Here is a 430738-nt window from a genome sequence, read left to right on the forward strand (position 1 = left end):
AAAAGAAAAGCGATCAGGTAGCACGTATGCAGTTGTCTAACCTGGAGAATGCGCAGGTATACACCGTACTGCCTAAGGAGTTGCTGCAGGAGCAGCTGGTGACCGACTTCCGCGGAGCGCTGCAGACAGCCCCCGGCGTTACCAACGTCACCCAGGGCGTAGGCTCCGGTGGCATCGGCCTGTCTATCCGTATGCGTGGCTTCAGCGGTACAAACGCCGGCGGCGCTATCCGCAACGGCATGGCTACCAACTGGATGTCTATGTCCGATCCGGTCAACCTGGAATCTATTGAGGTCATCAAAGGCCCGTCCGGTACCCTGTTCGGTGGTGTCATGATTTCTTACGGCGGCCTGGTGAACCGTGTTACCAAAAAACCTTTCGATGAATACAGGGGCGAAGTGGGATATACCACCGGCAGTTTCGGCTTCAACCGCCTTACTGCTGATGTGAACACGCCGCTGAACAAAGAGAAGACCGTTTTAATGCGCCTGAATGCGGCCCTGGAAAAAAGCGGCAGCTTCCTCGACTATGGCAGATCCTCTACCATGGCTTTCGCCCCGGCATTTACCTTTAAACTGAACGATCGGCTGACGGTAGACCTGGACGTGGAAATGTTCCGCACCAAAAGAAATACAACCTATATCGGGCGTATAGCCGATACCGTGAAAGCCCGCAGCTTTGATCAGCTCTCTTTCGACTTCCAGCGTTCCTATACCAGCAATAACCTGCAGAGCGAAGCGAATATCCTCAACGCTTTTGCGAAGGCCACCTATAAAATTTCGGATACCTGGACCTCTACCACCAGCTACTCCTACGCCAATACGGAAAATAACGCCAACTACCTGTTCCTGCTGGTGAATTCAGATACGACCATGCAGCGCCAGCTCATGAATATTCCGAGCTCTTTCGGCGTAAACCAGCTGCAGCAGAACTTCAACGGCGATTTTAAAATCAGTGGGATGCGTAACCGCCTCCTCGTAGGACTCGATTATACGCAGGTAACTTCTAATGACCGCCGCACCGTTATCCCCGTATTCGATGTGGTAAAAATCAACCAGGACGCCGCCGATATCTCTATTGAAAAGTATCAGCAGCAGCTAGCCGATAAAAAACGCACGCCGAATAACCGCAACTACCAGACTTACAGCGCGTATGCCGCCGATGTGCTCAACCTCACACCTTCCCTGATGGTCATGCTCAGCGGCCGTATCGATCACTATAACAGTAAATTCGATAAGTTCAGTCAGACTGCCTTCTCCCCGAAAGCCGGCATCGTTTACCAGGTGTTGCGGGATAAAGTTTCCCTCTTTACCAACTACGCCTCCGGCTTCAGTAATCCGACACCTAAGCTGATTTATGCAGAAGATGAAAAAGAGAAAACGAACCTGAAACCGGAAATATCCCGGCAGTTTGAAGGAGGCGTGAAAGTGGAACTGCTCAGCGGTAAGCTCTCCGGTACTGTCAGCTACTACGATATTGAAGTGCAGAACATGACCCGCGAAGACCGCGAACATCCCAACTACTACCTGCAGGATGCCACCCAGCGCAGCAGCGGTATTGAAACAGACCTGATCGCCAATCCCTTCAGGGGCATGCATATGATCTTCGGCTACGGATATAACAACAGCAGGTATACCAAGGCGGATTCCACTGTACAGGGCCTGCGCGCTCCCTCCGCGCCACAACATGTGGCTAACTGGTGGATCAGCTACAAACTGCAGCATGGTATTGCAAAAGGCCTGGGCTTCGGCTTCGGCGGCAACTACCAGAGCGAGTCCTTCTTTATCAACAACAGGGTGAAATCAAAAGAGAAAGGCGGATATAATACGGAGGCAGTGACCTTTACGGCCCCTTCCTTTGTAAGACTGGATGCCACCATTTTTTACGATCAGCCCCGTTATCGTATAGGCGTCAAGGTTAATAACCTGGCGAACAGGGAATACTGGACCACCGACGCGTGGGCTACCCGTGAGCCTACGCGGCAGCTGGTAGTGAATATGAGCTACAAATTCTAAAGGCAACTTTTTCATCAATTAATAATAAAGCCCCGCAGCGTATGCTGTGGGGCATTTCCATGAAATTATGCAGACAGGAAGCAACCAACGGATTACACCTAAACAAAAGAAGAAACCTTCGTTATTCAGCCGCGTCAACGCCTGGCTGCATCTGTGGCTCGGCCTTTCCTCCGGCATCGTCATCTTCGTGGTTTGCCTCACCGGCACCATGTTCGTTTTCTGTGATGATATCATTGATCTCATCAGCCGGAAAGCCCTTACCGTGCAGGAAACCGGCGCAGTACAAAAGAAACCGGAAGAACTCATCGCTATCTTTAAACAGGAGCGCCCTGACTTTCACCCTTTCTATTTTGTCGCCTATAAAGATCCGGAGCGTAGCTTCAAAATTGCGTATGAAGATAAAGAGGATCATTTTCACTTCGCCTGGATGGATCCCTACACCGGTAAAATACTGGACTCCAACGGCGCCTACTATTTTTTCTATGTGGTAGCACATATCCACAGCCAGCTGCTGCTGCACGAGCCGGGAAATATTATCGTGGAAATTGCCACCTGGATATTCCTGCTCGAACTTATCGGCGGACTTATCCTCTGGTGGCCGAAAAAGTGGACGAAGGCCACCCGCGAACAGTCGTTCCGCATCAAATGGAACGGCAAATGGAAGCGGGTTAACTACGATCTGCATAACGTACTCGGCTTCTACAGCCTGCTGCCGGCGCTGATGCTCACCATCACCGGACTGATTATCGTAAACCATTTTGTAAATGGTAAAGTACATCAGGCCTTCAACGGGCAATCGGGTACCTACAAGGCCATGAGAAAGGCAGCTCCCGCATATGTAGCCGGCAGCAAGCCTTTTCCGCTGGACAGCATATTGCTCAGATACCTGCACCAGCCGGGCGTGGAACAGCTGCGCATGACCATCCCGGCTAAAGACAGCATGACTTCCTGCAATGTGGTTGCCGGTAAGGAAATAGGATTGAAAGGCTACAACGGCCGCATGTTTCTCGTGAACCGGTTCACCGGAGAAGAAGTGAAAATGGCTGACAGCTGGTATAACGGAGAAAAAGTAGAGAACATTAACATGAACCTGCACCTCGGATTCTGGTATGGTGCAGTAGGAAAGACGATCACCTTCATCATCGGACTTATCTGTACCTCCCTGCCCATCACCGGTTTTATGATATGGTGGAACAGGAAGAAGAAAAAATCTCCGGTGCGCATCTCTTCCAAACAAACAGTAACTGCCTGATAATATGTCTATGAAAAAAATATTTCTCCTGTTGCTGTCTGTCGCCATGATACAGCAGTTATCCGCACAGTCGTTGTTATCCGTGCATTCCGCCATACTGGGCGAAGACCGTCCCGTAACCATTATCCTGCCGGAGACATACCGCGATACCACTATTGCGCCTGCCAGCTATCCTGTACTGTATCTTTTCGACGGAGAGTGGAATACCACGCATGCTGCGGCCATTGTGCAACACCTGTCCAAAGGGATGTATGCCATGATACCTGAGATGATCGTGGTCGGCATTCACAATACCGCGAGAACGCGCGATCTTACACCTACGCATGCTCCTACCACACGTCCGGGAAAGAAAGGTACGCTGTACAGCGAAAGCGGGGGCGGAGAGAAATTTATCAGCTTCCTGCAGCAGGAACTGATACCGTACGTACGTAAAAACTACCGTACTTCCGGTTATCAGGTGCTCAGCGGCCACTCCTTCGGCGGACTGGCCACCATGAACATCATCATGCATCATACTGCATTGTTCAATGCCTGCATTGCTATTGACCCTTCCATGTGGTGGGAGGAAGAACGCTTCCTGGATGGCTTTCCGGCCGTGCTGCAGCAGCAGGATATGAAAGGACGTAAGCTTTTTGTAGCGGAAGCCAATAAGGTAGCCATCCCGCAGGATACTACCACCGATCATCCCAGGGCCATCAAACGGCTGGCGAATGAGATACTGCCATTATCTGCCGTATCAGGCTTGCAATGGAAACATAAATTTTACCTGGAAGAAGATCATGGTTCCATACCCCTGCCAGCCCTCTACGATGGATTGAAATTCGTTTTCAATGGTTACCAGACCCAGGTAAAACAGGTAGCTGATGATTATGAATTGTATCTCCGCAATTACGCGGCCATCAGTAAAAGCAATGGTTTTGTTTTCAAACCGGGCGAATCGCTGACATATGCCATCGGCCAATACGCCTTATCGCAACAGAAGCCCGCTGCCATCAATTTCCTGCTGCTGAATGTACAGCAATACCCATCCAGCATTCCTGCACACCTGGCGCTCGCCGCAGCTTACCTCAGACTGCAACAGCCGGCCGCAGCGCTGAACACCTATCGTAAGGCGTTGCAACTGGCGCCGGATAATGGTTTTGTGAAGGAGAAGATACGGGAATTGGGGAGATAGAATTGCGAATTACGAATTGCGAATTACGAATGTAGAAGCGAAGATTAAAACGAAGATTAAAGGTGATATTTATTAAACATCTCTATTAATCTTCATTTTAATCTTCGCTTCTACATTCGTAATTCGTAATTCGCAATTCGTAATTCGTAAGCCAAAGTCTATTGTCGCCCTGCCCAACCATCCATATACGTCTCCAGTACATCCAGCGGCATATCTCCGTATGCCAGGAGGGCATCGTGGAAGTGTTGCAGGTTGAACCGGCTGCCCAGTTGTGCGGCATATTTATCCCGTAGTTCCCTGATTTTTATTTCCCCGGTTTTATAGGAGAGTGCCTGTCCGGGCATGGCCATATAGCGTTCTATTTCTGCGGTGGCAATGGCTTCGGTGATGGACTGGTGCGCAATCATATAGGCGATGGCTTCTTCCCGGGTCATTTTGCCGGTGTGGATCCCGGCATCGGCTACCAGGCGGGTGGCACGCAGCATTTCATTATTGAGCCGGCCCATGCGCTGGTAGGGATCGGTATAGCAGTTCAATAGTTGTCCCAGTGATTCGGTGTACAGTGCCCATCCTTCGAAGTAGGCGCTGAAAGCGGGTTGCTTGCGGAAAGCGGGGATGTGCTGGTTTTCCTGCTGGAAGGAAATCTGGAAGTGATGTCCGGGAACACCTTCATGGATAAACGTAGCTTCCATGCCGTGGAAGGTGACATTGATTTTTCGTGCATCCGGTACCGGTACATAAAAGATGCCGGGCCGGTTTTCCGCTGCGTTGCCTTTCACATAGTAAGGTCCGCCCGTAGCACCTTCCAGGTAGGCTGGCATGCGCCGGATTTCAAATTTCGTCTGTGGCAGATGCGTGAAATATTTACCCAGCACCGGTGTAATCTTTTCGTAAATACGGCGATAGGCCGCCAGTACTTCTTCCGGAGAGGTAAATGGCATCAGTTTCGGATTGGTCCGCAGGTGGTGGAAAAATTCCTGCAGCGTGCCTTTAAATCCCAGCTCGTTTTTAACAGTTTCCATCTCTCCGGTGATGCGCGCTACTTCTTCCTGCCCTTTGCGGTAAACGCTTTCGCCGGTGAGGCCTGGTGTGGTGGTGAATACCCGGATGTAATACTGATAAATGCTGTCGCCCCCGGGAAGGGCGTGAAGTCCGGCCTGGTCCTGCGCTGCAGGCAGATAGGTGTTCTTCAGATAGGCTGCCAGTTTACCATATGCCGGTATCATTCCTGTGCTGATGACCTCATGGTATAAAGCGCCTATCTGCTGCTTTTCTGCTGCGCTGAACGCTGCCGGTATGTGTGACAGCGGTTTGTAAAAGATATTGCGGGCGCTGTCTGTTACAGCCAGCGCTTCCAGCTGAGGAATCATTTTAAGTACCAGCGCTTTGGGCAGTACTACACCTGCTTTGATGCCCCTGTTGAAATTGGCGATGGCGGTATCAGCCCAGGGACTGAAGGCGCGCATGCGCATGGCCCAGTTGCGGTAATCCCGGACAGTGCTGAAAGGTTGTGCGCCGCCACCTGCGCCCAGCTGTGCCAGTTCCAGCGGCGTGGATACAAACTGGTTCATGGGCATATATTCCAGGTGCAGGGTAATGGCTTCCTGCCCTGTCTGCAGGATATGCTGCAGGATGTCATAGGAAATCCTGTCTGCCTCCGTCAGCTGCTGCCGGTCAAATTTTTTTAATGCGTTCAGGTATTGCTGATAGAAGGCAGAAGTAGCCGCCAGCTGTGGTGCGGCGCCTTCGTTGGCCAGCTGGTCATCATAGCGGTGATCTCCGGCTGATGTAGCTTCCAGCGGGAAGAGTGCAGACCTTTCCTGGTAATACCTGTCAAAAAGCCTGTTGAGCTGCGCGTTGCGCTGCTGAGCGCCGGCACTGGCTGTGGTAAGAATGCCCGCCAGCAGCACCGTCCGGCGCAGCGCCTTTTTTATTGCCTTCATTATTGATATGGTTTATACTTCGCGGAGCATCCAGACGCTACAGCCGAAATGGCCTGACTGGCCCAGCGGTCCGGACAGATAGGTGAATCCCAGCTTTTCATACATGGGAATAGCAGAAGTCAGCTCCGGCATCGTTTCCAGGTATACCTGGCTGTAACCCAGCGATGGCGCTGCTTCCAGGCATTGCGTCATGAGCTTGCCGCCGATGCCTTTCCCTCTCGCTTCCGGCAGCAGATACAGCTTCACCAGTTCACAGCAGCCGTCGGGTAATCCCGCAGTAGGATACAATCCGCCACCGCCGATGATCTTACCGTCTTCTTCTGCTACCCAGTAGGCAGAAGCCGGTTCGGAGAATACCTGGTACAGCTCATAGAGACTGTCATCATAATAGGCAGTGCCGGGCTTATTGGCCTTGAATTCCTTCAGCACCTGCTGTATCAGCGCACCCAGCTGCTGGTTGTCTGTTTCCCTGATTGGTCGTATTTGCATCACTTTCACTGTTTACGGTAATGGATAATGCAAAGCTACAGGAGGGAAGAACGGAAAAATTGTACGTAATTAACCTTTGTGAAAAAAATCAGAGAGATTTATATGCTTTGGGGAGCATACCGGTAATATGACGGAAGGTTCTGGTGAAGTGCGCCTGGTCGGTAAAGCCGCATTCATAGGCAATGGCGGTAAGGCGCTGCTGTCCCGCTCTTATCAGGGGCAGGGCTTTTTCTATCTTGATCTTTCTTAAATAATCACCGGCAGAACAACCGAAATACCTGGCAAAAGAACGGGAGATGCTTACCGGGTGCAGATCCAGTTGCGCCGCCAGCATTTCCAGTGACAGGGGCTGGTTCCACTGGTCATGCAATACTTCCTTTATTCTTTCCGTCCATTCCGGAAAAACTCTTTCCTGCTGCTGATGTGCGGTTATCAGCTGCAGGCACAGCTGCTCCAGTGCAATGCCTGATTCGCTGTCATGCAGGTAATGCTCCCGCATGATCTGCAGCAGTCCCTGCGTATTCAGCGTATGTTGCTGCTCAAACATGAGCGCAGAAGAGGGCGCGCTGATACCGAAAGTACGGAAGAAATCATCTCCCAGCTCCAGGTTGAATATCCGCGTACCGGGCCGGTAATCCACGTTCTGATGTGCTACCCCCGGATGATAATACAAACCGGCTCCTGCACCCTGTACATCTGTGCACCGTGACCTGTTCTCCTTGCTGCCGCCGGAAAGTATATGCGAGAAATGCGGATTGGCATGATAGTGCCACTCAGACGACATGCCTTGTGTAAAGCAGGTCTCGCTGGTAATGATATGGCCGAAAGTATGTTCCTGCACTTTCTTTCCCACATACTTTCCTTGCTCAAACTGAACGGGTTGCTGGTGGCTCATGGTGTGAAGGTAAGGATCCAATTACTAATTGCGAATTACGAATTACGAATGGCGAATTACGAATGCAGAGGCGAAGAACTAAACGAAGATTAAAGGTGATATTAATACTTATTCTCTTTAATCTTCGTTTAGTTCTTCGCCTCTGCATTCGTAATTCGCCATTCGTAATTCGTAATTTATTTAAAACCCCAGGCTTTCATCGCTTTAAGATCTTCCTTTACACACGCTATCGGAGCGATGCCCTGATATGATTCCTGTTCAATGATGAAATATTGGGTGCCGCCGGATTTAATACCGAGGTCTATTACTTCTTTCACGGGGATGATTCCTTTACCAAGGATGGTGCTTTCGTAGCTGCCGCCCATTTCGCCTTTGGCGGATTTGATTTCATCTTTCACATGCATCAGTTCAAAGCGGCCCGGATATTTTTTGAGGATATCTACGGCGATACCGCCTGCGTGGTACATATTGCCAATGTCCAGCTGCTGCGCTACCAGAGAGGGATCCGTGTGCTGAAGTATCAGATCGAATAATTTTTCTCCGTTCAGGGTGGTGCTGAATTCAAAATCGTGGTTATGATAGCCGAACTTCATGCCCGATTTTTTGCAGAGTTCACCGCATTTGTTAAATACGTCCATGTAGGCTTTGAAGTCGTCGTAGGTTTTACGCAGGCTTTCATCCAGCCAGGGGCTGACAACGAAGCGCTGACCTGCGGTGGCGGCATCTTCTACGGTATATTTCCATTCATCGGTAAAATCTTTTGCGGCTGTGTCCCAGTGTTCCCGGCGCAATACCGTATGGCCGCTGGGCATCTGTAATCCCAGGTCTTTCAGCAGTTTTTTGAATTCGGCGGCGCTGTAACCATAGAATTTACGTTTCACATAGTTGGCATGTTCTACGTTTTTATATCCCATGGCGGCCAGTTGCTGCAAGGTGCCGGACGGATTCTTTTTCATGTCGTCGCGGATGGAGTATAGCTGTATACCCAATACCTGCGGCCCTTTCCATGCTGCCGTCAGTACGCCGGGAACCAGGGTGGCGCCGGCTGCTGCCAGTACGCCCTGCTTCAGGAAATTTCTTCTGGATGTGTTCATGCGTGTCGGTTATTAAGTCGTGGAATATTAAATGACCCCTTAAAGTACATATTATGACCGGTAAAAACAATGTAAACATTTCTGTTTGCAGGCAACTCATTTTTATGTTATATTACAATAGGAGCAAAAATTAGTTATGAAGAGATTATTCGATATGGCAGCGGCCCAGGCCACCGGACGACCCGATGGCGTTATGCTCGCCTCTAAAAAAAATGGCGAGTGGGTCCCCCTTACCTGTAAAGAAGTTAACCGGCACGCGGCAGATCTGGCCGCAGGATTATTACAACTGGGCCTGCACCAGGGAGAACTGGTTCCGGAAAAGCAGGACAAAATCGCACTCGTGTCACAGAACAGGCCGGAATGGCTCATCTGTGACCTGGCCGTACAACAGACCGGCGCTATCCTGACGCCTATCTATCCTACTATCAGTCCTGTGGAATTCGCCGTTATCCTCAACGAAGCGGAAGTACGTATCCTTTTTCTGGCCAGCAAAGAACTGTATGACAGATTCCAGCCCGCATTCAAAGATATTCCTACCCTTAAATACATCTATACTTTCGACGACGTTCCCGGCGTGGAGAACTGGTCTGCCCTGAAAGGCAATGCAGCAGGAGAGGCTTTGCGGAAGACAATGACCGAAAGGGTTTCAGAAGATACTATCGCTACCATCATCTATACTTCCGGCACCACCGGTGTGCCTAAAGGCGTGATGCTGTCGCATAAAAATATTGTCAGCAACGTGCTGTCTTCCATGCCGGCATTTTCCTTTGCCCGCAAGGACGACCGTTGTCTGAGCTTCCTGCCGCTGAATCACATCTTTGAAAAGATGGTGACCTATATCTATGTGCAGGCAGGCATAGGCATCTACTATGCGGAAAGCATGGATACTATCGGTGATAACCTCCGCGAAGTAAAGCCGATGGTGTTTACCAGCGTTCCACGCCTGCTGGAAAAGGTGTATGAAAGAATCATCAGCAAAGGGCTGGAGCTGAAAGGCATTAAACGCGCCCTGTTCTTCTGGGCGGTAAACCTGGGTAAACAGTACGATAATATCAGCCAGGGCAGCTTCTTCTACCGGCTGCAGCTGAAGCTGGCCAACAAACTGATCTTCAATAAATGGCGCGAAGCGCTCGGAGGCAGAGTGGTTGCTATCGTCAGCGGATCTGCAGCATTGCAGGAAAGACTGATACGCATCTTTTCTGCCGCCAATATTACCATTATGGAAGGCTACGGGCTGACGGAAACATCGCCGGTGATTTCTGTTAACCGCCTGGAAAGTGAAGACAGACGCATAGGTACCGTAGGCCCGCTGATCGATGGGGTGGAAGTGAAACTGGCGGAAGACGGAGAGATCATCTGCCGCGGCCCCAATATAATGGTAGGCTATTACAAGAAACCCGAACAGACAGCAGAAGTGCTGACGCCTGACGGCTGGTTCCATACCGGCGATATCGGTGTATGGGTAGAAAAACGTTTCCTGAAAATTACTGACCGTAAGAAAGAAGTATTCAAAACTTCCGGCGGCAAATACGTTGCGCCCCAGGCCATTGAAAATAAAATGCGCGAAAGTCCTTACATAGAACAGATGATGGTGGTAGGTCCGGGCCGCAAGTTTGTATCAGCGCTTATTGTTCCCAACTACGGACAGGTACGCAGCCGCCTTTCTGCACAGGGCATTCAGCCGCCCGCTTCCAATGAAGACCTGGTGGCGCTTGATGCAACAGTACAGCTGATACAGGAGCAGCTGGATAAATATAATCCGCTGTTCGGACATGTGGAGCAGGTGAAGAAATTCCTGCTGCTCCCGGCAGAATGGACCATAGATAATGGTATCCTGACGCCTAAACTGTCTATACGCAGAAAAGTAATAGAACAACGTTTTGAAAAGGAGATAGATTCCCTGTACGGAGGATCGTCAACCATAGAATAACGGTATGTACCTTATAGAGAAAAAGCCTTGCAGGTTGCTCCTGTCAAGGCTTTTCCTATTTTGTTATTTTGTTGTTTGAGATTTAATAAGTGGCGGTTGTACCTGTTATTGGCTACAGTTGCAGGGAGAGTACATTTCGGGCTACATCCTGGCCGGAAATTTTACCGTTTTCACTATCGAAATCATAGTGGATGCCGCCATAGATGCGGGATACCGCCGCTTCGTCGATCATGTCTGTAAACCGGGTGAAAGTACGGGCGGTAAAGCCGTCGGGCACTTTCTGCTGGTCGGTGAAGGTGAACTGTTGTCCGAACCTGGCTGCCAGTATATGTCCGGCGGCACTGCTGAAGGTAGCATGGCCGGAAGTATAGGAGGGGAACGGCGGTGTGCCGATCAGGGAATTCCAGCCCGGCTCAATCAGATTTCGTATATACGTTACCGGGCGAAGCAGGTTATACCGGTATTTATATTTCCAGCATACGATGCCGGCGTCGTTGAGCCCGATACCCACCTGTGCCAGCAGGGCAGCGGTTTCCTGCAGGTTCAGCTGCTGTTCATCCGCCAGTTGTACTGCAATACCGATCAGATGACCCGGCGGCGTAAAGGTACCGGTACCGTCGGCCCAGTAGAGGGCGATATTGGTTTCTGCCGGCGTCAGTGTTTTGGATTTCCGGTACAAAGACCAGGCGGATCTGCCAAAAGCGGAGGTGGAATCAGCAGAGTAGGGTGGATGCGGCAGGTAGGTCAGCGGACTGCAATTCCTGACCAGCAGGCGGTTGTTACCCCAATAGGGTAGCATGGCGCGCTGAAAGCCGGGAGGGGTAGGTATCCACAGGCCAGGCCCGACGGGAGGCACATAGGTGTCCGGGAAATTGTTGAGGTAGCCGTCTTTCCCGCCGTCTGTGGCAGACCATTGATATACGGCCGCAGCGATGGATTGCCCATAGGCCACGGAGCGGTTCACCACCTCCTGACTGACGCCGGGACGCAGCGTATCGAGGTTGGCGGCTTCCAGTTGTGTAATCAGGGCCGCATTCGTGGGCGAAGCGTTGGGAATCAGCTGCCGGATAATAGCTGCCAGCGCGCTGTTGGCCGCAATAGCCCAGTCATACTTTTTGTATCTCTCCGGTGCAGGAAGACGGGAAAACGCATCCAGCTGGCCTCCCAGGGAGTGGCCGTAGCGGTTGCCGTTTACTACGGCTTCATGGAGTGCAATGCCCGTGTAGGCAATAGCTCTCGCCGCCACCGGTGGCGTGAATCCGGCACTTTCCTTTATCAGCTTTAGTTCCAGCTTATACCAGGAAACGGGAACGGCCGCATTTTGTGTAACGGTAATACCGCCGGAAGCGTCAGCGTCAAGGGCGGAAAGCGTGGTGTCTGCAGGAGAGAGGGTCACATCTTTTTTACTACAGCTCAGTAACGTGGTAATCAGTACAATAAAGATACTGGCTGTACGTGCATGGTTTGTACGTATCATATTTCAGGGTTTTTCGTACAGCAATATAAGCGCTGTCGCAGGCAAGATGACCGCACCGTATTTTTCCCCTGTGGATGCAGGAATGCATTAATTTCTAAGATAAATATCTATCTTTACACGGTATGCCATTGCTACCCCAATAACTGTAATGCATATATGTCAACACCAACTTTTAGAGAAGATTGTTGTGCCACAATTTTAATTATCGCTACTATTCATAAAATCGAAGTATGAAATTAAGTAATCCCGCATCCAGAAGTGATTTGCATATTAAAAGAAAGGATAAAGTATTGGAAGTAGGCGGAGGAGATCATCCCCATCCCAGAGCCAATGTTGTGGTAGATAAGTATGTTGATTCCAATTTTCACCGGGGAGGTAATATCCGGGTATTACGTCACCAGGAATTTCTCAATGCTGACGGGGAAGCATTGCCGTTTGAAGATAAATCATTCGATTATGTCATCTGCAGTCACGTACTGGAACATGTTGACAATCCCATAAAATTTATGAGCGAGCAGATGCGGGTGGCGCCGGCTGGTTACCTGGAAACGCCTTCGGTTATCGGGGAGTGCCTGATGCCCAAAGCCTCGCACAGATGGGTATTACTGGAAATTGATGATAAAATTGTGATGTATGAAAAGGAAAAAATCGGTTTCCAGGCCTGGCAGGATCTGAGCTATGTATTCCAGCATTATCTGCCGGAAAATTCCATCGGATACAAGATTATGCAGCGTACACACGCTGATCTTACCATTGTGAACTACGAATGGTCTGAAAAAGTGGAACTGCTGATTAATCCTGACAGTACCTACTACTCCGACTATTTCACCCAACCCTGGGATGAGGCAGCCTGCAACAAATTCCTTACCCAGCGCAGCCTCGGCAAGGAATCTGTTTCCAGTGCCCGGGCCATGCTTGATATTATCAGGTCCGTATTCAGGAGCAGGGTGCTGAAAAGAGGATAAATGTAATTGTCTGCCTCACGCCACCAGCGGGGGCAGACATTGATCTCAAAATAACGTATAGCCCTTAACGTAATACCTCAAAATAAACCTGCAGGATATATCCGCGCAACAAAGCTACAGCCCGTTACCCGTAAGGGTAAGGATGTAACCGTTTCGCATACGGCACCTAAAAAGTCGTAATAGCCCCCCTTCCAGGCCATCCCAATTACCGAACTTTGATGCAGTAGTAAAGCAGTAGAAGTAAGCAGTAAAAGATAAGGTAAGCAGCACCGGTAAATGAACCCATCACCCAATTAAATAATCCGCTTTGATCTCCGCTCCTCATTCGCAATGCGTCATTCGTCATTCGCCATTAAAACCATTTATTATGTTCAATCATTCAAAAGCATTCAGCGGTTTTTCCGTTAATGATCTGCAAAAGGCTAAGGAATTTTACCAGCAGGTGCTGGAACTGGATGTAACGGAAGCATCGGAAGGGCTGGTGCTGCATCCGGACAAGGGCAGCCGGATATTTATTTATCCCAAGCCCAACCACCAGCCGGCTACTTTTACCATTCTGAATTTTCCGGTAGATAATATTGATGAGGCGGTAGCGCAGCTGGGCCGCAAGGGTGTGAAGTTTCTGCAGTACGGGGGCGACATACAGACGGACGAGAAAGGCGTATTCCGGGAACAGAATATTGCCTGGTTTGAAGACCCGGCGGGTAATATCCTTTCCGTACTGGAAGAGAAAAAATAGCAGCAGGCATTATCAGGGTAGCTGATCGAAAAGGTAGTATAGCGGGGATTCTTCCAGCACCTTCCTTTGAAAATCGCCATTTTTCCCGCTCCACTTGATGAGGCGGATGTAGCCGTCTGCAATTTCAATACCGGTGATGTCCCCGTCATTGAAGCAGCAGCAGCCGGTATTGAAGTAGGTGGGATGCGCCATGGTTTTCACCAGCTGCTTGCCGGCATATTCTGCCTGCCTGCGCTGCAGTTCCGCTTCTATGTGCCGGACTGTGGCTGTATCTCCGTAAGACACCGCTTTCTGCAACTGTTTGCTGAGCCGGTCTATATGATCCAGAGAAGCGAATACCGGCTTATGGGTATGCCCGGAGATAAAAAGGGTACGCGGGTAAAGAATGCTCCACTGGTACATGATAATATTATGGGCATCTACGAGGTCGAATGATTCGGCCAGCGTATCAGGATGTATGTCCAGCAGCCGTTGCAGCGGCGTCCAGATAGCAGCCACAAACCATTTGCTGAAGGCATTGCCGTCGCTTCTTTTATCTCCCTGGTGGCCGTGGGCCAGAAAAATCCTGTAGTCATTATCGTTATAGCGGGTCTGGAGAATCAGTCCTTCATATACTTTCAGCTTTTTCCCGAACAGTGGTTTCAGGAATTGTTGCCGGGGAATGAGGTAATGCCATTCCAGGTCGTGATTACCAAAGATGCGGTAGTAGCGTTTCTGTTGCAGGAACCTGGCTTCTTCCAGCAGGGGAGGGCGGTTTTTCTCTATCACCGTTCCCGGTGTATTTTCCCACAGTTCTTCGCAGTCGCCCAGGTTAATATAGGTAAAGCCTTCCTGGTAGTAATGGTCCAGCGCCGCCATGTAGGTATCGGCGGCTTTCATGAAATCATCTGCCGTATCGCGGCCGCCTTTATGCTGATCCGATAGAATGATGATACGGGCACTGGACTGATCTATGTGAACCACCGGACCCCGTTCCCGGTCGCCTTTGAGAATGGCATTGTGCAGCTGTGTCAGCGAAGCGAAAACCGCTTCCCTGTCAGGGCTGGAGGATAGTTTATCGGATAACCGGATGATGAACCGGGATAGCTGACGTTGAATGAAATTCGGCACAATGAATATATGTTGACGCCCTTAAATATAGGCCAAATTTCTGATGCCGCCACTGCAGCAGGTCGCGTGTAAAGTAAAAGGACGCCGGGTTTACCGGCGTCCTGCTGTTATGGAAGAGAACGGGTGGCGCTCGTCTGACGGAAGAAGAGGAAGCCATCGTACAATTCTCTGGGATCGGCAGTAACATAATATCCCGGTGCTTTTTCTTCATTGTAGCCGGCCAGCCGCTGCGGGAATTGCAGGACCGGGCCGGTGCCGGTATGCAGCGGCAGATAAAACTGTTCAGCCGGAACACCTGCCAGCAATGCTTCCCAGGACCCCGGGGCGGCCTGTGGCAGCACGGTGGTATACAGCCGGCAGCCGGGGTTGACAAACTGTTCCCGGATAACGCCCACTGTCCCGCCGGCGGTGCCGGTACCGATGCAGGCATAGTCCTTTCCGAAATGCCGTTGCAGGAAGGCGCCCATACCGCCGCCGTTGCTGTCATCTATCAGGCTTTTCCTGGCGATGTGCGCATTATGCGCCCACACAATAATTTTATTGCCAGGGTCCTGTTGGGCCAGCCGGGTTACCATCACTGCCATGCCGCTGTCGCGGGAGGCTTCCTGCTGCTGCTTTACCGGGCGGTAGATACCGTAGAAGGCGAGGGCACTGTTGAGCGTACCGGCCTGTAACGCCTGCCAGGCGACTGTTCCCAGCTGCTGCTGGTAATTATCCGCTTTACTGTCCAGTATATTACGTATAGCCGTTACCGTTTCATAGGCAGCTACGCCGTTATCCAGCCATTGCTGCCGGTTTATTTTACCCGGCATATTAAAGCTGTGGTATACTTCATCCTGGTATTGACTGTATTGCAGCAGCGCTATGGAAAGCCTCTGCAGCAGGGTATCTTGCAGCGGGGCCGTCAGTTCCCTGATCTGTGCGGCGGTTTGGCTGGTTTCAGAGAAATCCATGCCGGCAAATAATACCTTACGCGAATGCTGCTGGTTATATTGCCGCATCCATTGCAGCAGCGACTTTACTTCCCGCGTCTGCCAGATACCCAGCAGGCAGTGACGCATCAGAGAGTCCGGCTCTCCGCGTCCGTGCAGGATATAATCATTCAGTGCCTTGCTCCAGCCGTAACTGTTTTCAAAGCAGATGATATTGAATCCCTTCTCTGTTACCAGGTAGCGGATTATATTTACCCGCGCCTGCTGAAACTCGCTGCTGCCATGGGTGCCTTCACCCAGACCAATAATCCGCTGTGTGCCGGCGGCCTTTTGCAAAAAAGCCATGCTGCCCGCCTGATAGTCTCCTGTAATGCCGGCAATGCTTTTCCGGTGCGCGTTTACCCAACGGCGGGCGGCGGCCGTATCCGCCTGTTCCTGCGCTTTTCCGCCCATCTGTAAAAGCAGTAAGGTTACTGCTGTAAGGAATACTTTCTGAAACATCTGATTTCTTTTCAGCAAAAAAAATCTATCTTTTCCCCCTTTATCATGACAAAACGATGAAGGACGCGGATAATAGCTGAATATCCCCCCGTCTGATTTCATCGGAAAAAATAATGGTTTCATCGATCCGTGCTGGCAGGAAGCCGCTGTTATCCGGAATATTGGGAAAAGAAAATGATGCAGCACAAGCAGGCCGGCAGCGGAAAAAGCTGGTTCCCGGTAATATATGAGTGGGCAGTAATCATCCTGTATATCGGGATGTACAAGTACAGTGAGCTGATGGAACTTTACCGGTTCCCACCGGTCCCGCAAACTGATTTTCCCTACCTGGAACTGATTCCGTACTGTTTCGCCATCACGCTGTATGTCTGGGTGTACTACCGCTGGCTGATGCCCTGGCTGATGAAAACCCGGGGTTATATCTGGATATTACCGCTGTTGGTTGTCTGCTTCGGTTACCTCAGTAAAATTGATGCTTTGCTGACCAGTAAGTTGTTTGCCTGGTTCACAGGGGATCCGCTGCTCCGTCACTTCTATGAGTCTCAGGCGGCTCACCTGCTGTATCGTATCCGATGGCCATTCTTTGGAATACATATGGAATGGCTGTTTACGGACTTTATTGTGTTTTCTTCCATCCTGTTTGTGCGCGATGCCTACGAAAAAGAATATCACCGGCACCTGGTACAGGAGAATAACCTGCAGTTACAGCTGGATGCATTGAAAGGACAGCTCAATCCGCACTTTCTCTTTAATACGCTGAACAGCTTGTATGCCATGAGCCTGAAATATCCTGACAGAACGCCTGAGCAGATACTGAAGCTGGCAGAGATGATGCGGTATATCCTGTATGATACGCAGCACACGCATGTGCAGCTGGATAAGGAAATCGGTTTCCTGCAGCAGTTCACTGATATGGAACAGCAGAAATATCCTTCTGCCGGTATACGCCTGGAAGTAAAGGGCGACACTGCCGGGTATACTATTGCGCCATTACTGCTGCTGCCGTTGCTGGAAAATATTTTCAAGCATGGGGCGCTCTGCGTGGAAGATAACGGTTACGCCTATATTAATATTGAAATCCATGCCGGAATATTCACCTGTGTCATGCGCAATGACGTACTGCCGGGCATGCCCCTGCAACGCGGCGGTATTGGCCTTGATAACATGCGGCGCCGGCTGGAGGTGCATTACCCCGGCCGTCATTCGCTGGAGGTGAGCAGTACGCCGGACACCTACAGCATCACGTTGCAGATTCAATTAAGATAACTTTTAAACAGACAGATCATGATCCGTTGCCTGATTGTAGATGATGAGCCGATAGCGCATGAAGTACTGGAGCATTTTATTTTGCAGACACCGGGCCTGGTGCTTTCCGGCAAGGCGCGCAACCCGGTGGCCGCCTTTGCCGCCATGCACCAGTCGCCGGTAGACCTGCTGTTCCTGGATATCAATATGCCGCTGATGAACGGGCTGGACTTCCTGAAAAGCCTGAAGAACCCGCCGGCAGTGATTCTGACCACGGCTTATGCGGCCCATGCGCTGGAAGGTTTTGAGCTGGATGTGGCAGACTACCTGCTGAAACCCTTTTCCCTGGAGCGTTTTACACGCGCCGTAGAAAAGGCGAAGCGTTACCTGGCAGGGGAAGTGGCCCCGCAACCAGCTGCCGCCGCACCTGCGGCGGCACCGCACCTGCTGCTGAAAGGAAAAAACGGACTGGAGAAGATAGCATTCAGTGATATATGTTATGTGGAAGCCGCAGGCGATTACATGAAGATTTTTACAGGGCAGCAGCCTTTTCTTTCCCTGCTGACCATGAAAGAGCTGGAGCAAACCCTCCCGGCAGCTGGATTTGTGCGGATTCACCGTTCCTATCTGGTGGCTGTACAAGCCATTAAAATATTAGGTAATGCGCAGCTGACGCTGACAGACGGGACTGTGCTGCCTGTCAGCCAATCATACCGCCACCTGGTTTTGGCGGTATTCCGCGGCGCATAACTTTGGCTACTCCGCTGCACCTCAAATTCCGGAATCCGTAAATCTTTACCGGGTCAGGAGGCTATCCAGCATATTATAGAAGGCAGTCCGCTGCTCAAACATGGGGAAGTGCCCGGAAGCCTGTATCCAGTGCAGCTTTGCCGCCGGGTGGATAATTTTCAGCTCATAGGTATAGAATGCCAGCACATCCTGCCGGGCGGCGATGACATCGATAGGTCCCCGGTAACGGTACAGGGTTTTGCTGAGGTCGTAGCGGATGCGCCACAGATCGCCTATCATCAGCTGCTGCATATGTGTATTGGATTTTGCTACCTCTATCTTTTTCAGCATGCTGTCGATCATCAGCTTGTTATAGATATACGACATGCGCATGATACGGTTATAGGCGAGAAAAACCTCTCTGGGCGGTTCTTTATCTCCCATCAGCTTACTGAGGGAATCGAATTTTATCATGTCTTCCGGTCCCATTCTGGCCCGCACATTGTTGACATGAGTGGTATACAGGTCGGTAGACATTTTATAGTATCCGGGGCAGACCAGCAGCAGGCGTTTCACCTTCTGCGGGTAGTTAGCCGCAAAGTTCATGGCCAGCATAGCGCCCCAGGAATGGCCGTAAATCAGTATCTGCTTTACTTTCAGCCGGTCCATCAACCGGTTGATGTCTTCCATGGCCGCTTTCATATTGATGGTGGTGGAATCAAAAGGAGTGGGGATGGACAACCCGGTACCGCGCTGCTCCAGCAATACCGCCTTATATTTTCTGCCCAGTTCTGTCGCTACCTCCTCCTGCTGCATACAGGAATTGCCGGGGCCACCGGATAAGACAATGATGGGTTCACCATGGCCGTAGGTATGATAGTAAAGATAACCGTTGGCATACCTGATAGAGTCCGTTGTTTGCGCTTGGCCCTGCAGTAACGGCAGCAGCAGTACAGGCAGTAGGAATATTTTTCTCATAATACAGGAAGTTACGATAATCCCAAAAAAGTTATTATTTTCCGGAGTATGTTTTTTCCACGTTATCTCATTTAATGATACCATCATGACGATATTCCACACCCTGTATGATGAACTGACCGGCTTCCTGGGCATAGGCCCGTTACTGGAAATGTATAAATCCGGTAACTACAGCGCCCTGTTCACTTTCAACGGCATCCTTCAGGCTATTTCCCCGGTGATCCCGTTGCTGCTGCTGATAGAAATTATCCGTGCGGTGATCTATAAGCGTTTTAAAATAGAAGATTACAAGATACCTTTCCTGGTATACGTGCTCAATCGTTTTATTTCCCGCTTTGTTTCCATTGCGGCCGTATTGTTCTGTATAGGAATACTTGAAAAGTTTGCAGTGTTTAAAACCACCTTTACGTGGTACTGGTTTATTTATGGCTATGTGATCTGGGAGTTTGCCCATTTTGTATATCACTATCTTGGACATAAGGTCCGTTTATTCTGGTGCCTGCATTCCACGCATCATGCACCTACCGCCATGAATCTGTCTGTGACATATACGCACTTTTTCCTGGAAGCGCCTTACGCCGACGTCATCAGAACATCTATTTGTATACTGGCCGGCGTAAACCCGCCGTTGCTGTTCTTTATCATGTTTATTGACGGCACCTGGGGAGCTTTCATTCACGTAGGCGAAAATATCATGAAAGACGGGCGCATGGGCTTCCTCGGCAAAATTATCCTGACGCCTTCCTTTCACCGGGTACATCATGCCAAAAATCCACTCTACATGGATACCAACTTCTGCAATCTCCTGAACATCTGGGATAAAGTATTCCGCACCTACCAGCCGGAACAAAAGGAGCTGCAGATAGAATACGGCATTTCCAGGGAAATGAACCCCGGCAACATCTGGGACGTATACTTCGGTGAACTGTACTGCCTGTGGAAGGATATGATGGCAGCCCCCGGAATCCGCAATAAGCTGCTCTACATCGTTATGCCTCCCGGCTGGAGCCATACCGGCGATCATAAAACCGCGAAAATAGTAAAACAACACTACCTCTCCGGTAAAGCGTCAGCATAGAATTATCAGGGCAGAAATGGGAATGAAACATTATATTTGTTCTACACCAATGCTGATAACTATGTCCTTATTAAACAACAACAATAAGAAGAACGGTAAAAAAGATAACAAGCAAACCAAAAATGCTTTACCCGGCGCCAATAACGTTGCCAAACCCGGCGCATTGCCCTCCTCCTTTAACAGAAAACCAGTGAAGACAGGCGGAACGAGAGGAAGCTGATGGCTTTGAATTACGAATTGCGAATTACGAATTACGAATGAGGAGCGAAGATTTAAGCGAAGAAGTAAATTCTTTGTCCGCTTAAATCTTCGCTCCTCATTCGTAATTCGCAATTCGTAATTCGTAATTCTCATTTCATAATTTGTTTACCAAAAGAATTGCTCCGAAACCACCTTTCCATCCTGCACCACATATACACAAAGCTCAGACATCTGCGAGCGTTCGCGGCCTTTCATTTTAAGGTCCATGGTGAGGGTGAAGGCAAAGCTGTTACCGGCAACAAGTGGTGCTGAAACGGTGCTGCCATAGGAGGTTTCTACCATCCCCTGGAATTTTCTTCCTTTCTCCAGAATGTTCTGCAGACCATGGGTTTCTTTTTCAAAACCAGAGAGGGTGTCTGGTTCTATGCTGATGACATCTGCTGCATACAGCTCCTGTTGTGCTTGTTCATACTTTTCTGTACGGCAGTATTCCGCCAGTTTGATAGCAATTTCCTGGACAGTCATAGTGATATGATTTTAGGTTTCTGAATAAGATATCTTTAAAGTTACACAAAAAATATCTTCCTCCTGCTGCCATCTGATATGGTCAAAAAACGCAAATTTGTATCTGTTTTTGCTGGAAGATAAGTTGCATTTTTGTATGACTAAATCATCCACGCATGAATATTCGTTTTTTCCAGGTTGATGCCTTTACCGGCAAGCCCTTTAAAGGTAATCCTGCGGGTGTATGTATCCTGGATGCCCCGTTGCCCGATAGTACGCTGCAGTCCATTGCGGCGGAGAATAATCTTCCGGAAACCGCTTTTTTGTCGAAGGAATCAGACGGATACCGGCTCCGCTGGTTTACGCCCACTGTAGAAATGAAGCTGTGCGGACATGCCACACTGGCCAGCGCGCATGTTTTATGGGAGAATAACCTGGAAACACCGGATAAGGTGTTGCAATTTCATACCCTGAGCGGCCTGCTCACTGCCGCCAAAAGAGGACAGCGGATAGAGCTGGATTTCCCGGCCTCCGGCCAGGAGCCGGTAGTATTGCCGGTGGCATTGCGGCAGCTCTTCAAGGATAATTACGTGAATGCAACGTATAGTACTGACCGTTACATTGTGGAACTGCCTTCTGCAGAGGCGGTCACCGGTTTTATTCCTGATTTCCACCTGCTGGAACAATACCGCTGCGTTATTACGGCGAAAGGCGCCCCCGATTCGCCATATGACTTCATTTCCCGTTACTTTGCAGTCCCGCTGGGGGTAAATGAGGACCCTGTTACAGGCAGTGCGCATTGTTGCCTGGCTACTTACTGGGCGCCATTGTTGGGTAAGCAGGAATTTTTCGCTTACCAGGCATCGCCCAGAGGAGGGGAGATGAAGGTAATCCTGCAGGGCAGCCGCGTTCTGATGCAGGGAGAAGCCGTAACCGTTATCAGTGGCACTTATCATATCTGATACCTTAAAATTAAAACCTTGTTTATGTCTGCTTACGAAAAGTTCAAGGCATTGCACCATGCGGAAGAACCGCTGCTGCTCTGCAATGTATGGAATGCCGCCAGCGCAAAGATTATACAGGAAAAAGGATTCCCGGCGCTGGCTACCTCCAGCTCGGCAGTGGCTGATACGATGGGCTACACCGACGGAGAAAATATACCCTTCCCGGAACTGCTGCAGGTGACGGAAAGAATTGTAAAAAGTGTTGATGTGCCTGTTTCTGCAGATATTGAAACCGGGTATAGCAGCGACATTGATGGCCTGCTCCGGAATATTGACCAGCTGCTTCGTATTGGTGTGGTGGGTATTAACCTCGAAGATGCTGCAGTAGGCGAATCCCGTATACTGCCGCCTGCGGCGGATTTTGTGAAGAAGCTCAGCGCTATCAGGACACACCTGTCCGCTACCGGTAAGCAACTTTTCATTAATGCCAGAACAGATACGTTCCTGCTCAAACTCCCCAACGCACTGGAAGAAACGCTCATACGGGCACGTATATACGAAGAAGCCGGGGCCGACAGTCTCTTTGTTCCCTTCATTCATAACGAGGAAGACATCCGCCAGGTAGTAAATGCCACCAGTCTCCCGGTAAATGTACTGGCCATGCCGCAGCTGCCATCCTATGCCCGCCTGAAAGACCTCGGCGTAAAACGCATCAGCATGGGCGGCAGCATGTACTGGTCCCTCGGCGCCACCCTCCGCTCCCGCATCGACGCCATCCTTGCAGACGGCGACTTCCGCGCAGTGTTTATTTGATTATTTTGTTATTTGGTTATTTGAGATTTTGTAGCGCATAGAGAAGCCCCCTTAAAGGATTTGGGGATTTAGGAATTTTGAAATTTCGGAATTTGAATGCTGCGGATGATTACGCGAATATCTTTGCTGCATTAAAAAATTCCGAAATTTCAAAATTCCTAAATCCCCAAATCCTTTAAGGGGGCTTCTCTATGCGCTACAAAATCTCAAATAACCAAATAACAAAATAATCAAATAGTAATTTTTTGGGCGCCGGGATGCAGGGGATGCGTTTTTCCGTGCCAGATGAATGTTCCGCTGAGGCCGGGGGGGAGGGTGATGCTGGCCTGGATACCGTTGATACCTTTTCGTATAAGCGATACCGTTATTTCGCCGTTGGGGTGGGGCATGCTGCCGCTGGCCTGTTGTAGTTCGCCCATGGCGGGCTCAATCTTTACTGTGGCAAACCCGGGAGTGGCGGGCATAATACCGCAGATAGTGGCGAGGAAATCGTAGTTCGGGCTGGCGCTCCAGGCGTGGCAGTCGGAGCGTGTAGGCTCAGGATTTTCAGCAAAAGTGGTAAGCCCTATGTTGAGCATGTCCCTCCAGGGTTGTAATTGGCTGTAGTAGCGGTTACCGAGGCCGGCTTTCTTCAATGCCTGGTTCAGGTAGAAACGATAGTAGAAGGTAGCCTGGCTGAGCGTGGTATCGGTGAGTACGCGTTGCAGTACCGCCTGTTCCCGCTCTTTGGGAATGGCTGCGGCCAGCACGGCCATAATACCGGCATGCTGACTGAAGGTATTTCTGGCAGGTGTATTGGCCATACGGTTGCCGGCGGTATCGAAGCATTGTTTATAAACGCCCTGTGACAGGGCGTTGGCCAGGCGGGTGTATTGTTGTGCCTCTGCTGTTTTGCCGAAACCGGCGAACAGTGTGGCCGCCTGTCGTAATGTATAAATGTATTGCAGCGTGATGATGGCAGAATGCCCGTCATTTGCACCGTCCGGCGTACCGCCCGGAAAGGCGGTATTCCAGTCTGTAAAGCCCCACCAGTGCATAGGGCCCAGCATCATCCGCGGGCGGTCCGTATGTTTATCAAACCAGTCCAGCACGCCGCGTATGGCAGTAAAGTACTGGCTGACAAAAGCGTCATCTTTGCGGTGCATCCAGTAATCATAAATCATGCTCACCCAAAACAGGGAGAAGGGAGGTATCACCTGCAGGCGGCTGCTGGGATAGCGGCCCTGGGTAAGCCCTTCCGGCACGCGGGAACAGTAAAAGTCGTGGATGGCTTTGCGCATAAGGCGGTCGTCGCCGGCTACATACAGGGATATGAGCGACTGGATACGGGTGTCTCCTTCGTATTGCAGCTGTTCGTAGTACGGACAGTCGAAATAGGTTTCCCCGGCGCAGGCAAGGGCCGTACGCCAGCCGGTACGCCAGATGGCTGTCAGCGAGGTATCGTTGCAGCTGAACCGTGCTTTTTCCCGGAAGGGGTAGCCGGTATGTAATCCATACAGGTCATCAATCTGCAGCGGCTCGCTGCCGGTGGTTATATCCAGCTGCAGGTAGCGGTAGGTGCGGAACCAGAGGGGGCGGAAGGTCCTGCCCTTACCACCGTCGGGCGCAAAGATGTCGTAGTTCCCGATGATCTCCATGCCATCTACCTCATTGCGGTTGCCTTTCTGATGATTTTTAAACAACGCTTCGGCATAGGTCATTTTTATCGTACTGCCGTTACCGTTAGAAACGGTTAACTGCGGATAGGCGGTGGTGTTATAGGACTGATCTATCAGTATGCTGACGGTTTGGTTGGCGGGGATCGTCAGCGGATGCCGGCCATCCAGCCAGCTGGCGGTGGCAGGGATACCGGATGTGCGGCGTACCTGTGCCATCCGTTCCGGCACTTCCTCCATCAGCGGGATGGTGCGGGGAACGAGTGTCCACAGGTTATCGGACCCGAAGCCGGCAGGAGAGGGGTGCGCTATTTCTCTGGCTGCCGGCCATGCGGCGTCATCGAAGGCGGGCTGCTCCCATCCCCAGGGATAGGCGTGGCCATTTACCTGGTCGCCGGGGCCTGTGACCATATAGCTGTGCAGGCGTGCACCGTTATCCAGCGAGCAGGGCGTATAGGCGGTATCGTTATATACCTTCCAGCTGCTGTTGGTGTTGACAGCCTTTTCTGCTTCTGTATCTCCCTGCATCAGCCAGCCGGTCTGATTGGAAACCTGCGCTACCGGCGCATGTTCACCCATATTCCATACCAGGGCGGCGAGGGTATTGCTGCCTGTGCGCAGGTAGGGGGCAATATCCACCGTTTCGAAATTCCAGTTGTACAGGTCCCCGCGCGCCGGGCCGCTGCAAACCGGCGTGCCGTTCACAAACAGCCGGTAGCGGTTATCTGCGCTGAGATGTACTATATACCGGGCAGGCAGACCGGTTAACGTGATACTTTTCCGGAAATGATATACGCCATAAGCGCGTTGGGGAACGCCGGGGCAGCTGACCCAGACCGCCTGCCAGTGGCCGTTCATCAGGGCCGGGTTGACGGGCAGGCCCTGTGCGGCGGCCCTGGAAACGGACAAGGCCACCATCAGTAATAAAACGTGGAATTTCATAAGTCGAATGCTTTAGCTTTAAGTTAAAATATAATTTTTAAAGTTAAAAGCGTCCCTTACCATCATGAAAGTGCTTTCCCTGTTTGCGGTGTTGCTGCTATTAGCTGCGCCGGCTGCTGTAGCGCAGCAGCTTGGTCATACGGCCAGCCGTGCCAATCATTTTAATTCTCCTGATCTGCCGGACTCACCCGCCGTGAAATGGAAATTCCGTACAATGGGTAAAGTGGTTTCATCTCCCGTAATACATAAAAATATATTGCTGACCGGTAGCGCAGATTCCTGTATGTATGCACTGGATAAGCATTCCGGCAGACAATTATGGAAGTTCCGTAGCGGTGGAGAAATCACCTCTTCCGTTGCATGCGACAGCACGGCCTTGTATTTCCTCAGTACCGACGGCTACCTGTACGCCCTGGAAATCCAATCCGGCCGCGTGTTATGGAAATTCCGTACCCGCGGCGAACGCAGAACAGATGCCTGGGATTATTTTCTGTCTTCCCCCACCGTGCATAAAAGAGTGGTATATGTGGGCAGCAGCGACAGCTCCATTTACGCGGTAGATGCCCGTAATGGCAGGCTGCAATGGGAATACCGTACCGGAGGCCCGGTACATGCCTCCCCGGTAGTAGCTGATAATATGGTGCTGGCAGGCAGTTACGACGGATATTTTTATGCGCTGGGCACAGACGGCTCCCTGCGCTGGAAATTTGATACAATGGGTGGGCGGTATTTCCCCACCGGCGAAGTACAGTTCCATGCCGTTACCATAGACAGCACCGTATATTTCTGTTCCCGTGATTTCAACCTATATGCCTTGCATCTCCGCACAGGTAAAGGGCTGTGGGTATATCATGAGCCCGGCAGCTGGACCAGCGTTCCGGCTTTGTCAGGAGAGCAGTTACTGGTATCCACTTCCGATACGCACCGGGCCCTTTCATTCGATGAGAATGGCATATTACAATGGAAATCTGAAGTCAGACTCAACGCCTTCGGCGCAATCGCCAGCACCGGCCACTACGGCTACATGGGCAGCCTGGACGGGCGCATGCATAAAATAAATCTTCGTACAGGCCACACCGTTACCATATTTACCACCCTGGCCTCCCGGCTGCAGGGGCCCCGTTTTTTCGACAGCGCCACCGGCGCCCTCCACCGTGATCTGATGGCGCGCTACAACAATGACTTCATCAGAATGTACGGCGACTTCCTGGATATGGGCAGCATACTATCCAGCCCCTGGCTGGACAACGGAGTTTTGTATTTCGGCAGCACAGACGGATTTATATACGCATTGGAGTAAACAATTACGAATTACGAATTGCGAATTACGAATGGGGAGCGAAGACATAAGCGGAGAAGTAAATTTTGGTCTCCGCTTATGTCTTCGCTCCCCATTCGTAATTCGCAATTCGTAATTGTTAATTCTTAATTCTTTACCTTTGCGCTCTTTTATTAATCTTTCCAAGATGCATTTGGTTGTGAAGCATAGCAAATTTGTCCTTTTCCTTTCCCTGGGTCTTTGTGGCCGGGCCTTTGCACAGCAGCGCCCGGATACCGCCGCCATGGCTACACAAAGCCTGGATGAGGTGATCGTACAGGAGAACAGACTGGCAGCGCCGCTGAAGGCGTCTAACCGAAATATTACCATTATCAGCCGTCAGCAGATAGATGCGATGGCAGTTACGTCCATCAATGAGGTGTTGGCCTTTGTGCCTGGACTGGATGTGCGGCAGCGCGGCCCTGGCGGCATACAGGCAGATATCGGGATAGATGGCGGCACCTTTGATCAGACGCTGGTGTTGCTGAATGGTATTAAAATCACGGATGCGCAGACAGGGCATAACATGATGAACCTGCCGGTATCCTTATCGGATGTAGATCATATAGAAGTATTGAGGGGTGCGGCCGCACGTATTTATGGCATCAATGCGCTGAACGGCGCCATCAATATCATCACCCGCAAGGCCGCCACCACCGGCGCGGAAATCAATGCCAGCGCAGGTAGCAGCTTCAAAAGGAATGAAGATAATAAACTGTACAACGGTTTCAGTATCGGTGGTACCGGTGCTATTGTATCGGGGCATACCAACCAGTCGTTGTCTCTCAGCGCAAATGCCGGCAACGGCTACCGTTATAATACGGCGTATGACAACTACCGGGCCTTTTACCAGGGCAGCTTTCAGAAGGATAGTATGCAGCAGTACAATGTGCTGGCGGGATTTGTAAAGAATACATTCGGCGCCAACGGTTTCTACGCCGCTCCCGGCGATAAGGAATCAGAAGAAACCGTGCAGACCTTCATCGCGGCGGTGAGCAATACCACGCGCATCACCCGCCACTGGACGATGACGCCGCGCGTCAGCTACAGGTACACGGAAGACAGCTATCTGTATATCAAACAGAATAAGCAAAGTAATCTGCACAACAACCACATCGTGGACGCTGAGCTGAACAACAGCTTCGAAACAGCCATCGGGTATTTCGGAGCCGGACTGGAAGCCCGTTACGAATATATCAACAGCAATAACCTGGGTATTCATGACAGAACCAACCTGGGATTGTACGGAGAGTATAAAACACGTGCTGACCGCCGCCTGAACTTCACCATCGGTGGGTACCTGAATTATAATACTGCCTATGGCTGGCAGTTTTTTCCCGGAGCAGACGCCGGATTTCTCATTACGCCAACCCTGAAACTCTTTGCCAGTGCGGGTACTGCACAAAGGCTGCCTACCTATACTGACCTGTATTATAAGAGCGCCGCTATTATGGGCAATGACCAGCTGGGAGCAGAGAAAGCATTTTATACGGAGGCGGGATTACGCAAGACCAGCGGTCGGTTCACCTACGGCGGAAGCGTGTTTTACAGACAGATTTCCGATTTCATAGATTATGTGAAAGACAGTATCCGTCAGCCATGGCAGCCGCAGAACTTCCAGCGGGCAGATACAAAAGGGTTTACGCTGAATACCGGTTATAATACGGTATTGCGCCCCCACAGCGTGTTTAACAGCTTTGGCGCCAATGCCGGATATAACTATCTGTCGCCTTCTTTCCGTGGAAACGATAACCCGAAAATTTCCCGCTATGTGATAGAAAGTCTGCGCCATCAGTTTACCGCCAACGTACGGGCCACGCTGCTGGAACATTTCACGGTATCCGCCGCTGCGCGTTATTGCATGCGTATCAGTTATAAAGACTATACACTGCTGGATGCGCGCATTGCGTACAGGCGTTCCCGTTATCAGCTCTATGTCGATGCCAACAACCTGCTCGACATATCTTACGTAGAAGCCGGCGCCGTACCGATGCCGGGCAGATGGGCCACTCTGGGCGGCACCCTGAGATTCTAGCATTTTTTTATTTGGTTATTTGAGATTTAGTTATTTAGCTATAAAATCAAGATGCCTTCCGGACAATCCGGAAGGCATCTTGATTTTATACAAATCTCAAATAAAAAATAATAAAATAGTACTTACTTGGCGTTGGCAGTCAGTACCACATTGAGTTCGAATTCATCATAGATAGCTTTGTCGCCGATGCCTTCGAAGAAGCTTTTAGAGCCGTATTTGATGTTGTATTTGGTACGGTCTACTTTCAGATCTGCCTTACCGGTCAGTTTGCCGCCGTTAACAGTAACGGTAGCAGGGAAAGTGATCGGGTTGGTAATACCTTTGATAGTCAGGTTACCGGTGATGTCGTAGTTGCCGTTACCTTTGGCTGCTACCTTGGTGATAACCAGGGAAGCAGTAGCAAATTTGTCAACGGAAAAGAAATCATCCGCTTTCAGGTGACCCACCAGCTTGGCGTTACCATCAGCGTCTTTAATATCGGTTACAGCAATGCTGCGGGTATCCAGAGAAAAACTGCCGCCTTTTAATACGTTGTTTTCTACTTCCAGTTTGCCTTCTGCAATGTTGATAGTACCGCTATGCTGGCCGGTAACTTTTTTACCTACCCAGTTAACTTTACTTAATTGTTTATCAACTACGAAGGAAGTAGCTTTCGCAGATACAGTCTTTGCAGGTTTGTCGCCTTTAATAACAGTAGCAGGAGTGGTGAAAGACATCAGGATAACTGAGCCTCCGATAAAAAGCAATGAAGCTAATCTTTGCATATAAAATGTGTGTTTAAAATTTTGTTGTAAAGTAGTTTGATTTGGTGAAATAAATTTGCGCAAAACGGAAAAATACTGTTAAATTATTGAGATCCGTATGCGGATAGGGAACTACGGCGGGCAGTACGCTGCCGCCACTTCCGTATCAGCCATGCAGCTAACAGAAATATCATATCGCCTGATTTATAGGTATGCAGATGTGTTTTTTTCAGAGATGAAAAAGTCAACATCGGAACATTAAAGGCGATTGATTTTGCATACTACCGGTTTTAATAGGTTTAAGCGTTTGTCGGCATTTTAAATGATTGGTCTTCCAAAGATAGGGGCCGCTTTCTTAATTACCAAATAAAAGTCTATAAAAATTGTAGACTATTTGTGTTTGTCGCCCGATTCCCGCAATCCTGCTATCTTTCATTATTATGACCTAAATTTGCGGTTTAAATAACCTGTTTTGAATAATTCTGTTTTTTTAATAACACCGCCATTTACACAGCTGAATACACCTTATCCGGCAACGGCCTATCTGAAAGGATTTCTGAATACCAAAGGCATACCTTCCTTTCAGGCAGACCTGGGCATAGAGGTGACGCTGGCCTTATTTTCAAAACAGGGACTGCAGGATTTATTTGCGTATATCCGGACAGACATGCCGGAGGAAATATCAGAGAATGCTGCACGTATACTGGCACTGCAGGAAGATTACATCAACACCATTGACGGCGTGATTGCCTTCCTGCAGGGAAGGAACCCTACACTGGCGCATCTGATCAGCAAACGGGACTTCCTGCCGGAAGCATCGCGCTTTTCACAGCTGGACGATCTCCACTGGGCCTTCGGATCCATGGGTACGCAAGACAGGGCCAAGCACCTGGCTACCATGTATCTGGAAGACCTGTCAGACCTGATTATGGAATGCGTGGATCCGCATTTCGGCTTCAGCCGCTATGCCGAGAAGTTAAGCCGCTCCGCCAACAGCTTTGATGAACTGTATGACGCCCTGCACGAAGGATATACTTATATAGACGACATACTGACTACCATCCTGGCTGCCCGCATGGAATCGCTGCAGCCCGCGCTGGTAGCCATTTCAGTGCCTTTTCCCGGAAATCTGTACGCGGCATTCCGCTGCGGCCAGTGGGTCAAAAAACACTACCCCCACGTGAAAATAGCCATGGGTGGCGGTTTCCCGAATACCGAACTGCGCTCCCTCGCGGATCCGCGCGTGTTTGAGTTCGTGGACTTCATCACTCTCGACGACGGAGAAGCGCCGATAGAAAACCTGATACATTTCATCAACGGCACCAAAACAGCGGAAGAGCTGAAACGTACCTTCCTCGTGGAAAAGGGAGAGCTGCGCTATGTCAGCAACCCATCCTGCCGCGATTATAAGCAGTCGCAGACCGGTACGCCTGACTACAGCGACCTGCTGCTGGACCGCTACATCTCCGCTATTGAAGTGGTAAACCCCATGCACAGCCTCTGGAGCGACGGCCGCTGGAATAAACTCACCATGGCGCACGGATGCTACTGGGGCAAATGCACCTTCTGTGATATTTCGCTGGACTATATAAAAATCTATGAACCGGTGGCAGCCGCCCTGCTGTGCGACCGTATGGAAACCATCATCGCACAGACAGGTCAGAACGGTTTTCACTTTGTAGACGAAGCCGCGCCACCGGCGCTCATGCGCGCGCTGGCGCTGGAAATCATCCGCCGCAAACTCACCGTCAGCTGGTGGACCAACATCCGGTTTGAAAAGAGTTTTACCCGCGACCTGTGCCTGCTGCTGAAGGCTTCCGGCTGTATCGCCGTTTCCGGCGGACTGGAAGTAGCGTCGGACAGGCTGCTGGGGCTGATCCAGAAAGGTATTACCGTAGCGCAGGTGGCACGGGTTAACCGTCATTTCACGGAAGCAGGCATCATGGTGCACGCCTACCTGATGTATGGCTTCCCTACGCAGACAGCCCAGGAAACGATCGACTCCCTGGAGATGGTGCGGCAAATGTTCGCTGCCGGCATACTGCAATCCGCCTTCTGGCACCAGTTTACCATGACGGCACACAGCCCGGTAGGACTGGAGCCTGCAAAATTCGGCGTGGAAAAGGAATCTGACGTCAACGGCGCATTTGCCAACAATGATATACAGCATATAGACCCCACCGGAGCGGACCATGAGAGCTTCAGCTACGGACTGAAAAAATCACTGCTGAACTACATGCACGGCGCCTGCCTGGATTATCCATTATCTAAATGGTTTGACTTCAAGGTGCCTAAAACCTCCGTCCACCCTGATTTTATCACCAACGCACTGTCAGAAGAAGAAACAGGTACCGTGAAGCCCACCTCCAAGGTGGTATATCTGGGCAGACAGCCATCGATGGAGATCATCACCAAATCCAAGAAGGGTAGCAGCTGGGAGATGGCCTCCTTCACTTTCCAGAATAAGAAAGAAAAGCTCAGCATCAGCGTAGCGCCGGAGCAGGGCCGCTGGCTGGCAGACATGCTGCAGCACCTGGCCGTTCAACACCCGAAAACCTACACCTTACAGGAAGTAAAAGACAACTATGAAGCCGCGGGACTGGAAGATTTTGAACTGTTCTGGGACAACAAACCGGTGAATACGCTTTATAAGTCGGGGCTGCTTAAATTATAAAAGGATTAAATTATTTGAGATTTGGTTATTTGAGATTTTCTGCTCCATCCTGGCATACTTCCGGACCTATAAGCCCAGAGAAAACCAGGACGGGGCACAAAATCTCAAATAACCAAATCTCAAATAACCAAACTACTTCACGTATTTCCAATTCCTTATCTTCCCTTCCGCCATCCATGCAACCGCTGTATTCAGCCTTTCTTCCCGGGTGGTGGCGGTTTTGGCGCCGGTAACCCATTCTACATATTCTTTTTTGTTGGAGTAGCTGAAGGCATTGAATATGGCGAGCGCCTGCTTGTTTTTTTTCAGGGCAGCGAGGAAGTAGTCCGGTATTTCCAGTTCCCGTTTAGGCGTGGCCGTTATTTTTTCCTTATTGGCAGCTTTGGCGGGTGATTCATTCAGGATGGCGGCGGCTTTGATATATTTTCCCATGATTTTATCAGCGGGGAGGTCTTTCAGTTTTTCAATTTTCCCCAGGTGGCCCATGGCTTTCTCATCTTCCCCTCTTTTAAAAATGTTATCGGTATCTTCCATTTCCTTTCCTTTCCAGAAAATAAAGGCGCAATGTTGCTTAAAGGCGGCAAAGCTGCAGAGATTGGTTCCCTGGTAGGTAAAATAGGGCATACCCCATTTGATGGTTTCTGTTACCTCCGGGCAGTTTTTATGGATCAGTTCCCGCAGATGCGCCAGGATAGGCTGTGCAAAGGGGGCGGAGGTGCTGATATAGGCGTCAGTACGTGGATCGGTGTGCTTCATGACTCATACTTTAGATACCGGCCAAGATAAATAATTTAAAGAAGACAGGTGGAAAGTCACCCTGAGCATACCGGGAAAAACCCCGGTATAAGCATGAGGAAAAAGTTAAATATTTGCCAGAACTAAAACAAACCATAATGAGCGATTTAATGACACTTACCGGGTACACGGCGAATGCCCAGGGTTTTCTGGAAAATACCACTGTACCTATCGACGGCCACATGCCGTTCACCAATGCTCCGAGCACATCAGGTATGCCGGTTACTGTTTCCGGCTATTTTGGCATGCTCTATAATTTTTATAAATTACTGTTTGAGCATCCGGATCTGTCCAAATATTTCCAGGGTGTTTACTACGTGGAATTCAGTAAAGCGTCGCTGTTCCGTCTGCTGAGCCAGGAAGGCTGCGAGTTTGTACGTTTCCATTACGCTGTTCCTGATGCTGACCTGAAAATAACGCTGATGGCTGAAGGTGTTCGTATGGATGGCAAGTCAGTAGGTTATGAAACGTTACTGGCTAAGGCCACAGCGGGTAATCTGGCTACAGGCCCCGGCGATCCGGGAGTAGAAGAGAGAGGCAACGGTGGCGAATCCCATCAGCCGCACGTAGCGTTGTTTGAAGCGTTACAGCAGGCCAATCACTTATTTGGTTCTATTTTACCAACTGATCTGGTAACCAGTTGATCATTCAACATATAAAGATATTTCGCGCAAGATGAACGGATGGATATATGGATACTATGTAATGCTGGTAACCTGTTTCGCTATCAGCTTATTCAACCTGCAGTATAAACAGGTAAAATTGCTGGCGGTATTATTGGGTATATCCATTCTTTCTGAGATATTGGTGGAGCTGATAGGAAAGCGTGGATCTCACTTTTATATCGTATATCATTTCTTTGTGGTGCTGGAATATAGTCTGATAACGGTTATCCTGCGAATGGGAATACGGGATCCGCGCTGGCGGTTGCTGATGTGGATCTCCATATTTGTATTCGGAGCTATTTCCCTGGTGTACAGCTTTGGTTTTGGCGGATGGAGAAATTTTCCCGGGATTAACATTACCATAGAGAGCTTCCTGGTTATTTGCTGGTGCCTTTTATCCTTTTTTTCAATTACTCCAAACAGCGAAGCTTCTATATTCCGGCACCCTGATTTCTGGCTGACCCTTGCGTTCTTTTTTTATTTCGCCGGGTCCATGTGTGTAAACGGTTTTTATAACCTGTTACTGGCCAGCGATGCCGCCTCTGCGAAAAGGCTTTTCGCAATTTTAAACTCGTTATCCAATTACCTGTTGTATATTATGCTGATAAAAAGCATACTATGCTTCCGGTTACACAAGATTTCTTCGTAGCAGTCATACTACTGACCCTGTTATTTGCTATAATGGGGTTAGTGGTAGTGGCTGCCGTTATTAATTACAAGAAAAAGCAGCAGGCTTATCTTCATCAGCTTAAATTAATGAAAGAAGAGTATGAAAAGCAACTGATGTGGTCGCAGATTGAAATGCAGGAAGAAGCCTTTGCACATCTGGGGCAGGAGCTGCACGACGATATAGGCCAGTTATTAAGCAGCACCAAACTACTGATCAACGTAACGCAGCGCAGTCTGCCGGAAGCGCCGGATACCCTGCATACAGCCGAAGAAACCGTCAGCACTGCCATACATCGGTTGCGGGCGCTGTCAAAATCCTTCAGCCGTCAGTGGCTCGATCAGTTCAGTCTGATTGACAACCTGAACAGCGAAGTAGAACGTATTAATGTAAGCCGTGCCATTCAGGTGAAGTTTACCCATGAGCTGACGGTACTGCCGCTACAGGCAGAGCCGCAGATCATTCTTTTCCGCATCATACAGGAAGCCATGCAGAACTGCCTTAAACATGCCAGACCGCAGGTGATTGATATCAGTATGCGCATCGCCGACAAGGTGCTGTGGCTGATCATTGCCGACGACGGCGCCGGTTTTGATAAGGAGGGCATGTCTGCCACCGGTATGGGCATCAGGAACATGCAACACCGCACCCAACTGCTGGGAGGTACCATCAACTGGGAAAAAACAGTTGCCGGCGGTACTGCTGTGCTGATCAAATTACCCATTGAACCTAATTAGTTATGAACATCAAGATTGCCATTGCAGACGACCATCAGTTATTCCTCAAATCACTCAGCCTGCTGATTTCCAGCTTTCAGGGGCTGACCATCGTTGCCGAAGCGGTAAATGGAAAAGAGTTGCTGGAGAAAATAGCGCACCTGCCGATGCCGCCGGACCTGGTATTACTGGACGTAAACATGCCGGTAATGGACGGCCCCAAAGCTACTGCCGCATTGCAGAAAGCCTACCCCGGCATCAAACTGGTAGCGCTGTCCATGAAAGATAACGACGCTACTATCATTTCTATGCTGAAAGCAGGCTGTTGTGCCTACCTGCTGAAAGACATACATCCCGCCGACCTCGAAAAGGCTATCCGGGAAATTAATGAAACAGGCTATTATCATAACGACGCTTCCAACGTGAACTACCGCCGCTTAATCCTCCAGTCGGAACAATCCGAAACCATTACGGAAAGAGAAAAGGAATTTCTCAGCCTGGCCTGCAGCGACCTTACCTATAAGGCCATTGCACAGAAAATGAATGTCTCCGAAAGAACGGTAGACGGCTACCGGGAAATCCTTTTCCATAAACTGAATGTGCAGAGCCGCACCGGCATGGTGCTGGAAGCGCTGCGCCGGCAGCTGGTTTCGCTGTAATCCTTACTTTTTTATCAGCCATTTTATCCCTGTACCGCTATATCTGCCGCTTTCACCGCCTTTTCAGCGGGCTTTACCTATTTGTGCAGCAGGATGACGGCCTAAATTGTATTTTGCAGCCCGTCACACTCAATCAAAATCAGCAGATGATGAACAATTCACCCATTACTTCTTCTGTCCCTATCCTGGAAGTAAGCCAGCTGCATGTGTCCTATGGCACATTTCAGGCTGTGAAAGGGATTTCCTTCTCCGTCAGCTCCGGAGAAATTTTCGGCCTGCTGGGACCTAACGGCGCCGGCAAAACCAGCACCCTGAGCGCTATCGAAGGATTGATAAAACCGCAATCCGGACAAATCACCGTGGCAGGTTTCAGCGTACTGGAAAAACCTTTGTATGCGAAAGCCAATATGGGCGTACAGTTGCAGTCTACCAGCTTTCAGGCGGAATTAACGATCACAGAAATCATCCGGCTGTATTCCGGTATCTACGGCCATCCGCTGACAACGGCGGAAGTAAATGCAAAGCTGGAAGAAATCAATCTCGCGGACCACAGCAAGAAGAAATTCGGTGAGTTGTCCGGCGGCCAGCAGCAACGGGTTTCACTCGTGATTTCCACCATCCATGATCCGCAGCTGGTACTCCTGGATGAACCCACTACCGGCCTCGATCCGCAGTCTCGCCGGCAGCTCTGGGACCGCATCGATACCATCAAGGCGAAAGGACATGCCGTGCTGCTGACCACACACTCTATGGAAGAGGCGGAAGCTGTTTGCGACCGTATCGCTATTGTAGACCACGGCCAGCTCATTGCCATAGATACGCCGGAAGCATTGATAGCGCAGCATCGCAACGATCCGGATGTAATCAGCGTTTCCCGCCGCGGCAAAATCACGCTGGAAGATGTATTTATCGGACTAACCGGCCGCGCTGTCCGTTCATAACTAAAACACTGACACATGCAAACGAGAATACCACAAACATCCGCCGTTATATCAGCTTTGCTGCGCGCGGACTTTACCATATTATGGCGCAACCGCCGCTCCCTGCGGCTGGTATTGCTGGTGCCACTGGTGATTGTTATCTCCTGGAAAGGCCTGGTAGATAAACTGGGGGGAGAATACGTGCTGGCAGGTGGTATCACGATCGGATTAATCAGCATCGGCCTGCTGGGATATACCAACTCCATTGCCAGGGACCGCGATAAGGGCGTGTTTCAGCGCCTGCGGGTAGGGCCGGTTTCCGCCTGGACCATCATGGCCAGCCGCATCGCTGTACAGGTTTGTATGGTGATGATAATGACCCTGTCTGTATTTATTGTAGGCTATTGCGTGGATAAAATTGCGGTAAGCCCGCTGGGATATGTCACCAGCTTCCTGGCAGCAATACTGGGCGGTGCGCTCTACCTGAGCCTCGGACAACTGATTGTTGGGATGATAAAAAATCCTGAAACGGTGAACTCCACGACCAGGCTGGTTTACTTCGTTTTTATCATGGTGGGGATGTTCGGTGAGCTGGGCGTACTGGGAAAAGTGGTGGAAGACATCGTACACTGGTCGCCCTACGGTGTAGTGAATACCCTGATCGCCACCAGCCTGAAGCCGGAGAAATGGACGCAGCAGACCTCTATGGCATTGCTGGCGGCGCTGGGCTATATCGTTGTTTTTGCCGGTATCGGCATTAAGAAATTCAAATGGAACTGATCTAATCTTTCTTTGCGTTGATGAATTCCCATTCGCGTATATGTGCGTTGCGGTGTTCTTTCTTCACAATAGCATCAAATTCAGGCAGCATGTCCGCATGCTGCTGTGCAACGTCCACTGTCTCTCCGCGGTCTGTTTCCAGGTTGTAGAGCTGCCAGCGGGCGTTTTTATTTTTTTTCATATCTGTTTTAACGGCTTTCCATTTACCCATGCGGATAGCCACTGCACCGCCTTTTTCAGGATATTCGAAGTAGATATATTTACGCGCAGCCTGCTGCTGCGGCCGGCCTGTCATTTCCGGCAGCAGGGAGATACCGTCGTTGGCCGGTGGCCTGATACCCGCAATGGCGGCGAAGGTAGCCATCATATCATATTGTACCGCCACCATACCGGAGGTTTTCCCGGCAGGAATTTTCCCCGGCCAGCGTGCAATAAAAGGTTCACGGATACCGCCTTCATACAGATCCATTTTAAGCCCTTTCAGCCCGTCTACGCTGTTAAAAAATGAAGCGTTTACCCCACCGTTGAAAGTAGTACCGTTATCGGAAGAAAACATGATGATGGTGTTATCGTCCAGGCCGGCGCGGGCAATAAGATCCATGATAATACCGATCTGCGTATCGAGATAGGTAATCATGGCAGCGTAGGCCGACAGCGGATAGGCATGCGGGGCATAGCCCTGCTGACCATAGTAGGGCTTTTCATTGAACCGGCCCAAATATTGACGCAGCGCGGTATCCGGCACCTGTAAAGACGTATGGGGAATGGTATAGGGGAGATAGAGGAAGAAAGGTTGCTGCTGGTGCGCTTTGATAAAGCCGACGGCTTTTTTCGTCATTTCATCCACCGCGTAATCTGTTCCCTTATAGGCTTCGAAGTCCTGCGAAGTAGCAGTTTCAGGGGCAAGCTGGCGGTGAACGTCTATGAAGGGGTTACGCAGACTGTCCGCACGTCCGTTTTCCCAGAGGTGGGTAGGGTAGTAGTTGTGCGCCTGTTTCTGATCAAGGTAGCCGTAGAAATAATCGAAGCCCTGCCTGTTGGGGTCGCCGGTAGTTGTTTGCATCCCCAGGCCCCATTTGCCGATGGCGGCGGTGGTATAACCGGCGCTGCGGAGCATATGCCCGACGGTGACGGCACTCTCCGGCAATGGCATCTGCCCGCCTTCCAGCGAGTCGGGGAAGCCCCCCATTTCATAATTGCCGCGTATATAGGAATGGCCGCCATGACGGCCGGTCAGGAGCATACAACGTGCGGGAGCGCATACCGGCGTGCTGGTATAAAACTGGGTGAAGCGGATACCTTCCCGGGAAAGCCTGTCCAGGTGAGGCGTTTTAATCTTCTGCTGACCATACGATCCTGTTTCAGCATAACCCAGGTCATCTGCATAAATAAAAATGATGTTAGGCTTCCGGCTTTTTTTCGCCGGCGTTTGCGCCGGAGCGGCGAAGATGCCCTGCAGGCATAGCATCAGCAGGATGCTGGTCGGTTTCATCATAGCGTGCTCTTTTGTTTTAACATCAAAATAAGCACTGTCCTGCATTTATCCTCACGCAAGCGTTTGCGTATCCGGCTGTGGAATGCGGATGAGTACTTCATCAATCCGGTGGACATCCATCTTCCTGATCTCAAAAGTGATGTTGTTCAGCACTATTTTTTCTCCCTCATGTGGCACATGTTTGAGTTTATCGATGAGCAGGGCAGCAACGGTACTGTTATCTTTTTCAAATTCGCGCAGCCAGTCGAAATGCAGGGCCTCCCGGAGATAGCTGAGGCGGGTGAGGCCATTTGTCAGCCAGCTTTTATCCGTCTGCTGCTGCAGTAGCCGTTCTTTGGCGTTGTAACCCGGCAGGCTTCCCAGCAGTCCGGAAACAATATCATGGAACGTGATAATGCCCTCGCACTCGCCAAACTCGTTAATGACAATGCCCATCGCCGTATTTTCACGACGCAGCTGCAGGAAGATATCATAGATTTCCTGGTTGAGCGAAAGATACGAAACCGGTGCAACGATGTCCCGCAGCGGTTTCTCCGGCTCAAGGAAGAATGCCTTCAGCAGTAATATGCCAATCACCCGTTTATTTTCTCCCGTTACAGGAAAGGTGCGGTGCATACTTCGTTTAATCGTTTCCGTTATAGCTTCCCGGCTCATGGTTTCCTGAATGCCGGCAACAAGACTGGCTGGTGTCATGATATTTTCTGCGGTTAAATCATATGTGGCGGAAATATTTTTGTGCAGTGTAAATTCACCCTTGTCGATCAGTCCCTGCTTATAAGCGGTGATGAGCATGCCGCGCAGGTCGTTGTCCGTCAGTTTCTCTTCCCTGATGGTATTGATGGAAAACAGTCCCAGTATATATTTGGTGCTGGAGGTAAGCAGTTTGATAAAAGGGTAGGTGATTTTGGTGAAGATGATCATGGAAGGGGTGATGATGAAAGAAATTTTTTCCGGATCAAGGAGGGCAAGGGTTTTAGGAATCAGCTCTCCGAAAACGATGGTGAGGTAGGTGATGGTGCCTACGCCGATGATCAGCGCCGCGATGTGTGCGCCTGCGGCGCCGAAGTGCCAGGCATGGAATAACGGTTCCAGCCGCGCCGCCATGAGATCGCCGCCATACAGTCCTTCCAGGATGCCGATGAGGGTGATACCTACCTGTACGGCACTGAGGAATTCATCCGGATCGCTGACGAGCCGCAGTACGCTTTCAGCACGTTTGTTGCCGCTGTCGGCCTGAATCTGCAGCCTGGCTTTGTTGACGGATACCAGTCCTATTTCTGCCAGGGAGAAGTAGAAATTGAGTGCGATGAGCAGGAGGATGATGATGACGGAGAGCATAAGCAGCTTGGTTTTTCAGGTATGACAACTATAACAGGTATAACAGATTATTGTTTATGTAGCTGGTTTTCAGCTGCTTTAGCGGTGCTGTTTGTAAAAAATATTTCAGCAATTTTTTGGAAAGATGAAATGAGTACTTATCTTTGCCGTCCTGACACAATAATCAGTTGCCCAGATGGCGAAATTGGTAGACGCACTGTGTTCAGGTCGCAGCGCCTGCAAGGGTGTGCTGGTTCGAATCCAGTTCTGGGCACAAAAAAGGAAAGGTCGGAAGAAATTCTGACCTTTTCTTTTTTAAGTACGTCCGGATTCTTTACTGTCAAGGCAATTAGTCCTGGTATAAGGGTTAGATTCAATGGCTCGGTAATCATTTTCAAAAAATGTAGTTATCTGCTATTACCTAGAAATTAACCCGCCAATATCCAATTTATTGCTCTACCTTTAACAAGGTGGCATTAGGCTTTTTCTAATTGGTTTAGGCTGCTTTTTTCAGTAGTATGTGTATTTAATTAAAATTATATTCGTGAATATTTTTGTAGGTAACATAAGTGAGAGAACAACTGAAGATGAGATTTGGTCTTTATTTGACCCATTTGGAGTTGTATACAGTATTAACGTGGCTTATGATAAGTATAGCGGCCGTTCTAAAGGCTTTGCATTCGTTGAAATGCCAGACGATTCAAACGCGGTACAAGCCATTAAGGAGCTGAATAATTCAGTAGTGGCCGGGCAGACAATAGTAGTGTATGAGGCTCGTCCAAAACCTGAAAGACCAGAAAATAACCGTTTCTCCAGATCCGGCCCAAGGCCTGGATTTAGACCCAGATACTAATAGCCGGATGTTTTACAACATCGATTACCCTTATCTGTTAAGAGAGCAGAAAAGCAAAGCCGCAGCATACGCTAAGTAGCTTGTAGCTTTGCTTTTAGTTTTATATGTGCCGACGAAAATGTTATCCTGTTTCTGGTAGCAGAAGTGTTCTATTGGTTGCTAAAAGCCACCAAAGTCAATATGACGTTTAAGAGAACTTACCGGTTTAGTAAAAGCTGTCAGCTTCCCGCTGCTATTAAACGTAACAGTAGTTCCATCAGATTGCCCCCTGTAATATCATCCTGTTCTTCTTCAAGCCTGCGCATTTATAATTAATTCTCTCTACCCGCCCGATCCGCGCACGTAAAAACAGGATAGCACTGTAGAAGCAGTCATCATTTCTTTGCAGCGATGCGGATATTTGAATATACAGTTGAGTGAAGAATCCGTTTTTTTTGTTGCGCAAATATACAGGCGATGCTTAGTCGCTCCTGATACATTCCGGTGTGTCAGGTTTTTTCATTTGATATTGTTATTATTCGAAACACAAATCTGTCCACCGGAAATGATACACTTGTTTTTTCTGTGTTAGTATGCCTGTGTTCCTTTATAGTATTATATTTCAGCTGATTTTTCATGCTTCCGTACTGCAGTATTTATGCAGAATATTTCTCATTCATCACTCTTTTTATTGCCGAATCGTTTTGTCATTATCTGTTTAGGCCTTAACTTTGCGGCCTCATTATCAAAGATTAAGATTAGAACAGAAATGTGGGATCGATTTTACTTTAGAGTCATTGGCCTTTTCATTTTATTGAACGGAGCATTATTATTATTAAAGACCTGGATGTTGGACAATGGAGTACATCACAACGTGTTGCTTTTCGGAAACCTCGCACTGGCATCACTTTCAGCGTTTACGTACAACATGAGCCGCAAAGGCGTACAAGCAGAAAGCAGCAGCATATTTATGCTCCGCGTGTATGGCGCCATGATTACCAGGATGATGCTTTGCCTGGCAGGTATTACCATCTATGCCGTTGCCAACCGCGCAAATACCAGCAAATACACCATCTTCATGCTGATGTTCTTTTATGCAGTATATGCTGTTTGCGAGAACATAAGCCTGCAGAAGATTACCAGACAGCAGGGAAATAAAAGCTAACAGGCGGAAACAGGGGTGAACAGTTGCCGGCAGTAAGTGATTACTGTACCGGTCAGATCGCCGTGCATGTGTATCTGTAGCCTAATTGAATGACTGCCTGAATTGCAGCGGAGAAAGATTTGTCTTTGTCTTAAACAGTTTGCTGAATGACTGCGGATGTTCAAATCCCAGTTCATACGCGATTTCGCTTACAGATAAATCTGTGGCGGACAGTTTTTCCTTTGCCTTTTCAATGAGCTTCTCATGGATAAGTTGCTGGGTATTCTGTCCGGTCAGCGTCCGCAGCATGTCGCTCAGGTAGCGGGGGGAAAGATTAACGGTGGCGGCCAGGTATTCTACCGTAGGAAGCCCGTCGGTCAGGGATTTTCCATCTGTGAAAAATGTTTCCAGCGAATGTTCTATCCTGGCAAGTACATCATTGTTGATGGTCTTCCGGGTAATAAACTGCCGTTTATAAAAACGGTTGCTGTAGTTGAGCAGTACTTCGATGTAGGATACCAGTACATCCTGGCTCACTTCATCAATAGAAGTATTCAGCTCATCCTGAATGTTTTCGAATAACCCGAACATGATTTTCTTTTCTTTTTCAGAAAGATGCAGGGCCTCATTTGTGTCGTATGAAAAGAAGCCATATTTTTTAATGGTTCTCCCCAGCGGATAATGCGCTATAAAATCCGGATGAAATAAAACCGTGCGTCCGTGATATTCTTCTTTCGTATCTGCAAACAATAACTGATTAGGCGCGGTAAACATCATACCTCCTTCATTGAAGTCATAATAACCCTGCCCGTAACCCATTCGTCCGGTGGCGGAAGATTTATACGAAACCTTGTAGAAGTTGAAGATAAACGGACGATCGGTCAGCTCCGGGGCCGGAGCAATTTGGGAATTGTCGGTCAGACTGATCAGCGGATGCACTGGTTTCGGCAGCTGCAGCAGTGCGTGTAATTCAGATATCGAAGAAATCCGTATGGGTGATTTTTTTTCCATAGCATAAAAATATAAATGGGATGGCTGCACAGCCGCTATCATGAAACGATGCAGCCATCAGGATCAGTTACCCAGAAATTGTTTACCCACCCACTCCCTGAAAACTTCGTCTCCCTGTTCCAGGCGCTGCGCATACAAGGCTTTGGCATCTTCGCCTGCAACATACCGCAGTTGCTGCCTGCCATCTGTTGCCGCTTCGTATACCACTGCTGCAATCTGTTCCGGAGAAGAAGCGTTTTGGAGCATGCCTTCAAAGCCGTTCATCATCAGCTGAATCTCTGCATCATATGCCGGACTGCCCGTCAGGTCCATGGAGCGGCCGGCAAAATCTGTTAAAATGCCTCCGGGAGATACGGTTTTGATATTTACACCAAATCTGTTCAGCTCAAAAGCCATACTTTCACTCCATCCTTCCAGTGCCCATTTGGTAGCATGATAGGCTGATGCAAACGGCATGGCAATCAGCCCGCCGATGGAAGTGGTAGAGATGAAAAGACCTTTTTTCCTTTCTCTAAAATACGGGATAAAAGCTTTTGTAACGCGGATAACGCCCAGTAAATTGGTGTTAAGCTGCCTTACCAGTTGCTCATCAGTAATCGCTTCCAGCGGTCCGATCAGCCCGTAGCCGGCATTGTTGAAGACAACGTCTACTCCCATGGATATCGCAGTTTTAACAGTAGATTGAATTTGTGACGGATTGGTTACATCCAGCGGAAGCAGGGTTACATTTTCCAGCTGCGACAGTGTTGTTTCGTTTTCCGGATTCCGCATGGTAGCGATCACTTTCCATCCGTTGCGCTGAAACAGCTGCGCGGTTGCTTTTCCCAGGCCGGCCGAAGCGCCTGTAATGAAAATTGTCTGTTGCATTTTTTTGTTTTTAATTGACAATACAAAGTTGCAGCAGGGAAAATGACGGCAGGTTGCCGGATTGAGTTTAGTTGTAGCCAAAATGACGGACAGGCAGGAGAGGCTGCAGGAAGGGAACATAAGCCATTGAATGTAAAAAATGTAACTTTGTTGCAAATTTTAAAAGGTGCTTATGCAGGACGAATCAGGAAAACCGGAATTCTGGGAAGCCGCTTTTCACGAAAGGCAGGAGATGTGGGGCTTTGAGCCATCCCGCTCCGCTGTGCTGACCAGAGATTTTTTCGTTGAAAAAGGTGTTCAGCAGGTGCTGATTCCGGGTATAGGTTACGGCCGTAATGCCCGTATCTTCCGGGACAGCGGGATGACGGTAACCGGTATTGAGATTTCAGCGACAGCTATTGAGATGGCCCGTAAACATTACGGGGAAGACATGACTATTTATCATGGGTCTGTAACAGCGATGCCTTTTGATAACCGCCGGTACGACGGTATCTTCTGTTATGCGCTGATTCATTTACTGGACAGTGAGGAGAGAAGGAAACTGATCCGCGATTGCTATCATCAGCTGTCAGATAATGGATATATGATTTTTACCGTTATTTCAAAAGAAGCGGATACCTACGGAAAAGGCACCCTGATTGGTAAGGACCGTTACGCCATGTTTGGCGGCGTGAATATGTTTTTTTATGATGAAGCATCCATACATGAGGAGTTTGAAGCAGCGGGGCTGCTGAACATCTCCACGGTATCAGAGAGCTATCCTTTCTACCTGATTACATGCAGGAAGGAAACAGGAGCCGGTACATGAGCGTATACCCGGCTCAATCTGTCCGCAGACTGTTCACCGGATTCATTAAAGCGGCTCTGATACTCTGGAAACTGATTGTCAGCGCCGCTATCGTTATGGCAATAAGGCCGGCAGCAACGAATACGGTCCAGGACAGGGAAACCCGGTAGCTGAATTGTTCCAGCCATTGTCCGGTAGCATACCAGGCTATTGGTGTGGCAATAATCACTGCCAGCATGACCAGCTTCAGGAAGTCGCGCGATAATAAAGCGACAATACCGGAAACAGAAGCGCCTAAAACTTTCCGCACCCCGATTTCCCTGGTGCGCTGTTCTGCGGTGAAAGCTGCCAGTCCGAAAAGGCCCAGGCACGCGATAAAAATGGAAAGGGAAGTAAAAAGTGCGATCAGTTTTCCTGCTACCATTTCACTGTTGTAGATATGCCGGAAATCTTCATCCAGGAAGGAATAGGAAAACGGATATAAGGGATTCATTTTACGGGTAATGGCTTCTATACCGGCCAGGGCCTGCCGGGTGGCTCCGGGCTTTGTTCTGATGAGGATACTGCCATATGCCCACGATTCGTTGAGCCGGATGATGAGAGGTCTGATCGATACATGCAGGGAGTTGAAATGAAAATCTTTCAATACACCTGCGATGACGCCGGGTTTTTGTCCGAAGGTCAACGGCCGGCCAACCGGATCCGGATATCCCAGGCGTTTGGCTGCAGCTTCATTAATCAGGTAATTGGAAGAGTCTGACCGGAATGCAGGTGAAAAATCGCGGCCGCTGATAAGCTGTAACCCCATCGTACTCACAAAATCATAGCCTACGCTGGTATTGTTAAACTGAATAGCCTGCCCGGGGTCTTTCCCTTCCCATTGAACGCCGTCGGTGGTATTACCGTTATATAAAGGGGTAGTCTGCATATGCGTAACAGCACTGATGCCGGGCTGCTGCAACAGCTCCTGTTTAAATGCGCCGTACTTTCCCGGGATCTCGCCTTCAGCAGGAATGATGATAAGGTTTTCCCGGTTAAACCCGAGGTTTTTTGTCTGGATATATTTCAGCTGCTGATAAACAACGATAGTCCCCGCGATCATCAGCATAGAAAGCACAAACTGAAAAACGACCAGCCCACGGCGGAACAGCTGCGCCCCGCGGCCGGATCTCAGTATTCCTTTTAATACAGCCAGGGGCCTGATGCCGGACATAAAGAAAGCGGGGTAGCTACCTGAGAAGGCGGCTGTCACCACCAGTATTATCAGTAATAATCCCCAGAACGCCGGATCTCCGGCCGGCAGTACCAGTTGTTTTCCGGTTAACTGATTAAACAGCGGCAGGCATAGCATCACAATGGTAAGCGCAGCGATGGCTGCGAATATGGTCATCATCAGCGCTTCGTTCATAAACTGCCAGATCAGCGAAAGCCGTTGTGCGCCCACTACCTTGCGTACACCTACTTCCTTGGCGCGTTTCATCGCCTTTGCAGTAGCCAGGTTCATAAAGTTGATGGCGGCGATCAGCAGTATAAAGGCGGCGACTATAATGAAAAGACGTACATAGTCTATCCGCCCGCCATCACGGCGGCCGTTGGTAAAGCGGGAATACAGGTAAGCGTCTGCTTCGGGCTGCAGGAAGAGTTCAATGTTAAAGGTGGCGTTGATATCTTTATTACGACCTTTCAGGAAGGTTTTCAGTTTGGCGCTGACCTTCTGCGGGTCGGCGTTGGGTTTCAGCAGCACACGGGTACCCGGGCCGCCATTTTCCCATACACTCAGCCAGGGTTCGCGCTTCAGGTAGGTATCCCAGTTTAACAGGTAATCATACTTATCTGTGGAGCCGGCAGGGAGATCTTCAAAAACGGCGGTCACCTTTACATTACGCCAGTTGTCTATCTGTATGAGCTTTCCGGACGCACTGCCAGGATCGCCGAACAGCGAGGTAGCCAGGCTGCGTGAAACAGCAATGCCATCCGGCGCACTGAGCGCTGACTCCGGGTTGCCGGCCAGCAGCGGAATACTGTATATCCTGAACCAGTCTGCGCCTGCAAAGCATCCTTCCTGCCGGGAAATTTTTTCACCGGCACGTAATATATGATGTTCCTTGTTGGAAATGCCTGCGGCAAAAGCTATTTCAGGCAATTGCGCTTTCAGCTCTGCAGCCAGTATGCCAGGGGTATCTTCATCTGTTACAATACGGCCGTCCGCAATTTCATGCTCCATGATCCGGAACAGGCGGTCCAGATGCTGGTAATGCCTGCCGGTTTGCAGCTCATCCTGCACCCATAGCAGTAACAGCAGGCTTGTTGCAATACCTGAAGCCAGCCCCAGGATATTAATAACTGAAAAAGCCTTGTTACGGAAAATATTCCTGAAGGCAATTTTGAAGTAATTATGCAACATGTCATCCGGGTTTTAAATGGAGGGCGTCAATACTCATGCCATGCCGGTTGAGGTTGGGCCATAAGCTGTAAACAGGATGGCTGCTGCCTGGAATTGTTCGGTTACGGACAACAGGAGTCCGTTTCTGAACAGCGCGTATGCCGGAAGAGGAAGACGATATCAGGATGCCAGCCATTGCAGTTCCACATACTTTGTGCATTCCTGCTGAAAATCCTTGTATCCATCCAGCAGTATGGCTGCGCCTCCCTGCTGCACATGTTCTTTCACAATGGAAAACGTCTGTGGTGTGCCGACAGGACCCAGGCCGGCCAGGTCAAAAACAATGCAGGAGCTGCGGGACAGGGTAGCAGACAGGCTTACCAGTTTCCGGTCAGGAGCTTCCAGTGTGTTGATCCTCGTATTTTTCCGGATGTTGCTCCGCTCATATATCCGGTTGGCAGCCGGGCTGTCTGCAGACGCATGCTTTTTCATATAGGCGTCAACGGTAACAGGCCGGAAATGCCGTCTCCACCACGATTCAGTAAAGCGGGGTACATAGCTAAACGGCTGATGCAGGATGATATTTTCATGAGGGATGGCCCCCGTCAGTATTTTCGACAGGTAAGCCAATACAGGATAGAAATGGTAACCATGATACAGGTATACCTGTACTAATTCCCCGGCTCTGACATCAAAGGGGGGAATAAAATACTGATCAGTGAGGATGCTGTTGCAGGACAGTAATACCGGTTGATTCATACCTACGGATGCATGATGATGTTCAGCGAAGATACGTTACCGCCGGCGCTGCTGCAACGCAGGATGCTGACCGGTAAATAAACCCCGCAGGCGGCGAAAGCCTGCAAGGTGTTGGTAATGGTTATAATTAATCTGGGATCATAGAAAAAGAAATCATTGTCAGTAAAAGAACTGTTCCCGTATGATTTGCCCGTCCTTCACTTCATACAGCATAATCTGGTTACTTTGTAACCTTCCTATTCCGGCAACGGTAATTTCCATTTCCCTGCCTACAGCAAAGAAGTCGCCGCCGATAACAGGGGCTGTGGTAGCGCCGCGGTGAAAATCAGTTATCCGCTTTACCCAGTCTTCCGCTTTACGGCGTACGGCTGCCTTGCCGCTGGCACTTTGTAAATGTGTGGCAGTGGGAGGCTCTATGCTTTGTATATCTTCTGAAAAAAATTCATCCTGTATCTCAAACCATTTTTCCTGCTGCGCGAGTGCATGAAACCGTGCGGCTACTTCCTGTATGGTAGGAGTGGAGGCGGTAATAGACATAATCGGTATGTTTTGTTATGATACAAAGGTATTGTCTGATTACTACTTGGACGGGGGGCTAAATGGACTTTCCAACGGGTTGATCCGGACAATATGAATGTGTATCTTTAAGTAAAGAAAATCCGATGAAACATCTTACCATATTGGTGCCGGAGGGCGATAACAACCTGAGCAGCATTGTAGGCGCGTATAAAATATTCACAAGAGCCAACGAATACCGGAAGAAGGCCGGCGGCAGAGAATTATTTACCATTGAACTGGCGGGTATTTCTCCGGAAGTAGATTTCTTTGGCGGCCTGTTTTCCGCAAAACCGCACAAGCACTTTTTAGCAGTTACGCATACGGATCTAATCATCATTCCATCGGTGAATCACAATTATCATAAGGCTGTCAGCGGCAACCAGCAGCTGATTGACTGGGTGGAGCAGCAATATAAAAACGGGGCGGCGGTAGCCAGCATCTGTACTGGTGCTTTCCTGCTGGCGGCATCGGGCCTGCTGGATGGTAAAAGCTGTTCCACACACTGGGCTGCAGCAGATACATTCCGGAATATGTTCCCCAAAGTGAAACTGGAACCGGACAAACTCATTACCGACGAGCAGGGAATATATACTAACGGTGGCGCCTACTCGTTCCTGAACCTGATGATTTATCTCGTGGAAAAATATTATGACAGGCAGACGGCCATTTTCTGTGCCAAGGTTTTTCAGATTGAAATAGACCGGCAAAGTCAGTCGGCCTTTATCATCTTCACCGGACAGAAACAACATGACGACGATATGGTGAAAGAAGCGCAGGCCTACATCGAAAGCAAGGCGGATGAAAAAATATCCGTAGAAGAATTATCTGCCCGCTTTGCGGTGGGCCGCCGGAATTTCGACAGGAGATTTGTCCGCGCTACCGGTAACACGCCGGTTGAATATTCACAACGCGTGAAAATGGAACTGGCCAAAAAAGCATTTGAAACCACCCGCAAAACAGTCAACGAGGTCATGTATGAGGTAGGATATGCCGATGTAAAAGCCTTCCGCGAAGTATTCAGAAAAATCACCGGGATGTCGCCGCTGGCATACCGCGAGAAATACAATAAATCGGCCGTCTGTTGAACACACAGGCGAGAGCAGTACTGCGGCGGGAAGTGAATCGGAAAAGTATAAGTCTTTTAAAGGCAGTGCTATCTGCAGGCATCTGTCATATCAACTTTATTCATTTTTTCCCCGATCAAATTTTGTAACTAATAATAAAATTACTAATTTTCCAATCAGTTAGTAAGAAGTCTTATATACCTGGTTTGTAGATTTTTAGAAATATTTTTTGAAAAGTCTGACTTTAGAGAAGTCATTTCTTTGGCAGTATATTCCATAAAATTAGCTACAGCGCCTATAACCTTAGTTTTTAACGATAGAGGATCTTCTGACTGCAAATTTTATAGCGTTCTTTACAATTAGCAATATTCCGTTTTACCCTGCCATCCCGACAGGCCAGTCATACCGGTGAAATACCGGACGACGGTATGTCCGGAAAAAATATTCATTGAATTGTAGCACAGCCTTGTAGCAGGCAGGAGTAAAAATTGACTGTAGGTATTATCTGACATTATAAAATATAGAACCAAAATCTGGATGCTATGAAACTAACGTTGTTATTTTTCCCGGTTTCACTTATTTGATTGTAAACAATAGTCTGAATCTAAAACGTAATCCAAGTCTAAATCTGAACTGAGTCTGTATTTATATCCGTCAAGGCAGCGTGTACAATCAAATATCAGGCACATGACTGATGTTAACGTAATGCGCATTCCCTGTAACTGTTCAGCAGCAACGGCAGGATAATAGATACGGGCATTTGATGACCTATAAAACCAGAATCTGAAGATGGGTGGAAGAACGATGCCGTTTACTTTTCATACCTCTTAGTCAGCAGTATACATAAGTTAATTATGATGATGTGCGCCGGTAGCCATCAGTCATACTGTATGTAGCATTATCAGCAATCCTATTAACCGGAAATGAAACGATAGCAATCGTGCTGGACTCCCTATGCCCGCATAGATCCTATAATAACAATTAAAACTTTTTCTCTCACCAAAATCTAAATGCCGATGAAAAAAGCTTTATTATTCTTTCTTTCGGTCCTGATGTTTACTGGTCTTGCGGCACAGAACCGCACCGTAAGCGGGAAGGTCACCGATGCCACCGACAACTCTCCGATACCCGGAGTATCTGTAAATATCAAAGGCTCCAATGCCGGTACTGTTACAGGGCCGGATGGTTCCTTCAAATTACAGGTAGCTGAAAATGCCACACTAACTTTTTCATTTATCGGTTATGAATCGCAGGAACTGAAAGCCGGCGGCAGGCTGACAGTGGCATTGAAAAAGGATCTGAAAGCATTACAGGAAGTAGTGGTAACGGGTGTGGGTACTGCTACCGATAAAAGAAAAGTGGCCATTGCCGTAGAAGCCATCAGTGCAAAGGACCTGCCTAAAGTACCGGCTGGTTCTATTGACCAGGCTATCGTAGGTAAGGTGGCCGGAGCGCAGATTTCTTCCATATCCGGACAACCCGGTCAGCAGGCAGCGATCCTGCTGCGTGGTATCAACACGCTGGGAAGCACCCAGCCTATGATTATGGTGGATGGTATCCAGGTAAATGCCGGTGGTAACGTGAACGGTTCCGGCGGTAACCTGTCTTCCCGTTTGTCCGACCTGGACCTCAGCAACGTGGATAGGATTGAAGTGATTCAGGGTTCTGCCGCCGCTACCCTCTACGGTGCGCAGGGTGCCAATGGTGTTATCCAGATCTTCACCAAGAAAGGGGCTAAAAACAGCAGACCCAAAGTAACGGTTAACAGCAGGCTCAGTATTGACAACGCTATTGTCGGAGATCTCAGCAAAGCTAAAAATCACTTCTTCAATACTGATAACGAAGGTAATATCGTAGATGGCCGTGGTAAACGGCTGCAGATGACAGAAACCGGCGCATGGGCCCAGCCCGGCATTCCGGCCATCACCGGCGAACTGCTGAACAACAAGCCTTACAAGGAGCAGACCTATGACCAGGTGAAACAGGTGATGCGCAAAAATGTGCTGACTACCAACAACAACATCAGCATCACCGGTGGCGGCCCCAGTTCTGATTATCTCTTCTCTGCTTCCAACCTGAATCAGGAGAGCGTGATCACGGGCAGCTACAACCGTACCAACCTGACTGCCAACATCGGGGTGGAACTGTTTAAAAACTTCACTATCCGCAATGTAACACAGGTAGTATATTCCAACAACAGCACCGGTGGTATTACCGGCCGTAACAACATTTACAGCGGTCTGGCTTCTGCCATCACTTCCCGTCAGTTCTGGGATCTTACTTACAGGGATGCCGCAGGCAACTATGTAGCCAATCCGGAAGGCCAGAACTCTGTCAACCCTTTCTACACCTATCAGTTCAGGGATAACAATTCCAAAACCACCCGTGTGGTAGAGAACATCAACCTCAACTACAAATTTCCGAAATTTGTAGAGGTAGATTATAAATTTGGTATTGATAACTACAGATATGATTTCACCGACTTCATCAAGTATCAGCTGAGCGTGAAAACGCCGGGTCCTGGTCTTGATCCGAGAGCAGGCCAGCTTACATTCGACAGAGATAACGAAACGCTGACCAACTCACTGTTGTCTGTATATGTGAAAACAGATTTTCAGAAAGACTTCGGCTGGAAAATACCTATCCAGACATCCACACAGCTGGCATACGACTGGCGCAAGAGAGTATACCAGAATGTGCAGTCTATCGGTACCGGTTTCGCAGAATTCCCTCCGTACAGCCTGTCTACCGCCAATACCAGAACCGCCAGCCAGGATGAAACTCATTTCACCACTTACGGTTACATGATTAACCAGCGTATAGATTACGGATCACTGTTCGGTGTTTCCGGCGGTGTGCGTATTGACTATTCTTCTGCCTTCGGCGCAGGTTCTTCTGCTTTCGTATTCCCCCGCGGAGATGCTTATTTCAGGCTGGGAGAATTACTGAAAAGCGCGACAGTGTACGAACTGAAACTGAGAGGCGCCTACGGTCAGGCAGGTACACAGCCAGGCTCCTACGACAGAAGGATTACCTTTAACTCCGGTCAGATAGGTGATAATTCTTACCTCTCTGTTAAAACCACTGCTCAGAACCCGTTACTGAATGTACAGGTATCCAGGGAAACAGAAGCCGGTATGGACCTGGGTCTGGATCTGCATTCCAACAGCTGGCTGCAGCGCATTAACCTGAGCGCTACCTACTGGAAACGTACCAGCCAGGATGTAATCTACGACATCGATTTACAGCCGTCTATCGGTTCCGGAAATATCAAAACAAACGGTATCACCATCAAAGGTTCCGGCTTCCAGTTCTCTCTCGATGCTGATATGTACAGCTCCAGGAGCTTTGACTGGAAATTCGGGGTGCGTTTTGGTCAGCAGCGTTCTATTATAGACAATATCAGCAATCACAGCGACATCGCGATCGGTTCCGGTGGCAGTGGCCAGTTTGTATTGCGTGAAAAAGAAACCGTTGGCGCCTTCTTCGGTAAGAAAGCCTTATCCAGCGTGGATCAGTTAGGTCCTAACGGTAAGCCCTACATCCCCGATGCAGACCAGGGCAAATACACGGTGGTAAATGGTATGGTAGTTAATAAAACTACCAAGGCCGTACAGTTTACGACCGACCAGGTAGCTATCGGCGATCCTACACCTAAATTCAATATCACGTTTACCAACAGCTTCACGCTGTATAAAAATCTGAACCTCAGCTTCCAGGTTGACTGGGTATATGGTCATGATATCTACAACCAGACGAAACAGTGGATGTACAGGGATCTTATCCATAGCGACCTTGACAAGGAAATCACCGTTGACGGTAAAACAGGCGCTTTTGTGGGTTACTACAACTCCCTGTACAATACCAATACCACCAACAGCTTCTTCGTGGAAAAAGGTTCGTTTGCCCGTTTACGTGATCTTTCACTCTCCTACGATTTTGCCCGTGTGCTGCGCGGTAACCTGTTCAGCCAGCTGCAGCTGATCGTATCCGGCCGTAACCTGGTAACTATCAGCAACTACAGCGGTATGGATCCTGAATCTGCCGCCAACCTGAACGATCCTTTAAGAAGAGGTCTGGATCTGAACAACTTCCCGAACTTTAAATCAGTACAGGTAGGATTAACTGCAGGTTTCTAAACAGCAGGAGTTTGAAAAACTTAAATAGCAACAACATGAAAAGAACATTATATATACTTACTACATTAATATTGCTATCGGGCATAAATGCATGTAAGAAATCCAGCCTGGACTTACTGAACCCGAATGAGCCGGGTATGCTGGCATTGCAGACGGAAGAAGGTATGAAACGTGCCGGCCTGGGTGTTTACGATAAATTCGGCACCCGTTACTGGTGGTATGCGCTCACCTATCATGACGTAATGGGCGACTCTTACTTTGCGTCTGTAGGTAACTTCTCTTTCCGGTGGACCAACCAGGTAGCTACCATTACCCTGAGCAACGGTACTGTTTTAACACCGCCGCAGGGAGGTTCGCAGGTAACAGAACTGCGCAACAGGAACAGCCGCGCCTTCGGTACAGAAAATGTTTTCTATAACGAATGGCTGGCCATGTACCTGGTAAACAACCAGGCTAACCTGCTGCTGCAGGCCGTTGAAGACCCGGCGCTTAAACTGAGCGGTAATGTGGATGTCAAGAAAAATGTGTTCCGGGCATGGAGCTACTGGTGGAAAGGATTCGCCTACTCCAGGATCGGTTCCCTGTATGCGGCCGGTATCGTTACCGACGAATTTGCCAAATCAAATAATAATTACATTTCCCGTCAGAAGATGATCGAAGAAGCCAACAAAAACTTCGATAAAGCTATCGCGGCCCTGACAGCTATTCCAACAAGCGCCGGTTCCGATTATGACAATGTAATGAAAGCGGTGGTGCCTACCCTTGGCGTTGATAAGGGCGGCGTTATCACAGCACAGCAATGGATCCGTCATATGACTACTTACAAGGCCAGAAACCTGCTCGTGAATAAGACCGTGAGCGAAATGGGTGCGGCAGACTGGAACGCCCTGCTGACACTGACAGCCGGTGGTATCCAGGCAACAGACAGGAGTTTCGTGATGCGTTCTGCAGAGCAAAACGACCTGGTTGGCCAGACCGCCTGGCAGCCTTACCGTTCCCTGATTAAATGGACATTTATCAGCGAGCGCCTGGTGCAGGACTTTAAAGCAGGTGATCAGAGAAAGGAAAGGAACTTCTATGTATCCGCTTCTCCAACTATCAACAGCCAGGGCCGCGGGTTTCAGTACAGCACCCGTTATGAATTCATTCCTGTTGAAGATGGTGGAGATTACTCTTCCTACGAACCTGGAAGAGCGGTTATTGCCATAGCCTGCAGCTATGAAGAAAATATGCTGATGAAAGCAGAAGCACTTATCAAACTGGGGCAGCTCGATGAAGGACTGAAGAAGATAGATTCTGTCAGAACATATCAGAATGCAGAGCTGCCGGCAGTTGCAGGCACCAGCCTGACAGCTGAACAGGCGTATGAAGAGCTGCGCCGCGAAAGAAGAGTAGGGCTGCTCAACAAGAACGTATCCTTCTATGATGCCCGCAGATGGGGGGTAATTAAACCGCTCAGCCAGGGCGGCGGAAGAAAAGGCGCTGTGGTATTAGGTCCGGGCGGTGTGCTGGATACCAATGCCACACTGGACTACAACTATCTCAGCTATTGGGATGTTCCGCTGAATGAAATTGATTTCAACAACCCGGGCAGCGGTTCCGCGCCTGTGGTAGGCAACTGATCCGGCATTCATCTCTTGGATTATAACTCCAGAAGAAGAGCTGCTGCGCATAGCGCAGCAGCTCTTTTATTTTCAGCTGATCCTGCCCGGGACATGTGGTTGCGACGCTGTAATTAGGCAGGTATCCTCATAATCTTTATTTTTATGCTATACACGCGTAGCCCATGAATAATAAACCAGGTGAAATCCGTTTTATCCGTATTGTCAGGTTATTCCTGGAAAGAAGATTCAATCTGCATATAGAAAAAGCAGATGAGAAAGAAGTCATCACCTCCATCCGGAAGAATACGGAGTTTAAAGGCGCCAACCTGTGGACCCTCATCTTCGCCATCTTCATCGCGTCTATCGGGCTGAATGTAAACGCTACGGCGGTTATTATCGGCGCGATGCTGATATCTCCGCTGATGGGGCCTATTATGGGAATAGGGCTGGGGCTGGGCATCTTCGATATTGAGCTGCTGAAGAAGGGCGGCCGGAATTTACTGATCGCCACCGTTATTTCTATTGCCACGTCCACCCTGTATTTCTGGATTACCCCGTTACATGAGGCCCAGTCTGAACTGTTGGCCCGTACCACGCCTTCTGTGTGGGATGTGTTTATCGCCTTCTTCGGGGGCCTGGCGGGTATTGTGGCTACTACCCGGAAGGAAAAAAGTAATGTCATCCCCGGGGTAGCTATTGCCACGGCATTGATGCCGCCGTTATGCACAGCCGGTTTCGGGCTGGCTTCCGGCAATATTTTTTATTTTCTGGGCGCGTTATACCTCTATTTTATCAACAGTGTATTTATCTGCCTGGGTACCTTTCTGATTATCCGCCTGCTGCGGTTTAAGAAACATCAGTATGAAAATCCGCGGTATCGCAGGAAAGTAGTCCGTTATATCCTCCTCATTGTTTTCATTACTGTAGTGCCCAGCATTTACCTCACGTTGCGTATCGTTGAGAAAAGCATATTTGAAAACAATGCGCAGAAATTTGTCCGCGAGAATTTTGATTTCAGAAATACCCAGGTGGTCAACAGAAGTTTTTCCTATCAGCCCCGGAACAGCGTGATAGACCTGCTGCTGATCGGCGCTGAGCTGAGTGATTCAGCTGTACAGGCAATACAGGCGAAAATGCCGGCTTACCACCTGCCGTATACCCGACTGATAGTGCGGCAGGGATTGAATGCCAGACAGGAAATAGATTTCTCGCAGATCAAAGCCAGTATCCTGCAGGATGTGTTCCGGAATGACAGCGCCACCGCTTCTGCTAATGCGGCCAATGTACGGGAGACTGCCATGCCTGATATTACCGACGAATTAAAAGCACTGGTAGCCGGTTTCAGGTACTATGCGGCGTCGCCGATGCTGTTCCGGCAACCCGGTAAAACTATCCCGGATACCGTGATGGTAGTGATGCTGGGTACGGGCAGACCGCTGCCGGTTGCCGAAAAAATAAAACTGGAAAGCTGGATCAAAAGCAGGCTGGCAGCGGATTCTGTGAGCCTGGTGCTGCAGGTAAGAAAATAGCGCTTCACGCACTGATCAGTGCTGCATACATATTGCCCGATCTGTATCGGGAGGGTCTTTCTCCCAGTTTCTCCGCCTGTGTCCATCCTGCCTGGCGGAAAAGATGCTTCAGCGCCTCAAATCTGACCGGAAATGGTACCCACGGGTTAGCAGCACTGGTATCGTATTCCACGATGATAAACTGCCCGGAAGGTGGCAACAAACGCGTCAGCCGTTGTAACAGGGTGGCCTTGTCAGCCACGTAATGCAGGGAGTTGGCCATCATGATCCCCTGCAATCCTTTAATATCCGGGTCTTTTTTCTCTATGTCCAGCTGCTGTGTAATGATGGGTATCTGTTGCGGATCGGGGTGCGGGCCTAATATTACGGGCATTTTATCAATGGCGTAAATGCTGCTGCCGGCGGGCAGCAGATGAGCCAGTGCGAACGTAAACAACCCGCTGCCACAGCCAATATCTGCCCATGTTCCGGCAGATGGCCGGCAGGCCGGCTGCCCGCTGATAAGTGTGATCGCTTCCTGTAATTCCATATACGGTTAGTGCTGCAGTCCCTGCAGCCGGGATATTTCTCCGGAAAGTGTTTTCTTCTCTGCCGCGGATTTTGTGAGCCGGATAGCCCTGGTGTAATGCGCCACCGCTGCCGGAACATCTGTAGCGGCATACAGGTAGCCCAGCAGGGCATGATAGTAGCTGTTGCCCTCCAGCTGCAGCTGTGTGGCTTCTTCAATACCTGCCCTGTTCCCGTACACCCTGGCATAGGCGAAGGTCCTGTTCAGCGCGGTCATGGGTGAATATTCAATGAGAATAAGTTCATTGTACAGCTGCAGGATATGTTCCCACTTCTGCGGATCGGAGGGAACGGTGTGCCACCAGGCAATTCCGGCTTCCAGCTGGTATTTGGATAAGGTATCGCCGGAGCAGGCCTGCACGAGGTAATAGTTCCCCCTGGCAATCAGTTCCTTGTTCCACAGTTCCTGGTCCTGCTGCTCAAAGAGAATGGTATCGCCGGTAGCGGAGGAGCGTGCCTCGAACCTTGAACTCTGAAAGCACATCAGCGCCAGCAGGGCATGGGCCTGCGTAGTGGCGGTGAGCGGGTTTTCTGTCAGTATCAGCGCCAGCCGCATAGCTTCGGAACAGAGGTCTTTGCGGATGAGATGATTGCCTGACTGAGAATAGTAACCTTCGTTGAACAGCAGGTACAGCGTACGCAATACTGTGTCCAGCCTGGATTGTATGGTTGCCGCATCGGGTTGCTGTATCCGGAAGTTATCTTCCCGCAGCGTAGCTCTGGCGCGTTGCAGCCGTTTTTTGACCGTCTCTGTTTTCGCAAGAAAAGCATCCGCCATCTCTTCTACACTGAATCCGCAAAGGATCTGCAGGGCCAGGCATATCTGCGCTTCGGTTGAATTAGCCGGATTGCATACTGCAAAAATCATGGCCAGCTGGCTGTCAGCAATAGTCTGCTGTGAAAAATCAAATTCCTGTGCAGCCTGCGTTTCATCAGGAGCCACTGCATGCCTGATTTTTGTTTCAAAAAGATGATGTCTTTTGAGATAATCCTTAGCTTTATTTTTCGCCACCGTATACAGCCAGGCGGAAGGATTCTCCGGAACCCCGTTTGTATTCCAGGTTTCAGCTGCTTTCAGGAATGTTTCGCTGACAATATCTTCCGCTATCTCTATATGCTGAAGGCCAAAATGACGGAACAAAACGGCCGTCATTCTGGCGTATTCCAGCCTGAACAGGTGAGGCAGAAAGCCCGGATCGCTGGTGTTTATGGATGTCATGGACGATGATCCCCTTCTTCCGGACCCAGGATGGCTCTTACTTCAATATTACCTCCATCTTTCAGGATAGGATTATTCCTGGCCAGTTCTATCGCTTCTTCAATGGTGGCCGTTTTCACAATCATATATCCGCTGATATACTCCTTGATCTCGGTGTATGGCCCGTCTGTTACCACATTTCCCGGTCTGATGGTTTTCGCATTACCGGCAGACAACCGGTTGCCCTTATCCGCCAGCCTGTTGCGGGCTGCAATACCACCCATCCAGTTCATCCGCTCCTGCAGCTGCTCCTGCGAAGGATTATCATGCGGATTGGTACTGTTTCTGAAAATCAAAATGAACTCTTTCATGATATGTTGTTTTATTCTCCCCTATAACGATTGATTCTTTGTAAGGGGGACAGGCAGGACGGGAAATTCAGGGATTTTGATATTTACGGATTTACGAATTTATTAAATGCAGCGGAGATCATTACGTACATCTCCGCTGCATTTAATAAATTCGTAAATCGGTAAATATCAAAATCCCTAAATTTTATATTCCTTCGGAGGTACGCCTGTTTGTTTCTTAAAGAAGCGGGTAAAATACGCGGCATCTTCAAAGCCAAGACTGGCGCCGATTTCCTTTATACTGAGCTGGTTGTGGTAAAGTTCCCGTCTGGCTTCCAATAGTATTCTGTCTGCGATGACCTGTCCGGCGGTTTTGCCGGTATATTTTTTGGCGAGGGCATTGAGCGTTCTGACCTGGGTATGAAGCAGGGAGGCATAATACCGGATAGCGTGTTCCCGGCGGAAATTTTTTTCGACCGCCGCTTTATAGTCTCGGAACAGCCGCAGATGCAGGTCCTTACCGGTGAGCTCCATGGATTGCTGGTTTCTTTTCAGCCGGCTGATATGCGTAAGGAGTATTTTGAGATAGGAGAGCAGGATACGTTCTTTATCTTCTTCTGTTACATGAAATTCTGCTTCCATTTTTCTGAACAGTTCTTCAAAGACCTGGTGGGTGGCGGAAGTAACTGCTACCACGGGAGCTGCCTGGATGTTGTCAAAGAGCGGCAGCAGGTAATCCTCCTGGTCGCGGGCATCCGGGAAAAGGGCAGGCAGGAATTTGATCACATAGCCATCAGCTTTGTCTTCCGGCCGGATCTGGTGCATTTGTCCGGGTGAAAGCAGGAACAGCACAGCACCTGCATACGGATACTCCATCATGTCGATATGATGGATGCCCTTCCCTTTTTTCAGCCAGATGATTTCATAATACCCATGCCGGTGATTTTCTTCAAATTCGGCAATGGTACAGGCTTCCTCACTGAAAGCTGCGATCTTCATATGTTGTATCTCCTGATCCGCGCAATGCTGCCGGATGTCGAAAACCGGAACCACTTTACTATTCATACCTAAAAGTAAGGAAACATCCGCATTCCTTTTTTGCACAAAAGCGCATTTCTCCGGTACAAAAGGAAGGCTGTCTTTTTGTACCGGTAATCTGTGCTTTTATCTATTCTTTACCTGCGGAATCAGGTGGATTTTTGCATCAGCAAACGATCAGAGATATGCCATTTGTAAACATTCACATCACCCGCGACGGGGTGTCAAAAGAACAGAAACAGCAGCTGATATCCGGCGTTACCCGGCTGCTGGAAGAGGTGCTGCAGAAATCGCCTGCGCTCACTTATATCATCATTACAGAAACAGATACCGACAACTGGGGTGTTGGCGGAGAACAGGTAACGGAAATGCGTAAACGAAAATAAAACAGCCGTATGAAAAGTAAGACAGTAATTGTAACCGGTGCTTCTACCGGTATTGGTAAAGCGATCACACAGTTTTTCCTGGAAAAGGGCGCTCATGTTATTATGAATGCTTCCGGGCGTGAAATGCTGGAGGCTACTTTCCGGGAGCTGGGCCAGCCGGCGGCGGCCCGCATCATTCCCGGTGATGTGAGCCTGAAATCAACGGGTGAGGAGTTGGTTGCCACCGCCCTGGACGCGTTCGGGAGCCTGGATGTATTAATCAACAATGCCGGGGTGTTTGCGCCGAAACCCTTCCTGGAGGTACAGGAAAGTGACCTGGACAGGTTCCTCCGCGTTAACCTGAAAGGTACTTTTTTCACTACGCAGGCGGCCATAAAAGCTATGCTGAGCCGCGACGGCGGCGCTGTTATCAACATCGGTACGGTACTGGCGGATCATGCTATCGGGGGCTTCCCCGCTTCTGCACCGGTAGCCAGCAAGGGAGCCATTCATGCGCTCACCCGTCAGCTGGCGGCAGAATTCGGGAAACAACAGATCCGGGTAAACACCATAGCGCCGGGCATTATCCGTACACCCCTGCAGGCAAAAATCGGGGTGGAAAATGCAGATACGCTCGCCGGTCTGCACCTGCTGCACCGTATCGGAGAAGGTAACCATGTGGCAGAAACAGCCTGGATGCTGGCTAACAATACCTTTATCACCGGTGCTACCATTCCGGTTGACGGCGGACACACAGCGGGGCATCATTTTTAATACCTGACAAACAATCATTCTATGTTATCGGAATTACAACAGGTGCTGGAAGATTATCAGCAGGGCATCTTTCAGGGAGACACCAACCGGCTTAAAAATGCCTTTCATCCCCAGGCCCTGCTGGCAGGGGATATTAATGGCGCTGAATATTTTAAAACGGTAGCAGAATACCTGGAAATAGTCAGCAACCGTAAAAGCCCCCGGGAAAACGGAGAACCCTTCCGCATGAAGGTCATACACACCGAAATGCTGGGCAACAATGCCATCGTTAAACTGCATGTTCCGATACTGGGCTACAATTACACGGACTATCTTTCACTTGCTGTGATAGGAGGGAGGTGGCAGATAGTGAGTAAGGTTTTTGCACAATAACTATCGTGCAAAAATTAGGTATGTAGAAGATAAGATTGGTTATTTGAGATTTGGTTATTTGAGATTTTGTACCCAATCATAATATTCTTTTGTACCAATAAGTACAAGGGAGATAATGATTGGGTACAAAATCTCAAATAACCAAATCTCAAATAACCAATTTATGGCAGCGTATTAAGGTTCACCACCGGCGTTTGCCCGGTGGCCGTTCTGGTAAAATTGGTATTGTAGTTAACGTAGTTGGCGAAGAAACCGCCATTTTTCAGATAGAAGGCGCCGGTGGCGTCTATTCCGCCGGCATAGTCTCTGCGCTGGTCGGCGGTAGCGGTGGCATCTGCGGTGAACCGGCCTGCAGTCAGTTCGCTCCAGGTGCCGGTAGTGGATCTTATCCATTCGTTGTTAATCAGCACTTTTCTGCCGTAGTAGCCGTTGTTGTCATTGAAATTCTCCAGGAAGGAATAGGCGCCGGTGTAGTAACTGGTCGTGTTGGGTCTTTTCCAGGTGGCGATAAAACGCCATGTGCCTGTTTCGGGGGTATATATCCAGGAGGAGTAGTCTGTGCCGCCGCTGCCATCGGGAAGGATGTGTGTGAGGAACTTGTAGGTGGTGCCGGCGGCCCAGTTAAAGATCAGGTAGCTTTGTCCGCCGGTGCCTTCGCCGCCGAAGGCATTGTCGGTAACGCCAGGGCCTTTTCTTACCAGTGTGGTTTTGCCGGTAGCAGGGTCCCATACGGAGAACAATACCCTTCTTTCGGTGGCGCTGTTTACCTGGATGCCGAAGTAGCCGCCGTCGAAGCCGTTACTCATAAAGTAGGAGCCTATCTTATCTTCTCCGGCAGGAACGGTCAGCTCATTATAGAACCATTCTGCGGTAGTGCCGGAAGGGATAGGGTAGCTCATATGAACGGAAGGGCCGCGCCTGGACCAGTAATAGTTGGAGGCGTCGTTGGCATATACTACATTATTGGCGGTAGCTGCACCGCTGATGACAATATGCGATACATCCCCGAAGTAGCTGCCGGACTTGCTGACGCCCTGCAGGTCTACCTGGATATACCCGGCGCTGGTAACATTGACGGAGCCGATGCTGTACGTCGTATAGGCATTGCCGGTAACTGTTTTATTAAAGGTGGTGCCATTCACGGTTACCTTGATATTACTGGTGCCGGAAGGTACTTTCATCTTCACGGAAATGTTCAGGGTGCCGGTGAGCGCTACCCGGAAATACGTACTAGTAATGCTGGCGGCGCTGGTCCAGTTACCCAGGCCGTTGGAAGTGATGACCTCTGCGCCTCCGGGGGCTTTGGTGGTTACATAGGCATTGCCGCCCAGTGGTACGTCATAGCTGGCGGCTGCCGGTAATGATTCCGTGGAGGCTAAAGCGGAACGTCCTTCGATGGAATTGGCGGGTTGCTTGCTGCAGGAGAAAAACATAACAGCGGATAACAGCAACAGTCCCGCGTGTAGCGTGTGCTTTTTTTTCATTGTCGACTGATTTGATTGATGATGAAATAGGCTGCCTATAGACAAGCCCTGTTAACAATTTTCAGGTTCAGAATTTGGTCGTCGGATTTTCTTTATTCAAGATAAGAATTTTTATGAATAATTACGAATTGCGAATTACGAATGTAGAAGCGGAGAATAACACGAAGATTAAAAGGGACATTTAATAGTAAATCCCTTTTAATCTTCGTGTTATTCTCCGCTTCTACATTCGTAATTCGCAATTCGTAATTCGTAATTCCTTGATTATTGATTACGGTTGCTGCTGAAGGAATCCCGGAACATCTTCCATCCTTTCGCGGTTTTCTTCCAGAGGACCAGGAATTTTCCATCGTCGAATAATTTTCCATCCGCATCAAATGATTGCCAGCGGCCAATTTCCGTGACATATTCTTTCCCGTCACCGAAAACGTCTGTGGTAATAAATTTACCGTTACGCAGGCCGATGTCGTGGTAGGCTTTACGGAAGAATGTCAGCGGGGCATCCTTACCACATAGTGCCGGTGTGCCGGGCGCCATGATGCAGGCATCTTCCGCATACCGGTCTATGAATATGGAGGAGTCGCCTTTGGCGAAGGATTCAAAGTAAATGGCGTTGCTGGCGGCTATGGCCTGTCTGGCTTCAGCGAGGCTGTTATCTTCAGGGGCAGTGGTTTGCTGACAACTGAATAATGCGCTGATAAGTGTAATGGCAATGATCTTTTTCATGATGAGCAGTTTGATGATGTAAAATTACACCGGCTGTCATCAGCAGAATTGTATAAAACGGAACAATCTAGCGGAGATCTATTGTTTCCTGCAGGGGGGAAGATTTAGCGGCATAGGAGTGGGGGGCCAGGCCGGTGAAGGACTTGAACTCCCGGATAAAATGGGACTGGTCGAAGTAACCGGCTTCATAGCCTATTTCCGTGAGAGACAGTTCCTGTTGCTGTATCAGCGAAAGGCTTTGCCGGAACCGGTGCAGCCGGTCGAAATACTTGGGGGTGGCTCCGGTATATTGCATAAACAATTTATGCAGGTAGCGGGTGCTCAGGTTATGCTGGCGGGCAATATGTTCAATGCTGGTGTCTGCTGTGCCGGAGGTAGTTTTCAGCTGCTGCAGAATATTTCCTACAAGTGCCATCTGCTGCGGTTTTGCTTTGACCTGATCCAGCCGCGCTGCCAGGTATTTTTCTATCAGCGTGATCTGTTGCTGCAGTGATGCGCTTTCCAGCAGTTGCTGATGCAGCTCCTGTATATCTTTCCCTAAAATAGCCGTGGTGTCATTCACCTGGTTGTTAAGCTCGAAGATATCCAGCTGCAGGAAACGCGCCGCGGTATGCGGATAGAATTTGATTCCCAGCATTTTATTGTTGCTGCCAATGGTCCGGACGGCGAGGGGAGCGGTGATCTGACCCCATAGCTCTATTTTTGCGGTGTCTTTAAAAACCTTGTCGGGCGCTGTTTTCCAGGTAGCGTCGCCGAGGTTGAAGATAATTTCCAGATGCCCGCCGGGCAGTACAATATCATCCATTTCCAGTTGTTCGGCTGACTCAAACAGGTAATAATGCTGTACATATGGTTGCAGTAATGCTCCGGGTTGTATTTCCTGGTAATTCATCTGACATGAAATGTATTACAAATTATTACTTCTGCGGGAAATGTCCAATTCCGTTTTTTAGTTAATATGGTTGACGGCAATTGCTTCCGGGCCGCTGGTGTATTTTTCCGCTGAGCAGATATACCGGTCATCTGAACAGATCTGAGAATGTAATTTTAAGTACATTTAGAGCAATCTATGCATTTTATGAAATCCATTTTATTATCAACTTTATGTATCAGCTGTCTGCTCTCTTCAGCTGTTGCGCAGGATACGGATAGTATTGCTGCCAGTTTTAAAGAAACGTCAGCGGCTACACGAAAGAATAAGGCTATCTGGGGTACAGACCTGTACAATAATATTCTGCTGATAGATCCTGTTACGCGGCAGGTGTATGCCAACCGGCCCGACAGCGCCGGGCTGCTGCAGAAAAGCGGATCCGTTTACACCGGTACCTGGCCGGTATCACAGAATATTGCCAATACCTCTGTGGAATGGTCCGGCTACCACTGGGCAATGGTGCAGCTGCCGCTGCCGAAGAAAACCGGCGACCGACTGAACCTGCTGACGCATGAACTGTTTCACCGGGCGCAACCCGGACTGGGCTTTAATACCAGAGATGCGCTGAACAATCATCTGGATACCAGGGATGGCAGAATTTACCTGCAGCTGGAACTGGCCGCCCTCGGAAAGGCGCTGGAAGCTACCTCGCCGGCTATACGAAAAAAACACCTGACAGACGCTTTTACGTTCAGGCAATACCGTTATAGCCTTTTCCCCGGGGCAGACAAGACGGAAAACATGCTGGAACTCCACGAAGGGCTGGCGGAATACACCGGCGTTATGATGAGTGGCCGTACGAAGGCGGAAACGCTGCAGTCCATAGCATTCCAGAAGCAACGTTTCCTGGGCGCCGGTACTTTCATCAGGTCTTTCGCCTATCATACCGTTCCGGTGTATGGCTACCTGCTGGCACAGACCAACCCCTCCTGGACACGCGATATAAAAGATACCACCAGCCTGGAGGCCTACTTCAGAAAAGCCTGGCAGCTGACCATACCCGCCAACCTCGGCGCTGCCGTAACGGAAAGGGCTCCTGCATACGATGGCCCCGCCATTATAGCCGCGGAAACTGTCCGCGAGGAAAAACGCCTGGCCGTAGTAGCTGGCTATGTCAAAACACTGGTGACGGACCCGCATACGGAAATCCGCTTCGAAAAAATGAATATCTCCTTTAATCCCAGCAATATGTTACCGCTGGAAAAATACGGAACGGTATACATCACACTGAGAATTACCGATAAATGGGGGGTGCTGACCGCCCAGGAAGGTGCATTGGTAGGCGCCGGCTGGGAAAAGGTATCTGTTACCCTGCCGGAAAGAATCAATGGTAACACCATCACCGGCCGGGGCTGGGAGCTGCAGCTCAACGAGGGCTACCAGCTGGTGAAAGATGATGCCGGACAATACAAACTGCAACGCAAATAGGTTTTTCCCAATCTCGAAAATCGTTTTCCCGAATTCACAAACGATTACTGACAGCATACTGCATTTTTGCATACAGGTCATGTGGATGATGACCTGTATGCTTTAATACCTGTATGTCAATTATCAATTGCGCTGTTACCGCGGGCCTGAACAGCCCGGACAGGCGCGCTCGTAGGGGCGTGCAGGGCGATTGGTGCCATAAAGGTAAATACCCTGTACTCAATTTATTTTCCCGGAAGCCTTTCAGCCGGCGTGCAGATCAGGTAATTCAGGCGGACGTGCCTGTTCTGTCGCTCAGTTGCTGAATGGCTTCCGGGAATTTTTTTATGGAATAATACCACCATGTATGGCTGATGTAAAAAATGTAAAACGCTGGTTCAATGTACATAAATGGACAAGCCTGATATGTACGCTGTTTCTGCTGCTGCTTTGTCTGACAGGGCTGCCGCTGATTTTTCACGAAGAGATAGAAACGCTGGAAGGCAAGGCCCAGGCAGCGCCGCCCATGCCGGCCGGTACTCCCAGAACCAGCCTGGATAACATTGTGCGGGCAGGAATGCAGCAACGTCCGGGAGAAGTCATCCGCTATGTTTTCTGGGACGATGCGCAACCCAACCTGGTGATGCTGAGCATGGCCGACTCCCTGAATGCGCCGCCGGAAGCAGGTAACATTGTAGTACTGGATGAACGTACCGCGCAGGTATTGCAGGAGCCCAAAATTGATGAGGGCTTCATATATGTGATGTTCAAACTGCATGTAGACATGTTCGCCGGCATCCCTGGTAAGCTCTTCCTGGGCCTGATGGGTATCCTCTTCATCATCGCGATGGTATCCGGTATTATGCTCTACGGCCCGATTATGCGCCGTTTCGATTTTGGAATGATACGCCGCGATAAATCCACCCGCCTCAAATGGCTGGACATGCACAACATGCTGGGTATCGTAGTGCTGGCCTGGACGATGGTAGTGGGCGTCACCGGGGTTATCAATACCTTGTCTGATGTAGTGCTGGGATTATGGCAGCAGGGGCAGCTGGCTGAAATGGTAGCGCCCTATAAGGATAAGCCGGCAATATCCGGTCCGCTGGCTTCCCTGGAGCAGGCGGTGAGTATTTCAGAAAAGGCGGCCCCACATATGGAGCGCCGGCTGGTAGCCTTTCCGGGTACTATGTTCTCCAGCAAACACCATTATGCCGTATTCATGAGAGGCACCACACCGGTCACTTCCCGCCTGGTGCAGCCTGCCCTGATCGATGCGGAGAACGGTACGCTCACGGATATGCGTGAAATGCCCTGGTATGTCAATACACTCTTTATTTCAGAACCACTGCACTTCGGCGATTATGGCGGCATGCCGCTCAAAATCATCTGGGCGCTGTTCGATATAATTACCATTGTGGTGCTGATCAGCGGACTTTACCTCTGGATTGCACGCCGCAAGGCCAATGAAGCCCGGCTCAACCGGGTACTGCAAAGCGAAGCCGTATTACAAAGCACAACAAATTAAAACGGTATGAAAAAAAATGAATTCCTCCACCTGTGGGGTATGCCGGTATTGCTCGGAGTGCTGATTATGTTCGGCCTGCTGGCGGCATTAACCGGAACCGGCATTTGGCACCTGCTTTCCTGGATCGCACTGTGCGTGCCACTACTAACCATCGTATGGTCCGTCTTCAAAAAGAACTAACCATTTAATATGTAGTTATTTTTTTATTTGAGATTTTGTGCCCAATCATTGTATTCTCTTGTACTGAAAGGTCCAAAAGGATACAATGATTGGGCACAAAATCTCAAATAAAAAAATAAAAAAATAAAAAAATAACTATTGTCTGGAAGATTCCTCTTTCATCTGGAGGAGGCATTCATGGCAGAGGCAGTCCTGGTATTGCGAGGAAATAAACTGCCGTTCAGTTTCATTCAGCTGTACATCAGCACAGTGACAAAGTAGTATTGATCCTACCTTACATTCAAACAGGCCGCCGCAACGGGGGCATGATTTTGTTTCGTGTTCACACATAATGACAGATAGATCCGGGCAACCGTAATGTGGCTATAAAGCCAGGTTAACAACCGGGTACTACCAAATGTACTGAATATTTTTATCTGCCGCTTCGGCTCAGGTACCTGGCCAGCGTATAGGCAATCGGCTGCTGTGTATTGTTTTCAAAATAGGAGTAGCCGGGGCTGGGATTTACTTCAAAGCAACAGATGCTGCCATCAGGAGTAAACTTCAGGTCTATACCGGAAAAACTCAGCTGCAGATGCCGGGTAAGGTTGATGCACCGCTGTGCAATATCAGGTGGCAGGTCAAACGGCCGGAGTACTGCATTTTCGCCTGTCTGCCTGGCGGCGTACCGGTAGTCGGTGGCATCGCTGTCTATACAAGTGGCAATCACTTCTTCCCCGATCACATGTACGCGTACGTTAAAGCCGTCGATAAACTGCTGAAACTGTACCGGGCAGTTCCTGATCCTGGAAAGATTTTTTTCATCTTCTTTCGTCAGTACCTGTACAATAGAGCGTATACCGCTGATGGATTTGTAGATGATTTTTCCATGTTTCGCCTGGAATGCCAGCACTTCTTCCGGACAGTTGGTAATCAGCGTTTCCGGAACGGAAAAGCCGAATTCCCGTATAATCTGGCACTGGTAAGGCTTTGAGCTGTTGGAGGCCATGGCAAAGGAACGGTTCACCACTTTTGCCGGCGTGATTTCTATCCACTGATATAATTTATCATGCAGGTCCCGGCAGTGTTGCCGGGCAGCAGCAGCATCTTTTGCCTTTTTAATTTCCGGTAGCTGCTGCCAGTCAATCAGCCGCGTATAGATGCCGGTGAAGGAACTGAGATCGAATTCCTTCTCCTCATATTTTAATGTTCCGTTGATTTGTCCGCCGCTGAAATCAAAATCCAGGGAAGCGCTTTCAAACCTGCGCTGGTTAAGCATCAGATAGGGGATGCCGAGTATGTCCAGTTCATCCGACAGCTTTTCCACCGGCGATTCCGAGGGGATGCCGCATAGCAGTATCATGATGTTTAATTTAGAAAGGTGCTGTAAATATGTTTCAGTAAGGCATCGCCGCCTGCAGTGAGATCGGGGAAGGAGCTGGCGTTGTGAAACAGCCATTTCCCGTTTTCATCCTGCCGGAAGCTGAATGATAACAGTTCATGCCCGGTTTGCTGTGCCAGCTGTATGCAGGCAGTGTTGATCTGTTTACTGATAAACGGACCATACACTTTCTGCTGAAAAACGATCAGCTGCCGCTGGTAAGGAGTGGGTGTTTGCATATCCGGCATGTCCGGACTCACCGCCATACCAGCTTTCAGGGCTATATCCTTCCACTGCAGCGGCGTAAGGTAATTCCCGCTCAGGCCCATGGCAGACGGGCGGTTGAATACTTTACTGTTGAGCGAATACAACCAGCTCAGGTAAAAGGAGGTCAGTTCCTGGTGGGCGAATTCATTTTCCTGCAGCGGCGCTTTTTTCCAGAACGGATGTTCCAGCAGCTGCAGGCGGTTGAATATCCTGTTCACCTCGTAGAAGTCGATATGCAGGCCGTTTTGCAGGGTAACAGCGGTGCTCACCTTATCGGTGGATACCAGGTGCTGCCATTTTCTGGCCGTCAGCAGTTCTTCCGGCGTGATGATATAGAGGGAAGACAGGCCCCATCTGCGGAAGCGGTTGTATACATAGAGGGCGGAGGCGTCATAGTGATGACAGAGAAACAGATTCATAAAAAAGAATTGAAGGGGTAACAGATCGGATAAGACAGATTATAGCGGATGTGTGTATCCGCTATAATCTGTGAAGGATACAGATATCAGTAGTTATTGTCAGCTTCCCATTTCAGCTGGGAACTGTCTGCTGCTGATTTTTCGAGATCGTCCTGGTTCACGTCTTCTTCGCCGGACAGGCCGCCCTGTGACAGATCTGGCCTGTAGGCAGACGCGATGAAGGAAGACAACTGTTGCAGCGCTGCTTCTATATTGGCGAGGCGTTGTTCCAGCAGGCCGCTGCCGGCTCCGTGCGCAGCAGGGTTTTCGCGTGGATTGCCGCCGCCCGGAATTTCCGCCAGTTCCTTCGGGCTCTTATCCATAACAGGCTTATGCTCTATTTCCTTGAATTCCTTTACTTCCTTGAGGTCTTTGTCTTTTATTTCCTTGAAGATTTCTTTCTTTTCCTTGAGTTCCTTTTCTTTAAGTTCTTTTTCCTTTATTTCTTTGATTTCCTTCACTTCCGCTTTCTCCACTTTTTCCTTTTCTTTTACTTCTTTCACTATTTCCTTTTTGTCTTTCTCCTTCACTTCCTTTACTTCTTTCACTTCCTTCAGCTCTTTACTTTCGCCTTTATCCTTGATGACGGATTTAAGGGTGGAAGTACAGAGTTTGATGTTCAGTTCAGAGAGTACATAGTTGATAGGATTGATGAAAGTATAACCGGATTCATCGCCGGCAAAGAGCAATCCTATTACCTTGTTGGCCGCATCCACCACTACAGAACCGGAGTCGCCGTGGTCGCTGAATTTGGGATTGCGGGAAGTATCCGGGCGGATACCTATCTGGTTGCTGAGGGTTCTGACGCCGATGCCGTCGCCGTAATCTACCTTGATGGTAGCGCTGATAGCATCCACAAAACCGTAGGTGAGCAGGGTGGTACGTCCGCGTTTACGCACAGGCGCATTCAATACCGCGGTAGCGGTACCTTTCACCTTGCCGATATCAACGATTTCGCAGAGCGTGCTGCGGCCGCTAACGGTGCTGACGGCGCCGTCTACGTGTCCGCTGAGGACAGCGCGTTTCAGGGCGCCCACATTACTGGCGGACGTGCCGCCATCCACGCGGCTGGGCTGATCCATCTGATCGCCTACGTGCCAGCCGGTGTCAACGCACATTACATGGAAATTGCTGAGCAACAGGGTTTCGTTGGTGGTGGCATCTTTGACGATAGCGCCCAGCGTGCCGGTGTACACATAGCCGCTGATTACCCGGTCCGGACCTATGCTGATGCCGCCTTTGAGCGGAGTATAGGTGCCGGTATCCGCAAAAGCAGTGATGGCGGTATCTGCTACGGGTTCTGACAGCACCTGCGGATAATAGATGCCTTCAATCACATCTGTAGGAATACCTTCAATGGTTTTAGGTACTTTTTCCTTTGCAGGTACATCGGTTTTTTTCTTTGCCACGTGTACACGAATGGCAATTTCATCGGTGCGTTTACCGTCTTTGTACTTGTAGCCTACATCTACTGCGGTAACGCCGGGTTGGTGCAAAAAGGTGGCCTCTGCCTGCTGTTTTACCTGCAGGATCTCATTTAACTTTTTCATTTTCTGGGGTTGTTTGGGGTTAATGAATCATGGGCAAATTATAAGGGGGTTATCTTACGTACTTCAATAATGACTGGAACCTGCTCTTCAGTAGATTTAATACCCAGCGTATGTGGGGTGATACCCTCACGGCGTACATAAACTTTTACGCAGGGAGTGCCGTCGGGAGTGGTGCTTACCGCAACGCCGCTAACATCTTCATGATTGATAATCCGGGCTTCCACAGCATTTCTGGCCGCAGTTGCCTGTTCAATGGTGATACCCATAATGAAGCGTTTTTGGGAAAACAATACTAAAAAAATAATGATAACAATAATAAACGAAGCTGATGGTGCTTAGGCTGGTAAGGTGACAGTTTGCTTTGCTGATGAATATTCGGACCGGTTTATCTGGGGTAACTGGTACAAAGATAGGACATTTTAGCAAATACGCGCCAAACGTATTTATACGCAAAATTTATCAATCGGTTGCTATGAAACATTATTTAAGCAGATGGATGGCTTCCATGAATGGTTTCATATAGGCGTCACCGATAGGTATGTTATGGGCGCCGATAAAGATACGCTGCCGCTCTATGCTGTCAATTTTATCCGGCGCCGCCAGGTAGGATTTATGTACCCTGATAAAACCATGGGGAGCCAGCAGCTCTTCAAAACTGCGCAGGTTCTGGAGGGTAAGGATTTTATGTTTGGGCGTTTGTATGGCCACGTAATTCCGCAATGCTTCTACAAACAAAATATCTTTGATATCTAGCCGTATAATACGCTTGTCGGTACGCACAAAAATGTATTCCTGTTTCGCTGGTGCAGGCGTGGCGGCAGTAGCGGTTTTACGGTTAATGACGCGTTGCACGGCACGGGCAAATCTATCAAAGGCAACGGGTTTGAGGAGGTAATCCACCGCTTCCTGGTCGAAGCTGTCTACGGCATATTCATCGTAAGCTGACACAATAATGATGTCTGTGGCGCCGTTTGCCAGCTGCATAAACTCTATACCACTCAGTTCAGGCATCTGTATATCCAGGAATATCAGGTCCGGTTTTTCTTCCTTCATAAAGGCCAGCGCTTCCAGCGGATTGAGGAAGCTGCGCAGCAGCTGAAGGTCAGGCGTTTTCTTGATAAAGTTTACCAGCACCTGTACCGCCAGTGGTTCGTCATCTATCACTATACACTTTAATGCCATAACTTATAAGTTCACTGCCAAGGTACAACAATATTCGGTTTCTGTATCTGTAATCCGCAGCTGGTGCTGATCCGGATAAAGCAGCTGCAGCCGCTTGCGTACGTTCTCCAGGCCAATGCCGCCGGTTTTATCACGGTGATAGGTGGATTTGTAATTCCTCACACTGAAAACGAGTTGCCGGTCTTCATATGCCAGGGTAATGCGGACGGGCTTTTCCGGCTGGTTGGCGATACCGTGTTTGAAGGCATTTTCTACAAACGGTACCAGCAGCATCGGTGCAATGTGTTTATCCGGCAGCGTTTCCGGGATCCCAAATGCCACGCAGCTGTCGCAACCCGTGCGCAGCCGGTGCAGGCGCACAAAGTCGAGCAGGTAATTGATCTCCTCCCGGAGCGGGCTCCTGTAATCTACGTCTGTAGGCTGTTCTACCATATAAGCCAGCAGCTGCGTCAGGGTTTTATTGGCGGTAACCACTTCCGGAGAACCGGCCAGCGCCAGGGAATAAATGCTGTTCAGGCTGTTGATGAGAAAATGCGAGTTGAGCTGCATCTTCAGAAATCCTGACTCTGCCTGTAACTGCTGTTGCTGCAGTTGCGCACGGCGTTTATCTTCTTCCAACCACAGCAGGAAAAAATGTACGGCAAATGCTCCTGCCAGTATGATAACGTTGACCCAGAAATCGCTTTGGATAAATTCCCCGAAAGATTGATACAGCTCAATTCTTTTACGCTGTACAGGATCATACCGGTGACCCAGGTGTAATGTTTCTGCCAGAAAAATATACCTGGAAATAAAATATTTTATCAGCGTAAAACAGGTGAAAACAGCAGATGTCTTCAACAGCAGCAGCTGCCATCTTCTGCCGGTTAAAAAAGGAGGAATAATCCATCGGTAGAAAACATAACATTGCAGGAAGTTGAGTAACCCGAAAACGCCTGTGTTGACGTGCATCCTGCGCAGACCAGCCGGTGAGAAGTTAGCCGCCGTCGCCAGTGCGATGCCATATAACAGGAGCATCCACAATAACATCAGTAGTAAAAACTGCCGGGTTTTATGCATAGTACGGATATAGTTTTGCGGATAAAAGATGGCTGACAGCCGCAGCCGGGGCAGGGGCAGCGGACAGCGACACGGTATGGGAAGTAACCTGCACGGCAATGATGATAGTTCCTGCCACCGCCGGTAGTTGCTGCAGGTATTTTTCCATAGCGTCCTGCAGTTGCAGCGGCGTCACCAGCATATCCTGTTCTTCCCCGGTGATGCGCATCTCCAGCTTTTGCAGGGGATGCAGGTAACTGCGCAGCGTAAGGTATTGCTGAAAATAATACAGCTCTTTTTTCAAACTTACCTTTTCCTGTTCTACCGCCTTGTCATACAGCATATATCTTAACAGATCCGATAGTAACAATATTGCTTTTACGCCTTCTTCGCTGCGCGTAGCCTCGTTTGCCAGCACCGGTGTGAGCGCCTGCAACTGTTGCAGCAGCAGGGCAGACCCCTGGTGCATACGTTCAAAGCGGATATGTGCGCGCGCCACCGAATCCGTCAGCTGCTGATCCTGCTGATCACTATTGCGCCATTGCAGAAAAAGCCGGTAGGCGTATGCCAGCAAAGTAACACCCAGACCAGTTTTCATGGCTTTACGAAAGTATTCTCCGAAAGTATAATAATTAGGTTGTTGATTGATTAATGAAAATGTTTTGATAAGAATGATATCCCGGAAGAAGAGGTCGCCGATTAAATATTTCAAAAGCGAAAAAAAGACAATAGCGGCAACGGCATACAGCGCCACGCGCATATGCAGCCTGGATTGCACCGGACGAGGAAACAGCCCGAATGCCAGCAGATAAAAAAGCTGGAAGTTGATAAAGCCATACAATATCTGCGGAATGATCACATGTGGCAGAAAGGAGGGGTAACGCCAGCCGTTTCTCAGCTGAGGCAATGCATACAGCAACACCAGCGCCATGCAGATGCCCAGGTGTATCAGATACCGGTATGGTTCTTTGTATTTCATGATTAACAGCAATGAAGATAAGCTATGTGCCAGGAGAATGGCCGCCTGTATCCTGATTTTTTTTTCGTACCTGCCAATTCCCTGATTGTACATCCAGGCTTCCGGTATGTCCATATAATCTTTTACGGACGTGACTTCTGTGTAAATTGGCATTTTTCTGAGAGGGCAGTAATCATCAAAAATCAACCAACTTCACATGAGAAAAGTGATTTTATTAATTGTCATGTGTTTGCCGGGTATGCTGGCAATGGCACAACAGGTGCTGAAAGGTACCGTGATAGATTCTCTTACCAGGCAACCGGTTCCCGGCGCAACGGTGAAAGTGCTGGGTACAGCCAACGGCGCTACTACCAATGAAAAGGGAGAGTTTCAGCTGAGTGTGCCGGAAAATGCAAAACTGATCATTTCATCTATCGGTTTTGAGAATATGACCGTGCCGGTTACCTTAGTCAGACTGCAGCCGGTGCAGATGAGGGTAAAAGCTATTGCCCTCACAGACGCTGTAGTGGTGGGATATGGCTCCCAGCAACGGGCAAAGGTAACCAATGCCATATCCACGGTGAAGGCAGGCGCTTTGTCTGCCGAGAAAAATATTGCCGGCGATGTGGGAAAAGCATTGCAGGGGCGTGTGGCCGGCGTTTTTGTGGCCTCTACTTCGGGCGCTCCGGGTAACCCGCCGAACATACAGATCAGGGGCGCACAGTCTGTCAACGCAGTGGCCACCAATCCGCTGATTGTCGTGGATGGCCTGGTGCTGGAGGGTTCTACCGTTTCGCTGAACAGTATTAATCCGCAGGATATTGAATCCATCGATGTACTGAAAGATGCGGCATCTGCCGCTATCTATGGTGCGCGTGGCTCCAGCGGAGTAATCATCGTGACCACTAAGAAAGGTAGAGTTAACAGTAAACCGGTGCTGAATGTAAACATGTACACCGGCGTTAATAATGTGCCAGCTACCCGTCATCTCATGAATACTGCTGAATATGGTGCGCTGTTCCGCGAAGCCCGCAATAACAGGATAGCAGATATAGATCAGCAGCTGTCCAGCCCGTCAGGGCTTACACCTGCACAGATCAGCACCCTGCAGAAAGATAAACAGAACGCACAGTCGCAGCTGGATGGGCTGCAGCTGGCAGATAACAGCACCGACTGGCTGGATCGCATCCGGCATAGAAATGCGCCTGTCAGCAATATACAGGCCAGCATGAGTGGCGGCGGAGAAAGAAATAATTATTACATGTCGCTGGGCCGCTTTGCGGAAACAGCTTCTATGGGCACCGGCAGGTTTGAAAGGTACACCGGCCGTCTGGATGTTACCCAGCAGGTGAACAGCTGGCTGAAAGTTAATGGCAATATCAATATAACACAGTCCGTCAACCGGGAACTGTATAACCCTATAGGCCTGGCCCTCGCTGTACGCCCGGATACGCCGGAAGATCCGATACTCAATGCAGATGGTTCACTCGGATATTATGCGGGCCAGCAGCAGCATCCGCTGGGTGCTATGCGGGATAATAAAAGCAGGAATAAGGCCAATGTGTACCTGGGCGCTTTATCTGCGGAAGTAAAGCTGTTAAAGGACCTGCAGTTCCGTTCTGCTTTCAATGCCACTAAATATAATAGTCTGAACAGGGAATTTTATTCTCCCATGGGCTATATCGGGGCTTTCAACAAAGGGCAGTTCAAGACCAGCGGTGCAGATAATTTCTCCTGGAACTATGATAACTACTTTACCTACAACCAGCATTTCCGTCGGCTGGGAGTGAATGCCACATTGGGTTACACGTTTTATGACAATGAAATCAGTACTTTCGGTTTCCAGGTAAATAACTTTCCCAGAGTGGATGCTATCACCGGCGCAGGAGCAGGAGCGGAGTACGGCAGCCCGGCAGCGCTGGCGAATATGAATATTACCAACAGGGAAATATCAGATGCTTACTTTATGCGCGTGGGGCTTGACCTGGACGGGAAATACCTGTTCAACGCCTCCCTGCGCCGCGACGGCTCCTCCAAACTCCTGAAGGGTAACCGCTATAGCTGGTTTCCTGCTGTTTCTGCCGGCTGGGACCTGGCACGGGAACATTTCCTGGAAAAGAGTAAAATCATCAGTCAGCTGAAACTGCGCAGCAGCTACGGTATGAGCGGTAACATACGTCCGCTGGGTTATTTTGATGCGCAGCATATGCTGCAGGCAAAGGCTTACAACGGTTCTCCGGCATTGCAGATCAGCGGAGTGGTAGGTAATCCTGATATCCGCTGGGAACGCACCAGGCAGGTGGACGCCGGTATTGATATGGCCATGTTCAACAGCCGCTTTACCATGGCGGTGGATTACTACAATAAAACCACTGATGGTTTAATGACTGCAACAGACGTGTCCTGGATTTACGGCGCTGCCAGCATGCAGGATAATATCGGTAACATCCGTAACTACGGCGTGGACCTGGAACTGGCTTACAGCAGCCGTCCCGGCAGGTTCACCTGGAAGGTGGAAACCAATATGAATATTAACCGCAATGAAATCATATCGCTGAAAGATTCTCTGACGAACTATGGCGCCTTTACAATCGGAGGGCCGCGGACAAGAGCCAGGGTAGGCCAGTCCGTAGGTTCTGTGCAGGTATATGAGTCCCTGGGCGTAAACCCTGCTACCGGCGATATGATGTATAAAGATCAGAATAACGATGGGCAGTGGAATACGGATGATATGATTACCATTCCGGTAGCCATGCCGGCTTTCACAGGCGGTACTGCCATTACGCTGGGCTACCGGAACTTTACACTGGAAGCGCTGTTTAATTACGTGGCCGGTAATAAGGTCTATGATTTCAGTGAACAGACCCTCCGTAATTACAATGCAGATGCCACCGGCGTTATGCCCAACAAGTTCACCAACCTGAATGACCGCTGGAAGAAGCCGGGAGATATCACAGCTATACCACGCGCCGTCACCGGCCCGCACGGAGAGGGCAAAACTACAGACTGGAACTATCGTCCGTCTACACAGTTTGTATACAACGCTTCGTATATGCGTCTGCGTAATATAACGCTGTCCTATGCCATTCCTGCTGCCATGCTGCGGAAGGTGAAGATGTCCGGTTGCCGGGTATATACCTCTGCCCAGAATCTGCTTACGATAACTAAGTATCCCGGATTTGACCCGGAAGCTGCCGCTATCACCGGTGTTGTCAGCAATAACCTGCCTAATCCGCGGGCAATGGTAATCGGTATTGACCTGTCATTTTAATCCTGAACATCATGAGAAAAATAACCGTATATACATTAACGTTAGCAGGTATGATGTATCTGTCTGCCTGCAGTAAAAAACTGGACGATATTCAACCGGATACACAGATCACATTTGACCAGCTGAATAAGGAAAACCTGCCGCTGGTAGTCAACGGCGCTAAATTGTCCCTGTCCAACAACAATGCTTTTTACCTGTACTACGCTTTTCAGGATATGATGTCAGACGATGTGGAAACGCTGACCTATCCGTCGTTCGACAGAAACAATGTTTCTCCCAATGACGCGAATTTATCTCCGGCCTACCGGCAGCCATACCAGTGCATTGCCAACGCCAATATGGTGATCCGTTATGCGGAGTTGCATGCAGAAGACGCCTCGCTGAAAGCGTCCGCAGGGGAGGCTTATCTCCTGCGCGCCTATGCCTACCTGATGCTCACAGAGCAGTTTGGCAGCACGGCAATCATATATGGTACAGAAGATCCGAAAGGAAGGCCTGCCCGTAATCCGGAAGCGGAGGTCTATGCGCTGGCAGAAGCCGACCTGAAGAAAGCCATGGATAACCTGCCCGGCTATACGAATCCGGATGCCGGTTCCAGAGAGGCGGCTCAGCTGCTGCTGGCCAGGCTGTACCTGAATCGCGGCCGTCATGAGGAGGCGCTGACGATGGTCAACGCCGTCATCAGCTCCGGCAGGTTTACGCTGCAATCCGGTTTTGCAGACATTTTCAAATCAAAGGCAAACAGCCCGGAGGCCATGTACCGGATCACAGAAACTACCAGCAATAATGACATCAGATTGGGGTTACCCCAGATTTATGGCCCCGGAAAAAATGGCGGACCGGATAAAGCGGGTAACGGCAATACCTGGATAGATTCCATGCTCGTCAGATCCTATGAGTCAACGGATGTGCGCAAGGCGATGTTTATTTATGTCAAAGGAGCTTCTGTCATGGAAAACCTGTATTACCTGGTGAAATTTCCACAGGAAACAACGCCGTCGTATGTGCTTTGCCGTTATGCAGAAGCCTTTCTCATAAAGGCAGAAGCCACCGCCCGCAAAGGAGTGGTAGATGTAACTGCCTACAATCAGCTGCGTGCCGCCCGTAAGGCCAGCCTGCGCAACAACAGCGACTTCGCTACACCACAGGCTTTCCTTGATGAAATAGAACAGGAGCGGAGAAGAGAATTTGTTGGCGAGCGGATGCGCTGGAATGATATGCGCCGCTTCGGTAAGGCTGCCGCCTGGCTGCAGGCCATGCAGCAACCGGCTACACACGTGCTGCTGCCGGTGCCTTCCCGCGAAAATTTTATCAATCCGGCTCTCGGACAAAATCCTGATTACAGTAATTAATAAAAATTCATAGCTGATGAAGAAGATATTAAAAATGAGTATTCCGCTGGCTTTGCTGGCAGCGCCGGCCGTATTATCCGCGCAGCAGTCAGGCATTGTGAAAAACATGACCGTTAAGGGAAGCGTGGAATTTACAGATCCCAGACAGGAAGTAAATAAAGTATTCCTGCTGAAAGAAAATCTCTCCGGAAAGCCTAAGCCGGTAGACTCCTGTGTGGTAGGGAAAGACGGATCTTTCTCGTTTAAAATCAAACAGGACCACCAGGGTATATATACGCTGGATGCCTTCCACTGGGATCGCGCCACCTTCTGGAGCGACGGCGATGTACAGGTGAAAATGAGAGGATACGATACTGCCCGCGTAAAGATGAAGATCCCGCATTACAATTATGTGAATGGCTCCTATGATAACAACTACATCAACCTGGCAGTACTGAACAGCAATATGGGCTACCTTCGGATGGTGGATGAGGTAAACATGGAATACTTTGCAAAGAAAGCAACGGATACCACTTGGTTTGCCTATATGCGCGATCATAAGAAGTATAATCCCTCCCGGGAAGATAACAGGCTCCGGGACTCCGTGCTGCTGCTGGCCTACCAGGACCGCCCCGTGATTATTTATTCCATCCGCCGTATGGCCGGAACAGAGAGCGGAAAGGAATATGATGCCGCTATGGTGCTGCTGGAAAAGTTAATGGTGAAATACCCATGGCTGACAGAAGCAAAGGAATTGAAACAAACCATTATCGATAACCGTGCACAGGCCATGAAACTGAAAGCAGGTCAGCCTATGCCGGTAGTGCAATACCCCGATGCGGAAGGCAAACTGCAGGGCCTGGAGCAGTTTAAGGGTAAATACCTGCTGGTAGACTTCTGGGCAAGCTGGTGCGGTCCCTGCCGCCAGGCTATCCCGAAAGTAAAGGAGTTGCATAGTGAGTATAAGGAGAAAGGATTTGATGTGGTAAGCATCTCCATTGATACAGACAAAGCCGCCTGGCACAAGGCCATGAAAGATGAAAATATGCCATGGTTGCAGCTGCTCAGCGATAATAAGGAAAAAACCATGTCCGCCTTCCAGTTTTCCGGTATCCCCACTTTATACCTGATAGACCGTGAGGGCCGTATTATGGAACGTTTCACCGGGTATTCCGAAGAAGCGGAAGCAAAAGTGAAAAAGGCACTCGCCGGCGCTACATCCGCTCCTGCGGTAAAAGCTACCGGATCTGTGCCTATGTCCGGTTTCTAAAAATCATACACAATACCAACCATGAAGAAAACAATGATGACGGTAGCCGGCGGCTTATTGCTGGCAGCCCTGCAGCCGGTGATGGCGCAGCAGAAAAAAAATGAGATTACAGTGGAGATCAAGGGGCAGGGAGATAACAAACTGCTGCTCCTGCTGTATGATGACAGTAAAAGAATGGATAGCGCTATCCGGCGTAATGGTGACGTATTCACTTTTTCCACGGAAGGTATGCAGCTGCCGGTGGCTGCCACCCTGGTATCACATCATCCCGCTTCCCGTTTTGAATTCAGTAAGGGAGGAATGTTCATGCCCGCTCCGAAACTGGAATTCATTATAACGGATAAGCCTGTACGCATTACCGGTAATGCCGGTGAGCTGTTCCTGGCAACTGCAACAGGAGGGGCAGCCAATGAGGAGATGAATGCGCTGAAGAGAAAAACAATGCCGCTGGTGAAACAGATCTGGGAACTGCGTAAACAGAGCGCCGGATTGAGAAAGCCGGAGGACAGCACTGCACGTAAGGCTGTTATGAAACAGGTGGAAGAGCTGTCTGCTCAGGAAGTCCGCCTCAAAAAGGACTTTATAGCTACGCATCCCCGCTCCTTTGTCAGTATACTGCTGTTGTCCCAGCAAATGAAAAGCTACAGTACCGACGAATTAACCACAACATTCAGTAAACTGGCGGATACGTACAAAAACACCTTCCTGGGTAAGCACATTGCAAACACCATCAGCGGTACCAAAGCTACAGAGCTGGGCAATACCGCACCGGATTTCACTAAGATGGACCTGTCCGGTAAACCGTTTACCCTTTCCTCTCTCCGGGGTAAATTTGTGTTGGTGGATTTCTGGGGCAGCTGGTGCGGGCCGTGCAGGGCCAGCCACCCTCACCTGAAGGAAGTGTATGAGAAATACAAAAGCAAAGGACTGGAAATCGTAGGCATCGCCTGTGAAAAAGTAGCTACCGTTGATGAAGCTAAAAAGTCATGGCAGCAGGCGGTTCAGACCGATGGCATTTCCGCCTGGATCAACGTCCTGAATAATGACGGTAAGGAAAATGCGGATGTCAGCAAAAAGTATGCTGTAGACGGTTACCCTACCAAATTACTGCTGGATAAGAATGGTAAAATCATTTATAAGCTCGTAGGCAATGGCGGCGCTGAACTGGATGCCGCACTGAAAAAAGCACTGGGCGAGTAATCAATTCATTAGTGACTGGTTATTGTAAGAGGGTGGCAGCAATTTTCTGCCACCCTTTTTTATATTCCTGTTAAAATTAAAAACCGCAGTGCTCCCGTATTAAAAAAGGCCCTACATTCACGGCATGTTTTAAAAACCCGGATAAACCAGCTCCCGGTTAATTACAGATGGATACCCCCCTGAGGCCCGGCAGAAAGGAATTCATGCGTAATGGACTATGGACATTTAAAGTGCTATGCCATGAAGCAGGTATTGATTTTATCATTGTTAATCGTACTGGGAACGTCCTGCACTGCACCCCGGTATGCCAACGGAAGGGCCGTAAATTTTCTGCGTATCACCCTGGGGGATATCGATACTACCCGCGCGGGAAAAGAAAAAGTTGCCTTACATTTTACCATTGAGAATACCGGTGGAGAGCCTGTATTCCTCAGTGATCCTACCGCTGCGCGCAATACAGAAATTGTGCTGTACAGAGAATCTTCCCTGCAGACAGCCCGTAAATCAGCAATGCAGCCGGACAGCCTCCGGCAGACCCTACTGCAGCCCCATAAAGCTGTCAGCTTTGTTTTTGAGCAGCCGCTGAATAATGTCTACTCTGGCTTCCAGGCAAAGGATGCGTTGTGGAGCCTGCAGATATTTTACAGGGGCGCCGTATCCGATCCTGCAGGTATACAGCGGTACATCAATGAAAGTGTGAAAAGTGATATTGTCTACTTCAGGTACTGACCGTTACCTGTTTTGTTATTCATTTGCTGATTTACAGAAAGTTATTTACATTGGGGAACGTTTGATATATGTCATAGGAGCATATGGCAGCATCTGCACACCGCATCGCTGCCGGTATTATTGTCTGATAACCCCGGAATCCCGCTTTCAGTAATAGTTTCATAATTGCAGCCCTGTATGGGGCCTATATTCGCATATACGGTACTGTGATCTTTTTGGAGAAAATGCAGCGCGCATCTGCAGGCATATCATTTAAAACTGAAAAACCAGCAATCCATGATAGCCGTATGAGCCACCGTGTTTATGCGGCTTCATGTTGCTGTGAGGGTGGTATTAAACTCGCTGCCCCAGTGGTACATGGCTGTCAGCACCGTTTTCAGGGATGCGCCTTTTTCTGTCAGCGTATACTCCACTCTCATCGGTACTTTTCCATATTCAGCTCTGGCAATCAGTCCGTCCCGTTCCAGCTCTTTCAGCTGCATTGTCAGCATCCGTTCGGTAATGGGTGGAATGGATTTCCGTATTTCACTGTAACGTTGTATGCCATGCATCAGCCGGTCCAGTATCAGCGGCTTCCAGCGGCCGCCGATAACCGTTTGCGTGTAGGACAGCGGACATAGGGCAATAATCTTCCTGATATTTTCTGCGTTGGTGGATTGTTCTTTGCGCATGAAGGATGACGAACAATTTTGTTCGTTATTGCAAATCTAGGCATATGCATGGACTTTTGCATCGTATTCAAATGATCGTTATCTATGAAAAGTTACTATGTACAACCGGGAGCCGGAATCGATGCCATGACATTGCTGGAGGAAGAAATGCCGCAGCCGGGATACGGTGAAGTCCTGATCCGTGTGATGGCTTCCGCACTGAACTACCGCGAACTGATGATTATAAGGGACGGCGTATATGTGTTACCGTTAAAGCAGACCCTGATCCCTGTTGCTGATGGAGTGGGAGAAGTGATGGCAACCGGCAGCGGTACGCATCGCTTTACTACCGGCGACCGCGTGGCGGCAGTCGTATTTCCGGAATGGACCGACGGCCCCTTCACACCTGAATTTTCCGCCCAGCTGGGCGGCTCGCTGGACGGGATGCTCACTACCTATAAGGTGCTGCCGGAACGCAGCCTGGTTAAAATTCCGGACCACCTCAGCTGGGAAGAGGCAGCTGCCTTTCCCTGTGCAGGCGTTACCGCCTGGAATGCACTGACAGACGGCCGCCCGCTAAAGGCAGGTGAAAATGTACTGACACTTGGTACCGGCGGAGTGTCGCTGTTTGCCCTGCAGTTCGCGAAGCTGTCAGGCGCCAGGGTTATCGCTACCACTTCATCCGGAGAAAAGGCAGAGAAGTTGCTTGCCCTCGGTGCAGACGAAGTAATCAATTACCGCATCCATCCGGAATGGCACCGGGAAGTACGCCGCCTGACAGATGGCCATGGTGCGGACCATATCATAGAGGTAGGCGGCCCAGGTACCATGAATCAGTCGTTTCAATCCCTCCATCTCCACGGGGAGGTCAGCATTATCGGGGCAGTCGCTAATGACGGTACCCTCCCGGATATAAACCTGTTCAGTGCCGGTTGCGGCACTATGCGCCGGGTAGCGCTGGGCAGCCGCACGCATCATATGGCTATGCACCGCGCTGTCAGCGCCGGTAGGCTGAAACCTGTGATAGACCGTATTTTCCCTTTCAGAGAAGCCAGAGCAGCCATGCATTACTTCGAAACCGGCCAGGCATTCGGAAAGGTGATCATCAGCCATAGCTGAAAATAACGGAAATGATTACACGAAGATCATCTCTATTTGTCCAGTTACAGAAAAAGGAATGACAAGAGCGGAAATTTGATAAATTAACGGACAAAAGAAGATATGCGTTCCCGTTACCTCCTGTCACTGCTGCTATTCCTGCTGCCTGCCGCCGTTTTCTCCCAGTCGCTTCAGCGCCGTATTGATACGCTCCTGCAAGGTTACCACCGGCAGGGTCATTTCGATGGAGCCGCCCTGGTAGTGCATCATGGCAAAGTAGTTTACCAGGGTTACTTCGGGATGGCCAACCGGCAGTTTGCCATCCCGGTAAAAAGTGATACCCGCTTTCCCATCGCCTCTGTCACCAAACTGTTTACGGCTATCATGATCCTGCAGTTGCAGGAAGAAAAAAAACTGGATATAACGCAACCGCTGCGTGTATACCTGCCTGATATACTTCCGGTGCATAACGCAGACATTACCATCCGGCAACTACTGCTGCATACCTCCGGGCTGCCCAATGAAAAGATCGGGGACTACTATAACAAATCTACCCCCCGGCCGGCCGTCTTCATGAAAAGATATATCGGCGATACGCTTGTATTTACGCCAGGCAGTAAGTTCAATTATAACAACGTAGATTATATTCTGCTGGGAGCCGTCATAGAAAAAGTGAGCGGGAAAAAGTGGAGCGAAGTGTTGCAGGAGAAAATTATCAGCCCCCTGCAACTCAGCAATACCGGTGTTATCAGCCAGAAGATGGTGATCCCCCGGCTGGCCTATGGCTATCATAATTACAGCTTCGGTACCGGTTCTGCAAAAGATACCGTCTATAATGATGAATCGGTATTATTTGAAAACTATGCTACCGCCGGCGCTATCTATTCTACCATCCATGACCTGCAGCTGCTGGATGCGGCGCTGTACAGCAACCGGCTGCTGCAGCCATCTACCCGGGAGCTGATGTATACACCGGAGAAATCGCTGGGCAATAGCAGTTACAGCCGCGGCTACCCGACCCCCGGCAGCTACCGGAATATTACCACCACCGCAGTGCCCGGCCATACACTGGAAATACTCGAAAGAAGAGGAAATATCAACGGCTTTAACAGCGCCTTCCTGCGCGTAGAGAAAGATCATAATACCGTTATTCTCCTTTGTAATACCGACACGGGGAATATGGAGAAGATAGGGGATGCGTTGATGAAGGAGCTGTATTAGGCTTGGAATTACGAATTGCGAATTACGAATTACGAATGTAGCATCGAAGATCTAAACGAAGATTAAAGAAGATAAGTATCAGGTATCACCTTCAATCTTCGTTTAGATCTTCGATGCTACATTCGTAATTCGCAATTCGCAATTCGTAATTATATTTGCTAAACTATGCCAAACTTACCAAACTCCCTCTCCATCCTCCTTTCCATCTTCCTGATGGCCCTTTTCGGCTGCAGTAAAGAGTATTCCCGTGAAAACGGGCAGGCAGACGGCGGGCAGCGGGTAGCCGGTACGGCACTGTATTCTTTTGTTACCGGTTCGGGTGTATGCTCGGATGCTGCAGCCACCGGTATCTTCAAAACAGGTGTAAATGTTACCGGGACTGCCTTTTTGCGTGTAACCGTTAATGTTAGTCAGCCGGGAACCTGGACGATGACTACAGGAACGGTCAACGGGATAACTTTTTCCGGGACAGGCGTATTTACTTCGCCCGGCAGGCAGACCATTGTGCTGCCCGCTACAGGTACGCCCCGCAGGGATGGCGTCCATGTTTTTCCGCTGCGGTCCCCGCAGATGGAATGCAACGTGATGGTGGTAGTCAGCCCGGCGGCCGCTGTTGCTGATGACTATTACTACAGGATGACAGTAGCCGGAAAGCCATACGAACAGCATGTCCGGGAAGATAACAACTATATAGCATCCTCTGGTGTGGATGGGGTAGAGGAAGTGGTAGCCGGCGCAGGCATTGTCTATAACACCCGTGATGACGACCCTGTACCACCAGGCGTCACACAGCTGGTAATTACAAAAGCCCTGCTGTATGATTATTTCAATGTTACAGAAGCCGGCTTTACGGCTTTCTTTGCGAAAGGCGATTACCCTTATGCCACCAGGAAAGAGTTTGTATATACCAGCGGTATTACAATCCGGTGGCAGGATGAACAGGGGCAGATATGGGATACCATCAGCGGCGATCAGCCCGGCAGCAGCTTTAGTATTTTAAGTGCGGAGCCTTTCCGCGATGGGGGAGGCGCCTATTACGTGAAGGTAAAAATGCGCTTCAGCTGCAGGCTGTACAACCAGGAAACCGGGGCCATGAAACAGGTGACTGGCGGAGAGATGACCGGTAACTTTGGAAAAATATAATTCCATAGAAAAACTCTATCTGGTCCGATAGCGGATTGTTTTACATTTGCAGAGATACAGTATCTGTGCAGATACTGACACACGATCAGTGAAGGAAAAATTAATGCCATGGCCATCATCGCAACGCCAACGGGATATACCAGGAAACAGGAAATCGTAAACGGATTAATACATGCTATCGGAATAGTATTCGGTATCAGCGGCCTGCCGGTGCTCACCAGCATCGCCGCCACGCATGGCAATACAGCCGGTATCGTAGGAGCAGGTATCTACAGCTTCTGTTTTATTCTGTTGTTTACCTGTTCTACCATCTATCATATCTCCCAGGAACCTGCAGTAAAAAAAGTCTTTCTCATCTTCGATCATATCAGCATTTATTTCCTGATAGCCGGTACCTACACACCGTTTCTGCTGGTGTATATGAATAATATGTTTGGTATCACCCTGCTATCTGTGTTATGGTCGCTGACGCTGATCGGCGTCCTGTTTAAAACCTGGTTTACGGGAAAGTATGAGATCATCTCTACCATTATTTATCTGCTCATGGGATGGATGCTGGTAGTGGGCGGCCGCCGCTTTTTTACAGAGCTGCCATTGTCTGTGGTAATTATGCTCGTAATCGGCGGCGGACTATATTCCATCGGGGTATTCTTTTATATCTGGGATAAGTATAAATATACCCATGCGGTATGGCATCTGCTGGTGCTCTCTGCAGCCATCTGCCACTATGTAGCCATTCTGCTGTCCATGTAAATTTGACTATCTTTGGGGGATGGATTATTTCAAAGCGTTGCTGGATTTATTGAAGATTGAACGGGAAGAAGACCGGCAGTCATACCTGAAACTAACGGCCACCACTGCTGCAGCTGAGCGAAGGGCCAACGGGCTTACCTGGTACCCGGTAGCCATCAGGGGAACAGAGATGAGCCGGGGAGACTATCTGACAGTAGAAATAGAAAGGACGATGCATCAGGATCTGCCGCATCAGCTTCGCTTTGGTGCAGCTGCCATGCTGTTCTCCAATCATGATCCCAAAGAAAATAAAGCCGAAGGCGTCATCACCTGGCAAGGCGGCAACCGCCTGAAAATGACCCTGCGTACCGACGAGCTGCCCGAATGGGCCAGTGACGGCAAGCTGGGGGTAGATCTCCTCTTCGATGACAACAGCTATGACGAAATGCAGAACGCGCTCCGGCAGGCAGACGCACTCGCAGAGAAGCCAGAAGAAGGCCGCCTGGTAAGGATCCTCACCGGCAAAATAACACCCTCTTTTCAAACAGACCTGCCACCACTCAGCATACCCCGGCTGAATCCTGTACAGCAGGAAGCCGTCCATAAAATACTTGCTGCCAACGACCTGGCGATCGTGCACGGCCCTCCCGGCACCGGAAAAACAACCACGCTGGTACAGGCCATCAAAGCACTGATAGCACAGGAAAAGCAACAGGTACTGGTAGTAGCGCCCAGTAATACTGCGGTAGACCTGCTGAGCGAGAAACTCTCCGAAGAAGGACTGAATGTATTACGCGTAGGTAACCCTGCCAGGGTATCAGAAAGACTCAACGCACTCACCCTGGACAGTAAAATGTCGAAACACCCGGCTACCAAAGAGATCAAGCGTCTTAAAAAGCAGGCCGCCGAGTTTAAAAACATGGCGCATAAATACAAGCGCAATTTCGGTAAGGCAGAGCGGGAGCAACGCAAAGCCCTCTTCGATGAAGCGCATAAGATCATGAAGGAGGTGGATAAAACCGAACAATATATCACGGATGATCTTATCGCCAGAGCACAGGTAATCACTGCTACCCTCGTAGGTTCCAATCACTACACGGTAAGACAGGTGAAATATAAAACAGTGGTGATCGATGAAGCTGGCCAGGCCCTTGAGCCAGCCTGCTGGATACCCGCCATCAAAGGGCAGAAGCTGATACTGGCAGGAGATCACTGTCAGCTGCCGCCAACGATCAAGTCAAATGAAGCGGCCCGCAAAGGGCTCAGCAACACACTCCTGGAGAAATGTGCGGCCAGGTACCCGGAAGCAGTAGTGTTGCTGGAAGAACAGTACCGTATGCATGAAACCATCATGGGCTATTCTTCTGCCGTATTTTACCAGAACAAACTGAAAGCACATCATTCAGTAGCTCAGCATACCCTCTTTCCGGAAGACCTGCCGCTGGCATTCGTAGATACAGCCGGCTGCGGTTTTGATGAGAAAGCAGAAGGTGTCAGCACCACCAACCCGGAAGAAGCCGTTTTCCTCTTCCGGCACCTCACACAGATGCTTGCAACGTTCCAGGCATCGCACGCAGATAAGGAATTTCCGACCATCGCCGTCATCTCCCCATATAAACAACAGGTGGAACTGCTGCGCGAACAGCTGCAACATACGCCGTCATTGCAACCTCACCTGGACCGTATCGCCGTCAATACCATCGACAGCTTCCAGGGACAGGAGCGCGACATCGTATACATCAGCATGACCCGCAGTAACAGTGACGGCAATATCGGTTTCCTGTCCGATATACGCCGCATGAACGTAGCTATGACCCGCGCCCGCAAAAAACTCGTCATCATCGGTGACAGCGGAACCTTGTCACAGCTCCCGTTTTATGCAGACTTCATCACCTATGCCGAAAGTAAAGACGCCTACCGCAGCGCCTGGGAATTTATGGATATATAAGCTGTATTAATAACCTTCTGAAACTTTCTGAAATGACAGATACCACCCTGCAGCGATTAGACTGGCTTTGTCAGACAATCCCGCCACTACTGGAAGCCATCGGTGAAGAAGCCTTTGCCTTCAAACCGATGCCCTCCAAATGGAGCAAAAAAGAAATACTTGGCCATCTCATAGACAGCGCTACCAATAACCATCAGCGCTTCGTCAGAGCCCAGTTCGAAGATACGCCTGCCATCGGCTACAATCAGAACGACTGGAACAAATACAGCTACTACCACCAGATAGACAGCAAACAACTGATCCGCTTCTGGACCTCCTATAACATGCAGCTCCTGGCACTGCTCCGCCAGATGCCTCCTCACATGTTCGACCGCACCTGCTATGCCGGCAGCCCCGAACAGGTAACGCTTTCTTTCGTTGCAACCGACTACGTAGCCCATCTGGAACACCATTTGAGGCAACTGGTAGACTACTAAAGGGAAATTAAGAATTACAAATTACGAATTACGAATTGCGAATGAGGAGCGAAGATATAAGCGGATAAAGAATTTACTTCTCCGCTTTCATCTTCGCTCCTCATTCGTAATTCGTAATTCGCAATTCGCAATTCGTAATTTGTACTTCCCGGTATTCCTGCCCTAAACAAAAGGGACCCAAAAAAATGATCATTGGTTATTTTACGTGGTGAATGCACGCTATCATGTATAGTAATTAAGTAATTTAGACTGTCATACATGGAGGAATTTTTATCCGGAGCATTACGGGTGGGCAATACTAAATTGCCCCGGTTAAATTTATCAACCCTGCCATATATTGTGTACAAGAAAATTTAATTTTTAATCGCTTATGATGAAGACATCATTCGTCATCGGCGCGTGCCTGCTCGGACAGCAGGCTATCGCGCAGATAGACGCGGCCCTGTTCCGTTATCCGGATGTTTCCCAAACGCATATTGCGTTCTCTTATGCCAATGACATCTGGATTGTGCCCAAATCAGGAGGTAATGCTATCCGTTTATCTTCTCCTCCCGGTACGGAGACTTTCCCTAAATTTTCGCCGGATGGCAACAAGCTGGCGTTTACGGCTAACTATGACGGTAACCAGGACGTGTATGTAATGCCCGTGAGCGGCGGCGTGCCTTTCAGGCTTACTTCGCATGGCGGTTCTGACCGTATGGTAGACTGGACACCGGATGGTAAACAGGTGTTTTTTGCATCGAACAGGGAAAGTTCCAAAGACAGGTATAACCAGTTTTATACTATCGCGGAAACCGGCGGCCCGGCCACCAGAATGCCACTGGCCTATGCAGAATTCGGTTCCTTTTCTCCCGATGGCAAAAGCATTGCCGTAACCACCCACTCACAGGTATTCCGTACCTGGAAACGCTACCGGGGTGGTATGAAAGGCGAAATACACCTGTACAATTTTGATAAGCAGACTTCTGAAAATTTCTCTGCTAAAAGTGAAGCAGGTGATGAGCTGCCGATGTGGTATAAAAACTACATCTACTTCCTGTCGGACCGCGGCAAGGAAAAACGCATGAATCTGTGGCGATACAATACGGATAATAAATCCGTGGAGCAGATCACCAACTACACTGACTACGACGTACATTTCCCCTCGCTGGGCCCTTCCGAGATTGTGTATGAAGCTAACGGAAAGCTGTACCTGCTTTCACTGGCTACACAGCAGTCCAGCGAAGTGAAAGTAAGCGTTACCACCGATGTGGCTTCTCTGCGCCCGCAGCAGATCAAGGCCAGCAAGGATATTATGTATGCGGCCATCAGCCCTGATGGTAAACGCGCACTGGTAGGCGCACGCGGAGAAGTGTTCTCACTGCCCGCAGAAGATGGTTTTGTAAAGAATCTGACCCAAACCAGCGGCGTAGCAGAACGTTACCCTACGTGGTCGCCCGATGGTAAACAAATTGCCTACTGGAGTGATAAGTCAGGCGAATATGAACTCTGGCTGGCAGAAGCTGGCAAGGAGAATGCAGCCCGCCAGGTGACGCACCTCGGTCCGGGTTACCGCTATCGGATCTTCTGGTCGCCGGATGGCAAAAAAATTGTGTTCATCGATCAGGACATGAAAATCTACATGCTGGATATTGCTACCGGCAAAGCCACGCAGATGGACAAAGCACTGCATTATGAAGATGGCAGCCTGCGCGCCTTCTTCTGCAACTGGTCCCCTGACAGCCGTTGGGCAACGTATAGCCGTGACGGTGAGAACGGACATAGCATTACCTTCCTCTATGATACCAGGAACAATACCCGTCATCAGGTAACCAGCGGTTTCTATGACGTGTCAGGTCCGGTATTTGATCCGGAAGGCAAATACCTGTATGTAACTACCAACCGGTCATTCAAACCACTGTACAGTGATATCGACAATACCTTCATCTATGCTAATTCTACGAAGTTAGCTGCCATTAGTCTGCTGAAAGGCACGTCGCCATTACTGCCGGAGAAAAATGATGCTGTAGAAGTGAAGAAGGATGAAGCGGCAGACGCACCTGCAGAAAAGGATAAGGAAAAGGATAAGAAGAAAGGCGCTGCTCCTGCAAAGGAAAAATCTTCAAAAGATGTGGACATCGACCTGGATAATATGGAAGCGCGGCTGACAGTACTGCCGGTAGATAATGGTAATTTCGGCCGGCTGGCTGCCGTAAAAGGCAAAATTATCTTTGTCAGATATCCCAACACAGGCGAAGGCGAGGGTGAAACCACACTGAAATATTTTGATATAGAGAAGAGAGAAGAGAAAGATATCATCAAAAACCCGGGCCAGTACGCTGTTTCCACCGATGGCAATAAAATACTGGTTACCGGCAGCCGTATGGGTATCATCGACGTAGCCGCCGGACAGAAAATTGAGAAAGCGCTGCGGGTAGATGAAATGGTGATGACCGTAGACCCTGTGCAGGAATGGAAACAGTTGTTTAATGACGCATGGCGCATTGAACGCGATTACTTCTATGATCCGGGTATGCACGGCGTAAACTGGAATCAGGTGAAGGAAAAATATGCCCGCATCCTCGACGGCGCCCGCACCAGGGAAGAAGTCAGCTTTGTACTGGGTGAAATGATCGGTGAAATGAATGCTTCCCATACCTACAACAGCGGCGGTGACCTCGAAACAACCCGCAGCGGTAATGTAGGTTACCTGGGCATCGATTGGGAAGCGGCCGGCAAATTCTACAAAATCAAACGTATCATCCGCGGTGCTGCATGGGATGATGAAGCACGCTCCCCGCTGGACCTGCCCGGTAGTAAAATCAAGGACGGCGATTATATCCTGGCTGTTAACGGAGTACCCGTTACCACTGTGTCGGAGCCGTTTATCTTCTTCCAGGGGCTGGCAGGGAAAGCCATTGAGCTGACCTATAACAGCCAGCCTTCCTTCGATGGCGCTAAAACAGCCGTGATAAAACCGGTTGCCAGCGAATACCGCCTGCGTCACCTCGCATGGATAGAAAGCAACCGCAAACGCGTAGCGGATGCTACAGGCGGCAAAGTAGGCTACATCTTCGTACCCAGCACCGGCCTCGATGGCCAGGATGAACTGATCCGTCAGTTCAACGCACAATGGCACATGGATGGGCTGGTAATTGATGAACGCTTCAACAACGGCGGACAAATTCCCGACCGCTTCATCGAAATGCTGAACCGTAAACCACTGGCTTACTGGGCTACCCGCAGCGGTACCCCCACACAATGGCCCGGCTATGCGCACTTCGGCCCTAAAGTAATGCTGATTAACGGCTGGAGCGGATCCGGCGGTGATGCCTTCCCGGATTACTTCCGTAAAACAAACCTCGGCCCATTGATCGGTACCCGCACCTGGGGCGGCTTAATCGGTATCAGCGGCGCTCCCGAACTTATCGACGGCGGTGAAGTAACCGCCCCCAGCTTCCGTATGTACAACAACGACGGTACCTGGTTCGCTGAAGGTCACGGTGTTGATCCCGATATCTTCGTAGATGAAAACCTCGGAGATATGGCCAAAGGCACCGATCCGCAACTCGAAAGAGCCATCTCCGAAATCAAAAACTCCCTGCAGACAAAGGCGTATAAAGCGCCGGTGCAACCTGCGTATGAGAAAAGATAGATGAGGTAGTTAATTGCGAATTACGAATTGCGAATTACGAATGTAAAAGCGAAGATCTGAACGAAGATTAAAGGTGATACTTAATAGTTATCCGCTTTAATCTCCGTTCAGATCTTCGCTTTTACATTCGTAATTCGCAATTCGTAATTCGTAATTATTTTGTTTAAATTTAACCAAATTCCTCCTTTATGCCTCGCCGTATTGCCTCAATAGATATCCTCCGCGGGCTGATCATGATTGTGATGGCACTCGATCATACCAGGGACTATTTTCATATTACCGGCGTTACGGCAGATCCGCTGGATCCGGCTACCACTACGGTCGGATTGTATTTTACCCGTTGGATAACGCATTTCTGCGCACCGGGATTTGTTTTCCTTTCCGGATTGTCGGCGTTTCTGTCGGCACAGAAAAAGACCCGGCAGGAAGCGGCGGTGTTCCTGATTAAAAGAGGCGCCTGGCTGGTGGTGGCGGAACTCACCATCGTTAACCTCGGACTTACCTTCAATCCTTTTTTTACTTTTGTTATACTGCAGGTGATATGGGCAATAGGCTGGAGTATGATTATACTGGGCCTGCTCAGCCGGTACCCATTTACGCTTACGTTGGTAATAGGCCTGCTGCTGTTTTTCGGACATAACGCGGCCGACTATATTACTTTCCCGCAGCAGGGCCGGATGGTCGACCTGTGGCGGATATTGCTGACTGCCAGTGGTACCATCATCGTCCTGGATGAGCATCACCTGGTAGGAGCGTTCTATGCTATTCTGCCCTGGACAGGCATTATGCTGCTGGGTTATTGTACCGGTTACCTGTACCGCCATTCCTTTGTTGCTGTAAAAAGAAAGCAGCTGCTGCTGATGGCCGGCAGCAGCCTGATTGTATTGTTTGTGGTGCTGCGTTTAATAAATCACTACGGAGATCCTGTACCCTGGCAGCCACAGGCATCCGCTTTACGTCAGGTATTTGCCTTCCTGAATGCCAGCAAATACCCGCCATCACTGGATTACGCCTGTATGACGCTGGGGCCGTTACTTATAGCGCTGGCATTGCTGGAAGAAGTACAATCGCCCTGGACGCGGTTTGTTACCGTTTACGGTAATGTGCCGTTCTTTTACTATATCCTTCACTTTTATCTGCTGCACGCACTGCTGGTCATCTTCTTTTATCTCACCGGATATAACAACAGCCAGATTATCGATAACAATCCCTTTTTCTTCCGGCAGGCACATTTCGGATATACGTTACCGGTAGTATATGCGATATGGGCAGCTGTAGTACTCGCGCTGTATTATCCCTGCCGGTGGTTCGGACAGTATAAGCGCACCCACACGCAATGGTGGCTGCGGTACATCTGAAATACAGGCTGCCTCCGGAGAGGCAACCTGCGGGGCAACGGTAGCCTATTTTGAAGCAGGGGATGTCTGCTGACAATTCCACTGCAGCGAATAGCCGGATGTAGCACGCCCTTCCAGGTTATAGGATAATAGTTTATGGCTGCTGTCAATATGGAAGTTATCAAAGGATAAATTCATCAGCGGATAGCCGGAGGTAGCAGCAGTAGCGTTGCTGATGGCATGATGCGGCTGATAGGGAGCCAGACCGGCCATTTCCAGTATTGTCTGCGTTATCAGCTCCGGAAAGGTAAAGTACGTATAATAGCTGCCGGTGGCCGGTTTGGAGTAATCATACGCGTAACCGTAGCGGATATCATACCGGGAGGTTTGCCGGTACAGAACATTCTGATAGCTGTCATATCCAAACCGGATGGTATCCTGATAGGAAACTGAAGACGACTGTACCTGCCGGAAAATCTGCTTTACAGTACCATTGCTGTTATACTGGTATTGTGCACGTTCTGTAAATCCTCCGCTGAAATGAATATCCGCAGTATAACTCAGGAGTCTGCCGCCTGCGCCTGTAGTAAGTTTCATCAGCGTGTCCGTTGTGTTTGCCTGGCTGATGAGCCATGTTTTATTGCCGCCATATGCAATACGTACGTCAATAGTGTCATTGGAACTGTGACCTGGCAGACCGGAAAGACGGATTAGTTTGCCGCTGCTGTTGTAGGTACGCGTATAGCCGGTATTACCCAAACCACTTACATCATCTCCGGTAAAAAAATAGCGCTGCAGTCTGCAGGTATTGGCCGGAATGTCCGGAGCAGGCTCCCAGCGGCGGAGACAGCCGCTCAACAATAAAATGCCTGCTATACAGGCGCCGGTAAGCCTGATAAAAGCTATTGGTGGTTTGTGCATGATATAAGGATTTTGAAGATGAACAGAAGAGATTCATCAGCAGTTGTACCGGGTTAATATCACAGCAAATAAAACAGTTTAGGGGTAAACGTTATATCCCCATTTGGGGTGGCTATTCTTCTTTTTTATATTTCCCTTTAATCAGCTGATGACGACTGTTGACTTCCAGTTTTTTGTAGATATTTTTGATATGTGATTTTACAGTTTCCAGTGAAATATCCAGGCGGATAGCTACTTCCTTGTTGGTAAGCCCCTCTTCAATCGCCTGCAGTATCTGCGATTCCCGCGGCGTAATTTTCTCCTGCAGATTGTCGGCAGACCTGGGGTGGAAGTAGGCAACCACTTTACGGGCAATACCCGGAGACATAGGCGCACCGCCCTCATTCAGCGATAGCAACCCTTCCTTTATCTTCATCAGCGGCGTTTGTTTGTGCAGATAACCGTTGGCGCCGGCGCACAGCGCCTGGAAAATTTTCTCCGGATCATCATAGATGGTCAGCATCACCACCTGACAGCGGGGCGATTTCTTTTTAATCATCGTAATACCCTTGATGCCAGATTGCTCCGGTAATCCAATATCAGACAACACCATGTCTATCTGTTTGTCTGTTGTCCAATCTTCCATGAAACCCGCTACTGTACCCGCCGCAATTTCACAGATGAATCCCGGCTGACCGTTGAAGAATGTTGTCAGCGTACTACGTACCAGCGGATCGTCTTCTATAATTCCCAGATGTATCATAATGTGTAAAGATGATTGGTAAAATGAACATCCGCACTCCCTATTTTGGGGGAGCAACGGTTATAAAGGTACTGTCAGCCGTAACGTAAAGGTATCCTCCTCCTGAATAATATCCAGCCGGCCTTTCATGCGCGCGGTACGCAGCTGCATGTAATAGATGCCCTGGCCTCCCTGGTATTGCCTTATGCGGTCTGTATTGCCGGCGGCAGGGTTGCTTACTTCCAGTGTCATGTCGCCGGCAAAATGAATGTTCACGGTCATAGCCGGACTGCCCGCATGGCGGGCAGCATTGTTCACCGCCTCCTTGAATACCTGCAGAAAATTCTGCCGTATCATCTGACTTAACGGGCGGGCATGATGGTTACCTGTTATTTTAATAGAGCAGTCGATATCCAGCTCTTCTTCTGTTTTACGGAGAAAATCCTTGATACGCGATACCAGGTCAGCAGCTGTATCAAAGCGGGAGTCGATAGACCATACCATATCGCTCATAACACCGAGTGCTTCTTTACTGGAGTCGGCAATTTTCTGAATGGCATGTCTGTCGTCCGGCTTCATGCTGAGCATATCTGCCTGATAATAGATGCGGGTGAGGGTGCTGCCTATCTCATCATGCAGGTCGCCTGCTATTTGTGTTCGCAGCTGTTGTTCTTTCAGCAGCTGTGCCATGCGGTAACGGAAAAACAGCCAGATAAGTCCGCCGGTTGCCGCCAGCACGGCCAGTCTGAACCACCAGGTAACATAGAAGGCCGGCTGCACCGTCAGCGGAATTTGCAGCAGAGGCTGTATATTATTTTCTCCCGGCCGGCGCATGGCCACTTCTACGGTATAGTTGCCCGGTGAAATACCGGCGATGCTGATCTCGTGTTTCTGGCCTATTTCCTGCCAGGGAGTGGAGGCAGACAACCGGTAGTAATAATTCAGGAGCGCTGCATACTGATCTGCACTGCCAAAGCTGAGAGAGAAAAAATTAATGTCGGGGGTAACCGTCAGCGAAGGAGTGGAGCGGTAAGGCAACCGGTAATCATATTTCAATCCGTCCCTGTTGCCGGTGGCAAAGGACGTGAAGCATACCTGGGGCTGTATGGCTGATTGGCGGTACTGTTCCAGCTCAGGCATGGTAAACGTGGTAATACCGTTCAGCGTACCCATGTATAACCTGTCCGCATATACGAAAATAGCGGCATGATTGAATTCATCTGCCGGCAGGTTGTCTATCCGGGAGTAACTGCGGATTTCCCTGCGCTGTTCACTGATTACGCTCAAGCCCTGATCGGTACCGGCAATGATGGTCTGCCCCTGCGCTGCCAGCGTATACACGTTATTGCCGGCCAGTCCGTTACGGGTATTATATTCCCGTACTATCTGTCCTGCGCTGTCAATACAATAGAGGCCACGGCCATTGGTGCCGGCCCACAGTAATCCGTTTACCTGTTGCAGGCAGTTGAACACATCTGCCGGGGTTTCCGGGAGCAGGCGCCGGAGGAAGCCGGTAGCGGGAGTATAGACATAAAGTCCGCTGACGGTAGCAAAATAGCGCCGGTTGCCTGCTATCAGAATATCATTGACTTTACTGTCGCGTAGCTGCTGCGCCACAGGACCTATATCCGGCGTAGTAATGACGCCGGTACGGCTATGGTAAAGAAATGCGCCCTTATAGGTACCTGCCCATACCAGGGAATCATTTTCCCTTACGAGCGCAGTAGCGTAGTGCAATACACTGGTATCGCCGGCTGCCGGCTGCATACGCTGCGTGCCGGTATGAAACCATTGCAGTCCGCTGCCTTCGGTAGCGAGCAGCAGGCTGTCTTTTTTCCAGGGTAATATGCGGTATACAAAGGCGTTGCTGATAGGCGTTTTTTTTCCGTCCGGATCAAGCCGGAAAAATCCTTCCTTGTAGGAGCTGATATATAGTGAGCCTCCTGCTGCAGCATAGATGCTGCGTACGCTGTGGGAGGCTGTTTCATGCGATGCTGTTTGCAGCAGATTCCGGAACGGACTATGTTGCAGGGTTACTTCCGCAATGCCTTTATCGTAGGAAAAAAATATTTTTTGCCCCTGGTTACTCATGAAGGTAACATGGTTATGGCGGAAATTCTCTATCAGGTTGTCATCCGATGCGGTAAGGCGGCAGGTATTTATATCGTAGAGGAACAAAGCCTGTTCGTTGTAAAAGATGGCTATCTGTCCGGAAGGCAGCAGCAACAGTTTCGGACGGCCTTTTTTTTCATTGTCCGGTTGTACTGCTGCAGGCAGGGGCGTGGTGCGGCCCGTGGCAGGATCAAAAAGATAAATACCGCTTTGCGCCGCGTAAAAAACAATTTTTCCGGAAGGATGAAAGATCGTTTGCGGAGTAATATCACCGGCAATTTCCGGCATAGGATAACTGGCTTCTTTCGTATATCCGTTACCGTTTCTGCGTATTTTATGCAGCCTGCCGTTATGTAATACCCATATCTGGTCTTTTAAGGGCTCCGCAATCAGGGTGATGTTTTTGTCGCCGCGCGGCCAGACGGCTGCATTTTTGAAGTCCATGACTACTTGAAGGCGCTTCCCGGAAACGCGGTACAGCCGGGAATCTTCAGTGGCAAGGTAAATAGAGCTGTCACTGCCTGCGGAAATGGCCTTGATAACGGTATTGGCATACCTGTTCTTTTCTCCGGCGGCAGGCGAATACACGGTTGTCGCCCATTTTCTGGTGTCAAATTTCACCAGCCCTATGCGGGTGCCCATCCAGATATTATCCTGCCGGTCTATGACCAGCCGGTTGATGGAATTGTGATGAATAGAAGGCTTGCTGACCAGGTCGAAGGTCAGTACCTGGTTGCCGTCGTACCGGTGCAACCCTGTGGTGTTATAGAACCACAGCAGCCCGTGGCTGTCAGCAGTGGCTTCGTGTATGATGGTGTTTTGTACGTGGCCCGGAAGGCGGATAAACCGGAAGGTGAATCCGTCGGCTGCATAACCCGCTGCCGGCGGCATAATAAACAGGCATAACAGAAACCGGATGATAGACATAGGGCGCATGAAAGCTCTCCGTTTTACCGGGAAGATACTTTTTTTGCCGCATACCCCAGCAACAATAATTGCAGCAACAGCAGCAGGAGCAGGTATCCTACGGGCCGGTGGTGACTGATACCCTGCACCAGCCTGCAGCATCCGGTAGCAAGACAAACCGCTGCCATTGTGCGTCCGGCAGTCTGCATCATATTGCGCATCAGCAATATAGGCGTATTAATCAGCAACATCAGCAGGAGGAAGAAAGTGAGAAATTGCCTGCCGTTCAGGTAAAATGGGTTGCAGGTATGGAACTGCCCGTGAATATAAAGCAGTGGAACTGCCAGCAGGATGACAGCCAGGGCGTAGTGCCAGTGTGGTCTGATGTTTTTCATATACTGTTTTTTTAAGATCCGCATCCTCCGCCACCACATCCTCCGCATCCGCCTCCGCAACCTCCACCGCTACAACCGCTGCTGCATCCGCTGCTTCCACCACTGCAACTGCTTCCGTTACCAGTGGTATGACCATGTTCATCTTTTTTCCGGGAGGGATTATCTGCTGCCAGCTGAGCTATTATGCGGGAGATCATAAAGAAGCCAAAGAGGAAGGCCATGCTGGTCAGCGCCCCGCTGCGGCATCCGGTGAGCAGTATACTGGAAGCGGTCAGTAACAGAAAGCATGATAAAGGAAAGCCGGAGGAGAAGAATTTTTTCAGACGGGAAAGCCAGGTAGGTGTTGCAACAGGTGGGGATTCAGACCAGATAGCCTGCGGCGGACTTTCGCCGAATGTTTTCTCATAAAGCAGCAGGGTAGAGTTACGCCAGTGTCCGTGTTTTTCTGTTTCTGAAGGACCGCCCCGCGAAGGATGATGATGGATACTTCTTCCTAAAATTTTTCCGCAGAATTCCTCCCAGTAGTTAACAGTATATTGCAGATGTAAATGCCAGACCTGATCAATAATGTAGGAAGGAGAGGCGCCGGTGGGAGAGATGCAGCAGAGATAGATGAAGCGTTTGTATTCTGCTATGGCGCTGCCGGTGAAATCCCGGCTCCAGTTGTTTTCCCTGGCCAGCTTGCGGGAAAAGGGAAAGGCTGCGTCCGGGTCATCGATACAGAAATGATCTATCAGTTCCCACAGCCTGTCTGCTGTATGTGTCCCGCCTTCGCGCGGCCGGTGATTGTGGAGATGCATGTTTTTCATAATTATCTTTTTTGCTGATACTAAAGTAAAAATACCCGATAATACGCCTGTATTACAGGTATATTATTATATCTTATATTCGTCTTAAAATCGTATTATCATGAGTAGGGAAGAATTGCAGCATCTGGAACGGCTGATGAACTATATCACCTGGCATTTCCTCCGGAAGAAGGAATGGAAGGATGTGTCAAAGTCCGAATGGGCAAACATATCAGCAGAATTTAATACACTGCTGGAAAAGCAGCAGCGCCATAAAAGAATTAAAACAGCCGCTGCATTCTTCGGAGAAAACTACTTCTATGAACACCTGGTTATCAGGAAGCTCAAACCCTGGAAATCCCGTAAGCCGCTAAACGGTATCAGCAGCCCCAATTTCGCACGGCTGAACACCATTGTCAGCCTGCTCGGCTATACGAATTATATAGACTTCATCAATAATGCTACCGACAGCTTCAGCTTTCAGGAACTGAAGATAAATATACCGCTGGCGCCGGTAAATACAGCCCTGCTTGATAACCTGGTAGGATGCTGGTATTGCTATAACCGTAATCTGCCCTATCATGAAGATAAGCAGACAGAAGAGCGTATCTGGCGCTCTGCCATGGAGATATACAGGTCAGGTGATGAATACCTGGTAGAGCGCACCGGTAAAGGCAATCATATGTACTACGGAAAAATTACGTCGTACGCCAATTATGTGTTTATCATCATGAACAGTACTACGTTTATCCGTCAGCGTCATTTCGTAGGCCGCGTGAAAGATGTGGAAGACCGGCTGGCAAGGCCAGGCCACCTGATCAATGAGCTGAGCTTCATCAGCACCTGTGTGAGTTTTAATGAAGAACCGATTGCCCTTTATGAAATATTTGACCGCGTACCCAATGCAAAAACATTCCAGAAAGATTCCGTAGACCTGGCGCTGGATAGTCCGCTGCTGCCGGCGCATATCCTGAAACACCTGGCAAACACCCGTGAGAACAGGATTACAGATCACTGAGTACATTGTCCGATTACGAACAATATATGTATTGAAAACGTACATTAACAACGCAGAGATAAATGGTAATGTATTGACAGATAATGTGTTAAATTATGGCATTATTTTACAGGACAGCTGGTGTAACTGATAAAATCATCTGACAAATGCTGTTGAATTATTTCAGGATTGCCTGGAGAAATCTCTGGAGAAGCAAAGGCTATAGCGCTATCAATATTTTAGGACTGGCCATTGGTCTTGCTACCTGTTTGCTGATAACCCTGTTTGTTGCAGATGAGCTGAGTTACGACCGCCATCACCGGAATGCAGATCGTATCTTCCGTATCAATGCGGATTTCCTCGTCAACGGAAACGCTTTCCGTGAGCGGCAGACGCCCGCACCGCTGGCGGCCGTGCTGAAAAAGGATTACCCCGCCGTTGAAAATACTGCCCGTTTGCTTTCTTTCGGTGACCGGAAAATTCTGGTGAAGAAAGGCCGGGAAACATTAATGGAAGAAAATACTGTAGCCGCAGACGGTTCCATATTTGATGTATTCACCATTCCCCTCGTGAGCGGCGACGCTAAAACAGCATTGTCCAAACCATTTACCATGGCCATCTCCGAGAGTATGGCACTGAAATATTTTAACAGCACGGATATCATCGGCAAAACGCTGCAGACAGATAATGTCAACACCTACGAAGTGACGGCAGTGTTCAGGGATATGCCGGCTACGTCGCATCTGCATCTCAACTTCATCCGCTCGCTCGTGGGGAATCCCGAAGACAATGACAACTGGATGAGCGATAACTTCGATACCTATGTACTGGTCAGAAAGGGGATAGGCGAGAAGGAGCTGAACCAGTATATGAAGGAGATAACAAAGAATTATATGGAGACCAGTCTGAAAACGCTTACTGGTAGTGATATTGCTGATATTGAGCGCAGCGGCGGCCACTTCAGGTACGATGCCATTCCGCTGACCAAAATACACCTGCACTCCGATATTACCGCCGAAATAGAACCTTCCGGTAATATCCAGTACGTGTATATTTTCTGTGTAGCCGCCTTGTTTATACTGCTGATCGCCTGCGTGAATTTCATGAACCTTTCCACCGCGCGCTCTGCGGGCCGCGCAAAAGAAGTAGGTGTGCGCAAGGCATTAGGCTCCCATCGCAGCCACCTCATTGTTCAGTTCCTGGTAGAATCGGTGCTGACCAGCTGTATTGCGCTGGTGCTGGCATTGTGTCTTACCTTCCTCCTGCTGCCTTACCTGAATCAGTTGTCCGGAAAAGCCATTGGCGCAGGTATGCTCCTGAACCGCTGGCTGCTGCCGGCTCTGATCGGTGTTATCATCGTGGTAGGGCTACTGGCGGGCAGCTATCCGGCCTTCTTTCTCTCTTCCTTTGAACCGGTAAAGGTGTTGAAAGGTAAGCTGGCCAGTGGTTTCAGAGGTAGCTGGCTGAGAAACAGCCTGGTGGTATTTCAGTTCTCCACTGCTATCATCCTGATCATCGGTACACTGGTGATCTACAGTCAGCTGGGATATATCCGTAACCGTCAGCTGGGATATGACCGCGAACAGGTACTGGTGCTGAATAATACCGCCTCGTTGTGGATACATGCCAAAGCCTTCCGGGCAGAGGTACTGCAGCTGCCGGGAGTGAAATCAGGTACCATGACTGCCATGCTGCCAACTTCCCTGATGCAGAACACGGCCATCTATTCCAAAGATGCTGCACGCAGCGCCGGACAGGTAATGGGACTGGCAGAATGGAATGTAGATGCTGATTATATTCCTACCCTGGGGATGGAGATGGCGGCCGGCAGAAACTTTTCTCCCCGGTTCCCGACAGACACGAATACGATCATCGTCAACGAAACAGCTGCCAAGCTGCTGGGCTTTACAGACCTGAACAACCGCATACTGTATGCCGGCGGACAGCCTTTCAATGTGATCGGTATCGTAAAGGATTTCAATACCGGCTCCCTGCGCACTAAAATTCCGCCGGTGGTCATGCGGCTGGCCAGCCGCGCAGATTGTATGGCCTTCCGGGTGATGAGCAACGATTTTCCCGGACTGATCAGAAAGATAGAAAACCTGTATCATGCCACTCCCGGTATGACCGGACAGCCTTTCCGCCATGCTTTCCTGGATGAGGATTTCAACCGGCTGTATCTGGCAGAAGAGCGTACAGGCAAGATTTTCCTCACTTTCGCCGCTTTTGCTATTCTCATTTCCTGCCTGGGTTTATTTGGGCTGGTCACCTATGCAGCAGAACAACGTACCCGCGAAATCAGTATCCGCAAGGTGCTGGGAGCCAGTGCTACAGGTATTGTCAGACTATTATCCGGAGACTTCCTGAAACTGGTAGCAATAGCTATACTGGTATCGTCTCCGTTAGCCTGGCTGCTGATGAACCAGTGGTTGCAGGGATTTGCCTACCGCATTCATATCAGCTGGTGGATATTTGCGGCTACGGCGATACTGGCAGTGGTGATTACACTCGTTACCGTTTGTACGCAGGCCATCAGATCGGCGCTGGCAAATCCTGTTGAAAGCCTGCGTTAATACTTTTATCTTCCGCCATAACCTTACCTATAAAGCCTATCCCGTCAATCATTCGGAGGGGTGAATCCGTATCGCACCGGCTGAAGATGACGGATGCCTGTTACGCTGGCCGGATATGCCGCCCGGAATAATATAGTAAAGCAGTTAACCCCGGATGCTGAATTTTAATCCGTTTTTAATTTATAACTAAGTGAACATTCACTTATATTTGCATAGCTAAATTATTAAACTATGCCTGATGCGAACAAGGAATGCTGAGAAGGAAGAAATGGTGAAGAAGCTCGCTATTCAAATGATAGCAGCGGATGGTCTTGAGAATTTCAGTGTAAACAAGCTGGCCAAAGCATGTGATATTTCCGTAGCCACTCTTTATATCTATTACAAGGACAAAGATGATCTTATCTTCCGACTCGCCCTGGAAGAAGGACAACGACTCCATGATGTTGTCCATAAAGACTTTGATCCTGATGCACCGTTTGCAGAAGGCTTGCGCCTGCAATGGAAGAACAGGGCCCGGCACTTTATGGAATATCCGGATGCAGTAAATTTCTTCGAGAAACTGCGTTACTCTTCCTATCACAATAAGGCTTCCGAAGCGCTGTCAGATTCATTCAAAAAGATGATGCGTCAGTTTTTAGGGAATGCCATAAAGCGGAAAGAGATCAGCAGTATGTCTGAAGAGGTTTTCTGGTCAGTAGCCTTTGCACCGCTTTACGCGTTGTTGCGTTTTCATAAAGATGGCAGAAGTATCGGAGGTCGGCCATTTGCAATCAGCAACAAAATCATCTGGCAGACATTTGACCTTGTCCTCAGGGCGTTGAAGATTTAGCCATCATCCCTAATTATTATTAAACCAAAATGGAAAAGAATACCGCAAAAATACCCTTCTCGACCTATCAGAAACTGGTCGTTTTTATTTTGGCTATCACCCAGTTCACCGTCGTACTAGATTTTATGGTGATGTCGCCGCTTGGGGATCTGCTCATGAAATCCATGGACCTGACTCCTACACAATTCGGATGGGCCGTATCGGCCTATGCCTTCAGTGCCGGGGCTTCCGGACTGCTCACGGCAGGTTTCGCAGATCGTTTTGACCGTAAAAAACTGTTATTGTTTTTTTATGGTGGATTCATTCTCGGCACTATCTTCTGTGGTATGGCCAGCACTTATCCGCTGCTGATTGCAGCCCGTATTATCACCGGTTTGTTCGGCGGGGTGATCGGTTCCATTTCTATGGCTATCGTCACCGACCTGTTTGATATTCACCACCGCGGCCGCGTTATGGGCTTCCTTATGATGGGCTTTGGCGCCAGCCAGGTGTTAGGTATCCCGGTCAGCCTGAAAATAGCAGATCACCTCGGATGGCAATCGCCTTTCCTGATGGTGGCCGGCCTGGCATTTATCATCTTCCTGGTGATCCTGTTTTTGCTGAAACCACTGACCCAGCATCTTGCGCTGCAACAGCCTGTATCTGCCTTCAGTCACCTGATGAAAACCTTTGCCAAAAAGGATTACAGGATGGGCTTCCTGGCAACAATACTCCTGTCTGTCGGCGGTTTTATGATGATGCCTTTCGGTTCTGCCTTCGCCGTTAACAACCTGAAAGTTGATGAGAGCAAACTATGGGAATTATTCATGGTAGCAGGTATCAGCTCCCTGATCTTCATGCCCCTGGTAGGAAAGCTCAGTGACAGAATTGATAAATTCAAACTCTTCACGGCAGGCGTTATCTGGATGCTCATCGCGGCGCTTATTTATACCAACCTCGGTCCAACACCGTTACCCATTGTAATGGTCTTTAATATCCTGATGATGATTGGTATACTGGGCCGTATGATCCCGGCGAACGCACTGACCAGCGGTGTTCCCGCGATGGCGGACAGAGGCGCTTTCATGAGCATCAACTCTTCCCTGCAACAGATTGCAGGCGGTGTTGCCGCCGCAGTGGCAGGAAAAATTGTTATGCAGAAAGATAAACTCAGCCCGCTCGAACACTACGACATCGTCGGCTACGTTGTTGCCGTACTTTCCCTCATCAGTATCGTCATGATCTACCGCGTCAGCGTTATGATCAAACAGAGATCAGGCGAGAGTAAGATTTAGTTATTTGAGATTTGTTTATTTGAGATTCGTATCAGATACAGAAGCCCTCCGGACTGCCGGAGGGCTTCTGCTTTTAATATGCATACCATAAAAATAAGTTTCCTCCCCGCCGCTGAAAGCACATCCTGAACTGCAACCACATCTCAAATAACCACATCTCAAATAACCAAATATTAATAATCTGATAACACCTTGCCTGCTGTTTTCCCCGTTTGCATTTCTAGTTTTACAACCTGAAAAATTCTTGATTACCGGAATGTACACACTGCAATAATGTAGCAGTGTCAAAGCTGAACTTTATGCATATCGGCCTTTCAAATACTAGTCAAATCAATATCAATAAGTATCGTCATCAACCGGAAATGCCTTACAGAAGCACACATCCGACCATTTCTTTTATTGCCTAAAAGCAACATGTCACCAACGGATATGGGTATCCGTAATTATTCACTTTTTTTTTCAAAAAGCAGACTTTTATGAACAAAATCTATTTCAGTAGCCAGCTGCTGAATTTTTACGTAAAAGCACCGGTTGCTTTTATGTTGATCGTCATTTGCCTGTGCCTGCAGCTGCATCCCGCAATGGCGCAATCAAAATTCAGCATTCAGGGTAAAATTACAGATGACAGAAATCAACCGCTGCCTGGTGTCAGCATTTCAGAAAAAGGAACTAAAACAGGTGTTGTCACAAATATTGACGGCCTTTACAAACTGGAAGTAAGCAGCAGCAACGCCGTATTGCATATCGCCTTCCTGGGCTTCGACAGCAAGGACATCTCCATCAGCGGCGAACATACGATCAATGCTATCCTTACTCCTCAGCTGAAACAGCTGAATGATGTGGTGATCACCGGTTATGGTAAAACCAGTAAGAAGAATCTTGTGGGCGCTATCAGCTCGGTGAATGCCGGCGAGTTCACACAAGGTGTGGTAGGTAACCCTTCTATGCTGCTGCAGGGTAAAGTGCCCGGCCTGACCATCACCAAAAGCGGTAACCCCAACCAGACACCGACGGTTATCCTCAGAGGCCCTTCAACGCTGAGAAGCGGCGCACAGGAACCGTTCTATGTAATAGACGGTGTGCCCGGCGCTCCTATAGACATGGTGGCCCCCGATGATATTGCTTCTATCGATGTACTGAAAGATGGCGCTTCTACTGCTATCTACGGTGCGCGTGCAGCCAACGGCGTTATTATGGTAACTACCCGCCGCGCTAAAACGGATCAGTTCCGCATCGCCTATAATGCCTATGTAGGAGTAGAGAAAGTGGCAAAACGACTGGAAATGCTTACCGGCGACGAACTGCGTAAATATCTCGCGGATAACGGTCAGGTACTGGCGCCGCAGAACAATGATACCATACCAGGTACCGGCCAGCTGGTGAACACTGACTGGCAGAAAGAAGTACAGCGCACCCGCGTTTCCCAGAGCCATAACCTGTCGCTCCTGGGAAGCTCAAAAGCCACTACCTATGGCTTCAGCGTCAACTATTTCAATAACCCCGGTATCATCAAAGGCTCTGACCTGAACCGCCTGGGTATCCGCGCCAACGTAGGCCAGCGTGCATTCAATGATCGCCTCCGCCTGGACTTCTCCGTACTTAATACCACCACCAAACAGAATAATGTACCGGATGCTGTTTTGTATAACATGCTCAACTACCTGCCAACATTATCGGTGAAACGCCCTGATGGCAGCTATACGGAAGATTATGCCGGTAATATCCGCGGCAGCAGCAACCCCGCTGCGCTGATCGCGAACAATATTGACCTGACCAAATCATCCAAATTCCTCGCCACCGGCCTGGCGGAAGTGAAAATACTGGAAGGACTGACCTACACAGCCAGTCTCACTACACAAAGAGAACAATACACCCGCAACATTTACTACAATAGCTTGTCTACCCTCGCAAGAGGCAACAACGGTAAAGCCAACCGGGTAACGTGGGCGAATACACGAAATATTATTGAGTCTTACTTTAACTACGATAAAACTTTCGGTAAGCACAATATTAAATTACTGGGCGGCTACTCCTGGCAGGAAGACCGCAACGGCGACGGCTTTGGTGTAACCACGCAGGGCTTCGGCAGCGATGCGCTTTCCTACAATAACCTCTCACTCAGCAATCCACCTGCCGGTACTATCGTATTCGATAACACCGGTAATACCACACTGACCACCCTGCGGCTGATTTCCTACTATGCCAGGGCCAACTATCAGTACGCAGATAAGTACTATTTCCAGGCTTCCCTGCGTAACGACGGTTCCTCTGCTTTCGGTAAAAATAACCGCTGGGGCTATTTCCCCGCTGTATCCGCTGCATGGCGTATCAGCCAGGAGTCTTTCCTGAAAAACAACCGCACCTTCGATGACCTCAAACTGAGAGTGAGCTACGGTATCTCCGGAAACTCGCTCGGATTTGACCCGCTTACCGCACAGCTGCAATACAGCACAGTAGGCCGCTACTACGATAACGGACAACTGATCAATGCCATCGCGCCGGTGCAGAACGCCAACCCTGACCTGAAATGGGAACGCACTGCCATGCTCAACCTGGGTATCGATTTCAGTATCCTGAAAGGTCGTATCAGTGGTGCAATCGATGTATACGACAAGCAGACTTCAGACCTCATCTGGAATTACCCGGTATCTACCACCCAGTACATTACTACCACGCTGCTGGCCAACGTAGGCAAAGTCAGCAACCGGGGTATAGAACTGGTGTTGAATGCAGAACCGGTGTCCACAAAAAATTTCAGCTGGAAAACAACGGTGAACCTGGCGCATAATACCAACAAAATCAGCTCTCTGGCTAATGGTCAGTTTACGCTGAAAGATATTCCTACCGCCATCCTGGGAGGTAAGGGACAATCCGGCAACTGGAGTCAGAAAGTGCTGGAAGGTCAGCCTCTGGGTACTTTCACACTGTTCCACTATGTTGGGAAAGATAAGGACGGCATCTCTTCCTATCAGCGCGCAGACGGCACCATTACCACTTCTCCCAGTACGGCAGATCTGTTGCCCGCCGGAAATGCACAGCCTAAGCTGACATACGGATGGAGCAATAACCTGAGCTACAAAAATTTTGATCTCGCTTTATTCTTCCGTGGCGTTACCGGTAACAAAATACTGAATGCTACACTCGCAGCTGTGAATACGCCTACTGATGCGAAGATGACCAACATCGCAAAATATACATTGCAGGAATCTTATAACGATAAAAACTCTTTCCTCATCTCTGACAGATTCCTGGAAAACGGATCTTACCTGCGCCTGGAAAACCTGACAGTGGGATACAGTTTCAAAATAAACAATGTGCATATCAGCAAAATCAGGTTGTATATGAACGTGAACAATGTTTTCACGATCACGAAGTATACCGGCATAGATCCTGAAATCGACCTGGGAGGCCTCACACCGGGCATCGACGTAAGAAACTACTATCCTAAAACCCGGTCTTTCATCTTTGGCCTGAATGCTGCATTTTAATCGTTAACATCTTAACTCTTCTGACTGATATGAAACGTCATAAATTTCTTTGCACACTGGTACTGGCATTCACTACGCTGGCTGGATGCCGCAAGCTGGATGTGGATGTTGAATCAAGATATACACCCGGCAACTTTCCCACCAACGGCGCTTCCTATGCGGCCGCAGTGGGCGCCGTATACGCACAGCTGGCCAATACGAAATCCGGCGATGCTACCTACTTCATGAACAGCACCGGCTTCAGCTACGGCGTGGATTACTGGATGCTGCAGGAACTCTCCACGGATGAAGCCATCATCCCCGCACGGGACGGTAACTACGATGACGGTGGTAAATACCGTTTTCTGCACCTGCACACCTGGACCGGCAACCTCCCCTTTGTTATCAGCTCCTGGCAATGGGGCTTCGGAGGAATCAACATTGCCAACAACGCGCTGAACCTCGTAAATGCCCTGCCTGCCAGCGCTTCCAAAAACGCTACCATGGCGGAGCTGAAAACCATGCGCTCCCTGTTCTACTTTTTTATGATGGACTCTTTCGGAAATATCCCGATCGTAGATACCTATCCGGTGGCTTCACAACCAGCTACCAAACCGCGTAAGGAAGTATTTGCCTTTATTGAAAATACCCTGAAATCCGCTCTGCCAGACCTTCCTGCGAAAGTGGACGGTACTACCTACGGCCGCGCTACCAAATGGCTGGCTTTTGCACTGCTGGAAAAAATGTACCTCAACGCGGAATATTATACCGGCGTATCCCGCTACCCGGAAGCGGTAGCCATGGCAGACAGCATTCTGACCAATGCTCCCTACACACTGGATGGCGACTACTTCTCCGTTTTCAAACCTGATAACGGCCCGCAGATCAAAGAAACCATCTTCGCTATTCCTTACGATGCCAACCTGATTCCAGGCTGTCACTTTACCCGCTTCGGTCTGCATCCTTTCCTGAAAGCGAAATATGACCTGCCGGATGCATTTGGTCCCAGCGTAGCACTCAGCACCATCGCTGATTTTTACGCTTTCTTCACCCTCCCGAATGATATCCGTAACACCACCTGGCTCGCCGGTCCGCAAACCAATAAGGACGGCTCGCCTAATATCCAGCGGGTAAGCTCCAAAACACTGGACGCTTCTTCCACGGAACCGGATCATCAGATCGACTGGCAGGTGACCATCACACCGGAAATGAAACTGAAGGCCGGCGGCGAAGGCAAACTGGATGTAGGCAATGATCTGCTCGGACAACTCAAAGGTGCCCGCTCCATCAAATTCTATCCTGATAAAAATATCAATACCTCCACCCGTTTTCAGAATAATGACATGCCGGTATTTCGTTTAGCCGATGTTATGATGATGAAGGCAGAAGCTATTCTCCGCGGTGCTGCTCCCACTGCCGTAAAGGGAGAGATGCAGACGGCAGACGTGCTGGTCAGTAAAGTCCGTGGCCGCTCAGGTGCGCCTGCAGTAGCCGGTATCACCCTCGACAGCATGCTCGTGGAACGCGCACGGGAATTTGCCTGGGAAGGCTGGAGAAGAAATGACCTGATCCGCTTCGGTAAATTCGAAGGTAAATGGGGCTTCAAAAAGGCAGATAACGATGCCTTCAGAAGAATATTTCCCATCCCTGAAATAGAACTGGCCCTCAACCCCGGACTGGTGCGGAACCCCGGATATTAGAATCTGATTATTTGATTATTTGGTTATTTGAGATTTGATTATTTAAAAATGCAGCGGAGACCTGAGCAAATATTTTACGCTCAGGTCTCCGCTGCATTTTTAAATAATCAAATCTCAAATAATCAAATAATTAAATGGTCTTTTTCTTGCCGAGACCAATTTTGTATTTCTCCGGTGTGCCTGAAATGCTCAGGTGCATGAAGCGGCCTTTTTTGCCTCTGTCCAGGCTTTCAATGGCGTCTACCTGGTCAGGGTCTACGTCTTCGCGCTTTCTGCCGAAGAGTGCCTGAAATCCAACCTGGGTAACCATTTTCATGGGTACGCGCAGGTAATAGTTCATGCGGAGATCGAGAGACTGGTTGCCGGCTACTTCTATGTAGCCCAGTGAAGAGTTGATCTGCATTCTGGGAATATCCAGGGTGCCGTCTTTGAAGGTGAGTTTGTTGCGCAGCGTATCAAAGCGTACCATGCGCAGGTTTTTGTCCTTGAAGTAGGAAGACATGGCCTGCATAGGTCCGAAATCAATCAGTTCACCGTTATGGATTTCCACGTCCATTTTAGCCATTGTTTCGCTGAGTACCGGCGTCAGGTCGGGATGCAGGCGTACATGGCTTCTGATATGCCCGGTCAGCTTACCTTTCAGGTTCCTGTTAAGTACCATGTCCTGTCCGAAGTTGTCAAACTTCATCAGCATTTTGGTCATATCGATAGTATCCAGGCGGATGCCGCTTCTGAAATAGAGCTTCTTCGGGTCAGTAGCATTGAGGGTGCCGCGCATACCGATATGTCCGCCGGCCATGCGTACAGAGATGGTATCTATCTTTATCTGCCGGCTTTTCATCATATGCACATTGGCGACCACAGATTTCATCCACAGCTTGTGATATTTTATTTTGCCGATGTTTACCTGGGCGTCAAAATCAGAAAAATCCAGTTTGAAGATATTGAAGCCGGAGGCATGGATAGAATCATTCTCACGGACGGTGGTGACGCGGGCAGGAGTGGTGGCCGGCTGTTTGTCCGTGAAGTCATAATTCATCAGTTCATCCACATTCAGGAAGGCCGAATTAAAGCTGAAGAAGTTATTGCGTTTATTACCTTTTCTGTCAGGGCCGGCATAGAGTTTCAGATTCATATCAAAATCGGTGGTGCCTATCTTGCCGGTAAGCGTATCTACCACCAGGTATTTATTGGTACCGTACCGGATTCTTCCCTTGATATTTTCCAGTTGGATAGGATGCTGTTTGAGGGTGCCGGAGATATTGGCAATATGTGCATCCACCCTTTTGAAGGTGGTATCGTAGCGCATATTGAGTTTGGCGCGCAGCCACAGTTTGCCGGCTTCTTCGTACCAATAGCCTTCCGGGATGAACTTGCGTCCGCGGCTGCTGATGAGGTCATTCATCGCCAGGCGGTCTGATTTGAAGTCGAATGCAAATTCGGTACGTCCTTTCTTGATTTTATTAAACCACAGCGGATAATTATTCAGGCGCCCTTTGAAGACAAACCCGCTGCTGTCAATATTCCCGGAGAAATTGCGAACACGCAGGCTGGTATCATTCACGATGATGTCTGCTGCAAAATCGTGCAGGCGGTGCGGATACTGTTTGAAGCTGGCAGAGAGGCGCTGCAGTGTGAAAGTGCCGCGGGGCAATGGATTGGGATGCAGCAGCTCCTGTACGGATGTTTCAAAAGCCAGCCCGAGGTTAAAACCGGAAATGACTTCCTGCCGCAATATTTTATGCGAGGTGTCTGCCTGCATGAGTTCTCCCGGAAGTATCCTGTTGCTGGCAGCATGGAAGGTGACTGCCACGGGTTTTTGCTGCTTGTGGAATATAGCCGGGAGGTCGCTGATGGAGCCGCCGGCGGTAATATCGGAGCTGCCTATACGAAAAGCAACTGAGTCCAGCTGCAGCCTGCCCTGCGCCACCTGTGCGTGGAGGTTCATCTGTTGCACGGGCAGCGGGTAGCCGGGAATACGGAAGGAGAGGTTGCGGACTGTCAGTTCACTCTGCACGCCTTCCTTCAGCCGGGCCAGGCTCTGCTCCGGTACCTGCATGTCTACCAGTTCCCGGAAATTCATGTTGAGGATAATATCTCCCTGGATATGCTCCAGGTCTTTAATACCCAGGAATTCCCCGATGAAATGCAGGTCCAGTTCTGAGTACAGCTGCATAATGATCTGCGGGTCGGTGAAGTCTTTCATCACAAAATTGCCTTTGAATACGCCCTTGCCGGGTTTGGCATTTACATTGAGCAGATGCAACTCTGATGTTTTGAGGGAATGGCCGGGACCGTTGGTATAATAACCTTTGAATCCCAGGGAATCTATCTTCCGGTCTATCTGCCTGTTCTGGAACCACACGTTTTCACAGCCGAAATTCACTGTGATGGCAGGCATCTCTTCCTTGCCCAGTTTGCCTTTAATGGAACCGTCGAAGAATATACGGCCATCGCGGCGGTATTTATCCAGCATAACAGCTACATCGTTAGGCACCAGGGCAAACAACAGGTTGAGATCCGGGCGGTCGCCTTTCACTTTAATATCCACATAGGTATCCGGCCGGAAGGCGGCCAGTCCTTCCAGCTGCAGGTGCGCGTTCTCCAGCCGAACGCTGCTGGGAGCCAGCTGCAGCTGCTGTTTGTCAAGATCGTAGTTGCCGTTGATGGTAAGCTGGAGCAGGCGGTTGCGGAAAAGGGTAGTATCTGTTTTAGTAGTAACATCCACGCGCAGCTTACTTTCCAGCTGCATCGCCAGGTGGTCGCCCTCCATTTTGAAGGAGGTTTTCACCTTATCGATATGCGATACTACTTTCCAGCCGGTGCCGGCATCCTGGTAGGTGACATCAATATTTTTCAGGATAACTTTTTTCAGATCGAGGTGCAGCGCATCGCTGCTGTCGGTGGCTGCGGTGGTGGTATCGCTTTTAAAGGTATGCGCCCGGATGAGGTCCACCTCGCCGTTGGCCGCCCTGGCCACGTGCAGCCGGCCGTCGGACAATACCAGGATGCGCACGTTGTACTGCCCGCGCAGGATGTCCGGCAGACTGAAGCCGGCATATAATCTTTTAACCTCATACAAGGGAGCGCCTTTCAGCTGCTTGCTGGCATAGAATTTTACCTGGTGCAAGGCAATGGATACGTAGGGGAAGTTGCTGAAGGGGGATATGCTGCTGCTTTCCAGCACCAGCTCGCCGGCAAACTGTTTGTTCAGCTCCTTCACTGCCAGCTGCGTCAGCCGCTGCTGCTGACTGTATAAAATACCGCCGGCAATAACCAGTAGCAGCGTCAATGCTGCCAGGCAGATTAACACAACCCGGATGATTTTCTTTCCTGCATTCATAATAATGGCCCGTTCTGGCGGTAAAATTATTAAAAAATTAATATGTGTAGTTGCTGCCGGCGTTGCAGACTTGTTAAAGTTTTGATCTGCAGGCCAGCTATCCGCCTTGAAAATAGACGTTTGATATTACCATCAACCCCTATATGTTGTGGAAATTTCCTTATTGCGTAAATCATTTTCCCGATGCGATATGGTAGCAGGCAGGAAACAGCGCAATTTTGCAAAAATTTTATTATATGAGGAATAGAGGCGGCATTGTTATGTCGATGATTATTATACTTGGACTGTCACTGTTTACACCGTTTATCTCTTTTGCCATCACTCCCGATGAAGAAGCTACGGGTACTATCAGGGGAAAAGTCCTGACCTCCGACGGCCGCCCGGCTGCTGATGTGATTGTACTGCTGAAGGAAACCAATCAGACAACCGTTTCTGAGTCTGATGGCGCCTTTGCTTTCAGCCGCGTTACTCCTGGTAACCACGAAATCGTTATCTCCCTGATGGGGCATAACACTATTGTAGAACAGGTACAGGTAGCCGCCGGCAAAATATCCAGGGTTACCCTGAAACTGACCACCTCCAGCAAGGAACTGCAGGAAGTAGTGGTAGCGGGCAACCAGCAGAAATTAATCCGTACAACTACCTACGATGTAGCTAAAATACCATTGAAAAATATGGAGAATCCACAGGTATATACCACCATTACCAAGGAACTCCTGAAGCAACAGCTGGTTTTCAGCGTAGATGACGCTATGCAGAATGCCACCGGTATCACCAAAATGTGGGGCGCCACCGGCAGGGGCGGAGATGGAGGTTCCTTCTACGTTTCCCGTGGCTTCGTAGTACAGAGCCAGCTGCGTAACGGTATTGCAGGTAATGTAACTTCCCGTATCGATGCTGCCAACCTCGACAGAATAGAAGTCATCAAAGGCCCTTCTGCTACTTTATTCGGCAACGCCCTCACCAGCTACGGCGGTCTGATTAACCGCGTTACTAAAAAACCATACGACGTTACCGGCGGCGAAGTAGCCATCGCTGCAGGCAGCTTCGGCTTCAACCGCGTCAGCGCTGATATCAATACACCGCTGACCAAAGAAAAAGATGTATTACTCCGCGTGAATGCCGCCTATAACTATGAAGGCAGCTTCCAGGATTATGGCTTCAGCCGCGGCATTGCACTGGCTCCCAGCCTGACGTATAAAGCCAGCGACCGCCTGACTTTCAACTTCGATGCAGAATACTATGCAGGCCAGAACATTGGCGACCAGGTGTTCTTCTTTACCTATGGTATGCCAATTTCCCAGCTGGGTGCAGACAGGGCTGATAAACTTAAACTGGATTACAAACGCTCTTACCTGGGCGATAACAGCCTGTATCAGACATACCGCAATACCAACCTGTTCGGACAAATGAACTATCGCCTGTCCGACAAATGGAGAATGCAGACCAACGTAACTACTACCAACAGTTTCTCCAACGGTCCTTCTCCGTATTTCTACCTGCTGGCCAACGATTCTATCTCCCGTAACGATCAGTTCACCAATAACAGTACTGACAGGGTGGTGGAAATTCAGCAGAACTTCAATGGCGATTTCAACATCGGTGGCCTGCGTAACAGGTTTGTGGGCGGTCTGGACTTCTTCCACCGTAAATCAGACCAGGTGTTTGGCGGCGGTACATTCGACTCTATCCCGTCTACCGGCCGTATCCCTACCTACACAGATTTTAACCGGGTAAACCTGGACAAGATATATGGCATCAGAGGAACAGGGTTTCCTTATCTGATCAAAAATATGACGAACACCTACAGCGCCTATGTGTCAGATGTACTAAATATCACAGATAATTTCCTGGTGCAGGTAGGACTGAGAGCTGATTACTATGATTTCATCGGAAAATACAATGACACTACCGGTAAATACGATCAGGGCTATACGCAGTTTGCATTATCTCCCAAATTCGGTATCGTATATCAGCCGCTGAAAGATAAAATCTCCCTCTTTGCCAACTACCAGAACGGCTTTACCAACAAAACCGGTAATTCCTTTGATGGTAAGGTGTTTAAGCCTGAACAGGCCAACCAGATTGAGGGTGGTGTGAAAGTAGCATTGCTGGACGGTCGTTTAACCGGTACCGTTAGCTACTACGATATTAAGGTAAAAGATCTGGTACGTGCCGATCCTGCTCATCAGAATTTCTCTATTCAGGACGGAAACCAGCGCAGTAAAGGGGTAGAAGCTGAAATCGTGGCTAACCCGGTACGTGGCCTGGATATCGTGGCAGGCTATGCTTACAATGATTCTAAATTTGAGAAGGCCAATCCGGATGTGGAAGGCCTGCGTCCTACTACCGCCGGCGCTCCTACAACGGCTAACCTGTGGGTAAGCTACCGGTTAACCAGCGGTGCTGCAAAAGGCCTGGGTATTGGTTTTGGCGGTAACTACTCCAGCGAAATCAAAGTAGTAAATGATAACTTTGTTGGTACTTTCAGTCTGCCTTCCTATGTAGTACTGAATTCCAGCCTGTTCTACGAAGCTAAACGCCTTCGTTTCGGACTGAAGGTGAATAACCTGACCAACAAACAATATTATACCGGTTACACCACCATCAACCCGCAGCGGCTGCGTAACGTAAACGCCAGCATTGCGTATAAGTTTTAAGGAGTAAATCTTTATAATCAGGCTTTCAGTTGTCCGGAAAGAATCTCTTCTTTCTGGCCGGCTGAAAGCCTTCTTCTTTGTTGTACGAATACCACTGTAGCCGCTATCCCGACCAGTCCTGCAAAGAAAACAGTCAGCCTGGGCCCCATCAGGTGCGACATTAAACCGGTGAGCAGACTGCCAATAGGAATCATGCCCTGATAAGCCATGATGTAATAGCTGATAGCCCTTGCCCGCATCTGCGGAACAGCATGCGTTTGTATGTAGGTGTTGATGGCAGATGTCTGTGCCATCATACCCACCCCGGAGAGCATCATGAAGAAGAGCGCCACCGGCAGCCATCCGGAGTAGGAGAGCAATATCAGGCTCAATCCGAATATCAGGCTGGCGGTAATCATGATCTTCACCATATCCTTTCCGCCTTTCAGCTGTGCCATATAAACAGCAGAGAGGATAGAGCCGAGTCCGGCCGCACTCTCAAACCAGCTGAAGGTTTTGGCTGTGCCATGGAAAATGTCTTTTGCAAAAATGGGCATGAGCGTATTGAAAGGCATCACCAGCAGGCTGCTGGCGGCCAGCATCAGTAGGAGGGAAGAAAGGTCCTTGTCTCCCGAAATATAATCCCATCCTTCTTTTAACTCTTTCCATATACTGTGTTCTGACGGTTGTATCTCCGGTAATGTCATCTTCATCATCAGCAGGGAAATCAATACCGGTACATAACTGAGGAAGTTACCGACGAAGCAGATGTCTTCCCCGAAGGTGCTGAGTACAATGCCGGCCAGCGCGGGGCCGGCAATGCGTGCAAAGTTGGACATGGTAGAGTTCAGCGCAATGGCATTGGGCAGGTCTTCCTTGTTTTCCACCATTTCCACCATGAGCGACTGCCTGCAGGTGACGTCAAAAGCATTGATGATGCCCTGTACCAGCGATAGGGCTATGATGCCGGGAATATTGTAAAACCGCAGCAGTATCATGCCGGCCAGTGCGCCGGCCTGTATCATGGAGATCACCTGTGTGGCCATCATGATACGGTAGCGGTTATGACGGTCTATATAGCTGCCGGCATACGGGGATAACAGCAAGGAGGGGATGAGGCTTACAAAACTTACAACGCCCAGCAGCAAGGCAGAATCGGTTAACCGGTAAATCAGCCAGCATACAGCGGTTTTCTGCATCCAGGTGCCTATCAGGGAGACAGACTGGCCATAAAAGAAAAGCCGGAAGTTGCGGGACTTTAAAGAACGAAAAACATCCATTGAATCATCTGGTTTAGTCAGCGGGAATGAAGCGTGCTCATTCCTTTTAATAATGATGCAAATTTCGGCCGGAATGATATATTTGTAAAATAGATTGTTTTAATCGTATTCATTAGTAAAAACGATTGATTATGGAACTGAGGCAATTGGCTTATTTTGTGAAAGCAGCAGAAACAGCGCACTTTACAGCGTCGGCAGAAGCGCTGTATGTCACGCAGTCTACTTTATCGCAGCAGATCCGGCAGCTGGAAGAGGAGCTGGGGATGCCGCTGTTTGACAGGGTAGGCAGGCATGTACAGCTGACGGAAGCCGGTGGTGTATTTCTGCTGCATGCCCGGCAGATATTACTGGATGTAGAAAAGGGGCGTCAGGCGATTGAAGATTTACAGAACCTGTTAACCGGTGAGCTTCGTATAGGCGCTACGTATGCTTTTACCTCCGTGCTGCTGCCTGCTCTGTCGGCCTTTACCGCAAAGTATCCGGGTATCCGCATCTTTGTGGATTATGGTACTACGGAAGACCTGGAGCGGAAAGTGCGCACTTCCGAACTGGATTTTATCCTTGCTTTTCATCAGCATACCGCGCCGCTTGATTTTGAGAAGCAGGAGCTGTTTAATTCCAAAGTGGTGATGGCCGTGTCGAAGAAACATCCGCTGGCGCAGCTTTCCCGCATCAACCTGAAGCGGCTGCATGGCATGGAAATGATCCTGGCAACGAGAGGGTTCAGTTCCCGTGACCTGTTAAACGAAGTACTGGAGAAGCACAAGGTATATCCTGAAATAAGAATGGAGCTGAATGATGTGCATGCGTTGCTGTCGCTGCTGGAAAGCGGGCGATGGGCTACGCTGATTAATGAGCGGGCGCTGATAGGATGGAAGAACCTGGTGTCTGTTCCTATAGAAGGCCGCGAGCTGATACGCCGGGCTATGGTATTATGGCAGAAGGGTACCTACCGGAAAAAGGCGGCGGACCTGTTTATACAGGACCTGCTGAAAACTGCGGGCAGGCAATCATAGCAGTTATTCTGAGGGAAGAAGAAATTACTGCGCGTCCATTACCTGCAGTGCACCGCATTTATAATAGTGCTCGAAGGTATGCATGAAGGCGGTGTGCGAATGGAATCCTGTTTTCTCCATAACTCCGGAGATGGTCACAGACCGGGTGCTGAGCAGTTCGAATGCCAGCGCCATTTTTTCCTGCAGTACCAGTTCAGGGAGTGTTACATGAAATTCCTGTTCAAAGGGACGAAGCAGCAGTGCTTTTTCCACGTTGAACTGTTGTTGTATTTCCTGGTAGGTATGTGACAGGTGCAGGTTTTGCACGATGTAGGAAAAGATATCCTGCAGTAGGGTGTGTTGCAGCTGATTCATCATGATCGGCGCCGGTGCTGCGAGTCTGCGGCTGTAGTTACCAAAGAAATCCGCTGCATTGCGTCTGAAAAAATTATAGGCAGTGTCGCCGATATATTTCCCGTTTAATATCCTGTTGCGTATCCGGCGGCTGGTGGTATTCAGGAGGAAGGGACCTTTATGTAAAGGGCCTGGGATAGCGGAAACGGGTATGTCGGCCAGTGCTTTCATCGCCGGAAATTCGTTGGCGAGGTGTGGCACGGTTGCCGGCGCGATGTTGATGTGCAGGCGTAAGGTGCTGTTGGCTGCCGGCAGTGTGGTATGGCTGGTGGTCATCATGCTGGAGATGCCTACTTCCTGCTGTGGCGCTGTGCTGGTGGTTTGTTCGGCGGCATGTAGGGCGATTACCGGATGTTGCGCTACGGGCCGCAGTTCTATGCCGGGCCGCATGCTGATGTTGTGTACCCAGATAGAAAATTCGCTGGTGCGGATATGCTGATCCAGTATAGCGCCGTCTTCATCTTCATAATAATAGTACCGGGCATAGGGAATCAGCTGGTCATGATATACGGCAGGTATTTCATGGTGTTGTGCGGAATGTTGATTTTCCCTTTCAATGTACAGGATTTTGGAGGTCGGCTTCATGTGTGGTGCGGTTTAAAGATGTGTGACAACTTATTTGAAATGTAGTGTACTGTCCGCGGAGAAGTAAAAATCAACGGCGGAAGTTTCTTTCAGTACCAGTAAAAGGTCCATCAGTGGTATATCCCGGCTCATCCTGCCACTGAAGATGGTATTGGCGGCTTTGGGATTGTCTATCACAACTGTAACGCCGAACCAGCGGGGAATTACTTTACTGAGTTCGTCGAGGGATGCGTTGGAGAAATGATAGATGCCTTCCCGCCAGCTGAGTTCATCGTCTGCATCAAAGGGCCGGACGGTGACTGCTTCGGAGGTTTCTTTGTAAACGGCTTGCTGACCGGGTTTGAGCGGAATGGTTTTTTTGCCCAGCTGCATGTTTACTGCGCCGTTTACCAGTGATACCCTGATATGGTTTTTATCATAGCTGTTGAGGTTGAAGGAAGTGCCCAGCACTTGTATGGTGCTGCCGGGCAGATGAACAATAAATGGTTTTCCTGCCAGTGGGGCAATGGTAATAAAGGCTTCTCCCTGTATGGTAATTTCACGGGAGGCGCTGCTGAACGAGAACGGGAATTGCAGGGTGGAGGCGGAGTTGAGCCATACCACCGAGCCATCGGAAAGCGTGACCTTATAGTCTGACGCAATCGGTACGGTAATTCTGTTAATGCCGGCCGGCATATCCGGCGAGGCAGTATATGTGAGTGATTTATGCCTGGTATGTAGTTGATTGCTGCCGATGGATATTGCCTGCTGGCTGGTGGAAAGATCTATGGTGCGGCCATCTGCCAGTTGCAGCTGCGTGTTGCTGAGGTGATAGTTTTCTGCCGGAACAGGAAGCGAAGAGGTCGCAGTGGCAGCGGTGGCTATGGTGGCTGGCTGCCTGCCGGATCTGTGCCGCCAGGTCATCCAGGCGCCGATGCAGCCGGCAATCAGGAACAGGGCTGCGGCCACCCATTGCAGGGGAAGCCGGTATACTTTTTCGGGTTCGTCTGCAGTTGAATTAAAGGCAAAACTGCTGATGTCAAGCCAGGGTTTATTGTTCACCGGCTTCGGCGTCAGCCTTATTTCTTCCCATAAATCCCTTACCTGTTCGTCTTCTTCAATTAACTCATCCAGCAATGCTTCATCCGCTGCCGAAATAATGCCGGCCAGCTTTTCTGTCATTAACTGGTATACTTTTTCCATAACAATCTTTCTGTTATAAATAACAGCAATTCCGGAAGGACGGGGTATCTTAAAAACGGAATTTTTTTAAAGTAATGCGGAGTGACTTGAGGGCGTTGGCAATTTGTTTTTTAACGGTTTCTTCGCTGATCTCCATGGCAGCGGCAATTTCTTTCCTGGTTTTATGTTCCTGGTAAGCAAGGCGGAATACCTGTGACTGCCGCTCCGGCAGCAGGCTGATGGCGCCTTCCAGCTGTGCGGCCAGCTCCTGGCTCTCCAGCCGGCTTGCCGGCAGCACTACCGTGCCCGGCTGTAATATACGCTGCAGCCGCCTGCGCTGCGTATCATCCTTCGCCATCTGATTCAGACAACGGTTCTTGATCGTTACAAACAGGAAATTCTTCATGCTGGCAGTACTGCTCAGGTCTATCCGCAGATACAACGACTGCTGCCAGAAGTCAATAAAAAACTCCTGCACCAGCTCCCGCGCGGCTTCCTCATCTTTCAGAAAGGTCATCGCTGTAATCAGCAGCCACTCCCGGTAATGACCGTAGAACTGCTCAAAGGCCTGCAGGCAACCCGATTTCAGGTAGGCAAGTAACTCAATATCGTTCGAGATGGCATTCATGCAAGACTAGTCGGTTGATGACTGGCAGGCTGGTGTCGACCCGCATTTGGTTGTTTTCACCGGTAACACGTTGAAGGATGTCGCTCGAATGGCCCTGAGATATTTCCGGCGCACTCAGTGGATATATTCGATGAGGGGAAGATTATGGATTTAACAAACGATTATAAAGTTGTTAAGCAAATGTTATGCATGTGTTTATTTGAGATTTGGTTATTTGAGATTTGTATCCACAAAATGTGCCCCCTGGGGAATTTACGGATTTACGAATTTTGGGATTTTGGAATTTTGAGATTTATAAATGCAGCGAAAAAATGTAAGATCTTCGCTGCATTTATAAATCTCAAAATTCCAAAATCCCAAAATCAGTAAATCTTAATCAAATCTCAAATAACCAAATAAAAAAATAACCCAATAAACCTTATTTTCTTCTGGCTTTACGCTTCTTCGGTTTGCCGTATTTCAGCATCATCTTTTCTTTATGGCTGATTTTTTTATTGGTCTTCATATTTTTTGCCAGCTTCTGGTGAAAAGCAGGGCCGGCTTCTGTACGCTTCGGCGCCTTCACCAGCGTATTACGCATGTGTACCTTCGGCTTTTCATCTTCTGTCAGCACATCTGAAATGACTAGGTCTTCCGGCAGCGTCGCTACCGGTATACGGTAATCCATCAGTGCTTCGATGTTTTCCAGCTGTTCTGCTTCCAGCTCTTTGGTCAGCAGAATGGCAATCCCTTTCTTATCGGCTCTGCCCGTTCTTCCTATACGATGTATATAGTTCTCCGGGACATCAGGCGTGTCAAAGTTGATGACATGCGTTACTTCAGCGATATCAAGTCCGCGCGCAATAATATCAGTGGCTATCAGAAACCGGTACTGGCCGGACTGAAACTGGTTTACTGTATTGAAACGGTGGTTCTGTTCCTTGTTGGAATGTATCACGCCTACCTTTTCCGGGAAACGCTCCTGCAGCTGTTCGTAGAGATCGTCTGCCAGTTGCTTGGTGCCCGCAAAAATCAGCGTTTTGGTCATGCTGTCGTCCCGGGAAATAAGCAGCTCCAGCAGGTTTACTTTGGTATTGAAGTTAGGTACGCGGTATACTATCTGATCGATGTTTTCCAGCGGAGTGCCTGCAGGCGCGGCTTCTATACGAACGGGATTGTCGAAGTGCGTGTTTATCATCGCCTCCACTTCTTCGGTCATGGTAGCAGAGAACATCAGGTTCTGCCTTTTGGGAGGCAGCAGGTCCATGATGTTACGCAGCTGTGTACGGAAGCCCAGGTTCAGCATTTCATCTACTTCATCAATGATCAGCTTTTTGATGGACTTCACTTTCAGGGCGCCGCTCAGAATAACATCATACAGGCGGCCCGGTGTGGCTACCAGCACATCCAGTTTATTCTGCACGGCAGCCATCTGCGGATTCATGTTTACACCGCCGTAAATGCCCATCACTTCCACACTCATGTAAGGTGTCAGCTTCTTTACAGATTCCACTACCTGTACTACCAGCTCGCGGGTAGGCACCAGGATCAGTACCTGCGGATATTTTTCTTTTGAAAATTTAAATTGACGCAGCACCGGCAACAGATAGGCAAAGGTTTTACCTGTACCTGTCTGTGCTATACCACACACGTCCTGTCCGGACATGATTACTGAAAATGCCCGTTGCTGTATGGTGGTAGGTTTGCTGAGACCCAGTTCATCCAGCGCATTCAAAAGGGGCGTGTTCAGGTTTAAATCACGAAATGTCATGTTACTTCTAAATATGAACGGCGAAGGTAACTAATATTTTCCGGGTGCGTTTTCTGTTCCTTATTCTATACATTTATACGTATAAAAATATAACCATGCGCGATATACATATACAGGCCATCAGGGTGCATCAGTACGGAGGTCCCGGAGAACTGAAACTGGAAGAAGTACCGCCGCCCGTGGCAGGGCCCGGACAGGTGCTGATTAATATTACAGCCACCGGCGTGAATCCGGTGGACTGGAAAATGCGGGAAGGAATGCTGGCAAGGCCGCTGCCTTTTATTCCCGGTGTGGAGGCTTCCGGTGTGGTGATTGCCCTCGGGGAAGGTGTGACGCACCTGAAAGTGGGACAGGCCGTGTATGGCTCAGTAGACGGGTCTTATACAGCCTGTGCTGCCGCAGATGCCAGCCGGATATTTCCCAAACCTGCTCATCTCTCCTTTGAGCAGGCTGCTGCTGCGGGTGGGGCTAAAATCGCCTGGAGCGCGCTCTTTGAAGAGGGCAGGCTGACAAAAGGACAACGGGTACTCATACACGCAGGGGCAGGTGGAGTAGGGCACCTGGCGGTGCAGCTGGCCTATCATGCCGGCGCATACGTGATAGCTACTGCCGGAGAAGAAAATATTGATTTCGTGGCATCACTGGGAGCGGATGAAGTCATCGATTATAAGGCCGCGCCATTTGAAACACAGACAGGTCAGGCAGACCTGATACTGGACACCGTTGGCGGCGACACACTGGAGCGTTCCTATCAGCTGGTAAAATCCGGCGGCACACTGGTTTCCATCGCAGGAAAGCCCGATGAGGCAAAGGCTGCCGCTGCCGGTATCAGGGCGGTATGGAGCGGCGCAAAATCAGTACGCGCCATGCAGGAAGTGGCCCGGCTGCTGGACCGCGGGCTGATAACGCCCGCTGTCAGAAAAGTATTTGCGCCTTTGTCTGCCGCCGCTGCCGCACAGGAGTACAGCCGGCTGGGAGGGCCAGGAAGAGGCAAGGTAGTACTGCTGATTGAATAATCATTTTCCCAGAATAGTTTTCCGGTGCTGCTTACCCCATGTAAAAAGCGCGTCTATCACAGGATTCAGCGTGGCGGCATATGGGGTAAGCGTGTATTCCACCGTCACCGGCTGGCTGTCATACACCTGCCGCCGGATCAGTTTATGCGTTTCCAGGTCCTTCAGCTCCTTGGACAATACTTTGGAGGTGATCTTCGGAATGCTTCTCTCTATATCCCGGAATCGCTGATGCCCGTTGGAGATGGCAATGATAATCGGCAGCTTCCATTTGCCGTTGATGACATCCAGCGCATCCCTGACAGGCATAATCACTCCCAGGCAGTCCCGGTGCCCGTTCTCTTTAGCCGCTTCCTCGCAGCTTTTGGGCCTGGCTATCTTCCCTGATTTCAGTTCAGTTGTTTGCATATGATAATTATATCCTCTTCATCTTCGCACTTCCCCGTATGTTATAATAATAAAGCGCTTACCTATGGTATAGTGCTAACCTTTAGGTAACTGCTAACTTTTAGATAGCAAATATATTACTTTTGTGATGTTTCTTTCTAAAAAATGAAAAATATGAAAGTAGAAATATGGTCTGATATTATGTGCCCCTTCTGTTACATCGGTAAACGTAAGTTTGAAGCGGCACTGGAACAGTTTCCGGAAAAGGACAGCATTCAGGTGGAATGGAAAAGCTTCCAGCTGAACGCCGGCCTGAAACAGGAGCCGGGCAGGGATATTTATGATTACCTGGCGTCCATTAAGGGCGAGAGCCGCGAATGGGCAGCGCAGGCGCTGGCACAGATGACCGGCATGGCGAAAGAGTCAGGACTGGATTTTCATTTTGAAAAAGCCGTGGTAGCCAACAGCTTTGACGCACACCGCCTGATACAGTTTGCCAAACAGCACCAGCTGGGAGATGCGGTGGAAGAACAATTGTTTGCTGCCTATTTCACAGACGGGAAAGATGTCAGCAATCATGAAACGCTTGCTGACATCGGCGCTGCCATAGGACTGAACAGGGATGCGGTCGTAGCCATGCTCCGCTCTGATGACTTCTCCGGCGCAGTGAATACCGACGGCCTGGAAGCGCAGCAACTGGGGGCACGCGGTGTTCCCTTCTTTGTAATGGACCGCAAGCTGGGAGTGGCCGGCGCACAACCGGTAGAAGCATTCACCCAGGCGCTCACCCAGGCATTCGGCGAATGGAAGAAAGCACAACCGCTGACTACCCTGGAAAATATAGAAGGCCCGGTTTGCTCGCCAGACGGAACCTGTAACTGATAAATTAATGATGGCTTCAGACAGTGATGACAATATCTTGTTAGATTTGTTTTTCAAATCAGTCTGTCTATGTCGCTCCTCAAGAGGATCAACCCGTTTTCAAAACAAAATAACGACACCGGCTTCGGTACCAATCCAACAGCGTACGGAGGCCGGTTTATTAACCGCGACGGCACCTTCAATATCCGCCGCGAAGGGCGTCCCTTCCGGGAACGCTTTAACGTATACCATCTGATGCTGAATCTGCCGGTATGGAAATTTACCATTGTGGTATTGTTGTTTTACTTCTCCATCAACCTGCTTTTCTCCGGTATCTACTGGCTCATCGGTACAGACCAGTTTCAGGGTATTATCGGCTCCACGCCATGGATACGGTTTAAGGAAATATTTTTCTTCAGTACAGAAACCTTTACCACCGTAGGTTACGGTCGGGTAAACCCGGTGGGCGACGGCGCCAATATAGTAGCCGCCATTGAAGCCATGTCTGGTTTCATGTCTTTCGCTGTAGCGACAGGTCTTATCTACGGCCGTTTTTCGCGGCCCAAAGCTCACCTGGTATTCAGTGATGAAGCGCTGATAGGCACCTATCGCGAGGGCGCCAGAGGACTCATGTTCCGTTTCGCCTCCTATAAAGATAATCACACCCTCACCAATGTGGAAGTACTGGTCACTGTAGGCTTACAGGTGCAGGAGAACGGCGCACCGGTCTATAAATTCTATACATTGGAACTGGAAAGAGCCAGGATAGAATCTCTTTCCATGAACTGGACCGTTGTTCATCCTGTTAACGAAAACAGCCCGTTGCTGGGCTTTACCGCTGAGGACATGGAAAACGCCGACGTAGAAATTTATGTACTCGTGAAAGGTTTCAACGACGTATACGCCAACACGGTGCTGCAACGCACCTCGTATACCTTCCGGGAAATCCGCTTCAACCGCAAATTTGTTCCCATGTACCGCGAGAGCGGCACAACAACGATATTGGAGCTGCATAGGCTGAATCAATCCGTTGATACGGAGTAAATAATTACGAATTACGAATTGCGAATTACGAATGAGGAGCGGAGACATAAGCGGATAAAGAATTTACTTCTTCGCTTATGTCTTCGCTCCTCATTCGTAATTCGTAATTCGCAATTCGCAATTCGTAATTATTTACTCCTCGAAATTCCCAACAGCCCTATATACGTAAAAAGTCCGTTTATAATCAGCAGCTCCAGTCCAATCTGGAACTGGCCGAAAATAGCGCTCTGGTTTTTGTCTACTATATAGCAGAGCAGCGGGGCGGCAATACATATGAGTGGAACCAGCCGGTCGTTTACGGTACGCTTGGTAAAGATGCCGAAGGCGAAGAGGCCGAGCAGCGGGCCGTATGTGTAGGTAGCTACTTTCAGGATCACGCCGATCATGCTCTGGTTATTGATCCAGTGGAACAATAATACAAACAGCAGGAAAACGAAAGCCATCAGGAGGTGTATACGTTGCCGGTATTTTTTCTTTTGCGCTTCAGACCAGTCGTTTCTGCGTTGCATATCCAGGATGTCGATGCAGAAAGAGGAGGTGAGGGCTGTCATAGCCCCGTCGGCGCTGGGGAAGAGGGCAGAGATCAGCGCGATGATAAAGATGACGGAAATCACCGGCGGCATATGATGCAGGGCCAGTGCCGGGAAGAGGTTATCGCCTTCAGCGGTCACCTGCTGCTGTGCGCCATACAGGTGTAACAGACCGCCCAGGAACAGGAAGAGGCCAATCACCATCAGCATGATGAAGGCCAGGGATACCATGTTCTTTTTAGAATCTTTCAGTGTTTTTACAGAGATGTTTTTCTGCATCATTTCCTGGTCGAGGCCCGTCATGGTAATGGTGATGAAGGCGCCGGCCAGTATTTGCTTGACGAAAAACAGCTTACTGTTCGGATCAAAGACGAATATTTTCGTCAGCCCCCTGCTTTCCATGGCGGCAATGCTTTCCCCGAAGCTGAGGTTCATGGTATGCAGTATATAAAAGACACAGATGATCAAACCTGCAAGCATACAGGTAGTTTGTAACGTGTCCGTATATACGATGGTTTTTACACCGCCCTCATAGGTGTACACGAGGATCATGAAAAGAATGATCAGCGTGGTAACCCAGAAGGGTACGCCGAAGCTGGAGAGTATGGCATCCTGCAGTATCCTCACTACCAGGTAGAGGCGTGCGGTAGCGCCCAGCGTGCGGGAAAGAATAAAGAAGGAAGCGCCTGTTTTATAAGACCTGGGGCCGAAACGGGTACTCAGGTAATTATAGATAGAGGTGAGCTGCAGCCGGTAATACAGCGGAATCAATATATACGCGATGGTAATATAGCCGATGAAATAGCCCAGTGTAATCTGGAAATAGGTAAAGGCATCTTTACCTACGGCTCCCGGAACACTTACAAACGTTACCCCGCTCAGCGAGGTGCCTATCATCCCGAATGCAACCAGCATCCAGTTACTGTTACGGTTGCCGATGAAAAAGGAATCGTTATTGGAATTGCGCCCTGTATACCAGGCAACGATCAGCAGAATGACAAAGTAGGCAATGACAAAAGAGAATAATAATCCTGGCGACATAAATCAAATTTAATCAAGATACCACTTTCCTTCGAAGAAGCAATAGCGGCAGAACGCAAATATAATATCTTCAGCAGGTTATCTCCCCTGAAAATTACCCGGATATCTCCCGGAAAAAATATTTGCTTCAGTCAGATAATATATTTGACTTAGTCAAGTATTTGCGTAGATTTGTGTTGAAAAACAATTTGCTATGTCATCCGAATCATCACTGGTTGCTGAAATACGCCATTTTAACCGCTTTTATACAGGCGTCATCGGCCTGCTGGACCAGCATATCCTGGACAGTAACTTTTCCCTGTCGGAAGTAAGGGTATTATACGAAATTGCGCACACCGAAAAATGTACGGCCGGTCAGCTGACCAGCGCCATGCAGATCGACGGCGGATACCTGAGCCGGATCCTGAAGAAATTTGAAACCGCCGGTCTTATCTCCCGCCACCGGTCGCCGGCCGACGGGCGCACCTTTTACCTGCAGCTCTCTGCCAAAGGGAAGAAGCTGATGTCTTCCCTGGATGAAAAATCATCCGGAGAAATAGACCGCATCATCAGCCCGCTGACGGAAAAGCAGCAACAGCAGGTCGCCGGCGCCATGAAAACCATAGAAGGCGTATTATCAGACCCGGCATCCGCTCCCGTTTCGGATATACGTATCCGTTATAACCTCCAGCCCGGAGACGTTGGCTACCTCATTTACCTGCACGGGGAACTCTATGCCAGGGAAAGCGGCTATAACCTTGAGTTTGAAAGCTATGTCTGCAAAACATTCCATGACTTCCTTCCCACCTATAATACCAACAAGGACCGCGTATTCCTCGCCACCTGCGACAATAAAATAGTAGGCGCTGTGGCCATCATCGGCTCCTCCCGCCACCTGGCGCAGCTACGCTGGTTCATTGTTCATCCCGACTTCCGGGGAAAAGGACTGGGTAAAAAACTGCTGCAGGAAGCCATTGACTTCTGCCGGGAAAAACTATACCAGAAAGTATACCTCCTGACCACCGACATGCAGGCGACCGCCATCGATCTCTACAAAAGAAACGGCTTCCGCAAAACCGGCGAGAAACACCTGCAGCAATGGGGGCAGCAGCTGTATGAGCAACGGTTTGAGCTGGATGTGATGTAGTTATTTAAGATTTGGTTATTTAAGATTTGGTTATTTGAGATTTTGACACACCGACGTATATACCGTTGGTCTTTTAAGTCCAAAAGTATATACGTCGGTGTGTCAAAATCTCAAATAACCAAATCTTAAATAACTACATCTTTACTGGTATTTACGCAACAGCACAATCTGTCCCAGGTGATACGCATCATGCTCCGCGATGCCCTGGATATAATAAATAGCTACCTGGTCGGTGCCGGGGAAGGTATCAAATAATTCCTGCTCAGGGAATTTGCGGATGGTGGCTGCCATCTGTTCAAAGGAGTGTTGCAGGCGGCGCAGGGTGGCCTGCCAGTTTTCTTCTCCGTGGTTGTCCGGCATATAGAAATCGGGCAGGTCGCCGTCCTTTTCCGGAGGTTCATTATAAATATAACGCTGGGCCCTCTGGTGCCAGAAAATAATGTGGTTGACGATCTGCCAGATGCAGTTGGAGTCATTGATCCTGGCTGTTGCCTGCCGGGCGTCGATACGGGGGAGATGTTCTTCAAAGGTTACGCCCAGCCAGGGTTCACCGTTATAAAGTGCCTCAATGGAAGAAGCAAGGTGTTCTGTAAGCTGCATAATCATTAAATTACAAAATCAAGTTAACTCATTTGTGCCTATTTTTAAATAAAAACAACCCAAACGTTATGAATCAAGAGGAACTGGAATCAAACAAAAATGAAGATGCGATGAGAAGAACTATCAGTACTATGAAACAGCGCATGGGCCTGATAGAGCAGGGAGGAGGGAAGAAAAGTCTGGAGAAGGTACGGCAGCGTGGTAAGCTGACGGCCAGGGAACGTATCCAATACCTGATTGATAAGGATACTCCCTTTACAGAAATCGGCGCCTTTGCCGCCTGGGAAATGTACCCGGAATACGGCGGATGCCCGGCAGCCGGCACAGTAGGCGGTATTGGCTATGTCAGCGGCCGGCAGTGTATGATTGTAGCCAACGATATGACGGTAAAGGCAGGAGCCTGGTTTCCGATGACCGGTAAAAAGAATTTGCGGCTGCAGGAAATAGCGATGGAAAACCACCTGCCTGTTATCTACCTGGTAGACAGTGCAGGCGTATTTCTTCCCATGCAGGATGAAATATTTCCGGATAAGGAACATTTCGGCCGCATCTTCCGCAACAATGCACGGATGAGCGCTATGGGCATCACCCAGATCGCCGCTGTCATGGGCAGCTGCGTGGCCGGCGGCGCTTACCTTCCTATCATGAGCGACGAAGTGCTGATGGTAGAAGGCAACGGTTCCATTTTCCTGGCAGGACCTTATCTCGTGAAAGCCGCTATCGGGGAAGACGTAGATGCGGATACGTTAGGAGGCGCCGTTACACATACTGAAATATCCGGGATAGCCGACTATAAATTCAAAAATGATGAAGAATGCCTGGATCAGGTGAAAAGAATAGTGAGTAAGCTGGGACATACCCCCGGCGCGGGCTTTGACCGTATTGCCCCGGCGCCTCCGGCTATGCCGGAAGCAGAACTGGATAATATTCTGCCGGTAGACAGCAGCCGGCCCTACGACATGCTCGACATCATTCACCGCATCGTGGATGATTCTGCCTTTGATCAGTATAAACAGGACTACGGCAAAACCATCCTCTGCGGCTATGCCCGCATCGACGGATGGGCCGTTGGCATCGTAGCCAACCAACGCAAAATAGTAAAGAGCCGGAAAGGAGAAATGCAGATGGGCGGCGTTATCTATAACGACAGCGCCGACAAGGCCGCACGCTTCATCATGAACTGTAACCAGAAACGTATTCCCCTGGTATTCCTCCAGGATGTTACCGGCTTCATGGTTGGCAGCAGAAGTGAACATGCCGGCATCATCAAAGACGGCGCAAAGCTCGTCAACGCCGTAGCCAATTCCGTTGTTCCCAAAATCACGGTTATCATCGGTAACTCCTATGGCGCCGGCAACTACGCCATGTGTGGCAAAGCCTACGATCCCCGCTTTATCTTCGCCTGGCCCTCTGCTAAAATAGCCGTTATGGGCGGCGAACAGGCCGCAAAAACACTGCTGCAGATACAGGTGGCCTCTCTGAAAGCCAAAGGCCAGGAAATTACACCCGAAGACGAAACCCGGCTGCTCAACGAAATCACTGAAAAATATAACAGCCAGACAACACCCTACTATGCAGCCGCACGCCTGTGGGTAGATGATATCATCGATCCCCTGGATACCCGCCTGAAAATCGCAGAATCCCTCAAAGCCGCTAATAATGCACCGATAGGAGAAGCATTTAATGTAGGCGTTTTTCAGGTATAAAGCAATTGGGATTAATTATGAATTACGAATGATGAATTATGAGTTAAAGCGAGGATCCAAGCGGATGATATTTTACATATCCGCTTTAATCTTCGCTTTAACTCATAATTCATCATTCGTAATTCATAATTAATCCCAATTATTATCTTTGCGCCTTATGGCTCAATTACAAATATATACAGATGGTGCATCCCGGGGTAATCCGGGACCTGGAGGATATGGTGTTGTACTTATCTGGGGGAGTATCAGGAAGGAATTATCGCAGGGCTACCGCAAGACGACCAACAACAGGATGGAGCTGCTGGCGGTGATTACGGCGCTGGAGGCATTGAAGAAAGACGGACAGGAGCTGACAGTTTTTACTGACAGCAAGTATGTGGTAGATAGTATAGAGAAAGGCTGGATATGGGGTTGGGTGAAGACCGGTTTCAAAGACAAAAAGAATAAAGATCTGTGGCTGCGGTTTATTCCGTTGTACAGAAAACACAAAATAAAAATGCAGTGGGTAAAAGGGCATGCCAGCAATCCGCTCAACAACCGTTGCGATGAACTGGCCACACAGGCTGCCGATAGCGGCAACTGGCTGATAGATGAAGGTTTTGAAAGTGGAAATTAAAGCAGCAGCGCCGCGAACCAACTGATGCCCAGGATTGTAATATAAGCGGAAAATCCAATTTTCGTTTATGCTTACCTGGTTCATTCAAACACTGCAACAGTATCCGGAGATAGCCGTCATGTTAACCCTGCTTATAGGTTTTCTGATAGGCAAGATACGTATCAGGGGATTTACCCTGGGCACCGTTACCGGGGTGCTGCTGGTAGGTATTCTGATTGGCGGCTGGCATATTCATATTCCCGGTGCTACCAAATCCATCTTCTTCCTTTTTTTCCTTTTCTGTACAGGATATAGTATTGGTCCGCAGTTCTTCCAGGGACTGAAAAAGGACGGGGTGCCCATTGCCCTGTTTTCTTTTATGGTCTGCTGCAGCAGTGTGGTCTTCTGCCTGATTATTGCAAAAATACTGAACTTCGAAACCGGTACCACGGCAGGTTTCATGTCTGGCTCCAATACATGCTCCGCCATAATCGGGGTGGCTTCCAATACGATCAGTGAACTGAACATCGGCGATGATGAAAAGACAAGGCTGATTAATCAGATACCGGTAGCCTATGCGGTAACGTATATTTTTGGTACGGCGGGTACCAGCTGGTTTCTGTCGGTGGTAGGCCCGTGGTTTATGTCGGGCAGCCGGGAGAAGCTGATTGAAGAAACGAAGAAGCTGGAAGCTACGCTGGCAGAGAATGCTGCGGAGGGCGACGAAAACGTTACCATGGCATATGACCAGGTGGCATTCAGGGCTTACCTGGTGAACAGTGAGCTGACCGGAGATGGTAAAACAGTGCAGGAGATAGAGCAGATGCTGCTGCGCAAGAAGCGGTTGCTGTATATCCTGCGGGTGAGAAGGAATGGCGAAATGATGGCAACGCCGCCGGATTTTGTAATTCGTGCAGGAGATATTATTGCCGTAGGCGGGCAACGCAGCGCTGCTATTGCTTCAGAAGCTATGCTGGGCAAGGAAGTAGCCGATGCGGAACTGCTGGCATTTCCGGTACAGCGTGTGAATGTGATTATCAATAAAAAGAATGTGGTCAACAAGCCTATTAAAAAGCTGGTGCCGTTGCTGCATGGGGTAAGTGTGCGCAAGATTACCAGAACAGGTATAGAGATGCCGTTAAGTCCCAATACGGTACTGTCCAAAGGAGATATTGCAGAACTGGTGGGGCCGCAGGAAGAACTGGATGAAGCGGTACCTTTGCTGGGCTATAAGGAAAGGGTAGGAGTGGAAACAGATATTGTTTACCTCGCTGCCGGTATTGTGGTAGGTACGCTGGTGGGCGCTATGAGTGTGCGCATCGGCAATGTGCCGATAGAGCTGAGTACGAGTGGTGGTGCACTGATCGCCGGTTTGTTTTTTGGCTGGCTGCGCAGTGCTATTCCGCGTTTTGGCTATATACCGCCGGCATCGGAATGGGTGCTGTCAAAGCTGGGATTGCATGTTTTCATTGCCATCGTAGGTCTTTCTTCCAGCGAAGGTTTTTTACAGGGGTTGAAAGAAGAAGGGCTGACTTTATTCCTGGCTGGCGCAGTGCTGAGTTTACTGCCGATGGTGGTAGCGTTGTTTCTCTCCAAGTATGTGTTTAAGTTTCATCCGGCGATAGGGCTGGGAGCCTGTGCCGGCGCGCATGATGAATCAGCGCCGTTGCTGGCGGTACAGGATGCGCTTAACAGTAAGGTGCCTGCGCTGGGGTATACCGTAGCATATGCAGTAGCCAATATTACGTTAACTACTTCGGGTGTTATCATAGTATTGTTAACCCATAAAGGTGGTTAACCGCTGCTGTTTATTTTCTTTTATGATATAATAATTTCACCATTCATCACAAAAGAATATATTGAAATCCGCTCCAGTCGTGTATGTGACCTCCTGTGTTGAAATTTATTTTCAACTTTTTTAACATTTCTTTTGTTGATAAAAAGTAAAGGCATTAGCTTTGCATCCCATTAGTCTATAGGAATTGTAGAATAATGATTATTCAATGAAATTTTACATCAAAGGAAGCCGATTTATGGAAATGAAGAACCAGCCACTTTTCTGTCACAACATGTGCTGTTGTAGCTGTTAATAATCAACTGCATTATCTTCCGGGCAGATCCTCACTGCTCAAGGATGATAAACATTCCTGATTTAATTCAATAATGGGAAAGATCAATGCTATTGCCGTTTATTAACCGGCGGGGCTTTGTATTGTCTTATCAGTTCTCCTAACCAATCTAATATCAACATTTGCTTATGTTACAAAGATTGCTGATTATTTTACTGCTGCTGGGGCCACTGGCAGCATATTCGCAGGTACGCACGGTCACAGGTACCATTGTATCAGCCAAAGAAAAGGAGCCGTTGCCCGGCGCCACTATCGTCGTAAAGGGTAGTACAAAAGGTACGGTTAGCGGCCCTGATGGCAGCTTCCGTCTGGAAGTGACTGATCCGGCAGCTACCACACTGGTTATCAGCTATATCGGCATGGTACCACAGGAAGTGCCTGTCAGCACCACGCCATTGCGCATAGAGCTGCAGGCATCCGGGAAAAACCTGGATGAGTATGTAGTTATCGCCTATGGTACTGCCAAGAAAAGCTCCTATACCGGATCTGTATCACAGATCAAAAGTGATGAGCTGGTAGACCGTCAGGTATCCAGCGTATCCAAAGCCCTGCAGGGGCTGGCAGCGGGTGTGCAAAGCGCCTCCCAGAGCGGCCAGCCGGGTACAGATGCCTCTATCCGTATCCGCGGGGTTGGTTCCATCAACGCCTCTGCTGATCCGCTCTACGTTGTAGACGGAGTACCCTACGGCGGCAACCTGAGCGCCATCAATCCATTCGATATAGAATCCATCAGCGTCCTGAAAGATGCCGCCTCCAGCGCCCTGTACGGGTCCCGCGGCGCTAACGGCGTTATCATCATCACCACTAAAAAAGGAAAGGTCAAAGGAAGTCGTATAGACGCCCGCGTTAGTCAGGGTTTCTCCAAAAGAGCGGTGAAGAATTATGAAACCGTTGGTACAGACGATTACTTTCAGATGTACTGGCGTGCTATGTTCAACACACAGCTGGCCAACAACCGGGATTCACTGACTGCTGCCAGAAATGCCAGCGCTGGCCTGGTGGACGAACTGGGCATCAACCCCTATGGCAGCAAATATCCGCAGCCGGTAGGCACCGACGGCAAACTTGTTGCCGGCGCTGTTCCGCTGTGGAACGACGACTGGGATAAAGCCATGCAACGGACCGGTCACCGTACGGAAGCAAACCTGAGCATCAGCGGCGCTACCGACAATACCCGCTATTTCATCTCAGGCGGTTACCTCGATGACCAGGGTATTTATCTCGGCTCCGGCTTCAAACGCTATAACGTACGCAGCAACATCGATATAGATGCCCGCAAATGGCTGAAAGTAGGATTAAACCTCAGCGCAGCCCATTCCGATCAGCAGGCGCCTCCTTCTGAAGACAGCCGCAGCGATAACTATATCAACTACGGCCGCCTCATGGGGCCTATGTATCCCATCTACGTACGCGACCCCAATACCGGCGCGTATAAACTGGATGCCAATGGTAAAAGGGTTTTCGATTACGGCGATTACCGCCCGGATCCCGCTAACCCCAGAACCAACCTGGTACAGACTTCCGGTATAGACAGGCACGATACTATCCGTGATGATGTATCTGCCCGCGTATACGCTGAAGCAACCCTCTGGAAAGGACTGAAGTTTAAAACCAGCTACAGCGCGGACTATTCCAACCGCCAGGCACACGATTATACCAACCCTACGCTCGGATTTGATGCGGAAGTAGGCGGTACTGTCAGCAAAGGCAGCTTCAAGTATTTCAGCTGGACCTTCAATAATATCCTGACCTACGAAACTACTTTCAACGAAAAGCACCATCTGAACCTCCTGGCAGGTCAGGAAGCCTATAAATCCACCTATTCCTTTGAAGTAGGTAACAAATCCGGATTCTCTGTACCGGGACTGGACGAGCCCGCAGGCGCCGCGCTGATCAGCAACTTCGACGGGTACCGCGATTCGTATGCGCTTACCAGTTATCTCGGCCGCGCGGAATACGATTATCTGGGCAAATACTTCTTCTCCGCCTCTTTAAGAGGAGACAGGTCTTCCCGGTTCGCACCCGGTAAAAACCTCGGTACCTTCTGGTCGCTGGGCGCTTCCTGGAAAGCTACTGAAGAAGATTTCCTGAAGAACAGCTCCTGGCTTAACCTGCTGACGCTGCGCGCCAGCTACGGCGGACAAGGGAACGATAACCTCGGCGCTACCCGCTACTATAACTACCTGCCACTGTTTGTGGTGAACAGTAACCTCGGTCAGGGTGGTACCTACCGCAATGCACTCTATAATCCTGACCTGAAGTGGGAAACAAACCTGAATCTCAACGCAGGCGTGGACTTCTCCATGTTCGATAACCGTTTCGGTGGTACAGTGGAATTCTTTATCCGTAAGTCTAAAGATCTGCTGTTCTCCAGACCTAAACCACCTTCTATCGGATATCCTACTATAGATGAAAATATCGGCGCACTGAAAAATACCGGCGTGGAACTGACACTCAATGCAGTGCCGGTTAGAACAAAGGATTTCAGCTGGCAGGTGAGCCTGAACATGACGCATTACAAAAACAAAATCACCGAACTGCCACAGGCAGAAATCATCAGCGGCACCAAGAAATTAATGGTGGGCAGATCCATCTATGATTTCTATATCCGGGAATGGGCAGGCGTAGATCCTAAAACAGGTACGGCGCTCTGGCATTATACCAATAAAGACGGCAGTATCTCCGATACCAGCAACTACAGCGCTGCAACCCAGTATTATTCCGGTTCTTCCCTGCCCGATGTGTATGGCGGTTTAACCAATACCTTCAACTACAAGGGATTCTCCCTGTCGTTCCTCATCGTGTACAGCCTGGGTGGTAAAGTACTGGATAATGACTATACTTTCCTGATGGGTACCGGTAGCGCCGGAGGCCGTGCCTGGTCAAAAGAAATGCTGAACGCCTGGACTCCTTCCAACCGGAATACTGATGTGCCGCAGCTGACAACCGTTACCAACAACTTCACCGCCAACTCAACGCGCTTCCTGTACGATGCCAGCTATGCGCGGCTGAAAAGTGTGAACCTGAGCTATAACCTGCCTAAATCACTGATGGAAAAAGCTCATCTCAACAACATTACGGTGTATGTGCAGGGCGAAAACCTGTTCACTCTCTATAACCATAAGGGTATGGATCCTGAGCAGACAGTGGGAGGTACCACCTATTACCGTTATCCGGCGGTGAAATCCGTTTCTGCCGGTATTAATCTGAGCTTCTAAAAACAGTATCATGAAAAAGAACAGCCGCTTACTCTTCGCTATAATTACTACCGTTGCGCTGACAGCCTGCAGCAAGGATTTCGTGAATACCAGGCCCACCAATGCCGTACCGGACGATCAGGTATTTAATACCATAGATAATGCTGAAACAGCTATCAACGGTACCTGGGCCTATATGTTCGATACCTATTTCACCTTTGCCGTACCCGGTTATAAATCCATTCACCTGACCAGCGATGCGATGGGCAGTGATGTTGCACTGACTACCTCCTACGGCTTCCGGGATGCATACACCTTCATTGAAATGGTAGACAATACCAAGAACAGGGTAAGCGCTTACTGGACGCTGCTCTACAAGGTGATCGACAACTGCAACCTCTTCCTGTCTAAAATCGATAACGTTCCCGGTGATGACGCCAAACGTAAATACCTGAAAGGGCAGGCGCTGACACTCCGCGCCAACAGCTACCTGACGCTGGCCTCTTTCTACCAGTTTGGCGTAAACACCAATGGCAATACCAAAACAGCTCCCATTTACCTGGAGCCTTCCAATCCGGGGACACAGGGCAAAAGCAAATCCACGCTGATACAACTGTATCAGCAGACCATCAGCGACCTGGAAACTGCCATCCCGCTGCTGGGACAATACGACCGCCCCGCGACCATGAAGTATAAAATTGATGTACACGTAGCACAGGGCCTGCTCGCAAGAGCCTATCTCTACAGCGGCCAGTACGCAAAGGCTACCACTCCTGCAGTGGCTGCCCGCGACGGTTACCCGCTCATGGGGAGCGATGACTACAACAAAGGCTTCAATGATATCAGCAACCAGGAATGGATCTGGGGACAGGCACAAACTCCGACACAGAATGTAGCTGCCTCCAACTTCAACTTCCTCGATGTATCTACGCCGGTAGCCTATTACAAAAGCTTCAAGGCCGACCCCTGGTTCAGAGGTTACTTTGAATCTTCAGATGTGCGTACCCGTTTATTTGAGGTAAGCCATGCCGGTCATATGCTGTACAAAAAATTCCGTTTCCGTGACCCGGGCGCTATGGTGGCTGATCTGGTACTGATGCGTTCCGCAGAAATGTACCTGATCGAAGCGGAAGCATATGCCCGCTCCGGCAACGCAGGTAAAGCAAAGGATGCGCTGAATGCACTGCGTACTGCCCGCAATGCCAGCCCCTATAACGGCAACGGCTCCGTTACCGATACCATCCTGCTGGAAAGAAGAAAGGAATTATGGGGCGAAGGTTTCTCCCTGTCAGATATTCTTCGTACAGGCGGCACCGTAGTCAGGAAACCATTTGTGAACTTCCAGGGCAAAGACAGCATCATTCCTGTTCCCTTCCCGGACGGCACCATTGATTCCGTACACGTGATCGGCCACCGCACACTGGCATTACCTGACAAGAGTCCGTTTAAGCCGTTCAGCAACTACTACCTGTTCTCCATTCCACTCAGCGAACTGCAGAACAACCCAAACATCAATAATTAATTTTATTATTTTACTATTTGAGATTTTGTATCTAATCAGGAAGCCCTCCGGAATATTCCGGAGGGCTTCCTGATTAGATACAAAATCTCAAATAGTAAAATAATAAAATAGCCTTTATTTAGGGAGGTTGGAGAATTCGAATACGAATATGCGTTGGGAAGAATTGCCGCCGGATGTTTCTACAATAGTATCTGTTACCGGGAGCTGCGAGTTATTATATGACCTGGAATGCGTGGTCAGCGTAACATCAGGCTTAGCGCCACCCAGGTATTCATATTTCACGCTGATCAGTTCATTGGCTGATAAGGTTTCCGGTGAAGAGAGTTCTTCGGAGATCAGGAAGCTACCGTAGGGATAGCCATAACTGCGTTTGTCGTTGTAGGTAAAGGCTGTGCTGGAAGCCAGTTGCTGTGTTTTATCCGGCAACACTTCAAATTGCTCTGCCAGGGTGACGTTCTCGCCTGTCCAGGTATATTTGCGAACCATATACAGGTCTTTTTCTCCCTTGTATCTATTTACCTGCACAACATGTTGCTTATCATAAATAATAGTGTCCCAGCTGCTTACCACGCCCGGATTTCTCAACTCATAGTTAGAAACGCGCGTTACTTTTCCATCTTTAGTGAAAAAAGATTTTACCTGTTTCAGTTCGTCAGCAGGCTTTTGTTTTGCCAGTAATTTTACAGGGATGCCGGTGACATATTCCATTTTTATGGCAGAATAATAATTCACGGATCTGATATCATCCACAATGTTTTCTACCAGCATATCTGCATTGTAGGTAAAGGTAGTAAGATCATTGGCGCTGCTGATTTTAGTAAGCAGCCAGGGTACCGCCGGCGGATCTATTACAATCACATTATCAGTGGAGCTGTCCTTTTTACAGGACATGGCAAATAAAGTCAGTGCGATAATACCAGAAAACAGTTTTTTCATAGGCTACAGTAATGATGAGTAAAGTTGTTAACGCATCAATATAAAAAATAGCCGGCTGATTTATAGCAAGTGAGATCAGAAAATCCAGGGAATAATACGGCTGGTGCGTTTCATATAAGCACTATACTCTTCACCAAACTGGCTTAGCAGCATTTTTTCTTCTACCTGCATGCGATAGGCAAATGCAATGAAAACCGGTACAAATGTTATCAAGAGGCTCAGCCAGTTATTGAGGGACAGGCCGAAGCCGAGGAAAGACAAGAGGGAACCTGCATAGGAGGGATGACGGATAATGCCGTATAAACCATCTTTTTTAATGTGATGTCCTTCCCGTATAGTAACCACCACCGTAAATAATCTGCCCAGGGAGGCAATGGCCCAGTAGCGCAGTATCATACCCAGCAGTATCAGCGACAACCCGGTATAATTCATCAGCGGTCCGGGATAAATGGGGTAGCTGGTGTTAAAGGTAACGTATACGGATATATTGGTACAGATGATAATAATAATCCAGATATAGGCCAGGCTGCCGCGGTCCTGCTTCTTTTTATCTGTGTCCTTTCCGCCACGGAGAATACGGTGAAGTAATATTTCGGAGAGAAACCAGAAAAGGTAGATCAGGGAGGATAACAGGCTCATACCGGGAAACAATTAAAATGAAGTTATATATCTAATGTATGAAATATTCCCAAGTCTTTAAAAAATGCTATTTTGGCGGCAGACAAAAACGTGTGCTATGGAAAACCTGCAGGCTATTTTACAATCAGCTACTCCTGTGCTGATAGATTGTTTCGCTACATGGTGCGGCCCCTGTAAAATGGTGCCTCCGATTCTGAAGGAGGTAAAAGATAAGTTCGGGGAGAGCCTTCGGATCATCAAAATTGATATTGACCGGAATCAGCAGCTGTCGGCCCAGTGGCAGATCAGCAGCGTGCCCACACTGTTGTTGTTCCGTGAAGGCAGGCTGCTGTGGCGTCAGAGCGGGGTAGTGCCTGCACATCAGCTGATTCCTTTGCTGCAGCAGCAGTTATCCTGATCAGAGGCGGTAATAGAAGGAGCGGAGGTCCTGCTCCAGCTTATCATATATTGGCCGTGTCAGCTCAATGAAGAGATCCTGCGGCGGTGGCGGCGGCACATCGCGTCCTCCCAGAAGGCTTTTGTCTGCGTCGCTGAGGGCGCGTTCATCTCCTTTAAAGTAACCGAACTGGTTCACCCAGGTGTAGCTGCCGGGAACCCGGTCGGACCGTAACAAATTACCGTTATTGGTATCTGTGATACGATAATCCAGCACTCCGCTGGAATACACTGTTTTCTTTGTGAGAAACAGGGTAGCCGTTACCGTTTGATATATATTTTGCGATTTGCCGCTGGTATCTTTGGTGGTGCCGGTCACGATCTGTTTTGAAACATCCCGCTGGGAGCGGTCTACGTACGTCTGCCCCACCATGAAATCCAGGAATCGGAGTTCAATGTATTCATCCGGTCTGATATTTTCGTTGCGGGCTATCCGTTCATCGTAGAACTGTACGAAGCGGTTAATGTTGCGCTGCTGCAGGGTTCTGACAAGATAATCCCTGAACTGGTCGGCACTGAACTGAAAGTAGGTAGAGCGTACTTCCAACTCGCTGATGACAACATTTACCACGCCGGCCTGGAAGGCTTCGTCTTTACGTTGCCGGGCGTCGCGGTAGTTGCTGATGAGTTTAAGTGTTGCTGTAAATTCGTCGTAAGCCAGGCGTGCGCTGGCTTTGTCCCCTTTTTCCAGCAGTGCCATACCGCGGTCATAGCGCACTTCGGCGGCATTTTCCTGGGCGCCGGTAATGGCGTCGCGGTAATCTTTGGGCGTCACCACCTGCATGGCTGCGGGGGAGCCGTGTATGAGGTCATACAGGCGCTGCATGCTGCGGTATTCTGTCCGGACGGATTCCCATTTCAGCTGGTTATTGGAACGTAGAAAGGCGTTAACGCGGTCTTCATGCATTTTAGCTGCCTGCTGGTATGCCAGGGGTAATATTTTCAGGGCGGTAGCATCCTGCGGTTTCCGCTGCAGTTTCTTGACAAAGGCGGTCACGGCCTCATCGTAACGCCCCTTGTTATACATCTTTTCACCGGATTTACAGGAAAACAGCATCAGGGCGCACAACAAACCTGCTACTGCTACGCGTTGCACAGTACTAATAGATGAACCAATCATTTTCAAGGGATATGATGTTAGATAATGTAAGTACCTGTGTCGGGCCGGACTATTTGATCATACGGCGTAATTCCCTGTCAGACTCCCGCTGTTTGATGGTATCGCGTTTGTCATGCAGCTTTTTACCTTTACCAAGACCAATCTCCAGCTTAGCCAGGCTTTTATCTGTAATAAATATACGAAGGGGGACGATGGTGTAGCCTCTTTCCTTGATCTTGTTCTCCAGCTTTTTCAGTTCACGTCTGGTAAGCAGCAGTTTACGTTCTCTCAGCGGATCATGGTTAGCGGCGGTGCCGTGGGAATATTCGGCAATATGAAGACTTTTAACAAACAGTTCTCCTTTGGAAAAATAGCAAAAGGAATCATTAAAGCTAACCCTGTTGGCGCGGATGGATTTAATCTCTGTTCCGGTCAATACCATTCCCGCAATAAATTTTTCCTCTATTGCGTACTCAAAATATGCTGATCTGTTCTTTAATTCGGCCATGGGTGAAAGATTTGAGATTTGATTATTTGGTTATTTGAGATTTAATCTGGGCGCATACTACATTAGATATCCGCTCAGATTAACTCTCAAATAACCAAATAATCAAATCTCAAATGAGTATCTAGTTTTTAAACAGGCTCAGGGTGTTGGCCAGTTTTGTTTTTAATTCTTTGCGATCCATGATGAAATCCAGGAAGCCGTGTTCGAGCAGGAATTCGGCGCTCTGGAAGCCTTCAGGGAGGTCTTTTTTGATAGTTTCCTTGATGATCCTCGGACCGGCGAAGCCGATCAGTGCACCCGGCTCAGCGATGTTGAGATCGCCCAGCATGGCATAGGAGGCGGTAACGCCACCGGTGGTCGGATCCGTCATCAGGGAGATGTAAGGTAACCGGGCATCAGCCAGCTGCGTGAGCTTGGCGGATGTTTTGGCCATCTGCATCAGGGAGAAGGCGCTTTCCATCATACGGGCGCCGCCGGATTTGGAGATGATCATCAGGGCTTTCTTATGCAGAATGCAATAGTCGATGGAACGGGCGATTTTTTCCCCCACCACGGAACCCATGGACCCCCCGATAAAGTTGAAGTCCATACAGGCTACAACCAGATCGTAACCGTTTACCGTACCGGTACCCACTGTCATGGCATCTTTCAGGCCGGATTTTTTCTGTGCTTCCTTCAGCCTGTCCCCGTAAGGTTTCAGGTCTTTAAAGCCCAGGAAGTCAGTTGGGTAGATATTTGGAAACAGTTCCTCGAACTGATTGTTATCAAAGATAATCTCGAAATACTCGGCAGAGTTAATACGATTGTGATAGTTGCATTTATCACATACGTAAAAATGCTCCTTCAGATCCTTTACAGTGGTGGTTTTTTTACAGTTAGGACATTTATGCCACAACCCATCCGGCGCTTCTTTCTTTTCACTGGTGGAGGTGGAAATACCTTGTTTAATTCGCTTAAACCAGCTTGACATATTTTACTATTAGATTAGAAAATAGTGGTGCAAGATACGAATTAATGAATAAAACCAATAATCGTGTCGGAATTAAAGATACAAATATTATAAGGAACAATGCTGCTTTGTCTTTTAATAATAAAGCGGAAACAAAAGCAGTTTTTTTTATATAACCACTTTTGCCTCCGCTTTGAGCAGACAGGGCTGTTTTACAGCGCGTCCCTTAGTTTCTGTTGATGCAGTTCAGATCCCTGAACGCTTCTTCCAGGCGTTTTACAAAGGTATCTTCACCTTTGCGCAGCCATACGCGTGGATCATAGTATTTTTTGTTAGGTTTATCTGCGCCTTCAGGGTTGCCCAGCTGTGCCTGCAGATAATCTTTTTTAGCTTCGTAGTAGTCGTGTACGCCTTCCCAGAATGCCCACTGCATGTCGGTATCAATATTCATTTTGATAACGCCGTAACCCAGTGCTTCTGCGATCTGGTGCTTCGGAGAGCCGCTGCCGCCGTGGAATACGTAGTATACCGGCTTGGCTTTGGTGCCGAATTTCTGCTGGATATATTCCTGGCTGTTCTGCAGGATCACCGGACGCAGTTCTACGTTACCCGGGCTGTATACGCCATGTACGTTTCCGAAAGCGGCGGCTACAGTGAAGCGGCTGCCTACTTTAGACAGTACTTCATAAGCGTAGGCCACATCTTCAGGCTGGGTATATAACTTGGAGTTATCTACGCCGGAGTTGTCCACACCGTCTTCTTCTCCACCGGTTACGCCCAGCTCAATTTCGATGGACATACCCAGTTTATTCATTCTTTCAAAATATTTATGGGAGATTTCGATGTTCTCCTGGATAGGCTCTTCAGACAGATCCAGCATGTGAGAGCTGTACAAAGGCTGGCCATGCAGTTTGAAATATTCTTCACCGGCAGTCAGCAGACCGTCGATCCATGGCAACCATTTTTTAGCGGCGTGGTCAGTATGCAATACAACAGGAACGCCATAGTACTTAGCTACTTCATGCACGTGTTTAGCACCGGAGATACCGCCGGCGATGTTTGCCTGCAGCTTATCGTTAGGCATGCCTTTACCGGCATAAAACTGCGCACCCCCATTGGAAAACTGTATAATTACCGGTGAATTTACTTTCGCAGCTGTTTCCAGCACCGCATTCACGGAGTTGGTTCCCACAACATTCACGGCAGGCATAGCAAATCCGTTGTCTTTGGCATCGTTATACAGCGCATCCAGCTCTTCGCCGAATAATACGCCAGCTCTGTATTTTCCCATACTCTAAAAATGTATTTGTTTTTTAAGGAAAGCAAATATAAGCAGGAAAAAATAAGATTTATAGCGAAATGTATTTATTGCAGCGATAAAAGTAAAGAGATAAAAATGTATTTTACCCGGATATCCTCCATTATCATGTTACATAGAATTATTCTTTTCCTTGTTTGTCTGTTACTGCAAACCTTTGCTGCTAAGGCCTTTCAGCATACTGCAACCGATTCCGCCACTTACTTCCGCTCCTTCGATAATACGCGTATTCATTACACCAGTAAAGGAAACGGAGAGCCGGTTATCCTTGTGCATGGCTTCATAACAAACGGTAATTCCTGGCTGGCAACGCCGCTGTACGATTCGCTGCTGAAACATCATTTCCGGGTGATTACGCTGGACCTGCGCGGCAACGGCACTTCCGACCATCCGCACGACAGCCTGGCCTATCTGGATGATGCAGAAGCAAAAGATATTATGGCGCTTGCCACGCATCTGCAGCTGGGCGCCTACAGGATAGTAGGGTATTCCCGCGGAGCCATTATCGCAGCCCGGCTGCTGGTGCTGGACAAACAACGTGTGCGCTGCGGCGTGCTGGGAGGCGTAGGCACCGGGTTTACTGATCCGGCATGGCCCCGCCGCCTGCAGTTCTATGATGCCCTCTCCGGGAAAGATGTCCCAGAGCTGGCGGCCATGGTGAAAAACGTACAGGCGGCAGGGTTAGACCAGCGCGCGCTGGCGCTGATGCAGTTCGGGCAGCCCGCTACCACCGCCGCGGAATTTGCACTGGTACAACAGCCGGTACTGGTTATCGGAGGCGATAAAGACGAAGACAATGATACAGGCGGTTCCCTCGCAGCCCTTATGCCGCGCGGTATGCACGGCACTGTAGCCGGCAATCATACTACTACATTGCGCTCTCCCTGGTTTGCGGAGTGGATCACAGATTTTTTAGAAAAACATTGACAGGGATCTTAACTAACTGTCAGCATATTACCATTTACCGTAATGCTGTAGGGAGTGAGCGCCGCAGCAGCCGGTCCGGTGTTTACAGCGCCGGTGGCTGTATACCTGCTGCCATGGCCGCATGGCGCGTTGCATTCTATGAGGCCGGAAGCTTTGCTGAAAGTAGAAACGGTACATCCCTGATGGGTGCAGGTACTTGATAAAGCGCTGAAAGCCGCGGCGGTATTGCCTGTGCCGGTACGGATAACAATCACGCCATTGGCAATCCTGAAATCGCCTACTTGGGTAAGGTCGCTGGTAAGATTCAGGGTAACCCTGGCGGATCCGCCACCAGGGCCGGGATCAGGAGATGATCCATAACCGCCGCCTCCTTTGCTGCAGGCAGCCATTCCGGCGGTACAGGCCAATACCAGCGTTAGCCCTACGTTTGATACAAATTTCCTTCTTTCCATAAAGTAAATTTTACGGTGACAGTACAACGTGTATGACTTGTACGCGGAAGAAAGGGAACAGGTTGCCTAGCGGCTGAAATGAAAGGCGGGTATGTCCAGCAGCTGCCGGAAATAGGGAACCGCTTCGGCCAGGCGGCTGCCGTACCAGGAGAACATTTCTCCGTCTACCAGCAAAATACGCGCTGCCGGCAGGATCTCCTGCAATTCGGCGATATGTTTTTCCTTAAAGGGATAAGGTTCGGAAGAAAGCAGTACCAGCCGGCAGCCACTGCCGGCCAGCTGTTCCGGTGTGATGGCAGGGTAGCGGGGCATATCTGCAAATACATTCTGCAGTCCGCAGCGCTGCATCATCTGCCGGATGAATGTGTCGCCACCAGCCACCATCCATGGATTGCGCCAGATGAAGTAGGCGGTGGGAACAGGGGGCGTTAAAGGCTGAAGTGCGGAAAACTGTGTTTGTATGTCGCTGATAAGCGCGTTAGCAGCAGCTTCCCGGCAGGTGATGGCGCCAACGCCGGCAATCATCTCCAGCGCATCTTCCAGCGTCCGGATGTCGCTCACCCATACCGGATAATCTTTCATCAGCGCCTCTACATCAGCGGCCGTATTTTCTTCTTTATTGGCGATGATAAGGTCTGGCTGCAGGGAACGGACAATATCGGCATGCACGTTTTTAGTACCGCCTACACGGGTTTTGCTACGGAACCACGCTGCCGGATGTACGCAGAATTTAGTGATGCCTGCCACTTCTTTTTCCAGCCCCAGCGTATATAATAATTCCGTTTGCGAAGGCACCAGAGAGATGATCCTCTCCGGCGCCTTCGCCAGTGTTACCGTGCGTTGCAGCTGATCGCGAAACGTGCGGGGGCTGTTACCGTCCCAGTGCCTGGATGATGTCATACTTAGTTACGATGTGATGATCTCCGCTGTCGTCTTTAGTGAGTACAGCACCGTTTTCCCGGTTGATATAGACAGACAGTTTTTCTATCGGCGTATCCTGACTTACGAGCGGGAATGGCGCCTGCATGACCTGCCCGATGAGTGCATCTTTCAGGTTGCTGTCATCAATCAGTTTATTGAACAGGCCGTTTTCAGAAACGGAACCAACAATTTCGCTGTCACGTTTAACGGGGATATGTTCAATATCGAATTTTTTCATTTTCGCAATGGCATCGCTGACTCTTTCATCTGGTGTAACCGTTACCAGTGGCAGATTACGGCGCGCGTTCACCACGTCTTTCACCGTTTTGACGTCCAGAAATCCGCGTTCCATCATCCATTGGTCGTTGTATACTTTTCCTACATAACGGCTGCCATGATCGTGGAAAACCACTACTACCACATCTTCCGGTTTCAGGGAGGCTTTCAGCTGTAAAAGACCTGCTATGGCGGAACCGGCAGAGTAACCCACGAAGATGCCTTCTTCTTTCGTAATACGGCGGGCCATAACGGCGCCGTCTTTATCAGTTACTTTTTCGAAGGCGTCTATCACGCTCATATCGTAGTTCTCCGGCACAAAGTCTTCTCCTATACCTTCAGTGATATAGGGATATACTTCGTTCATATCCAGTTCGCCGGTTTCATAATATTTTTTCAGGAGAGAGCCGTAGCTGTCAATAGCCCATACCTTGATATCCGGATTTTTCTCTTTCAGGAACCTGCCTGTACCGGTGATGGTACCACCGGTGCCGGTAGCTACTACCAGGTGGGTCACTTTACCATCCGTCTGATCCCAGATTTCCGGACCGGTCTGCTCATAGTGCGCATCGCGGTTGGCGAGGTTATCGTACTGGTTTACATAGAAGGAGTTGGGTATTTCCGTAGCCAGCCTTTTGGATACGGAGTAGTAGGAGCGGGGATCTTCCGGTTCCACGTTGGTCGGACACACGATTACTTCCGCGCCTACGGCTTTCAGGATATCTACTTTTTCCTTGGATTGTTTATCGGTGGTGGTAAAAATACATTTGTAGCCTTTGATGACGGCTGCAAGTGCCAGGCCCATACCGGTATTGCCGGAGGTGCCTTCAATGATGGTGCCGCCGGGTTTGAGCAGGCCTTTCTGTTCGGCAACTTCTACCATTTTGATAGCCATCCTGTCCTTGATGGAGTTGCCCGGGTTAAAGAATTCTACCTTGGCAAACACTTGGCAGGGCAGGGAAGCCGTTACGCGGTTCAGTTTTACCAGTGGGGTGTGGCCAATCGTTTCGAGTATGTTATTAACGTATTTCATATAAAATAATGAGGTTGTGCGGTTGTAAATTACGAATTCAGAATCAGGAATCGTGCATTTATCGCAGATTCTCCCATCTGGCATAGAAAAGAACGGCTTTATGATAATTATTATTTATTTTTTTCTTCTGAAAGATTTCCCTCACTGAATTTCCTTTAACGAACCGATACAAAAAATAGAAAACAACAATCCCCTCATCATTCATCATGTATACCCCCCTCTCCGCTGCATTTATAATTCGTCCTGCATAATTCGTCATTCGTAATTCCCAATTCCTATCTTTGCCGGAGATGAATCGAATATTTATAACCGGTATTGGTACCGGGGTTGGAAAAACGGTTACTGCCGCCTGTGTAACAGCAGCACTGGAAGCAGATTACTGGAAACCTGTACAGAGCGGCATGGAAGAGGGCACGGATACGGCAACCATTCAGGCCCTGCTGGCTGGTACCACCACCATATGCCACCCGGAAGCCTACGTATTGAAAGAACCTGCTTCGCCGCACCTGGCGGCCCGGATGGAGCATATTACCATTGATACTTCCCGTATTACAGCACAGGCAGACGGTATCACGGGCAACCGGCCGCTGATTATAGAAGGCGCCGGCGGACTACTGGTGCCGCTGAATGACGAAATGTCCACACTGGACCTGATCCGGCAGCTGCAGGCCAGGGTAATCATTGTGGCGCAGAACTACCTGGGCAGCATCAACCATTCCATGCTTACCGCAAAAGTGCTGCAGCATACAGGCGTTCCCGTTATGGGCTGGATATTTACAGGCCATCATCACAGTAATGAAGATGATGTAATCCGCTGGAGCGGGTATCCTTCACTGGGCCGCATACCGCAGGCCGGAGAGGTGAACAGCGCCTTTGTCATGGAACAGGCACGGCTTTTGACAGGTCCTCTCAACGCTTCACTGTATGACCACTAAGAAGGATATACGAAAATTTTTCCTGGAAGAAAGACTGAACCTCCCTGATGAACAGGCGCAGGCGCTGAACCGGCGGCTGCTGGAACAGGTGCAGGAACTGGATTATACTGGGGTGGGCACCCTTCATCTTTTTCTGCCTATTTCAGAGAAGAAGGAAGTGGATACCTGGCCCCTCGCTGCCTGGCTGCGGGAACGCTTCCCGGCTATACGCCTGGCACTTTCCCGCGCCGATATGAAAACCGGAGAGATGTTTCATTATGCCTGGGAGGCCCATACCGCACTGGTAAAAAATAAATTTGGTATCCCGGAGCCGGCAGGCGGAGACGAACTGCCCGCCACGGATATAGATCTTGTATTCGTACCTTTACTGGCTTTTGACCGCGAAGGACAACGGGTCGGCTACGGTAAGGGAATGTACGACCGCTTCCTGAAAGAATGCCGCCCGGATGTACGTACAGTAGGGCTTTCCCTGTTTGAACCGGTAGAGAAGATTACCGATACAGACGCCTGGGATGTACCGTTGCATACCGTCGTAACACCAGCGCATATTTATCATTTTAAACAATTTTAGCAGTGCTGAAATACCTGAAAATACTATTATATCCTTTTTCCCTGTTGTATGGCCTCGTGATGTGGATACGCAACCGGTTCTATGATAAAGGCCTGCTCACTGCCGTAGAATTCGATATCCCTACTATCGCCGCAGGCAACCTTTCCGTTGGCGGCACCGGTAAAACCCCGCATGTGGAATACCTGATCCGCCTGCTGAAAGATACTTTCCGGGTGGCTACCCTCAGCCGTGGCTACAACCGTCGTACAAGCGGTTATATACTGGCTGATGAACACAGCACCGCAGCTGATATCGGCGATGAGCCCATGCAGTTTCATGAAAAATTTCCAGAGATCAGCGTTTGTGTAGGAGAGGAACGCATGCTGGCCATCCCGCAGCTCCTGGGCGATGAGCCGGGCACACAGGTAGTGCTGCTGGACGATGCCTTCCAGCACCGATCTATCAAACCGGGCATGAATATCCTGATTACGGATTACAGACGCCGCTTCACCCGCGATCATGTGGTGCCCTTCGGCCGCCTCCGCGAAGGTCGTAAAGGTTATATGCGCGCTGATTGTATCATTGTTTCCAAATGTCCGCCCGACCTGAGCGTGGCAGAAAAACAGGCGATCGAAAAAGAAATCAGTCCTTTGCCGCATCAGCGGTTGTTTTTTACTACCTTGCAATACGGGGCCCTGTATGATATGATTACACGCCAGCCGGTGGAAATACCGGCATCCGCCACCGTACTGCTGGCCTGCGGTATCGCCAGGCCCGAACCATTGCTCGAAGCGTTGAAAAACCGGTTCTCACAGGTATTCCTGCTTTCCTTCCCTGATCATTACTATTACTCAGAGAAAGATATTGCCAATATCGGGAAAGAACTGAACGACCTGCCAGGAAAGGATAAGATTGTCATCACCACAGAGAAAGACGCGGTGAGATTACACCTGCTGAAGAAAGAACTGGCAGAACAAAACCTGCAATTAGCTGTTATGCCAGTGGAAATTTCCTTCCTCTTCGGAGAAGCAGATTCATTTAATAACTTTATTTTTGACTACGTAGGCAGGCATCTGCCGGTACCCGGTCAATAATACTTACTACAAGACATGAGTAAAAAAAAGAAAGATAAAAAAAGCCCCGGACAGAAGAAGACCTTCAGAGGGGTAGTGGAGTTGACAAAGTCAGGAATGGCTTTTGTGATTGTACCCGGACTTACCAAAGACATCATGGTAAAGCAGAAGAACCTGCATACCGCACTCGATAAAGATGAAGTGCTGGTGGATGTCATCAAGCATGCCCGCGGCGAAGGCCGCCAGGAAGGTATCATAACGGATATCCTTAAACGAAATAAAACGGAATTTACCGGCACCCTGCAGATCAGTAAGAGCTTCGGCTTCCTGCTCACGGAGAAGGGGATGTTTATGCCGGATATCTATATTCCCGCCAATTCCCTGAAAGACGCTAAGAACGGAGATAAGGCCGTTGTAAAAATTGTGGCCTGGGGCGAAAAATCGCGCAAACCCGTAGGCGAAGTGATTGAGATCCTGGATGCCAGCGATACCAACGACCTGGCCATGAAGGAAATTCTCATTGAAGCCGGATTCCCGCTCAGCTTCCCCGACGAAGTGCTGGAAGAACTGGCCGTTATCAGGGAGGAAATAACGGAAACGGAAGTACGAAAACGTAAGGACGTACGCAATATCCTGACCTTCACCATCGACCCCGTTGATGCCAAGGATTTTGATGATGCCATCTCCTTCCGCCTGCTGAAAAACGGGCTGTATGAAATTGGCGTCCACATCGCGGATGTAAGTCATTATGTGATTCCCGGAACAGAGCTGGACAAGGAAGCAGACAAACGCGCTACCTCCGTGTATCTGCCGGACCGCGTACTGCCCATGCTGCCGGAAAAAATTTCCAACGAACTGTGCTCGCTGCGCCCGAAAGAAGATAAACTGACCTTCTCCGCCATCTTTCAGATGAACGAAAAAGGAGAAGTAAAACACCACTGGATAGGCCGTACCCTGATCCACTCGGATCACCGCTTCACCTATGAAGATGCACAGGAAATTATAGAAGGTAACAGCAATGGTCCGCATAAAGAAGAGATACTACTGCTGAATAAGATAGCCCAACAACTGCGCCAGGAGCGCTTTAAGCATGGCGCTATCAACTTCTCCTCCCAGGAAGTGCGGTTCAAACTGGATGAAAACGGTAAACCTATCGGTATCGTTATCAAGGAAAGCAAGGAGGCGCATCAGCTGATTGAAGAATTCATGCTGCTGGCCAACCGGACCATCGCCGCCTATGTGGCAAAGATCCGGGTAAACAAACAACCCGTGCCATTCCCTTACCGGGTGCACGATACGCCGGACGAAGAAAAACTGAAGGTATTCGCTTCCTTCGCCGGAAAATTCGGGTATAAGTTTGATACCAGCTCCCCGGAAAACATTGCCCGCTCCTTCAATAAAATGCTGCAGCTGGTACAGGGCAAGCCTGAACAGCATGTGCTGGAAACCCTGGGTATCCGTACCATGGCCAAAGCGATCTATACCACCGAGAATGTAGGGCACTACGGTCTTGGCTTTGAAGATTACTGCCACTTTACTTCCCCTATACGCCGTTACCCGGATGTACTCGTACATCGTGTGCTGGCGGAGTGCCTGGCCGGTAATATCCATCCGGACAAGCACATGGAGAAAAAATGCAAGCACGATTCCGAAATGGAACGTAAGGCCATGGAAGCGGAAAGGGCAGCCAACAAATATAAACAGGTGGAATACATGCAGCAGTACATCGGACACACTTTTGAAGGTGTTATCAGCGGTGTGGCGCATTTCGGCTTCTGGGTGGAAACCGTGGATACCAAATGCGAAGGGCTGGTGAGTATTCATAACCTCAACCGGAAGGAAGAATTTGTTTTCAATGAAGCAGAATACGCGCTGGTAGGACAAGCCAGTGGCCGTAAGTTCCGCATCGGCGAAAAAGTGAATATACGTGTGGTGGCCGCCAACCTGGCCAAACGCCAGCTGGATTACGACCTGGAAAGTGAACTGGGCGTTGCAGGCCGCGACAGTAAACCGTTTGCGCAGCCTGGCCGCAGGGATGACCAGCGCCGTGACGACCGGCGTGACCGCGACCGCGATCATAGAAGAGATGACCGTGGCCGTAAGAAGAAAAAAGGAAAACACGGAGGTAACTACATTCCGCAGAAACAATGGCAACGTGATGATAAACCTGCTGCACTGCCGGTAACTGTTCAGGTGCCGCAGGAAGTAGCGCCTGATCCGGTAGTGGATAAGGTAAATGCAGAAACACATGTAGTGAATGAAACTGCAGCCGCTATCCCGGCTGAAAAAGCGCCGGTAGTAACCTCTCCGGCAAAATCATCTCCGGCAAAATCATCTTCCGGAAAAGAAAGAGTGAACAGCGAAAAAGCAGGCGTAAAGAAAGCTGCAGAGAAAAAAGAAGTAAAAGAAGCGCCTGTAAAAACTGCTGCTGCAAAGAAAGTAAAAGAGAAGGCAGCAAAAGTTGTAAAAGCACCTGAAAAGGAACCGGAAGCGGTAAAGGAGAAAGTGGTGAAGAGTGCCGCCGGTAAAGCACCTGCAACGAAGAAAGCGGTTGCTGAAAAGGAAACGCCGGTAAAAAAGGCAGTTGTTAAAAAAGCTGTTCCGGAAAAGACTGCTGCTGCGAAAACAACACAGAAAAAGGAAACAGCCGCAAAAACAGCGAAACAGGAAACGCCTAAGAAAACCGCTCCTGCCAAAGCAGCAGCTAAAAAAGCCACCGCAGAAAAGGCAACAGTAAAAACAGCCGCTCCGAAAAAAGCAGCTGCATCTAAGCCGTCCGCTGTAAAGGCAACAGCGCCTAAAAAGGCCGCTGCCAAAACCGCCGCACCTAAAAAGGCTGCTGCCGGAAAAGCAGTGAAAGCACCGGCAAAAAAGGCTGCCACTACTAAGAAAGCTGCTGCCAAAGGGAAGAAAAAAGAGTAAAAAAATATAAACCACCGTCTATTTCAGATGCATTCATTTCAAGAGTTAATAGAACAGTTTGGCCAACGGTTTGAACACAGGCAGTTTCCGGAGCAACCCAGCAGATTGTATGATGCGGCATCGCACATACTGGAAATAGGAGGAAAACGTATACGCCCGGTATTGAGTCTGATGGGTAATGAATTGTTTGATACCCTGCATGACGATGCTTTTCATGTAGGCGCAGCCGTAGAGCTTTTCCATAACTTTACCCTGATCCATGACGATATTATGGACAAAGCGCCTATCCGCCGGGGAAAACCTACGGTGCATATGATCTATGGTGATTCTGCTGCTATCCTGGCCGGCGATGTGATGCTGATCAATGTATATGAAAAGCTGAACAAGATACGCGCGCATTACAAGCATAAAATCATTGCCGGATTCAATAAGGCGGCCATCGAAGTATGCGAAGGTCAGCAGCTGGATATGGATTACGAAACGATGGATCCGGAGCAGGTACGGTACGACGACTACGTGCGCATGATTGGCCTGAAAACGTCCGTACTGCTGGCGGCGAGCCTGCAGCTGGGCGCTGTCATCGGCGGCGCGGGCGAAGGTAACCAGGAACATATCTACAACTTCGGTAAAAATATCGGGATCGCCTTTCAGATCCAGGACGACTATCTCGATGCCTTCGGCGATCCGGAGAAATTCGGCAAGCAACAGGGCGGAGATATTCTCGTGAATAAAAAAACCTTCCTGCTGCTGAAAGCACTGGAGTTATGCAACCCGGCACAGCACAACGAGCTGAAAACCCTGCTGGCATCTTCCCCTGACGATAAGGTAGACAGGGTACTGGAGATCTTCAAAAGCTGCAAAGCAGACATATGGGCAGAAAAAGAAAAGGAACGTTTCCAGGAAAAAGCATTTGAAAGCCTGGAAAGCATCGCGGTATTATCTTCCCGCAAAAAACCGCTGATGGAACTGGCGAATTACCTGTTAAACCGCCAGCAATAATTTTTATATTCAAAATCGCCTTATATTCGCGAATGCCGTAAAAACGGGCGGACTGTGTTCAACGCAGCCCGCCTGCTTTTAACGGAGTATTTATTTATTTTACTGACTACCTTAAACGTAATTCCTCGCCAATGTCTAATTCGCTGTTTCGGAAGAAGTCCCTTACCTCAATAATCAAAGATGCCAATGACGGGTTGACTGATGGCCTTGAAACAGGCGGTATGCATAAGGTGCTGAAGGTGAAAGACCTTACCGCAATGGGAATTGCGGCGGTAATCGGAGCCGGTATATTTTCCACTATCGGGGAAGCCTCTTTCCATGGCGGTCCCGGTGTTTCCCTGTTATTTCTGATCACTGCCATAACCTGTGGCTTTTCTGCATTGTGTTATGCAGAATTCGCCTCCAGGGTACCTGTATCCGGCAGTGCCTACACCTATTCTTACGTTACTTTCGGAGAGCTGGCCGCCTGGGTGATAGGCTGGGCGCTGATCCTGGAGTATGCCATCGGGAATATAGCTGTGGCTATTTCCTGGAGCGGCTATTGCAATAACCTGCTGAGAGGACTGGGGCTGTCGCTCCCGGCCTGGCTGTCCAGCAACTATGACAGCGCATCTCCTGAAACAATCGCTGCTGCGCCGCATATTGGCAGTTTGCCTGTTATTGTGAACCTGCCGGCCTTTATAGTGGTGGTACTGATTACCTACCTGGCTTACGTAGGCATCCGCGAAAGTAAGCGCAGCGCCAATTTCATGGTAGGACTGAAAATACTCGTGATCCTTTTTGTGATTGTACTTGGCTTTTTCTATGTAAATAAATCCAACTGGGTACCCTTTATGCCGAACGGTTTCTCCGGTGTGCTGAAAGGAGTGTCTGCCGTATTTTTTGCGTATATAGGCTTTGATGCGGTGAGTACTACCGCGGAAGAGTGCGCCAATCCGCAACGGGACCTGCCCAAGGGAATGATCTATTCGCTGGTTATCTGTACCGTATTATATATCCTCATTTCCTTTGTACTGACGGGGATGGTACCGTTTTACAAATTAAAGGTAGATGATCCGCTGGCTTTTGTTTTTGATGAAGTACACCTGCCCTGGATCAGTTATCTTATTTCTGTCAGCGCCGTAATTGCCACCACCAGCGTATTGCTCGTATTCCAGATCGGGCAGCCCCGTATCTGGATGAGTATGAGCCGTGACGGCCTGCTGCCAAAGCGTTTTGCGAAAATTCATCCGCGCTTTAAAACGCCGTCTTTTGCCACTATCATCACCGGTATCATCGTAGGGGTGCCGGCGTTATTCCTGAACCTCACCATCGTAACAGACCTGACCAGTATAGGCACCCTTTTCGCGTTCATCCTGGTATGCGGCGGAGTTCTTATGTTGCCTCCGCAGGAAAAGGGCGATGGTAAACGCTTCCGGCTGCCATATATCAATGGGCAGATCGTTGTTCCTGTGCTGGTAACAGGCCTGGTCATCTTTTTCCATAAAGAACTGCTGCAGAAATTATCCTTTGCCGGTGGCTGGGAGGTATGGAAACACAATATTCCGTTCTTTATTTTTGTGGTGGTAACCGTTCTGATCACTTATTTCTCCTTTGCCCGCAAACTCTCTCTGATACCGGTATTGGGCCTGCTCAGCTGCTTTTATCTTATGACAGAAATAGCGCTGAAAAACTGGATAGTATTCTCTATCTGGCTGGTAATAGGGCTGAGTATTTATTTCCTCTACAGCTATCGCCACAGCAAGCTCAAAAGCGCCGTCTGAAGCGGCGCTATGCGTTCCTGAGTCATTTATTTTTCGTACCTTGACAGTAGTTCTTTAAATCTTTTTTTATGAACATGCTACAAAGGGTAGAACACTGGGGTGATACACATCATCCCAAATGGCTGAGTGTCGTACGCATTCTGCTGGGAGTATTCCTGATGTACATAGGTGTTATGTTTGTACAAAACAGGGATGCACTCATTGCGGTTATCAATGACAATCCGACACTGGCAGCATTATCCGTCATCCTGGCGCACTATGTGGTATTTGCACATACGGTAGGAGGGCTGTTTATTGCCATGGGATTGCTGACAAGATTCTCCGCGCTGGTAAACATTCCGGTGCTGCTGGGCGCCGTGTTTTTTGTTCATTCCGCCACCGGGTTGTTCAACATGTATCCGATGATGGGCTTATCCCTGCTGGTATTATTCCTGCTGATCTTCTTCCTGATAGAAGGCAGCGGCCCGATATCAGTGGATGATTATATGCGCCGCCATCCGGAAAAGCGCCGTAACAAGCAATACGCGGACTTTTAATCCGTTCATCCGCACCAGAGCCTGTGATTTTCACCATTCACCTGATGGCGCAGGGGAGGTATATCTCCCGGAAAATCATTTTCCTTCTAATATCTCCCGCTAAAATCCCCGCCAAAACTCTATTTTTGCAATTCAGAAGAATGCATTATGAAATACCAAACAGGCGACAGGATATTACTGTTAAGTTCAAAGGAAGAAGGCACTGTAGTTGATATCATCAATGATAATATGGTCATGATAGAAGTGAAAGGAACATCTTTTCCGGTATATCTTGACCAGATAGACTTTCCGTATTTTCATCGTTTTACACAGCAAAAGCTGGTAAAGGAGAAGCCGCGTCAGATACCCGGCGATGAAATAAAAGTAGACAGAAAAAAATACGAAGTTTTTAAGACAGACAAAGGCATGTTCATGTCTGTACTGCCCGTATACCAGATGGATGGCTACGATGAAACCGTGAAGCTGATGAAGTTTCATCTGTTTAATGATACACCGCATGCCATGCGTTTCTATTTTCAGATCTGGCTGAATAACCAGATGGATCTGGAAATCAAAAACGAGATACAGCCGTACAATCATTTTTATCTCGCAGACCTGATATTCGAATCGCTGAATGATAATCCGCGTTTTGAGTTCACCTTCTTCCTGAAAGAGCCGCAACCCAAGCTGGCTCCCTCTGTAAAGAAAACCTGGAAGATCAAGCCCAAACAGATGTTCATGCAGCTGCAGGAATTACGCAGCAAGGAAGAGGCGACCCTCACTTATCCGTTATTTGAGAAGTACCCGGAAAAGGAAGCAGAACCAACACCACCGCCGGCATCAGCATCTGCTCCTGCCGGAAAGAAAGCCGCGCCGATCAAGACGGTAGGCTCCGGAAACTTCGCCAGTCTGTTAAGTAAAATACAGCTGCAGCCGGAAACCTCGCTGGAACCCAAACATGAAGTAGACCTGCACATTGAAGTGCTGGAAAAAAACTGGAAAGGCCTCAGCAATATTGCCATCCTGGCTATCCAGCTCAACGCTTTCCAGCGTTACCTTGAACTGGCTATTTCCCACCACCAGCACAGCATGATCGTTATTCACGGCGTTGGCAAAGGCAAACTCCGCGACGAAATCCACAACATCCTGAAACAAACTCCGGAGGTAAATACTTTTGTAAATCAATACCACGGGAAGTATGGGTATGGTGCAACCGAAATAACTTTTAAGTAGTTATTTGATTATTTGAGATTTAGTTATTTAAAATGCAGCAAAGATTTACGTGTAAAATCTTCGCTGCATTTTAAATAACTAAATCTCAAATAATCAAATAAGTAAATATCCATTATCTTTGCGCTCCAACTACAAACCGTGCTATCGTCTCTCAGTTTTATGGGGGAAGGAAAGTCCGGACAGCACAGAGCAACACACCACCTAACGGGTGGGGCCCGGCTTGCCGGGTACAGCGAGTGCCACAGAAAATAACCGCCTCACTGCAAAGCGGGGTAAGGGTGAAAATGTGGGGTAAGAGCCCACGGTATAGGCAGGTAACTGTTTGTGCGGGTAAACCTTGTGTGCTGAAATGCCATGTATACGGTCGTTTGAGGGCTGCTCGCCCGATGACCGAGGGTAGGCAGATACAGTTGACGTGTGAGCGTCATCGCAGATAAATGATAGCAATCCCCGGCTTCGGCAGGGGAGACAGAATCCGGCTTACAGGTTTGTAGTTTTTTCTTTTTTTCCACTCCGCTTTGTTATTACAAAATAAGCCGTTAACTTTTCCATATAAATCAATTTATATATGGATCAGAAAGAAGAACGTAACTGGGGAACCTATGTGCATCTCGGAGGCATACTCGGTACGATCATTATCCCCACCGTCGGCAATATCGTCCTGGTATTGGTATTATGGCTCATCAAGCGTAACGAATCAAAGTTCGTGGATGAGCAGGGTAAGGAAGCCATCAATTTCCAGATTACCATCAGTCTGGTAGGGGCAGCCCTTAGTATCATCGGAAATATTACCAGCGGCCTGTGGTCATTGAGTCATATTTTCTGGCATTCCCGGGGCGACTATTTCGATTTCTCCTGGGGCTGGCACAGCCTTCACCCGATACTCTGGGTAATCAACATTATTTTCAGCATCATCGCCGCCGTAAAGGCTAATGAGGGCATCTCCTACAAATACCCCTTTAACCTGCGCCTCGTCAAATAGAACCCCATTTATTATTTTATTATTTGATTATTTGAGATTTTAAATAAAGCGAAGAGGCCCTCCGTACTATCCGGAGGGCCTCTTCGCTTTATTTAAAATCTCAAATAATCAAATAATAAAATGATTAGTTTTTCTTCACTGGTTTCATTTTGGCTTTCTGCGGTTTCTTCACGTTTTCTCCTTTGATGCTGGCGGCGAGTTTTAATGCTTCGTAGGCATTTACCAGGCCTCCGGTAACGGAGAGGTCAGCAAATTTTATTTTCTCGTCAGAGCCGGGTTTGTTTACTTCCGTGGTGCCGTCTGCAAGGGGGGTAGCGCTTCTTTCCAGGATGTATTTCAGCTGGCGGGCACTCAGGTCAGGGTAGCGGGAGAGAACCAGCGCAGCCACGCCTGCTACTACAGGGGCTGCCATGCTGGTGCCGCTGGCGCTGCCGTATTTGTTGCCGCCGGGTATGGTAGAATAGATCTGTACGCCGGGGGCGAAGATGTCTACATGTTTTTTACCGTAGTTGGAGAAGCCGGCCACTTTGTCCGGGCCCAGGCCGCTGCTGCTGGCGCCTACCGTGATGTAGTTGGTGGGGTGGGTGCCATCCAGGAAATCCGTGTTCGGGAAGTTGGGAACAGAATCGTTGTTGTTGCCGTCGTTACCTGCAGCATGAACGATCAGTACACCTTTCTTTTCTGCATATCTGATGGCATCGTCTACCCATTCCTTGTGAGGGGAGAAGGGTTTACCAAAGCTCATGTTGATGATCTGCGCACCGTTGTCTACCGCATAGCGGATAGCCAGGGCAACATCCTTATCCCTTTCATCGCCATCAGGGACCGCTTTAACGGCCATTATGCGCACATTGTCGGCCACGCCATCCATACCCACGCCATTGTTCCGTGCAGCGGCTATAATGCCGCTTACGTGCGTACCGTGGAAGCCGAAGGCGCCCATCACATCGTTATTGCCGTATTTGTTGTCTTTGATATCGTCGTAGTTATCGCCTACAATCTTCTGCCTGTTTTCGTTGGGAGGAGTTTCAGCGCCTTCTGTCTTGCGTTTGAGGTCACTCATATAGGCGTCGAATTCATTTTTGAATTCGTTGAAGGCGGGGCTTTCTTCTCCCGCGCTTTTCAGCAGGCGGGTCATGAAGTTACGTGCCAGCAGTACATCCTGGCTGGTGGTCTGGATGCTGTCAAGTTTGCCTACGGTAAAATCATCGGTATGCAGATAATTTTTCAGGATGGTTTCGCATTTGTTGACATTCTCCTGCAGTTTCACCATGGACTTGTACTGCATCATGCTTTCGTTGCTGGGCTTGTCAACTTTTGCCACAATACGTTGCCAGGTGGCATATTCGGCAGAGTTTTTATCCAGTGCGGAGTCGGGGTTACCGTATTTATTTTTGAAACGGTAGTATTCGCGGGAAGCCTCGTCGGAATCTTCTTTCACGCTGCCGCCATCTTTGCCGCCCAGGAAGTTCCAGCCATGTATATCGTCAATATAACCGTTACCGTCATCGTCTTTGCCGTTACCCGGAATTTCGCGCGGATTGGTCCATAAAATGCCTTTCAGGTCTTCATGAAGGGTATCAATACCGGAATCAATGACAGCAACAATAACAGGGGTGCTTTTCTTTCCTTTGAGCAGTTCTTTGTAGGCTTTCTCTATGCCGGTTCCGTAAACGCTGTCAGTATCGTAGCTTAACAAGTGCCAGTTTTTGGGAAGGGTTTTGCCCTGTGCCGCTGTTCTGGTGGTAAATGCAGTCATCATTGCAACACAACCTGCCAGGACTGCCACCTCTCGACTAAACAATTTCATGTACTTTAATTTTCCAGTATAAATGTAAGTAATGGTTAAATTATCATGTAATGAGTAAAGGTATTAAAAAAGGGGCAGAAGACGGACATATTAATGATAAACGTGCGATATGCCGGTTAACCGGATTTTGACTGCGGAATCTATCCTGTAAGGTTGAAAGGGAAGGGGGGATAGCCTCCCCGGAAGGGGGTAAAAGTGGCCCGGAAGGGCACATGGAAAGGAAAAAAAGGGCAAAAGTTATCGTGATTTACAGAAATTCTGAAAATAATCCTGCGGTGTATTATACAGCGGGCATAACGGAAGAATCGCTGAAAATGCCTTGTGGTAAAGTATTTGGTCGGTATTTTAGGTGGAAGCTCCTCTAAAATTAAGTGTTAGTAGCACAAAAGTTGAATATGAAAATTCAGAAAAAAGTCTAATATTTATAGTCGGAAGAATATTTAATGGCTTCCCGCCATTGGATATTTTTCTCATAAGCATGGTTTCCGTTTAACGAAAAGCGGGGTTCTCTAACCTCGCTACTATTTTTAAAAACCATGTTTTTAACGTCGATGTATGTAGAGACACACGACCAGACAGCGAAAAACGGTGTGCATGATTTTTTACCGTCTTGCTATAACGATTTTCTGACTGTGATTTTATCAACCGCTTTTAAAATCTGATCGGGGGGACAGTCCTGACATGAAAATTAAAAGCTCCGGGGCCAGGCCTCGGAGCTGAGCTCCAGAGAAGAAATCCACGCTTACAGCTATTACATAATTAAACTTTTAAGAAGAAGAAGGCGATTTATTCTTCCAAAAAGAAACCCGCCTGGCGTAATGCCGGACGGGTTTCAACATTATTGCAACCGTGATTACAGGTCAAACTTAATGCCCTGTGCCAGCGGTAATTTGTCGGAGTAGTTGATGGTGTTGGTCTGACGGCGCATATATGCTTTCCAGGAGTCGGAACCACTTTCTCTGCCGCCTCCGGTTTCTTTTTCACCGCCAAAAGCACCGCCGATTTCAGCGCCGGAAGTACCGATGTTTACGTTGGCGATACCGCAGTCAGAGCCGGCGTGGGACAGGAATTGCTCTGCCTCGCGCAGGTTCAGCGTCATGATGGCGGAGGATAATCCCTGCGGCACATCATTCTGCATGGCGATCGCTTCTGTGAGCGTCTGGTATTTCATCACATAGAGGATCGGTGCGAAGGTCTCGTGTTGTACAATATCGTAGGTGTTTTCCACTGCCGCGATGCATGGTTTTACGTAGCAGCCGGATTCAAAGCCGGCGCCTTCCAGTACGCCGCCTTCCACGAGGAAGGTACCGCCCTGTTGCTTCACCTGTTCGATCGTGTGAAGGTATGCTTTCACGGCATCCGTGTCAATCAGCGGACCCACGTGGTTGTTTTCATTGAGCGGATTACCGATGCGCAGTTGTCCGTAAGCCTTTACCAGCCTTGCTGTGAAGGCATCGTACACGCTTTCATGGATAATGAGTCTGCGGGTAGTTGTGCAACGCTGGCCGGCAGTACCTACCGCGCCGAATACAGCCCCGATCAGGGACATATCCAGGTCGGCATCCTGAGAAACGATGATCGCGTTGTTACCGCCCAGTTCCAGCAGGGAGCGGCCCAGACGGGCGCCCACAGCGGCAGCCACGCTCTTGCCCATACGGGTGGAGCCTGTGGCGGAAACCAGAGGCACGCGGTGATCACCAGCCATCCATTCACCTACTTCGCGGCCGCCGGTAACCAGGCAGGAAACGCCTTCCGGTACGTTGTTGGCAGCAAATACGGTTTCGACTATACGTTGACAGGCGAGTGCGGTCACCGGTGTTTTTTCGGAAGGCTTCCATACGCATACGTTACCGCAAACCCATGACAACATTGAGTTCCAGCTCCATACCGCCACCGGGAAATTGAAGGCGGAAATGATACCGGTGATACCAATCGGGTGCCATTGCTCATACATGCGGTGGCCGGGACGTTCAGAGTGCATGGTTAAGCCGTAGAGCTGGCGGGAAAGACCTACTGCAAAATCGCAGATGTCGATCATCTCCTGTACTTCTCCGTAGCCTTCCTGGAGGCTTTTACCCATTTCATAGGAAACGAGGCGGCCCAGGTGTTCTTTATGCTGACGCAGTGCATCGCCGATCTGGCGTACAACTTCCCCTCTGCGTGGAGCGGGCCATTGACGCCATGCGGCAAAGGCCTGGTGGGCTACAGCGATCACATTATCGTAGTCCTCCCGGGTAGCGCTTTTCACGGTTGCAATCTTTTTATTGTCAACCGGTGAAAAGGAAACAATATCAGCTCCGCCGGCGGAGAGCCAGTGTTTGCCGGTGCTTACGCCGCTTTGCTGTGCGCCGATGCCAAATGCCTGTAAAATATCTTCTGCCATTGTATTTTTTGTTATTAAACTAAATTAGGAACTTTTTTTTGTTTGGGTGGCATAAGTGCTTTCGAAGATCTTATCGGCATTACCGGCTTCGAAGCCTTCCCGCCTGTGCTGCCGTTTGATTTCAGCTGCCGGCAGGTGCGCAAATTCCGGTAGTACCTTTCTTTCGGCAAACTCCACATAGGAGCCGGCAATCTTAACGGTGTCGCCTCCGGCAAAAGTAGCTTCAATCATTCTGGCTACGGTGGCGCTTTGCAGCAGTCTGCCATCAGGGCTGGTTTTGATTTTGCCGCCGGCATCGTTGAGGATGAATCCATTTTTCTCCAGGAAAGCATTGAATTCAGCTACTGTATTGTATCCCGGAGGCAGGTTATGTACGCTTACCGTAAAATGGTTCAGGTAATAACGGTTGTAAATAACCCAGGCAGCGTATTCGCTTTCCGCTGAGAGCGCCTTGAAATCTGCCAGGGTAGGCGTTCTCCAAAGACCGCTATGTAAGAAGGTATCTACTGCCTGGCTGTCATCCAGGTTCAGTCTGGTTACAGGATCTACGGTTACTTCGTCTGTATAGCTGCGGATGATGGCCTGTGCTTCGGGGCTGAGATCGTTTACACGCAGTTCACTGATGAAGATGCGCGGGTACTTCGGCTCCGGCGGCGCATACCACCAGGCGTCCAGTTTCTTGCCGGCAAAATAATAGTGATCCATTTTCGTATAGCCGTAATGGAGGAATATTTTCTCCAGCGACTGTACGCCCAGCTGCGGTACGCCCATCGTTCTGAAAGCGATGTGGTCATTTTCTATATCATCCGCCTGGCTGATCAGGCCATCCCGTACCATGGCTGCAATTACCGCAGCTACATCCGGTACCCGCTCCTGGTAGCGGCTCATAAGGCCGTTTAATACTTCTTTTAACATGGCTTTGTTTTTGAATAGTCGCGGCTCCGGCAGGCTTGCTGCCTACGCATTACTAGTTATAATATTGAGCAAATCTGTTATTGATGAGGTCTTTGAAATCCACATCTTCCTGGCGAACGAAGCCATTGGCAGGCAGTTTACCTTTAGCGTGGAGGTCAATTACCGCACAGGCTGCGCCGGCTGTAGTCAGCTGAATAGCGGTAAAATCCTTTCCTTCAATTTCCTGATTGTATATTTTCCTGGAATAGGAACGCTGAACGGAGCGGCCGTTGATAGTGCCTGACACGGATACAAATACCAGTACTACGTCCTGGGGCGTGAAAGGAATGCTGTCTTCCATGATCTCTTTCAGCATCTCTCTCTTCTTGTTCAGCTTCAGTTCTGACAAAAGTATTTTCATCAGGTGGCAGTGACCGGGATAGCGTACGGTTTTGTAATCGAGGTTATACACTTTACCATCCAGGATTTCCGCCAGGGCAGAGAGTCCGCCGGAAGTGTTGAAGGCTTCGTATTCCACGCCGTCGAGGGCAAAGCGCTCATATCCTTCCATCGGCATCACCTCTTTCCGTTCGCCTTCGTAGATAGCATCGCAGGGGTTGCAGTATTCATTGATCAGCCCATCTGTACTCCAGGTAAGGTTATACATCAGGCTGTTCGTAGGAAACTGCGGGAGTGCGCCTACACGCAGTCTTACGCTGTCCAGTTTATCGAACTGTTTGGCAATATCGTAGGCGGCGATACTGATAAAGCCCGGCGCCAGTCCGCATTGCGGCATGAAGCTCACCTGTGCGTCCTGTGCAATTTCACGGATAGCGTTGGTGGTAGCCACATCTTCTGTCAGGTCGAAATAATGTGTTTTTGCTTTGGCTGCAGCAGTCGCAATTTTCACGTTGAGGAAGAAAGGGCATGCGCTGAGCACAATGTCCTGGTCTTCCAGCGCTGATTGCAGGGCTGCAGCATCATTCACATCCAGTTTAGCTTTCAGGATGGCAGTGTCTGTACATTTTTGTAACAGGGCATCGTTACTGTCAGCCAGTGTTACCTGGTAGTCGCCGGATTGCTGTAACAGGAAAGCCGCTGTTTCGCCGATCTTGCCGGCGCCGATAATCATAACACGTTTCATAATCTATTGGAATTGTTAATAATGAAGACAATACAGGGTATGACTGATGAAATACATACCTGTGGCCACTTCCGCGGTACGGGGAAGCGCCTGCAGGGGAATGCGGTCATCGCATCACACCGGATTACTGCAGAAACGTAAAGACAGTATCTTGCCTTCTCCTGTATAAGAGGCAGCCTCCCGGTAAAATTTACCAAGGAAAAGACGACAATACGCCAAACATTAAAAAAAATAATGTCAGGTGGTCTGTTACATCACAGTAGTATCCCTAACGATCAGGGATATACGAACCAGTAAAAATCAGGAAATAACCTGCCGGCCAACACTTATGGCACATGGGAGCAAGTGCTCCGCAGATAGGAGAGAAGAGATAATTGTATGTTGAGCAGGTGGTTCATTGGTAAAATGCGCCACTAATATAATAAATAATTACGAATTTCAAATTACGAATTACGAATGAGGAGCGAAGACATGAGCGAAGATCAAATTTACTTCTTTGCTCATGTCTTCGCTCCTCATTCGTAATTCGTAATTTGAAATTCGTAATTCAACGCCTAATATTGTTCATTGTCATTCGGGAAATCTTTGGCTTTTACGTCGTTGATATACGCCTGGGTGGCGCCGTAGATCTGGCTGTAGAGGTCCAGGTAGCGGCGGAGGAAGCGTGGTTTGAACTCCTTGTTGATGCCCAGCATGTCGTGCATAACGAGTACCTGTCCGTCCACGTATTTGCCGGCGCCGATGCCGATGATAGGAATTTCCACGGTTTCAGCCACTTTTTTGGCCAGCTGTGCGGGAATTTTTTCCAGGACGATGGCGAAGCAGCCGGCTTCCTGGAGAAGTTTGGCATCGTTAATGAGTTTGTTGGCCTCCGCTTCTTCGGTGGCGCGTACGGCATAGGTGCCGAATTTATAGATGGATTGCGGCGTGAGGCCCAGGTGGCCCATTACAGGTACGCCTGCAGAGATGATACGTTTTACGGATTCAATAATTTCTTCACCGCCTTCTATTTTAATACCATGTGCGCCGGTTTCCTTCATGATGCGGATGGCGCTGCTCAGCGCTTCCTTGGAGTTGCCCTGGTAGGAGCCGAAAGGGAGATCCACCACGACGAAGCATCTTTTGATGGCGCGTACCACAGAGGCGGCATGGTATATCATCTGGTCCAGGGTGATAGGTAGTGTAGTTTCATGGCCCGCCATCACGTTGGAGGCTGAATCGCCCACCAGGATTATATCTATACCGGCATCATCAAAGATCCTGGCCATGGAAAAATCATAGGCGGTAAGCATGGAGATTTTCACCCCGTCAACTTTCATTTTTTGCAGAACGTGGGTAGTAACGCGCTTTATTTCTTTAGTGGCTGCAGACATAAGCAGAGTTGTTTAACTTTCAGCTGAACGCTTCCGGCTTTTAAGGAATAAGTTTTTAGATTTCTAAGCATACAACGCCATCAACTATACCGTTGATTGCGGAGCAAAGGTTAGTATATAAAAAGAATTTAGGAAAATTATTTTATGTGTGGTCACATGTTTTCAATGCCGGGAACAGCAATCTCGCGGTAGAGTGCCTGGATGAGTCCATCTGCCAGGCCAATTTTCGGAACATATATCTCACTGGCGTCAATCCAGCGCATCACGTTAATGTATATCTGCAGTGCCGGTACAATTACATCTGCGCGGTCTTCCCGCAGGTTATAGAGGTGTATGCGTTCTTCAACGGTGAAGTTGCTGAATTCCTTGTAATAGTCCTTGAGGGTGTCCAGCGACAGAGGCTTGCCTTCCTTGCGCTTGGAAAGGGAAAATATCTTGTTGATGTTACCACCGGAACCGATGGCGGTGACAGGCCCGATACCTTTCACCTGCTGCTTGAGAAAGTCTTTCATCTGCTGCCATGCCGCATCAGATACCTGCTGGTGCAGCAGGCGTATGGTGCCGATATTGAAAGATTCTTTAAAAACCAGCTTAGTGCCGCTGAAGAGCGTTACTTCCGTGCTGCCACCGCCTACATCTATGTAGAGGTAGGACCTGGATTTGTCCAGCTGTTCGGCAATATGGTTTTCGTAAATATAGGCTGCCTCTTCCTGGCCCGTAATAATTTTGATGTCAATACCGGTCTGATGTTTTACTTCCTGCAAAATAACGCTGCCGTTGGCGGCATCACGCATGGCAGAGGTGGCGCATGCTTTCAGGTATTTTACCTCATATACATCCAGCAACAGCTTATAGGCTTTGATCGTATCGATGAGATGGCCGGCTCTTTTTTCAGAAATGGTGCTGCTGTTAAATACATCGAAACCAAGCCGCAACGGTACCCTTACAAGATTCACCTTTGTAAAGTCCATTGCTCCTGCACTGTTGGGAGACGCTTCTGAGATAAGCAGTCTCGCTGCATTCGAGCCTATATCAATAGCAGCTAACTTCATCCGTTCCTGGGTTTAGAGGGCAAAAATAGAAAAATTCATTTTATTATTTGGCTATTTGAGACCAATTCATTTTGTTATTTGGTTATTTGAGATTTGGTTATTTAAAATGCAGCGGAGACCAATTCATTTTAAATAATCAAATCTCAAATGACCAAATAATAAAATGAATTGGTCTCCGCTGCATTTTAAATAACCAAATCTCAAATAACCAAATAATAAAATGGATTACTGGTATTGTTTTTCGTGCAGGTATTTATAGATTTCAATCTGGGTGCGGACTTTCTTATCACCTTCCTTTTTGTACTGGTTTTTCTGATCATTGTCGAGGATACGGGCTTTCACGTTACCGCTCAGTTGTATTTTCATGATGTCGATCAGTTCTTTTCGTATGGCCATGTCCGTTATGGGTACGGCGGCTTCCACGCGGTGGTCCAGGTTACGGACCATCCAGTCGCAGGAGGCGATGAACACCTTTTCCTGTCCGCCGTGATGGAAAATGAATACCCTGGCATGTTCCAGGTATTCGTCCACGATGCTGACAGCCGTGATGTTTTTCTTCCACTTTTTATTTTCGGTGTAGGCGCAGCAGATGCCGCGTATCACCATTTTTACATCTACGCCCGCCTTGGCAGCCTCATAGAGTTTAGCGATGAGGATAGGGTCGGAGAGGGAGTTCATTTTAAGGATCATGCCTGCCTTTTTCTTATTGCGGGCATTTTTGATTTCCCTGTCAATCAGCTTCAGGAAAGTGTCGCGCATGTTAAGCGGACTAACGGGCAGTGTTTTGCAGCCTGCCAGGATTTTGACATCATGGCGGATATTTTCCAGGTAGGAAAAGACGCGGTTGATGTCTGCTATAACGGAGCGGTTGGCGGTGAGCAGGCAGTGGTCGCCGTATAACTGTGCTGTTTTTTCGTTGAGGTTGCCGGTGCTGACAAACCCGCACTGCAGGGTTTTGTTGCCGATACGTTTTTTGATGACGCAGAGTTTGGCATGCACTTTCATATTCGGAATACCCAGGAATACTTTCACGCCTTCGTCTTCCAGGCGGGCCTTCCAGTCGAGGTTGGCCGCCTCGTCGAAGCGGGCGCGCAGTTCCAGCACTACGGTTACATTCTTTCCGTTACGTGCGGCGTTGACCAGTGCATTCACAATTTTGGAATTACGGGCAAGCCTGTACGCAGTTATTTTAATCGATGATACATTGGGATCTATAGCGGCTTCCCGCAGGAGATCGATGATGGTATCGAAAGAGTGGTAGGGGAAGTGCAGCATTACATCCTGCTGCTGTATCACATGCATCACACTGGGCGCATTGAGGAACAGCGGATGTATAAAGTTTTTGCGGTGGGTATGCGGTGGAAAGATAGAATCCGGGAAATCCATGAAGTCCTTGAAATTATGGATCCTGGCGCCGGGAATGAGGTTATCTTTTCCTGACAGTCCCTGCCGGCGCATGAGGTATTCCAGCAGCAGCGGATCTATATCCTTGTCGTACACAAATCTTACCGGCTTGCCCTTGCGGCGGTCTTTCAGCCCTTTTTCAATCTGATGGATCAGGCTGTCGGAAATATCGTTATCTATATCCAGTTCGGCATCTCTGGTCACCTTGATGATATGGGAAGAGAACTTATCGTAACCGAAGTAGGAGAATATATTGGGCAGGCAGAAACGGATCAGGTCTTCCAGCAGTATAATATCGTGTTCGCCTTCTTTGGAAGGCAGGATGATAAAGCGCGGCAGTACAGTAGTAGGGATTTCTATCAATGCAAATTTCTGTCTGACAGAATTATCCTGCCTGGCCAGTACAATAGCGAGATAAATGGATTTATCGCGGAGGATAGGGAAGTGCTGTATACTTTCAATCATCAGGGGGATGATATTGGTCCGCACCTGTTCATTGAAATAGTTAAGTACAAATTTTTGCTGTTCCCTGTTCAGGTGTTTCTCTGTCCGCAGGAAGATATGCTGTGCTTCCAGTTCGTGTGCGATATCTTTCCATATCCTGTCAAACTCGCGCTGCTGGTCAATTACGATCGTCTGTATCTGGTCGAGTATTTTACCGGGGTTTTCTTCCAGGTGCATTTTAGTGGACTTGCCGATAGACATCATCCTTTTGAGGGTAGCTACTCTTACCCGGAAAAACTCGTCGAGGTTATTGGAGAAAATACCCAGGAACCGGATACGTTCCCGGAGGGGAACAGCTGTATCGGCGGCTTCCTGCAATACTCTGGCATTAAATGATAACCAGCTGACATCCCTGGCAATCATTTTCTTTTTAGCGGTTACGGGGGCTTTTTTATCTGTTATCTTCTTAGGTGAATTTGCAACTGTTGCTGTCATAGTATCGAGGTTCTCATCATTCGGCAATCTCATACTGGTTTGTTTACATGTAATAAAATCTCATCATCTGGTCTGCGATGATACAGATTTTGTGCATGAAGTACCATTAAATTAAAGTTAATAAAAATTATGGTTCCCCTTTTTAATAATTACGAATTACAAATTACGAATTGCGAATGAAGAAGCGAAGAACTAAGCGTAGATTAAAAGTGATAACTATAAAATATCACTTTTGATCTACGCTTAGTTCTTCGCTTCTTCATTCGCAATTCGTAATTCGTAATTATTTCAACTGTTGTTTTTTATTATATATGGGTAGTGCGATGAGGCTGAAGAAGCCTACGAAGATGACGAGCAGGGTTTGTACCACCCAGATGATCCAGCCGAAGGCGTATCCGATAACGTAGGTGATGCCGTATAGTTCCAGCGCTTTCTGTACGAGTGCCTGGTAGGCGCCGATGCCGCCGGGGGTAACGATCATGCCTATACTGCCGATCATGAGAACGGCGAGGGCGGCGCTGATACCGAGGTGGCTGGTTTCCTGCAGGCAGTAGAAGCCGATGTAGACCTGTGCCAGGTAGCAGGACCAGATGAGGATGGTGTGAAGTATAAACCAGCCTTTCTTTTCCATTTTACCGATAGACAGAATGCCTTCCATGACGCCTTTGGCGAGGGCTTTGATGGTTTGTGCCGCTTTGGAGCGGGCAAACCGGCGGAGCAGCCAGAGGGCCAGCAATATAAATGCAGCCAGGCCGGCGATCAGCAGCAGGAGCTGTATAGCGTTGGCATTGGCTATTTTGCGGGAGAGCGGCTGGAAGATGTCGTGATTAACGTAGGCGCCCAGTACATCGATCTGTGTGAGGATGGTGATAGCCATGAGCAGGAGCAGGCATACCATATCCACTGCACGTTCTGCGATCATGGTACCTACGAGTTTGTCGGCAGGTATTTTTTCGTATTGCGCCAGGAGGCCGCAGCGGGTTACTTCGCCGAGGCGGGGCAGTGCCAGGTTGGCGAGATAGCCGACCATGACAGCAAAGAAAGTATTGAGGGTACTGGGTTGGTGCCCCAGTGGTTTCATGAGCAGTTTCCAGCGTATAGCGCGGAACCAGTGGCTGAGGATACCGATGACGATAGCGGGTATAACCAGCCAGTAGTTGGCTTTACGGAAAGCAGTATTGATTTCATCCCACTGCTGCGGTGTGAGGTCTTTGGTCACCAGCCATATGAGCAGCAGCCCAATGCCAAAAAAACAAATAAACTTAATGACGTTTTTAATCGTTTTCGGCATGATCCGAATCGGTTTAAGGGAGTTGTGAATGAATAGTAATGGTTATCAGAGCTTATTTCCTTCTTTCGGGAAGATGGCAACAGGTTTATATTTTTTGGCTTCTTCAAAATCCATGGTAGCGTAGGCAATAATGATCACAATATCGCCGGGGGCAACAAGTCTGGCTGCGGGGCCATTCATACAGATCACGCCGGAGCCGCGTTTGCCTGTGATCACATAGGTTTCCAGTCTTTCTCCGTTATTCACGTTCACTACCTGTACTTTTTCGTACTGAATTAATCCAGCTGCATCCATCAGATCTTCGTCTATAGTAATGCTGCCAACATAATGCAAGTTGGCTTCCGTAATAACCGCGCGGTGAATCTTACACTTTAATATTTCTATTTGCATGATGTATCAGTCTTGATTTTTTGCCCGGGAGCAGAGGCAAAGCTATGTAAAAAAATATTCCCCACAAAAGAGAGGAAGACTGAGGAATAAGAGCAGACAAGGGCGACAGCGGTTGTAAGAATTTTAACAAACCTTTGGCGCCCTTGTCACGATGAAGAAAGTTATTTTTATACTAGAGTGCGCCTTGCAGTATCATGTTATCGATTAAGCGGATACCATCCAGCCAGGCTGCCACGGCTACGACTACTGTATTATTGCCGGGCGGTTCGCTGATATGGCGGAGGTCACCGCTATCGAGTATCAGTACGTCAACGTATTCCGGTTCGAAACCTTGTTTCTTCAGGTTGTCTGCCGCTTCGCGGGCAGCTTCGAGGAAGTAGAGGCCCTTGCTGAATTCCTGCTGTATTTTTTCCAGTTCCTGGTAAATGGCGACGGCCTTTTTCCGGGCGGCAGGTGACAGGCGTTCGTTGCGGCTGCTCATGGCGAGGCCGGAAGGTTCGCGCATGGTAGGGCAAACGACTAGCTCTACCGGTGAATTGGTGATTATCAGTAATTTACGTATAATTAAACATTGCTGAAGATCTTTCTGCCCCATAAAAAGCTTGTGAGGCTGAACAATATCGAGTAATTTGTGTACTATACGACCAACGCCCTGGAAATGACCCGGCCGGAATTTTCCTTCGAGTATGGTTTCGAGTTCCCCGAAGTCATAGGTTTCGTTGGTAGACAGGCCTTCAGGGTACATTTCTTCTACAGATGGTAAAAAAAGTATATCTGTGGAAGCATCATTTAATTTTTTTATATCCTCTTCGATGGTGATGGGATATTTTTCAAAATCTTTCGGATCATTGAATTGGGTTGGATTTACAAAGATGCTGCAAATGACCACGTCATTTTCTTTTTTTGCGGCCTGAATAAGTGACAGGTGCCCGCTGTGGAGGGCGCCCATAGTAGGCACAAAACCAATGCTTTTGTTGCTTTTCCTTACCAGGTCCAGGTGCTTCTTCAGGTCATTGCTGCGCTTAAATAGATACATAAAACATTGCTTAAAAGGATGTTAAAACTGACAGTTTGGCCAATATTCCGTAAAAAATCCGTAATTTTGCAAGCCAAATTAAAAATTACTGCATTAATAATCAGCGTTAAATGTCCACAAAGAAAAGAATTCTTTTTATTGCCCAAGAGATGTCGCCATACCTGGAACTGAGTGATTACGCGGCGATGGTCAATAAAATGGCAATTAAGTCCAATGAGGCTGGCCTGGAAGTGAGAGTGATCATGCCAAGATTTGGAATTATTAATGAGAGAAGACACCGCTTGCACGAGGTGGTCAGATTGTCGGGTATCAACATTGTGATAGATGGGGACGACTACCCGCTTATCATCAAGGTTGCCTCTCTGCCCAATGCCCGATTGCAGGTGTACTTCCTGGATAATGAGGATTATTTTAAGCGGAAAACTGTTTTTGCGGATGAAAACGATGAGTTTTTTGAAGACAATGCAGCACGCGCGGTATTCTTCTGTAAGGGCGCCCTGGAAACGGTTAAGAAATTCGGATGGCCTCCTGACATCATTCACTGCAGCGGCTGGATGACATCGTTGATACCGATGTACCTGAAAACAGCTTACAAGAAGGAGCCTGTTTTCGCCAATTCCAAAATTGTTTATTCATTATCACCCAACAGCTTCAAGGAAAAGCTGGGTGCATCCTTTATCAAGAAAGCCACGATCAGCAACCAGATCAAGGAAAAAGACCTCGAGCTTTACAAGGATGGCACCAACACTGCGCTGAACAGGGGAGCCGGAAAGTATGCAGACGCTGTAATACTGGCCGGAGAGAAGACCGAGAAAAAAGTGGTGGATGAACTGAAAGCTGAAAAAGGTAAAATAATTCTGCCTTACAAAAAGGAGAATGAAGACCTGGCAGATTACCTGGCTTTGTATAACCAGTTGCTTGGCAAATAGCCCTATATTTGGAGGAATTTTCGCCAACTTCATCATTAACTAACAACAAAACGCGTGAAGATTAATTTCAGGAACCTTAGCTTTGCAGCTGCTTTTTTTACCTTGTTGTATGGAGCATCCGGCTGCAATGAGTCTACTATCCTCGGTTCGGGACTCATCCCTCCGGGAGATTTTGTTAATGCGAAGGACACCACCCTTAGCGGCCTTATTGCCAATAATATTTATGAATATGATACGACCGCTTACAATGGAGCCAGAAGTTCATTGCAGAAAATGCTCGGTTCTATCACCACTGACCCTTTGTTCGGAAAATCGCATGCGTTTCTTTATACGCAGGTAGGCTTGCCTTCCAGTGAATTTACCTTTGCAGGCTCCGGCCAGGTGCTTGACTCTGTGGTATTATCGCTCAGGTATTATGCCTTCCAGGGCGATTCCCTCGGCCCTCAGACCTTCAGGGTTTACCGCATGACACAAACGGATTTCAGAGCGGATTCCAATTACTCCTACGCTAAAGCACTGGCCTATAACCAGGGCGAGTTACTGGGAACTACCACTATCACTCCCCGTGGCGCGCGTGATTCCGTAAGCGTATATGGTAAAAAAGAGCCTGCACAGATCCGTATTAAACTGAGTAACGCTTTCGGTAACGAACTGCTGCAGCAGAAATCCAACGCGGCATTCAAGAACGATTCTTCCTTCCGCGCTTACCTGAGAGGTTTTGCCATTGTGCCGGATACCTCGCTGGGAAGTAACCGCAGTATGTTCTATGTGAATCTGAATGATGCAGATACCAGGCTGACAGTTTACTATAAGAATTCGGCAGATGATTCCCTCATCTCCAAATTTACCTATAACGCCAACACCAGCGCCAGCTCTGTTTTCCTTTCCCATAACTACAATGGTTCAGAAGCGGCCCGTTATCTCAATACAAAAAATGCCAACGGCGACAGCATACTGTTCCTGCAGTCCAGCCCCGGTATATACAGCAAGCTGTCTATCCCCGGCCTGGAAAATTTCCCGAATGTTGCGATCAACAAGGCGGAAGTAGTAGTAACGCAGATTACAACCGGTCCTGCTGACATGAATGATCTGTTTATTGCACCATCGCAGTTATATCTGGAGCAGTTTACAGATGATAAGCAGAACAAGACGAAGACGCTGCCGGATGATATCAGAACTGCGCCTAACAATCCTATCGGAGGAACCAGGCAGGTAGTCACCAATTTCGGCGGAGTGCAGATTGTACAGTACACGTTTACTGTTAACCGTTACATGCAGATGCTGGTGAAGAAGCAGGAGACCAACAACGGATTTAAGCTGGAAGCCGGACCATATGTTGCCAACCTCGACATAACCCGTCTGAAAGCCGGTGGTACCAAGCTGTCTACCTACAACCTGAAAATGCGAATCATTTACACGAAACCATAAAACAGCAAATCCAACACTTTTATGCCTTATTTATTTACATCTGAATCCGTTTCAGAAGGACACCCCGATAAAGTGGCTGATCAGATTTCTGATGCACTCATAGATAATTTCCTTGCTTACGATGCTACCTCCAAAGTTGCGTGTGAAACGCTTGTAACAACCGGTCAGGTAGTACTGGCAGGTGAGGTAAAATCAGAAGCTTATCTGGATGTGCAGGAAATTGCGCGTGAAGTAATCCGCAAGATTGGTTATACCAAGAGCGAATACATGTTTGAAGCTAACTCCTGCGGTATCTTCTCTGCTATCCATGAGCAGTCTCCCGACATCAACCAGGGAGTTGACCGTAAGTCGCCTGAAGAACAGGGCGCCGGCGACCAGGGAATGATGTTTGGTTACGCTACCCGCGAAACTGAAAACTATATGCCACTGGCACTGGATCTGGCACATAAACTGCTGCTGGAACTGGCTGCTTTGCGTCGTGAAAATAAAGATATTACTTACCTGCGTCCGGATGCAAAATCCCAGGTAACCATTGAATATTCTGATGATAACAAACCTGTGCGGATAGACACGATCGTTATTTCCACACAGCATGATGATTTCGACACAGATGATAAAATGCTGGCGAAGATCAAGGAAGATATGATCAATATCCTGATCCCGCGTGTGAAAGCACAGCTGAAACCTGAGCTGCAGGGCCTGTTCGACGGATTCGATATCAATCATCATATCAATCCTACCGGCAAGTTTGTAATCGGCGGACCTCACGGTGATACCGGTTTAACCGGCCGTAAGATCATAGTAGATACTTATGGTGGTAAAGGTGCACATGGTGGTGGTGCGTTCTCCGGAAAAGATCCTTCCAAGGTAGACCGTTCCGCAGCATATGCAACCCGTCACATTGCTAAGAACCTGGTAGCTGCCGGTATCTGCGACGAAGTACTGGTACAGGTTTCCTATGCTATCGGTGTAGCTAAGCCATGCGGCGTATACGTAAATACTTACGGTACAGCCAAAGTGAATCTTTCAGATGGTGATATTGCGAAGAAAGTAGAAGAGATTTTCGACCTGCGTCCTTACGCTATCGAACAGCGCCTGAAACTGCGCAATCCTATCTACAGCGATACTGCTGCCTACGGTCACATGGGCCGCGAACCTAAAACGGTAACCAAGGTATTCAACAAGGGTAAGAAGAACGAAAAGTCAGTAGAAGTAGAACTGTTTACCTGGGAGAAACTGGATTATGTAGATAAAGTAAAAGCTGCTTTCGGTATTTAATTACCGGCAGTGATACGATAAAAAAGCGGAACCCCGTCATGTAAACATGACGGGGTTCCGCTTTTTTATAATTTTCATTTTCGCTTCATCTTCACAATGTACCTTGCTTCAACGCTGTTACTGCATAATCACAGGCTCTGGCAGTGAGGGCCATGTACGTGAGGGAAGGGTTCTGTGATCCGGAGGAAGTCATACAGCTGCCATCGGTGATGAATACATTGGGTACATCATGGATCTGGTTCCACCTGTTGAGCACGGAGCTGGCGGGATCATGCCCCATGCGTGCGGTGCCCATTTCATGTATACATTCGCCGCCGGCGTAGTGATAATCGAAACCGGTAACCTGGGAGAAGCCTGCCTGGTGCAGCATTTCCTCAGCGCTGCTGCGCATGTCTTTGCGCATGGTACGTTCATTGTCTTTAATACCAAAAGAGATGCGTACCAGCGGCTGGTTCCATTTATCACGCTGTGTTTTGTCGAGTGTGATACGGTTATCGGCATAGGGGAGTATTTCTCCCCAGCCGCCCAGCCATACTTCCCATTCACCGGGGGAGGTAACCTGTTCTTTGAAATGACTGCCAAAACCTGCATTGGTATAGGTATCGTTCCAGGCGCGTCTTTCGCCGTATCCCTGGTAACCGAAGCCGCGTACATAGTCTGTTCTTTTCGTTTGTTCGTTCACGTTACGGAAACGGGGAACGTAAATGCCGGCGGGCCTGCGTCCGGTATAATACTGCCGGGGATATCCGCTGAAGCGGCCCATGGCGCCAACCTTGATATGATGATCCATCAGGTGGCGGCCCACCAGATCGTGGTTATTGCCCAGCCCCTGCGGGAACGCCGGAGAGGTGGAATGCAGTAGTATAGCCGCGGTTCCGATGGTGGACGCATTGAGGAAAATAATGCGTGCATGGAATTCGTGCTGTTCTCCTGTTTCGGTATCAGTGATGCGTACCCCCGTGGCGCGGCGGGTCCGGCTGTCATAAATAATTTCCGTGACGATGCTGAACGGGCGTATAGTCAGGTTACCGGTAGCCATAGCGGCCGGAAGGGTAGCGGCATTGCTGCTGAAATAACCGCCGTAGGGGCAGCCACGATGGCACAGGTTCCGGTACTGGCAAGGGTTACGGCCGTTCCACCCCTTCGTGAGGTTGGCTACCCGTGCAATGGTCACCAGCCTGTCTTTATATTTTTCCCGTACCCGATCGCGCAGATGCTGTTCAATACAGTTCAGCTCCATGGGCGGCAGGAACACGCCATCCGGCAGCTGCGGCAGCCCTTCGGCCTGTCCGCTGATGCCGGCAAAGGATTCCACATAATCGTACCAGGGAGCCAGATCCCGGTACCTGAGGGGCCAGTCAGCACCATGCCCGTCTTTCAGATTGGCTTCGAAATCCAGGTCGCTGAAACGGTAACACTGCCGTCCCCAGGTCAGGGAGCGGCCGCCTACCTGGTATCCGCGAATCCAGTTGAAAGGACGTTCCTGTATATAGGGATGTTCGGCATCGCGCACGTAAAAGTGTTTGCTGCTTTCATCATAAGCCTGGCTCTGCACCGGATCAGCTGCCGTATCCTGCGCTGTGTTTTCCAGGCGGTGCGGAAAATCCCAGGGATGCAGCGTAGCGGTGGTATAGTCTTTTATATGCTCCACCTGCCGCCCCCTTTCCAGCAGGAGCGTCCGCAGGCCCTTTTCGCACAGCTCTTTTGCCGCCCAGCCACCGCTGATACCGGACCCGATAACGATGGCATCATAGGTGTGCTGCGCCGTTCCCCGTATGTTCAGGTTCATAATAACTCAGATTCATAATAACTCAGATTCATGGTAATACAAGATGTATTTGGTTATTAAATTATTTGAGATTTGATTATTTAAAATGCAGCGGAGACTTTAGCGAATATATTCTACCAGGATCTCCGCTGCATTTTAAATAACCAAATCTCAAATAACCAAATCTCAAATAACCAAATCTCAAATAATTTAGTGTTTAATAACCCTGATGGTTTTTTCAGTTTTATCGTTGACAATAATCTGCAGCAGGTACATACCCGGAGACAGGTTGCTGTTAACGTCAAGACGTTCCTGGAAGGTGCCGCCGTTGCGGATGCCAAGATCTTTACCCTGTACCAGTCTGCCACTCATGTCAATCAGTTTCATCACTATCCTGGCTGATTTGCCCCGTTGCATGAAACCGATATTAATGAAGGTACTGAATGGATTCGGATAAGTTGACTGCACTTCTACTAGTTTCTCATTACCGGTATCCTGGCTGATGCCCGTAGTGGCGCCAGCATCCTGTGACAGTGCACGTGCGGCCGCCTGGGTACCCATGATCCGGGTGGTTGTACGCTGTAAAGCGGCCGGCGGATTGGATGCTGTGCTGCTGCTGTTATCTGCCGGGAAGGCTTTTATCACCAGCGCATTCAGATAGCCGTAGCTGTTCAGCGTATACATCCTGAGATGTATTTCTCCTTCGGCATCCGGTCTGATTTTATCGATGGTGATGGTGTTGCTGGTATTCACGTTACCATCCAGCGTTACCGTTTTACCATTGATAACGTAAGCGGCTAAACGGGAACCGCCCTCATTGGCGCTGCCAAAGAATGTAAAGGAATATTCCTTGGACTGGTCAAGACCGCTGAACTTCACGCCGGCAGTATCTCCCAGCTCTACGTAGTAAGACTCCAGGATGACTTTATCCGGATACAGCCCGCTATTATTACCAGTGATATAACCAATGGATTTAGTACCGGTGAAACTGCGCTCTATTTTGAATGACAAGCTGGTAATATTTCCTACATCATCATTCAGGTTATCGAAAGTAAGTCCCAGGTAAGGCAGCGCGGTGGTATTATTCCAGGGCGCACCAACAGGGTTCACGGTATTGAAGTTAATATACACGCTGTAAGACAGCGGACCACCGGAAGCTATGTTGGTGAAATCCGACTTGGCAGTACCAGACGCGGCTCTTACTTTATAGAACCAGAGGGAGTTGGCGGCAAGCCCTGCATCTTCATAGGAAGTAGCATTGGCTGCTGCTGTACCTACCTGTGTAAAGGTGCCGTTGGCGGCATCTGAACGCCAGATTTCAAAACCGGTTTCGTTATTGCTGTTATCTGTCCAGCTGAGCAGGGTAGAGGCAGTTGTTTTACCTGTCACCGAGAGCGCAGCAGGCGACAGCGGTGTGCCGTTATCTGCATAGGACTGTATCACCAGTGCATTAAGGTAGGCAGACGCGGACCCCGCAGGCTGTAATACCGTGAAATCAATGTTACCGCTGGCATCCGGACTAAGTCCGGTTAACCGTACTGTATTGGTTTTATTGCTGGAAGCATTTAATGATACAGACTGAGCCCCTACACTGTAAACAGTAGGCCTGTTATCGGAGAAATCCGCCCGGCTGCCGAAGAATACCAGGTTGTATTTATTGCCGGCAGAAAGGCCGCTGACGCGTACCCTGCGCGGAGTACCGCTCTGATCGTAGAAGAAAGTCTTCATTACGATGTCAGGATATACGCCGGAATTGTTACCGGTAACGGCACCGAGGTTATTGTACCCGGTGAAGTTATCCAGTACGGTTACATTCATACCTGTAGCTACGCCGCTTTCATCCGTGAGGTTGGTCAGCGAGCGGTTGGCTACCGGTGGATAGTTGAAGTTATTCCAGGGCGCAGGAGCGTTATCACCGTTACCATTCAGGTTGACATAAGTAGAGGTAATATACTTGTCGAGCACCAGGATATTAAATGTTCTGGAAGATGTACCACCATAATTATCAGTAACTGTCAGTGTTGCGGTATAGCGGCCGATATTGCCGGTTACCGGTGTGATACTGAGGTTGCCGGTACCATTTCCGTTATCAGTGAAGGATGCAAAGGAGGGGAGGCCGCTCACGGCAAGCGTGAGTATTTCGCCCGCATCATCGGTAGCGGACAATGACACATTTTTAGTGGCGTCAGCTTTTACAGAAACGTCAGCTACCGCAGCTACAACCGGCGCCCGGTTGGCAATGGTGATAGCTACTGTATCGCGGAGCGGAGATACGCCAAAGCCATTAACAGCTCTTACAGCATAATAGTAAGTAGCGCGGGCTGTCACGTTATTATCCGTATAGGCGGTATCGTTAGGGTTGGCGGCCGCAGGATTCAGCAGGGAGTAAGGCCCGGCTTTATCAGTGGCACGGTATACCTCGTATGCTGTTTCATTATAGGCGGCATCTGTCCAGCTGAGCCTTGCGCCGTTACCCAGCGGTCTTACTGCCAGGTCGCGCGGTGCTGCAGGAGCCGTTTTATCATCGTATACGGCGTTGAGCACCATGGCATTGATATAGGCGTAGGAGGAGCCTGCGCCGGCTGTCAGATCGATCAGCACAGATCCGGTACTGTCCGGGAAGATATTGCTGATGGTAACCGTATTGGTGTTGTTGTTGACAGGATTGAGCAGTACGCTGATACCATTAATGGTGTATACACCGTTACGGTTATCGCCTACAGCACCCCGGCTGCCAAAGAAGGTGAAGTTGTAACGATAGTTAGTATCCAGCCCCGTCATCTTCATGGTTTGTTTCGCGGTGTTCGTCCACCAGGAGCTGAGAATAACAGCATCCGGATAAACGCCGGCATTAATGTAGGTGCTGGCGCCGGCATTATTGGAGTTAGCGCCGCCATTCACATTCTGCCAGGGGGTCATGATGCGTAAACCAATACCGGTATTACGTCCGAGGGTATCCAGGAAGTTACCGAATACATCGTTCAGCACCGGCGTTTTGTTCGTGTTGTTCCAGGGTGAAGGTCCTTTGTAAGTGCCGTCGGTGAAGTCGATCTTCACCTGGTAATTAGGATCTGTCTTGCTGACAACGATATTGAAAACGGTAGAATCAATTCCACCTCTGCCGTCATTGACTTTCAGCAATACCGGATAAGTGCCGGGATCCGCATAGCCGGGAGCTATAGATACCTGAACACTGTTACCGGCAGCAGTATAGGAGGCGAAGGCTGGCAAACCGGAAACAGTCCAGTTGAGAACATCGCTGGTGTTCAGGTCCGCGGCGTTAATGGTAACGGAAGCAGTTGTTTTAGGCGCTACCGTTGTTGTATTCACCGGCGTGATTACCGGTGCATAGTTATCATTTACTGTCAGGTCAAATGTTTTGGTATCTGTACCTGCATGCTGATCGGTCACCTTTACCTGTATATTGCTGTAAACGCCCTGGTCAGCGCTGCCAGGATTCAGGGTGATAGTGCCTGTGCCATTGCCATTGTCCACGAAGGCGCCAAATAATGGCAGGTTGGTAACGGAGAGTGTCAGCGTTTCACCGTCGATATCTGCCGCATTGATATTGATAACAGCCTGGGTACCGAAGCGCATGCTCCTGTTATTCCAGCTGCCGGAGATTTTAGGCGGATTATTCAGGGTGGTGGCACTGGCTTCATTACTGTAAGCCGACTTACCGCCTACATTCACCGCTCTGACTTTATAGAAATGCTGCACGTTGGCGAAAAGGGATGTATCTGTATACATGCCCACCGTAGTATCTCTGCCTGGAATGGTAGCGAGCAGGATGTAGTTGGTGCTGGAGCCGATGGAACGGTAGATCTCAAATGATTTCTCGTTATTGGAGTTATCCTTCCACTTCAGGCTCACGCTGGAAGGCGTACCGGATACGGCCGTCATTACAGAAGGCGCAACCGGTGCAGGAGGCAGGGCGAAGGTAGTTGCCCTGGAGTTGGTATTGACAAAAAAGCTGTCAACGATTTCTGTTTTGGCAATGCCTGGTCCTTTGATACGCGTCAGTAATTCCTGACCGCCGCCTGCCTGGAAGTAGGTAACATAGAAAGTATGTCTGCCTGCTGTCAGGTATTTGCTGCCACTTCTTTCTGTGGTGGGCTGCAGGTAATCATTGCTGACGATCAGACGCGTATTGTCAAAACCGTCGATATACAGTTTACTGCCGTCATCTGATGCGGTATAGAAAGTATAGGTACCGGAAGAAGGCAGGTTGATAACGCCTGAAAATTTGAAGGCATAGTTGTTATCACTGTTACGGACGTCCAGCGTCACATTAGGCACAATACCGCTTTTCACAGGTGTGATGCTGTTAAAATCCGGTAACTGGCTGATAGACGGGAATTCGTAATAATCATAACGCAGACCGTTCATATCAGCAGGGTTTACATCAGACGAACCGTATTTATTGATGGCCTTTACCATGTAGTAATAGGTTGTCTGAGCGCTGAGTGAACTATCCGTATAGGCGGTAACGTTAGCGCCGGTGGTCTGCACAATTTCAAAAGGACCGGTAAGGGTATTGGATCTGTAGATCTCAAAGCCGGTTTCATTATTACTTCTGTCAGTCCAGGAGAGATTGATTTTGTTATAGGCTGTTGCGGTTGCCAGGATATTGGCCGGCGCAGTCGGAGGAGTGCCGCCAAGACTCATGGTATCAGTAAAGAAACCGGCAGGGATCTGCTGCTGGCTGGTAACGCCGTGGGCCGTATTTTTCCACAGCACCTGCATGTTGGCGCCACCGCCTTTCTGGAAGAAAGTGATTGCTATCGGATATACGCCGGCGGTCAGATACTTGGTGCCTTCTGCATACACGGAACCGTGCAGCCCATCGTTGTTAACAACCGGAGTAGAATTATAATTGTATCCGCCGATATACAGTTTACTGCCGTCATCGGAATAGGTCATAAAGGTATAGTTACCGGTAACGGGTATACGAATATAACCTTCCCACAGGAATGCATAGTTTTCATCCTGCGTTCTCACGCTGAGGTCAGGAACCGCGGAAGTGCCTGTACGTACTGGTGTCAGCTGACTGAAATTGGGGAGGTTGTCCCAGCTGCCGGTATAATATTTATACTTCAGGCCATTGGATACGGTAGTAGCTGTAACCTGATTGCTGGCAGGAGACAGGTTACCGGAAAGATCCCTGGCTTTTATGCTGACAGTATACAGCTGCCGTGCTTTAAGCCCTGAAATGGTAAAGCTGGTAGCGCTGCCATCGGCGGTAAATGTTTTTACGCCATTTACATAGATATCATATTTGTCAACACCCACTTCATCGATAGATTCGTCCCAGGTGATAGAGATGGAAGCCGGTGACGTGGAGATAACTTTCAGATTGGCGGGTGCATTAGGCGCTTTGGTATCAGCCTGTGTGAGAATGCTGGTCTCATTGCTGACAGGCGCTGCCCCGTTATCATTGACGGATCTGATAATGTAGTAGTAACGTACATTAGGTAACAGGTTCTCATCTGTATAAATATAAGTGTCTGCAGGAACCTTGGATACCAGTGTGTAAGGGCCGCCGGCTTTGGCAGCACGGTATACTTCAAACAGAGTTTCGTTGAATGCAGGGTTAGGTTTATCACTCCACTTCAACGTTACCGTTGTATAAGTACTGGATGCTGCTGTTACACCGATGGCAGGATCCGGCACATTGGCGCCGTTCGCAGCAATCACATTGAAAGGATTGGAGAATTCGCTGGTGCAGCCAAAACGTTCTGTTACCTTCACCACATAACTGCCCGGGGTTTTGGCGGTAAAGGAACTGGCAGTGCCCAGGATAGCGGGAGCAGAGGTGGTCTTCCACTGGTAAGTAACATACCCGTCCGGTACATTCAGCACCACGCTGTCTTTCCCGTCAGGGGCCGGCAGTACTGTACTCATCAGCCCTTTGGTGGTAATGTCCGGAGTGATGGTGGCGGTTTTGATTTTAACCACTACCGGTGTATGCGACCAGTCAGACCAGCGCGCGCCGTCGCGTATACGTACGTCATAGGTACCTACTTCCGTAACGCGTAACAGGTTACTGTCTGCGCCTGAAATCAGGTTCCCGTTTTTACGCCACTGGTATTCATCAAAGCCTGGTGTCAGGCCGAGTGTAACATTAATGGTATCGCCGGGGCAAAACTCTGTTCTTCCGAATAGTGCCAGCGGATTGGATTTATAAGCCCTGTTCATAAACGGGAAGTAGTCTGCCTGCTCCCAGGCCTTGTACCAGACGCCATGGCCCTGTCCTTCAAAGATGGTGAGCCTGGCATTACCACCCACGGCATTGATGGCGTTAACGATATCTCTGGCTGCACCCGGGCCTGGCTTATTATCCACGCCACCCTGGAACAACCATATCGGAATAAATTTGTACAGTTCCGTAAAATTCAGCAAGGTGCCATTAGCCGCACTGATTGGGGTTGAAGCTGCTACCATTTTAGGATAGAGCCGGTCAAATTCCCAGGTAGCCTGGCCGCCGGCTGATAATCCTTCTGTCAGAATCCTGAAGGGATCTACATGCAGCTGGGGAACAAAGTAGGTGTTGATCATTTCTACCATCACCGCATACATGCCCGGACTGAAATATCCGGACGTATTCTGCGGATACAGCATGAACCCGTCGAACTGCCCGTTGTCAATAGCGTTTCTGTGCAACTCTCCACCGTGATACATGGAATACTCGTTGTCATAGACTGTTCCATACTCGCCTAAACCATGAAAGAAAATCAGGAGGGGATAAATTTTCGTAGTGTCGTTGGGGTTATAGTTTTTAGGGTATTTCAGCCTGAATTGAAGCCCTTTGTAGATATAGGCTTTGTAGGAGTCGGAGTTCCAGCCTACGCGGACGGTTCTGGTCCATTTGGCTGGCGTTCCCCATACTGGCTGTGTAGGGGGATTACCTACTTTAAATGTGTCCACGCGGTCATTGGGGTCGAATATGGGACTTTGAGCCCACAATGACTGCGTGCTGATAAAGATCAGACAAGTCAGCAATAAGTAAATTTTTTTCATGCGTTGTAATTAAGTATCCGGTAAAAAAAATTTCACATGATGTCATAGCAACGTCTATTGCCGTGAAACAACAAGCAGATTTAACATCGGACATACTGGTCAAAAAAAGTACTGGCTGGCTTACAATCAGGCAAGGCTGCTGCTGTAAGTAACCTTTGAGGTTCTTTTTTAGGAAACGGTTTGGAAAGATTGGTAGCAGGACATATGAATGCCCTCATTTAATAATGCGACACAAGTTATATACAATTATCACATGCTGAAATTAAACTTCGTAAAGCTGTAGAAATAGCAGGTGAAGTGCAGAAAAACAGTCATAAACGTTTTCTAGCATCCTACAAAATATTTGCTTTTATCGCCGGCTATACGTTTCACCAGTTTCAGCAGAATAACAGACATCACAGTTGTCAATATCAGACAAATAACCCAGTTCAGCAACGTGCCGGGTATACCATGATGAAAAAAGCGGTTGCTCAGTCCTCTCAGCAGCATGACAAAGAAATAATGCACATAGTAAATACCAAAGCTCAGTGTAGCCAGCACATGAATGAATGACGGCATATATTTGTCGAGCTTCCACAACCAGTAAATAAAGAAGCAGCAGAACAGCAGCTTCTGGGTAAAATCAACGGAATCATATATCCCGGAGGGGGCATAGTAGGTAAGCACCCAAAACAGCGGGGCCATCACGGTGATCAGGAGCCAGTACTTTTTTGCGAATGCGAGGTACTGCTCTTTGTAATGACTCAGGAACATACCGAAGAGGTATACAGAGAGAAAATGTATAGCCATCGTGAAAGTGTGGCTGAGATCACTTCTGTGTACCAGCAGGGAAATAATATAGAACGGTATCAGCAGGTAGTATAGCCGGGGATGCCTGTCTATATAAATAAAGAACGGCGCTATCACATAATACATGGTAATCATGGGAATAAACCACAGCTGCTGCATATGCGTGCCGCGCAGCAGGTAATAGGCTGCCTGTTCCCAATGGGGCCATTGTCCGAAGTCAGGATGCTGGCGTAGTGTCGGTTCGGGGATGCTGTTAAACACCAGCCGTGCAGTTATGATGATGGCAGAAAGAAAAAGATAGGGGCAGATGACATGCTGCACTTTCTTCTTCATATAATCCCTGTATTCAAATTTTCCGGAGAGATGCTGAAACAGGTAGCCGGCAATGAAAAGAAACAGGATGGTTACATTCTGCATCAGCACGCCGATGATACGTGCGGTATTTGAATCCGGCGCCCAGTCTACCACCACATGGGAAGCCACCACATACAGGATGGCCACACCCCGGAAGTGATGAATATAGTTCAGGTATTTTTTCCCGCTTTGAACAGGCGCTGTCTGGATATCCGCTGATAAGGCCGCTGCCGGATGCTGATTACTCATGTTGTCTGCATTTTACGTTTCGACTTTTCCCATGCTGCAGATTGGCTGTTTAGCAGGAACCGGAAGAAGCCCTGATATACAGCGATGTTCATGAAAAGAAAGTAAAACGGTATGTAGAAAATTTTTGTTCTGATATTTCTGCCTGCCAGTATAAACCCCGTCAGTGCTGCCAGGTAGGCTGCCAGCTGAAGGGCCATAAACATGCTGTAAAAAATACTGCCGGTATGAAACAGGAGCCAGGCGTTGGAAAGCAGTAACACGGGCAGGCTCAGCGGAGATAACGTCCAGCGGAGTACCCGGTGCGAAATGTACTGGAAGGATAATACGGGATACCGGAAAACATTGAGCAGGCTGCGCAGCATGACGATAGCCTGGAATCCGCCGGCGCTGATACGTACTTTCCGTTTGTGCTCTTCCCGGATATCATAGCTGGGCGCTTCCATGGCATAGGCATCCGGGGCATATGCAATACGGTATCCCTGCTGATTGATGCGCAGGGAGATAACAAAATCATCGAGGATCACTTCCGGTGCTACCGGTTCAAACAGAGCGGTGCGGATGGAAAAAAGTTCTCCGGCAGCGCCTACTACAGAATAGAGCTGTGCATCCAGTCGCTTCAGCACAGATTCATATTTCCAGTAAATGCCTTCGGTACCGGCGGCGCCGTTGTCCCCTGCGCCGCTGATAACTTTCTTCTCACCCGCTACACCGCCTGTGAGTGGGTCTGCATAGTGTTTAGCTATGTTTCGTATACTCGTTGTGTTGAGTAAGGTATTGGCATCGCAGAAAACCACGATGGGGGTACGTACCTGTTCCATGGCGCGGTTCAGCGCCGCAGTTTTGCCATTCCGTCCGGCCTGATGCAGCAGCGTAATGGCAGGGTACTGTTCAATGATTTGCGGGGTACGGTCTGTGGAACCGTCAGTAACAATGATGATATGCAGTTTCCCGGCAGGATAGTCCAGTTCCAGGGTATTGCGGATTTTTTCCCTGATGAAGGCTTCTTCATTATATGCTGCTACGATAAGGGTGACATCCGGTTCATAGAAGCTGATGACAGTACCGTTTTTCCTGAATACCTTTTTCAGCTGTACCAGCACATACAGCAGCAGTCCGTATCCTATATAGTTATAGAACAGGATAATAAGGCTTATAATAAACAGGGTTTGGGCAATTATCATCTGTTGATTCTTTTAGTATAAAGCAATTCAGGTAGCCCAGCATTTCTGTCCGGGTTGCAGGGGTACGCAGCCGCGGAAGGCGCCGGGTACATAGTCATATGCCAGTCCTTTGGTAGCGCCCTGTTTAGAGGTACAGTATCCCTGAATGGTATATCGTTTCAGGGTCTGAAAGAATGCATCGCCGGATAACTTCCGGGATACTTTCCCCGCGAGGCCGCTGAAGGGCCGGTCGCGTTCCTCGAAATGGGCGGTGACCTCCGTACGTTGTTCCTGTGTACACTCCATAAAGGTGCAGCCATAGTGCCGCCTGGTGTATGCGGTTACATCGCTGAGGCCTTGCATGAAGTTATACTGCGATTTACGCGGGGTACAATCCTTTATCATGGTGATGATGAAGTCTTCTGCCACTGCATCTTTTGCGCCGGGCGTATCCGTGCGCGGAATAATCATCTCTGCCAGTTCTGCAATCAGGGCCCTATGCCCCGGCAGCTGGCTGAGGTCCGCTGTGCTGAAGAGCCGTAGCCCTCTGACGCCTGCATAGACTGCGCCTCCGAACAAAACAATTCCTGCGATGGCTTTGCGTCTGTTCATCGTTTATCCGTTTGCGTGGTATACTGCAGCAGCCACTCGTAAATACTCATGCCGTTTTCGCGCCAGGAAGGATTGAGGAAGGTATGCCAGCCGGAATGTCCGCCAGGATACTCTGTCAGCTTTACCAGTCCTGTTTTGTACTTGTTGGTACTGTCCATGAATACGCGGGTATTGCCAAGGGTAGAGCCGTCCTGCAGTCCGGCGAAGTACCACGTGTGGATGTTGGCATCTGCTACCAGTTTATAACGGCTGCGGTAATCTTTTTCTGTGATAGGGGGCGACATGGTCACACAGGCTGCAATACGCCGGGATACCTCCGGGCTGTGCGTTTTGGCGGATTCAACTGACCAGCCGCCGGCACTGTATCCGGTGAGGTAAATACGTGTTGTGTCTACCGGATAATGTTTGATGACATCATCCAGGAAGGAGGCAGTATGCTGCGGGTAGAAAGACCAGCTGGTAGACAGCGGGGCCACTACGATGAACTCATACCGCTTGCCGTCCTTTTTATTGACGGCAGCTATCTTCCTGCCTTCTTTTATCTGGCGGGTAATACCTTCCCTGAATATTTTGGAAGGGTCTTTACCGGCAATACTTCTGCCATGAAAACATACGAGTAAAGGATATCGTTTACCCGGAACCAGATCCGGCGTATATACCAGCGTAGGGCAGGTATGCCAGGGAGAAATCCGCATATCGGCCAGCTTCATCGGCTCATATTGCGCCTGAGCTGCCTGCATGCATAATGAAATCAAAACTATCAGTAACACGTTGCGCATGAAATTATTGTACCTGTAATAACACTTCTTCCAATGTAACACCTACCAGTCCTTCGAGATCTATCTTTGACTGGCGAAGATCCCTTTCCAGTGTAATTTTTCTTACCAGCTCATTATTGTAGGAGCGATAGGCTTCCTTGTAAATGTCCATCGGCACGCTGGCATCGCCGGCTTTGAACTTTTCTTCTATCTGGCTGAAATGGTTCAGCGCATCTTCCAGTACCGGCAGATGTATCTCCAGCAACTGTTTCAGGGCGGCATAATCTTCATACTGATGTAATACCCTCGCTTTCAGCTCCATTGCCTTGGACTTCTTTTCGGTGTCTATCAGTTTGGACTGTGCCTTTACGCGTCTTACCTCGCTGGGGATGGTAATGAAGGATCCCAGTGGTACAAACACCCCGAAGTTGTAACGCGGATAATACACGCTGCCCTGGCTGTTACCGCGGAGCGTAATTTCGTTGAGGTTACCGGAGGCGGAGAAGAGGTTGGCCCATCTGGCGGCGGCTATACGCTTTTCGTATTTATTTACTTCCTGCTGTACGTCATAATGCTGAATACCGGGATTCTGCAGTGCCAGCTCTACCAGCCGTTGCTTAAAACGGGCTACTATGGCCGGATCACTGGGAAGACGCAGTAACACGGTATTACCGGTGTCCTGCTGCTGCGCATACATCTGCCTGCTGCTGCCCAGCAACAACGCGGCGATGATAAGGCCTTTAGTGATTAATCGGGATGAGTGGTTCATATATATTTGACTTTTATGGTGATGGCTGTATATACACTCAGCATAATCGCGGACTCCACCAGCGAAGTGGCATCCTGCGCATACATCGCTATGCACATGGCAAATACGGCAGCGGCAATGCTGATCATCAGCAGCTTGTCCAGTTCGTTGCCGGCCCTGAAATAATTGTACACGGCGCCCTGCACAATGAAGAACAATACGCCCGCTATCAGGAACATGCCGGCATAGCCGCTTTCCAGTACCAGCCGCAGGTATCCGTTGTCCGTCTGGAAATCAGCCAGCATACTGCCTCCGGGATTCACCAGCGCGGCATTCCCACCGGTGCTCAGCAGCCCGCCGCCCAGCGGATGCTTATAAATAAATGGCTGAATCATATGCCGGTTCTTATCACGCACATTCACGGAGGCGTTCTCCGATCCGAGGAAAGCCGTACGTACCCGCACAATGGTAGGGTTGCCGTGGAAAGGCCCGAACAGTATAGCTACTGCCGCCAGCGTAAACACGATGGCGATAAGAATGGTATTTCTTTTTTGTATGCTGGCAAGGAAGAAGACAATCATGCCCATCGGCAGCATCACATAACCCGTGCGGGTACCGGTATAGCCCAGTGCCAGCACCTGCAGTATGGCAGAAACAACCAGCAACGCCTTGTAACCCAGCTTGATGGTGAAACGGCTGGCGGTAAGCAATATCAGGCATACCAGCACATTACACGCCATGATGATGCCCAGCACAGCGGCATCGGCCATAAAGGAAAACAGGCGTATCCCGCCGGCAATCATGGTGGTGCCAAACCGGTCACGGTATTTATAGAGGTAGGCCTTCTCAAAAGGCATCAGCCCGATCCATTGCTGGATACAACAGTACAGCGCTGCCAGCGTACCGATAAACAACCAGTATTTAAAGAAGGTATGCACATCCTTCATGGTGGCAAACAGGTTCAGACCAATATAAATCAGCAGCATGCTGCGCATGAATACCCGCATGAACACCAGCCATCCGAACAGCGAGCCGCCGGTCGGATTCACTATCTCCACACACAACCAGATGATGTATAAATAATAACAGATCAGTATCGGCTCTTTGGAGAATTTTACGCGTTTGAAGCTGGCATCTCCGCGGCGGATAATACACCCAAAGAGGGTACACAGCAACAGCGCATCCATCACCAGCCCTATGTTCTGCCTCGATCCCGACATGCGTTGCAACATGGGCAGGAATACGGTAACGGTGATGTATATATAAAAGCCGAGCTTATAGCGTGTCAGGCTGACAATACATAATGCAAGCCCGACAAACACCACGGTGATACCTATACCCGCCACCAGGTCCATGGAAGAAAGTACAGACACTATCACCACCATCAGCACCCATACAGCTATGAGCGCGATGTTACCGCCATTCTTTTTTAAGATAGTTGACATGTCAGGACCTCGTTGTATAATATTTTACAGGAATAATGTTTTTATTAACAGCATCATAATGACAAGACCGGCAAATAATACAATCAGGTTCTTGTGCAATTGCTCGCTGATTTTTTTATGCTCTTTCTTCTTTTTCATATCATCTGCTTTTTATCAGCCACCGGGGCCAGCGAATAAGGTTGCTCCCTGAAAACGCCCACGAACAGGAACTTTAATTTCAGGAGGAGGCAAAGCCTGTAAAGCAATATCGACAGGAATATACCGGCTGCCATCAGCACCGCCGTAATCAAGGGAACGCCCGTAATAATGTGTGTTCTGAGAATCACCAGCCGTAAGGGGAATATAATGCTCAGGTGTAACAGGTATATGTATAAAGAATAATGACCGATAACTTTTATGAAGGCCAGCCGCTTGTATTTACTCAGCAGCATAGAGAGCATAATTACTACGATACCACCGATAGTAGCCAGCGCAGAAAAAATATAAATGTTGGTGTCCGCATGTTTCAGACAGAAATACTGCGCTGCTGCAAACACCGGCAGCATAGCCAGCAGCAGGTAACCATTGGACAACCGCTCCTGAATTTTCTCATTGAAAAACCACGGTGCAGCTACATGTCCCAATGCAAAAAATACATAATAGTACATGACATCTGAAATAGTACTGATGTCGCCGGCCAGCGGAATCATACCCAGGAAAATTAATCCCAGCGCTATTTGTACCGGCCATTTCAGTTTCAATGCAACATGACTGAAGAGATATAGCACAGATACATTGAACAGGGCAAACAGGTACCATTGCTGCAGCATGGCCCGCGGATGAATGAGTATATCGATGTAGTTTTCTATCCCGCGTTTATGATTGGTACTGCCGGAGAAAACAATCTGCAGCGTCAGCTGAATAACACACCATACGATATAGGGATGCAGCAGCGTATTCACCTTGTTGATGAAAAGGTTGTACGGTCCCCGCTTTGTCAGGCTGCTGGCAAAGAACAGGCCGGACAGAAAAAAGAATAGCGGCATCCGGAAACCATACAGCGCTTCATTGGCATTCATCATCGTATCACTGATGGTTTGTCCGCTGTACAATAAACCATACAGCACATGACGATATATCACAAATATCATCGCCATGCCCTTGGCATAGTCTACCCAGGCATGACGGCCGTTATCAGCCGGCCGGAAAGAAAAAATATAAGTGATCCACTGTGGCGTTTTCATCACGTGTTGCTTTGTGGCAGCATTACAGCTCCAGGAAATCCTCGTTTACATTATTTAATACGGCGCCCAGTAACTTTCCGTTCAGTGACTGAAGGAAGGATACGGAGTCTTTGTCAATCTGTTTAACGGATGCTTTGGAGGAGAATACGGCGATCACCCCTTCGGCATAGGCTTCCAGCTCTTTACTGTCTGTATATTCATTCAGCGGCGCGCCTTCCATCAGAATAAAATCATAGTAGGCGGTCAGCTGCGGCAGATAATTCAGCAGATGATTTTTGGGGAGTATTTCATTCGGGGTATAGTCGCCGCCTCTGCAGCCAATCACTTCGATGCCGTTGGCAGAGTAGGTGGTAACAATTTCTCTTACCTTATCTATGCTGAATTTATCCGGTTCTATGGAAAAGCTCTCCAGTGTTGGCTTTGCTTCCAGTTGCACGGTGAGGTCATTATTGCAGAAGTTGGTGTCAATAATGAGTACACGTTTGTTGCTTAAGCTGAGGCTATACGCTACGGCCTGCACCAGTGTGGTTTTACCCTGCTGTGGTTCTGTACTGGTAAAGAGGAAGATGGATTTGCCGCTGTTCTCCAGTTCGTACCGGAGCTTGCGGAGCAGCTCCCGGAAGGTGTTCTGCCGTTTGCGGACTACTTCGTTATCTTCAATCTTCTTATGTAGTACATTTTCGATATTATTTTTATGGAGGGCAGCATGGTTGATTGTGCTGATGAGTTTCAGGTCTACATTGCGTTCAAATACGGATGGTGATTTGATAGAAGAATCAAAGAATTCCATCAGCAGGATGCCGAGTGTAGTCATGATAAATACCGCGATGCCGGCCATCATCATAATAGCCAGGCGTTTGGAGCTTTCCGGCTTGAACGATGGCATGCCCACCAGCGTCTGCCTGAAGTTATCTACGGCGGCTGTTCTGTTGTCCATGGCGGCATTCAGCTTTTCTTTCAGCTTATTGTATTCTTCCTGCGCCAGTGTTACTTCCTGTTGCAGTACGCTCACGGTGGCTTCCTTGTTGGCATAGGTGCCTACAGAACCTTTCAGGGAGCGGATCTTGGCGCGCATATTTTCTATGTTCTGTGTAGAGGCGCTGAGCTGAGCTGTCAGCGCAGATTTTTTCTGCAGCAGTTCATCTTTGGAAATGCCTTTACCCGAAACGGTGGAAGAGCTGGAAATGGCGTCCTGGTATTTCTTGCGCAGGTCTTTCAGCTTTTCCTGTATCTGCGGATCGTTGCCGCCGGCGCGCAGGTTGTCATCGTTGGCCTGATTGATCTGCCTGCGGATATTAACGATGTCGCCGTTGCCGTTATCATATACAGTCTTGCCGCTGCTCACCATAGAAAGCTGACCGTTCACACTTTCCAGGGAAGCGGATAAGGTATTGTTATTGGCCTGTTCTTCGAGCAATGTTTTTTCCAGAGAAGAGATCAGCCCGAGTTCATTGCCACTGGCAGCTTCTACGTTCAGCAGCCCTTCTGATGATTTGTACATGCGCAGCGCTTCCACTTTTTTGTCAAGCTCCTGCTTTTTCTGATGTACCAGGTCATCGAATGTTTCAATATTTTCTACAGAGCGCTCGGAACGCAGGCTGCGGTAGTAACGGATAAATTCTTTATAGAGGGCATTTACTACGTAGGCAGACTCCTCTGCATTGGGGGAGCGGAAGGTAATATCGATGTAGTCTGTCCGCTGCAGACGGTTTATATTAAGCGTTTTGCGGATGGACTCGTAATCATAGCCACATAGTTTGAGATAATCCATCAGGCGCGTTTCTTCCGGTATGTAGGCAGACAGCATTTGCATGGAGTCCAGTTTACGGCGGCACAGCTCCAGCGCCTCCGTTTTGTTGAACTGGCGGTAGGCATCGCTTTTCATCTGTTTCTCTGTCAGACGCGCAAATGGTTTATTGCTGCTGAGGTCATGGATAACCATATTATAGGCAAGCAGACTTATTACCAGCGGAGAGTTCAGGGTCTGAATGGTATTGTCGAACTTTACATCGGCTTCATACATCGGAGTGTTCTCATCCCGCAGTGTGATCTGATCCTTCATGGTGAAGCCGGTAGAGAATTGTGCATTGGAAACATATAATCTCGGCCTGCCCATAGTCAGTACGAAAGCGATTACTACTGCTGCGACAGAGCCGGCCAGTATCCACCATTTCTTTTTGTAGAGGGCTTTTACGAAATATATTACATCCATGTCAATTATTATTTTTTATCAATTATAAACACTTAAAAAATCCGGCAGCCCGGATGTTTTTATCTCTCCACAGGGAGATATTATACTGCTGTAATGAACGTTGTTTTTGTTGGCTGCCATATCGTATATGCATACAGACAGGCGTTTGCAGGCAGTTGTGGCCATGCACACAAGCAGTTCAGAGGAATGGAAAAAAAATCGAAATCTGATGGAAAACAGATCGTTGGCTTATCGAAGGATATTGGTTGTTAACAAAAACGCTGTTTCAGTCGGCACATAATTCTCCACTAGCGTATCCGGTTTCAGGGTGCTAAATTAATCCGCAGTTACTTATTATGCTCATCTTTTTACGTGAAATAATAAAATTTGTTGGTGAACGATGCAATTTGAACGGTGAAAAGATCGCAGCGATAGCTATTAAGTAGTTAATTACGAATTACGAATTGCGAATTACGAATGAAGAAGCGAAGAGCTAAATGTAGATTAAAGGTGATAATCTTAAAAATATCCACTTTGATCTACGTTTAGCTCTTCGCTTCTTCATTCGTAATTCGCAATTCGTAATTCGTAATTAACGGAAATGAAAGTACGTTTCCAGCGAAAGCAGCCCTATCACCATGCCCGTCCCAAACCGTAATACCTTACCGTAAGTTATCTTGTCGTACGGCGCCAGCGCCAGTACAATAAATGGTGCAGCCTGTGCCACATAGCGGGAGCTGAAGAGGTGCGTAACCTTGAAACTGCTTGCCAGCAGCAGCATGCCGGAGAACAGGATGAACAGGAAAAAGACATCTTTCCGGCGCTGCCACGCACGCAGCAGTGAACAGACAATGAAGTATATGGCTACGGTTGCCAGCAGCGGAGAGATGATAAACGGATATAACTGCATGGCCTTTGCAGGCAGTATTTTATCCAGTGCTTCGCTGAGCGGACTATACGAATAATGCAGCAGGGTAACGTTCGCCGCAAGTAATATGAAATACGTAATGAGCAGATACCATCCTGTCTTCCTGTTAAAAATAAACCAGGAAGGTGCAATGATAATTACCAGCAGTGCGCCATAGGCGAACGCAAGAATACCATGCCATATGTCAATACCACCTGCGCCTGTAATTGCCTGCCGTGGCGGCATCAGGCCCTGCCAGATCAGGAATACCGGTACGCACATAGCCAGCGCCACGGCATTATACAGGAAGAGCAGCAGCCATCTGCGGCGATCCTGAAAATGATATAACAGCAGTACTGCGCTCGCAGGTACAATCACCAGAAACGGTGAGCGACCCAGGATGGAAAGCCCCAGGCATAGCCCTCCCAGCAATGCCAGCAGGCTGCCGGTGATAACGGACCGTTGCAGTGCTATATATATAAGGAGTACGGACAGCGCAGCAAAAAATACAGGAGGAATTTCGGTGAGCGCCATACCGGATACCTGCCATATCATGGGAATGGCCATGATGTTGAGGGCAGGCAGCAGCGCCGTACGGAAGTCCTTTGCCTGCATCCGCATAATGGCAGCAGCCAGTACGAGTATCGTCAGGCCCAGCAGCGCCACATTTACCAGCCGGATTCCCGGCGTCTGCATATGCGTGAGCGGCTTGAAAATAATATGTACAAACTGATACAGGGGGCCTGGCGCCTGGTTGTCTATGTTCACCAGAAACTCCCTGCTGAGTCCATATTTTTCAAAAAGGTACACATTGGGAATAAACAACGGCTCATCAAAGAGCGGTGCCTGTTGATGATAAACGGTCAGCAGCAGCAGGAAAAGATAACCTCCAAGACCGGCCATGAGCAGGAGCGGAGCGGGGAACAGCTTATTTTTCATCAGTCAGTTATAAGTAGTGGTGCAATTGCGGCGTTGAAATTATAAAAATAAATTCAGCAAACTGAAAATATACTGCGGAGCATTCCGGATTAAAGAAATCGTTTTTTCGTTCACGTCAGATTTCGTTGCATTTACGGATAAAAATTGTTCGTTTACCAAAAAGAATAGAAGTAATTATCAAAGTGTTATAATTTCACACTCGTTAAAGAAAAAAAAGATGCTTATATTTAACTAAGCATTAAATGAAAAACTTTAGAGCGGGAATTTATTCCCATTAACCTGCCAGCATCCCCTGAAAAACTACCGAATAATTTTCCTGACCTTATCCATTTAAAACCTTCTAGGGTATTGTATTGCATGTTGCTGTACACTTCCCGTAACCAAATATTAAAATGTTAAGAAGGTAATGAAAAAGAAAATACTGATTATTGATGATAGTTCACCGATAAGGTTCTTATTGGAAGCCCTGTTCAGTAAACAACATGCTGTAATCGCAGCGCAGGATGGCCTGGTGGCTATGTCCTGGTTATCCAACGGCAACAAACCGGATCTGATTATCACAGATCTGCAGATGCCTAATATTAACGGCTGGGAATTACTGGACTTCCTGGCAGACAGTTATCTGTACAAAGATTTACCGGTTATCGTGCTTTCAGGATCTACAGATACCGCTTCAACCAATCTCACTGCCCGCTACAGCAATGTACAGGCCGTCATGTCAAAACCATTTGATCCCCAAAAATTGCAGGAGCAGGCAGAAGCCATCTTACTAGGGCAACTGACCCCGGTACATGTTTCCTAGCCGGCACTGCAATCATAAATCCTAATAACTGAGATATGCATTCTACGATTACACCTGATTTGACGACACTGCACAATGTTTCCCGCAGCGCGGAATACCGCACACACGTTGTACCGATGTATACGGACTACGACAGGATTCTGCTGTTTGTTGGAAAGGCTTATCATGCTTTGCCCGAAGGCGTTAACGGATTTCAATATGTGATGGTAGAAAATGTGGCGACCGCCGAAAAAACAATCGGACAACTGTTGAATAACTACCGCAAAATACCCGCGGTGATTGTGTTTAATTTCAGCAGCGATTACGAAGAATCCTTCGCGCAGTGGAAGACATACCTGGAATCCCACCGGGTACTGCGCTCCATTCCTTTCTTCCTGTACAGCGAACATGTAACGGATGCGCTGAGAGAGTTGCACAAACAATATCCTTTTATTGATGAAATCATCAGCAGGGATTGTTTTGCCAACCTCGACAACAAAGTAAACTTTGTAGCGAAATTCAAACGGCTCCAGTTATTCAGACCTGCTGCCGCCGCACCACGCGTACCGAGAAGTTTCAGCGGCATAGTAAGCAACACGCTGAAACGCGCCTTTGATATACTGGTATCTGCTACGCTTATCCTGCTGTTATCCCCGCTGTTATTACTGATCGCTTTGCTGATCAGGATCGAATCCAAAGGCCCCGTTATTTACAGGGCGCCACGCGCAGGCAGTAACTACCGTATCTTCAAATTCTATAAATTCAGAACGATGATTGCAGATGCAGATAAAAAACTGCACCAGCTGAATCACCTGAACCAATACGATACGAACAGTAAAGGACCTAAATTCTATAAGGTATCCAACGACCCGCGCATCACACGCCTGGGCAACTTCCTCCGCAATACCAGCATAGATGAAATTCCCCAGCTGTTCAATGTGCTGAAAGGAGAGATGTCGCTCGTAGGAAACCGCCCGCTGCCATTATACGAAGCAGCTACGCTTACTACCGATGAGTGGGCGGAACGTTTCATGGCGCCTGCCGGTATCACCGGACTGTGGCAGGTGAGCAAACGCGGAAAGAAGGAGATGTCCGTAGAAGAACGTATAGAGCTGGATATCCGTTATGCCAGAAAAAATTCATTCGTGTATGATATGTGGCTGATGGCAAGTACGCCAAAGGCACTGATCCAAAAAGACAATGTGTAATGACAGGATTCATCGTATCCGTATGTTTTGCCTATATCGCTGTATGTATTGCCTGTAACCTGCTGCTGGCACTGGCCGGCAGATTAAACGGAAGCAGGAAACCATTGCCGGAAACCCGGAGCTATAGCCGTATTGCCATTATGGTGCCGGCTTACCGGGAAGACAGCATCATCCTTTCCAGCGTTAAGAGCTACGGAGCGCTGAACTATCCGCATGACAGATACGAAGTAGTGGTGATTGCAGATTCCTTGCAGCCTGCTACGCTCGAACAGCTGAAACATACAGGCGTTACCGTTATTGAAGTATCTTTTGATAAAAGCACCAAGGCCCGTTCCCTGAACGCGGCCTTTGGCCGGCTTTCCGGAAACTATGACCTGGCGCTGATCTGCGATGCGGATAACATGCTGGAGCCGGATTTTCTGCTGAAGATCAACCGGGCCTGGCAGGCCGGAGAACAGGCCATACAGGCGCAGCGCGTAGCCAAAAATATGGATACGCCCTTTGCCGTACTGGATGCTGTAAATGAAATGATCGCCAATTTCCTGTACCGCCGCGGTGCAAACGCACTAGGCTTATCCTCTTCCGTCATCGGTTCCGGGATGGCTTTTTCCTACGGAATGATAAAGGACGTGATGCAGGAAATACAGGCCACCGGCGGATTCGATAAAGTGCTGCAACTGCTGGTGATTGAAAAGGGACATAAGATATATTACCTGGAAGATGCCCTGGTATTTGATGAGAAGGTAGAAAGTCCGGAAGCCTTCGGTAACCAGCGCCGCCGTTGGGTATCCAGTCAGTTTGTATACCTGCGAGCCTACTGGACAAAAGGCTGGAAGGCATTGCTGCGTGGCCATATAGACTATTTCAACCTGGGCGTAATACAGAATCTGTTACTGCCACGCACCTGGCTGCTGGCTGCCGTAACACTCTGTACTGCTGCCAGCGCAATCGCCGGACAATACCGTTTCATCCCGCTTTACGGCTGGATCGTATTGTTTGCAGCCAATATTTTATCACTGCTGCTGCCGGTACCGGTAGCCTTTTATAAAAGGTATTCCCTGACGGTGCTGCGCATCCTGCCGAAAGCGCTGGGCATTATGCTCATGCTGCCTTTCCGGCTGAAAGGGGCCAACAATAAATTCATTCATACGCATCATTCTAAAACTACCATTGATAACCCGTTGTTAGATGTCCCTGGAAAATAATACATATCAGCCGCTGGTATCCATCATTACGGTGAACTACAATAATACAGGCGTCACGGCGGAACTGCTGCTGTCGCTCAATAATATCACCTATTCCAATCTGGAAGTGATTGTTGTGGATAATGCTTCGGAAGAAGACCCGTCGATAACCCTGACGGCTATACGTAAGGACGTGAAGGTGTTGCGGAGCAGGATTAACAGAGGCTTCGCCGGCGGCAATAACCTGGGTATCCGGGAGGCTTCCGGTGAATATTTTTTCCTGGTGAACAACGATACGGAATTTACGGAAGGACTGATAGAAGGATTGCTGGAAGTATTCCGGCAGCACAGGGATGCCGGTGTGGTGAGCCCGAAGTTCCATTACTTCTTTCACCCGGGTACCATTGAATATGCCGGTTACCAGGAAGTAGACCCCTGGACAGGCCGTAACAGCATGATCGGTTGCCGCGAACAGGATAACGGGCAGTACGATGAACTGAAGGAAACACCCTACGCTCATGGCGGTGGCATGATGATCGCCGCAAAGGCACTGCGTAAAGTCGGACTCATGCCGGAACTGTATTTCCTATACTACGAAGAATTCGACTGGTGTGAGATGTTCAAACGCAAAGGATATAAAATTTACTATCAGTACAAATCGCTGATCTATCACAAGGAATCCATGACCACCGGAAAGAACAGCGTACTGAAAACATATTATATCACCCGGAACAGAATACTGTTTATGCGCCGCAATATGAAAGGCGCCGCACTATTCATCTTCCTGGTGTATTTCACTTTTCTGACGATACCAAAGAACACGCTGCAGTTTCTGCTGAAACGGGAACTCTCTCACCTGAAAGCATTCTGGAGCGGCGTACTATGGCATCTCGGACATCTTAAACCAATGCAAACATATGTGTGGCATAGCCGGTTTTATTGATTTTTCGAAAAAATCAAACATTGACATACTGCAGGGGATGACAGATTCCATGCAGCACCGTGGCCCCAACGATGCGGGCTACGAAGTGTTTGACGCCACCAATGCCAGCATCGGTTTCGGCCAGCGCCGCCTGTCTATACAGGATCTGTCCAGCTCCGGCCACCAGCCTATGCACTTCCAGCAATACACGCTCATCTTCAATGGTGAAATCTATAACTTCCATGAAATAAGAAAAGAGCTGGAAATCCGCGGCTATCACTTCTCCTCAGGTTCTGATACAGAAGTGCTGCTCAAAGGATACGACTGCTGGAAGGAGAAAGTGGTAGACAGGTGTATCGGTATGTTTGCCTTTGTGGTTTATGACCGCACACGGAATAAAATTATCTTCTGCCGCGACCGGGCAGGGGTGAAGCCGCTTTACTATTACTGGTACAATAATGTTTTCCTCTTCGGCTCTGAACTGAAAGCATTATGTGCGCATCCTGCATTTCAGAAGGAGATCGATGTCAACAGTCTTTCGCTGTTCCTGCAGTTCAGCTATATTCCGGCGCCCTACGCGATCTATAAGAATACCTGGAAACTGAAACCCGGTCACTTCCTGGAACTGGATCTGGGCAATACCGGTTTACATACCTATCCCTACTGGGAAGTGCTGGATGCCTATAAAAAGCCGCTGACCACCCAGCCGCTAGAGGCAGTCATCAATGAAACAGAGGCATTGATGAAGAGTGCGTACAGCTACCGCATGGTGGCAGATGTGCCTGTTGGCGTATTTCTCAGCGGAGGATATGACAGCGCCAGCGTAGCAGCGCTGCTGCAAAAGGATGCCACCTCCCGCATCAAAACCTTTACCATCGGCTATAAGGAAAAAGCGTTCGATGAATCTGCGGAAGCAAAAAAAATAGCCCATCATCTGGGTACCGATCATACGGAATGGATCATTGGCCCTGCTGATGCAAAAGAAGTGCTGCACCACCTGCCGGAAATCTACGACGAACCATTCGCGGATAACTCCACAGTACCGACTACTTTAGTAAGCCGCCTGGCGAGCAGGCAGGTGAAAGTGGCGCTCAGCGCTGATGGTGGCGATGAAATATTTGCCGGCTACCATAAATTCGGACAGTCGCTGCGCTATACCGGTAATATGCCCAGAGGGATGCAATCCTTACTCAGTCATGCTATGGACCTCATCAACCCTGAATGGATTCCCTATTTCAATAAGCAGTACAATTTCGCTTCGCGGTATGAAAAGATGAAGCTGATATGGGCTTCCGGTCAGCCGCAGAAAGCCATGAAGTATATCAGCCAGTACCTGACGGAAACAGAAGCGCATCATTATATGAATACTGTTCCACAGGCATATAAAACCAGTTTTGACCTCAACGGAGAACTGAATGATGTGAACGATTCCCTGAACAGATTGCTGGCAGTGGATTACAAAACTTTCCTGGTAGATAACAACCTGGTGAAAATAGACAGGGCTACAATGTCTGTCAGCATCGAAGGCCGTGAGCCGATGCTGGATCACCGCCTGGTAGAATACCTGGCTACAGTACCGGCTTCGATGAAAGTGAAGGACAATGTAAATAAGTACATTCTCAAAACCATTGTACACCGCTATATTCCGCAGCACCTGATGGACCGTCCGAAACGGCCGTTCATAGCGCCTTTACAGGAGTGGTTCCGCGAAGAGCTGAAGGAACAGATGCAATACTATTTATCGGAAGAAAGATTGCGGAAATCCGGATTGCTGCATGCGCCGCATGTGACGCAGCTGTTGAAGAAGTATTTGTCCGGCGCTAAAGTCAGCCATCAGAAATTATGGAACCTGCTGGTATTTCAGCTGTGGTATAGCCGCTGGATAGAACAATTGTAACGTCCCCCTAAAATTATATGAGTGTGAAGCATGGTAAAATAAGAATACTGGAAACCATCCGCCAGGGTAAGATCGGCGGCGGGGAAAGCCATGTGCTGGACCTGGTAGCTACCCTGAACAGACAGCGTTACGAACCGGTGGTATTATCATTCACTGACGGTCCCATGATCAGCGCACTGCAAAAAATGAATATAGCCGTACACGTTATTCACAGTGAAAAGGCTTTTGATATCCCCGTCTGGAAACAGGTGAAACGTTTTCTCCGCGAGCAGCAGGTGCACCTGGTACATGTGCATGGCACCCGCGCCAATACCAATGTGCTTTGGGCCGCACGCAACCTCGGACTGCCCGTGATCTATACGGTTCACGGATGGTCGTTTCATGAAGGGCAGCACCCGGTAATGAAATGGGCCAGAACCCTTGCGGAGAAATACATCACCCGTAAAGCGCAGGTCAACATCTGCGTGTCTGAATCCAACCGGCAAACCGGGGATCAGGCTTTCCGCGGACTGAACGCAGTGGTGATCAGAAACGGTATCAACACCGCCAGGTTCAACCCGGATGCTTCCTATCCGGATATCCGCGCAGAATATAGTATTCCGGCGAACCACCTGGTACTCGGCTACATTGTACGCATGACCTACCAGAAGGACCCGCTGACGATGATCCGGGCTTTTGCAGAGGCGCTGAAACTGGTGCCCCAGATGACGCTGCTGATGATAGGAGAAGGCGAACTGAAGGACGCTGCCCGCAACGCCGCCATGGAAGCAGGCATCACAGAGCAGGTACGCTTTGATACTTTCCGCCAGGATGTACCTGCCGTACTGAATGGTATTGATATTTACTGCCTGCCTTCCCTGTGGGAAGGATTTCCTATCGGCGTACTCGAAGCCATGGCTATGGGCAGACCGGTTATCGCCTCTGATGTGGACGGTACGCGGGAGGCCATAGAGAACGGTGAGAACGGATTGCTGGTACCTGCGGCCGACAGCCACGCGCTTTCTGCCGCCATTGTTACGCTGGCTACGGATGCGCCGCTGCGCCAGCGCCTCGGACAAAAAGCCATCGCCAGTGTAGCAGAGCATTACCAGGTAGCAGATATGACAGGCAAGATTGAAGCTATCTACGATCAGCTGTATAAACCTTAAAAATTGCATTTGCAGATATGAATAAACCAGGCATCACCTACGAATACGAACGCATCGCTGATATTAAAAGACTCAACTTTATCACGGAAAGTCTGCAGCAGGAAATCCCTGCACAGGGAAAAGTACTGGATGTAGGCTGTGGTAACGGGGTTATCAGCAGGCACCTCGGACAATTCGGTTACCAGGTGCTGGGTATAGACATCAGCCAGAAAACAATTGATGTGGCCCGCTCCAAAAATACTTTGCCCAATGTTCGTTTTGAAGCGATCAGCGCGGAAGCGCTCACCGCGCAGGGGGAACAGTATGATGCAGTCATCTGCAGTGAAGTGCTGGAACATCTGCACCAGCCGGAAGTGTTACTGCGCACCATCTACGCCTCCCTGAAGGATAACGGACTCCTGGTAGTTACTGTACCAAACGGGATGGGCCCCAGAGAGGTGTGCGTTACCAAACCCATGCTCCGCGCGCGTAATAACCCTGCCATCTGGAAATTTATTCACCGGGTGAAAGGCGCCCTCGGTTTCAGAGGTACTACCGTACAATCCCAGGCCGATAACCTGGACCACGTACAGTTCTTTACCCGCAAGGATTTACAGCAGCTCGCCAGCAGCAATGATTTTAATATCATCCGCTTCGCAAAAACCAATTTTGTAGAAGACGTATTTCCTTTCTCCGTGCTCACTAAAAAACTACGCTTTCTGCAATCCCTGGACTGCAAGGTAGCAGAAGTACTCCCATACAGCTTCACCGGCGGCTTCAACACCCTCTGGAAGAAAAACAGCTGATACCCAACAAAACACCATCATCAAAACACCATCAAAAAAAACAAAACCGCTCAAATCTCCGCTGCATTCCAAATAACCAAATCTCAAATAACCAAATAACTAAATACCATCGATTTTGTCGAATATCTCCGGCGCCTGCGTCAGGTCAAATTTCCTGGCGAAGGGCCGGCCGCTGCCGAGTAATGCCGGAACGTCTGTCGTATCAAATGTTTTGGGATGTTCCTTGCCGGCGCTCCAGTCGATGTAATGCAGGCTGTGTTTCGCAATCTGCGCGGCGAACGGGCTGTTCATCAGGATGGTGGGCAGTATGAATTCATCGGAACCCCAGGTGAGTTTGAAGTAACGCTGGAGGGAAGGGTGTTCTTTTTCGTAGCGGAGGCAATAGGTTACGCAATCCAGACTGAGTGTCCACCAGGCATCGCCGCAGTAGAGTTTAAGTCCGTAGGGTGGTTTACGTGCCGGTAGCAGCCTGGTGAGCCATCTTCCCAGCATATATTTCCCCGTTAAATTGTATTCTACAAAATGGTAATGATCCATTTTGCTCATCATGGGTTGCAGGGCCTCGTCGGATATGACGTTGAGGAACTGCTGGCCGGGGTGTTGTTCCAGAAAGCGGATGATGTCGGGAATGGGCTGCAATGCATAGTCCTGGCCGCTGAGCAGGGTTATGTAGTCGTAGGCAACACCGGTTTGCACCACGGCGTGCATACTGTTCAGGGTAGCCTGACAAATGCTCCAGCCGGCCCAGATAACGTTTACGCGTTCCCGTACGGGAAATACCTGCGGCAGGTTAATGACTTCCTGCCAGTCCTGCAGGTTACATTTGAGGTCGATGTGCAGATAACAGTGAACAGCAGGGTGGGAGAGCCTTTGCAGCAGGCGCTTTACCTGTGCCGGGTGTTTATGTGCCAGTATTATAAATGCCAGTTTCATGGTTCGTGGAATTAGTCGTTAAGTACTACCGGTTTTTTTCTCCCTGCTTTTTGCAGCAGTGTTCTGCATTCCTGCCAGCCGTAATGCCATATGTCCCGCATTTGTATCTGCAGGTGTTTTCTGATAAAGTAATAACCATAGATGATAGCAAATATTACGGTACAGAAAGAAGCGATGGCTACGGATCTGATATCTTTGAAGAGAAGTATCAGCGTGATTTCCAGCGTTACGCTGAGTGCAAATTTCAGGATGTTTTTGTTAAAGTTGATGTGGGGCAGGTTCATCATGTCCAGTGTAACGCCGATGAAGCGGTCCATAGGCCAGCAGATGGCAGAGAGCAGGATGATGCGCACAATATCAGTTGCCGCCAGATAGGAACCGGATGCCAGTATCCGGATGAGTGGTTCTGTCAGCAGCAACATTCCCAGGATGAAGGGGAATATCAGGATGCTAACGGTGCCGGTATAACGGCAGAAGGCCCTGGCTACTGCGGGGAGATCCTGCCGGTTGGCGGATTCGGATAGGGTGGGTTGCGCAGTGGCAACGAAGCTGCGCAGGATGATTTCCACCACTTCCATAAATTTCTGCGGAATGCTGTAGAGCGCTACGGCTTCAGGTCCCAGCAGGTAACGTAGTACGATATTGTCGGCATAGCTCTGCCCGGTGGAAGAAGCCATGCTGCCTACTATCAGCCGTCCGTAACGGTACAGGGCCACGGCCTGTTCCCGGGTGCGGAAGGCGAATGTATGGAGGTACGTCCATTTACGCAACAGGCAATAGATGCTGGAAACGGCCATAGACGAAGTATATGCGAGTAATACGTTGGGCAGGGTTACCATATGCAGCAGGTACAGGATGCCGAGCAGTATCAGGAAAGTGCCGTTCTGTGACAGACGTATCAGCACTATTTTATCAAAGCGGTGTGTTGCCTGCAACATCCAGGAAGCGAAGTTCATGGGCAGGGAGAACAAGGTCAGTATCCCCAGCCAGCAGATAAAGAAATGCCAGGTAGCGTTGAGCCAGGGTCCTGCAATCAGGAATATCAGGAAACAGAGGGCTACATAACCCAGGGTGAGTATCCCGGAAATCAGCCAGCCCGCGCCGGCTACCCGCTTTCCGTCTTCTTCGCTGCTGCCCGCGTAAAATTTGATGATGCTGGTCTGCATCAGTCCTGTACGCACCTGGTCCAGTATATTATAGGAGGCAATAAATAATACCCACTCCCCGAAAGCGCTTTTAGGCAGTAGCCTGACGAGTAACGCAAACGACAGTACGTTAAAAAATGCAATAACAATATTGCCCAGCAACGAATGAAAATGCCTGCTCCTGAAAGCCGCGGGTAGCATGAACGCCATCTGATCAAACGGATTAATGATAAATGCCGGTTCTTGACAGGATACAGATAAAAGAGAAGGGCTGGGGTAAACAGCCGGCTATACTTGCGTTGACACAGGTATAATTTTTCTTGGTCTGCAAGATATATTTTTTATCGCTAAAAATTTTATTTTCTTCCGCTGCTGATATGCAATCTAATTCTCCGTAATTATATAGATATATAAAATATAAATAATTTATTATTTTATTATATAAATATGATAAAAAAATATAATTTGATTAAAGAAATTGCGTTTACTTTGTAGCAGCGGAAATGATGTGTGAATGACCCCGGAACTGCTGTCATACAGCAGTTGCAATGATACATATCCTGATTTGCTGATAGAAAAACCTTCTTGCCGATGATACAACTTTACGCTCGTCATGGGCTGTCACGTCTTATTTTATTTATACTGATCCCGCTGCTCTGTTATCGCACAGCAACCGCACAACAGGTAGCACGCACCTTACCCACAGGCTTTAACAACATAGCCGGATATTATGAATATCTTCCGCCTGACTATCATACCAATCCCAACAAGCGTTTCCCCGTTATCATTTTTATACACGGCGTAGGAGAACTGGCAGGCAGCAACCTCAGTAAGCCCCTGTCCGAAGTTTTGAAAAACGGATTACCGAATTATATACAGCAGGGAAGGTTTCCCGCTACATTTAAATCCGGCGGCAGCACCAACTCCTTTATTGTATTGTCCCCGCAGTTCAAGGTCTGGCCCGGCTCCGGCGACGTGCACAAACTGCTGGCCTACGCAGAAAGTATTTATCGTGTGGACTCCGGACGTGTATACGTTACCGGATTAAGTATGGGCGGCGGCGTAGCCTGGGGCGCTATCACGGAAGGCGGCGCCAAATCAGCGCAATATGCGGCGGCAGTAATGGTCTGCGGCGCATATGATCCCAATGCCAGTTACGCCAAACCCGCAGTGATTGCAGCCAACAACCTCCCGGTATGGGCCTTGCATAATGATAAGGACCCTTCGGTGCCGGTGAAATATTCAAGGGACTGGGTGGCCAAAATCAATGCCATACAGCCTCCCATCAAAGTGCCTGCTAAACTCACCATCTTCCGCCAGGACGGGCACAACGCCTGGTCCCAGGCCTATGATCCCAATTTCAAGGATCCGGTAACAGGACTCAATATCTACGAATGGATGCTGCAATACCGCATTGACAGCCTTGCTGCCGGCATTCCCACACCCGTGACCGGCGGCAAACGTATAACCGTTCCGGTTACCTCACCCGGCCAGATCTACTACGATGACGTCATGACCAGCCTCAAGGTCCAGCCCGGCGATACCCTCTGTATCCCCGCAGGAGACTATAATTTCATACAGCTGGGAAAAATAACCGGCACGGCAGATAAACCGGTAGTCATCACCAATTGCGGCGGACTCGTACGCGTTGGCGTTAACTGCCCCTCTACAGCTGCCGCTTTCGTTTTGTCCACGTGTAAATATTTTAAACTCGAAGGAAATGGCACGCCCGGTCTGACCTATGGTTTCGATGTGAACGGAACCAATAAAGACGGGGCGCCGCTCTTCGGGCTCTTCATCGGTAACGGCAGCACAGATATGGACATACACCATATTTATATCCACGACGCCGGCATGTTCCTCCAGGCTAAAACCCTGCAGTCCTGTTCCCGCCCCGAATACTGGGAAGGCCGCTTCGTGATGCGCAACGTAAAGCTGCATCACCTGCTTTGCCGCAACGCCGCATGGGAAGGCTTCTACATCGGTAACACCCATTACCTCTGGGACGATGCCAACTGTAAAGATATGCCCTCTCACCATATCGAAAACCTGGAAGTATATGCCAACGACCTCGAGAACATGGGCAGCGACGGTATCCAGGTAGCGATGGCGGATATGGGCAGCAACAGCGTACACGATAACCGCCTCGTTAATTACGCGATGGCCAGAAACAGCGCACACGGATATGGTATCCTTTGCGGAGGAAGAAGTAAACTGAAAATCTACAATAACACCATCGACCATGGCTTCAACCCCGGCATCCAGATTTTCGGAACAGGGCAGAATGACGTGTTCAACAACCTGATCACCAATATTGAATATGAAGGTATCGGGGTGGCAGATAAAGAAACTGCGGTAACCCCGCCGGCCGCCTTCATTTATAATAATACCATCGTCAACACCGGTCCTAATGGCATGAAGATATATGCGTCGCTCACTACCACCGGTCACCGTATATATAATAATATTGTGGTCGCAGAAGGCACCAGCTGGGACGCTCCGCAGAGTGGATATTATATTAAAGGACCTGCACCTGTAAAATTTGATTTCAGGAATAACCTGTCATTTAAAACAATCGCAGATGCGGGATTTGTCAACGCCGCCGCCGGCAATTACCGGCCTGCCGGTGCTTCTGCTGCAGTAGATGCCGGCAGAAGTATGACAGACCTGAACCTCACTGCCGATCTGGAAGGCAGCCGCCGCCCGCAGGGCACGGCCTTCGATGCCGGCGCCTATGAGTATAACGGGACCGGTAAAAATATTGCGCCTGCTGCCAATGCCGGCAAAGACCAGAGCATCTGGCCACCTGCCACCGGCGTGCAGCTGAACGGCTCCGCCTCCGCTGATCCGGATGGCACTATCACCTCATACAGCTGGAAAAAAATCAGCGGCCCCGGTGCGGTCAATATCAGCAATGCCGCCATCGCGCAGCCAGGAGTGACCGGCCTTGTCACCGGCTCCTATATCTTCGCACTAACGGTAACGGATAACGAAGGCCTCAGCAGTACTGATGATGTCACCATAACGGTATTGGCAAAACCCAATCAGCCACCGGTAGCCGCCGCAGGAAACGATGTGACACTAACCCTGCCGGTTAGTGCTACATTGCTCACCGGCAGTAACTCGCTGGATCGCGATGGACTGATTACCACCTATGCCTGGAAACAGCTCAGTGGGCCCAATACAGCTGTCATAGCCCGCACCGATGTCAGCAACACCGGCGTGAGCGGATTCATTGCCGGCACGTATATCTTTGAACTAACGGTAACGGATAACCTGGGTTTAACCGGAACGGCGCGTGTAGCCATTACCGTGAAGGCTGCCGCAGGCCCCAATCAGCCGCCGGTAGCCAATGCCGGACCTACCCGCACGGTTACCCTGCCGCTTAGCGCCGCTTCGCTTGATGGTACTGCCTCCTTTGATCCGGATGGCGCCATCGTGTCTTATGCCTGGAGCCAGACACAGGGCCCGTCAACCGGTACTATCACCGGGGCCGGCCAGGCCACCGCAGAGGTATCCGGACTGAAAGCCGGTATCTATCTATTTAAACTTACCGTAACGGATAACGGAGGACTCAGCAATTCCGCCAGCACGTCCATCGTCGTTAAAGATCCGGTAGATGTTCGTCCGCATGACAGCGCCAGCGTAGATCTGTACCCTAACCGCATCAGTGGCGGACAGCCGGTGAAACTGGTGATTACCCATCCGGAGACTAAAAACGTTTTCATCTCTGTCTATGACCTCAAAGGCACCCGGGAGATGCATATCTCCAGGCCCCTGAACGGATCGCTGACGGAAATCCTTGACCTGGGCCCGCTGGGAAGTGGCGTACATCTTATCCAGGTACGGGGTGACAATGGCTATAAATGGACAGGAAGGCTTATCAAACTGTAACGGTTATACGTAGTCTGATAGATGGGGTCACTGTTTTGAGTATATGCTAACAGTGTTCGCTCAGATGACCTCGTTTTACCGGTTGCTCAAAAGACAGGATCGCATCGTAGATGGCAGCCGCGGAGTTTTCCCAGGTATGCGATAAGGCAAATCCACGCCTGGCGGCAGCCTTCTCATCACTGTTTTCTGCCAGCGCTTTCTCCGCCTGTGAAATATAGGAAGAAAGATCTTCCGCCAGGTATACATGATCACGGAAAAGCTCCATGGTAGGGGTACGGGTGGCCAGCACCGGTTTACCCATTGCCAGGTACTCATCTACCTTCAGCGGGTAATTGCCCACTGTCAGGTCATTTACCACCTGCGGATTAATACAGATGTCGAAGTGCCGGATGTACGCCGGCAACAGATGCATCGGCTTGCCACCGGTGAAATACACATTGGGCAGGTGATGCAGCGCCGACTTACGGAAGGCCTCATCTTCATGACCTACCAGCACAAATTTCCACTGGGGTTTGGCTTGTGCCATTTTTTCCAGCAGGGGAATATCCAGCCGCAAACTTGTCAGTGCTCCCACGTAACCGATGACCGTACCGGAAATCCCGGTAATATCGGTTGGCATTTCATAATGTTTATCGGGATTGAAAAGATTCAGGTCACATCCCTGTCCTACATAATAACTGTTAGGGTTATACGTTTTCAACCGGTCTGCCAGGTACAGGGAATTGGCTACGCCCACATCTGCCTTGGCAATATGCATCGGTTCAATCTTTTCTCCGTGTTTCTTCCAGTAGTCTACCGCCAGCAGGTAATCCCGGCTGTAGTATACATATACGGCAGGGCGCAGCAGTTCTTTCAGGTGATAGCCCCTGAAAATATCGTTGTCATTGAAAAGGATAATATTTTCAAAGCCCAGCTGCCGGATGGCTGCCTGAATACTTTTCGCGAACCGTCTGTTATTCAGTTTGTTGAATACGGAAAACAGGGAGGTGGAAGGCAGCCAGTTAATGGATTCCAGCACCCGGGAAGGGTACAGGTTCCAGAAATTTTCGTTCAGCTGTACCAGCGATGGTTCTTTTCCGTTTACCACCTGCAGGTGATGACTGATATCGGGGTTGTTCTTTTCGGTCATGGCGGTGCGCCTGTCCAGCGGAACATTCACATATAACACGCGGTTCTCTTTGGCAAATTCCTGTGCAATATTTTTACAATTACTGCCAATTTTGGTATACCATGGCTGCAGGCCAATGATAACAATATCTCTGTTTCGGATACACATAGTGATCAGCACATTGAATAAAAAGATGGAGGTTGTTCCAGAGGAAGGATGGGTAAAATTGGTTGTGGTTGTAAAGTAACTAAAATAGGCGCGGGTATGCAAATAAACTTTTTCCGGATGAAAATGGTTAACTTAACTATTGTATAATCAGAATATTATGTCAGAAACAGTAGAAATCAGAAACCTCACTGCAGAAGATTATTTCGATCTCAGAGAGTCGATGGTATCCGCCTACCCGGATATGATGGGCAGCTATTGGGGAGAAGCAACGATTCAGCGGCTGATCAGATTGTTCCCGGAAGGCCAGATTGCGGTTACCGTCAATGATAAGGTAGTCGGATGCGCCCTGGCCATTATTGTAGACTATGATAAATTCGGAGATAATCATACCTATGAGCAGATCACCGGTTATTATACGTTTAATACCCACAATCCGAAAGGAGACATATTATATGGGATAGAGGTGTTTGTGCATCCTGACTACCGGGGGAAGCGGCTTGCCCGCCGCCTGTACGACGCGCGTAAGAACCTCTGTGAACAGCTGAACCTGGAAGGTATTGTTGCCGGAGGCCGCATTCCCAACTATGAAAAGTATGCCGATAAGCTCACACCCAGGGAATACATCGAGAAGGTGCAGGATAAGGAAATATATGATCCGACCCTGACTTTCCAGTTCTCCAATGACTTTACCGTAAAGAAGGTGCTGAAGAACTATCTGCCCAATGACGAAGCCTCCAAAGGTTTTGCTACCCTGCTGCAGTGGTTCAATATCTATTATGAAAAGGACAGCGATACTATCCGGTATAATAAGTCCACGGTGCGTATCGGGCTGGTGCAGTGGCAGATGCGTGATTATGGTGGCCTGGATGCGTTTCTGCAGCAGGTGGAGTTTTTCATTGATGCGGTCAGTGATTACGGGTCGGACTTTGTGGTGTTCCCTGAGCTTTTCAATGCGCCGCTGATGGCGGAGTTCAATCAGCTGGACCCGGCAGGCGCCATCCGGGGGGTGGCCAAATACACGGAAAGAATCCGGGAAAAATTCCAGGAACATGCCGTGTCCTATAATGTGAATATCATCTCCGGCAGTATGCCTATCGTAATCGATGAGGTATTGTATAATATATCCTACCTCTGCCGCCGCGATGGTACCTATGAGCACTATATCAAAATTCATCCTACACCCGGCGAAGTATATGCCTGGGGTATCAAGGGCGGTTCGGAGATAAAGGTCTTTGATACCGACTGCGGCAAGGTGGGTATCCAGATATGTTACGACGTAGAGTTTCCGGAGCCTTCCCGTATCCTGGCACAGCAGGGGATGCAGATTTTGTTTGTGCCGTTTATGACGGATACGCAGCATGCCTATAACCGGGTACGCTTCTGTGCGCAGGCACGCGCCGTGGAAAACGAATGTTATGTGGCCATTGCCGGCAGCGTTGGCAACCTGCCAAAAGTAAATAATATGGATTTGCAGTATGCACAATCCTGTGTACTGACCCCTTCCGATTTTGCCTTCCCGGTAACAGGGGTGAAGGCAGAGTCTACACCGAATACAGAGATGGTGGTAGTAGCAGATGTTGACCTGGTATTGTTGAAAGAACTGCATGCTTTTGGCAGTGTACAAACGTTAAAGGATATACGAAACGATCTTTACGAGGTAGTACAGAAGCCTGATGCTAAATAACGTATATACTTCAACGTTAAATATCTTATCTGATTGATTCACAGATCTTAATAAGATATTATCTGCAGTGTAACTTAAATCTGGAAAGCAAATATTTATCATCTTCATTAAATTAAAATGTAAATTAGAACCGGTTTTGATTAAATTAATCTGATAGATAAAGTTTTATAAAACACTAAAAATCAAATAAATAAATAAAGAATAAAAAGATGAATAAGAAGATCAATTTAGCGCTGCAGATACTCCCTTCCGTGCCTTCGGATGAGGTATATGCGGTAGTAGATGAAGCCATTGCCGTGATTAAGAACTCCGGTGTGAAGTACAGGGTATGTCCTTTTGAAACAGTCATGGAAGGTACCTATGAGGAGCTGATGGAGATAGTGCGTAAAACACAGGAAGTATGTTTCAAAGCAGGTGCATCTCAGTTGCTCGTGTATATAAAAATGCAGATACGGAAAGACGAAGATGTAACCATCGAAGAAAAAACCGGTAAGTATGATATGGTGTAGGGAATTTTAATTACCTTTCTGGACGACTAAAAGGACTATATGCGATATGCAGCCACTTTGGATGATAACTCTAAAATAATTACAAACCTGGTCATCATACTTACCCTGGTAATTTTATGCAGACAGATTACTGACATCAGTCAGGATGCAGTATTTACCAGCCTGTTATTATTTATACTCATCCCCGCCATTGTGATAGCCGGATGCCTGAGCCCCCGGTACTATAAAATAGAGGCAGACGCCATCCTTATCAAGCGGCCCCTGTTTCCCATCACCATTCTCCTGGACGACGTGGTAAGACTCCGTAGCATCACCGAAGAAGAATTGGGTACCAGCCTCCGCATGATGGGCATTGGCGGCGTTTTCGGTTATCTCGGCACCTACTGGTCCGCCGAAATAGGCAAATACCAGCGCTGGAGCACCAACCGCGAAAGCCTCGTACTGATCGAGTCCCAGAATCGCAAATGGGTGATAAGCCCCTCTGATGCGGATCATTTTGTAAGGAACGTGAATAAGATGATTAATGTGGCGATTTGATGAATTACGAATTACGAATTGCGAATTACGAATGTAGTTCGAAGATAAAAGCGAAGACCGAAGCAGATACTTAAGAGTATGATCGCTTCGGTCTTCGCTTTTATCTTCGAACTACATTCGTAATTCGCAATTCGTAATTCGCAATTAATTATCTGAACACCAGATACGCCACTATCAGCGTAAAAAACACATTGAACAGCTGCGCGATGATAAATGCCAATGCAGGCTTACCGTTTTCAACTTTAAAAATGTCGGTGAACCGGGTTTCCAGGCCAATGCAGGTGAAGGCGAGGGCGAACCAGTAGGTCTGGATTTCTTTCAGGGAGCCTTTGGTGGCAGCAACTACCGGTGACGGCAGTACGAAGGAAAACAGGAGGGAGGCGGCTATGAAACCCAGTACAAATTTGGGAAAGCGGTCCCAGATAGTTTTCAGGGTAGGCTTCTCATAGTTCCCTTTCTTTTTGGTGTAAGACCAGTACACGGAGATGATGAAAGCCGCCAGTCCAAGTAACACGTTCTGAGAGAATTTCACGATGGTGGCATATTTCAGCGCTTCTTTACCCAGCATGGTACCTGCAGCTACAACGGCGCCGGAGGTATCTATGGTACCACCCAGCCAGGCGCCTGCCACCGCCGGCGACATACCCGCCCAGATAGCGATATACGGCATGAACAGCATCATCGGGATCGCTACGATCATCACCAGCGATATTACGTGCGACAGCTTCTTATTATCTCCTTCAATAGCTCCGGAGGTGGCAATAGCCGCAGAAACCCCGCAGATAGAAACCGCGCTGGAAATCATCATCCTGAATTCGTCGTCCAGTCCCAGCATTTTACATAGCCAGAAGGTGAAGTACCATACGGTGAAAACCACTACGACAGACTGTATGATGCCCAGCATGCCCGCCTGGAGAATATCTCCGAAGATAATATTAGTGCCCAGCAGTACCAGTCCTATTTTAATATAGAGTTCTGTCTGCAGCGCCGGTTTGATCCACTCCGGCAGTCCCAGCACATTGCTGATAAACAATCCGAGCAGCAGGCTGAATAAAACCACCTCTATGCCCAATTCCTTGATAGCCTTATTGGAAGTAATCAGCTGCGCGAGCAGCGAGATGAGAACGATGGCCACCAGGCCGGTCAGCAGCGCGGCTGGTTTATAGTCGCCCGCCAGGAAACGCCCCAGCAGCAGGCTGCCCAGTACCCACAGGAACAGGGTACCTGATCTGAGCAGGTTTTGTCCGTCTGTCAGCTGTGTCAGCAGCTCTCCGGGAGCCGACCAGCCAAATTTTGGCAGGGCCGGTTTCAGTCCGGCTACCACCAGCCCGATAGTAAGAAACGCGATAATCACCGCAATCCAGTCTTCATGAAGTTTTCTAGGTTGTAACATAGGTCTGTGCTTATACAAACGGTTGAGTTGCTAATGGAAAAAGAGGTAGCCCAGCAATACGGCGGTGAGCATCCCGAAGAAGTCGGCAATCAGGCCGGCAGTAAGGGCGTACCGGGTGTTCTTGATATTAACGGAGCCAAAATACACGGCGAGTACATAAAACGTGGTTTCGGTGGTGCCCTGTATGACGCTGGCCAGCTTACCCTGGAAGGAGTCTGGTCCGTATTTGGTCATTACCTCGATCATCAGGCCCCTGGCGCCACCACCGCTCAGCGGTTTCATCAGGGCTACCGGTAACGCAGGTACGAAATCTGTGTTCAGTCCCATCCAGCCGAAAACGGCAGCGATACCATTTATTATATAGTCCATACATCCGGTGGTGCGGAAAACGCTGATAGCCACCAGAATACCCACCAGGTAGGGGATAATGCGGACAGATACCTGGAACCCTTCCTTGGCGCCTTCAATAAAGGCATCGTATACATTGATCTTTTTTATAAGGCCGGCAGTGAGGAAGATAATAACGATACCGAAGATGATACCGCCGCCAAGGTTGGCCATTTTAGGCCCGATCTGGTCGGCAGGCAGGCTCTTCACCCAGAAATAGAGCGCTGTAACCAGTGCGGCGAAACCGCCCAGAAATACCAGTACCGGCAATTTGAACAGGTTGATGCGCTGGTAGGCAGACACGGTGAACATACCCACGATAAATGCAATAAAAGTAGATATAAGGGTAGGAATGAAGATGTCGGCAGGGTTGGCGGCGCCGGCGGCCATTCTGAGGGCAATCACAGAGGTAGGGATGAGCACCACCCCGGCAGTATTCAGCACCAGGAACATAATCTGCGGATTGCTGGCCATCTCCGGCTTAGGATTGATCTCCTGCAGCTCCTTCATGGCTTTCAGGCCCATAGGGGTAGCGGCATTGTCCAGCCCAAGCATGCTGGCAGAGAAGTTCATCATCATAGAACCCATGGCAGGGTGCCCTTTCGGTACTTCCGGGAATAATCTGGAGAAAAAAGGATTGACCAGCCGGGAAAAGCGGTTAATCATACCGGCTACTTCCCCCACACGCATAATACCGAGCCAGAGGGTCATTACGCCCGCCAGGCCCAGAGATATTTCCGCGCCGGTTTTGGCGCTGCTGAGCATACCGGTCATAATCTGCCCGAAGATGGCTGTATCCTGAAGAAACAGGGACTTAAAAACTGCTACCACAAACGCTATCAGGAAAAAGCCCAGCCAAACGTAGTTTAATGCCATTAGATTCTTGGTTTATTCAACCAACAAATAAACTAAAATAAACTTATCTTTGCGCAAATTTTAAAAAATGGCTTTGCAAGTTGGAATTGTAGGATTGCCGAATGTAGGGAAATCAACATTATTTAACGCGGTGAGTAACAGCGCTAAGGCACAGGCCAGCAACTACCGCTTCTGTACGATAGAACCTAACGTAGGACAGGTGGATGTACCTGACGAACGTATGGATAAACTGGCTGAACTGGTGCAGCCACAGCGCGTGGTGCCCACTACCATCGAGTTTGTGGACATTGCCGGACTCGTTAAAGGCGCCAGCAAAGGGGAAGGTCTGGGTAACAAATTCCTGGGCAATATCCGCGAAGTAGATGCTATCGTTCACGTGATCCGCTGCTTCGAGGATGAAAACATCCTCCGCGAGGAAGGTGCTATCAACCCCGTAGGTGACAAGGAAATCATCGATACCGAATTACAGCTGAAAGACCTCGAAAGCGTGGAACGTAAAGTGGCCCGCACCGAGAAAATGGCTAAAACCGGCGGCGACGCCAAAGCCAAAGCGGAATTTGAAGTGCTGAAAAGATGCCAGGAACACCTGGAAAAAGGCCGCAATATCCGTGAGCTGGCACTCAGTAAGGAAGAACGCGTGGCTATCGCTGACCTCTTCCTGCTGACAGAAAAACCTGTACTCTTTGTCGCCAATGTGGACGAAGCCTCCCTGCATACCGGCAACAAATACTCTCAGGCCCTGATCGAATCTGTTAAAGCAGAAAACGCCCAGGTCATCATCATGAACAATACTATCGAAGCGCAGATCTCCGAAATGGAAGATGCCGCCGACAAGGAAATGTTCCTCGGTGAATACGGACTGACAGAACCAGGCCTCAATCGCCTGATCCGCTCTGCCTATAACCTCCTGGAACTGATTACCTACTTCACTGCCGGCGTGCAGGAAGTACGTGCCTGGACCATCCACAAAGGCTGGAAAGCACCGCAGGCCGCCAGCGTTATCCACACCGACTTTGAAAAAGGTTTCATCAAAGCCGAAGTAATCTCCTACGACGACTACGTAAAATACGGTTCAGAAACCGGCGCCCGCGACAACGGCCGCCTGCGCATCGAAGGCAAGGAATACATTGTGGCCGACGGGGATGTGATGCATTTCAGATTCAACGTATAGAACGGAGTTAATTACGAATTGCGAATTACGAATTACGAATTGCGAATTACGAATGTAATGCGAAGATATACGCGAAGACCGAAGCTGATTTAATGCTTCGGTCTTCGCTTTTTTACCTGTATCTCCGCATTCCATTCGCAATTATTGGTTTATATCTTCGTGTAGGTCTTCGCGTTACATTCGTAATTCGCAATTCGTAATTCGTAATTGCCCATAAAAATATTTCTTTAAAAAACAAACTTTGTGAATTGCAGTTATTTATTAGCTTAGCCGACTATTTAATGTTAGCTCATGCGATTTGTCAGGAACGTAAAATTATTTTTCCGGGAAGGGAATTCCGATAAGACCTATGAAATAGACCTTTGCGAAGTCGGCCCGGATCAATACCTTGTTAACTTCAGATACGGAAAACGGTTTGGTAATCTTAAGGAAGGCACCAAGACTACCTCACCCGTTTCACTTTCTGCGGCTACCACTATATTTGATGCACTTGAAAAGGAGAAGCGCAGTAAAGGCTACCTGGGAGAACAGGAAGCTGTGCAGGATCTTGCGTTTACACCGGTAGATGTTTCCGGTGTGGAAGATGTGCGGCACCGTGCCATCATCAAAAGATTACAGGGAGCAGCAGAAGGCAAGCCTGCCTTTAAAACCGACTGGAAAGCCTCCAGGGTTATATGGAAAGCAGGAGAGCTGAAAGTAAAAGAAGCAGTACCCTATCTGATAAAACTGATTGAAAAAGGAGATGCCATTCAGCGTTATTCCGCTTTGTGGTCACTCGGTAAACTGGAAGACGCTGCCGCAGCACCGGTACTGCGCTCCTATATGGAGAACGGTTCCTATCCGCTGAATGTCAGGATGCTGGCGGCTAACGGCCTGCTGCTTGTACTGCCGGAAGAAGAAAAGAATGCATTCATCCAGACCTTCTTCCTGCGGCTGCCTGAAATTTTTCAGGAAACCATCACCAGGAATGTTGCACAGGAAATATATGACCTGATCTATCAGCGGATCTATCAGCAGGAACAACCGGCTTATCCGCTGCTGGAAGAATTGTATATCATCGCCTGGAGTAATGCTGCCGTGAAACAGGCCATGCTCACCTTCCTGACACACCTGCCACTGCGCCCGTCCTGGTTCCAGCATATCCGTCATATCTTTAAACAGGCGGAGCTGCGTAACGACCAGGGTATTGTAGCTGTACTGGCCGCCCGCTTTGAAAGAGAGGCTGCCATGTTCAACAATCCGGGAGTACGACTGGATTATGACGATAACGAATACATTCCTTCCGTATATATTCCTGAACTGCAGGAAGCATTCAAAGCACAGAAAGAGCTGAAGCGGCCCACCAGTAAACTGGCATGGTCCAATAAAACAAAAGGACATTTTAACCGCCGTGTGCTGCGCAACCTGCGGAACTTCGGCGTCCGGGGCGATAATGAGTATGTAAGACTGGCAACCGCACTGCTGCTGCAGTATGAAGAGGAGAGAGATGCCACGAAGGAATATCAGGTGCGTAACTACAAGTATGTAAATAACCGCTACACCACCGTATACACACAGTTTCCGGCCAATTCCAGGGCAGTATTCCTGACCTATATCCTGCGCGGCGCCGCCGCCAATATACGGCTTACCGCTGCCCGCAATGAATGGTACTTCGCGGATGAACTGGACAGCAACGGCCATGTGAAGCCCGCCACAACACTGAAGGCTAACCCCGACGCACAAACGAATACAGATAAGAATAACCTGATAAAGAAATTATTCGGCTGGTTTAGCGGGGGACAAGATAAGAATACAGTCGTTTCCGGTGTGCCGAAAGAGTACAGCCCGGAACCGGCAACCGTCAAAAGCGAGGTGCCGTTCCTGGAGCTCTGGCAGCAGATGCCGCAGGCATTCATCCAGCTGCTGGTATCCGGCCGCATGGAAATGGTGCACATCTTTGCCATGGAGCAGCTGAAAGCCCATCCGGAATATGCTGCCCTGAAAGAAAAAATGGATGAAAAGGTGATCTATAATTTATTACAGAACCCTTTCAGCATCCCGGCTTTCTTCGGGCTTGAACTGGCGCGCGAAAAATATAATCCCGCAGCTATTTCCTTCTTCCTGCTATATGCATTGACGGTAAGCCCGCTGGAACCTGCCCGTATACAAGGACTGGAGTGGGTGAGTCAGCACCTGGCTACCTGCTTCGGCGATGCCGATTTCCTGGTACGGATGATCTATTCTCCGTATAAGGATGTCCGCGCATTTGTGCGGCAGCAGCTGAAGCCGGAACATCTTTCTCCGGATTATGCCCGTGTGGTGGTAGGAAAAGCCTTTGCCGGACTGCTCGCTGCCAAAGATGCAAGCGACGAAGTAAATGAAAATCTGAATGATGGTAACCTGATTCTCGAAGAACATTTTGCCGCCATACTGAAAGATACTGGTATCGCAGTAGTAGAAGACCTGCTGCAGTCGGTTGTTCCGGCTAACCATGCCTTCGCTGCGCGACTGCTGCTGCTGAAAGATAGCGGATTCAATTTCGCAGAAGTATCTGATACCCTGATACAACGCCTGGCTACCAATGGCTACGCGCCGGTAAGAACCGCCGGTATCGGTATTCTGCAGGCAATGCCGGCAGAAGAGTTGCTGAAAAGACCAGAACTGCTGTTATCACTGATCCTGGCTACGCATACGGATGTACGAAACCACATGCGTCCGCTGATAGCCACCCTGGTGCAGCAGAACAGCCAGCTGGCAATATACCTGGTGAATGAGCTGGTACCCCGCCTCATGCGCAAGGAAACAGCAGAAGGTATTCACGACGACATCGGCACTATCCTCAGCAACGAACTGGTGAACTTCCTCCAGGATGTGGATACAGCCACCGCCCTGCGTTTACTGTATTCCAACTACCGCGCTGCACAAAAATTCGGTGTGGTGGTACTGGAGAAATATATTCCTGCCGAAGCCCTCACCCTGAAACAGGTAATTGCTGCCGGCAGCCACGAACTGCTGGAAGTAAGGGAATGGTGCTGGAACTTCTACAACAGAAATGCGGCACGCATCCGCTATGAACGCGATGCTGCCATCGGTATACTGGACGCTAAATGGGATGACTCCCGCCACTTTGCCAAAACATTCTTCCGTACCCAGTTCACAGAAAATGACTGGACTCCGGAAACACTGATAGCTATTGCCGACAGCGTAAGGCCCGATATTCAGGCATTTGGCCGGGAGATGCTGCTGCAGTTTTTCAAGGCGGATGATGGCCCGGCATACCTGCTCAAACTAAGTCAGCATCCGAGTGTACTGATGCAGGTGTTCGCCACCGGCTACCTGGAAAACTATGCCGCCGGTAACCTCGCTTACCTGCAGCAACTCGAACATTATTTCCGCGCTGTGCTCAGCCGCGTCAACAAAGCGCGGGTAGCCAAGGAAAGAATCTTCGCCTTCCTGGAAAAGGAAGCGCTGAAATCTGCCGAAGCTGCCGCCTGCATCGGTAATATTATCGCGCACATTTCAGCTACGGTTTCCATCGGTGATAAAGCCCGTTGTATAACTATTATGCGCAACATACAACAACAACAGTCTGATGTGGCGTTGCCCGTTACCATTATCCCGGCACGCATTAAATCCTGATTTTTATGTTATTCAATTATAGGTATAGTGGTAACTCACAGGTATACAGCAACGCTACCAGCGCCGGTATATCCTTCGCACCGGATACCCATCGCGATCCTACTTTCTTTGTAGGCAAGCTCCATAAGAAAATCGCCTTCCGCGAAGCCATCTCCGCCCTGCATGATGTGGTAGTGTCCGACCTGCGTTTCAAACCCAAGGACAAAACGGAGTACAAAGAGTGGGCGGCCCGCCAGGAATCCCTGTGGCTGGCAGAATACATGAACGGCTACGATGCTGCCGCTGCCAGCCAGCGCATGGATCAGCTGCGTACGGAACTGGATAAGATCAATGCCGAGAAAGATAAGGTGATGGCGCCTTTCTACAAGGCCAGGAAACAATATTTCGATTACCTCTATCAGAAGGACAGAGACGCCTGGTTTGTACTGGACCCGGTAATCACCGTACATCCGGATGAAATGTTCTTCGAATGTTTCAGTCAGGATGAATCTACCTACGGTAAGCTGAGCGCAAGCTATAACGTGTTTAAAGAGGTGAACGAATTTGAATGCGGTACTACCAATATTGATTATTCTGCTGCGCTGTACAACGAATTTCAGAAGATAAGAGATTATAAGGAGACGGATTTTAAAGTAGATCCGGGCGGATTTCAGGTGCAGACTTCCCAGGAAGAACTGTACCATGAAGTAAAGATAGACCTGCCCGACAGCTGGGTGCGCGGATTCCTGCAGGTAAGCTCTGCTATGACGCTGCCCGCCGCCACTTTCGATCTGCATCCGATGGATGTATATAATTTCTGCCTGTGGCTGAGAAGATTCAAAGAGAAGAACGGACCGCGGTCAATCCGGTTCATCCTCGAGCCAGGTAAGCCTGTGCGCGCTGTCTTTGAACCATGGAATCACGAAATCGTATGTGCGAGATCGTTATATACCGGACCACAAAGCCGGGAGATCAGGATATGGGGGAGAAGGAGACTGTTGATCCTGGAAAGACTGATTCCTATCGCCAGGAAATTCACCGTGCATTTAACAGGTAACGGTCTACCATCCTTTTATGTAGCAGATCTGGGAGATATGCAGTTTACACTGGGGCTTTCCGGCTGGACGGCCAATGACTGGTCGCGCGCCGGACAGTTCGATCTCATGGCGCCCCGTGCTATGGTAGATGACAGCGCCAAACTGAAAGTATTCGCAGACCTGAAGACACGCTGGCTGGCAAAACCGGAAACAATTGCTGCCGCTACCGGTCTGGATAAGGCCACCGTACTCGGCGCACTTGGTATCTACACCCAGGCGGGCAAGGTCATATTTGACCTGCACACCGGCATGTACCGGCTGCGTGAACTGAGCCGCGAACCACTGCCGCTGGAAGACCTGCGCTACGCCAACCCGATGGAAGCCGCCGCCAGCAAACTGGTGGAACGCAATCTGGTTACCGTTACTTCAGAACAGGAAATAACAGGAGTGGGTTTACAGCTGAAAGGTAACGTAAAAGGTGCACAGCGTGTATACCATCCCGTTATAGTGATCAACAGTGATGAAAGACTCAGTGAAGCGCATTGTGATTGCAGCCATTACAGTACTAATAAATTATACAAAGGGCCATGCGAACACATGCTGGCACTGCGTATGACGCATGCGGCAAAATAATTCTTACGGATAAGTTTTATTATTCAGAATTATTTTCTAACTTGCTTGCTCGTTAATGATTAAGATCTTTGTAAAGAGGAATTGATTGCACTTGCGCCCGTAAAAGGGACGAATGATGTTTCGTCATTCAGGTATTTTGACTATACATGCTTCACTAAATGCAATCTTTACTTTGGGAGGGGTGTACCTAGTGCGAATTTTCGGTACGACCCCCGAGGGGTGAAATTCACACTAGGTACACCCCTCCCTGGAGTTGATTGATTTAGTCAAAGGTTTGCACGAAGGCCTTTTCCTCTTTACAGAAATTTTATCGCTTCCGGTCAGGCATGGCTACCACAGCCGATTCAAAGCCGGACCACAACGAGATTCCCGCTTTCGGCTGCTACGGCCACTTTTAAAGTTTCACCATTTATCAAAAAGTAAACGCCAACATTATGGCCGAAGGCTTAACCCGTCAACAGCTGTACGACAGAATACGTGCATCCTCCAAAGAGGAATACATCCTGGAAGAAATGACACGCCTGGGTTTCTGGGCAAGGAACACGACGCAGCCATCTCCATCGGAAACGCTTATACGAAAAGAAGGAGAACTGCGGAGGGAACTCAACGAGCTGCTGGCGGAAAAACAAAAGTACCGCAACAGGGAACGTATGCTGGCAGACATGCGCAAGGAGCGTATGCAGAAAGCCAAAGACAAACGCGCCGAAACCAAAAAGCGTAACGAAGAAAAACGCAGGGAAAAAGCGGCTGCCTGGGTGGTACAGAAAAATCTTAACATCGTTTACCTGGGTGAGGAAGTCTCTGCCGGACTGAATAAAAACGTATCTGATGAAGCACAGCTGAAAAAATTCAGTCTCCCTGTTTTCAACGATGCCGTTGCACTCGCCAATGCCATGGGTATCACCATCGGTAAACTGCGCTTCCTGGCCTTTAACAGAAAAGTAGCCACCGGCACACATTATCAGCGCTTCGCTATTCCTAAAAAATCCGGCGGCACCCGTGTGATCTCCGCGCCGATGCCACAATTGAAAGCTGCGCAGCACTGGATACTTGAACATATTCTTTATAAAATAGAAAATGGTAAAGCCGCTCATGGCTTCGTTCCGGGAAAATCCATCGTTACAAATGCCGCGCCGCACGTAGGACAGGACCTGGTCATTAATATGGACCTCCGGGATTTTTTCCCGTCCATCCCCTACAAACGGGTAAAGGGCCTGTTCTGCAAACTGGGTTATAGCGAACAGGTAGCTACCATCCTGGCACTGATATGCACAGAGCCGGAAGTAGACGAGGTTATGCTTGATAACCGGAAATACTACGTCGCTAAAACTGACCGGCACCTGCCACAGGGCGCCCCCACCAGCCCAGCCATCACCAACCTCATCTGCTTCAAACTGGACAGACGCTTCGAGGGCCTGGCCGCTAAATACGGTTACGCCTATACGCGGTATGCTGATGACATGACCTTCTCCGTTAAAGGCGATGCTGCCGATAAAGCCGGACAGGTAATATGGGCAGTAAAACAGGTAGTGAAGGAAGAAGGATTTACCCTGCATCCCGATAAGCTGAAAGTAATGCGCAAAGGCGACAAGCGGGAAGTAACCGGTATTGTGGTAAATGAAAAACTGAGCATCGACAGAGATACCCTGCATAAATTCCGGGCATTGCTCCACCAGATCTCCAAAACCGGCCTCGCCGGCAAACATTGGGGCAAAGGCAATATCATCAGCAGCATGGAAGGATTTGCCAACTACGTATACATGGTAAAGCCTGAACAGGGCGCTAAACTGAAGGCTACCCTCGCTACCTTACTGCAAAGGGAAGATATCAAAGCGGAAGCGCGCAGCATCTGGACCGGCGAAGCCACCGCAGTTGCAGCTGCACCCGCTGATACCATTGCAGACACTACAGCATCTGTAACACCAGTAGCACCAGTAACACCTAAGCCTGAAGGCAAAGCCACAGGTGCAGAAAAGCCCTGGTGGGACATTTTATAAGTAATTGCGAATTACGAATTGCGAATTACGAATGTAGCCCGAAGATAAAAGCGAAGACCGAAGCGATATACTTTTAAGTATTTGCTTCGGTCTTCGCTTTTATCTTCGGGCTACATTCGTAATTCGTAATTCGTAATTCGCAATTTGTATATCGCTCCGGTCTTCGCTTTTATCTTCGGGCTACATTCGTAATTCGCAATTCGTAATTCGCAATTCGTATATCGCTCCGGTCTTCGCTTTTATCTTCGAACTACATTCGTAATTCGCAATTCGTAATTCGCAATTAACCGCAGGTTACAAATTGTAACCCAGTGAAACATACCATTGTGCTCCTACAGTCGGGTTACCCCATGACTGAATGTAGCCTTTGTTCAGGATGTTTACACCGCCGAGTTTTACGGTTGTTTTAATTTTCGGGAACAGCTTGCTCACCATGGCGTCCAGTGTACCATAGGCAGGAATTTCGCTGAGGCCGGCGGTATTGATGTTAGGTCCTACGAAGGAAGACTGCCATACAAAGGCATCCTGCCATTTCCATATAACGTTAACGGCTATATTGGATTTGGCGATGTTGCGGTTACCGACATTCAGGCTGTAACGTACTTTAGGCGTATTGTACATGGCAATGAAGGTACCGAGGTCCTTGGCATTGCTCAGTTCATTATAGGAAATATTACCGCCGGCAGTGAAGTTGAGCGGCAGGCTGTAATCCAGACCGATAGCCCATCCCCATGATTTAACGGTTTCTTCGGCGCTCACAGGTAAGGAGAACACCTGGTTGGTAGCGCCAACTGGTTTCAGCAATATCTGTATACCGTTCATATTTTTGAAATCGTTTTTATAGATGTAGGCATCTATCAGCAATCTTTTAGCGATGAGCGCCTTATAACCGATTTCATACGCTTCAATTCTTTCAGGTTTAAATTCCCGGAAAGTGTATTGTTTAGGTGCGCCGGCCTGTACAGACTGCAGGGTGAATACGCGGCCGGTGTCAAGTCCGTAGCGGGTACGCAGGAAAGGCAAACCGCCGATCAGGTGTGCCTGCGGCGTTACGAGATCGATGTACTGATCCTGGTTGTGAGGAATACGGAAACCTGTCTGGAAGGAGGCACGGATGTTATGTGTTTCCAGGAAGGTGTATACTGCTGACAGGCGCGGACTGAACTGGCCTTTGAAGTTCATGTTCTTGTCATAGCGCAGGGACCCTGTCAGTTTCAGGTGATCCTGGGCCAGCTTTTTCATGATCTGCACATAACCGCCGTATTCGTTGATGCGGAATTCTTTTCCGTTATCATCCACTGCAAAGAGGGTTTTTTCTGAGTTGAGTGCATACCTGCGGTAGTTACCACCTACGAGGATTTCTGCGAAGTTAATCAGGTTATGGAAGTTGTACATGAATTCCAGCTGATACAGATTGGTTTTATCCGTGAACTTCGCACCAACGCCGGTGGCGTCGCCAGGGATAGGTTTGCCTTTTACTTTATCTGCAGCGTCATTGAACTGTTGTGTACCGGGGATCAGGCGGCCGTTATCCGCTACTGCTCTGGCGCTACCGAAATAGGTAGGATAGTTGGAAGCAATGAGCCGGGTACCGGAGGCAATAGCATCATTAGGTGTGGAGCCTGTCTGCAGTGCCCTGCCTACTTCACGGGCAAATACCGGTAATGCGTCGGCCACATATTTCCCGAAGTATTGTCCGTACCATACCTGGCTGCTTTTCCAGGCTTCGTTGATACCGGAAGCGAGGGTACCGCCGGCATAGCTGTCGCCGGAACGTTCCTGTGTGGTATAGGCTCTTACATAGAAATCAGGGCTTCTTAGCTCAATTTTATACTGACCCATGTTGAAGTCTTTCAGCGAGTACCTGTCAGCGCCGGTATACACGGTAGTACCGGAGCCGTAGCTGCCCTGGATGAGGGCTTCCAGGTTTTCCCTGATCTTGTAATGGATAGCGCCGTTAAACTTCAGGTTTTTGGTTTTGTAGTCCACTACATCGGCTTCATTATAACCGGTGCGGGTTACATTAAGTCTGGGAACAAGGCCGTTAAAGAGTTGTGTGGGACTCACTGCACCGCCCATCTGCTGGGAGATGCCTGCCAGTTGCCGGTAAAGCTCTGACTGCTGATTGGCGAACTGTTGTCCCAGCGCGCTGTACATATTTACCGTGTTTTCATCGCCATAGATGTTCACACCATTATATCCTTCGTTGTTTTCGCGGGTGCCATCTGCCAGGGTGTGGCCATTGGCGAGGCTCTGGTCGCGTTTATCATATGCCTGCCAATCGTCAGCCCTGATATAGCCGAGGTTTACCTTGAATGCCCATTTGTTGTTGAAGGCGTGAGCAAAGCGTACGGATACATCATAGAAGCCGGTGGTGGCGGAGGTACGGCCTTTGTCATTCAGGAAGCCGGTTTTTACCAATGCGCTTAAACCCTGGTATTGGAAAGGGTTTTTGCTGTTCATCAGTACGATACCGTTGAGGGCATTAGGTCCGTACAGGGCGGAAGCTGCGCCGGGAATGAGTTCCACATTCTCCAGGTCCAGTTCCGGTATGCCCACCATGTTGCCCACGGAGAAGTTAAGGCCAGGGGCCTGGTTGTCCATACCATCGTTCAGTTGCAGCACACGGGTGTTACCGTTGCTATTGAATCCGCGTGTGTTCACAGATTTAAACGTGAGGCTCTGTGTGCTCATCTCCACGCCTTTCAGGTTGGCGAGGGCGTCGTAGAAAGACGGCGCCGGAGATGCTTTAAGTGCGCGTGCATCCAGCTTTTCGATCGATACCGGTGATTCCAGGATGCTTTCCTGTACACGGCTGGCAGCTACCACTACTTCCTGTCCGAGGATTTCAGTGGAGCTGAGCTGAACGGTAACGGCATCTGACGGGCTGCTGATTTTTCTCTCTTCCGACCTGAATCCAACGTAGGAAAAAACAAGGGTCAGCGGAAACGAATGGGTGGTCTTCAGTTGAAAAGTACCGCCGCCTCCGGTAATAGTACCGCTCGCAGCGCCTTTTACAGCAACGGTTACACCCTGTAAACCATTGCCGGTGGTTTTGTCTGTTACAGTACCAGTGATAGTTGTCGGCGTTTGTGCTGTGATTACCGGGGTAAGGGATAATATTAGCAACAGAGAGCCCAAACATACTTTTAATAGAATGCTTTTCATACGTAGTGGATGTTTAAGAAATTTAGACTCGGTTATATCTAAATATAAGGAAAAAACAAATACCAACTACGATAGGCATATGATTTTCAGGAAGTACGGAATAAGCGGGGATCAATATAAAACCCCGGCTGGTATGTATTCCGGCCGGGGCGATTATTATTTTATCCTGATGGATGCGGGATTTATTTTTCCCAGTCAGACAGGATTTTTCCGATTTTTTCAAATTCGATGAGGAAACCGTCGTGCCCGTAAGACGAATCTATTTCGTGATAGGTAGCCTGTGGCAGGTGCCGGGCGAGGAACTGCTGTTCTTCCGGCGGACATAATATATCGCTGGTAATGCCTACCAGCAGTACAGGCTGACTGATATGGGAGAGGGAAGTGGTAATATCTTCGTGCCTTCCCCTGGCAATATTGTGGCTGTCCATAGCTTTGCTCAGCAGCCAGTACGATTGCGCATGGAAGCGTTTCACCAGCTTGTCGCCCTGGTAGCAGATATAGGACGAGGCCCTGAAATCATCCGTCTTTTCCTTATCCGGGTCCGACTGCGTTCTTACAAACGTCTGATAGTTGCGGTAGGTAAGCATACCTATAGCCCTGGCGGCTTTAAGCCCTTTCTGCCCCGCATCCGGGTGTGCGTCCTGCCAGGTGTTATCCGCCTCGATCGCCAGCCGCTGCGCCGTATGAATAGCAATGCCCCAGGCGCTTTCAGCTGCCCCGGTACATAAAAGGAATAACCGGTCAATCACCTCCGGCTCTGTCAGCGCCCATTCCAGCACCTGATAGCCGCCCATGGAACCACCGATCAGCAGATGAATACGCGGGATCTGCAAGTGAGCGCGCAGCAATATATGCGCCTGCACCATATCCCGTATAGTCACTGCAGGAAAGGAACGGAACCAGGGAGTGCCCGTTTCCGGGTTAACGGTATGCGGCCCGGAACTGCCATAGCAGGACCCTATAATATTGGCGCAGACAATAAAGTGCTTCGCCGGATCTATGGCCCGCCCGGGGCCTATCAGACCAGCCCACCAGTCCGCAGCGTCGCTGTTGGCCGTTAACGCATGACAAACCCATACTACATTACTGCCATCCGCATTCATCGTACCATACGTATGATACGCTATATGTAACTCAGGCAGTACCTGGCCGGACTCTAGCCGGAATGATGTTTTACTGTGAAAAACCCTGATAGACAAGCCTCCGAAATTTTTGCAAAACTACAATAAGTCAGGTAATTTTTAATTACGAATTACGAATTACGAATTGCGAATGTAGTTCGAAGATAAAAGCGAAGACCGAAGCGGATACTTTAAGTATGATCGCTTCGGTCTTCGCTTTTATCTTCGAACTACATTCGTAATTCGCAATTCGCAATTCGCAATTGAATTATTTATCTTTGCGTAAGAAAATCTTATATTATGAAAATAGCATTACAAAGAGTAGATGACGGATTCAATATGGAGGCGGTAGATGAAGGCGGCCACAAAGTGCTGATGGATTCATCTTTGGAGAATGGTGGTAAGAATAATGGTGTCAGACCTATGCAGATGGTGATTATGGGGCTTGGTGGCTGTTCAGCCATTGATGTGCTGATGATCCTGAAGAAGCAGCGCCAGGAGGTAACAGATTTTCGTATAGAGATAGACGCAGAAAGAGAAAAAGGGAAAGAGCCTGCACTGTGGGAAACAGCGCATATCATCTTTCATCTGACAGGTAATATAGATGCCGATAAAGCGGCGCGTGCCGTGGAATTGTCTATGAATAAATATTGCTCGGTAGCGGAAACCCTGCGGCAGGCCAATACAAAACTGACCTGGGAAGTGAAACTGAATGCATAATCTGGCGAAACTACCATATCAATGAGCAAAAAAAATCAATACCAACCGGATACCAATGCTGTAAGGATTCAGACGGCGAGAACCAATGAGATGGAACATTCCACACCGATGTTCCTGACCTCCAGCTTTTGTTTTGATAATGCCGAAGAGATGCGGGCCACATTTGCGGACGAAACGGACTTCAATATATACAGCCGTTTCAGCAATCCCAATGTAGATGAGTTTGTGCAGAAGATGTGCTCCCTTGAAGGAGCGGAGGCAGGTTATGCCACCGCATCTGGCATGAGCGCTATTTTTGCCAGCTTTATGGCCCTGCTGAAAGCCGGTGATCACCTGCTGAGTGCCCGCTCCATTTTCGGATCTACGCATACAGTCATCACCAAATTCCTTCCCAAATGGGGCATTGAAGTATCTTACTTTGATATCAATGACCCGGCAGGCATTGAAGCGCATGTAAAGCCCAATACCCGCATGATCTTCGTGGAAACGCCTTCCAATCCGGGCCTGGAAATTATTGACATTGCCCTGCTGGCGGGTATTGCAGACAAACATAACATCATCCTGAACGTTGATAACTGCTTTGCCACCCCGGTGCTGCAAAGACCTATAGAGCTGGGAGCGCACATCGTGACCCACTCTGCCACCAAGTGGATTGACGGCCAGGGCCGCGTATTGGGCGGCGCCGTGGTAGGTAAGAAAGAACTGATAAAGGAAATCTATACCTTCTGCAGAAGCACAGGCCCTTCTATGTCACCATTCAATGCCTGGGTACTGAGCAAAAGCCTCGAAACACTGCACATACGCATGGAAAGGCATACCGGCAGCGCATTGCAGCTGGCAAAGGCGCTGGAAGGTAATCCTCACCTGACTTCCGTGAAATATCCTTTCCTGCCCAGCCATCCGCAATATGACATCGCACAGAAGCAGATGAGCGGTGGCGGCGGCATCGTTTGTTTTGAACTGAAAGGCGGTCTGGAAAGCGGCGTCCGCTTCCTGAACTCCCTTCAGCTCCTCTCGCTCACCGCCAACCTGGGAGACAGCCGCAGCATCGCCTCCCATCCGGCCAGCACCACCCACGCCAAACTCACCGACGCCGAAAGAGCCAGCGTAGGCATAACGCCAGGCCTTATACGTATTTCCGTCGGCCTCGAAAATATCAAAGACATCGTTGAAGATATAGAGATGGCGCTGGAAAAAAGTAAATAATTACGAATTACGAATTGCGAATGAGGAGCGAAGACATCAGCGAAGAAGTAAATTCTTTATCCGCTGATGTCTTCGCTCCTCATTCGCAATTCGTAATTCGTAATTCGTAATTATTTCCCTAAATTAGGAAGATCAATTTTCACTTATGAGGTTTTTTGTCCATTTTCTGACTATCCTGATACTGGCCTATGTTGCCGGCATGGTGCTCCCATGGTGGAGCGTAGCGCTGGTTGCCTTCCTGGTAACTTTACTGATGCCGCTTTCTCCCGGCAGATCTTTTTTCAGCGCCTTCATGGGCGTGTTTGTTTTATGGCTGGTGCTGGCATTCTATGCGGATGTACGTAATGACCATCTGCTGGCCAACCGTATGAGCGAAATGATACTGAAAGTGCGCAGCGCACCTCTGATAGGAGTGATCAGTGCTGTCATCGGCGGACTGGTAGCCGGTTTTGCTGCCAGTAGCGCTGCCTTTCTCCGCGCTGTAAAGAAACCTGCCTGAGTGCTTATCCAGTCTTGTTAAACTTCTTTTAAAACAACAGGTGTCTGGTTTATCTGAGCCAAAGGCATTTATTTTTGAGCTATGATAAAATACTTTCCTGCCCTGTTTTTATTCCTGATAGCCGGCTATTGTGAAGCCGGAATTATCAGGGGAGTTGTAACCGATAATAATAATCACCCGCTTCCATATGCCACCGTGCTGATAAAAGGTACCACCAATGGTACTACCACCAATGCGGCCGGGCAGTATCAGCTTGACCTGCCTGCAGGTCAGTATACCATCGTGTGCCAGTATATCGGCTACCGGAAAACGGAAGTGAAGGTTAACGTTGACGCCCCTACGCAGACACAGGATTTTCACCTGGAGCCACTGAATATGCAGATAAAGGAAGTGGTGATAAAAGCCGGAAAGGAAGATCCTGCCTATGAGATTATCCGGCAGGCCATCCGCAAACGTGCACTGTATCAGCAACAGGTGAAGGAATATACCTGCATGTCCTATATCAAAGGCACCATCAATATGGATGGCGCACCCGACAGGTTCCTCGGACAGAAAATAGATAAAGAGGATATGGGAGTCGACAGCGCCGGCAAAGGCATGGTATTCCTCTCGGAATCCGTCACCAAAGTATCTTACCGGGAACCGGACAAGCTGAAACTGGAGGTCGTCTCTTCCCGCAAAAGTGGTGGTGGTTTTGGACTCAGCTTTCCCGCCTTCATCAGCTTTTATGATAACAACGTAACAGCTGTTATCACCCAGATAGGCCCCCGTGGCTATATTTCACCTATTGCACAAAACGCCCTGTACTATTACAAGTACCGCCTGGAAGGGGAATTCACAGAAGACGGAAAGACAATCAGCCGTATCAGGGTAATACCCCGGCGTAAGCAGGAACCGCTGTTTTCAGGATATATCTTTATCACAGACGGCGACTGGCGTATTCACAGTACAGACCTGCTGCTCACCAAGGAGTATCAGCTGGAACTGATGGATACCCTGCGGATCCGGCAGACACACGTACCTGTTGCAGATGACGTGTGGCGCGTGAAAGATCAGTACATGCATTTTTCTTTCGATAAATTCGGCTTCCGTATGGAAGGTAATTTCGTGAATGTATATGCCGACTATAACCTTCATCCGCAGTTCCCGCCCAGGTATTTTGATAACACCTTCCTGAAATACGATTCCGCTTTTGATAAAAAGGATCCGGCCTACTGGGATAGTATACGCCCGGTACCACTGGAAACAGCAGAGGCAAAGGACTATCATGAGAAAGACAGTACCGCCAAAGCTAACCGGGATTCCGCCTTCTCCCGGTATACGCTGGATTCCATGCGCCGGAAACAGAAGCCGGTAAAGATGATGGACGTATTATGGAACGGTGCGAAACACAAGTATTATTTCCGCAGAGACAGCAGTATTGTATCCCACGACCTGAAAGTAAGGGGATTGCTGCAGGCATTGAAATATAATACAGTAGAGGGGCTGGCGCTGGCGCTGGAACCTACGCTGCTGCTGAATACAGGCAAGGAAGAGAAACTCCGCATTTCTCCGTTTATACGCTACGGGTTGAGCAATACTCACCTCAACGCCTATACGGAAATAGCCTGGACCAGTGAAAGCCGTATCCGCAGTAAGTTTGGTAGTAATGAATGGCTCCTGGCAGGAGGGAAGCGTATCTCCCAGTTTAATAATGCCAACCCGATAGATAATATTGCCAATGAATTTTATACGCTGTTGCTGAAAGAAAACTATATGAAGCTGTATGAAAACTGGTTCGGCCATTTGCAGTACAGTCGCGTATTTCAGACAAATGATAAACTAACGGCCGGCATCAGGTATGAAAGCAGGATACCTGTGGAAAATACCACAGACTTTGTCATCTTTCAGCAGAAGGACAAACTGTTTACCCCGAACCATCCGGAAGAACTGGCGCATGTGCCCTTTGAACGGCATCAGGCCCTGGTGGTGGACCTCAGCTTCCGCTTCCAGCCGGGACAGCAGTTCATAGAGCTGCCGGATCGCAAGATCCCTTTCAGCTCAAAGTATCCCACCTTTGAAGTAGCCTATAGTAAAGGGATTCCCAATGTGGCTAACAGTATCGTGGACTTTGACAAATGGAGCGTAGCCGCTTCAGATGCCATGAACTTTAAACTGTTTGGTGAGTTCAGGTACCGGGTGGCTGCCGGCGGCTTCCTGAACGACCGCAATGTGCAGATACCGGATTTCCAGCACTTCAATGGTAACCAGACCTTTTATAACCTGAAATACCTGAACAGCTTCCAGCTGGCGCCATATTATAAATACAGTACCACAGCGCCGTTTTATGCAACGCTGAATGCAGAACACCATTTTAATGGTTTGCTGACCAATAAAATACCGGTGATTAATCGTCTGAAATGGAACCTGGTGGCAGGCGTCAATGCATTCTATGTAAATGGCGACAATAATTATGTGGAAGTCTTTGCGGGGCTGGAGAATATCTTCAAACTGGTGAGGGTAGATGTGGTAACTGGATACCAAAGTAAAGACAATACACGGGTAGGCGTCAGGGTAGGTTTTGGCGGTATTTTCGGCGGTATGCTGAAGCCGGGCAATAATAAATAATAACCGCTTTCCTTCGTTTGATATTTAAAATGCCGCAGATAGGGGTCACCATTCGGGCATTTTAAATATCAATATCAAAAGAAAAAAAACTCGGATAAACTATCTTCTCTTGCTCCTCATTTCTTTTTTCCCATCGAAGAAATAAGCCAGTAATCTGTAAATCCAGATACCAACGATCGCGTACAAAAAGTAAGTAAGGTAAATACTCATAAACTAACATTTTCGGGTTAAACAATAATTTATTCTCAAACGATATTTTCAAAAAGGGTGCCAACCGGGTTAAAAACTTATAAGCAAATTTATATACAATAATTATCAAATAGTTATAATCAGATAATTATTTTTTTCACACTTTGTGAACATTCAGGCATCCTCCTGCGTTGTAAGATTATACATATTGCATACACTAATTGTGTGTTTTTTTCTCACACTGACGTGTTAAAATTGGATTGTCATCACCCAGGAAAACCAGTACACTATGAAACGGATTGCCTTTATAGCCCTGATTACCGGTATGCTGCTCGCTGCGGTGGCTTATATCAGTGAAATGAACAACTTTCCTGGCGCCGTGGAACTGAGAACTGCCGGCTTTATCGGCTACATCTTCATTATCAGTGCTATAGCTTATTTTTCCCTGCATGTGTTGTATGAATGGAGTAAGGACGCAGAACCCCGGCAGTTATAATACTTATCCCGCAATACTGGCGCGGCCATTCCCCACTTTGTAGGCGCCGGTTATTACATGCATTAAAAAACGCCTGCCCTTGCGGACAGACGTTTCTGAATTTCATGGTGTTGCATTAGCACACACAGGTCCTGTAGCGGGTACAAACAGTATTCAGCGTTGCCGCGCCGCCTTTGATTTCCTGCTGTTGCTGTTGAGTTAACGTAGTTACCCTGATAGTGGTAAGACGTAACTTTTTGGAAGGTGCTTTTTTCATACGTAAAATTGGTTAAACGTGATTGGCGGCAATTAAATATAGTATGCTTCACTGCAGTCTGTCTGCACCCGGTACATAATCCGGTTTCCCGGAAAAACACCTCAGCTTTATATCGTATCCTCAGGTAACTTTTAAAAACGGAGTTATGAAAATACCTGTATTAGCTGTGCTGGCATGGCTGCTGTATGCCTGCGAGCATGTAAACGCGCCTTCACAGGCGGTTATACCGGAAAACCACATCCTGGTTGATACCACGAACCGTATACCGCTGGCCAGTCTGACACTTACTGACGGAAAAAAGATAGTAGTATTTGACAATGGCACCTGGATATATGCATCTGAAGAAGCAGACCGGGTAAAAGGCAGGGGCAACAAAGGGACCGCCGCCACGGAGCCTGTCCGGCAAAGTTTTTCAGGCAGCAATACCTCTTTCAGCAACGGCACCTGCGGCCACCCTACCAGGAAAGGCGGCACCTGCCGGCGGCACGTCAGGGGAGGAGGTTATTGCTGGCAGCACGGAGGCTGAAATTTGTATTTTAATTAGTTTGTATGTGTTAGTGCCTGCTCATTTACAACTTCTTCAGAAAACAACCCGGAGAAAGCGTAAAAATGGTTACCTTTGCGGTCCTTCATCAAAAATGAAGGTGTAAATTACTTTTAATCGATCTAAGCCCTTTACAGTAGGGCATTGATTGAAATTTTGTTCACGACGCAGGTGTCCTTAAAATTTCAAACACATGGCATTACACAACAGAGTATCTGCGGCCGAGCTTAAAAAGAAGCTGGCCCTGGAAACATTTAAACGCGTGACGGTCTCCTTCTACCAGTACGCAAAAATTGAAGACCCGCAGGCTTTCCGTGATCAGCTGTACGCTTCCCTTTTCCAACTGAATGTATTCGGACGTATCTACGTGGCCCATGAAGGTATCAATGCACAGATCAGCGTGCCTGAAAACAACTTCGATGCTTTCCGGGATACGCTCTACGCCATCAGCTTCCTGCATGGCATCCGCCTCAACGTTGCAGTCGATGACGATGGTAAATCCTTCTTTGTACTGAAAATTAAAGTACGGGAGAAAATTGTGGCTGACGGCATCGATGATCCCACCTTCGATATGGCTAACCGCGGCAAATACGTAGACGCAAAGCACTTCAACGAGCTGACCGACGATCCGGATACCGTAATTGTAGACATGCGCAACCACTACGAATTTGAAGTGGGTCATTTTGAAGGCGCTATCGAAGTGCCTTCCGACACTTTCCGCGATCAGCTCCCGATGGCTGTGGATATGCTGAAAGATCAGAAAGACAAAAACATCATTATGTATTGCACCGGCGGTATCCGCTGTGAGAAAGCATCTGCCTACATGCTGCATAATGGCTTCAAAAATGTGTTTCACCTGGAAGGCGGTATCATTGAATATACCAACAAGGCCCGCCAGCAGGGGTTACCACTGAAATTTAAAGGTAAGAACTTCGTATTCGACGACCGCCTCGGCGAACGTATCAGTGAAGACATCATCAGCCAGTGCCACCAATGCGGCGCACCCTGCGATACCCATACCAACTGCCTCAATGATGGCTGCCACCTGTTGTTCATCCAGTGCGAATCCTGCGCCCGCCAATATGAAGGTTGCTGCAGCGATGCCTGTAAAGAGGTGAACCGGCTGCCGGAAGAAGAAAGAGCCAGCTTACGTAAAGGCGTGGAAAAAGGACTGATGTTTAATAAGTCCCGCAGACGAAGAAAATAAAAAATCCGCCCCGCGTTGTTTCTTCTCGGCAGGGCGGAGTAGAGATTATAAAATCAGTGGGGGCCGGCCATAGCCGGCCTTTACTTTTTCTATAACCATTCTATCAACCTATATGCGAACTAAAAGCTGTCAGCCTGACTGGCAGACTGATAGCTTTCAGTGGCCTCCAACTAACTGTTGAAAGCCTTCCGGTAGGCTCCGTAGAATATGATCGGGAATACCAGTAACGTCAGTACGGTTGCGGTAATCAACCCGCCAATCACCACAATGGCCAATGGCTTCTGCGTTTCAGATCCGATCCCGTGCGACAATGCCGCCGGCACCAGACCAATAGCCGCCATCAACGCTGTCATCACCACCGGGCGCGTACGCGACTGTACACCGAGTCTGATGGATTCATTCAGACTGAGCTTCTGTTGTAAATTCTTATGGAAGACAGAAATAAGGATTACCCCGTTCTGAATACATATACCAAACAGCGCAATGAAACCTACACCGGCAGAGATACCGAAGTTCATACCGGTAACATGCAGCGCCAGTATACCTCCGATCAGCGCAAAGGGTACGTTCATGAGCACCAGCCCGGCATCCTTTACGTTGCCCAGCATAATAAACAGTACCATGAAAATGGCAATGATACTGATCGGTACTACCTGTCCCAGCCGCTGAGTGGCCCGCACCTGGTTTTCAAATTCACCTGTCCAGCCTATGTTGTAGCCTTTCGGTAATTTAATCACCTTGTTGATTTTCTGCTGTGCCTCTGCAATGGTGGAACCGAGGTCACGGTCCCGCACAGAAAACTTCACGCCGATAAACCGTTTGTTGAGATCACGGTAGATAAACGCCGGACCGGTAATAGTCTTGATTTCGGCGATCTCTTTCAGCGGTACCTTGTTATTGTTGATGGTAGGTACCATCAGGTTGGCAAGGTCTTCCTCCGTTTTGCGGTAGTTCTCGTCATAACGGATACGGATATCGAATTTCTTTTCTCCTTCATAAAGCTGGGTAGCGGTTTTACCGCCGATAGCCATTTCTATCACAGCCTGCGCATCCCCGGTGGATACGCCGTACTGCGCCATCTTGTTATCATCCAGATTAATACTCATCTCAGGCTGACCTATATTCCGGATAACGCCGAGATCCTTGATGCCCTGCACTGTTTTTAACTGCGCAATCACTTGCTGGGACAGGGATTCCAGCTGCACCAGGTCCGCACCATAGATCTTCACACCATTGGCGGCCTTGAAACCGGCAACCGCTTCAGATACGTTATCGCTGATAGGCTGGGAGAAGTTGAGAATAATGCCCGGATACTTACGCAGCCGCTGTTCCATCTGTGAAATCAGTTCATCCTGCGTAATGCCGCGTTTCCACTCATCTTTGGGCGCCAGGTCTACCTGATACTGTATAAAGTAAAAACCATTGGGGTCCGTACCGTCATTGGAGCGGCCTACCTGAGACAGTACACGCTTTACCTCAGGGAAGCCGCCAAGATCCTGACGGATATTGTGCGCCATCTTCGTACTTTCTGTGAGCGACATGCTCATCGGCAATTCGGTGGTCACCCACAGGGAGCCTTCATTGAGCTGCGGCAGAAATTCTGTTCCCAGAAATTTGGCAGAGAGGAAAGTCAGCACCATGAAAGCCAGTGCCAGCATAATACTCAGCCGCTTGTTACGGTAGGTCCAGCCAAAACCTCTGGTGACAATCCTGTCAAAGAAATTAACGATGAAGTTATTCTTCTCTTTTACATTTTTATTCAGCAGGATAGAACAGAGCACCGGCACCAGCGTGAGTGTGAACAGCAATGCGCCCATCAGCGCAAAGCCCAGTGTCCAGGCCAGCGGAGAGAACATTTTGCCTTCTACCTTCTGGAAAGAGAAAATAGGCACCAGCGATATGATGATGATGAGTTTGGAGAAGAAAATAGCTTTAGCCAGATCCCCGCCTGTCTGCTTGATCCATCCGAGCTTGGCCATCTTGTTGAACCGCTCCATCCCGTATTTATGGGCCTTATGATCCAGCATCACGAAGATACCTTCTACCATCACTACGGCCCCGTCAATGATAATACCGAAGTCGATGGCGCCCATGGAAAGCAGGTTGGCGCTCATGCCTTTCATACGAAGGCACATGAACGCAAACAGGAGTGCCAGCGGGATAATGATAGATACAATGACGGTGGTGCGCCAGTCGGCCATGAACAGGAATACAATTACTGTTACGAAGATGATACCTTCGGCCAGGTTGTGCATCACGGTATGGGTACAGAAACGCATCAGGTTATCACGGTCATAGAAGGTTTCCATTTTGATGTCGTCGGGCAGCACGGTTTCATTCAGTTCCTTCAGCTTGTCTTTCAGGCGTATCAATACTTCCGATGGGTTTTCGCCTTTGCGCATTACCACAATACCTTCTACGAGGTCGTCCTGTTTATCCAGTCCTACCTGGCCTACTCGCGGTGCGGATGATTCATGTACATTCGCCAGATCCTTTACCAGGAGCGGCACGCCATTAATATTCTGGATAATGATATTCTGAATGTCGGAGATGCTGTTCAGCAGACCAATTCCACGAACTACATAAGCCTGGCCGTTTTTCTCAATGACATCACCGCCTACATTGACATTACTTTTGGTAACAGCCTGGTAGAGTTCCAGCGGGGTAATATCGTATTTTGCCAGCCGTACCGGGTCGGCAGAGATCTCATAAATTTTCTCCTGACCGCCGAAGGCGACTACGTCTGCCACGCCGGGCACACTGCGGATCTGCCGGTCTATCACCCAGTTCTGCCAGGTAAGCAGTTCGCGGGAATCGCGTTTATTGCTCCTGAGATAATAGCGGAAGATCTCACCGGTAGGGCCGTAGGGCGGCTGTACTTCAGGATCTGCGCCTTCCGGCAGGTTGATACTGGTGAGCATGTTATTGACCTGCTGCCGTGCGAAGAAATCTTCTACATCATCTTCAAACATGATTTTCACCACAGACAATCCGAACATAGTCACAGAGCGTACGCTGGTCTTGCGTTGTACGGCGTTCATCGATACTTCAATGGGAAGCGTCACAAAACGTTCTACTTCCTGGGCGCTGCGGCCGTTCCATTTGGTAACGATGACAATCTGTGTATTGGTGACATCGGGGAATGCCTCGATGGGCGTATGTAAAAACGAGAACACGCCTGCTACAATCAGCGTGGCTACGCTGATGAAAACAAACAGTTTGTTTTTGAGCGAAAAAGCTACAATATTTCTGATGAATTTATTCATAACTCCTGTTCTTTAGAAAGCCACTCTGGTTCTTAATCCTACGATGCTTACCGGTCCGCGGTCCCGGTTATACGCGGGATGCAGCACAAACTGGTAATCAGGACTTAAAGCAATATGCAGCCTGGTGATATTACATTGATAGAAAACTTCGGCAATCATTTCCGGTGCGTAGTTCAGCTGCCCGTCGCCGATCATGAATCCGGTACCGCCTGCGGCCAGGTAATGCCGGTGATCTGCAGAGATACCGTTTACCACCAGGGCGATGCCGGCATTATCCTGTGCGCGGCGCCAGGCTTTACCGCCCTGCAGCCAGCCGGCGCTGAGCGACTGGTCTATTTCGGTGTAAGCCCATGTTTCATGATGCCCGTCGTTCCAGGATGCTTTCAGGAAGATGCCGCCATCAGCTGTTATTTCCTGGTCCATATTGATACCGAAACCATATTTGGTACGCCCGTTGCTCCTTACTGCCGTGATGTCCGGCGTATCTTTGGCCATGTGCAACGCCTCACGGTAGCTGCCCATAGGCGCCTGGTTGAGGAATGCCATCAGCCGGATATTACCTTCCCGTTTACGGAGTGTATGCGTATGCGTTACTTCCAGCACCTGGCCGTTTGATTGTCCATAATGCCAGTTCAGCCTGGGGCCGTTGGCTTCCAGCGGCTCCAGCGAGGTGGCTGCCTGCACCATCCAGTTATCTTTTTTGTACTGAATGGTGAAAGCCATGGTATAACCGCGTACATCGGCAGGGTAGTCCCAGGCGGCATTGCTCATGAGCGACCAGTTCAGGAACTGGGTACGCGGGTCATGACTGTATTCATTCTGGTCGAAGAAGTCCGCCAGGCAATATTTACCGCCGATGAAGCGCAGGTAATGCGTGGGCGTCAGGCCGGCTACATTGTTCAGGTCATCATCGTCGGGCGTAACGCTGCGTGATAACGGTAACGTATATACGGCGTATGCCCTTGCCAGGTAAATTTTAGGCTTGGGATCGCCTACGCGGAAGGTTTCTCCGTTAGGGAAACCCGCAATGCCGGTAGCGTGGCTGAGACCTTCGCCACCAGCGAGTTCCGGGTTGATATATAATTCCAGGTTTTTCAGCGGACGTATACCTGCGTATATCGTGCTGGTAATGGAGGTTTTACCTTCTTCATGTGTCCGGAAGCTGTTGGGACCGGTGTACTTTGCTGAAAAGTCAGGATGCCATTGTGTAACCAGCGTTTGCTGGAAGTGGAAGGACCAGGGGATGGTATCCCGCTTTTTATCCTGCCCCAGCGCTTTGCCGGCACACAGTGTAATGATTCCTATAGATGATAGCAGTTGCTTCATGGATGTGCCTAATCTTTTAATGCATCATAGATCAGCAGCTGGTTTTTGGAGATCACCTTCTCATCGGGCTGCAGGCCGGAGCGGAGATAGGTAAGGTCGCCGGTAGCTTTGTCTACTTCCACCTGTCTTACCGCGATGTTGAATTTATCTTTGAACACCAGTACATAATTCTTGCTGTTATCAAAGATGACAGCCGCAGAAGGCACGGCAACCTGCTCATGCTGATCTGCATATTTGACATATACCGTAGCAAACATTTCAGGTTTCAGCAGCATATTTTTATTATCGATGCTGATGCGTACCTGCATGGTTTTGGTAGCGGGGTCCAGGAAGTTGTAGATCTTATCAATCTTGCCATGGAAGGGCTGATCGGGGTAGCTCACCGTTACCACATCAGCTTCATATCCTTCTTTGATTTTGGCTATATCTGTTTCAAAAACATTCGCCATCACCCACACATCATCCAGTTCCGAAATGGTAAAGATGTTGGCGCTGTTATCCGTACGGATTTCCATGCTGTTGTTGATGTTTTTCTCGATGATATAGCCGGAGATGGGAGCCGTAACGAGGTAGGTGGCGCCTTTACCTTTCTTGTATATTTTAAACAGGTCATTCAGGCGGTTGATTTCCGCATCATTTTTCTGCACTTCTCCCTTGGCGTTTACTACATCTTTCTCCGTGCTCAGGCGGCTGTCATACAGGTCTTGTGCCACTTTCAGGTTCTTTTCCGCCACGCCGCGTTCAGAGCGGGCCTGCGCCAGCTGTTTCTCATAATCGGCAATCTCGGCGCTATGGATAACGGCCAGTACCTGACCTTTCTGTACGTAGTCGCCCAGCTGTACTTTAATGTCTTCCACATATCCGCTCACCAGCGGGTATACCTTCAATACCTTACCACCATTGGGCGCTACCTTGCCTGACAGGCGCACTTCGTTGATGACCGGCTGCATATGCGCGGTGTCTATACGGATATTTTTCAGCATGGTATCGCTGAGAACGAAAGTGCTCTTTTCTGAATCTTCTGCCTGGCTGTGATTGCAACCACTCCATATAAATGCCGCCAGCAGCGAAAAGCCAACGAATAAAATGGGCTGTTTCATGTGCTTAGTTTTTAAATAATTCTTGACCTGTTGCATAATTGAGTTCTTCATAGGCGTTTACCCGGTTGGAGAGGAACTTGTTAATATTTTTAGCGTTATCACTGTAGCTGTTGAAGTAATCGATAAACTGCAGGAGAGAGATGTTGCCCTTGCTGAAATTTTTGGCTACTTCTGCGATGAGGGTATCAAACTCACCCCTGAACATATCCAGGTCGAAACTTTTGTAACGCTTTTCCAGCGCTGTAATCCGCTGCCATGCATTTAATACTTCAGTTTGTGCGATGGACTGCTGTTGCTGTAGCTGCTGTTTCTCCGCACCTATCTGCAGCTGCGCAGCCTTGATGTTTCCCTGATTGCGGTTCCATACGGGCAGGTCTATGCCTACGGTCAGCCCCAGGAACCTGTCTATGTTACTGCCTTCTTTGTCGTAGGTGCCGCCAAGGTGCAGGTCTGGTACTGCCATAGCTTTCTGCAGCCGGTAGTTCAGTTCCGCCGTCTGGTATTCAATGCCGGCAATCCGTACATCCGGGCGGTTTTTCGCTACGCTGTCCAGCAATTGCGGTAGTTGCAGGTTCTCAAGTTTATACCGGGCCAGATCTGCCGCTGCTATCGTGGCCTCATAGAAATCACCGGTATGGAGTATCTGCTGTAAATTTTTCTGAGCTTCCAGTTCCTGTTGTTTGAGATCGGCATAATCGTTCTCAATGCCTACCTGCAGGGCCTGCAGCCTGATCAGATCTGCATGTGCAACACTTCCTTTTTTATCTGCCGTAACATAGGCATCTACAATCCGCTGCAGGTTTCCCAGCTGTGCTTTCAATACTTTTTCTGACTGCTGGAGATAATATATATTGTAGAAGTTCTCGCGTAATTGCAGGCGCAGCGTGCGTGCCAGCTCATCGAAGGTAGCCTCGCTCATGCGGGTAGCCGCCGCAGCCAGTCTTACATTCTTATTTCTTTTGCCTGCCAGTTGAATCAGCTGGTCAATACTATATTGTACTTCTCCGCCTTTCCCCGCCAGGTTGAACGGCATGATCCTGTTGGTACTGCCAAAACCAAATACAGCGCTGAAGCTGGGATTATTCCACATCTTCGCCTGACGCACCAGCGCCTTGGATGCATCAATCTGATAGCGTTGTGCCAGCAGCATATAATTCCTGACCAGAAAGGAGTCTTCTACAGCCTGCAGTGTAACTGCCGTCTTGGAGGGAGATTGTGCCTGTATAGGTTGAATAAAGCCCAGGCCTGCAACGCATACTGATACGATCAGTGTCGTCATAGTTCGCATAATGCCAAATTTCATGACACAAAGCTCACCAAGCCAGATTAAAGGGGGCTTTAAGGCAGATTAAAAAGAAATTAAAATTCATTTGAGATGTGATTATTTGGTTATTTGGTTATTTGAGATTTGCCATGCGGCGGAGAATTTGTGGGGAGATTTTTAAGGGAGATACATCTCAAATAACCAAATAACGAAATAACAAAATCCCGATACGGGCCTGGTCTTCGCTGTGTTCTACATCTCAAATAACTAAATAAAAAAATCTCAGATATTACAAGTGGGGAAGAATCACCGTAAACGTAGTGCCCTCGTCAGGAGTAGACCCTACTGTGATGTGGCCGTTGTGGATCTGTACTATTTTTTTGCAGATGGAAAGGCCGAGGCCGTGGCCTCTTGTCTGGTGGGCATTTTCGCCACGGTAGAAGGGTTCAAATATTCTGTTGAATTCACCGGGAGGGATGAGTGGCCCGTTGTTCCTGATTTGTACGGTAATGTACTGGGTGAAGAAATCGATAGATACGTGAACGGTATTGTCTGTGGAGAATTTGCAGGCATTATCGATCAGGTTCAGGAAGAGCACTTTCAGCAGGCTCTCATTGCCGAAGCAGGTAACGAGCATATCGTTTTCCGGCACCTTGATGAAATGAATATCTACTTTACTGTTGGTCTTATGTTTCAGGTGGATGAGGTTGGCCATATCCATGAGCAGTTCATCGATACGTACTTCGCTGAAGACAAACTGCTGCTGCCGGAGTTCAGACTGCGCCAGTTGCAGCAGGCCGTTGGAGAGGTCGGAGAGGTTTTCCGCATCTTCCAGAACAGATACCAGCAGGGCATGATATTCTTCCTTAGTCCTTTCTTTGGAAAGCGTTACCTGCAGCTGGCTGATGATAGCGGCCAGGGGAGTGCGCAATTCATGGGAGGCATTGCTGACAAAACTCTTCTGCAGATCGAAGGACTCGCTGAGACGTTGCAGCATCGTGTTGAAGTTGGCGCCCAGCTTGGCTATTTCATCTTTCCCTTTGATGGCTACCTGTGTATCCTGGAGATTGTTGGCGTTGATGCTGTCTACCTGCTGCACAAGCTGGTCTATCGGCTGCACCATTTTACGGGCAAAGAAGTAACCTACACCCACCAGCACGATAACGGCGGTGAGCAGCTCCAGGAGCAGGATCTGGCGCAGGTTCTGCAGGTTCTGAAAGCCGTACTTGTCGAATGAGGAAACAATTACCATGACGGAAACTTCGCCTTCCGTGTAGTAAACGCCTACTACTTCATCATTGCCCTTGTCGGAGCTGTATAGCTTATTCTGCTTGATATAGTCCAGCAGGCTGCGATGCGTGCGGATGGTAGTATCTTTCAGGTTGCTGTACAGCAGGTCGTAGTTGGGATTATAAACGAGGATCGTTTCTTTGTAGAGGTCCTGAAACGTTGTCCGGTCCAGCTTGCGGAGAAGATCCACTTTCACGTGGCCATCTTCTATTATCACGTTGGCGATGGACCTGGCGCGGTATTCCAGCCTTTCCAGGTATTCAGCCTTGCGCGATTTGGCAGAGAAATAATAGGCCAGCACAGCAAAGGCTATCAGCAGGAGAGAAGCTGACAGCGTATAATACAGCGCTATTTTATATTTGATCTTCAAGCCGGCTTATTCTTCAGACAGATAATATCCCATACCTGTTTTGGTATGCAGCAGCTTCTGCTCAAAATCCTTGTCTATTTTCTTGCGGAGGAAATTCATGTATACCTCGATAACATTGGTGCCTGTATCAAAGTCGATATCCCAGACTTTTTCCGCGATCGTGAGTTTGGAGATCACCTTTCCCTTATGCAGTGCCAGAAAGTCCAGCAGCTGGTATTCCTTTGCGGTGAGCGCAATCTTTTTACCGCCGCGGGTCACTTCTTTTTTCTCCCGGTCAATTTCCAGGTCGGCGATACTGATTTTGTATTGAGTACTGTGTGGTGTTTCGGTGCCGGCGCGTTTGAGGAATACGCGGATGCGGGCCAGCAGCTCACGGAAATCGAAGGGTTTCACCAGGTAGTCATCTGCCCCCAGTTCAAAAGCCTGCATTTTATCTTCCACACCGCCGAGGGCGGTCAGCATAATCACTGGCACGCGGTTGTTCTTATGCCGGATTACTTCGCATATTTCATATCCGTTGTTATGCGGCAGGTTGAGATCCAGTATGACCAGGTCGTACTGGTTACTGGTAGCCAGGCTTTTGCCCATACGCCCGTCGTAGGCTACTTCCACATCGAAGCCGTTTTCTTCCAGGCCTTTCTTTACCGCATTGGCTACTTTAACTTCATCTTCAACAACCAGAATCTTTTGCATAGACATGGTTTTTTAGGGGGATACCGGGCCTCCGTCCGGCGGGAGCGGAGGTCCGGTAGCAGCATCAAATTAACTAATAAGATTTGCTTCCAGCTGCATTATTTTTTCAAACAGCTGCTCATATTGCTGTTCAGCTCTTTCCAGGAATTTCAGTACGTCCTGGTATTCACTTTCCACCTGGGCAAATTTTGTTTTGTCGTTATAGGTGTCAGGGGTACCCAGACTGGCTTCCAGGCTGGCCTTGCGCTCTTTCAGGCTGGCTACCTGTCCTTCTACCTGCGAAAACTGTTTCTGTTGTTTCTGCAGTTCGCGCTGTACATCTTTATTGATAGCGCCGGCGCCTTTAGCTTCGGGAGCCGGTGCCTGCTGTTTATTTTCTTTTTTGCTTTCGCTCACCGCCTTTACCGGTTGTGCTGCGTTGGCTGCCATTCTCTTTTTCCACTCTTCATATTCGGTGTAGGTGCCTTTAAACTCCTTGATTTCGCCGTCGATGATCTCCCATATCTTGTTGGCAGTCTGGCTCACAAAGTAACGGTCATGCGATACGAGTACAAGGCTGCCGTCGTATTTGTTCAGTGCATCTATCAGCATCTGCACGGAGTTCATATCCAGGTGGTTCGTCGGCTCATCGAGCATCAGGAAGTTCGCCTGGCTAATGATGGTTTTGGCGAGTGCCACCCTGGCTTTTTCACCTCCGGAGAGGATACGTATTTTTTTGAAGACGTCATCGCCGGTGAAGAGGAAACATCCCAGGAGCTGACGCAGTTCCAGCTCGGTGCGGCCGCTGCCGAAGTTCTTCAGCTCATCGAGGATTTCGCTGTTCAGATCCAGCGACTCCAGCTGGTGCTGGGCGTAGAAACTGGTGACAACGTTATGGCCCGGTACGCGTTCGCCTTCCAGGGATTCCATACCGAAGATGATACGGAGCAGGGTAGACTTACCTTTACCGTTGGCGCCGATGAGCGCTATTTTATCGCCGCGGTTGATCTCTGCGCTGGTATTTTTCAGAATGCTGATGTCGCCATAGCTCTTGCTGATGTTATTCAGCGTGCATAAAATTTTGCCGGGCGTTTTATCTACGGTAAAGTTAATCTTGATTTTAGACGGGCCATTATCCACCTGCTCCACGCGTTCCAGCTTGTCGAGCCGCTTCGCGATACTCTGTGCCTGCGCGGCTTTGGAGGCTTTCGCCTTAAAGCGTTCGATGAAGCGTTCCTGCTGGCGGATATAATCCTGCTGGTTTTCGTAGGCGCGTTGCTGCATTTCCCGGCGCAGTTCCTTTTCTACTTCATAGTCGGCATACGAGCCGGCATAGTGATGCAGCTGCTGCTGGTAAACTTCCACAATCCTGTTCACCATGCGGTCCAGGAAGTAGCGGTCATGCGAAACGATGATGACAGCGCCGTTGTAACCAACCAGGTATTTTTCCAGCCACTCAATGGAGGGGAGGTCAAGGTGGTTGGTAGGCTCATCGAGCATAAGTACATCCGGCTGCTGGAGGATAAGGCGGGCAAGGAGTACGCGCATACGCCATCCTCCGGAGAACTGGCTGTAGGGCCTGTCCAGGTCGGCGGTGGTGAAGCCGAGGCCTTCCAGTACCTGAGCCGTTTTGTGTTTCATGTTATAACCGTCCAGCGCTTCAAATTCATGCAGCGCGTCGCTGAACTGGTGCAGCAGCTCGTCTGTCTGGCTGTGCTCCAGTTCCCTGGTCAGGCGGTCAATTTCCTTTTCCAGTTCCAATGCTTTACCAAAGGCCATCATGCCTACGGTGAGGATAGAGTCATCTGTTTCAAAGCTGAGCAGGTCCTGGTTGAAGAAACCTATCGTCAGATTTTTGCTTTTATTGATACTTCCTTTTGAAATAGAATATTCGCCATTGATAATGCGCAGCAGGGTGGACTTGCCGGTGCCATTCAGTCCGATAAGACCTACCCGGTCACCCGGCTCAATATGCCAGGATGAATCTTCAAGAATAACCCTGGACCCAAATTCAAACGTAATGTCCTGTAATGCGATCAACATAAAATAGAAAAATTGGATAAAAAACGTGCAAAGGTAACCAGTATTTACGTCATTTTAATGAATAACTCCCCTTTGTATTATTTTAATATTTATTTATTTGATTGTTTGGTATTTATATGTGTTTTGTTGTTTTTATTTGTTTAGATAGATGCATATAACATGCACATTTATAAATTGGAAGGATGAAATTGGTAAATGATTACATTTGTCGTTCTATGTTCAACAAAGTTATTGTCTATGAATTTTAAAGTATGCGTACCCGTAGGAATCATATTGCTGGCAGCAGCACTATTTGCCTGTAATTCGTCTGCTCCCGCGGAGAACACCACCGCGGCACCTGCAGCAACAGCGCTGCAGGCGCCCTACAGCCAGGTGTTTTATGACTCCCTGCAGCAAACCATGCAATCCTATTATACCCTGTCCGGCGCACTGGTAAAGGCTGACAGCAGCGCAGCCAATGCAGCGGCGGCAGTGTTGAAGCTGCATGTAGACAGCTTACCGGTATATACCTTGCAGATGGACAGCGTGCACCTGTCCAATATCACCGGCACCACTGGCAGCATCAGCGCAGAGCTGACCGGGTTTGCAGGGGAGAAGGACCTGGAAGGAAAACGCGCTTCCTTTCAGATGGTATCAGATATGTTGTATGACCTGGTGAAAAATACCGGCCTGAAAGGCAAGACAATCTATCATCAGTACTGCCCCATGGCCTTTGATGATAAAGGCGCTTACTGGCTGAGCGACAGCGCAGCAATACTGAATCCCTATTTCGGTGATAAAATGCTCCACTGCGGAGAAACAAAAGATACGCTGATGTATAAATAATTGCGGAAGCATGCGGGCAGTGACGGCTTTGGCTGCTGCTGCCCGTTGCCCCGTATCTGCCCCATTACCCGCCACCGCCGCTCTTCCGGCATTTAGCCTTTGTTCAGCAATTATTGACTTACCCCCGGTTTTGACTACAAACAAAACGGATCCGGCTACAGCCGCGCGCCTGAACAGGAGGATATTTGTACCGGATTCATGATGAACCCGATGTTGTATTTTCTTAATTTTAACGTTGAGTTTTATGAGAACTGTGCTGATTACAGGCGCGAACAAGGGCATTGGCCTTGAAACAGCCCGGCAACTGGCTGCACTGGGAAATTTTGTTTATATCGGCAGCAGAAATATTGTTAACGGACAAAAGGCGGCGGACGAGCTGAAAGCTGCCGGGCTGGCCAGTGTGGCGGCCATTGCGCTGGATGTAACCGACCCGGAGTCTGTCAGGAAGGCAAAGACAGTACTGGAACGCCAGTCCGGTACACTGGATGTGTTGATTAATAATGCCGGCATCGCCGGAGAACAGCAGCAGTTAGCTGCCGGCACTATGAAAACTGTGCGCGATCTGTTTGAAACGAATTTCTTCGGAGCACTGCAGACTATACAGATCATGTTACCGTTGCTGCAGCAATCTCCGGCTCCGTCGATCATAAACGTATCCAGTGAAGTAGGCTCCCTGGCCATGAACATGGCGGCAGACAGAAAACCCAACTGGGCGAACTACTCCGCCTACGCGGCTTCCAAGACTGCCTTAAATGCGCTGACTGTTATGCTGGCCAACGAGCTGCGTCAGCACAATATAGTGGTGAACAGCGTTACACCTGGCTATACAGCCACTGACCTTAATCATCATCATGGTTTTAAAACGGTTCAGGAAGGAGCAAAGCCGATTGTGGAACTGGCCATGTCGGCCGACCGGACACTGACCGGTAAATTCCTGCAGCACGGAGGAGAAGTACCCTGGTAATATCATCATCAAAAAATTTTAAGCATGACCAACAGCCATATAAAGCGTATCAGATCCATTACCGAATATCACCGCAGCCGGGGCTTATCCGCGCCGGAGCATCCGTTGATCAGCCTGATAGACTACAGCGATATCAGGCATTCGGACGAGATCAATGATTTCAGCTGGTCTTATGATTTTTATTTTATTGCGATGAAGCGCGGGCTGGACGGCAAAATAAAATACGGACAGCAGGAATATGATTTTGATGAAGGAACCATGTTTTTCATAGCGCCCGGACAGGTATTCAGGATTGAAGCCAGGCAAGACTCGCCGGACAAATCAGGATGGATGCTGCTGGTACATCCTGATTTCTTCAGAAATACCGCTCTGGCAAAGCATATCAGAAAATACCAATACTTCGGATATTCAGTCCGGGAAGCACTGTTTCTTTCCGAAAAGGAAGAAACAGCAGTCACCGCTATTGCCGATAGTATCCGGCAGGAATATCATACCAATATTGATAAATTCAGCCAGCAGATTATTGTTTCACAGATAGAAGTGTTACTCAATTATGCCGAGCGTTATTACAACCGGCAGTTCATCACGCGCGGGGTCTGCAATCATCAGGTCCTGGAACGGCTGGAAGCCTTGCTGGATGAATATTTTGAGCATACGCACAAGGAAGGGCTGCCCACCGTAAACTATGTTGCTGAACAACTGAATCTTTCACCGGATTATCTCAGTTCCCTGCTGAAAGTCTCTACCGGACTGACCACCCAGCAACATATCCATGAAAAGCTGATTGAAAAGGCGAAGGAAAGATTAACCGGCACTACCTTGTCGGTGAGCGAAATCGCCTATGAGCTGGGATTTGAGCACTCGCAGTCCTTCAGCAAGCTATTCAAGGCCAAGACCGATTTTTCCCCCCTGGCATTCAGACGATCTTTTTGCTGAGATGCCATCAGCGATTCTTTCCCGGCATCATCCGCCTGTAATATTCGCTTGTAATATTCATTAATTATATCAGATGTTAACCCTTCCCGCTGGTTCTTATTCTTTTGTCAGGTAATATTGTCAGGATACAATCCTGCCAAGGCGCTGGTTCGGTTTTTGAAACCAGGGGAGAGGGATTTATGGATTTACGGATTTTGGAATTTAGGGATTTTAAAATGCAGCGGATAATTACGCGAAGATCTTCGCTGCATTTTAAAATCCCTAAATTCCAAAATCCGTAAATCCGTAAATCCAAAATCCCCGGCTGGGGGTCTTTTTAACTGTCAGCCCGTCGCTGTGGGAAGAATTATTTTTAAAATCCGTTGATTACAAGGGGGCTGAGCAAAAAGCTAACAAACTATTTCTTAACTTCGCAAACATTTTATAAAGGAAATATAGCGCATGTAAAAAATTATGTGCTAACATCAAAACGTATGATAAATATCACTTTACCGGATGGAGCAGTTCGTCAGTATGAATCAGGAGTAACTGCCTTAGACATCGCCAAATCCATCAGCGAAGGATTGGCACGCAAAGTATTGGCCGCAAAAGTTAACGGGCAGGTAGTGGATGCTACGCGCCCGGTTACAACGGATGCTACGCTGCAATTACTGACCTGGGGTGATACGGATGGTAAAGCAACGATGTGGCACTCTTCCGCTCACCTTATGGCGGAAGCGCTGGAAGCGCTGTATCCCGGTGTGAAACTGGGTATAGGTCCTGCTATTGAAAATGGTTTCTATTACGATATTGATCTGGGCGGCCGTCCTATCACCGATGAAGACCTCCGTAAAATAGAGGCCAAAATGGTGGAGCTGTCCAAACAGAATAGTGTGTACCTGCGCAAAGAAGTGAGTAAGGCAGATGCCTTACAGTATTTCACGGAAAAAGGAGATGAGTACAAGCTGGAGCTGATTAACGATCTGCAGGACGGAAGCATTACCTTCTACACACAGGGTGGTTTTACTGACCTGTGCCGCGGACCGCATATCCCGAATACCGGTTTCATCAAGGCGATAAAGCTGACCAACATTGCAGGCGCTTACTGGCGTGGTAATGAAAACAATAAGATGCTGACCCGCATCTATGGTATCACTTTCCCGACCCAGAAAGAGCTGGATGAATACCTGGCGTTACTGGAAGAGGCGAAGAAACGCGATCACCGGAAACTGGGCAAGGAACTGGAACTGTTTACCTTCTCCGAAAAAGTGGGACTGGGTTTACCGATGTGGCTTCCTAAAGGCGCCATGCTGCGCGAACGCCTGCAACGCTTCCTCCAGGAGGCCCAGCTGGCAAGCGGTTATCTGCCGGTAGTAACGCCGCATATCGGGAACAAGAACCTGTATATTACCTCCGGTCACTACGAGAAATATGGTAAGGACAGCTTCCAGGCTATTCACACGCCGGAAGAAGGAGAGGAGTTCATGCTGAAACCGATGAACTGTCCGCATCACTGCGAACTGTATAAAGCGTCTCCCAAATCCTACAAGGACCTGCCGGTGCGCTTTGCGGAATTCGGTACCGTATACCGTTACGAGCAGCATGGTGAACTGCATGGGCTGACCCGTGTGCGTGGCTTTACTCAGGATGATGCGCATCTTTTCTGCCGTCCGGACCAGGTGAAGGAAGAATTCCAGAAAGTGATAGACCTGGTGATGTATGTGTTCAAAAGCCTCGATTTTACAGAATATACCGCACAGATCTCCCTGCGCGATCAGGAAGACCGCAGCAAGTATATCGGTAACGAAGAGAACTGGAACCTGGCAGAACAGGCGATTATAGAATCCGCACAGGAAAAAGGGTTAAATACCGTGGTAGAATACGGCGAAGCTGCGTTCTATGGTCCTAAGCTGGACTTCATGGTGAAGGATGCCCTGGGCCGTAAATGGCAGCTGGGAACGATCCAGGTGGATTACAACCTGCCGGAACGCTTTGAGCTGGAATATATAGGCGCTGATAACATGAAACACCGGCCGGTAATGATTCACCGTGCACCGTTTGGTTCACTGGAGCGTTTTATAGCCGTGCTGATTGAACACTGCGGTGGTAAATTCCCCCTGTGGCTGACACCTACGCAGGTAAAAATTCTGCCAATCAGTGACAAGAGTCAGGCCTATGCAGAAAAAGTGGCAGAATTGCTAAAAAAAGCGGAAATTCGCGCAGAGATTGACGATAGAAGTGAAAAGATAGGTAAGAAGATCCGTGATACAGAACTGGCAAAAGTGCCATATATGCTGGTCCTCGGAGAAAAAGAAGCAGCAGATAACATTGTGGCCGTCCGCCGTCAGGCTAAAGGTGACCTGGGTACCATGACCCTGGAACAATTCATCGGACAGGTAAATGAAGAAGTAGCCAGCCGCAGTTAATACTGCCTGTGTTTTATAAATGTGGAAAAAAAGTATATAAAACAATGAACATTCTATAAATCAGGTATGTTAATTGCTGCAGATTTTCCCCTTACATTTGTATAAGTTGTTTTTGGTCCATGAGTGGTATATGGACCATGGACTATGGACAATAATTTATAAATCTTATATTTTTTAATGCAACAAAGACCCAGACCAAATTTTGGCGGAAACAACAACCGGGGCAGAAACCCGAACTTCCGCAGGGAACAACAACAAGAACATCGCACCAACAGGATGATACGCGTTCCTGAGGTAAGACTTGTAGGTGAAAATATTGAGGTAGGTGTCTACAAAACTGAGGATGCGCTGCGCATGGCAGAAGAACAGGGTTTAGACCTGGTTGAAATTTCCCCAAATGCAGTCCCCCCCGTTTGCCGTATCATCGACTACAATAAATTCCTTTACGAGAAGAAGAAGAAGGAAAAGGAAATGAAGGCGAAGGCGCATAAAAGCGAAGTAAAAGAAATCCGCTTTACGCCCAACACCGACGATCATGACTTCGACTTCAAGGCCAAACATGCGGAGAACTTCCTGAAAGAAGGCAACAAGGTGAAAACCTACGTACAGTTCAAAGGCCGTGCTATCATGTTTAAAGAGCGCGGAGAATTGATTCTGCTGAAATTTGCAGAAAGACTGGCAGAAGTAGGTGGCCTGGAAAGTATGCCAACCATGGAAGGTAAGCGTATGATCGCCATCTTCGCACCTAAGTCAGCGAAGAAGAAAGAGAAAGAACCCAAAGAGCCGAGAGAGCAGCGCGAACCGAAAGACGCGAAAGAACCGAAAGAACCGCGTGTAACTGAAGGCAAGCCTGAAGATCAGGCTTAATCTGGTCCTCATATCTTATTAACAGCGGCACAGCAAAGTGTTTACTTTGCTGTGCCGTTTTTTATTGTATTTCCTTCATTACTTTTTTAGCCCTGGAACGGATGCCTGGTGATGGTTCGTGTTCCAACAGGTCTTCCAGCAGTATCCTGATTTCATTTTTGATCTCCGGATATTCCTTCGCCAGGTTGGCAAGGACCGTCATGGAAAAGGCTTTGATGGCAATCATTTCCTTCGGATCTTCCAGATAGGAAAAGCAGGCGTTCATTACCGGGCCATGCAGTTCTTCCGGCACCTGAATAAATTGCAGTACACGCAGCACATTTCTTTTTACGGCAGAAGGCAGCGCCGGATCCTCCATCCTGGTTACCATAGTAGTCAGATGAGGCGCCAGGAGGGCCGGGTATTTTTCTGCCACCATGCTGATGATCCAGGCGCTGCGTTGCACCACCCGGTATTCATCATGAAGAAACAGGTCGATCAGTTCCGCAAATTTCCTGGCATCTCTGCCGATCCATCTGGCGATCTGCTGCGCCTGGGTTTTGCTGTGTTCTTTCAGTATTGCATTCCGGATATCCATATACGGCAATTTAAAACGAAGTTGGCAAATACCGTATAAGCGTACAGGTTATTTCTCGGAATCTTCGGGGAGGTTGCCGTGGCGGACCAGGTATTCGTAAGTCTTTTCCCGCATCCGGGTAATATCCTGGGGACGTACCTGCACATCTGTTTCCTTGCCCATATCGTCCCATATCCTGATCTGAATGTATTGCTGGAACAGCGGATCATTGCGGAAGGCAGCCGCTTCTTCTTCAGACATGGGGCCACCTTGCCAGGCGAGGGTTTGCTTGCTGGCTTCCGAAAGGGTATCGTAATAGGCGCTGTCAGAAAAGGTGAGGTAGCGTTTTGCCGCAACATGGCTGGCTACCAGCTGCGCCATCCGCTGAGGGAAGCCTGCAGCAGTGAGATAGGCGCTGCCCAGGTTATCGTGCGCGCGGGTACCGTAATGTTCCATCTGGGTTTCTTCTTCAAAAAAATGACCAATATCGTGCAGAAATGCCGCCAGAATCATTTCATCACTGAAACCGCTGCGTTCCGCTATCAGTGCTGATTGCATCATATGCATCAGCATCGTGACACTCTCTCCGTATTCATGATGTCCATGCTCGTCATACAATGCAAAGATGTCATTTACCACCTGCTGCGCCCTGATTTCCCTGTTATTCATTTCGTGTGTATATTAACGTTAGTACATTAAAATTTTTCAGCTGTGAAGATTATATTAATATCGTAAAAGTTCAGCACAGGGGTGTTATGGCAATATTAATTTTTACTGCTGCCGGCCGCAGTCAATCCGGGAATAACCTTACCTTTGTGCTTTGTCACCCGAACAATTCAATCTGAACCATTGCTGAAAAAAGAATTACGCGTCATCCTCCTGTCGCTGGTCGTTAGTTTTATACTTACACTGGCCAAGTTTGCCGCGTATTATGTAACCCACTCTGTCGCCATCCTGTCGGACGCGATGGAATCTATTATCAACGTGGTAGCCGGCGCATTTGCGAGCTACAGCATCTATCTCTCCGGAAAGCCCAGAGATGCGAATCATCCTTACGGGCACGGCAAGGTGGAATTTTTCTCTATCGGTTTTGAAGGCGCCATGATATTTTTCGCGGGCGTGCTGATTATGTTCAAGGCGGTACAGTATTTTATCAGTCCGCGGGAATTGCATGGCATGGACAGCGGTTTGTGGTTGCTGGGAGCTACCACCGTAGCTAACCTGCTGCTGGGCCTGTACCTGCAGCGTGCCGGAAAACAGCTGGGTTCTATCACCATCAGCGGTAACGGGCAGCATATCATGACAGACGTATACAGCAGCGCGGGCCTGATCGTTGCACTGGGCGTTATCCGCTTTACCGGCTGGAACTGGCTGGATCCCGCTGTATCCGTACTGATGGGCATCCTCATCCTCGCGAAAGGCTACCAGCTGATGCGCACTTCCATCTCCGGCCTGATGGATGAAACAGATATGAAAGTAGTAGACAGGCTGATAGAAATTCTGTCTGCACACCGTGTTCCCAACTGGATAGATATACATAACACCCGCGTACAGCAATACGGTAACAACTACCACATCGATTGTCACATCACAATGCCTTATTACCTGGAACTGAGTGAAGCGCATGATGAGATGAAACGGGTAGAAGTGCTCGTCAATAAAGAGTTTAAGGGCCATGAAGTAGAATTCTTCATTCACATGGACCCCTGCATTCCTGCCTGCTGCCACTACTGCCTGAAAGCAACATGCCCCGTCCGCAGCCACCCGTTTACAGGGGAGATCGTTTGGACAAGAGATAATGTGTTGCCGAACCGGAAACACGGGGCGGAATAAAATTGCGAATTACGAATTGCGAATTACGAATGAGGAGCGAAGACATAAGCGGATAAAGAATTTACTTCTTCGCTTATGTCTTCGCTCCTCATTCGTAATTCGCAATTCGTAATTCGCAATTTTATTCCGCCCCTGCTTCTTCTCCATCTCCGTGGCCAAGCATTTCCCGGATGGGTTTTACGGCCTGATAGATGCCACGGTTGTATTTATTACCGAGTATGATGAGGGTAGTGGTGTCTTGTACGAAGCGGTAGAAGACGGTGTTGTTGCCGTGCCACCAGCCGTTGTGGTAAACAATGTTTTTGGTGCTGTCCGGGTATACCATAAGTCTCCAGCCGAGGCCGTAGTTACGGATGCCTGGTTTTTCGTGACTGTAGGGTGTGTAGGCGGCCTTCAGGGTGGCCGAGTCCAGTAGCTGACCGGAATAGAGAGCCTGGTCCCATTTGAGCATATCGCGGGCGGTACTGTAAATGCCTTTGTCGCCCATAACGCCGTCGAAATAGGTGTCCGGTTCCGCCTGCCCGTTGTACTTATGACTTTGGGTCTGGTGTGGCCTGCCGGCGGATGAGGGATTATACACGAATGTATTGACCATCTGCAGCGGTTTAAAGAAGGTCTGCTGCATGAAGTCGGCGTATTTTTGTCCGCTTACCTTTTCGATGATGGAAGCGAGTAAGAGGTAATTGGTATTGCAGTACTGGAAGTGTGTATCCGGCAGGTGCTGGATGGGTGGTTTGTGGGCAGTCATCAGTTTGATGACCTCCTCGTTGGTAATGAAGCTGGATGGGTCTTTCCAGAGGCTGTCACAGAAGTAGAGGTAGTTGGGCAGGCCGCTGCGGTGATTCAGCAGCATGCGTACGTTGACGCCCTTGTAGGGGAAGTCCGGAAAAAATTTCTGGATGGAATCTTCCAGGTGGAGTTGTTCTTTCTGAACGAGCCACATAATACCTGCGCCTGTAAAGGTTTTAGACACAGATGCCAGCTGGAAGGCGGAGCTGTCTATTACCGGTGTTTTGGTCCGGTAGTTTTCAAAGCCATGATATTGTTCAAAGATAATGACGCCTTTTTTAGCTACCAGAATGGCGCCGTTAAATCCGCTGCGCAGCAGTTTTCCGGAATAAAAGCTGCTGAGTTCCCGCTGTAGCTGCACAGTACGGGGCGATTTCAGGATCGCGTCTTTTTGTGCGGCTGTTAATCCCAGGGTATATAAGCTGCTGTCTGCTGCTGCTTTTTTTCTGTTTGCTTCCTTACGTGCTGCGTTGCTCTGGCAACTGGTTACTATGGCGACTCCTGTTATCGTTAAGATGATACTGACTGCTTTCAATCTCTTCATGAGAGGTATTTCACTGCTTACTTAATCTGATTCTCTTTCTGAAAAATACAAAGCGCTAAAATTATACTGATTATCAGTGTATACCAAATAAATGCCCGTGTCTCCACTGCTTTTAATGTATTTTTAAGCGTTGATGTTTAATAAACATTTAAAAAAACACCTTGAGAAGCCCGTTTTTTTAATTAAAATCGAATTTGGTTGCGATAGTATTTGATTTCTCCCGAACATCAAGTAGGTTTGTGCCTTGTTTTTTCCCCCGCGTAGCAGCAATTATTAAGCCAATTGCCATACGGAGATATACATATAATTCTTTATAATATTATGACGCAGGTTAAGTCTACAAGTTATCCGAAGGAAAAGATCAGCATTTTATTGTTGGAGAATATCAGCGACGCTGCCGTGGCAGAGTTTACATCGGCGGGATATAGTGTCCGTAAGCTGACGGGCGCGCTCAGCGAAGCTGATCTGATCAATGAAATCAAAGACGTGCACCTGCTTGGCATCCGTTCGAAAACCCAGGTTACCGCTAAGGTACTGGAAGCTGCGAAGAAGCTGCAAGCTATCGGCTGCTTCTGTATCGGCACCAACCAGGTGGACCTCAAATCAGCTACGGCACATGGTGTGGCTGTTTTCAACGCTCCCTATTCCAATACCCGCTCTGTTGCCGAGCTGGTAATAGGGTTATCTATCATCCTGATCCGCCGTATTGTGGACAAAAATGCCGCTGCACACAAAGGCGTATGGATGAAAGAAGCAACCGGCAGCTATGAGCTGAGAGGTAAAACGCTGGGCATCGTAGGATATGGAAACATAGGAAGCCAGGTAAGCGTGCTCGCAGAAGGAATGGGCATGAACGTTATCTATTACGATGCTGAAACAAAACTGCCGCTGGGTAATGCCGTACAGCAGAAAACACTGGAAGAACTGTTTAAACAGGCAGATATCATCTCCCTGCACGTGCCTTCTACCAGAATAACCGCTAACATGATTAATAAGGAAACACTGTCCTACGTAAAGAAGGGCGCTATCTTTATTAACTATGCCAGAGGAGAAGTGGTAGATCTGGATGCGCTGAAGGATGCGCTGGTAAGCGGACAGCTGTCCGGAGCTGCTATTGACGTATTCCCCGTAGAACCGGAAAAAAACGGAGCTGCCTTCAGCACGCCGCTGCAGCAATTGCCCAACGTGATCCTTACCCCGCACATCGGCGGTAGCACAGAGGAAGCGCAGCATAACATCGGTCTGGATGTGAGCAGCAAAATGCTCAACTACCTGGAAAAGGGCGCCAGCTTTGGTTCCCACACGGTGCCGGCTATCAGCGTACCACCCATCGAAAACACGCACCGTATCCTGCACGTGCATGAAAACGTACCCGGCGTACTGTCTGCCATCAATACCGCCTTATCTGAAAAGAAAATCAACATCCTTGGTCAGTACCTCAAAACCAACGACCAGATCGGTTACGTGGTACTGGACATAGACAGGCAGCTGTCGCAGGAAGCACTGACGCTCCTGAAAGATGTAAATCATACAATTAAAGCGAGGTTGCTTTATTAATCGGGTTCGTTTTTGAATTACAAATTACGAATTGCGAATTACGAATGCAGAAGCGAAGATCTGAACGTAGATTAAAGGAATATTTCACTGTTATCCCCTTTAATCTACGTTCAGATCTTCGCTTCTGCATTCGTAATTCATAATTCGTAATTCGTAATTCTAAATCTTTTTGTTATCCTTGCAATGTAACAGAAATTAATAAACGCATGAATAAAAGAAAAGCGATCCTGGCAGGAGTGGGATTGGTAGCTGCCATGCTGTTGCAGGTAAGGGCACAGGCACAGGACGACAGCAACAAGTGGGCTCCGGCCAATATTAAAATTGACGGACTGGCTACAGAATGGCCAAAACCATTACAGTTTTATAACAACGATACAAAACTGTTTTATACCATCGCCAATAACAAGGACACGCTTTTTATTATCGTCAGCGTACCTGATAAATACAGCCAGCTGAAGATCATGAAGTCTGGCCTGACGGTTTCTGTGAGCCCTTCCGGTAAGAAGAAAGGCGGCGCTTCTGTGACCTTCCCGCTGGCCGCGGAAATATCCGCACCTACAGATGTGCCGAAGGAATCCGTGGAACGCCTCACGGAAGAATGGCGCAAACAGACGCTGGCAAGCGTAAAGGAAATTAAGGTAGACGGACTTACCGGTGTAACAGATGGTAACGTTCCTGTAAATAATCAGTACGGTATCAGAACTGCCGCCATGCTCGACGGAGCAGGTAACCTGGTATGTGAAATGGCTGCACCATTCAGTGTATTGGGCATTCCGGCCGGCTACGATAAATCTATCGCTTACCATTTCAAAGTAAATGCTATCAGTGCCGCTGAACGCAGAGAGAAAGAAAAAGCCATACGCGATAAAGCCGCCAAAGCCGCGCAAGGGCAGGGTGGTGGCCCCGATCAGGCTGACCAGATGAATATGATGATGTTCTTCTCCGTAGATTTCTGGACGAAACAGGTATTAGCTACGACTCCACAGTAATTTGATTATTTTATTATTTGAGATTTAATTATTTAAAAAAATGCAGCAAAGATTTCTGTGTAAATCTTCGCTGCATTTTTTTTAAATAACCAAATCTCAAATAATAAAATGACTCAATAAATAATGATTTCATCGGTGAAGAGAAAACCGTGTTGTGCATTTTTGGCGCGGACTCTTATGTAGCGCGCGTTGTGGCCTTGTAAGGTGAATTTAAAATCTTTGAAGGCGAGGGTAGACAACGTTACCGGAATATCGTTGGGAACGGTTTGTACCGGTTTGAAATCTTTGCCATTATCAGATAACAGTACTTCTACTTCAGAGGGCATATATACTCCCGGGCCTGTTAATTGCATAAAATTGATGGAAAGACTTTGCAGGGGAGTGATTTGTCCCATATCTACAGTTACGTCCATGTCGTTTGTAAAACCTTGCCACTGGCCATCCCCATAGGTCAGTGAACCACGGTAACCATTTACTAGGGTAGTTTCCTGTTGTGCAGGATAGCTTTTATTATAAGAAAGATGATAACTTACTTTTTTACCGATGGCCTTATGTTCATCTACCATAAGGGTAGCTGGTTTGCCCTGCAATATGGTGTCCCGGAAGATGGCGGCAGTCACGGGTGCTGAGCCGGAAACAGTGAAGGGCCCGGTGTACAGCGCAGATTGAGATGTAGGCACACTGCCGTCCAGCGTATAGCGAATCATTGGCTGGTACTGCTCTGTGCTGAAGGTAACGGTGGTCTGCTTTTGAGCATTATTTCTTTCCGTATGAACAGATACATCATACGAAGGTCGATAGTAATTTACGTTTAGCCGTTGGAGTAAGCGGTACTGGCTTTGCATTCTTTTGTGAAAATCCTGCCAGTCTTTCAACGCGGGGGATGTCCATACAACTTCCGACAGCGCCAGCAGGCGGGGATAGATCATATATTCCAGGTGGTAGGTATTGGGGATATATTCTGTCCAGGTGTTGGCCTGGGCGCCGAGGATATGCCTGGCTGCTTTGGCGTCCAGCTCTTTTGGTACCGGGTCGTAGCTGTAGACCTTTTCCAGTGGCAGGAATCCGCCGATGGCTTCCGGTTGTGTAACCGGATTGGCCTGGTAGCTGTCGAAGTAGCAGTAGCCGCCCGGCGTCATAATAACGTCGTGACCCTGCCTTGCAGCAGCGATGCCGCCGCTTTCACCGCGCCAGGACATGACAGTGGCTTCCGGTGCCAGGCCGCCTTCCAGTATTTCATCCCATCCGAGCAGTTTACGTTTATGGGAGAGGAGGAATTTTTCCATCCGGCGGATGGCGTAGCTCTGCAGCTCTTTTTCATCTTTCAGCTTTTCTGTGCGGATGCGCTGCTGGCATTTCGGGCAATGTTTCCATGCTTTGGTATCTGCTTCGTCGCCACCAATATGTATATAGGTGGATGGAAAAATATCCATCACTTCCTGCAGTACATTTTGCAGGAAAGCAAAGGAGCTGTCATTGCCCAGGCAGAACTCTGCATTTTTATAAGGCTGACCGGAGCAGGAGAGTTCCGGATACATGGCCAGTACTTCTTCCGAATGGCCCGGCATTTCAATTTCCGGGATGACGGTAATTCCTTTGCGGGCGGCATAGGCCACTATTTCGTGCGCTTCTTCCTGGGTATAGTATCCGCCGTAGGCATTGGGATCTCCGGCGCTGGCATATTGACGGCCATTCTTCCACCATGCTTTCCAGTCCGGATAATTGCGCCAGGCGGCCTGTTGTGTCAATAGCGGATAGCGTTTTATTTCCAGTCTCCATCCGGCGCCGTCTGTCAGGTGCCAGTGGAAGGTATTCATTTTATACAGAGCCATCAGGTCGATAAACCTTTTGATATAAGCGGCGGGGAAGAAATTACGGGAAACATCGAGGTGGACGCCGCGGTATCCAAACCGCGGATAGTCGCTGATTTCGGCGCATGGCAGCAGCGCCGGATCGGGTTGCAGCAACCGCAGCTGCAGGAGTGTCATCACCGCGCTGACAGCGCCGGCATTACTTCTGGCCGTAATGGTCACTGCCTGGGGCGTAATCTGTATGCGATAACCATCTTCCTGTGGCAGCATTGCCGCCGATGCCTTCATAAAAATAAATCTTGCTGCGGCAGCCATCCCGGTGGGTTTGGGCCCCGCCTCCTTAAGCAGATCCATCGCTTCGTGAAAATCATTGCCTTCACAAATAACATGCTCCGTAAACCGGAATGAACCCTCCAGTGCCCTTACACTGGCGGGTTTTGGCACAATGTCCAGGTTGCCCGTCTGCTGCGCGGCAACACCAATAGCACTCAGGAGCAGCAGCGATAGGAAACCGAAATGTAGTTTTTTCATAGCCGCAATGATAATAAAAATTGTGAATTACGAATTACGAATGATGAATGGCGAATGAGCGCGAAGATTGAAGCGGGGTTTATTTAGTATTTTTTTATTGGAGATTTTAGATCCAAAGTTTGTTTTCCCTTCTACTTATAAGTACCAAAGAGCATCATGATTTGATACAAAATCTCAAACAAAAAAATACTAAATAAACCCCGCTTCAATCTTCGCGCTCATTCGCCATTCATCATTCGTAATTCGTAATTGACAATTCGTAATTATTTCCTCCCCAGTTTCCTCACCATATCTTCCGAAATATCTTCTGCATAAGTGCCGTAACCATGCATCAGTACGCCTTTGCGGCCGTCTTTTGTTTCGAGGGCGTATACGATGTCTTCGTCTCCGGGATCAGTATCACCTTCGAAGCGGTAGGTTTCTGTTATGTCAAAATCCGATGGCTGGATACGGGTATCTTCACCGGTGCATTGAATGCAGTCGAACAGGAGATTGAAATCTTTGGTGTATCCGCGCTGGCGCAGATCGTTGAGGGCGTCGGTTACTGTATCGTAGACTTTCATATGTGATATGTTTGATATGTTCAGCGAAATATGGCTGCAGTTTGTAAGATAGCAAATTTGCTCATTCGCTGATATCTTCTCACCAACTCATTATTCATCATTCTTACATCATAATGAATGGAGGGGGTATAAAAGCAGCAAGCATAAAGTCCGGAGACTTTATGCTTGCTGCAACAGGTGTATTCGTTAACTTTTTATCTTATCACGGTCACTTCGCCTTTGATGACATTGGAGGCGCCGCCGGCTGATTTCTTGTAGGTCAGCCACCATACATAGGTGCCAACATCTACAGGAACGCCTTTGTATTTGCCATCCCATCCTCTGTGGCTGTCAGAAGAGATGAAGATCAGTTCACCCCAACGGTTGAAGATGCGGAGTTCGTATTCGAACATCGGGCCTCTTACTATTGGTCTGAAGAAATCGTTTCTGCCATCGCCGTTCGGAGAGAACACGTTCGGGAATTGTGGTTTCGGTTCGCACGCTGTAAAGTTAACTGTGATAGCATCGGTAGCGCTGCCGCAATCGTTGAATACAGTTACTGTGTAAGTGCCGCCGTTGGTCACCTGCAGTGTTGGGCCTGACTGGCCGTTATCCCAGCGTACTCCGGTGATACCGCCGCCTTCAGCGCGCAGCGTCAGCGTTTCGCCTTTACACATAACGGTGTCGTTACCCAGGTTGATTTTTGGTACGCCGGTGATATTTACCCTTACGCTGTCGAGGATTACACGTTGACAGAATCTGTCCATCACAGCCAGTTTGTATTTGCCGGCCTGTGTAACTCTCTTCACAGGGTTGGTATCGCCGTCGTTCCACAGATAGGAGATAGCATCCGGGTTGGAGCCGTCGAAGGTAACGGTGCCGTCAGGGCAGATGTTTCTGTCTGGTCCCAGATCCAGGGTGATACCTGGTTTCAGTCTTACGTTTACGGTATCTCTAACCACGCAGTTGTCTCTGCTGACAGCTACCCAGTATCCGCCTGGTTTGTTAACCACGATGGAGTTGCCGGTTTCGCCTGTCTGCCATTGTATGCGGCCGCCGTTTGAGTTCACGGTGAGCATGATGGACTGGTCAGGGCAGATAGCCGTATCGCGGCTAAGGCTGATATCCGGTGGAGGATTCACGCTTACTTTCACCGTATCGATGGTGATGCAGGCGCTCTTCATCACTTTCACCCAGAATTCTTCCTGTGTGCTTACCAGAATAGATGGAGTAGTAGCGCCATTGCTCCAGAGGTAAGTAGCGCCATCCACGTATGCATCCAGTTTAACGGACTGGCCGCGGCAGATGGTGGTATCAGGGATGGTTACCAGCGGAGTAGGAATGAGGCCTACTTTAATGGTATCGGTCGTGATACACTGGCCGTTGCTCACGCTTACCCAGTAAGTACCGGCTTCCGTGATCTTGATGCGCTGTGTGGTTTCGCCGGTAGACCATCTGATGGTGTAGGCGAAGTTGGTAGCGCCTGCATCCAGTACCAGGCTGTTGCCGCCGCAGATAGTGGTATCCTTTCCGAGATTCACCATTGGTTGCTGGATGTAGTTGAGTTTGTAAGTCATGGTATCAGAAGAGCAACCTGTTTTACCATCGGTGATGATAAAGGAGGCAGAAGTAGCGCCGTTCAGGTTGAACTGATTGCTGTTTTGTGTGATTGGCAGGCCGGTTACTGCGTTGGATGGCGTAACGGCTACCAGGGTGAATGATGGCATGGAAATGTTGCCTACCGGTTGCAGTGCTATCCGTGGATTATCGGAGCAGTTAACAGGCAGGGTAGCTTCCAGCTGCGGTTTAGGACAAGGCATGATGATCACGCGCTGGATAACATCGTTGGCTTTATTGCCGCAGGCATCCATGATTGTCCATCTTCTGATGATCGTATAGCCGTTACAGATATCTTTCACGAACGGATCTTCACTATAAATTGCTTTTTTCGGGAAGGACGGATCGCAGTTATCTGTTGCAGACAATACCGGTGGCGCAGGGATTTTATCCTGGCAGTAGATAGTCACATTTGCCGGAGCAGGCATGATTACCGGTCTGGTAGTGTCTGTTACGGTGATTACCTGTCTGATTACCGCTTTGTTGTCACACGCATCGGTAGCGGTCCAGGTTCTGATGATACGGTAGGTATTACCGCAAGCGCCAGGGATTGTTTCTGTGGTAGTCTGACGGATGATGGACAGGCCGTTGCCAGGTGTGCTGCAGTTATCCGTAGCTGTTACATCGGTAGCAGGTTTCGGAATATCATCGCAGTTCACGGTGGTATCTGCAGGAGGCAGCACGGTGAATACCGGTCTGGTGGTATCCTGAACTGTGATGGTCTGCTGCATGGTAGCTTTGTTGCCACATTCGTCGGTGGCTGTCCAGGTGCGGATTTCCAGGTAGCTGGCTGCGCACTTGGAGCCTGGTAATTTCTGTGTTTTAGAGCTGGTCATCACCTGTACATTACCGGAACAGTTGTCTGTAGCCGTAATGTTTGGCCATGCCGGCACCTTATCACAATCAACGGTTACGTCAGCAGGAGCTGGCACAGAGAATACCGGTCTGGTCGTATCCTGTACCCTGATGATCTGTTGTACAGTGTTACCGTTACCGCATTCATCCAGCGCAGTCCATTTGCGGAAGATGATGTAATTGTTGGCGCACAGTTTCGGATTGCGCACGATGGAATCTCTTGGTATCACAGTGATTACACCCGGCGTACAGTTGTCGCTTGCTGTGAGGTTGATTCCGGAAGGAATGTTGTCACAGTTTACGGTGGCATCTGCCGGAGGCTGCATGGTGAATACCGGTGCAGACATATCTTTCACTGTGATGATCTGTGTGAGCGTTACGCCGGTGTTGCAGTAATCTTTCGCGGTCCAGGTACGGATCAGCTGATAATTATTACCACAGGCACCGGGGATGTCTTTGCGGGTTTCTACCACTGGGATCGTGATAAGACCGGCGCAATCATCTTTAGCTGTCAGATCAGTTTTAGCAGGTACTTTATCGCAATCTACGGTGATGTCAGCAGGAGCGGCAGTAGTGAATACCGGCGCTTTGGTGTCAGTCACGGTGATGGTCTGCGATGCGGTAGCTGTCAGGCCGCACTTATCTATCGCCGTCCAGGTACGGGTAATAGTAGTCAGACATGGAGATGTTACTACTGTTACGTCGTTATAGGTTACGTTCAGCAGCACATCATCGTAAGGTGCATGGCTGAATACCGGCTTACCGAAGAGGGTAGTGTAGTCTTTACCGCTGACGCATTCCGTAGTTACAGGGTCCGGAATGAAAGTCGTGAACGGAGCTTTGATGACAACGGTGATTTTCACCACGTTGCTGATGTTGTTGATACATGCGCCGGAGGCAACGATCCTTCTGTACCAGGTATCTGCGGAAAGCAGGCCAGGCTGGTAAGTAGCGTTGGTAGCGCCGTTAATATTGGTAAACGGTCCGCCTGCGCCGGCAGTGCTTTGCTGCCATTGGTAGGTGTAGGTGCCGTTACCGCCGCTTAACGCGTTGCTGCTTAATGCAGCCGGTGTTTCGGTAACACATACCGTCTGGTTAGCCTGGATGATGTTGTTCAATACAGGTTTACGGTTAATCAGCGTAACGCTGGAGCTGGTAGCGGCGCATTTACCGTTACTTACCACCCATGTCAGCTGAGCTGTTTCACCTGCAGGAACAGTAACCAGTGCATTGCTGTCTGACGGGTTGCTGATGGTGACAGGCAGTATATTACTGCTGGTGATCACCCATACGCCTTTGGCGCCTGGTACGCCAGGGCTGCTGGCTTTCATTCTGAAGGTATCCACGTTGCAGTGTTCCTGGTCAGGACCGGCATATGCTGCAACCGGAGCTTTGTAATTGATGAGGGTCACATCGTCCCAGGTAGCGCTGCAGGTACCGTTGGTAACTGTCCAGCGGAGCGTAACAGTGTCGCCCGGTTCTACGTTGACACCTGATTGGTGATTATTGATATTTCTGATGATAGCGGTTCCTTTAATAATGGACCAGAAGCCTTTCGCGCTTGAAACGCTCGGTGCATCTGCGTGCATGATAAAGTCGCTCAGCTGGTTACATGCTTCCTGATCCTTACCGGCATTGGCCGCACTGGCTTTTGCATAGTTAATCAGGGTAACCTGGCTGGAAGAGCTGATACAATCCCCGTTGGTGATAGTCCATTTCAGGATAACGGTATCGCCTACAGGAACCGTAACGGCTGTCTGCGGGTTATTTTTATCCTTGATGGTTGCTCTGCCTGGTATTCTGCTGATATCAGTCCAGGTGCCTGTTGCACTGGATGAACCAGGAGCATTGGCCGCCATGGTGAAATCGGCGCTGCTGTTACATTTTTCCTGAGAAGGACCAGCAGCAGCCACCGCAGCCGCTTTGTAGTTGATAATAGTTACCCTGCTGAAAGTAGAGTCGCAGACGCCGTTGGCAATAGACCACTGCAGTATTACAGTGTCGCCTACCGGAACGGTTACAGCGGTGAGCGGGTTGGTCAGGGATTTGATTTTAGCCCTGCCCGGTACACGGCTGATGTCTTTCCACATGCCTGTAGCAGTAGCTACGCTTGGCTTGTTGGCGTTCATGTAGAAATCATCTGTCTGGTTACATGCTTTCTGGTCAGGACCAGCATTCGCTTTTTCAGCAACTGCGTAGTTGGTGATTTTGATAGTAGCGGAAGTAGAGTCGCACACACCATTGGAAACCTTCCAGGTGAACGGCACGGTTAAACCAGCCGGTACAAACACTTTCGCAGATGGATCATTGATGTTGGAGATAGTCACACCGGTAGTAGCCGGGAATGACCAGGTGCCTTTTGCACCTACTGCACCAGGATTGTTACCGGTTAAGATAAAGTTAGGTTCATTACAATGCTCCTGATCTTTACCCACAGTAGCTTTCGCCGGTACTGCGTAGTTGGTGATTTTGATAGTAGCGGTAGTAGAGTCGCACACACCATTGGAAACCTTCCAGGTGAATGAAACGGTTAAACCAGCCGGAACAATCACCTTAGCAGCCGGATTATTAGGATCAGAGATAGTCACACCCGGAGTAGCCGGGAATGACCAGGTACCTTTAGCACCTACCGCACCAGGATTGTTACCCGTTAAGATGAAGGCAGAATCATTACAATGAATCTGGTCTTTACCCACGGTAGCTTTCGCCGGCATTGCGTAGTTGGTGATTTTGATAGTAGCGGTAGTAGAGTCGCACACACCGTTGGAAATCTTCCAGGTGAATGGAACTGTTAAGCCAGCCGGCACGATCACTTTCGCAGATGGATCATTAACATTGGAGATAGTGACACCGGTAGTAGCCGGGAATGACCAGGTACCTTTTGCACCTACCGCACCAGGATTGTTACCCGTTAAGATGAAGGCAGAATCATTACAATGAATCTGGTCTTTACCTACGGTAGCTTTTGCCGGTACTGCGTAGTTAGTGATTTTGATAGTAGCGGTAGTAGAGTCGCACACACCGTTGGAAACTTTCCAGGTGAATGGCACTGTTAAACCAGCAGGAACAATCACCTTCGCAGATGGATCATTAATATTGGAGATAGTGACACCGGTAGTAGCCGGGAATGACCAGGTACCTTTTGCACCTACCGCACCAGGATTGTTACCCGTTAAGATGAAGGCAGAATCATTACAATGAATCTGGTCTTTACCAACGGTAGCTTTCGCTGGTACTGCGTAGTTAGTGATTTTAATAGTAGCGGTAGTAGAGTCGCACACACCATTGGAAACCTTCCAGGTGAATGGAACTGTTAAACCAGCCGGAACAATCACTTTCGCAGATGGATCATTAACATTGGAGATAGTCACGCCGGTAGTAGCCGGGAATGACCAGGTGCCTTTTGCACCTACTGCACCAGGATTGTTACCTGTTAAGATGAAGGCAGAATCATTACAATGAATCTGGTCTTTACCTACGGTAGCTTTCGCCGGTACTGCGTAGTTGGTGATTTTAATAGTAGCGGTAGTAGAGTCACACACACCGTTGGACACTTTCCAGGTGAATGGAACTGTTAAACCGGCCGGCACGATCACTTTCGCAGATGGATCATTAACATTAGATATAGTCACACCAGTGGTAGCCGGGAATGACCAGGTGCCTTTAGCACCTACTGCACCAGGATTGTTACCCGTTAAGATGAAGGCAGAATCATTACAATGAATCTGGTCTTTACCAACGGTAGCTTTCGCTGGTACTGCATAGTTGGTGATTTTGATAGTAGCGGTAGTAGAGTCGCACACACCGTTGGAGATCTTCCAGGTGAATGGCACTGTCAGACCAGCCGGAACGATCACTTTCGCCGCCGGATCGTTACGATCGGAGATCGTCACGCCGGTAGTAGCCGGGAATGACCATGTACCTTTAGCACCATACACAACCGGTCTGTTACCGGTGAGGGTGAAGGCAGAGTCATTACAATGAATCTGGTCTTTACCTACAATAGCTTTATCAGGTTGCGCATAGTTGGTGATTTTGATAGTAGCGGTAGTAGAGTCGCACACACCGTTGGACACTTTCCAGGTGAATGGCACTGTCAGACCAGCCGGCACAATCACTTTCGCAGATGGATCATTAACATTGGAGATAGTCACACCAGGCGTAGCAGGGTAGGACCATGTACCTTTTGCACCCACTGCACCAGGATTGTTACCTGTTAAGATGAAGGCAGAGTCATTACAATGAATCTGGTCTTTACCCACGGTAGCTTTTGCTGGTACTGCGTAGTTGGTAAGTTTAATTGTAGCGGTAGTAGAGTCGCACACACCGTTGGACACTTTCCAGGTGAATGAAACTGTCAGACCAGCCGGAACGATCACTTTAGCAGATGGATCATTAGGATTAGAGATAGTCACACCTGGTGTAACAGGGAATGACCAGGTACCTTTTGCACCCACTGCACCAGGATTGTTACCCGTTAAGATGAAGGCAGAGTCATTACAATGAATCTGGTCTTTACCAACGGTAGCTTTCGCCGGTACTGCGTAGTTGGTGATTTTGATAGTAGCGGTAGTAGAGTCGCACACACCGTTGGAAACTTTCCAGGTGAATGGTACTGTTAAACCAGCCGGAACAATCACTTTCGCCGCCGGATCATTAACATTAGAGATCGTCACGCCGGTAGTAGCCGGGAATGACCAGGTACCTTTAGCACCTACTGCACCAGGATTATTACCTGTTAAGATGAAGGCAGAATCATTACAATGAATCTGGTCTTTACCTACGGTAGCTTTCGCCGGTACAGCGTAGTTGGTGATTTTGATAGTAGCGGTAGTAGAGTCACACACACCATTGGAAACCTTCCAGGTGAATGGCACTGTTAAACCAGCCGGTACGATCACTTTCGCAGATGGATCATTAACATTGGAGATCGTCACGCCGGTAGTAGCCGGGAATGACCAGGTACCTTTAGCACCTACTGCACCAGGATTATTACCCGTTAAGATGAAGGCAGAATCATTACAATGAATCTGTTCTTTACCAACGGTAGCTTTCGCTGGTACTGCATAGTTGGTGATTTTGATAGTAGCGGAAGTAGAGTCGCACACACCGTTGGACACTTTCCAGGTGAATGAAACTGTCAGACCAGCCGGAACAATCACTTTAGCAGATGGATCATTAACATTAGATATAGTCACACCCGATGTAACAGGGAATGACCAGGTTCCTTTAGCACCTATTGCACCAGGATTGTTACCGGTTAAGATGAAGGCAGAATCATTACAATGAATCTGATCTTTACCTACTATGGCAACTGCTGGTACTGCGTAGTTGGTGATTTTGATAGTAGCGGTAGTAGAGTCACACACACCATTGGAGATCTTCCAGGTGAATGGCACTGTCAGACCAGCTGGTACAATCACTTTCGCCGCCGGATCATTAACATTAGAGATAGTCACACCAGGCGTAGCCGGGAATGACCAGGTACCTTTAGCACCTACCGCACCAGGATTGTTACCTGTTAAGATGAAGGCAGAATCATTACAATGAATCTGGTCTTTACCTACGGCAGCTTTCGCTGGTAATGCGTAGTTGGTGAGTTTAATTGTAGCGGTAGTAGAGTCGCACACACCGTTGGACACTTTCCAGGTGAATGAAACTGTCAGACCAGCCGGAACAATCACTTTAGCAGATGGATCATTAACATTAGATATAGTCACACCCGATGTAACAGGGAATGACCAGGTTCCTTTAGCACCTACTGCACCAGGATTGTTACCAGTTAAGATGAAGGCAGAATCATTACAATGAATCTGGTCTTTACCTACTGTGGCAACTGCCGGTACTGCATAGTTAGTGATTTTGATAGTAGCGGTAGTAGAGTCACACACACCATTGGAGATTTTCCAGGTGAATGGAACTGTTAAACCAGCCGGAACAATCACTTTCGCAGATGGATCATTAACATTGGAGATAGTCACACCCGGTGTAACAGGGAATGACCATGTTCCTTTAGCACCTACTGCACCAGGATTGTTGCCCGTTAAGATGAAGGCAGAATCATTACAATGAATCTGGTCTTTACCTACTGTGGCAACTGCCGGTACTGCGTAGTTGGTGATTTTGATAGTAGCGGTAGTAGAGTCGCACACACCATTGGAAACCTTCCAGGTGAATGGAACTGTTAAACCAGCCGGAACGATCACCTTCGCTGCCGGATCATTAACATTGGAGATAGTCACGCCGGTAGTAGCCGGGAATGACCAGGTACCTTTTGCACCTACCGCACCAGGATTGTTACCAGTTAAGATGAAGGCAGAATCATTACAATGAATCTGGTCTTTACCTACTGTGGCAACTGCCGGTACAGCGTAGTTGGTGATTTTGATAGTAGCAGTAGTAGAGTCGCACACACCATTGGAAACCTTCCAGGTGAATGGCACTGTCAGACCAGCTGGTACAATCACTTTCGCCGCCGGATCATTAACATTAGAGATAGTCACGCCGGTAGTAGCCGGGAATGACCAGGTACCTTTAGCACCTACCGCACCAGGATTGTTACCTGTTAAGATAAAGGCAGAATCATTACAATGAATCTGGTCTTTACCTACTGTGGCAACTGCCGGTACAGCGTAGTTGGTGATTTTGATAGTAGCGGTAGTAGAGTCACACACACCATTGGAAACTTTCCAGGTGAATGGTACTGTCAGGCCAGCCGGAACAATCACTTTCGCAGATGGGTCATTAACATTGGAGATAGTCACACCAGGCGTAGCAGGGTAGGACCATGTACCTTTTGCACCCACAGCACCAGGATTGTTACCAGTTAAGATGAAGGCAGAATCATTACAATGAATCTGGTCCTTACCTACGGTAGCTTTCGCTGGTAATGCGTAGTTGGTGAGTTTAATTGTAGCGGTAGTAGAGTCGCACACGCCGTTGGAAATCTTCCAGGTGAATGAAACGGTTAAACCAGCCGGAACGATCACTTTAGCAGATGGATCATTAACATTAGATATAGTCACACCCGGTGTAACAGGGAATGACCAGGTACCTTTAGCACCTACTGCGCCAGGATTGTTACCTGTTAAGATGAAGGCAGAGTCATTACAATGAATCTGGTCTTTACCAACGGTGGCAACTGCCGGTACTGCATAGTTAGTGATTTTGATAGTAGCGGTAGTAGAGTCGCATACACCATTGGAAATCTTCCAGGTGAATGGAACTGTTAAACCAGCCGGCACAATCACTTTCGCAGATGGATCATTAATATTGGAGATAGTCACACCAGTGGTAGCCGGGAATGACCAGGTACCTTTAGCGCCTACTGCACCAGGATTGTTACCAGTCAAGATAAAGGCAGAATCATTACAATGAATCTGGTCTTTACCAACGGTAGCTTTCGCCGGTACTGCGTAGTTGGTGATTTTGATAGTAGCGGTAGTAGAGTCACACACACCATTGGAAACTTTCCAGGTGAATGGAACTGTCAGACCAGCCGGAACGATCACTTTCGCTGCCGGATCATTAACATTAGAGATAGTCACGCCAGTGGTAGCCGGGAATGACCATGTTCCTTTAGCACCTACCGCACCAGGATTGTTACCAGTCAAGATGAAGGCAGAATCATTACAATGAATCTGGTCTTTACCAACGGTAGCTTTCGCCGGTACAGCGTAGTTAGTGATTTTGATAGTAGCGGTAGTAGAGTCACACACACCATTGGAAACCTTCCAGGTGAATGGCACTGTCAGACCAGCTGGTACAATCACTTTCGCAGATGGATCATTAACATTAGATATAGTCACACCAGTGGTAGCCGGGAATGACCAGGTACCTTTAGCACCTACCGCACCAGGATTGTTACCTGTTAAGATGAAGGCAGAATCATTACAATGAATCTGGTCTTTACCTACGGTGGCAACTGCCGGTACAGCGTAGTTGGTGATTTTGATAGTAGCGGTAGTAGAGTCACACACACCATTGGAAATCTTCCAGGTGAATGGCACTGTCAGACCAGCTGGTACAATCACTTTCGCAGATGGATCATTAACATTGGAGATAGTCACACCGGTAGTAGCCGGGAATGACCAGGTACCTTTAGCACCTACCGCACCAGGATTGTTACCTGTTAAGATAAAGGCAGAATCATTACAATGAATCTGGTCTTTACCTACGGTAGCTTTCGCTGGTATTGCATAGTTAGTGAGTTTAATAGTAGCGGTAGTAGAGTCACACACACCATTGGAAACTTTCCAGGTGAATGAAACGGTTAAACCAGCCGGAACAATCACTTTCGCAGATGGATCATTAACATTAGAGATAGTCACGCCGGTAGTAGCCGGGAATGACCAGGTACCTTTGGCACCTACTGCACCAGGATTGTTACCAGTTAAGATGAAGGCAGAATCGTTACAATGAATCTGGTCTTTACCTACTGTGGCAACTGCCGGTACTGCATAGTTAGTGATTTTGATAGTAGCGGTAGTAGAGTCGCACACACCATTGGAAATCTTCCAGGTGAATGGAACGGTTAAACCAGCCGGTACAATCACTTTCGCAGATGGATCATTAACATTAGATATAGTCACACCCGGTGTAACAGGGAATGACCAGGTGCCTTTAGCACCTACCGCACCAGGATTATTACCAGTTAAGATGAAGGCAGAGTCATTACAATGAATCTGGTCTTTACCTACTGTGGCAACTGCCGGTACAGCGTAGTTGGTGATTTTAATAGTAGCGGTAGTAGAGTCACACACACCATTGGACACTTTCCAGGTGAATGGCACTGTCAGACCAGCCGGAACAATCACTTTCGCCGCCGGATCATTAACATTAGATATAGTCACGCCAGTGGTAGCCGGGAATGACCATGTTCCTTTAGCACCTACCGCACCAGGATTATTACCTGTTAAGATGAAGGCAGAATCATTACAATGAATCTGGTCTTTACCTACGGTGGCAACTGCCGGTACAGCGTAGTTGGTGATTTTGATCGTAGCGGTAGTAGAGTCACACACACCATTGGAAACCTTCCAGGTGAATGGCACTGTTAACCCAGCCGGAACGATCACCTTCGCTGCAGGATCATTAACATTGGAGATAGTCACGCCAGTGGTAGCCGGGAATGACCAGGTACCTTTAGTACCTACCGCACCAGGATTGTTACCTGTTAAGATGAAGGCAGAATCATTACAATGAATCTGATCTTTACCTACGGTGGCAACTGCCGGTACAGCGTAGTTGGTGATTTTGATAGTAGCGGTAGTAGAGTCACACACACCATTGGACACTTTCCAGGTGAATGGTACTGTCAGGCCAGCCGGAACGATCACTTTAGCAGATGGGTCATTAACATTGGAGATAGTCACACCAGGCGTAGCAGGGTAGGACCATGTACCTTTTGCACCCACTGCACCAGGATTGTTACCTGTTAAGATGAAGGCAGAATCATTACAATGAATCTGGTCTTTACCAACGGTAGCTTTCGCCGGGACTGCATAGTTAGTGAGTTTAATAGTAGCGGTAGTAGAGTCGCACGCACCATTGGAAATCTTCCAGGTGAATGGCACTGTTAAACCAGCTGGTACAATCACTTTCGCCGCCGGATCATTAACATTAGAGATAGTCACACCCGATGTAACAGGGAATGACCAGGTTCCTTTAGCACCTACTGCACCAGGATTGTTACCAGTTAAGATGAAGGCAGAATCATTACAATGAATCTGGTCTTTACCTACGGTGGCAACTGCCGGTACTGCGTAGTTAGTGATTTTGATAGTAGCGGTAGTAGAGTCACATACACCATTGGAAATCTTCCAGGTGAATGGAACGGTTAAACCGGCCGGCACGATCACTTTCGCAGATGGATCATTAACATTGGAGATAGTCACACCCGGTGTAACAGGGAATGACCAGGTTCCTTTTGCACCCACTGCACCAGGATTGTTACCAGTCAGGATGAAGGCAGAATCATTACAATGAATCTGGTCTTTACCAACGGTGGCAACTGCCGGTACAGCGTAGTTGGTGATTTTAATAGTAGCGGTAGTAGAGTCGCACACACCATTGGAAACCTTCCAGGTGAATGACACTGTCAAACCAGCCGGAACGATCACTTTCGCTGCCGGATCATTAGCATTAGAGATAGTCACACCCGGTGTAACAGGGAATGACCAGGTTCCTTTAGCACCTACTGCACCAGGATTGTTACCCGTTAAGATGAAGGCAGAATCATTACAATGAATCTGATCTTTACCAACGGTAGCTTTTGCCGGTACAGCGTAGTTAGTGATTTTGATAGTAGCGGTAGTAGAGTCACACACACCATTGGAAACCTTCCAGGTGAATGGCACTGTCAGACCAGCTGGTACAATCACTTTCGCAGATGGATCATTAACATTGGAGATAGTCACGCCAGTAGTAGCCGGGAATGACCAGGTACCTTTAGCGCCTACCGCACCAGGATTATTACCTGTTAAGATGAAGGCAGAATCATTACAATGAATCTGGTCTTTACCTACGGTGGCAACTGCCGGTACAGCGTAGTTGGTGATTTTGATAGTAGCGGTAGTAGAGTCGCACACACCATTGGAAATCTTCCAGGTGAATGGCACTGTTAAACCAGCTGGTACAATCACTTTCGCCGCCGGATCGTTACGATCGGAGATAGTCACGCCGGTAGTAGCCGGGAATGACCAGGTACCCACTGCACCAAACACCGTTGGTTTGTTACCGGTTAAGATGAAGGCAGAATCATTACAATGAATCTGGTCTTTACCTACGATAGCTTTATCCGGTGTGGCATAGTTGGTGATTTTTACACTGGAACGGGTCGTATCACAAACACCGTTGCCAATGGTCCAGGTAAAGGTAGCGGTGTCGCCCGGTAAAACCGTTACCTGTGTTTTAGGATTGTGAATGTCAGCAATAGTTGCGCTGGCATTGTATTTAGTCCAGGTTCCCTGAACGCCTGTAACACCGGTGGTATTACCATCCAGTGTAAACGGCGTCTTCTGGTTACAGGCAAATTGGTCCTTACCGGCTTTTGCACTGTCAGGTTTCTGGAATACTTCTACCTTAACGGATGCACAGGCAGTAGTGGCGCAAGGAGCGGTTCCTTCTGCACGTACATAGAAGATGGTTGTCTTGTTAACATTCGTGAAGATAACTTTGGAGCCATCAGGATTTACAATGGTAGCCGGCGTTACAGGCACGCTGCCAGGGGTACCCGGACAGGCGCCGGTATACCATTTCCAGGTTGCGTTTCTGGTTCCGCCTGGGTCAGTACCTAAAGTACCTGTAACAGTCAGTGTTACATCTCCCTTATCACAAATGCTGCTGATGCTGGTGGCAACTACCGGATCGGTTGACGGTTTGGTCACCGCCAGCTGGAATTTGATGGTAGCGGCGCAACCTGCATTGGTGCCGTCATTTACTGTGAAGATGAAATCGTATATACCAGGCGTGATACCAGCAGGTAAATTTACCTTTAAAGTAGTATCAGCCGGATTAACTGCAGGCCAGTTGCCCTGCATTCTTACGAAACCTGGCATCTTTCTGGTGCCGGCAGGATCAACATCAACGGTATAGCTGTTGACAATACCGCTTACACCGGATACTTTCAGATTGAAGATGGATGCTGTAGTACAGATGGTGTCTGCTTTGGCTGCTGTGATAGCCGGCACGGGATTCAGCGTCAGCTTCATCTGTGCGGTATCGCTTTTACATACGCCGTTGGATATCGTCCATATAAGCGTAACAGATACAGGAGGTGTACCCGTTACAGTGGCTATAGCTTTCGGTGCATTTACATTGCTGAAGCTGACCGTAACGCCGGTGGTGCCGGGAGCTACGCTCCAGGTGCCTGTTTCTCCGGCGGCGGGTACGCTGCCGTTCAGCTGGAATTTATTATTACCGCACTGTACCAGGTTCGGACCAACGGTGCTGTTGGTCAGCGGACGGGTATTGGTCAGGGTAATGCTGTCTTTTGCGGTACAGGTATTATTGGTGATATTTCTTACGGTCCATACCAGAATAACGGATGTTCCCGCGTTTAATCCTGTAACCGTTGTTTTCGGATCATTCGGATTGGTAATAACGGCGCCGTTATTAATGCCATTGGAGAAAGACCAGACACCTGCCTGGGCTGTATCCAGTACGGCATTCAGCTTGAAGTTGCCGTTATCGCACTGCGCGGAATCGTTGCCTGGTGCAGGAATAGGAATTGCTGTTACATTAATGGTATCGCTATCGGTGGATGTACATGCCCCATTAACGATGGTAGCGTTGTAGATATACCTTCCGGGTACTGCAGGCTTATGTGTCAGGGTTACGCCGGTGGTGGCTGTCTGCACTACGCCATTGATGCTCCACTTAACAGGGTAGGAGGTAGCAGGTACCCTGAGCGTAAGCGTATTGCCGATACAGATATTCGCTGCGCCGGTGATGGTAGCATCCGGTTTGCTGTCTACCTGTAATCTGAAAGTGGTAGTGCTGGTACAACCTTTATTGGCAGTGTCGGCAATAGCCAGTACAAAATCATAGGCTTTACCACCGGTTACGCCGGCCGGCATTTTAACCCTGATGGTATCTCTGGATGGCCAGGTGCCGGAAATAGCATTGAAGCCGGGCATCGCATTCGGCGTGCCGGCAGACAAAGTATATTTCGTTACCGGGTAGGTTGGTTTGCCCAGCGCTATTACAAATGAATCCACATTTTCACATACGGCAGGAACTGACACGGTTACGGTCGGTACCGGATGTACAATCAGCTTCACCTTATATTTTACAGTACCGCATACATTGGTCAGATTCCAGTAAACGGAATCAGTAATAGAGGCGGCTGTTTTGGTTAAGGTGGCAGTAGTACTGTAGGCATCCTTGTCTCCGAAGGTAATGCCGGTAGAACCCGGAGCAACGCTCCAGTAACCGGTGGCGCCCGGACCAGGCTGTATACCAACGATGTTAAATACCTTGTTGGCACACTGGATAATCACGGTGTCCCTGGTGGCAGGCAGCGGCGCTACACTGGTTAATTTCAGTTCGCTGACAGCCGCACATGCCGGAAGGCTGGGCTTTTTGGTGTTGGTCACCGTCCATACCAGCGTAATGGTTTTACCGGAAGTAAGACCGGTAACATATGCGTTGGGCTGTGTGGCGTTATGCAGTACTGCATTTTCATTGATACCGCCTTTGAATGTCCATAAGCCGGATTGGTTGGCCAGTGGTGTATTGGCATTCAGCTGGAACCTGGAGGCAGTATCGCACAATATCTGATCAGGACCTGCCTTGGAAACAGGCATGGAGTACACAACCACGTCAGTGCTGTCACTGATAACGCACTTCCCGTTGGTGACTGTCACCACGTACCTGTTAAATACCGGAGGTACAGCCAGTGAATCAGTTACTTTAAGCGGAGTGTGGGTAATGGAGTCTTTCTTCTGACCTGTCAGTACTGCGCCGTTGTAGGCCCAGGTAATGTCAAACTTCAGATTTTCCGGCTGAATACCCAGACGTGCGCTGTCTCCTTCACAAATGCTCTTAGGTGTAACCAGTTTTACATTAACAACCGGTTTCTCATAAACGGTAATCTTCGCTCTGTTACTGTCGCTACATACTTTGTCTTTACCATAGGTTTTGGTACCGACTACTTCGTAGGTGGTAGTAACACTCGGACTAACGTTTAATATGGTATCATTTACAATCGGGTTCACCTTCCAGTAATAGGAAGTATAACCACCGGAGGCAACCAGTTTGGCCACCTGTCCGTTACATATCTCGTTACCGGTTACGGTAATTTTGGGCTGTGGCAATATCTTTATTTCCACGAGCCGGGACGGGGCCTCACAGGTTTTCCCGTATTGCAGGTTAGCTTCATCCGTAATATTGACCCGGAAGTAATAAACCTTTTCCATCACCGGGTCGCCTTTCAGGGCGCCGGGAGTAAATTTAATCAGTGAATCTTTGGTACCGGTTACAGTACCATCATTCATTACACCATCTTTCAGGTTGGTGAAGTTGATACTGTCTGTACTTACCTGCCACTGATAGGTAGGTTTTACGAAGTAATCTTTAGGATTGAGATAAGCGTTCAGATTTAACGGAGCGCCACCGCAGATGATATCCTTGATTCTTTTCTCATCTTTCAATCCGTCTACGTAAGCAAAGATATCCGGGCTGCAGTATTTGAATTCAATGTCATCAATGGCGATGTCGTTACCGCAACCGCCGAAGTTGTTGTTCTGGATAATTAAGTCAACGGAAGTAACGGTAGTTTTAAAGCTACCGCCATATTGTTGCCAGGTGGGCCTGGCCAGGTTCATGGATACGTCGTTGGTATTAAACCGCTGTAATTCTTTTTTATTCACAGGGTCCCAAAGAATAAAAGTTACCCCTGCATAGTGGTAACCATCTGGTTTGGTATCGGTGGCCCTGTTACACGACGAACTGAATACCTGTTCGCTGTTTACGTTCATAAACCAGGCGGAGAAGGTGTAAATAGAGCCTGGACAAAGATTGTTTATTCGTCTTTTGTAAAATGCTTTTTTCTCAATAGCAGAGTTCGCAACCAGCATACCGCCGGCAGAATCTCTGGTGTTTACAATATTGCCGGTGTGGTCTTTTGCATCTACCCATTCCGGTCTGAGCTGGGTAGAATAGTATTCGGAATAATAGTTATCTCCGAGGTTGTTGGTAGTATTACTGAAGATATAGGTGGAAGCCTGACCATCAGCGGTAACCAGACTGTCAATTACCCTGTTTCTTCTGGGATTGGCGCCTTTTTTAAATTTGCCGAAGTCCTCAAAGAAACCAGCCATGGTACTGATGGTACCAGGGCAGGAGGTGATGATACAGTCTTTTACCTTGATCTTTTTGGAGGTGGTGACGGATCGCCGGACATTATTCCAGTCCTTATAAAAGATCTTGACCGTAAAGGTATACGTACCTGCCTTGTTCAGCTTGATGGTCATCGCCGTGATATTCGGCCAGTTACCATTAGCCGGATTCTGGTTCAGCCATTGATCTGCGGCGGTTCCGTCCGTGTTGAACAGGATTTCATAGTCCGAAGCCGACAGCGCGGGGCTGACACTCCAGTCCATATAATCCACGTTCACACTGTTCTCCCAGATCTGCCCGTTCATGGTAGCGAAGCTACCGGCGCAGATACTGTCCGGCGCGTTCATAAACGCCGTTTGTGCCTTAGTCGTAACCGACACCAGCACAAAGCCCAGCAACAGGTATAAAAAGGTTAGTAATCGTTTCATAGGTGTAAACAGTTAAGTGAAAAAAGTATCAGTATTGAGCGCTTTCGCGTCTTCAATAACTGTTGTTTTTCAACTGCTTACATCGATGAAAAGGTGCGCAAACACTGCGCTGCTCGGGCTGAGGGAATGAGTAAAATGTTTTCATAGGCGTCAGGTTGTTTATACGTTATATGGCTAAAATATGTGCATATTTTAAGATTAAAAGTAAATATAATATAGAAAAATAAAAAAAGTTAAAAAGATTCTAATATGAAATGCACACATGATAGGTAGGCGGAGAAAGGGAAGGCTGGCTGATTGTCAATAATTTAATAGGGGAGAAAAAAGAGGGGAAAAAGTTATCCACATTTTGCAGCAGGGGCTAATTATTTGCCCTACTGTGCGATTTTTTAAATAAATTCCCTACCTTTGCAGACCAAATTTGATGTAAGATGCCCAAAGTAAAGACACATTCCCGTGCCAAGAAGACCTTCAAGGTAGGCGGGAACGGACAGATTAAGCGGTTCATGGCTTTCAAAAGCCACTTACTGACCAAGAAATCTACGAAAAGAAAACGTAGCCTGAGAGGCAGTACGCTGGTTCACGAAGCAAATCTTAACCTGGTTAAGAGAATGCTCGGCCTCCGCTAGTAGCCTGTCCAACAAACAAATCGAATTTTATAACCTGAGAAAAAACAAACAAAATGCCTCGTTCAGTTAACGCCGTAGCTTCAAGAGCCCGGAGAAAAAGGATCTTAAAGCAAGCCAAAGGCTTCTACGGTAAAAGAAAGAATGTTTACACAGTAGCGAAGAACGTCCTCGAAAAAGGACTCACTTATAGCTACGTAGGTCGTAAACTGAAGAAAAGAAACTACCGTCAGCTGTGGATCGCCCGTATCAACGCTGCAGTAAGAGCAGAAGGTCTGACCTACTCTGTGTTCATGAACAAATTAGCCGGTAAAAACATCGACCTGAACAGAAAAGTTCTGGCTGATCTGGCTATGAATGAACCAGAAACCTTCAAGAAGCTGGTTGCTTCTGTAAAGTAAGCCTTAACTCACTTTATATACCAGGTAGCTGGCATCCCACCGGATGTCAGCTATTTTGTTTTTAGGGAAGATACCTACCACTGCGGAACCACTGCCACTCATTGCCGCATATATTGCCCCGTTTTCATACATGGCTGCCTTTATAGCCGCCAGCACCGGGTACTCCCGGAATACCGGCTGCTCAAAATCATTGCTGATAACATCTTTCCAGGTATCTACCGGCTCCATAATTTTTTCCTGTAAGGCATACGCAGGCGTCTGCGGCGTAATCTGCCGGAAGGCCCAGCCCGTATTCACATGAATACCAGGATGTACCAGCAGGAAAGAGCAGCTGGACAGGTCCAAGGACAGCGGCGTCAGTATTTCTCCGCGCCCGGTGGCATAGCACGGCCTGTTGGGAATGAAAAAAGGACAGTCGCTTCCCAACTGTGCTGCGTAATCCATCAGTGCCGCTTCACTCAGATGCAGCTGGAATTTGCTGCTGAGTGCTTTCAGCATAAATGCCGCATCGGAAGATCCGCCTCCGAGGCCGGCCCCGATAGGAATATGCTTATGCAGATGTATCGCTACCGGTTGCAGCTGCGGATAATCCTGCTGCAATAACCGGAATGCCCTGATACAGAGATTGTCGGCAGCATCTCCGGGAACTGCAATACCACTGCTGTTGAAGGTGAGCGCAGGTGCGCTGATAACCTCCAGTGCATCTGTTACCGGCAGGGGATAAAATACAGTTTCCAGATCATGAAATCCATCATCCCGCCTGCGGGTGATGTGCAGTCCGAGGTTAATCTTACAATTAGGAAAAACTATCATGTAAAATACATTGCACGGCAATGCAGCAGACAGGTAGTCTATCCGTTGCACTTACCAGGGATCAAAAAATTTATCTGCTTTTACGGCTATTGATTTCGTCGCGGATAGCGATAGCCCGGATGTAATCTTCCTGTTCCAGTACTTCCTGTAACAGCTGTGTCAGCTCTTCCAGGTTCATGGCTTTGAGGTCGTCTTCTGCTCCTCTCTCGTGTTCGGAAATGGTGGGGGTTACAGGCTTGGCGCTTTTTTTGCCTGCCGGATCATCCAGCAGTATGCCTGCGCTGTTGAGAATATTTTCGAAGGTGTAGATAGGACAGCCAAAACGTACAGCCAGTGCCAGTGCATCGGACGTACGGGAATCGATCTCTATAGTTTCATCATTGCTGGAACAGATAAGTTTGGAATAAAAAATGCCCTCTTGTAAATTACTGATCACTACTTCATGCAATTCAATATTGAATGCATTCATAAAGTTTTTCATCAGATCATGTGTAAGAGGACGGCTGGGTTGCATCTTTTCCAACGCCACGGCTATCGCCTGCGCTTCAAAGCCTCCGATCACAATCGGCAAACGACGTAGTCCGTTTACTTCTCCCAATACCACGGCATATGAATGAGTCTGCGTAATGCTGTGCGATAAAGCAACTATTTCCAGTTCTATTTTTCTCATATCTGTCTTGCGTTGTCGCTGAATGTTTTGTAAGACCGTGAAGTTAGAAAAATATTCCTTATCTCTAAAATAAATCTATTATGATTTGGGATTTGGTTATTTGAAATTTAGTCATTTAAAATGCAGCGGAGCGTTAACCGAAGTTTCAACACATAGATTTTTTACTTACATCTCCACTCAGACATGCGCTCAAATCTCCGCTTAATTCTCCGCTTAATTCTCCGCTGCATTTTAAATAACCAAATCTCAAATAACCAAATCTCAAAATATTAATTGCCTTTGAGTTGTTTTACGGCGGCAGTCAGCTTCGGAACTACTTCAAAGGCATCACCAACTATGCCATAATCTGCAGCTTTGAAAAAGGGTGCTTCCGGATCCTTGTTGATGACTACAATGACTTTACTTCCGTTTACACCGGCCAGGTGCTGAATAGCACCGGAAATACCGATGGCAATATACAGGTTGGGGCGTACGGTAAGACCGGTCTGGCCTACGTGTTCATGATGAGGGCGCCAGCCTGAATCTGCTACCGGGCGGGAGCTGGCAGTGGCTGCTCCCAGCGCTTTGGCCAGGTCTTCCAGGATACCCCAGTTCTCAGGGCCTTTCAATCCGCGGCCACCGCTCACGATAATCTCTGCTTCTGTCAGTGGAATATCTCCGCTCACCGTTTCTACTTTCAACACTTTTACCTTGAAGTCAGCATCCTGTACAGCTGGTGTAAAAGCTTCCACTGTCGCCGTGCCGGAGCCTGCCACAGCAGGGAAAGTGTTAGGTATGAGAGAGATGATTTTCTTCTCTGAAGTAATATTTACATTGGCAAATGCCTTACCGGAAAATACATTTTTCTTTACAACAAATCCGTTACTGGTATCAGGGTAGGATACAGCGCCCGCAACCAGTCCGGCTTTCAGTCTGGCGGCTACACGGGGCGCGATGGCTTTACCGTCAAAGTTGTGAGGGAATACAATCACCTGTGCACCTTCCTTACCTGCCGCTTCGGCAATGATTTTGGTGAACACACCACTTTCTACTTCATGCAGGCGGGCATCTGCCACATGCAATACTTTAGCGGCGCCATAGTTACCCAGTGCCGTCAGCTCTGCATTGTCTGCAGGACCCAGTACCAGCGCTGTGGCGGTAGTGCCCAGCTGTTGTGCTACTTTGGCTCCGTATTGCACTGCTTCCAGCGCTGCTTTCTTGATTTTTCCCTGTGCCTGATCGGCAAATATTAATATAGACATGAAAATGTAGAATTAGAAATGAACAAATAGATACCTGCCGGTGATCAGATCACCTTTGCTTCTTCGTGCAGTAATTTTACCAGCTCGTCAACATTATCAGGGCTGATGAGTTTCACGCCTGCCTTAGCCGGCGGCAGCTCAAAGCTGACAATGCTGGTCAGCGTTTCTGCAGCAACAGGTTCTACAACGGCCAACGGTTTTGTTCTCGCTGCCATAATACCGCGCATGTTAGGTATACGGGCTTCTGCCATTCCTTTCTGACAGGAAACTACTACCGGAAGCGATACTTCACAGATTTCTTCACCGCCTTCAATTTCCCGGTTAATAGTAGCTTTGGTGCCGCTCAGTTCAAATTTGGCCGCAATGGACACATAGGGGAGGTCCAGCAGTTCTGCTACCATACCGCCGATGCCGGAACCATTGTAATCAATGGTTTCCTTACCGGTAAATATGATGTCGTATTGTTTGTCTTTCGCAAATGCCGCTATCTCAGCCGCTATATAATAACTGTCAGCGCTGTCTGCGTTGATACGGAATGCTTCATCGCCGCCCAGCGCCAGCGCCTTGCGGATAATTGGGTCACAATCTACGCCGCCTACAGTAACCAGATGTACGTCTGCACCAATGGTTTCTTTCAGTTCCAGCGCTCTTACCAGCGCATACCATTCATCGTAAGGGTTAATAATAAACTGGACGCCAGCCTCATTGAATTTCGTGTTATTGTCCGTGAAAGCTATTTTTGCAGTCGTGTCCGGAGTTTTACTGATACAAACTAAAATCTTCATGGCCTTAAACTGTTTGGTTTAAAAATGCGGTAATAGCAAATATATTTAATTAATGTACGCCAACCGCAGGGCCAATAATATGATTTTAATCAGTATAAACCATCAGATATGATTGTTATCTGTAATTTATTGCAGCCTGAGAAAAACATACAACCCGCATGGATAGAATTGCACTCATTAAACAGATGCTGGAAAAAAGTCCGAACGACAGCTTCCTGAAACACGCACTGGCACTGGAATACATAAAATTGAACGACGATGCCGGCGCCCGGCAGCTCTTTGAAGAACTGCTCGCACACGAACCCGGGTATGTTGGTTCTTACTACCACCTGGGTAAACTGCTGGAGCGCAGCGGACAAAGAGAGGCGGCTGTTGCAACCTATGAAAAAGGAATGGAAATGGCAAAGGCCGGCAATGAAAGACATGCCTACAACGAGCTGCAGGCAGCCTATGAAGAACTGGTGTATTAATATAAGTAAGTAAACATGCCACAACAACTACTGACAAATTTCAGATCATATATTACTGCACAGCAACTTTTTGATCCGTCACAACGTATACTGCTGGCGGTGAGCGGAGGGTCAGACTCGGTGGTGATGGCCCGTCTGTTCAAAGCGGCAGGCTTCACTGCAGGTATAGCGCATTGCAACTTCCAGCTGCGGGGAGAAGAATCTGTAAGAGATGAACAATTCGTTCAGCAGCTGGCCGCCTCCCTGGATATGCCGTTGTATAACGTCCGGTTTAATACGGAAGAATGGGCAGCCTCGCACCAGGTAAGCATCCAGGTGGCGGCCCGGGAATTACGCTACGGATGGCTGGAAACAATCCGCATCCAGGAAGGATACAGCTATATAGCTACGGCCCATCATATGCAGGACAGCGTGGAAACTGCCCTGATGAATTTCTGCAAAGGCACCGGCATCGCCGGCCTGCACGGTATATTGCCTAAACAGGAACGCCTGATCCGTCCGCTGCTGTTTACGGACAAGGATGTGCTGACTGCCTACGCAGCCCTGCACGGGATCAGCTTTGTGGAAGATAGCTCCAATATAACGGACAAGTATACACGTAATTTCTTCCGGCATCATGTCATCCCGCAGATACAGGAAGTGTTCCCTGCAGCTATAAAAAATATGGATGGCTCCATTGCCCGTATGAAGGAGGCTGAAATCCTTTACCAGGAGGCATTGGCGAAGCACCGTAAAAGATTGCTGTTTAAAGAAGGCAACACTTTCAGGGTACCTGTACGTAAACTGCAGCTGGCCGTTCCCCTGCAAACCATTGCCTGGGAACTGTTCCGCGCCTTTGATTGCAGTCCTGCCCAAACGCAGCAGGTACTCTCCCTGCTGGACAGCGAGTCTGGCAGATACGTGGAAACCTCCTCCCATCGCATTATCCGCAACCGCAACTGGCTGCTGATTACGCCTGTTCCGCTGGAAGAAGCGCCCCTGCAGGTGATCGAAGCCTCACAGTCACACCTGTCATTCGGCGACCGGCAGTTGCGCATCCGCCGCCAGGAACGCGGCACGGAAACCATTCCGGCAACACCTTCCATCGCCTGGCTGGATGCAGATAAAATCACCTATCCGCTCATATTACGCAAATGGAAACAGGGCGATTACTTCTATCCACTGGGCATGTCCAGAAAGAAAAAAATCAGCCGCTTCCTCATCGATCAGAAACTATCCCTTCCCCAGAAAGAAAATGTCTGGGTCATAGAATCTGCCAAAAGAATTATCTGGATTGTAGGCATGCGCATTGACGACCGTTTTAAACTCACACAAGGTTGTAGAAGGGTATTGGTGCTGGAAACTTAAAGGAGAAATTACGAATGATCAATTACGAATTACGAATTGCGAATTACGAATGTAGAAGCGAAGTTCAAAACGAAGATTAAATTCTTTATCCGCTTATATCGCTCTCATTCGCAATTCATCATTCGTAATTCGTAATTAATAATTCGTAATTTTAAATCACCTATGTGTGAGCATATAAATAAAATTAGTTCCAAGTTCCGGGTGAAATACCAACGGGAATACGAGGCCGTACAATGCGCCCCAGAGGTGCGCATCGTGGTTGACGTTACCGCCGCCTTTCCTGGACATGTAGGCGGAGATGGCGAGGAATAATACGCCGTAGATGACTGCCGGAATTTTTATGGCGAAGAAAAGGTAGATGCTGGCCCACGGATTTATGAGGATAGAGGTAAATACGATACCGGAAATAGCGCCGGAAGCGCCGAGCGAGGCGTAATTCGGGTTGTTGCGGTGCTTCAGGTAAGACGGAATATCTGCTATAACAATACCCAGCAGGTAATACAGGATATATACCAGCTTGTTCTGAAACAGCTGTTCAAACACACTCTCTATAAAGCTGCCGAAGAAATACAATGTCAGCATATTGAACAGCAGGTGCTGGAAATCCGCATGTACAAAGCCGGATGTAATAAACCGGTAGTACTGTCTGTATCTGCTTACCTCGTAGGGGCGCAGCATTAGCTTATCCAGCTGATCGTAGTTGTTCAGGGCAGAATAGGAAATCAGGCACGTTACGATGATGATGATAATACTGATGGACATAAGTTCGGATTGTTAGACTATAAATGTAACTATTGATGATGATATTTCTCGCGATTTAATACGGTGTAGGCGCGATACAGCTGCTCCGTAAAAATCAGTCTCACCAGCTGGTGGGGAAAGGTGAGGGGAGAGAGAGACATTTGTAGCTGTGCGCGTTGCAGCAGGGACTGATCAATGCCGAATGCGCCCCCGATCAGTATAATCAGCTGACGGGTGCCTGCATTGGTACGTTGTTGCAGAAATTCGGAGAACTGAACTGTTGTCATCATTTTTCCCTTTTCATCCAGCGCAAGCAGGTAATCCGTTGGCTGTAACAGGTCCATGATGAGCCTGGCTTCCTGTTTTTTCAATTCGGGAACTGACAGGCTCGCTGCCTGTTTCACGGTGGGGATGAGTTTAACATCAAAATCCACATAGTGCTGCAGTCTTTTCTGAAATACAGCTATCCCTTCCCTGATATAGGGATCATGTTCCTTTCCGATGCTCCAGAGTTGAATTTTCACTTGTACTATATATTAAGCAATTACTGTAAAAGTACATGTAAACCAGGAATTTGCAGAAAAAAATCAGAAAGAATTTGGTAGTTTGAGAAAAACGCATACCTTTGCAATCCTATCACAAACAAATGGCTGCGTAGCTCAACTGAATAGAGCATCTGACTACGGATCAGAAGGTTTCAGGTTTGAATCCTGACGCGGTCACCAGAAAAAAAAGAAATAAAGCCGCTTTTAAAGCGGCTTTTTCTTTTTATACCCAGCCCGGTTTTAACACCTTCAGATCAGCAGAAAGCAAAAAAGGAGGAATGGTTTTTATAATCGTTGACAGATAACTGTATTTTTTTTCTTCTCCCCGGATGAAAAGATAATTCCTTCAAAATCCTTTGTAGTAAAGTGTTTCGGAAGATGTGTCCTTCTTCGTATACCCGTTTACGGTAGTTGATGAAAAAAAATATCGCAAAAAAATTTGTTTAGTTTAAAACTAATCCTACATTTGCAATCCCAAAACGGGAATGGCTTCATAGCTCAACTGAATAGAGCATTTGACTACGAATCAAAAGGTTTCTGGTTTGAATCCAGATGAGGTCACAAAAAGTTGGAAAGTGCTGCATAACCTGCAGCATTTTTTAGCGAAAAAATCAAATACTGTTAAAAAGTAACAAGTATAAAAGATTGAAAAATAATTTGTTAGAATTGTAAAAAATACTATCTTTGCAATATCAAACAAAACGGCTGCGTAGCTCAACTGAATAGAGCATCTGACTACGGATCAGAAGGTTTCAGGTTTGAATCCTGACGCGGTCACCAGGAAAAAGGTTGTTTCATCAGAAACAGCCTTTTTTCATTTTAGCCCGTTCCCAACATGTAGCATTCCACAACCAGGGGCAAAAAATCTTCAGTATTTGAGATTTGGTTATTTGAGATTTGATTATTTAAAATGCAGCGGAGACATAAGCGTTAAGCAGCAATGATTTTCGCTTATGTCTCCGCTGCATTTTAAATAATCAAATCTCAAATAACCAAATCTCAAATGGCACAGGATTGGCTATATCCTGACCGGACTAAACTTTTATTTTATGAAAAAGATACTGATTGCCTCCACAGTGGTAGGGTCGGTGGCTGCCGGCCTGATATTATTACTGGCTAACCGGGATAAAGCCCGCCGGTTACTGGATAAAACGACCGCAGCGGCAGATGACGCCGTAGCTGCGCTCAAGAATAAATATGGCAAAGGGCAGCATAACAATAACGAGGTAACACCGGATGTCTACAGCAATGCTATGGGCTGATAAATATTGTTATCCTTTATTGAGACAGATTTTGGAAACCATGTGAATGAACTATCCGTATTAACGATGAAACAGCAAATATCCTCATTCCTGATTGACGATAGCAGGGATGCCCGTAACCAGTTCTTTCTGGCTTTTGATCTCCTGCAGGTAAGTAAAGCCTGCATCTGCTTTGATCATGTTGACCATGCCGCCGCCTTCTGCACCGCGCAGCCCGATACACCGGATTACATTTTTCTGCGCGTGCAGCAGCCGGCGGAAGATGGTAAACGTATGCTGGACCAGCTCCGGCAGATACCGTCATTGGAAAATACGCCGGTCATTTTTTATGCCGCCGCTTTTACCCCGGAAGATATGACCCGCATGAAATCCCTGGGAGCGGCCGACTGGCTCGTGAAATCATCCGATCTCCACCAGCTGAAAAATTGCCTGCATACCATGCTGGAAGCATTTGAACGCAGGCAGACAGCCGTACCGCCTCTTCCCGAAGTGGCTTTAAGCCCGGTGCTCGTATAGCTTCCGGGATAAAAATAAACCTTCGTGACAGATGAAGGTTCCGGCGAAAATTTTTTAATTTGCATATTTTCCTGGAACCTTAACCATCTCTCTCACGAATGAAACAGCCGCCCGGAAGTGCCAAAAAGCAGCCAGGTATTATTAGCCTGCTGCGCCCATACAAAGGATTAATTGCGCTGCTGATATTGTTTGCCCTGTTAGGAAACGGTCTAAACCTGTGGTTACCTATCATTATAGGTAACGGAATAGATGCCTTTTCCCACGGTCATTTTGATTATCTGCCCCTCATCTGGCAATTCAGCGCCGCCGCACTGGTAATATTCATTTTTACCTATGTGCAGAATATTATACAGACGTATGCCTCTGAAAAAGTGGCCAGAAATCTGCGTACACAGATCGCGGAAAAAATATCCCGGCAAAGCTATGCCTGGATAGAACAGTCGAACCCCTCTAAATTGCTGACCAACCTCACCAGCGATGTAGATGCCATCAAACTGTTTGTTTCAATGGCCATTGTATCCATCGTCTCCTCCGTTTTTATCATCATCGGTACCAGCATCCTGCTGCTCACCATCAACTGGAAGCTGGCACTGGTAGTCATTGCCATGATACCCACCATGGGCGTCACCTTCTTTATGGTGCTGGGCAAGGTCCGCGCACTCTTTATGAAAGGCAGGGAAGTGATGGACCGGCTCAATAAAGTAATCAACGAAAGCATCCTCGGCGCTGCACTGATAAATGTGGTGAACTCACAGCAACGGGAGTACGAAAAATTCCTTTCGGCCAACGGCCAGGCGATGACCTTCGGGTTATCCATCCTGAAAATGTTCGCCGGACTGATTCCTGTCATTACACTCATCGCCAACCTCGCAGCACTCGCCATTCTGGCCCTGGGAGGTAAGTTTGTAATTAACAGCTCCATGACGCTGGGCGACTTCGCCGCTTTCAACAGTTATCTTTCTATTCTCATCTTCCCGATTCTCATCATCGGTTTTATGAGTACCGTGATAGCCCAGGCTACCGCTTCCTATGAGCGTATCAGCGGCGTACTCACCTCTCCGGATATGCTGGAACCAGGAGCCCTGGTTACTACGCTGAAAGGGGATATCGCCTGCGATAACCTCTCCCTCAGCTACGGCGAAAAAACAGTGCTGAAGAATATTTCCTTTAACGTGAAGGCCGGCTCTAAAATAGCCATCATCGGACCTACAGCAGCCGGAAAAACACAGCTGCTCTACCTGCTCATGCGCCTGATAAAACCCAATGAAGGAAAAATTACGATCGACGGCCACGACATCGGTGAATTTGAAAGCGAATCCTTTCATCGCCAGGTGGGCTTTGTTTTCCAGGACAGCGTGATCTTTAACATGAGCATCCGGGAAAATATCGCGTTCAGTGATCTGGTGACAGACGAATCCCTGGATAAAGCCATTACCGCTTCCGAAGTAAAGGAGTTTACGGATAAGCTGCCTCAAAAGCTGGATAGCATTGCGTCTGAAAGAGGTACCAGTCTTTCCGGCGGACAAAAACAACGCATTATGCTGGCGCGTGCGCTGGCGATTGATCCTAAAATTCTGCTGCTGGATGATTTTACCGCCAGGGTGGATACTGGCACGGAACAACGTATCCTGGGCAATATCCATCAACAGTACCCAGATCTTACCCTCATCTCTGTAACACAGAAAATAGCTTCTGTTATCCATTATGATCAGATCATCCTGTTGATGGAAGGAGAAATGATTGCTGCCGGAACCCATACTGAACTGATGGATTCCTGCCCCGATTATGTACAGATATTTCATTCACAGCAAAGCACCAGCAACTATGAACTACAATCTTAGCAAGGATTCCAGGCAGGAAACCAGGGAGCTGTCTGTCTATGCTGCCTTTAAAAGTCTGCTTAAACTTATATCCCATGAAAGACAGAAGCTGATTCTCGCCCTGCTGGCCACACTGGCCAATTCGGCCCTGAGCCTGCTGGGGCCTTTACTGGCGGCCTATGTGATCGATACCTATATCACCCGCGGGGAATACAGCGGGGTGCTGCTTTTTTCGGGCATCCTCCTGTTCATTTACATCCTGGCCTTTTTTACCAATTACCTGCAGATGAAACTCATGGGTACTGTCGGACAGCGTGCCCTGTTTACCTTGCGCAACGCGGTTTTCCATAAGCTGCAGCACCTGCCCGTTGCTTTTTTTAACCAGAACAAGGCAGGAGATCTTATCTCCCGTGTCAACAACGATACGGATAAACTAAACCAGTTCTTTTCACAGGCACTCATGCAGTTTATCGGTGGTATTATTACCATGACCGGCGCCGGTATCTTCCTCGTATCGCTGAATGTAAAACTAGGCCTGGCCTCCCTGGCTCCGGCACTGGTGATTCTGGTGATTACGCAGGTATTGTCGCCCTGGGTGAAGAAAAAGAATGCCCGCAATCTGCAGACAGTAGGGGCCCTGAGCGCCGAAATACAGGAAAGCCTGAGCAACTTCAAGGTGATAGTGGCTTTCGGCCGGCGCGACTACTTCATGAACCGCTTCGGAACAGCCAATAAAAACAACTATACCACGGCTAAGGCAATGGGTATTGCCAACCAGATATTTGTGCCCTTATATACCCTGTTTTCCGCTATTGCACAGCTGATAGTACTTTGTTACGGCGTATACCTTATTACTGCCGGCGTTTTTACCGTCGGACTGCTACTGAGCTACCTGGCCTATACGAATTTTTTCTACAGCCCGCTGCGCCAGATGGCTACGCTCTGGGCAAGCTTTCAGACAGCTATGGCAGGCTGGGAGCGTATTTCTGAGATCCTGGTGCTGGAAAATAACATGACCACCCTGGAGGATCAGTCACAGGCATCCCCTGCGCCGCTGCTGGAAATGAAACAGGTGCATTTCGCCTATCCGGAAGGGAAGGAAATCCTGCATAATATCAATATCGCGCTGGAAAAAGGGAAGACATATGCGCTGGTAGGACCTACCGGCGGCGGTAAAACTACGACTGCCTCTCTCATTGCGCGTTTATATGATCCGGTGAAAGGCACGGTACTGCTGAACGGAAAAGATATCCGGGCTTACAGTGCGGAAGACCGTACCCGGATGATCGGCTTCATATTGCAGGATCCGATTCTGTTTACCGGTACAGTAAGGGAAAATATTCTCTACGGCAATGATGCGTATGAAAATTATACGAATGAACAACTGGAAGAGGTAATCCGCGGCGCTAACCTGGAGAAGCTGCTTGCCATTTTTGAACAGGGCCTTGAAACCCAGGTGCAGTCTGCCGGAGAAAGTGTAAGCCTCGGACAGAAACAGCTGATCGCCTTTATGCGCGCGGTATTACGCAAACCTGCATTACTGATTCTGGATGAGGCTACTGCCAATATTGATACTGTAACGGAAAAACTGCTGGGGGAAATACTGGAAAAGCTGCCGGCAGAAACTACCCGTGTCATTATTGCGCACCGCCTGAACACAATTGAAAATGCAGATGAGATCTATTTCGTAAATGCCGGAGAGGTGACCAATGCAGGCTCTTTCCATCATGTGGTAGATAAGCTGCAGCAACGGCCGCACCATAATTAATTAGTAGTAAGTAATCACCATATATTCTCTGCATGCAGGCTGCAGTCTGGATTACACAGGCTGCAGCCCTGTCTGGCAGCATAATGCCGGCAACGGTTGTAGTGCCTTCTTTCTCCTGCAATTTCCTGTATCATTACCGGCATAATAGTAACGACTATACGTTGTATAGACTGTATCGTAATTTTTCTTTAGTCCTGCATAGCAATTAATCCATATTGCCGGGAGTGTGTGATGGCGGTGGCGCTGTGCTCAAAGTAGCAGCAGGTAATACCTTTGTCTGTCAGCCTGCGCACGATCACTTCTGTGGCTGCCCTGTTTTTACGGCTTACCTGTCTCAGGTAAATACACAATATCCGGTCAGGGAAATGGGAAGCTACAGCTTCATAGATATGCGGGTCCTGTTGGGTATCATCTCCCAGTAAAACAAATGACATATGCGGATAGCTCTCCATTATCCTGGCGATGCGGGTAAATTTGGTGCCATGCTTGCCGGTACCTGTCTGCCACAGCTGGGAGAATGTTTTCAGCTGGTTCAGCAGGTATACGCCCTGCGGCAGGTCCCAGGCATCCGCAAATGCCAGCAGGTAATCGTAGAGATTCCATTCACTGCTGGATACATAGAAAAACGGGTTGGGCGTACCGGCTGTGGTACGGCCGAGGCTCAGCAGCCGGTAATGTTGTACTACTCCTTCGAAAGGCTTTCTGGCAGCCGGGTTACGGGTAAGCAGCACATAGAGTTTTTTATGCAGATGACCAGAGTGGGAGATCAGGAAGGTATCATCAATATCAGAAATACACCCGAACTGGGTACGGTGCGGGATGTAGAGCAGGCCGTTTCCGGAGGTAATATCTTCCCCGTTTTGGGTATACATGACAGTTATGGGGTGCCAGCCGGCAGGAGTGGGGCTTTCCGGCGCCCACTGGAAATGGAAGAAGCCATCCGTGGCGGTGGTGGTGCTGATGCGCCGCTGTTGCCATTGCAGGTATACGGTGGCATTGGCCACCGGGCGTACCATGAAAAGACGCAGTAATGTCCCGATATTTGCCAGTACGCCTTTTCTTTGCTGTGGAGCTGCCGCAGGGCTGAGGGAAAGTACGTGACCAAAGATCTGCAGCTGCCCGTCGCGCCCGTAGCCCCTGTAAACTTTTACCATGGGTTGTGTGCGGAGGCCAAGCCATTGCAGCAGCCTGCCTGCAGGCGTTTTTTTTGCGGCGTTATATTTGATCTCCGGTGTAACGTTTATCTGGTCCATATCTGGGAGGCCGATGCTTAAATAGTGTATATGATTAAAAAGATAAGATTATTATTTATTATAAATCCTGCTTCCGGGAAAAACCGGAAGATAGCGCCGCAAGAAGTGGTCCAACGTTTTTTTGCAGATAAGCCTGCAAATGAGATCACCTTGTTTATACTGACGGGAGATGTAAAGAAAGATGTGGCAGACATAACAGCCCTGATACAGCAGGGGGGCTGGAATGGGGTAGTGGCGGCTGGCGGGGACGGTACGGTAAAGCTGGTGGCAGGATGCCTGCTGTATACGGATATACCGTTAGGTATCCTGCCGGCCGGATCGGCCAATGGCATGGCGCGGGATCTGTGCCTGCCGGAAAACTGGGAGGCGGCGTTGCAGGTGATTGCCGACGGTGTGGTAAAGCATATTGACGTGATTAGTATCAATGGCCGTGAAATATCGGTGCACCTGAGTGATATTGGCCTGAATGCCTTACTGGTAAAGTATTTTGAGCGCTCAGGCGTGCGGGGTATGCTGGGCTACGCGCGGGTGGCGTTTAAAACATTTTATTACCGGCAGCAGTTTGCGGTGGTCATTGATAATGGAGCAGAAGAAGTAAGAAGAAATGCATTTATGATTGTACTGGCAAATGCCGGCAGGTATGGCACCGGCGCCTGCATCAATCCGGAGAGTGACCTCAGCGACGGTATTTTTGAAGTGGTACTGATAAAGCAGTTGTCGCTGATAGAAACATTGAAGATGATGTTCAGCCACCGGCCGTTCAATCCGCGTAAAACAGAGATCATCCGGGCCAGGAAGGCGCATATATATACGCGCCGGAAGGCGGAGTTTCAGATAGACGGAGAGTATATCGGTAAGGTGAATGATATTAATGCAGAAATATTGCCCAGGGCGCTGGCGGTGTATGTAACGGCGGGCAGGTAGCTCAGAGGGTCAGCTCATCCCGGCTGAGGGCATGGAAGAGGTTCTGCAGCTGATGTACGTGCACCAGGGGGCGGCCATAGGGAACCAGTCCGCCGGGAGCTTCCGTTACCGGTTGAAAGCAGCCGTTTTCGAAGCGGATGTGCAGGCTGTTGAGGCGGTTGTATTTCAGGGAGTATACATTTTCATCTTCTCCTTCATCCGCGGCCCCGCGGATAAAATCGAATTTTATCAGCTGATAGAGATCCAGCATTACGGGATTGGCCTTGTCACAGGGAAGTTTGCTGCGAGGCAGGCTGCTGTTATAGATATATCCGTCGAGGATGCCTTCTACAACAAATACTGTTTCTTCCATATTGTAGTCAAAATAGGAGACATAGTTGCCTATTCTGATATCTGCTTCATCAATCATGGAGGATGGCAATAAGGTTATTTACACAAAACATGTTAACAGCAACGCTATGATGGCAGGCGATGCCTGTACCCAGAAGATCTTCCTGTCGGCAGTAAGGGCGCCATAAATTCCGGCAATGGCTACGCAGCTGAGGAAAAAGGAAGCTGTGCGCAGGGACCAGACAGGGTCGCTGATGAGCAGCGACCATCCCAGGCCTGCGGCGAGGAAGCCGTTATACAGCCCCTGATTGGCAGCCAGCGGTTTGGTGGGAGCAAATAAGGACGGAGGAAGACTTTTAAATACTTTGGGCCCTCTGGTGGTCCACGCGAACATTTCAAACCACATGATGTAGAAATGTTCCAGCATGATGACAGCGGTCAGTATTTTCAGGAGTAGGAGCATAACCTGTTTTGATAGTGTTATGCTAAATATACTAAAAATTAAAAACCCGGCATTTGCCGGGTTTCGTTAAAAATTATTTTCCTCGTTGGTGGTCTGGCTGCTCTTTTTCTTTCCTCGGTTGGTACCGCCTTTGCGGCCTATGGCAGCCATATGTTCGCGGTTACGGCTTACTGCCTCTCCGCCTTTTTTACCTGCAGCACGGGCTTCTTCAGATGTGAATTTATGTGCAACACCCTGCTGGTGCGCGGCCCTGCCACCTTCCCTGGAAATAGCGCGTTGCTGTTCAGGGTCCATGGATGCAAATCCTCTTTTACTGTGTTTGGATTTGTCTGTCGGACTTTTCTCGTGGTTGTCAGCACTGGGTGCCAGTTGTTGATACCTGATGTGTTCCATAATCCTGGATTTTTATAGTGTAGTGAACAATTTGTTACTGAATGCGAACAAGGAATATGCCACCGGACCAAATCACTTGCAGATGAAGGTTTTATGATAGTTGCCTGTATTGTAATGGGGCAATTCGTTCCCCAATACATAGAATTTTTAACACAGTATTAAATCCCGGCTCCACAGATATTCATATTATATCGCCCGGCTGCAGCTGGCGTATATTTTGTTTCACATTAGCTGTTACGCCTTATTTCATAACCCATTTAAATCTTCGATTATGGCCAAGTATTCCAAAAAATCGCAGGAGAAGGTAGAAAAGGTAATGCATGAAATGCATGAAGGCAAACTGAAAAGCGGCAGAAGCGGAAAGAAAGTGACCAACCCCAAACAGGCTATTGCTATAGGATTATCAGAAGCCCGCAAGGAAGGGGCCAGGGTGCCAAAGAAAGCCGCTGCTAAAAAAGCTGCCGCAAAAAAATCAACGGCTAAGAAAACGACAGCCAAAAAATCAACCGCCAAAAAGACTACCGTTAAAAAAGCTACTGCTAAAAAGGCAACCGCTAAACGCGCTTCTTCTGCCAGATCTACTGCCAAAAAGGCAACCACCAGAAAGGCTGCAGCAGGAAAATCAACCCGTAAAAAAGCAACCACCAGGAAGGCCACACATAAACGTACGGCCAGACGCAAGGCTGCTGCGCATGCCTGAGCATTATGCGGTAACAGTTATTCATATATACAAAAAAAGACCGGTGACTGCATAGCACCGGTCTTTTTATATGGCATAACCCTTGTACCTTTTCCAGCGGACCCTAAAATTGTTGGCTATGGAAAAGCATAACATAACGGTAATGATTAAGGGGAAACCATATGGGCTGACGATCACCATTAACCGCGCAGCATTTGAAACGGTGTATGAAGTCATCCCGAACGTCAGCGATCACGTATTACAGGACTTTCAGCCTAATTCCAACACATTTACGATCGATCATACAGATACTGTAGAAGGGAGTATACGCACAGTGGAAGGAGAACAGATTGCACGCATTATCTGGCTGGAAATACTGAACAAAATGGAGTAAATACGCGGTGGCAACCATTTTATATGAAAGACCACCACAATTTCCTGCAGCATTTGTACTTTTGCAGGAAAGCGTGTGGGATAACTATGATGGTAACCGATAAAACCTATAAGAACAAGAATCGCCGGGAACGTATTAAATTTCTGATCAAAGTATTGCTGTATTCCGGTATTGTCTATTTTAACCTGGAGCACCCTGCCTTCTACGATAAGTTCACCTGGCTGTTTAAAATCACTAATGCGCTGTCTTTTTTCCTGGGCGCAAACATTGTTATATCCATCGCATGGCTGGTGGTGCTGTCCTGGTATACCCGCAGGCACCGTACGAAACCGCTGGAGAAGGATAACTTCATACTGGGCATCAACCGCATCACCTCTGTACTCAACACCGGTTTTTTCGTACTGGCGATACCGATATTCTTCGGGAAAGACCTGCTGCAGCTGATTACCAGCATCACTATCGTTGCGGCCGCCATCGCGTTGCTGACGAAGGATTATATTTCCAATATGATAAACGGGCTGATCATCATGTTCTCGGATCAGCTCTCTCTCGGAGATTACGTGCGGATTGGGGATTACCGCGGCAAGATCATGGATATTACCCTGATTAATGTAGTCCTGCTGAACGATGATGATGATATTGTTATCATCCCAAACTCAGTAGTGTTTACCACTACAGTGCTCAACCAGTCGAAACAGAATATCAAGAAACTGACGATAGAATTTGAGCTGGATCATAAGCACAAGTTTACCCCGGACCGCGTGGAAAACCGCCTGCGTAAAGCCATTGAGGAATTTGAGCATCAGTATAGGTACGAGAGTTTTTCCCTCAAAACAATAGAGATAAAGAAAGATTTTGTACAGTTTAAACTGCAGCTGCTTATCCTGCATTCGGATAAAGAAAATGAGCGCCGCATAAAACGGGCGCTCAATACAGAAATCATTGCTATTGCGGAAGGCGGTGTTTAAACCGCCACAGTTTCGTGGAGCATTTCAGCGATCAGCTGATCTACCTGGGCTTTGGTAACGTTAGGCATGCAGATAATATGCGACCAGCCGTTTTCGGATGCCAGCTGCCACTTACGGCGGATATTTCCGGCAGGTTCCGGAAATACCACCGTGATGGAGTCGGGGTTACGCCATGCCGCTATCCCGTTTTCCTGCATACGGGAAGTAGCATAGGCTGCGATGGTCAGGCTGTGCTTTGCTCTCTCTTTCAATCCCTCCAGCCCCAGGCTTTTTAAAGCATACCATAAAAACAACGGACTATGGCCGTTTCTTGAACCGGTGATAGTAGTATCCAGGGTGCCGATATAGGCTACTGAACGCGCTATTCTGTCACGGTACGATTTTCTGGCGATCACTACTCCGCAGGGAATAGGAGAGCCGATAAATTTATGCCCGCTGATGGCAATACTGTCGGCGCCGTCAGCGAAATCAAATGCCGGCCGCGGCTCCAGGAAGGCGCTGTAGCTACCCGACAGGGCGCCGTCGGCATGAATATAGTGATGCCTGATAGCCAGGTGTTTTAAAATACCTTTAATCCTGCTGATATCATCCCTGGCCTCCGTCATGGTTGTGCCGATATTCGCCAGGATGATCACCGGCATGTGGCGGTTCATTTCCATGGTGTGCTGCAGATCTTCATAATCCATCTCCCCGTTTGGCAGGGTACGTATCATGATGCCAGGCATATTCAGCAGATGCAGGTTTTTCTGCACGCTGTAATGGGTAGCCTCCGAATAGTATACCATCGCTTTCGGATACAGCTCCCTGGCCAGATATAAGCCGTACAGATTACCTTCAGAACCGCCGTTGGTCACATATCCCCACCAGTCATCTGCCGGAGCACGGAACAGTTTTGCAAAAAATTCCACCACATATTTCTCCATCTCGCGGGAACCAACCATATAGGTGGAGGATATGAACGGATCGCCCAGGTTATTGAGCGGATATTGTAAAAAAGGCAGCAGCGGCGTATAATCAAAATCTTTTGACACAGGATATCCCAGGAAGTCCTGCGTGCGGTTTTGCACCAGCGCAAGCAGACCCTCCAGCTGCGCGGTATCCGCGGCAGATAACAGGTATGGCTTCATAATCGTTAGTTACAGGTGTATATTGCTGCGAAGCTAATAATATATAATGCATTAAAACCAGAGATACGGCATTTTCAGAAAATATATACTAGTTTTGAATGAAAGTCAGATAAACTGTACTCTTTTTTGTCTTTCTGATCCTCTTTTTCAGAAAAATATAACTATCATGGATACACTGGATAAAACAGACCGCAGAATACTGGAAGTACTGCAGCAGAACGCCCGGCTCAATACCAAGGAAATAGCACATCGTATAGGCCTCAGCGTTACACCTACCTACGAACGCCTGAAGAAGATTGAAAAACTTGGGGTGATTAAAAATTATGTGACCCTGTTACATGGAGATAAAATAGGGAAGACGCTCACCACCTTCTGTAACGTGTCACTGCAACTGCATTCACAGCCTTTACTTAAAAAGTTTGAGACAGCCATCGGCAAAATGGAAGAAGTGATGGAATGTTACCACGTGGCTGGTACTTTCGATTATCTGCTCAAAGTAGTGGTAGACGATATGAAAAGCTATCAGCATTTTCTGACGAACAAACTGGCTGCTATCGAAAACATTGCCCAGGTGCACAGCTCGTTTGTGATGACGGAAATAAAGCACAGTACGGCATTCGGGCTGATATAAGCTAACGCCGCAGTACGCTCATGCCGCTGACAGGATTATCCTGCAGTACCACCGTATAGCCGCGGGCGTTAATATCCTGCTCATCGGAAAGCGGTACTGTGAAATAAAAGCTGCTGCCATCGCCGGGGTTGCTGTGAAACCAGATTTTACCATGATTGCGTTCCACAAAATCTTTTGAGAGATGTAGCCCAAGCCCGCAGCCTTTTTCATTTCGGGTGCCGGTAGTGGAGTAATATATATTGGAGAAGATGCGATGCTGATCGTCCAGCGGAATACCTGTACCGTTATCTTTCACGGTGATTTCTGCCATATCATTTTCCTGCCTGGCCCTGATAACAATCTCCCCGCCGCCCGGTGTGAATTTGATGGCGTTGTTAATAAGATTGCGCAACACCAGCCGGATCATATCCGGATCAGCATATACCTGCGTGGAGCCTGAGATCTCATGGGTCAGCTTCACATCTTTCTGACGGGCCAGCGTCTGCAGCAGCTCAAACTCCTGATTGAGGAGCAGCACCAGGTCAAAGTCATCGGCCTTTACACTGATACCTTTCATCTGGTTGCTGGCCCACTGCAGCATATTATCCATCATGTAGGCAGTATTTTTAACATCTCTCCATAACTCATCCGTATAAAAGCGGAATTGCTGCGCATCAATTTTTTCATCGCGCAGCAGAAAGAGCAATCCCTCCAGGATAGCAAGCGGAGAGCGGAGGTCATGGGAGATAACGGAGAATATTTTATCCTTCACCTGGTTCAGGTTTTCCAGAGCGGTATTCTGTTCCAGGATGATATGATTCTGCAGGGATACTTCCTGATTCTTGCTGTTGAGCTGCCGGTACAGGTCCTGCTGATGCTTATACAACCGGTATACCATAAAAGTAATGAGCAGCAGGGCCAGGAAAAGGGCCGCACCGGAAAGCACCAGCACGCGCTGTTGCTGAATGGTGGCCAGATGCAGCTGCTGTTCCTTTTTCAGCATAACATTCTCCCGCTGTTTCTTTTCTGATTCATACTTCATCTGTGACTTGGTGATCTGCCTGCTTTTTTCCAGGTCAAAGAAATCAATGTTACGCTGACTGTATGCTTTGTAACTCCGCAGGGCAGACACATAGTCATTCTTCGCAGAGTCAAGCTCATAGCGGATTTTGTAGAAGATCATTTCATTTTTGACATTACCCAGCTTTTCATTGATCGCTTTGGCTGCTGCCAGGTTTGTTTCCGCACTTCTGAGATCGCCGAGGATAGTCTGCACCTGCGCCAGGTTCAGGCTCGCTTTGGTAAGGCCGGGAAGATTATCCGACTCCCGGTAATAATCTGCTGACAACTTATGATAATCCAGTGCCTGCTGATAACGATGCTGCAGCATTGCCACCAGACCCAGGTTCTCGTAGGTATAGGCCAGTCCGCGCCTGTCGTTCAGACTGAGTTTTAACTTTTCAGATTTTTCAAGGAATATGAGTGCTGAATCGGTTTTCTTCAGGGTTATATACGCGGATCCAATGTTATTGAGGGTTTTACTGATTTCAGGGGTTTCGTTCAGTTGTTGTTTTAGCTGCAGGGATTTACGCAGATACATCAAGGCATCACGGGGGCTGTTCTGTTCTGTAAATATATTCCCTACATCATTGTTGAGAATACCCAGCGTACGTATATCGTTCTGGCTCTCTGCCAGTTTCAGTGCTGTAAAGGTGAGCTGCAGCTGTTTGTCGAGGTTGCCCTTGGTATTCTCCACCAGCGCCAGGTTGCGGTACGCCCATATTTTTCCTTTGGTATACTGGAGGCTGTCGCTGATCTCAAATGCTTCCCGGCTGTAGCGGGCTGCCAGTCCGGCATCTTTCGTGAAATATAAACGCGCCGTCTGGTTCAGCAGGTCTGCTCTGACAGAATCCCTTTCCGGATGCGTATTCAGCACCTGCTGCATACTGTCTGTTCCCGACTGCTGCGCACGGGCAGCAGGGGACAATAATAGCATGTACAAGGGAATTAAAACGCATCTTTTCAAAGGTATGGCCGGCAGCATAGTGTAATATTGTTGGCTGTGACTTAGTAGAGCGATTCGGGGACGGTCCACTTAAATTATGGCATAAAATTAAAGATAAAGACGGACGAAACAAAAGAACGAAGCAAAATATGTGCGCCGGGGCGTGTGATTTTTGTGTTATTAACCCCTGTAATCAAATATGGTCGTATCTTTCAGACGACAGCACTTTTATATTCCCGATTATGCGGTCAGTTTACAGATGTTATTGGTTATAGGACAGTTATAACGGTAACGGCTAAACTTATCCAGCGTATAATGATAAATATGAACTTTATGAAACCGGTTGTAACGATAGAATATTGTCCCCGCTGCGGATGGCTGCTGCGGGCTGCATATATGGCTCAGGAGCTGCTGACTACCTTCACTGACGATCTGGGTGGTGTGACTCTCCGCCCCAGCGAAACGGGAGGAGCTTATATTATTATGGTAGCCGATACCGTCATCTTCGACAGAAAAGAAGCTGGTCATTTCCCTGAAATCAAAGTACTGAAACAGCTGGTACGTGACCAGGTAAACCCTGGCAAAAGCCTGGGGCATTCCGACCGCCCCTGAATAAGATACCGGCTGATGAATTTTGCCGTTTTCCGCTTACATTTGCAACCTATGTGTAAGGTATTAAAGATCACGGCTTTACTTACGGTGTGCGCCGCCGGTGCGAATGCGCAGCAGGACAGCGCCTCCTCCGGAAAAGGCATCACAGACACCATATCACGGTCAGGGCTATACGATAGTCTGCAGCTACGGAAGCGGAGCTTTTTCCCGCTGCCCGTACTGGGGTATTCGCAGGAAAAAGGACTGGAAATCGGCGCTGCTACCTTGTATTCTTTCTACGCAGACAAGAAACATCCGGATATGAGCACCCGCAACTCATCGCTCAACCTGGTGCCGGCGGTAACTACCGAAAGGCAGTTCAAGGTAGACCTGAAAGCCAATATCTGGACCAGCGCCAACACCTGGCATTATAAAGGCAACCTTCGTTACCATAATTTCCCGATTTACTTTTATGGTATTGGCAATGAAACCCGCCACGATGACCGGTCCCTGCTGAATAATATCCGCTATAAAGCCCAGGCAGAAGTGGAACGCCGCGTTGGTGGCCATTTCTATGCGGGCGTATCCCTGTTGTATCAAAACGATTCCTACAGCAGTAAGGACGACAAGGGCATCTATAATACGATGCCCCTGGAAGGGAAAGATGGCGGTCATGCTACCTTTATCGGGCTGACAGGTATTTTCGATAACCGGGATAACCAGAACTATACCCGCAGCGGATGGTGGCTGCGGCTGAATGCCGCCTATGCGCCCGCTTTTCTCAGTACTGTTCCCCTGTTCAAACTGGAAGGACAAGGCACACACTTTATTGCCTTATCTCCTAAAAGCACCCTCGGATTCAATGGGCTCTTCAGTAGCCTGCAGGGAAGCAGACTGCCTTTTTACTGGCTGCCGGAATTAGGAAACGACCTGATGATGCGCGGTTACTATACCGGCCGGTACCGGGATCAGAACTACCTGGCAGTACAGACGGAATACCGTTACCTCATCGATCCTAAAATACGTATACACATCTGGTTTGTTGACGTGAAGCCCAAATTTGCGCTGGCAGCCTTTGCCGGCACCGGTTCCGTATTCAACAACCACAACTTTGCCCTGTCAGGCTTCAAGCCCAGCTTCGGCGGCGGTATCCGCTACTTCTACGATGAAGGAGCGAAGCTGACAATTCGTATAGACTATGCCGTAGGAGAACAACGGGCAGGAGAATCCCGGCAAAAAGGATTATATCTGTCTCTGGCGGAGGCGTTTTAGTAAGGGTCCGGGCGCTTGCTATTTGGTAACAATTCGTTAACTTTCAATGAATTGTTACCATCATACAAAACCATAGCATTATGAAAACATCTCGCCTGCTCTCTGCCGCCGCATTGGCGATGGTCATTTCCGGAAGCGCCGTTGCCCAGGAGCGCTCAAATTCAGTTCCACATTCAAAATTTTATCTGAAGGCTGCCGGTGGGTATTTCTTTAGCGTATCCCCCGGACAGTTTCCCAATGTTGGCCCGTTTCCGCCCCAGGACCTGCATACAGAGTTTAACCCGGCTAATGCCCCCAGATTTCTGGATACCATTTCAAGAAAGATACTGACCGGTTCTTATGGTGAAGGTGTCAGAGGTGGATTGACCTTCGGGTATAATATCAACAAATACCTGGCCGTTGAAGGAACGTTTAATTACTTCAGCAGCAGAAAAAATCTCATGACCCGCAACCTTACTACCGATGCCGGCTCCGGCGCCACCAGAGCCAGCGTGGAATCCTACGGACATGTAAACGCAGTGGATTTTGCCCCCAGCCTGGTAGTCAGCCCCGGACTTGAAAAGGTAAACCCATACGTACGTTTTGGCGTAGTAGTGCCTTTGTGGGGCCGGCTGTATATTGAAACGGACGTTATGCAGCGCACCAATGCAGCAGGCATTCCGGCCGGAACAGTTGTACAGACAGACATCCACCGCAAGGAAGAGGTTAAACCAAATCCTACTATCGGCTTTCAGGGCGCGCTGGGTGTGTCTTTCAATGTGTCGCACCGCTTTGATATCTTCGTGGAAGCGGAATACCGTAATGTTCCTGTCAGAAGTAAGGAAAAGGAAATTACCGCCTACACCGAAACCAATAATATTGTCAATCCTGCCAATGGTAATGTCATCGCACCGGTACCCGGTAACCCCGGCCGCTCCCTCGGTGACCTGAGCGTGGCGGAGAGAGAGACGAAATACGTAACTACGCTGGACAGAAACTCTAATACAGAAATAAATAAGCGCGGCGCGAAAACCTTTTACAAAGACGATAATGCACCTGCCAATGACCTGAAGTCCTACATCAACATCGGTGGGATGGGGGTGAACGCAGGACTCAAATTCCGCCTTTAATGCGGGATATATAATTGGGATCTGATCACTTTAATGCAGCGGAAATCTTTACGTATCTTATCTTCGTGAAGATTTCCGCTGCATTTTTTTCAGCAGCAGATTTCAAATAAACAAATGGCTAAATAATTAGGTTTTTATGGAAAAACATTTATCTGATATTTCAAGAGAGGATTTTAACTGGCTGACCGGCAGCTATGGCAAGGATGGAGGGTATTCGCACATCGATAGTAAAGAAGGTGTGATCCATGAAATATTTAAAGATAAGATACTGATAGGTACAGACTTTCTGAACTGTGCTTCCTATGAATTGTCTTTCCCGCAGGGAGAGCTGCATATCCGTAAAAGCAGGCTGGATAATTACAAATTACATGAGAAGGCAGTGCTGATTGCTGATGAGATGCTGGAAGAAGATAATGAAGAACTCGGACAGCGCTGGCATGCGTTGTTACGGGAACTGAAGCTGCTGGAAAAACTCAGTCAGCTGGATAATACCCACGAACAGCTGGCACAGTTATACCTCGATATTTTTGAAGAAGAGGAAGCCGAAGAACAGATTGCCAACCTCCCGGACGTAGTGCCTCCCAACGTGATGGCGATCTGGGATGAACTGCAGGTTGCCCTGCAGCAAACAGGTAACCTGGCTGAGTTTGAATGGAAGGAACTGTCAGATGAAGGTATCTATGCCCTGAACCAGCTGGCGCCTGTGGTGGCTGCCGGTGCTACCATCGAAGCTCCGGACGATATAGAATACGAAAATATTATCGCTGCAGATGATTTTGCCAAAGCATGGCTCGATTATGTAAACGTACAGCTGGAAGATGTTGAATTAAAAATAGTGGCTATCGGACCTGTGCTGGACGAATACCAGTCTTTCTCCTGCTTCCCCATGCAGGATTTCCGCCTGGCCAATGCGCTGCTTAAAATGGAGGAGCTGGGCCTTGTCTGCTTCTTCTGATACTTCCTCCGCAATATTAAAATGTCATTAAAAAACAGCCGCCTGTCTACCGAAAGCGGGCGGCTTTGAATAACTTAGAGCACGCATAATAAGATTCGTGTGAAGTTACTACGGCATTTAATCCTTGTACTCCTTACCGTACTGCTGCTCCCTGTTCAGGAGCGGAGCACCGTACATGCGCAGCAACATGCCGGTATACACATTCTCAAAGCTAATCCCTCATCTCCATACTTACACGCCACTATACATAAGTTTAAACGACGGCCGGTAGGACTGAACGACAGCCATGTGCAGGTTTGCACCGTGTTCAGTTTTCACCTGCGCGATCGTTTTGTGTATGTGGATGGTATCCGTAATGGCTACCATTGTAATCCTTACCTCAGTGTTCCCAAACCGCTCAGAAGCTGGCGAGGCCCACCCACAGCCTGATTATACCTGTTTTAGTTTCTGATTTTTTACATTTTCTTTTAGCGGTTTATGCAAATACATATTTCTGCGAAAAAGAAGTATGCAGTATTGCTATGCTTACTGCCCTGTACTTCTTTGTTCGCCGGGCCTTCAGCGGATAGTCTTTCGCTGCAGCAGGCCGTTGCCCTGACACTGGCACATTACCCTGCGGTAAAAGCCAAAGAGGCAATGGTAAAAGCCGGAGAGGCGGCTGTTACAGATGCGAAACACAACTGGTACCCTGCCGTTCGTTTACACGAGCAGGTAGACGCCGGTACAGATAACAGCATCTATGGTTCCTACTTTACCATGGGCATGATACCTTCTACATCAGGCGGTATCAGGGCGGAGAATAACAGCGCCCTCATGAGCGGCAACATCGCCATGGCCAATATGCAGTGGGAGATCTTCAATTTCGGTGCTTACGGCAGCCAGCGGAATGCCGCCAGGCAGGAGCTGCAGGTAAACCGGACGGATCTGGCCAATACAACTAACCAGATTACGGCAACGGTTATACGTAGCTACCTGGAACTGCTGCGTCTGCGCGCATTACAGCAGATACAGGCAGACAATATCAACAGAACAAATGAAGTGCTCCGCGCCGTTACAGCGCTTGTACTGCACGGCTTACGGCCGGGAGTGGACAGCGCCGTAGCAGCAGCCGAATTATCCAAAGCAAGGCTGAACCTGATCGGCGTCTGCAACAGTTACAACCAGGTACGCATTGAACTGGGCGCATTCACCGGGCTGGACACCACACAGGTAAACCCGCAGTATGATAGCAATACGCAGCTGCAGGAACTGTTATCCCCTGACACTACTGCCGCCACAACCGAACATCCGGTGCTGCAGTATTTCAAGGCGCAATTCCTGCGGCAGCAATCGCTCGCAGCAGTGATCCGTAAACAGAACCGGCCCCGGCTGAACCTCATGGCAGCAGGCTGGATGCGTGGGTCCAGCGGTCTTTTCAATGATGTCTATGATAAAAATCTTTTCAGCGGGCTGGGATACAGCCGTTACAATTACCTGCTGGGGCTGGGCATTACCTGGAACCTTACAGACGTAAAACGCACGCATGAAAAGGTAGCTATACAGCAATACAAATCGGCTGCAGCAGAACAGGAGCTGGAGAATTCCCGTATTGCGCTGCGCAGTCTCCATGATCAGGCTCAGGCAGACATACTAACGGTGAAGGATAAACTCCGGGAGCTGCCGATGCAGCTGAAAGCCGCACAGGCTGCCGCCAATCAGAAGATCTCGCTTTACAAACACGGGCTGACAGGTATCATAGAAGTAACTAATGCATTGTTTGTACTGAACCGGGCAGAAACAGATATGGTACAGGCGCGTGACGAAGCCTGGAAGGCCCTTTTCCGCGCAGCCTATGCAGACAACAGTTTAAACCGATTACTCACCGCATTCAGCTTATAGCATATGTCTCTAGTTTCATCGGCCCTGAAGAAGCCTGTTACCGTGATTGTTATTACCGGCGGCATGTTGCTTTTTTCTTTACTGGCCATACTGAATATACCCATCGATATTTTTCCGAAACTGAACCTGCCGACTATCTATGTGGTAGAGCCTTACGGGGGGATGTCCCCGCAGCAGATGGAAGGCTTCTTTGCCACCAGACTGCAGGATCAGTTTCTTTATGTGAATGGTGTAAAAAATATTACTACAAAAAACATACAGGGGTTAACGTTATTAAAGCTGACCTTCTATGAAAATACAGATATGGCGGAAGCCTCCGCCCAGGTGGCGCTTCAGGTAAACCGCGCCATGAAGTTTTTCCCGCCGGGAGCATTGCCGCCGCAGGTACTGCGTTTCGATGCATCATCCCTGCCGGTAGGAGAACTGGTATTCAGCAGTCCGGGTAAATCATTAAAGGAGATTTATGATCTCGCGGCAACGCGTATCCGGCCTATGTTTGCATCGGTGCCGGGGTTGTCCGCTCCTCCGCCTTTTGGCGCCAACTCCCGTTCCGTGGTGGTGAATGTAGATCCGCAGAAACTGCGCAGCTACAACCTCTCCGCAGATCAGGTGGTGGAAGCCATTGCAAAGAATAATGTCATGACTCCTTCCGGGAATATCCGTATCAACAATACCATGTTCGTCACCACTATCAATTCCCTGGAAAAACAGGTGGCTGACTTTGGCGATATTCCCATTGTCACCGGCGGGAACGCCACAGTGTTTGTACGGGATGTAGCACGGGTGGCCGATGCAGCCGATATCACCGTAGACTATGCGCTGGTGAACGGGAGGCGTTCTGTTTACATTCCGGTGGTGAAAACAGCAGATGCATCCACCTGGGAAGTAGTGAAACAACTGAAGGCACGGCTCCCGGAAATGCAAAGCCTGCTGCCGGATGATGTAAAGATCTCTTACGAATTTGACCAGTCCGTGTTTGTAATCAATGCCGTGAAAAGCCTTATCACAGAAGGTCTCCTGGGCGCGTTGCTGACAGGGCTGATGGTATTACTGTTCCTGCGCGACCTGCGCAGCTGCCTGGTGGTTGTCGTCACTATTCCCGTTGCCGTATTATGCGCAGTGCTGGGCCTGCAGCTGGCCGGACAAACCATCAACCTCATGACGCTGAGTGGCCTGGCGCTGGCAATAGGTATCCTGGTGGATCAGGCAACGGTGACCATTGAAAACATACATCAGCACCTGGAAATGGGAAAGCCCGTCCGGCGCGCCATTTACGATGCCTGCGAAGAAATCGCCTTTCCGCTGCTGCTGATATTACTCTGTATTCTTGCTGTATTTGCACCGTCGCTTATTATGACCGGTGTACCCAAAGCCATGTTCCTGCCCTTATCGCTGTCTATCGGGTTTGCTATGATAGCATCCTTTTTCGCTGCACAAACACTGGTGCCAATTATTTCCAACTGGTGGCTGAAGCCGGAAAAGTTCAGGCACGCGCATGCAGGCCTGGCGCTGGATGATGCAGAGATAAAGGAGATAGGAGAGCACCTGCATCATCAGGATAAGATGCCGGCGCCGGGATTTTTTGAACGCTTCAAAAACAGGTTTATGCAGTTGCTGGACCGGAACCTGCCAAGGGCCCGCTGGATCAATGGCTGTTATATCGTAGGGGCGTTACTGTTAGCCGGCGGATGCTATCTTTTTATCGGAAAAGATCTGATGCCACACGTGAATGCCGGGCAATTCCAGCTGCGCCTGCGGGAACCCGACGGCACCCGCCTCGAACGCACGGAGGCGGCCCTGCATGAAGTGCTGCACATCATTGACAGTACCACGGCAGGTCATGTGGCCATCAGCTCAGCGTACGCAGGACTGATCCCCAGCAGTTACGGAACCAGCAACCTGTATATCTTCAACAGCGGAACACATGAAGCCGTGTTACAGGTAAACCTGGATGAAGATTACAAAACAGATATAGAAACGCTGAAAGACAGACTGAGAGCGAATATTGCGGCGAAGTTACCGGAGATGCGTATTTCCTTTGAACCAATAGATCTGACAGAGAAAATTATGAGTCAGGGTGCGGCTACACCGATAGAACTGCGTGTTGCCGGAAAGGACATGCAGCAGATTGCAGGCTTTGCCGGCGCCCTGGTAGAAAAACTGAAGAAAGTCAGCTACCTGCGTGATGTACAGATTGCCCAGCCGCTGCATTTCCCGGTTATCAATATTCATATAGACCGGTTGAAGCTGGCGCAGATGGGACTGAATATCTACCAGGTGGCGCGTTCGGTGACAGCATCTACTTCATCCAGCCGCTTCACCGAAAAGAACCAGTGGCTGGACGAAAAGGTAGCCTACACCTATCAGGTGCAGGTGCAGATTCCGGAATACAGCATGACAGCGCTGAATGACCTGAAGGAAATCCCCCTCTTACCGGGCCGGCTGCGGCCGGTGCTGGCAGATGTAGCCACTTTTACCACCAGTGAAATGCCGGGAGAATATGACCGGGCCGGTCCGCGTAGGTTCGTGACCGTTAGTGCCAATATTACCCGTAAAGATCTCGGCGCTGCTACAAGGGAAGTACAGCGTATCATAGCGGAAGCCGGTACACCGCCGAAAGGAGTGAAGATAGAGCTCAAAGGCGCATCCAGCCTGCTGGTGGAAACATTGGACAGTCTGCAGCATGGGCTTGCCATTGCGGTAGTCGTGATCTTCCTGCTGCTGGCAGCCAATTACCAGTCCTTTAAATTATCGCTGGTAGTACTTACTACGGTGCCTGCGGTAATAGCAGGTTCGCTGCTGGCGCTGCTGTTTACCGGCAGTACGCTGAACCTGCAGTCCTATATGGGAATGATTATGTCTACCGGTGTATCGGTAGCCAATGCTATTCTTATTGTAACGAATGCAGAAAAGCTGCGACTGGAATATAATGATGCGGGTAAAGCTGCTGTTGTCAGCGCCGGTATACGTCTGCGGCCAATATTGATGACCAGTCTGGCCATGATTGCAGGGATGATTCCCATGGCTGCAGGTATGGGAGAAGCCGGAGATCAGACAGCGCCGCTGGGACGTGCTGTAATCGGCGGGCTGATTGCCTCCACGCTGGCGGCCCTGCTGGTGCTGCCGCTGGTGTATGCCCGTATGCAGCGAAAAGCACGGAACGAATCTCCTTCATTAATGCCATCTGATCTGTAATCTTTAAAAAACTGATGTATGAAAAATAATAAACAACAACTGTTATGGCTGATGCTGGCTGTTGCCCTGGCTGCCTGTCACTCAGCAGCTGCGCCGGAGTATCACCCTGCTGCCGCTGCAGCGCAGCAATACACATTTGCAAATGTTGTGCAGCAACCGCTCGCAGGCAGTATACGACTGCCGGGAACACTGGAAGCCTTTCAGCAGGTAAGCATATATCCGCGGGTGAATGGCTTTGTAAGCCGTATTACGGTAGACAGAGGCTCCCGTGTAAAAAAGGGACAGGTGCTGCTGGTGCTGGAAGCGCCGGAGGTGGCGCAGCAGTATTATGCGGCGCAGTCAAGATACCTGCAGGCGGCAGCTGTGTATGCGGGCAGCAAAGATAATTACGAACGTACAGTAGCTACCGGTGAAGAAACGCCGGGAACTATTTCTGCACACGATATGGAGCTGGCGAAAGCGCGTATGCTGGCAGACAGCGCATTGATGAACAGCGAGCAGGCTAACTTCCGGGCAAAAGGAGTGATGGAAAGTTACCTGACTGTAACAGCGCCTTTTGATGGCGTCATCACGGAGCGTAATATACACCCCGGCGCACTGGTAGGGCCGGATACCAGGCTGGATAGTAAGCCGATGCTGATGCTGGCGCAGGAAGATAAGCTCCGTCTCGTGTTGCAGGTACCCGAAATTTACAGCGGGCAACTGCTGAAACAGGCTACTGTGGATTTTGGCGTGAATGCGCTGCCGGGAAAAATTTTCAGCGGCAGTATTTCGCGTGAGGCTGGTATGCTGAATGACAAATACCGGTCTGAAGCTGTGGAAATTGATGTACAGAATGATACCCGTTTACTCAAGCCGGGTATGTACGCAGAAATTACCATGCCGGTGAACGGATCCGCTGCAGCGCTGGTAGTGCCGGCTTCAGCGGTGGTGATGTCTACCGAAAGAAAATATGTGATCGTGGTAAAAGACCATCATACGAAATGGATTGATGTACAGGAAGGCAACCACCATAACGACTCCACTGAAGTTTTTGGCGCACTGCAGGCAGGAGACAGGATTATTGCCAATGCCACCGATGAAATCAGGGATGGCCTGTCACTCCCATAACCGGCAACCTTTTTGATTTTATTATTTAGTCAGTTTGTTATTTGAGATATCACCGGAAGAAATATTATGCAGATAGAACCTCAAATAATAAAATAATAAAATCACTAAATGCTTTGTTATGACAATAAAAAAAAGTGTAGCGCAGCAGCGGGAGATAAAGACAACGAAGCGTAACAATGCGCAGTTGCAGCCTGGCAAGGGCAGTTCCGGGAAAAGCTGGAATGCTGACGGGAATAATGTACAGGAAGGATATGATGAAAAGGAACCGAAGAAAAAGCCTGCCGCCTCGCGTAAGAAAGCCTGAAAACATACCGTCCCGATGATTCGGGACGGTTTTTTGCTAACTGTTCCGTCTATATTGATTTATTTAGGTTCCCATCAAAAAATAGGAACGATAACATCCACCTAGTAATCAATAACGGATTTTACCTGTTGTTCAACTAAAAAAAGTTTCTTCAGATGGCAATAAATTCCCGTGCGTAATGAAACGCAGATTTACTGTATTCATAAATCAGTGGGATGGTTACAGACAGCTCTAAAATTCTGCTCACAGGGGGCGCACGCTCGTAAATGTATAACCTATATCAGTTCAGATTGGTAAATGCCGTTGCTGGTTTGCGTCTTGATTTATTAACACGCAACGATTTGAAATTGTTGTAAAGAAAAAAAAATTAGAGATTCAGTAATTCCTTTATGCCCAGGGCGAGCATCTGTACCCCGATTACAGCGAGGATCAGTCCCATCATTTTGGTGATGACCATCATGACGTTGGTCCCGATAACTTTCACAATGCGCTCTCCTCCAATGAAGAGAAGATAGGTAATATAGCATATAACGCCGTATACCAGCATCACGATGGCAAGATGGGTTACATCTTTGGCGGCAGAGTAGCTCATGGAAGTGGTAATGGTGCCTGGGCCTGCCAGCAGCGGCATGGCCAGGGGAGTGATGGCCACGCTGATACCCTGGTCGGCTTTTACAGGCTGGTCGCCCAGTTTCATGGATTTGGTGCTGTCTTCCTTACTTCTCACCATCTCATATCCTATCACAAATACCAGTATACCGCCGGTGACACGCAGTGCGGCCAGGGTAATACCAAACACATGGAAAATGAGCTTGCCTGCCACACTGAAAACGAGAATGATACAAAAGGCAATAATTACTGATTTGGTAGCAATGTTGCGCTTTGCCTTTTTGTCCATATAGGAGGTCAGCTCCATGAATACAGGGATCGCAGAGATAGGGTTGACAATAGCCAGCAACCCCATGAAAACGGTGGTGGCAAAAGCGAAGTAGTTATCGAACAATGACATCATACTCCAATATATGAAAATTATTTATTGGAAAATCAAAACTTTATATACATCCCTTACTGACGGATACGGGGAAGATGCCAGTTATAATGCAGTCCGAACAACCGTACGGCCACTATAACGGTAACGGATACACTCTGTATGATGTCTGCCGGCAAGGAAGTATGTAACCCCAGCAGAATGTACAGCATCCCACCGGCCATAGATGCCACGGCATATACTTCGCGGGTAAACAGGAATGGCTGTTCACCGGAGATCACATCACGGAGCAATCCGCCGAAGGAGCCGGTGATAACACCCAGCGCCACACAGATGGGAATAGGCAGGCCCACGGCCACACCCTTGTTGATACCGGTAATAGTGAATAGTCCGAGGCCTATGGCATCAAAAACGTTCAGCCAGTTTTGCAGTTTCTTTACATAGGAAACAAAAAGGGCGGCGATGATAGCGGCTGCTATAATAGCTGAATTGGTCAGCTCATCTGTGAGCCAGGCCACCGGCGTGGCGCCGATAAGGAGGTCCCGGATAGTTCCGCCGCCAATGGCGGTAACGAAGGCCAGTGCCAGTAGCCCTATAATATCATAAGATTTGTTGATGGCCGCCGTGGCTCCCGAAACGGCAAAAGCAAAAGTACCAAGTAGCTCCAGTCCCTGTATGAAGGTGAGTTGCATTCCCCTTTATTTTATCATGCGAAGATAGGGGAATAGGCGTGACGTAAAGCCACTGCATCCTCAATAATCGTAATCATATTCACCGCGCAGGGTCCTTTCTATCTGGTGGCGCAGATCATTACTGAAACCTTCCACTTCAATTTTGGGGTGGTGGTCCAGGTTGATACGGAAATATCCTTTTTCTACTGCGAGCAGATCGTAAATATCTTCCAGCAGGGCATACAGCAACTTCTTGGTGTTCTCGGCTATCTGCGCCAGAAACGTGTCTTCAAACTGGAAAAACTCACGGTTTTTATAAGATAAGGCTACTTCAATCATAACTTTGGTTTTTCTGTAGGATAATAAAAAAGTTTAACTCGACGATTACAGGGTAACCAGCTGATAATCATTAACTAATTGTTATTAATTGCATAAAAATAGAAAAAAAGAAATATATTTTTTCCAATTATTTGTGTTTTTTATCCACATCAGTAAAAAAAGGTTAGAAAAGTTTATATCTTCCTGAGTTGACCGCTCAGCAGCTCCCTCAGCCACTCTTTCCTATTGTTCGTTTTTTTCTTATAAAATTTTGGCTACCATTGTGATTCATAAATTTTCAATGAAAAAAGTAATCCTGTTATTTGTAATGATTACCGCAGGCTGCACGCTCTTACAGGCCCAGCCAGGTAAAACTATCAGATGGAGCCGCGACGGACAATCCGTGCTGAAAGCCACTCCGGAAGGCATCACAGCAAACCCCCTTTCAGGTGCAGCGCCCACGGTGCTGGTACCTGCAGCCAGGTTTACTCCCGGCGGCGCCGCACGCGCACTGCCCGTCAGAGACTTCTCCTTCTCGGAAGACGGAAAAAAACTGATCATCTACACCAATGCAAAAAAAGTATGGCGTTATGAAACACGCGGTGACTATTGGATCCTGGATCTGCCCACGGGAAAGCTGCAGCAGCTGGGAAAAGACAAGCCCGCCTCATCCCTGATGTTCGCTAAATTATCCCCTGACGGCAGCAAGGCCGCCTATGTAAGCGAACATAATATCTATGTGGAAGATCTTGCCACAGGCGCTGTGAAAGCCATTACTACAGACGGCGCGCGCCGGTTCATCAACGGTACGTTCGACTGGGCCTATGAAGAGGAATTCGGCTGCCGGGACGGCTTCCGCTGGAGCCCCGACAGCAAAGGCATCGCCTACTGGCAGATAGATGCTACCAAAATCCGGGACTTCCTGATGATTAACAATACAGATTCTATCTATTCCTTTAACGTACCGGTAGAATACCCCGTAGCAGGTGAAAGCCCTTCTGCATGCCGTATAGGCGTTGCCGATATTGCCACTGCTAAAACAACCTGGATGCAGGTTCCCGGCGATCAGCAACAGCACTATATTCCCCGCATGGAATGGATGCCGGGAAAAAATGAACTGATTATTCAGCAGCTGAACCGTAAACAGAACGAGAGCAAAGTCATGATCTGTAACGCTGCTAACGGTAACGTACGTACGCTGTATGAAGAGCGGGACAGCGCATGGATCGATGTGAAATCCCGATGGGATGATGACAACATTGCCGGATGGGACTTTATCCGCAACGGAAAAGCCTTTGTCTGGGTCAGTGAACAGGACGGCTGGCGTCATATCTACAGCATCACCGCTGATGGTGGTAAAGCCACCCTGCTTACTCCCGGCAACTATGACATCATCAGTATTGCTGCTATCGACGAAGCTAAAAACCTCATCTGGTTCATGGCTTCACCGGATAATGCCGGACAGCAGTACCTCTACAAGGTACCGCTGACAGGCGGTAAGGCGGAACGCGTAACACCTGCAGACCAGCCGGGTACACATGAATATACGTTTGCTCCGGGCAACTCCTGGGCTATCCATGAGTTCAGTAATGCCTGCACCTATTCTGTAAATGAAAATGTACAGCTGCCGGCACATACCAGCAATACCGGTGCAGTAGCTACTGCCCTGAAAAAATCCGGCAGCAGCTGCGTGGAGTTCTTCCAGGTAAAAACAGAAGACGGCGTAACCCTCGACGGCTGGATGCGTAAACCCGCCAATTTCGATCCTGCCAGGAAATACCCGGTAGTATTTTATGTTTACGGCGAACCCGCTTCCGCTACCTCCAGAGATGCCATCGGCGCAGGACGCAACTTCCTGTATGACGGCGATATGGCAGAAGACGGCTACATCTACATCTCCATGGATAACCGCGGCACGCCGCTGCCCAAAGGCCGCCAATGGCGCAAAAGCATCTACCGCAAAGTAGGTATCCTCAATGCCCGTGACCAGGCCATGGCCACTAAAGCCCTGCTGGCTAAACATCCGTATATGGACGCTTCCCGCATCGCCGTATGGGGCTGGAGCGGCGGCGGTTCCATGACCCTGAACCTCATGTTCCAGTATCCGGAAATATATAAAACAGGTATCGCTATCGCAGCAGTGGCTAACCAGCTCACCTACGATAACATCTATCAGGAGCGCTATATGGGCCTGCCGCAGGAAAACCGGGAAGACTTTATCCAGGGTTCACCGATTACCTATGCGCGCAACCTGAAAGGCAACCTGCTGTATATCCATGGCACCGGCGACGACAACGTTCACTACCAGAATGCAGAGATGCTGCTGAATGAACTGATCCGGTATAAAAAACCGGTGCAGTTTATGGCGTATCCAAACCGCTCTCACAGCATATCTGAAGGCAAAGGCACTTTTGATCATCTCTCTGCCTTATATACCGATTACCTGCGTAAACATTGTGAGCCGGGAGCAAAGTAGTGCATTCATAATGCGTAATTATCTACATTTGCGTTCTTAAAATGAATTACATGTCCAAAACTACGATTATCGGGATACTGGCTGCTGTTGTGGTGATAGTATGCGCCTTTCTTCCCTGGTCAACCATTGAGAGCAGGCATTTTGTTTTTACCGGAATGGATACAACCGGCTCCAATTATGGTGAACCAGGTAAGCTGAATATCTTTCTGGCTGTTGCAGCCAGCATTATTTTTCTGGTGAGGAACAAATGGGTAGCCCGTATGAATCTCTTTGTGGGCGGCTTTCTGGCAGCATGGACATTCCGGAATATGTTGCTGTTTTCCCGTTGTGAAATCGGTATCTGTCCGCAACCCGGAATAGCGTTGTACATTTCTGTAGGCGCGGCGCTGGTGTTGTTTGTGTGCGTACTGCTTACGAAAACCAGATAGTTTTAATTGCGAATTGCGAATTGCGAATGAGGAGCGGAGATGAATATGAAGATGAACGCGGATGAACGCAGATTTTCATTGATGTAATTTCGTAGATAATATTAAGTAAAACATCCGTCGGTGGAAGGTGAATGCCTTTTCCGACGGATGTTTTTATTTGGGAGATGTTATAGTGATCAGTGTTACTATGATACGAAGTTTACCATATTTTGTGCAGGATCCAGGCGCCTGCCAGTACGCCCAGTCCCATCAGCCAGTAACGGAGCAGCACGGGGAGGGGGCGTTGCCGGGTTACCCTGGCCTTGATAAAACTGAAAACGGTCAGTCCCAGGAAAACCAGCATCATACTGGTTTGCGAGGCTGCCGGGAAATTTTCATTGGAGAGATAGGGCCCTATGGATAAGGAGCCACCCAGTAAAAAGAAGAAGCCCGTGAAAGCGGCACTGCGTATAGCACGGGAACGGTTAAACGTAGTTTCCTCCACCTGTTCCTGTTGCAGGGTATTTTCCCACAAGACGGCATCTTTCTGCATTTCATCTGCTATATGGGCAATCGTATTATCATTGATGTCGAGCTTTTGCAGTTTGAGCCGTTCTTCTTCCGAGAGGAGAGGGCTGTCGTGCTGCGTATCTCCCTTATTGGCCTGATAAGCGCTGTACATCACCAGTAGGCCGCCTATCAGCCAGATACACAGGTGGATGGTATAAAAAGTCTGCACTTCCATAGGAAATCCCTGCATGACCTGTGTGGCAAAAAACAGGAGGAAAAGCCCGTCAGGAAAGCCTATCAGGAAATCGGTATTCCATCCGGAGCTGCGGATGGCCTTCGGTGATGTTGTCATAGTGTGTTTAGCTAAAAGCTTTTTCTATGCTTTTCCGGATAATCTCTACGCAATCCGCTACCTGTGTGGCATTGATGTTGAGCGGCGGCGCAAAGCGGATTTTATCGCCATGAGTTGGCTTGGCGAGCAGGCCATTTTCCTTCAGTGTCAGGCACAGGTCCCAGGCAGCTTCGGGATCAGTATGTTTGATCACGATGGCATTCAGCAGACCTTTACCGCGTACGATGGAGATATAGGGTGACTGCAGGTCGAGCAGACCTCGTCTTAACTGCTGTCCCATGACGGCTGCATTTTCAGCCATTTTCTCGTCTTTCAGCACCTGTAATGCCGTGATGGCTACTTTGCAGGCCAGCGGGTTGCCGCCGTAGGTAGAACCATGTTCGCCCGGTTTGATGGTGAGCATGATTTCGTCGTCTGCTAATACGGCGCTTACCGGCAAAATGCCGCCGGATAAGGCTTTACCGAGGATTAAAATGTCCGGACGCACATTTTCATGGTCGCAGGCCAGCATCTTTCCGGTGCGGGCCAGTCCGGTCTGGATTTCATCGGCTATAAACAGTACATTGGCATCCTGGCAATAGGCGCGGGCTTTAGCGAGGTAGCCGTCATCCGGTACCATTACACCGGCTTCCCCCTGAATGGGTTCCACCAGGAAGCCTGCCACATGTTTGTCCTGCAGCGCCTTTTCCAGTGCGGGCAGGTCATTGTACGGAATCACTTCATAACCCGGCATGAATGGCCCGAAGTTATTGCGTGCAGCAGGATCAGTACTGAAAGAAATTACATTCAGCGTACGTCCGTGGAAGTTATTGGCACAAACAATGATCCTGGCGCGGTCCTGCGGGATACCCTTCACCATATAAGCCCAGTGGCGGCACAGCTTCAGGGCTGTTTCCACTGCTTCCACACCGGTATTTACCGGTAATACTTTATCATATCCGAAATAGGAGGTAATATATTGTGCATATTCTCCCAGCAGATCACTGTGGAATGCCCTGGAAGTCAATGTCAGCTTCTGCGCCTGCTCTATGAGTGCAGCCACAATTTTAGGGTGACAATGCCCCTGATTAACGGCAGAATAACCGGAAAGAAAATCATAGTACCGCTTTCCGTCTACATCCCATAAAAACACCCCTTCGCCACGCTCCAGCACCACCGGTAACGGATGGTAATTGTGCGCGCCGTATTGCTCTTCCAGTCCAAGAAAATGCTGTGTCCTTTCGCTAATAGTAAATGCTGGTATCATGAATCAAAAGTAAGGAAATATGGGGGAAATTACGAATTACGAATTGCGAATTACGAATGAAGAAGCGAAGAGCGAAACGAAGATGAAGGAAGATATCTATTAGCTATCACCTTTCATCTTCGCTTCTTCATTCGCAATTCGCAATTCGTAATTCGCAATTAATTTTTCAGCCTGTTTACCAACGCCACATATTCCTCCTTCGCCACATCCTGCGACTTCCCTTTCAATTCGCTCCAGGCATTATGTTTGGCTTTGGCGACGAAATCAAACGGGTTGTCCGGACCATCTCCGGTTGCATCTCCCTCTGTAGCCTGTTTGAACAGGGAATACAGCTGCAGTAAAATTTCATTGGAGGGTTTCTCCGCCAGGGTTTTGCTCTCCTTTACCGCATTCTCAAATTGTGTGTTCAGGTCCATATATTTGTTTTTTGATGTCAGATAACTAAAGTTGAGGATTATTCTCTAATATATCAAAAATTGACAATCCGCATGTAGCATGTCTATCAAAAACATAATGACAGGAACCTGTGTATAATGAACTAATTTTAATACCTTTGCGCCCTGTAAAAGGACTGAAGGCTTGAAAGAAGCTGACAGACCAGTAAATCAACATATGAAGAATATTCGCAATTTTTGTATCATTGCCCATATTGACCACGGTAAAAGCACCCTGGCAGACCGTTTATTGGAATTTACGAAAACGATCTCTGACCGGGACATGCAGGCCCAGGTACTGGACGACATGGACCTGGAACGTGAGAAAGGTATTACCATCAAGAGCCACGCTATCCAGATGGATTACAACGCTAAAAATGGTGAAAAATATGTATTCAACCTGATCGATACCCCCGGTCACGTGGATTTCTCCTATGAAGTATCCCGCGCGCTGGCAGCCTGCGAAGGGGCACTGCTGCTGGTAGATGCCGCACAGGGCATCCAGGCGCAAACTATTTCCAACTTGTACCTCGCACTGGAGAATGACCTCGAAATTATTCCGGTGATCAATAAAATAGACATGCAGGGCGCTATGATCGAAGAGGTGAAAGACCAGATCATAGAGCTGATTGGTGTAAAGGATGAGGATATCCTCCTGGCTTCCGGTAAAACCGGTATCGGGATCGAAGAAATCCTGGAAGCCATCGTATCCCGCATCCCGGCGCCCAAAGGCAGCAATGATGCGCCGCTGCAGGCACTGATATTCGACAGCGTATTCAACTCTTTCCGTGGTATCATTGCCTACTTCCGCGTATTCAACGGCACCATCAGAAAAGGCGACAAGATCAAATTCGTAAATACCGGAGAAGAATATGAAGCCGATGAGGTAGGTATTCTGAAACTGGGACTGGAACCCCGTAAGGAGGTCCATACCGGCGACGTGGGATACATCATCACCGGTATCAAAAGTGCGAAGGAAGTAAAGGTAGGGGATACCATCACCCTGGCCAATAACCCCTGCGTGGAAGGTATCAACGGCTTCCAGGAGGTTAAACCAATGGTATTTGCCGGTATCTTCCCCGTGGTAACGGAAGACTTTGAAGAGCTGCGCGAATGTATGGATAAACTCCAGCTGAACGACGCCTCCCTGACCTATGAGCTGGAAACCTCACAGGCGCTGGGCTTCGGCTTCCGCTGCGGTTTCCTCGGTATGCTCCACATGGAAATTATCCAGGAACGTCTGGAAAGAGAATTTAACCAGACCGTTATCACTACCGTTCCGAACGTAGGATTTATTGCCCACACCACCCGCGACGGCGTGGTGATCGTAAATAACCCCAGCGAAATGCCCGATCCTACCAAAATGGACAGGATTGAAGAGCCGTTTATCCGCGCACAGATCATCACCAAACCGGAATACATCGGTAATATCATGACCCTGTGCCTCGGCAAACGTGGTATACTGCTGAACCAGAGCTATCTGACCACCACCCGCGTGGAACTGATGTTCGAAATTCCGCTGACTGAAATTGTATTCGACTTCTATGATAAACTGAAAAGCCAGACCCGTGGCTACGCGTCCTTCGACTATACGCCGATTGGCTTCCGCGACAGCGATATCGTAAAAATGGATATACTCCTGAACGGTGATAAGGTAGATGCCCTCAGCGCATTGATTCACCGCAGCAGGGCACAGGACTTCGGCCGTAAACTCTGCGAAAAACTGAAAGACCTGCTGCCGCGTCAGCAGTTCCTCATCGCGATACAGGCTGCCATCGGCGCAAAAATCGTTGCCCGTGAAAACATCAGCGCCATGCGTAAAGACGTAACCGCAAAATGTTATGGCGGTGACATCTCCCGTAAACGTAAACTGCTCGAAAAACAGAAGGAAGGTAAGAAACGTATGCGTCAGATTGGTAACGTAGAAGTGCCGCAGGAGGCATTTTTGGCGGTTCTCAAACTGGATGATTAATGATAATTACGAATTACGAATTGCGAATTACGAATGTAACTCGAAGATAAAAGCGAAGACCGGAATGGAGTGTACTCTGTTCCGGTCTTCGCTTTTATCTTCGAGTTACATTCGTAATTCGCAATTCGTAATTATTTCCTCAGTGCTTTGAACGCATTAATCAACCCATTCGTACTCGCATCATGATTAACAACGAGGTCGTCGTTTTGCAGTTCCGGAAGGATCTTGCCGGCCAGTTGCTTGCCCAGTTCTACGCCCCATTGATCGAAGCTGTATATGTTCCAGATGATGCCCTGAACAAAGATTTTGTGTTCGTAGAGGGCTATCAGGGAGCCGAGGGAGCGGGGAGTGATTTGCTTCAGCAGGAATGAGTTGGAAGGACGGTTGCCGGTAAATACTTTATAGGGCAGTACGCGTTTGATTTCTTCTTCGGAGGTGTTGGCCTTCTTCAGCTCTTCCAGTACTTCAGCTTCCGTTTTTCCGTTCATGAGCGCTTCTGTCTGTGCAAAGAAATTGGACAGCAGTTTTACATGATGGTCGCCGATAGGGTTGTGGCTGATGGCCGGAGCGATGAAATCGCAAGGGATGAGCCGGGTACCCTGGTGTATCAGCTGATAGAAGGCATGTTGTCCGTTGGTACCGGGTTCGCCCCACACGATAGGGCCGGTTTCGTAACTAACGGTGTTGCCTGTACGATCTGCGTGTTTACCGTTGCTTTCCATATTACCTTGCTGGAAGTAGGCAGCAAAGCGGTGCATATATTGGTCATACGGCAGAATGGCTTCTGTGGCGGCTCCCAGGAAGTTGCCGTTCCATATGCCGACAAGCGCCATGATAGCCGGAATGTTCTGTTCCAGCGGGGTAGTGGCGAAGTGATTGTCTGCCGCATGGGCGCCGGAGAGCAGTTCGGTAAAGTGCTCATAGCCGATGGTGAGCGCTATAGATAAGCCGATGGCGGACCACAGGGAATAACGGCCGCCTACCCAGTCCCAGAATTCAAACATATTGTTGGGATCGATGCCGAAGGCGGTTACGGCTTTCTCGTTGGTGGAGAGCGCCACGAAATGTTTAGCTACGTGCTTTTCATCCTTTGCGTGTTGCAGGAACCAGTCGCGTGCAGAGAGTGCGTTGGTCATGGTTTCCTGTGTGGTAAAGGTTTTGGAGGCGATGAGGAACAGCGTTTCATCGGGCGTTACCTTTTTCAGGGTTTCCACGATGTGGGTGCCGTCTACATTAGAAACGAAGTAAGGCTGAATGCCTTCTTTCCAGTAGGGTTTCAGCGCTTCTGTAACCATCACCGGACCGAGGTCGGAGCCGCCGATACCGATGTTGACGATATAACGTATAGGCTTGCCCGTATAACCTTTCCATTCGCCGGAATGTATCTGCCGGCAGATGTGATCCATCTTGTTCAATACTTTTTCCACATCGGGCATCACGTCGCGGCCATCGAGCATGACCGGCCTGCCGGAGAAGTTACGCAGTGCAGTGTGCAGTACAGCACGGTTTTCGGTAACATTGATTTTTTCTGCCGCAAACATCGCCTTGATACCGGTGCTTACACCACTTTCTTCGGCCAGTCGGAGCAACAGGTTACGGGTATCTTCAGTAATCAGGTTCTTGGAATAATCGAAAAGAATATCTTCAAATTGAAGTGAAAACGTTTTGAAACGTTCCTGGTCTTCCATAAACAAGGCGCGCATATGCACCTTTTTCATTTCATCGGCATGCTGCTGCAATGCCTGCCACGACCTGGTGGCTACAGGACTGATAGATGGAAACATAGTAACTTATATTATTGCGGCTCAAAAATAATCATTTGAATTTTATGATCGGGGTTTCCTGTACAAATGCCAGGAAATTGCTACGGCAATGATCCCGATAGCGATCACGCAGGCATGTATTACCGGCTGATGCGCGAGGATACCTGTTTCCCGCTGCCGGATGAGAATACCATAGAAGGCCCATACAGCCACAAGGGCGTGAACGATATTGTTACGGAACCATACCATCATGATGCTGATGAAAGTACCTGCTGCAATGAGCAGGATAGTCCACCATACCTGCGTCTGTGTGTTGCCGCCTATGCCGGCGTAGACAATCAGTACCGCAATATTGGCGATGGCAGCAATACTGATCCAGCCAAGATAAAGGCTGAAGGGAAGATAGATAAAAAGTTTTTCGTCGCGGGTGGCGCCGGGCTGCGCAATACCGAAGTTGAGATGTATCATCCAGAGAGCGGCAAGCAGTATCAGCATGATGCCAACGGTTACCGGTATCAGTTCATAATGCCAGGCAAAGAGCCAGAGGGAGTTGGCAACGGCTGTGATGAGGAACCATTCTTTCATCTGGTCCATCAGGCGTGCCAGCACGGCAGGATGTCTGTTGGAGAAGGCCAGCCATAACTGATAGATGATATATCCGAGTAAAGAAAGATAGATGAGGCTCCAGATCGAAAAGGTAATAGCAGCAGGTGCAAACAGATTCGGATATTTACCGGCGATTTCTCCGGTTGTTCTTCCGTTAATGGGAAGCAGTATTGCGAGGGCGTTGACAGCTATCATCACCAGGAAAGCAATCGCATTGAATACTGATTTGTTCCTGTAATGAAGGGTTTCATGGGATACCATAATGAATAGGATCTTTTTGTAATATTACCGACATGGTTACCAGGCTATTCTGCAAAAATTATGCTAAACAGGTGATGTATGCATGCAGCCTGCGGAATACAGATTAGCAGAATTCCACATTTTTACATACATTTGTCCGCTATGACAACAGAACAGCTTAAAGCTATGAGGGACCGTCTTTATGTCCTGGGAGGTTTTCTTTAACGTCCCTGACCGATTAGCTAAAATAGAAAACGACAAACAACTAAGCCTGGCGCCCGGTTTCTGGGATGATAACGCCAGAGCTACTTCGATTCTGAAGGAAATTAAGGTAAACAAATATTGGGTTGACCTTTACGATCAGGTGCATACTGCGATAGAAGACAGCAGTGTGCTGAATGATTTTTTCAAGGAAGGAGAAGCCGCGGAAGAAGAAGTAGCAGATGCTTACAGCAACGCGCTTGCTGCGCTGGAAGATCTGGAATTCAAATCTACTCTGAATCAGCCGGAAGATGAAATGCCTGCCGTGTTGACCATCAACTCCGGTGCAGGCGGCACGGAAAGCCAGGATTGGGCTGAAATGCTGCTACGCATGTACCGTATGTATGGTGAGAAGCAGGGCTGGAAAGTATCAGAAATTGATACGCAATACGGAGACGGCGCCGGTATCAAATCCGCTACACTGGAATTTGACGGCGACTTTGCCTATGGCCATCTGAAAGCGGAAAGCGGCGTACATCGTCTGGTACGTATTTCTCCGTTCGATTCCAATGCCCGCCGGCACACTTCTTTCGCTTCCGTATATGTGTACCCGTTAGTAGACGATACTATCGAGATCGCAGTAAATCCGGCAGACCTGGACTGGGAATTCTACCGGTCGGGCGGTAAAGGCGGACAGAACGTGAACAAGGTGGAAACAGCTGTCAGACTGAAGCACATTCCTTCCGGCATCATCATCGAATGTCAGCAGGCACGTACGCAGGGGGAGAACCGCGAAAAGGCGCTCACCATGCTGAAATCACGCCTGTATGAAGAAGAGATGAGGAAACGCGAAGAGCTGAAGAATGCCGCCAACGCCAACAAACGCAAAATTGAATGGGGGTCACAGATCAGATCATACGTATTCCATCCGTATAAAATGATCAAAGACCATCGTACCGATTTTGAGGTTGGTAACGTAGGACCCGTGATGGACGGGGAGCTGAACGGCTTCATCAAGGCCTACCTGATGATGCAGAAGGAAGAGGACAATAATTGATAATTACTGGTAAATAATTATAGGGTTTCTGCTGTAAATGAAGACGTACATTTGCAGCAGAAACTTTTTTTGTTAATTGATACACCAACAAAATCTGAGGAAATGAATACAGGATATTTTCAATACCCGGCGCCAGCCAATGAGCCCGTATTAAGCTATGCACCAGGCTCTCCGGAAAGGGCAGGCCTGAAGAAACAACTGGCGGCATTTAAAGCGGAAGTAGCGGATATTCCCATGTATATCGGCGGTGAGGAAGTGCGTACAGGTGAAACCGTAGACCTGCGTCCGCCGCATGAAATCAAGCATAAGTTGGGACATTTTCACCAGGGTAAGGAATCCCACGTGAAAGATGCTATCGCAGCTGCACTCGCTGCCCGTGAAAAATGGGCCAATATGGACTGGGAACAACGTGCAGGCATATTCCTGCGTGCAGCTGACCTGATTGCCACCAAGTACCGCTTTCATATCAACGCAGCTACCATGCTGGGACAAAGTAAAAATCCGTTCCAGGCGGAAATAGACAGCGCCTGCGAACTGATTGACTTTCTCCGTTTCAATGTACACTTCCTGAGCGAAATCTACCGCCAGCAGCCTGTCAGCGCTCCCGGCATCCACAACAGAATGGAATACCGCCCGCTGGAAGGTTTCGTGCTCGCTGTAACGCCGTTTAACTTTACCGCTATTGCCGGTAACCTGCCTACTTCCGCTGCCATGTGCGGTAACGTGGTAGTATGGAAACCTGCTAACACACAGGTATACGCTGCCAACATCATCATGAAGGTGCTGATCGAAGCAGGTCTGCCTGCAGGCGTTATCAACCTCGTATACGCCGGCGGTCCGCTGATCGGTGATATCTGCTTCGCAGATCCGAACTTTGCAGGCATCCACTTCACCGGCTCTACCGGTGTGTTCCAGACCATGTGGAAAACAATCGGACAGAACATTCACAAATACAAATCATACCCCCGTATCGTAGGTGAAACAGGTGGTAAAGACTTCGTTCTGATACACAAATCCGCCGATGCCGGCATCGCGGCTACCGCACTGGCACGTGGCGCTTTTGAATACCAGGGACAGAAATGCTCCGCCGCTTCCCGCGCATACCTACCAGACAATCTTGCTGCTGATATAAAATCAAAACTCGTTGCTGATCTGAAAACCATGAAAATGGGATCTACAGAAGATTTCAGCAACTTCGTCAACGCAGTGATCGATGAAAAGTCCTTTGATAAAATTGCACAATACATCGAGAACGCGAAAAAGGACCCGAAAGCAAAAATCATCGCCGGCGGTAACTACGATAAATCTGTAGGCTACTTCATCGAACCTACCGTGATCGAAACCACCGATCCGAACTATGTGACCATGTGTGAAGAAATCTTCGGCCCCGTGCTGACTATCTACACATATGAGGCAGACAAATTTGACGAGATCCTCGTGACAGTTGACAGTACCTCCGAGTATGCACTGACCGGCGCTATCATCGCGCAGGACCGCTACGCGATTGAACTGGCCACCAGAAAACTGGCTAACAGCGCAGGTAACTTCTACATCAACGACAAACCCACCGGCGCAGTAGTAGGACAGCAGCCATTTGGCGGCGCCCGCGCTTCCGGTACCAACGATAAAGCCGGTTCCATGCTGAACCTCTATCGCTGGCTGAGTGCAAGAAGTATCAAGGAAACTTTCGTACCTGCTACCGACTACAGGTATCCTTTCCTGAACGAAGCATAGGAATGTTAATGATTTAATATTTAGCAGGCGGTGAATACATATTCACCGCCTTTTTTTTATTATTGCACTTTGAATTAAATGACTGTTATGGAGAAGGAGAAGGTAGCACCTGAAACGATAGCTCAGACTTACTTTGCAGAGAAACCGAAACAGCTGCGCGTAGCAGACCTGGAACAACGCTTTGTGACCAACGGCTTCCCGTTGCCTGCTGCCGGCCAGGAGGCATTGAATGCCTACGGGATCTACTTTAAAAAACAATTGAAAAGTAAAGGAATAAAAGTAGGGTTGTTCCTGCTCTGCGCCGCTTTATTCCTGATAAAAATTATTAACCTGTTCGATAAGGTCGGCAATGTTACCCAAATCGCCGCCTTTCTCGCACTCACCGCATATGCCCTGGTACAGGGTCTTATCTGGGGGATGCAGCTTTTCCAGCTGAAAGAAGAAATCAGTTCCTTCCGTGATTTAAGGAAACTATAATACTGGAGAATTACGAATTACGAATTACGAATTGCGAATGAGGAGCGAAGACATAAGCGGATAAAGAATTTACTTCTTCGCTTATGTCTTCGCTCCTCATTCGCAATTCGTAATTTGTAATTCGTAATTCCCCAATATTATAGTTTCCTCAGGGCTTCCAGCGCTTCCGTTACATGTTTCTCGCCATCGCGCATGGAATTGAATGTATGTACCACGATACCGTTTTTATCTACGATATAGGTAACGCGGCCCGGTATGACGAAGGTTTTCGGTACACCGAATAATTTACGTACTTCATTTTTCGGGTCGCTCAGCAAAGTGAAAGGAAGGCTGTGATGTGTAGCGAAACTCTGGTGGGAAGCCACATTATCTGCACTGATACCGATCACGACAGCGCCGTATTTCTGAAAATCCTGATATGAATCACGGAAGGAGCAGGCCTCTTTGGTACATACACTGGTTTCATCTTTCGGATAAAAATATATTACCAGTGGTTGCTTTCCCAATACACTGCTGATTTGAAAGGTTTTTCCGTTCTGATCCTGCAGGGAGAAGGAAGGTATTTTATCGCCCGTTTTGATCTGCGAGCTGGCGGAAGAACCGAATAACTGAAAGAAGGCTGTCATAGTGAGTATCAACTTTAATAATCGCATATTGTCTGTTTACTGTAACTAAAAGTACGACACATAAAGGGAAATATCATTATTTTTGGCCCCTAAAACGTTGTGTTTTGAAAACCATACTAAACGGTAAACAGCTAGCTATTACGATAGACAGGCTTTGCCACCAGCTGATAGAAAATCACCTGCAGTTTGAAAACACTGTACTGATAGGGCTTCAGCCACGTGGTATTTATCTGTCTGACAGGATTTACGAGACATTAAAGAAATTGTTGCCAGGAACGGCTATTCACTACGGGAAGCTGGATATTACATTTTATCGTGATGACTTCAATAAAGGCAACACCCTCCATGTGCCGAACGAAACGAACATTGATTTTTCCATAGAAAATAAAAAGGTAGTGTTAATAGATGATGTGCTGTATACCGGCCGTACCATCCGCTCTGCCCTGGATGCCATGCTCGACTTCGGTCGCCCGGCTTCCGTGGAGCTGCTGGCCTTGATAGACCGCCGTTTCAGCCGTCAGTTACCTATTCAGCCTGATTATACCGGGCGCACCATTGATGCCTTTATTTCACAAAAAGTAAGGGTGCTCTGGGAACAAAGAGATGGTAAAGATGAAGTGATTCTGGTTGATTAAAATTGAACCGGGATTTCTGATTTCAGATTTCACCCTTTATATTTGCACATTAATGTCACTTTCTGTAAAACACTTACTCGGAATTCGCGATCTGCAGCGCCAGGATATAGAACTTATTTTTCAAACAGCCGACCAGTTTAAAGAGGTTTTACAAAGGCCGATTAAAAAAGTTCCCACGCTGCGCGATACTACCATCGTTAATTTATTTTTTGAGAACTCAACACGTACCCGCATCTCTTTTGAGCTGGCGGAGAAACGTCTGGGAGCAGATACCGTAAACTTTTCTGCTTCGGGGTCCTCAGTATCAAAAGGAGAAACCCTGATCGATACGGTGAACAATATCCTGTCCATGAAAGTGGATGTGGTAGTGATGCGCCATTCGGCCAGCGGTGCGCCGCACTTTCTCGCCAGACACATCAACGTCCCCATTCTGAATGCCGGTGACGGTATCAATGAGCATCCGACACAGGCGCTGCTCGATGCCTTCTCTATCAGGGAAAGACTGGGCAGTGTAGAAGGTAAGAAGGTCGCTATCTGCGGAGATATTATGCACTCACGCGTAGCGCTCTCCAACATCTACTGCCTCAAGAAACTGGGTGCAGAGGTAACCGTTGTTGGTCCGCCAACGCTCATTCCAAAACATATGGCTGCGGCACTCGGTGTCAATGTCAGCTACAATATCCGGGAAGCGCTGGCCTGGTGCGATGTTGCCAACGTGTTGCGTATTCAGCTCGAAAGACAGAACACACCATTGTTCTCTTCCCTGCGCGAATATTCCCTGGCCTACGGCGTAAACAGGCAGCTGCTGGACAGTTTGCAGAAGGAAATTGTGATCATGCACCCAGGTCCCATTAACCGGGGCGTGGAGATAAATTCCGACGTAGCGGACTCCGGCCAGTCCATCATCCTCGACCAGGTAGAAAACGGCGTAGCCGTGCGTATGGCAGCCCTGTACCTGCTGGCTGGCAAAAAAGAGAAAACCATTTAATTATTTGAGATTTTTTTATTTGAGATTTTGAATAAATAAAGAAGCCCTCCGGACTTTCCGGAGGGCTTTTATATTGGAGAGAAATCTCAAATGAAAAAATCTTAAATAATTAAATGATTATAAGCCGATGTTTAGCCCCAGGGTGTAGGAGCGGAAAAACGGATATACGTTACCGTTATAGCCGCCGGCCTGTTCGGGGTCGTAATATTTTATCATCATATTATTGGTTTCCCAGAGATCCTGACCGGAGAAATAAATCCTCAGATTATTGATGGCGCTGCGTTTTAGCAGAGAGGCCGGGAAGGTGTAACCCAGCTGCAGATTTTTTAGCCTGATATAGGCGCCGTTCATCACCCAATGGCTGGAAGGAACAGTGTTGTGCTGGTCATACATGAATGGCCGCGGGAACATGGCGTTCGGATTATCCGGCCGCCAGTAGTCTGCGTTAATGTCCCATGGACGCTGCCAGCCGGATGTAAACGGAACATTGTAACGTGGGTCCGGCATTACTTTACGGTTGCTGACACCCTGGAAGAAAACAGAGAAATCAAATCCTTTCCAGGAGAAACCCGCATCAATGCCGTAGGCATACTGCGGATCAGTGCTGCCCAGGTATACAAGGTCCGCGTTATCTATACGGTTATCACCGTTAATGTCGCGGTAGCGTATATCGCCGGCGGCGGTTTTATCATGCTGGAAGGCATGCTGGCTAACGGCAGCATTGCTTTCAAAATAGCCGTCGGCTACATATCCGAAGAGGGAAGAATAGGGATATCCCGGAATGCCCTGATTCCAGCCGGCCTGCGGAGCAACGCCGTCATTCTTCAGTACTTTTGTCTGGTTGTTAAAGAGGTTGGCATTGATGTACCAGGTGAACGGCCTGCCGGTACTTCTCCAACCCACATTGAGTTCCCAGCCCCATGACTTCATTTCGCCGGTATTGAAGCGCAGCGGCCATGCGCCGGTCCCCGAAGAGGTCAGCACCGGTATCTGCATGTCGCGGTTGCGTTTCACAAAATAATCAGCAGAAAGCGTAAGCCTGCCGCGGAACAGCGTGGCATCCCATCCGTAATTGTTGGTGGAAATATTCTCCCAGCCACTGGCCTGCGGAATAGGATTTTTATAAACAAAGCGGGAGAAGGGCGAAGAATAGTTGAACGTAAAGGTTTGTAATCTTTCATCATTAGCGATGTTATTCCAGCTGTTCACATTGCCCAGTCTGCCCCATGACCATCGCAGTTTAAAATCGTTAAAGAAGGGTAGCGCGCGGTTGAACCACTGTTCGTTATTGAGCCGCCATCCTGCAGATAAGGAAGGAAAGGCTTGCCATTGCTCCATTGGCTGAAATACGGTAGCATGCTGCTTCAGGTGAGCGCCGATAAGATTCAGTTCCAGCAGGTACCTGTTATCATAGTTGTAGTTCAGCTTGCCGAAAAGAGAGGTGAGCGATCCGGAGGCAGCCTGTGACATTGTATACTGCGGCGGGCTACTGAACCAGGTGCCGCTGATTTCCTGCGATGTAATCTGGTAGGAAGCGCCTGTTTCCTGTGTGGTGTTATAGGTTTCCTGTGTGAGGCCACCGAGGAAGTGAAAATTATGCTGCCGTACTTTTACATCATAATCTGCCAGTGCCTGGAGATTGCCGCTACTGGCTTTAAGCCGGCTTTTCTGCAGCATGTTCTCCGGTTGTATGGCAGCTACCGGCGCTACGCGGTTCCAGAGCGGGATAGTCTGCCTGCCGAGGTTATCCTGCAGGATGTGTTGCTGTGGGCTGTAGATGAGCCTGAGCGTAAGACCCTTTACCAGACTGTCTGCACGGAAGGTGAGCACTGCATCTGCGTAATTGTTTTTTTCTTCTCTGCGTCCTCCTTCATGCAGGATGGCGTAGGTGGCTGATCCGCCATAGGCATAGTTGCTGGTGCCGGGAACAAATACGGGCACATTGGCAGGTCCTCTGTAAAGCCCTGCCAGTAAGCCCTGCGGACCTTCTACCGTTTGAGAAGGAGAGATGGTATTTGTCTGCGCATACGATACTCTTGTTTCCAGGCTGAAATGTTTATTAAACCGGGTATTCAGACTAACGCGTGCATTTACCCGATGTGTTTTATCCGGACCTGTAGCGAAGAGTCCCTGTCTTCCGAAATACCCCACAGAAGCAGAAAACTGGCGAAGGCTGTCACCGCCTTTTACAGATATGTTGTAGTTCTGTATGCTGGTTTTATTTTTTGTGAGAAGCGGGAGCTGGTCGAAATTATAATAATACCGGTAGAAGTCCGGGTGTGCATAATCGATAGCGTAATGATTTCCGTTCTGCATCAATGCAATTTCATAAGGCTGCCAGGGAGCAGGCATACCGGCATTTTCAGCTGCTGCATTCATCATAGAAGCCTGTTGCATGGCGGGCAGGCGGTTAGGAAGCCGGATCGGGGATTCATATCCGCCGAGTGTGTTGAAGTCTACAGACAGTTTTCCTGGTTTGCCCGTTCTGGTGGTAACCAGCACCACGCCGCCGGCGCCACGTGCGCCATATACGGAGGCTGCCGCCGCATCTTTCAGGATGGAGACAGACTCGATATCATCCGGATTCAGCACGGCGAGGGAACCGGGAACGCCGTCAACAATCACGGGGGTGTTAGAACCGGAGCCTGAGCTGACGCCGCGCACCTGGATATTAAATCCTTCGCGGCCCGGCTGACCGTTGCTGCGGGTCACTACCAGTCCGGTGGCGGTGCCTTGCAACGCAGCCATCACATTGGATACGGGGCGGCTTTTGAGACGTGCGCCTTCCACCTGTGAGATAGCGCCGGTGATGTTGGCGCGTTTCTGCAGGCCATATCCCAGTACAACCAGTTCATTGAGTTTCTTCAGATCGGGTTGCAGGGTGACGGATAATGTTCTGCGGTCGCGTACATAAATATCTTTGGTTTCAAATCCTATCAGGGATACTGAGAGCATGACCGGACCGGCAACTTCCAGGCGGAAGGAACCGTTTTCACTGGTGGCGGTACCGTTTTGCGTCCCTTTTTCGCGGATAGAAACGCCGCTGAGCGGTACCATGCCGTCTGTTACCGTACCGTTGACAGCCCATTTGTTGCTATCGCTGACGCGTCTGCTGTTGCTGGGCTGGAGGTCTGTATCTGCGGCATTTTGCGGGATGACGATGATTTGCCCGTCTTTGATTTCCACTTTATAGCGGCTGGGAGGGAACAGCTGGCGGAGTACATCGGTAAGCGGAGCGTTGTGGACGTGAATATTAACGCCATGGCGGGTTTCGAGTTCTTCCGAAGAGATGGCGAAAGTATATTTTGTCTGTTGTTCAATGGCGCGCAGTACTGTTTTGAGACTGGCGTTGACGTATTCGACAGAGATTTTTTTCGGAGGGGCAACAGGTGTCTGAGCGGAGGCTGCATAGCCCGCCAGCACCAGGATAACAGGAAAAATAAAAACAGGCAGGCACCTAAACCTGGTATCAGAGCGCCGCGCCTGTAGCAATAATTGCTGCATAAGCAAGTGTCGGGCGCTGTTAGTAGATGTCTACCAGGTTGTTTTTATGAGAGATGTTGATTTGAAGGGTTTTTCTCATGATGTCCAGGACCTCATCCAGGGGCATGTTCCGGAAAGTTGCCAGCAGTTTTTTATCTGCCAGTTGCCCGTTGGAGATGTTTACCTGTACATTGTAAAAGTCCGATAATGCAGCTGCTACTTCCGCCAGCGGGGAATCATCGAAAACAAGGCATCTCGTTTTCCAGGCGAGGATGTTATTGTTTTTGGAGTACACCTGTGTGTTAATGTCACTGCCACGATGTTTCAGGGAGGCTTCCACGCCAGGCGTCAGGATTACTTTTTTCTCGGTGCCTTTCCAGGCAGCGCTTACCTTACCGGATTGCACGAATACTTTTACGCCTGCGTCAGCGGCTTTCACGTTGAAGGAAGTGCCGAGCACCCGTACTTCCACATCCGGTGCATCTACGGTGAAGGGGAGGGCTTCATTACGGGTAACGTCGAAGAAGGCTTCTCCCTTTTCTATTTTAATATGGCGGTTATCTTTTCCGAAGGAGCGGGCATATCTGATGCTGGTATGGGCATTGAGATATACGGTGGAGCCGTCGGGAAGATGAAGGCTGTCGAGGTTTTGTGCAGTGGTAACGGTTTTATAGCGTCCGGGCCCCAGCCAAGTGATAGTGCCGGCGATGAGGATAACGGCGGCAGCAGCCCACCAGTAGCGTCCCTGCATTTTGACCACCCGGGTTGTTGCGGGAGGCGCGGCAGGAACCTTATCCAGCGCAGCATCGAGGTGCTGCCATTGTCCCTGGGTATCGAAAGCGGAAGCGGCAGGAAGCGGATCGCCGTGCCACATGTCTTTCATATCCAGGAAAATGTCCAGGTTACCGGGATCCTGTTGAATCCAGTCGTTGAGCAGCTTCTTATGCTGCACATTCTCCGGATCTTCCAGGTAACGGATCACAATATCTATGTCTGGTTTACTGTTCATGGCTACTTATTAACTATACAACCGGAAAGATGTTTACCACTAAGCAATGTTAAAATTTTTTTTGCGCCTATTCCTTATTAATAAGCACGACCCGTAATTTTTTCAGCGCAGTGGTAAGATGGGCATATACGGTATTGATAGAGATATTTAATTGTTCTGCTATTTCAGCGGGGGACAAGCCTTTGAGCCGGCTCATTTCAAAAACGCGGCGGCACTGTTCCGGAAGTTTTTCCAGTGCGGAACGGTATTGGGCTTCCAGTTCCTTATGTTCCAGCTGGGAAGGGGTATTGTCTGCATGACTGGCGGTTACCAGCTGTTCCTTTACATAGCCTTCCTTGCGTTGTTCTTTTTTGATGCGGTTCAGACAGGTGTTAACGGTAGCACGTGCGAGATAGTGATTAACAGGCGCTCTTTCATCCAGGTTTTCCGCACCTTTCCACAGGTTGAGGAATACGTCCTGTACCATATCGTTTGCGTCGTCCTCATCTTTCACATAGCGGTAGGCTATATTATACATAGAGGGAGCGAACTGTTTAAAAACAGCCTCAAACACTTCTTTACTTCTGTTTCTTATGCCCTTAACTATTTCTTCGTTACTCAAATGCAACATGCTGTAATCATTTGTTTCCGCAGGTGCGAAGATAGATTTTTAAAAATAAATGAATGACAGATTACCGGATATGAAGGACTGCGGTAAAGGGAAAGTAGCCATGAAATGCGTTGCTGTATTGCTTTTCCTTCAAAGTGCCCTCTTTGTAATTTAAACTGCCAGACAAATTTTTTCGTCTTTAACATTTCTTTCACTAATGGTAAGCGCTGTGCCGGATGTATTTCTGGTATACGGCCGTTACCGAATTGAGCATAACACAAAAATCATGCACAAGGAGGTGTAATTATTTAGTCATCATATTTTAACCATACAAAAAATTTGAAGTCATGAAAAAAACAATCACAGGAATGCTCGCTTTAGCTGCAATAGTAGTAGGAACGTCTGCTTTTAAAAGTGTAGATGCATCAACGGTAAAATCTGCAGACAGTATCGCTGTAGTGTCAGATTCATTGGCTGCCGGTGTGGACTCCCTGGTACGGGTTGATTCACTTGCTGCAACAGATTCTCTTTTCCGTAATGACTCCCTGATCAGCCTGGATTCATTGAAGGGTATGGATTCCGTTAAAGGTATGGACTCTCTCCGCACCGTGGAAGGCGGTTCTATCACCGGTAAGGTAACACCTGCAGACGGCGCAACGGAAGTAGAAGCAGATAATGGTACCGATAAACTGAAAGGTGCGGTAGCACAGGGCGCTTTCGCTATCCCTGCTGCAAAATCCGGCACATATACAATTACCATCCTGGGTAAAGCGCCATATAAAAATGCGGTTATCAAGGACGTAAAGGTAGAAGAAGGTAAGGCAACTGACCTGGGCGAAATTAAGCTCGAACAATAGTCTCGTATAGCATCCAACAATTCAATAGCATCCAAAAATGGAAACCCATTTTGGTTTGATCTCAGGGGAGCCTTCCGGCTTCCCTTTCTTTTTTATTCACTTTTATGTGTAGCAGGAGAGAGTAGATACTCATTTTTCTGATAAAAATTTACTTATAATGCAATAAAATATTTTGATGTTACAAAAATATTCGTATTTTAGCATTGAAATTTACATATAAGCTAATTTTGATTAACCCCATATCCATTGTTTGACCCACGAGAGCCGGAAACGGCTCTCTTTCTAAAAAGGTTTGCGTTAATCAGCGCACCTTTCAGATCAGCACACAGATGTGCAGGTTGTTAGCTTTCATGTGAACTGTCACTCAACAAACCCCATTTTTTAACCAACCCGCTGTTAAACACCGGTATCCTGTGAACTACGAGATAATTGAATTGGAGCAATTTTCAGGCAGACGGGCCCGTATTTATTCAATCTATATGCAGGGAGCTAAAATTTGTCTATTGGAGCACTTTATCAGGCAGTACACAACTCATCACAGAAGAGAAGTAGGTGCTATTGCCGCACTTTTAAGGGAAATGGGAGGCCAGGTAGGCACACAGGAAAAATTCTTCCGGTACGCCGGAAATGGGATATATTTCCTGTGTGATTTTCCGGATCATACCCTGCGCCTGTATTGTATCAGACTGGGAGAAAATCTGCTGCTGCTGGGAGGAGGAGAGAAGGCGGTTACCACTGCCACCGGTACGGGAGATTCGCCCGAAATGATCAGGATGAAGCAGGTTTCGCAAGATATTTTCGGAAGAATGAGCGCAGGAAATGTATATTGGTCCTCCGATAAATCCCCATTAACGGGAGACTTAATTTTTGAAAAAGATGACACGTAGTAACGTACCACGGAAATACAGCAGTGAAATCATTGCTGATTTGCTGGCAGGCATCACGCCACTGGAGCACCTGCAGATCGGCGCCAAAATAATGCTGGCCGACAGGATAGGTAACTTCATGAACGAAAAAGGATGGAACAATAAAGACCTGGCGGCAAGAATGGGTAAAAGCCCTTCTGAAATCTCCAGATGGCTCAGCGGGGGGCACAATTTTACGATTGATACCCTGTCAGAAATAGCCATCGCACTGGAAGTTCCGATTGCGGTATTCTTCACGCCTCCATCCTCCAAGGTAATCCGGAATATTAAATTAACCGTAACTGTAAATGATGTTCCCGCTCAGCTGCCTTATCGTACTTCCGGCAGCCAGGAGCAGGCATAACCGAAATTTAATTACTATCTGTTTAAATAACAATGACCAGAAAAGCACAAGTAATATCCTCCGGGCCGGTAGGCCTGGTGCTGAAAGGAATGGAACTGCTGGATCATACCCTGCATCATCCGGGCGGCCACCCGGTGATGACCAGCTTCCGGTTTGGAATCAATATCACCAGCAAGGCAGATGAAGAAAGAAAACTGCTGACCGTCATCGTGAAAATCGATATCCATAACGAGTCTATTCACCGGCTCCTGGGCTCCGTAGTGGTCAGCTGCGAATATACCCTGGACAATTTTGACGAAACAGTCCGTATTAATGCAGCCGGTCAGCCGGACCTGCCGGAGGCACTGGTAGAAACCCTGCACAGTACCTCTCTTTCCACTACAAGAGGAGTGATGTTTGCCCTGTTTAAAGGTACATTCCTTCATAATGCCCTGCTGCCGATGATTGCAGCCGGTTCACTGACAGAAGATAACAAGTAATTATATACTTCCATGCGCACCATCATTTTACTGTTTATTTCCAACACCTTCATGACCTTCGCCTGGTACGGGCATCTCAAACATCAGGACACTGCCCTCTGGAAAGTAATTCTCATCAGCTGGGGAATTGCCTTTTTTGAGTACTGTTTCATGGTGCCCGCCAATCGTCTCGGTGCACAGGAAGGCTTCAGCGGATTTCAGCTGAAAACAATCCAGGAAGTAATTACCCTGACCGTATTCAGCGTATTCGCGGTATTTTTTCTTAAAGAGCCGTTGCGCTGGAACTACCTCGTATCATTCTGCTTCCTGATAGGAGCGGTATATTTCATGTTCAAAAAATAAACAGGCCCTGACCCGAAATCCCGGCCGGAAGACAGTACTGTCCTCACCGCAACATCGCCATGGTACTAAAGTTTCCATGATGGGGGTATTCTGTTATCTCCGGCAATTATTTTTATTTATTTAGTGAAATGCAGGGGAATTCATTTGAAAATTCCGGTTATTACTAAGTATCTTTAGCCACCTTAATTCAACCAAAGTATACATTTTGACGGAGGAAGCAAATATACAGTTGCTGGCAGAACGGGTGGCATCGCTGGGTGATGAACAGGCATACAAGGCGCTGTTCAGGATATTCTATAAGCCGCTCAGTCAGTTTGCCTATTCAATCGTAAAATCCTGGGAGTCCGCCGAAGAAATCGCATCAGACGTATTCATGAATGTCTGGAGAAACCGCGAACGGCTGCTGCAGGTGCAGAATCTGCGTGTATACCTCTACGTGTCCACCAAAAATATAGCCCTCAACTACCTCACCAAAGAAGCACGTACCCGTCATTTCAGCCTGGATGAACTGGCAGTGGATTTCAGTGTCAGCTACGCTACGCCTGAACAGATCTATATTTCCGGGGAGATGGTAAAAAAAATACAGGCTGCTATCAACGACCTGCCTCCCAAAAGAAAGATGATCTTCAAACTGATCCGGGAAGACGGCTTAAAATACAAGGAAGTAGCCCAGATCCTCGATATCTCCGTTAATACCATCGACGTACACATGGCACAGGCCCTGAAAAAAATCAGCGAAGCCATTAATCTCTCCTTTTTCAGGTCTGAATAATTTTTTTATTTGAGATTTTATTATTTGAGATTTTGTACCCAATCATGGTATAATGCCGGGCCTGTAAGTCCCAGGGTAGACTACGATTGGGTACAAAATCTCAAATAATAAAATCTCAAATAAAATTTTTTTTCAAAGGGAGTAGTAGATTCTTTAAATCTGCTTGTCCTTCTATATGTAATCATGCTTTTGTACTAAACACATGGAACAGGAAAGAATTTGGTTATTGCTGGGAAGAAAGGTATCGGGCGAAGCCACGATGGCGGAGCTGCGTGAATTGGAGGAGTTGTTGGTACAATATCCTGCGGAGAGGTACCAGTTCGCTGTACTCAGCAGCTGGCAGCCTGTTAGCCAGGAGGAGTGGAGGCAGAAAACTGATGTTGCGCTGGAGAAGCACCTGGCCAGAATGCAGGAGGAGTTCCCGCAGGATATGCCGGCGCCGGTAAAAAAGAAGCGGCGCAGCGGAATGATTGCTGTAGTATCGCTGCTGGTAGTAATGACAGGAGGCATCAGCACCTGGTTGTTCTCCGGGAAAAATAAAACAGCAGCGCCGGTGGAAACAGCGGAAATACAGACCCGTAACGGCTCGCGCTCAAAAGCTATTTTGCCGGACGGCACGGAAGTATGGCTGAACGGTGGCAGCCGCCTGACTTATAACCCTGCCATGAACACCAGCAGGCAGCGGGAAATTATGTTGTCGGGAGAGGCCTTTTTCAATGTAACGAAAAATGCAGACAGACCGTTTATCATTCATACCAGCAACATGCAGGTAAAAGTGCTGGGCACAACATTTAATATCAAAGCATACCCGACTGACCGTCAAACGGAAACCTCTCTTATAACCGGTGCAGTGGAGGTATGGTTCAATAAGAACGGCTCGCAGAAAGTGCAGCTGGAGCCCAATCAGAAAATTACAGTACTGAGTCCGGAGCATAACGTGAATGCATCTCCGGAATACAGCATTACCCATATCAGAAGGAATGAGCAGGGTAATATTATCAATGAAACAGCCTGGTGCGACAACTTCCTGATATTCGATAACGAAGGATTCAGGGACGTGGCATTAAAGATGGAGCGCTGGTTTGGCGTCAAAATTCATCTGAAGGATAAAAAATTAATGACCTATAGGTTTACCGGTACTTTTAAAAATGAATCATTGCCTGAAATATTGGAGGCGCTGAAGGTTACATCATCATTCCGTTGCCGCATTGCGGGTAACGAAGTATTCATCAACCAATAAGAACCAATAAGAAAATATGTTCGGAAAAAAAGTTTGGATACCAATGGCATAAAAAAGGGCAAATGCTGCAAACATTTACCCTTCGTTTAGATCCAACGGCAGATAGCTTCACTTGGCAATGTAGTACTGTCGTCGTTTTATGACCTTTTACAACCTAAATGTATGCAAAAAAAACATACATTTTGTCATCCTTTTGCACACATACATAAGGAAAAGTTGTACTGCTAATGAAACTGGTGTCTGTTATTATTCTTATTACCTTTTTACATTTATCCGGGAATGTATCCGGCCAGCACGCGCGTATCTCTGTAGATGCAGAGCATATGCCGGTCACCCGGTTGCTGAAATTAATCGAGAAAAAAAGTAACTGTCGTTTTGTATACAGAAACGATCTGATACCTGCTGATTTAAAGGTATCAGTGCATATGAAAGAGGACCTGCTGGAAGCAGTACTGGACAGGGTGTTAAAGCATACCGGTCTTACTTACAAAATGCTTTCGGCCAATCTGATTGCCATCACTCCGGATACCACGCCGGTAACCAGTGAGTCAGTCAGCATCGGCGGACGGGTTACTGACATCAGCGGCCAGCCGCTTCCTGGTGTCAGTATCCGTATTGCCGGAGTAAACAAAGGCGCTACAACCGACACCTATGGCCGGTTTAAACTGGAAGCGCCTGCATCGGCCTACCTGGTCTGTTCTTTCATCGGTTATGAAGAACAGCGGGTACCGGTGAGCAATCAGCAGGATGTGAACATCATTATGAAGGATGACGCCAGGGGCCTGAATGAAGTAGTGGTGGTGGCCTATGGCGTACAGACAAAAGGTTCTTTGACAGGTTCAGCTACTACAGTGAATACAGCGCTTTATGACAAAGCTCCACGTAGCAGCTTCCAGGAAAGTTTACAGGGAAATGTCCCCGGATTGCAATCCAGCAACGGTTCCGGGCAACCAGGCTCCGTACCGAGTATCCGTATCAGGGGTATCGGTTCTATTACTGCCGGCAGCTCACCGCTCTATGTAGTGGATGGCGTACCGGTAGTATCGGAAGACCTGACCGATTACAATGTCAATTCACTGGCTGGTATCAACAGCTCAGATATTGCTTCCATCTCTATTCTGAAAGACGCCGCCGCGGCTTCTATTTATGGTTCCCGCGCCGCCAACGGGGTGATACTGATCACCACCAAAACCGGTAAGGCCGGCAAAACCAGGATCAGCGTCTCTGTGCAGCAGGGTATCAACCAGCTGACACTGGGCCGGGAATCTTATCCGCTCAACACCCGCGAAATGATGGAGCTGTTGCGGGAAGGCTGGGCCAACAAAAATGATGGCAGCGGCGAAGCGGGTTTTCAGAAGGAAATAAAGGCACGCGGTATCGACACCACTATCAACACCGATTGGATTAGCGCGCTCACCCGCCATGGCAGCTATACGCAGGCTAATGTTTCTGCGGCAGGCGGTAATGAAAAAACGAAGTTCTACCTGTCCGGCGGCTATTATGACTCCAAATCCGCACTCCGCGGGGTGGATTATAAAAGAATGACCGGCAAGCTGAATCTCAGCAATAACGCTACGAGCAGGCTTACCTTTAATGTAAACCTCTCGCTCGGTTACCAGCGTGCCAATGCGGTAGGAGATGTGGGGCTGAATGCCAATCCCGTGCGCTCCCTGGCCAGAGTACAACCCTGGCTGAAAATCTACAATGCCGACGGCAGCTATGATTTCAGCTACAACAACACGTTCAATCCGGTAGCCATCCTCGAAGGCGTAAGCCGCACAGGCACTATCTACGGATTACTGGGAAGCGCCGGCGCCAGGTATACCTTCACGGATTACCTCTCTTTCGATACCAGGATCAGTCTCGACCTGAATTATGCCAAAAGCAATTCCTTCGATTCTCCGGGTTTCGGCGACGGCAGAAATACTAACGGTCACGTATATGTGAATAATAAACTGTGGAACAACTGGGTGTCTACCAACATACTCCGGTTTAACCGCAGATGGAATGATCACGGCATCAACGCATTTGCAGGATATGAAGCGCAGAGAACGGCGATCAACGGCAATGCCGCCTCCGCCACCAATCTGCTGCCCGGTAAGCGGGAACTGGCAGACGCCTCCAAACCGGAGACAGCCACTTCTGTTAATACTGCCAATGCACTTACCGGATTATTCCTGAACGCAGCATACGACTACCGGCAAAAATATTACCTCACAGGATCAGTGCGCAGGGATGCTTCATCCCGGTTTGGCAAGGACCGGCTCAGTGCCACGTTCTGGTCGCTGGGGGTAGCCTGGAATATTTACAGGGAATTTTTCCTGCAGGATATTCCCGGCGTTAACGAATTAAAGATACGGGCTAGCTACGGCAGCAACGGAAACCAGGCTATTGACAACTACGCGTCATTGTCGCTCTATAATCCGGCAAATGATTATGATGGGAAGCCGGGGTATGTATTAAGTCAGTACCCCAATTCCTATCTTACCTGGGAACAGAACAGGCCGTTCAATGCGGGCATCGATTTCGCCGTGGCGAAAAATCGTATAACCGGTACCGTAGAATACTACAACCGCGTAACCTCACGCCTGCTGCTGAATGTACCCGTATCGTCGGCCAACGGCATACTTACCGTTACCCGTAACACCGGCGAAATGAGGAACAGTGGTTGGGAAATGGCCTTATCTTCCCGTAATATCGTTGCCCGCAAAGAAGGCGCTTTTACATGGAGAACTGACCTTAACTTCTCTACCTTAAACAACCGCATCACCAGGCTGGATAATCCGCTGACCAGCATCATCAACCGGCGGGAGGTAGGCATGGATTTTTACCAGTTTTATCTTGTCGGATATGCCGGTGCTGATCCGCAGACAGGCGAGGCCCTCTGGTATACCAATGCCGACAAAACAGCTACGACCAGGGTATTCGGCGATGCACAGCGGTTCTACCAGGGAAGTGCCCTGCCCAGATTTTATGGAGCAGTCACCAACTATTTCAGCTATAAAGGTTTTGATCTGAGTTTCCAGTTTTTTTACAACTGGGGTAACAAGGTGTATGATAACTGGGGCCCCTTCACAGAGTCTGATGGTAACGGCGGTTTCGGCGCTACCTCCAAGCTCTCCAGGCGCATATACGAAAATCGTTGGCGGCAGCCCGGTGATATCACCAATATCCCGAAGGTAGTATATGGCGGTACCCAATCCGGACTCAGTAACCAGATGTCTTCCAGGTTTCTGTACGACGGCAGTTTTATCCGCCTGAGAGATCTGCTGCTGGCTTATCATCTGCCTAAATCCTTACTGTCAGGAACAGGCATCGGTGAAGCAAAAATTTATTTCAGAGGCAATAACCTCTGGGCATATGTGAAGGACAAACAGTTGACGATGGATCCGGAAGTGCCGGTAACCGGGGATTATGACCAAAGGCCACCTGTATTCAAAACTTATCTCCTGGGAGTTGATATTAATTTTTAAACAGAGCATGTCAAAGCGATACCAACATATTGCAGGGCTGTTGCTGACGGTAATACTCGCCGCTTGCGGGAAATCGTTCCTGGATCAGACGCCGCAGACGCAGACAGAAACAGGTAAGGCCATTACAGACCTGCCGGGCCTGCGGGCCGCTATCAGCGGGGTGTATTCCCTCATGCAACACGAAAATTATTATGGCCGCACCATGTTGCTGCTGCCGGATCTGCGGAGTGACAATGAATATATCAGCGTCATCAACAGCAACCGGTACCGCAATCATGACCAATATATTCTAACCCCTAATGATGCGTATGTAACCGATAACTGGAATCAGTTATACAGCGTGGTAGCCAATGCGAACATGGTGATTCAGAAGGGGCCTGGTATTTTCCTGCTGCCGTCTGTGGCAGACAGTACGGAAGCCAGACAGATAGTCGCTGAAGCATATACCATCAGGGCACTGGTGTTTTTCGACCTGGCCCGGTTGTATGCGCAGCCCTATAACTATACTACTGACGCCTCGCATATGGGCATACCGCTGGTCACCGTTACAAACGTAGACTCTGTGCAGTCGCCCTCGCGCAGCAATATCAGGCAAACGTTTGACCAGATCATCCGCGACCTGCAAACAGCGATCAGCAGATTTGAGAAGAGTAACAGTACGGCTTTTTCATCCGGTAGAATCAATAAGTATACTGCTACCGCTTTGCTGTCGAGGGTTTTGTTATATAAGGGAGACTGGCAAGGAGCCATGGCAAATGCTTCCGCAGTCATTAACAGCAACCGCTATACCCTGTTGCCGGGAGATAAGCTGGTAAGTGATTTTGCTGTAACAGGCAATGCAGAAACGATCTTTGAAGTAATCAATACGCCGGTAGATAACCGTGGTACCGATGGCCTGAGCTATATGTTCAGCCAGGACGGATATGGTGAAATACTGGCAACTGATGATATTTTCAATATCTATCCTGCCAAAGATGTACGGCTGGGCTTTTTGAAACGGGGAAAACGCGCCGCTAACGGTGGCGAAGATCCCGCAAATATCATCACCAAGTACAAGGATGTGAACACCTTCACGGAAAGCATGAAGGTGATACGGCTGGCCGAGCTGTATCTCATCCGCGCTGAAGCTGCTGCCCGACTGGGACTGACCGCTGCTGCACAGGCTGATCTGACACAGATCATTATGCGTGCAGATCCGTCAGCAGGCCCAGCTACCGCCACCGGCCCGGCACTGCTGAGCGCCATCGCGCTGGAACGGCGCAGGGAACTGGCTTTTGAAGGACACCGCCTGTTTGATCTGGCGCGTACTAAAACATCCTTCGTAAAGTATCTGGCCAACAATCAGTCGATTACCGTGGCATTGCCCGGTCCGAAAATAATCTTACCCATCCCGCAAAGGGAGCTGGATGCCAATCCGAATATACGCCACCAGCAAAACGAGGGTTACAATTGAAATCGTAGATGCCTTTGTTAATAATTGGTTTTTGCAAGCTGGTTGGTTTTTGCTTGTAGGGTCCCGGAATCACGCCGGGACCTTTTTTATGTTTAAATTTTCAGATCCCCGGATTTTCAGATTGGGGATTTTAATGCCATTCGCTGTGCTTTACATCCGTAAATCACAAAATCCGTAAATCAAATAATTAATGTGTTATTTTTGGCCACCTGTAAATTCACACAATAGCACATGTTAATAAGACTCTTTTCTGCACTGGCTTTGTTTATAGCAGTGATGGCCGGTATACCGGTAAAAGCGCAACCATCTCCGGTCTGGAATGCTGCAGACATTAAACTGCAGCTGAAAAAGCTGGATACACTGGGGAGTGTGCTATACCTCGCCGCCCATCCCGATGATGAAAATACCCGTCTCCTGGGCTATCTCGCAAAAGAAAAATTATACAGAACAGGATACCTGTCACTCACTCGCGGTGACGGAGGTCAGAACCTGGTAGGAGATGAGCAGTCTGAACTGCTGGGCCTTATCCGCACGCAGGAATTACTGGCTGCCCGCCGTATCGACGGGGCAGAACAGTTTTTTACCCGCGCACAGGATTTCGGCTTCTCCAAAAATCCGGAAGAAACATTTACTATCTGGGATAAAGAAAAAATACTGGGAGATGTGGTCTGGATGATCCGTAAATTTCAACCAGACGTAATCATCTGCCGCTTCCCGGCCGACAGCCGCGCCGGACATGGCCATCACACCGCCTCCGCCATGCTGGGCGCAGAGGCCTTCGAGGCCGCCGCTGATCCTAAACGCTACCCGGAACAACTGAAATATGTAAAACCCTGGCAGGCTAAAAGACTGCTGTGGAATACCTTCAACTTCGGGGGTAACAACACCATCTCCGATGACCAGTTTAAAACAGATGTAGGAGCGTATAATTTCCTGTTAGGAAAAGGATATGGGGAAATAGCCGCTGAAAGCCGCTCCCAGCACAAAAGCCAGGGTTTCGGTGTTCCTGCCGGAAGAGGCAGCAGCATGGAATACTTCTCTACCATCAAAGGCGATGCACCGAAGCAGAGCCTGCTCGACGGCGTAAATACCTCCTGGTCGCGTATTCCGGGCGGAGCCGCCATCGGTGCGCTGGTAGACAAAGCACTGCAGACCTATAATATGGAGCATCCCGGCGCTTCCGTACCTGCCCTCCTGGAAATCCGGAAAGCCATACAGGCGCTGCCCGACGGCTACTGGCGCAACCAGAAACTGAAAGAAACAGAACAACTGATTTATGCCTGCGCCGGCGTATGGGCAGAAGCCTACAGCGCTACGCCTACCGTAGCTGCAGGTTATAAACTGGAAGCTACCGTGCAGGTTATCAGCAGAGGCAATGTACCTGTATACCTCCGCCAGGCCGACCTTCCGGGGCAGCCCAATATCGCTGGTCCGCAGGAACTCGCCTTTAACAAACTGACCACCTTCAACCGTACCATACATGTACCCGCCGATACCCGCATCTCACAGCCCTACTGGCTGGCAGAGCCGCATCCGCTGGGCACATATGCCATCGCAGACCCGTTGCTGACAGGCAATCCGGAGAATGTGCCACCCATGAGCACACGTATCCAGCTGCAGATAGGCGGGCAGGATTTCACCCTGATACGCCCCCTGCAGTATAAATACACCGATCCCGTTAAAGGAGAATTGTATGAACCGCTGGTCATCACGCCACCGGTAGTGGCCAATCTCAGCAACCAGGTATACATCTTCACAGATAATAAAGCGCAGTCAGTACCCGTGAAATTGCAGGCTATGGCCGATGATGTGGCCGGTACGGTACGCCTGCAGCTCCCTGACGGATTCGCTGCCACTGAAAACAATATTCCCTGGAAACTTGCCAGAAAGGGAGATGAAACAGAGTTACGCTTCAGCATCCATCCGGTAAAGGCTTCCACTGCCAATCACGTAGATACGTTCACGGTAGTGATGAACTGTAACGGTAAAGACTATACGCAGAGCATCCGCCATATCCGTTATGACCATATCCCGGTGATCACGTTGTTTCCTACCGCGGAAGCCAGGCTGGTAACCGTAGACCTGAAGCACAACGGCAACCGCCTGGGATATATACCCGGCGCGGGCGACATGGTTGCTGCCTCGCTGCGTCAGGTAGGATATGATGTAACCGAACTGGGAGAGAAGGATATAATGGGCGGACAGCTGCAGCAGTATGATGCCATCATCACCGGCGTGCGCGCCTATAACGTGAACCCACGTATGAAATACTGGCAGCCCCGCCTGATGGATTACGTGAAAAACGGCGGAACCCTGCTGGTACAGTACAACGTCAACAACCCGCTGGTGACCACCGACCTCGGACCGTTTCCGTTTAGCCTTTCCCGTGATCGTGTAACAGATGAAAATGCAGCAGCTACCTTCATCAATCCCGGCGATCCTGTTTTACATTATCCCAATGATATCACCACAAAGGATTTCAATGGATGGGTACAGGAACGCGGATTGTATTTCCCCGGCAACATTGACAAATCATATAATAAACTCTTTACCATGAAAGACAAGGGTGAAAGCCCGATGGATGGCTCTACCATTGTGGCAGCCTATGGTAAAGGAAGATACGTATATACAGGGCTGGCATTTTTCCGGCAGCTACCGGCAGGCGTTCCCGGTGCTTATCGCTTATTTGTGAACCTGATTTCCGCCAAAAAGGAATAAGAGAAAATGGCTAAAAAACATGAACAGAACCGTCCCAGACTCAGAATAGCAGCGATACTCTGTATCCTTCTGGGACTATTCATCGGATTTGGAATAAAACGTGTGCACATTGGCTTACTGATCGGGATCGGACTGGGTCTGCTGACAGGAAGCATGTGGACCAAGAGCAGTCGCGAAGACTAACTGCGAAAAACAGACAACGGATGACTGACAAGAACCTGTATGACGAAGAAAAACCGCCACTGTTTCGGTCGTGGGGCTATTGGTATGTATTGGTAATAGCCTGGCTGGCATTGCTGATTGTGCTTTTCTATTTATTTACCAAAACATTTTCATGAGCGTATTAGACTGGATTGTACTTGTATCCACGTTGACTGTTATTATACTGTATGGTATCTGGAAAAGCCGGGGCCGGCAGGATATGGAAAGTTATTTCCTCGGAAATCAGTCTATGCCCTGGTATATTGTGCTGCTGTCCATCATCGGTACGCAGGCGAGCGCCATTACTTTCATCTCCGCTCCCGGCCAGGCTTATACCGACGGGATGCGTTTCGTTCAATATTACTTCGGGCTGCCGCTGGCGATGGTGGTATTATGTATCACCTTTGTACCCATCTTCCATAAGCTGAAAGTATATACAGCCTATGAGTTTCTGGAGAAACGGTTTGATCTGAAAACACGGACGCTGGCCTCTGCGCTGTTTCTCATTCAGCGGGGGCTGTCTACCGGTATCAGTATCTGCGCGCCTTCCATCATCCTTTCCTCTTTGCTGGGCTGGAATTTATATTGGACCAACATGATTATGGGCGGATTGCTCATCATCTATACGGTAGCCGGCGGTACCCGTGCCGTAGCCTATACACAGACGCTTCAGCTGGTGATTATTTTTGGTGGTATGTTCCTGGCAGGGTGGATGGTAGTACATCTGCTGCCGGCAGACATCGGATTCAAACAGGCCCTGCAGGTATCCGGCAAAATGGATAAGCTGAATGTTATTGTAACAAAATTCGACTGGAAAGATAAGTACAATATCTGGAGTGGTGTGATAGGAGGGTTTTTCCTGGCGTTGTCGTACTTCGGAACAGATCAGTCGCAGGTGGGCCGCTATCTTACGGCACGATCCGTAAAAGAGAGCAGGATGGGATTGCTGATGAACGGCCTGGTAAAGGTACCGATGCAGTTTCTGATATTGCTTATCGGCGCCCTGGTATTTGTATTCTATTTGTATTTCCGTGCGCCGGTATTTTTCAACGAAGCGCAGCTGGCCCGTGTACACAAAACAGAGCAGGGGCCGGCGCTACAGCGGCTGGAAGATAAATACAATCAGCTGGGCGCGGTGAAGCAGCAACAGGTGAAGGAGCTGGCCGTTGCACTGGAAGCAGGTAACAACGAACAGGTGGCCGCCGCCAAACAGGCGCTACAGGCAACCGATGCTGCTGCGCAGGCTGTACGGACATCCGCACTCAGCGTCATAAAGAAAGCAGATCCAACTGCTGATACCAATGATACCAATTATATTTTTCTGCATTTCGTCGTAAATAGTTTACCGAAAGGATTGGTAGGGCTGCTGATCGCTATTATTTTCCTGGCGGCATGGGGCAGTATTGCAGCAGCGCTGAATTCCCTGGCATCTACTACTGTGATAGATGTCTACCAGCGCCTCTATAACGCGCATGCATCGCAGGAGCATTACCTCCGTATGTCTAAACTCTGGACGCTGATATGGGGTGTGTTCTGTATTGTGGTAGCGCAGTTTGCCAGTGGTCTGGGAAGCCTGATAGAAGTGGTGAATGTGTTGGGGTCCTGGTTTTACGGCGTTACGCTGGGAATATTTATGGTTGCTTTCTACCTGAAGCGGGTAGGAGGTACCGCTACATTCTGGGCAGCTATTGCAGCGGAAATCGTGGTGCTGTACATGTATTGGCTGAATCATGTTTCTTTCCTCTGGCTCAATGCCATTGGCTGTTTGCTGGTGGTGGTATTTGCGCTGATATTGCAGCTGGTATTAAAAACCAGGAAGGCGTAAATAATTCTAATTACAAATTACGAATTACGAATTACGAATGAAAGCGAAGACCGACGCGGATCTTATATTGATCTTCGCGTCGGTCTTCGCTTTCATTCGTAATTCGTAATTCGTAATTTGTAATTAGAATTACTTCAGCGTTGCCAGCAGTTTATTATTCAGCGCCACATAATCATCGTTTTTAGCTGCCTTAGCCAGTTCGATAGATTTCATAGCTGCTTCTCTGGCAACTTTGTTATCTTTTGCTTTCGCATAGATTTTTGCTTTCAGGTGCCAGATCCAGAAGGCATCCGGACTTTCGGCAGTAGCTGCATCTACCCATTCGGCCGCTTTTTTGATATCGCGGTTATGTTCGTAGTAGTAGGAGGCAGCGAGGAAGTACGGTTTTTTATCACCGTGCTGCATGGCCTCATCGATCTGGGTGAGGATTTTATTTTCGATGTCAGCTGTGATGATTACAGGCACTTTCACTTTGTCCCAGCTGAGGGTCAGCACCATAGAAGATTCCAGCACTTTTTCAAAAGCGATGGTGAAGCTCTCCACGGAGGAAGGGAGGGCCACAGGCGCTACGCTTACGCGAGCCACGTCATTCTCCTGTTTGTACTGGGAAGGGCTGCTTACATCCAGGCTGCTGGTGAGGATAACGGTCCATTTCTGAGCACCGGGAATGGTGAGCAGGCCGTATTTACCAGCTTTAACAGGTACGCCGCCGAAGGTCACATCTTCTCCGAAAGTGATGATAGTAGGGGAGTTCGCACCTGTTCTCCATACTTTATTATACGGTACGATATCTCCCATGATAACTCTTCCTTTTTTAACAGGACGGGAGTAGTTCAGTTCTACGCTGGACAAAGCAAAGTTCTGCTTTACAGTCTGTGCCGGGCTTGGAGCCGGTACTTTGATTCCCTGTGCTACGGCAGCGCCGGTATAAAGCAACAGCATAGCGCCGGCAACGGCGAATGTTCTTAAAGTTCTCATATCAGGTGGTTGTTTATTGGTGGCAAAGGAATGTACGGGCAGCGGCATTTATTCAATCAGTCCGCTGCGGAAGGCATACAGTACCAGGCCAACGCTGTTTTTTACATTGAGTTTTTCCAGGAGTTTCTGCCGGATACCTTCCACAGTGCGGGGGCTCAGGTATATCTGTTCAGATATTTCCTGTGTGGTGTACTCGCTACAGATCAGCTTCAGCACTTCCTGTTCACGGTCATTCAGCTGGATTTCATTTTTCAGCGTTGGTTTGAATTGTTGTTTGTTTTTATGGAGGACTTTTTTGAGTAGGGCCAGGTTCACGTTTTCATTGAAATAAAATCCTTTTTCAAAAGTAGTACAGATGGCTTCATAGATTTCTTCCGGGTCGGCATTTTTCAGGAGATAGGCATTGGCCCCGTTTTCCACCAGGTGAACAATGAAATTATCATCTTCATACATGGTGAGTATAATGATTTTTACATCCGGATATTTTTCTTTCACTTTTACCGTAGCCTCGATGCCGTCCATATTGGGCATCTTCAGGTCCATGAGAATAACGTCGGGCTGCTGTTTTTCCATGAGCTGTAACAGGTGCTGTCCGTCGTCTGCTTCATAAATGAAACGGATATTTTCGTAAGGAACCAGTGTATTGATTACTCCACTGCGGAAGATCTTATGATCGTCTGCAATGGCCACTTTTATGTGCGCCATAGGAGAACAGTTTATAGAGAATTTCTATTATTTTATTGTTAGTAAATTACTACAGGTCATGCTGTTACAAACGGGCACAACGAAATCGGAAGGCAATTTAGTAATAAAACAACATATGAATCAACTATTCTGCGTCGGAGCCTGATAATTTTCCAAGCTGATGGTGGCAATGGTGCCTTTTGGCGTTCCTGTTGTGAAGTTAATCTTTCCGCCAATAATATTAAGGCGGCTTTCAATATTTTTAAGTCCGAGGCTTCCTGTCTTTTTCCTGGAAGTTTCCAGCGATGATAATAGCTGGCCGTTGCCATCGTCTTCTACGGCAATGGTAAGCTGGGCAGGAGTTGTCTGATAGGTAATCAGTACTTCGGTTGCCTGAGCGTGTTTGAGGATATTGTTGATGAGTTCCTGTACTACACGGTATACGTTCAGGGCTTTTTCCTTATCAACCTGCTGGCCGTTATCAGCTGTTTTAAAAGTAATTTTTACCTGTTTGTTTTTGTTCATCAGGTTGCAGAACGAATCCAGCGCATGTGCCAGGCCCAGGTTTTCCAATGCCTGCGGATGCAGACTCTGGGAGATGAACCGCAGTTGCTGAATAATAATATCAGTGAAATCCTTGGTTTCTTTCAGCCGTTCGGCTTCGCCGTTTTCTGTTTTGAGGAGGGGCTGCAGCCCGCCGATATTGAGCTTGAGTACGGAAAGCTGTGCGCCTACTTCATCGTGGAGGTCTTCTGCAATACGTTTGCGTTCCTGTTCCTGTCCCTGTAAAACTGCGATGAGGCGTTCCCGTTGCAACTGCAGGTCTTTATCCCTGATCACCAGCTTGTGCTGGATAACCTGTTTTTGCTGAAGCATGACGAGCAGTATCACAATGACCCCCAGTATTAACATTACTGTAGAACCGATTACAATAATATCAATTATCTGCATATCTATATCTTTTTGTCTTTAAGAGGCCAATATACAGAAGAATCATAGTAATCATCCCAACAACATAATTTATTACCAGAATAGCTACCGTCATACCCAGTTTGGCCTGCCCGGTTGTCTGCAGCGCCTGTAAAGAGTTATAACTGATGGAAAACAGGAAAGAGGTACAGAAATAAATAAACAGACCTGAATTGTACCAGAAAGTTGGCAGCGTATCAATATAAACGGACTGCTCTATCAGATCCTTGTCTTTTAACAACTGTAAAAAATAAATGGCTCCATATACCAGTAATACGATTGATTTTACGCCTGCGGTAATGGAGTTATAAGCTCTTACGCCTTCTATCTTGAACAGATCAATGGAGAAGATGAGAACGGCGATGAAGGGGATTATCCGGATGAGGGTGCGCACCCTGGGGTTCTTGATACAGATCAGATAGAATACCGAAAGAATAACAAACTGGATTAAATGCATGATGCTGAAGAACCACATGTTATTCCCCATCAGGCGTTGTATAAGATCTGCACCTACGGCGAATACTAGGCTGCTGACGATATACCAGCAAACCCACCTGGAAGGCATGTCCAGGTTCCTGTAATTTAAAATGAAGGGGATCAGAATTAAACATTCGACCCCCATCATTGCATAATAAGTCCACCAAATTAATGCAAAGTTCACGCTGATAATTATTGTTGAGGTTTAGTTGGTGGTTTGGTGCTGCAATATTCAGGACAAGGAATACCCTGATCCAGAATCAGTGCGGATGACATTGATTTTGCAACCGCTCCCGTGGCCGGATCTCCGGCTGGCGGCAATATATCATTTCCGTCTTCGTCTACAGCTACCAGTACCATTTTCTTTTCTTTAATACCATCGCCGTCGGTATCAATCTTAAGTCCGTAATAGATGCGTACAGCAGTACATCCCGGCTGATCTAACAGCTGCTGTATTTTATCTTTACCGAAACACATTGCTTTCACATGACCGTTCAGTGATTTCTGATTGGCGTGGTCGTCATCATGGTTTTTACACAGTAAATCCATTTCCGCCCGGGAAATGAAATCACCTGCATCTGCAGGGATAGGTCTTCTTGGAGAATCGCTCATTGTGGGTAGTTTTAATTCGGGGTTAAATTTATTACAAAATTACACGCTTGCAAGTGGAAATCCTATAAAGCCGCTGTCGGAGCAATCCGGTGCCTGTTATGCCTTATCCACGCTGGTAATGGATTTTATCATGTTTAAAGGGGGTTCCGGATAACTGAATTAACGTAGCAGTCACTAAAAAATGCGTATAACTACGCAATCCCTCCGGAGCAAGCCTGTAGCCATTTTAAAAGCGAAGTTTTATTTTTAAATTAGTTCATTATTCCTTTTACCACCCTTAAAGCGCTTGTATGTTAACAAACCCTCAGCCCGTTGCCAGGTATAAAGACCTGGTTCATGCAGGGACATTTATCAGCCCGTCGCATGCCCGCCACATGATTGAGGCCTGGCAATCCGCCAACCCCGATGCTGTCCGCTCCATCCTGTACGGACGTAATGTATTTGATAACCTCCTGCAGACACCCGGTTGCGCCGGTATCCGCATTTTTAACGGTATCAACGCTGACAATATACAGGCGCTGGTCTTTGTACCGTTTAATGAACAGGGTGATAATATCCTGGAATACCTGGCGCAGGCGCCATACGGACTTATTAAAATGAACGCGCCCATCTTTGACGAAGGCATTCCCTGCCCGCCTTTCTGCCCGTCAGATCCTCCGTTTGCCCAACGCTCCCCGGAAGAAAAAGCTACGATGCGCCAGCGTTATCCTGCCAGCATCCGCGAAACTGGCAGCGTCATCTCCCGCAGGGAAGCCCAGGAAATGATTGAAGCCTGGCAGCAACAGGAACCAGATGGCGTACGCTCCATTATGTACGGCCGTCACATCTTTGACGCCCTGCTGCGTATTCCCGGCTGTGAAGGCATCCGCATATTCAATGCCGCCGATCATGACCAGCAGCAAACCTTCCTGCTGCTTGCCAGCGATAGCAGGGGAGAACATATACTGCAATACAATCACGACATACGCCTGCAAACACCCCCCGAGCCTATCGGCAGCGGCGGCGCACCCTGCCCCGGTATTTGCGGCAGCGCCGGCGATGGACTTCCGGATTGGGAAACACACAATGTAAGGTGATCAATTACGAATTACGAATTGCGAATTACGAATGTAGAAGCGAAGATCGAAACGTAAATTAAAGCAGATTACTATTATTGGTTTGCTTTAATCTACGCTTTGATCTTCGCTTCTACATTCGTAATTCGCAATTCGTAATTCGTAATTCGCATTTTACCTTCATCACCTATAATAATTTTTACCAATAATTCCTTTCCCTCCAAACATTCCCGTACTTCTCATGCCTGGAATACGTAGTTCTACGCAATCCTTTTTTTCAGTTCTACAACGCTTGACTGCCATCATATTCTTCACAATCTTTGCATCATCAGCCGATAAGAATAATTGTTATACAGCACAGGATCAGAAATGACCGGACCTTTCTACCATGTTTGTTTTAAAGTATGCAGAAGGGGTCTGGCTGTTACCTGAAACAGCTCATTGGGTAAGCTCCTTATCCCCATAAAAAAATTTAAACCATGAGTTACCTGTTAATTGGAAACATCTCTGCGCTTATTTGTGATGACTGTATAGAGCCGCTTGCCAATGCACGAATACGCGTTTATCTTCCGGATATACGGTATCCGGATCAACAGAATTCCTGGGCTAAAGGTATTTTCAATGACCTGCGCCCGTTGACCGCCAAAGATGTGTTGATGAAGGCCGACCGCCTGCTGGCGGAAGCGCCGCTGGATGAATGGGGCAATTTCAGTCTGAGCTGGGAGGAAGTACATTTGTTTACAGAACCGCTGGAACTGGATCTTTGCCTGGATGTTATGCCGGGTAAAACAGGCAGCCACCAGCCGCGCAACTATCACCTCAGCAATGTGGTGTTGCACTGGAAACGCAGCAGCAACGGTTACCTCGGAGCCTACGCCTATGTGGTGCCGTCCGCATCCTGGAACGCCATCTGCCGCGATGCCGGCTCCTGGGTAATTACCGGAACAGTGAGGCATTACCAGCGGAAGGAAGGGCAGCTGCACCTGAAAGTACAGGCCTATAACGCGATTTCAGGAAAGATGATCGGAGAAGCATATACCAATGAGTTTGGACGATATACTATCCGGTTCTCCCGTAAAGATCTGTATAGCGGACACCTGCAGCCGGTAAGACAGGGCCGTACCAATATGGGACCGGATGTGTATTTCAGGATTTATAACGATGACCGGCTCATACTATCTGAAAATGAAAATAATGCAGCAGTCAGCGAGAGACAGGATCTGCCTCCGTGCTCCTGCCTGAATATAGAATATAAATCTTCCGCAGTAAGAAGAGCCTCCGCACATATCAACGGATGGATCAGCGATATGATTTCACTGACTGCCGGAAGAAGAAAGAAACGTGAACAGCTGAGGATGGCGGCCAACTACAGATGAGAGTATGCAATATCCCTTGTGGAAGAACCCCGTTAACGCTCGTTGTAAAAGATCATTTAATGTCTGACATCTCAATAAGTTAGCTATAAAGAATCCCCCTTGTTTGAACCCCCTTTCTAAATGCAGACAGCTGCCCTTCCCCTGGCAGCTGTCATTTTTTTTAGAAACGGGGATGATACTGCGCCAGCGTATCACGCAGGTATTCCCGGTCGAGATGCGTATATATTTCAGTAGTGGTAATGCTTTCATGCCCCAGCATCTGCTGCACGGCTCGCAGGTCAGCTCCGCCCTCCACCAGGTGGGTGGCAAAGGAATGCCGGAAAGTATGCGGGGATACATTCTTCTGAATGCCGGCCAGTTTGGTCAGCTCCTTAATCACCAGGAAAATCATCACCCGGCTTAACATACCGCCACGTCTGTTCAGAAACAACGTGTCTTCCTCCCCGTGTTTAACGGGCATGTGTATACGAACATTTCTCCTGTAGATATCAATCTGCCGCATGGCTTCTTTCCCGATCGGCACAATCCGCTCCTTGTTGCCTTTTCCCAGTACCCGGATGTAGCCCGCATCCATGTACAGTTGCGTAAGCTGCAGGCCGATTACTTCGCTTACACGGAGGCCGCAGCTGTACATTGTTTCGAGGATAGCCTTGTTACGATGGCCTTCGGCAGTATCCAGCTTTATCTGCGCTATGATTTTCTCTATCTCTTCAAAAGTGAGTACGTCCGGAAGTTTGCGTTGCAGTTTGGGTGCATCCATCAGCTGCGTGGGATCTTCCTGGGTCATGTCTTCCAGCAGCAGGAATTTATAAAAAGCCTTGATGCCGGAGATCGTCCGGGCCTGCGATGCCGGTGTCATGCCCAGCTGGCTGATCCACTGTACGCAGGCCTGGAGGTCGGCCAGCGTGATGTCCTGCGGCCGCAGCTTTTCTTTACCGTGCGCCAGCAGATACTGTTCCAGCTTCTCCACATCGCGCAGATAGGCTTCAATAGAATTATCGGATAATGACCGCTCTAACTTTAGATACCCTTTAAATAGTTTCCTGAATGATTCCCACATAAATGGCAAGTTAAAAGTTTTGCCCTATTTTTAATGACATAACCTCAATAACATGTCAGACCAGTCTTTTAGGAAAATTACCAAACTCCTCGTTGCCAACCGCGGCGAAATTGCGGTACGCGTGCTCCGGGCCGCTGCCGAGCTGCGGATCCGTACCATTGCGGTGTTTACCTACGAGGACCGTTACTCGCTGCACCGGTATAAGGCTGACGAAGCCTATCAGATAGGAAAAGATGATGACCCGCTCAAGCCCTACCTCGATATAGAAGGGCTGATTAATCTTGCTAAGTCCCAGGAGGTGGATGCTATTCACCCAGGGTACGGTTTCCTGAGTGAGAACGTTCAGTTTGCCCGCCGCTGCCGGGAGGAAGGTATCATCTTTATCGGCCCTTCTCCGGAAATTATGGCTCAGCTGGGAGATAAGGTGGCTGCTAAAATACTGGCGCGGGAAGCTGACGTACCGCTGATAGAAGACAGCCGCGTACCGCTGACGGATGTGCCTACTGTTATTGCGGAAGCAAATCGTATAGGGTTTCCCGTTATGCTGAAGGCCGCCTCCGGCGGCGGAGGCCGAGGCATGCGGATGGTGGCTGATGCATCCGCACTGGAACGCGCTTTCCTGGAAGCCCGCAGCGAAGCGGCCAAAGCCTTTGGTGATGATACCATTTTTATAGAGAAGTTCATTGAAGAACCCAAACATATAGAAGTACAGCTGATGGGCGACCAGCACGGCAATATCGTACACCTTTATGAACGCGACTGCTCCGTGCAGCGCCGTTTTCAGAAGGTAGTGGAAATAGCCCCGGCGCCCAACCTGCCGCAACACACCCGTGAAAAGCTCTATGAATATGCCCTGCGGCTGGCGCATAAGGTAAAGTTCAACAATGTGGGTACCGTAGAGTTCCTGGTAGACAGGAAACACCATATTTATTTTATTGAAGTCAACCCCCGCATACAGGTAGAACATACCGTCACCGAAGAAGTGACCGGGATTGATATTGTCCGCTCCCAGATCCTGATAGCCCAGGGACACCGGCTGTCGGATCCGGAGATCTTCCTGAAAGGGCAGGAAGACGTACACCTGAACGGCTATGCGATTCAGTGCCGCATTACGACTGAAGATCCGGAGAATAATTTTACGCCTGACTATGGCACTGTGATTGCTTACCGCAATGCCGGCGGCTTTGGAATCCGCCTGGATGAGGGCAGTACCTATTCCGGGGTGAAGATTTCTCCTTTCTTTGATTCCATGCTGGTGAAGGTGACGGCCTGGGGCCGTACCCTGTCGGGTGCTGCCGGCCGCCTGCACCGCACGCTGCGGGAGTTTCGCATCCGGGGTGTAAAGACCAACATCCGCTTTCTCGAAAATGTGATTACCAACGATATATTCCGTAAAGGTAACTGCACCGTGGCGTTTATCGACCAGCATCCGGAGTTGTTCCGGCTCTCGCAGATCCGCGACAGGGGCACCAAAACGCTGATGTACCTGGCGGATGTGACAGTGAATGGTCACCCGGATGTGAAGGAAAAAGATGCCGGGAAAATTTTCAGAACCCCGGCGATACCTTCGTTTGAGCCGCTGCAGCCTTATCCAGCCGGTATGAAGAACCGGCTGGAGGAAATGGGAAGGGAGGCATTTGTCCGCTGGCTGCGCCATGAAACGCCGGTGTACTTTACCGATACTACTTTCAGGGATGCGCACCAGAGTCTGCTGGCCACACGGGTACGCACCAGGGATATGCTGGCCGTGGCCGAAGGCTATGCCCGTAATAACCCGCAGTTGTTTTCCATGGAAGTTTGGGGCGGCGCCACCTTTGATGTGGCGATGCGTTTCCTGCATGAGTGCCCGTGGCGCCGGTTACAACTGCTGCGCAAAGCCATGCCCAATATGTTGCTGCAGATGCTTTTCCGCGGGACTAACGCCGTCGGCTACTCGGCATATCCTGAAAACCTGATCGCTGCCTTCATAGAAAAAGCGAGCGAGAACGGCGTGGATATATTCCGGATCTTCGACTCGCTCAACTGGGTGAAGGCCATGGAGCCGGGTATCCGTATCATACGGGAACGCACCAACGCACTTGCGCAGGCAGCCATCAGCTATACCGGCGATGTGCTGAAGCCGGCAGGCAATAAATACACCCTGCAGTATTATACTGACCTGGCGCGCCGGTTGGAAGATGCCGGCGCCCATATGCTGGCGGTGAAGGATATGGCCGGGCTGCTGAAGCCGGAAGCGGCCACAGTGCTGATCGGCGCGCTGCGGGAGGCAGTGCAGCTTCCGGTGGTGCTGCATACGCATGATACAGCAGGAGTGCAGGCCGCTACCTATCTCCGGGCGGTGGAGGCAGGTGTAAATGTGGTGGACTGCGCCCTGGCATCGCTGAGCGGGCTGACATCCCAGCCTAACCTGAATTCTATGGTGGCCATCCTGGATGGACATCCCCGCAGCCAGCAGATGCAGCTGTCTTCCCTGAATGAATACAGCAACTACTGGGAGGATGTACGTGGTTATTATTATCCTTTTGAATCAGATATGAAAGCGGGAACCGCCCAGGTGTATGAAAATGAAATACCTGGCGGACAGTATTCCAACCTGCGCCAGCAGGCGGAATCGCTGGGGCTGGGAGATAAGCTGGAGCTTATCAAGCAGAATTATGCGGTGGTGAACCGGTTGTTCGGAGATATTGTTAAGGTGACACCCAGCTCCAAAGTGGTGGGAGACATGGCGTTGTTTATGACCAGTAATCAGCTGACTGCTGCCGATGTGATGGACCCGCAGCGTAACCTGGCCTTTCCTGATTCGGTAAAGGGCTTCTTCCGGGGGGACCTGGGAGTGCCTTACGGAGGTTTCCCCGAAGCGCTGCAGCGCATTGTACTGAAAGGGGAGCCGCCCCTTACCGGCAGGCCGGATGCACATCTGGCGCCGGTAGATTTTGATGCCGACTTTGCCGCCTTCCAGGAGAAGTATCCGCATGCAGAGTTCCTGGATTACCTGAGCTACCAGATGTTTCCGAAGGTCTTTGACGGATATTATCATCATGCCATGGTGTATGGCAATGTGGAAGCCATTCCTACGCCGGCTTTCTTTTACGGGCTGAAGCTGGGAGAAGAGATGCTGGTAACATTGAGTAAGGGTAAAACGATCATTGTAAAGCTGCTGTATATTCTGCCGGCAGATGAAGACGGTATGCGTACGGTGGTTTTTGAACTGAATGGTTATACCCGCAGGGTACAGGTGAGAGATAATTCGGTGAAGAGCCTGGTATCTGTCAACCGGAAAGTAACAGATCCGGAGGCGGAGGTGGGCGCACCCCTGCAGGGTAAATTATCGAAGGTCCTGGTAGGTGCAGGTGCGAAGGTAACGGCCAATATGCCGCTCTTTATAATTGAGGCCATGAAGATGGAAACTACGGTAACGGCTACCCGGAATGGGATCGTCCGGGAGGTGGTTTTACGGGAGGGAAGTATGGTCCGGCAGGATGATCTGGTGCTTTTGCTGGAAAAATGAGCTACAATAAACGTAATAATTTAAATAGATAGCCACAAAATACTTATAACCAGTTTATTAGATACTATAAAAATACACTGGTTTTTATCATGAAAACGGCCATTTCCCAGTATTTTTGCCATTGATTTTCAACATTGTTTTCTGTATTGTCGGAGTAGAAAGTGACAAATGTCTGTTTGTCTTCTGAATTGATTTAAACAAATGTCATTATAAATTAAAAATCAATTACTTAAGTGTATAAAATATAACCAACACTCTGATTATTGGCAGCTCCTGAAAAACGCCTGAAAATCTGCGCTAAAATCTCCGCTGCATTTCAAATAACCCAATCTCAAATAATCAAATAATCAAATAACCGAATCTGGTAAACATAAAAAACGGCGGCTTGTGAAACAAGCCGCCGTTTTTTATGTTTACCAGATTCGGTTAGAATTTCTCCAGACCGCTGAAGAAGAAGTCGCCTTCAATAGCAGCGTTCTCATCAGAGTCGGAACCGTGAACTGCATTACGGCCGATAGACTCTGCGTATTTTTTACGGATGGTACCTTCTTCTGCGTTGGCAGGGTTGGTAGCGCCGATCAGTTTACGAAAATCTTCTACTGCATTTTCTTTTTCCAGGATAGCTGCTACAATGTGGCCGCTGCTCATGAATTCTACCAGTTCGCCGTAGAAAGGTCTTTCTTTATGCACTGCATAAAATTCGCCTGCTTTAGCGGCAGATAACTGTGTCATTTTCATAGCTACGATGCGGAAGCCGGCAGCGTTGATCATGTTCAGGATGCCACCAATATGCCCGTTTGCAACTGCATCAGGCTTAATCATTGTAAAGGTTCTGTTGCTCATATATGTATTATTCCGAATTACTGATTAGGCCGCAAAAGTAATTACATTTTCTTTAGTAGTAAAAAATTTTGAAATTCTGCCCCAAATAAAGATCTTCGCACTTCGTTTTCTGTCACAAACTATTGGTTGTGATTTGATATTACTCTTAACTTTACAGTATTTGAATGAAGTCGATTGCGGAAATTAAACCATTACTGGAAAGCCCTAAAAAAGTGGTTATCACGATGCACCAGAAACCGGATGCCGATGCAATGGGGTCGTCTCTGGCACTATACCACTACCTGATTCAGAAAGGGCACCAGGTAACCGTAATATCACCTACCAATTTCCCGGATTTTTTGAAATGGATGCCCGGCGCGGATGGTGTCATTGATTTTGAATCCTCCAATGACCGCGCCATGGAAGCGCTGAAAGGCATTGAGCTGCTTTTCTGTCTGGACTTCAACGCCCTGTACCGGACCAAAAACATGGCGCCCTACCTGGAAAAGCTGGATTGCATCAAAATCATGATAGATCATCACCTGGAGCCACAACCGGGGTTTGACTACGGCGTTTCTGACACCACTGCCAGCTCCACGGCACAATTAGTTTACGAAACTATTTATATATTAGGGGATGAGAAGTATATTAACCTGGAAATAGCCCAGTGTATCTATGCCGGTACGGTAACAGACACAGGTTCTTTCCGCTTCGCATCTACCAATGCCAAAGTACACCGTATGGTGGCGGATCTGATGGACAGAGGGCTGAAACATGAAGTCATTCATCAGGCGATCTATGACAACTTCCTGGAAAACCGCCTGCGCTTCCTGGGACATAGCCTGCTTAACCGCATGGAAGTATTCTATGAATATAATACTGCCATGATGGCCATTCCGTATACAGACCTGAAAAGGTTTGACCTGCAGACGGGAGATACCGAAGGGCTGGTTAACTTCCTGTTATCCATCCAGGGTATTAAAATGGCGGCACTGATTATAGACCGGAATGTGGAGGTAAAACTCTCGTTCCGCTCCAAAGGCAACTTTGATGTGAACACCTTCGCCCGTAAATATTTTGATGGCGGCGGTCACTTCAATGCTTCCGGTGGCAGAAGCACCGACCCCCTGGAAAAAACCGTAGGCCGGTTTATCAGGGCTGTTGAGGAAAACGAAGAACTGTTACAATAATAGCCAAGTATATCAACTACTAATACAATCAAATGAAAAAAAACAATCAGTTATTAGTTGCAGCGTTCGGCTTACTCATAGCCAGCTGCGGAACAGGTGTGAAAAAAACACCTGGCGGTATTGAATATATCGTTCACAAATCCGGCAGCGGAGCACAACTGAAGCTGGGAGATACTGCCCTCATGAATGTAACCCAGCGTATCAATGACTCCATACTGGGTGAATCCCGTAAAATCGTTGGCGCTCCCATTCCGGTGCTGATTTCCAAACCTCAGAACAAATACGATCTGATGGAAGGCCTGGCACTTCTGCATGAAGGCGATAGCGCTACTTTCGTTATTCCATGGGATTCATTACCTGCTAACGAACGTCCTCCTTTCGGTAAAAAAGGCGATAAGCTGAAAATCACTTTCTCTGTGGAAAACAGATTCTCTGCTGCCAACCAGAAAGAAAAGGATGAAAAAGGTATCAAAGAATACCTGGACAAAAACAAAATCAACGCTACCAAAAACGCTGAAGGCGTTTATGTGGCTGTAACCCAGGAAGGTACCGGCAGCACCCCTAATCCGGGCGATACCGTTTACGTTCATTATACTGGTAAACTGACTTCCGGTAAAGTGTTTGATTCCAGCCAGGATTCTACCCTGCGCCCAGGTATGCCTTTAGAGCCAATCAAATTCCCTATCGGCCGTGGTTTCGTTATCAAAGGCTGGGATGCTGGTTTAAGCGGCCTGAAAAAAGGTTCCAAAGCTACCCTCGTAATCCCGTCCACACTGGCTTACGGTTTACAGGGAAGTCCTCCGGCAATTCCTGCCAACTCTATCCTGGTATTTGATGTACAACTGGTAGATATTAAGGCAGGCGCACCTGAAGCTCCAGCTCCGGCAGCTCCGGCTCCTGCTAAAAAATAGATTGAGTAAAGCAATTACGAATTACGAATTGCGAATTACGAATTACGAATAAAGAGCGAAGACCTAAGCGGATACTGAAAAGTATGATCGCTTAGGTCTTCGCTCTTTATTCGTAATTCGCAATTCGTAATTCGTAATTTCAAACAAACCTGTTTCTCACCTCGGCTGTCGGCACCATACAACTGTCTCTTTTACCGAACCACCGGTAGCGGTTGCGGGCAATCAGGGTGTATACCGGGTCCCGGATAAAGGGAGGGATAATCATAAAACCATACAGCAGCTGCCAGGGAAAGGAGAGCCTGCGGGCTACCCGCAGCGCCGCCGTACTTTTCGTATAGGCCTTTCCGTTTTCAATCAGCACAAAAGACGCCATCTCCGTAACGGGGAAGTGGTACTGCGCCGCCAGGGAAGAGGCGGTACCGGACTGCAACGGCGCAAACCGGAAATACCCCTGCCGGTCATGACGGATCACGAAGTTGATACTGGCATTGCAGAAATTGCAAACCCCGTCAAATAATATGATGGCATGTGCTTGCATTTGTCATGGGTTTAATCAGGCATAACCGTCAATCAGTACTTCATAGAGCTTTACCTTCAGGTCTTCCAGGGAAACATCCTGGATCAGGTCACCATCCTGCGCGTAGGAAACAGATCCTCTCTCTTCTGAAACAATGATCGCCAGATTATCGCTGTGCTCAGTGATACCTACTGCGGAACGGTGCCTTAAACCTATACGGGTGGGCAGGTTCGGGTTTTCGGATACCGGCAGGATTACTTTGGCAGCCAGTATCTTATTGCCTACAATAATCAGGGCGCCGTCGTGCAGCGGGCTATGTTTTTCAAAAATACTTTCTATCAGTTTGGAGCTTACGTTACCGTCGATATTAATGCTGGAGGCAGAATCAAACTTCAGGCGGTACGTAGTGGCAATTACTATCAGTGCGCCGGTGCGGGTGGCCTGCATGCGGCTGATGGCTACAATGATTTCATTGATAATATTTTCTTCTTCCTTGTAGCTTTTAAATTTGTCGGGCAGAAACAGCTTACTCAGGAAGCTGTCTTTACTCAGCGGTGTTTTCTTTCCTAATACCAGCAGGAACTTCCGTATCTCCGGCTGAAAGATAATGATGATAGCGATGATACCTACATTGATAAAATTCTGGAGGATGTTGGTCAGAATCGGCATCTGCAGCCATCTTACCAGGAAATAGGTGATGTAAACCATCAGCAGGCCCACAAAAATATTGAAGGCAAGGCTGCCTTTTAATAAGCGGTATAATTGTATAATCAGAAATATTACTATCAGCAGATCCAGTGCGTTGAGCCATCGGAACTCATATCCATATAATTCTATTACTTCCTTCATAGTTGTAAAAATACTAAGATTTAATTGCCTTTCATTTTCTCTGTAATCCTTACTGCTTCTACAGCAGCTTTAACGTCATGTACTCTCAGGATATGTGTGCCTTTCTGTAATGCGATAGTATTCAGTACGGTCGTGCCATTGAGTGCGTCTGCCGGTGTGATGTCCAGCAGTCTGTATATCATTGATTTCCTGGAGATGCCTGTCAGTACAGGAACGCCCAGTATTTCCCGGAAGAGGTGCAGCTCCTGCAGGAGGGCATAATTATGCTCCAGTGTTTTACCGAACCCGAATCCGGGATCGGCAATAAAATCGCGTATGCCTGCTGCACGGCATACGGTCAGTTTCTGTACGAGGTAGTCCAGCACTTCCTGTACAACATTGTTGTAATGCGGCTGTTGTTGCATGGTGGCGGGCTTTCCCTGCATATGCATGGCGATGTAGGGCGCCTGCAGCTTACCGGCTACCGGTATCATATCCGGATCCAGGTCGCCGGCGCTGATATCGTTGATGATAGCGGCTCCGGCCAGGATGGTTTTCTCTGCTACGGCGGCATACCACGTATCAATGGAAAGGATGGCTTCCGGGTAATGGTTCAGGATGGCGTGTATAGCCGGCAGCAGCCGGTCCAGCTCCTCAGCTGCCCCGATCAGCGTGGCCCCCGGCCTGGTGCTCTGTGCGCCCAGATCCAGTATGGCAGCGCCTTCCTGCAGATGTTGCCCTGCCTTCTCTACAATCTGGTGCAGGCCATGCGTGCGGCTGCCGGCATAAAACGAGTCGTCTGTAACATTGATGATGCCCATGACGACCGGCCTGGCCAGCGACAGTAAATGTCCCCTGCAGTTGATGGATGGTGCTGTGAAAGTATTGCTCTGATATGGTTCCATTTAATGATTTAATCCTTATTTTGCTATGCAATTTAAATTAATAAGCTATTAACCATCTGTAATTATTTTAAATTGCGGTTTAATTATTATAAAAGGGGACATGAATACACAAGGGCAATATGAAGCCGCTGTAGCGGGATGTAAGGACATTTTCATCAAGAAGACCAAAGATTACGGGACTTCCTGGCGCGTATTACGCCCGGTTTCCGTAGTGGACCAGATCTTCATCAAAGCACAACGCATCCGCAACATACAGGAAATCGGCGTGCAAAAGGTAGATGATAATATCGAAGGTGAGTTCAAAGGAATTGTTAATTATGGTATCATTGGACTCATCCAGATGGAACAGCACGGTAACCCCTATACGGACTTACCGGTAGAAGAGGTGGACCGCCTTTATAATAAATACGCCAGCCATGTAAAGGAAGTGATGGAAGCCAAAAATCACGACTATGGCGAAGCATGGAGAGATATGAGCCAGGAATCCTTTGTGGACCTCATTCTTACCAAACTGCTGCGCATTAAACAGATTCTGCGCAACCAGGGCAAAACGCTGATATCAGAAGGTATCGATGCCAACTACGTTGATATTATCAACTACGCATTGTTTGCCCTGATTAAAATCAGTGAGGCATAACAACATACAGCAGGAATCAACAATCGCTAAACCATTAAACTATTTTATGAAACTTATCCTGAACCTGTTGCGGATTATTGTCGGCGTATTATTCATTTTCTCCGGGCTCATTAAAGCCAATGACCCGTTGGGACTGAGTTACAAGATGGAGGAATTCTTTGAGGTGCTGCACCTGACGTTCCTTTCTCCCTACGCGCTGGCATTCTCTGTGCTGATGAACGCCTTTGAAATCATTGCAGGCGTGGCCGTACTGCTGGGCTTCCGCATGCGTATATTTTCGGTGCTGTTACTGCTGCTGATTATCTTCTTTACCTTCCTGACCGGCTACGCATTGTTCAGCGGAACCATCCGGGAGTGCGGCTGTTTCGGTGACTGTATCAAACTGACCGCTAACCAGACCTTCTGGAAAGATGTGGCATTACTGGTCATGATACTGGTTATCTATGTTTACCGTAACCGCATCCAGCCCCTCTTCAAAGGAACGGGCATTGTTATGCTGCTGGCAACGGTTTTCTCCTTCGGTATTCAGTGGTATACCCTGAAACATCTGCCTTTCATGGACTGTCTCCCCTATAAGGTCGGCAATAATATTCCGGAGAAGATGAAACTGCCGCCGGGAGCTACACCGGATGTGTTTGAGATGATCTTCATCTATGAGAAGAACGGTGAAAAAAAAGAATTTACCACGGAGAACTACCCCTGGTCAGACAGCACCTGGAAGTTCGTAGACCGTAAGGATAAACTCATTAAGAAAGGGAATGCAGAACCGGCCATCAAGGATTTTATCCTGACAGATGCCGATGGTGTTAACCAGACGGAAGCCATCCTCAGCGAAACCAAACCGGTATACCTGTTCCTGGTGAAAGATGTACACGAGGCTGGCAGCGGCTGGGATGCCAAAATGAAAGCATTGCAGCAGCGCTGGAAAAACCAGGAGGTGCTGATATATGGTGTTACCGCCTCCACGAAAGAACAGCTGGCGGCTTTCAAGCAGCAGCACGGACTGGAATTTCCTTTTGTGCAGATGGATGGCGTAGCCATCAAAACTGCCGGCAGAAGCAATCCTTGCCTGATATTGCTGGACAAAGGCACTATCAAGGGCAAGTGGCACTATAACGATATTCCGTAACCTAACCGAAGACACATGCTGCATTTCCTTTTGCGTAAAACAGGATATGGCCTGCTGGTACTCTTCGGAGTAGTGGTGCTGGTGTTCTTCCTGTTTAATGTATTGCCCGGCGACCCGGCCCGGCTCACGCTGGGACAACGCGCAGACGTGTCTTCACTGGAAAACGTACGTAAAGAACTGCATCTCGACCAGCCGGTGGGGATGCAGTTTCTTTTTTATGTCAATGACCTTTCGCCGGTTGGGGTGCACACGAAGCAGGATGCGCAGGCGAACCTGCACTACCTGACCCTGGCGCATCTGCCGGCAGACAGGCTGCTGGTGCTGAAAGCGCCGTATCTGCGCCGTTCCTACCAGGGTAAAAAGCCGGTATGGGAAATACTGACGGAAGCATTGCCGGGTACCCTGCTGCTGGCGGTTGCCGCTATGTTATTCGCTACGGTGGCAGGCATCTCTTTGGGCATTTTATCTGCCGTAAAACAAAATACCTGGATGGATACCAGTGCTGTATTCGCCAGTGTAATGGGCATTTCCGCACCATCCTTCTTTGCAGGTATTGTTCTGGCCTATCTGTTTGGATTTGTCTGGAGTGATTATACCGGATTGCATATGACCGGTAGTCTTTTTGATGTAGACCCTTTCCGGGGCAGGGTGCTGAACCTCCGCAACCTGATATTACCCGCTGTCACACTGGGTATCAGGCCATTGGCCATAATAGTGCAGCTTACACGCAGTGCCATGCTGGATGTGCTGCACCAGGATTATATCAGAACTGCCTACGCCAAAGGGCTGTCCCGCAGCCGCGTGATATGGCATCACGGATTGCGCAATGCGCTCAATCCGGTTATCACCGCTATCACCGGCTGGTTTGCAGAACTGCTTGCCGGCGCTTTCTTTGTGGAATATATTTTCGGCTGGAAAGGCATCGGCAAGGTAACCGTAGATGCGCTGGATAAATTCGATTTCCCCGTAGTCATGGGCGCTATACTTTTTACTGCCGGCATTTTTGTGCTGGTAAACATCCTGGCAGATCTTTTATATGCGGTAGTAGATCCCCGTATCAAGCTCTGAGCCTTATTGTCAGGGTATTTTACTTTTTTTTCTGCTTTTTTGTAACATCTTCATTCCGTAGTCGTCTTCCTGTTATAAAATGTAATTCCCTGCATGTCATTAGATGTATTTCTTTCCCAGGTAGTTCCCGTCAGGCAAAAGCTTTACCGCTTTGCATTCCGCTTGCTGGGGAATGAGGAGGATGCGCAGGATATTACCCAGGATGCGCTCATGAAGGTGTGGAGCATGAAAGAAAAGATGATGGAGCTGCAGAATATGGAAGCCTGGTGTATGCGCGTTACCAGAAACCTGGCACTGGATAAGATCAAATCCAGGAAGTACCGCATAGCCGATGATCTTGACAGGGCAGGAGATGTGCCGGCCGCCCAGCAGCATAGTCCGCATCTGCTGGCAGAAAAAAATGATGTCATGCAGAAGGTAAGAAAAGCGGTGCATGAACTGCCGGAGAAATACAGAACTATTCTGCAGTTGCGGGATATGGACGGATTTTCCTATCAGGAGATAGCTGACATACTGGATATAGACTTGAATGATGTAAAAGTAAATCTGCACCGGGCGCGTAAAGCGGTGCGGGAGAAACTTCAAAATGTACAGGTATATGGATTATAAGAGCATCAGCATGCTGCTGGAAAAATATTGGGAAGGGGAAACCTCGCTGGAAGAGGAAGCGGAGCTGCGTGAATTTTTCAGTACACCACATCCTGACCTGCCGGAGGCACTGCAGGAAGCTGCGCCGCTGTTTGGCTATTTCCATGAAGAAGCAACCCGGGAGCTGGTTATGCCACCCGTACCGGAGCTGACCAACACCGCGAAAGTGATAGCGCTGCCGGTTTTCCGCCACTGGATGAAATATGCAGCTGTATTGCTGATAGGTATTGGTCTTGGCTATGCCTTCCGTCAGCATCACCAGCAGGAGCAGCTCATAGCCGCCAATATGCAGCGGGTGAATATGGACGATCCGCAGCGGGCTTTCGCAGAAACAAAAAAAGCACTGCAGCTGCTGGCCAGAAATTTAAATAAAGGCGCCGGCCAGATGCAGAAGCTCGCCTACTTTAATGAGGCTACCGAAATGATAGAAGGAAAAAACTAACCTGTTTTTTAATTTAAACGAAGACAAATGAAACGATCACTTTTATTGCTGATAGCGGTGTTTGCCAGTATGCACCTCTTTGCGCAGCAGTCGAGTGTCATTGACCGCTTCTTCCAGAAGTATGAAAATGACAGAAACTTCACGCTGGTAAGTGTTACGCCAAAAATGTTCAGCATGTTTTCCAAAGTGGATGTAGGCGACCCGGATGCCAAAAGCTTTATGCGGGTAGTACACAAGCTGAAAGGGCTGCGCATTCTGGCCAAAGAAGACACTAAAGACGGGCCGCGCCTGTACCGCGAAGCCGCTGCATTTCTTAACCAGGATTTCGAAGAACTGATGACGGTAAGGGACAAAGACAGCGATCTTAAATTCCTCGTGAAGGAAAACGGCCGCGGTAACATCAACGAACTGATTATGCTGGTAGGCAGCAACACACAGTTCCTGGCCATGAGCCTTGTCGGAGATATAGACCTGAATGAGATTTCACAGATCGCCAACTCCGTTAATATCCAGGGTATGGATAAACTGAAAAATCTGAAGAAGAGATAGTCACACATCTAAACACAATACCATGAAATCATTGATTATAGGGAGCTGTATCGTACTGGGCAGTTTTACCGGTATCAGGGCGCAGGATAAATCCCTCCGGGAATTCCGCAACAGCTACGCCGGTAAAACAGAAATCGCCGGTACCCGGCTGAGTGCACTGTCACTGGGGCTTATCCGGCTGGCAGTATCGCTGGACAGGCAGCCGGATGAAGATACGAAGGCAGCCAGGCTCTTACTGAGAAAAGTACATAAGGTGAAAATCTTCTCTATAGATAATCCTGCCGGCAGTGTAGTAAAAAAGGAAGATATCGCACGTTTAAAAAACAACCTGCTGGAAAAAGAACACTTTGACGTACTGATGGAATGCAGGCAGCAAGGGAATCAGGTATATATACTCAACAAGGGTAAAGACGACGAACTGGGGCGTGTGGTGATATTGGTGGAAGATGAAAATGACCTCCAGGTAGTAAACTTACAGACCAGCCTCCGTATTTCAGATATCAACTATCTTATACAACGATTTGCCTCCAGATAATTTCAGCGGCCATCCGGTCAACTGAGATTGTATACTACCGGATCATCACTTCCTTTACAATGTTCTCTCCGAGCATTTCATTCACCAGTTTGATGATCTTATCTTTTGAATAAGTCAGTTCCTGTTTAAGCGGTGCAACGGTTGTTGTAATGATCAGCTTTTGCTCTATCAGCTGTATACTTTGTGTATAGCGTGCAATAGTTTTGCCCATTATTTTTTCCCAGTTCTCCTGAATCCGCACCTCATTGAGGCGTGGTTTCAGCCGGCTCTTGTTCATAAATTCGCGGAGGGCATCTCCTATACTGGTTGTTCCATGACGCATGGCGCGAAACTAATGAATATTTAGGGATTTTTTGATGTACGATTTTGGAATTTATAATACAGCAAAGATTTTCGCGTATGTCTTCGCTAAATTATAAATTCCAGAATCGCACATCAAAAAATCCCTAAATACTTATTAACTGGATTGCTTCCTGCGTTTCACTGAAGGCTTGCAGCAGCCGCTCCGCATGTGTGTCGGTAATGAATACCTGGCCGTAGTTTTCGCCGGCAACGAGGTTGATGAGCCGGAGTACTCTTTCCTGGTCCAGTTTTTCAAAGACATCATCGAGCAGCAGGAGTGGGGCGGATTTTTTTTGCTGTTTGATGACTTCAAACTGGGCTAGTTTGAGGGCAAAGAGAAAGCTCTTGCGTTGCCCTTGCGAGGCGCTGGTTTTCATGAGGTGATCGTTGAGCAGGAACTGGAGGTCATCGCGGTGGATGCCGGTAGTGGTGCGCTGCAGCTGCATGTCGCGGTACCTTGCTGCGGTCAGCTGAGTGGTGTACTCTTCTTCCAGCAGGGTGCACTGATAGCGGATATTTACCACTTCGTGTGTACCGGAGATGTAATCGTACAGCTGCTGTACCTGCGGGATGAAGCTGTCGAGGAAGCGCCGGCGTATTTCAAAAACGGGCGTACCGTGTTGTACCAGCTGCAGGTCAAAAATATCCAGGAGTGCATCAGGGTTGGGGCCCGGCGCTGGGTTTTTGAGCAGCGTATTCCGTTGGAGCAGTATTTTCTGGTATACGATCAGGTGTTCCAGGTATTCGGGATATAGCTGGGAGAGGAGGGTATCCAGCCATTTGCGGCGTTCTTCACTGCCGCCGAGGATGATTTCCGCATCGTCCGGTGCAATCATGACCGCAGGGAACTGGCCGATGTGGCGGGAGAAGCGGTCGTATTTTTCATCATTGAGACTTACCTCCTTGCGTCCGTCTTTGACGGTGCAGATAATTTTTTCCGGCTGCCCGTTCTTTTCCAGGTAGCCTTCCAGGCGGAAGCCGTTAGTCTGGTATTGGGTATTCTGACTTTCATTGCTGGTAAAGTAGCTGCGGGTGAAGCAGAGGTAATAGATGGCGTCCAGCAGATTGGTTTTTCCGGAACCGTTGCGGCCGGTAATGCCCACAATACGGCGATGAAAGGAAAAGTCCTGCCGGGAGTAGTTTTTGAACTGAACAAGCGATATTTTCTGAATATGCAGCAAAGAAAATAGTTATGTATTATTAATAATATGCAAATTAAACAGGATCTGTAAGTGATAAATAACCGGTATCCCCGGCACTCTCCGGATCACAGGATGCAATTAAATGCAAAACTGTTTGAAATTGATGAATTTGCATAATTTAATACTAATTGGAATTGATATTTATATTTTAGGATTTTCCTGTTATATTTGCGAACAAATTTAGAAAGAGTGCAAACTAAAACAGACGTGAAGACGAAATTCACCAAAGAGACATATCTGTACTGGTATGAATTGATGCTTTTGCTGCGCCGCTTTGAAGAAAAGACAGGCCAATTGTACGGAATGCAAAAAATCCGTGGCTTTTGTCACCTGTACATCGGTCAGGAGGCAATTGCTGCTGGTGCAATAACAGCGACGAAGCCGGAAGATAAATTCATTACTGCGTACCGCGATCACGCTTTGGCTATTGCCAAGGGTATTTCTGCTAAGGCTTGTATGGCTGAAATGTTTGGTAAAGCAACCGGATGTTCAAAGGGTAAGGGTGGTAGTATGCACTTCTTCTCCAAGGAACATAACTTCTTCGGCGGTCACGGTATCGTGGGCGCGCAGATCGGAACCGGCGCCGGCCTTGCCCTCGCTGAACAGTACCAGGGAACCGACAACGTAGTATTGTGCTTCTTCGGTGATGGCGCTGCCCGTCAGGGTATGCTGCATGAGACCTTTAACATGGCCATGACCTGGAAACTGCCGGTAATTTTCATCTGTGAGAATAACATGTACGCCATGGGTACTTCTGTAGAACGTACTTCCAACGTACTGGATATCTACAAACTGGCTGATGCTTACGAAATGCCTGCTGATTCCATTGACGGTATGAGCTGCGAAGCCGTACACGATGGTATTGAAAGAGCAGTTAAACGTGCGCGTGAGAACGGCGGACCAACACTCCTCGAAATCAAAACGTATCGCTACCGTGGTCACTCCATGAGCGATCCGGCCAAATACCGTACTAAAGAAGAACTGGAAGAATACAAGGAAAAGGATCCGATTACACAGGTGCTGAACGTTATCCAGAAGAACAAATGGGCTACGGAAGCTGAAATTGAAGCCATCAACGAACGCGTTAAAGCCGAAGTGGATGAGTGTGTTCAGTTCGCCGAAGATTCCCCATGGCCTTCAGATGATGAGTTGCTGAAAGACGTATACGTTCAGGAAGACTATCCGTTTATAGTTGACTAAAAATATGGTTTTTGGTAGTAGCTTTTAGTACCTGGAATCAAACTCCGGGCACTAAAAGCTATCTGCTGATAGCTAATCTGACACCAATTTCTAACAATCTAACAGCTCAGCGCAAAGGCTGAAAGCTATTACAATTATTCATTAAAAATGGCAGAAACTAAAGACAAAGCCACTACGCCGCAACCTGCAACAAATTTTGACCTGGAGAAGTCCATGCACAAAGCGGAAGACTTTTTCGTAAAAAACAAAAATGTAATCACTATTGCAGTGCTGGCAGTAGTAGTAGGTGTAGGCGGTTTCTTCGCCTATAACAATTTTGTTAAAAAGCCCAACGAAAACAAGGCGCAGGAAATGGTTTTCCATGCGCAGAACTACTTTGCGGTTGATTCCTTTAAACTGGCGCTCAACGGAGATGGTAACAACTACGGCTTCCTGCAGGTAGTAAACAAATACGGCGGCACCAAAGCCGGCAACCTCGCCAAATACAGCGCCGGCGTTTGTTATATCCGTCTGGGTGAATACCAGAAAGGTATTGATATGCTGAAATCCTTCAGCTCCGACGATCTGCTGCTGCAGCCTACCGCCTACGGCCTGATCGGAGACGCCTACATGGAACTCAGCAAAACTGAAGAAGGTATCGAGTCCTACAAAAAAGCAGGACACTATAATGATAACGAACTGACTTCCCCTGTGTACCTGTTCCGCGCCGGTATGGCCCTGGAAAAAGCAGGCAAAACCCAGGAAGCAGTAACGATCTATAAAGAGATTAAAGAAAAATTCCCCCTCACCAACGAAGGTCGTGAAATGGACAAGTACCTGGCGAGATTGGGAGATGTGAAGAATTAAGTCATTGGCCACCGGCAGCACCCTGCCGCCGGTGGCTGAAGGCTAAAATTTAATGATAGCTATGTCTGAACACAATAAAAGCTTATTAAATGATGCTGGCATTCTCAACCTGGAGGATGCCAGTGTTGTTATGGTATATACCGAATGGAATGATGCCATCGTGAATGAACTCGTTGCCGGTTGTGAAAAGTCACTGCAGCAGTACCAGGTAAACAAAACAAATAAAATTGTTGTCCCCGGTGCGTTCGAACTGCCATACGCCTGTAAACAGTATTGGGAAAATACCAAAGGAACCGGCAGCCAGCCTGGCGCTATTATTGCTTTCGGTTGTGTGATCCGCGGAGAAACGCCGCACTTCGATTATGTGTGTAAGGCCGTAACAGAAGGTATCCTGCAACTCAACCTGCAGCTGCCCGTGCCTGTTATATTTGGTATACTGACTGTCGATAATGAACAGCAGGCGCTGGACAGACTGGGCGGCGCCCACGGTCATAAAGGCGAAGAAGCCGCCATCACCGCATTGAAGATGATTTCATTACAAAGACAGCTGGCAAAAAGCTTTTAGCACTAACCTAAACGGCTATATGCAATTGTCCGGCAACCGCTAAAAGCCAGAACGATGAATGTACAGTTATTTATTCCATGTTTCGTAGACCAGCTGTTTCCCGAAACAGCGTTTAATATGGTGAAGGTATTGGAAAAACTGGGCTGTAATGTGATGTATAATACCGAACAGACATGCTGCGGCCAGCCTGCATTCAACGCAGGCTACCAGGATGAATGCAGATCGGTAGCGACCAAGTTTGTGAAAGACTTCAAAACGTTCGACTACATTGTTGCTCCCAGCGGTTCCTGTACCGGCTTTGTACGGAACTACTACAATAAACTATTCGATAACTCTGCTGCTCATAATGATGTGAAGCTGCTGCGGAAAAACCTTTACGAGTTCACAGAATTTCTCACAGATGTACTGCATGTAACAGACCTGGGAGCCACCCTCAACGGGGTCGGCACCTATCACGATGCCTGCGGCGCACTGCGGGAATGTGGCATCAAGGAAGGCCCCCGCAAACTCCTGGAGAAAGTGAAAGGACTGGAACTGCGGGAAATGAATGACAGTGAAGTCTGTTGCGGATTCGGCGGCACCTTCTCTGTAAAATTCGAACCCATTTCCATGGGCATGGGAGAACAAAAAGTCAATAACGCTACCGGCAGCGGAGCGGATTACCTGATCTCCACCGACCTTTCCTGCCTCATGCACCTGGATGGATATATCCGTAAACATGGCTCCAATATCAAAGTGATGCACATCGCCGATGTACTGGCGAGTGGCTGGTAACCTAAATTTTATACAATGAATTATTGGCTTGTCAAATCCGAACCCTTTAAATACTCCTGGGATCAGTTTGTGAAAGATAAAGTGACTTTCTGGGACGGCGTCCGCAATTATCAGGCCCGCAACAACCTCCGCAACATGAAAAAAGGAGACCAGGTACTGTTCTATCACAGCAACGAAGGACTGGCCGTAGTTGGCCTGGCCACCGTCGCCAAAGAACACTACCAGGACCCCACTACGCCCGATCCTAACTGGGTGGTAGTAGACCTCAAGCCGGTAAAACCTTTCAAGAAGCCAGTGACCCTGGCGGAAATGAAAGTGGAAAAAAGACTGGCCAACCTGTCCCTGATCAGACAAGGCCGGTTGTCCGTATGTGACGTTACTGCAGAAGAGTTTGAGGTGATTATGGAAATGGGAGGGATGAAGAAGTAAATACTGGATAATTACGAATTACGAATTATGAATTGCGAATGAGGAACCCATTTTGATTAGGATGGAATTGAAATTAATTATGAATTAAAGCGAAGATCAAAACGGAGAATATAAGTTATTCATCCACCTTGATCTTCGCTTTAATTCTTTATTCATAGTTAATTTCAATTCCATCCTAATCAAAATGGGTTCCTCATTCGCAATTCATAATTCGTAATTCGTAATTCAAAATTTTCCCTTCTCCTTATGGAATCTCCCCGCGCCCCGCATCCTACGGGAAATGCTGCTTTATATGAAAACGTTTACGTTACTTACCGCTGTACTGCTTTTTACTGCCTGCAGTACAAAAAATGGGGGAAATACTGCTGCTATGGAGGTGGCCGGCGCGGAAGATGCCGCTGCTGTGGAGGCATCGGCGCCTGCTGCACAGGGGCTGATGGATATGAAAGATGCTCCTGCACCGCCACCACCGCCTGCGCCTGATGCCAATGCCGTAATCCCGCAGAAAATTATCAGAGATGCCGTCATCACCTACGGAGTGAAGGATTTTAATACGGTTAAAAGTCGTATAGCCGCGGTCGTTAGTAAGCATGGCGGATACATTGCCAATGAAAGGCAACAGAACAATGCGATGGAATGGCGCAGTGAACTGGAAATAAAAGTACCTTCCGGAAAATTCAGTGATTGTGTGGATGCCCTGGTAAGCGGGGTTGCAAGGGTGGATGAAAAGAAAATCACTTCTACGGATGTGACTGAACAGTATGTAGACCTCGACGCGCGTATGAGAGCCCGGCAGGAAACCGAAAAACGGTATCTGCAACTCCTGCAGCAGGCAAAAAATGTAAAGGAGATACTGGAAGTAGAAGTACAGCTGAAGCAGATCCGGGAGGAGATTGAATCCGCCAAGGGACGGTTACAGTATTTTGATCATCATGTAGCCTACAGCACTATCACCCTGACTTATTACGAAACCTTCAGTCATACGAACCCACAGGCGCCCGGCTTCTTTGAAAGAGTGGGGCTGTCGCTGGCAGACGGATGGAATAACCTGCTGGCGTTAGGTATCGCCGTACTAAGCGCATGGCCTTTGTGGGTAGCTATCGTTTTTATATTTATTTTTATAAAAAGGGCAGTGAGAAGAAGAAAAGCCAGGAAGACAGGTATAGGCGCTGCCACTAACGTAAACCCTTAAACGAAATTAGTATGAAACCAAGAATGGTGGTGCTGACCGGAGCCGGCATCAGCGCAGAAAGCGGACTCCGGACATTCCGCGACAGCGATGGATTATGGGAAGGCTATGACGTGTACGAAGTGGCATCCCCGCAAGGCTGGCAGAAGAACCCTGCACTTGTACTGGATTTTTACAATGTACGCCGCCGGGATGTGATGGCTGCCCGTCCCAATGCTGCACATACAGGGCTGGCGAAGCTGGAGGAGAAATTTGATGTGCGTATTGTGACGCAGAATATTGATAACCTGCATGAACGCGGTGGCTCTTCCCGGGTGCTGCACCTGCACGGCGAAATATTCAAGATGCGCAGTGTGCATGACAAGGAAAACATTTTCGAGATTACCGGCGATATAAAGCTGGGAGATCTGGCGCCTGACGGCGGACAGCTGCGCCCGCACATTGTATGGTTCGGGGAGGAAGTACCAATGATAGAACAGGCCGTCCGTGAAGTGATGTGGGCGGATGTTTTTGTGGTGATCGGCACCTCGCTGCAGGTATATCCCGCAGCTAACCTGCTGAATTATGTACGGCCGGAAGCGGCGGTGTATATCATCGATAAAAAGCTGCCTGATATATCCGGATACCCGAATATGGTCAGCATTGAGAAGCCGGCCACAGAAGGAGTGGAGGAGCTGTTACGGATTTTGTAATTGTGTTTTCCGGAAAATAAACAGGGGCTGGCTATCATATAGCCAGCCCCTTTCACAAGTCCTTTTCGCTCAATGTGGATTCATCATAGGAAACAATGATGTTTATTCGAAGCTTTCCTCAAACCGGATATCAAATTCTTCCAGCTCTCTTAATACCGGGTTGTATATCTCCGGCATTACCGGAATATGCAGGCCCGTGAGCGTAATCTTTTCCTGCAGCAGCAGCTTGGCCAGTATCCCCAGCGGAAGCCCCACTGTTTTGGCCATGGCGGTACGCACATTATCTTCTCCCTGCGTTATCATATAGCTGTGCATTCTGGTGGCCATGTTGCGGCGCTCAAATTCAATTTCGTGCAGCATCACAATCATGTCCTTGTCTGCAGGTTCCATCTTCAGTTTATCTTCTACAATATGTTGCAGTACGGCTGCATTGGTTTGTTCGCCCATGTTGATGATTTCTCCGTTGAGCAGGCCCAGGAATCTGAGCTGACGTATCACTTTTGACTTACTGCTGACGCCGAGGAATCTGGCCATGTTATCTTCATGTCCGAGTTGTTTATCCAGATGCAGGTGCTGTGTGGCCCAGTTGAAGTAGGTGAGGTTATCGGTTTGAATTTTCGTTGAATCGTTGGTCAATCCCAGTTTAACGAGTGCATTCCATCCTTCACAGAAATCGGGGAAACGGAGTGTTGCCCGCATAAAGGTAGCGATATTTTCCAGTTTATACGCTTCCATATATCCGATGGAGTCCCGGTTGGGGTAGAAGGCCAGTTTGCCCAGGCCGGGTACCTGTATGGTTTTGGTATGGTCAAACAGTTGCTCGTAGGTGAGTTCCCGCGCTTTGCCTTTTTCCCGGAAAGAGGCGCCGGAACTACCTGCCAGCACAATGTTACGGGCGTTCCAGGATATTTTGTACTGCCAGGGATTATCGATGCTGTCAGGTGATATAAGGCCGCCGCAGTAGGATTTAAAGGAAAAGATCTGCCCGCCTTTCTTTTCAATGGAGTGAATCAGTTTCATGGCAGACATATGATCGATACCCGGATCCAGTCCCATTTCATACATAAAGAGCAATCCGGCTTTTTCTATTTCCTTTTCCAGCTTGCGTACTTCCGGATCGATATAGGAGGCGGTGAGGAGGTTCTTTTTATACTGAAGGCAGTCCCTGGCTACAATGATATGCAGCTGGGGCGGGAGCAGGGATATAACCAGGTCGGTTTCCTGGATGAGTGGTTGCCTGACAGCCGGATCCTTGATGTCGATGGCTGCGGGGGTTGCGTAGTAAGATTTTCCTGTTTTGGATTTTATCAGCATCAGGTCCTGGTCTGCCACGGTAATGTGCCACTTCTGACGGGGCGCATTCGTGAGCAGATAATCGATCAGACTGGTGGCCGATTTCCCGGCTCCAAACAACAGTATGTTCTTCATAGTCTTTTAGAAAAGGTTAAGAATCAGGGGAATAACAGCTTTTATAATACTTATGTTCGAATTTTAAGCAAAATTCGACGGGCGTGTTTCCTTAAAAATAATTTCCGTTAATTCGAAGTATTGATTATCAGCTGGTTAAAAACAAATAGTTTGCCAATATTTTAAATCTGATATATTTTCTTATTTATACATATTTTAGATAAAGTAAAATTAATCCTTTTACTACTATAACGCAGGAATCTTTAAAATGGTTGTTACCTATGTGTTAAAATAATCATATAATGATATTGCTATATCAGTGATAATAACTATGATGTTTTTATTCACATTTCTTCCTTTTTAGGCCGAAAATAGGGCTGAAATGGCTATATTTGCCCTTATCTGTTTTCAGCAGAAAAAACTGTAAATCAACACACAAAATGACAGAGCATACGGAAAATCAGCAGGAAGGGAGAATTGTCCAGATAAATATCGAGGAACAAATGAAAACGGCTTATATAGATTACTCTATGTCAGTAATCGTAGGCCGTGCCTTACCCGATGTGAGAGATGGCTTGAAGCCTGTACACCGCCGCGTTTTATTCGGTATGAACGAATTGGGCAACCACAGTAACAAACCCTATAAAAAATCTGCCCGTGTGGTGGGTGAAGTAATGGGTAAGTACCACCCGCACGGAGATGCCTCTATTTATGACACCATTGTGCGCCTGGCACAGCCCTGGAGTATGCGTTATCCCATGGTAGACGGTCAGGGTAACTTCGGTTCGGTGGACGGCGATATGCCCGCAGCGATGCGTTACACGGAGATCCGCCTGCAGCGTGTTGCGGAAGCTATGCTGGAAGACATCGAGAAAGAAACCGTAGACTTTACCAACAACTTCGATGATACCCTCGAAGAACCAACGGTACTGCCTACACGTATTCCCAACCTCCTCGTGAACGGTGCTTCCGGTATTGCGGTAGGTATGGCCACCAACATCATGCCGCACAACCTCAGCGAAGTGGTGGACGGAGCGATTGCCTATATCGATAACAGGGATATCACCATCGAAGAGCTGATAAAACATATCAAGGCGCCGGACTTCCCGACAGGTGGCGTTATTTACGGCTTTGAAGGCGTTAAGCAGGGCTTCGAAACCGGCAGGGGACGTGTAGTGGTGCGTGGCAAAATCAACGCGGAAACGGCTAAAAACGGCCGCGAAAGACTGGTGATATATGAGCTGCCTTACCAGATCAACAAGGCGGTACTGCACCAGAAGATTGCCCAGCTCGTGAATGACAAGATTATTGAAGGTATTACCGATGTCCGCGATGAGAGCGACCGCGAAGGTATGCGCCTGGTAATTGACCTCAAACGCGAGGCTATCTCCAATGTTATCATAAATCAGTTATTTAAATATTCCGAACTGCAGACTTCCTACGGTATCAATAACGTGGCGCTGGTGAAAGGCCGCCCGCGTATCCTGAACCTGAAGGACATGCTGGTGGAGTTCATCGACTTCCGTCACGAAGTGGTGGTAAGAAGAACCCGTTTCGATCTGCGTAAGGCGGAAGAAAAAGCGCATATCCTGGCAGGCTACCTGATAGCCCTGGATCACCTGGATGAAGTGATAGCACTGATCCGTGCCTCCACTACACCTGAAATTGCGAAAGACGGACTGATGTCCCAGTTCGGATTGTCTGAAGTTCAGTCTAAAGCCATACTGGAACTGCGTCTGCAGCGTCTGACAGGCATGGAGCGCGATAAGATCCGCGCAGAATATGATGAGATCATGAAACTCATCGCTTACCTGAAAGACGTACTCAATGATGAGGCTTTACGTATGAAGATCATCAAGGAGGAACTGGAAGAAGTGAAGAAAAAATTCGGTGACGAGCGTAAAACTGAAATCCAGTACCTCGCCAGCGAGATGAGAATAGAAGATATTATTGCAGAAGAAGATGTGGTGATCACCATCTCTCACCTGGGATATATCAAACGTACTTCTGCCTACGATTACCGTCAGCAGAAACGTGGCGGCCGCGGCGCCATCGGCGGCAAAACCCGTGATGAAGATTACATCGAGCACCTGTTTGTGGCCTCCACACACCACACGATGTTGTTCTTCACCGAAAAAGGCCGTTGCTACTGGCTGAAGGTATACGAAATACCGGAAGGAGAGAAGAGCGGTAAAGGACGCGCTATCCAGAACATGATTCAGCTCCCCGCTGATGATAAAATCCGCGCTATCATCGATATCAAGGATCTGGGCGATAAAGATTTTATCAACAATCACTATATTGTACTCTGCACCAAGAAAGGTATCATCAAGAAAACCCTGGTGGAAGAATTCTCCCGTCCGCGTCAGAACGGCGTAAATGCTATCACCATCAATGAAGGTGACCAGCTGCTCGAAGCCCGTCTGACTACCGGCGACAGCCAGATCATGATGGCCATCCAGAGCGGACGCGCCATCAGATTCCCTGAAGCAACCGTGCGCGACACCGGCCGCGGCGCCATCGGAGTAAGAGGTATCGAGGTAGACAGCGAGAACGATGAAGTTGTTGGTATGATTTGTGTTGACAAAGACGACGACAGCAAAACCATATTGGTGGTTTCTGAAAAAGGCTTCGGTAAACGTACCCATATCGAAGAATACCGTATCACCAACAGAGGTGGTAAAGGTGTGAAAACCATCAACATCACGGAGAAAACAGGTAGCCTCATCGCTATTCTGGACGTAACCGAGAAACATGATCTGATGATCACCTGTAAGTCCGGTATCACTATCCGTATGGCTGTAGCCGACATCCGTGAAGCAGGCCGTGCTACACAGGGTGTTCGCCTGATACGCCTGGATGATTCCGACGAAATCGCAGCAGTAGCCCGCCTGGACGAACAGGAGGAACTGGCTGAAGGCGAAGTAGCAGAAGGAGAAGAAAGTACTGCAGCACAGGGCGACGATGCGGCTGAAAATAATGAAGCCGGCGACAGCGCCACTGCACCTGAAGCGCCACAGGAATAATCAGCAAAAAATTTCAAACTCATCATGCGCCGGGCAGCAAACACCCGGCGCATGCCCGATAAAAAAGATCAGCCGGCTTTAGTGGTAACTATGATCCCGGTTGTATTGATTTTATTGGAGCACCATACTCTTATTGTAATCAGCAACTAAAAAAACTAAGAAGACATGAAAAAATTATTGGTATCTCTTCTCTTTTGCACCGCCGGTGTTTCGGTTATGGCTCAAAGGGCAAAAGTCAGCAGCGCAGATGAGAACCTGAAAAAGCAAGATCTGGAAAAAGCCAAAGCAGATATTGACGCAGCGTTACAGAACGACAAAACCAAGAACGACGCTAAAACCTGGCTCGTAAACGGTAAAATCCTCGAAGCTATGGGCACCAAACAAAAAAGTGCTCCCCTGGCAGTAGAAGCATACAACTCTTTCAAAAAGGCTCTGGAAATCGATCCTAAAATGAAAGAAGCGGTTCTGGAAATGAACAGCCCGCTGTTTAACGTATACGCTACTATCGCTAACGTAGGATATGGCTACCTGAACGAGCAGAAATGGGACTCTTCCCTGACCAACTTCAAACAGGCTTTTGAAGTGGCTGACTTCTACAACAGCAAAAACCTCGGAGGTTCCATCCCTACCGATACCGCCCTCACTTTCTACGTGGGCTACGCTGCTAACCAGGCCGGTAAAAAGGATGATGCTTTCACCTTCCTGAAAAAAGCTGCCGACCTGCAGTTCAAAGGCGAACCTGCACTGTACGTAGTGCTGGGCCAGCTGTATGAAGAAAAAGGCGACCAGGCTAACTGGCTGAAAACAATTGAACAAGGTAAAGCTTTATTCCCTAAGGATAAACGCTTCAACGATATGGAAATGGCTTTCTACAGCAAAACCGGTAAAACCAACGAATTACTGTCCATGCTGGAAAAGAAAATGCAGGATAACCCTAACGACGAAGCAGCTGTACTGGATTACGCTATCCGCGTAGACAACCTGGCTAATCCCCGCGATGAGAAAGGTAACGATGCTCCTAAACCGGCTAACTACGAAGAACTGATCGGTAAAGCAGAAGCAGCCTACAAAAAAGCTATCAGCATGAATGCTGAAGACGCTACAGCCAATTTCCAGCTGGGCGCGCTGTACTTCAACCGCGCAGTTGTTTTCAACAAACAACTGAATGAACTGGACAGCAAACAACAGACTTCTCCCAAAGCAAAAGAACTGCAGGGGAAAGTAGAAGGTCTGATGAACCAGGCATTACCTTTCTTCGAAAAAGCTGATGCCAGCTTCACCGCTAAAGCCAGCAGCCTCGAACCATCCGACAAACAGACTTACGAAAGCTGCCTGTACGCATTACAGAAAATCTACGCTATCAAAAACCAGACTGATAAAGTAGAAGCAGTGAAGAAAAAACTGGATGCACTGAAATAAGAATAGCTAATACATAATAGGAAGAAGTCCGCTGTCATGGCGGACTTCTTTTTTTTTAATTACGAATTACAAATTGCGAATTACGAATGCAGAAGCGAAGATTTAAACGGAGATTAAAGAGAATATTCTATTATAAATCTCCTTTAATCTCCATTTAAATCTTCGCTTCTGCATTCGTAATTCGCAATTTGTAATTCGTAATTTTTAAAAAAAACGGCGCCCCGGGAACATCATCCCCGGGGCGCCAACTCAAACGCTGTATGAATACAAATTAGGCTTTCTTAGCAGCAGGCTTTTCAGCTTTTTTAGGAGCAGCAGCTTTCTTTGTAGAGTCAGCAGCCGGAGCTTTAGCTTCAGTTTTAGCTTTTTCTTTTTTTGCTGGTTTAGCAGCAGGAGCTTGTGCAAAAGAAGCAGCAGAGATGCTCATTACTACTACAGCGGCGATCAGGCTTTTTTTCATGATGATTGTCTTTTTGAATGATTAAAAATTTCTGTTTCAGAATGTATAGTAAAATTAAGGCCTGACCACCATGAAGAAAGGGACGTTTCGGTGAACAAGGGATTACTGTCGTTGAAGAAGGCAAAATGATGGGTAGATTATGAATTGCGAATTACGAATTGCGAATTACGAATGAGGAGCGAAGATATAAGCGAGAAAGTAAATTCTTTATCCGCTTATATCTTCGCTCCTCATTCGTAATTCGCAATTCGCAATTCGCAATTCAAAGTCAAAGTATTATATCAATCGCTTCCTGTATAGCCTGTACACAAAGTTGTTTCAGGCTGTTGAACAGTTCAGCGCCCGTAATAGGGTGCCAGGTCTGTTCTTCGGCGTGTTCCAGCTGTTCCAGGATGGGGTAGAGATGTAGTTCGAGTCCGGCGAAGGAGACGGTTGTTTTGAGGTTATGTGCAGTGGCCCGGATGAGATCTATGTTGCCGGCCTGAATCGCTTGCTTCAGCAGGGAGAGGTCGTCCGGTAACTGGGCTACGAATTGTTGCAGCATATTCTTTTCGAAGGCTTTGTCACCTTTGGATAATTCTCTCAGATAGCGCAGATTAATCAGGTGCGGGGTGCCGTTTTCATGGCCATTATGCGGCAGGTAGGCTGCCATAGGCTCCCTGGCAGCTGATTTGCCCGTATATACCTGGATCGTCCGGTAAAGGGTGTCTTCGTCAATAGGCTTGGAGATGTATTCGTTCATACCCATTTGCAGGCACTTTTCTCTTTCGCCTTCCATGGCATGGGCTGTCATGGCTATGACGGGAATATTGGAGTGCAGGTCCTGCCGTATTTTTGTCACGGCGGAATAACCATCCATTTCGGGCATCTGTATGTCCATCAGCACCAGATCATAGGGGTGCTTTTCAAGCGCCTGTAGTGCTTCATGGCCATTATTGACGACTTTATACCGGAGCTTCCAGCTGCTGAGCAGGTGACGCAGCAGGTTCTGGTTAAGCTGATTGTCCTCTGCAACCAGCAGCCATATGTCAGGAGGTATAGGAGAAATTTCTGTTTCCGTGTAGCCGTTATCGTTAGTATCCGGATTGAATTCCCCGAGTGTGTACGGCAGCTCTGCCTTGAAGGTAGTGCCTGCGCCGGGTTTGCTCTCCACAGAGATAAATCCGTTCTGCAGCTCTATCAGTTGTTTAACAATGGTAAGACCCAGCCCGGTGCCGCCGTATTTGCGCGTGGTAGAGGCTTCGGCCTGGTTGAACCGGTCGAAGATGCTGTCCAGCTGAGCAGGTTCTATGCCAATGCCGGTGTCACTAACGGTGAACAATATACGAACGGCATTATCTTCTTCCCAGATTTTATCTACGTGAATGCTTACTCCGCCGCTAGCTGTGAATTTTATAGCGTTGCTGGTGAGGTTGACCAATACCTGTGTCAGCCGCATAACATCGCCGTAGAGCAGGTCCGGCACCTGGTCGTTGATAGTGATGCCCAGCAGCAGCTGTTTTTCTTCCGCTTTGGGATGGAACAGGGTATAGAGCGAATGCAGTACGCCACGCAGACTGAATGAGGTAGCCTCTATACGCATCATACCGGATTCTATCTTTGAGATGTCGAGAATGTCGTTGATGATTTCCAGCAGTGATTTACCGGCGGCAGATATGGCTGTAACATACTCTCTGGATTTATCGTTCAGGGGCTGCGTCTGCAGCAGATTGGTGAATCCCAGTACAGCATTCATGGGGGTCCGGATTTCATGGCTCATATTGGCCAGGAACTGGTCTTTCACAGAAGCCAGTTTCTTTTCCTGCTGCTGCGATTCATCCAGCGCTTCAATCAGCTGTTCCTGTTTATGTATGCGGCTGGTGATATACAGAAAGGCCAGCAAGCTGCTCAGGCACGCGAAAAATACCAGCACGGTGCCCCAGCTCTGGGCTTTTTGTCCGCTGGTATCAATCAGATGGGTAGTGCGGTTAATGGCCGTCTGCCTGGTGGTGTCCAGCTGATGAAGAATGCCGGTGATGGCTTCTCCCAACCGTTTCCCCTTCTGGTTGTTGATCATTTTTTCTGCCGCGCTTTTCCCCTTGCTGTAGAAGGTATCCAGCACCAGCAGATTAAAACTGTTCTTTTCATCTACCAGATAATTGAGCTGCGTGAGTAATTTTTCGGTACTGTCGTTCTTGACTATTTTATTGATTTCTTTGAGATCTGCCTTGATGACGGCTATTTCCGCTTCAATACCAGTGATGTGGGTGGTGTCCTGCGAGATGACGGCGCCGCGTACCTTGCTGTCGGTTTTGGCCATGCTGGTCTGCAGTTTCTGTATCTCGTTCTTTACGTTGAGTTCTTTTAACAGCTGCTCATTTCCGGAGATGAGAGAGCGTATATTTTTGGCGGAGTTAAACTGCAGCACTATAAATAACGTCATCCCTGCAATGAACAGGCCGAGTAGATAATATTTAATTCTTTTTGGCTGCATGACGGTTTGGTACATATAAACACTGATCCGGTAAACCCGGTTCAAAATACGATAATAAAGATCAGCGTACTTATTTTATTGTTCAACCGGCCATAGCTATCGGTCAAAATGGTAAAACAGTCGTTAAGGTTGTCAGAGCAGGTTTAATTTGCTGTTGAGGGCATTTTTATAGGTTTCGGCTACCGGGATCGCATTTTTTTGTATGATGATCTGGCCATCTTCTATACTTTCTATTTTATCCAGCGCCACAATATAGGAGCGATGCACCCGCATGAACCGTGTTGCCGGCAGCTTTTCTTCCAGGGCTTTGAGGGTGGTGTGGATGGCATGAAATTTCTGTGCGGTAAAAAGTTTCACATAATCGCCCATCGCTTCCATGAACAGGATATCTTCCGTGCGTATCCTTTTAAGGATGCCGTTATCACGGATGAATACAAATTCTGTATCCGATACCTGCAGTTCACGCAGGTTACTGTCAATGATTTCCCTGGCTTTTTCTACGGCCTGGATAAAGCGGGCAGGGTTGACCGGTTTAATCAGATAATCGGCTACGTTCAGCTCAAATGCTTCTACGGCGTAATCTTTATTGACGGTGGTGAAAATGATGACGGGACGTTTTTTGCCAAGGTTGCGTGTCAGTTCCAGGCCGCTCATACCGGGCATTTCTATATCGAGGAGCAGCAGGTCTATTTTTTCTTTCTGCAGAAGATTATATGCTTCCATGGCGCTGCTGCATTCCGCAGTTACCTGTAACTGGTCCACATGGCTGGCTAGTTGCTTCATGGCGGTTCTCGCCAGTTTGTTATCGTCTACGATCAGGCAGTTCATGCGGCTAATTTAGTAACAAATCATAATATACAATCAACTCGCCCGCAACGGCGATGCAGTTTTTGTTCTGCCGTATATGCATATTAATTTTTACATTTGTACACATGAAATGGCTGTTGTACATATTGAGCGCATATATACTGCTGCTGTCCTGCATTCCCTGCACGGACGCAGAAGGTTCCGCTTCGTACAGCAGTGCCGTGGTAGCCGATGCAGCTTCACACAACCATGAAACGCAGGCAGATTTCTGTTCTCCCTTATGCGTTTGCAGCTGCTGCAATGTACAGGTGACGCCAGGCATACCTTTCTTCTTCAGTTATCATCTTTCCAGGGTACCGGTATTATATCCTGTGTTACCCGATTCTCCTCTTCCTGCCGTAGCAGATAATATCTGGCAGCCTCCCCGGTTGGTATAACAGGTATTTACGGAAGTTTTTGCTATGAGTTTACTGTTGTGCTGTCCTACAGCATACCGGAAGCTTTAGTACCTATTTTATTACATATTGACCAATCATGCTGGATAAGATCATTCGTTTCTCGATCAGAAACAAGCTTATAGTAGGGATCCTCACGCTCGCCCTGATCGCGTGGGGCGTATTCTCACTCACACGGCTACCCGTAGATGCGGTGCCGGATATCACCAATAACCAGGTGCAGGTGATTACGCTATCACCTTCGCTGGCAGCGCAGGAAGTGGAGCGGCTGATTACCTTTCCTGTGGAACAAACAATGGCGGTTATTCCTGAGTTGAAGGAAATCCGTTCTATCTCCCGCTTCGGGTTGTCTGTCGTAACTATCGTCTTTCATGATGATGTTGATATTTACTGGGCACGGCAGCAGGTAAATGAAAAGCTGGGAGAAGCCAAATCCAATATCCCGCCGGGTATTGGTATGCCGGAGATGTCGCCCATTTCCAGCGGCCTGGGAGAAATTTACCAGTATGTAGTGCATCCGGCGAAGGGGTATGAAGAGAAATACAACACCCGTGAGCTGCGTACCATACAGGACTGGTATGTACGCCGTCAGCTGCTGGGTACGCCCGGTATTGCGGAGGTGAACAGTTTTGGCGGCCTGCTTAAACAATATGAGGTAGCGCTGAATCCGGATAAGCTGCGCAGCTATAACCTGAGTATTGCTGATGTTTTCAATGCACTGGAGAAGAATAATGAAAATACCGGCGGCGCTTATATCGACAAGAAGCCGAATGCCTGGTTTATCCGCAGCGAAGGGCTGATAGGAAATCTGGCGGACATTGAAAAAATAGTGGTGAAAAATATTCCCAGCGGTGTACCGGTGCTGATCCGCGACATTGCTACGGTGCAGATAGGTAACGCCAACCGTTACGGTGCGCTGACCCGCAATGCAGACGGAGAAGCAGTAGGTGGTATCGTGATGATGCTGAAGGGAAAGAATTCCAATGAAGTAGTGAAGGCGGTGAAGAGCCGCATTGACCAGATCCGCAAAACGTTGCCGGAAGGAGTCGTGATAGAACCTTTCCTCGACCGCAGCGAATTTGTGGGCAGAGCGGTGGGCACTGTAGAAAAGAACCTGATAGAAGGTGCGCTCATCGTAATATTTGTGCTGGTGCTGTTTCTCGGAAATATGCGCGCAGGGCTGATTGTAGCCTCTGTGATTCCGCTGGCGATGCTGTTTGCCATTGCCATGATGCAGCTGTTCGGTGTGTCGGGTAACCTGATGAGCCTGGGTGCTATTGACTTCGGATTGATAGTAGACGGTGCGGTGATCATCGTGGAAGCCACGCTGCATCACCTGACCGGCAGAAATAAAGGCAGCGGCATCCTGCGGCTGACGCAGCAGGAGATGGATGACGAAGTATATGATGCCGCCATTAAAATACGCAGCTCTGCAGCTTTCGGCGAAATCATCATCCTCATTGTATACCTGCCTATACTGGCGCTGGTGGGTATTGAAGGAAAGATGTTCCGTCCTATGGCGCAGACAGTTTCATTTGCTATCCTCGGTGCATTTATTTTATCGCTTACCTATGTGCCGATGATGTCCGCCCTGTTTCTGAACAAAAAGATTACGAACAAGGTAACGGTGGCAGACCGCATCATGAACTTCTTTCATCGTATATACGATCCCGTTATAAGAGCCTCATTGCGTGCAAAGGCGCTGGTGACGGGCATTGCTGTGGCCTTATTTGCCATTGCCCTCTTTTTATTCACCCGTATGGGCGGAGAGTTTATTCCAACACTGGAAGAAGGAGATTTCGCAGTGGAAACCAGGTTGCTCACCGGTAGCTCGCTGTCAGAAACCATTGATAAGGTGAGCCTGGCTTCTAAAATACTGATGAAACAATTCCCGGAAGTCAGGGAGGTGATCGGTAAGATCGGCGCCGCTGAAATTCCTACGGATCCGATGCCGATGGAAGCCTGTGACCTGACCATATTGCTGAAGCCAAGAAAGGAGTGGACCAGCGCCCGCAACCGGGAGGAGCTGGCCAACAAAATGCAGGAAGCGCTGGAAGCTATACCCGGCGTTACTTTCGGCTTTTCGCAACCGATCCAGCTGCGTTTCAACGAGCTGATCTCCGGCGTGCGCCAGGATGTAGGGATTAAAATTTTCGGAGAAGACCTGAACACGCTGGCTTCCCTGGCCCAGAAGATAGGCGCGATTGTGAGCCGCACCAACGGCGCACGTGACCTGTATGTAGAACAGATAGGCGGATTGCAGCAGATTGTAGTGTCCATAGACAGAGACAGGGTAGCGCAGTACGGACTGGATATCGCCACTGTGAACCAGGCTATCAATACGGCTTTTGCCGGACAAAGCGCGGGGCTGGTGTATGAAGGAGAGAAAAGATTTGACCTGGTAGTAAGACTGGATCAGCAGAGCCGGCAGGATATCCGCGATGTACAGCAGTTGTATATCACCACGCCTTCCGGCAATCAGGTACCGTTGCAGCAGCTGGCTAAAGTGGAAATGGCCACCGGGCCTAACCAGGTACAGCGCGAAGATGCCAAACGCCGTATTATTGTTGGTTTCAACGTGCGTGGTCGCGACATTGCCAGCGTTGTAAAAGATATTGAGGCCAGTATAGAAAAAGAGGTGAAGCTGCCCACCGGATATTTTATCCGTTACGGCGGTCAGTTTGAGAACCTGAAGGAAGCCAATGCGCGGTTGTCGATTGCCGTACCGGTGGCGTTGCTGCTCATCTTCGCCTTACTGTATTTCACCTTCAGTTCTGTCAAGCAGTCACTGCTCATCTTTACCGCTATTCCTATGGCTGCTATCGGAGGTGTATTTGCCCTGTTGCTGAGAGGTATGCCTTTCAGTATATCCGCCGGCGTTGGGTTCATTGCCTTGTTCGGAGTGGCCGTGCTGAACGGAATTGTGCTGATAGGAGAGTTTAACAGGTTGAAGAAAGATGGATTGACAAACCTGAACGAAATCATATTGCAGGGCACTGCCACCCGTCTGCGCCCCGTGCTGATGACTGCCATGGTGGCGTCTCTCGGCTTCCTGCCGATGGCGCTGGCTACCAGCGCAGGTGCAGAAGTACAACGCCCGCTGGCCACGGTGGTCATCGGCGGCCTGGTCACCTCCACATTATTAACGTTGCTGGTGTTGCCTTGTCTGTATATCTATTTTGAAAACGGGCTTAAAAAAAGAAGATCATGAACATCCGGATTATATTACTGACGCTGCTGTTCCCGGCTATGGCCGGCGCGCAGACCCTGACCATGGAGCAGGCCGTGCAGCTGGCGTTGCAACAGAATAAAGGACTGAAATCCGCAGATGCATCTGTGTCCTATTACAGGGACCTGGTGCGTACCAGCGGCGAAGTGGCAAAAACAGATGTGTCATTGCAGTACGGGCAGACGAATAGTTATGCCAGGAATGACAATAACTTCAGTATCTCGCAGACCATTCCGTTTCCTACGGTATTCGGCGCGAGAAAGCAGCTGAATGAAGCACAGGTGAAGCGTGCCACCTGGCAGAAAGCCTCCACCAAAAATGAGCTGGTGTACCAGGTAAAACAGGTATATACACAGCTGCTGTATCTCTATGAGCTGCGTACTTTGCTGGCACGCCAGGATAGCCTGTTTACCAACTTCTCCCGCGCAGCGGGCCTGCGTTACAAAACAGGAGAAAGCCGGCTGGTAGAAAAAACAGCCGCAGAAGGAAGAATGCAGGAAGTGAGAAACCAGCAAAGACAGAACGAAGCTGATATAACCATCAGCCTGGCGCAGCTGCAGGCCCTGCTGGGCGGCAGTGAGCCTGTACAGATAGCCATCTCCGGAATTCCGGAAGCCAGCCTTTCACCATTGTCAGATTCAGCAGCCATTGCTGATAACCCCCAGTTACAATTCGCCCGGCAGCAGATCGTCATTGCAGAAAAGCAGAAGAAAGTATACAGCGCAGGTATCTTACCGGATATCACCGTAGGATATGTCAACCAGTCGCTCATCGGTAACCCGCTCAATGCATCAGGGATGCCGCTGGCTACGGGTACTAACCGCTTTCAGAGCTTCCAGCTGGGGCTGGCCGTACCGCTGTGGATGGGGCCCATGAAGGCTCGCGTAAAGGCAGAAGCACGGCAGCAGCAGGCGGCAGGTCTCAGCTATGATAATAGCCGTATACAGCTGCAAAGTCTTTATCAGCAGGCCGTTCAGCAGTTTACTAAATTCCGTAACAGCCTGGATTACTATACCGCCACCGCCATGCCGAATGCGGACCTGCTGCTGCAGCAAACCGTGAAATCTTTTACCAGCGGGGATATTGGCTATATAGAATATTTTGTAAACCTTGAAAATGTCATGACTATCAGACAGGGATATCTGCGCACACGCAATGATATTAAACAGGCTGAATTATATATCGGCTTCCTGACCGGGCAACAAATCTAAAAACCACCATTATGAAACAGAGCAGATTTAATATATACGTTACCGTTATACTGGTGTCAGGGGCTCTGGCATTGAGTTCCTGCGGAGGTAAGAAAACAGCGGCCGGTAATACAGAAGAAGCCGGCGAACATGCGCATGAAGATTCCGCTAACGTGGTAACCCTTACTGCCGCACAATTCCAGACAGCGGGTATCACCTTTGGTAAGCCGGAGCCCCGGCAGATCAGCAGCGCCATCAAAGTCAACGGGTTCCTGGATGTACCGCCGCAGCAGCAGGTAAGCATTTCAGTACCGATGGGCGGATTTATCAAACAGACCACCATGCTGCAAGGTATGCCTGTTAAAAAAGGACAGGTACTGGCAGTGCTGGAAAACCTGGACTATATTCAGTTACAGCAGGATTACCTGGAAGTGCGCAGCCAGCTGGAATATGCTTCCACAGAGTATGAACGCCAGCAGGAACTGTCGCGCGAAAATGTGAACGCCCTGAAAACAGTACAGCAGGCCAAATCCTCCTGGCAGTCGCTGCAGGCCAGGGAAAAAGGCCTGAAGGAAAAACTGGGCCTGCTCAACATTAACATCGCTTCCCTGGAGAAAGGAAATATCCAGCGCACTGTCAACATCTATGCACCTATCAGCGGGTACATTACGCAGGTGAATGTGAACCTGGGACAGTTTGTGAATCCGGCCGACATCCTTTTCAGAATTGTGAATACAGAACACCTGCATGCAGAGCTGACTGTTTTTGAAAAAGACGTCGCCCGGCTGAAAATAGGCCAGCCTGTCAGGTTTACGCTGGCCAATGAAAGCGTGCAGCGTACCGCTACCGTACACCTGATAGGCCGTGAAATCAGCCCGGAACGTACGGTACGCGTACACTGCCACCTGGATAAAGAAGATACGCAGCTGCTGCCGGGTACCTACCTGCAGGCCATCATAGAAGCCGGAGCAGCCAATGTTCCCGCTCTGCCGGATGCCGCCGTGGTAAGCTTCGAGAATAAATACTATGTCTTCACCAAATCAGCCTCCACAGACAGTACCCATCATTTCAGCATGCTGGAAGTACAGAAAGGTAACAGTGAACAGGGATATACAGAGGTCACCTTCCCGAAGAATACCGTACCGGATAATATAGTCGTGAAAGGTGCATACGATCTCCTGGCTAAGATGAAGAACAGCGAAGAACACGAAGGCCACTAGGTATTTGGTTATTTTTTTATTTTTTTATTTGGTTATTTGATTGATGGATATTGGAATTTTTTGATTGATAAATGGGGTAGATTGCCCGGAGAAATTGTCAGTATTATAAATCAAGAATTCCGGTATCTGTCAGTCAAATAATTAAATAATCAAATAAGTAAATTGAATAATACATATATTTGGAATTAATAATTAATAATCCCTGATAATGTATTATTTGAGACTGGCTGTTTTATGGATACTCGGGCTGTTGCCGGTATCGGTTGTGCTGGCGCAGGTGCCGGTTGTGACGCTGAGTGAGGCTTTTGATGAGCCGCAGGATGGATGGGATAAGCTGCTGCAGCTGCGTAACGGGAATACGGTTTATCTGCATTTTTCAAAACGGGCAGGGTTGCGCAGTACAGTGTATAACCTGCAGCGGAAGCAGGTAGCCACGGATAGTATTGTGACGGCAATATGGAATCCGGCAGATCTGGAATCAACGGAGATAGACGGGATTTATGAGATAGGAGGACAGCCGGTAATTTTTTTGCAGCAGATTATCCGAGATATCCCGGTATTAATCAGGCTGGTACTGGATTCGCAGACAGGCAGGCTGCTGCGGGAAGACAAACTGGGAGAACTGCCTTCCATACAGCACCGGAGTGTAGTAGTGCAGGATAACCTGGCAACCCATGATTGTTTTGTAGAGAAAGATGCCCGCAGCGATTATTATGCAGTAGCCTTTTTCTCCGGGGCGGAAATACAACGTAATGACAGTATCCGCGACCGCATCCAGGTACTGCATTTCTCCCCGGAACATAAACTGGTGAATAAAGGGAGGTATTATCTTGCTGATACTTCGTACAGCTATTTCAGTTATGTACATATGTCCGTGCAGGACCATGAAAAAGTATATATCACCACCGTAGGTTTTAATGATAAAAAGAAGACAGGCGTGCCTGCTTCCAAAGTATTGTTTTCCATGCTGTCGCCGGATTCGGCTTCCTTTACGCACCGCGGACTGGACTATACCGCCGGTTACAGCGGGGTAAGCGGTTATATGCAGGCGGTACCCATGAAATCAGAAGTACGGCTGTTGCTGTTTGCGCCCTCTGAAAAAACAGATGGTAACAATGGCATTATGATGAATACGCTGATGACATCATCGGGAAAACTGCGGAAGCATCACCCGTTGTATTTCCCAGAACTGTCAAAGAATGTACAATGGAACCTGAAGTATAAGGATGATTATAAAGGCGCTCCGCAGCGGCTGCTGCTCAATGTAGACGGCAGCTGCACACTGCTGCTGGAAACGCTGACACGCTTTAAACAGGGGAATACCCAGATCAATAAGTATCATACCAATATGGGAGATATTGGTATCGCCCTGCTGGATACGGCTGGCCGTGAAGATATGACCATGGCGGTTTCAAAGCTGCAGAGCATTACCGGCGTATGCGAGGCATTTTCCCTGCACCGGCGTGCAAAAAGCGAATGGGCATTCCGTAATAAAATCGCTGCACTGAATACCAATACCTATCTTTCCTACGATTATGTAGCTACTCCGGATGCCAACTTCGTGCTGTTCAATGACTATCTGCAATACCTCGACGGAGGCGGACAGGAGAAAACACGTAAGCCGCTGAAATACGCCGCTGACGCCAATTTTGTGTGCTACCGCTTTTATGGAGGCAAAATGGAACGGCTGTTTATTTTCGGACAACCGGAAGTAAAGAAAGGATTTTACTGCATGATGGGAGCAGCAGCCTATGATGAATCTACCCACGTTTACGCGACCATTATGCTCAGCAGAACAGAGAAAGAAAAGGTGGCCCGGATTGCCTGGATTAAGTTTTAACTATTTTGCGTATAGCCATCCCCGTTATTATGCAGGTGTGTAGCCGGCAGTGAGTGTACCCAGGCGGAACTGGTTCACGGCATTGTGTGCCAGTCTTGTCGGCTCCGGCAGCCGGTAACGCTGCACACAGGCTGTAATCAGCTCCCTGCTGCCATCTACGTCCATCAGGTGACCGGGCGATACAAAAACAGGCTTTACATTAGGCTTGCTGCGCAATACATTTCCCAGTATGTTTCCCTGTTTATCTTTTAACGGCGTATAGTCGAAACGGTTATTACCGGGTTCCTCATAGTAGCCGAAGAGTTTCTTTTTGGCGCTGCCAACCGTCGGGTGATTCACCATCACCCCGAAATGACTGGCGATGCCCATGCGGCGCGGATGCGCAATACCGTGGCCATCTACTACGAGTACATCCGGGAGCTGTGGCAGTTGCTGCCAGGCATCCAGCAGGGCGGGCACTTCGCGGAAAGCCAGAAAGCCCGGCACATAAGGGAATGTTACTTCCTTTTCTACGAGGCTGTAGCCCACAGGCGTAAGCTCCGGAAATTTCAGCAGCACAATACCGGCATATACGGTGGTGCTGAATTTATTAAAGGAGATGTCTGCACCGGCTATCAGCCTGATATTTCCCTGGTAAGGGGCTGTAATCACTTTTTCTTTTAATTCCTTCTGCAATATGGTAGCTTCCGGAACACTCAGTTCATTGTAGTTTATCATGGTAGCCGTGGTTAATGTATCTGGTTAGAAGAGGGAGAGCTGGTCGCCGCTTTTAGGTGGGGCCGCTTTCCCGAAAACTGTTCTGCCGCCGTATTTCCAGGAGTCTTGTCTTTCTCTGGCAATGACTTTATCGAAATTGGCGTTTGGCTCAAAATCTTTTTCCAGCTGCTGTGCCATCACCGCCAGTTTGCGGATGGCGTCCTGTTTATCTGACTGCCCGATCTTAGCCTTGTGTAAGGCATCGCGCAGGGTGTCAATCGTCTCATCATAAATCCTGACAGGCACAGGAAAAGGATGGCCGTCCTTACCGCCGTGTGCAAAGGAAAAGCGGGCCGGGTCTTCAAAGCGGGAAGGAGTGCCGTGGATCACTTCACTCACCAGGGTAAGTGATTGCAGGGTCCTGGGGCCAACGCCTTCCAGCATAAGCAGGGAATCGAAATCTGCCGGACGGGTATCATGTGCCAGCGCCAGCACGGCCCCTAGTCTTTTCAGGTTCACATTTTCTGCGCGCACATCATGATGGGAAGGCATGACCAGGTTACGTATCTCCGGGAGCAGGTGGGCGGGCTTTTCCTGCAGCAGTTGCAGGATCCCGCCTTTCGTGGCTGCGGCCTGTGTGGCGGTCAGGTTCAGGATGAGTCCCTGGTTGCGTCCGTAAATAAAAGTATGCGGTGATTCCGTATAGGACTGGAAGGCGGAAGAATGCCAGTGGTAGCGGCGCGCCATGCTGTCAGCATCGTTCATGCCCTGCTGTACTACTGCCCATTCGCCTTCGTCAGAGAGGATGAAGGAGTGCAGGTACAGCTGAAATCCATCCTGTATGGCGGTGTTGTCTACTTTAGCGGTGAGTTTGCTGCTGTGTACCAGCTGATCTCCGGGCAGCCCGGTTTTTTCCGCGATGGCCATCAGTTCTGCCGGCGTCTGCCGGCTGTGGCGGCCTTTACCGCCACAGATATAAATACCCAGTTCTTTCGATCTCGGGTTAACGGCCTTCTTCAGTGCGCCCATCACGCTGGTGGTAATACCGGAAGAGTGCCAGTCCATTCCCAGTACGCAGCCCAGGGCCTGGAACCAGCAGGGGTCGCTGAGCCGCCTGATGACTTCTCCTTTTCCATAATCCGTCACAATGGCCTCCACAATAGCGCCGCCGAGCAGGCTCATTCGCTTTGCCAGCCATGGTGGCACATGGCCGTAGTGCAGAGGCATATCAGCATAAGAAGGCATCTATATCGGGTTATTTTGTACTTCAAACTGTGAAATGTTTTTATTCTGTAGCAAAAATTCATCTAATTGTTCCATTTTGCTACGGTGTCCACGAACTGCGTAATTGACTTCTATCATATTTTCCTTCCGCACAATCATCATCATGTTAAAAATAAGGCCAAATGTATTGAGCGTATGTTCCATGTCCACGTGCGGAAATCTGTCTTCATAAAAGAAGATCGTGTAAATACGTTTATCATTTGTCCGGGCTATTCTTCTTTCAAGGAACTCCAGTAGTATCAATACCACCAAAGTGCCTGCCATTGCGCATACTGCCAGCATATACTGGCTCATGCCGATCGCCATGCCAATAGCTGCGGCCATCCAGATGGAAGCGGCGGTAGTAATGCCATCTATGGTAAAATCATTTTTGAAGATGACTCCTGCGCCGATGAAACCTACGCCGGTAAGGATATTGGAGGCGATACGGTCCGGACTGTTGGGATAGCCGATTTCTGCGGACAGGATGGTGAATACGGCGCTGCTCATACAGATGAGCGTCATGGTGCGCATCCCGGCAGGCTTGCGTTTATACTCCCTTTCCAGTCCCAGTATGGCGCCTATGACCAGTGCTATCAGCAGTTTCAGCAGTTGATCTTCCTCTATGATCTGTTGAATGTGTTTCATATGAAGAGAAATATGGTTACAAATGTAAGGGTTGGCACAATTCTTTGGATAGGGATTTCAAGGATATAGTGATAAAACTTTCCCATTAAATCAATGTTATGTCTGAAACCAGCTCTAATCAGTTTTATATGAAACCCTTCATCTACAAATGCTGTATGGTGGTGTGTCTGGCAGGTATGCTGAGCATCCTGCTGTTTGCCTGTAACAGTTCCCGGGAAGCAAGCCGCGAGGCCGATTCTGCGGCTACAACTATACCAAAGGTAGACAGCACCAGCACGATACCCGTAGATACCAATGCCACCAAACCAGACAGCACCCGCCGGTGATACTTTCTGCATAAAGGAGAAGATTTGTTAACCGTTAAGCGGAACTGTTTACTTCACCTTTAAAACTCCGTATTATGAAAGTATCACACATGCTCCTTGCAGCAGGCTTATTGACGGGCATTGCTACCGCATGCGGTAACGCCGCCCGGCAAGACCAGGATTCGACCGGTATTAATAACAGCAACATGGATACCGCCGCTATCCTGCCAGACACGGTTCCGGCTGCGCAGACACCGCCGGGCGCCATTAACCCGGGCGAGGATTCAGCCAGATATGGTACCGGCGCGGGCGATTCTACAAAAAATACATCCCCCAGGAGGCCATAAGCCAACGATCAAACCAATTGCCTTACTACAGATAAAAAATATTTATCTGTAGTAAGGCGTTTTTACAATATATTGCCTGTCTGCTCGTCTCCCCATTATAAAGATAAATTTTCGATGCATACAGAGAATAGTGTAAAACCTGAACCCAAACCGGCCATGAAGTGGGCCTCCCTGAAGAAAACATTCCGTCTTTTCCGTTATGTAAAACCGTATTGGGCCGAATTTGCCCTGGGAATGGTTTTCCTGCTGGTGTCCAGCCTGGCTGGCCTGGCCTTCCCCAAGCTGCTGGGAAATCTGGTAGATCCCAAAAGCAGCACCGACCTGATCCAGGGGTTGAATAAAGCCGGGGTGATGCTGCTCTGCGTATTGATAGGTCAGTCCATCTTTTCCTTTTTCAGAATTGTACTTTTTGTCAATGTAACCGAGAAAACGCTGGCAGCGTTACGGCAGACGATCTACGGCCACCTGATAAAACTGCCCATGAAATTTTTCCTTGAAAGAAGGGTGGGAGAACTGAGCAGCCGTATATCTTCTGACATATCCCTGTTACAGGAAACGTTTACTACCACACTGGCAGAATTCATTCGTCAGATGGTGATTATTATAGGCGGTATTATCATCCTGCTGATTACTTCCTGGAAGCTGACAGCCTTCATGCTGGCCATTCTTCCGCTGATGATGATTGTTGCGGTAGTCTTTGGGAAATTTATCCGCAAGTTTTCAAAACAGGTACAGGAGCAGGTGGCCGCCGCCAATACGGTAGTGGAAGAAACGCTACAGGGCATCCTCAATGTGAAGGCGTTTGCCAACGAATTTTTTGAAATAGCAAGATACCGTCAACGCACCAACGAAGCTGCGAGGATAGGAATGAAGGGCGGAAAATTCCGCGGCGCATTTTCTTCCTTTATCATCATGGGTATCTTCGGCGCGCTGGTAGCGGTTATCTGGAGAGGCGTATCCATGGGGCTGAGTACTCCTGAGTTGTTATCCTTTGTGTTGTATTCCGTGTTCATAGGCGGCTCCATTGCCGGCCTGGCAGAAGTATATACTAACCTGCAACGCAGTATCGGCGCCACAGAGCACCTGCTGGAAATACTGGATGAACAGGAAGAAGAGATCACACCAGTAACTGCTATTGCACCGGAAGATCAGCTGGATGGGCAGATCAGCTTCCATAATGTGACTTTTCATTATCCTACCCGGCCGGACCTGACTATTATGAAAGATATCTCCTTCGAGGTTTCCGCGGATCAGAAGGTGGCGCTGGTAGGTCCCAGCGGCGCAGGAAAAAGTACTATCGTATCGCTGCTGCTGCGCCTGTATGATCCGGTTTCCGGCAATATCTCCTTCGATGGCCGCACCGGCAGCAGTATTCCGTTATCGGTGCTCCGCTCACAAATGGCCGTAGTACCGCAGGACGTATTTCTTTTCGGGGGCACCATCCGTGAGAATATTGCGTATGGCCGTCCCGGAGCCGACGATGCTGCCATCGAAGCCGCTGCGCGGCAGGCCAATGCCTGGGAATTTATTCAGCGCTTCCCGAATGGCCTGGATACCGTTGTAGGAGAAAGAGGTATTCAGCTTTCCGGTGGCCAGCGTCAGCGTATTGCCATCGCCAGGGCCGTACTTAAAAATCCCCGCATCCTCATTCTCGACGAGGCCACTTCCGCCCTGGACGCAGAATCAGAAAAACTCGTACAGGATGCCCTGGACAAACTCATGGAAGGACGTACCTCCATCGTGATTGCCCACCGCCTCGCCACCATCCGCCAGGCCGATAAAATCATCGTACTGGACAAAGGCTCCATCGTCGAAGAAGGCACCCACACCCAACTAATCACCGTAGATGGCGGATTGTATAAGATGCTGAGTGAAATGCAGTTCACGAATTAATTTTATTATTTTATTATTTGAGATTTGGTTATTTAAAATGCAGCGGAGACATAAGCGAAAATCAACAGTAATTTCCGCTTATGTCTCCGCTGCATTTTAAATAACCAAATCTCAAATAATAAAATAACAAAATTACATATAGGGTTTCATCTCCTCGTCAATATCCTTTCGCAGGTCCATTAACTTTTTGGCGTAGTTCTCCATATTGATTTCGCTGGTAGTGCGGGGTGTCCATTTGGGTACCTGTATGGTTTTACCACTGTCATCTACGGCGGCGAAAACCATTACACAGTGAGTGGTTTTTTGTTTCTGCTGTTGCCGTGGGTTACCTGCAAACACATCTATGGAAATATGCATGCTGGTATTGCCGGTATAGATAATGGTAGCATTGATTTCCACGAGGTCGCCGATGGCAATGGGTTTGAAGAAACGGATGCCACCCACGTAAACGGTTACTGCATATTGGCCGCTCCAGTTGGCGGCGCAGGTGTAACCTGCCTGGTCTATCCATTTCATAACGGAGCCGCCATGCACCTTTCCGCCAAAATTAACATCAGAGGGTTCTGCGAGAAACCGCAGCGTGATAGTATGATATATAGAGTCCATACAACGAATGTACTGATTTGAGATTTGATTATTTTTTTATTTGAGATTTGTATCCCATAAGCACCTGCGGGGAATATTTAAACACTTCACCGGCACATTTTGTTACGCTATTCCTGAACAATCAGGCATTCCGGTTTAAGAGAAAAATTATAACCCAAAAAGAAGCCCTCCGGTTTATCCGGAGGGCTTCTTGATGAGATATAAAATCTCAGATAAAAAAATAACTAAATTCTACTCTCTGTCGCCGCCCATTTCCTGACCATTGTCTTTGTTGGAGCGGTTATTTTTTCTTTTGAACAGGTTGGTATCCATTTTACCAAAACGCCAGGTAGCGTTGAGGCGCAGCTCGCGGGTCAGGCGCTTGCGGTAGTTTTCCTGTTCGGAGAAGGCGGTGGTGGTATAGCTCAGGTTACGGTCTGAATTGAATATATCGTTCAGAGTAAGAGAGATGGACAGTGCTTTATTCTTCAGCATATCTTTCTTCAGGCCGGCATCGATAGAGTACTGCGGCTTTCTTTCACCCTGAGGTAATATCTGTCTGGATTCATATTCGCCGGCTATCTGCAGGGTCAGATTCCAGGGAAGTTTAGTGTTGCTGTTGATTTTACCGAACCAGGTGAAGCCCTGGTTGGTCAGGTTGTTACCCTGACTGCTGGCGTTGATTTTTGTCTGCGCCAGGTTGAAGTTACCGGTGATATCCCATGTTTTGGTAAGCTGACTTCTGATCGTTATCTCCGCGCCATAGGAGTTGCGGGTGCTGGCATTGATGGGATAGGAGAGTACTACCCGCTGGGCCTGTCCGTTCAGGGTAAGGGTGGTATCTACATAGAAATCAGTGATGGCATTATCTGTATTGCGGTAATACAGCGATACCAGCACATTATGCTTGTGTTGAATATCTTTCAGGTAAGACAGCTCAAAGGAGTTGGTGAATTCCGGCTTCAGGTCAGGATTACCGCGGCTGGCGCTTTGTCCGCTGTATTCGATGGTAGGCAGCAGGTCACGGAACCATGGACGGCGGATGCGGCGGCTGTAATTCAGCTGCAGCTCATGATCACCTTTTAATTTCTGCGACAGGAAAACGCTGGGAAAGAGACTGATCGGATAATTGATCTTATAGGATTCTTTCCGGCCCAGGCGTGTTTCGCCGGTGTAGTTAGACTGCTCCGCTCTCAGCCCCACCTGGTAGCCGAAGTTATTTTTGGCGCCGGTATAGCTGGCGTAGGCAGCGTTGATCTGTTCCTGGTAGTGGTAGTTGTTGGACAGGGCTGAATCCAGTGTGAAATCACCGGAAGGAAAGTTCTGTCCGAATGTACTGGTGAAATTATCAAAGGTGCGTGTGTTAGTACGCAGACCCGCCTCCAGTTTTGATGTTTCAGAGAACGGCCTGACGTAATCCACCTGGCCTGTAAGGTAAACTGTTTTTCCATCACCGTATCCGTAGCGGTTTTGCGGTTGTTTCGGTGTGTTGATCGGATTGCCTTTCAGGTCAAAATACTGCAGGGAAAAGTTGGAGCTGTTATCGCCGGTGGCGTAGTTATAGGTGAAGTCGGCGGTCAGTTCTTCCCCTTCTTTGGCGAAGGTGTGTTTATATCCCAGCTGCGTGGTGTAGTTGCGGAACCCGTTTTTCGTATTGTCGATACCGGTACCATAGCGAACCCTGTTCAGCTGCATATCGGATTCGTTTACCGTCTGGTCATTATACCTGTTGAAGTTACCACCGGTAATATTTTCGGAGATGGTGATAGTATTGCGGTTATCGATGAACCAGTCGAAACCGATGCGGCCTGTCTGGAACTTGCGGTAGAAGTCTCCGTCCTGCAGCTGTTCCATGTAGGTGGTGGTATCAGCACCGATATTTTTCCTGAACAGGCGGCTGGTCATCGGGGATCTGCGGTCGCGGATATTATAGTTGATGAAGAAGTTGAATTTCTCCTGGCGCAGGTTGAAGTCTATGCCGCCATTGGTACTTCCGAGGGAAGTGATGCCGGCGCTGATTAGTCCGTTGATACCTGCTTTTTTATTTTTCTTGAGTACGATGTTGAGGATACCGCTCATGCCTTCCGCATCGTATTTGGCGGAGGGGTTGGTCACTACTTCGATGTTGGCGATAGCGTCTGCAGGTATCTGGTCCAGCGTGAGGGTAGAAGGGCGGCCGTCGATGAAGATGGTCGGCGTACCATTACGTACAGACACGTTCCCGTCGATGTCCACGTTTACGGAGGGCACCTGTTTCAACACGTCTGTAGCTGTACCGCCGATGCTGGCGAGGTTTTTCTCTACATTGAAAACGCGTTTATCTATGGCCATGGAGAACGCGGGTTTTTCTCCCACCACATTCACGGCCGCGAGTGATTTAACATTCGCCTTCAGTTTGATGTTGCCGGCATCCAGGCTGTTGCTTTTAGCAGTAATGGCTACGGGTTTGAAGAATACTTCATAACCGATGAAGTTGATTTTAAGGATGTACTTACCCAGGGAAATATGTTCGAAGTTGAAGTCCCCGTTAGGTTTGGATAGCATCCCTGTCATAACGGATGAATCCGGCCGGAGCAAGGCCACAGATGCATATTCCACAGGTTTGCCCGTTTGGTTGTCCAGCAGTTTTCCATAAATTGTTCCGGTAGTGTTAGCATGTCCGTTTCCGTTTGCGTTTTCGCCTGGATGTTGCTGAGCCGTCAGGCCCAGATTAAACAAAAGCATCCAGCCGGTTAGCAGCAATACAATTTTTCTCATAATTTCTGTTACTAGCTTCCTTCAATTAATAGCAATCGTAAAATTAGTTTTATTGCAGGAAGAATGTACCTTTTTTAGGATGAAAGGCATAGCAGAACCCTTTACAGATATGTGTTTTAAATATGGGATTGTTTGTAAGTATTGCTGGTGGCTTGTTGACAGAATGTGTGCCTTCAGAAATGCTAGTGTTAATTAGTGTTAATGCCTGAGCAGAATGAAACGCTACCGGTTTCAGCGGCAGCATGATACGTTAATTTTTGGGGATAAAAAAGCGCAGATAATTACTGAATCATTTCACTGGTAACAGATAGCTACGTATCTTTACAGCCTGCTGTTGCGTTATTTTAATTTTTTTATATGCATAAGGATTACCGACCGGACTGGGATATTTATACGTGTCATATTGAAGAAAGTCCAGCAGTAATAGGCCTTGACCTTGATCTGAGACGATTTGCGCCATTGAAGGAAAAGCCAAATGCCATATATATCACGGTATACCTGAATAATCCGCGTGAAGACGGGTTTCCACAGAATGACGAGTTTGCCATCATGGGAGAAATAGAAGACAGTTTGGTAGAACAGCTGCAAACCAAACTGGACGCACATTTCGTTGGCCGTACTTTTTCCAATGGCGTACGTGATTTTTATTTTTATACAGGCACTACATTACTGCATGATAAATATATCGCTGATGCGATGGTGAATTTTCCGGACTACCGTTATGACTACGGTGTAAAGGAAGATAACAACTGGGAGTTATACTTCGATTTTCTGTTCCCCGATGTATACGAATTCCAACGTATCCAGAACAGAAAAGTATTACGTATGCTCCGCCAGCACGGCGACGCCTCTGAAAAAGAGCGCCCTATTGAACACTGGATCCACTTCCGTACAGAAGACGATAAAAATATTTACTGGGAACACATCCGGGAAAATGGTTTCACCATTGCCCACGATGTAACAGCCGACAACCCGGAATTCCCGTTTAAACTCTGCATCTCCCGCCCCGACAAAGCCAGCGAGGCAACAATAGACAGCGTAGTAATGAGCCTCTGGGAACTGGCTCAGCAACTGAATGCGGAATATGATGGCTGGGAAACAAGCATCATGAAGTAAATAATTACGAATTACGAATTATGAATTGCGAATGCAGAAGCGAAGAGCTAAACGTATATTAAGAGGATGATTATTAAATATCCTCTGGTAATATACGTTTAGTTCTTCGCTTCTGCATTCGCAATTCATAATTCGTAATTCGTAATTATTTCCTCAACAAACCTGATAGCAAAGAAATCACAAACAGCACCAGGAAAATAAAGAAAAGGATTTTCGCGATGCCGACAGCTCCTGCCGCAATGCCGCCAAATCCGAATATTGCAGCCACTATGGCTATAATCAGAAAAATTACTGCCCAACGTAACATAGTGTGAGGTTTTAAGGTGAACAATATTGAATTTGCAAGGTTTTGCTTATCCTGCCAACATTTATACAATTATTATTCCTGTTCAGTACAATAATTGCAATAGTTGCAATCCCGTTTTTTTTCAATATACTTGTTACCTACGGCTAACCTTGAGAAAGGAACTGAAAATATTAACTACCATAACTGTTGCCTGCTGGCTGATTTGCTGGCACTGCAGCGCGTTCGCAAATGGCTGCGCAAGGCAGATACCATCTGTGCAGGACACTGTTCCCAGAAAGGATACAGTGGCTAAAAAGAATGGACTGATGCATAAAATCAGTGAATACCGGGATTCCCTGCGCAATAAGGAATACCGGCAGTCCTTCATCAAACGTATTACCCGCCAGGATGTGCCCGAACCTGCCGACGAACAGGATAGTACCATCATCAAAAGTGAGGCATATTTTACCCCCTTTGTGGGAAAAGTCATCAGAAATATCTACTACAGGAAGGTAAAGGTATTCGGACCACGGAACATTAACGATACCAGCTTTACCACCAGTATGAAACTCATTCACCTGGCCAACCGGCTGCATTACGACTCCAGGGAATGGGTAATCCGGCAGTCGCTGTTCTTCCGGGAAAATGAACGCCTGGACCCGTTCGAGATGGCAGACAATGAACGTTACCTGCGTAACCGCCCTTTTATCCAGGATGCCCGTATACACGTGAAAAATCCTGAGCACTCCTCAGATTCTGTAGATATAGAAGTAGTAACGAAAGATGTATTCGAATACGGCGCCGACCTGTCGCAGTTCAGTGCGAAGGATATCAAGGCGCGGGTATCCAACAATGACCTCTTCGGAGCCGGACAGGGACTGCAGGTCGGGTTCCAGTGGCGGAGTGACTACACACCCACCTGGAATACCGAAGTACGCTATACCAAATATAACCTGCTGGGGTCTTTCGTTGACGTGTCAGCAGGTTATACTACCCTGAACAACTACCTCCCCCTGGATACCAACGTATATGAGGGTACGATATACCTGAATCTGAACCGCCCCCTGTACCGCAATGCCGCCAAATGGGTAGGCGGACTGTCGCTGGCCAGCAGCTGGTCCATCAATATCCGGGGCGCTGAACCACAGGAAGCGGATAGCCTTTACCGTGATTACCGCTATATGGTGATTGATGGCTGGTTCGGGTATAACTTTATCAATAACTATAAACACGACGGCACTATCGGCAACAAGCCGAATTTTGCTATCCTGGCGCGGCACTTCAACCTGGACTTCCAGCGGCAGCCCGACCAGCTGAAGTTCCGGACAGATCCTGTATATAACGATCACCGTTATTATCTGCTGGAACTGCAGGTTTACCGGCTGGACTATTTCAAGGCGCACCATTTCTTCGGCTTCGGCAGAACAGAGGATATCCCGCTGGGATACAATATCAGCGCTACCAGCGGATGGGAGAGCTGGAAGGACCGCCGCCGCATGTATACGGGGCTGGAAGTCCAGAAATACTGGCTGACCAGGCGGCAGGGACTTTTTAATACAACCGTTGGCGTTAGTAGCTTCTGGCAGCGCAGGCCGGAAGATGCCGTCATCCATGCCCGGCTGGAATACTACAGTCGTCTGCTCAATGTACGTAAGTCGCGCTTCCGGCAGTTCCTGAATATTGATTATCTCAATAACCCCAACAACTTTTTCTACAAGCCTCTTAACATTAATATGGAAAATGGTATATGGGGCTACCGCGACACCAAACTTAATGGATTCCAGCGCCTCAATGCGGGAGCAGAAACCGTGTACTACAGCCCGCTGAAATTCCTCGGGTTTAAATTTAATTTCTTTACTTCCCTGCAGGCATCCATGCTGACTGCCAAAAGCGACGATCTCTTTAAAAACCCCATATACCTGGGCGTAGGCGGCGGCTTCAGGGTACGTAATGAGAACCTTTCCCTCAATACCATCAAGGTATCCGGGTATTACTTCCCCAATGCACCGCCGCCGATGAAGAATTTCCAGCTTGAAATTACCACTATCGTGGATTTCCGGTTCGATATATCCGCACTTAAAGCTCCCGGATTTTTGAGCTTCAGATAGTATACCTTTACCCGGAAAATTTCCGGCCCTTTGTTTGCCGGTGCTAGGATGAATTAAATTTCAGCTGCTATGCAATGGCCCGACTCTCTTACCCGATTGTTTGATATTACTTACCCGGTTATCCAGGCGCCCATGCTGGGCATTACTACTCCTGCCATGGTAGCGGAAATCAGCAATAACGGCGGACTTGGTTCCCTGCCGGTAGGCGGCCAGCCTCCCGAAAAAACGGCTGCCCTGATCCGGGAAGTGAAGGCGCTGACTTCAAAACCCTTCGCGGTGAACCTGTTCACCTACGAGATGCCACCGAGGCCCCACGCGGCTACCTTCGACCGTATGCAGGAATTCCTGCAGTTCCTCTACGGAGCAAATCGCCTGGCTGCCCCGCCGGTAGATATGGACAGTATCCGTATCTATTCCTATAAGGAACAGGTACCGGTGCTGCTGGCAGAAGGAATAAAGGCAGTGAGCTATACTTTCGGGATGCCGGATGCGGAAAGCATGGCACAGCTTAAATCTGCCGGATGCATATTAACAGGTACTGCCACTTCGGTTGCGGAGGCAGCAGCCGTAGCGGCGGCAGGGGCAGATGCCGTTGTGATGCAGGGAATAGAAGCCGGCGGTCACCGGGGAAGTTTCCTGGCGGGAGAGCTGCCACTGGTAGGTATGCAGGCGCTGGTCAGGCAGGCGGTGAACCGTACAGGCATTCCCGTTATTGCGGCCGGAGGTATCGGTGATGGTAAGGGTATTGCCGCGGCGCTGATGCTGGGCGCTGCAGGTGTGCAGCTGGGAAGCGTATTTCTGCGCAGCCCGGAGAGCGCTGCCGGCAAGGCGCACAAGGAGCATATCGCCGCTGCAACGGATACGGCTACACGCCTTACACGTGTTTTCACCGGACGCTGGGCGAGGGGAATTCCGAATTTGTTTATGGAAGAAATAGAGGCCTCAGGGCTGATGCTCAACCAGTATCCCATTCAGGATGTGTTGACGCAGCCTATGCGTCAGGTAGCCAGAGAACTGGATAATACAGATTTTACGGTCATGTGGGCGGGGCAGTCTGCGCATATGGCGCCGGCGCTTCCTGCTGCTGTCATCTTCCGGGAGCTGGTGACAGCAACAGAAAAGGCCTGGTCTTATCAGTAGATGCGTTTAAAGATACCCGGGTAATCTTTTACCAGCGCATGTTCATCAAAAGGTATTTCTGCGCTGAAACCTGAATCGGCATTTTCGTACAGATACATCCTGTCATCCAGTTTGGTGTAGTGCTGTTCTACTTTCTGCAGTTCAAATTCAGGCAGCCTGATATAGAGCATGTTCAGCGTTTTCTTTTCATTCAGGTCAAAATGCATACGCCGCACAGGTAAGGTATTGGTAAACGGCGTCAGGGAAATATCTATATCAATGCAATCATCAAAAGCATCTATGTGATTGCCTTCCTTGTCAAACCAGTGGCCATGCAGATCTGATGTGAGTTTTAACTCCATCGGCTCCTTACCCTGCAGTTTTACATGAAAGGAAGATACTTTCCATTCCGCTGTGATGGCTATTTCATAGTGAATGGAAAAGGGCGTGTTTTCCGCAAAGCCGGTAATGTTTCCTTTGGCGACACTTTGATGTTCTAAATGCTCCAGTTCAAAATACTCAGTTGCAGGCCATCTGGTAGCCTGCCATACAATTGGTGCCATGTCCTATTTTTTTATGTCTGATGGTTTTATTCGGATGATAACCAGCTTGGAAGTTGGTGTATTACTTTTGTCTGCCACGCTGTTAACCGGCACCAGCACATTGGTTTCCGGGAAGTAGGTGGCAGTGCATTTTTCCGGTATGTTGTAGGATACAATGATGAAGCCTTTTGCTACCCGCTCCGTAGAGCCGTGATAGTTATACAGGTCCACAATATCGCCCGGCCGGAATCCGGCGGCGGCGACATCTCCGGCATTCATGAAAATAACCCTTCTTTCATGGTGCACGCCGCGGTAACGGTCATCCAGTCCGTATATGGTGGTATTGAACTGATCGTGGCTGCGGATGGTCATCATCATGTATTCTCCCGGCTGCAACAGCGTTTCGGTAACAGGGGCTATATTAAAGCCGGCTTTACTGTCGGGGGTGTCAAACTGCCCGTTGCGGGAGCAGTTGGGCAGATAGAATCCGCCGGGATGCCGCACACGGTCATTATACTGTTCAAATCCGGGGATGACTTTCTCGATGGCATCCCGGATCAGGTCATAATGCTGCGTATAAGTCTTCCAGGGCACTCGGGATTGCTCTCCGAACAGGGCCTGTGCCAGTTCGCAGACAATGGCCGGCTCACTTTTCAGGTGAGGTGAAACCGGGTCCAGGTTGCCTTTGGACATCTGTACCACACCCATGGAGTTTTCGCAGGTAACAAACTGCGTAACGCCCTGCTGCAGGTCTTTATCGCTGCGGCCAAGGCAGGGGAGTATCAGTGCTTCCCGGCCGTGTACTATATGACTGCGGTTTAACTTCGTAGATACGTGCACGGTAAGGCGGCAGTTACGCAGGGCCTGAGCTGTAAAGAGCGTATCCGGGGTGGCTGACAGGAAATTGCCTCCCATGGCAATGAACACTTTCGCATCGCCGCGGTGCATGGCCTGAATGGCGGCCACTACATCGTATCCATGTTCCTGTGGTGGCCGGAAACCGTAGGTAGCTTCAATTTTATTCAGCAGCCTGGCAGCAGGCTTCTCATAGATACCCATGGTTCTGTCACCCTGCACGTTGCTGTGCCCGCGTACGGGGCAGGTACCTGCTCCGGGCTTGCCGATGCTGCCTTTGAGGAGCAGCAGGTTCACAATTTCCCGGATGGTGTCTACCGCATTTTTATGTTGGGTAAGCCCCATCGCCCAGCAGGCAATGATCTTCCTTTTATGCAGCAGCGCATGTGCGGCTTTCCTTATCAGCTCCGGCGCTACGCCGCTGGCGGCGGCCAGCCGGGCAAAATCATGCTGCCGCAGATGCGTGATGTAATCCGTATAGCCGGAAGTCTTTTCCCCGATAAATGCCTGGTCGAAAACAGTTCCGGGATGTTTATCTTCTTCTTCCAGCAGGAGCAGTAGTATTGCTTTCAGCAAAGCCATATCTCCGTTGATCTTTACCTGCAGGAAAATATCCGTCAGGTCAGATTTGATCTGCAGCATGCCTTTAACCGTCTGCGGATTGAGAAAACTTATCAGGCCGGTTTCCGGTAAGGGGTTGACGGAGATAATGGTGGCGCCGCCTGCTTTGGCTTTCTGTAAAGCCGTCAGCATACGGGGATGATTGGTACCAGGGTTCTGGCCCAGTATCATAATCACTTCTGCTTCATAAAAATCTTCCAGGGTTACAGAGCCTTTCCCGATGCCGACAGCTTCTCCCAGCGCAACGCCGCTGGATTCATGGCACATATTGGAGCAGTCTGGCAGGTTGTTCGTACCATATTCCCGTACCATCAGCTGATACAGGAAAGCGGCTTCATTGCTGGTTCTTCCGGAAGTATAAAAAACAGCTTCATGGGGAGAAGACAGCGCGTGCAGGTGATCAGCAATTTTGCCGAAGGCATCCTGCCATGATACAGGCGTATAATGGGTGGCATCGGGTGCGAGGTACATGGGCTGGGCAATTCGTCCCATCTTGCCGATTTCATAATCTGTAAGCAACCCCAGCGAAGCGACGCTGTTCGCTGCAAAAAAATCAGGCAGCAATCTTTTGGTGGTAGCTTCTTCTGCAACGGCTTTAGCGCCGTTTTCACAGTATTCGCCAATAGGGGAGCGGTCGTCATCCGGATCGGGCCAGGCACAGCCAGGGCAGTCAAAACCATCTTTCTGATTCAGTTCCAGCAGGGCTTTCATACCTCTGAAGGCATTCATTTCTGCCAGAATATGCTTCACGCTTGAAATGACTGCCGGAATGCCGGCGGCCACTGTAGCGGGTTTGCTTAGTCTGATGCCGGTAAACCGTACCGGATTTTCCACACCTGTTTCTTGCATCATAATGACATCTTTATGCGTTCTGCACCGCTGTAAATGTTAAAGCGCTTTTCTCTCAGAAATCCGATCAGCGTGATCCCCCAGGATTCGGCCATAGACACGGCCAGGCTGGAAGGTGCGCCCACAGCGGCAATCACAGGTATGTTGGCCATGGCGGCCTTCTGTATCAGTTCAAATCCTGCGCGGCCGCTCAGCAGTAACAGCTGTGATTGTAAAGGTAATAAATTCAGTTGCATGGCAGCGCCGATGACTTTATCTACGGCATTGTGCCTGCCGATATCTTCACGCAGCAGCAGTAATTTGCCGGCAGCATCAAAGAGCGCGGCGGCGTGTAACCCGCCCGTGGAGGCGAATACAGCCTGTTCCTGTTGCAAGGTTTCCGGCAACGCATAGATAATGTCTGCCGGGATCTGCAGCTGCAGCCGGCTGCTAACGGTAACGCCTGTATGTATACCGGCGATGCTGGATTTACCGCATACGCCACAGGCGGCAGTAGCCTGAAAGTTACGCTGACTGTGCTGCAGACTTGGAATAATATTTTCTTTCAGGGAGATGGTGGCAACGCTGCCATCTGTTTCATGGGAAATCCGGATATGGGTAATGGCATCCTGTTTACTGATGATGCCTTCGGTAAATAAGAATCCGGCTGCCAGTTCTTCATCATGGCCGGGCGTCCGCATCGTCACAGAGATATTCTGCTGCCGCCGGTTGTGGGTCGGGCCATGTATGAGTCTTATCTCCAGCGGTTCTTCCGTGGCCAGCACATCGTCTGTTTCAATAACGCTGGCAGCCACTACTTTTTTGATTCTTTTATTCACAACGGGATTTGTCATACCTAAATTTACACTTTCACAATCATCTTACCACTGTTACGGCCGGAAAATAATCCCAGTAATGCCTCCGGCAGTTTATCAAAACCCTCTTCAATTGTTTCGCGGTACCTGATTTTCCCCGCCTTTACCCATTCCACCAGTTGTTGCATGCCTTCGTGATACCTGCCTGCATAGTTGCCGATGGTAAAGCCCTGCATCAATACGCTGAATTTGGTAAGGGTAGGCTGAACACGGGGACCTGTCGGGGTTTCAGTGCTGTTATAGAGGGATATGGAGCCGCAGACAGGTATGCGCGCGAAAAAATTGAGGTGTTCCATGACGGCGTCGGAAACAGGGCCACCCACATTATCGAAGTATACATCTACACCATTAGGGCATGCGGAAGCAATAGCAGCGCTGATATTAAGGTTATCCTTGTAATCCACTGCGGCGTCAAAATTGAATTCATCTGTGAGCAGCCTGATTTTTTCCGGTCCTCCGGCAATACCGACTACCCGGCAGCCATGTATTTTGGCAATTTGTCCGACTACCAGCCCTACTGCGCCGGCAGCGCCGGAAACGACCACGGTTTCCCCGCTTTTAGGTTTGCCGATATCCATCAGTCCGAAGTAGGCCGTGAGTCCGGGCATACCGAGTATGCCCAGGTAATAGGTGGGCGGAACGCCGGGATCTGTTTTACGCAGGGTGTCTCCGGTGAAGATGGCGGCGGTAGCCCAGGGGAAAAAAGGCTTTTTGCCGGTGGGTATTACCAGGTCACCCTCCCGGAAGCGGCTGTCTTTGCTGGCGATCACTTCACCCACGCCACCGCTTTCTATGGGTTCGTTAATCCGGAAGGGGGGAATATAGGATTTCTCCTCCTTCATACGTCCCCGCAGGTAAGGATCTACGGATATGTAAACGGGTTTCACCAGTACCTGCCCGTCGGTAATATCGGGGAGGGTAGCGGTGGTGGTGCTGAAGTTGTTCATATCGGGCATTCCATCGGGACGGGAAGCCAGCAGGATCTGTTTTATGTCCATATTACAATGAATTAAAAAGCTGTCTTTAATTAACGGCAGGAAAAAGACTTTTGTTTGAAGGGATTATTGAATAAAGATATTGGGTAAAGGTGTATTTTCGGGGCGGAAAATTAACCACTAAACCCTACACTATTATGCGTTTGGATGATGAAAGAATGAGCGACAACGTCGAGAAGCGTTCCGGTGGCGGAATGCGTACGCTGGGCATTGGCGGCGGTATCGGCGGTATTATTGTCATTGTGCTCGCCCTTTTCCTGAAGCAGGACCCGCAACAGATCAGCCAGGCCTTACAGCAGGTCCAGGGCCCTGCCCAGGAGGGTCAGTCAGAACAGCTGACATCTGCCAATGCTAGTGCTATTGAAGCATTTTCCTCGAAGGTACTGGCCAGCACGGAAGATGTGTGGCAGCAGCAATTTGAACAGCTGAATCTGAAGTATGAAAAGCCGAAGATGATCCTGTTCACCGGTGGTACCACCTCCGGCTGCGGTATGGCGGAATCAGCCATGGGGCCGTTTTACTGCCCTGCGGATGACAAGGTATACCTGGACGTAACTTTCTTTACCGAGCTGGAAGAACGTTTCGGGGTGAAAGGCGATTTTGCAAAGGCATATGTTATCGCGCATGAGGTAGGCCACCATGTACAAAACCTGCTGGGCATCAGCCGCAAAGTGCAGGCTATGCGCAGCCGCCTCAGCGAAAAGGAATACAACAAACTCTCCGTAAAACTGGAACTCCAGGCCGATTTCCTCGCAGGCCTCTGGGCTAACCACGCCGACAAGATGAGAAAAATCCTGGAACCTGGTGATATCGAATCCGGCTTAAATGCCGCCAGCGCCGTAGGCGATGATAAACTCCAGCAGGCAGGCACCGGCCGCATTGTCCCCGACGCCTTCACCCACGGTACCTCCGAACAACGCATGTTCTGGTTTAAGAAAGGCTATGAGACAGGGGATTTGTCGCAGGGGGATACGGGATTGGGGTTGAAGTAATTACGAATTACGAATGTAGGCGCGTAGATTAAAACGAAGAGGAAAGGTGATATTTAATAGTTATCACCTTTCCTCTTCGTTTTAATCTACGCGCCTACATTCGTAATTCGCAATTCGTAATTCGTAATTACTTCAAATCTGCAGCATTTCTTTCGCCAGTACAATCATCTTCTCATCACCGGTATATTTTCCTTTTTCGTCAGAGAGCTTGACTACCGGCGTCCACCGCGGAGCGTCTTCCGGGCGGGCTTCATACATTTTAATGACGATGTTCAGCGGCGTGAGGCCAAAATCATTGGTGAAGTTGGTACCAATGCCGAATGACATGCCGATGCGGCCGCGGCAATGCGCAGCGATGGCAGCTACTTTTTCGTAGTTTAGTCCGTCTGAGAAGATGATCGTTTTTGATAAGGGATCCACCCCTTTGGATTGGTAATGTGCGATGGTATGATCGGCAAACAGTAACGGATCACCGCTGTCATGGCGGACGCCGTCAAACAGTTTGGCGAACTTTTTATCGAACTGTTCAAAGAAAACAGGGGTGGTGTAGGTGTCTGACAGGGCAATGCCGAGATCGCCGCGGTACACCTGTACCCAGTGTTCCAGGCCCAGCATATTCGCCATTTTGAAACCGTATTTGGCGCCATGGAACATAAACCACTCATGGGCATGTGTGCCAACCGGCTTTACACCGCTGCGCATAGCCAGGTGTACATTGCTGGTACCGATAAAGCAGCCTTCCCCGTATTCCCGCAGTGTTTGTACCACCAGCCGCTGCACGTCCAGCGAGTGTCTGCGCCGGGTGCCGAAGTCTGCGATCGTGATGCCCAGCTCCTTATAACTTTCTATTTTTGCCCTGGTAATATCCGCCACAACGTTGTCGGCTACACGTTGCTGCCCTGTCAGCTGATAATACAGTTCACAGATGAGCGCCATCAAAGGCACTTCCCACAGGATAGTCCGGTACCAGTAGCCATCTGCATGCACTTCCAGGTCTTCGCCGTGCTGGGCAATATGTATCTCTGCCGGATCGTAGCGGTATCCCTGCAGGAAATCCAGGTAGGTGGGGTCCAGGTACGGACAGGTGACAGTCAGGAATTCCTTTTCTTCCTGGCTCAGCTGCAATTGCCGCATGCTGTTGACCGCTTCCCGCAGCGCGTCCGCAAACCCGGGCGGATAGGCATGTTTGCCCCGGTTGATAAATTTATAACGGGCACGCGCCTTCGGAAATAATTTTATCACGCAATGCTGCATGGTAAACTTGTAGAAATCATTATCCAGAATAGAACTCAAAATCATAACCGCTTCTTTGTATAACAATAATACCATATTTTTGCGCTCTTAATCATATCCAATACCAATTATGCAGAACATTAAAGTTAAATTCCCCCTTAACCCGCAGGAAACCGTCTTGTACAAAGTAAATGGCAACTATATCAAGAATAAATGGCAGGGCATGCAGGGCGCTGTTTGTATTACCAATGAAAGAATTGTTTTCCAGGCTAAGCCGATGATGATGTTTGCCCTGTTTGGCATTATCGGATGGCTGCTCGCCAAAACCAAGAAGGCCAAAGAGTTTCCACTGTCTGATATTACTAATTTCAGCCGCGGAAAATATGGCTTCAATAAAAAGATTGCCGTGTTTGAACTGATAGATGGTACTACCGTGCGTTTTGCTGTTACAGGCAAATTCGAAAACTTTGAAGTGGCTTACCAGAAAGCCATGCTGGATGTAAAACCACTCTTCAGCGCCAACTAACCGCTATAATTTACTGCCGCAGAATTTACAATAGTCCGCATTGCTATCGTGTCCTTCACGCATACAATGCGGACATATGCGGTTGTCTACCTCCGATTCATTTTTCAGTCTGCTCATTTCTACCGTTACAATACCGGTCGGTACAGCAATAATAGCATAGCCCATAATCATGATAAGCGCTGAAAATGCCTGCCCCAGCGGTGTTACAGGCGCTATGTCCCCGTAGCCTACCGTAGTGAGCGTTACCACTGCCCAGTAAACGCTTACCGGAATACTGGTGAAGCCTGAATTGTAGGACGATTCAATGACATACATCACGGAGCCGAGCACGACTGTGAGCAGCAGTATGAAAAAGAGAAAGACGGCAATCTTGCGCCGGCTGTGTTCCAGCGCCAGTGCCAGCTGCTTGCTCTCGTTAAGAAATGGTACCAGTTTGAATATCCGGAAGATACGCATCAGCCGCAGTATCCTGATAGTGAGCAGGAAATGCGCACCGCCGAAAACAAATTCCACATAGGTAGGCAGGATGCATAACAGATCTATCAGTCCGTAAAAGCTCAGTATATATGCTTTGGGCCTGTAGCTGCACCATACGCGGAACAGGTACTCAATGGTGAATACGATGGTGAACATCCATTCCAGTGTGGTAAAGAGCCGTTCATATTTCAGTTGCAGCGGCGCTACGCTTTCCATCATCACTACCACTACGCTGAGGAGAATTGCAATCAGCAGCAGGATGTCAAACAGCCTGCCGGCGGGCGTATCCGCCTCAAAGATGATATTATGCCATCGCTGCTGAAATGGTGTGAGCTTCCTGATTTTATCCTTTGTCATCTTCCTGCAACAATCTCTGGTGAATGTATGTTTACGTTATGCCCTGCTAAAATATGCATATAAAATAAATTAGTTACGGGTTTAACGGTTTCGTATTTTCGTTAACAACCTGTCATGTGAATTGTTGAATCCTTACCATTTTTATGAAAAAACCTGAAACAGCCAGTATCTTGCGCGCCGGTATCAGCCGCAGCATTATCAGAACGCATACCGCATTCCGGTTGCGGCTACTGCATGTATTCTTACAGGAAAAAATAGAGATCAGCGTAGATATGTATTTTATTCTCCGTTACCTGTGGGGGGAAAGAGATGGCTGCCGGCAGCAGGAACTGGCCGATAAAACAGACAAGGATAAAGCCAGCCTGACCAAACTGCTGGACAACCTCGAAAAAAAGAATCTCGTAAAACGCGCGGCTGATGAGGCAGACAGAAGAAGTAAACGTGTCTGGCTGACCGCCAGCGGACGCAAACTGAAGGACAGAGTGTATCCGTTGGCGTTATCTGTGATGGAGATGGCGGAACAGGGAATTACCAGGCAGGAAATACTGTATGCGCAGGCCGTACTGGAAAAGGTATACAATAATATCCGCCGTTGAAAATTTTATGTAAAGATGTTAACCCGTTCTGCGGCACATTCACTTGTTTTCCTATCTTTATGGTATGCTGACAGAAATATTAATCAACTTGTTTGAGCGGGATCTGAGCCGCCTGGAAGAAGAAATTATGGCGTATGATACGGAAGCGGCCATCTGGCGTATTCCGGAAGGCATTAAAAATCCGGCAGGCAACCTGGTACTGCACCTCTGTGGTAACCTGCAGCATTTTACCGGCGCTATTCTGGGTAAGAACGGGTATGTGCGGCAGCGGGAACTTGAATTTTCCACCAGAGATGTTCCCCGCCAGGACCTGATAAATATGATCGGTGTTACACGGCGTGTAGTGCTGACCGTTATACTGGGCCTGGCCGCCGAAGATATGGAGAAAACCTATCCGGAGAAAGTCTTCGCCAGTGAAATGAGCACCGGACATTTCCTGGTGCACCTGAGCACTCACCTGAATTATCACCTCGGACAGATCAACTATCACCGCCGGTTAACGAAATAGTATCATGAAGGAACGGAATCCGTTTCTCCGGTATTTCCGGGAAACATGCGTATCGCTGAAATGGCTGCTGGGGCCGTTTTTTATACTGCTGTTACTGGTACTGTCCATGAGAATGATCTACAGCCGGCAGGAAGTATATTTTTATATCAACGGATTACATACCGGAGTGGGAGACTGGCTGTTTCCGAAGATTACGGAACTGGGCAGTACTGCCGCCTGTATTGTGCTGACAGTGATACTGACCACTTATAACCGCCGTCAGGGACTGATGCTGGGAGCGGCCTATATCCTGAATTCTGTGGTGAGTTTTTCTCTGAAGGCCCTGGTGGCTTTTCCCCGGCCGCGTCCTTATTTTCTGGAACGGGCGCTTACCGAAAAGCTGCCGCATATCTATTATGTGCCGGGAATAACCGTGCTTGATAATTTCAGAAGCTTCCCTTCAGGGCACAGCGTATGCGCATTTACAGCGGCAACGATCCTGTCGTACTACGCAAAAAATAAATACCTTTCCCTGCTGTACTTTCTGCTGGCAGTGCTGGTAGCCTATTCCCGCATGTATATGAGCCATCATTTTCTGGAAGATGTTACTGCAGGGGCCATGCTGGGAATAGTATTGTCTGTGGTGTGGCTGAGTCTCATCAGGATTGTAGACAAGCGTGTTTCACGTCCATAGGGCGTTTCCATCTTCCCTGAACCGCCGTTCTATTTCTTTCAGAAGGGCGGGATGTATAGGATGGAGAATATCGGGTTGGGCATACTGTGCCATCACTTTTTCTTTCCGGTAGCTGGCAGGAGTGACGGCAAACCTTGCCCATAGTATCTCGTAGCCGATGTATATTTTATTCTTCCCTTCCGTAACATGATCAGCATGCCCCAGTCTGCGTTCCTCTCCCGGCGCCAGCGACTGAATTAATCTTGTCTTGTAGGTGGCGCCCATATTGGTTTTGATGATTTCATTCACCGCTACGGTAATAAACCTGTCTTCAGAAGTATTGATGATATTCCGCTGATACTTGGATGCGACGCTGAAAGCGCTGTTTCTGACGCTTGTAATGCGGGCTACAGCTCTGGCATCTTCTCCTGGGACGGGTGTATATACCTCAGACCTGGTGGGGGTGAACCGGCGGCAGATATACCATATTAAAAATATGATGGGAATAGTCAGCAGGACAAACATACAAAGGATTTAGAACCGTATAATAATCGCGTCCGGATAAAGATAGCGGCTATGATCGGGACAAAAGTAAATTTGATGTTAAACTACCAGAATGATAGTAACACGATCAAAATTATTGATAGCCAATGATTATTGATTCTTTTTTGATTGGATTAACAAATGAATCACAAAATAAACAGAAAGAAAAGTGCAATTTCGCGTCATTGTTTTTAGGGTGTTTGTAACCTTGTGCTGCTTTAGATGCTAATCAACTATTTTCCCTGTCAGTTATAGCCATTTTGTTTCCGGTGCCGGCAGGCATACCGGAGGTTTATTGATATTGTTTGTTACGCAGTATTCCTGCAGCTGAGCGCAGCGGGTGATACGTGATTTGTCCCGCCGGCCGGCAGTAAAACCCGGCCAGGAATATTATTCCCCGCCCCGGTCGGTGATGGACATAATCATTTCTGCCGTTTGTTTGGTATAGCGGTTATGAAAGAGAAAAGTGATAAGGAGTCCGAGTATACAACCGGTAAAAACAGAGAGTACGCGACCCACGGCAGTATCCCACAGGTGTTGTCCTGCTTCATGTGTCATCACAATGATGGTCGCCGCCAAAGCAGTACGGGTAGCAGGTTCCAGCTTGAAAATATTGCAGACCACCACCGTAATAAATACCGCCACACTCATCATCAGGATCATATTGGGATGTACCAGCAGCATCAGGAAGCCGGAAGTGGCGCCCACGATATTGGCTTTAATACGTGTAACCGCCAGCGTTACGGCATCGGAACCATCCGGGGAGAGTACCAGCATAACAGAAATCAATACCCATACCACGTCCCGGTAATCCAGCAGCCAGGACAGCAGCATCACTACCAGTACTCCGCTCACGCATTTGGCTGCATAGATCAGCAATCGTTTAATTCGTTCTCTTTTATTCTCCATAGGACAATGTTAGGGATTTTGTTACATATAAAGTTATAGATCAATAATATAGAAGTTCCAATCCGGTTTTTAGTACCTTTGCTGTTCCATAATCATTAACAGATAACCATGAAACTACGGAAGCTATGCTGTGTTGCAGCCATGATAGGCTCTTTGCAGGCATGTATTAAGGACGCTCCTCTTAACCCGGAAGCAGACATTGTAACCTTTAAGGTAGACGAGAAGCAATTGACAGGACAGGTATTTATTGACCAGAGCAAGGCATCCATTAATTTGTATGTTACGCCTGAGGCGTTGAAAAGCGGCATTGTTCCGCAGATCACCATCACGCCGGGAGCCACTATCACTAAAACGCCCGCAGGCCCGCTCACAGCGCCTGCCAGCGATACCCTTCATTTTGACACCATCACCGGCCGTGCCAGACAACAGTTTATCGTTACGGCGGCCAATGGCGCCAGCAGCCGCACTTACAGCGTAAGAGTGGTAACTACCGGTATCTGGCAGTGGGATTTTGAAAACTGGGTAACCGATGAAAAGGAGAAGTACCAGTATCCCATTGAGAAAGACAGTGCGGTATTATGGTCTTCCGGTAATCCGGGCATCGCCATTGCGCTGACAGGTACGCCTAAGTCGCCCGAAGCCTACCCGCTGCGGATGACCACCGATGCCTATCATGGCAAAGGCGCTGCTGAAATGCAGACGCGTGCAGGTACAGCCTTATCCAACCTGGTAGGTATCAAATTATTCGCAGGCTCCATGTTCCTCGGCGTATTTGATATTGCCAATGCCTTTGGTGCACCGCTGGAAGCTACCCAGTTTGGTCAGCCCAGCCGCGGTAACGTAGTGCGCTTCACCGGTTACTATAAGTACACACCCGGCGCATTTTATCAGGACAGAGAAGGTAACAAGGTAGATGGTAAAACGGATGAATGCTCCCTCTATGCGGTACTCTACACCGGTACCAAACGACTGGATGCCACCAATATCCATACTTCCGACAGGGTTATTGCCAGGGCCACCCTCGCAGACGGAACAGCAAAGGCAGGCTGGACCAGCTTCGACATTCCTTTTGTCTATACCCGTAAAGCTGTAGCCGGAGAGCAATATATGCTGGCCATTGTTGCCTCTTCCAGCAAAAACGGAGACTCCTACGAAGGCGCCGTTGGCAGCCGCCTGGTACTCGATAGCCTTGAAATTGTACACGAATAACTGATTAAGCGCAAACGATGAATATTAAACTTACAGCACTGTGCACTGGCATGCTCTTCACAGCATTACAGTTATCAGCTCAGGAAAATACGACCGCAAAAACAACCACCGGCACTTTCAAACCGGTACTGGAACACCGCATACTGGCAGGCTTTAACTTCGGTGCTACCGCACCCACCAGCCTCCCGAACACGATCCGTAAAATCAACAGCTATGCGCCCGGATTCTGTCCGTCGCTCGGATATGAACTCGCTTACAGGCCAACCCAGAAATGGGGCGCTGCCATAGGTGTAAAGCTGGATTACAAGGGAATGACTGTTAAAGATGAGGTATTGTATTTTCCGACCATCATCAACACGGAAGATGGCGGTACCTTTACCGGTAATTTCAGCGGAAAGAACAAAACCACCGTACGTAACGCCTACGTATCCATCCCGCTCAGCGCCACTTTCACGCCCAATGAGCAATGGCGCTTTCACCTGGGAGGTTACGCTGCCTGGCTCTTCAGTTCCAACTTCTATGGTAATGTAAGCGATGGCTATATCCGCAACGGCGGCTCCACCGGAGAAAAAGTGAACATCACTACTGCCACCTTCGATTTCGGAAAAGATATGCGCACCTTCGATATCGGATTGCAAGGTGGCGCCGAACGGAAAGTAGGTAAGAAACTCAGCGTCATGGGAGACCTCTCCTGGGGCCTCCGGCCGGTGTTTCCATCTTCCTTTAAAGGAATGGATTTCCCGATGTACAATATTTATCTGACGCTTGGAGTAAGCTATAAGATATAGTAATTACGAATTACGAATTATGAATTATGAGTTAGGGCGGAGAACTAAGCGAGTGATGATATAAACCATCCGCTTAGTTCTCCGCCCTAACTCATAATTCATAATTCGTAATTCATAATTAAAATCAATTTCCGTCCCACCACAACCTGTCATTCACCGATACTTTCTGATCCGGTTGCGGATTGGTGAGCAGTTCATTAGCCGGATATGGCCATCTGCGCGGAATAGCTTTTACGATTTCGTCCTGATAGGGTTTCAGTACAGGGAAGCCGGTTCTTCTCCAGTCGTTGTATGTTTCGGGAGAGAGGAAGTTGGCTACATATTTTTCTGTGATGATCTGGTTCAGGGCGTTTTCCGTTGTTAAAGCCGGGCGGGCATTCCGGTATGTCTGCTGTGCATTGGCAGCAATGCCCAGCATATTCATATGAGCGGCGATGGCATCCAGGTATACGGGGGAAGCCGCTGCAGCGCCTTGTTTGATGAGTGTGGCTTCTGCCTTGATAAACAATGCTTCCGCATAGGTAGCCAGGTACAGGCTGGCGCTTTTACCCGCATAGAAGTTATTGACGAGGGAGAAAGAATCCGGGTCAGGGGCAGGAACATCGCCTACTCTTCTGCCGGCATAATTGCCTTTATTGCCGATAGTAGCCAGCACAGACAGGCGGGGATCTTTCCTCGATACCAGGGAGTCGATGAAAGACTGACCCATTACCACACCGCCGGAAGCGTCGCCGGTATTCATATACCAGGGGTTTTCCGCGGCTCCGCCACCAGGATAGGCTACGAGGGCATTATCGCTGTTGCTGCCGAATCCTTTTTTCAGGGCTTCCAGTGCCTTATCGGCCTGCGCCGCGGCAGTATGACCAGGCGCTTTGGTTAAACGCAGGTAATACCTTGCCTTGAGCGTCCAGGCGAATTTTCTCCACTGATCCATATCTCCGCCATAAATATAATCTTCCTGCTCAGGTTTTACCTTGCTGACAGGCTGGTCCATGAAATACAGGGCGCTGTCCAGCATCTGCTGTATGGTACCGTATACCGCTTCCTGTTTATCATACGCCGGTTGCATGATCTCCGGAATTTTAAATCCCTGTGAGTAGATCACATTTCCCCACAGGTCACTGGCAATCGCCAGGTTATAGGCATATAATGTTTTCCCGATAGCCGCATAGCCATAATGATGGGCCTGTGTAGCCTGATTAATCATGATGGTCAGGTTCTGGAAGATGTTGGGATACAGGTAGTAGTTCCAGGTATTGTCAACATCCACCGGTGTAATGGTATAGGACTCCAGGCTGGGATACGGCTGGTTGAGTGACAGCTGCTGCATCCAGTAGGCGATAATATTGGCGGTGGTACCACCGGTAACTGTTGTGGAGGTGGTAACTATTACCTGCGGTAATATCTGCGCTTCCTTTACTGACAGCGGGTTGTTGGGATCTGTATTTATATCCAGGAACTTCTTGCAGCTGCTGCCCATTACAGTGCAGCCCAAAAAGAGGATCATCGCTTGTATCTTTTTCATGTTGTACGCTTTGAGATGATTAGAACGTCGCTTTTACACCGGCAACAATGCTTCTGTTGGAAGGCACGGGGAAGTTGGAAAACCCTTGTCCGTTGCCGCTTCCGTTCAGACTTACCTCCGGGTCAGAGCCGGAATAGTTTTTATGCAGGATGAAATTGGTGCCGGTAAGCGTCAGGGTAGCTGATTTGAAGAAGGACCTTTTCAGGAGTGCACTGCTCAGGTTATACCCCAGCGATACCTGTCTTAATTTCAGGTAAGATCCGTCTTCCACGCTGTTTTCATCAGATGCGGAATAGTAGGATTTGTAATAGTTTTCATCGAGCACGATAGGCGTGGTATTCGGTGCGCCTGTTTTTTCGTTTACTCCTTCCAGCACTACAGTGCTGCCCCTGTTCTCTGTTCCTTTGGCAGTACCGTAGTAATACAGGGAAGAGTTATCCAGGTTGATGACGTCGCCGCCATGCTTGTGATCCAGCACAAAGGAGAAGGTGAAGCCCTTATAGTTTAAGGAGCTGGTAATACCGCCTGTCCAGTCAGGAGTAGCGTTGCCGATAGGACCGTATTCCCTGCTGATGATAGGGTATCCTTTTTCGGTAACTACCAGCTGGCCTTTGTCGTTGCGTACATAATGATTACCATAGATCACGCCGTAAGGCTGATTGGCGTATGCAAAGATGCCGGGACTGGTGAAGCCTGCCAGCTGAATAAAGGAAACGCCGTTGGCAAGGTTCAGTACTTCATTCTTGATTTTCGTATAGTTGACACCGATATTCCACACCAGGTTTTTGGTTTTAACCGGTGTCAGGCCCAGCGTAACTTCCAGTCCTTTGTTCTGCATGTTGCCTGCGTTGAGGGATGCGCCGTTAAAGCCGGTTCCTGCTGAAATAGGAGAGCCTGGCGTAATCAGGTCACTGCTGCGTTTAGAGAACCAGGAGAGTTCGAGGGAGGCCCTGTTCTGCAGGAATCTTGTCTCCAGACCGATTTCAAATTCCTTCAGGGATTCATTCCTTAAAGGGAAGCCGTAGGTGGTAGTCAGCACATAGGCATTCTGTTCCCGGAAAGGGAAGCTGACATTCCCTGAGCTGGCCTGGTACCATGGGTTGCTGAGTGCATAGGGGCCTACGTTGTCATTACCTACTACGGAGTAGGATACACGCAGTTTACCGAAGTTCAGGATCGGATTATCCTGCATGCGTAACGCTTCGGTGAAAATAAACCCTGCGCTGGCGGAACCGTAAGGATAGAACTGATTATCCTTCGATAATACGGAGCTGCCATCGTACCTGCCGGTGAGGGCCAGGGTGAGCATGCGTTTATATTCGAGGTTGGCCTGAGCGTAGAAGCCTACTTTGTGGGTCCTGTAAGATCCGTATCTGGAAGATACTTTGGATGCATTGCCGATGTTGTACAGTTTATCAACGGATAATCCGATACCTTGTACGAAGGTTTCATCGCTGTAGCTGGTGAGGATATTGTTTCCTACGAGGATGCTACCGAACCAGTTCTGGTTAAACTCTTTCCTGGCTTCGATCATCAGGTCGTTGTTGAGCTGCTGATGTTTGATGTTACGCTGGTACAGCTGGCCAATGACCGGGGTAGGGCCGGTATTGCCCCATCCGATAGCGCCCGGCGCTTCGTGGTAGTCGGTGCCGTTCACATAAACATCTGCCCCCATTCTTTCAGTGATAGTGAGCCATGGGAGCGGGGTGTAGCTAAGGGTTACTACCGGGATCACGCGGTTGTTCCGGTCGCGAAGCCCTGTATTATCCAGTATCCAGTAGGGGTTGTTACGCGCTGCGCGGAACAGGCGCTGGGAGCCGTCTTCGTTAACGGTAGGGAAGGGGTCCCAGGAGATGGGCGCGCCGTATACCGTCCACAGCGGGTTTACGAAGTTGTTTCCTTCCAGGTAACGGTGGTTATCTGACAGAATATAATTGAATTGTGTTGTCAGTTGCAGATTGTTCAGCAGCTTCACGCCAAAACGTGCGAAGATGGAATGACGGGAGTAGTCGGTATTGGGAATAGTACCATTTGTTTTCAGGTAGGAATAGGAAACAAAATAATTGTACTTATCACCAAAACCGCTTACGTTGATGTTGTTATCCGTAGTATGGCCTGTTCTGAAGAAATCCTTTGCCGGGTTGCGTTTCTGAACCGGAGCACCGTTTACGCGGAGGGTATCGATGGCAGGTCCCCAGGACGAAGAGCTGATTCCTCCGTTGTTACCGTCAATATATTTACCGCCGGTACCCTGTGCAAATTTATCCTGTAACTCAGGCAGAATGGGTGTCTGGAAAGAGTAGCTGCTGCTGAGGGAAACGTTTGGTTTGCCTTTATCACCGAGGCCGCTGCCGCTTTTAGTGGTGATGATGACTGCGCCTCTCGCAGCGGCAGAGCCGTACAGTGCGGTAGCGGCAGCACCTTTCAGTACGCTGATGCTTTCAATGATGTTGGGGTCAATATCACTGGCCCTGTTGGCCGTACCACCGGAATATTCCGGCCGGTTGGGGTTGCCGGCTTCGCTGTTATCCATCGGGATACCATCTACTACAAAGAGCGCCTGGTTGTTGCCTACAAGAGACGTATTGCCACGTATTACTATCCTGGCAGAGCTTCCGGGGATACCGCTGGAATTATTGATCTGAACGCCGGCAACTTTACCTGCGAGGGAGTTCACCACGTTATCCTGTTTGGCTTCGGTAAGTGTGGCGCCTTTAACTTCAGATACGCTGTAGGTCAGCATACGCTTGTCGCGTTTGATACCCAGCGCTGTCACTACCACTTCATTGATGTCTTTTGAATTATCCGTCAGCGTGATAATCAGCGGAGAAACGCTGGTTACCTTAGCAGTGGTGGTAGTATATCCGATGGCGGTTATCACCAGGATATCACCTTCTTTGGCGTTGATTTTAAAGGCGCCTTCAGCTGTGGCTGCCACACCTGATTTACTGCCTTGCACCTGTATGGATGCACCAGGGATAGCAGTTCCTTCTTTACTTACAACCTTCCCTGAAACTGCAGGTGACTGGGCATAAGCAAAAGCTACCGCTAACAGCAGCCACGCTGCCATTGCAATTGTTTTTTTCATAAGTGTTTAAATTGTTGAGATTAAACGGAGGGTATCAGGTCTGCCAATAGGTACCCGTCCAGCATTGTAAGGAATGCGGTAAATAAATGATTAATAATGGTAAAGTTTTTTGTGTCTGTTTTTATTTGCCGGAAGGCACCTTCATAACATGTGTGTTTGGTTGATATATTGCGCACACAAGAGTTCATCCTGCTTTCGACCCAGGCATGCATCTACAATATATGATGTTACGGGTAAAATTATAGCACAAACATGGATATGGGAACAAGGGAATTGACCAGTTGTATGCAGATATTGATATGGGGTGTTAATTATTAATTACGAATTACGAATTACGAATTGCGAATGTAGAAGCGAAGCGTTAAACGGAGATTAAGGAGGATAACTATTAAATATCTCTTTTAATCTCCGTTTAGCGCTTCGCTTCTACATTCGTAATTCGCAATTCGTAATTCTATAGTGTCCGGTTAAAATAACCCAAAGGATAAATAAAAGGAGGCCGATGTGGCCTCCTTTTTTAGTAAGTTTAAGTTACCACACTAAAACTACTATTATGAGCAAAAGTAGATTTTTTTCCGGA

General features: G+C 48.7%; 346 protein-coding genes, 4 tRNA genes and 1 other RNA gene (1 of these 351 only partly in view). 195 read left to right on the forward strand and 156 right to left on the reverse strand.

What is annotated here, in order from left to right; all coding sequences use genetic code 11:
• From GWG06_RS01120 to GWG06_RS01130, 3 genes are all read left to right on the forward strand, one after another.
• Positions 1-2015 carry the 3' portion of a TonB-dependent receptor gene (locus tag GWG06_RS01120; RefSeq protein WP_160710880.1) on the forward strand. 376 nt of this gene lie to the left of the window's left edge, so only the last 2015 of its 2391 coding nucleotides appear in the window; its start codon lies off the left edge, out of view; it ends in the stop codon at positions 2013-2015.
• A 67-nt stretch (positions 2016-2082) separates the two neighbouring features.
• Complete coding sequence (locus GWG06_RS01125) at positions 2083-3267, forward strand: PepSY-associated TM helix domain-containing protein (RefSeq protein WP_160710881.1); 1185 nt, start codon at positions 2083-2085, stop codon at positions 3265-3267.
• 10 nt (positions 3268-3277) lie between these two features.
• Positions 3278-4441 carry an alpha/beta hydrolase gene (locus tag GWG06_RS01130; protein ID WP_160710882.1) on the forward strand — a complete coding sequence of 388 codons (1164 nt, stop codon included), beginning with the start codon at positions 3278-3280 and terminating at the stop codon, positions 4439-4441.
• A gap of 158 nt (positions 4442-4599) precedes the next feature.
• Here GWG06_RS01130 and GWG06_RS01135 read toward each other — a convergent pair whose 3' ends face one another.
• The 4 genes from GWG06_RS01135 to GWG06_RS01150 form a co-directional block, all read right to left on the reverse strand.
• Positions 4600-6384, reverse strand: a complete 1785-nt coding sequence (locus tag GWG06_RS01135) for a DUF885 domain-containing protein (RefSeq protein ID WP_160710883.1) — start codon at positions 6382-6384, stop codon at positions 4600-4602.
• Between the two features lie 12 nt (positions 6385-6396).
• Positions 6397-6873, reverse strand: coding sequence for a GNAT family N-acetyltransferase (locus GWG06_RS01140; protein WP_160710884.1), 477 nt, complete (start codon positions 6871-6873; stop codon positions 6397-6399).
• Positions 6874-6961: 88 nt separating this feature from the next.
• Positions 6962-7768, reverse strand: coding sequence for a helix-turn-helix transcriptional regulator (locus tag GWG06_RS01145; RefSeq protein WP_160710885.1), 807 nt, complete (start codon positions 7766-7768; stop codon positions 6962-6964).
• 176 nt (positions 7769-7944) lie between these two features.
• Entirely contained in the window at positions 7945-8862 is a 918-nt protein-coding gene (locus GWG06_RS01150; protein WP_160710886.1) for a sugar phosphate isomerase/epimerase family protein, read from the reverse strand.
• A gap of 136 nt (positions 8863-8998) precedes the next feature.
• Between GWG06_RS01150 and GWG06_RS01155 the strand changes: the two genes are divergently transcribed.
• The gene (locus tag GWG06_RS01155; RefSeq protein ID WP_127042287.1) at positions 8999-10792 is read left to right on the forward strand and encodes an AMP-dependent synthetase/ligase; all 1794 of its coding nucleotides are present in this window, start codon (positions 8999-9001) and stop codon (positions 10790-10792) included.
• Positions 10793-10904: 112 nt separating this feature from the next.
• Here GWG06_RS01155 and GWG06_RS01160 read toward each other — a convergent pair whose 3' ends face one another.
• Entirely contained in the window at positions 10905-12269 is a 1365-nt protein-coding gene (locus GWG06_RS01160; protein WP_160710887.1) for a vanadium-dependent haloperoxidase, read from the reverse strand.
• A gap of 230 nt (positions 12270-12499) precedes the next feature.
• Between GWG06_RS01160 and GWG06_RS01165 the strand changes: the two genes are divergently transcribed.
• Entirely contained in the window at positions 12500-13234 is a 735-nt protein-coding gene (locus GWG06_RS01165; protein WP_127042283.1) for a class I SAM-dependent methyltransferase, read from the forward strand.
• Positions 13235-13601: 367 nt separating this feature from the next.
• Positions 13602-13973, forward strand: coding sequence for a VOC family protein (locus tag GWG06_RS01170; protein ID WP_127042281.1), 372 nt, complete (start codon positions 13602-13604; stop codon positions 13971-13973).
• A 12-nt stretch (positions 13974-13985) separates the two neighbouring features.
• Here GWG06_RS01170 and GWG06_RS01175 read toward each other — a convergent pair whose 3' ends face one another.
• Together GWG06_RS01175 and GWG06_RS01180 are read right to left on the reverse strand one after the other, a co-directional pair.
• Entirely contained in the window at positions 13986-15083 is a 1098-nt protein-coding gene (locus tag GWG06_RS01175) for a metallophosphoesterase (RefSeq protein ID WP_235938075.1), read from the reverse strand.
• 107 nt (positions 15084-15190) lie between these two features.
• Positions 15191-16516, reverse strand: a complete 1326-nt coding sequence (locus GWG06_RS01180) for an erythromycin esterase family protein (RefSeq protein ID WP_160710888.1) — start codon at positions 16514-16516, stop codon at positions 15191-15193.
• A gap of 174 nt (positions 16517-16690) precedes the next feature.
• Here GWG06_RS01180 and GWG06_RS01185 point away from each other — a divergent pair, with 174 nt between their 5' ends.
• Both GWG06_RS01185 and GWG06_RS01190 read left to right on the forward strand, forming a co-directional pair.
• Complete coding sequence (locus tag GWG06_RS01185; protein WP_160710889.1) at positions 16691-17782, forward strand: sensor histidine kinase; 1092 nt, start codon at positions 16691-16693, stop codon at positions 17780-17782.
• Between the two features lie 18 nt (positions 17783-17800).
• The gene (locus GWG06_RS01190; protein ID WP_160710890.1) at positions 17801-18511 is read left to right on the forward strand and encodes a LytR/AlgR family response regulator transcription factor; all 711 of its coding nucleotides are present in this window, start codon (positions 17801-17803) and stop codon (positions 18509-18511) included.
• A gap of 45 nt (positions 18512-18556) precedes the next feature.
• On the opposite strand, the gene GWG06_RS01195 is transcribed toward GWG06_RS01190, so the two are convergent.
• Positions 18557-19468 carry an alpha/beta fold hydrolase gene (locus tag GWG06_RS01195; RefSeq protein ID WP_160710891.1) on the reverse strand — a complete coding sequence of 304 codons (912 nt, stop codon included), beginning with the start codon at positions 19466-19468 and terminating at the stop codon, positions 18557-18559.
• An 85-nt stretch (positions 19469-19553) separates the two neighbouring features.
• On the opposite strand from GWG06_RS01195, the gene GWG06_RS01200 reads away from it, so the two are divergent.
• A complete protein-coding gene (locus GWG06_RS01200) occupies positions 19554-20546 on the forward strand; it encodes a sterol desaturase family protein (RefSeq protein WP_160710892.1) in 993 nt (330 codons plus the stop codon).
• Positions 20547-20607: 61 nt separating this feature from the next.
• Positions 20608-20766, forward strand: coding sequence for a hypothetical protein (locus GWG06_RS01205; protein ID WP_158631583.1), 159 nt, complete (start codon positions 20608-20610; stop codon positions 20764-20766).
• A gap of 146 nt (positions 20767-20912) precedes the next feature.
• On the opposite strand, the gene GWG06_RS01210 is transcribed toward GWG06_RS01205, so the two are convergent.
• Positions 20913-21272 carry a SnoaL-like domain-containing protein gene (locus GWG06_RS01210; RefSeq protein ID WP_160710893.1) on the reverse strand — a complete coding sequence of 120 codons (360 nt, stop codon included), beginning with the start codon at positions 21270-21272 and terminating at the stop codon, positions 20913-20915.
• 155 nt (positions 21273-21427) lie between these two features.
• Here GWG06_RS01210 and GWG06_RS01215 point away from each other — a divergent pair, with 155 nt between their 5' ends.
• Together GWG06_RS01215 and GWG06_RS01220 are read left to right on the forward strand one after the other, a co-directional pair.
• Positions 21428-22213 carry a PhzF family phenazine biosynthesis protein gene (locus GWG06_RS01215; protein ID WP_160710894.1) on the forward strand — a complete coding sequence of 262 codons (786 nt, stop codon included), beginning with the start codon at positions 21428-21430 and terminating at the stop codon, positions 22211-22213.
• 24 nt (positions 22214-22237) lie between these two features.
• Positions 22238-23008, forward strand: coding sequence for an isocitrate lyase/PEP mutase family protein (locus tag GWG06_RS01220; protein ID WP_160710895.1), 771 nt, complete (start codon positions 22238-22240; stop codon positions 23006-23008).
• Between the two features lie 230 nt (positions 23009-23238).
• Here GWG06_RS01220 and GWG06_RS01225 read toward each other — a convergent pair whose 3' ends face one another.
• Positions 23239-25605 (reverse strand): alpha-L-rhamnosidase-related protein, encoded by a 2367-nt coding sequence (locus GWG06_RS01225; RefSeq protein ID WP_160710896.1) that lies wholly within the window; start codon positions 25603-25605, stop codon positions 23239-23241.
• Positions 25606-25669: 64 nt separating this feature from the next.
• Between GWG06_RS01225 and GWG06_RS01230 the strand changes: the two genes are divergently transcribed.
• On the forward strand, positions 25670-26905 hold the full coding sequence (locus GWG06_RS01230) for an outer membrane protein assembly factor BamB family protein (RefSeq protein WP_160711182.1): 1236 nt from the start codon (positions 25670-25672) through the stop codon (positions 26903-26905).
• 166 nt (positions 26906-27071) lie between these two features.
• The gene (locus tag GWG06_RS01235; protein ID WP_160710897.1) at positions 27072-28958 is read left to right on the forward strand and encodes a TonB-dependent receptor plug domain-containing protein; all 1887 of its coding nucleotides are present in this window, start codon (positions 27072-27074) and stop codon (positions 28956-28958) included.
• A gap of 122 nt (positions 28959-29080) precedes the next feature.
• On the opposite strand, the gene GWG06_RS01240 is transcribed toward GWG06_RS01235, so the two are convergent.
• On the reverse strand, positions 29081-29722 hold the full coding sequence (locus tag GWG06_RS01240) for a YceI family protein (RefSeq protein ID WP_127041355.1): 642 nt from the start codon (positions 29720-29722) through the stop codon (positions 29081-29083).
• Positions 29723-30173: 451 nt separating this feature from the next.
• Here GWG06_RS01240 and GWG06_RS01245 point away from each other — a divergent pair, with 451 nt between their 5' ends.
• Positions 30174-32375 (forward strand): B12-binding domain-containing radical SAM protein, encoded by a 2202-nt coding sequence (locus GWG06_RS01245; RefSeq protein WP_160710898.1) that lies wholly within the window; start codon positions 30174-30176, stop codon positions 32373-32375.
• Between the two features lie 132 nt (positions 32376-32507).
• Here the strand turns inward: GWG06_RS01245 and GWG06_RS01250 are convergent, their stop codons facing one another.
• Positions 32508-33131 carry a YdeI/OmpD-associated family protein gene (locus GWG06_RS01250; RefSeq protein WP_160710899.1) on the reverse strand — a complete coding sequence of 208 codons (624 nt, stop codon included), beginning with the start codon at positions 33129-33131 and terminating at the stop codon, positions 32508-32510.
• A 137-nt stretch (positions 33132-33268) separates the two neighbouring features.
• Between GWG06_RS01250 and GWG06_RS01255 the strand changes: the two genes are divergently transcribed.
• From GWG06_RS01255 to GWG06_RS01280, 6 genes are all read left to right on the forward strand, one after another.
• Positions 33269-33814, forward strand: coding sequence for a hypothetical protein (locus tag GWG06_RS01255; protein WP_127041361.1), 546 nt, complete (start codon positions 33269-33271; stop codon positions 33812-33814).
• Between the two features lie 31 nt (positions 33815-33845).
• Entirely contained in the window at positions 33846-34484 is a 639-nt protein-coding gene (locus GWG06_RS01260; RefSeq protein WP_127041363.1) for a hypothetical protein, read from the forward strand.
• Positions 34454-35239, forward strand: coding sequence for a sensor histidine kinase (locus GWG06_RS01265; protein ID WP_127041365.1), 786 nt, complete (start codon positions 34454-34456; stop codon positions 35237-35239). Before GWG06_RS01260 ends, GWG06_RS01265 begins: the two co-directional genes overlap by 31 nt.
• Positions 35240-35241: 2 nt before the next feature.
• Positions 35242-35877 carry a response regulator transcription factor gene (locus GWG06_RS01270; RefSeq protein ID WP_127041367.1) on the forward strand — a complete coding sequence of 212 codons (636 nt, stop codon included), beginning with the start codon at positions 35242-35244 and terminating at the stop codon, positions 35875-35877.
• A 146-nt stretch (positions 35878-36023) separates the two neighbouring features.
• A complete protein-coding gene (locus GWG06_RS01275) occupies positions 36024-36818 on the forward strand; it encodes an ABC transporter ATP-binding protein (RefSeq protein WP_235938077.1) in 795 nt (264 codons plus the stop codon).
• Between the two features lie 15 nt (positions 36819-36833).
• Positions 36834-37577: an ABC transporter permease gene (locus GWG06_RS01280; RefSeq protein ID WP_127041369.1), complete on the forward strand. Its 744-nt coding sequence runs from the start codon at positions 36834-36836 to the stop codon at positions 37575-37577.
• 1 nt (position 37578) lies between these two features.
• Here GWG06_RS01280 and GWG06_RS01285 read toward each other — a convergent pair whose 3' ends face one another.
• Positions 37579-39072 (reverse strand): arylsulfatase, encoded by a 1494-nt coding sequence (locus tag GWG06_RS01285; protein ID WP_160710900.1) that lies wholly within the window; start codon positions 39070-39072, stop codon positions 37579-37581.
• Positions 39073-39123: 51 nt separating this feature from the next.
• Positions 39124-40410: a hemolysin family protein gene (locus tag GWG06_RS01290; protein ID WP_160710901.1), complete on the reverse strand. Its 1287-nt coding sequence runs from the start codon at positions 40408-40410 to the stop codon at positions 39124-39126.
• 169 nt (positions 40411-40579) lie between these two features.
• Here GWG06_RS01290 and GWG06_RS01295 point away from each other — a divergent pair.
• The 3 genes from GWG06_RS01295 to GWG06_RS01305 all read left to right on the forward strand — a co-directional run bounded on the left by GWG06_RS01295 (position 40580) and on the right by GWG06_RS01305 (position 42386).
• Positions 40580-40663 (forward strand) — tRNA-Leu (locus GWG06_RS01295).
• Between the two features lie 270 nt (positions 40664-40933).
• The gene (locus GWG06_RS01300; protein ID WP_127041375.1) at positions 40934-41242 is read left to right on the forward strand and encodes an RNA recognition motif domain-containing protein; all 309 of its coding nucleotides are present in this window, start codon (positions 40934-40936) and stop codon (positions 41240-41242) included.
• A gap of 826 nt (positions 41243-42068) precedes the next feature.
• Positions 42069-42386 carry a hypothetical protein gene (locus GWG06_RS01305; protein ID WP_127041377.1) on the forward strand — a complete coding sequence of 106 codons (318 nt, stop codon included), beginning with the start codon at positions 42069-42071 and terminating at the stop codon, positions 42384-42386.
• A gap of 81 nt (positions 42387-42467) precedes the next feature.
• On the opposite strand, the gene GWG06_RS01310 is transcribed toward GWG06_RS01305, so the two are convergent.
• Complete coding sequence (locus GWG06_RS01310) at positions 42468-43376, reverse strand: helix-turn-helix domain-containing protein (RefSeq protein WP_127041379.1); 909 nt, start codon at positions 43374-43376, stop codon at positions 42468-42470.
• Positions 43377-43439: 63 nt separating this feature from the next.
• Complete coding sequence (locus tag GWG06_RS01315) at positions 43440-44243, reverse strand: SDR family oxidoreductase (RefSeq protein ID WP_127041381.1); 804 nt, start codon at positions 44241-44243, stop codon at positions 43440-43442.
• A gap of 172 nt (positions 44244-44415) precedes the next feature.
• Between GWG06_RS01315 and GWG06_RS01320 the strand changes: the two genes are divergently transcribed.
• Positions 44416-45051: a class I SAM-dependent methyltransferase gene (locus GWG06_RS01320; RefSeq protein WP_160710902.1), complete on the forward strand. Its 636-nt coding sequence runs from the start codon at positions 44416-44418 to the stop codon at positions 45049-45051.
• A 13-nt stretch (positions 45052-45064) separates the two neighbouring features.
• On the opposite strand, the gene GWG06_RS01325 is transcribed toward GWG06_RS01320, so the two are convergent.
• The 3 genes from GWG06_RS01325 to GWG06_RS01335 all read right to left on the reverse strand — a co-directional run bounded on the left by GWG06_RS01325 (position 45065) and on the right by GWG06_RS01335 (position 48709).
• The gene (locus GWG06_RS01325; protein ID WP_160710903.1) at positions 45065-47434 is read right to left on the reverse strand and encodes an ABC transporter permease; all 2370 of its coding nucleotides are present in this window, start codon (positions 47432-47434) and stop codon (positions 45065-45067) included.
• 159 nt (positions 47435-47593) lie between these two features.
• Positions 47594-48172, reverse strand: coding sequence for a hypothetical protein (locus tag GWG06_RS01330; protein WP_160710904.1), 579 nt, complete (start codon positions 48170-48172; stop codon positions 47594-47596).
• Positions 48173-48331: 159 nt separating this feature from the next.
• A complete protein-coding gene (locus tag GWG06_RS01335) occupies positions 48332-48709 on the reverse strand; it encodes a SnoaL-like domain-containing protein (RefSeq protein WP_160710905.1) in 378 nt (125 codons plus the stop codon).
• 125 nt (positions 48710-48834) lie between these two features.
• Here GWG06_RS01335 and GWG06_RS01340 point away from each other — a divergent pair, with 125 nt between their 5' ends.
• The 4 genes from GWG06_RS01340 (at position 48835) to GWG06_RS01355 (ending at position 57066) form a co-directional block, all read left to right on the forward strand.
• The gene (locus tag GWG06_RS01340) at positions 48835-49815 is read left to right on the forward strand and encodes a GlxA family transcriptional regulator (RefSeq protein WP_160710906.1); all 981 of its coding nucleotides are present in this window, start codon (positions 48835-48837) and stop codon (positions 49813-49815) included.
• 995 nt (positions 49816-50810) lie between these two features.
• Positions 50811-53933: a SusC/RagA family TonB-linked outer membrane protein gene (locus GWG06_RS01345; protein ID WP_160710907.1), complete on the forward strand. Its 3123-nt coding sequence runs from the start codon at positions 50811-50813 to the stop codon at positions 53931-53933.
• 35 nt (positions 53934-53968) lie between these two features.
• Positions 53969-55555: a RagB/SusD family nutrient uptake outer membrane protein gene (locus GWG06_RS01350; protein WP_160710908.1), complete on the forward strand. Its 1587-nt coding sequence runs from the start codon at positions 53969-53971 to the stop codon at positions 55553-55555.
• 164 nt (positions 55556-55719) lie between these two features.
• The gene (locus GWG06_RS01355; RefSeq protein ID WP_160710909.1) at positions 55720-57066 is read left to right on the forward strand and encodes a TIGR00341 family protein; all 1347 of its coding nucleotides are present in this window, start codon (positions 55720-55722) and stop codon (positions 57064-57066) included.
• A 4-nt stretch (positions 57067-57070) separates the two neighbouring features.
• Here the strand turns inward: GWG06_RS01355 and GWG06_RS01360 are convergent, their stop codons facing one another.
• The 4 genes from GWG06_RS01360 to GWG06_RS01375 all read right to left on the reverse strand — a co-directional run bounded on the left by GWG06_RS01360 (position 57071) and on the right by GWG06_RS01375 (position 60246).
• On the reverse strand, positions 57071-57595 hold the full coding sequence (locus GWG06_RS01360) for a class I SAM-dependent methyltransferase (RefSeq protein WP_160710910.1): 525 nt from the start codon (positions 57593-57595) through the stop codon (positions 57071-57073).
• Positions 57596-57601: 6 nt separating this feature from the next.
• Positions 57602-58852: an RNA polymerase sigma factor gene (locus GWG06_RS01365; RefSeq protein WP_202182918.1), complete on the reverse strand. Its 1251-nt coding sequence runs from the start codon at positions 58850-58852 to the stop codon at positions 57602-57604.
• Complete coding sequence (locus tag GWG06_RS01370) at positions 58849-59202, reverse strand: YciI family protein (RefSeq protein ID WP_160710911.1); 354 nt, start codon at positions 59200-59202, stop codon at positions 58849-58851. The genes GWG06_RS01365 and GWG06_RS01370 overlap by 4 nt, the downstream gene beginning before the upstream one ends.
• 177 nt (positions 59203-59379) lie before the next feature.
• Complete coding sequence (locus GWG06_RS01375) at positions 59380-60246, reverse strand: helix-turn-helix domain-containing protein (protein WP_160710912.1); 867 nt, start codon at positions 60244-60246, stop codon at positions 59380-59382.
• 158 nt (positions 60247-60404) lie between these two features.
• Here GWG06_RS01375 and GWG06_RS01380 point away from each other — a divergent pair, with 158 nt between their 5' ends.
• The 3 genes from GWG06_RS01380 to GWG06_RS01390 are packed head-to-tail and all read left to right on the forward strand — an operon-like array spanning position 60405 to position 61730.
• Positions 60405-60605, forward strand: a complete 201-nt coding sequence (locus GWG06_RS01380; RefSeq protein ID WP_160710913.1) for a tautomerase family protein — start codon at positions 60405-60407, stop codon at positions 60603-60605.
• A gap of 9 nt (positions 60606-60614) precedes the next feature.
• Entirely contained in the window at positions 60615-61358 is a 744-nt protein-coding gene (locus GWG06_RS01385) for an SDR family NAD(P)-dependent oxidoreductase (protein WP_160710914.1), read from the forward strand.
• A 21-nt stretch (positions 61359-61379) separates the two neighbouring features.
• Positions 61380-61730, forward strand: coding sequence for a nuclear transport factor 2 family protein (locus GWG06_RS01390; protein ID WP_127043633.1), 351 nt, complete (start codon positions 61380-61382; stop codon positions 61728-61730).
• A gap of 161 nt (positions 61731-61891) precedes the next feature.
• Here the strand turns inward: GWG06_RS01390 and GWG06_RS01395 are convergent, their stop codons facing one another.
• The 3 genes from GWG06_RS01395 to GWG06_RS01405 form a co-directional block, all read right to left on the reverse strand.
• Entirely contained in the window at positions 61892-63214 is a 1323-nt protein-coding gene (locus tag GWG06_RS01395) for a DUF3472 domain-containing protein (RefSeq protein WP_202182919.1), read from the reverse strand.
• Positions 63215-63478: 264 nt separating this feature from the next.
• Complete coding sequence (locus GWG06_RS01400; RefSeq protein WP_127044418.1) at positions 63479-63940, reverse strand: YybH family protein; 462 nt, start codon at positions 63938-63940, stop codon at positions 63479-63481.
• Between the two features lie 67 nt (positions 63941-64007).
• A complete protein-coding gene (locus tag GWG06_RS01405) occupies positions 64008-64832 on the reverse strand; it encodes a helix-turn-helix transcriptional regulator (RefSeq protein ID WP_160710915.1) in 825 nt (274 codons plus the stop codon).
• Positions 64833-65018: 186 nt separating this feature from the next.
• Between GWG06_RS01405 and GWG06_RS01410 the strand changes: the two genes are divergently transcribed.
• The 3 genes from GWG06_RS01410 to GWG06_RS30415 all read left to right on the forward strand — a co-directional run bounded on the left by GWG06_RS01410 (position 65019) and on the right by GWG06_RS30415 (position 67986).
• On the forward strand, positions 65019-66299 hold the full coding sequence (locus GWG06_RS01410; protein ID WP_160710916.1) for a hypothetical protein: 1281 nt from the start codon (positions 65019-65021) through the stop codon (positions 66297-66299).
• 346 nt (positions 66300-66645) lie between these two features.
• Positions 66646-67806 carry a PepSY-associated TM helix domain-containing protein gene (locus GWG06_RS01415; protein ID WP_160710917.1) on the forward strand — a complete coding sequence of 387 codons (1161 nt, stop codon included), beginning with the start codon at positions 66646-66648 and terminating at the stop codon, positions 67804-67806.
• Between the two features lie 6 nt (positions 67807-67812).
• Entirely contained in the window at positions 67813-67986 is a 174-nt protein-coding gene (locus GWG06_RS30415) for a hypothetical protein (protein WP_173962723.1), read from the forward strand.
• 135 nt (positions 67987-68121) lie between these two features.
• On the opposite strand, the gene GWG06_RS01420 is transcribed toward GWG06_RS30415, so the two are convergent.
• From GWG06_RS01420 to GWG06_RS01455, 8 genes are all read right to left on the reverse strand, one after another.
• Positions 68122-68316, reverse strand: coding sequence for a cysteine-rich CWC family protein (locus GWG06_RS01420; RefSeq protein ID WP_160710918.1), 195 nt, complete (start codon positions 68314-68316; stop codon positions 68122-68124).
• Between the two features lie 82 nt (positions 68317-68398).
• Positions 68399-69328 (reverse strand): ATP-grasp domain-containing protein, encoded by a 930-nt coding sequence (locus GWG06_RS01425; protein WP_160710919.1) that lies wholly within the window; start codon positions 69326-69328, stop codon positions 68399-68401.
• A 5-nt stretch (positions 69329-69333) separates the two neighbouring features.
• On the reverse strand, positions 69334-70032 hold the full coding sequence (locus GWG06_RS01430) for a hypothetical protein (protein WP_160710920.1): 699 nt from the start codon (positions 70030-70032) through the stop codon (positions 69334-69336).
• Positions 70033-70118: 86 nt separating this feature from the next.
• Positions 70119-71621: a chymotrypsin family serine protease gene (locus GWG06_RS01435; protein WP_160710921.1), complete on the reverse strand. Its 1503-nt coding sequence runs from the start codon at positions 71619-71621 to the stop codon at positions 70119-70121.
• A 38-nt stretch (positions 71622-71659) separates the two neighbouring features.
• Positions 71660-71887 (reverse strand): hypothetical protein, encoded by a 228-nt coding sequence (locus GWG06_RS01440; RefSeq protein WP_127039928.1) that lies wholly within the window; start codon positions 71885-71887, stop codon positions 71660-71662.
• A 214-nt stretch (positions 71888-72101) separates the two neighbouring features.
• On the reverse strand, positions 72102-72803 hold the full coding sequence (locus GWG06_RS01445) for a LytR/AlgR family response regulator transcription factor (RefSeq protein WP_160710922.1): 702 nt from the start codon (positions 72801-72803) through the stop codon (positions 72102-72104).
• A gap of 3 nt (positions 72804-72806) precedes the next feature.
• A complete protein-coding gene (locus GWG06_RS01450) occupies positions 72807-73862 on the reverse strand; it encodes a sensor histidine kinase (protein WP_160710923.1) in 1056 nt (351 codons plus the stop codon).
• Positions 73855-74934 carry a histidine kinase gene (locus tag GWG06_RS01455; RefSeq protein ID WP_160710924.1) on the reverse strand — a complete coding sequence of 360 codons (1080 nt, stop codon included), beginning with the start codon at positions 74932-74934 and terminating at the stop codon, positions 73855-73857. The genes GWG06_RS01450 and GWG06_RS01455 overlap by 8 nt, the downstream gene beginning before the upstream one ends.
• Positions 74935-75016: 82 nt before the next feature.
• Here GWG06_RS01455 and GWG06_RS01460 point away from each other — a divergent pair, with 82 nt between their 5' ends.
• The 5 genes from GWG06_RS01460 to GWG06_RS01480 all read left to right on the forward strand — a co-directional run bounded on the left by GWG06_RS01460 (position 75017) and on the right by GWG06_RS01480 (position 82600).
• Positions 75017-78070, forward strand: a complete 3054-nt coding sequence (locus GWG06_RS01460) for a SusC/RagA family TonB-linked outer membrane protein (protein WP_160710925.1) — start codon at positions 75017-75019, stop codon at positions 78068-78070.
• Between the two features lie 11 nt (positions 78071-78081).
• A complete protein-coding gene (locus GWG06_RS01465) occupies positions 78082-79422 on the forward strand; it encodes a RagB/SusD family nutrient uptake outer membrane protein (protein ID WP_160710926.1) in 1341 nt (446 codons plus the stop codon).
• A gap of 16 nt (positions 79423-79438) precedes the next feature.
• Positions 79439-80671, forward strand: a complete 1233-nt coding sequence (locus GWG06_RS01470) for a TlpA disulfide reductase family protein (RefSeq protein ID WP_160710927.1) — start codon at positions 79439-79441, stop codon at positions 80669-80671.
• A gap of 21 nt (positions 80672-80692) precedes the next feature.
• Positions 80693-81871: a TlpA disulfide reductase family protein gene (locus tag GWG06_RS01475; protein ID WP_160710928.1), complete on the forward strand. Its 1179-nt coding sequence runs from the start codon at positions 80693-80695 to the stop codon at positions 81869-81871.
• 240 nt (positions 81872-82111) lie between these two features.
• Positions 82112-82600: a hypothetical protein gene (locus tag GWG06_RS01480; RefSeq protein ID WP_160710929.1), complete on the forward strand. Its 489-nt coding sequence runs from the start codon at positions 82112-82114 to the stop codon at positions 82598-82600.
• A 311-nt stretch (positions 82601-82911) separates the two neighbouring features.
• Here GWG06_RS01480 and GWG06_RS01485 read toward each other — a convergent pair whose 3' ends face one another.
• A complete protein-coding gene (locus tag GWG06_RS01485) occupies positions 82912-83271 on the reverse strand; it encodes a winged helix-turn-helix transcriptional regulator (RefSeq protein WP_160710930.1) in 360 nt (119 codons plus the stop codon).
• 84 nt (positions 83272-83355) lie between these two features.
• On the opposite strand from GWG06_RS01485, the gene GWG06_RS01490 reads away from it, so the two are divergent.
• The 8 genes from GWG06_RS01490 (at position 83356) to GWG06_RS01525 (ending at position 94860) form a co-directional block, all read left to right on the forward strand.
• Entirely contained in the window at positions 83356-84369 is a 1014-nt protein-coding gene (locus GWG06_RS01490) for a zinc-dependent alcohol dehydrogenase family protein (RefSeq protein ID WP_160710931.1), read from the forward strand.
• Positions 84370-84471: 102 nt separating this feature from the next.
• Entirely contained in the window at positions 84472-85569 is a 1098-nt protein-coding gene (locus GWG06_RS01495) for a serine hydrolase domain-containing protein (protein ID WP_160710932.1), read from the forward strand.
• A gap of 165 nt (positions 85570-85734) precedes the next feature.
• Positions 85735-86712 carry a hypothetical protein gene (locus GWG06_RS01500; protein ID WP_160710933.1) on the forward strand — a complete coding sequence of 326 codons (978 nt, stop codon included), beginning with the start codon at positions 85735-85737 and terminating at the stop codon, positions 86710-86712.
• A gap of 108 nt (positions 86713-86820) precedes the next feature.
• Positions 86821-87465 (forward strand): PAQR family membrane homeostasis protein TrhA, encoded by a 645-nt coding sequence (trhA, locus tag GWG06_RS01505; protein WP_127039889.1) that lies wholly within the window; start codon positions 86821-86823, stop codon positions 87463-87465.
• Between the two features lie 19 nt (positions 87466-87484).
• Positions 87485-89392, forward strand: coding sequence for an AAA domain-containing protein (locus tag GWG06_RS01510; protein WP_160710934.1), 1908 nt, complete (start codon positions 87485-87487; stop codon positions 89390-89392).
• Positions 89393-89424: 32 nt separating this feature from the next.
• The gene (locus GWG06_RS01515) at positions 89425-89868 is read left to right on the forward strand and encodes a DinB family protein (protein ID WP_160710935.1); all 444 of its coding nucleotides are present in this window, start codon (positions 89425-89427) and stop codon (positions 89866-89868) included.
• A 370-nt stretch (positions 89869-90238) separates the two neighbouring features.
• Complete coding sequence (locus GWG06_RS01520; RefSeq protein ID WP_202182920.1) at positions 90239-93502, forward strand: S41 family peptidase; 3264 nt, start codon at positions 90239-90241, stop codon at positions 93500-93502.
• Between the two features lie 188 nt (positions 93503-93690).
• Entirely contained in the window at positions 93691-94860 is a 1170-nt protein-coding gene (locus GWG06_RS01525; protein ID WP_160710936.1) for an acetyltransferase domain-containing protein, read from the forward strand.
• Positions 94861-94905: 45 nt separating this feature from the next.
• Here GWG06_RS01525 and GWG06_RS01530 read toward each other — a convergent pair whose 3' ends face one another.
• The 5 genes from GWG06_RS01530 to GWG06_RS01550 all read right to left on the reverse strand — a co-directional run bounded on the left by GWG06_RS01530 (position 94906) and on the right by GWG06_RS01550 (position 100703).
• Positions 94906-95760 carry a hypothetical protein gene (locus tag GWG06_RS01530; protein WP_160710937.1) on the reverse strand — a complete coding sequence of 285 codons (855 nt, stop codon included), beginning with the start codon at positions 95758-95760 and terminating at the stop codon, positions 94906-94908.
• 112 nt (positions 95761-95872) lie between these two features.
• The gene (locus GWG06_RS01535; RefSeq protein ID WP_127042404.1) at positions 95873-96502 is read right to left on the reverse strand and encodes a response regulator transcription factor; all 630 of its coding nucleotides are present in this window, start codon (positions 96500-96502) and stop codon (positions 95873-95875) included.
• Positions 96503-96562: 60 nt separating this feature from the next.
• A complete protein-coding gene (locus GWG06_RS01540; protein WP_160710938.1) occupies positions 96563-99529 on the reverse strand; it encodes a sensor histidine kinase in 2967 nt (988 codons plus the stop codon).
• 14 nt (positions 99530-99543) lie between these two features.
• Entirely contained in the window at positions 99544-99894 is a 351-nt protein-coding gene (locus GWG06_RS01545; RefSeq protein ID WP_160710939.1) for a hypothetical protein, read from the reverse strand.
• Positions 99895-99905: 11 nt separating this feature from the next.
• Positions 99906-100703: a glycine-rich domain-containing protein gene (locus GWG06_RS01550; protein WP_160710940.1), complete on the reverse strand. Its 798-nt coding sequence runs from the start codon at positions 100701-100703 to the stop codon at positions 99906-99908.
• Between the two features lie 100 nt (positions 100704-100803).
• Here GWG06_RS01550 and GWG06_RS01555 point away from each other — a divergent pair, with 100 nt between their 5' ends.
• From GWG06_RS01555 to GWG06_RS01580, 6 genes are all read left to right on the forward strand, one after another.
• Positions 100804-101700 carry a hypothetical protein gene (locus GWG06_RS01555; RefSeq protein WP_127042413.1) on the forward strand — a complete coding sequence of 299 codons (897 nt, stop codon included), beginning with the start codon at positions 100804-100806 and terminating at the stop codon, positions 101698-101700.
• A gap of 146 nt (positions 101701-101846) precedes the next feature.
• A complete protein-coding gene (locus GWG06_RS01560; RefSeq protein WP_160710941.1) occupies positions 101847-104252 on the forward strand; it encodes an ABC transporter permease in 2406 nt (801 codons plus the stop codon).
• Between the two features lie 238 nt (positions 104253-104490).
• A complete protein-coding gene (locus GWG06_RS01565) occupies positions 104491-105081 on the forward strand; it encodes a TetR/AcrR family transcriptional regulator (RefSeq protein WP_160710942.1) in 591 nt (196 codons plus the stop codon).
• Between the two features lie 29 nt (positions 105082-105110).
• A complete protein-coding gene (locus GWG06_RS01570; RefSeq protein WP_127042419.1) occupies positions 105111-106355 on the forward strand; it encodes an MFS transporter in 1245 nt (414 codons plus the stop codon).
• Positions 106356-106831: 476 nt separating this feature from the next.
• Positions 106832-109843 carry a SusC/RagA family TonB-linked outer membrane protein gene (locus tag GWG06_RS01575; RefSeq protein WP_160710943.1) on the forward strand — a complete coding sequence of 1004 codons (3012 nt, stop codon included), beginning with the start codon at positions 106832-106834 and terminating at the stop codon, positions 109841-109843.
• A 29-nt stretch (positions 109844-109872) separates the two neighbouring features.
• Positions 109873-111522, forward strand: a complete 1650-nt coding sequence (locus GWG06_RS01580) for a RagB/SusD family nutrient uptake outer membrane protein (RefSeq protein ID WP_160710944.1) — start codon at positions 109873-109875, stop codon at positions 111520-111522.
• Positions 111523-111652: 130 nt separating this feature from the next.
• On the opposite strand, the gene GWG06_RS01585 is transcribed toward GWG06_RS01580, so the two are convergent.
• Positions 111653-114865: an AsmA-like C-terminal region-containing protein gene (locus tag GWG06_RS01585; RefSeq protein WP_160710945.1), complete on the reverse strand. Its 3213-nt coding sequence runs from the start codon at positions 114863-114865 to the stop codon at positions 111653-111655.
• A gap of 236 nt (positions 114866-115101) precedes the next feature.
• Here GWG06_RS01585 and GWG06_RS01590 point away from each other — a divergent pair, with 236 nt between their 5' ends.
• Positions 115102-117525 carry a TonB-dependent receptor gene (locus GWG06_RS01590; protein WP_202182921.1) on the forward strand — a complete coding sequence of 808 codons (2424 nt, stop codon included), beginning with the start codon at positions 115102-115104 and terminating at the stop codon, positions 117523-117525.
• A gap of 17 nt (positions 117526-117542) precedes the next feature.
• On the opposite strand, the gene GWG06_RS01595 is transcribed toward GWG06_RS01590, so the two are convergent.
• Entirely contained in the window at positions 117543-118784 is a 1242-nt protein-coding gene (locus GWG06_RS01595) for an MFS transporter (protein WP_127041325.1), read from the reverse strand.
• Between the two features lie 131 nt (positions 118785-118915).
• On the opposite strand from GWG06_RS01595, the gene GWG06_RS01600 reads away from it, so the two are divergent.
• A complete protein-coding gene (locus tag GWG06_RS01600) occupies positions 118916-119800 on the forward strand; it encodes a LysR substrate-binding domain-containing protein (RefSeq protein WP_160710946.1) in 885 nt (294 codons plus the stop codon).
• 24 nt (positions 119801-119824) lie between these two features.
• Here the strand turns inward: GWG06_RS01600 and GWG06_RS01605 are convergent, their stop codons facing one another.
• The 4 genes from GWG06_RS01605 to GWG06_RS01620 form a co-directional block, all read right to left on the reverse strand.
• Positions 119825-120778, reverse strand: coding sequence for a helix-turn-helix transcriptional regulator (locus GWG06_RS01605; protein ID WP_160710947.1), 954 nt, complete (start codon positions 120776-120778; stop codon positions 119825-119827).
• A 30-nt stretch (positions 120779-120808) separates the two neighbouring features.
• Positions 120809-121960 (reverse strand): FecR family protein, encoded by a 1152-nt coding sequence (locus GWG06_RS01610; protein WP_160710948.1) that lies wholly within the window; start codon positions 121958-121960, stop codon positions 120809-120811.
• Positions 121961-122009: 49 nt separating this feature from the next.
• Positions 122010-122567 carry a sigma-70 family RNA polymerase sigma factor gene (locus GWG06_RS01615; protein WP_127041317.1) on the reverse strand — a complete coding sequence of 186 codons (558 nt, stop codon included), beginning with the start codon at positions 122565-122567 and terminating at the stop codon, positions 122010-122012.
• 418 nt (positions 122568-122985) lie between these two features.
• A complete protein-coding gene (locus GWG06_RS01620) occupies positions 122986-124317 on the reverse strand; it encodes a DEAD/DEAH box helicase (protein ID WP_160710949.1) in 1332 nt (443 codons plus the stop codon).
• Positions 124318-124412: 95 nt separating this feature from the next.
• Here GWG06_RS01620 and GWG06_RS01625 point away from each other — a divergent pair, with 95 nt between their 5' ends.
• On the forward strand, positions 124413-125333 hold the full coding sequence (locus tag GWG06_RS01625) for an NADP-dependent oxidoreductase (protein ID WP_160710950.1): 921 nt from the start codon (positions 124413-124415) through the stop codon (positions 125331-125333).
• On the opposite strand, the gene GWG06_RS01630 is transcribed toward GWG06_RS01625, so the two are convergent.
• Positions 125334-125738, reverse strand: a complete 405-nt coding sequence (locus tag GWG06_RS01630; RefSeq protein ID WP_127041311.1) for a winged helix-turn-helix transcriptional regulator — start codon at positions 125736-125738, stop codon at positions 125334-125336.
• Positions 125739-125891: 153 nt separating this feature from the next.
• Between GWG06_RS01630 and GWG06_RS01635 the strand changes: the two genes are divergently transcribed.
• Positions 125892-126599, forward strand: a complete 708-nt coding sequence (locus GWG06_RS01635) for a DsbA family oxidoreductase (RefSeq protein WP_160710951.1) — start codon at positions 125892-125894, stop codon at positions 126597-126599.
• 69 nt (positions 126600-126668) lie between these two features.
• Entirely contained in the window at positions 126669-127622 is a 954-nt protein-coding gene (locus GWG06_RS01640; protein ID WP_160710952.1) for an ion channel, read from the forward strand.
• Positions 127623-127750: 128 nt separating this feature from the next.
• Here GWG06_RS01640 and GWG06_RS01645 read toward each other — a convergent pair whose 3' ends face one another.
• Complete coding sequence (locus tag GWG06_RS01645) at positions 127751-129193, reverse strand: sodium:solute symporter (protein WP_127041305.1); 1443 nt, start codon at positions 129191-129193, stop codon at positions 127751-127753.
• 193 nt (positions 129194-129386) lie between these two features.
• Between GWG06_RS01645 and GWG06_RS01650 the strand changes: the two genes are divergently transcribed.
• On the forward strand, positions 129387-130319 hold the full coding sequence (locus tag GWG06_RS01650) for a bifunctional helix-turn-helix transcriptional regulator/GNAT family N-acetyltransferase (protein WP_160710953.1): 933 nt from the start codon (positions 129387-129389) through the stop codon (positions 130317-130319).
• Positions 130320-130460: 141 nt separating this feature from the next.
• On the opposite strand, the gene GWG06_RS01655 is transcribed toward GWG06_RS01650, so the two are convergent.
• Positions 130461-130919 carry a DinB family protein gene (locus GWG06_RS01655; protein WP_158631544.1) on the reverse strand — a complete coding sequence of 153 codons (459 nt, stop codon included), beginning with the start codon at positions 130917-130919 and terminating at the stop codon, positions 130461-130463.
• A 68-nt stretch (positions 130920-130987) separates the two neighbouring features.
• Between GWG06_RS01655 and GWG06_RS01660 the strand changes: the two genes are divergently transcribed.
• The 5 genes from GWG06_RS01660 to GWG06_RS01680 all read left to right on the forward strand — a co-directional run bounded on the left by GWG06_RS01660 (position 130988) and on the right by GWG06_RS01680 (position 140068).
• Positions 130988-132625: an acyl-CoA carboxylase subunit beta gene (locus tag GWG06_RS01660; RefSeq protein ID WP_160710954.1), complete on the forward strand. Its 1638-nt coding sequence runs from the start codon at positions 130988-130990 to the stop codon at positions 132623-132625.
• A gap of 157 nt (positions 132626-132782) precedes the next feature.
• The gene (rnhA, locus tag GWG06_RS01665; protein ID WP_127044195.1) at positions 132783-133241 is read left to right on the forward strand and encodes a ribonuclease HI; all 459 of its coding nucleotides are present in this window, start codon (positions 132783-132785) and stop codon (positions 133239-133241) included.
• Between the two features lie 67 nt (positions 133242-133308).
• The gene (aspT, locus tag GWG06_RS01670; RefSeq protein ID WP_127044194.1) at positions 133309-135018 is read left to right on the forward strand and encodes an aspartate-alanine antiporter; all 1710 of its coding nucleotides are present in this window, start codon (positions 133309-133311) and stop codon (positions 135016-135018) included.
• 459 nt (positions 135019-135477) lie between these two features.
• The gene (locus GWG06_RS01675) at positions 135478-138567 is read left to right on the forward strand and encodes a SusC/RagA family TonB-linked outer membrane protein (RefSeq protein ID WP_160710956.1); all 3090 of its coding nucleotides are present in this window, start codon (positions 135478-135480) and stop codon (positions 138565-138567) included.
• A gap of 10 nt (positions 138568-138577) precedes the next feature.
• Positions 138578-140068: a RagB/SusD family nutrient uptake outer membrane protein gene (locus tag GWG06_RS01680; RefSeq protein ID WP_160710958.1), complete on the forward strand. Its 1491-nt coding sequence runs from the start codon at positions 138578-138580 to the stop codon at positions 140066-140068.
• 114 nt (positions 140069-140182) lie between these two features.
• Here GWG06_RS01680 and GWG06_RS01685 read toward each other — a convergent pair whose 3' ends face one another.
• The gene (locus tag GWG06_RS01685) at positions 140183-141004 is read right to left on the reverse strand and encodes a hypothetical protein (RefSeq protein ID WP_160710960.1); all 822 of its coding nucleotides are present in this window, start codon (positions 141002-141004) and stop codon (positions 140183-140185) included.
• Positions 141005-141079: 75 nt separating this feature from the next.
• Complete coding sequence (locus GWG06_RS01690) at positions 141080-141643, reverse strand: methyltransferase family protein (protein WP_127044042.1); 564 nt, start codon at positions 141641-141643, stop codon at positions 141080-141082.
• 97 nt (positions 141644-141740) lie between these two features.
• Between GWG06_RS01690 and trxA the strand changes: the two genes are divergently transcribed.
• Positions 141741-142040, forward strand: coding sequence for a thioredoxin (gene trxA / locus GWG06_RS01695; protein ID WP_127044043.1), 300 nt, complete (start codon positions 141741-141743; stop codon positions 142038-142040).
• Here trxA and GWG06_RS01700 read toward each other — a convergent pair whose 3' ends face one another.
• From GWG06_RS01700 to fbaA, 4 genes are all read right to left on the reverse strand, one after another.
• Positions 142041-143198, reverse strand: coding sequence for a hypothetical protein (locus tag GWG06_RS01700; protein WP_235938079.1), 1158 nt, complete (start codon positions 143196-143198; stop codon positions 142041-142043). It abuts the gene before it with no gap.
• A 49-nt stretch (positions 143199-143247) separates the two neighbouring features.
• Entirely contained in the window at positions 143248-143685 is a 438-nt protein-coding gene (gene smpB, locus GWG06_RS01705) for an SsrA-binding protein SmpB (RefSeq protein ID WP_127044045.1), read from the reverse strand.
• Positions 143686-143806: 121 nt separating this feature from the next.
• Positions 143807-144655 carry an acetyl-CoA carboxylase, carboxyltransferase subunit beta gene (gene accD, locus GWG06_RS01710; protein WP_127044046.1) on the reverse strand — a complete coding sequence of 283 codons (849 nt, stop codon included), beginning with the start codon at positions 144653-144655 and terminating at the stop codon, positions 143807-143809.
• 205 nt (positions 144656-144860) lie between these two features.
• Positions 144861-145925, reverse strand: coding sequence for a class II fructose-bisphosphate aldolase (fbaA, locus tag GWG06_RS01715; RefSeq protein ID WP_127044047.1), 1065 nt, complete (start codon positions 145923-145925; stop codon positions 144861-144863).
• A gap of 135 nt (positions 145926-146060) precedes the next feature.
• Between fbaA and GWG06_RS01720 the strand changes: the two genes are divergently transcribed.
• Positions 146061-146879, forward strand: coding sequence for an alpha/beta fold hydrolase (locus tag GWG06_RS01720; protein ID WP_160710964.1), 819 nt, complete (start codon positions 146061-146063; stop codon positions 146877-146879).
• An 8-nt stretch (positions 146880-146887) separates the two neighbouring features.
• On the opposite strand, the gene GWG06_RS01725 is transcribed toward GWG06_RS01720, so the two are convergent.
• The 3 genes from GWG06_RS01725 to GWG06_RS01735 all read right to left on the reverse strand — a co-directional run bounded on the left by GWG06_RS01725 (position 146888) and on the right by GWG06_RS01735 (position 149561).
• Positions 146888-147331 (reverse strand): QcrA and Rieske domain-containing protein, encoded by a 444-nt coding sequence (locus tag GWG06_RS01725; protein ID WP_160710966.1) that lies wholly within the window; start codon positions 147329-147331, stop codon positions 146888-146890.
• A gap of 66 nt (positions 147332-147397) precedes the next feature.
• A complete protein-coding gene (locus GWG06_RS01730) occupies positions 147398-148231 on the reverse strand; it encodes an ABC transporter substrate-binding protein (protein ID WP_127044050.1) in 834 nt (277 codons plus the stop codon).
• A complete protein-coding gene (locus GWG06_RS01735) occupies positions 148203-149561 on the reverse strand; it encodes a pyridoxal-phosphate dependent enzyme (protein ID WP_127044051.1) in 1359 nt (452 codons plus the stop codon). The genes GWG06_RS01730 and GWG06_RS01735 overlap by 29 nt, the downstream gene beginning before the upstream one ends.
• A 290-nt stretch (positions 149562-149851) precedes the next feature.
• On the opposite strand from GWG06_RS01735, the gene bioD reads away from it, so the two are divergent.
• From bioD to GWG06_RS01785, 10 genes are all read left to right on the forward strand, one after another.
• The gene (bioD, locus tag GWG06_RS01740; RefSeq protein ID WP_127043834.1) at positions 149852-150496 is read left to right on the forward strand and encodes a dethiobiotin synthase; all 645 of its coding nucleotides are present in this window, start codon (positions 149852-149854) and stop codon (positions 150494-150496) included.
• Positions 150486-151067, forward strand: coding sequence for a 5-formyltetrahydrofolate cyclo-ligase (locus GWG06_RS01745; RefSeq protein ID WP_160710968.1), 582 nt, complete (start codon positions 150486-150488; stop codon positions 151065-151067). Before bioD ends, GWG06_RS01745 begins: the two co-directional genes overlap by 11 nt.
• A gap of 2 nt (positions 151068-151069) precedes the next feature.
• On the forward strand, positions 151070-152140 hold the full coding sequence (lpxK, locus tag GWG06_RS01750; protein WP_160710969.1) for a tetraacyldisaccharide 4'-kinase: 1071 nt from the start codon (positions 151070-151072) through the stop codon (positions 152138-152140).
• A 15-nt stretch (positions 152141-152155) separates the two neighbouring features.
• Positions 152156-155041 carry a ribonuclease R gene (rnr, locus tag GWG06_RS01755; RefSeq protein WP_160710970.1) on the forward strand — a complete coding sequence of 962 codons (2886 nt, stop codon included), beginning with the start codon at positions 152156-152158 and terminating at the stop codon, positions 155039-155041.
• 27 nt (positions 155042-155068) lie between these two features.
• Complete coding sequence (locus GWG06_RS01760) at positions 155069-156040, forward strand: polyprenyl synthetase family protein (protein WP_160710971.1); 972 nt, start codon at positions 155069-155071, stop codon at positions 156038-156040.
• Positions 156041-156171: 131 nt separating this feature from the next.
• Positions 156172-157803 carry an amino acid permease gene (locus GWG06_RS01765; RefSeq protein ID WP_160710972.1) on the forward strand — a complete coding sequence of 544 codons (1632 nt, stop codon included), beginning with the start codon at positions 156172-156174 and terminating at the stop codon, positions 157801-157803.
• Between the two features lie 68 nt (positions 157804-157871).
• The gene (locus GWG06_RS01770; RefSeq protein WP_127043840.1) at positions 157872-158339 is read left to right on the forward strand and encodes a DoxX family protein; all 468 of its coding nucleotides are present in this window, start codon (positions 157872-157874) and stop codon (positions 158337-158339) included.
• A 147-nt stretch (positions 158340-158486) separates the two neighbouring features.
• Positions 158487-159551 (forward strand): Smr/MutS family protein, encoded by a 1065-nt coding sequence (locus tag GWG06_RS01775; RefSeq protein ID WP_127043841.1) that lies wholly within the window; start codon positions 158487-158489, stop codon positions 159549-159551.
• A 128-nt stretch (positions 159552-159679) separates the two neighbouring features.
• Positions 159680-160050: RNase P RNA component class A (gene rnpB, locus GWG06_RS01780), an RNA gene on the forward strand.
• A gap of 69 nt (positions 160051-160119) precedes the next feature.
• A complete protein-coding gene (locus GWG06_RS01785; protein ID WP_160710973.1) occupies positions 160120-160533 on the forward strand; it encodes a DUF4870 domain-containing protein in 414 nt (137 codons plus the stop codon).
• Between the two features lie 124 nt (positions 160534-160657).
• Here GWG06_RS01785 and GWG06_RS01790 read toward each other — a convergent pair whose 3' ends face one another.
• From GWG06_RS01790 to panC, 10 genes are all read right to left on the reverse strand, one after another.
• Positions 160658-162343: a S8 family serine peptidase gene (locus GWG06_RS01790; RefSeq protein ID WP_202182922.1), complete on the reverse strand. Its 1686-nt coding sequence runs from the start codon at positions 162341-162343 to the stop codon at positions 160658-160660.
• A gap of 853 nt (positions 162344-163196) precedes the next feature.
• Positions 163197-164726, reverse strand: coding sequence for an L-piperidine-6-carboxylate dehydrogenase (amaB, locus tag GWG06_RS01795; protein WP_127044278.1), 1530 nt, complete (start codon positions 164724-164726; stop codon positions 163197-163199).
• A 24-nt stretch (positions 164727-164750) separates the two neighbouring features.
• Positions 164751-165641, reverse strand: a complete 891-nt coding sequence (locus tag GWG06_RS01800; protein WP_127044277.1) for a DUF1338 domain-containing protein — start codon at positions 165639-165641, stop codon at positions 164751-164753.
• 52 nt (positions 165642-165693) lie between these two features.
• A complete protein-coding gene (locus GWG06_RS01805; RefSeq protein ID WP_127044276.1) occupies positions 165694-166764 on the reverse strand; it encodes a saccharopine dehydrogenase family protein in 1071 nt (356 codons plus the stop codon).
• 554 nt (positions 166765-167318) lie between these two features.
• Complete coding sequence (panB, locus tag GWG06_RS01810; RefSeq protein ID WP_127044617.1) at positions 167319-168137, reverse strand: 3-methyl-2-oxobutanoate hydroxymethyltransferase; 819 nt, start codon at positions 168135-168137, stop codon at positions 167319-167321.
• Positions 168138-168289: 152 nt separating this feature from the next.
• A complete protein-coding gene (locus tag GWG06_RS01815; protein WP_127044616.1) occupies positions 168290-169189 on the reverse strand; it encodes a Ppx/GppA phosphatase family protein in 900 nt (299 codons plus the stop codon).
• Positions 169190-169414: 225 nt separating this feature from the next.
• Positions 169415-171565, reverse strand: coding sequence for a polyphosphate kinase 1 (gene ppk1, locus GWG06_RS01820; protein ID WP_160710974.1), 2151 nt, complete (start codon positions 171563-171565; stop codon positions 169415-169417).
• A 250-nt stretch (positions 171566-171815) separates the two neighbouring features.
• Positions 171816-172823 carry a lysylphosphatidylglycerol synthase transmembrane domain-containing protein gene (locus tag GWG06_RS01825; protein ID WP_127044144.1) on the reverse strand — a complete coding sequence of 336 codons (1008 nt, stop codon included), beginning with the start codon at positions 172821-172823 and terminating at the stop codon, positions 171816-171818.
• A gap of 45 nt (positions 172824-172868) precedes the next feature.
• Positions 172869-173213: an aspartate 1-decarboxylase gene (panD, locus tag GWG06_RS01830; RefSeq protein WP_127044143.1), complete on the reverse strand. Its 345-nt coding sequence runs from the start codon at positions 173211-173213 to the stop codon at positions 172869-172871.
• Positions 173214-173385: 172 nt separating this feature from the next.
• A complete protein-coding gene (gene panC / locus GWG06_RS01835) occupies positions 173386-174249 on the reverse strand; it encodes a pantoate--beta-alanine ligase (RefSeq protein ID WP_160710975.1) in 864 nt (287 codons plus the stop codon).
• Between the two features lie 110 nt (positions 174250-174359).
• Here panC and GWG06_RS01840 point away from each other — a divergent pair, with 110 nt between their 5' ends.
• The 3 genes from GWG06_RS01840 to metK are packed head-to-tail and all read left to right on the forward strand — an operon-like array spanning position 174360 to position 177884.
• Positions 174360-175178 carry a glycogen/starch synthase gene (locus tag GWG06_RS01840; protein ID WP_127044141.1) on the forward strand — a complete coding sequence of 273 codons (819 nt, stop codon included), beginning with the start codon at positions 174360-174362 and terminating at the stop codon, positions 175176-175178.
• A gap of 54 nt (positions 175179-175232) precedes the next feature.
• A complete protein-coding gene (locus GWG06_RS01845) occupies positions 175233-176606 on the forward strand; it encodes a DUF4270 family protein (protein WP_160710976.1) in 1374 nt (457 codons plus the stop codon).
• 21 nt (positions 176607-176627) lie between these two features.
• Positions 176628-177884, forward strand: coding sequence for a methionine adenosyltransferase (gene metK, locus GWG06_RS01850; RefSeq protein ID WP_127044139.1), 1257 nt, complete (start codon positions 176628-176630; stop codon positions 177882-177884).
• Between the two features lie 91 nt (positions 177885-177975).
• Here metK and GWG06_RS01855 read toward each other — a convergent pair whose 3' ends face one another.
• The 11 genes from GWG06_RS01855 to GWG06_RS01905 all read right to left on the reverse strand — a co-directional run bounded on the left by GWG06_RS01855 (position 177976) and on the right by GWG06_RS01905 (position 198047).
• Positions 177976-179673 (reverse strand): GMC oxidoreductase, encoded by a 1698-nt coding sequence (locus GWG06_RS01855; protein WP_202182923.1) that lies wholly within the window; start codon positions 179671-179673, stop codon positions 177976-177978.
• A gap of 189 nt (positions 179674-179862) precedes the next feature.
• Positions 179863-186672 (reverse strand): fibronectin type III domain-containing protein, encoded by a 6810-nt coding sequence (locus tag GWG06_RS01860; RefSeq protein ID WP_160710977.1) that lies wholly within the window; start codon positions 186670-186672, stop codon positions 179863-179865.
• A gap of 324 nt (positions 186673-186996) precedes the next feature.
• Positions 186997-188064: an acyltransferase family protein gene (locus tag GWG06_RS01865; protein ID WP_160710978.1), complete on the reverse strand. Its 1068-nt coding sequence runs from the start codon at positions 188062-188064 to the stop codon at positions 186997-186999.
• A complete protein-coding gene (locus tag GWG06_RS01870; RefSeq protein ID WP_160710980.1) occupies positions 188061-189245 on the reverse strand; it encodes a glycosyltransferase family 2 protein in 1185 nt (394 codons plus the stop codon). The genes GWG06_RS01865 and GWG06_RS01870 overlap by 4 nt, the downstream gene beginning before the upstream one ends.
• 27 nt (positions 189246-189272) lie before the next feature.
• Entirely contained in the window at positions 189273-189836 is a 564-nt protein-coding gene (locus GWG06_RS01875; RefSeq protein ID WP_160710982.1) for a gluconate 2-dehydrogenase subunit 3 family protein, read from the reverse strand.
• On the reverse strand, positions 189833-190576 hold the full coding sequence (locus GWG06_RS01880) for a carboxylesterase family protein (RefSeq protein WP_127042917.1): 744 nt from the start codon (positions 190574-190576) through the stop codon (positions 189833-189835). The genes GWG06_RS01875 and GWG06_RS01880 overlap by 4 nt, the downstream gene beginning before the upstream one ends.
• A 43-nt stretch (positions 190577-190619) precedes the next feature.
• On the reverse strand, positions 190620-191363 hold the full coding sequence (locus GWG06_RS01885) for a TolC family protein (RefSeq protein WP_127042915.1): 744 nt from the start codon (positions 191361-191363) through the stop codon (positions 190620-190622).
• Positions 191360-192787 (reverse strand): O-antigen ligase family protein, encoded by a 1428-nt coding sequence (locus GWG06_RS01890; RefSeq protein WP_127042913.1) that lies wholly within the window; start codon positions 192785-192787, stop codon positions 191360-191362. The genes GWG06_RS01885 and GWG06_RS01890 overlap by 4 nt, the downstream gene beginning before the upstream one ends.
• Before the next feature lie 134 nt (positions 192788-192921).
• Positions 192922-194010: an acyltransferase family protein gene (locus GWG06_RS01895; protein ID WP_160710984.1), complete on the reverse strand. Its 1089-nt coding sequence runs from the start codon at positions 194008-194010 to the stop codon at positions 192922-192924.
• Positions 194011-194032: 22 nt separating this feature from the next.
• A complete protein-coding gene (locus GWG06_RS01900) occupies positions 194033-196222 on the reverse strand; it encodes an exopolysaccharide transport family protein (protein ID WP_160710986.1) in 2190 nt (729 codons plus the stop codon).
• A gap of 571 nt (positions 196223-196793) precedes the next feature.
• Positions 196794-198047: a glycosyltransferase family 39 protein gene (locus GWG06_RS01905; RefSeq protein ID WP_160710988.1), complete on the reverse strand. Its 1254-nt coding sequence runs from the start codon at positions 198045-198047 to the stop codon at positions 196794-196796.
• Between the two features lie 406 nt (positions 198048-198453).
• Between GWG06_RS01905 and GWG06_RS01910 the strand changes: the two genes are divergently transcribed.
• Genes GWG06_RS01910 through GWG06_RS01940 form a run of 7 tightly spaced genes read left to right on the forward strand, consistent with a single transcriptional unit; the run spans position 198454 to position 205972 of the window.
• Positions 198454-198849, forward strand: a complete 396-nt coding sequence (locus GWG06_RS01910) for a response regulator (protein WP_127039766.1) — start codon at positions 198454-198456, stop codon at positions 198847-198849.
• A 35-nt stretch (positions 198850-198884) separates the two neighbouring features.
• A complete protein-coding gene (locus GWG06_RS01915; protein ID WP_235938081.1) occupies positions 198885-200036 on the forward strand; it encodes a sugar transferase in 1152 nt (383 codons plus the stop codon).
• Entirely contained in the window at positions 200036-201241 is a 1206-nt protein-coding gene (locus GWG06_RS01920) for a glycosyltransferase family 2 protein (RefSeq protein ID WP_160710990.1), read from the forward strand. Before GWG06_RS01915 ends, GWG06_RS01920 begins: the two co-directional genes overlap by 1 nt.
• Positions 201225-202163, forward strand: coding sequence for a glycosyltransferase family 2 protein (locus GWG06_RS01925; protein WP_160710992.1), 939 nt, complete (start codon positions 201225-201227; stop codon positions 202161-202163). Before GWG06_RS01920 ends, GWG06_RS01925 begins: the two co-directional genes overlap by 17 nt.
• Before the next feature lie 37 nt (positions 202164-202200).
• Positions 202201-204039 (forward strand): asparagine synthase (glutamine-hydrolyzing), encoded by a 1839-nt coding sequence (gene asnB, locus GWG06_RS01930; RefSeq protein WP_235938082.1) that lies wholly within the window; start codon positions 202201-202203, stop codon positions 204037-204039.
• Positions 204040-204056: 17 nt separating this feature from the next.
• Positions 204057-205187: a glycosyltransferase family 4 protein gene (locus tag GWG06_RS01935; RefSeq protein WP_160710995.1), complete on the forward strand. Its 1131-nt coding sequence runs from the start codon at positions 204057-204059 to the stop codon at positions 205185-205187.
• A 17-nt stretch (positions 205188-205204) separates the two neighbouring features.
• On the forward strand, positions 205205-205972 hold the full coding sequence (locus GWG06_RS01940; protein WP_160710996.1) for a class I SAM-dependent methyltransferase: 768 nt from the start codon (positions 205205-205207) through the stop codon (positions 205970-205972).
• Between the two features lie 99 nt (positions 205973-206071).
• Here the strand turns inward: GWG06_RS01940 and GWG06_RS01945 are convergent, their stop codons facing one another.
• The gene (locus tag GWG06_RS01945; RefSeq protein ID WP_127039784.1) at positions 206072-206905 is read right to left on the reverse strand and encodes a beta-1,6-N-acetylglucosaminyltransferase; all 834 of its coding nucleotides are present in this window, start codon (positions 206903-206905) and stop codon (positions 206072-206074) included.
• Positions 206906-206916: 11 nt separating this feature from the next.
• Positions 206917-208260 (reverse strand): lipopolysaccharide biosynthesis protein, encoded by a 1344-nt coding sequence (locus GWG06_RS01950; RefSeq protein WP_160710997.1) that lies wholly within the window; start codon positions 208258-208260, stop codon positions 206917-206919.
• Between the two features lie 381 nt (positions 208261-208641).
• Between GWG06_RS01950 and GWG06_RS01955 the strand changes: the two genes are divergently transcribed.
• The gene (locus GWG06_RS01955; RefSeq protein WP_160710998.1) at positions 208642-211944 is read left to right on the forward strand and encodes a PKD domain-containing protein; all 3303 of its coding nucleotides are present in this window, start codon (positions 208642-208644) and stop codon (positions 211942-211944) included.
• Between the two features lie 46 nt (positions 211945-211990).
• Here GWG06_RS01955 and GWG06_RS01960 read toward each other — a convergent pair whose 3' ends face one another.
• A complete protein-coding gene (locus tag GWG06_RS01960; protein WP_160710999.1) occupies positions 211991-213220 on the reverse strand; it encodes a glycosyltransferase in 1230 nt (409 codons plus the stop codon).
• A 157-nt stretch (positions 213221-213377) separates the two neighbouring features.
• On the opposite strand from GWG06_RS01960, the gene GWG06_RS01965 reads away from it, so the two are divergent.
• The 3 genes from GWG06_RS01965 (at position 213378) to GWG06_RS01975 (ending at position 215950) form a co-directional block, all read left to right on the forward strand.
• Positions 213378-214904: a bifunctional GNAT family N-acetyltransferase/carbon-nitrogen hydrolase family protein gene (locus GWG06_RS01965; protein ID WP_127039796.1), complete on the forward strand. Its 1527-nt coding sequence runs from the start codon at positions 213378-213380 to the stop codon at positions 214902-214904.
• 209 nt (positions 214905-215113) lie between these two features.
• A complete protein-coding gene (locus GWG06_RS01970) occupies positions 215114-215413 on the forward strand; it encodes a thiamine-binding protein (RefSeq protein ID WP_127039799.1) in 300 nt (99 codons plus the stop codon).
• A gap of 39 nt (positions 215414-215452) precedes the next feature.
• Positions 215453-215950 carry a PH domain-containing protein gene (locus GWG06_RS01975; protein WP_127039802.1) on the forward strand — a complete coding sequence of 166 codons (498 nt, stop codon included), beginning with the start codon at positions 215453-215455 and terminating at the stop codon, positions 215948-215950.
• A gap of 148 nt (positions 215951-216098) precedes the next feature.
• Here GWG06_RS01975 and GWG06_RS01980 read toward each other — a convergent pair whose 3' ends face one another.
• Positions 216099-217343 (reverse strand): YeiH family protein, encoded by a 1245-nt coding sequence (locus GWG06_RS01980; RefSeq protein ID WP_160711000.1) that lies wholly within the window; start codon positions 217341-217343, stop codon positions 216099-216101.
• A 30-nt stretch (positions 217344-217373) separates the two neighbouring features.
• Positions 217374-218606, reverse strand: coding sequence for a nucleoside recognition domain-containing protein (locus GWG06_RS01985; protein ID WP_160711001.1), 1233 nt, complete (start codon positions 218604-218606; stop codon positions 217374-217376).
• Between the two features lie 67 nt (positions 218607-218673).
• On the opposite strand from GWG06_RS01985, the gene ychF reads away from it, so the two are divergent.
• The 4 genes from ychF to GWG06_RS02005 all read left to right on the forward strand — a co-directional run bounded on the left by ychF (position 218674) and on the right by GWG06_RS02005 (position 227041).
• The gene (ychF, locus tag GWG06_RS01990) at positions 218674-219777 is read left to right on the forward strand and encodes a redox-regulated ATPase YchF (RefSeq protein WP_160711002.1); all 1104 of its coding nucleotides are present in this window, start codon (positions 218674-218676) and stop codon (positions 219775-219777) included.
• A 291-nt stretch (positions 219778-220068) separates the two neighbouring features.
• Complete coding sequence (locus GWG06_RS01995; protein WP_160711003.1) at positions 220069-223395, forward strand: HEAT repeat domain-containing protein; 3327 nt, start codon at positions 220069-220071, stop codon at positions 223393-223395.
• Between the two features lie 5 nt (positions 223396-223400).
• Positions 223401-225044 (forward strand): SWIM zinc finger family protein, encoded by a 1644-nt coding sequence (locus tag GWG06_RS02000; protein ID WP_160711004.1) that lies wholly within the window; start codon positions 223401-223403, stop codon positions 225042-225044.
• A 434-nt stretch (positions 225045-225478) separates the two neighbouring features.
• Entirely contained in the window at positions 225479-227041 is a 1563-nt protein-coding gene (locus GWG06_RS02005; RefSeq protein ID WP_160711005.1) for a reverse transcriptase family protein, read from the forward strand.
• A gap of 294 nt (positions 227042-227335) precedes the next feature.
• Here the strand turns inward: GWG06_RS02005 and GWG06_RS02010 are convergent, their stop codons facing one another.
• Positions 227336-230209, reverse strand: coding sequence for a TonB-dependent receptor (locus GWG06_RS02010; protein WP_127038033.1), 2874 nt, complete (start codon positions 230207-230209; stop codon positions 227336-227338).
• Between the two features lie 182 nt (positions 230210-230391).
• Positions 230392-231408 (reverse strand): homoserine O-acetyltransferase MetX, encoded by a 1017-nt coding sequence (metX, locus tag GWG06_RS02015; RefSeq protein WP_160711006.1) that lies wholly within the window; start codon positions 231406-231408, stop codon positions 230392-230394.
• A gap of 222 nt (positions 231409-231630) precedes the next feature.
• On the opposite strand from metX, the gene GWG06_RS02020 reads away from it, so the two are divergent.
• The 5 genes from GWG06_RS02020 to GWG06_RS02040 all read left to right on the forward strand — a co-directional run bounded on the left by GWG06_RS02020 (position 231631) and on the right by GWG06_RS02040 (position 237047).
• A complete protein-coding gene (locus tag GWG06_RS02020) occupies positions 231631-232050 on the forward strand; it encodes an OsmC family protein (RefSeq protein ID WP_127042213.1) in 420 nt (139 codons plus the stop codon).
• Positions 232051-232071: 21 nt separating this feature from the next.
• Entirely contained in the window at positions 232072-233256 is a 1185-nt protein-coding gene (locus GWG06_RS02025; RefSeq protein ID WP_127042214.1) for an O-succinylhomoserine sulfhydrylase, read from the forward strand.
• Between the two features lie 145 nt (positions 233257-233401).
• On the forward strand, positions 233402-233755 hold the full coding sequence (locus GWG06_RS02030) for a hypothetical protein (RefSeq protein WP_160711008.1): 354 nt from the start codon (positions 233402-233404) through the stop codon (positions 233753-233755).
• Positions 233756-233836: 81 nt separating this feature from the next.
• Positions 233837-236362: a DUF5686 family protein gene (locus GWG06_RS02035; RefSeq protein ID WP_160711010.1), complete on the forward strand. Its 2526-nt coding sequence runs from the start codon at positions 233837-233839 to the stop codon at positions 236360-236362.
• Positions 236363-236840: 478 nt separating this feature from the next.
• Complete coding sequence (locus GWG06_RS02040; protein WP_127042220.1) at positions 236841-237047, forward strand: hypothetical protein; 207 nt, start codon at positions 236841-236843, stop codon at positions 237045-237047.
• Positions 237048-237162: 115 nt separating this feature from the next.
• Here the strand turns inward: GWG06_RS02040 and GWG06_RS02045 are convergent, their stop codons facing one another.
• The gene (locus GWG06_RS02045; protein WP_158631580.1) at positions 237163-237303 is read right to left on the reverse strand and encodes a class I lanthipeptide; all 141 of its coding nucleotides are present in this window, start codon (positions 237301-237303) and stop codon (positions 237163-237165) included.
• Between the two features lie 145 nt (positions 237304-237448).
• Between GWG06_RS02045 and GWG06_RS02050 the strand changes: the two genes are divergently transcribed.
• A complete protein-coding gene (locus tag GWG06_RS02050) occupies positions 237449-237829 on the forward strand; it encodes a hypothetical protein (RefSeq protein ID WP_160711012.1) in 381 nt (126 codons plus the stop codon).
• Positions 237830-238040: 211 nt separating this feature from the next.
• Positions 238041-239054 (forward strand): oxygen-dependent tRNA uridine(34) hydroxylase TrhO, encoded by a 1014-nt coding sequence (trhO, locus tag GWG06_RS02055; protein ID WP_160711014.1) that lies wholly within the window; start codon positions 238041-238043, stop codon positions 239052-239054.
• A gap of 170 nt (positions 239055-239224) precedes the next feature.
• Here the strand turns inward: trhO and GWG06_RS02060 are convergent, their stop codons facing one another.
• The 7 genes from GWG06_RS02060 to GWG06_RS02090 form a co-directional block, all read right to left on the reverse strand.
• Positions 239225-242320, reverse strand: a complete 3096-nt coding sequence (locus tag GWG06_RS02060; RefSeq protein ID WP_160711016.1) for an efflux RND transporter permease subunit — start codon at positions 242318-242320, stop codon at positions 239225-239227.
• A 12-nt stretch (positions 242321-242332) separates the two neighbouring features.
• The gene (locus GWG06_RS02065; protein ID WP_160711017.1) at positions 242333-243646 is read right to left on the reverse strand and encodes a carbohydrate porin; all 1314 of its coding nucleotides are present in this window, start codon (positions 243644-243646) and stop codon (positions 242333-242335) included.
• An 8-nt stretch (positions 243647-243654) separates the two neighbouring features.
• A complete protein-coding gene (locus tag GWG06_RS02070; RefSeq protein WP_127042230.1) occupies positions 243655-244746 on the reverse strand; it encodes an efflux RND transporter periplasmic adaptor subunit in 1092 nt (363 codons plus the stop codon).
• Between the two features lie 4 nt (positions 244747-244750).
• Positions 244751-246034, reverse strand: a complete 1284-nt coding sequence (locus GWG06_RS02075; protein WP_160711018.1) for a TolC family protein — start codon at positions 246032-246034, stop codon at positions 244751-244753.
• A gap of 265 nt (positions 246035-246299) precedes the next feature.
• Positions 246300-247670 carry a sensor histidine kinase gene (locus GWG06_RS02080; RefSeq protein WP_127042234.1) on the reverse strand — a complete coding sequence of 457 codons (1371 nt, stop codon included), beginning with the start codon at positions 247668-247670 and terminating at the stop codon, positions 246300-246302.
• Positions 247671-247676: 6 nt separating this feature from the next.
• The gene (locus tag GWG06_RS02085; protein ID WP_202182924.1) at positions 247677-248363 is read right to left on the reverse strand and encodes a response regulator transcription factor; all 687 of its coding nucleotides are present in this window, start codon (positions 248361-248363) and stop codon (positions 247677-247679) included.
• Positions 248364-248432: 69 nt separating this feature from the next.
• Positions 248433-250385, reverse strand: coding sequence for an ABC-F family ATP-binding cassette domain-containing protein (locus tag GWG06_RS02090; RefSeq protein WP_127042238.1), 1953 nt, complete (start codon positions 250383-250385; stop codon positions 248433-248435).
• Positions 250386-250622: 237 nt separating this feature from the next.
• On the opposite strand from GWG06_RS02090, the gene GWG06_RS02095 reads away from it, so the two are divergent.
• From GWG06_RS02095 to infC, 5 genes are all read left to right on the forward strand, one after another.
• Positions 250623-251210: a DUF3347 domain-containing protein gene (locus GWG06_RS02095; RefSeq protein WP_160711019.1), complete on the forward strand. Its 588-nt coding sequence runs from the start codon at positions 250623-250625 to the stop codon at positions 251208-251210.
• 244 nt (positions 251211-251454) lie between these two features.
• Positions 251455-252174, forward strand: a complete 720-nt coding sequence (locus tag GWG06_RS02100) for an SDR family oxidoreductase (protein WP_160711020.1) — start codon at positions 251455-251457, stop codon at positions 252172-252174.
• Positions 252175-252198: 24 nt separating this feature from the next.
• Positions 252199-253110, forward strand: a complete 912-nt coding sequence (locus GWG06_RS02105) for a helix-turn-helix domain-containing protein (RefSeq protein WP_160711021.1) — start codon at positions 252199-252201, stop codon at positions 253108-253110.
• Between the two features lie 473 nt (positions 253111-253583).
• Complete coding sequence (gene thrS / locus GWG06_RS02110; RefSeq protein WP_127044409.1) at positions 253584-255515, forward strand: threonine--tRNA ligase; 1932 nt, start codon at positions 253584-253586, stop codon at positions 255513-255515.
• Between the two features lie 177 nt (positions 255516-255692).
• Complete coding sequence (gene infC, locus GWG06_RS02115) at positions 255693-256382, forward strand: translation initiation factor IF-3 (RefSeq protein ID WP_127044217.1); 690 nt, start codon at positions 255693-255695, stop codon at positions 256380-256382.
• Between the two features lie 61 nt (positions 256383-256443).
• Here infC and GWG06_RS02120 read toward each other — a convergent pair whose 3' ends face one another.
• Together GWG06_RS02120 and GWG06_RS02125 are read right to left on the reverse strand one after the other, a co-directional pair.
• On the reverse strand, positions 256444-256959 hold the full coding sequence (locus tag GWG06_RS02120; RefSeq protein ID WP_160711022.1) for a hypothetical protein: 516 nt from the start codon (positions 256957-256959) through the stop codon (positions 256444-256446).
• 48 nt (positions 256960-257007) lie between these two features.
• On the reverse strand, positions 257008-257607 hold the full coding sequence (locus GWG06_RS02125) for an HD domain-containing protein (protein WP_127044219.1): 600 nt from the start codon (positions 257605-257607) through the stop codon (positions 257008-257010).
• 180 nt (positions 257608-257787) lie between these two features.
• Between GWG06_RS02125 and GWG06_RS02130 the strand changes: the two genes are divergently transcribed.
• Positions 257788-258771: a cation diffusion facilitator family transporter gene (locus tag GWG06_RS02130; protein ID WP_127044220.1), complete on the forward strand. Its 984-nt coding sequence runs from the start codon at positions 257788-257790 to the stop codon at positions 258769-258771.
• Between the two features lie 121 nt (positions 258772-258892).
• Here GWG06_RS02130 and GWG06_RS02135 read toward each other — a convergent pair whose 3' ends face one another.
• On the reverse strand, positions 258893-260104 hold the full coding sequence (locus GWG06_RS02135; protein ID WP_235938084.1) for a serine hydrolase domain-containing protein: 1212 nt from the start codon (positions 260102-260104) through the stop codon (positions 258893-258895).
• 321 nt (positions 260105-260425) lie between these two features.
• Between GWG06_RS02135 and serA the strand changes: the two genes are divergently transcribed.
• Both serA and GWG06_RS02145 read left to right on the forward strand, forming a co-directional pair.
• Positions 260426-261661, forward strand: a complete 1236-nt coding sequence (gene serA, locus GWG06_RS02140) for a phosphoglycerate dehydrogenase (protein WP_127044221.1) — start codon at positions 260426-260428, stop codon at positions 261659-261661.
• A 206-nt stretch (positions 261662-261867) separates the two neighbouring features.
• On the forward strand, positions 261868-262650 hold the full coding sequence (locus GWG06_RS02145; protein ID WP_160711023.1) for a hypothetical protein: 783 nt from the start codon (positions 261868-261870) through the stop codon (positions 262648-262650).
• 113 nt (positions 262651-262763) lie between these two features.
• On the opposite strand, the gene GWG06_RS02150 is transcribed toward GWG06_RS02145, so the two are convergent.
• The 3 genes from GWG06_RS02150 to GWG06_RS02160 form a co-directional block, all read right to left on the reverse strand.
• On the reverse strand, positions 262764-264992 hold the full coding sequence (locus GWG06_RS02150; protein WP_160711024.1) for a glycoside hydrolase family 20 protein: 2229 nt from the start codon (positions 264990-264992) through the stop codon (positions 262764-262766).
• A gap of 263 nt (positions 264993-265255) precedes the next feature.
• On the reverse strand, positions 265256-265555 hold the full coding sequence (locus tag GWG06_RS02155) for a phosphoribosylpyrophosphate synthetase (RefSeq protein WP_127035361.1): 300 nt from the start codon (positions 265553-265555) through the stop codon (positions 265256-265258).
• A gap of 194 nt (positions 265556-265749) precedes the next feature.
• Positions 265750-283275: a T9SS type B sorting domain-containing protein gene (locus GWG06_RS02160; RefSeq protein WP_160711025.1), complete on the reverse strand. Its 17526-nt coding sequence runs from the start codon at positions 283273-283275 to the stop codon at positions 265750-265752.
• A 431-nt stretch (positions 283276-283706) separates the two neighbouring features.
• Here GWG06_RS02160 and rpmI point away from each other — a divergent pair, with 431 nt between their 5' ends.
• Together rpmI and rplT are read left to right on the forward strand one after the other, a co-directional pair.
• Entirely contained in the window at positions 283707-283904 is a 198-nt protein-coding gene (gene rpmI / locus GWG06_RS02165) for a 50S ribosomal protein L35 (RefSeq protein WP_127035357.1), read from the forward strand.
• 53 nt (positions 283905-283957) lie between these two features.
• On the forward strand, positions 283958-284302 hold the full coding sequence (rplT, locus tag GWG06_RS02170) for a 50S ribosomal protein L20 (protein WP_127035355.1): 345 nt from the start codon (positions 283958-283960) through the stop codon (positions 284300-284302).
• A 3-nt stretch (positions 284303-284305) separates the two neighbouring features.
• Here the strand turns inward: rplT and ispE are convergent, their stop codons facing one another.
• The 4 genes from ispE to GWG06_RS02190 form a co-directional block, all read right to left on the reverse strand.
• The gene (gene ispE / locus GWG06_RS02175; protein WP_160711027.1) at positions 284306-285115 is read right to left on the reverse strand and encodes a 4-(cytidine 5'-diphospho)-2-C-methyl-D-erythritol kinase; all 810 of its coding nucleotides are present in this window, start codon (positions 285113-285115) and stop codon (positions 284306-284308) included.
• 70 nt (positions 285116-285185) lie between these two features.
• Positions 285186-285785, reverse strand: coding sequence for a bifunctional nuclease family protein (locus GWG06_RS02180; RefSeq protein WP_127035351.1), 600 nt, complete (start codon positions 285783-285785; stop codon positions 285186-285188).
• Positions 285786-286054: 269 nt separating this feature from the next.
• Entirely contained in the window at positions 286055-287026 is a 972-nt protein-coding gene (locus tag GWG06_RS02185; RefSeq protein WP_160711029.1) for an electron transfer flavoprotein subunit alpha/FixB family protein, read from the reverse strand.
• Between the two features lie 44 nt (positions 287027-287070).
• Positions 287071-287811 (reverse strand): electron transfer flavoprotein subunit beta/FixA family protein, encoded by a 741-nt coding sequence (locus GWG06_RS02190; RefSeq protein WP_127035347.1) that lies wholly within the window; start codon positions 287809-287811, stop codon positions 287071-287073.
• A 158-nt stretch (positions 287812-287969) separates the two neighbouring features.
• On the opposite strand from GWG06_RS02190, the gene GWG06_RS02195 reads away from it, so the two are divergent.
• Together GWG06_RS02195 and tilS are read left to right on the forward strand one after the other, a co-directional pair.
• Positions 287970-288281 (forward strand): tetratricopeptide repeat protein, encoded by a 312-nt coding sequence (locus tag GWG06_RS02195; protein WP_127035345.1) that lies wholly within the window; start codon positions 287970-287972, stop codon positions 288279-288281.
• Between the two features lie 15 nt (positions 288282-288296).
• On the forward strand, positions 288297-289628 hold the full coding sequence (tilS, locus tag GWG06_RS02200; RefSeq protein WP_127035343.1) for a tRNA lysidine(34) synthetase TilS: 1332 nt from the start codon (positions 288297-288299) through the stop codon (positions 289626-289628).
• Between the two features lie 156 nt (positions 289629-289784).
• Here tilS and GWG06_RS02205 read toward each other — a convergent pair whose 3' ends face one another.
• Both GWG06_RS02205 and GWG06_RS02210 read right to left on the reverse strand, forming a co-directional pair.
• A complete protein-coding gene (locus GWG06_RS02205; RefSeq protein ID WP_127035341.1) occupies positions 289785-290390 on the reverse strand; it encodes a rhomboid family intramembrane serine protease in 606 nt (201 codons plus the stop codon).
• A gap of 29 nt (positions 290391-290419) precedes the next feature.
• Positions 290420-290893, reverse strand: a complete 474-nt coding sequence (locus tag GWG06_RS02210; protein WP_127035339.1) for a 23S rRNA (pseudouridine(1915)-N(3))-methyltransferase RlmH — start codon at positions 290891-290893, stop codon at positions 290420-290422.
• 124 nt (positions 290894-291017) lie between these two features.
• Between GWG06_RS02210 and GWG06_RS02215 the strand changes: the two genes are divergently transcribed.
• From GWG06_RS02215 to GWG06_RS02245, 7 genes are all read left to right on the forward strand, one after another.
• Positions 291018-291094, forward strand: a tRNA-Arg gene (locus GWG06_RS02215).
• 307 nt (positions 291095-291401) lie between these two features.
• Positions 291402-291475 (forward strand) — tRNA-Arg (locus tag GWG06_RS02220).
• Between the two features lie 142 nt (positions 291476-291617).
• Positions 291618-291694: transfer RNA gene (locus GWG06_RS02225), tRNA-Arg, on the forward strand.
• 269 nt (positions 291695-291963) lie between these two features.
• Positions 291964-292176: a hypothetical protein gene (locus GWG06_RS02230; protein ID WP_127035337.1), complete on the forward strand. Its 213-nt coding sequence runs from the start codon at positions 291964-291966 to the stop codon at positions 292174-292176.
• Between the two features lie 66 nt (positions 292177-292242).
• Complete coding sequence (locus GWG06_RS02235; protein ID WP_160711031.1) at positions 292243-292692, forward strand: response regulator; 450 nt, start codon at positions 292243-292245, stop codon at positions 292690-292692.
• A 98-nt stretch (positions 292693-292790) separates the two neighbouring features.
• Positions 292791-294533, forward strand: a complete 1743-nt coding sequence (locus GWG06_RS02240) for an ABC transporter ATP-binding protein (protein WP_160711033.1) — start codon at positions 292791-292793, stop codon at positions 294531-294533.
• The gene (locus tag GWG06_RS02245) at positions 294517-296280 is read left to right on the forward strand and encodes an ABC transporter ATP-binding protein (RefSeq protein WP_160711035.1); all 1764 of its coding nucleotides are present in this window, start codon (positions 294517-294519) and stop codon (positions 296278-296280) included. The genes GWG06_RS02240 and GWG06_RS02245 overlap by 17 nt, the downstream gene beginning before the upstream one ends.
• Positions 296281-296468: 188 nt before the next feature.
• On the opposite strand, the gene GWG06_RS02250 is transcribed toward GWG06_RS02245, so the two are convergent.
• The gene (locus GWG06_RS02250) at positions 296469-297533 is read right to left on the reverse strand and encodes an App1 family protein (protein WP_160711037.1); all 1065 of its coding nucleotides are present in this window, start codon (positions 297531-297533) and stop codon (positions 296469-296471) included.
• A 30-nt stretch (positions 297534-297563) separates the two neighbouring features.
• On the opposite strand from GWG06_RS02250, the gene GWG06_RS02255 reads away from it, so the two are divergent.
• The gene (locus tag GWG06_RS02255) at positions 297564-298457 is read left to right on the forward strand and encodes a diacylglycerol/lipid kinase family protein (protein ID WP_160711039.1); all 894 of its coding nucleotides are present in this window, start codon (positions 297564-297566) and stop codon (positions 298455-298457) included.
• Between the two features lies 1 nt (position 298458).
• Here the strand turns inward: GWG06_RS02255 and GWG06_RS02260 are convergent, their stop codons facing one another.
• From GWG06_RS02260 to GWG06_RS02270, 3 genes are all read right to left on the reverse strand, one after another.
• On the reverse strand, positions 298459-298866 hold the full coding sequence (locus GWG06_RS02260) for a hypothetical protein (RefSeq protein WP_127035325.1): 408 nt from the start codon (positions 298864-298866) through the stop codon (positions 298459-298461).
• Positions 298867-298887: 21 nt separating this feature from the next.
• Positions 298888-299250, reverse strand: coding sequence for a DUF1304 domain-containing protein (locus GWG06_RS02265; protein WP_127035323.1), 363 nt, complete (start codon positions 299248-299250; stop codon positions 298888-298890).
• Between the two features lie 66 nt (positions 299251-299316).
• Positions 299317-299643: a KGG domain-containing protein gene (locus tag GWG06_RS02270; RefSeq protein ID WP_127035321.1), complete on the reverse strand. Its 327-nt coding sequence runs from the start codon at positions 299641-299643 to the stop codon at positions 299317-299319.
• A gap of 271 nt (positions 299644-299914) precedes the next feature.
• Here GWG06_RS02270 and GWG06_RS30510 point away from each other — a divergent pair, with 271 nt between their 5' ends.
• The 3 genes from GWG06_RS30510 (at position 299915) to GWG06_RS02285 (ending at position 301684) form a co-directional block, all read left to right on the forward strand.
• Positions 299915-300343 carry a DUF6496 domain-containing protein gene (locus GWG06_RS30510; protein ID WP_235938086.1) on the forward strand — a complete coding sequence of 143 codons (429 nt, stop codon included), beginning with the start codon at positions 299915-299917 and terminating at the stop codon, positions 300341-300343.
• Positions 300344-300461: 118 nt separating this feature from the next.
• Positions 300462-300716: a hypothetical protein gene (locus GWG06_RS02280; protein WP_127035318.1), complete on the forward strand. Its 255-nt coding sequence runs from the start codon at positions 300462-300464 to the stop codon at positions 300714-300716.
• Between the two features lie 86 nt (positions 300717-300802).
• A complete protein-coding gene (locus GWG06_RS02285) occupies positions 300803-301684 on the forward strand; it encodes a mechanosensitive ion channel family protein (RefSeq protein WP_158631337.1) in 882 nt (293 codons plus the stop codon).
• Here GWG06_RS02285 and GWG06_RS02290 read toward each other — a convergent pair.
• On the reverse strand, positions 301681-302811 hold the full coding sequence (locus GWG06_RS02290; RefSeq protein ID WP_160711041.1) for a histidine decarboxylase: 1131 nt from the start codon (positions 302809-302811) through the stop codon (positions 301681-301683). The two genes, GWG06_RS02285 and GWG06_RS02290, sit on opposite strands and share 4 nt — an antisense overlap.
• 166 nt (positions 302812-302977) lie before the next feature.
• On the opposite strand from GWG06_RS02290, the gene GWG06_RS02295 reads away from it, so the two are divergent.
• A complete protein-coding gene (locus GWG06_RS02295; protein WP_127035312.1) occupies positions 302978-303442 on the forward strand; it encodes an Lrp/AsnC family transcriptional regulator in 465 nt (154 codons plus the stop codon).
• Between the two features lies 1 nt (position 303443).
• Here the strand turns inward: GWG06_RS02295 and GWG06_RS02300 are convergent, their stop codons facing one another.
• Entirely contained in the window at positions 303444-305417 is a 1974-nt protein-coding gene (locus tag GWG06_RS02300) for a tetratricopeptide repeat-containing sensor histidine kinase (protein WP_160711043.1), read from the reverse strand.
• Positions 305418-305759: 342 nt separating this feature from the next.
• On the opposite strand from GWG06_RS02300, the gene GWG06_RS02305 reads away from it, so the two are divergent.
• The 9 genes from GWG06_RS02305 (at position 305760) to GWG06_RS02345 (ending at position 315840) form a co-directional block, all read left to right on the forward strand.
• Positions 305760-306038 (forward strand): Rdx family protein, encoded by a 279-nt coding sequence (locus tag GWG06_RS02305; protein ID WP_127035308.1) that lies wholly within the window; start codon positions 305760-305762, stop codon positions 306036-306038.
• Positions 306039-306089: 51 nt separating this feature from the next.
• Complete coding sequence (locus tag GWG06_RS02310) at positions 306090-307289, forward strand: BamA/TamA family outer membrane protein (RefSeq protein ID WP_127035306.1); 1200 nt, start codon at positions 306090-306092, stop codon at positions 307287-307289.
• An 80-nt stretch (positions 307290-307369) separates the two neighbouring features.
• Positions 307370-308398 (forward strand): outer membrane beta-barrel protein, encoded by a 1029-nt coding sequence (locus GWG06_RS02315; protein ID WP_127035304.1) that lies wholly within the window; start codon positions 307370-307372, stop codon positions 308396-308398.
• Between the two features lie 136 nt (positions 308399-308534).
• Positions 308535-309353 (forward strand): DUF6630 family protein, encoded by an 819-nt coding sequence (locus GWG06_RS02320; protein WP_127035302.1) that lies wholly within the window; start codon positions 308535-308537, stop codon positions 309351-309353.
• A gap of 99 nt (positions 309354-309452) precedes the next feature.
• Positions 309453-309782, forward strand: a complete 330-nt coding sequence (locus tag GWG06_RS02325; RefSeq protein ID WP_127035300.1) for a hypothetical protein — start codon at positions 309453-309455, stop codon at positions 309780-309782.
• A 48-nt stretch (positions 309783-309830) separates the two neighbouring features.
• Positions 309831-311231 carry a TolC family protein gene (locus tag GWG06_RS02330; protein WP_160711045.1) on the forward strand — a complete coding sequence of 467 codons (1401 nt, stop codon included), beginning with the start codon at positions 309831-309833 and terminating at the stop codon, positions 311229-311231.
• 3 nt (positions 311232-311234) lie between these two features.
• Complete coding sequence (locus GWG06_RS02335; protein WP_160711047.1) at positions 311235-314426, forward strand: efflux RND transporter permease subunit; 3192 nt, start codon at positions 311235-311237, stop codon at positions 314424-314426.
• Positions 314427-314444: 18 nt separating this feature from the next.
• Complete coding sequence (locus GWG06_RS02340) at positions 314445-315536, forward strand: efflux RND transporter periplasmic adaptor subunit (RefSeq protein ID WP_160711049.1); 1092 nt, start codon at positions 314445-314447, stop codon at positions 315534-315536.
• Between the two features lie 118 nt (positions 315537-315654).
• Positions 315655-315840 carry a hypothetical protein gene (locus GWG06_RS02345; protein WP_160711058.1) on the forward strand — a complete coding sequence of 62 codons (186 nt, stop codon included), beginning with the start codon at positions 315655-315657 and terminating at the stop codon, positions 315838-315840.
• 367 nt (positions 315841-316207) lie between these two features.
• Here GWG06_RS02345 and GWG06_RS02350 read toward each other — a convergent pair whose 3' ends face one another.
• The 3 genes from GWG06_RS02350 to GWG06_RS02360 are packed head-to-tail and all read right to left on the reverse strand — an operon-like array spanning position 316208 to position 317838.
• On the reverse strand, positions 316208-316852 hold the full coding sequence (locus GWG06_RS02350) for a MarC family protein (protein WP_202182925.1): 645 nt from the start codon (positions 316850-316852) through the stop codon (positions 316208-316210).
• A gap of 53 nt (positions 316853-316905) precedes the next feature.
• Positions 316906-317520, reverse strand: coding sequence for a trimeric intracellular cation channel family protein (locus GWG06_RS02355; protein ID WP_160711060.1), 615 nt, complete (start codon positions 317518-317520; stop codon positions 316906-316908).
• Between the two features lie 60 nt (positions 317521-317580).
• On the reverse strand, positions 317581-317838 hold the full coding sequence (locus GWG06_RS02360; protein WP_127035288.1) for a hypothetical protein: 258 nt from the start codon (positions 317836-317838) through the stop codon (positions 317581-317583).
• Positions 317839-318118: 280 nt separating this feature from the next.
• Between GWG06_RS02360 and GWG06_RS02365 the strand changes: the two genes are divergently transcribed.
• Positions 318119-320293, forward strand: a complete 2175-nt coding sequence (locus GWG06_RS02365) for a S9 family peptidase (protein ID WP_160711062.1) — start codon at positions 318119-318121, stop codon at positions 320291-320293.
• Positions 320294-320343: 50 nt separating this feature from the next.
• The gene (locus GWG06_RS02370; RefSeq protein WP_127035284.1) at positions 320344-320721 is read left to right on the forward strand and encodes a hypothetical protein; all 378 of its coding nucleotides are present in this window, start codon (positions 320344-320346) and stop codon (positions 320719-320721) included.
• A gap of 199 nt (positions 320722-320920) precedes the next feature.
• Here the strand turns inward: GWG06_RS02370 and GWG06_RS02375 are convergent, their stop codons facing one another.
• The 3 genes from GWG06_RS02375 to GWG06_RS02385 form a co-directional block, all read right to left on the reverse strand.
• The gene (locus GWG06_RS02375) at positions 320921-321562 is read right to left on the reverse strand and encodes a VIT1/CCC1 transporter family protein (protein ID WP_160711064.1); all 642 of its coding nucleotides are present in this window, start codon (positions 321560-321562) and stop codon (positions 320921-320923) included.
• A 7-nt stretch (positions 321563-321569) separates the two neighbouring features.
• A complete protein-coding gene (gene rocD, locus GWG06_RS02380; protein ID WP_127035280.1) occupies positions 321570-322808 on the reverse strand; it encodes an ornithine--oxo-acid transaminase in 1239 nt (412 codons plus the stop codon).
• A gap of 158 nt (positions 322809-322966) precedes the next feature.
• Positions 322967-323224 (reverse strand): acyl-CoA-binding protein, encoded by a 258-nt coding sequence (locus GWG06_RS02385; RefSeq protein WP_160711066.1) that lies wholly within the window; start codon positions 323222-323224, stop codon positions 322967-322969.
• A gap of 196 nt (positions 323225-323420) precedes the next feature.
• Between GWG06_RS02385 and lepA the strand changes: the two genes are divergently transcribed.
• Positions 323421-325214 carry a translation elongation factor 4 gene (lepA, locus tag GWG06_RS02390; RefSeq protein WP_127035276.1) on the forward strand — a complete coding sequence of 598 codons (1794 nt, stop codon included), beginning with the start codon at positions 323421-323423 and terminating at the stop codon, positions 325212-325214.
• A gap of 131 nt (positions 325215-325345) precedes the next feature.
• Here lepA and pgi read toward each other — a convergent pair whose 3' ends face one another.
• Together pgi and GWG06_RS02400 are read right to left on the reverse strand one after the other, a co-directional pair.
• A complete protein-coding gene (pgi, locus tag GWG06_RS02395) occupies positions 325346-326998 on the reverse strand; it encodes a glucose-6-phosphate isomerase (protein WP_160711068.1) in 1653 nt (550 codons plus the stop codon).
• Between the two features lie 42 nt (positions 326999-327040).
• Positions 327041-327844: a tryptophan-rich sensory protein gene (locus GWG06_RS02400; protein ID WP_160711070.1), complete on the reverse strand. Its 804-nt coding sequence runs from the start codon at positions 327842-327844 to the stop codon at positions 327041-327043.
• Positions 327845-327985: 141 nt separating this feature from the next.
• Between GWG06_RS02400 and prfB the strand changes: the two genes are divergently transcribed.
• The 3 genes from prfB to GWG06_RS02415 all read left to right on the forward strand — a co-directional run bounded on the left by prfB (position 327986) and on the right by GWG06_RS02415 (position 331292).
• Positions 327986-329081 (forward strand): peptide chain release factor 2 gene (prfB, locus tag GWG06_RS02405; RefSeq protein WP_127035270.1). Its coding sequence is split into 2 segments (ribosomal slippage): positions 327986-328045 and positions 328047-329081, totalling 1095 coding nucleotides; the frame shifts between segments, so codons are not numbered across the junction.
• A gap of 102 nt (positions 329082-329183) precedes the next feature.
• Positions 329184-330815 (forward strand): L-glutamate gamma-semialdehyde dehydrogenase, encoded by a 1632-nt coding sequence (pruA, locus tag GWG06_RS02410; RefSeq protein WP_127035268.1) that lies wholly within the window; start codon positions 329184-329186, stop codon positions 330813-330815.
• Positions 330816-330902: 87 nt separating this feature from the next.
• Positions 330903-331292: a hypothetical protein gene (locus GWG06_RS02415; RefSeq protein WP_160711072.1), complete on the forward strand. Its 390-nt coding sequence runs from the start codon at positions 330903-330905 to the stop codon at positions 331290-331292.
• A gap of 137 nt (positions 331293-331429) precedes the next feature.
• On the opposite strand, the gene GWG06_RS02420 is transcribed toward GWG06_RS02415, so the two are convergent.
• Positions 331430-331945 (reverse strand): peroxiredoxin, encoded by a 516-nt coding sequence (locus tag GWG06_RS02420; RefSeq protein ID WP_235938088.1) that lies wholly within the window; start codon positions 331943-331945, stop codon positions 331430-331432.
• Positions 331946-332022: 77 nt separating this feature from the next.
• On the opposite strand from GWG06_RS02420, the gene pyrR reads away from it, so the two are divergent.
• Together pyrR and GWG06_RS02430 are read left to right on the forward strand one after the other, a co-directional pair.
• The gene (pyrR, locus tag GWG06_RS02425) at positions 332023-332553 is read left to right on the forward strand and encodes a bifunctional pyr operon transcriptional regulator/uracil phosphoribosyltransferase PyrR (protein WP_127035264.1); all 531 of its coding nucleotides are present in this window, start codon (positions 332023-332025) and stop codon (positions 332551-332553) included.
• Between the two features lie 52 nt (positions 332554-332605).
• Entirely contained in the window at positions 332606-333541 is a 936-nt protein-coding gene (locus GWG06_RS02430) for an aspartate carbamoyltransferase catalytic subunit (protein ID WP_127035262.1), read from the forward strand.
• 117 nt (positions 333542-333658) lie between these two features.
• Here GWG06_RS02430 and GWG06_RS02435 read toward each other — a convergent pair whose 3' ends face one another.
• The 3 genes from GWG06_RS02435 to GWG06_RS02445 all read right to left on the reverse strand — a co-directional run bounded on the left by GWG06_RS02435 (position 333659) and on the right by GWG06_RS02445 (position 338643).
• Positions 333659-337045: a TonB-dependent receptor gene (locus GWG06_RS02435; RefSeq protein ID WP_160711074.1), complete on the reverse strand. Its 3387-nt coding sequence runs from the start codon at positions 337043-337045 to the stop codon at positions 333659-333661.
• Between the two features lie 19 nt (positions 337046-337064).
• A complete protein-coding gene (locus tag GWG06_RS02440) occupies positions 337065-338033 on the reverse strand; it encodes a FecR family protein (RefSeq protein WP_160711076.1) in 969 nt (322 codons plus the stop codon).
• 67 nt (positions 338034-338100) lie between these two features.
• Complete coding sequence (locus tag GWG06_RS02445; RefSeq protein WP_127040119.1) at positions 338101-338643, reverse strand: RNA polymerase sigma-70 factor; 543 nt, start codon at positions 338641-338643, stop codon at positions 338101-338103.
• Between the two features lie 326 nt (positions 338644-338969).
• Here GWG06_RS02445 and GWG06_RS30515 point away from each other — a divergent pair, with 326 nt between their 5' ends.
• From GWG06_RS30515 to GWG06_RS02505, 13 genes are all read left to right on the forward strand, one after another.
• On the forward strand, positions 338970-339479 hold the full coding sequence (locus tag GWG06_RS30515) for a carboxypeptidase-like regulatory domain-containing protein (protein WP_235938090.1): 510 nt from the start codon (positions 338970-338972) through the stop codon (positions 339477-339479).
• Positions 339480-339982: 503 nt separating this feature from the next.
• A complete protein-coding gene (locus tag GWG06_RS02455; RefSeq protein ID WP_160711078.1) occupies positions 339983-340366 on the forward strand; it encodes a hypothetical protein in 384 nt (127 codons plus the stop codon).
• Positions 340356-340748, forward strand: coding sequence for a helix-turn-helix domain-containing protein (locus tag GWG06_RS02460; RefSeq protein ID WP_202182926.1), 393 nt, complete (start codon positions 340356-340358; stop codon positions 340746-340748). Before GWG06_RS02455 ends, GWG06_RS02460 begins: the two co-directional genes overlap by 11 nt.
• Positions 340749-340780: 32 nt before the next feature.
• Positions 340781-341227: a hypothetical protein gene (locus GWG06_RS02465; RefSeq protein WP_160711080.1), complete on the forward strand. Its 447-nt coding sequence runs from the start codon at positions 340781-340783 to the stop codon at positions 341225-341227.
• Positions 341228-341239: 12 nt separating this feature from the next.
• Positions 341240-341569 carry a DMT family protein gene (locus GWG06_RS02470; RefSeq protein WP_127040128.1) on the forward strand — a complete coding sequence of 110 codons (330 nt, stop codon included), beginning with the start codon at positions 341240-341242 and terminating at the stop codon, positions 341567-341569.
• A gap of 205 nt (positions 341570-341774) precedes the next feature.
• The gene (locus tag GWG06_RS02475) at positions 341775-342341 is read left to right on the forward strand and encodes an RNA polymerase sigma factor (RefSeq protein WP_127040149.1); all 567 of its coding nucleotides are present in this window, start codon (positions 341775-341777) and stop codon (positions 342339-342341) included.
• Positions 342342-342543: 202 nt separating this feature from the next.
• Positions 342544-343581, forward strand: a complete 1038-nt coding sequence (locus tag GWG06_RS02480) for a FecR family protein (protein ID WP_160711082.1) — start codon at positions 342544-342546, stop codon at positions 343579-343581.
• Between the two features lie 227 nt (positions 343582-343808).
• Positions 343809-347054: a SusC/RagA family TonB-linked outer membrane protein gene (locus GWG06_RS02485; protein ID WP_160711084.1), complete on the forward strand. Its 3246-nt coding sequence runs from the start codon at positions 343809-343811 to the stop codon at positions 347052-347054.
• A gap of 7 nt (positions 347055-347061) precedes the next feature.
• Positions 347062-348507, forward strand: a complete 1446-nt coding sequence (locus GWG06_RS02490) for a RagB/SusD family nutrient uptake outer membrane protein (protein WP_160711086.1) — start codon at positions 347062-347064, stop codon at positions 348505-348507.
• A 231-nt stretch (positions 348508-348738) separates the two neighbouring features.
• The gene (locus GWG06_RS02495) at positions 348739-351225 is read left to right on the forward strand and encodes a PIG-L family deacetylase (RefSeq protein ID WP_235938092.1); all 2487 of its coding nucleotides are present in this window, start codon (positions 348739-348741) and stop codon (positions 351223-351225) included.
• Between the two features lie 6 nt (positions 351226-351231).
• Positions 351232-351408, forward strand: a complete 177-nt coding sequence (locus GWG06_RS02500; protein WP_160711088.1) for a hypothetical protein — start codon at positions 351232-351234, stop codon at positions 351406-351408.
• 20 nt (positions 351409-351428) lie between these two features.
• Complete coding sequence (locus tag GWG06_RS30665) at positions 351429-351563, forward strand: hypothetical protein (protein WP_262888656.1); 135 nt, start codon at positions 351429-351431, stop codon at positions 351561-351563.
• Positions 351560-353251, forward strand: coding sequence for a sodium:solute symporter family protein (locus tag GWG06_RS02505; RefSeq protein ID WP_160711090.1), 1692 nt, complete (start codon positions 351560-351562; stop codon positions 353249-353251). Before GWG06_RS30665 ends, GWG06_RS02505 begins: the two co-directional genes overlap by 4 nt.
• A 129-nt stretch (positions 353252-353380) precedes the next feature.
• On the opposite strand, the gene GWG06_RS02510 is transcribed toward GWG06_RS02505, so the two are convergent.
• From GWG06_RS02510 to GWG06_RS02530, 5 genes are all read right to left on the reverse strand, one after another.
• Entirely contained in the window at positions 353381-354229 is an 849-nt protein-coding gene (locus GWG06_RS02510) for a DUF2911 domain-containing protein (protein WP_127040165.1), read from the reverse strand.
• Between the two features lie 48 nt (positions 354230-354277).
• Positions 354278-354934 (reverse strand): response regulator transcription factor, encoded by a 657-nt coding sequence (locus tag GWG06_RS02515; protein ID WP_160711092.1) that lies wholly within the window; start codon positions 354932-354934, stop codon positions 354278-354280.
• 120 nt (positions 354935-355054) lie between these two features.
• On the reverse strand, positions 355055-355864 hold the full coding sequence (locus GWG06_RS02520; RefSeq protein ID WP_127040171.1) for a sensor histidine kinase: 810 nt from the start codon (positions 355862-355864) through the stop codon (positions 355055-355057).
• Positions 355851-356447, reverse strand: a complete 597-nt coding sequence (locus tag GWG06_RS02525; protein WP_127040173.1) for a hypothetical protein — start codon at positions 356445-356447, stop codon at positions 355851-355853. The genes GWG06_RS02520 and GWG06_RS02525 overlap by 14 nt, the downstream gene beginning before the upstream one ends.
• 104 nt (positions 356448-356551) lie before the next feature.
• Positions 356552-356971, reverse strand: a complete 420-nt coding sequence (locus tag GWG06_RS02530; protein WP_127040176.1) for a hypothetical protein — start codon at positions 356969-356971, stop codon at positions 356552-356554.
• A gap of 290 nt (positions 356972-357261) precedes the next feature.
• On the opposite strand from GWG06_RS02530, the gene GWG06_RS02535 reads away from it, so the two are divergent.
• Together GWG06_RS02535 and GWG06_RS02540 are read left to right on the forward strand one after the other, a co-directional pair.
• Complete coding sequence (locus tag GWG06_RS02535) at positions 357262-358047, forward strand: hypothetical protein (RefSeq protein ID WP_160711094.1); 786 nt, start codon at positions 357262-357264, stop codon at positions 358045-358047.
• A gap of 458 nt (positions 358048-358505) precedes the next feature.
• Positions 358506-359402 carry a hypothetical protein gene (locus GWG06_RS02540; RefSeq protein WP_160711096.1) on the forward strand — a complete coding sequence of 299 codons (897 nt, stop codon included), beginning with the start codon at positions 358506-358508 and terminating at the stop codon, positions 359400-359402.
• A 160-nt stretch (positions 359403-359562) separates the two neighbouring features.
• On the opposite strand, the gene xerD is transcribed toward GWG06_RS02540, so the two are convergent.
• Entirely contained in the window at positions 359563-360462 is a 900-nt protein-coding gene (gene xerD, locus GWG06_RS02545; protein ID WP_160711098.1) for a site-specific tyrosine recombinase XerD, read from the reverse strand.
• Between the two features lie 52 nt (positions 360463-360514).
• Between xerD and GWG06_RS02550 the strand changes: the two genes are divergently transcribed.
• Positions 360515-363970, forward strand: coding sequence for a pyruvate carboxylase (locus GWG06_RS02550; protein ID WP_160711100.1), 3456 nt, complete (start codon positions 360515-360517; stop codon positions 363968-363970).
• A 426-nt stretch (positions 363971-364396) separates the two neighbouring features.
• On the opposite strand, the gene GWG06_RS02555 is transcribed toward GWG06_RS02550, so the two are convergent.
• Positions 364397-364813, reverse strand: a complete 417-nt coding sequence (locus GWG06_RS02555) for a nucleoside-diphosphate kinase (protein WP_160711102.1) — start codon at positions 364811-364813, stop codon at positions 364397-364399.
• Between the two features lie 164 nt (positions 364814-364977).
• Here GWG06_RS02555 and GWG06_RS02560 point away from each other — a divergent pair, with 164 nt between their 5' ends.
• Both GWG06_RS02560 and GWG06_RS02565 read left to right on the forward strand, forming a co-directional pair.
• The gene (locus tag GWG06_RS02560) at positions 364978-365982 is read left to right on the forward strand and encodes a DHH family phosphoesterase (RefSeq protein ID WP_160711104.1); all 1005 of its coding nucleotides are present in this window, start codon (positions 364978-364980) and stop codon (positions 365980-365982) included.
• A gap of 32 nt (positions 365983-366014) precedes the next feature.
• The gene (locus GWG06_RS02565) at positions 366015-366893 is read left to right on the forward strand and encodes an FKBP-type peptidyl-prolyl cis-trans isomerase (protein ID WP_160711106.1); all 879 of its coding nucleotides are present in this window, start codon (positions 366015-366017) and stop codon (positions 366891-366893) included.
• Positions 366894-367032: 139 nt separating this feature from the next.
• On the opposite strand, the gene GWG06_RS02570 is transcribed toward GWG06_RS02565, so the two are convergent.
• The 3 genes from GWG06_RS02570 to folP are packed head-to-tail and all read right to left on the reverse strand — an operon-like array spanning position 367033 to position 369143.
• Positions 367033-367431: a thiol-disulfide oxidoreductase DCC family protein gene (locus GWG06_RS02570; protein WP_127043354.1), complete on the reverse strand. Its 399-nt coding sequence runs from the start codon at positions 367429-367431 to the stop codon at positions 367033-367035.
• A 15-nt stretch (positions 367432-367446) separates the two neighbouring features.
• Entirely contained in the window at positions 367447-368259 is an 813-nt protein-coding gene (cdaA, locus tag GWG06_RS02575) for a diadenylate cyclase CdaA (RefSeq protein WP_127043355.1), read from the reverse strand.
• Between the two features lie 20 nt (positions 368260-368279).
• On the reverse strand, positions 368280-369143 hold the full coding sequence (folP, locus tag GWG06_RS02580) for a dihydropteroate synthase (protein WP_160711108.1): 864 nt from the start codon (positions 369141-369143) through the stop codon (positions 368280-368282).
• A gap of 100 nt (positions 369144-369243) precedes the next feature.
• Between folP and GWG06_RS02585 the strand changes: the two genes are divergently transcribed.
• From GWG06_RS02585 to GWG06_RS02615, 7 genes are all read left to right on the forward strand, one after another.
• On the forward strand, positions 369244-369780 hold the full coding sequence (locus GWG06_RS02585) for a DUF1599 domain-containing protein (RefSeq protein ID WP_127043357.1): 537 nt from the start codon (positions 369244-369246) through the stop codon (positions 369778-369780).
• A 46-nt stretch (positions 369781-369826) separates the two neighbouring features.
• A complete protein-coding gene (locus GWG06_RS02590) occupies positions 369827-370909 on the forward strand; it encodes a BT_3928 family protein (RefSeq protein ID WP_160711110.1) in 1083 nt (360 codons plus the stop codon).
• A gap of 15 nt (positions 370910-370924) precedes the next feature.
• Complete coding sequence (locus GWG06_RS02595) at positions 370925-371977, forward strand: ABC transporter permease (protein ID WP_160711112.1); 1053 nt, start codon at positions 370925-370927, stop codon at positions 371975-371977.
• 93 nt (positions 371978-372070) lie between these two features.
• Positions 372071-372586 (forward strand): RNA polymerase sigma factor, encoded by a 516-nt coding sequence (locus tag GWG06_RS02600; protein ID WP_127043360.1) that lies wholly within the window; start codon positions 372071-372073, stop codon positions 372584-372586.
• On the forward strand, positions 372576-373067 hold the full coding sequence (locus GWG06_RS02605; protein ID WP_160711114.1) for a hypothetical protein: 492 nt from the start codon (positions 372576-372578) through the stop codon (positions 373065-373067). The genes GWG06_RS02600 and GWG06_RS02605 overlap by 11 nt, the downstream gene beginning before the upstream one ends.
• 27 nt (positions 373068-373094) lie before the next feature.
• Positions 373095-373616: a DUF4252 domain-containing protein gene (locus tag GWG06_RS02610; RefSeq protein WP_127043362.1), complete on the forward strand. Its 522-nt coding sequence runs from the start codon at positions 373095-373097 to the stop codon at positions 373614-373616.
• Between the two features lie 22 nt (positions 373617-373638).
• Positions 373639-374151, forward strand: a complete 513-nt coding sequence (locus GWG06_RS02615) for a DUF4252 domain-containing protein (RefSeq protein ID WP_127043363.1) — start codon at positions 373639-373641, stop codon at positions 374149-374151.
• A gap of 34 nt (positions 374152-374185) precedes the next feature.
• Here the strand turns inward: GWG06_RS02615 and GWG06_RS02620 are convergent, their stop codons facing one another.
• A complete protein-coding gene (locus GWG06_RS02620; protein WP_127043364.1) occupies positions 374186-374473 on the reverse strand; it encodes a DciA family protein in 288 nt (95 codons plus the stop codon).
• Positions 374474-374597: 124 nt separating this feature from the next.
• Positions 374598-375674, reverse strand: coding sequence for a DNA replication/repair protein RecF (gene recF, locus GWG06_RS02625; protein WP_160711116.1), 1077 nt, complete (start codon positions 375672-375674; stop codon positions 374598-374600).
• Positions 375675-375884: 210 nt separating this feature from the next.
• Here recF and pdhA point away from each other — a divergent pair, with 210 nt between their 5' ends.
• The 7 genes from pdhA to GWG06_RS02660 all read left to right on the forward strand — a co-directional run bounded on the left by pdhA (position 375885) and on the right by GWG06_RS02660 (position 381390).
• Entirely contained in the window at positions 375885-376895 is a 1011-nt protein-coding gene (pdhA, locus tag GWG06_RS02630; protein WP_235938094.1) for a pyruvate dehydrogenase (acetyl-transferring) E1 component subunit alpha, read from the forward strand.
• 147 nt (positions 376896-377042) lie between these two features.
• Entirely contained in the window at positions 377043-377741 is a 699-nt protein-coding gene (locus tag GWG06_RS02635; RefSeq protein ID WP_127043366.1) for a tetratricopeptide repeat protein, read from the forward strand.
• A gap of 61 nt (positions 377742-377802) precedes the next feature.
• Complete coding sequence (ribH, locus tag GWG06_RS02640; protein WP_127043367.1) at positions 377803-378306, forward strand: 6,7-dimethyl-8-ribityllumazine synthase; 504 nt, start codon at positions 377803-377805, stop codon at positions 378304-378306.
• Positions 378307-378360: 54 nt separating this feature from the next.
• The gene (locus GWG06_RS02645; RefSeq protein ID WP_127043368.1) at positions 378361-379080 is read left to right on the forward strand and encodes a (Fe-S)-binding protein; all 720 of its coding nucleotides are present in this window, start codon (positions 378361-378363) and stop codon (positions 379078-379080) included.
• Between the two features lie 15 nt (positions 379081-379095).
• Positions 379096-379509, forward strand: coding sequence for an EVE domain-containing protein (locus GWG06_RS02650; RefSeq protein WP_127043369.1), 414 nt, complete (start codon positions 379096-379098; stop codon positions 379507-379509).
• Between the two features lie 292 nt (positions 379510-379801).
• Entirely contained in the window at positions 379802-380701 is a 900-nt protein-coding gene (locus GWG06_RS02655) for a DUF4349 domain-containing protein (protein WP_160711118.1), read from the forward strand.
• A gap of 11 nt (positions 380702-380712) precedes the next feature.
• Positions 380713-381390: an SIR2 family NAD-dependent protein deacylase gene (locus tag GWG06_RS02660; protein WP_127044161.1), complete on the forward strand. Its 678-nt coding sequence runs from the start codon at positions 380713-380715 to the stop codon at positions 381388-381390.
• Positions 381391-381492: 102 nt separating this feature from the next.
• On the opposite strand, the gene GWG06_RS02665 is transcribed toward GWG06_RS02660, so the two are convergent.
• The gene (locus tag GWG06_RS02665; protein WP_127044162.1) at positions 381493-382818 is read right to left on the reverse strand and encodes a saccharopine dehydrogenase C-terminal domain-containing protein; all 1326 of its coding nucleotides are present in this window, start codon (positions 382816-382818) and stop codon (positions 381493-381495) included.
• 419 nt (positions 382819-383237) lie between these two features.
• On the opposite strand from GWG06_RS02665, the gene gyrA reads away from it, so the two are divergent.
• Together gyrA and GWG06_RS02675 are read left to right on the forward strand one after the other, a co-directional pair.
• Positions 383238-385823, forward strand: a complete 2586-nt coding sequence (gene gyrA, locus GWG06_RS02670) for a DNA gyrase subunit A (RefSeq protein WP_160711120.1) — start codon at positions 383238-383240, stop codon at positions 385821-385823.
• 165 nt (positions 385824-385988) lie between these two features.
• On the forward strand, positions 385989-387242 hold the full coding sequence (locus GWG06_RS02675; RefSeq protein ID WP_127044164.1) for a tetratricopeptide repeat protein: 1254 nt from the start codon (positions 385989-385991) through the stop codon (positions 387240-387242).
• Between the two features lie 271 nt (positions 387243-387513).
• Here GWG06_RS02675 and GWG06_RS02680 read toward each other — a convergent pair whose 3' ends face one another.
• The 3 genes from GWG06_RS02680 to GWG06_RS02690 form a co-directional block, all read right to left on the reverse strand.
• Positions 387514-387702: a hypothetical protein gene (locus GWG06_RS02680; RefSeq protein WP_160711122.1), complete on the reverse strand. Its 189-nt coding sequence runs from the start codon at positions 387700-387702 to the stop codon at positions 387514-387516.
• A 268-nt stretch (positions 387703-387970) separates the two neighbouring features.
• Entirely contained in the window at positions 387971-390175 is a 2205-nt protein-coding gene (locus GWG06_RS02685; RefSeq protein WP_160711124.1) for a response regulator, read from the reverse strand.
• A 132-nt stretch (positions 390176-390307) separates the two neighbouring features.
• The gene (locus GWG06_RS02690) at positions 390308-391003 is read right to left on the reverse strand and encodes a LytR/AlgR family response regulator transcription factor (RefSeq protein ID WP_127042891.1); all 696 of its coding nucleotides are present in this window, start codon (positions 391001-391003) and stop codon (positions 390308-390310) included.
• A 104-nt stretch (positions 391004-391107) separates the two neighbouring features.
• Here GWG06_RS02690 and GWG06_RS02695 point away from each other — a divergent pair, with 104 nt between their 5' ends.
• From GWG06_RS02695 to GWG06_RS02710, 5 genes are all read left to right on the forward strand, one after another.
• Positions 391108-391419, forward strand: a complete 312-nt coding sequence (locus GWG06_RS02695) for a DUF6660 family protein (protein ID WP_160711126.1) — start codon at positions 391108-391110, stop codon at positions 391417-391419.
• A gap of 97 nt (positions 391420-391516) precedes the next feature.
• Entirely contained in the window at positions 391517-394648 is a 3132-nt protein-coding gene (locus tag GWG06_RS02700; RefSeq protein WP_202182927.1) for an efflux RND transporter permease subunit, read from the forward strand.
• Positions 394645-395877, forward strand: a complete 1233-nt coding sequence (locus GWG06_RS30425; protein WP_202182928.1) for a TolC family protein — start codon at positions 394645-394647, stop codon at positions 395875-395877. The genes GWG06_RS02700 and GWG06_RS30425 overlap by 4 nt, the downstream gene beginning before the upstream one ends.
• A gap of 11 nt (positions 395878-395888) precedes the next feature.
• The gene (locus tag GWG06_RS02705; protein ID WP_160711128.1) at positions 395889-397076 is read left to right on the forward strand and encodes an efflux RND transporter periplasmic adaptor subunit; all 1188 of its coding nucleotides are present in this window, start codon (positions 395889-395891) and stop codon (positions 397074-397076) included.
• A 208-nt stretch (positions 397077-397284) separates the two neighbouring features.
• Positions 397285-398916 carry a hypothetical protein gene (locus GWG06_RS02710; protein ID WP_160711130.1) on the forward strand — a complete coding sequence of 544 codons (1632 nt, stop codon included), beginning with the start codon at positions 397285-397287 and terminating at the stop codon, positions 398914-398916.
• A gap of 27 nt (positions 398917-398943) precedes the next feature.
• Here GWG06_RS02710 and nfi read toward each other — a convergent pair whose 3' ends face one another.
• From nfi to GWG06_RS02725, 3 genes are read right to left on the reverse strand one after another with little or no spacing between them, the layout of a single operon-like run.
• The gene (nfi, locus tag GWG06_RS02715) at positions 398944-399633 is read right to left on the reverse strand and encodes a deoxyribonuclease V (protein ID WP_202182929.1); all 690 of its coding nucleotides are present in this window, start codon (positions 399631-399633) and stop codon (positions 398944-398946) included.
• A gap of 24 nt (positions 399634-399657) precedes the next feature.
• The gene (locus GWG06_RS02720; RefSeq protein ID WP_160711132.1) at positions 399658-400857 is read right to left on the reverse strand and encodes a DUF763 domain-containing protein; all 1200 of its coding nucleotides are present in this window, start codon (positions 400855-400857) and stop codon (positions 399658-399660) included.
• Positions 400858-401523 (reverse strand): MgtC/SapB family protein, encoded by a 666-nt coding sequence (locus GWG06_RS02725; RefSeq protein ID WP_127042901.1) that lies wholly within the window; start codon positions 401521-401523, stop codon positions 400858-400860.
• Between the two features lie 128 nt (positions 401524-401651).
• Between GWG06_RS02725 and GWG06_RS02730 the strand changes: the two genes are divergently transcribed.
• From GWG06_RS02730 to GWG06_RS02740, 3 genes are all read left to right on the forward strand, one after another.
• Positions 401652-401849 carry a hypothetical protein gene (locus GWG06_RS02730; protein WP_148128204.1) on the forward strand — a complete coding sequence of 66 codons (198 nt, stop codon included), beginning with the start codon at positions 401652-401654 and terminating at the stop codon, positions 401847-401849.
• A 74-nt stretch (positions 401850-401923) separates the two neighbouring features.
• A complete protein-coding gene (locus GWG06_RS02735) occupies positions 401924-402175 on the forward strand; it encodes a hypothetical protein (RefSeq protein ID WP_160711134.1) in 252 nt (83 codons plus the stop codon).
• 114 nt (positions 402176-402289) lie between these two features.
• Positions 402290-404068 carry an ABC transporter ATP-binding protein gene (locus GWG06_RS02740; protein WP_160711136.1) on the forward strand — a complete coding sequence of 593 codons (1779 nt, stop codon included), beginning with the start codon at positions 402290-402292 and terminating at the stop codon, positions 404066-404068.
• Between the two features lie 132 nt (positions 404069-404200).
• Here the strand turns inward: GWG06_RS02740 and GWG06_RS02745 are convergent, their stop codons facing one another.
• Entirely contained in the window at positions 404201-404674 is a 474-nt protein-coding gene (locus GWG06_RS02745; RefSeq protein ID WP_160711138.1) for an acyl-CoA thioesterase, read from the reverse strand.
• 231 nt (positions 404675-404905) lie between these two features.
• Entirely contained in the window at positions 404906-407410 is a 2505-nt protein-coding gene (locus GWG06_RS02750; RefSeq protein WP_160711140.1) for a TonB-dependent receptor, read from the reverse strand.
• Between the two features lie 357 nt (positions 407411-407767).
• Between GWG06_RS02750 and GWG06_RS02755 the strand changes: the two genes are divergently transcribed.
• Positions 407768-408526, forward strand: a complete 759-nt coding sequence (locus tag GWG06_RS02755) for a DUF695 domain-containing protein (protein ID WP_160711142.1) — start codon at positions 407768-407770, stop codon at positions 408524-408526.
• A gap of 145 nt (positions 408527-408671) precedes the next feature.
• Here GWG06_RS02755 and GWG06_RS02760 read toward each other — a convergent pair whose 3' ends face one another.
• Complete coding sequence (locus tag GWG06_RS02760) at positions 408672-408833, reverse strand: DUF1328 domain-containing protein (RefSeq protein WP_127034390.1); 162 nt, start codon at positions 408831-408833, stop codon at positions 408672-408674.
• 305 nt (positions 408834-409138) lie between these two features.
• Between GWG06_RS02760 and GWG06_RS02765 the strand changes: the two genes are divergently transcribed.
• Both GWG06_RS02765 and GWG06_RS02770 read left to right on the forward strand, forming a co-directional pair.
• On the forward strand, positions 409139-410920 hold the full coding sequence (locus tag GWG06_RS02765) for a BamA/TamA family outer membrane protein (RefSeq protein ID WP_127034392.1): 1782 nt from the start codon (positions 409139-409141) through the stop codon (positions 410918-410920).
• A 69-nt stretch (positions 410921-410989) separates the two neighbouring features.
• Positions 410990-412060: an NAD(P)H-dependent flavin oxidoreductase gene (locus tag GWG06_RS02770; RefSeq protein WP_160711144.1), complete on the forward strand. Its 1071-nt coding sequence runs from the start codon at positions 410990-410992 to the stop codon at positions 412058-412060.
• Here the strand turns inward: GWG06_RS02770 and GWG06_RS02775 are convergent.
• The 4 genes from GWG06_RS02775 to GWG06_RS02790 are packed head-to-tail and all read right to left on the reverse strand — an operon-like array spanning position 412054 to position 416758.
• Complete coding sequence (locus GWG06_RS02775; RefSeq protein ID WP_160711146.1) at positions 412054-412602, reverse strand: putative glycolipid-binding domain-containing protein; 549 nt, start codon at positions 412600-412602, stop codon at positions 412054-412056. The genes GWG06_RS02770 and GWG06_RS02775 overlap by 7 nt on opposite strands.
• 3 nt (positions 412603-412605) lie before the next feature.
• On the reverse strand, positions 412606-414909 hold the full coding sequence (locus GWG06_RS02780) for an FdhF/YdeP family oxidoreductase (protein ID WP_235938096.1): 2304 nt from the start codon (positions 414907-414909) through the stop codon (positions 412606-412608).
• On the reverse strand, positions 414906-415739 hold the full coding sequence (gene fdhD / locus GWG06_RS02785) for a formate dehydrogenase accessory sulfurtransferase FdhD (RefSeq protein ID WP_160711148.1): 834 nt from the start codon (positions 415737-415739) through the stop codon (positions 414906-414908). The genes GWG06_RS02780 and fdhD overlap by 4 nt, the downstream gene beginning before the upstream one ends.
• Positions 415740-415747: 8 nt before the next feature.
• The gene (locus GWG06_RS02790) at positions 415748-416758 is read right to left on the reverse strand and encodes an NADP-dependent oxidoreductase (protein WP_160711150.1); all 1011 of its coding nucleotides are present in this window, start codon (positions 416756-416758) and stop codon (positions 415748-415750) included.
• 134 nt (positions 416759-416892) lie between these two features.
• Between GWG06_RS02790 and ypfJ the strand changes: the two genes are divergently transcribed.
• On the forward strand, positions 416893-417747 hold the full coding sequence (gene ypfJ / locus GWG06_RS02795; protein WP_127034401.1) for a KPN_02809 family neutral zinc metallopeptidase: 855 nt from the start codon (positions 416893-416895) through the stop codon (positions 417745-417747).
• Between the two features lie 132 nt (positions 417748-417879).
• On the opposite strand, the gene pncB is transcribed toward ypfJ, so the two are convergent.
• Positions 417880-419046, reverse strand: coding sequence for a nicotinate phosphoribosyltransferase (gene pncB, locus GWG06_RS02800; protein ID WP_160711152.1), 1167 nt, complete (start codon positions 419044-419046; stop codon positions 417880-417882).
• A 64-nt stretch (positions 419047-419110) separates the two neighbouring features.
• Here pncB and GWG06_RS02805 point away from each other — a divergent pair, with 64 nt between their 5' ends.
• The gene (locus tag GWG06_RS02805) at positions 419111-419506 is read left to right on the forward strand and encodes a GRAM domain-containing protein (protein ID WP_127034405.1); all 396 of its coding nucleotides are present in this window, start codon (positions 419111-419113) and stop codon (positions 419504-419506) included.
• Between the two features lie 3 nt (positions 419507-419509).
• Here GWG06_RS02805 and GWG06_RS02810 read toward each other — a convergent pair whose 3' ends face one another.
• A complete protein-coding gene (locus tag GWG06_RS02810; protein WP_127034407.1) occupies positions 419510-420340 on the reverse strand; it encodes an ion transporter in 831 nt (276 codons plus the stop codon).
• 143 nt (positions 420341-420483) lie between these two features.
• On the opposite strand from GWG06_RS02810, the gene GWG06_RS02815 reads away from it, so the two are divergent.
• The 3 genes from GWG06_RS02815 (at position 420484) to GWG06_RS02825 (ending at position 422117) form a co-directional block, all read left to right on the forward strand.
• Positions 420484-420936 (forward strand): MarR family winged helix-turn-helix transcriptional regulator, encoded by a 453-nt coding sequence (locus tag GWG06_RS02815; RefSeq protein WP_127034409.1) that lies wholly within the window; start codon positions 420484-420486, stop codon positions 420934-420936.
• Between the two features lie 64 nt (positions 420937-421000).
• Entirely contained in the window at positions 421001-421444 is a 444-nt protein-coding gene (locus GWG06_RS02820; RefSeq protein ID WP_160711154.1) for a DinB family protein, read from the forward strand.
• A 4-nt stretch (positions 421445-421448) separates the two neighbouring features.
• Positions 421449-422117 (forward strand): phosphatase PAP2 family protein, encoded by a 669-nt coding sequence (locus tag GWG06_RS02825; protein ID WP_160711156.1) that lies wholly within the window; start codon positions 421449-421451, stop codon positions 422115-422117.
• Here the strand turns inward: GWG06_RS02825 and GWG06_RS02830 are convergent.
• Both GWG06_RS02830 and GWG06_RS02835 read right to left on the reverse strand, forming a co-directional pair.
• On the reverse strand, positions 422106-422621 hold the full coding sequence (locus tag GWG06_RS02830) for a hypothetical protein (protein ID WP_160711158.1): 516 nt from the start codon (positions 422619-422621) through the stop codon (positions 422106-422108). The two genes, GWG06_RS02825 and GWG06_RS02830, sit on opposite strands and share 12 nt — an antisense overlap.
• 408 nt (positions 422622-423029) lie before the next feature.
• Complete coding sequence (locus tag GWG06_RS02835) at positions 423030-423548, reverse strand: FUSC family protein (protein ID WP_127034417.1); 519 nt, start codon at positions 423546-423548, stop codon at positions 423030-423032.
• A gap of 108 nt (positions 423549-423656) precedes the next feature.
• On the opposite strand from GWG06_RS02835, the gene GWG06_RS02840 reads away from it, so the two are divergent.
• Together GWG06_RS02840 and GWG06_RS02845 are read left to right on the forward strand one after the other, a co-directional pair.
• A complete protein-coding gene (locus tag GWG06_RS02840; protein ID WP_160711160.1) occupies positions 423657-424757 on the forward strand; it encodes a PCMD domain-containing protein in 1101 nt (366 codons plus the stop codon).
• A gap of 17 nt (positions 424758-424774) precedes the next feature.
• On the forward strand, positions 424775-425545 hold the full coding sequence (locus GWG06_RS02845; protein WP_160711162.1) for a porin family protein: 771 nt from the start codon (positions 424775-424777) through the stop codon (positions 425543-425545).
• 124 nt (positions 425546-425669) lie between these two features.
• Here the strand turns inward: GWG06_RS02845 and GWG06_RS02850 are convergent, their stop codons facing one another.
• Positions 425670-427070 carry a SusD/RagB family nutrient-binding outer membrane lipoprotein gene (locus GWG06_RS02850; protein ID WP_160711164.1) on the reverse strand — a complete coding sequence of 467 codons (1401 nt, stop codon included), beginning with the start codon at positions 427068-427070 and terminating at the stop codon, positions 425670-425672.
• A 19-nt stretch (positions 427071-427089) separates the two neighbouring features.
• Positions 427090-430158 carry a SusC/RagA family TonB-linked outer membrane protein gene (locus GWG06_RS02855; RefSeq protein ID WP_160711166.1) on the reverse strand — a complete coding sequence of 1023 codons (3069 nt, stop codon included), beginning with the start codon at positions 430156-430158 and terminating at the stop codon, positions 427090-427092.
• Positions 430159-430738: the final 580 nt, after the last annotated feature.

Origin of the sequence: Chitinophaga solisilvae, assembly GCF_009928525.1 — a bacterium.
Taxonomy (GTDB): domain Bacteria; phylum Bacteroidota; class Bacteroidia; order Chitinophagales; family Chitinophagaceae; genus Chitinophaga; species Chitinophaga solisilvae.

Excerpts from the sequence above, each read along its gene's own strand:
- rplT (WP_127035355.1), top strand. The coding sequence starts at position 283,958 with ATGCCTCGTTCAGTTAACGCCGTAGCTTCAAGAGCCCGGAGAAAAAGG.
- GWG06_RS02375 (WP_160711064.1), bottom strand. The coding sequence starts at position 321,562 with ATGACAACATCACCGAAGGCCATCCGCAGCTCCGGATGGAATACCGAT.
- GWG06_RS02660 (WP_127044161.1), top strand. The coding sequence starts at position 380,713 with ATGAAACCAAGAATGGTGGTGCTGACCGGAGCCGGCATCAGCGCAGAA.
- GWG06_RS01185 (WP_160710889.1), top strand. The coding sequence starts at position 16,691 with ATGATGCAGCACAAGCAGGCCGGCAGCGGAAAAAGCTGGTTCCCGGTA.
- GWG06_RS02805 (WP_127034405.1), top strand. The coding sequence starts at position 419,111 with ATGCAGAACATTAAAGTTAAATTCCCCCTTAACCCGCAGGAAACCGTC.
- GWG06_RS01410 (WP_160710916.1), top strand. The coding sequence starts at position 65,019 with ATGAAATCCATTTTATTATCAACTTTATGTATCAGCTGTCTGCTCTCT.
- GWG06_RS02430 (WP_127035262.1), top strand. The coding sequence starts at position 332,606 with ATGTCACTTTCTGTAAAACACTTACTCGGAATTCGCGATCTGCAGCGC.
- GWG06_RS01945 (WP_127039784.1), bottom strand. The coding sequence starts at position 206,905 with ATGAAACTGGCATTTATAATACTGGCACATAAACACCCGGCACAGGTA.
- GWG06_RS01610 (WP_160710948.1), bottom strand. The coding sequence starts at position 121,960 with ATGGAAAAAGTATACCAGTTAATGACAGAAAAGCTGGCCGGCATTATT.
- GWG06_RS01325 (WP_160710903.1), bottom strand. The coding sequence starts at position 47,434 with ATGTTGCATAATTACTTCAAAATTGCCTTCAGGAATATTTTCCGTAAC.
- GWG06_RS02085 (WP_202182924.1), bottom strand. The coding sequence starts at position 248,363 with ATGCAAAAGATTCTGGTTGTTGAAGATGAAGTTAAAGTAGCCAATGCG.
- GWG06_RS02370 (WP_127035284.1), top strand. The coding sequence starts at position 320,344 with ATGTCCAAAACTACGATTATCGGGATACTGGCTGCTGTTGTGGTGATA.
- GWG06_RS01155 (WP_127042287.1), top strand. The coding sequence starts at position 8,999 with ATGAAGAGATTATTCGATATGGCAGCGGCCCAGGCCACCGGACGACCC.
- GWG06_RS01460 (WP_160710925.1), top strand. The coding sequence starts at position 75,017 with ATGAGAAAAGTGATTTTATTAATTGTCATGTGTTTGCCGGGTATGCTG.
- GWG06_RS01130 (WP_160710882.1), top strand. The coding sequence starts at position 3,278 with ATGAAAAAAATATTTCTCCTGTTGCTGTCTGTCGCCATGATACAGCAG.
- GWG06_RS02105 (WP_160711021.1), top strand. The coding sequence starts at position 252,199 with ATGACCAACAGCCATATAAAGCGTATCAGATCCATTACCGAATATCAC.
- GWG06_RS01600 (WP_160710946.1), top strand. The coding sequence starts at position 118,916 with ATGGAACTGAGGCAATTGGCTTATTTTGTGAAAGCAGCAGAAACAGCG.
- GWG06_RS02600 (WP_127043360.1), top strand. The coding sequence starts at position 372,071 with ATGTCATTAGATGTATTTCTTTCCCAGGTAGTTCCCGTCAGGCAAAAG.
- GWG06_RS01605 (WP_160710947.1), bottom strand. The coding sequence starts at position 120,778 with ATGAAGCCGACCTCCAAAATCCTGTACATTGAAAGGGAAAATCAACAT.
- rpmI (WP_127035357.1), top strand. The coding sequence starts at position 283,707 with ATGCCCAAAGTAAAGACACATTCCCGTGCCAAGAAGACCTTCAAGGTA.
- GWG06_RS02045 (WP_158631580.1), bottom strand. The coding sequence starts at position 237,303 with ATGAAAAAAGCACCTTCCAAAAAGTTACGTCTTACCACTATCAGGGTA.
- GWG06_RS30665 (WP_262888656.1), top strand. The coding sequence starts at position 351,429 with ATGACTGACAAGAACCTGTATGACGAAGAAAAACCGCCACTGTTTCGG.
- asnB (WP_235938082.1), top strand. The coding sequence starts at position 202,201 with ATGACAGATTCCATGCAGCACCGTGGCCCCAACGATGCGGGCTACGAA.
- panD (WP_127044143.1), bottom strand. The coding sequence starts at position 173,213 with ATGCAAATAGAAATATTAAAGTGTAAGATTCACCGCGCGGTTATTACG.
- GWG06_RS01265 (WP_127041365.1), top strand. The coding sequence starts at position 34,454 with ATGCTTCCGGTTACACAAGATTTCTTCGTAGCAGTCATACTACTGACC.
- GWG06_RS01525 (WP_160710936.1), top strand. The coding sequence starts at position 93,691 with ATGCCTCGCCGTATTGCCTCAATAGATATCCTCCGCGGGCTGATCATG.
- GWG06_RS02460 (WP_202182926.1), top strand. The coding sequence starts at position 340,356 with ATGACACGTAGTAACGTACCACGGAAATACAGCAGTGAAATCATTGCT.
- GWG06_RS02040 (WP_127042220.1), top strand. The coding sequence starts at position 236,841 with ATGAAACGGATTGCCTTTATAGCCCTGATTACCGGTATGCTGCTCGCT.
- GWG06_RS01215 (WP_160710894.1), top strand. The coding sequence starts at position 21,428 with ATGAATATTCGTTTTTTCCAGGTTGATGCCTTTACCGGCAAGCCCTTT.
- GWG06_RS02150 (WP_160711024.1), bottom strand. The coding sequence starts at position 264,992 with ATGAAAAAACTACATTTCGGTTTCCTATCGCTGCTGCTCCTGAGTGCT.
- GWG06_RS02440 (WP_160711076.1), bottom strand. The coding sequence starts at position 338,033 with ATGAACAGTAAACCAGACATAGATATTGTGATCCGTTACCTGGAAGAT.
- GWG06_RS01870 (WP_160710980.1), bottom strand. The coding sequence starts at position 189,245 with ATGATAATTGCCCAAACCCTGTTTATTATAAGCCTTATTATCCTGTTC.
- GWG06_RS01725 (WP_160710966.1), bottom strand. The coding sequence starts at position 147,331 with ATGGAAAGAAGGAAATTTGTATCAAACGTAGGGCTAACGCTGGTATTG.
- GWG06_RS01970 (WP_127039799.1), top strand. The coding sequence starts at position 215,114 with ATGAATAAGAAGATCAATTTAGCGCTGCAGATACTCCCTTCCGTGCCT.
- GWG06_RS01575 (WP_160710943.1), top strand. The coding sequence starts at position 106,832 with ATGAACAAAATCTATTTCAGTAGCCAGCTGCTGAATTTTTACGTAAAA.
- GWG06_RS01640 (WP_160710952.1), top strand. The coding sequence starts at position 126,669 with ATGTCGCTCCTCAAGAGGATCAACCCGTTTTCAAAACAAAATAACGAC.
- GWG06_RS01730 (WP_127044050.1), bottom strand. The coding sequence starts at position 148,231 with ATGACATCATCCAGGCACTGGGACGGTAACAGCCCCCGCACGTTTCGC.
- GWG06_RS02525 (WP_127040173.1), bottom strand. The coding sequence starts at position 356,447 with ATGCCTTCCAGGTGGGTTTGCTGGTATATCGTCAGCAGCCTAGTATTC.
- GWG06_RS02550 (WP_160711100.1), top strand. The coding sequence starts at position 360,515 with ATGTCAGACCAGTCTTTTAGGAAAATTACCAAACTCCTCGTTGCCAAC.
- GWG06_RS02495 (WP_235938092.1), top strand. The coding sequence starts at position 348,739 with ATGTTAATAAGACTCTTTTCTGCACTGGCTTTGTTTATAGCAGTGATG.
- GWG06_RS01315 (WP_127041381.1), bottom strand. The coding sequence starts at position 44,243 with ATGCAACAGACAATTTTCATTACAGGCGCTTCGGCCGGCCTGGGAAAA.
- GWG06_RS01935 (WP_160710995.1), top strand. The coding sequence starts at position 204,057 with ATGAGTGTGAAGCATGGTAAAATAAGAATACTGGAAACCATCCGCCAG.
- GWG06_RS01430 (WP_160710920.1), bottom strand. The coding sequence starts at position 70,032 with ATGAATCTGTTTCTCTGTCATCACTATGACGCCTCCGCCCTCTATGTA.
- fdhD (WP_160711148.1), bottom strand. The coding sequence starts at position 415,739 with ATGACAAATCCCGTTGTGAATAAAAGAATCAAAAAAGTAGTGGCTGCC.
- GWG06_RS02270 (WP_127035321.1), bottom strand. The coding sequence starts at position 299,643 with ATGGAACACATCAGGTATCAACAACTGGCACCCAGTGCTGACAACCAC.
- GWG06_RS02335 (WP_160711047.1), top strand. The coding sequence starts at position 311,235 with ATGTCTCTAGTTTCATCGGCCCTGAAGAAGCCTGTTACCGTGATTGTT.
- GWG06_RS01720 (WP_160710964.1), top strand. The coding sequence starts at position 146,061 with ATGTTACATAGAATTATTCTTTTCCTTGTTTGTCTGTTACTGCAAACC.
- GWG06_RS02125 (WP_127044219.1), bottom strand. The coding sequence starts at position 257,607 with ATGAATAACAGGGAAATCAGGGCGCAGCAGGTGGTAAATGACATCTTT.
- GWG06_RS01200 (WP_160710892.1), top strand. The coding sequence starts at position 19,554 with ATGACGATATTCCACACCCTGTATGATGAACTGACCGGCTTCCTGGGC.
- GWG06_RS01330 (WP_160710904.1), bottom strand. The coding sequence starts at position 48,172 with ATGAATCAACCGGTATTACTGTCCTGCAACAGCATCCTCACTGATCAG.
- trhA (WP_127039889.1), top strand. The coding sequence starts at position 86,821 with ATGGCCATCATCGCAACGCCAACGGGATATACCAGGAAACAGGAAATC.
- GWG06_RS01485 (WP_160710930.1), bottom strand. The coding sequence starts at position 83,271 with ATGCGCAAAGAACAATCCACCAACGCAGAAAATATCAGGAAGATTATT.
- GWG06_RS02100 (WP_160711020.1), top strand. The coding sequence starts at position 251,455 with ATGAGAACTGTGCTGATTACAGGCGCGAACAAGGGCATTGGCCTTGAA.
- GWG06_RS01985 (WP_160711001.1), bottom strand. The coding sequence starts at position 218,606 with ATGGCATTAAACTACGTTTGGCTGGGCTTTTTCCTGATAGCGTTTGTG.
- GWG06_RS01855 (WP_202182923.1), bottom strand. The coding sequence starts at position 179,673 with ATGAACCTGAACATACGGGGAACGGCGCAGCACACCTATGATGCCATC.
- GWG06_RS02020 (WP_127042213.1), top strand. The coding sequence starts at position 231,631 with ATGAAAATAGCATTACAAAGAGTAGATGACGGATTCAATATGGAGGCG.
- GWG06_RS02360 (WP_127035288.1), bottom strand. The coding sequence starts at position 317,838 with ATGATTGAAGTAGCCTTATCTTATAAAAACCGTGAGTTTTTCCAGTTT.
- ypfJ (WP_127034401.1), top strand. The coding sequence starts at position 416,893 with ATGCGTTTGGATGATGAAAGAATGAGCGACAACGTCGAGAAGCGTTCC.
- GWG06_RS02570 (WP_127043354.1), bottom strand. The coding sequence starts at position 367,431 with ATGCAAGCACATGCCATCATATTATTTGACGGGGTTTGCAATTTCTGC.
- ispE (WP_160711027.1), bottom strand. The coding sequence starts at position 285,115 with ATGATAGTTTTTCCTAATTGTAAGATTAACCTCGGACTGCACATCACC.
- GWG06_RS01385 (WP_160710914.1), top strand. The coding sequence starts at position 60,615 with ATGAAAAGTAAGACAGTAATTGTAACCGGTGCTTCTACCGGTATTGGT.
- GWG06_RS02765 (WP_127034392.1), top strand. The coding sequence starts at position 409,139 with ATGCATAAAATCAGTGAATACCGGGATTCCCTGCGCAATAAGGAATAC.
- serA (WP_127044221.1), top strand. The coding sequence starts at position 260,426 with ATGACGCAGGTTAAGTCTACAAGTTATCCGAAGGAAAAGATCAGCATT.
- GWG06_RS02850 (WP_160711164.1), bottom strand. The coding sequence starts at position 427,070 with ATGAAAAAGATACAAGCGATGATCCTCTTTTTGGGCTGCACTGTAATG.
- trhO (WP_160711014.1), top strand. The coding sequence starts at position 238,041 with ATGGCATTACACAACAGAGTATCTGCGGCCGAGCTTAAAAAGAAGCTG.
- GWG06_RS01965 (WP_127039796.1), top strand. The coding sequence starts at position 213,378 with ATGTCAGAAACAGTAGAAATCAGAAACCTCACTGCAGAAGATTATTTC.
- GWG06_RS01700 (WP_235938079.1), bottom strand. The coding sequence starts at position 143,198 with ATGATTGGTTCATCTATTAGTACTGTGCAACGCGTAGCAGTAGCAGGT.
- GWG06_RS02350 (WP_202182925.1), bottom strand. The coding sequence starts at position 316,852 with ATGATGTCATTGTTCGATAACTACTTCGCTTTTGCCACCACCGTTTTC.
- GWG06_RS01860 (WP_160710977.1), bottom strand. The coding sequence starts at position 186,672 with ATGAAAAAAATTTACTTATTGCTGACTTGTCTGATCTTTATCAGCACG.
- GWG06_RS02050 (WP_160711012.1), top strand. The coding sequence starts at position 237,449 with ATGAAAATACCTGTATTAGCTGTGCTGGCATGGCTGCTGTATGCCTGC.
- GWG06_RS01995 (WP_160711003.1), top strand. The coding sequence starts at position 220,069 with ATGCGATTTGTCAGGAACGTAAAATTATTTTTCCGGGAAGGGAATTCC.
- pruA (WP_127035268.1), top strand. The coding sequence starts at position 329,184 with ATGAATACAGGATATTTTCAATACCCGGCGCCAGCCAATGAGCCCGTA.
- GWG06_RS01955 (WP_160710998.1), top strand. The coding sequence starts at position 208,642 with ATGATACAACTTTACGCTCGTCATGGGCTGTCACGTCTTATTTTATTT.
- GWG06_RS02665 (WP_127044162.1), bottom strand. The coding sequence starts at position 382,818 with ATGAAGAACATACTGTTGTTTGGAGCCGGGAAATCGGCCACCAGTCTG.
- GWG06_RS01655 (WP_158631544.1), bottom strand. The coding sequence starts at position 130,919 with ATGCAGCTTACAGAACACCTTGCTTCTTCCATTGAGGCACTTTATAAC.
- GWG06_RS02690 (WP_127042891.1), bottom strand. The coding sequence starts at position 391,003 with ATGAACTGCCTGATCGTAGACGATAACAAACTGGCGAGAACCGCCATG.
- GWG06_RS01960 (WP_160710999.1), bottom strand. The coding sequence starts at position 213,220 with ATGTGTATCCGAAACAGAGATATTGTTATCATTGGCCTGCAGCCATGG.
- GWG06_RS01915 (WP_235938081.1), top strand. The coding sequence starts at position 198,885 with ATGCATTCTACGATTACACCTGATTTGACGACACTGCACAATGTTTCC.
- GWG06_RS01885 (WP_127042915.1), bottom strand. The coding sequence starts at position 191,363 with ATGAACCACTCATCCCGATTAATCACTAAAGGCCTTATCATCGCCGCG.
- GWG06_RS01490 (WP_160710931.1), top strand. The coding sequence starts at position 83,356 with ATGAAAAGTTACTATGTACAACCGGGAGCCGGAATCGATGCCATGACA.
- GWG06_RS01940 (WP_160710996.1), top strand. The coding sequence starts at position 205,205 with ATGAATAAACCAGGCATCACCTACGAATACGAACGCATCGCTGATATT.
- GWG06_RS02650 (WP_127043369.1), top strand. The coding sequence starts at position 379,096 with ATGAATTATTGGCTTGTCAAATCCGAACCCTTTAAATACTCCTGGGAT.
- GWG06_RS01395 (WP_202182919.1), bottom strand. The coding sequence starts at position 63,214 with ATGAAAAAAAAGCACACGCTACACGCGGGACTGTTGCTGTTATCCGCT.
- GWG06_RS01765 (WP_160710972.1), top strand. The coding sequence starts at position 156,172 with ATGTCTAATTCGCTGTTTCGGAAGAAGTCCCTTACCTCAATAATCAAA.
- thrS (WP_127044409.1), top strand. The coding sequence starts at position 253,584 with ATGATAAATATCACTTTACCGGATGGAGCAGTTCGTCAGTATGAATCA.
- GWG06_RS02255 (WP_160711039.1), top strand. The coding sequence starts at position 297,564 with ATGATTAAAAAGATAAGATTATTATTTATTATAAATCCTGCTTCCGGG.
- GWG06_RS01125 (WP_160710881.1), top strand. The coding sequence starts at position 2,083 with ATGCAGACAGGAAGCAACCAACGGATTACACCTAAACAAAAGAAGAAA.
- GWG06_RS01195 (WP_160710891.1), bottom strand. The coding sequence starts at position 19,468 with ATGAGAAAAATATTCCTACTGCCTGTACTGCTGCTGCCGTTACTGCAG.
- GWG06_RS01950 (WP_160710997.1), bottom strand. The coding sequence starts at position 208,260 with ATGGCGTTCATGCTACCCGCGGCTTTCAGGAGCAGGCATTTTCATTCG.
- GWG06_RS02120 (WP_160711022.1), bottom strand. The coding sequence starts at position 256,959 with ATGGATATCCGGAATGCAATACTGAAAGAACACAGCAAAACCCAGGCG.
- GWG06_RS01210 (WP_160710893.1), bottom strand. The coding sequence starts at position 21,272 with ATGACTGTCCAGGAAATTGCTATCAAACTGGCGGAATACTGCCGTACA.
- amaB (WP_127044278.1), bottom strand. The coding sequence starts at position 164,726 with ATGGCAGAAGATATTTTACAGGCATTTGGCATCGGCGCACAGCAAAGC.
- GWG06_RS02420 (WP_235938088.1), bottom strand. The coding sequence starts at position 331,945 with ATGCGATTATTAAAGTTGATACTCACTATGACAGCCTTCTTTCAGTTA.
- GWG06_RS01550 (WP_160710940.1), bottom strand. The coding sequence starts at position 100,703 with ATGAAAAACATGCATCTCCACAATCACCGGCCGCGCGAAGGCGGGACA.
- GWG06_RS02540 (WP_160711096.1), top strand. The coding sequence starts at position 358,506 with ATGAGTTACCTGTTAATTGGAAACATCTCTGCGCTTATTTGTGATGAC.
- GWG06_RS02740 (WP_160711136.1), top strand. The coding sequence starts at position 402,290 with ATGCATACAGAGAATAGTGTAAAACCTGAACCCAAACCGGCCATGAAG.
- GWG06_RS02710 (WP_160711130.1), top strand. The coding sequence starts at position 397,285 with ATGTATTATTTGAGACTGGCTGTTTTATGGATACTCGGGCTGTTGCCG.
- GWG06_RS01285 (WP_160710900.1), bottom strand. The coding sequence starts at position 39,072 with ATGATGAAACCGACCAGCATCCTGCTGATGCTATGCCTGCAGGGCATC.
- GWG06_RS02755 (WP_160711142.1), top strand. The coding sequence starts at position 407,768 with ATGCATAAGGATTACCGACCGGACTGGGATATTTATACGTGTCATATT.
- bioD (WP_127043834.1), top strand. The coding sequence starts at position 149,852 with ATGAATCGAATATTTATAACCGGTATTGGTACCGGGGTTGGAAAAACG.
- GWG06_RS02260 (WP_127035325.1), bottom strand. The coding sequence starts at position 298,866 with ATGATTGATGAAGCAGATATCAGAATAGGCAACTATGTCTCCTATTTT.
- GWG06_RS01350 (WP_160710908.1), top strand. The coding sequence starts at position 53,969 with ATGAAAAGAACATTATATATACTTACTACATTAATATTGCTATCGGGC.
- GWG06_RS01590 (WP_202182921.1), top strand. The coding sequence starts at position 115,102 with ATGAGGAATAGAGGCGGCATTGTTATGTCGATGATTATTATACTTGGA.
- GWG06_RS02090 (WP_127042238.1), bottom strand. The coding sequence starts at position 250,385 with ATGTTGATCGCATTACAGGACATTACGTTTGAATTTGGGTCCAGGGTT.
- GWG06_RS02500 (WP_160711088.1), top strand. The coding sequence starts at position 351,232 with ATGGCTAAAAAACATGAACAGAACCGTCCCAGACTCAGAATAGCAGCG.
- GWG06_RS02290 (WP_160711041.1), bottom strand. The coding sequence starts at position 302,811 with ATGAAGCCATACCTGTTATCTGCCGCGGATACCGCGCAGCTGGAGGGT.
- GWG06_RS01580 (WP_160710944.1), top strand. The coding sequence starts at position 109,873 with ATGAAACGTCATAAATTTCTTTGCACACTGGTACTGGCATTCACTACG.
- GWG06_RS01250 (WP_160710899.1), bottom strand. The coding sequence starts at position 33,131 with ATGAAGCACACCGATCCACGTACTGACGCCTATATCAGCACCTCCGCC.
- GWG06_RS01900 (WP_160710986.1), bottom strand. The coding sequence starts at position 196,222 with ATGGATGTAATATATTTCGTAAAAGCCCTCTACAAAAAGAAATGGTGG.
- nfi (WP_202182929.1), bottom strand. The coding sequence starts at position 399,633 with ATGATAAACTACAATGAACTGAGTGTTCCGGAAGCTACCATATTGCAG.
- GWG06_RS02730 (WP_148128204.1), top strand. The coding sequence starts at position 401,652 with ATGAAACCCTTCATCTACAAATGCTGTATGGTGGTGTGTCTGGCAGGT.
- GWG06_RS01475 (WP_160710928.1), top strand. The coding sequence starts at position 80,693 with ATGAAGAAAACAATGATGACGGTAGCCGGCGGCTTATTGCTGGCAGCC.
- GWG06_RS02315 (WP_127035304.1), top strand. The coding sequence starts at position 307,370 with ATGAAAACATCTCGCCTGCTCTCTGCCGCCGCATTGGCGATGGTCATT.
- GWG06_RS01875 (WP_160710982.1), bottom strand. The coding sequence starts at position 189,836 with ATGAACAGACGCAAAGCCATCGCAGGAATTGTTTTGTTCGGAGGCGCA.
- GWG06_RS01190 (WP_160710890.1), top strand. The coding sequence starts at position 17,801 with ATGATCCGTTGCCTGATTGTAGATGATGAGCCGATAGCGCATGAAGTA.
- GWG06_RS01680 (WP_160710958.1), top strand. The coding sequence starts at position 138,578 with ATGAAAAAGAACAGCCGCTTACTCTTCGCTATAATTACTACCGTTGCG.
- GWG06_RS30425 (WP_202182928.1), top strand. The coding sequence starts at position 394,645 with ATGAACATCCGGATTATATTACTGACGCTGCTGTTCCCGGCTATGGCC.
- rnhA (WP_127044195.1), top strand. The coding sequence starts at position 132,783 with ATGGCTCAATTACAAATATATACAGATGGTGCATCCCGGGGTAATCCG.
- GWG06_RS01620 (WP_160710949.1), bottom strand. The coding sequence starts at position 124,317 with ATGACATTTCGTGATTTAAACCTGAACACGCCCCTTTTGAATGCGCTG.
- GWG06_RS02320 (WP_127035302.1), top strand. The coding sequence starts at position 308,535 with ATGGAAAAACATTTATCTGATATTTCAAGAGAGGATTTTAACTGGCTG.
- GWG06_RS01280 (WP_127041369.1), top strand. The coding sequence starts at position 36,834 with ATGCAAACGAGAATACCACAAACATCCGCCGTTATATCAGCTTTGCTG.
- GWG06_RS01560 (WP_160710941.1), top strand. The coding sequence starts at position 101,847 with ATGCTGTTGAATTATTTCAGGATTGCCTGGAGAAATCTCTGGAGAAGC.
- GWG06_RS01450 (WP_160710923.1), bottom strand. The coding sequence starts at position 73,862 with ATGCATAAAACCCGGCAGTTTTTACTACTGATGTTATTGTGGATGCTC.
- GWG06_RS01500 (WP_160710933.1), top strand. The coding sequence starts at position 85,735 with ATGCCAAACTTACCAAACTCCCTCTCCATCCTCCTTTCCATCTTCCTG.
- GWG06_RS01890 (WP_127042913.1), bottom strand. The coding sequence starts at position 192,787 with ATGTCAACTATCTTAAAAAAGAATGGCGGTAACATCGCGCTCATAGCT.
- GWG06_RS01840 (WP_127044141.1), top strand. The coding sequence starts at position 174,360 with ATGTCCACAAAGAAAAGAATTCTTTTTATTGCCCAAGAGATGTCGCCA.
- GWG06_RS02010 (WP_127038033.1), bottom strand. The coding sequence starts at position 230,209 with ATGAAAAGCATTCTATTAAAAGTATGTTTGGGCTCTCTGTTGCTAATA.
- GWG06_RS30510 (WP_235938086.1), top strand. The coding sequence starts at position 299,915 with ATGGCCAAGTATTCCAAAAAATCGCAGGAGAAGGTAGAAAAGGTAATG.
- GWG06_RS30415 (WP_173962723.1), top strand. The coding sequence starts at position 67,813 with ATGAAAAAAAATGAATTCCTCCACCTGTGGGGTATGCCGGTATTGCTC.
- GWG06_RS01440 (WP_127039928.1), bottom strand. The coding sequence starts at position 71,887 with ATGGGTATCACCATTGAACAGGCAACTGCGGCCAGAAATGCTGTGGAA.
- GWG06_RS01305 (WP_127041377.1), top strand. The coding sequence starts at position 42,069 with ATGTTGGACAATGGAGTACATCACAACGTGTTGCTTTTCGGAAACCTC.
- GWG06_RS02195 (WP_127035345.1), top strand. The coding sequence starts at position 287,970 with ATGGATAGAATTGCACTCATTAAACAGATGCTGGAAAAAAGTCCGAAC.
- GWG06_RS02135 (WP_235938084.1), bottom strand. The coding sequence starts at position 260,104 with ATGAAGAGATTGAAAGCAGTCAGTATCATCTTAACGATAACAGGAGTC.
- GWG06_RS01455 (WP_160710924.1), bottom strand. The coding sequence starts at position 74,934 with ATGGACATACCGGAAGCCTGGATGTACAATCAGGGAATTGGCAGGTAC.
- GWG06_RS01405 (WP_160710915.1), bottom strand. The coding sequence starts at position 64,832 with ATGAATTACCAGGAAATACAACCCGGAGCATTACTGCAACCATATGTA.
- GWG06_RS02480 (WP_160711082.1), top strand. The coding sequence starts at position 342,544 with ATGGAACAGGAAAGAATTTGGTTATTGCTGGGAAGAAAGGTATCGGGC.
- fbaA (WP_127044047.1), bottom strand. The coding sequence starts at position 145,925 with ATGGGAAAATACAGAGCTGGCGTATTATTCGGCGAAGAGCTGGATGCG.
- GWG06_RS01335 (WP_160710905.1), bottom strand. The coding sequence starts at position 48,709 with ATGTCTATTACCGCCTCCACTCCTACCATACAGGAAGTAGCCGCACGG.
- accD (WP_127044046.1), bottom strand. The coding sequence starts at position 144,655 with ATGTCAAGCTGGTTTAAGCGAATTAAACAAGGTATTTCCACCTCCACC.
- GWG06_RS02340 (WP_160711049.1), top strand. The coding sequence starts at position 314,445 with ATGAAAAATAATAAACAACAACTGTTATGGCTGATGCTGGCTGTTGCC.
- pncB (WP_160711152.1), bottom strand. The coding sequence starts at position 419,046 with ATGATTTTGAGTTCTATTCTGGATAATGATTTCTACAAGTTTACCATG.
- GWG06_RS01910 (WP_127039766.1), top strand. The coding sequence starts at position 198,454 with ATGAAAAAGAAAATACTGATTATTGATGATAGTTCACCGATAAGGTTC.
- GWG06_RS02505 (WP_160711090.1), top strand. The coding sequence starts at position 351,560 with ATGAGCGTATTAGACTGGATTGTACTTGTATCCACGTTGACTGTTATT.
- metK (WP_127044139.1), top strand. The coding sequence starts at position 176,628 with ATGCCTTATTTATTTACATCTGAATCCGTTTCAGAAGGACACCCCGAT.
- GWG06_RS01235 (WP_160710897.1), top strand. The coding sequence starts at position 27,072 with ATGCATTTGGTTGTGAAGCATAGCAAATTTGTCCTTTTCCTTTCCCTG.
- GWG06_RS02610 (WP_127043362.1), top strand. The coding sequence starts at position 373,095 with ATGAAACGATCACTTTTATTGCTGATAGCGGTGTTTGCCAGTATGCAC.
- GWG06_RS01165 (WP_127042283.1), top strand. The coding sequence starts at position 12,500 with ATGAAATTAAGTAATCCCGCATCCAGAAGTGATTTGCATATTAAAAGA.
- GWG06_RS02400 (WP_160711070.1), bottom strand. The coding sequence starts at position 327,844 with ATGGTATCCCATGAAACCCTTCATTACAGGAACAAATCAGTATTCAAT.
- GWG06_RS02355 (WP_160711060.1), bottom strand. The coding sequence starts at position 317,520 with ATGCAACTCACCTTCATACAGGGACTGGAGCTACTTGGTACTTTTGCT.
- GWG06_RS02855 (WP_160711166.1), bottom strand. The coding sequence starts at position 430,158 with ATGAAAAAAACAATTGCAATGGCAGCGTGGCTGCTGTTAGCGGTAGCT.
- GWG06_RS02750 (WP_160711140.1), bottom strand. The coding sequence starts at position 407,410 with ATGAGAAAAATTGTATTGCTGCTAACCGGCTGGATGCTTTTGTTTAAT.
- panC (WP_160710975.1), bottom strand. The coding sequence starts at position 174,249 with ATGTATCTATTTAAGCGCAGCAATGACCTGAAGAAGCACCTGGACCTG.
- GWG06_RS02075 (WP_160711018.1), bottom strand. The coding sequence starts at position 246,034 with ATGCGAACTATGACGACACTGATCGTATCAGTATGCGTTGCAGGCCTG.
- GWG06_RS01625 (WP_160710950.1), top strand. The coding sequence starts at position 124,413 with ATGCGCGATATACATATACAGGCCATCAGGGTGCATCAGTACGGAGGT.
- GWG06_RS01735 (WP_127044051.1), bottom strand. The coding sequence starts at position 149,561 with ATGAAATACGTTAATAACATACTCGAAACGATTGGCCACACCCCACTG.
- GWG06_RS02330 (WP_160711045.1), top strand. The coding sequence starts at position 309,831 with ATGCAAATACATATTTCTGCGAAAAAGAAGTATGCAGTATTGCTATGC.
- GWG06_RS02720 (WP_160711132.1), bottom strand. The coding sequence starts at position 400,857 with ATGCCTTCTTATGCTGATATGCCTCTGCACTACGGCCATGTGCCACCA.
- GWG06_RS01140 (WP_160710884.1), bottom strand. The coding sequence starts at position 6,873 with ATGCAAATACGACCAATCAGGGAAACAGACAACCAGCAGCTGGGTGCG.
- GWG06_RS02615 (WP_127043363.1), top strand. The coding sequence starts at position 373,639 with ATGAAATCATTGATTATAGGGAGCTGTATCGTACTGGGCAGTTTTACC.
- GWG06_RS01225 (WP_160710896.1), bottom strand. The coding sequence starts at position 25,605 with ATGAAATTCCACGTTTTATTACTGATGGTGGCCTTGTCCGTTTCCAGG.
- aspT (WP_127044194.1), top strand. The coding sequence starts at position 133,309 with ATGCTTACCTGGTTCATTCAAACACTGCAACAGTATCCGGAGATAGCC.
- GWG06_RS02745 (WP_160711138.1), bottom strand. The coding sequence starts at position 404,674 with ATGGACTCTATATATCATACTATCACGCTGCGGTTTCTCGCAGAACCC.
- GWG06_RS01530 (WP_160710937.1), bottom strand. The coding sequence starts at position 95,760 with ATGCACAAACCACCAATAGCTTTTATCAGGCTTACCGGCGCCTGTATA.
- GWG06_RS02845 (WP_160711162.1), top strand. The coding sequence starts at position 424,775 with ATGAATATTAAACTTACAGCACTGTGCACTGGCATGCTCTTCACAGCA.
- GWG06_RS01805 (WP_127044276.1), bottom strand. The coding sequence starts at position 166,764 with ATGAAACGTGTTATGATTATCGGCGCCGGCAAGATCGGCGAAACAGCG.
- GWG06_RS01150 (WP_160710886.1), bottom strand. The coding sequence starts at position 8,862 with ATGAACACATCCAGAAGAAATTTCCTGAAGCAGGGCGTACTGGCAGCA.
- GWG06_RS01510 (WP_160710934.1), top strand. The coding sequence starts at position 87,485 with ATGGATTATTTCAAAGCGTTGCTGGATTTATTGAAGATTGAACGGGAA.
- GWG06_RS02205 (WP_127035341.1), bottom strand. The coding sequence starts at position 290,390 with ATGTCCATCAGTATTATCATCATCATCGTAACGTGCCTGATTTCCTAT.
- GWG06_RS01170 (WP_127042281.1), top strand. The coding sequence starts at position 13,602 with ATGTTCAATCATTCAAAAGCATTCAGCGGTTTTTCCGTTAATGATCTG.
- GWG06_RS02300 (WP_160711043.1), bottom strand. The coding sequence starts at position 305,417 with ATGCTATTATTGTCCCCTGCTGCCCGTGCGCAGCAGTCGGGAACAGAC.
- GWG06_RS01895 (WP_160710984.1), bottom strand. The coding sequence starts at position 194,010 with ATGAAAACGCCACAGTGGATCACTTATATTTTTTCTTTCCGGCCGGCT.
- GWG06_RS02705 (WP_160711128.1), top strand. The coding sequence starts at position 395,889 with ATGAAACAGAGCAGATTTAATATATACGTTACCGTTATACTGGTGTCA.
- gyrA (WP_160711120.1), top strand. The coding sequence starts at position 383,238 with ATGACAGAGCATACGGAAAATCAGCAGGAAGGGAGAATTGTCCAGATA.
- GWG06_RS01360 (WP_160710910.1), bottom strand. The coding sequence starts at position 57,595 with ATGGAATTACAGGAAGCGATCACACTTATCAGCGGGCAGCCGGCCTGC.
- GWG06_RS01255 (WP_127041361.1), top strand. The coding sequence starts at position 33,269 with ATGAGCGATTTAATGACACTTACCGGGTACACGGCGAATGCCCAGGGT.
- GWG06_RS02620 (WP_127043364.1), bottom strand. The coding sequence starts at position 374,473 with ATGCGTCATGGAACAACCAGTATAGGAGATGCCCTCCGCGAATTTATG.
- GWG06_RS01690 (WP_127044042.1), bottom strand. The coding sequence starts at position 141,643 with ATGAGCCTGTTATCCTCCCTGATCTACCTTTTCTGGTTTCTCTCCGAA.
- GWG06_RS02415 (WP_160711072.1), top strand. The coding sequence starts at position 330,903 with ATGGAGAAGGAGAAGGTAGCACCTGAAACGATAGCTCAGACTTACTTT.
- GWG06_RS02365 (WP_160711062.1), top strand. The coding sequence starts at position 318,119 with ATGAAAAAAGTAATCCTGTTATTTGTAATGATTACCGCAGGCTGCACG.
- GWG06_RS02180 (WP_127035351.1), bottom strand. The coding sequence starts at position 285,785 with ATGAGAAAAATAGAACTGGAAATAGTTGCTTTATCGCACAGCATTACG.
- GWG06_RS02675 (WP_127044164.1), top strand. The coding sequence starts at position 385,989 with ATGAAAAAATTATTGGTATCTCTTCTCTTTTGCACCGCCGGTGTTTCG.
- GWG06_RS01905 (WP_160710988.1), bottom strand. The coding sequence starts at position 198,047 with ATGAAAAATAAGCTGTTCCCCGCTCCGCTCCTGCTCATGGCCGGTCTT.
- lepA (WP_127035276.1), top strand. The coding sequence starts at position 323,421 with ATGAAGAATATTCGCAATTTTTGTATCATTGCCCATATTGACCACGGT.
- GWG06_RS02295 (WP_127035312.1), top strand. The coding sequence starts at position 302,978 with ATGGATACACTGGATAAAACAGACCGCAGAATACTGGAAGTACTGCAG.
- GWG06_RS01825 (WP_127044144.1), bottom strand. The coding sequence starts at position 172,823 with ATGCCGAAAACGATTAAAAACGTCATTAAGTTTATTTGTTTTTTTGGC.
- GWG06_RS02760 (WP_127034390.1), bottom strand. The coding sequence starts at position 408,833 with ATGTTACGTTGGGCAGTAATTTTTCTGATTATAGCCATAGTGGCTGCA.
- GWG06_RS02065 (WP_160711017.1), bottom strand. The coding sequence starts at position 243,646 with ATGAAGCAACTGCTATCATCTATAGGAATCATTACACTGTGTGCCGGC.
- GWG06_RS01615 (WP_127041317.1), bottom strand. The coding sequence starts at position 122,567 with ATGAATGCCATCTCGAACGATATTGAGTTACTTGCCTACCTGAAATCG.
- GWG06_RS01230 (WP_160711182.1), top strand. The coding sequence starts at position 25,670 with ATGAAAGTGCTTTCCCTGTTTGCGGTGTTGCTGCTATTAGCTGCGCCG.
- GWG06_RS01400 (WP_127044418.1), bottom strand. The coding sequence starts at position 63,940 with ATGAAAAAGATCATTGCCATTACACTTATCAGCGCATTATTCAGTTGT.
- GWG06_RS01465 (WP_160710926.1), top strand. The coding sequence starts at position 78,082 with ATGAGAAAAATAACCGTATATACATTAACGTTAGCAGGTATGATGTAT.
- GWG06_RS01635 (WP_160710951.1), top strand. The coding sequence starts at position 125,892 with ATGAAAGTAGAAATATGGTCTGATATTATGTGCCCCTTCTGTTACATC.
- GWG06_RS02445 (WP_127040119.1), bottom strand. The coding sequence starts at position 338,643 with ATGTTGCATTTGAGTAACGAAGAAATAGTTAAGGGCATAAGAAACAGA.
- GWG06_RS02530 (WP_127040176.1), bottom strand. The coding sequence starts at position 356,971 with ATGAGCGATTCTCCAAGAAGACCTATCCCTGCAGATGCAGGTGATTTC.
- GWG06_RS01470 (WP_160710927.1), top strand. The coding sequence starts at position 79,439 with ATGAAGAAGATATTAAAAATGAGTATTCCGCTGGCTTTGCTGGCAGCG.
- GWG06_RS02825 (WP_160711156.1), top strand. The coding sequence starts at position 421,449 with ATGAAGGAACGGAATCCGTTTCTCCGGTATTTCCGGGAAACATGCGTA.
- GWG06_RS01565 (WP_160710942.1), top strand. The coding sequence starts at position 104,491 with ATGCGAACAAGGAATGCTGAGAAGGAAGAAATGGTGAAGAAGCTCGCT.
- GWG06_RS01240 (WP_127041355.1), bottom strand. The coding sequence starts at position 29,722 with ATGCAAAGATTAGCTTCATTGCTTTTTATCGGAGGCTCAGTTATCCTG.
- GWG06_RS01480 (WP_160710929.1), top strand. The coding sequence starts at position 82,112 with ATGAAGCAGGTATTGATTTTATCATTGTTAATCGTACTGGGAACGTCC.
- GWG06_RS02345 (WP_160711058.1), top strand. The coding sequence starts at position 315,655 with ATGACAATAAAAAAAAGTGTAGCGCAGCAGCGGGAGATAAAGACAACG.
- GWG06_RS01790 (WP_202182922.1), bottom strand. The coding sequence starts at position 162,343 with ATGAAATTGTTTAGTCGAGAGGTGGCAGTCCTGGCAGGTTGTGTTGCA.
- GWG06_RS02810 (WP_127034407.1), bottom strand. The coding sequence starts at position 420,340 with ATGACAAAGGATAAAATCAGGAAGCTCACACCATTTCAGCAGCGATGG.
- GWG06_RS02285 (WP_158631337.1), top strand. The coding sequence starts at position 300,803 with ATGATGGTAACCGATAAAACCTATAAGAACAAGAATCGCCGGGAACGT.
- GWG06_RS02680 (WP_160711122.1), bottom strand. The coding sequence starts at position 387,702 with ATGAAAAAAAGCCTGATCGCCGCTGTAGTAGTAATGAGCATCTCTGCT.
- GWG06_RS01980 (WP_160711000.1), bottom strand. The coding sequence starts at position 217,343 with ATGTTACAACCTAGAAAACTTCATGAAGACTGGATTGCGGTGATTATC.
- GWG06_RS01745 (WP_160710968.1), top strand. The coding sequence starts at position 150,486 with ATGACCACTAAGAAGGATATACGAAAATTTTTCCTGGAAGAAAGACTG.
- GWG06_RS01375 (WP_160710912.1), bottom strand. The coding sequence starts at position 60,246 with ATGAATAGTAAAGTGGTTCCGGTTTTCGACATCCGGCAGCATTGCGCG.
- GWG06_RS02160 (WP_160711025.1), bottom strand. The coding sequence starts at position 283,275 with ATGAAACGATTACTAACCTTTTTATACCTGTTGCTGGGCTTTGTGCTG.
- GWG06_RS01145 (WP_160710885.1), bottom strand. The coding sequence starts at position 7,768 with ATGAGCCACCAGCAACCCGTTCAGTTTGAGCAAGGAAAGTATGTGGGA.
- GWG06_RS02770 (WP_160711144.1), top strand. The coding sequence starts at position 410,990 with ATGCAATGGCCCGACTCTCTTACCCGATTGTTTGATATTACTTACCCG.
- ribH (WP_127043367.1), top strand. The coding sequence starts at position 377,803 with ATGTCTGAACACAATAAAAGCTTATTAAATGATGCTGGCATTCTCAAC.
- GWG06_RS01770 (WP_127043840.1), top strand. The coding sequence starts at position 157,872 with ATGAACATGCTACAAAGGGTAGAACACTGGGGTGATACACATCATCCC.
- GWG06_RS01495 (WP_160710932.1), top strand. The coding sequence starts at position 84,472 with ATGCGTTCCCGTTACCTCCTGTCACTGCTGCTATTCCTGCTGCCTGCC.
- GWG06_RS02815 (WP_127034409.1), top strand. The coding sequence starts at position 420,484 with ATGAAAAAACCTGAAACAGCCAGTATCTTGCGCGCCGGTATCAGCCGC.
- GWG06_RS01685 (WP_160710960.1), bottom strand. The coding sequence starts at position 141,004 with ATGAAAAAACTGTTTTCTGGTATTATCGCACTGACTTTATTTGCCATG.
- GWG06_RS02830 (WP_160711158.1), bottom strand. The coding sequence starts at position 422,621 with ATGTTTGTCCTGCTGACTATTCCCATCATATTTTTAATATGGTATATC.
- GWG06_RS01675 (WP_160710956.1), top strand. The coding sequence starts at position 135,478 with ATGTTACAAAGATTGCTGATTATTTTACTGCTGCTGGGGCCACTGGCA.
- GWG06_RS01420 (WP_160710918.1), bottom strand. The coding sequence starts at position 68,316 with ATGTGTGAACACGAAACAAAATCATGCCCCCGTTGCGGCGGCCTGTTT.
- GWG06_RS02145 (WP_160711023.1), top strand. The coding sequence starts at position 261,868 with ATGAATAAAAGAAAAGCGATCCTGGCAGGAGTGGGATTGGTAGCTGCC.
- GWG06_RS02265 (WP_127035323.1), bottom strand. The coding sequence starts at position 299,250 with ATGCTCCTACTCCTGAAAATACTGACCGCTGTCATCATGCTGGAACAT.
- GWG06_RS02605 (WP_160711114.1), top strand. The coding sequence starts at position 372,576 with ATGGATTATAAGAGCATCAGCATGCTGCTGGAAAAATATTGGGAAGGG.
- GWG06_RS02155 (WP_127035361.1), bottom strand. The coding sequence starts at position 265,555 with ATGAAAGTCTACGATACAGTAACCGACGCCCTCAACGATCTGCGCCAG.
- GWG06_RS01785 (WP_160710973.1), top strand. The coding sequence starts at position 160,120 with ATGGATCAGAAAGAAGAACGTAACTGGGGAACCTATGTGCATCTCGGA.
- GWG06_RS02695 (WP_160711126.1), top strand. The coding sequence starts at position 391,108 with ATGAAATGGCTGTTGTACATATTGAGCGCATATATACTGCTGCTGTCC.
- GWG06_RS01180 (WP_160710888.1), bottom strand. The coding sequence starts at position 16,516 with ATGTTTCAGAAAGTATTCCTTACAGCAGTAACCTTACTGCTTTTACAG.
- GWG06_RS01630 (WP_127041311.1), bottom strand. The coding sequence starts at position 125,738 with ATGCAAACAACTGAACTGAAATCAGGGAAGATAGCCAGGCCCAAAAGC.
- GWG06_RS02070 (WP_127042230.1), bottom strand. The coding sequence starts at position 244,746 with ATGAAACAGCCCATTTTATTCGTTGGCTTTTCGCTGCTGGCGGCATTT.
- GWG06_RS02700 (WP_202182927.1), top strand. The coding sequence starts at position 391,517 with ATGCTGGATAAGATCATTCGTTTCTCGATCAGAAACAAGCTTATAGTA.
- GWG06_RS02245 (WP_160711035.1), top strand. The coding sequence starts at position 294,517 with ATGAACTACAATCTTAGCAAGGATTCCAGGCAGGAAACCAGGGAGCTG.
- GWG06_RS02555 (WP_160711102.1), bottom strand. The coding sequence starts at position 364,813 with ATGAGCAACAGAACCTTTACAATGATTAAGCCTGATGCAGTTGCAAAC.
- GWG06_RS02560 (WP_160711104.1), top strand. The coding sequence starts at position 364,978 with ATGAAGTCGATTGCGGAAATTAAACCATTACTGGAAAGCCCTAAAAAA.
- GWG06_RS02485 (WP_160711084.1), top strand. The coding sequence starts at position 343,809 with ATGAAACTGGTGTCTGTTATTATTCTTATTACCTTTTTACATTTATCC.
- GWG06_RS02535 (WP_160711094.1), top strand. The coding sequence starts at position 357,262 with ATGTTAACAAACCCTCAGCCCGTTGCCAGGTATAAAGACCTGGTTCAT.
- folP (WP_160711108.1), bottom strand. The coding sequence starts at position 369,143 with ATGGAACCATATCAGAGCAATACTTTCACAGCACCATCCATCAACTGC.
- GWG06_RS02840 (WP_160711160.1), top strand. The coding sequence starts at position 423,657 with ATGAAACTACGGAAGCTATGCTGTGTTGCAGCCATGATAGGCTCTTTG.
- GWG06_RS01205 (WP_158631583.1), top strand. The coding sequence starts at position 20,608 with ATGTCCTTATTAAACAACAACAATAAGAAGAACGGTAAAAAAGATAAC.
- rocD (WP_127035280.1), bottom strand. The coding sequence starts at position 322,808 with ATGATACCAGCATTTACTATTAGCGAAAGGACACAGCATTTTCTTGGA.
- GWG06_RS01275 (WP_235938077.1), top strand. The coding sequence starts at position 36,024 with ATGATGAACAATTCACCCATTACTTCTTCTGTCCCTATCCTGGAAGTA.
- GWG06_RS02005 (WP_160711005.1), top strand. The coding sequence starts at position 225,479 with ATGGCCGAAGGCTTAACCCGTCAACAGCTGTACGACAGAATACGTGCA.
- GWG06_RS01415 (WP_160710917.1), top strand. The coding sequence starts at position 66,646 with ATGGCTGATGTAAAAAATGTAAAACGCTGGTTCAATGTACATAAATGG.
- GWG06_RS01800 (WP_127044277.1), bottom strand. The coding sequence starts at position 165,641 with ATGTTAAAAGAAGTATTAAACGGCCTTATGAGCCGCTACCAGGAGCGG.
- GWG06_RS02685 (WP_160711124.1), bottom strand. The coding sequence starts at position 390,175 with ATGCAGCCAAAAAGAATTAAATATTATCTACTCGGCCTGTTCATTGCA.
- GWG06_RS02185 (WP_160711029.1), bottom strand. The coding sequence starts at position 287,026 with ATGTCTATATTAATATTTGCCGATCAGGCACAGGGAAAAATCAAGAAA.
- GWG06_RS01880 (WP_127042917.1), bottom strand. The coding sequence starts at position 190,576 with ATGCAGGCAGCTCAGGCGCAATATGAGCCGATGAAGCTGGCCGATATG.
- GWG06_RS01660 (WP_160710954.1), top strand. The coding sequence starts at position 130,988 with ATGAATCAAGAGGAACTGGAATCAAACAAAAATGAAGATGCGATGAGA.
- GWG06_RS01555 (WP_127042413.1), top strand. The coding sequence starts at position 100,804 with ATGAGTAGGGAAGAATTGCAGCATCTGGAACGGCTGATGAACTATATC.
- ppk1 (WP_160710974.1), bottom strand. The coding sequence starts at position 171,565 with ATGAGATTGCCGAATGATGAGAACCTCGATACTATGACAGCAACAGTT.
- GWG06_RS02590 (WP_160711110.1), top strand. The coding sequence starts at position 369,827 with ATGAAACTTATCCTGAACCTGTTGCGGATTATTGTCGGCGTATTATTC.
- GWG06_RS02595 (WP_160711112.1), top strand. The coding sequence starts at position 370,925 with ATGCTGCATTTCCTTTTGCGTAAAACAGGATATGGCCTGCTGGTACTC.
- GWG06_RS01380 (WP_160710913.1), top strand. The coding sequence starts at position 60,405 with ATGCCATTTGTAAACATTCACATCACCCGCGACGGGGTGTCAAAAGAA.
- GWG06_RS02490 (WP_160711086.1), top strand. The coding sequence starts at position 347,062 with ATGTCAAAGCGATACCAACATATTGCAGGGCTGTTGCTGACGGTAATA.
- GWG06_RS01815 (WP_127044616.1), bottom strand. The coding sequence starts at position 169,189 with ATGAAGTTAGCTGCTATTGATATAGGCTCGAATGCAGCGAGACTGCTT.
- GWG06_RS02655 (WP_160711118.1), top strand. The coding sequence starts at position 379,802 with ATGAAAACGTTTACGTTACTTACCGCTGTACTGCTTTTTACTGCCTGC.
- GWG06_RS02565 (WP_160711106.1), top strand. The coding sequence starts at position 366,015 with ATGAAAAAAAACAATCAGTTATTAGTTGCAGCGTTCGGCTTACTCATA.
- GWG06_RS01135 (WP_160710883.1), bottom strand. The coding sequence starts at position 6,384 with ATGAAGGCAATAAAAAAGGCGCTGCGCCGGACGGTGCTGCTGGCGGGC.
- GWG06_RS02510 (WP_127040165.1), bottom strand. The coding sequence starts at position 354,229 with ATGAGAACTTTAAGAACATTCGCCGTTGCCGGCGCTATGCTGTTGCTT.
- GWG06_RS02030 (WP_160711008.1), top strand. The coding sequence starts at position 233,402 with ATGAGGTTTTTTGTCCATTTTCTGACTATCCTGATACTGGCCTATGTT.
- GWG06_RS02280 (WP_127035318.1), top strand. The coding sequence starts at position 300,462 with ATGGAAAAGCATAACATAACGGTAATGATTAAGGGGAAACCATATGGG.
- GWG06_RS01445 (WP_160710922.1), bottom strand. The coding sequence starts at position 72,803 with ATGGCATTAAAGTGTATAGTGATAGATGACGAACCACTGGCGGTACAG.
- GWG06_RS02000 (WP_160711004.1), top strand. The coding sequence starts at position 223,401 with ATGTTATTCAATTATAGGTATAGTGGTAACTCACAGGTATACAGCAAC.
- GWG06_RS02470 (WP_127040128.1), top strand. The coding sequence starts at position 341,240 with ATGCGCACCATCATTTTACTGTTTATTTCCAACACCTTCATGACCTTC.
- GWG06_RS02465 (WP_160711080.1), top strand. The coding sequence starts at position 340,781 with ATGACCAGAAAAGCACAAGTAATATCCTCCGGGCCGGTAGGCCTGGTG.
- GWG06_RS01260 (WP_127041363.1), top strand. The coding sequence starts at position 33,846 with ATGAACGGATGGATATATGGATACTATGTAATGCTGGTAACCTGTTTC.
- GWG06_RS02520 (WP_127040171.1), bottom strand. The coding sequence starts at position 355,864 with ATGCAGATAATTGATATTATTGTAATCGGTTCTACAGTAATGTTAATA.
- GWG06_RS01220 (WP_160710895.1), top strand. The coding sequence starts at position 22,238 with ATGTCTGCTTACGAAAAGTTCAAGGCATTGCACCATGCGGAAGAACCG.
- GWG06_RS02095 (WP_160711019.1), top strand. The coding sequence starts at position 250,623 with ATGAATTTTAAAGTATGCGTACCCGTAGGAATCATATTGCTGGCAGCA.
- GWG06_RS02775 (WP_160711146.1), bottom strand. The coding sequence starts at position 412,602 with ATGGCACCAATTGTATGGCAGGCTACCAGATGGCCTGCAACTGAGTAT.
- GWG06_RS01545 (WP_160710939.1), bottom strand. The coding sequence starts at position 99,894 with ATGAAAAACATCAGACCACACTGGCACTACGCCCTGGCTGTCATCCTG.
- GWG06_RS01160 (WP_160710887.1), bottom strand. The coding sequence starts at position 12,269 with ATGATACGTACAAACCATGCACGTACAGCCAGTATCTTTATTGTACTG.
- GWG06_RS01865 (WP_160710978.1), bottom strand. The coding sequence starts at position 188,064 with ATGAGTAATCAGCATCCGGCAGCGGCCTTATCAGCGGATATCCAGACA.
- GWG06_RS01760 (WP_160710971.1), top strand. The coding sequence starts at position 155,069 with ATGCATTCATTTCAAGAGTTAATAGAACAGTTTGGCCAACGGTTTGAA.
- GWG06_RS02725 (WP_127042901.1), bottom strand. The coding sequence starts at position 401,523 with ATGAAACACATTCAACAGATCATAGAGGAAGATCAACTGCTGAAACTG.
- GWG06_RS01425 (WP_160710919.1), bottom strand. The coding sequence starts at position 69,328 with ATGATACTGCTATGCGGCATCCCCTCGGAATCGCCGGTGGAAAAGCTG.
- GWG06_RS02305 (WP_127035308.1), top strand. The coding sequence starts at position 305,760 with ATGAAACCGGTTGTAACGATAGAATATTGTCCCCGCTGCGGATGGCTG.
- GWG06_RS01520 (WP_202182920.1), top strand. The coding sequence starts at position 90,239 with ATGATGAAGACATCATTCGTCATCGGCGCGTGCCTGCTCGGACAGCAG.
- GWG06_RS02515 (WP_160711092.1), bottom strand. The coding sequence starts at position 354,934 with ATGGCGCACATAAAAGTGGCCATTGCAGACGATCATAAGATCTTCCGC.
- GWG06_RS02790 (WP_160711150.1), bottom strand. The coding sequence starts at position 416,758 with ATGGACATAAAACAGATCCTGCTGGCTTCCCGTCCCGATGGAATGCCC.
- GWG06_RS01365 (WP_202182918.1), bottom strand. The coding sequence starts at position 58,852 with ATGACATCCATAAACACCAGCGATCCGGGCTTTCTGCCTCACCTGTTC.
- GWG06_RS02735 (WP_160711134.1), top strand. The coding sequence starts at position 401,924 with ATGAAAGTATCACACATGCTCCTTGCAGCAGGCTTATTGACGGGCATT.
- GWG06_RS01320 (WP_160710902.1), top strand. The coding sequence starts at position 44,416 with ATGCAGGACGAATCAGGAAAACCGGAATTCTGGGAAGCCGCTTTTCAC.
- GWG06_RS01435 (WP_160710921.1), bottom strand. The coding sequence starts at position 71,621 with ATGAAAAAGTTAAATGAGATCCTGCAGGTAAAACAGCAGGCAGAGGCC.
- GWG06_RS02635 (WP_127043366.1), top strand. The coding sequence starts at position 377,043 with ATGGCAGAAACTAAAGACAAAGCCACTACGCCGCAACCTGCAACAAAT.
- rnr (WP_160710970.1), top strand. The coding sequence starts at position 152,156 with ATGAGTAAAAAAAAGAAAGATAAAAAAAGCCCCGGACAGAAGAAGACC.
- GWG06_RS01650 (WP_160710953.1), top strand. The coding sequence starts at position 129,387 with ATGTCATCCGAATCATCACTGGTTGCTGAAATACGCCATTTTAACCGC.
- GWG06_RS01290 (WP_160710901.1), bottom strand. The coding sequence starts at position 40,410 with ATGCTCTCCGTCATCATCATCCTCCTGCTCATCGCACTCAATTTCTAC.
- GWG06_RS02235 (WP_160711031.1), top strand. The coding sequence starts at position 292,243 with ATGAAACAGCAAATATCCTCATTCCTGATTGACGATAGCAGGGATGCC.
- panB (WP_127044617.1), bottom strand. The coding sequence starts at position 168,137 with ATGTCTGCAGCCACTAAAGAAATAAAGCGCGTTACTACCCACGTTCTG.
- GWG06_RS01645 (WP_127041305.1), bottom strand. The coding sequence starts at position 129,193 with ATGTCGCCAGGATTATTATTCTCTTTTGTCATTGCCTACTTTGTCATT.
- pgi (WP_160711068.1), bottom strand. The coding sequence starts at position 326,998 with ATGTTTCCATCTATCAGTCCTGTAGCCACCAGGTCGTGGCAGGCATTG.
- GWG06_RS01585 (WP_160710945.1), bottom strand. The coding sequence starts at position 114,865 with ATGAATGCAGGAAAGAAAATCATCCGGGTTGTGTTAATCTGCCTGGCA.
- GWG06_RS01345 (WP_160710907.1), top strand. The coding sequence starts at position 50,811 with ATGAAAAAAGCTTTATTATTCTTTCTTTCGGTCCTGATGTTTACTGGT.
- GWG06_RS02585 (WP_127043357.1), top strand. The coding sequence starts at position 369,244 with ATGAATACACAAGGGCAATATGAAGCCGCTGTAGCGGGATGTAAGGAC.
- GWG06_RS02835 (WP_127034417.1), bottom strand. The coding sequence starts at position 423,548 with ATGGAGAATAAAAGAGAACGAATTAAACGATTGCTGATCTATGCAGCC.
- GWG06_RS30515 (WP_235938090.1), top strand. The coding sequence starts at position 338,970 with ATGAAAAAAACAATCACAGGAATGCTCGCTTTAGCTGCAATAGTAGTA.
- GWG06_RS02240 (WP_160711033.1), top strand. The coding sequence starts at position 292,791 with ATGAAACAGCCGCCCGGAAGTGCCAAAAAGCAGCCAGGTATTATTAGC.
- tilS (WP_127035343.1), top strand. The coding sequence starts at position 288,297 with ATGCCACAACAACTACTGACAAATTTCAGATCATATATTACTGCACAG.
- GWG06_RS02645 (WP_127043368.1), top strand. The coding sequence starts at position 378,361 with ATGAATGTACAGTTATTTATTCCATGTTTCGTAGACCAGCTGTTTCCC.
- GWG06_RS02250 (WP_160711037.1), bottom strand. The coding sequence starts at position 297,533 with ATGGACCAGATAAACGTTACACCGGAGATCAAATATAACGCCGCAAAA.
- GWG06_RS01570 (WP_127042419.1), top strand. The coding sequence starts at position 105,111 with ATGGAAAAGAATACCGCAAAAATACCCTTCTCGACCTATCAGAAACTG.
- GWG06_RS01925 (WP_160710992.1), top strand. The coding sequence starts at position 201,225 with ATGTCCCTGGAAAATAATACATATCAGCCGCTGGTATCCATCATTACG.
- GWG06_RS02780 (WP_235938096.1), bottom strand. The coding sequence starts at position 414,909 with ATGATGCAAGAAACAGGTGTGGAAAATCCGGTACGGTTTACCGGCATC.
- GWG06_RS01270 (WP_127041367.1), top strand. The coding sequence starts at position 35,242 with ATGAACATCAAGATTGCCATTGCAGACGACCATCAGTTATTCCTCAAA.
- smpB (WP_127044045.1), bottom strand. The coding sequence starts at position 143,685 with ATGGCCGAATTAAAGAACAGATCAGCATATTTTGAGTACGCAATAGAG.
- GWG06_RS02230 (WP_127035337.1), top strand. The coding sequence starts at position 291,964 with ATGAAAAAGATACTGATTGCCTCCACAGTGGTAGGGTCGGTGGCTGCC.
- GWG06_RS01595 (WP_127041325.1), bottom strand. The coding sequence starts at position 118,784 with ATGGATGTTTTTCGTTCTTTAAAGTCCCGCAACTTCCGGCTTTTCTTT.
- GWG06_RS01355 (WP_160710909.1), top strand. The coding sequence starts at position 55,720 with ATGAATAATAAACCAGGTGAAATCCGTTTTATCCGTATTGTCAGGTTA.
- GWG06_RS02310 (WP_127035306.1), top strand. The coding sequence starts at position 306,090 with ATGTGTAAGGTATTAAAGATCACGGCTTTACTTACGGTGTGCGCCGCC.
- GWG06_RS02820 (WP_160711154.1), top strand. The coding sequence starts at position 421,001 with ATGCTGACAGAAATATTAATCAACTTGTTTGAGCGGGATCTGAGCCGC.
- cdaA (WP_127043355.1), bottom strand. The coding sequence starts at position 368,259 with ATGAAGGAAGTAATAGAATTATATGGATATGAGTTCCGATGGCTCAAC.
- xerD (WP_160711098.1), bottom strand. The coding sequence starts at position 360,462 with ATGTGGGAATCATTCAGGAAACTATTTAAAGGGTATCTAAAGTTAGAG.
- GWG06_RS01310 (WP_127041379.1), bottom strand. The coding sequence starts at position 43,376 with ATGGAAAAAAAATCACCCATACGGATTTCTTCGATATCTGAATTACAC.
- trxA (WP_127044043.1), top strand. The coding sequence starts at position 141,741 with ATGGAAAACCTGCAGGCTATTTTACAATCAGCTACTCCTGTGCTGATA.
- GWG06_RS02435 (WP_160711074.1), bottom strand. The coding sequence starts at position 337,045 with ATGCAGCAATTATTGCTACAGGCGCGGCGCTCTGATACCAGGTTTAGG.
- GWG06_RS01370 (WP_160710911.1), bottom strand. The coding sequence starts at position 59,202 with ATGAAAGAGTTCATTTTGATTTTCAGAAACAGTACCAATCCGCATGAT.
- GWG06_RS01920 (WP_160710990.1), top strand. The coding sequence starts at position 200,036 with ATGACAGGATTCATCGTATCCGTATGTTTTGCCTATATCGCTGTATGT.
- GWG06_RS02385 (WP_160711066.1), bottom strand. The coding sequence starts at position 323,224 with ATGGACCTGAACACACAATTTGAGAATGCGGTAAAGGAGAGCAAAACC.
- infC (WP_127044217.1), top strand. The coding sequence starts at position 255,693 with ATGCAACAAAGACCCAGACCAAATTTTGGCGGAAACAACAACCGGGGC.
- GWG06_RS02060 (WP_160711016.1), bottom strand. The coding sequence starts at position 242,320 with ATGAATAAATTCATCAGAAATATTGTAGCTTTTTCGCTCAAAAACAAA.
- GWG06_RS01515 (WP_160710935.1), top strand. The coding sequence starts at position 89,425 with ATGACAGATACCACCCTGCAGCGATTAGACTGGCTTTGTCAGACAATC.
- GWG06_RS02025 (WP_127042214.1), top strand. The coding sequence starts at position 232,072 with ATGAGCAAAAAAAATCAATACCAACCGGATACCAATGCTGTAAGGATT.
- GWG06_RS01535 (WP_127042404.1), bottom strand. The coding sequence starts at position 96,502 with ATGATACATCTGGGAATTATAGAAGACGATCCGCTGGTACGTAGTACG.
- GWG06_RS02035 (WP_160711010.1), top strand. The coding sequence starts at position 233,837 with ATGATAAAATACTTTCCTGCCCTGTTTTTATTCCTGATAGCCGGCTAT.
- GWG06_RS02190 (WP_127035347.1), bottom strand. The coding sequence starts at position 287,811 with ATGAAGATTTTAGTTTGTATCAGTAAAACTCCGGACACGACTGCAAAA.
- GWG06_RS01775 (WP_127043841.1), top strand. The coding sequence starts at position 158,487 with ATGAAATACCAAACAGGCGACAGGATATTACTGTTAAGTTCAAAGGAA.
- ychF (WP_160711002.1), top strand. The coding sequence starts at position 218,674 with ATGGCTTTGCAAGTTGGAATTGTAGGATTGCCGAATGTAGGGAAATCA.
- GWG06_RS01340 (WP_160710906.1), top strand. The coding sequence starts at position 48,835 with ATGAAACATCTTACCATATTGGTGCCGGAGGGCGATAACAACCTGAGC.
- GWG06_RS01390 (WP_127043633.1), top strand. The coding sequence starts at position 61,380 with ATGTTATCGGAATTACAACAGGTGCTGGAAGATTATCAGCAGGGCATC.
- GWG06_RS01540 (WP_160710938.1), bottom strand. The coding sequence starts at position 99,529 with ATGCGCCCTATGTCTATCATCCGGTTTCTGTTATGCCTGTTTATTATG.
- GWG06_RS01975 (WP_127039802.1), top strand. The coding sequence starts at position 215,453 with ATGCGATATGCAGCCACTTTGGATGATAACTCTAAAATAATTACAAAC.